Genomic DNA, 456,184 nt, shown 5'->3' with positions numbered 1-456,184 from the left:
GACCCCGGCGCCGCCCCGGACCGGCGCGCCTGGCACCGCGCGCACGCCACCGCGCAACCGGACGAGCAGATCGCCGCGGAGCTCGAACGCTCCGCAGCCCGCGCGCGGGCCCGCGGCGGCCTGGCGGCCGTCGCCGCCTTCCTGGAGCGAGCGGTCGTCCTCACCCCCGACCCCCACCGCCGGGCCGGACGCGCCCTGGCCGCCGCCCGCGCCCATCACCTGGCCGGCGCCTCGGAGCCGGCGCTGGCGCTGCTGGCCTCGGCCGAGGCGGGGCCGCCGGACGAGTTGCGGCTCGCCCACGCCGAACTCCTGCGCGCCGAGATCACGATGACCGCTGACGGCTCCGCCGCGCCGATGCTGCTCGCCGCCGCCAGGCGGTTCGAGCCCCTGGACGCCGCCCTCGCCCGCGACACGTACCTGCACGCCCTGTCCGCCGCGATCCGCACCCTCCCGAACCAGGGCCCCGGACTCTCACACCACTGTCCCGGCCTCCCGGACGTGGGCTGCGGCCTGACGGAGGTCGCGGCGGCCGCCCGTACGGCCCCGCCCGCACCCGGCGCACCCCGGGCCGCGGATCTCCTGCTCGACGCCCTCACCCAGCACCTCACCCAGGACGCCCGCGACGCGGCACCGGCGATGCGCCGGGCCCTGACCGCCTTCCTCAGCGAGGACGTCCCCGACACGGAGCGGCTGCGCTGGTCGTGGGCCGCTCACACGATCGCCGTGGCCGCCTGGGACGACAGGTCGGCCGTCCGGCTGGCGGATCGCCACCTCCGGCTCGTCCGCGAGACCGGCGCACTCGCCCTGCTGCCCCTGGCGCTGAGCACGCGGCTCGTCATGCTCGCCTTCGAGGGCCGCCTGGACGAGGCGGCGTCGCTGCACGAGCAGATCCACGCCCTCACCGGCTTCTCGGGCCCGGCGGGCGGCGCGCTCACCCTGGCCGTGAGGCCGGCGGGCGGCGCGCTCACCCTGGCCGGGGGGCCGGCGGGCGGCGCGCTCACCCTGGCCGGGGGGCCGGCGGGCGGTGCGCTGGCCCTGGCCGCGTGGCAGGGGCGGCAGGCCGAGGCGGAACACCTGGCCGACGTCCTGACGGGCGAGGCCGCGGCCTGCGACGCGGGAGCCGCCCAGTGGCTGAGAGCCGTCCTCCACAACGGCCTCGGCCAGTACGAGCAGGCCCGGACGGCCGCCGTGCGCGCCTGCGCCCACCACCCCGCGCCGGGCGCCGCCGCGCACTGGGCGCCGGCCGAGCTCGTGGAGGCCGCCGTGCACAGCGGCGAGCGCGACCTCGCCGCCTGGGCGCTCGACCGGCTCGCCGCCACCACGCAGGCGAGCGGCACCGACTGGGCCCTCGGGGTCGAGGCCAGGTCCCGGGCGCTGCTCAGCGAGGGCGCCGAGGCCGAAGGCCGGTTCCGTGAGGCGATCGACCGGCTCGGCCGCACCCGCATGCGCCCCGACCTGGCCCGCGCCCACCTGCTCCACGGCGCGTGGCTGCGCCGCGAGGGCCGCGCGGCCGACGCGCGGCAGCCGTTGCGCACGGCCTGGGAGCTGTTCACGGGGATGGGCATGGCGGGGTTCGCCGGCCGGGCGGAGAGCGAGCTGTCGGCGGCAGGCGAGCCCGCGCACCGGCGTCCGGCCGAGGCCGCCGACCCGCTCACGCCGCACGAGGCGCAGATCGTGCGGCTGGTCCGCGAGGGCCTGACGAACAAGGAGATCGCCGGCCGCCTGGTCGTCAGCCCCAAGACCGTCGAGTACCACCTCGGCAAGGTCTTCGCCAAGCTGGGCATCACCTCCCGCCGCCAGCTCGGACGGCTGCAGTGACGGGCGCGCTGGACTACCGGTGGCGGCTGCGGGAGGTCATGGCCGCCCGCGGCATGTTCTCCACCACCGACCTGCGCCCGCCGCTGGCCGAGCGCGGCGTCGACCTGTCTGCGAGCCAGGTGTACCGCCTGGTGGCGGAGAAACCGGAGCGGCTCAGCCTCCGTACGCTGATGGCGCTGCTGGACATCCTGGACTGCACCATGGAGGACCTGATCGAGCCACTGCCGCCCCGCCGGCGGCGCGCCGCCCGCCGGTGACGCGCTCAGGGGCGACGGGCCTTGCCCGGCAGCAGCGCCAGCAGCACCACCAGGGCGGCGGCGGCCGGAGCGCCCCAGAACAGCACGTCGGGGATGGCCTCGGCGGTCGCCCGCGGGCCGGGCGCGCGGCCCCGCAGCTCGCGGGCGAGCAGGCTGCCGAAGAGCGCCACCCCGAGCGAGAGGCCGAGGCCGCGGACGGACACCACGGCGGAGGTGGTGGCGGCCAGATCCTCCGGGGACGCCGCGTTCTGCGCGACGACCACCACGTTCTGCATCAGCAGCCCGAACCCGGCCCCCAGCACCGCGATCGCGGCCGCGAACAGGACGTAGGGGGTGCCGGGGGTGATCCGGCCGAGCAGGACGAATCCCAGCACCGCGATCGCAGCCCCGGCGATCAGGTAGGGCCGGAACCGGCCGCTCGCGCCGATGCGGGCGCCGGCCAGCGAGGAGACCGCCATGAACGTCAGGACGTACGGGTTGAGCGCCAGGCCCGCCTGGGTGGCGCCCATGCCGTACGCGCTCTGCAGGAACGTCGGCAGGTAGACGATCGAGCCGCCGAGCAGCGCGCCGAGCAGCGCGGCGGCGGGCAGCACCACCCGCAGCACGCGGTCGGCGAACAGCCGGAGCGGCAGCAGCGGGTTGCTCGCCCGCCGTTCGCGCCACACGAACAGGACCGCCAGAGCCACCAGCGTCCCGGCGAGCGCGACGATCACGCCGGAGTTCCACGCGTACGTGCGGCCGCCCCATTCGGCCACCAGCAGCAGGCTCACCGTCGCCCCCGCGAGCAGCACGGCGCCGGCCACGTCCACCTTGCCGTCGCCGCCCGGCCTGGGCAGCCGCAGCGCGTACGCGGCCAGGGCCAGGGCGAGCAGGCCCAGCGGCAGGTTGACGTAGAAGATCCAGCGCCAGCCCCAGGCGTCGGTGATGGCGCCGCCGACGAGCGGGCCGCCCAGGCCGGCCAGGGCGAACACGCCGCCGGTGAAGCCCTGCACCCGGCCGCGCAGGCGCTGCGGGTACAGCTCCGACAGGGCGATCGTGGGCAGCACGAACAGCGCGCCCGCGCCGATGCCCTGCAGCGTCCTGGCCGCGATGAGCTGGGGCGCCGTCTGGGCCAGGCCGCACAGGGCGGAGCCGGCGACGAAGCCCGCCACCGCGACGAGGAACACCGGCCGCCGGCCGAACCGGTCGCTGACGCGGCCGTACAGGGCGCCGGTCGCGGTGGAGGCCAGCATGTACGAGGTGACGATCCAGCCGATCGTGTCCATGCCGCCCAGGTCGGCGGCGATGCCGGGCAGCGCGATGGCCACGACGGTCTGGTCCAGGACGGACAGCAGGAGGCCGATCAGCAGGCCGGCCGTGGCGAGCGGCACGTCGGCCGCCTTCGTGCGCGCGAGGGCCGTGGACATCGTGCTCAGCCCTTCGCGAACGGGGCGGGCAGGCCGAAGTCGGCGCTGAGCAGGTCCTGGTCGATGGCTGCCGCGGCGATCGTGCCGGCCGCCGCCGCGCCGACGACCGCCGCCACCGGCATCGGGACGGTGGCCCGCCGCGCCATGTCGCCGGCCGCGTACACGCCGGGGACGCTGGTCCGGGCGAACTCGTCCACCTCCACGCAGCCGTCGGCGAAGCGCGCGCAGCCGAGCCGCTCGGCCAGGCCAGAGCGCTGGCGCGGCACGTTGACGACGAACACGGCGTCCCTGGCCAGCGGCGCCGCGCCGGCGAGGACGATCCGTCCCAACCGGCCCCCCGCGCCTTCCAGGCGGATGACGGGCTCGCAGCGCACGCCCACGCCGTTCGACGTCAGTGTGGCGTGGAGCGCGGGGTCGAGCGGCCGGCCGCCGGTGCAGAGCACGACGTCGGCGGCGAAGCGGCTCAGCTGCAGGGCCAGCCGTGCCCGGGCCGGCTCGGCGCCGAGCACCGCGACCCGCCGGCCGGTGCACTCGTAGCCGTGGCAGTAGGGGCAGTGGAAGGCCGAGCGGCCCCACAGCGCCGCCACGCCGCGCGGGCCGGGGAGCTCGTCGGCCAGCCCGGTGGCCAGCAGCAGGCGGCGCGCGTCCGCCGTGCCGCCGCCGGACAGCTCAAGGCCGAAGCCGCCGTCCGGCAGGGCGCGGGCGCCGGTGACCGTACCCGTCCTGATCCGTACCGCCGGGTAGGCGGCCAGTTCCGCGCGGCCGAGCCTGCGCAGCTCGGCGGGCGGGGTGCCGTCGCGGGTCAGGAAGTTGTGCACGTTGTCGGCGGGCGCGTTGCGGCCTTCTCCCGCGTCGATCAGCAGCACCGTGCGGTGGACCCGTCCCAGGGTGAGGGCGGCGGCCATCCCGGCCGGGCCGCCGCCGGTGATGACGGCGTCGTACATGTGTGCCTCCATGAGCGGTGATCGCTGGACGTGGAGGCAAGTCTGCAAGTTAATGTCAACATGAAGTCAAGGCGTTCATCCGCCGGGGCGTACCAGACCGCTCTCGTAGGCCAGGATGACGAGCTGCACCCTGTCGCGCACGTCCAGCTTGGCGATGGCCCTGGTGATGTGGGTCTTGGCGGTGAGCGGGCTGATCACCAGGCGCTCGGCGATCTCGTGGTTGGACAGGCCGAGCGCCACGAGCCTGACCGCCTCCCGCTCCCGTGAGGTCAGGGCGGCCAGCCGCTCCCCCGCGCCGGGCGAGAGGTCCTGCCGGTGGGCGAACTGCTCGACGACGCGGCGGGTCACGCCCGGTGACAGCAGCGCGTCCCCCGCGGCGACCGCGGCGACCGCCCGGCGCAGTTCGGCGGGCTCGACCTCCTTGGTGAGGAAGCCGCTGGCCCCGGCGCGCAGGGCGGCGAAGACGTGCTCGTCGCTGTCGAACGTGGTCAGGATGATGACCCGGCAGCCGGGAACGGCCCGGCCGGCGACGATGCGGCGGGTGGCGGTGATCCCGTCGGTGCCCGGCATGCGGATGTCCATGAGGACGACGTCGGGGCGGGTGCTCGCGGCCATCCGCACGGCGAAGCCGCCGGGCACCGGCCCCGCGGTGAGCACGCCCCCGAGTGCGCTCACGCGCTCGCGCATGCCGGCCAGCCCGTGGCCCCCGGCCGGCGCCGGAGCGCCACGGCCGTCGTCGGTGATCTCGACGGTGACCGCGTCCGGCCGGTAGTCGATCGTCACCTCGGCCCTGCTCGCGTCCGCGTGCTTGAGCGTGTTGGCGAGCGACTCCTGGACGATTCGTAGACGGCGATGGCGGGCATGGCCGGGACGGCGGCGGGGTCGCCGCGCTCGTCCAGCGTCACCTCCAGCCCGGCGGCGCGGGCGTCGGCGACGAGCGTGCCGAGGCCGGCCAGATCGGGGTGCGGCGCGGTGCCGCCGGAGTCCTCGCGCAGAGTGGTGTTGAGGGAGCGCAGGTCGGCCATCGCCCGGTTCCGCACGTCCTTGGCCAGGCGCAGCGCGGTGGCCGCCGCGGCCGGGTCGCCCTCGTCGAGGGCGTCGGCGGCGACGTTGAGCTGGACGCCGACGACGGCCAGCGTGTGGGCGACGGCGTCGTGGACCTCGTGCGAGACGCGCGGGCGTTCCTCCGCTGCGCGCGCCCGGCCGTCCATCTCACGCATCCGCTCGCGCCTGCGCGTCGCGGCGGCGTACGTGAGGCCCGCGGCGATGAGGGCCGCCAGGAGCAGCCCCTCCCCCGCGACGTGGATCACGTAGCGGATCAGGTTCTTGTCCAGGATGACGCGGGCGTCGATCGCGGAGTGGACGAGCTGGGCCACGCCGACGGCGGCCGCCCAGCGCACGCGGGGCGTGGTGGCGGCGGTGAAGTAGGCGACCGCGACCGGCCAGATCCAGCCCGCGGGAGACAGGATGCCCGCCAGGGCGTGGTAGGCGAACATCCCGCAGACCGACAGCAGCAGCACGGTCATCGGCCACCGGCGCCTGACCAGCAGGAGCGCCCCCAGGAACAGGCCGAGCTGGATCGTCCCCTGCCAGGGGCCGAGGGGCGTCAGGCCCTGCGAGCGGCTGTGAACGCCGGTGGCCTGGGCGACCGCGACGAAGAAGACGAGGGTGCCCGCGGCCAGCGCGACGTCGGTGATCGTGGTCAGGCGCCTGACGGGTGCGGGTTCGGGCCGTGGCGGCGCTCCGGCCATGCGCGGACGCCCCTTCTCCGAGGATGCGGGGATCACGTCAGACGTGCGTGACCAGGAGGGTCACGCCGGCCTCGCCGCCGCAGTCCACGAAGACGGGGCCGACGCCGTTCCCGATCCTGGACGAGAGCGTCCCCTTGGCCACGAAACCCTTGGGGTCGTCCTTGACGATACGGACGTTCTCCAGCACGGGGCGCTTCCTGTCGAGGCCCGCGATCACGGCCTTGAGTCCCGTGCCGCCCCCGCAGTGGCCGGTGATCGTCACCTCCTGGCCGCGCTCGGCGGTGGGGTTGGGGCTGACCCGGACCACCGCCCTGGCACCCTTCGGCGGCTTGGGCGCGGCGGCCCCCACCGCGCCGCCGGTGGCGCCCGCCGGGGCGCTCACCGACCCGGCCAGGCCGGCGGTCAGGCCCGCGGTCAGGCTCAGCCCGGCGATCGCGGTGACGACTTTCCTGATCATGATGATCCCTCCGATGGCTCGTCTGTCGGCTCGGCGCAAACGCTAGGCCGGGCCGCCTCCGGAGCGCGTCGTCCATCGGCCGTCACCTGATCTTGCACCGTTCGCCGTACGCCCTGCACCGAAGGGAGTAGTCGCCCGGCGGGCCGGAGCGGCGGGTCAGCCCGGCAGGGTGGCGAGGAAGACGTCGCCGTTGCCCGGGGCGTCGCCGCCCTCCGGCGCCCCGTACGTCAGGCCCGAGACCGCCACCTGCCCCGAGGCCGTCGTCGCCGCGTACAGGTTGGGCTCGGCGAACGGATCGACGGCGTCGTCGCGGGCCGTCCCGAGCTGGGCCGCGGCGAGTTGCCCGCCCCGGGCGTCCAGCCGCAGGGTCAGCACGTCGGCGCCGCCCGCCTGCACGCCGACCCGGCCCCTGGTGTAACCGGCGACCATCACCTCTCCGCCGGGCAGCGGGGTCACGGCGGCGCCCTCGTCGGCCGACGGCGTGGCGAGCGTGTGCTCCCAGCGCCGCCTGCCCGAGGCGGTGTGGGCGACGGTGAGCGCGTCGCCCGCCGAGACGCCCGTGGCGACGGCCAGGCCCGCCGTGGTGAGCGTGACCGCGTTCAGCCGGTCGTCGCCGGGCCCTCCGGCGGTGGTGGCCCAGGTCCTGGCGCCGGCCGTGGAGTAGGCGGCGATCCAGCCGTCCAGGCCGCCGAGGGCGGTCGTGCCGGGCAGGGCGGCGGTGGCGCTGCCGGTCAGGTAGACGGTGGTGGCGTCGGCGGCGACGCCCGTCGCCTTGTCCTCGCCGGGGCCGCCGTACTGGCGGATCCACGCCACCTCGCCGCCGGGTGTGAGGCGGGCGGCGATGGCGTCCTTGTCCCCGGCGCCGGCGCCGTCGAGCGCCCCCTTGGTGTAGCCGGCGACGTAGGCGCCCCCGTCGGGGGCGGCGGTCAGGCCGTACAGGCGGTCGGCCGCGTCCGGCGCGCCGAACTGGGTGAGCCAGCGCACCTCGCCGTTCGCGTCGAGCCTGGCCACGAACGCGTCGTCGGTGGCGTTGCCGGGGTGCCGGCCGTCCAGGTCGCCCTTGGTGTAGCCGGCCGCGAGCACGCCTCCGTCGGGCAGGGGCGCGAGGCCGTACAGGCGCTCGTCCGCCGCCGTCCCGAGCTGCCTGGTCCATGTCCCGGGACGGGCCACCACGGCGTCGAGGCGGCCGGCGTGCGGCTGCCCGTCGACCGGGCCGGACGCGGCGTAGGCGACGGTCAGGGAGCCGTCGGCGTGGGCGGCGACGCCGCCGGCCCAGTCGGTGGCGGGCGTGCCGTGCAGCGGGGCGGGCAGGCCGGTCGGCGGCGTGGTGCTCAGGCCGGGGCCGAGCTCCGCCATGGCCTGCTCGAAGGCGGGCGTCCAGACCGTCCAGTCGTGGCCGCCGTCCAGGACGCGGAGCTGGGCGGAGATCGCCGGCGAGCGCCTGACGGCGTTGTAGAGGGCGGCGGACTCGAAGTCGAGGTCGTGGCGGGCGTCTGCGGGATCGGGGTTGGCGTACTCGTCGTCGCCGACCGCCACGAACAGCCGGACGGGCAGGTCCGGGTCCAGCTCGGGGAGCAGGGCGGGATAGTTGAGCTCCCGGTACACCTCTGCCGAGAACGTCGCGCCACCCTCGCCGAACGCGCCGTGGTCGCGGGCGGAGGAGTCGGACGGCGGCAGCGGCGTGTAGACGGCGGGGCTGAGCACGGCGGCGGCGCCGAACAGGTCCTGGTGCGCGAGCGCGAACCGCAGCGCGCCCGCGCCGCCCATGGAGTAGCCGCCGACGAGGCGCGCCTGCCGGATGGGAGCCGTCCGGTACGTGGCGTCCACGTGCGCGATCAGGTCCCGGGTCAGCGCCGTCTCCACCGGGCGGCCGGGGAGGCCGGCGCCGGTGTGGCGCGAGTCCACGTACCAGTTGCCGCGCTCGCTCCAGGGGGCGTCCGGCATGACGGCGATGACCGGCGGGATCCGCCTGGTGCGGATCATGTCGTCCAGGGTCGTCCGCACGCGGGTCCACGCCTGCATGGTGTCGCCGCGCTGTAAACGTTTACCGTATGCGCGTGATCTGTTTCGGGAGAGTTTCATGGGAGGCGGGAAGCCCTGTCAACCATGACATTTCCGGGCGGACCGCTACCCTTCACCCATGTTGACGCATGAGCGGCAGATCACGGCCCCCGTCGACCTCTGCCTGCCCGACGGGCGGCTCAACCCCGAGGCGGTCGGCTGGACCCGGCGGCCGCTGCACCGGGCGAACCTGCGGGGCTGGGGCCGGACCAAGCGCTGGGAGTACTGGGGCGTGGTCACCCCCGCTCACGTGATCGGTCTGGTGGCGTCCTCGCTCGACTACGCCGGCGTGCACGGCCTGTACGTGCTCGACCGCGCCACCGGCGAGGAGACGTCCAAGGACGTGGTGGTGCCGCTGGCGCGCGGGACCGCGATGCCGGAGCGCAGCGGCGAGGGCACGGCCTCGGCCCGCGCGAACGGGCTGGCCATCGACATCTCCCAGCACCCGGGCGGCAGCACGGTCCGGGCGGCGGCGCCCGGCGTCGAGGTCGAGCTGGAGATCCCGCTGCCCGACGGGCACGAGTCGCTCGGCGTCGTGGTCCCGTGGGGTCCCAGGCGCTTCCAGTGCACGGTCAAGGACGTCGGGCGTCCGGTGCGCGGCCGGCTGCGGCTGGGGGCGGCCGAGCACGAGATCAGGGAGCAGGACTCGTTCGCCGTGCTGGACCACGGGCGCGGGCGCTGGCCGTACTCGATGGTGTGGAACTGGGCGGCGGGCAGCGCGCCCGGGCGGGCGATCCAGCTCGGCGGCAAGTGGACCGACGGCACCGGGATGACGGAGAACGCCATGTTCGTCGACGGGCGGCTGCACAAGATCGGCGAGGAGCTGGCGTGGCACTACGACCGCGCCGACTGGCTGAAGCCGTGGCGGGTCACGGGCGCGCGGGTGGAGGCGGTGTTCACGCCGTTCCACGAGAAGATCTCGCGGACCGAGCTGGGCGTGGTGGGCTCCGAGACCCACCAGTGCTTCGGCCACTTCAGCGGCCGGGCGCAGGCCGACGACGGGGCCTGGATCGACCTCGACGGCCTCACCGGCTGGGCGGAGGAGGCCCGGCAGCGGTGGTGAGCGACGCGTACGGGCCATGGCGTTGACGGGCCGGAGCAGGGGAACGGCGGCGTAAGGCGGGCCTCTGCGGCGGAAGTTTCACAAGCCTCCACTTGGCACTGGTGAAACGCAGTGTGATGTACGACACTCTTCCTAGAACTTCGTTTTAGAACGGAGTTCGGGGGGTTCCCATGTCCGCTGCACCACCGGGAGCACCGACCCGCGGAGGAGAAATTCATGGTCAAGGCCGTCGCCCGCGAACGCCGCAGACTCGGATCACCACCGCAAGGCGGCATCACCGCGACCGATCCCAATCCCTTCGGGTGGGGGCCGTTCGTCGTGCTGTTCATCGTGGGCATGGTCGATCGCATCGAAGCCAACCTGATGTCCGGCGTCCTGCCCCTGGTGCAGGCCGAATGGGGGTTCAGCGACACGGCGGCCGGGTCCATCCCGACCGCCGCGGCGCTGGCGGCCGCCGCCGTCGCGCTGCCCGCCGGCTACCTCGCCGACCGCTACAGCCGTACCAGGATCATCGCCATCGTGGTCCTCTGCTGGGCCCTGGCCACGCTCGGCTCGGGCCTGGCGGCCGGGTTCGCCGTCTTCTACCTGTTCCGGGTCCTGCTCGCGGCGGCCGAGAACATCGACAACCCCGCCGTCGGCAGCCTGCTCGCCGACTTCTACCCCGCCGCCACCCGCATGCAGGTCTACGGCTGGACGCGGATGACCACCTACCTCGGCGGGGTGGGCACCCTGCTGGGCGGCGTCATCGGCCAGGCCTTCGGCTGGCGGGCCGCCTTCCTGCTGATGGCGATCCCCGGAGCGCTGACCGCCGTCCTCGTCTGGCGGCTGCGCGAGCCGCAGCGCGGCCAGATGGACAGGATCATGGCCGCCGCCGTGCCCCGGCAGGCTCCACCGCCCGGAGCCATGGAGCCGCCGCCCGTCGCGGTGGAGACGCCGCCGGCGGCCGGCGTCGCGAGCAAGCCGCCCTTCTGGCCCCAGGTACGCCAGGTCCTGGCCACCCGCACCCTGATCCGCGTCGCCCTCGGCGTGATGATCCTCACCCTGGGCCTCGGCGGCGTCTACTTCTGGCTGCCGTCCCTCATGGTCCGCGGCTTCGGCATGGAGACCGGCGTCGCCAGCAGCCTCAGCGGCGGCGTCACCATCGTGGGCGTGCTCGCCGGCACCGTGCTCGGCTCCCACCTGGGCAAGCGGCTGCACGGCCGGATCAGGGGCGGCCGGCTGCTCGTCGGCGGCGCCGGCATCACCGTCGGCTCGTCCCTTCTCGGCATCGCCCTGCTGATGAGCTCCCCCGTGGCGCTGGTGATCCTGCTGCTGCTCGCCGTCACGATCTCCGCCATGGCGATCCCCACGTGCACGGCCTGCATCGCCGACGTCGTGGGGGCCGGGTCGAGGGGCGTCGGCTTCGCCGTCCTGCAGTTCCTGCTGACGGTCGGCGCCGCCTTCGGCCCGCTCATCGTCGGCATGACCTCCGACGCCACCGGCTCGCTGCTCGTCGCCATGTACGCGCTGATCGTGCCCATGGTGCTCGGCGGCCTGGTGGTGCTGACCTCCCGCGGCTCGTACGAGCGGGAGGCGGCCCGCGTCCTCGACGACGCCAGGAACTCCCCCTGACCGCGAGCCTGCTCACGCCTCCGGCGGGAACCAGGCCCGCATGTTCTCCGGGTTGATCGGCACCGAGATGTGCTCGTGCGTGATCGACCACGTGCCGCCCGACCGCCGGCAGCAGACCGTCGATCGGACCCAGATCGCGGTCGGCTGCCCGTTCTTGCGGGTGCCGCTGTCCAGATGGAGCATGTTCACGAACGCCACGTCCGCATCGGTCACGATGGTGAGGTCGTGGGTCTCCAGGCTGATGGGGCCGTCGTACTCGTCGAACCACCGCACGAAGTTACGGCGGACCTCCTCGGTCCCCGCGAACCGCAGAGGGGGGACGACGTCGTAGTAGACGACGTCCGGAGAGTAGAGGGACATGAGCCGGTCGACGTCCTTGTCCTGGCAGGCCTCGACCCGGCGCTCCAGCAGCGCCCTGATCTCGGATTCACTGGAAGTCATCGCGTCCTCCGTCAAGGATCCGCGCGCGACCGGCTCGCCCGGCCGCGCCGCTTGTCTTCTCAGTCATCCGACGGCGCGGACCGCGGAAATGTGAGGCGCCGGTCAGGAGCTCTCGTTCGGCTCGCGTGTGTGGCCCTGCTGCGGCGTCTCGGGCTCGGACGGCCGGGGCGCCTCGCTGGCGATCCGGTGGACCGCGTCGCGCCTGTTCTTGAGGTGCTCGGTGTCGTCCTGCCATTGGACGCTGCGGCGCCGGGGTGTGTCAGACATGGCTGCCACCGTAGCGGCGCGATCTTCAAGGCCCGGTCATGTGCACCCCCGCCTTCGGCCTGGCGGGGCCGGAGGCGGGGAAGCGGCCGGGGCTGCGCGGGTCAGACCGAGTAGCTGCAGATCAGCGCCTGGCCGGCGCCCTGCGCGTGGCCGAGGTAGGTCGCGGAGGGGTAGAAGTACGCGCACGCGGCGGCGGCGCTGCCGGTGCCGGTGGGGGTCGTCCCCGAGCCGCCGGTGCTCCAGCGGTGGCAGCTCAGGCTGCCGTTGTAGAAGCCGATGGTGGAGGAGGAGTGGACCTTGGCGGAGCAGTAGTCACCGAGCGAGATCGGGCCGTACGTCACCTCCACGACCGCGGCCTGCGCGGTCGTGGCGGAGACGGAGAGCGTGCCGAGGCAGGCGAGCACGGCGGCGAGGAGGGTGAGGACACGACGAGCCACGGGGACCTCCGGACAGTGGGATGCCGAGTCGGCGGGGGGGCAGGGCGTCACGCGTACCAGCTGCGCACCGCGACACGCTGCGCTGGTCGCAGTATTAAATAGGAAAGCTTCCTATGCAATAGGCTGCTGCTACCGCCTGGACGACCCGAGGGCGGGCTGTCTTGTTACGGTGCTGACCGTGCAGTTTCTTGAGGCTCTGGACGCCGCCCTGCCCGAGGGCCGGCTCGTCCTCGACCCCGGCGTGGTGGCGGCGTACTCACGCGACCAGGCCGCCTGGGCCCCGCAGGGCAAGGCTCTCGCGCTGGTCAGGCCCGAGGACGCCGAGCAGGTGCGCCGGGTGGTGGCGCTCTGCGCCGAGCACCGGGTGCCGGTCGTGCCACGCGGCGCGGGCACGGGCCTGTCCGGCGGCGCGAACGCCGTGGACGGCTGCGTGCTGCTCGCCCTCGACGGCATGGACCGCGTCCTGGAGATCGACGCGGACGAGCAGCTCGCCGTCGTGCAGCCCGGCGTGGTCAACGACCACCTGCGGGCCGCCGCGGCCGGACACGGCCTGTGGTATCCGCCGGATCCGGCCAGCTCCCCGTGGTCCACGATCGGCGGCAACGCGGCCACGAACGCGGGCGGCGTCTGCTGCGTCAAGTACGGCGTGACCCGCGACTACGTCCTGGGCCTCCAGGTGGTCACGGCGGCCGGTGACCTGGTGAGGGTCGGCCGCAGGACCAGGAAGGGCGTGGCGGGCTACGACCTGGCCGGGCTGTTCGTCGGCTCCGAGGGCACGCTCGGCGTGATCACCGAGATCACCGTGCGGCTGCTGCGGCTGCCGGACAGCCCGCCGAAGACGATCGTCGGCGCGTTCGGCTCCCTGGTGGACGCGGGGCGGGCGGTGGCCGCCGCGGCGGCGTCCGGCCTCACGCCGAGCGCGCTGGAGCTGGTCGACCGCTACTGCCTTCAGGCCGTGGACGACTGGAAGAACATGGGGCTGGCCGACCTCGGCGACGTCCTGCTGCTCGGCCGGGTCGACACCGGCGACGAGCAGGAGGCCGGGGCGCTGCAGGCGTGCTTCGACGAGGCGGGCGCCGTCTTCAGCACCCGCTCGACGGACGCGGAGGAGGCCGAGGCGCTGTTCGCCGCCCGGCGGCTGGCCTACCCGGCGCTGGAACGGCTGGGGCCGGTGCTGACCGAGGACGTCTGCGTGCCCCGCGGCCTGGTGCCCGAGATGTTGTCGCGGATCGAGGGGCACGCCCGTACGCATGGGGTGCACATCGCCAACATCGCGCACGCGGGCGACGGCAACCTGCACCCGCTCATCGTCGTGCCCGCCGGCGACGACGGGGCGCGCGCCCGCGCGCAGTCGGCGTTCGAGGCGATCCTGGACGACGCGATCGCGCTGGGCGGCACGGTCACCGGCGAGCACGGCGTGGGCCTGCTGAAGAAGCGCGGGATGCACGCCGAGCTGGGCGAGGGGGTGCTGGCGCTGCACCGTGCGATCAAGTCGGCGCTGGACCCCGCCGGGATACTCAACCCCGGCAAGATCCTCTGAGGGGCCCCACGGGTCCGAGCGCGTCGCGGCGCGGCCCTGGCCGGTCAGTTCACCGGCCAGGCGTACTCGAACTCGGGCAGCTCGAAGCCCTGCGGGAAACGGCACACGCGCTCGTCCGTACGGCGTGCGCCGTGCCGTTCGTAGAAGGCGACGGCACGCGTGTTCGCGCTGAGCACCTCCAGGTAGACCTCCCTGCCGGGGTGCTCGTCCGCCGCCCACGCCAGCCCGCGCCGCAGCAGCAGTGAGCCGATGCCCGAGCCGGTGCTGCCCGGCCGCACGTGGAGGTTGTCCAGCAGGATCCGCCCGCCGGGAGCGGGGAGCAGGTAGGCGAAGCCGAGCAGCTCTCCTTCTCCGTCGTGCGCGACGAGCAGCCCTGACCCCCGCACGGGCGATGCCAGCCGGTCGCGCCAGAGCGTCAGCCGGTCGTCGCTCAGAGGGCCGTTCAGAAAGCTGCCGGGCATGATCCCCGCGTACGCCGAGCGCCAGCTCTCCACGTGCAGGGCAACGATGGCGGCAAGGTCGCCAATTACCCCGTTTCTAATCTTCATGGCGCAGAGCCTCCCATACCGCCACGAAATCCCAGCGGGCGGCGGCTGGGGACGCCGGCGGCTCCTCCATACCGGCGACATACTCGCCCCGATCAGAATGCCGGTCGGAGGTGAACGATGTTCCAACTGTTGGGGCACATGGCGGTGGTCGACGGTGGAGGCCGCGCGATCAACGTCCGGGCCGCGAAGCAGCAGGCGATCCTCGCCGTGCTCATGCTGCGCCCGGGAGGAGTGGTCAGCGTGGACCGGCTGATGACGGAGCTCTGGCCGGACGAGCTGCCGGCCACGGCCAGAGCGAGTCTGCAGACGTACGTTTACCGCCTGCGGCGCACCCTGGCGCCGTTGGCCGCGCAAGGGGTGGATCTGATCACCCTCGGGAACGGCTACACCCTGGTCGTCCCGGATCGCGCGGTGGACATCAGGACGTTCGAGCAGCGTTTCACCCGGGGATCGGAGGCGCTGACCGCGGGCAGCCCGGCGGAGGCTGCGCGGCTGCTGCGGGAGGCGCTGGACATGTGGCACGGTCCGCTGGCGCCGGAGATCGACGTCGAGACCGTCCGCCGCGAGCGCCGCCGCCTGGACCTGGTGCACCTCACCGCGTCCGAGCTCTGGGCCACGGCGGGGCTGCAGCTCGGCCTGCACGACGGCGTCATCCCGGAGCTGGAGCGCCTCGTCGAGGCCCACCCCCTGCGCGAGTCCCTGTGGGAGATGTTGCTGCGTGCCCTGGCCGCGCGTGGCCGCCGCGCCGAAGCACTCGCCGCCTACCGGCGCATGCGGGACATCCTCAGCGCGGAGCTCGGCGTCGAACCCGCCGACTACCTGCGCCGCCGGCACGAGGACATTCTTCGCGGCGCCTCGTTCCGGTCCCGGTGAGGGTGTCCCCCTGGCCGGCGCCGGGCCAGGGGGAGCTCCCCTTTACCTACTCAGGCGCACTGCTTGCGCCAGTACGGCGTGCAGTCGCTCCTCCAGCACTTGAAGTACGCGCAGCAGATGCTGCCGGTACAGGTCGTGTGATCGAGGATGCAACGTGCGGTGCACGCGGCCTGCGCCTCGCCGGACGGCACGACGAGGGCGACGATCCGGTCCGCCAGCGCGGTGATGGTCTTCACCTGTCCCACCTCTCTCCGTCGAGTCAGTCGCACACGACGACCGTGCTGATGGAGCAGTCGCCGTTGACGCACCGCATCCTGTAGCACCCGACGGACGGCTGGCCGATGACCGTGCACCTCGGGGTGCACGCCGCGTCGGCCTTCACCGTGGGGATCAACCGGTCGATGAGCTTGTCCAGCATTCTGTCTTCACCTCCTTTCTCTCCTCGGATTCATGTGGCGCGGCCGTCTCGTGATAGCCGCGGGCCTGGAGGCGGAAGAGGCGGGCGTAGGCGCCGTCCACCGCCATGAGGTCGTCGTGGCCGCCCCGCTCGGCGACGACCCCGTCCTTCAGGACGACGATCAGGTCGGCGTCCCGCACCGTGTTCAGCCGGTGGGAGATGAGCAGGCTCGTACGGCCCGCGCGGTGCTCGCGCATCCCGGGCGTGCACGTCGGCCTCGGCCTCCGGGTCGAGACCGGAGCTCGGCTCGTCGAGGATCATCAGGTCCCGCCCGTCGCGCAGGAAGGCTCTGGCCAGGGCGGTCCGCTGCCACTGGCCGCCGGAGAGCACGACGCCGGTCGAGGAGTCCTCGCGGTCCTGCTCGCCGGTGAACAGGAGGGTGAGCATCCCCTCGGCCGACAGCTCCCTGCGGTCCATCCGCCGCTTGCTCGCGTGGGTCGTCGCCAGCTCGGCCATGAGGCGGCGGCGCAGGAATCCGCCCAGGTCGAAGAGCCTGATCTCCTTGGCCGCCTCGATCGTGCTGAGCAGGGTGCCGTAGAAGAGCTGCCGCCGCTCCGCGGGGCCGATCTCCCACATCATGGTCGTGCGCTGGCGGGACAGCTTCAGCTGCGCGACGAGCGCCGGCACGGCGGCGCACAGCACGATCAGCGCCATGACAGGGCTGATCACCAGCACGGACCCGACGAAGCCGATCACGCTGACCGCGGAGCGGATCAGGCCGAACGCCTCGGTGACGATGCCTTCGGCCCTGGCCGTCCCCTCCTGGGCCAGGCGCAGCCGGTCCAGGAAGCCGGGAGCCTCGAAGGGCCGGAGGCCGGGGAACCGGGCCGTGGCCGCGAAGAGCCGGTCCGTCGTGACGGCCGTCATGGCGCGGCCGATCTGGCCGCCGAGGTAGCGCGAGCAGTGCGGCAGGATCGCGGCGGCCACTCCGGTGGTCGCCAGACCCGCCGCGAGGCCCAGCAGCCCGGCCAGGGAGGCCGATCCCGTGAGGCCGTCGATGACCAGCTTGGTCAGCCAGGCCGCCGCGATCGGCGCCGTGGCCGTGCCCAGCAGGGTGACCGCGTACCCGGCCACGGGAAGCGCGGCGCCGCTCCAGCCGATCGCCGCCGCCTCGCGCGCGGAGGCGGTCAGGCGCACCCCGTCAGCGGTCATGCTGCGGCTCCAGCTTCCTGATGGTGACGGCGTGCAGGTCGTCGGCGTGGAAGAAGCCGTGCTCGCGGGAGTCGAAGCTGGCCTCGGTGTTGTCGCCGATCAGCACGAACCTGCCGGCCGGGACGACGTCGCCGGCGACGGCCTCCCGCACCTCCGCCGGGACCGGATCGCCCGGCAGGGCGGCGACGCGTTTGATCAGGAACCTGCTGCCGCCCGGGCGGGGGCTCAGGACGACGGCGATCTGCCCGGTGCGCAGCGCCTCCAGGCGCGTGCGCCGGGACAGCAGCCGGTCGCCGTGGGTCAGCGCCGGCGCCATGCTGTTGCCGCGGACGCGGATCACCAGGTACGTCGCGCGCAGCCGTACGGCCAGCAGCGCCAGACCGGCGAGCCCGCACGCCGCCGCCAGCAACATCGGCCTCACGGCGCCTCGACCTCGACGGGCATGGTGTGGTGGCTGCCGCCGACCGTTCCCCCGGCGTCGATCGTGATGATCGTCGGGAACGCGCTGACCTGGAAGGCCGTCTGCAGGGGGCCTTGCGGCGCTTCGACGACGACCCGTGCCACCTGTTCGAGCTGCTCGAGGTAGACGGTGGCGTCCCCGCCGGGGCCGTCGGCGATCACGGCGAGCACGCCGTCGGACGTGCCGCGTGCGCGCTCCGCGAAGAGCGGGAGCAGGTCCACGCAGGGCCGGCAGCCCGGGGAGAAGAAGCCGACCAGCGCGGGCGCGCCCAGGAGCTCGTCCGAGACCGGCTCGCCGCTCGTGGTCGTGGCGGCGAACCGCGGGACGCTCCCGCCCGGAGCGAGCCCTGCCGCCATCGGCGGCTGCGGCGGGCTCTGCCTGCGCAGCCGGCGGATCAGGCCGACGGTCAGCAGCAGGTTCACCATGCACAGCAGCCCGACCAGCACGACCGCGGCGACCAGGTACGCCATCACACTCTCCCCGTTCTGTCCGTGAACAAGCCGGCGATGTCGTCGAAGGCGACGAAGACGACCGCCCCCGCCAGCCCGGCCGGTATCGCCACCGCCAGCCCCGCCGCGTCCGGCGGCCCGCCGGGGAAGGCCAGCGCCGTCCCGCCCACCGCCACCACCAGCAGCAGCAGGGCGTTGCGCACCAGGTGCAGCCGGCCGAGCGGGGTCGCTGACGGGCCGAAGCAGCGGCACGACACCCGCTCGCCCCGCCGGACGGTCACGGCGATCACCAGGCTGAACGCGCCGAGCATGATCCCGCCGAGGACCAGCCCGATCTCCGGGATCACCATGAGCGCCGCCGTCGCGGCCTCGCCGGCCGCGACCGCGCCGGCCGCCGCAAGGCGCAGCCGTTCCGGCACCATCACCAGGCCGGACGCGAACGCGCGCAGGTCCGCGCGGCTACGCAGCTTGGTGAACGCGGCGACGGCGAACACGGCCCCGATCAGGACCTGGGATGCGACGAGCAGGAGATCCACGATCCGGATGTTTCCCGACCCCGCTAGCCCGGCCGTCGCGCGCCGCTGGCCCGGCCCTCGCGCGCCGATGGCCCTGCGCGCCGGCGGGCAGAGCCGGCGCGCAGGGCCATCGGACGACGTTCGGACGACGTGCGGGCTGTCAGCCCAGCTTCTTCAGCCTCACGGCCCGGTCGAGGAAGACGATGCCGTCGATCTGGCCGAGCTGGGCGGGGTCCAGAGGGAAGTAGGCGAAATCGCGGGAGACGCGCGGGGCGGCCGTCGCGGCGGCCCCGGCCAGGCGGCGGGCGTCGACGAGGGAGCGGTCCCACGGGAGCGCGGACAGGGCGCCCTCGACGGTGTCCGGCGGCGGGGCGTCGTCGCCGACCGTGCCGAAGGCGGAGGCCAGGAAGGCGTACCGGTCGCCCAGGTGCGCCGCGGCGATCGCACCCGCGCTCCACCACTCCAGCCGCTGGTCGCCGAACTCCATGAGGGTCTTGTTCCGCTGCAGGTGGAGGTTGCTGGCGAAGATGAGGGCGGGGCCGTGCTCGGCGACGGCGCGCAGGTTGGCGGCCATCATCGCGTCCCGCAGCGCCGACAGCCTGGTCCACCGCGCCGGGGACGCGTCGGCCATCCAGTAGTGGTAGCGGAGCAGGCCGGTGGCGGTGCGCGCGTACAGTGCCGCGCGCTCCGCCTCCCGCCCGCTCAGTTGCGGCGCCTGCGTGTCGAGCAGCGCCGCCAGGTCGTCGGCGATCAGCCGCAGCCGCTGGGCCTCGGCGGAGCGGCCGATCGACCGGGCCGGGTCCATGGCCGCGGCCTCGTTCGCCCACGGCTCGTCCGGGCCGAGCAGCGTGTCGAGGGTCTGCCTGGTGACGACGTCGCCCGGCAGGGGACCGCCGAGGAGGTCGTACAGGCCGGTGAGCGCCTGACGCGGGCTCGCCGCCCAGTACTCCAGCGGGCCGTCGAAGCCGAAGAACCGCAGCTGCTCGTCGTGCTCCTCGTTGTAGGCCCGCATCCAGCATACGAGCTCGCGGTTGGCCGGGAACGCGCCGAAGCCGTGGCTGAAGCCGCGCTCCATGACGTCGTCGAGGGTGCCCGCGCCCGTGGTGAGGTAGTCGTCGACCACGAGACCCAGGAGGCAGTCGCTCTCGATGGCGAACGACCGGTAGCCCTCGTGCTCGACCAGCTCCCGGAAGATCTCGTTGCGCGCCTCGCCCAGCTCGTCCACGAAGTGCCTGGCCTCGCCCAGGCCGAGCAGCAGGGGACGGGCGGGAAGCGAGCGCAGGAACTCCGAGACGCCCGCGCCGTCGAGCGGCCGGGCTGTGTCCTTGATGTCCATTCCTTCAACGGTATCGTTGAACTTCCCGGTGTGAACTTTGCCGCCGCTTTCCTCGCTCACCTCGCGTCGAACCCTCAATCGACGGGCCACCTGTGTGCAGCATCACATCGCATCCGACTACATCGTGCACGATGTAATCGAGTACGTTATGCATGTCGATCCGCACCGCTCACTGGAGGACCCCATGGCCTACGTCACCGTCGGCACCGAGAACACCACCCCGATCGAGCTCTACTACGAGGACCACGGCAGCGGCCGGCCGGTCGTCCTGATCCACGGCTACCCGCTCAGCGGCCACTCCTGGGAGAAGCAGACCGCCGCCCTGCTGGAGGCGGGCTACCGGGTCATCACCTACGACCGCCGCGGCTTCGGCCAGTCCAGCCGGCCGGCCAAGGGCTACGACTACGACACCTTCGCCGCCGACCTGGACATCCTGCTGCGCACCCTCGACCTGCGTGACGTCGTGCTCGCCGGTTTCTCGATGGGCAGCGGCGAGGTGGCCCGCTACCTCGGCACCTACGGCACGGACCGCGTGGCCAAGGCGGCCTTCCTCGGGGCGCTGCAGCCGTTCCTGCTCAGGACCGACGACAACCCCACCGGCGTGGACCAGTCCGTCTTCGACGGCATCCTGGCCGCGGCGACGGCCGACCGGTACGCCTACTTCGACGCCTTCTACGCCGACTTCTACAACACCGACGAGAACCTGGGCACCCGCATCAGCGAAGCGGCGCTGCGCTCGAGCTGGAACGTGGCGGCGGGGGCCTCCGCGTACGCCTCGGTGGCCGCGGTGCCCACCTGGACCACCGACTTCCGCGCCGACGTGACCGCCATCTCCGACTCGAACCTGCCCGCGCTCATCGTGCACGGCACGGCCGACCGCATCCTGCCCATCGACGCCACCGCGCGCCCCTTCCACGGCCGGCTGCCCGGCGCCACCTACGTCGAGATCGACGGCGCCCCGCACGGCCTGCTGTGGACCCACGCCGCCGAGGTCAACCAGGCACTGCTCGCCTTCCTGAAGGACTGAGCCCGCCGGGGGCGGCGGTGATCGACAGGGGCCGCCGCCGCCCAAATACCTCGCGCGCGACCAAATCGCAAACAGAGCACGAACGGTAGGCTGGCATCATGGCAGCAACCGCGACTCCCGCCGCGAGTCCCGACAACGCCGGCCCGTTGTCCCCTCTTCTCTGCTTCGACCTCTACGCGGCCTCGCGCAGCATCACCGCCGTCTACCGCACCCTGCTCGACCCGCTCGGCCTGACCTATCCGCAGTATCTCGTGCTGGTGCTGCTGTGGCGGCACGAGCGCAGCACGGTCCGCGAGCTGGGCGAGGCGCTCCGGCTCGACTACAACACCGTGTCCCCGCTGCTGAAGCGCCTGGAGGCGCGCGGCCTGATCAGCCGGCGGCGGCGCCCCGACGACGAGCGCTCGGTGGAGATCGCGCTCACCGGCGAGGGCTGCGCCATGCAGGAGCAGACCCGGCACATCCCCGCCGCGATCACGCAGGCCACGGGCCTCGACGACCAGGGCGTGGCCGACCTGCAACGGCTCCTGCGCCACCTCACCTCCTCCGCCACCGCCTACGCCGAGGCGTCGACGCACTGAGCGCCTGCCACCCTCTCACCATCAGCCCATTTGTCAATCAATGGGCGAAATGTCCATCTTCATGGCAAGATGCGGGACGTCCAGCGTGTTCTGTTCTGGAGGACTCCCCATGCGCAAACCCCTCGGGCTACTCGCCGCCGTGATCGGCCTCGCCGCCTGCTCCCCGTCCACCGGCGGGGCGCAGGGCGGCCTCTCCGTGGCGTCGCCCGAGGTGACCGCGCCGTCGGGCGAGGCGACGCCGGCCTCGACGCCGACCCGCGAGCCGACGCCCGAGCCGTCCCCCGAATCGGACGACTGCCGCGTCAGCGTGGCGAGCCCCGCCGTCACCGCGCGGACGATCCAGGCCTCGGCCGCCCGCCGCGACTGCGTCCGGCCCGCGCTGCTGCGCATCCGGCTCAAGCGGGCCGTGCCCGGCGAGGATCGGGTGGTCAAGAGCGGCTCGGCCAGGAAGGACCGCCTCACCCTGAAGATGGACTGCGTGCCGGGCACCTACTACGCGGTCGCCACCGACTACCGCAACGGCACCGCCGCCTCCAAGGCCGTCCGCCTGACCTGCGCCACCCCCACGCCCACCCCTGCTCCGGCCCGCACGCCCGCCTCCACGGCGCCCAAGACGAAGGAGCCGGCGACCTCCGTCGGCACGTCGCTGGAGAACCAGGTCGTCCGCCTGACCAACGCCGAGCGGGCCAAGGGCGGCTGCGACCCGCTCACCCACGACGCGAGGCTGCGCAGGGCGGCGGCCGGCCACTCGGCCGACATGGCGAAGAACGACTACTTCGACCACGACTCCCAGGACGGCCGCGACATGACCGACCGCATCCGCGCGACCGGCTTCTCCGGCTCGGCGTGGGCCGAGAACATCGCGAAGGGGCAGCGGTCGGCGACCGAGGTGGTCCGGGCCTGGATGGACAGCGAAGGCCACCGGGAGAACATCATGAACTGCTCCTACACCCACATCGGAGTGGGCGCGGTCAAGGCCTCCGGGGGACAGATCTACTGGACGCAGGACTTCGGCGCCCGCTGACCCCCGCCCCGGACCCTGTCCGGACAGGGCCCGGACAGGGCCCGGACAGGGCCCGGACAGGGCCCGGGCCATCGGCGGCCCGGCAGGGATGCCGGTTGCCGGGCCCGCCGCGCCGCCGGGTCAGGCTGTCTGATAGCCGGGGATGTCCTCGACCCTGTGGTAGACGGGCAGGCCGCGCTCGGTCGCGATGCGCACGTCCTGGTCGGCGCCGGCGGACTCGCCCGGCAACCGAAGGACGGCGTCGCAGTGCCGCAACAGCCGCTCCGCGGTGGGATACATGATCTGCTCGGCCACGGGATCGGCGGGACCGGTGCCGCCCGCCCCGCGCAGCACGGGCAGGGCCACCCACTCTCCGATCATCGGGACGTGCCCGCTACGGAAGACGGGCCACGCCGCCTCCTCCAGCCGGGCCAGGTTGCGGGCCATCAGTTCTGGGTCGTCGCCCGTACCGGAACGGTAGGGACCTGCGATAAGTATCATCACGAGCCGGAACTATAGTGGGAAACAATCGGAAGAAACAAGGAGAAACGTGCATGCTGGCGGCACAACGCAGGGAGATGCTCCTGGAACGCCTCGCCAAGGACGGCCGGATCGTCGCCAAGGACCTCGCCGCCGAGCTCGGCCTGTCGGAGGACAGCATCCGCCGCGACCTGCGCGACCTCGCCGCGGCCGGCCTGTGCCAGCGCGTGTACGGCGGAGCCCTGCCCGCCTCTCCCGCGATCGCCGACTACGGCACCCGCCAGGGCGTCGAGGTCTCCGGTAAGCAGCGGGTCGCCGCCGCGGCGGCGGCGCTGGTCGAGCCCGGCAGCACCGCGATCCTCGACGGCGGCACCACGGCCCTCGCGGTCGCCCGCGCCCTGCCGCCCGACCTGCGCGCCACCGTCGTCACCCACAGCCCGACCGTGGCCTGCGCCCTGGCCGACCACCGCGACGTGGAGGTCTACCTGATCGGCGGGCGGCTGTTCAAGCACTCCATGGTGTCCTGCGGGGCGGCGGCGGCGGAGGCGGCGCGCGGGGTCAACGCCGACCTCTTCCTCCTCGGCGTGACGGGCGTGCATCCCGAGACGGGGCTGACCACGGACGACGCCGACGAGGCCGCGATGAAGCGCGCTCTCGCGCGCCGGGCCGCCGACACCTACGTGCTGGGCAGCTCGGAGAAGATCGGCACCGCGTCCCGGTTCGCCGTCCTGCCGCTGGCGGAGGTCGCCGGGATCGTCACCGACGCCGACGCCGGCAACCCCACGGTGCAGGCGCTCAAGGTGCCCGTCATCCACGCGCAATGACGGTCGTGCACGTTTCTGCACGTTTCCCTTCCACCTCGAGGTTGACACGCCGGGCCGATGTCAACCAGCATTGACGCCGTGACCGATCGCACCGCGGACCCCGGCGCGCCCCTGGACGAGCTCGTCCGCCGCGCCGTCGAGCAACTGGCCGAAGGGCGGCGGGGCGCCGTCGCGGTCGGCGCGATCCGCGGTGAGGAGACCGCGACGCACGGGGCGGAGCCGCACACCCTGTTCCAGATCGGCTCGATCACCAAGACGTTCACCGCGCTGACCCTGGCCAGGCTGGCCGGGCGCGGCGAGGTCGCCTTCGACCAGCCCCTGCGCGAGCTGCTGCCGGACGGCGCCGCCGTGCCGCTGCGGGACGGCAGGCAGGTGGAGCTCGGGCACCTGGCCTGCCACACCTCCGGCCTGCCCAGGCTGCCCAAGGGGCTGATGCCCAGGGGCATGTTCTCCTCCGACCCCTACGCCGGCTGCACCGAGGAGGTGCTGATGGACGGGCTGCGGCGAACGCGGCTGCGCTCCGTACCCGGAAGCCGGTTCCACTACTCCAACCTCGGCGGCGGGCTCCTCGGCCTGGCGCTGGCACGGCAAGCGGGGCTGGACTACGACGAGCTGGTCCAGCGCGAGCTCTGCCGCCCGCTCGGGCTGGCGGACACGCGGGTGGAGCTCGACGGCGAGCGCGCCGCGCGGCTCGCGCCCGGGCACTCCCGCTTCGGCCGGCCCCGTCCGGGCTGGCGGCTGGCCGCGCTGGCGGGTGCGGGCGGGCTGCACTCCACCGTGCCCGACCTGCTGCGGCTGGCCGGGGCCTCGTTCGGGGACGGCCCGGCGGAGATCACCGAGGCCGTCGCGCTGACCCGGGCCACCGGCCATTCCATCAGCAAGGTCGCGACCGCCCATCCGGGCTGGCTGTCGATGGAGAGAGCGCAGGACAAGGGAGGTCCGCGGGTACTGTTCCACAACGGCGGCACCGGCGGCTACCGCTCGCTGCTGGCCATGATCCCCGAGCGGCGGGCCGCCGTCGTCGCCCTCAGCGCCAACGCGCGTTCGGTCGACGCGGTGGGGATGCGGCTGCTGTCCGACCTCGCGGGCCGGAGCGGGTAGCGGCGCGGGACCGCGCCGGGCGCCGTCCTAGACCGGGCGGCGCAGCACCATGCCGGGGCCGCCGCGCGGCGAGCCGCCCTCAAGCCGGAACCCGTCGCCACCCGCCCGGCGGTCGACCACGACCATCCCGTTGACCAGCACGAAGTCGATGCCGGCCGGCGCGGCGGGCGTGCCGAACGTCGCCCTCTCCCCCACGGTCTCCGCGTCGAACACCACGACGTCGGCCCGCATGCCGGCCCGCAGGACGCCCCGGTCCGCCAGCCCCATCAGCGAGGCGGGCAGGGAGGTCATCTTCATGAGCGCGGTCTCCAGCGGCAGCGCCCCCTTGTCGCGCACGTACTCCCCCAGCACCTTCGGGAAGGCGCCGTAGCTGCGCGGATGGCACGGCGCCAGCCAGGGCTGGTTGAACCCGTCGGTGCAGACCGCCAGGTAGGGCAGGGAGAGGTAGCGGCGGACGGCCTCGTCGCTGGTGCTGAGGTCGCTGCCCATGACGGCGTCGGCCCGCTCGTCGGGCAGCATCTCCAGGATGAGCTCCGCGAGCGCGTCCGGCGCCGGGGTGAGGCCGCGCGCGGTCAGGATCGCCGCCAGCGTCGCCCCCTGCCACCGCTGTCCGGCCCCGTCGGTCCAGTCGAAGATCACGACCAGCTCGCCGTCACCGCCGTGGTAGCGGGTGATGCGGTCGACGATGCCGTCCTTGATCAGGCGGCGGCGGGCGGGGTCGCGCAGGTAGGTGCCGACCAGGGCCGGCCGGCCGGCCGCCAGGTGCTCGCCGGGGATGAAGATGGAGGGGTTCCAGCCGAAGAACCGGTACGGGTACTGGTCCCCCGCCACGTCGATGCCGTCCGCGCGGGCCGCCTCGATGGCGCCGATCACCGCGTCGGTCTTCCACCAGTTGCACGCGCCGTCCGTCTTGAGATGGGAGAGCTGGACGCGCGCGCCCGAGTCGCGGCCGATCCGGATGCCCTCCTCGACGGCGGCGAGCAGGTGGTCGCCCTCGCTGCGCATGTGGCTGGCGTAGAAGCCGCCGTGCTCGGCCACGACCGTGGCGCAGGCGATCAGCTCCGCCGTGCGGGAGGACAGGCCGGGGATGTACTCCAGCCCGGTCGACATGCCGAACGCGCCGTCCGCCATCGCCTTGGCGAGCACGGCCCGCATGGCCTCGATCTGCGCGTCGGAGAGCTCTTCGAGCCCGGCCGGGATCCCGCAGGCGTCGCGTACGTATCCGTGCCCGGCGAGCGTGCCGAAATTGACCGCCGGAGGATGGGCGTCCAGCCGGGCGAGGAGCTCGCCGGGCGCCATCTCCGCCATTCCGCAGTTGCCCGCCAGAACCGTGGTTATCCCCTGCATGAGGTAATTCTTGAAAAGCAGGTGCGCCGGGTCCCGGAAAAGGTCGAGATCGGTGTGCGTGTGAATGTCGACGAATCCGGGGCACGCCACGCGCCCGCCCGCCTCGATCACGTCGGTGCCGGGGCCGATCAGCTCGGACACCTCGTCACGGCCTCCGACGTGGGTGATCGTGCCACCGGTGATCGCCAGCGCCGCCGCGTGCGGCGACTCCGGATCCATGGTGAGCACCGAGGCGTCGAGCACGACGACGTCCGCCGCGCCGCGGCGTGAATCAGGCATGCGGGTTCCGTTCCGTCTCCTGCGGGGGTAATTGCAGGATTGTCGGCGCGGCTGCGCGGCGATGTCAAGGAAAGTAATGCGCCGGGCGTGAAGTCGTATTCATCGGCGAGAAGATGACGGTCGGGCCAAGTACGCCGGTTCAGGACGGGCCGGGTTCGAGCAGCCCGGCCGGCACGCCGAGCTGCTCGGCGGTGAACCGGGCGAGCAGCCCTCGTGCCGTCTCCGCGGACATGTCGCTGTAGCCGAGGGTGTTGCGCACGGCCAGGCTCTCGGCGATGGCGACGTAGCGCTCGCACACCTCGCCGAGCGGCGCGACGGGCGTGAACGTGCCGTCCCGCACGCCCGCGGCGAACACGTCCAGCACCGCGTCCGCCCACCTGCGCGACATGCGGACGCACTCGTCGAGGAAGGCCGAATGGCGCCTGACCCGCGCCCACACCTCCAGCCACAGCAGGTACTCCTCGAAGGTGCCCTGGTCGCCGGGGATGCTGAGCTCCAGCAGGTGGCGGAGCTGGCCGACGGTGCTGACGTTCTCGTCGAGCAGGCGCTGGAGGGTCAGGTGCAACTGGTCGCCCGCCCAGCGGAAGGCGGCCAGCAGCGCCTCGTCCTTGCTCCTGAAGTAATAGTGGATGCTGGCGTTCGACACCCCTGCCTCGCGGGCGATGTCGGCGATGCGGGTCGCCTCGATGCCGCGCTCGGCCATGAGGCGGCACGCGGCGATCCGGATGCGGTCCTCCGGGCTGCCCGGGTCGGGGGCCCGGCCGGGCCGGGTGTGGCCCTGCTCCTTCCACAGGCCCGCGAGCCGGCGCAGCAGGGCGGCGTCGTCGCCGTCGGCCTGAAGCGCCTCGTCGATGCGCCGCGTCATCCGCCAGGCCCGCCGGTAGTCGACGCCGAGCGCCCCCGCCACCCGGTTCGGGCGGGCCTTCCCCGGGGAGTCGAGCACGATCACGACGGCGTCGAGCCAGGCCGCGAGCGGCACGGGCGAGCCGGCGAACGGGGTGGTCGAGGCGGGGTAGACGTGCGCGCCGCAGCTGTCGCACGCGTACGCCCGCCGTCGCGAGACCCGGTGGAACGAGCGGTGCGCCCCGCACCGGCGGCAGAACGGCGCCCGGCCGCCGGGGGCGTGGACGGCGCTCCAGAGCAGAGCCAGCGCCGCCTCCTCCTTCGCCGCGTCCGGGCCCGGCGGTGAGGCACTTGCTTCTACAGGCATTTTCACGCTTCCGGCTCTCCGCAAATACAAGGTATGACGTTTCTTGACAAGCCATTATGGTGAATGAAATTGTTTCCCGCATCAAAGATATACCTTCAGAAACATTGGAGTAACAAATGTCGGCGCCGTTTCGTGATGATCTCCGGAGCGCGCGCCCGGCCTGGATGAGCGGCGATTCCCCGGCGGCGGGCTTCATCACCCGGCTCACCTGGGAGCGGTTGCCCCGCGAGGTGATCGACCGGGCCGTGATGTGCCTGACCGACACGCTCGCGGCCATGCTCGCCGGCCGGGCGTCCACCTCCGCCCGCGTCGCCGACGACCTGGCGCGCGCCTGGTGGCCCGCCGGCGGCGCGACGTCGATCGTCAGCGGGAGCCCGCTGGGCACCGGCGGCGCCGCCTTCGCCAACGCGGTCGCGGCCAACGCCGTGGACATCGACGACTGCGGCATCTACACCTGGGGCCATCCCGGCGCCCAGGTCGTCCCGGCCGCGCTCGCCCTAGCCGAGGAGCTGCGCCTCAGCGGGCGCGAGCTCATCACCGCGATCGTGGTCGGGTACGAGATCGCCTTCCGGGCCGGCCGCTGCGTCAACCACGAGCAGAGCGCGGTCCACTCGGCGGAGCGCACCTACCGGGCCTGCGGGTCGTGGGGCGCGGTGGCCTGCGCCGCGATCGCGTGCCACGTCCACGGGCTGGACGAGGCCACCACCCGCCACGCGCTGGGCATCGCCGAGTACGACTCCCCCGACCTGCCGATGATGCGCGCCATCGACACCCCCGGCATGGTCAAGCACGGCGTCGGGTTCGGCGCGCTCACCGGACTGCTGTCGGCGGACCTGGCCCGGCGCGGGTTCACCGGGATCGAGCCCGGCCTCGACCAGGAGCGCTTCCGCCCGTACGCGGACGACCTGGGCAGCGACTACTACCTGCCCCGCGGCATCACCTGGAAGCGGTACTCCAGCTGCGCCTGGACCCACCCCGCGCTGCTCGCGGTGGAGAAGCTGCGGACCGAGCACCCGCTGCCGCCCGGGTCCGTCGCCCGCGTCGTCATCGAGACCTACCCCGACGCCGCGCGGCTGGGCACGCGGCTGCCACGGACCACCGAGGAAGCCCAGTTCAACCTGGCCTGGCCGGTGGCGGCCATGCTGGTGGACGGCCGGGTCGGGCCGGACCAGGTGGCGGACGGGCGCCTGGGCTCGCCGGAGATCATCGACCTGTGCCGGCGCATCGAGGTGGTGGTGACGGACGACCTCACCCGCCGCTACTACCTCTCCGAGGTCAACGACCCGGAGGGCAGCGACTCCGCCGTGGTCACCGTCACGCTGACCGACGGCACCGTGCTGTCGTCGGGCCGGGTCGACCACGTCCTCTACCCCGAGCCCGGCTGGACGCAGGACGAGATGCGCGACAAGTTCTCCTGGCTGGCCGCCGGCCGGCTGGAGCCCGCCTCGATTCCCCGGCTGCTGGCAGCCCTGGCGGACCTGGAGTCCGCCGACGACAGCTCCGTCCTCATGCGGGACCTGGCGTCGTCCCTGATACCGGTTGGAGCACACTGATGACAGCACGACGCAAGACGTTCCTGGGCGTGGCGGCGATGGTGATGGCGCTCGGCGGATGCGCCCTGGCCTCCGAGCCGCCCGCCCCCGAGGTGGGCGCTCAGGGCAGCGCCACTCCGGCCGCCGCGACGCCGGCGGCCGAGTCCGCCCTGCACGACCTGCTGCCCGAGCGGATCAGGTCGGCCGGCGTCATCCGGGTGGCCAGCAACATCCCCTATCCGCCCTGGGAGATGTACACGACGGCCGGCGGACAGCAGCCGACGGGCATCGACTACGACCTCTCCCAGGCGCTGGCCGCCAAGCTCGGCGTCAAGGCCTCCTTCGACCAGACGGCCTTCGACAGCATGATCCCCGCCGTCATGGCCGGCAAGGCCGACATCGTCATGGCGGGCATCTTCGACACCCCGAAGCGGCGCGAGTCGCTGAGCTTCGTCGACTACGCCAAGGACGGCTACTCGCTGCTGGTCGCCAAGGGCAACCCGCTGGGCATGAAGGACGTCACCGACCTGTCCGGCAAGACCGTCGCGGTGCAGAGCTCCACCTCGGAGGAGGCCGCGATCGGCAAGCTGAGCAAGCGGTTCGAGTCGCAGGGCAAGGAGGGCGTCACGGCCCTGGCCTTCCCCGGTGACAGCGAGGCCTTCCTGGCCATCAAGAGCGGCAAGGCGGTGGCCCGCGTGCAGGCCACCTCCGCCGCCGCGTACGCCGCCAAGACCTTCGAGAACGGGAACGCGTTCGAGCTGGTCGACGCCCCCTCGATCACCGAGGAGTTCGGCGGCGGCATGGAAGGCATCGGTGTCCCCAAATCGGACACCGAGCTGCTGACGGCGCTGCAGAAGGCGCTGCAGGCGCTGATGGACGACGGGACCTACCTGAAGATCCTCTCCAAGTACGGTGTGGAGAACATCGCGCTGACCAAGGCGGAGATCAACCAGGGGACCGACTAGGGCGCCCGTCCCGCGAGAAAGAGAAAGTGTTGTGACCTCCTTGGCAGCTGACACCGCCCCCGCCCCCACCGGGGAGCGGCCGCCTCCCGTCACCGTGGTGCCGGTCCGCCGGTACGGCCGCTGGGCCGCGGCGGCGCTCGTCGCGTACCTCCTGTTCGCCCTCGGCTGGTCGTTGTGGCACAACCCCAACCTCGACGTCGCCTCGATCCGGCAGTACCTGTTCGCGCCCTCGATCCTGCACGGGCTGGCCGTCACCGTCGAGCTGACCCTGGTGGCCATGGGCATCGGCATCGCCGGCGGCGTGCTGCTCGCGGTGATGCGCCTGTCGGACAACCGGGTGCTCTCGGCCGTCGCCTGGGGCTACATCTGGTTCTTCCGGGGCACGCCCCTGCTGGTCCAGATCATCTTCTGGGGATTCCTGGGCGCGCTCTACCCGAACCTGTTCGTCGGGATCCCGCTCACCGGCGTCGTCTTCGGCTCGGTGCCCACGAGCTCGCTCATCGGCGCGGCCACCGCGGCGGTGCTGGCGCTGGCCACGAACGAGGCGGCCTACTGCGCCGAGCTCGTCCGGGCGGCGATCATCTCGGTGGACGGCGGGCAGCGCGAGGCGGCCATGTCGCTCGGCATGTCCTCGGGCCGCCGGATGCGGTTCGTCATCCTGCCGCAGGCCATGCGGGTGCTGATCCCGACGCTCGGCAACGAGGCCATCTCGATGCTCAAGATGACCGCGCTCGTCTCGGTCATCTCCGGGCGGGACCTGATGACCAGCGTCCAGCAGATCTACCAGCAGAACTTCAAGATCATGCCGCTGCTGGTCGTGGCGTCGCTGTGGTACCTGCTGCTGACCTCGATCCTGAGCATCGGCCAGCACTACGTGGAGCGGTACTTCGGCCGCGGGTTCGGCGTCAGGCCGTCCGCCGCCCACGAGCGCCGGGCGCGCCGCCGCGCGGCCGCCCGGGCCAGGGCCCGGGCCACGGCTCCCGCGGACTACGGGACGGCGCCCGACCACGTGGACGGCGAGCCGATGGTCCGCGCGGAGCAGGTGTGGAAGTGGTTCGGCTCCACCGACGTGCTGCGGGGCGTCGATCTCACCGTCCACCCGCGGCAGACGCTCGTCCTGCTCGGCCCTTCGGGCAGCGGCAAGTCCACCCTGCTGCGCTGCGTCAACGCGCTGGAGCGGCCGGACTCGGGGCTGCTGGAGGTGGAGGGCCGCCGGGTCGGGCTGCGCGAGGCCGGCGGCCGCCTGCACGAGATGACGGAGAAGGAGCTGTGCCGGCAGCGGGCCCGCATCGGCATGGTGTTCCAGCGCTTCAACCTGTTCCCGCACATGACCGCGCTGGAGAACGTGATGCTGGGCCCGCGGCGGGTGCTCGGCCTGTCCCGCGAGCGCGCCGAGGCGGAGGCCGAGCGGCTGCTGACCCGGGTCGGCCTGCGCGACAAGCTCGACGCCTACCCGGGTCAGCTGTCCGGCGGGCAGCAGCAGCGGGTGGCCATCGCGCGTGCCCTGGCGATGAAGCCGCACGTCATGCTGTTCGACGAGCCGACCTCGGCCCTCGATCCCGAGCTGGTCGGCGAGGTGCTCGACGTCATGAAGGACCTCGCCCGGCAGGGCATGACCATGATCGTGGCCACGCACGAGATCGGGTTCGCCAAGGAGGTCGCCGACACCGTCGCCATGCTCGACGGGGGCGTCATCATCGAGTCGGGCCCGCCGGGCGAATGCCTGGTGGCCCCGAAGGAGGAGCGCACGAAGGCGTTCCTGTCCAAGGTCCTCGCCTAGATTCTGGAGGTTCGAGCAGTGCCCGAGGTCATCGTCGTCGGTGCCGGCGTCATGGGGGCGTCGACCGCGTTCCACCTTGCCGAACGCGGGGTGCGTTCCGTCACCGTCGTCGACGCGCGACACGCCGGCGAGGGCATGAGCAGCCGCTCGTCGGCCCTCGTCCGGATGCACTACACCTTCGAGCCGGAGGTGCGCCTGGCGGTGGACAGCCTCGCCTTCTTCCGCGAGTGGCCGGAGCGGGTCGGCCGGCCGCCGGTCTTCCGCGAGTGCGGGTTCGTCCGCGTCGTCTCGCCCGGCGAGGCCGACCTGCTGCGCAAGAACGTCGAGATGCAGCGGGCGTGCGGCGCCGAGGCCGAGGTGATCACGGCCGGCGAGCTGCTGGAGCTGGAGCCGGGCTGGCGGGTGGACGACGTGGTCGCCGCCGCGTACGAGCCCCGGGCCGGCTACGGCGACGGCGCCGTCGTGGCGGGCGACTTCCTGTCCCGGGCGCGGGAGCTGGGTGTCGTCTATCGTCCCAACACCCCCGTGCGCTCGCTCCTCACCGACGCCGGCGGCCGGGTCCGGGGGGTGCGCACCGACCAGGGCGACCTCACGGCCGACCTCGTCGTCCTCGCCACCGGCGTGTGGACCCGTCCGCTGCTCGCGGCGGTGGGGGCGGACCTGCCCATCGAGGCCGAGTACCACGAGGTGGCGGTCCTGCGGGACGGCCCGGGCGGGCCGGCGTCCCGGCTGGCGTGCATCGACTCGGGCACCCGTACGTACTTCCGCCCTGAACCGGGCGGGAACCTGCTGCTCGGCGACTTCATCGGCCCGCGCGCCGGCATCGACCCCGACGACTTCCCCCAGACGCCCGGTGAGGCGAACGTGGTGGAGATGGTCGGGCGAGCCGCACGCCGCGTGCCCGCCCTCGCCGAGTCCGGCATCACCCGCGGCGTGACCGGCGTCTACGACATGTCGCCGGACGCCCGGCCGATGCTGGGCCAGGTGGCCGGGATCGAGGGCCTCATCGTCGCGGCGGGCTTCTCCGGGATGGGCTTCAAGATCTGCCCGGCGGTCGGCCGCGCGCTGTCCGAGCTGGCCCTGGACGAGCCGCGGACGGTGGACGTCTCCGCCTTCTCCCCCGACCGGTTCGCCGAGGGCAGGCCGATCACGCCCCCGTACGGCTACGACGACGACTGACCGCGCCCGGGTCACGTTCCGGTAAATTACCCCAACGTGACCCGCTACCGGGAAATCTGCACCGACCTCGCTCACCGGATCATCGCGGGGACCCTCCACCCCGGGGACGAGCTGCCGGGCATCCGCGACCTGGCCCGGCAGTGGCAGACCACGGCCTCCACCGTGAGCCGGGCACAGCGCCGGCTGGCCGACGCCGGAGTGCTGGAGCTGGCCGACCGGCGCCGGGCCCGGGTCACCCCCGGCGCCGCGCTCGCGGCCCGGCGGTTCCTGCACGTGGACTCCGTCCTCACCCTCGCCGGCAGCGACGATCCCGCCCTCGACCTGCTCACCGGGGCGCTGGACGGAAGGCTGAGCATCGTCACGCGCGAGGGCAGCGTCGCCGGCCTCAGCGCGGTGCGCCAGGGCCACGCCGACGGCGCCGCGATCCACCTGCTGCACCACACCGGCGCCTACAACGCGCCCTTCGCGCTCGGCATGCTGCGCGGTCTGGAGCCGCACCTGATCCACCTCTGGCGCCGCGAGCAGGGCCTGATCGTGCCGCCGGGCAACCCCGGCCGCATCACCGGCATCGCCGACCTCACCACGCGGCGCGTCGCCTCCCGGCGCCCCGGCACCGGGACCCGGATCCTCCTGGACCGGCTGCTCCTGGCCGCCGGTCACGACCCGGACGATTTACGGGGGCCGCAGGTGGGCTCCCACCTGGAGGTCGCCCTGGCCGTCGCCACCGGCACCGTCCACGCCGGCCTCGCGGTCCGTTCGGCCGCGACCGACCTGGACCTCGACTTCATCCCCCTGGCCTGGGAGGAGTTCGACATCGGGCTGGCCGGGCACGCCCTCGACTCGGCCGCTCACCTCATCGCCGCCCTGCGCACGCCGGCGCTGCGCGGCAGGATCTCTGCGCTGGGCGGCTACGACACCTCCCGGTCGGGCGAGGTCACGAAGCTGTCGTGATGACCGTGCGGGCGGTCAGACCAGGTGGGGCAGCGGTTTGTCGTGCAGCCAGGCGGACAACAGCGGCCCGACCGGCCGCGGGGTGTACCGCTGGACGTGCCCGGCGAACTCCCTGGTGGTGACGGTCCCGTGCCGGTGCTCGGCGGTCCAGGCGCGCAGGGCGGCGAAGAACGCCTCGTCGCCCATGGCCCGGCGCAACGCGTGCAGGGTCAGCGCGCCGCGCTTGTAGACGCGGTCGTCGAACAGCGCCTGCTCGCCGGGGTCGGCCAGGATGAAGTTCTGCGGGAGCAGGGTGAGGCGGTGCCACCACCGGTGGGCGTGGTCGCCGGCAAGCGGGCCGCCCGACGCCTCGGACCAGAGCCACTCGGCGTAGGCGGCGAAGCCCTCCTGCAGCCAGATGTCGCTCCAGCAGGCCACGGTGAGGCTGTTGCCGAACCACTGGTGCGCCAGCTCGTGCGCGACCAGGCGCTCGCAGCCGCGTACGCCGTCGACATGGTTCCTGCCGAAGATCGACATGCCCTGGGCCTCCACCGGGATGTCCAGGTCGTCGTCGGCCACCACGACGGTGTAGCCGGCGAAGGGATAGGGCCCGAACAGCTCGCCGAACAGCGCCATCATCTGGTCCTGCCGGGCGAAGTCGTGGCGCACGCGGGCGGCCAGCCGCGGCGGACACGCCAGCCGCGCGCCGCCCTGCTCGGAGATCTGGTAACGCCCGATCTGCACGCTGGCCAGGTAGCTCGCCATGGGTTCGGCCTGCTCGTAGACCCACGTCGTGGTGCCGGCGCCGCGCCGCCTGTCCACGAGCACACCGTTCGCGATCACCTGGTACGGCGACGCCGTCGTCACGGAGATGCGGTACGACGCCTTGTCCCCCGGCCGGTCGTTGCACGGGAACCAGGACGGCGCGCCGATCGGCTGCCCGGCGACGAGCGCGCCGTCGCTCAGCTCCTCCCAGCCCAGCCCGCCCCAGGGGCTCGCCACCGGCACGGGCTTGCCCGAGTACCGCACCTCCACGACGGCCTCCCGCAGCGGCGCGGGCGGCGTGACGCGCAGCTTGTCCCGGGTGTGCGTGTACCTCGCCGGCACGCCGTCCACCGTGACGCCCGCGACCCTGAGCCGGCCGAAGTCCAGGTCCAGCGTGCCGAGGGGCTCGGCGGCCGACACCGTCAGCCGGGCGGTGCCGTCGAGCCGGTTGGCCGCGACCCGGTAGACCAGCCTCAGGTCGTAGTGCGAGACGCCGTAACGGTCGTCGCCGTGCGCGGGGAAGTACGGCGTCATCGCCACGCCGAGATCGGGTTGCCGAACCAGCGGGTCCGGCCGGGCACGTTCTCGCCGCGCATGACCAGGGAGGCCGGGCCGATCGTGGTGTCGGCGCCCACGAGCGAGGCCGGCAGCAGCACGCCGTGCGGGCCCAGCGTCGCGCCCGCCTCGAGCGTCACCGTGTCCATGCTCATGACCCGGTCGTGGAAGAGATGTGTCTGCAGGACGCAGCCCCGGTTGACGCACGCGCCGTCGCCCAGGGTCACCAGGTCCGCCTCGGGCAGCCAGTACGTGTCACACGTGACCCCATGTCCAATGCGTGCCCCGAGCGAGCGCAGCCACACGTTGAGCGGCGCGGTTCCCAGCCACGGCCGCGCGAACCAGGGCGCCGCCAGCACCTCGACGAAGTTGTCCGCCAGCTCGTTGAGCCAGACGAACGAGCTCCACAGCGGCCGGTTGCCGGCCCTGATCCGCCCGACCAGCAGCCACTTGGCGGCCGTGGCGACCGCCGCGGCGACCACGCCCGCGGCCGTCATGACCACGCCGCCCAGCGCGATCGCGGCGGCGAAGCCGTAGCGGGAGGCGAGAGCGGCGAACGCGCCGGCGGCCAGGACGGCGAGCGCGAGGGCGCACATGGCGGGCACCACGCGGAACGCCTCGACGACGGCCCGGGCCACCTTGTAGCGCGCGGGCGGGTCATAAGTGCGGTTCCTGTCGCCCTCCTCCGCGGTGCGGCGCAGCTTCATGGGCGGCATGCCGACGTACGACGAGCCGGACTTGGCCTTCTTGGGGGTCGCCGACAGCACGCCGACCAGGCCGTCCTTGGGCACCTTGCGCCCGGGGGCGGTCATCCCCGAGTTGCCGAGGAAGGCGCGCTTGCCGATCCGCGCGGTCGCGATGCGCATCCAGCCGCCGTCGAGCTCGTACGGGGCGACCATCGTGTCGTCGGCGAGGAAGGCGCCGTCGCCGACCGAGGTCATCGTGGGCAGCGCGAGCACCGTGGACAGCTCGACGCCCCGGCCCACCTTCATGCCGAGCGCCCGCAGCCACGCCGGGGTCAGGACGCTCGCGTACAGCGGGAACAGCCAGACGCGGGCCGAGGCCATCAGCCGGCCGGTGGCCCAGGCCTGCCAGGCCTGGCGGCTGTGCACCGGGTGCTGCCCGGCGTGCAGGCCGAGGCCGAGCAGCCGCACGCTGACCAGCGTGAGCAGGGCGAAGACGGCCATGCCCGCGACCGTCGCGAGCGGCACGCCGGCCAGGGCGGCGGTGAGCGCCTCGCCGAGCGTGCGCGTGCCGCGGGCGAACCAGGTCAGGACCGCGAGGGCGGCCCCGGCCGCGACGACGGGGAGCATGCTGAGCGCGAAGGCGGTCACGCCGTACAGCGCCGTCCACCAGGCGGAGCGGGCGGCCCGCTCGCCCGGCTTGCGTGACTTGCCCTGGCGGAACGCCGGCACGCCGGCCCACAGCTCGCCCGACGGCACCGCTCCGGCGACCGCCGAACCGGGGGCGACCTGCGCGTTCTTGCCGATCTTGGCGCCGGGGAGCAGCGTCGAGCGGGAGCCGACGGTGGCGCCGGCGCCGATCCGGATCTCGCCGAGGTGCAGGACGTCGCCGTCGTACCAGTGGCCGCTGAGGTCCACCTCCTGCTCGACCGACGCGCCCCTGCCCACCTTGAGCAGCCCGGTGACGGGCGGCGGCGAGTGCAGGTCGGCGTCGGCGCCCACCTGGGCGCCGAGCAGCCGGGCGTACCAGGTCATCCAGGGCGCGCTGGCCAGGTCGGGGACGCCGAGCCTGGCCGCGAACTGCTCGGCGAACCACAGCCTGAGATGGACGGCGCCGCCGCGCGGATGACTGCCCGGCCGCACGCCGCGCAGCAGCAGCCGGGCGAGCGCCGCCGACAGGCCGATGCGTCCCATGGGGGTGAGGAACGCCAGCGCGCCCAGCGCCACCCACCACCAGGACAGCGCCGGGGCCCACGGCGGCGCCAGCACGTTGCCGAGCGCGGCCAGCGGCACGATCCAGCGCATCGCGCCGGCGGTGAGCAGTGGCACCATGAGCAGCGCCTGGATCAGCGAGGCCCGCCGCGGCATGGGCGTCACGGGTGGCCGGGCGGGCTCGGGCTCGCCCCTGGTGGCCAGGAGCCCGGCCAGGCCGGCCAGCGTCGGCCGCGCGTACACGTCGCCCACCGCCACGTCGGGGTAGTCGGGGCGCAGCACGGACACCAGCCTGGCCGCCGCGAGGCTGGTGCCTCCGTTGGCGAAGAAGTCGTCGTCGGGTCCTTCGGGCGCCACCCCCAGGATGGCGGTCCACTGCTCGGCCAGCCGCGCCTCGGCGGGGCTCAGATCGAGGGACGCCGCCCGTCCGGCCAGCGGCCAGGGCAGCGCGTCGCGGTCGATCTTGCCCGAGGTCCTGGTCGGCAGCGAGCCGACCGGCGCCAGGCGCGGCACCAGGGCGGCGGGCAGCGAGTCGGCGAGCAGCTCGCGCGCCTCGCCGGCGTCGAAGCCGGGTCCGGTGACGACGTACCCGACGAGGATCTGGTGCCCGCCGCCCGCGGTGCGCACGGCGGCGGCCGCTCCGGTGACGCCGGGCAGCGCCTGTAACGCGGCGTCCACCTCGCCCAGCTCGATCCGGCGCCCGCCCAGCTTCACCTGGTCGTCGGCCCGGCCGACGAACACCAGGCCCTCGGGGTCGGCCCGGACCAGGTCACCGCTGCGGTAGGCGCGTGCCCAGCCCAGCGACGGCAGCGGCGCGTACTTCTCGGCGTCCTTGCCGGGGTCGAGGTAGCGGGCCAGGCCGACACCGCCGATGACCAGCTCGCCGGTCTCCCCCATGGCCACCGGCTCGCCCGAGTCGCCGACCACGGCCAGGTCCCACCCGTCGAGGGGCAGCCCGATGCGTACGGGCTGCCCGCCGGTGAGGGGCGCCGCGGACGCCACCACCGTCGCCTCCGTCGGCCCGTAGGTGTTCCACACCTCCCGCTCCGGCACGGCCAGCCGCTCGGCCAGCTCGGGCGGGCACGCCTCGCCGCCGAAGATCAGCAGGCGGATCCCGGCGAGGTGCTCGACCGGCCAGAGCGCCGCCAGCGTCGGCACGGTCGAGACGACCGTAATGCCCCTGCCGGCCAGCCAGGGGCCGAGGTCCATGCCCGTGCGCACCAGCGCCCTGGGCGCGGGCACCAGGCAGGCGCCGTGCCGCCAGGCCAGCCACATCTCCTCGCACGAGGCGTCGAAGGCCACCGACAGCCCGGCCAGCACCCGGTCGCCGGGGCCCAGCGGCCGCTCCCGCAGGAACAGCCCCGCCTCGGCGTCCACGAACGCCGCCGCCGACCGGTGCGTCACCGCGACGCCCTTCGGCTTGCCGGTGGACCCGGACGTGAAGATGATCCACGCGTCGTCGTCCGGCGCGGGCGGGCCGCCGCCGTCACCGAAGCCCTCGTGCACGGTGACCTCGCCGGTGATGACCGCGTCCACCGCGGCCTCGGTGAAGACCAGCTCGGCGCGCTCGTCCGGGTCGTCGGCGTCGACCGGCACGTACGCGGCCCCGGCGGCGAGCACGGCGAGGATGGACAGGTACAACTCGGCCGTCCCCGACCCGACCCGCACGCCCACCCGGGCGCCGCGGCCGATCCCCGCCTCCGCGAGCTCGGCGGCCATCCGGCCCACCTCCGCGCGCAGGTCGCGGTAGCTCAGGGACACGGTGCCGTCGTCGAGCGCGGGCGCGTCCGGGTGCAGCCGCGCCGTCTCGTCGAGGATGTCGACCAGGGTGCGGGGCGGCGGCGCCAGCACGCCGGCGGGATAGACCGCGGACGCGGCCCTGGGACGCACATCGACCGAGTCGCTACGCAAGCGCTGCTCCTTGAAGGTCAGGCGGTCGATGCCGGGCACAACATCCGCATCATCCGCCACCATCGTGGCGTTCGCGCCACCGAAGGCCCAACGGCTGCGGCGGTCACGCCTATTCCGCGCACGCGGCGGACCTCGACCTCCTGCCTCGCCGGCCCGTGCCCCCCAGAGGCTCAGTATGCTCCACGCCCGCACATCGTCCAGGACCGCGCCGCGAACAGGCCCGCCGCGGGTCGGCGCGGTCCTGGACGATGCGGGGCCGGCGCGGGTCAGTGCGGGTCGGTGCGGGCCAGTGCGGGTCGGCGCGCAAGAGCTCCGCCTGTCGGCCTGCACCGCCGCGCGCTCGCGGGCGACCCGCCCTCACGCGCTCCCGTCCTGGCGTTTCGGCATCCCGTACGGGTCGTGCGGGGTGTCGGCGTAGGCCCACTGGTGGTCGCGGGCGTGGCGGCAGGCCGTCTCGACGTCACCGGCGCGCATGACGTCCAGCAGCTCGCGGTGCTCCTCGGCGACCCGCTCCAGCTCCGGCCGGGTGACCATGAGGGCGATGGCCGTGCGCGCCTCGATCTGCAGCGCCTCCCAGGCGCGGGCCAGCAGCCCGTTGCCGCCGGCCTGCACGACGTACCGGTGGAAGCGGGCGCTGGCCAGGCCGATGCCGGGAACGTCGTCGTCGCGGGCGCAGCGGCGCATCTCCTCGACGGCCTCCGCCAGCCGGTCGAAGGGAAGGGCTCCGGCCAGCATCGCCAGCCGCGTCGCGGTCTCCTCCAGTGCCGCCCGCAGGATGTACGCCTCGCGGATCGTCTGCTCGGCGAAGGGCAGCACCCGGCTGCCGTGGCGAGGCTGGCTCTCGATGAGGCCGAGGCCTTCGAGCTGCCGCAACGCCTCCCGGACCGGGGCCTGGCTGGTGCCGAACTCAAGGGCGATCTTCGTCTCGATCAGGCGGTCGCCCTCGCCGAGCTCGCCCGCGACGATCCGCTCCAGCAGGCCGTCGCGGATCTGCCGGCTCAGGGTCGGCCGTGCGGAGCGCGGGTTACCCGTGGCTGCGGACAACAAGCCTCCTGATGCCTGAAGAGGGCCCTTGACTCTTGGATCATGCCATCTACTCTCACATTATCGATATCGATAATTGGAGCCTAGATGCTGATATCGGTTGAGATGCCGGAAAGTGCCGAGGCGGCTCACGCGGGTCTTCAGTCCGGGGCCCTCCCGCTGGGCGGCGGCACCCACCTGATGACCAGGCTGAACGACGGGACCGGCGGTGATCTGCGGCTCGTCAGCCTGCGCAGGGCGGGGCTGCGCGGCATCGACGTCGAGGGCGCCGCCGTGACCCTGGGGGCGGCCACCACTCTCGCCGACATCGAGGACGACGCCCGGCTGAGCTACCTGTCCTCCTGCGTGCGCTCGATCGCCTCGCCGCCGGTCCGCAACCTCGCCACGGTGGCCGGCAACCTGTTCGTGCCGCAGCCGTACGGCGACCTGGCGGCGGCCCTGCTCGCCCTGGACGCGGAGCTCGACGTGCTGGGCACGGGCGGCGTGCGGCGCGAGCCGCTGGAGCGGGTCGTCACGGACGGCCTGCCCGCGGGCGACCTGGTGACGCGGGTCCGGTTCACCGCTCCGGCGGAGGGCACGTTCCGCTTCCACAAGGCGAGCCGGCGGCGGCTCAACTCGGGCTCCATCGTCACCGTGGCGGCCCGGATCACGGTGGAGGACGGCGTGGTCGGCGACGTCCGGCTCGTGCTCGGCGCTCTCGCGCGCCGCCTGGTGCGGGCGACCGGCGCCGAGCGCATCCTGCTGGGCGCGCCGCTCACCGCCGAGGCCGTCGCGCGGGCGGCCGGAGCGGACGCCGTCGAGCCGTTCGACGACGCCTACGCCTCCGCCTGGTACCGCGCCCGCGTCTACCCCGTCCACCTGCGTCGTGCCCTGCTCGGGGCCTGAAGGGGGAGCGTATGCCCTCGACAATCGTCACGCTCACGCTGAACGGCACCGAACGGGAGCTGATCGCCCGGCCGTCGACGACCTTGCTGGACGCCCTGCGCGAGACGTTCGGCCTGATGGGGGCCAAGCGCGGGTGCGGGCAAGGCGGCTGCGGGAGCTGCACGGTGCTGCTGGACGGCCGGCCCGTGGTCGCGTGCCTGGTTCCCGTCGTGACCGTCGACGGCTCCAGCGTCGAGACGATCGAGGGTCTGGCCGACGGAGATCAGCTCAGTGACGTGCAGCAGGCGTTCGTCGACCTGTTCGCGACGCAGTGCGGGTTCTGCACCCCCGGGATGATCATGTCCGCCACGGCGCTGCTCGACCGGAAGCCGGATCCGACCCGCCAGGACGTCACCGAGGCGATCTGCGGGAACGTCTGCCGCTGCACCGGATACGAGCCGATCATCGCCGCCGTCCTGTCCGCCGCCGGACGACGCCGCACCACCCCACCGGCACCCGCGAAGGCCGAAACCCCGCCGGCGCCCGCGAAGGCCGGAACCCCGGCGCCCGCGAAGGCCGACGCCTGATGGGCCGCCTCACGCCGATCGACGAGGCGTACTTCAAGGACGAGCGGGCGGGCGGCTTCACCGTCATCGGCACCGCGGTCCAGCGCTCGGACGCCCGCGCCCACGTCACCGGCCGCACCGTCTTCTTCGAGGACATGACGCCGCCCGGGCTGACGCACGTCAAGATCCACCGGTCCGTCCGCCACCACGCCCGCATCGACCGGGTCGACGTCTCGGGCGCCCTCGAAGTGCCGGGCGTGCTCCGGGTCATCACCCACGAGGACGTGCCGAACAACTGGTACGTCGTGCTGCGCCTGATCGGCGTGGGACCCGACGACGAGCCGGTGCTGGCCGAGGACCGGGTCCTGTACCGCGGCGAGCCGATCGTCGCCGTGGTCGCCGAGACCGAAGAGGCCGCCCGGGAGGGCGCCGCCCGGGTCGTGGTCGACTACACCGACCTGCCCGCCGTGCTCGACGTCGAGGAGGCGCTGGCCGACGGCGCGCCGATCATCAAGCAGGCGGGCACCAACCACTTCGTCTACGAGGGGCACCACTGCCGCCGGGTCCGCTTCGGCGACGTCGAGCAGGGCTTCGCGCAGGCGGACCGGATCATCGAGGGCCGCTACAGCTCCTCCCCGATCGAGCACGCGCCGGCCGAGCCGACCGGCTGCGTCGTCGTCCCCCAGGGCGACGGCCGGCTGCGGATCCACAGCAACACCCAGGCCGCCTTCTTCACCCTCGACAACACCGCGCTCATCCTCGGCGTGCCGCCCACCAGCCTGCGCGTCGTCGGCGGCACCGTCGGAGGCGGCTTCGGCGGCAAGGTCGACGTCATCGTGGAGCCCCTCGCCTGCCTGGCCGCCCTGCTCACCGGCCGCCCCGCCAAGTACGTCTACAGCCGCGCCGAGGAGATGCAGGTGTCGTCCACCCGGGCGGCCGAGCTGATCCTCATCAAGGACGGCGTCATGGACGACGGCCGGATCGTCGCCCGCAAGGTCACCCTCTACGTGGACGCGGGCGCGTACTCCCGGCACAGCCCGTACGGCGCCACCAAGGCGGCGGCGCACATGCCGGGCCCGTACACGATCCCGAACGTCCACGTCGACTGCCACTGCGTCTACACGAACCGGACGCCGTCCAGCGCCATGCGCGGGTTCGGCGTCACGATCGGCGACTTCGCGCTGGAGTCGCAGATGGACCGCATCGCCAGGGAGCTGGGCCTGGACCCGCTGCGACTGCGGCTCGGGAACGCCTACCGGGACGGCGACATGAAGGCCCATCGCAAGATCGCCTCCGGAACGGCGCTGGTCGAGGTGATCCAGAGCGCCGCCGCCCTGGTGGGGCACGAGCTGCCACCGGAGTACCGGGCGATGTCGTCGACCGAGCGGCCGGAGGGCTGAGGCATGACGTTACGGCAGGGACGCGGATACGCGGCGGTCAACTACCCGACCGGGATGAACCTCGGCGGCGACCCGTCGCAGGCGCTCGTCCACGCCACCACCATGGGCGGGTTCGTGGTCACGCTCTCCTCGGTGGATCTCGGCCAGGGGCTGCGGACGGTCGTGGCCCAGTGCGCGGCGGAGACGCTCGGCGTCCCGATCGGGAACATCATCGTCGACACCGCCGACACCGACACCGGCCCGCACTGCATGGGCACGTTCGCCAGCCGCGGCACCCACCGGGTCGGCAACGCCGTGGTCATGGCGGCCCGCGAGGCCAGGGAGGTCCTGCTCCAGGTCGCTGCCGACGAGCTGGAGGTCGACGCGGATGACCTGGAGACCGACGGCACGGGATTCGTCCGCCTCAGAGGAGCGCCGGAGAAGAAGATCCACGTCAGCGAGGTCGCGCTCGCCGCGCACTTCCGGCAGGGCCGGACGATCTCCGGCCGGGGCATCTTCCTCAAGGAGCCGAGCACCCCGGTGCCGGAGACCGGCGAGATGGACCCGGACTCCTGCCAGGCGCACGCGTGCACGGTGGCCGAGGTGGAGGTCGACGACGAGACCGGCGTCATCGAGGTGCTGCGGCTCTACAACACCTACGAGGTCGGCCGGGCGCTCAACCCGGCCATCGCGACGCAGCAGGTCGAGGGCGGCGCCTGGATGGGCCTGTCGCACGCGCTGTTCGAGTCGACCGAGCCGTACTATCCGCACTCGCGCGAGCACGGCCCCGCCGACTTCGCCGAGTACCTGATGCCGGGGCCGGCCGACCTCCCGGCGCAGACGAGCGTGTTCCTGGAACGGCCGGCCGGCAACGGGCCGTTCGGGGCCAAGGGCATCGGCGAGATGACGGCCAACGCGCCGATCCCCGCGATCGCCAACGCGGTGTACGACGCGGTGGGCGTACGGCTGACGAGCATGCCGTTCACCCCGGAGAAGGTGCTGCGCGGCCTCGACGAGCTGCGGGCCGGCCGTGCCGGCTGATCAGGACGAGCTGGCCCGGCGGCTGGGCGCGGAGGGCTACCTGGCCGACGAGGGCCTGCTCACCGCCGTTCACCTGGCCGGCGTGCTCGGGCTTCCGCTGCTGCTGGAAGGCGAGCCGGGGGTCGGCAAGACGGAGATCGCGAACGTGCTGTCCAGGGTCCTCGGCCGCGAGCTGATCCGCCTGCAGTGCTACGAGGGGCTGGACGCCTCCCAGGCCCTGTACGAGTGGGACTACCCGAAGCAACTGCTGTCCCTGCGGGCCGCCGAGGTGGAGGGCCGCGGCGCCGGCGACCTGTACCGCGAGGAGTTCCTCCTGCAGCGCCCCCTGCTGCGGGCGTTGCGGGCGGCCTCCGGCGCGGTGCTGCTGATCGACGAGATCGACCGGGCGGACAGCGAGTTCGAGGCGTTCCTGCTGGAGTTCCTCGGCGACTTCCAGATCACCGTCCCGGAGATCGGCACCATCCGGGCGGCGCACGCCCCGTTCGTCGTCCTCACCTCCAACCGGACCCGCGAGCTGCACGACGCGCTGAAGCGCCGGTGCCTGTACCACTGGATCCCCTTCCCCGACGCCGAGCGGGAGCGGGCGATCATCCAGGCGCAGGCGCCCGGCCTGGACGACAGGAGCGCGGCCCGTCTCGTGGCCGCCGTGCACCGGATCCGCGGGCTGGCTCTGCTGAAACGGCCGGGGATCGCCGAGTCGGTCTCCTGGGCGCGCGGCGTGCAGGCGCTGGCCGGCGAGGGCTCGGACTGGCCGGAGGCGATGCGCCGCTCCGCCGGGCTGCTCGTCAAGCACGAGGAGGACCTGACCCTGGTCAGCCGCCACGCCGCGGAGGTGTTCGGTGACTGAGCCGTCCCTCGTCGTGCGCGTCCGCGAGCACGTGCACGGCTTCCTGCGGGATCTGCACGATCAGGGCCTGCGCGTGCCGGTGGCCAGGCAGCGGGTCTTCCTCCGGGCGATCGAGGCCGCCGGCCCGCGTGACGCCACGCACCTGTACTGGATCGGGGCGAGCACGCTCACCATGTCCCGCGCGGACCTGGAGGTGTACTCCCCCACGTTCGAGCGCTGGTTCGGGGAGGTCGCGGCCCGGCCCGTCCCCGATCCGGAGCTCCCCGACGAGGAGACGCCCGCGCCGCGCGGGAAGGGCGGCGAGGCTCCGTTCGCGGCGACGTCCGGCGGGGAGGCGGGCCTGGCGGCCGGGTTCGCGGAGCGCGAGAGGCGCCCGGTGTTCGGCCCGGCGAGCCAGGACGACCGGGCGGTGCTCGCGCTGCTGCGGCGGGAGCTGCGCGGCGCGATGCCCACGGTGCGCTCACGCCGTCGCCGGCCCAGCCGCCGGGGGCCGTGGATCGACGTCGCCAGGATGTGCCGCGAGTCCTGGCGCGGCCACGGCGAGATCGTGACGTTGCGGCGGCGGAACCGCCCGCGGCGGCAGCGCCGGGTGCTGCTGCTGATCGACGTGTCGGGGTCGATGAAGCAGCACAGTGCCGCCTACCTGCGTTTCGCCCACGCCGCGGTCGGATGCCTCGACCGGGTCGAGGTGTTCACCTTCGGCACCCGGCTGACCCGCGTCACCGGGCCGCTGCGGGCGCGGGAGGCCGACCCGGCCGTCGCCTCGCTGAGCGAGGTCGTCCTGGACGCCGAGGCGGGGACGCGGATCGGCCTCTCCCTCCAGGAGTTCCTGGCCAACGCCCGGTACGTCACCATGGCGCGCGGCGCCCTGGTGATCGTGCTGTCGGACGGCCTGGAACGCGGCGACTGCGAGCCGATGCGGGCGGCCGTGCGGCGGTTGTCGCTGCTGAGCCACCGGCTGTTGTGGTGGACGCCGCTGGCCTGCGACCCGGCGTACCGGCCGGTCACCCGCGGCATGTCGGCCGTGCTCGCCGATCTGGACGCGATCGCGGGCGTGCGTGACCTGCGGACGGCGTACGAGCAGGTACAGACCATGGCCAGGGAGTGATCGGCATGTCCGAGGCGTACACGGGCGACATCGTGGACTCGCACCACCACATCTGGCGGACCCGGGATCTGCCCTGGTTGTCCGGCCCGATGGTGCCGCGGATCTTCGGGCCGTACGAGGCGATCAGGCGCGACTACCTGATCGGCGAGTACACCGCCGAGGCCACGGCCTCGGGCATCGGCGAGTCGGTCTACGTGCAGACGAACTGGCCGCTGGACCGGGTCGTGGACGAGGTGCGCTGGCTGCGCGACGTGCACGCGCGGACGGGCCGGCCGACGGCCGTCGTCGCGGCGGCCGACCTGTTCGACGAGGCCGCTCCGGAGGTCATGCGCCGTCAGGCCGCGCTCACGCCCTTGGTGCGGGGAGTCCGGCAGCAGCTCCACTGGCACGAGCGCCCGGAGTTCCGGTACGCCACCGCGCCCGACCGCATGCGGGACCCGGTCTTCCGCAAGAACATCGGCGCCCTGGCCGACCTCGGCTGGCTGTTCGAGCTGCAGGTCTTCCCCGAGCAGATGCCGGACGCGGTCGCGCTGGCGGCGGCCTTCCCCGACGTCACCTTCGTCCTCGTGCACGCGGGCATGCTCATCGGCCCCGAGTACACCGAGGCGTGGCGGGCCGGGATGGCCGCGCTGGCGGAGCGGCCGAACGTCGTCGTCAAGCTCACCGGGCAGGGCACCTTCGTGCACCGGGTGGATCGCGGCCTCATCTCCTTCGTCGCCGGCGAGGTGATCGGGCGGTTCGGCGCCGGCCGGGCCATGTTCGGCACCAACTTCCCGGTCGAGAAGCTGTGGACCACCATGCCGCATCTGGTCGGCACGTGGAAGGACGCGCTGGCACACCTGTCGCCGGCCGACCAGCGCGCCGTTTTCGCCGGCAACGCACGACGGGTGTACGGGCTGGGAGGCTGACATGGCACTGTTCGTTCTGACCTACGGTTACCACGACACTCCGCTGAGGGCGGAGCGCCGCGAGGAGCATCTCGCGCATCTGAGCAAGCTGCTGGAGCAGGGCAGCCTCGTCGCGGCCGGTCCCTGCGCGGACCTGACGGCCGGCATCATCATCCTGAGAGCCGAGGACGAGCAGGCGGCGCGGGCGCTCGTCGACCAGGACCCCTACACGCGACTCCAGGTCACCAAGGACCGCACGCTGCGGGAATGGCGGGTGACGGTCGGCTCGCTGGGCTGAGGCCCGGGGAAGGAAGCGGCCGGCGGCGGGGACGCCGCCGGCCCGCCTGTCACTTCGGTTCGAGCACGAACACCGGGATCTGCCTGTCGGTCTTCTCCTGGTACTCGGCGTAGGACGGGTAGGCCGCGACCGCCCGCTCCCACCACTGCGCCCGCTCCGCGCCCTCGACCTCGCGCGCCACGTAGTCGCCCGTGACGGTCCCGTCCTGCAGCGGGAACTCGGGGTGCGCCTTGATGTTGTAGTACCAGGTGGGGTGCTCGGGAGCGCCGCCCTTGGAGGCCACGACCGCGTACCGGCCCTCGTGCTCCACCCGCATCACGGGGGTGTAGCGGAGCTTGCCGGTCTTCGCGCCGCGCAGGGTCAGCAGCACGATCGGCGCTCCGAGGACCTTGATGCCCTCGGTGGTCCCGGTCTCCAGGATCTTCGTCGTTTGCTCCCGCACCCAATCGGTGGGGCTGAACTGTACGGTCTCGTCCGACATGCTCGCAGTCAACAATCCTCGCGCCACCCTCATTCCTGCCGGGAACGGCGTGCGCGGAACGGGGAGCCGGAGGTAGCCTAGCGATCTTGTTCGGCCTCCTCCGGAGAGCCGTCTCGAAGCCCTGCGGGAGGTAGGACCGTGAGCTCCGGCAAGACGATGGTGACGGCGGCGTCGCTGGCCACCGCCGTGCTGATCGCCACCTCGGCCTGCGCGGGCGAGAGCGCGGGCGGCCAGGTCACCTTGCGCTTCGCCTACTGGGGCAGTGACGTACGGCAGCAGCGGACCGAAGAGGCGATCAGGAAGTTCGAGGCGAGGCACCCGCACATCGACGTCGTGGGAGAGTTCTCCGGCTTCGGCGGCTACTACGACAGGCTGGCCACGAACGTCGCCGGCGGCAGCACGCCCGACGTCATCACGATCGAGATCCGCGGCCTGCGGGAGTACGCCGAGCGCGGCACCCTCGCCGACCTGTCCGGCGAGGTCGACACCGCCGGCATCGACAGCAAGGTGCTGGCGACCGGCGCCATCGGCGGGAAGCAGTTCGCCATCCCCACGGGCGTCAACGCCTGGTGCCTGGTCGCGGACCCGGAGGCGATCGAGGCCGCGGGGCAGCGGCTGCCCGACGACGCCACGTGGACCTGGGAGGAGTACATCCGCCTGGCGGCCAGGATCACCGCGAGAACCGGCGGCAAGGTGCACGGCACGCAGCAGGCCTTCAACCCGGCCTTCCTGCAGATCTTCGCCGCCCAGCGGGGCGAGCCCTTCTACGACGGCAGCAGGCTCGGCATCTCGGCCGGCACGATCAAGGCCTGGTGGGCCGTCCACCGGAAGCTGATCGCGACCGGGGGCTCCCCCGACGCCGCCAGGAGCATCGCCCTCGGCGCCCGGAACGTCGACGGGTCGCTGTTCGCCACCGGCAACGGCGCCATGGGCATGTGGTGGAGCAACGAGTTCGGCGCGATCAGCAGGGCGTCGGGCGGCAAGAAGATGGAGCTGCTGCGGATGCCGAAGGCACGGCAGGCCGCCCCTGGCGGCATGTTCCTGCAGCCCGCGATGTTCTACACCGCCTCGGCGAAGTCCGCGCACCAGGCGGAGGCCGCCGAGTTCATCGACTTCATGGTCAACGACCCGGAGGCGGGCGCGATCATCCTCAGCGACCGCGGCCTGCCCGCCAACTCCAACGTGCTGGCAGCGGTCCGGGACGACCTGCCCGAGGCCGACAAGAAGACGCTGGCCTTCCTCGACGAGATCAGGGACGAGCTGGCCGACCCGCCCGCCGCCCCGCCGAAGGGCGCCAGCGCCATGGAGGCCGTCCTCAAGCGGTACACGGACGAGGTGCTGTTCGGCCGCATGCCCGCTGACGCCGCGGCCCGCAAGTTCATCACGGAGGCCAACGCTCTCATCGCGGGCTGACGGGCCCTCACGCCGCCGCCCCAGCCGGGACGAGCGCGGCCGGGACGAGCGGACGGGACGAGCGGACGGGACGAGCGGACGGGGCTCGCCCGCCTCCTCCCCGGCACCTGACCCCAAGAATGGGGATTTTTCCCCATAGGGCACCCCATACCCCACCCCACCCGGCGACGGCGACACTTCCAGCATGTCCGATACCCCGCCAGAGCCTGGTCCCCAGGACCCGGACGGCCCCGACCCGGCCGGACGGGGCGCCCCCGACCCGGCCGGAGCCCTCGACCAGGACGCCTTGGCACCGCCCAGGCCTCCTGACGGCTTCGAGCCCGTGTAACCCTTCTCCCCCTCAGAAAGGCCACCATGGCTCTGCCCCGCCCCCCGTTACCGCGCCGCGCAGGCGTGCTGCTGACCGCCGTCACGCTGCTGGCCACCGGACTGGCGGCCCTTCCCGCGTCCGCGTCCTCCCCCGCCCCGGCCGCTCCCGCCCCCGCACCCGCCCCCGCGGGGCAGGCCGTACCCCTGAACGGCGTGCGCGCCGCGAAGGTCGTCGTCACGCTGATCACCGGTGACAAGGTCCAGCTCACCCAGGCCGCCCCGGGCAAGTACCGGGTCCAGCCGGCCCCCGGCACCCGCCAGGGCGGCGCCCGGATCAACCTGTTCACCCAGTTCACCCCGGACGGCGTCTACGTGCTGCCGGACGACGCGGTCGCCGCCGTGCGGGCGGGGCTGCTGGACAAGCGGCTGTTCGACGTCAAGTACCTGGCCGAGAACGGCTACGCCGACGACACGTCCCAGAAGCTGCCGGTCATCGTCCAGTACCCCGAAGGACAGCCCGAGGCGTCGCTCAAGCGCTCGGCCGCCGACGTCCCCGCCAGCGATCCCACCCGGACGCTGGAGAGCATCGACGCCTCGGCACTCGACATCGCCAAGACCGAGGCGGGCGCGTTCTGGGAGGCCGTGCGCGCCCAGCAGCCCGCCGGGCAGGGCCTGGCCAGGACGCCCGGCACCCTGGGCTCCGGCATCGCCAAGATCTGGCTGGACGCCAAGGTCAAGGCCGACCTGGACGTGAGCGTGCCGATGATCGGCGCGCCCACCGCGTGGGAGAGCGGCTACGACGGGGCCGGGGTGCAGGTCGCCGTCCTCGACACGGGCGCGGACCTCGGCCATCCCGACCTGGCCGGCAAGGTCGCCGACAGCAGGTCGTTCGTGCCGGACCAGCCCGTCCAGGACGGGCACGGGCACGGCACCCACGTCGCCTCGACCATCGCCGGCAGCGGCGCCGCCTCCGGCGGGAAGCACAAGGGCGTCGCCCCCGGCGCGCGGCTGGTCGTCGGCAAGGTCCTCGACGACACCGGCTCCGGCATGGAGTCGTGGATCATCGAGGGCATGGAGTGGGCCGCCCGCAGCGGCTCCAAGGCCGTCAGCATGAGCCTCGGCAGCAGCCTGCCCAGCGACGGCACCGACCCGCTCAGCCAGGCCGTCAACGATCTGACCACCGAGACGGGCACGCTGTTCGTCGTCGCCGCCGGGAACCTCTACGACAAGGAGAGCATCAGCGCGCCGGGCGCCGCGGACGCGGCGCTGACCGTGGCCGCGGTCGACAAGAGCGACCAGCTCGCCGGCTTCTCCAGCCGGGGCCCGCGCCCGGACGACGGCGCGCTCAAGCCGGACATCGCGGCGCCCGGCGTGGACATCGTGGCCGCGCGGTCGGCCGGCACCAGCATGGGCACCCCGGTGGACGAGCACTACACCGGCGCCTCCGGCACGTCCATGGCCACGCCGCACGTGGCCGGCGCCGTCGCCGTCATGGCGCAGCAGCACCCGGGCTGGACGGCCCAGCAGCTCAAGGCCGCGCTGATGTCCACCTCCAAGGACGACGGCTTCACCGTCTACGAGCAGGGCGCGGGACGGGTCGACCTGGAGCGGGCGACCCGGCAGCGGGTCTTCGCCACCGGTGGCGGAGTCGACTTCGGCCTGCTCGACGACTCCGGCACGCCGAAGACGGGCCAGGTGTCGTACGTCAACCAGGGCGACCAGCCCGTCACGCTCGCCCTGAAGGCGGCGATGAGCGGCGGCGCCGGCCTGACGGTCGCCGACGCGACGCTGACGATCCCCGCCGGCGGGACGGCCGGCACCACCGTCACCCTCGACCCGGCCGGGCTCGCCCTGGGCACCTACAGCGGGTCGGTGACCGCCGAGGCCGACGGCGTCCGCCTCACCACGCCGGTGGGCGCGGTGCGCGACGTCCCCAAGTTCGACCTGACCATCCGCACCCTGGATCGGGACGGCAAGCCGCGCACCCCGACGGCCATGAGCGTCGTGGACGTCGACGGCGGCAAGGGAGAGCTCGGCCCGTACCGCGTCCAGGAGGACGGCGTGGTCGTGACCCGCGTTCCCGCCGGCACCGTCAGCGTGCTGCAGGTGCTCGACTGGGTGGACGGCGACGACCGCGCCAACCGGGGCTGGCTGTTCGAGCCGGAGCTCACCATCACCGGTGACACCGAGCTCGTCCTCGACGCCCGCCAGGCCACCGAGATCCGCTTCACCGCCCCGAAGACCGCCCAGCCGCTGAACAACACCCATGACGTGTTCTACCAGCGCACCCTGCCGGACGGGCAGATCTTCGGCGGCACCCTGCTGACCGGCACTCCCCTCGGGGCGTGGGAGAAGGTGTGGGCGCTGCCCACCAAGAAGGTCACCAAGGGCGGCTTCCGCTTCACCGGCCAGTGGGAGCTCGGCGTGCCCGAAGTCACGATGACCATGCGCACTCCGGGGCGCGCTCCGGGAAGCACGCCGGGGCGCACGGCCCTGCATCCGGCCTCCCGTGTGCACCTGCTCGACCGGGCGGAGCTCCATCCCGGTTACGTTCCCTTCGAGGGCACCAAGGACCTGCGGGTCGTCGACGGCGGCAAGGGCCGTCCCGAGGACCTCGCGGGCAAGGACCTGCGCGGAGCGCTCGTCCTGATCGACGCCGAACCCGCGCAGGGGCTGTTCGGAACGGCGTGCGGGCTGCAGATCGAGCGCGTGGGACCGATCAGGGACGCCGGCGCCGCCGGCGTCCTGGCCTTCAACGACCGGCGGGCCGTCTGCCCGATCCCGCTGGCCATCACGCAGAAGCCGTTCAGCGGCCCGCTGCTGCCGGTCGGCATCCCCGTCGCCTACCTCTCGCACGCCGAGGGCATGAAGGTGCGCGAGGCTGCCGGGCGCGCACCGGTCACCATCCGGGTCGAGGGCACGCCGAACACGCCCTACTCCTACGTGTTCAAGCCGTACGCGGACGGGCGCGTCCCCGGCTCCATGCACTACAAGGTCACCGAGCGTCAGCTCCACCGCGTCGACTTCGACGTGCACGCAGCGCCGTACACCAGGTACATGAACTGGCGCGGCACGTGGCGGACCGACGACGTCACCTACACCTCGACCGGCACGAACGGGCTGCACTGGTCCTACCCGCTGCCCGACCGCAGGTCCCAGTGGGTGTGGCCGCTCGACTCCCGGCTCGTGAGCCAGGCGGGCATGTCCGCGCTCGTCACACCGGACCCGGCCGAGGAGGTGGAGGAGATGCGCTTCCGCACCGACGTCTTCGACCGGCCAGGAAGCACGACCCAGCGGTGGTTCGCCACGCCGAGCACGCCGGGCGCCGCCACCGCGAGCGACAAGGTGTACCGGCTCGGCGACCCCGACGCCAAGCCGCTGGAGCGGCTCGTCATCGGGATCCCCTGCGCGATCTGCGTCCACGACGGCAACCTCTGGGTGACCCCGTCCATGGTCAGCGGGGTCGGCGAGCGGCGCGACGACGGCGTCATGTTCGGCGACCTCCAGCCCCGGTACGAGCTGCACCTCTACCGCGACGGCAAGGAGCTGCCGAACGCGCCCGTCGAGCCGTTCGCCACGCTGCCGCGCTACCCGCTGCCCGAAGGCGCGGCCACCTACCGGCTGACGGCCGAGAACGACCTCCAGAACCTGGAGTGGACGTTCACCGCCCCACCGGGCAAGGACCAGGTGCGGCCGGGCGTCAACTGCTACGCCTGGTGGGTCGACGGGCCTCTGGAGCAGTGCCGCACCGTGCCCGCGGTCTACCTCAGCCACGACCTCGGCGACACCCTGTCGGTCGACAACACGGTGGCGGCCGGCCGCCGGCACACCTTCCGGATCGAGGCCTACCACGGGCCCTCGGCCGGGAAGATGCCGGCGATCGCGGGCGTACGGCTCTGGACCAGCACCGACGACGGCGCCACCTGGCAGCAGGCGGACCTCCGCCGGGACCGGGACGGCGTCTACACCGCCACCGCCAGATATCCGCAGTACCGCGCCACCAAGGGAGCGGTCAGCCTGAGGGCCGAAGCGTGGGACGCGGCCGGCAACCGCGTCAAGCAGACCACGCTGCGCGCGTTCAGGCTCCGCTGACCACTGACGCGCCGGATCTCCGTCTGCCCGGACGAGGCGTCTTCCGGGCAGACGGGGTGCGGCACAGGCGGTCCGGAGCACACGGCGAGCATCTCCGGCAAGCTGCGGATCGCTCCTTCGACGGACGACGGCCGCCTGACGCGCAGGCGATCGGCGAGCCGTCGCGGCGCCAGGCCGGAGCCGTCGCCACTGACCGTCAGGCGCAGTCCACGGGCGCCCGCGGTGAGCGCGGTGAGCGCGATGCCCACGCACCGCACCGATCCGTCCTGCCCCAGGTGGTCCAGGACGTCGAAGATCGTGGCACGGACGAGCCCCGCGACGCCTTCGGGCAGGGGCTCACCGGGAGGCGCCCACACCTCCAGGGCGGTTCCGGTCGAGCGGGACCAGCGCTCCAGCTCGGCGTGCGGATCCCCGGCGGGCGCGCCCCGTACGTCCGGGCGGAGTCCGTCCCATGCCATGGTCTTCCCTAACGGTCGGGGCGGTGAATCATCGGGTGCGGAGCAGCGAACCGTGCGCTGCCGGGGTTCACGCGCCCGTCGGGATCTTGTCGAGGAAGCCGTGGACGCGGTCGATGCGCCCCTCGGCGCTGATCACCGCCACGTCGAAGCCGACGACCAGGGCCTCGGCGCCGTCCTGGGCGAGCTCCCAGGTGAAGCGGGCGATGTCGTGATGGGCGTCGACCGGCCCCGCCAGGCTGAAGGTGAAGCCGGGGAACTGCTCCTGGACGGCCCCGATGGTGGCGTCGATCGCGTCGGTGCCGGCGGCGACCGCCATCGGGTCGGTGTAGACGCCGTCCGGGGACCACAGCTCGTCGATGGCGGCACGGCGGGCGGCGTGGTCGGTCTCGTTCCAGGTGGCGATGTAGCGAGCGATGAGCTCGTCGATGTTCTTCATGAGCAAGAACGCTAGAGAAACCGCCCATAATGGTCATCTGTCGCGATTAGGTACTTGTGCCGGTAAAGGGAGCGCATGCTGTACGGGCGGGAAGCCGAGACATCGGTCATCGACGAGCTCCTCGCCACGGTGCGCTCCGGACGCAGCGGCGCTCTGGTGATCAGGGGCGAGCCGGGAATCGGTAAGACCGCGCTGCTCGACTACGCCGCGGGACGCGCCGACGGCATCCAGGTCATCCGGCGCAGCGGGGTGCCGTCCGAGAGCGAGCTGGCGTACGCGGGGCTGCACTTGCTGCTCCGTCCGGCGCTGGACAGGACGGACAAGCTGCCGCCGCCGCAGCGGCGCGCGCTGGAGGCGGCGCTCGGCCTGACGGAGGCGCAGGGCGCCGACGCGCTGCTCGTCGGCCTGGCCGCGCTGTCACTGCTGGCCGAGGTGTCCGAGGACGGCCCCGTCCTGTGCCTCATCGACGACGCGCACTGGCTGGATCCCGGCTCCCGCGCCGCGCTGTCCTTCGCGGCCCGGCGGCTGGACGCCGAGGGCCTGGCCCTGATCATGGCCACCCGCGAGGACGACGCGCACGGGCTGCCCGAGATCACGCTGACCGGCCTGGCCTCGTCGGCGGCGGCCGCTCTGCTCAAGGGGAGCGACCTGACCCCGGCCCAGCGCTACCGGGTGCTCGCCGAGGCGCAGGGCAACCCGCTGGCCCTCATCGAGCTGCCCGCCGCCCTTCGCCACAACCCGCACGAGCCCGGCGCTCTGCCCCTGAGCAGCCGGCTGCAGTCGGCCTTCCACAGCCAGGTGGACCACCTGCCGGCCGAGACCCAGACCCTGCTGCTGGTCGCCGCCGCCGGTGAGGGCCTGGACGAGGTGCTCGCCGCCGCCGCACAGCTCGGCGTGACGCCCGCCGACCTGGGCCCGGCCGAGACCGAAGGGCTCGTGACCACCGCCGGGCAGCACGTCCGCTTCCGTCATCCGCTGATCCGCGAGGCCGTCTACCAGCGGGCCCCCATCAGCTCGCGGCTGGCCGTGCACGCCGCGCTCGCCCGGGCGCTGAACGGCGACCACCACGCCGACCGCCGGGCCTGGCACCTGGCCGCGGCGACCGTCGGACCCGACGAGGACGTGGCGGCGGAGCTCGAACGCACCGCCCAGCGGGCCGCGCGCCGACACGGGTACGCCGCCGCGGCCACCGCCTACCAGCGCGCCGCCTCGCTCACCCACCGCGACGACGAGGCCCGCGCCCGGGAGATCCGCGCCCGCCGCCTCACCCTTGCGGCCGAGTCCGCCACCGAGGCGGGCGAGCTCGACCGGGCCCAGGCCCTCGCAGGCGAGGCCGACGCGCTGACCAGCGACTCCGCGCTGCGATCGCGCATCGTCCACACGCAGGCCACCACCCACTTCGGGCGGGGACAGTACCGCGAGGCGCACCGCCTGATGACCGAAGCCGCCCTCCTGGACCCGGCCCTGCTGGTCCGCGCCTACCAGACCGCCTGGTACGCGGGCGAGGCCCAGCTCGTCGAGGTGTCCGCCCGCCTGGCGCGGGCCCTGTCGGAGACCCTCCTCGACGAGCCCGTCGCCGCCCTGGCCCGCCTGGAGAACGCCGCCTTCAGCCGCCTGTTCGGCGGCGACCCGACCCCGCTGGACCGGGCCGTGGCCGAGGCCGGGGACGCGATGGCCGCGTACCCGCCCGGGCTGGCCGCCATGGTCTGCGGCGCGCCGCTCATCGCCGGGCAGGACGCCGCCACCCTGCACCTGTCCGCCCGCCTGATCGCCCGCTGCCACGCCGAGGGCAGCATCGGCGTCCTGCCCATGGTGCTGTACTTCCAGGCGCAGGCGGAGCTCTTCCACAGCGGCCGATTCCACGAGGTGGGCACTGCCGCGACCACCGCCCTGCGCCTGGCCGAGAACACCGGCCAGCACCAGTGGGCCGCGCTGAACAAGGGCCTGCTCACCTACCTGGCCGCCGTCGAAGGCGACGAGGAGGGCCACCGCCGGCTCGCCGCCGAGGTGGCGCGCGGCCCGGCCGCCCCCATGCAGGGCGCCATGTGGACCGACTGGGCACGAGCTCTGCTGGACCTGGGCCAGGGCCGGGCGGAGACCGCGCTCGGCCGGCTCGAAGCCCTCACGCAAGGGCCCGGCTGGTACCACGTCTCCGCCATCCGGTGCGTGCCCGACCTGGTGGAAGCCGCCGTACGCAGCGGCGAGCCCGACAGGGCCAGGCCCGCCCTGGCCCGGTATCTACGCCTCGACCAGCGCCACCTCATCGAGCGCTGCCTGGCCCTGCTCGCCGGGAACGACGCCGAGGCGCACTACCTGGCGGCGCTGGACGCAGGCGGGCCGGCCTTCGAGCACGCGCGTACCCGGCTGCTGTACGGGGAGTGGCTGCGCAGGACCCGCCGCCGCGCCGCCGCTGCCGGCCACCTGCGCGAGGCCATGGAGAGCTTCCGACGCCTGGGCGCCGCCCCCTGGGCCGGCCGTGCCCGGGCGGAGCTCCAGGCCGCCGGCGATCCGGCCGCCGCACCCGCGCCCGACCGGACGACCGGCCTGACACCGCAGGAACGGCAGATCGTCCGGCTCGCCGCTCGCGGGCTGTCCAACAAGGACATCGCCGCCCAGCTCTTCCTGAGCCCCCGCACGGTCGGCTACCACCTGTACAAGGCCTATCCCAAGCTGGGCGTCGCCTCCCGCGGTGAACTCGCCGCGCTCGCCGACCTCGGCTGAGCGGCCCGGGGACGAGTGCGACCGGTCGTGGTCCGCGTCACCGTACGGTGGCCAGTGTGTGGAGGGGGTCGTCCAGGAGTTCGGCGAAGGCGAGCTCGGCAGCCCCGGCGAGCGTGGTGTCGTCGCCGAGGGCCGTGACGGCCAGCAGAACACGTTCGCGCGACACCGGCAGGACATGCGCGTCGATCCGGGCGCGGACGCGTGACGCGGCGCCCGGATAGACGTCGCGGAGCATCCCGCCGAAGACCACGAGCGCCGGGTTGAACAGGTTGATGAGGTTGACGACGCCGACGCCGAGCCAGTCGCCGACGCGGTCCAGGGCGTCCCGCGCCCGGGCTTCACCGGTCTCGGCGAGGGCGACGACGGCCTGGATGCCGGCGCGTCCGATGAGGTCGTCGGACCGTCCCGCGTAGTCCAGCAGCGCCTTCTCCCCCACCTCGGCCTCCAGGCAACCGCGCGACCCGCACAGGCAGGGGCGCCCGTCGAACGGGTTCACCAGCATGTGCCCGAGCTCGCAGCCGTAGCCCGAATCGCCGTCCAGGAGTCTGCCGCCGACGATGATCCCGCCGCCGACGCCGACGTCCCCATGCAGGTAGATGAGGTTGTCGACGTCTCGTCCTGCGCCGCGTACGTGCTCGGCGATCGCGCCCAGGTGCGCCTCGTTGCCCACCTCGACGGGAAGCCCGAGGCCGAGCCCGGCGGCGAGTTTCGCGCCGAAGGCCTGGTCCACCCAGCCGAGGTGCGGTCCGTACCGGACCGTGCCGTCGGCTCGCCTGATCAGCCCGCAGTACGACGCGCCGACACCCACGCACAACGCCCCCGGATCGGCGCCGGCGACCAGCTCGCGGCCGAAGGCGGCGAGGACGTCGACGACGTTCTCCAGATCGACCCCGGCGCGGGCGCGCACCGCCTCGCGGCGTTCGAGGACCTGACCGCCGAGCCCGACACGGGCCGCGAGCAGCCGGTCCACGGCCACGTCGAAGGCGAGCCCGTACACCGTCGCCCGCTCGGGCATGACGACGATGGACGGCCGCCCCGCACGGCCCTGACCGGCGGGGACACCCTCGCGGACGAGCCCGGCCGCGGCGAGTTCGGCGGTCAGGTCCATGATGGTGCTGCGGTTGAGGCCCATCCGGCGGCTGAGTGCGGCCCGCGACACCGCCCCGTCCTTATGGACGCGCCGCAGCACCTCGCTCAGGTTCCGCCGCCGCATCTGCTCCTGCTGCGTCCGCGCGCCCGCCGCCGATCGCGTCATCCCCGCCAGCGTAGGACTTTTCTGCACATGAACAACAGCCAGAGCAGGAGACAGGCCGCCTCGGCAGCGCCGACGCGGGAAGGAGCCGCAGCTCAGGACATCCACCTCCACCGTGCTCCCCGATCACGCCTCACCGGTGAGGCCCTGGCGAGCATGATCCCAGGCCGACCACTCACCGAGGACGAGCCGCACCTCTGCTCAGCATGACGGCGAACCCGTCGAGATGGCGTGCCAGGATGTGGTCGAACATCCCGTCCAGGTCCGACACCGTCTCCTCGGGGAGCATGGCCAGGAGCGGGAATCGTCCGGTGCTGAGGAGCTCGTCGGCCCGTTTGCGCTGGAGCAGCCACCACCCGTCGAGCGTCACGCCGGTCTCCTGCTCGGCTTCGACCTCCTCCGCCATGGACAGCGCCACGGTGTGGACCAGCGCGGGCAGCGTGAGCGCCTCGCGGATCCGGGTCTCCATGGGCAACCCGAGCTCGTCGAGTGCGCGCAGGGTCCACTCGGTGTGGGCCATCATGTTGGGCACCAGCAAGGGGCGGGTGAACGAGACGGCCCTGGGCAGCCAGAGGTGTCGCCGGGACAGCTCCCACTGCCGGCGGGCGATCAGCTCGAGCTTGGCCCGCCACCCCTCCGGCCCCGGGACGGGCAGCTCCACTTCGCCGAAGACCTCGTCGGCCATCTGCGTCACCAGCTCGTCCTTGCCCGTCACGTGCCGGTACAGCGACATCGGGCCCGCGCCGAGCTCGGCGGCGAGCCGCCGCATGGACACCGCGCCGAGCCCTTCGGCGTCGGCGATCGCGATGGCGGTGCGCAGGACGTGCTCGCGGTTCAGCGAGCCCTTGGGGACGCCGGCCTGCCGCGCCGCCGGCAGCACGGCCGGACCGGCCGGCCGCTCCGTTCGGCTCGCGCGTGCGCTGACCACCGTGCCTGCGCCGACCTTCGCCTCGACCAGCCCCTCCTCACGCAGGGCCGCCACCACCTTGGTCGCGGTCGCGACCGCGACACCCCATCGCTGGGCGATCTGCCGGATGGACGGCACCCGATCGCCCGGCCGCAGGTCGCCGGCCAGGATCCGGGTACGGAACTCCGCGACGATGCGCCGGTAGGGCGGATCCGGACTTTGCGTGGCCGAGGTCATGAATGCCTTCCAATCCCGTGACGGTTGTCCCGCGCCTGTCTTCAATGTACTAGTTCACTATTCGGCACACTAGTACACTTTATGCCGTTGACCAGCAGTATTTCGACAAAAGATGCTCATACGATGTACGCATGACACTCGATACGTCGTACGCAGACAGGCGGCGGGCGAAGGTGACAGCCCGGCGAGGACGCTGCGCAGGAGCCCCGGCACGGCCGGCGGAGGCCGCATGAACCAGTCAGGGAGCCGGTTGTCCGTCTCGTATGCCGAAGTACGGTCGTGGCATCGGCCGCTCACGATCATGGTGGCGGCCATGTCCGCGCTGGTCGTCGTCGCGAGCGTCGGTCTCTTCGCCGACGGTCGCGAGCTCCTGCAACAGTCGGTCTGGGCCAAGCCGCTGAAGTTCGGGGCGTCGTTCGTCATGTACGGCGCGACGCTCGCCTGGCTGATCCCGAAACTGCGCCGGGCGCGGCGCACGATGTGGATCGCCGGAACCGTCTTCGCCGTCGCCGGGCTGATCGACGTCGGTTTCATCGCGGTGCAGGCCGCCCGCGGCACCTTCAGCCACTTCAACGCCGGCACCGACCCGTTCAACCAGATCGGGCAGCAGATCTTCTCCACCGGCGTGTTCGGGCTGTTCGGGGCGAGCCTGATCGTCGCCGTCATGCTGCTGTTCCAGCGCGTCGGCGATGCGGCGCTCACCTGGGCCCTGCGTGCCGGGATCGGGCTGGCCGTCCTCGGCATGGCGCTGGCGTCCTTCATCACCGGGTGGACCTCGGCGGCCGGGCGCCGCACGGTCGAGGACGCCTACGGCAGCCCGGTCCCGCTGGTGGGCGGCCACGGGGTCGGAGCGCCGGACGGCGGCGGCATGCCGCTGACGAACTGGAGCACCACAGGCGGCGACCTGCGCGTCCCGCACTTCATCGGCCTGCACTCCGTCCAGGTGTTCGTGCTCACGGTGCTGGTTCTCGCCGCCCTCGCGAGCCGGATCGGCCTGCTACGCCACGAACGCGTACGCGCCCAGCTCACCGGGGTCGTCATCCTGGCCTACAGCGCGCTGTTCACCATCACCGCCTGGCAGGCGCTGCGCGGCCAGTCGCTGATCCATCCCGACGCGGCCACCTGGACCGCGCTCGCGGCGACGGCCGTCATGACCGCGCTGCTGGCGGCCCTGGCCGTCACGGCGGCCCACCGCGACCAGCCGGCGCACCGCGATGAGCTCGCGCACGGCGAGACGACGGCACCCGCTGACCATCGGCCCGCCACGACACCCTCCTAGGACCAACTGCCGGCCCGCGCGTGGCGCCCCGAACGCCCTCTCAGGGGGCCGCGGCGCGGGTCAGGGTGCCGGCGATCAAGGTGGACAGCATGTCCCGCAAGGTGGGGGCGAAGTCCATGCGCAGTACCGCCAGGGAGGGGTCGGCGTCGTAGGCGTCGAGCATGGCGGCGGACGGTCGCGCGTGCGTCCAGACTGCGGCGGTGATCATGATGGTCTGAGCGCACAACGTCTGGGCGCGGTCGCCCAGTTCGGGCAGATGGTGCCGTATCAGGCGGGCCATGGTGTCGACGTTCCCGATCGCCGTCCTCTTCCACTGGCCGGCCAGGTCGGCGGAAACGTTGCGTTCCAGGACGCCGGCCTGCGCGCTGAGAAGGTCGCACAGAACCTGGCGTTCCTCCAGTGATCGGGTGAGGGCCGCTGCGAGCTGGTCACCGCGCGCCCCCGCGGAGCCGGCTTCGCCGACCTCGGCAGCCAAGCGGCCGGGCAGGTCGTCGATCCACTGTTTCCATGCCTGGTCCAGCAGTTCCAGCAGGATGGCCTCGCGCGATTCGAAGTAGCGCAGGACGTTGGACTTGGCCAGGCCGACCCGGCGGCTCAGCTCGTTGAGGCTGACCTCGGCGACCGGGCAAGGAGACCGCGAAGCTGCTGATCGCCGACGGCGTGCACGTCGTCGTGAGCGGGCGGCGCGAGGACGTCGGCAAGCAGGCGGTCGCGGAGCTGACCAAGACCGGCATCATCGCGCGCGCCATCTCCCTCGGCCAGTACTCCGGCAAGGCCTCGTTCGTGGCCGGCGCGATCCTGCACATCGACGGCGGCTTCCAGGCCAAGTGACCCACGCGCACCCGGCCCGCACGCCATGGCGTTCGACGGCCGGAAGCGGGACAGGCTTCCCGCTGACCGGTCAGCCCCCAGAGGCACGGCAGGTCTCGACGAAGGGCACGCCGGGCAGGTGGCTCTGCCAGTCCGCGGCTGACAGGCCACCGCGAGCACGGGTGCAGACCTCGCGCAGCACGAGCGCGGGATCGACGAGGTGGTCGCGGACGATGCCGGCGCCGGAAAGGGATCGGAGCGTCCTGCCGTCCGGGCTGAAGGACAGGGCGGTCAGGCGGCCGGTGTTGAGAGCGATCGGAGCGCCGAGGGGCCGGCGGGCGGCGATGTCCCACAGGCGGACCGTCTGATCCTGCCCGGCCGTCGCCAGCAGCCGTCCGTCGGCAGTGAAGGTCAGCAGGTCGACGGGCCGGGAGTGCCCGCCCGTGACGGGGCCCGACGCACGGCCCGTGGCGGCGTCGTAGAGGCGGATGACTCCTGCGCGATCGCCGGTCGCCACGATCGTGCCGTCCGGGCTCAGCCGCGCCACCGCTCCCGTGAGGTGCTGGGAAGGGGCGGGCCGGCCGATCGTGTTCAGACGGAGATCGTCAAGGCCGTCGAGATAGCGGCCGCCTCGGCCGAACTGGGTGACGAACGCGTCGACCTGGCCGAGTTGCCGGCCTGTGCGGAGGTCCCACAGCACGGTCCCGAAGGCCAGGGCCGCCGAGTCGGGGGTGAACGCCACCGAGTATCCGGCGCCGTGGGGGGCGTGCAGCCGTCTGACCTGGCGATGACGCCGGACGTCCCACACCCGGGCGGTGCGCTGCCCGTCCCGGGCGTAGGCGATCAGGGCGCCGTCGGCGCTGATGGCGACATGAAGGTCGGTCGAGGGCGCGCCGTCGACCGGCCCACCCCCGACGGGGAGGGTGGCCAGGAGGCGCCCACCGGACCTCGTCCACAGGCGCAGCTTCGAATCGCGTCCTCGTTCGCGGAAGGTCACCAGCAGCCGGCCGTCAGGGCTGAACCATGCCTGGTCATGCGCTTCGGCGGACGGCGGGGGAGCGCCGGACAAGGTGATGACGGTTCCGTCCGTACGGAGGTAGGCGATGCGGTCGCCGTTCACGCCCGGCAGGCTGGCGCGGTCCGGCAGCAAGGCCCTGCTGAACGGCCGATACAGCAGAGCCGTGCCGGTGGGCCCCCACATGCGCACCGCGGTGAAGCCTTCGGTGTCGAAGTCGAAGCCGACCAGCGTGCCGTCCTTGATGTAGCGCAGGTCACGCATGTGGGGACGCGGTATGCGCCTGCCCGCGATCTCCTGGGCCGTGCGGGCGTCGTGAAACGACAGGCCGCGCCCGTCGGACAGGGCGATGGTGCGTTCGTCGGGGCTGAGGGCGGCCCACAGCCCTACGGCGTTGACGTGATGCTGGGCGATGAGGCGGTTGCTGGGCAGATCCCAGATCTCCAGGGTGTTCGGGCAGATGGGGAGCTCACGTGGCCGGGCACGGCAGCCCCGCGATGAGGAGGTCGTCCCGATCAGCCGGTCGTCCTTGGTGACGGCCGCCGGCCAGAAGTGCGGGGCCCGATGCGTGTACAGGGTGCGGCCGGTGGCTCGGTCCAGCAGCCGGATGAGTGTTGTGCCAGAACCGGCGAGTTCTCCCGTGAGCAGCATTCCAGGCCGCGGGAATGCGCGGATGTAACCGGGCCAGCGTTTGCCGACCCGCCTGCCGGTGGCGACCTCGTACAACAGGGCGGAGGAGAGGTCGGCGTCGCACGTCTGCACCATGGAGGCGTCCGGCGAGAGCCTCAGGGCGCTGCAGCTACTGCCGGGGCGGGTCTTGCGCGGGATGTCGAAGGCGACGATTCGGCGGTGGCCGGGCACGTCCCACAGGGCGAACTTCTCCCCGGACAACACCGCCAGCCTGCTTCCGTCCGCGGACAGGTCGTACAGCGGCCCTTCCTCGCCGCTCAACCCGTTGTCGGCGGACGGCGGCAACACGGCCTCAGCCATGACGTCGGTGACGGGCTGGGCGAGCGCCGCGTACAACGCGCTCCCGGCCTCCCTGGTCGGGGCGAGCCGCCATGCGGTGGCCGCCAGGCGCATCCCGAGCACGGGGTCGGTGGCGAACGCCCGGCTCGCCGCCTGCGCTGCCCGGTTCGCCGCCTCGGTCAGGCTCTGGCGGTCGGAGACGCCGCGCTGGTAGGTGTACAGGCCCGCTGCCCCCGCCGCCATGGCCAGCAGGACCGCCATGGCGCCGGCGGTCAGGCGGCGACGCCGCGACCGCCGCGCCGCCGCCTCGGCGCTGCTTGTGAGGAACTCCGCCTCCAGCGGGGTCGGCGCCATGCGGACGCGGCCGCGGGCGTTCCAGTCGAGTGCGGCCTGCAGCGCCGTGCCGTGGTAGAGGTCGCCGCTCATGCGTCCGCCGGCTCCCCAGCGGCGGGCGGCGAGGCTCAGCCGCCGGTGCACGGCCAGCGCGCCGTCCTCTTCGTCGAGCCAGTCCCGCAGCCGGGCCCACGCGCAGGGCAGGGCCGGGTGCGCGATGGCCACCACGCCGGTCTCGGCCACGAGCAGGCCCGCCTCGGCGAAGGCGTCGAGCGCCTGGCGGGCCTCTGGACGGCCGGGCAGCTCGGCCAGGGGAACGGGGCGCACGACGTTCCTTCCCGCCTCCTCGGCCACCAGGCGCAGCAGCAGTCCGGGGACCTGCTGCTGGACGGGCCCGGCCAGCCGCTGGTAGAGCGCTTCGGCCCGCGTTCCCAGCTCCGGATCGTCGATCGGCGCGCCGCCGCCCGGGCCGAGACCAGCGCCGTCGCCGCCCGAGCCGGGATCGGCGCCGTGGCCGACCAGCGCCGCCAGGATGCGGCGGGCGGTCGGGCGCAGCGCCGGGTCCTTGTTCAGCCCGGCCTCGACCAGGGCGCGCAGCGGCGCGTCCAGCACGCCGACATCCGGCGCGTGGGTGAGCACCCGGTGGATGACCGCCTCCACCCGGGCGGCGGCGAAGGCGTCCTGGCCGATGGCCGCGTACAGCACCACGCACGCCCAGGCGAACACGTCCGCGCCGGGCCCGGCCCGCTGCCGCCGGTAGACCTCCGGCGCCACATAGCCGGGCGTGCCGGCGATCACCCCGGACGGGGTCAGGGACATCTGCCGGCTTCTGGCGATCCCGAAGTCGATCAGGCGCGGGCCGTCCGGGCCCAGGATGACGTTGTCCGGCTTGAGATCGCGGTGCAGGACTCCGGCGTCGTGGATCGAGGTCAGCGCGATCGCGATCCCGGTGGCCAGCCGATGCAGCTCGTCCGCGGTGAAGCGGCGCCCGGCCCGCACCACCGCGCGCAGGCTGGGGCCGGGGATGTACTCGCTGACGATGTAGAGCCGGTCGCCGTCACTGCCCACGTCGATGATCTTCGCTGTGCAGAAGGAGGGCACAGCGCGTGCCGCCCGGGCCTCTCGCAGGAACAAGGCGCGCATCACCGGGTCGGCGTCGGCGTGCAGCAGCTTGACCGCGCACCGCCGCCCTTGCCCGTCGTAGCCCTCGTAGACCACTCCTTGTCCGCCCGCGCCGAGCCGTCCGGCCAGCACGTAACCGCCCAGACGGTGTGGATCCCCGTCGGCCAGGCGTTGCAGAGCCATCGGCGTACCTCCCCGTCTCCTAATCCCAGAGGAGGCTCCGGCGCCGGAAGATACGGACAAAGACGTAGCAACAGGGACGATATTCAATTTGAGGACGAGCCGAATCTGATGCAGCCTGTTCCATCGGACGCCCTCAGTCCAGGACCGCGGCGAGCCAAGTCCCTGGTGGCGGGCCGGCGAGTGCTTGGTTCAGCGCCGTTCGAACCGAATCCCGCCGCCCTGAGGCGCTCAGGAAGTCGGCCCCCGCCGGCTGAGCTCATTGCGCAGGACCGTGTACCCGACCATGGCCGAGTCCAGGTACGCGCGCACCTGCACGATCACGTCGCCGTCGAAGCGGCACACCCAGCAGTACCGGTTGTCGAACGGCGCCCCCTCCCTGGTGGTCGAGGTCGACAGCAGCTCGGCGACCGTGGTGTCGCCGTCCACGTACAGGTGCTCCACCGTCAGCCGCACCCCGCCCGCCAGCACTCCCGCCAGGCGGGCGAACGTCGCCGCGAGGAACTCCTCCTTGCTGTGGTAGCGGCCGGCGAGCGGGTGCGTGCCCTCCACGGTCCAGTCCACGTCGTCGGCCACGCGAGCCCAGAAGCCCGGCTGGGTGGCAGGGTCCTGCAGGCATGCGAAGAGAGCGGCCCGATCAGCCCGGATATCGGTCATGACCTGGCCCTTCCCCGTTTTCGTCTCGGCGAGCGGCCCCGGCCACCCAGTTCCTCCCGGCCGCCCGGACACGAGCACTTCGCAAGCCTTACGCCCAGTGGCGAAGTTCGGCGGCGGCCTCGTCGCGGGTGAGGGCGCCACGTTCCAGGTGAACCTCCCGCAGGTACCGGATCGCGGCCCCCACCATGGGAGACGGCGAAATGCCGAGCACCTGCATCACCGTTCTGCCGTCGAATACAGCCCGCTCCGCCTGTGCTCACCATACGGTCCTGCGAGCCGGGGAGGCCCACGAGGGAGCAGTCCCTCCAGCAGGCGCGCCCAGGCTCTCACGAATATCGTCCGGACGTCAGCGACACGGTGACACCTGTTCCCGCCTCAGGGGTCATCGAAGTGATGCGGACGGTGTCCGCGGCGACGAACGATCGGTCACCGGGGTGACAGGCCCGCCGGGCCTGGTCAACCTGCCCCGCCACACGGGCGTGTTCGTCGGCCGGGACGCGGAGCTGACCGACCTGGCGGCGGCGTTGCGGGGCGGTGGGGAAGTGGTGCCGGCCGCGGTCGCTGGGCGCGCAGCTACTGCGCCTGGACGTCCTGGACGAGCGGGAGGCGATCGAACTGCTGACCCGGCTCACCCACCGCGCCTACCTCGAACTGCTCCGCGACCGACCGGCGGTGATGTACCACCGGACGGCCCGCGGTTCCGACGCCGAACGCACCATCGCCCGCATCTGACCGACCGGTGGTGGTCATCCGGCAGTGGGGCGCGAGTCGCTCCACACCCCCGTAACGACACCGTCCGGCAGCGCGATCTCCAACTGCCGGCACCATGATCGCGTCGGCGTCCATCCCTCAGCCGGCCTGAAGCTCACCCGTAGCCAGCTCGCCGAGCCGGGAACCGGCCCACCCAGCTGGCGAGTTCCGTGGGCGGCCGCCTCTCCGCCCGGGTCGAAGGCGCCCATGTTGTCGTCGCGGTAGGGCGTGTCTTGATCATCCTCGGTGGACAGCATCCAGTACCAGAAGAACGGCCCCTTGACCTCCGTCTCGTACGGCCGAACCCCGGGGACGAACTCGTAGTGCAGCACGCCGCCGCTGTCCAGCATCTCCATTCCGCGCGCGACCACGCGGTGGCCTTCAACCAGGTCTCCCAGATCGATGTCGAAGACAAGGTCGAGACGCCTCGATCCGCCCATCGCGGCAAAATAGGCGTCGGTGGCTGTACGCGGCGGAATCCTGAGCACGGCTACAGCATCGGACACGATCGAGAAGCCCGCCACTCAATATCCGCAACCGGGGCGGCCCGGAGATGGAGTCCCGTAGGGCCACATCCCGGTCTCCCACGTCCGCGGCCGGGAGCTCCGTCGCGATCTTCCAAAGACCTTCGAATGGGACGATCTGCCGCATGCTGTCGCGCATCTCAGCGATCTCAGGTGTGATCTTCGGGGCGGCGTTCCTCGCGGCGTGCACCACGGCGGAACCCGCCCCTGCCTCCGTGCCCACCGCGGCCGGCCTTCCCTCCGGCGTGCACCAGTACGATGCCACCGAACTCAGGCCGGGCGACTGTATCGACCCCCTGCCCGACGGCGCTCTGGTGACGGTCGTTCCATGCGATCGACCGCACATGGCGGAGTTCTCGACCACCTATGTCCTCCCCGACGGCCCCTATCCAGGAATGGATGACATGCAGCGTCTGGCCGAGCTCGGGTGCACGCCGAGAATGCGGCTGGTCGAGGCAAGAAAGGACGAGGTCATCGTGAGCGGCCTGGTGCCGTCGGAGGAGGACTGGCCTCGATATCGGACCGTCTACTGTCTCGCGATCGCCAGCGACCAGGGACCCTCGCTGGTAGGACGGGTCATCATGTGAGACTCATGCTGGACCCGTCGATCTGCAGTATGTGAGCCTGCATGGCCTGGAGCCTGGCCCGCACACCACTGGGGAGGTCGCGCAGCTGACCGCGCTGGCCTCTGGGTCGGCCACCCGCCTGGTGAACCGGCTGGAAGGCCGGCCGGGCCGACGGGGCGGTCCAGGGCCCGGCGGGTCACCGCGGCGTCGTCGCGCAGCGACCGGTCGGGATCTGCACCTTGTGCACGCGGAGCCCGTGCCAGGTCAGCTCGTCGTGGACGTCAGAGTGCGGCGTCGGCCAGGTCGCGGCAGCGGCGGCTCGCCTCGGCATCGCCGACGGCCTCGAACACCTGCGCCGCCCGGGTCTGCGCCGCGATGGCCTCGTCCAGCCGCCCGAGCCGCCGCAGGGCGCCCGCCGCGTTGTGCTCGGCCAGGGCGATCTGCGCGGTGGCGCCGCTGCGGGTGGCCAGCTCCATCGCCTGGGCCGTGTGACGCAGGGTGGCCTCCAGATCTTGTCTCGGCACCATGTGGACCCAGGCCAGCCCGTTGACCTGCTTCGCCTGCCGGGCCGGATCCCCGAGGGCGGCGGCGGCCTCGGCGCCGAGGGTGAAGACCTCGTACCAGTGCGGCCCGTGCATCCACCGGCTGGAGAACCAGTGCATCGCTTCGGTGCAGTCGAGCACGGCGGCGTACCGGCCGGCGCTCGACAGGTGGCGCAACGCGCCCATCCAGTTGTCCACGTTCACCCGCAGCCAGCGGTCGGCCTCCTCCTGGGAGGGCAGGGCGGGGCTGGGCTCGGACCATCGCCCGGCGCTGGTGGCCGTCCGCAGCAGCCACTCGGTCACCGTCAGGGTGACCGCCTCGCGTTCGGACTCGGGTTCCTCCTCCCTGAGCCGGTCGCGGGCGAAGAGCCGTACCAGGTCGTGGAAGCGGTAGCGTCCCGACGCGCTGTCCTGGAGCAGGCCGAGGTCGACGAGCTCGTCGAGGGCGTCCCAGGCCCCCCGGTCGAGGTGCCGCCCGCCACGGCGGCCAGCGCGGCGTCGAAGCTGTGGCCCGGCACCAGGGCGAGCCGGCGGAAGACCCGGCGGGTGGAGCCGGCGAGCTGCTCGTAGGACAGCCCGAACGCGGTGGCGATCTTCAGATCCCCGGCGCTGAGCTGGTCCAGGCGGCGCTCCTCGTTCGTCAGCCGGGCGGCGAGGTCGGCGGCGTTCCAGCCGGGCCTGCTGACCAGCCGGTTCCCGGCGATCCTGAGCGCGAGGGGCAGGCCGCCGCACAGCTGCGCGAGCTGCCAGAGCGCCGGGTCGTCGTCGGAGGCGCCGCGCTCCTTCAGGATGCCGGTCAGCAGCTCGGCGGCCTCCATCGGGGGCAGCGGCCCGAGGCCGAGCCTGCGTACCCCTTCGAGACCGGCCAGCAGGCGGCGGCTGGTCACCAGGGCCTTGCCCGCGCCGCCGCCCGGCAGCAGCGGCCGGACCTGCTCCTCGGAGGCGGCGTTGTCCAGCACGATCAGCGCGCGCCGCTCGCGCAGCAGGGACCGGTACGAGGACGCCCGCCCTTCGAGATCGCTCGCGATCTGCTGCTCCGCTCGGCCGAGCGCGCGCAGCAGCAGGCTCAGGGCCTCCTCGGCGGGCAGGGGCCGCGGGGACATGCCGAACAGGTCGAGGAAGTACACCCCGCCGGGGAAGTCGGTTCGCAGGGCGTGGGCGGCACGGACGGTCAGCGTGGTCTTGCCCAGTCCGGCGGAGCCCGTGACGAGCCCCACGCCGGCGGCGCCGGGTGCGCTCTCGGCGCGCATCAGCTCGCTGATCCAGGCCAGTTCCGCGGAGCGGCCGGTGAAGTCGTCGACGGAGCGGGGCAGCTCGCACAGCCCGGTCGGCCGTGCCCAGCGGTCGCGCAGGCGGCCCTCGCGCGCCAGCTCGCTGAGCTGCCTGCGGTCGGCGTCGGCCAGGCCGAGCGCGTCGGCCAGCGCGGTGACGGTGCGGTGCTGCGGGCCCTTGCTGCGGCCGCGTTCCATGTCGGACAGGGTCCGGTCGCTCACCCCTGACAGCTCGGCGAGCTGCTCCAACGTCAGCCGGGCCGCGTGCCGATGGCGGCGCAGCACCTCCGCGAAGCTGGATAAGCCGCTGATCGGGTGCTCCTTCGCCGCGATCCGGTGGAAATCACCACAAAGCTTACGGGGATGGGCCCCGTTCGCGCGATGCGGCCAGGCGGCACCGTGCCGGCCGCGACCGCCGCCACACTCGTGCTCGCGCCACCTTCGAGCAGGGCTGGTACAACCCGCACCGCCTGCACAGCCCCGTCGTGTCCTCTGGCGATTCCTTGATAGGGGATGTCCACGCCGGCGGCGCGTAGCTTCGTCTCATCCAGCGCGGTCAGCCGGGCCATGGCCGGCGCCTGGTCTTCGCCGAGATGGTTGAGCAGGCCGGATCGGGTGGCGTCAGTGTGTGCCTGGATGCCGTTGGAGATGGCAAGCAGCGTGGGGTTGCCAGGAACCTGTCGGCCACGGCGGAAAGGGCCGTCAACCCCGACCACGCCGACCACGCCGACCACGCGGCCTGGATGCCGGGCGGCCCGGTGAACCCCGGGCAACGCGCCGTAGGACCAGGCGGCCAAGAGTGGCCGCTCCACTTTCCTGGCCTTCAGGACGGCGTCGAGATCCCGGAGACAGGCATCGAAGGAGTAGTCCGTGGACTTCATCGACTTTCCTCGAGCCTGCTCGTCGTAGGTGATGTGCCGCCGCCCAGGTCGTTGATCACACGCCGCCAGTGCCGCCGGCTGGCGTGGGAACCGTTCACAGCGCAGGCTCGGTCAGTACCCGCTGCGGCGAGGGGCGGCGGTCGGGCGACGGGAGAGGTTGGTCCGGCCGGTGGGCTTGAGGTCGCGCGCCGGCTGGTCGTGCCGGTGCGGCGATCGGGCCTGGTGCTCGGCCTTGGCCTGGGTGATCGTGGTGGGGAGTTTGATGTGCATGCTTCCTCTTCAGGGTGCTAAGACCTGGTGAGCCAGGTGATCTGGGCGCCGTTGTCGAAGGACTCGCGCCGGGTGGGGGTGAACAGGGTGGGGCGGAACGGTCCGGAGAACACGGGGATGCACCGCGGGGATTCAGGTGGGGACGGTCTCGGGGTAGCGCTGGTTGACCCAGGCGGCCATCCGGTCCGACACGGGGTAGAAGTCGAACTCGGCGTCGGGACCGGCGATGTGGCGCCGTCGAGCGAGACGCCGATGTAGCAGACGAGCTTTCACACAAGAAGCAACTCCCGATGTAGTACTCTGTTTGGAGTGGTCAAAACGTAGTACTACAAACGGAGTGGTGTCAAGGTGCGCAGGAATCCTGAACGGCGGCAGGCGCTGATCGACGCGGCCATCGAGGTGCTGGCCAGGGAAGGAGCGCGCGGGCTGACCTTCAGGGCCGTCGACGCGGAGGCGGCCGTGCCCCCGGGTACGGCCTCCAACTACTTCGCCAACCGCGACGACCTGTTCACCCAGGCCGGCGGACGCATCTACGAGCGACTGCTGCCCGACGAGGCCACGATCGCCCGCGGCCGGGAGGGCGTGCAGGACCAGACCCGCTACGCCGAGCTCATGCACGAACTGGTGGATCGGGTCTCCGCCTTCAACTCCGGCTACCTGGCCCTGCTCGAGCTCCGGCTGGAGTCCACCCGGCGTCCCGAGCTGCGCGCCGTGCTGACCAAGCGCATCCGCGAGGACATCGACGCCAACATCGGCTACCACGCCGCCTCCGGCCTGCCCGGCGACTCGACCTCGGTGGTGCTCCTCTACCTCGCCCTGAACTGGCTCATCGTGGAGCGGCTGACCCTGCCCGACATCTTCACCGAGCAGGAGATCCACGAGCTGGTGGACGCCGCCGTGCGAAGATCGCTGAATCCCTGACGCGCAGGGTCACCCGGCGTACTCTCCCCGCGGCCCCTCCATGGGCTGGGCGAGCCGGGTCTTCTGTGTGCCGCTCCAGGGATTCGAACCCTGAACCTCCGCCTCCTGAAGACGGCGCCTCTGCCAGTTGGGCCAGAGCGGCTCGGGCCCCGGGCTTGGCTGGCGTGGGCCGGCCCAGGGCGAGGGCGGGGTCCGGCCGGGGGGGCGCCATTCCCGCCGGCCAGGCCACAGCCCGCGGCCCTTTTCTTTCAGGGCCGTCGTCCGAGTGGCAGGATTCGAACCTGCGGTGCTCCTGCTCCCAAGGCAGGCGGGCTGACCAAGCTGCCCCACACTCGGTTTTTCGGTGAAATGAGGAAGCCGCCTCGAAGGTGGTCCGAGACGGCTTTCCGACAACCTCGCGGGAGGTCAGCCGGAAAGCCTTCGCCGCAGCTCAGGCAGGGTGGCGGCGGAGGGTCGCGCCAGGTGGGGGATGAGCACTTCGCCGCCTTTCTCGTTTCGCTGGACGAGTCCACGGTAAACCGGTGATCGGGGCGCGTGCCACTCAATTATTCGGCGGCGCCGATTCGGCTCTCCGGGGTTTCGACGCGGAAACGGGGCAGCGCGTCCGGGTAGTTGTCGCGGACGAAATTGACCAGGAATTCGCGGACGTCGCACTTGAGGTCCCAGGAGGACGGCGAGTCGGCGGCGCTCATCAGGGCGCGCAGCTCCACCAGGCCGTTCGGCAGCACGTCCGTGACCTGGAGCGTCCAGTCCTTCTGGTCCCACAGCGGGTTGCCCTGGAGGAACTCGTAGAGCGCCTCGCGCAGTTTCGGGACGGGGACCGACCAGTCCACCCGCAGGAGGCACACGGCCAGGACGCGGCTGCCGTGGCGGGTCCAGTTCTCGAACGGGTTCTGGGTGAAGTACGAGACCGGCAGCACGAGGCGGCGCTCGTCCCAGAGGCGCACCACGACGTACGTGAGCGTGAGCTCCTCGATGCGGCCCCACTCGTTCTCGACGACGACCACGTCGTCCAGGCGCAGGGCGTCGCTGAAGGCGAGCTGGAGACCGGCGAGCATGTTGCCGATCGTGGGCTGGGCGGCGATGCCGACGATGGCGCCGGCGATGCCGGCCGAGGCGAGCAGACCGGCGCCGAGCGCGCGCACCTGCGGGAAGGAGAAGAGCATGGCGCCGACCGCGATCACGATGATGATCGCGGCGGCGACGCGGCGGACCAGCGCGATCTGCGTCATGATCCGCCGCGCCCGCCGGTTGCGCTCCCCTTCGACCAGCACCAGGCGGTCGAGGATGACGTCCGTCAGCGCGTACGCGGCCTGCACGATCAGCCAGGTGACCGCGGCGATCGTGACCAGCCCCAGCACCCGTTCGACGGTGCCCGCGGTGCCCTTCTCGCTCGCCGAGTCGCCGAACATGCCCGGCCCGAACACGAGGTTGAACGCGACCACGGCGGCCACGGAGAAGGCCGGCCACGTGCAGTGCTCCACAAGATGACGGGCCAGTGCCCATTTCCTGCCCACCTTGGTGAGGACTCTTCTGGACACCTCCACCAGCAGGATGGCACCCACCACCGCGATGACGAGGATCGGCCAGTCAGCCGGAGACTGCACGCTCATGCCCCCTATGTATTAGAACGTCTCGTCAAAGGTCACATTTCCCTCAACTGCCACTTGATACGCGGAGACACGCCGTTCGAAGAAATTGGCCAGCTCCTGCACGTCCTGCAACTCCATGAACGCGAACGGGTTCGCCGAGCCGTACCGCCTGGGCATTCCCAGCCTGACCAGGCGCTGGTCGGCCACGTACTCCAGATACTGGCGCATCTGCTCCACGCTCATGCCGGGCATGCCCTGCCCGCACAGGTCCTCGGCGAAGGCCAGCTCCGCTGCCACCGCCTCCTCCAGCATCAGCGTCACCTGCTTGCCCAGCTCGTCGTCGAACAGCGACGGCTCCTCGGCGCGCACGGTGTCCACCACGCTGAACGCGAACTCCATGTGCATGGACTCGTCGCGGAACACCCAGTTCGTCCCCGTGGCCAGGCCGCCCAGCAGGCCGCGGGAGCGGAACCAGTAGACGTAGGCGAACGCGCCGTAGAAGAACAGGCCCTCGATGCAGGCGGCGAAGCAGATCAGGTTGAGCAGGAACTGCCGGCGCTGCTCAGCGCTCTCCAGCCGCTGCAGGCCCTCGATGGAGTCGATCCACCTGAAGCAGAACTCCGCCTTGTCGCGGATCGACGGGATGTGCTCGATGGCGGCGAACGCCTTGACCCGCTCGTCCGGGTCCGGCAGGTACGTGTCGAGCAGCGTGAGGTAGAACTGCACGTGCACGGCCTCCTCGAACAGCTGCCTGCTGAGGTAGAGGCGCGCTTCGGGGGCGTTGACGTGCTGGTAGAGGTTGAGCACCAGGTTGTTGGCCACGATGGAGTCGCCGGTGGCGAAGAAGGCGACCAGCCGGTTGATCAGGTGCCGCTCCTGCGGCGTCATCCTGGCCAGGTCGGCGAGGTCGTTGTGCAGGTCCACCTCCTCGACGGTCCACGTGTTGCGGATCGCGGCGCGGTAGCGCTCGTAGAAGTCCGGGTAACGCATGGGCCGGAGGGTGAGGTCCATTCCGGGGTCGAGCAGCATGAAAGAGGGCTCCTTACTGGCAGGCTTCGCAGGTTTCGGGGTTCTCGAGCGAGCAGGCGATCGCTTCCGGCGAGGGAGTGGCCACCGTGGTCTGCGCGATGCGGGTGGCGGGGCGGGAGCGCAGGTAGTACGTGGTCTTCAGGCCCTGCTTCCAGGCGTAGGCGTACATCGAGGAGAGCTTGCCGATGGTCGGGCTGGCCATGAAGAGGTTGAGCGACTGCGACTGGTCGATGTACGGCTGCCGCGCGGCCGCCAGGTCGATGAGCGCCTTCTGCGGCAGCTCCCACGCCGTGCGGTAGAGCACCTTGAGGTCGTCAGGGACGCCGGGCACCGTCTGCACCGAGCCGTCGGCCCGCTTGAGGTCGTCGCGCAGCTGCTGCGTCCACAGCCCGCGGGCCTGCAGGTCGGCCACCAGGTAGCGGTTGACCTGGAGGAACTCGCCGGACAGGGTCTCGCGCTTGAACACGTTGGACACCTGCGGCTCGATGCACTCGTAACAGCCGGCGATGGAGGCGATCGTGGCGGTCGGCGCGATGGCGATCATGAGCGAGTTGCGCAGGCCGGTGCGGGCGACCTTCCCGCGCAGCGCCTCCCACCGGGGGGACGAGGCCGCGCCGTAGTGGTCGGCGTGCAGGACGCCGCCGGCCGCGCGCGTCTCGCCGTACGACGGGTGCCGGCCGCGCTCGGCGGCCAGGTCCGCCGAGGTGTCGTACGCGGCCAGCGCGATCTCCTCGGAGATCTTGGTGGACAGCTCCAGCGCCCGCGGCGAGTCGAACGGCAGCCGCAGCGCGAAGAACACGTCGGCCAGCCCCATCAGGCCGAGCCCGATGGGCCGCCAGCGCTTGTTGGCCGCCTCGGCCTCGGGCGTCGGGTAGAAGCCGAGGTCGATGGTGCGGTCGAGGAAGCGTACGGCGGTGCGCACGGTACGGCGCAGCCGCTCCCAGTCCATGCCCCCCGCCGTGTCCCCCGCCACCAGGTGGGCCGCCAGGTTGATCGAGCCGAGGTTGCAGACCGCCGTCTCGGCGTCGCTGGTGACCTCCAGGATCTCGGTGCAGAGGTTCGACAGGTGGATGACGTTCTCGGGGCGGGCGGTCTGGTTGGAGGTGCGGTTGGCGGCGTCCTTGAACGTCATCCAGCCGTTGCCGGTCTGGGCGAGGGTGCGCATCATGCGGCCGTACAGGGTGCGCGCCGGGATCTGCCTGACCTGTCGCCCCTCGGCCTCGTAGGCCCGGTATCTCGCCTCGAACGCCTCCCCGTACAGGTCCGTGAGGTCGGGCGTCTCCTTGGGGTCGAACAGCGACCACATCTCGTCGGACTCGACCCGGCGCATGAACTCGTCGGGCACCCAGTTGGCCAGGTTCAGATTGTGCGTACGGCGGGCGTCCTCGCCGGTGTTGTCCCGCAGCTCCAGGAACTCCTCGATGTCGGCGTGCCAGGTCTCCAGGTAGACGCAGGCCGCGCCCTTGCGCCGGCCGCCCTGGTTGACCGCGGCCACGGACGAGTCCAGCGTGCGCAGCCAGGGCACGATGCCGTTGGAGTGACCGTTCGTACCCCTGATGAGGGAGCCGCGCGAACGCACCCGGGTCCAGGAGATGCCGATGCCTCCGGCGTACTTGGACAGCCGCGCCACCTGGCCGTACCTGTCGTAGATCCCCTCCAGCTCGTCGCGCGGCGAGTCGAGCAGGAAGCAGGACGAGAGCTGCGGGCGGCGCGCGCCGGAGTTGAACAGGGTGGGCGAGCTGGGCAGGTACGACAGCGTGGACATGAGCCCGTACAGCTCGGCCGCCTCGGCGACGCTCTCCGACAGCCCGCAGGCCACGCGCAGGAAGAAGTGCTGCGGCCGCTCCAGCACGTCGCGGGTCTCGGGGTGGCGCAGCAGGTAGCGGTCGTAGACGGTGCGCAGCCCGAAGTACTCGAACCGGTCGTCGGCCTCCTGCGAGATCAGCGCGTCCAGCTCGGCGGCGTGCGCGGCGACGAATCCGGCGAGCGCGTCCTGGATCAGCCCGGCCGCGTGGGTGGCCGCGATCGACTCCGAGAACGAGCGCACGCCCTGCCCTGCGGCCTCGTCGGCGATCTCCTCGGCCAGCAGCCGGGCGGCGACCCGGGAGTTGGCCGGGTCGGTGATCACCCGCGCGGCGGCCTCCTCGATGGCCAGGCGGCGGTCGACCTCGACGATCTGCGTCATGTTCGCTCTCCTCATCCCCGTGAGGGCATGCGAGAGCACGGCAGCACGCCAGGGGCGCACCACGTCGCGCTCCGGCCCACCCTCGAGACCCTGAACACTGCACGCCGGGCAGCACCCGGCATGCCGCTGGCAGGTCTTCGGGCTCGCGGGCACGCTCGATGGCACCTACTGGCCGTCGCTTCCCGGATCTCTCCAGTGCGTCTGACGGCGGTCGTTCCCGCTCACCGCTGCGGGGCAGCCCCGGAATCGCACCGGGTTCCCTTTTGCTCCGCCTCCAGGGAGGCGAACCAGCGACGAGCAGGATCCTACATCTAGTGGCCGTTCCCGCAACTGCCCCAGCATGTTGTGGCCTTGGTGGAGTCGAGCAACCCCAGATCGCGCAGTACGGCACGGGTGCGGGCCATCTCCGTGTCAAGCCAGCGGGCGAAGTCGTCGCCCGCGAGCGGGAGCGGGAGCCAGCCGGCGGCCAGGCAGGCCGCCTCCCACGCGCTGGATCCGATCACCTCCTCGCACATGCGCACGGCCGACTCGCGGCCGCCCTCCGGCATGTCCTCGGGCCCGAACGCGGCCGTCCAGTCGGCGAAGTCCACCCGCACCCCGCACTCCAGCAGCGTCGGCACGTCGAGGTCGGGCACGCGCCTGGCCGTGGACACCGCGAGCGCCCTGACCCGGCCGCGGCCGATGGCGGCGCGCCAGTCGGCCAGCGAGCCCGCGGCGGCGACCGCCTTGCCCGACAGCAGCGCGGAGACGCCCTCGCCCGTCCTCGGGTAGCCGGTGTAGTCGACCCGCCTGCCGTCCGCGCCGATGGCCCTGGCGATCAGGCCGAACAGCAGGTGGTCGGGCTCGCCCTGCGGCCCGCCCGCCAGCAGGGTCTGCTGGGGGCTGGCGAGGAGGCGGGCGGCGAAGTCGTCGAAGTCCCGCAGGGGCGAGCGGTCGGGCACGACCACGACCTCGACCTGGCCGCTGAGCCTGGCCAGCGGGGTGGCGGTGTCGAGCAGGCTCTGCGTGTTGTTCAGCTCGGCGGCGGCCAGCGCGGGCAGGCCGCTCACCGTGATCGCGAAACCGGCCGCCGTCCCTCCGCCGGCAGGCGGTCCTGCCGGGCTGCCGCTGATCGCGTGGCCGACGGCCGCCGCGAAGCCCGAGGCGCGGGCCGCCCCCGCGAACGCCTGCCCGACCCGGGCCCAGCGCCGCCCGCCCGTGTTGATCGAGAATCCGGTACGCAGCACGTTCCCCGCCCGTTCGGTGCCGCAGCCGGCCGCGCAGGCGATGGCGCCGAACCCGCAGGCGAGGAACCGCCGCCGGCGCATGTGCTTCTCCCTCGAATCCCCCATTACTCTAGGTTATTAACCCATTACCCGACGCTCTACACTCGTGCCATCGTCAACACCAAATCATCATTCTTGACGATTTTTCGTGATTTTCAGGCTTAATCGACTTTCTTTCCGACCCCGGCCATCAGCGACGACGGCAGCGACCAGTCCCCCACCAGCTTGGGCCGGTCCGGCCGCCAGTCGGTGGCCTGGACGAGCCCCGGCGGCTCCAGCGGCCACCCTCCGAAGAACGCCCGGATCTGCCCCGGGGACCGGTCGGTCCCGCCACCGGCCGACGAGCCCCGGTAGACACTCCTGGCCCGCTCCTCGTCCTCCAGGCCCCCCAGGGTCGTGGCGTGAGTGATCACCAGGAAGCCGCCCGGCGCCATCCGCTCGCGCAGCACCGCCACCGCCCGCTGCGGCCCCGCCGAGTCCGGCAGGAAGTGCAGGATCGAGACCAGCAGCACCGCGATCGGCCGGTCGAGATCGAGAAACTCGCCGGCCCTGGCCAGCACCTCCTCGGGGTCGAGCAGGTCGGCCTGGACGAAACGGGCCCTGCCCGGCGAGTGCCGGAGCAGGGCCGTGGCGTGTGCGGCGACGACGGGGTCGTGATCGACGTAGACGACCTTGGCCTCGGGCGCCACCTCGTGCGCGCTGCCCTGGGTGGGCAGCCCGCTGCCGAGGTCGAGGAACTGGTCGACCCCGGCTCGGGCGACATAACGTACGGCACGCTGGAGGAAGGCCCGGTTCGCGCGGGCCAGCGGGACCGCCTCCGGAATCAGCTCGGCGAGCTGGTCGATGGCCTGGCGGTCGACCGCGAAGTTGTCCTTCCCGCCGAGCATGTAGTCGTACATGCGTGCGGGATGAGGCTTCTGGTGGTCGGACTGCCGCACAGTATCGAATTTATGTCGTATCCAGCCAGATAACACTACCTTGGGAAGATTGTGGCTGAATTCAAGTCGGCTATTCGACCGTAACGCTCTTGGCGAGATTGCGCGGCTTGTCCACATCGCGGCCCAGTGCCACCGCAGCGTGGTACGCCAGGAGCTGCAGCGGGATCGTGAGCAGGATCGGGTCGAGCTCGATCTCGTTCTTGGGGATCACGATGACGTCGTCGGCCAGCTTGGCGCCGGGCTCGCGGTGCCCCACCATGAGCACCTGGCCGCCGCGGGCGCGGATCTCGCCGAGCGTGGTGAGGTTCTTGTCCAGCAGTTCGTCGTCGGGCACGATCGCCACCGTCGGCATGTCGGGGCCGATCAGCGCGAGCGGGCCGTGCTTGAGCTCGCTGGCCGGGTACGCCTCGGCGTGCACGTAGGAGATCTCCTTGAGCTTCTGCGCGCCCTCGCGGGCCACCGGGTAACCGCGCACCCGGCCGACGAACATCATGCTCGGGTGCGGCGCGTACTTCTTGGCCAGCTCGGCGATCTTGTCGCCCTGCTGCAGGATCTGCTCGATCTGGCCGGGCAGCTTGCGCAGGCCCTCCACGACGCGCCGCCCGTCGGCGGGCGACAGGTCGCGCACGCGGCCCAGGTGCAGGGCGAGCAGCGCGAACGCCACCGACGTCGAGGTGAACGCCTTGGTCGAGGCGACCGACACCTCCGGCCCCGCGTGCAGGTAGATGCCGCCGTCGACCTCGCGGGCGATGGCGCTGCCCACGGCGTTGACGATGCCGATGACCCGGCCGCCCTTGCGCTTGAGCTCCTGCACGGCGGCGAGCGTGTCGTAGGTCTCGCCCGACTGGCTGATCGCGACGTAGAGGGTGTCGGGGTCCACGACGGGGTTGCGGTAGCGGAACTCGCTGGCCGGCTCGGCGTCGGACGGGATGCGCGCCAGCTCCTCGATGAGCTGGGCGCCGATCTGGCCCGAGTAGTACGCCGACCCGCAGCCGATGATCTTCACCCGGCGGAAGCCCCGGGTCTCGCGGGCGTCCATGTTCAGGCCGCCGAGGTGGGCCACGTGGAAGCGCTCGTCGAGGCGGCCGCTCATGGTGCGGGTGATCGTCTCGGGCTGCTCGGAGATCTCCTTGAGCAGGTAGTGCTCGTAGCCGCCGGTGTCGTAGTGGCCGGCGTCCCAGTCGACGGTCAGCGGCTCCTTGGCCGTCTCGCGGGCGTCGCTGGCGAAGGTGTGGAAGCCGTCGGCCTTGAGCACGGCCAGCTCGCCGTCCTCCAGGTGCACGACCTGGCGCGTGTAGCGGACCAGCGCGGCCACGTCGGAGGCGGCGAACATCTCCTTCTCGCCGATGCCCAGCACGATCGGGCTGCCGTTGCGCGCCACGACCACCTCGCCGGGCCGCTCGGAGTCGATCACGGCGATGCCGTACGTGCCCACGACGCTCTTCAGCGTCTTCCTGACGGCCTCCTCCAGCGAGTCGTTCTCGTCGGCCGCGGCGGCGATCAGGTGCGCGAGCACCTCGGTGTCGGTCTCGGAGGCGAACACCACGCCGTCGGCCTCGAGCTTGGCGCGCAGCTCCCCGGCGTTCTCGATGATGCCGTTGTGCACGACCGCGATGCGCTCGTCGGTGGACAGGTGCGGGTGCGCGTTGACGTCGCTCGGCACGCCGTGCGTGGCCCACCGGGTGTGCCCGATGCCCAGGCCGCCCTTGAACCTGACCGGCACGACCTTGGCCAGATCCGCCACCCGGCCCTTGACCTTGCGTACCTTCAGGCCCTTGTTGGACACCACGACCCCGGCCGAGTCATAGCCCCGGTACTCCAGCCGCTGCAGGCCCTCCAGCAGGATGGGCGCGGCGTCCTTGGGGCCGACATAGGCCACGATTCCGCACATCGAGGTCTCCTCTATCCGTAAATGATCCTGCGTAGCTGCCTCAGGGACAGCTCTGGAGCCGCTACCCGCCGGCTCCGTAATTCGGCGGCGATCCGGGGAAAGATCTCGTCATTGGTGAAGCCCTTGGACTTCAGCTCGCCGTGGCGGCGGCGGACGTACTCCTCGGTCGTCTCGGAGAAGTACGCCAGCACGTCGGCGACCACGCGGGCGGCCTCCCCGGGGCCGAGCGGGCTCGTCCTCGTGAGATGCGCGATGAGATCTTCGTACGGATGCCGTGCCGTGGACACAGACGAGGACACTACGGCGCTGGAACGAGACACGCCAACATCCTGCCCGATATCGGGCAGGAAATGCTTCTAGGCGACAGCGGCACGGCTCCAGCCCTTGCTCAACCGCCTGCAGGCGAAGGCTCCGGCGGCCAGGCCGAGGGCCGCGAGCACCGCCGCCGGGCCCGCCGTACCGGCCGGATCGCCGCGGACGGCCGCCTGCAGCATGGTCGTGGCCCAGTAGCCGGGCGAGATCGGCGCGACGGCCTGCGCCCAGCCGGGCATCAGCGCGTACGGGACCAGTGCCCCGCCCAGCGCGCTGACCGACAGGGCGGCGATGTTGCACAGCGTGCTGAGCTCGCCCTGGCTGCGGACCACGCCGGCGATGGCGGTGCCCACGCAGAGCAGGGCGAAGCTCCACGCCGTCACGGCCAGCGCGAGCGGCCAGATCGGGCCCGCCGGGCGCATGCCGACGGCTAGCACGCCGTAGACCAGCAGCACCGTCTGCTGGACGAGCAGCACGGCGAAGACGGGCACGGCCTTGCCGATCAGGATCTCGGGGACGGTCGCCCTGGTGGCGCGCAGCCGGTCCCAGGTGCGCCAGGTGCGCTCGGTGAGGGTGGCGGTGGCGACGTCGGCCATCGACAACACCGAGAACATCACCAGCAGGCCCGTGACCGCCTGGGCCGGGTCGCCGAGCATGCCCTTGAAGATCAGCATGAGCACCATGGGCATGACCAGGTAGCTGACGAAGTGGGCGGGGTCGCGCCGGCGCAGCAGCAGGTTGTGGCCGGCCAGCACGGCGATCCTGCGCGGCGACGGGAGGCGGCTCGCCGGCACGCGGCGGTCCTCGATCGGACCGCCCTCGGGCAGGTCGCCCCCGGAAGGCTCAGGCGGCACGGTCATGGGACAGCTCCCGGTACAGGTCGTCGAGCGAGGGCTGGCGGATGTCGATGCCGAGCACCGGGCGGTCGAGGTCGCGCAGCAGGGCGGCCAGGGCCGCGGTCGGGTCGGTGGTGGTGACGGCGATGTCCTGGCCGCCGTCCACGCTCACCCGCACCTGCGACGGCAGATCCTTGAGCAGGTCGGCGCCGGCGCCGCGGGCGATCACCCGGCCGTTCCTGGCGACCGCGACCGTGGCGGCCAGCTCGGCCAGCTCCGGCAGGTAGTGGGTGCAGTAGACGACGGCGGCGCCGCGGCCGGCCCGCCGCCGCACGGCCGCCAGCAGCGCGGCGCGCGTCTCGGGGTCGGCGCCGGCCGTCGGCTCGTCGAGCAGCAGCACGCCGGGGTCGGCCAGGAGCGCGGTGGCGGCCTGCGCCCTGCGCTGCTGGCCGCCGGAGAGCACGCCCACCCGCCGGTCGAGCACGCCGGTGAGCGCCAGTTCCTCCGCCGTGCCCTCGACCGCCCTGGCCAGGGCCCGCCCGCGCAGCCCCGCCAGGCCGCCGAAGAGCCGCAGCGTCTCCCGTACGGTGATCGCGGGGTAGAGGGCGAGTTGCTGCGGCGCCATCCCCACCTCCCCCTCGACCCGCACGGACCCGGCGTCCGGCGCGGTCAGCCCCGCGGCGATCTCGAAGAACGTCGTCTTGCCCGCCCCGTTGTGCCCCACCAGCCCCGCGATCTCCCCCGGCGCCACCCGCAGCTCGAACCCGTCGAGCGCGGTGACCTCGCCGTACCGCTTGACCAGCCCCTCGGCTCTCAGCCTGACCATCACAGCCTCCTCAGTCTACGTTGTAGACTGCTCTACACTGTAGACTCGGCCCGTGCGGAAGCTCAAGACCTCCCGGCAGCCGGAAATCCTCGACGCGGCGCTCGCGATCGCCGACGAGCGCGGGCTCGACGCCCTGTCCATGCGCGCCGTGGCCGACCGCATCGGGGTGACGCCCATGGCCCTGTACGGCTACTTCCGCAACAAGGACGAGCTGCTGGACGGCCTGGTGGGGCGCCTGCTCACCGAGGTTGCCCCCGCCGGGCCCGGCGGCTCGTGGCAGGAGCGGCTGACCTCGGTCGCCTGGGCGACGCGGCGGGTGGCCAGGGAGCATCCTTCGGTCTTCCCGCTGTTGCTCTTCCGTTCCTCGGCCACGCCCGACGGGGTGCGGGTCGTGGACGCGATCTACCAGGCGCTGCTGGAGGCGGGGGTGCCGGAGGCGGAGGTGCCGCGGATGGAGCGGCTGGTGAGCACGTTCGTGCTCGGGTTCGCGGTCTCGGAGGCGAACGGGCGGTTCTCCAGCGCCTCGAACGCGTCGCGCACGCGGCGTGGCGGCGAGGACGCGCCGGCGCACCGGAGGCTGGCGGAGCATCTGGTGGTCGACGACTGGGACGCCGAATTCGCCGCTGATCTGGCTGATCTCATGCGTATCATCCGACCCGTCTGACACATCCCTTTCTGGGAATAGTTACGGTGAGTAGTCGTATCGTGACGTTCCTGGGGAGATGTTCATGCAGCTCTGGCTCGCCCTCGTCCTGGCCGCCGGCGTTCTCACCGCACCCGCCGACGTCCCGCGGGCCGCCGCGCCGGACGTGGGGAGGCAGGCCGAGTTCGCCGCGGCCGCGCGTGAGCACGGGGTCCCGGAGAGCGTGCTGCTCGCGGTGGCGTACCTGGAGTCGCGGTGGGACGCGAACGGGGGGCGGCCGAGCACGGCGGGCGGTTACGGGCCGATGCACCTGGTGGACGCGTTCCCCGGCGACGTACGCGCCCACGGTCACGCCTCCGCGCACGCAGGCACGATCATCGGGGACGCGCTCGGGGATCCTCGCGGCGACGACGCCCGGCCCATGTCCACCACGGTCACCGAGGCCCTGTCCCGCTCGGCGCTGCGCACGTCGGCCGCGGCGCCGCCCCGCACGACCCTTCCCGAGGCCGGGCGGCTGATCGACGTGGATCCCGCGCGGCTGCGGACGGACCCGGCGGCGAACATCCGCGCCGGCGCCGCCCTCCTGGCCTCCTACCAGGAACGCCCCAGCGCCGAGCCGGCCGACTGGCACGCGGCCGTCGCCCGGTACTCGGGGACGGACGATCCGGTGGCGTCCCGGGCGTTCGCGGACGAGGTGTTCTCGGTGATGCGGGAAGGGGCGGAGCGCCGTACGGACGACGGGCATCTGGTGCGGCTCGCTCCCGTGTCCGGCCTGCCCCCGGCGGGCGCCGCCCCCGCGGACGCCCGGCCCGGCACCCCCGCCCCATCGGCGGCCTCGCGGCCCGGCCCCACCACCTCACCCGCCACCTCACCGGCGGCCTCGCGGCCCGGCCCCGCCACCTCACCGGCGGGCCGGCAGCCCGACGCCGGCATCGAGGGATGGCCGGACGAGGAGGACGGGCTGCTCGCCGGGGCGGACGCCGACGCCCTGTGGGAGACCAGGCCCAAGACCCAGTCGTCGGCACAGGCGGAATGCCCGCCCTCGCTCACCTGCGAGTGGATGCCCGCCGCCTACAAACGCTTCGGCAAGAAGAAGGACCGCGACTACGGCAACCACGACCACCTGGCTCGCAAGCGCTCGGTCGACTACATCGTCATCCACGACACCGAGGGCACCTACCAGGGCATCCCCAGCCTGATCCGCAACCCGAAGTACGTGAGCTGGCACTACACGATCCGCTCCAGGGACGGGCACGTCGCCCAGCACGTGCCGACGAACGACATCGCCTGGCACGCGGGCAACTGGGACGTCAACACCCGCTCGATCGGCATCGAGCACGAGGGCTACCTGGCCAAGGGCGGCGCCTGGTACACGGAGGCGATGTACCGCTCGTCGGCCAGGCTCGTCAAGTACCTGGCCGCCAAGCACGACATCCCGCTCAACCGGGCCCACATCCTCGGCCACGACAACGTCCCGGGCACGACCCCGCAGACGGTCGCCGGCATGCACGAGGACCCGGGCCCGTACTGGGACTGGGAGCACTACTTCGAGCTGATGGACAAGCCGTTCAAGGCCGCCAAGGACGGCGATTCCATCATCATCCGTCCCTCGTACGCGTCCCACCGGCCGCGCTTCACCGGGTGCGTGGCCACCAAGCCCGCCCAGGCCTGCCCCGCGCACGGGGCGTCCACCGTCTGGCTGCACACGGCGCCGAGCCAGACCGCTCCCCTGGTGACCGACCTGGGCAAGCACCCGGGCAAGCCGAGCACGTACAGCGTGTACGACCACAGCGCCCGCGCCTCCACCGGCCAGCGTTACGCCGTCGCGGCCCGGCAGGGGGACTGGACGGCGATCTGGTACCTGGGGCAGAAGGCGTGGTTCCACAACCCGGCCTCGAACCCGACCGCCGTCCCGGCCAAGGGCCCGACGGTGACGCCGCTGTCGGGCGAGGTGAAGGTGTACGGGCGGGCGTACCCGGAGAAGTCCGCCTACAGCGGCGCCGCGCACCAGCCGCTGACCCCGCTCAAGTACAAGATCCCGCCGGGGCAGACGTACACGGTGGGTGACACCGTCACCGGCTCCTATTACGCCGCCAACGCCTACTCGCCGTCCAAGCACGTCACCACCACCGGCAAGACGCGCTACCACCAGATCCAGCTCGGGCACAGGGTGATGTTCGTCATGGCCAAGGACGTGCGTTTGATCGGTTGAATTTCGCTCCACGGGCCGCGCAGTGCGCACGGGCACTCTCCGGAGACGATATGGTTTTCCCGTGGCCCCGGTGCAGGTAGCCGGAGATTCACGCGGAAGTGGCTCAGTGGTAGAGCATCACCTTGCCAAGGTGAGGGTCGCGGGTTCGAATCCCGTCTTCCGCTCGGAGCAAGACTCCTGGTGGAGTGGCCGAGAGGCGAGGCAGCGGCCTGCAAAGCCGTCTACACGGGTTCAAATCCCGTCTCCACCTCGGTGATCTGCGGGTCCTTCGGGATCCGCTAAAGTAAGTGCAGCGCCATGCGGAAGTGGCTCAGTGGTAGAGCATCACCTTGCCAAGGTGAGGGTCGCGGGTTCGAATCCCGTCTTCCGCTCTGAGTTTCCAACTCAATAAGGACGATTAGCTCAGCGGGAGAGCGCTTCCCTGACACGGAAGAGGTCACTGGTTCAATCCCAGTATCGTCCACCAGCTCTTGTCAGAGTTCGGCCCCAGGCTCGTGGCTTTCCGCCGGAGTCTGGGGTTCGTCGTTTCCGCCCCGTTCTTCCAGCAGCCGGATCAGCCGCGCCCGGCACTGCGGCCACTCCTCGGCGATGACGGAGAACATCGCGGAGTCGCGCAGCAGGCCGTCCTCCCCCGGCGCCCACGACGGCGACCACCGGCGCAGCACACCCTCGAACCGCGCGCCCACCTTCTCCAGGGCCGCCCGCGAGCGCTCGTTGCGGGCGTCGGTCTTGAAGTCGACCCTGGCCACGCCCCAGCTCTCGAAGGCGTGAGCGAGCAGCAGCAGCTTCGTCTCCGTGTTCGTCCCGGTGCCCCGCGCGGATCCGCCGAGCCAGGTGAACCCGATCTCGACCGCGCACAGCCGGTCTCCTCCCGGCCACAGGCGCGGGTCCCAGTAGGCGGTCACGCCGACCGCGCGGCCCGACTCCCTGTTCACCTGCGCGTACGGGGCGAGCCGCCCCGCCGCCTGTCGCTGGAGTTGCGCGTCGATGTAGGCGCCGACCTCGTCCGCCCTCGGCACCCAGGTGAAGGTGTACGCGCTGCGGTCCTGCTCGGCTGCCACGGCCAGGTCGGCGGCGTGACGATGGCCGAGAGGCTCGAGGCGGACGAGTGCGCCTTCGAGCACGGGCCCCTCAAGCGTGAACGTCATCGGATGCACCCCCAGAGCGATCATCCTTGTCATCGTGAAGGCCGGGCGTCAACGGTTACGCTGGTGGCTGAGCGGATCCGTGGCACCGTGCGAAGGCGGGCTCCTGTGAGCGGTGATCCCTACCTCCGGCTCGGCGTCGGCTATGCCGATCAGCGGGTGCCCGACGCGCGGGTCGCGGCGATGATCGACGCGGCGCTCGGGGCGGCCGGGAGCGTGGTGAACGTGGGAGCGGGGGCGGGCTCGTACGAGCCCACCGGCCGTGCCGTGCTGGCCGTCGAGCCGTCGCCCGTGATGATCGCCCAGCGTCCCGCCGGGTCGGCGCCGGTGGTGCGGGCACGCGCCGAACGGTTGCCGCTCGCCGACGGGTCGTTCGACGCGGCGCTGGCCGTGCTCACCGTGCATCACTGGGGCGACGCCGCCGCCGGGCTCGCCGAGCTGCGCCGGGTCTCGGCGCGGCAGGTGGTGCTGACCTGGGACCCGGCGGTGACCGGGCGGTTCTGGCTGGTGCGCGACTACCTGCCCGAGTTGTCCCTGCTGGAGGCGGGGCTGGCGACGCTATCGACGGTCGTGGCCGAGCTCGGACGGGGTGGCGGTCGTACGACCGTGACACCCGTTCCGGTGCCGGCCGACTGCACGGACGGGTTCATGGGGGCGTACTGGCGGCGGCCGGAGCGGTACCTCGACCCGCTGGTACGGGCGTCCATCTCGGGCTTCGCGACCGTAGGCGAGGACGTCGCCGGCCTGGCGATGGCGCGGCTCGGTGAGGACCTGGAGTCGGGGCGGTGGAGGGAGCGGCACGGTGGGCTGCTCGGGCTCGAGGCGTTCGATCTGGGGTATCGGCTGGTCGTCTGTGAGGCTTGAGCACCGTTGCCGCTTGTGACCTGCGAGGCGGTGCCGCCCGCGTTCCGGACCGAACCCGCCGGCTGGTGGCCGACCGAGCAGGCCGGCGACCGCGGCCTGGCCGACCCCGGTGCAGGGCCGTGGAACGGTGGTGGCACGGCGGTGGCACGCCCCAGAAGCAGGGGGCTTGACGCCGGGAGTGAGATGACCGAGGCGCATGGGGTGTTGATCAGGCTGGCCGGGGCGTTCGCGGTCGAGCGGAACGGGGTGCCGTACCCTCGCGGGGCCGTCGGCGGGAAGGCGCGGGCGCTGTTGAAGCTGCTCGCGGCGGAGCGGGGCGGGGTGCTGGCCGCCGATCGCGTCGCGGAGGAGCTGTGGCCGGGCGGTGGCCCGAAACGGCCGGTGCAGAACGTGGCGACGCTGGTCAGCAGGCTGCGCGGGGCGCTGGGGGCCGGGATCGTGGTCGGCGGGCGGACCGGTTACCGGTTGGGCGGTGCGCCGGGCGTACGGGTGGATCTCGATCTGGCCGCCGAGCTCGTCGCCGAGGCGGAAGGGTGCCTGGCCGCCGGGGAGCCGGCGCTGGCCGGGGCTGCCGCGGGGCGGGCGGTGGAGCTGCTGCACGACGGCCTGGTGCTGGTCGGTGAGCCGGACACGCGGTGGGTGGCGGCGGCCAGGGAGGAGGCGGCCGGGCTGGTCCGGCGGGCCAGGCACGCGGGTGCCCGCTCCTGGCTGGGCGGCGCCGACCCGGTCAGGGCGCGGCGGGCCGCCGAGGCCGCGGTGCGGGCGGATCCGTTCGACGAGGTGGCGTACCGGCTGCTGATGCGGGCGCACGTGGCGACGGGCGAGCCCGCCAAGGCGCTGCTTGCCTACGAGCGGTTGCGGGGGCGGCTGGTGGCCGAGCTCGGCACGGACCCCGCGGCCGAGACGCGAGCGGTGCACCTGGCCGTCCTGCGGGAGGAGGACGGGCGCGCTGAGCTGGACGGGCTCGGTGAGGGCGGCCGGCTCGGCGGGCGTGGTGGGCTGGCTGGGCCGGATGCGCTCGGCGGGCGTGGAGGGCAGGCCAGGCCGGATGGGCTCCGCGGGCCTGGAAGGCACGGTGGGCACGGTGGGCTTGGCGGGCGGGGCGCGGAGTTGGCGGTGGTCTCCGGGGCGTGGGCGCGGGCCGTGTCGGGGGGTACTGGGGTGTTGCTGATCGCCGGGGAGGCCGGGGCCGGCAAGTCGCGGCTGGCCGCCGAGGCGGAGCGGATGGCGGGCGCGACGGGCGGGACGGTGCTGCGGGCGCGCTGTCATGAGATCGAGCGGGCGCTGTTCCTGCAGCCGTTCGTGGACGCGCTGCGGCCGCGCGTCGCGCACCTGGCCGGGGACGTGCTGCGCGGGCTGGCGGGTGACCGGGCGCCCGCGCTGGAGTCGCTGGTGCGGGGGCGGAGCATGGAGCGCCGGTACGCGTACGAGGCGGTGACCGCGTTCCTTCGGGCGCTGGCCTCGCGCGAGCCGGTGCTGCTGGTCTTGGAGGACCTGCACGCGGCCGGGGCTGCCACGGTGGAGCTCGTGCACTACCTGGCACGGCGGGTGTCGGGGGTGCGGCTGCTGATCGTCGCGACGGCGCTCAGCGGGGAGGGCGGGGTGAGCGAGCTGCTGCGCGGGGTGGTGGAGGTGGTTCGTCCGGGGCCGCTGCCGGCCTCGGTGGTGCTGGAGCTGGCGGGCGATGCGGAGCTGGCGGAGGCGGTGTATCGCCGTACGGGAGGGCAGCCGCAGCTCGTGGCCGCCTTGCTGGCCGAGGTGGAGGTGCGTGAGCGCGGGCCCGCGGTGGCCGAGGTGGGTGAGTGCGGGACCGCGGTGGCCGAGCTCGCAGGCGGAGGCGTGGGCGGGGCGGGCTCCGACGCGGTGCGGGCGATCGTGCTGGGGCGGTTGCGCGGGCTCGGCGAGCCGGTGTTGCGGGCGTTGCGGGCGGCGAGCGTGGTGGGCGGGGCGTTCGATCCCGTGCTGCTCGGTGCGGTGCTGGGGCTGGCGCCGCAGGAGGTGGCCGGGCACTGCGAGCGGGCTCTGAGCAGGGGGCTGCTGGTGGTGCGGGGCAGCTCGTACGAGTTCGCGGAGGCGCTGACCCGCGACGTCCTGTACGCCACCACCCCGGCCCCCACCCGGGCGGTCTACGAGCGGTGTGCCGCGGAGGCTCAGGGCCAGGTCTTGGCCTCGGCCTCGAACACGGCCGGATCGCTCTCGACGGGCAGCACGCACATCAGGTGACCACCGGGGGCCCGAAGGATCCGGCACTCCTGCCACCGCGACACCTCGACGGCCCCGAGCCCGGTCAGCCGCCGGGTCTCCGCCTCGACGTCGTCGCTCTCGAAGTCGAGGTGGAAGCGGGGCTCGCCCTCCTCGATCGCCTGCACCGCCACGGCCAGGCCGGGGACGGCCCCGTGCAGGGAGATGAACTGCTCTTCCGAGGGCAGCGGGCGGGCCGTCGCTCCCAGCGCGGCGGCCCAGAACGCCGTCGCCGCCTCGGCCTCGGTGGCGGGGGTGTCGATCAGGAGGGCGAAGACCCGGCTGCGGTGCATGACGATCACCCCAACGGGCGCCGGAGCCCGTCAGCGGGGGTGCGGCGGGCCCGGGTCCGGGAGCAGGACGGCCGGCAGGGTGCTGTCCGGGTGCATGCGGAGAAGCTGGTAGGCCACGCCGCCGAGGCCGGGGAGCAGGCAGGGCGGGAAGGCCCGGTCCGCGCCTTCTGCGAGCCGGCCTTCTCGGTCCGGCCGGTCGTTTCCGGATGGTGCCACCCGGCGTTGCGCATCCCTTGCAGTGGGAGGTATGTCGCCTTGTGCGAAGTTTTGAGGACAGAGCGTGTATGGAGCGGTTGAGGGCGGGTAGCGCCGAGGCATTGGCTCCTCGGGGGAGGAAACCGTGGATATCAACATCGGCCAGGGCCTTTCAGACGCCTGGCGGCAAATAGCGACGTTCGTGCCCAGGATGGTCGCGTTCCTGGTGATTCTGCTCATCGGGTGGATCGTGGCCAAGGCGCTGGAGAAGATCGTCGACAAGGTGCTCGAACGGGTCGGCTTCGACCGCGCGGTGGAGCGCAGTGGCGTGCGTCGCTGGCTGGAACGCAGCAAGTACGACGCCAGCAGCCTGCTCGCGAAGATCGTCTTCTATGCGATCCTGCTGGTCACCCTGCAGATAGCCTTCAACGTCTTCGGCCCCAACCCGGTCTCGGCGCTGCTGGCCGGAGTGGTCGGCTGGCTGCCCAAGGCCCTCGTGGCCATCGTGATCATCGTGGTGGCCGGGGCGGTGGCCAAGGCCGTCAAGGACATCGTGGGCGGCATGCTCGGCGGGCTGTCGTACGGTCGCTGGGTGGCGACCGCGGCGGCGGTGTTCATCTGGGCGCTGGGCATCATCGCCGCGCTCAACCAGATCGGCGTGGCCACGACCGTGACGACGCCCGTGCTCATCACGGTGCTCGCCACGATCGGGGCGATCGCGGCGATCGGCATCGGGGGCGGGCTCGTCCGGCCCATGCAGCAGCGGTGGGAGCGCTGGCTGGGGCGGATCGAGCAGGAGGCTCCGCAGGCCAGGGCGCACGCCGAGGCCTACCAGCGGGGGCGTGAGGACGCCCGCGCCATGACGGAGGAGACGGCGCCGATCCGGACGTCGCCCGGCGGAGCGCACCGCTCCGACATGCCTCCGGGCTGAGGCTCCGCGTGCCCCGGGCGAACCGCCGCCCGGGGCACTTTCAGGCCAGGGCGGAGCGATCGTCTTCCGGCGAACCTCAGGCGGGGTGGCCGTCTTCGAGCAGGTCCAGCTCGCGGGTCAGCCAGCACACCGCCGTCAGCCGCAGCGACGGCGCGTCCGGCTCGCCGGTGAAGGCCCAGCCGCGGTGCCGCAGCTCGTCGAGGAAGCCCAGCAGGTAGTCGCCGAGCGTCTCCCGGTCGAGCGGGATGGCGTCACGCAGCACCGCCGCGTGCTGGTCGACCGCGGCCAGCAGCCCCGGATCGCCGTCCATCCTCGTGAGCTGGGCGTCACCCAGGGCGTGCATGAGCCAGCGCAGGGGCGAAGCCGCCCATCCCTCCTCGAAGACCACGCGCCAAGGTTAAGGCATGTCCCGAGGTCAGCGGCCCGGCTCGAACGGCAGGCCCACGTAGTTCTCCGCCAGCGTGGTGGCCGCCGCCTCCGACGAGGTCACGTAGTCGAGGTAGGACAGCTGCAGCTTGCGCGCGTACGGATCGTCCTCCTCGAACGTGTGCAGCAGCGTCGTCATCCACCACGAGAAGTGCTGCGCCCGCCACACCCGCTTCAGGCAGGCGTCCGAGTACCCGTCGAGCAGCTCGGTCGAGCCGCTGCCGAAGTACGCCGCCAGCGCCTCGGTCAGCACCCGCACGTCGGCCACGGCCAGGTTGAGGCCCTTGGCCCCGGTGGGCGGGACGATGTGGGCGGCGTCCCCCGCCAGGTAGAGCCGCCCGTACTGCATGGGCTCGGCCACGAACCCGCGCATCGGCGTGATGCCCCGCTCCATGATCTCGCCGGTGGCCAGCCCGAAGCCGGGCACGGTCTCCAGCCGGGTCCGCAGCTCCTGCCAGATCCGCTCGTCCGGCCAGTCCTCGAGCCGGGCGTCGGCGGGGACCTGCAGGTAGAAGCGGCTGACGGCGGGCGAGCGCATGCTGTGCAGGGCGAAGCCGCGCTCGGTCCTGGCGTAGATCAGCTCCTCCGAGGACGGCGCCACGCGCGCCAGGATGCCGAGCCAGGCGAAGGGATAATCACGCTCGAACACGCTCAGGACGCCCTCCGGGACGGCCGGCCGGGACACCCCGTGGAAGCCGTCGCAGCCCGCGACCACGTCGCAGTCGAGCCGCTCGCCGCCGAACGTGATGTACGGCTGCGACTCCAGCGAGTGCAGCTCCACGTCCTCGACCTCGAACCGCACGTCACCCCCCGCCGCCAGCCTGGCCGCGATCAGGTCCTTGACCACTTCCTGCTGCCCGTACACGGTGATGGCCCGGCCCGGCACCAGCTTCTCGAACGGGATGCGGTGCCCCGCGCCGCCGTACCTGAGCTCGATGCCGTGGTGCGGCAGCCCCTCGCGCAGCATCCGCTCGCCGACGCCGGCCTCCACCAGCGTGTCCACCGTGCCCTGCTCCAGCACCCCGGCGCGCACGCGGCGCTCGACGTACTCGCGGCTGCGCTTCTCCAGCACCACGGAGGAGATGCCGCGCAGGTGGAGCAGGTGTGACAGAAGCAGACCAGCGGGGCCCGCCCCGATGATCCCGACCTGAGTTCGCATGAAGGAAGCATCCAGCCTCGGCCGGGGTTTCGCCGAGAGGGCTCTTCCGCTCAGTGGAAAACTCATGCAGGATTGCGGCATGTCAGGTGGGGCACGGGAGCCGGGGCGCTCGGTGACGTCCAAGGTGCTGGCCATCCTGGGGGCGTTCGACGCGGCGCGCCCGCAGCTCACGCTGACCGAGCTGGCCGCGCGCAGCGGGGTGCCGCTGAGCACGGCGCACCGGCTGGTCGGCGAGCTGGAGGAGTGGCAGGCGCTCAGCCGCTCGCCCGACGGGCGGCTGCGGGTCGGGCCGCGGCTGTGGGAGCTGGGCCAGCTCGCGCCGAACCGGCTGCAGGAGCTGGCGCATCCGTGGCTCCAGGACCTGTTCGGCTCCACGGGCGAGAACGTGCACCTCGCGGTCAGGGACGGTCTCGAGGTGCTGTACGTGGACAAGGTGTACGGCAGGCGGGCCGTGCCCATCGTGTCCAGGATCGGCGGCCGGCTGCCGATGCATCCCACGGGGGTCGGCAAGGCGCTGCTGGCGTACGAGCCTGACTGGTTCGTCAAGTCCTACCTGGCGCGCAAACTCGAACGCCCCACCCCGCACACGATCACCGAGCCGGGGCGGCTGGCCAGGGAGCTGGCGGTGGTGCGCACGCAGGGGTACGCCCTCACCTACGAGGAGATGACGCCCGGCTCGTGCTCGGCGGCGGCCCCGGTCCTGGTGGACGGGCGGCCGGTTGCGGCGCTGGGCATCGTGCTCTCCTCGCGCCGTGCCCGCGAGCTGCCCCGGCTGGTGGAGCCGCTGCGCGCCGCCGCCACCGGCATCGCCCGGGCGTACGGCGGCTAGGACGGCAGGTGGCGGGCACGCCGCGCGCGCCCGCCACCCGTCCGTGCGTGCCGCTCATCTCGTCGCGATCGTCCGCTGGTCGGACCGGTCGATCACGGCCCTACCGGCGAGCGGGCGGCTCAGACGCACTTCGTGCTCGTAGGAGTAGGCCATCAGGCCCCGAACATCAGCGTGGCGGTCAGCGTGCGCCCGTCCGGCGCACACGCCGTGCCCCGCCCAGGGGTGGCCTCTCTAGTCACCCAGTTTCTGGATGCGGTCCTTGAAGAGCGTGGTCGCGATGGCGGCCTTGTGCGGCTGCCCCTTGAGGAAGGCCTGGGCGAAGCTCTTGGCCTGGTCGTAGGAGACCTTGCCGGGCATGGGCGGCTCGTTCGGGTTGACGTCCACGTCCACCAGCGCGGGCCCGTCGTGGTGGAGCGCCTGCCCGATCGCGTGCGCCACGTCCTCCGACTTGGTCACCTTGGCCCCGAACCCGCCGCACGACCGTGCCCAGGCCGAGAAGTCGGCCTCGGGCTGGGCGTAGCGGACGCCGTGCTCGGGGTAGCCGAGCACCATCTGCTCCCACAGGATCTGGCCGAGCGAGTTGTTGTTGTTGATGATCACCTTGATCGGCAGCCGGTGCTGCACCGCGGTGAGGAACTCGGCCATCAGCATCGAGAAGCCGCCGTCCCCGACGTAGGCGATGACCTGGCGGCCGGGGAAGGCGTGCTGCATGGCGATCGCGTACGGCAGGCCGGGCGCCATCGTGGCCAGCGTGCCCGACAGGTAGAACTCGCGCCCGCCGCGGATCGTCCAGTGGCGGGCCGCCCAGGTGGCGATGGTGCCGCTGTCGCAGGTCATGATGGCGTCGTCGGTGGCGAGCTCGTCGAGGATGGACATGACGTACTGCGGCGCGATGGGGTCGCGGTCGGGGTTCTCCAGGGACTCCATGTCGGAGCGCCACTTGGCCATCATCTTCTGATATTTCGCGAGATGGCCGTTGCCGTCCCGGCGGCCCAGCAGCGGCAGCAGCGCCCGCAGGCCCTCCTTGGCGTCGCACACCACGGGCACGTCCGTCGCGATCCGCGCCCCCGCCCGCGTCGGGTCCGCCTCGAACTGCACCACCCGCGTGTCCCGCACCTCCGGCAGGAACTTGGAGTAGGGAAAGTTCGTGCCCACCATGAACAGCACGTCCGCCTCCTCCATCAGCTCCTCGCTCGGCCGCGTGCCGAGCAGGCCGAGCCCGCCCGTCGTGTACGGCGAGTCGTCCGGGATGACCGCCTTGCCCGGCAACGTCTTGACCACGGGCGCGCCAAGCACCTCGGCCACGGCCAGCACCTCCTCCCTGGCGTGCAGCGCGCCCTGCCCGACGAGCATGGCGGGCCGCTCGGCCCGGTTCAGCACCTCGGCCGCCCACTCGATGTCCTCCTGCCGGGGCATGCCGGACGCCTGGAGATACACGGGCGCCGTCTGCGGCGCCCGCACCGGGGCGACGCTCTTGTACGGGTCCGCCCCCGCCTCGGCCACCTGGATGTCGTTGGGCAGGGTGAGGTGGGAGACCCCGCGCCGCGCGTAGGACGTACGGATGGCCAGATCCACCAGCGAGGGAAGCTGGGCCGGGTTGGTGACCATCATGTTGTACTCGGCCACGTCGGCGAAGAGCTTGTCCAGGTGGACTTCCTGCTGGTAGCCGGTGCCCAGCACGGACGTCTCCTGCATGCCCGTGATGGCCAGCACCGGCACGTGGTCGAGCTTGGCGTCGTAGAGGCCGTTCAGCAGGTGGATGCCGCCCGGGCCGGAGGTGGCCAGGCACACGCCGATGCGCCCGGTGGCCTTGGCGTAGCCGGTGGCCATGAACGCCGCGGCCTCCTCGTGGTGGACGAGGACGAAGCGCACCCGGTCGCGGTGGCGCCGCAGCCCCTCCATGATGCCGTTGATGCCGTCACCAGGCAGGCCGAAGACGGTGTCGACGCCCCATGCCACGAGCCGTTCGATCAGGGATTCGGATGCGATTCGAGCCATGTGTGCGGCCCTACCCCGCTCCACCGCCCGCAGACCCGGAACGGCGATTCATTGACATTTCTCGAATCTGGCGGGTAGGGGACCCGCATGCGCATTCTGGTCACGGGAGCCACCGGCACGCTGGGCGGAGCACTGGTGCCCGCCCTGCTCAAGGCGGGTCACGAGGTGCGGGCACTGAGCCGTACCAAGCGGGACGGCCGCGGCAACGTCGAGTGGATGTGGGGCGACCTGTTCTCCGGCAACGGCGTCAGGGAGGCCGTGGACGGCGTGGACGCGATCGCCCACCTGGCCACCAGCGGCCGCAAAGGGCGCGGCGCGGTGGACGTGCCCGGGACCAGGACGCTGATGATCCTCGCGCACGCGGCCGGGGTGCCGCACGTGCTGTTCACCTCGATGGTCGGCGCCGACCGGGCCGCCTACGGCCACCTGCGGCACAAGCTGGAGGCCGAGCGGCTGGTCCAGGAGAGCGGGCTGGACTGGACGATCCTGCGCGTCACCCCGTTCCACCAGTGGCTGCAGCAGCGGCTGCGCGACCACGCGTCGCTGCCCGTGCTGCCCGTGGACCGGTCGCTGCCCTGGCAGCCGGTGCACACGGGAGAGGTGGCCACGCGCGCCGCCGCCCTGCTCAGCGCGGGACCCTCGCACCGGGAGATCGAGTACGGCGGGCCGCAGGTGCTGAACACCGAGGAGCTGGTCAGGACCTGGCTGCACGCCTCAGGGCTGCGCCGGCCCTGCCTGCCCGTACGCTATCCGGGCCGCCTGTACGCGGCGCAGCGCGCGGGCGACCTCACCACCGACGCGTCGCCCAAGGGCGAGATCACCTGGCACGACTACCTCATGCCGCCGCCCCCGGTGCTGTCGGACGACTTCGCCTCCGAGCACACCGCCTCCCCCACCAGCCCGGCCACGCAGCCGGAGCAGGACCCTGACCTGCACGTATACGGAGGCGACGAGGGGTACGAACGCCCGACACGAAGCTAGCCGGACGTCCAGTTTTATTACACTTCGCCGCCTTGTTGCTTTCTGTCTGTTATTAGAAGATGTGTCTGGTGATGAGAGGTATCCCGCTGACCGACGACTTCGCCAACGGCGGGGTCTCCTTCTGGTACCGGCAGATCGGCCTGCCCACGCGGCGTCCGGCGCTGCCGGGGCCCCGCGCGTACGACGTCGCCATCGTCGGCGGCGGCTACACCGGCCTGTGGACCGCGTACTACCTGAAGCAGGCCGACCCCGGGCTGCGGATCGCGATCCTGGAGAAGGAGTTCGCCGGGTTCGGCGCGTCGGGGCGCAACGGCGGGTGGCTCTCGGCCGAGTTCGCCGGGTCGCGCAAGCGGCACGCCAAGGCGCGCGGGCGGCAGGCCATGATCGACCTGCAGCGGGCCATGTTCCGGTCCGTGGACGAGGTCATCGAGGTGACCCGCGCCGAGGGCATCGACGCCGACGTGCACAAGGGCGGGCTGATCCACGTCGCCACCAACCCGGCCCAGCGCCGCCGCCTGCGCGCCGGCGTCGCCGACCTGCGGGCCTGGGGGTACGGCGAGGACGACGTACGGCTGCTCGGCCGTGACGAGCAGCGCGAGCGCGTGCAGGTGGCGGGGGCGCTGGAGGCGTCCTACTCGCCCCACTGCGCCCGCATCCAGCCCGCCAAGCTGGCCGTCGGGCTGGCCGCCGCGGTGGAACGGCTGGGCGTGGACATCTTCGAGGACACCACGGTGACCGAGATCCGGCCCCGGCGGCAGGGCGGCCCGGCGTGCGCGGTCACCACGCGGGGCGTCGTCTCCGCCGAGTACGTCATCCGCGCCACCGAGGGCTTCACCGCCGGCCTGGCCGGCCAGCACCGGCAGTGGCTGCCGATGAACAGCTCCATGATCATCACCGAGCCGCTGCCCGCCGACGTGTGGAAGCACATCGGCTGGCAGGGCAACGAGCTGCTGGAGGACGAGGCCCACGCCTACGTCTACACCCAGCGCACCGCCGACGACCGGATCGCGATCGGCGGGCGCGGCGTGCCGTACCGCTTCGGCTCCCGCACCGACCGGCGCGGCGCCACCCAGGCGCAGACCGTCGCCCTGCTGTGGCGCATGCTCGTCAAGCTCTTCCCCGCCGCCGCCGACGTCCGCGTCCAGCACGCGTGGTGCGGGGTGCTCGGGGTGCCGCGCGACTGGTGCTCGACCGTGCACCTGGACCACGCCAGCGGCCTCGGCTGGGCCGGCGGCTACGTCGGCAGCGGCGTCACCACCACCAACCTGGCCGGCCGCACCCTGCGCGACCTGGTGCTGCGCCGCGAGAGCGAGCTGACGGGGCTGCCGTGGGTGGGGCGGCAGGTGCGGCAATGGGAGCCGGAGCCGCTGCGGTGGGCGGGGGTGCAGCTCATCTACGCGCTGTTCCGCGCCGCCGACCGCCACGAGAACGAACGCGGGGCCACGACGTCGGCGTACGCACGGCTGGCGAACCTGATCTCAGGCCGCTGATCGGCCCGCCGGATCCCATGGCGTGAAGCCGCGTGCGGCGCGCGACCTCACGCGCTCGTCGTCAGGCGGTCGGCGGCGTCGGCGGGGGCGACGTGCATCACCGCGCGCTGAGTCTCCCAGCCGGGGGTCGCGTCGCCGATCGTTTGAAGGGCGGAGCGGAGAAAGCACCACGCCCTGACCATCGCGTCAGCGGGGTCATCGGCTTCGGCGATCATCTGGACGTCCACGATGCCCGTGGTGAGCGTGGCAGCCAGATCGGGGTCCTCGATCGCCGGATCCGTGTCCTCCAGGTCGAGCAGCGCGTTCATCAGCTCGTCCAGCCGGTCGTCGAAACGTCCGAGGTCGCCGCGTACTGAACCTGTTGGATCGTCATGTACTTCATGGTGTCTCCTCGTCCTTCCAGCATGTGGCTCTGCCCGGTTGCCCTCAAGACGCCGGGCCCCCGCCGCGCCCCCACGGGTCGTAGTCGACCTCCAGCGCCTCCTGCGGCGGACGCTCGCCCTCCGGCACGTGCTGCAGGTTGACGCGGATGCGGTACCACACGCTGCTGCGCCCCCGCATGCCGTCCACCAGCACGTCGGCGGCCTCCAGCCGGGCCGCGACCTCGGGATGGCGGGCCTTCCACCGCTCGAACCCCGCCATCGCCTCGTCCTTGTGCTCCGCCCTGGCGATCTCGATCACCGGCATCGTCTGCTGCCTGCGCCCGCTGCCCTTGGGCGGCTTGGGCGCCGGGCCGAGCTCCTCCGCGAGCTCCAGCAGCCCGTCGAGCGAGCCCGGGTGCAGGTCCATGTCCTCCCACGGGTCGCCGCGCTCGGCCAGCCGCCCGGGCACGGTGTCGACGGTGAACGCCTCCGGCCGGCAGCCCGGCACCTCGTCCCAGGTCAGCGGGGTGGACACGCGGGCGTCCTGCACGGCGCGCACGGAATAGGCGGAGGCGACCGTGCGGTCATAGGCGTTCTGGTTGAAGTCGACGAACACGCCGTGCCGCTCCTCCTTCCACCACCGGCTGGTCGCCAGGTCGGGCGCGCGCCGCTCCACCTCGCGCGCCACCGTCTCGGCCGCCTTGCGGACCTTCGCGAACGGCCAGCGCCGCTCGATCCGGGCGTAGACGTGGAAGCCGCGCGAGCCGGACGTCTTGGGCCAGGCCACGAGCCCGTGGTCGGCCAGGACCTCCCGGGCCACCTGGGCCGTGCGCAGCACGTCGGACCACTCGACGCCCGGCACCGGGTCGAGGTCGATGCGCAGCTCGTCGGGCCTGGACAGGTCGTCGGAGCGCACCGGGTGCGGGTTGAGGTCGACGCAGCCGAGGTTGACCACCCACAGGAGCTGCGCCAGGTCGGTGCACACCACCTCTTCCGCGCTCAGCCCCGAGCGGTATTTCAGCTCGGCCACCTCGACCCAGTCGGGCCGCTTGGCCGGAGCCCGCTTCTGGAAGAACGCCTCCTGCTCGATGCCGTGCACGAACCGCTTGAGCACCATCGGCCGCCCGTGCACGCCGCGCAGCGCCGCCTCGCCCACGGCCTGGTAGAACCGGATCAGGTCGAGCTTGGTGCGCCCCGACTGCGGGAAGACCACCTTGTCGGGGCTGGTGATCCGGACCTCGCGCCCGGCGACCTCGATGTCAGGCATGAAGGTCACGATACGCGGGCCGACCGACAACCCCGGGGAGCGCCGATCACAGATCCTGGAAGGCGCCGTGGCGGCCGGCTCCCGCGGCGAAGCGGGCCGCGCCCTCCGACGCGTCGGGCAGCGACACCAGGCCGTGGCGCAGCTCGTTGCGCATCGCCTCGCCCTCTTCCAGGCCGTCCTGCTCCAGCACCGACATCCGGTCGCCGCGCAGGCACTCCTGCGGGAACCGCGCCAGCTCCAGGGCCAGCGCCTCCGCGTGCCGCCTGGCGGTGCCGCCGGGCACGAGCCGGTTGGCCAGCCCCCACGCGTACGCCTCGGGCGCCTCGACGGGCCGGCCCGTGAGGATCATGTCCAGCGCCCGCGACGTGCCGATCAGCCGCGGCAGCCGTACCGTGCCGCCGTCGATGAGCGGCACCCCCCACCTCCGGCAGAACACCCCGAACACCGCGTCCTCCTCCGCCACCCGCAGGTCGCACCAGAGCGCCAGCTCCAGCCCGCCGGCCACGGCGTGCCCGGAGACGGCGGCGATGACCGGCTTGCTCAGGCGCAGCCTGGTCGGCCCCATCGGCCCGTCGCCCTCCTCGCCGACGTGGTTGTCGAGCGACTTGAGGTCGGCGCCGGCGCAGAACGTGCCGCCCTCGCCCCACAACACCGCCACGGCGGCGTCCGAGCAGTCGAAGTCACGGAACGCCTCGGTCAGCGCGTCGGCGGTCTTGCGATCGACGGCGTTGCGCGCCTCGGGCCTGCTGATCACCACGGTGGTGACCGGGCCCTGGCGCTCCACGCGTACGGTCATGCGGCCCTCCTCGGGGGAACGTGCGGTGGCTCTCCTCGGGGAACGTGCAGAGCGTACGTCGAGGCCGCGGAACGGGCCAGGCCGCCGGGGTCAGGAGACGGCGCTCGCGGACCGCGGCGGCCGACGCCGGTCGTCCCTTCCTGTACGGGAATCCTCACGGTTCAGGATCTCCTTCGGATCACGAGAGCCTTGCGGGTGCTGTTGGATGATCGTCATCGTGCGACACGACAAACGGGACAGGATGGCCGATGGACGCTCAGGATGACCACGTCTGGTTACGCCGCTACCGGCCGCGGGCGTCGGACCTGATCGGCGGCCAGGTGCTGGTGTCGCTGACCGGGCCGGAGCCGGACGATCCGGCCGCGGCGGTCCGCGACGTGCTGGAGGAGGGCGACCCGTTCGCGGACCGGCTGCTCGGCGGGCTCGCGCCCCGGCTCGGGGGCCCGCAGGTGCGGCCGCTGCTGCTGCACTGGGCCGCCGCCGTCGACTCCAGGCCCGGCCTGCGGTGGATGTGGGAGGCCAAGGAGCTGCTGACCGAGCAGGCCGTCGAGGTGATCCCCGACGTGTTGCGGGAGCTCGCCGCCCATCGCGAGACGACGATCCGGCGTTCGCGCGCGTACGGCGAGACCGTCTTCCTGCGGAAGGGCACCGCCACGACGTTGCGCGGCCTGGTGTGGACCTGCGAGCTGATCGACGAGCCGTGGGTGGTTCCGCTGCTGGGCGACGTGGCCGTGACGGCGGGCACGGGCATCGGCGGCTCGGGCGCGCACGCGCGCAGCGAGCTGCTGGCCAACGCCGCGATCGGCGTGCTGGCCAGGCGCGGAGGCCCGGAGGTGGTCGCGCAGCTCGCCCGCGTGCTGGCGAAGGCGCGCAAGAAGACGATCCTCGCGGCGGTGAACCGCACGCTGGAGGAGGTCGCCGGGCGGGCGGGGCTCTCCGCCGAGCAACTGCTGGAGCGCACCGTGCCCACGTTCGGGCTCGGCCCCGACGGCACCCGTACCGAGCAGGGGCTGTGCCTGTCACTGGACGGGCGGATCACCCACGACGGCCGCAGGACCATCCCGAAGAGCGTCGACCGGGAGCTGCTCGCCGAGTTCAGGGCCGCCGCCAGGGAGCTGAGGAAGGTGCTGGCCGCCGAACGGTTCAGGGTCGAGCGGGCGCTGGCCGCCGGGCGGGTCTGGCAGTGGCGGGACGTGTGCGCGTACTACCTCGACCACCCCGTCGCCGGCGCGTCCGCCCGCAACCTGATCTGGAAGATCGCACAAGGCCCAGCCGGGCTGCCGGTGCAGGTGGACGGGCGATGGGAGCTGGCCGGTCCGGAGGGCCGGCACGTCCGGCCCTCCCCCGACACGCCCGTCCTGCTCTGGCACCCCATCGCGCACGACGCGGAGGAGGTGCGCGGCTGGCGTGACCACCTGATCGCCGACGACCTGCGCCAGCCGTTCAAGCAGGCCTTCCGCGAGGTCTACCTGCTCACCCCGGCCGAGGAGAGGACCCGCGACCACTCTCTCCGTTTCGCCCGCCACCTGCTGCGCTACGGCCAGGCCAAGGCATTGCTGTCCGAGCGCGGCTGGAGGGGCATGTCGCTGGGCCACTGGGACTGGGAGTGCGGCTCCGACCGGGCCGAGGCCACCAAGGAGCTGCCCGGCGGCCTGACCGCGCACTGGGGCTTCCACCTCGACGAGGACTCCTTCGGCCGGGACGGCGGCGGCACCGTCTCCGTCTGTGTCAGCGGCGAGCTGCACTTCACGGCGCAGGGCCGCCGCGTCCCGCTGGCCGAGGTGGCGCCGCTGACGTTGTCGGAGGCGTTGCGTGACGCCGACCTGGCCGTCGGCGTCGCCTCCACCGGGCTGGACCCGGTGGGGCACGGCGACTACTGGGAGTCGTACGGGTTCGGCGACCTCAGCGAGTCGGCCGAGATGCGGCGCGACGCGCTGGCGCGGCTGCTGCCCCGCCTGGCCATCGCCGGCCGGTGCGCGCTGGAGGGCCGGTTCCTGCACGTCAAGGGCGACCTGCGGACGTACAAGATCCACCTGGGCTCCGGCAACATCCTCATGGAGCCCAACGACGCCTACCTGTGCATCGTCCCGGGCGGTGGCGGCGACCAGGTGTTCCTGCCGTTCGAGGAGGACGGCGGGATGTTGTCGGTCATCGTCTCCAAGGCGTTCCTGCTGGCCGCCGACACCGCGATCACGGATCCGTCGATCACCCGCCAGATTCGCTGAAAGCGCCCGCGAGCAGCTCGTCGAAGGGGTCGTCGGCGGGGCGGTCGAGGCCGCGCAGCGGGCCCTGGTCCACCAGGTGCGCCTCGGCGTACAGGCGGGCGACGAGCGCCTTGCGGCCGTCGTCGAGCCCCCACGTGGCCTGGTCCTCAAGGAGCGCGGCGGCGTAGACGTCGGCCATGAACTGCGCCAGCGGGTACAGCCGCGCCTCGGCCGCCGCGTGCTCCAGCGCCGACCACGCCTCGATGGCCTTGGTGAGGTCGTCGACGCGGGTCTGGACCAGGTCGGAGGTGGCCAGGGCGCGGACGTGGTCGAGGAAGGGCAGGTGGGCGCGTTCCTTGAGCATGGCGCGGCGCACGTCCAGGCAGAGGATGTTGTCGCCGCCCTCCCAGATCGGGTTGACCTGCGCGTCGCGCAGCAGCCGGGCCACCGGCCACTGCTCGATGTAGCCGTTGCCGCCGTGCACCTCGACGGCGTCGGTGGCGGCGGTCACGCCGAGCCGGGCGGCGCGCAGCTTGATCAGGGCGGGCGCCAGGCGCAGCCGGGGCCCGGTGTGCCCGTCGAACACCATCGCCTGCGCGGCCTCGACCTCGACGATCAGCTCGCCCAGCTTGCGCCGCATGAGCGGCTGCTCGATGAGCGGCCGGCCGAACGCCTCGCGGGCGCGGGCGTAGCAGAGCGCCTCGACCAGCGCCCGCCTGGCGACGCCGACGCCCATCATGGCCACGCCGAGCCGGGAGGCGTTGGTGAGCTTCATCATCGTGCCGAGCCCCGAGCCGGAGCCCTCGCCGGCCAGCAGGAACGCCTCCGCGCCCGCGAGCTCGACCTCGGCGGAGGCGACGGACCTGGTGCCGAGCTTGTCCTTGAGCCTGCGGATGCGCACCCCGTTGCGGCTGCCGTCGCGCCGCTCCCACAACACCAGGAACGGCGCCACGGCCCCTTCGGGCAGCCTGGCCAGCACGACGAACGCCGAGCCGTTGGCGTTGGAGGCGAACCACTTGAACCCCGTCAGCAGCCACGCGTCACCGGCGGGCACCGCCTCGGTCTCCAGCGCCGCCAGGTCGGAGCCGCCGGTCCGCTCGGTGAACAGCTGTGCGGCCTCGCCGGAGTAGAAGCCGTTGGCGAAGATCTCCCGCACCCGATCGCGTACGTCCGGCGGCGCGTGCTTCTCGGCCAGCGAGACCACCATGTCCCCGCCGGTGCCGAGGGCGCAGCCCATCCCGATGTCGGCCTGGTCGAGCAGGTACGTCCACGCGGCGCCCAGCGCGGCCGGATCGGCCCCGTTGGCGCGGGCCTGACCCGCGAAGGACGGGGAGGTGAAGTTGTCGGCCATCAGCGCCTGCCGGGCGGTGTGGAACGACGGCGGCATGAGGACCTGGCTGACGTCCCGGCCCCATTTGTCGTACTTCTCCAGCCGCGGCGGGTTGCGGTCGGTCTCCTCGGCGCATTCGGCGACGAGACCTCCCATCAGCTCGCCCAGCCGGTCGAGGCGCGGCTCCGCCCAGGCGTAGCCGTCACCCAGGTGCCGCCGCATGAGCAGGCGGAGCGTGGGGTCGCAGCGCCACCAGTTGCGCCCTGCCGCACCCTGGTACGACTCGGTGGCGTAACGGTCGCTGCGGTCGAACGGTTCGATGAGATACCGGCCCATACTCGCGAGTGTTACATATACTCGACACGCGATGGAAGAGCGTAATGGCCTGAGTGCGCGTTCGGCGGTGCTGAGCGCGTTGCTGGGCAGCCACCCGCCCCGGCTGCCCGCCCGCCACCTGGTGCGCATCGGCGCGCTGTTCGGCATCGCGGAGGGCACGGTCAGGGTGGCGCTGTCGCGCATGGTCGCGGCCGGCGACCTGCTGCAGACCGACGGGCAGTACACGCTGTCCCAGCGGCTCGTCGAGCGCCAGGCCAGGCAGGACGAGAGTCGCGACCCGCACACGAAGCCGTGGGACGGCACGTGGGAGGTGGCCGTGGTGACCGCCGAGCGGCGCGCGCCCGCCGACCGGGCCGCGCTCCGGCATACGATGACCGCGCTGCGCCTGGCAGAGCTGCGCGAGGGCACCTGGCTGCGCCCGGCGAACCTGGTGCGCGGCGCCTGGCCGGAGATCGTCACCGCGCAGTGCACGCTGATCGACGGCCGCCCGCGCCGCGACCCCACTCCCCTGCTGTGGGACCTGGACGGCTGGGCGGCCGAGGCCCGGCGCCTCGAACGGGCTCTCGACGGCGCGCAGGGCCTGGCCGAGGGCTTCCTCGTCTCCGCCGCCGTACTGCGGCACCTGCTGGCCGACCCGCTGCTGCCCGCGGAGCTGCTGCCGGACGGCTGGCCGGGCGCCGGGCTACGGGCCCGCTACGACGCCTTCGACCGCCGATACCGCGAGGTTCTGCAGGAGCATCTCAGAGGCTGACGCCGAAGACCGTCCGCTTGCCCCTGAACTCGCTGATGCTCCAGAGCTTGCCGTCCTGCACGGTCAGGTCCTCGGGCCCGATCGGGAACGGCCTGGTCTCCAGCTCCTGGCCCTCGTACACCAGCAGCTTGCCGTTGGCCGTGGAGCCGGCCGACTGGCTCAGATACCACTTCGAGCGGTACGTCATCGCGCCCTGGATCTTGGGATGCCCCATGACGAACGCGTCGAGCGGCTCCCCGCCCTCCAGGTCGAGGTTCCAGCGCCCCACCCAGCCGTCGGGGGTCTTGTCCTGGTACTGCCCGGTGATGAGCCTGGGCGTGTCGCCGCTGCGGTCGATCGACACGAACGAGAACCGCGGCCCCGGCCGCGCCACCTTCCAGAAGTCGGTCTGCGGGATGACGTAGCGGTAGCCGAAGGCGTGCAGCCTGCCGCCGTGGCGGCCGACCCGCTTGCCGTCGCCCAGGTCGTTCTGGGCGGTGCGCAGGTCGAGCACGTTGCCGAGGTCGAAGACGCGCAGGCCGCGCGTGGTGTCGGCGACGTAGAGCAGGTCGCCGTAGCAGGCGATGCCGCCGGCGTGGATGTCGATCGGCCCGTACGACCCGTCCGGCTTGGCCTGCACCAGCAGCGCGTGCTGGTACTTCAGCGACTTGGGGCTCAGGAACGACACCCTGATGCCCCGCTCACCCGCCTCCGGCTTGAAGTACCAGCTCACGATGAACGCCGGGATCCCGATGTTGCCGGAGTCCTCGCTGCCGGTCAGGCCTTGCGGGTACCAGTCGGCGGTGTCCTGGTCCTTGTCGTCGAAGGCGTACCAATCGGCCGGCCGGGGCCGCATCGAGCCCATGGCGGCCGCGGCGCCCCTGCGCGCGCCGGTCCTGTTGGCCTGGGCCAGCACCGCCTCGACGGACGTGCCGCCGATCTCGCCGGCCAGCTTGGCCGCCCCGTCCGCCAGGTCCCCCGTCTCCCGAATGAGGGCAAACGCCGCCTTGTCGGTGGGAACCATCCCCGTACCCGCCATATCTGCCTCACCTTTTCCGTCTCTTGACCAGTTTGACGGACCGGGGATGGCGAAGGTTGGCGAATCATTTCCACAGATGCACGGGGGTCCCCGAGAGCGCCAGCTCGCGGTAGCGCCGGACGAGCTCGCGCCGGTCGCCGCCGAAGCGTTCCAGCGCCTCGCGCTGCCACGCCGAGCCGGTGCGGCGCAGCCGGGTGCGCTGGGCGATCACGTCCAGCGCCCGGTCGGCGTCGTTCGGCGCCACCCCGGCTCCGAGCAGCCCCTTCCTGGCCTCGGGCAGCAGGTAGAGCACCAACTCCGCGGCGTCGTGCTCGCCCTCCATGCCGGGCCAGGAGAGCTTGGCGTCCAGCCCCTGCATGGCCGCGCGGTAGAAGTTCTGGTACGCCGTCGCGAACCGGTAGCCGGTCAGGTCCCGCTCGGCCTGCGACAGCGTCAGCCCGAGCAGGAAGGCCGTGTTCGCCGCCATGTCCGCGCAGGAGGGCCCGGCGGGCAGCGCCCGCATCTCGATGCGCAGGTGGCCGCCGTCGGCGGGGTCGTAGACGGGGCGGTTCCACTGCCAGATCGTGCCCTGGTGCAGCCGCAGCTCCGGCACCTCGTGCCGCTCCGCCCCCTCGGTGAGGTCGGGCACGATCGGGTCGTAGTCCTGCACGTACCGCTCGAACAGCTCGTGCGCGCCCTCGCGCACCCAGTCCGAACCGAACGTCACCCGCCCGTCCCTGCGCTCGCGCCGCTGCACGTCCCGGTCGTCGGCGGCCTCCTCCATCAGCGCGATGCGGGTCTCCTCCCACAGCCGGCGCCCCAGGAAGAACGGCGAGTTCCCGCACGCCGCCAGCACCGGCCCGATGGCGAGCTGGGCGGCGTTGAACAGCCTGGCGAAGTGCTCGGGCGGCGTGCGGACGTGCACCTGCCAGGAGGTGTTGGCGCTCTCCAGGATCACGTCCTCGACCGACAGCTCCAAGTCGTCGATCTTCACGAGGAACGGCTCCAGCCGCAGCCTCCTGATGCCCCTGCTCATGGCCCGGTATCGGTTCTGGTCGCTCATCGCGCCCAGCGTGAAGTCCTCGGTGTCCAGCGTCGGCAGGATGCCGATGGGCAGCGCGCCACCGCCCGCCACGGCCCCGTCCACCTTGGTCATGGTCTCCTGCACCTCGGCGCTCAGCCGCTCGAAGGGCCTGCCCGCCAGGGGCAGCGGGGTCAGGTTCACCTCGAGGTTGTAGCGGCCCAGCTCCAGCACCACCCGGTCGTCGCCCAGGGCCTGCCGTACCTGGTCGTTGCGCGGCAGCGGCCGCCCCTCGTCGTCGATCAGGAACAGCTCCAGCTCGGCCCCGATCGTGACCGGGCCCTGACCGAAACCGGGGGTGTCGAGCAGCTCACGCAGCACGCCCAGCTGCTCCCGGATGCGTTCCCCGAAGCGGGTGTACTCCGCCTCGGTAAATCGCTCCTTATCCAGATCTCTTCCCATCACCCCAATCTGTCCCAAATGTCAGCCTTGACACCTTCACCAGCGGACAGTGCCCGCATCCTCCAGATAGGCGCCGGAGGGGCCGTCCTCGTCCTGGGTCGCGAGCCGCACGGCGATGGCCGCGCCCTGCTCCGCCGTGCGGAACCCCTGGTGATCGTTGAGGTCGGTGGCGCAGTAGCCGGGGTTGGCCGCGTTCACCTTGATCGGGGTGTCCTTCAGCTCCTTGGCGTAGCAGACGGTGACCATGTTGAGCGCGGACTTGGAGGAGTTGTAGGCCAGGGCGTTGAACTCGCCGAACGGGCTCGCCGGGTCCATCGCCATGGCCAGCGAGCCGAGCTCGCTCGACATGTTCACGATCCGCCCCGCCCCCGACCTGCGCAGCAGCGGCAGCATCGCGTTCGTGACCGTGACGACGCCGAACACGTTCGTCTCGTAGACCTCCCGCAGGTGCGCGGCCGTGGCGGCGCTGGGCAGGAAGCCGGCCGGGTCTCCGGTGACGCCGGCGTTGTTGACCAGGACGTCGAGCCGGCCGTACTCGCCGTCGATCCACTTCGCGGCGGCGGACACGCTCTCGCCGTCGGTGACGTCGAGCCGGACGTACGGCTGCCCGAGCCGCTCCGCGGCGGCCCTGCCGCGCTCGTCGTCCCGCGCCCCCACGATCGTGGTGACGCCCTGCCCGGCCAGCAGGCGCGCGATCTCGTAGCCGATGCCCTTGTTGGCGCCCGTGATGAGCGCGATCCTCGTCATGCCTCCACGTTCGGCCCTCCTGACGGGCTCGCGGGAGAGACCCGGAGAGGCTGGGATCAGCGGTACCACCCACGGGGCCGCCCTTCGGCCCAGGATGGAGGCATGAACCGCGACGAACTCGCCGAATTCCTCCGCGTCAGGCGCGCCCGCGTCACCCCCGCCGACGTGGGCCTGCCGGCGGGCGGCAGCCGCCGCACGCCCGGCCTGCGCCGGCAGGAGGTCGCGCAGCTCGCGGGCATGTCGATCGACTACTACATCCGGCTGGAGCAGGGCAGGGGCCCGCACCCCTCCAGGCAGGTGCTCAACGCGCTGTCCCGGGCGCTCATGCTGGGCCAGGACGAGCGCACCCACCTGTTCCACCTGGCCGACCAGCCGCTGGACCCGCCCAGGATCAGGGAGGACGTGCCGGGGAGCCTGCTGCACCTGATCACGTTCCTGGAGGAGGTGCCGGCGTACGTCCTGGACGCCCGCTACGACATCCGCGCCTGGAACACCATGGCCGGCGTGCTCATGGGCGACCTCGACGCCACTCCGCCCGACCGGCGCAACGTCATCCGCTGGGTGTTCATGTCGCCCGACATCGCCGAGCACCTCACCGACGAGGAGAAGGGCCGCTTCGCCCGCGCCTCCGTCGCCGACCTGCGCATCGCCGCCGGCCGCTACCCCGAGGACCGGGCGCTCCAGGCGCTGGTGGCCGAGATGCTGGCGCTCAGCCCGGAGTTCGCCGAGCTGTGGTCCAGGCACGAGGTCGCGGTGCGCAGGGAGCAGCGCAAGCACGTCCACCACCCGGTCGTCGGCACGATCGAGACGATCTGCCAGGTCATGCCGGTGCCCGACCGCGACGACCTGCGCCTGGTGCTCTACACCACCGAACCCGGCTCACCTTCGCACCAGGCCTTGCGCGAGCTGCGGCAACTCACTCTAAGCTCATGAGATGCGAGCGGTTGCCTTTGACATCTTCGGTGGGGAGCTCGACGTGCGCGAGCTGCCCGATCCCTCCCCGGCCCCGCACGGAGCGGTGATCAGGGTCGAGGCGACCGGGCTGTGCCGGTCCGACTGGCACGGCTGGCAGGGCCACGACCCCGACATCAAGGTCCTGCCGCACGTGCCGGGGCACGAGCTGGCGGGCGTGGTCGAGGCGGTGGGCGCCGACGTGCGCGGCTGGCTGCCGGGGGCGCGCGTGACCGTGCCGTTCATCTGCGCGTGCGGCACCTGCGCCGCCTGCGCGACCGGCGAGCAGCAGGTCTGCGAGCGTCAGACGCAGCCGGGCTTCACGCACTGGGGCTCCTTCGCCGAGTACGTCGCCATCGACCACGCCGACGTCAACCTCGTCGCCGTGCCCGAGGACCTGGCCTCCGCCACCGCCGCCGGCCTCGGCTGCCGCTTCGCCACCGCGTTCCGCGCCGTGGCGCAGGTCGGCGAGGTGCGCCCGGGCGAATGGGTGGCCGTGCACGGCTGCGGCGGCGTGGGCCTGTCGGCCGTGATGATCGCGACGGCGGCGGGAGCCCGGGTCGTGGCGGTCGACATCAGCACCGACGCGCTGCACCTGGCGGAGCTGGCGGGGGCCACGCACTTCGTCAACGGCTCGGCCGGTGACGCGGCGGCCCAGGTCAGGGAGCTGACCAGGGGCGGCGCGCACGTCTCGATCGACGCGCTGGGCAGCCCCGCGACGTGCGCCGCCTCCGTCGAGAGCCTGCGCCGCCGGGGCCGGCACGTGCAGGTCGGGCTGCTGCCCGGCGGAGCGACGCCGGTGCCGATGGGCCGGGTGATCGGCCAGGAGCTGCGGCTGCTGGGCAGCCACGGCATGGCCGCGCACGCCTACCCGCCCATGCTGGAGATGATCAGGGCCGGGATCCTGCACCCCGACCAGCTCGTCACCCGCACGATCGGGCTGGCGGACGCCGGCAAGGCGCTGGCCTCGATCGGCTCGGTGCCGGGCGTCACCATGATCACTCCCCGGTGACCACCGCTCAGTCCTCGGGCCGCACCCTCAGCGTCCTGAGCACCAGGGCCAGCATGCCGTGGTGGGCCACCAGCATGATCAGCTCGATCCGGCCGGCCTCGTCGTAGCGGTCGCACAGCGCCGCCCACGTCGCGTCCGTCAGGTCGCCCGCGTAGTAGAGGTCGTCGGCCACCTGGAGCACGAGCTGGTCCTCGACCGACCACAGGGCGTCCGGCCTGCGCACCAGCTCGATCTCCTGCGGCGTGAGGCCCGCCTCCTGGGCGAGGCGGGCGTGCCTGCCCCACTCGTAGGCGCTGCCGCAGTGGTGGGCGGTGCGCAGGACGGCCAGCTCCCGGTCCCTGGCGGGCAGCGTGCCGTCCTGCAGCACGCCGTGGAGACCCCGCCACCCCCGGTACAGGCCCGGGTGGCGGGCCAGGGTGGCGAACACGTTGTACGGATGGGCCCTGGTGTAGTCGTCCCATTGTTCGGGCGGAAGGGGCCGCACGCGGGGTTTCATGTTCGTCAGCATCTCCCAATCGGCCCGACGCTTGGTAGGCCTCCATCGGGGTACGAGCCGTCCGCGATAAGACGGATTTACGGCTAAATAGAAGTACTTTTCTTGATTGGGTCAATACGGCAGGATAAAGAGGCCCGCAGACGTTGCAAGCCTGGTCGACCGCAAGGACGCATGGTGATTCGAACGTTGCTCGCTGAAGACATGAAGCTGGTACGAGGGGCGCTCGTGGCGCTGCTGGCCTATGAAGAGGACATCGAAGTCGTGGCCGAGGTCGAACGGGGCGATCGCATCCTGGCCGCGGCCCGGGCCTCCCGGCCCGACGTCGCGGTCCTCGACATCGCCCTGCCCGGCATGGACGGGCTCGACGCGGCGCGGGAGCTGCACGAGAAGTTACCCGAGTGCGGGGTGCTCATCCTGACCGGCGTCGGCACCCCCGGGCTGCTCAAGAGGGCGCTCGACGTGCACGTCCGCGGGTTCATGGCCAAGGACGCGCCCCCCGGGCAGCTCGCGGACGGCATCCGCAGGGTGGCCGAGGGGGAGCGGGTCATCGACTCCGAGCTGGCGATCGCGGCCATGCGGCCGGAGGAGGCGCCGCTGACGCCGCGCGAGCTGGACGTGATCGGGGCCGCGGCGGACGGGGCGTCGGTCGGGGAGATCGCGGCCTCGCTGTACCTGGCCGAGGGAACGGTCCGCAACTACCTGTCCAGGACCACGGCCAAGCTGGGCGCGCGCAGCAGGATCGACGCCATCCGCATCGCCAGGGAGTCAGGCTGGATCTGAGCGGCCCGTGTGCTCGGCCAGGAAGGCCAGCACGTCGGCGGCCAGCCCGACGGAGCGGCTGACGGCCCGGGCCCCGTGGCCCACGTCCGGCTCGTGGCGCAGCAGGATCGGCCGGTCACCGCCGCTCGCCCACTGCAGCGCGGCGCACATCTTGCGGGCGTGCATCGGGTCCACCCGCGTGTCGGCCGCCGCCACCGTGAACAGCGTCGCCGGGTAGCGGGCGCCCTCGCGCACGTGGTGGTAGGGCGAGTAGCCGAGCAGCCAGCCGAGCTGCTCGGGGTCGTCGGGGTCGCCGTACTCGCCGGTCCACGAGGGCCCGAGGCCGCTGAGGTGGTAGCGGGCCATGTCGAGCAGCCCGGCCGAGCACACGACGGCGGCGAACAGGTCGGGCCGCTGGGTGAGCGCGGCGCCGACGAGCAGGCCGCCGTTCGACTCGCCCCAGATGCCGAGCTGCTCCGGGGTCGTCCAGCCGTCGGCGATCAGCTTCTCGGCGGCGGCCACGAAGTCGTCGAACACGTTCTGCTTGCGCTCCAGCATGCCGTCGCGGTGCCACGCCTCGCCCTCCTCGCCGCCGCCGCGCAGGTTGGCGATGGCCAGCACGCCGCCCGCCTCGACCCAGGCCAGGGAGTCGGCGGCGTAGCCGGGCATCAGGGGGATGCCGAAGCCGCCGTACCCGCTGAGGATCGCCGGGCGCGGGCCCCCACGGGAGGGGCGGGCGACGACGACCATGCGGACGAGGGTGCCGTCGGCGGAGGCGTACTCGATGTGGGAGCTGCGCACCTCCGGCAGCGTGACGCGGCCGGGCGGGGCGGACCAGCGCGTGGTGGCGTCCGTGCGGGCGTCGTAGCGCCAGATCTCCGCGGGGGTGACGGCGTCGGTGTAGGCGAACCACGCCTCGGGGCCGCCTCCCGGGCGGGAGGTGAGCGAGGCGATCGAGCCGTTGCCGGGCAGCGGCACGGTGCTCAGCCGCTCCCCCGTGCGGGCGTCGTGCACGGCGATCTCGCCCACCGCGTGCCGCGTCCTGGACACCAGCAGCCGGTCGCCGTCGAGCAGCGTGAACGCCCCCAGCACGGCCTCCTCGTCCTCCGGGATCAGCTCCCGCCAGGCCGTGGGGGTCCTGGGGTCGGCCACGCAGAGCCTGCGGCGGGGCGCGTCCCTGTCGGTGAGCAGGTACAGGCGGCCGTCGCCGGCCACCGCGCCTGCCGTGCGGGCGGGCGAGCCCTCCTGTACGGGCCGGGGCGCCGGGTCCTCGCCCGCCAGGTCGGCCAGCCAGAGCGAGTTGCCCGACGCGGTGCCCGCCGAGATCGTCAGCCAGCGGCCGTCGGGGCTGATCTGCACGCCGTACGAGATCGCGCCCCTGGTGAACACGGGCACGTCCGCCTCGGCGGAGCCGATCGTGTGCAGGAACACGCCCTGCTGGAAGCGGACGTAGTAGAACGCCCCGCCGCCCGGCAGCCAGGCGACCGCCGAGTAGCGGCAGCCGCCGATGGGCCCGTCGACGACCTCGCCGGTGGCCAGGTCCCGCACGTACAGGCAGGCCTTCTCGTCGCCGCTGCGCGAGATCTGGTACGCCAGGCGGCGCCCTTCCAGGTCGGGCTGCCAGCCGTCCAGCGTCGTCAGCCCGCTGGGGTCCAGCTCCATGGGATCCAGCACCACGCGGTCGTCGCAGCAGAGCACGGGGTGCTCCTGCGACGGGGATCGGCGCAGGTGGAAGCGCTGGTCGCCGCGCCACACGGGCGGGGTCACCAGGCCCGTGTCCCTGAGCTCGGTCAGCCGCGCCAGGAACCGCTCCCGCTGGGACAGCCCGGCTGCGCTGTCGCGCCACAGCCGGTCCTGGGCCGCCAGCCAGGCCTGGGTGCGCGGATCCAGGGGGTCCTCCAGCCAGCGGTACGGGTCGTCGATCTCGTGGCCGTGGGAGCGGTCGGTGAGGGGGAGGCGTTCGGCGGGCGGGTATCTCATGAGACGGGCTCCGGGTGCCAGTGGCCGGCCAGGTCGGCGTACAAGGGGGAGGTCCGGATCAGCTCCTCGTGGGTGCCGAGCGTGATCCGGGCGCCGTCCATGAGCAGGATGCGGCGGGCGCGCAGGGCGGAGGTCAGGCGGTGGGCGATCACGACGAGCGTGCCGCCCCTCCGGGCGAACGCGGCCTCGGCCCTGGCCTCGGTGGCGGGGTCGAGGTGGCAGGTGGCCTCGTCGAGGATGACGAGCGTGGCGGGGGCCAGGTAGGCGCGGGCCAGGGCGATGAGCTGGCGCCGGCCCGCCGAGAGCGCGCCCGGCTCGACCTGCGCGTCGTACCCGCCCAGCTCCTCCACCAGGCCGCCCGCCCCGACGGCCTCGACGGCCTCCGCCAGGGCGGCGCCGGTCTCCGCGTGGTAGAGGAGGTTCTCCCGGAGCGTGCCGCGGAAGACGTACGCCTCCTGCGGGATCAGCACGCGGGCGGCGGGGTCGAGCCGGTCGGCGGGCACGCCGCCGATCAGCACCTCGCCCTTGCCGGGCCGCAGCACGCCGCTGAGCAGGGACGCCAGCGTGGACTTGCCCGCCCCGCTGGGCCCCACGATCGCCAGGTGGTCGCCCTCGGGGACCGTCAGGTCCAGGCCTCGCACCACGGGCGCGGAGTGCGGGCCGTAGGCGAAGGTGACGGCGTCGAGCCTGATCTCGCTCGTGATCGGGCGGATCCTGGGCGGGTCGGGGGCGGCAGGCGGCGCCATGGCCAGGATGCGGCCGAGCGAGACGGCCAGCCGGACGCCGCTGACGCCGAGCCCCTGCACGAGCCCGCCGAGCGCGGGGGCCAGGGACTGGGCGACGTACGCGAGGGTGCCCACGATCACCCCGGCCCCCACGCCCCGCTCCAGCAACCACGGGGTTCCCGCCAGGACGAGGACGACGGGCAGCCAGCCGCCGGCGGCCAGGGCCGCGGTGCGGGCGGCGCTCACCCGGGCGAGCGTGCGCGCGGCGGCGGCCTGCGCGCCGACCCGGCGTTCGAGCCGGCCCGTCACGCTCTCCCGCAGGCCGCACGCCTCGATGTCGCGCAGCCCGCCCGCCATGCCGATCATGGCCTCGGCCAGGTGCTCGTCGGCCAGCAGGTACGCGCGCTGCCGCCGGGCCAGCGCGGGCAGCGAGGCCAGGAAGAGCCCGAGCCCGGCCAGGAAGGGCGGCATGACCAGCACGAGCGTCTCGGGAGCCAGGGTCAGCAGCCCCAGCACGACGCTGACCACCGTGAACACGAACCCGCGCACGGTGGTGACCACGGCCGCGAAGGAGTCCCTGGCCAGCTCGACCTGGAGCCCGGCCCTGGCCACGGCGGCGCTGTCGCCCCCCGAGCCCGTCCTGAGCGCGCCCTCCACCACCCGGGTCAGGAGATCGTCCCTGAACGGCTCCGCCACCGCGGCGACGGCCAGCACGACCTGCCGCGCGGCCACGGCCCCCGCCAGCCACGTGATCCCGAGCGCGGCCAGCCAGCCGAGCCCGATCAGCGGCTCGGCCGGGGCGAACCCGTCCTCGATGGCGCGGGCGACGGCGTGCCCGATGAGGAACGCGGGCGCCGCCTCGACCACCGACCAGAGCCCCAGCCTGACGAGCTGCCTCGGCTCCCGCCGCAGGGCGCGGGCGATCGGGTTCACGGCGCGCCTCCCTGGATCTCCCGGGCTTCCTCGGCTCCCTGGAAGACCGCCCGGTAGGCCGGGTCCTGCCACAGCACGTGGTGCGGCCCGCCGGCGCGGACCGTGCCGCCGTCGAGCCAGACGACCTGGTCGGCGCGGGCGGCGGTGGCGAGCCGGTGGGCGGCGATGAGGCGGGTGCGGCCGAGCGGGTCGGTGGTGAGGGCCTGGCCGACCTGGCGCTCGGTCACGGTGTCGAGGCTTGAGGTGGCGTCGTCGAGCACCAGCAGCCGCTCCCCCTGCGCGAACGCCCTGGCCAGGCCGATGCGCTGCCGCTCGCCGCCGGACATGGGGGCGTCGCCGAGCGGGGTGGCGTACCCGAGCGGCAGCCGCCGGACGAACACGTCCGCGCACGCGGCCTCGGCGGCCTCCGCCACCCGATGCGCCCCCGGCTGCCGGCCGTCGAGGGCCGCCCCCTCCCGGACGGGCGCCGGCTCGGGGCTGATGGCCTCGCCGATCGTCTCGCCGGTCAGGACCGGGCGTTCGAAGGCGTAGCCGATGGCCCGCCTCAGCTCCTCCTCCGACAGCTCCGCCAGGGGCACGCCGTCGAGCAGGACGGCGCCCCGCTCGGGCTCGGCCAGCCGCCCCGCCAGCGCGGCCAGCAGCGACTTGCCCGCCCCCGAGCGCCCGACGACGGCGGTGACGGATCCGCCGGGGAGCGTGAGGTCGCCGACGGTCAGGCCGTTCGCGGCCACGTCGCGGAACTCGACCGTGCCGGGGCCGGGCGGGAGCGTGCGCTCGCCGTACCGGACGGGTGGCAGGTCGAGGACCTCGGCCACCCGTCCGGCGGCGGAGCGCGCCCTGGCCAGGCCGCTGATGTGGCCGAGCGCCGTGCTGAGCGAGGCCCCGAGCACGGCGTAGCGCGCGGCGGCGTACAGCTCTCCGACGGTGAGGTCGCCCGCGGCGAGCATGAAGCCGCCCACGGCGAGGACGGCGACCTCCAGCAGCGGCACCACCAGCCCGGACCGGACCGCGGCCGAGGCGTTGGCCCGCCACAGTGCCATCCCGTGCGCGCGCAGCCCGGGCAGCGGCCCGAGCACGCGGCGCGACTCGCGGTCCGCCGTGCCGGCGGCGGCGATGGTGCGGGCGCCGCCCAGCGCCTCCACGAGGCGGGCGGCGATCTCGCCCTGCACCTGCTGGTAGCCGCCCGCGATCGTGGTCGTCGTGCGCAGGAAGGCACGCAGGACCAGGAGGATGACGACGATGCCCGCCCCGAGCGTCAGCGTCAGGACGGGAGCGATGAGGGTGAGCGCGACCAGCGCCCCCGCCGTGGGGACGAGCAGGGCGAGCGCGCTGGTCACCGTCTCGGGCGCCCTGCCGACCTCCTCGGCGTTCAGGCCGGCCCGGGTGACGAGCTCGCCCTCCGGGAAGCGGCGGGTGGCCGCCGAGCCGGCGCCGAGCACGTGCCGCAGCACGCCGGAGCGCAGGGTCGCGGCGGCACGGGCGCCACTGGCGCCGCGCGCCCACACGCCGAGGCTCTCGCAGAGCATGACGGCGGCGACCGCGCCCGCGCAGAGCGCCAGCCAGTGGGTGCCGGCCGGCTGGCGCGTCACGAGGGCGTCCACGGTGCGGCCGATCAGGTACGGGACGGCCAGCTCGGCGGCCGCTCCCGCGACTGCCGTGACGGCCAGCACGGCGGTCCACGGTCCGCTGCGCCGTACCGCGCCGATCACCAGCCGGTCTCCTGCCCGCAAGGTGACGCCTCCTCTGTGCATGTGGCCGCTTGTGAATGTCCCCGCGCCGTGGTGGACGGCGCGGGGACGGTTATTCGCACATCAGTGGCAGAGAGCGACACTGAGGTTGCTGGGGCTGCCGGAGTGGCAGGACAGAACGGTCAGCGTGCTGCCGCCGCTGGCCACGTCGCTGGCCGCGGGGGCCTCAAGACCCTGCAGGTCGAGAAGTACCATGTCGTACACCTCCTTCCGTGGTGTCGTCGGGGAGAGGCCGCTCGGGTGCGGCCCCGAGGAACGGCAGTTGGCAGGGTTTTCCGCCCATCACCGAGGCGAGGGCGAAGAGCACGCCGGCCGTTCCGGTCGCGAAATCCATGGACAGGCGCAGGAGCTGGTCGCCGGGGAAGGCCAGTCCCCCGGCGTACGGCAGCGCGTGCCACCGCAGCCCCTTCACCAGTTCGGGCAGGTCCCCGGCGCCGGCCGCGATGAGCCCGGCGCGCCCGGTGAACAGCCCGGCCTGCACGAAGAAGCCCGCGCGCCCGGCGAGCCGCAGCTCGGCCAGCGCCGTCGCGAACGCCTCGTCGTGCCGGTGCCGCAGGTAGCGCTCCAGCACGAGGGCGATCCCCGCGGACCCCTCGTCGAGGTACGGCAGCAACCGCCACCCCTGGTTGACCTGGAGCGAGCCGTCCTCGGAGTGGCGGCAGCGCCGCAGGTCCTGCCGGAGCGCGGTGGCCGCCAGATCGAGCAGCGCCGGGTCGCCGGTGTGCTCGTAGGCGTGCAGGAACAGCAGCGCGGGGCCGGACGAGCCGTGCATGAGCCCGGCGCGCGGGTGGGCGCCGCCGCTGATCTCGGGCACGGGGGCGTCGAGCCGCGCGGCGCAGATGTCCACCGCGTGCAGGGCCAGGTCGGTGTGCCCGAAGTGGAGCAGGTTCAGCCCGATGCCGGACAACCCGGAGATGAGCGCCGATTCCAGGCGGTCCCACTTCTCGCGCAGGCAGATCCCGATGAGGTCGTGCGCGTCCTCGTGGTGCCCGAGCAGGCCGAGCACGTACGCGATGCCGTGCAGCCCGTCGTACAGGCCGAGGCCGGAGCCCTGGATGGGGCGGCGGGCTCGCTCGCGCAGCCAGCGCTCGTACTCGGGGAAGGGCCCGAGGCCGGCGCTGTGCAGGGCGAACAGCACGCCGGCCGCGCCGTGCGCGAGGTTGAGCCCGCCACCCGGCCGGAACTGCGCCACGTCGCCGGGGAAGAGCCGGTCGTCGCGCCCGGGCGTGGCCGCGGCCGTGATCGCTGTGGCCATGGCGTCCCGCAGCTCGGGCCAGCCCGCCACGCCCGGCATGGGCACGGTCGTGCCGTCGTGCGCGCCGCCCGCGATGGTGGCGACGGCCTCGTCGATCACGCCGCAGGGCACGGGGAACGTCTCCTTGACGATCTCCCCGAGGTGCGTCACCTTCGGCCGGTGCAGCGGCAGCATGATCGTGCACTGCGGCGCGAACAGGCCCAGGCGCAGGCAGGCCAGCGCGTACCGGTCCACGTCCACGCCCTGGCGGTCGGCCGGGGCGGCGAAGGCGGGATGGGCGAGCGCGGCGCGAGCCCGGTCGTCGGCGAGCGTGGCGACCTCGTAGTCGATCAGCGCCACCCGGCCGTCGTCGGTCAGCAGGATGTTGTCGGGGTGCAGGTCGCCGAAGACGACCCCGCGCTCGTGCAGCGAGCCGACCGCGCGCGCCACCTGCTCCAGCGTCTCGACCGCCCACTCGGTGTACTCGGCCAGGTCCTGCTCGGTGCAGGTGGCGCGGGTGAGCGGGTAGCGGTGCACGAGCCGCCGCTGGAGCGGCGTGCCGTCGATGAACTCCTGCACGAGGAAATGGTGCTCGCCGAGCGTGAAGTAGCCGCGCGGCGCGGGAGCCGCGGGCAGGCCCGACAGGCGTTCGAGGATGTCGCGCTCGTGCTCGATCCTGGCGACCGCGTCGCGGCCCGCCGTGTCGAGCCCGGCGTGCGGCCTGGCCTCCTTCAGCACCACGCGCTCGCCGGTCCGCGTGTCGCGGCCGAGGTAGACGCCGCCGCCGTTGGAGAAGTGCAGGACGCTCTCGATCGTGTACGGCAGCCCGGTCGTCGTCACGGAGTTGCGGGCGGCGAGCTGTGGCTCCAGGAACGCCGGCAGGGTCGTCCACGGCGGCACCGAGAACGTGGCGCCCCGTACGTCGGGCACGAGCGCGCCGTCCCCGTCCTCGACGGCCAGCACGCGCTCGCCTCCCGGGGACAGGCAGTGGCGCTCGGCGAAGCCGCCGTACCTGACGAACAGCGGTCCTTCGTTGTAGCGCAGATCGCTGAGGATGTACGGGCCGCGCACGTCGCGCAGCAGCTCGTCGAGCTCCTTGAGCACCAGTTCGAGCTGCGCCTCGTCCCGCGGGTAGATCGTGAGGAGCTTGCCGCTGGAGGCCCGGGAGGCGGCCTTGGAGTTCACCATGACGAGCACGGGGACGCCGCGCAGGAACTTGAACGCGATGCCGCGCGGCAAACAGTAGTCCCAAACCGCTTCGATGGCCTTTTCGGCGTCCTCCACGCGGGCGGACACGTGAATCTTCCAGCCCTGCGAAGGCAGCGGCGGCTCGTGCTCGGGAGAGAAATAGCACCAGGTGTCGGTGAGCGCCGAGGCCCAGCCGGCGGGAAGCGACCTGCGCAGAATGGGAAAGTCGGCGTCTGCTGCCGTGCTGTGCTCGAGAGTGTCGTAGAAACACGGATCGACCAGGCAATAGAGCTCGTACTTGTCCATCTGGGCGGAACCTCCGGGGCGGTGTGCTCAGTAGCCTCTCGCCGTTGGAGCCGCCCGGCTAGTCACATCCTTCAGCACCAATACATGCCTATGTAAATGGCATTTGTGAAATCCACATCATTGACCGGGATGCGATTATTTCTTTCGCGGGACGTAGACGCTGAAGGTGAATTGGCCGGTCCTGGAGGAGGTGGCCTCCAGCCAGCCGCCGAGGCCGGAGACGCGCTCGGCCAGGTTCAGCAGGCCCTGGCCGGCGTCGCCGGGGCGGCGCGGCGGGCGCACCCCGTCGTTCCTGATCGTCAGGCGCACCATGTGGTCACGTTCCAGGAGATGCACGGAGCACTGGCGGGCCTCCGCGTGGCGCAGCACGTTCGTGACGCCCTCGCGCAGGGCGTGCGTGAGCGCCTCCTCCACGTCGCCCGGCAGGTCGCGGCAGGACACCCTGATCTGGCAGCGCACCCGCGCCGACTCCAGCAGCGAGCGCGCCGAGCCCAGCTCGGCGGCCAGCGAGGAGCTGCGCAAACCATGCGCCACCGCCCTGACGTCCGTCGAGAGGCTGCGCAGCAGCTCCAGCGTCTCGCTCACCTCGTCCTGCGCCTTCGGGTCCTGCTCGGCGACCAGCCGCTCCAGGAGCTGCACCTTCAGCACCAGCACCGTCAGCCGGTGGCCGACCAGGTCGTGCAGGTCGCGGGTGAAGCGGCGGCGCTCCAGGGCGACGGCCCTGCGCATGACGTCGGTACGCGCCTCGTCGAGCTGCCTGGCCCGCCTGGCCAGCGTGATCACCGCGTACTCGGCCAGGCCGGTCAGCGGCGCGGCCAGCGCCCACAGCGGGTCGATCATGGACCGGTCCGGAGCCGCGAGCACCACCGGCCCGCACGCCAGCGCCAGCAGCACCAGCACGGTCGAGCGGATCCGGCCCGCCATCACCAGCAGCGCCCCCGCCAGCAGCCCGCAGACCGGGGTCCACGCCGCGCCGAACACGGTCAGCGGCAGGTACGTCAGCCACGCCTGCACGGCCACGATCCACCACGCGCCGGCCCGGCGCACCGGGGTCTCGGTGACGAACCTGACGTGCAGGCCCACCAGCACGAGCAGCGCCAGCGCGCCCTCGGCCACCATGCCCGAGCTCGCCAGCCCGGTCAGGATCGGCACCGACAGCCCGGCGATCCCGGCGGCCAGTCCGAGGCCGCCCACCCAGGGAAGTTCCCTGAGCCGGGCGCGCAGGTCTTTCCGCCTGGCACGCCGATCACGAAGCTTGGCACGGGCCCTGGACACGAGTCCACCGCGTGTGTCTTCCACCTCACCCCCGGTATGCGTTCGGGTCTGCCGGATCAGGCACGTCGCCAGGGCGCCCACCGTTTTGCAACGTTCCTCTAATCGACCCGATCAGCGTCGCCCGTGTAAAGGTCATTTCCGCTTTTGGACAAACCTGATTTCGCATCCACCCACTAGGTAACGTGGACATATCTGGTCATATGGTGAGTGCCATGAAGTACACGCAACTGGGTCAATCAGGCTTGAAGGTCTCCCGGCTCTGCCTGGGCATGATGAGCTACGGCGATCCCGCCGAGCAGCAGTGGGCGCTGGCGCGGGACGAGGCGGAGCCCCTCGTCCGCAGGGCCGCCGACGCGGGCGTGACGTTCTTCGACACCGCCGACGTCTACAGCGCGGGCGCGAGCGAGGTCGTGACCGGCGAGGTGCTGCGCGCCACCTTCGCCAGGCGCGAGGACTACGTGCTGGCCACGAAGGTGTACTTCCCGATGGGCAGGGGGCGCAACGACCGCGGTCTGTCGCGCAAGCACATCCTCGACGCCATCGACGCCTCGCTCACCCGGCTCGGCACCGACTACGTGGACCTCTACCAGATCCACCGCTGGGACGACCAGACGCCCATCGAGGAGACCATGGAGGCGCTGCACGACGTGGTCCGGGCGGGCAAGGCCCGCTACCTCGGGGCGTCCAGCATGTGGGCCTGGCAGTTCGCCAAGGCCCAGCAAGTGGCCGAGGCCAACGGGTGGACCAGGTTCGTCTCCATGCAGAACCACTACAACCTCCTCTACCGCGAGGAGGAGCGCGAGATGCTGCCGCTCTGCGCCGACCAGGGCGTGGGCGTGATCCCGTGGAGCCCGCTGGCGCGCGGCGTGCTGGCCAGGGCCGGCTCCGCCACCGCGACGGCCAGGACGGGCTCGGACGAGCGGATCGACTACCTGTACGACCCGGAGAACGACAAGCTGATCATCGACCGGGTGGCGCAGGTGGCGGCGGAGCGCGGGCTGCCCGCGGCGCAGATCGCGCTGGCCTGGGTGCTGGCCCGGAGGGAGATCAGCGCGCCGATCGTGGGGGCCACGAAGGAGCGGCACGTGGACGATGCCGTGGCGGCCGTTTCCGTGGAGTTGTCGGAGGAGGAGATCGCGTTCCTGGAGGCGCCGTACCGGCCTCGTGAGGTGCGCTTCTGAACGACGGAGCCGGCTGGAGGGCGGCGTCCGGCTCCCCCTTCTGCCGCCCTCCTCACGCCCAACGGCCCCCGCACCCTGGACCGGCCCTCCTCGCGTGGAGGATCGCCCGCCTCTGCGGGCCCTCGCGGGAGAGCCATCGCAGCCAGGACTGTCGTAGCGGCCCCCTAAGGTATGGGCATGCGGGCAAACGAGGAAGCGGCGGCGGCGCTGCAGGAATACGCGGAGCTGTTCGCGCTCTGCGGCGGCGACGCCTTCCGGGTGCGGAGCTACCAGAAGGCGGCCAAGGCGATCGCCGGGTATCCCGAGGACATCTCGGTCGTCGACGTGCGCTCCGTGCCCGGGGTGGGCGAGGCCATCGCCAAGAAGATGGAGGAGTTCCTGCAGCGCGGGAGCTTCCGGCAGCTCGACGACCTGCGGGGCCGCGTCCCCGACGGCGTGCGGCGGCTGACCAGGGTGCCGTCCCTGGGCCCGAAGACCGCGATCATGCTGTTCGAGGACTACGGCATCGACTCCACCACGGCGCTGAGCGAGGCGATCACCTCCGGCCGTCTCGACGGCGTCAAGGGCCTCGGCCCCAAGACCCTGGCCAACCTGCTCAAGGGCATCGAGCAGCTGGAGCAGTCGGGCCGCCGGGTGCACATCGGCGTCGCGATGTCCCTGGCCGAGCAGGTGATGGGCTCGCTCAAGGCCGAGCGCATCGCGTACGCGGGGTCGCTGCGGCGGATGCGCGACACGATCGGCGACATCGACATCCTCGCGGTCGCGCCCGAGTCCATCATGGAGGACTTCCGCGCCCAGCCGTACGTCGCCGACGTCATCGCCGCCGGCGACAAGAAGACCTCGATCCGCACCACGTCCGGCATCCAGGTGGACCTGCGCGTGGTGCCGGCCGGCTCGTGGGGCGCGGCCATGCAGTACTTCACCGGCTCCAAGGAGCACAACGTCGCCATCAGGGAGATGGCGGTGAAGAAGGGCTGGAAGCTGTCCGAGTACGGGCTGTTCGAGGGCGAGCGGGTGATCGCCGCCGAGTCCGAGGAGGACATCTACGACGCCCTCGGCATGCAGTACGTTCCGCCGCCGATGCGCGAGGACGGCGGGGAGGTCAAGGCGGCGCTCGCCGGCGAGCTGCCCGTCCTGGTCGAGCTGGCCGACCTCAAGGGCGACCTGCACACCCACACCGACCTGACCGACGGCATCGCCTCCCTGGAGGACATGGTGGCCGCCGGTCACGCCCGCGGCTACGCCTACTACGCGGTCACCGACCACGCGCCCGACCTGGCGATGCAGCGCATGACCCTGGACAAGGCGCTCGAACAGCGGGGCCGGGTGGCCGAGCTGCAAGCGAAATATCCCGACATGCGCCTCCTGCACGGCACCGAGCTCAACATCGCCCCCGACGGCTCGGTCGACTGGCCGGGAGAGGTCCTGCGGGAGTTCGACGTGTGCGTGGCCTCCGTGCACTCGCACTTCGGCATGTCACGCGACGAGATGACCCGCCGCTTCATCACCGCCTGCGAGAACCCGTACGTCGACATCATCGGCCACCCCACGACCCGCAAGATCGGCAAGCGCGAGCCCGTGGACGCCGACTGGGACGCCGTCTTCCGTGCCGCGGCCCGCACCGGCACCGCCATGGAGATCGACTCCTTCCCCGACCGCTCCGACCTGCCGTCCGACCTGGTGCGGCTGGCCAGGCACCACGGGGTGAAGTTCTCGATCGACAGCGACTCGCACGCGATCCCGCACCTGGCCAACCAGCGGTTCGGGGTGGGGATCGCGCAGCGGGCCTGGCTGACCACGGACGACGTCATCAACACGTGGCCGCTGGAGCGGCTGCTGGCCTTCCTGGGGCGCTGATCACTCCCCCGTCCAGGCTTGGAGCCTGTTCCGCCAGATCCAGCGGCCCTTCTGCTCGCCGTCCTTGACCCGCACCCAGTGGCCGGGGCCGCGTCCCCTGGCGGCGCAGGTGGCCTTGACGGGGGTGTCGGACGGGGGCAGCTCGGCCGTCTTACGGTGCTTCTTGCCAGGGCCCAGCCTGACGGGGGCCGGGTCGGCTGTCTGGTTGACGTAGTGGCAGGTCGGGCTGCGGTGGGTGATGGTGCCGGCGGCGGCCGGGGTCAGAGGGGTGATGGCGAGTGCGGCGCCCGCGAGGAGGTGGGTTGCGGCTCCCATGAGCGTTCCCTTTCGACGGTGTCCGTGCCCCCTGCTCCCAAATACAGACATAACGCCATATAGATGTATGTTTTGCCCCGATTTTGGCCGCCCCGCGAGGCACGGATGGCGCCCACCCCACCAGCACCGCGCCGCGCCCACCACACCACTCAACCCGTCCACCCGTCCGACCAACACTCCGCACCACACGACCGCCGCCTCCAGGCCATCAGTCACCCCAACGTGATCCGCATCCCGCACCACGAGCCACTGCCTAACGGGATCCGCACTCCGCACCGCGAGCCACCCCAAGGCGACCGCCCTTCGGACCATCAGCCGCCCCAAACGCGACCAGCACCCTGGCCACCAGCGACCCCAAGGCGTCCAACACCTTGCTTCCCTGGCTGCTCCCGACACCCGTTGTGTCCAGGGCCCTCTTCACGACTCGCCCGTCGCCGTGCGGCGAACTCCGCCGTTCACCGCCATTTCCACCACTCATTCCTTGCCTGTGAGCCCACCCCCGAGGAATGTCAAACCACGGTCCGATGTGCCCGCCCCGAAACTGCGAAAGAGTGGCCTCACCACCCGCACACCCACCATCAAGGAGCCCTCGCAGGATGCCCTCCGCGCGAAAGAAGTCCCGCAAGCTCTGGACGCGCGTTCTCGCCGTGCTGGCAGCGCTGCTCGTCGCCGCCCTCGCCGGAGTGGTCCTGGCCTACCCTTCCCTGGCCGCCACCACCTGCCCCGGCTGCTACGGCCTGATCGAGCTGGAGGGCTCCGTCTACACCGAAGACGGCCTGTCAGACGCCCAGAAGGCACAGGTGAAACGAACGGTCGCCGAGGCCCGCACCCGGATCACCGACTTCTACGGCACCCGTACGAGCTCTCCCACCCTGCTCGTCTGTATGACAGAGAGCTGTTATGAGCGAATCGGAGGCGGCAAGGAGCGCGGCATCGCGGTGCTCAACCGGGCGGTGATGCTCTCCCCGAGAGGCGTCGACACGGTGATCGCCTCCCACGAGATGTCGCACGTCGAGCTGCACACCAGACTCACGTCCGGGGCGGAGGTCCCGCAGTGGTTCGACGAGGGCCTCGCGGTCGTGGTCTCCGACGACGCCCGCTACCTCGCCCCCGAAACGGCCGAGGACCGCGGAACCACCGACGCCCGCCAACCGGCCGAGGACCCCGGAACCACCAACGACCCCGGAACCGCCTCCACCCCCCGAACCGCCTCCACCCCCCGAACCACCAACGACCCCGGGACCACCGATGACCCCCGGGCCGCCGACGATTCCGGGACCGCCGACGGTCGTGGGGCGGTCAAGGACCCCGGGGCAGCCGACGACCGCTGCCTGGTGCCCCCGTCAGGCCCGCTTCCCGTGACGCTCGACGAGTGGCTGACCGCCGCGAGCAAGGACGCCGGCACGTACGCCAAGTCCGCCTGCCAGGTGGCCCGCTGGTTACGCGACAACGGAGGCCGCGCAGGCCTCCTCTCCCTGATCGAACGCCTCAACGCCGGCACACCCTTCGCCACCCTCGTGAAGGCGAGCTGAGCCGGCACCCCGCCACACGAGGACATGGCCCGTGGAGGCGTTGGGGTGGGCCTGACCTCGGGTAGGAGTCGGTGAGCGGCAGCAATGGAACGTTCCCGCAGTGTCATGACAGATTTTGGCAATGAGGGGCGCGCGGAGACAGCGCGAGGAGATTAAATGGTTTCCTGGTAGGAAATAGGCACTAAGAGGTGATGCTCCATGAAGCAAGCCACCGCGGCGATCGTGAAGCCGCTGCCCGACCACCTGTTCAGGGTCCACGGCAACAGCGCCGAGATGCGCTGGGAGTCCATGGCGGGGCTCGGTTACCACACCCCGAACGACCGCTTCTTCGTCCGCAACCACACCTTCACCCCGCTCATCGACGTCACCACCTGGCGGCTGGGCATCCACGGGGAGGGCGTGCGATGTCCGCGCGAGTTCAGCTACGACGAGTTGCGCGCCATGCCGTCGCGCACGTACGACCTGGCGATCGAGTGTGCGGGCAACGGGCGGCGTTTCTACCGCACGCAACAGCACGACGGCGCTCCAGGCACGCAGTGGGGGCTCGGCGCGATCGGGGTGGCGCGGTGGCGCGGGGTGCCGCTGAAGTATCTCCTCAGCCAGGCCGGCGTACGCCCCGAGGCGGTGGACGTGCTGCCCACCGGGCTCGACGCCCCGTTCGAGGATCATGGTCACGTCCGCCGTCCGCTGCCCATCGGCAAGGCCATGGACGACGTGCTCGTCGCCTATGAAATGAACGGCGTCCCGCTGCCGCCCGACCATGGATTTCCGGCACGGCTGGTGGTGCCGGGATGGGTGGGAATAGCGTCGATCAAATGGCTCGGCGACATGGAAGTCTCGACCCGGCCGCTGCACACACCGTGGAACACGGTGTTTTACCCCGACGTCACGACACAGCCGGTGAAGAGCGCATTCGAGATCCCCTGGAATGCGCGCGTGCCTGTCGCGGGCCCGCACATCCTGCGTGGGCGATCATGGTCGGGGCGGGGCAGGATCGTCCGGGTGGAGGTCAGCTTCGACGGCGGGCTGAGCTGGCGCACAGCCGAGCATCACGGCCAGCACCTGGTCAAGGCCTGGCTGCCCTGGCACATCGCCTGGGCTCCGGAGCGCACGGGAACACGCCTGCTCATGGCGCGCGCCACGGACGAGACCGGCGCCACGCAGCCCCTCACCACACCGCGCCACCCGTTCGGCTATCACTTCGACGCCGTCGTGCAACATCCCATTCACGTCGTCAATGGATAGGAAATTGTCACCGATCCGGGCTGAGCTGGAGATTTCCATTACCACTCGTACGGCGCACTCGAATTCATCTGAAAGACTCGCGCAGAAACCTCCCCGACATCCCCTGATGCGATGCTGCCCACATCAGGAAAAGGAGAGCCGATGCGCCAGCTGACCGCACTCGACGCCCAGTTCCTCAACGTCGAAACGCCCACGACCGCCGCGCACGTGGCCGGCCTGGCGATCCTCGACTCGGCGGACGGCGCGGTCACCCGGAGCGCGCTCGCCGAGCTCCTCCTCGATCGCATCCACTTCTCTCCCGCGCTCAGCCTGCGCCTGGCCGAGGTGCCCCTCGGCCTCGACCACCCCTACTGGGCCGCCGATCCCGGCTTCGACCTCGACCACCACCTCTTCGAGCTGACCCTGCCCGAGCCCGGTGACCACTGGCAGCTCGCCGACGCCGTCGCCCAGATCCACGCCCGCCACCTCGACCGGGCGCACCCGCTGTGGGAGATGCACCTGATCAACGGACTGTTCGACGGCAAGGTGGCCGTCTACACGAAGGTGCACCACGCAGCGATCGACGGCGTCTCAGGCGCGGAAACCCTCGCCACGCTGCTCGACCTGACCCCGGACGGACACCTGACACCGAGAAGCCGCCAGACGACGGCGAGGAACGACGGAGAAGCGACGCCAGGCGCAGGCGCCGGCACGGGGTCGGGCCTGGAGGCAGGCGCCAGCGCGGGCGCGGGCGCGGGGGCAGGGGCCATCGCCGGGGCGACGGGTGCGGGCGGTGGGACGGCGATGGTGAGCGGCGGTACAAAGCCGACGACCACGGGCGGCACGGGACGGACGGCCGCGGGCGGCACGGAACGGGCGGCCGCGGGCGGCGCGGGACGGGCGGCGGTCGGCGCCGCGGATGCCGAGGTCCCGGCCGTCGGACAGCCGCTTGAGGAGCACCGCATCGTCTGCGAGACCGGCTCCGGCCAAGCGCTCCACGCCGCACGTCCGCACGGCACCGCCCGCGCCGTTCGTTCTCGTGGCACCACCGGGGCGGTCTCGTGCGACATCCACCCGAGCCACCCGAGCCACCCGAGCCACCCGCACGACCCCGACACCCGCACCTCGCGCGACCCCGACACCCGCACCTCGCGCGACCCCGACACCCGCACCTCGCGCGACCCCGACACCCGCACCTCGCGCGACGCCGCCCCAGCCCGGGCCGCCGACGACGCTCCCAGCGTGATCGGGATGCTGGCCGGGGCCGCGTTCCGCACCGCCACGCACCCCGTCCGCGCCGTCCAGTCGGTGGTCAGAGCTGCCGGAGACCTGGACGCCATCCCGGTCGTGGGAGCCCTGCCCGGCGCGAAGCTGGTCGCCAAGGCCGCGCGGATGGTGACCGGCGACCAGCACCACCGCCCCGAGCTGCCCAGCCTGGCCGTCCCCCGTACCCCGCTCAACGGCCCCATCAGCGCCCGCCGTCACCTGTCGTTCGGCTCGCTCTCGCTCAAGGACGTCAAGAACGTCGCCAAGGCCAACGGCATGAGCGTCAACGACGTCGTCATGACCCTGTGCACCTCGGCCCTGCGCTCGTGGCTGCGTGAGCGGGACGCGTTGCCGGAGGCGCCGCTGATCGTGGCCGTGCCCGTGGCGGTGCGCAGGGCGAAGGCGAAGGACCTGGTGGGGAACCAGATCTCGGCCATGGTCGCCCCCATGCCCACGAACCTGCCCGACCCCATGGAGCGTCTTCAGGCGGTCGTCGCCGCCATGGGCACGGCCAAACGACGGTTCGCGCTGGCGCCGGCGACGTGGCTGGGCGAGCTGTGCTCGATCCTGCCCGCCCCGCTGACGAGCCTCGCCACTCCGGCGATCTTCCGGCTGGCCGGGATGGCGTGCCCGCCGATCAACCTCATCATCAGCAACGTGCCCGGCCCGCAGTTCCCGCTGTACATGTGCGGCGGCCGGGTGCTGTCGTACTACCCGCTGTCCGTGCTGACCGACATGAGCGGCGGGCTGAACATCACCTGCTTCTCCTACGACGGCATGCTCGACTTCGGCATCGTGGCCTGCCCTGACCGGGTGGACGACGTGTGGGGCCTGCTGGACCACCTGCGTACGGCGCTGGACGAGCTGCTAGACGAGCGAGTGGGCGATGAGTTCCGCGACGGCGTCGGGGTCGATCTGGTGACCCGTTAGCTGGCAGAGGTTCTCCTGGTAGATCAGGATGGCGGCGAACGTGGCCGCGGCCACCTCCAGCCGGGCCGCGTCCCCGCGCGCGCCCGGCAGGGCCAGGCCGAGCGCGAACCGGGCGCGCCTGGCCAACTCGCCGTTGAGGCGCCCGAGGCGTTCCTTGACGGAGCCGTGCGTGTCGGCCTCGCGGAACAGGATGCGCCGCATCGCCGGTGAGGCGCGCAGCGGCAGGGCGCGCGACAGCCTGGCCAGCGTGCCCGCCAGGTCGCCGGGAACGGCGTCGACCTGGTCGTCCTCCTCGACGTGCGTGCGCTCGTTCACGAGGGCGACCAGTACGTCGATCTTGCGCGGGAAATAGTCGGAGATCAGCTCTTTGGGCACTTTCGCGAGCTTCGCGATGACCACGGTCGGGGTGGCCTCGTAGCCGCCACCCGCGAAGAGCTCCTCGGCCGCGTCCAGGATGCGCGTGCGCGCGTCACCGATCACCACAGCTCCGAACCATAGCCCCACCTGCGACTCCATCGCCATCACGGGGAAGCGAGAGGCGTCTGCCGAGCCGCGCTCGGTCAGGCTCGGTTCTCGCTCGACCCCCGAACATGCCGGGCGAAACAGCGACGAATCAGGTGAACTCTTCGTACCGCAGAGCAGAGCTCTGAGTCATTCAGGTATCGTATGAGACATTGATGTCTCAAACGATACCTAGGTGTGTACATGGCAGCGACGCGCGACCAGATCATGAAGGCCGCGATCCATCACCTCAACGAGAGCCCGGCCGCCTCCATGGCGCAGCTCGCCGAAGCCGTGGGGATCAGCCGGGCCACCCTGCACCGCCACTTCAGCAGCCGCGACGAGCTGATGCTGGCCCTGGCCCACCGCGCCTACGACCAGTGGGAGCGCCTGCAGGTGACCAGCGGCGTGGCGGCGGCGACCGCGTCAGGCGACCCCGAGGCGCTGGAGCAGGCCCTGAACGCGCTGCTGGAGGGCGTGATCGACGTCGCCGACGAGTACGGGTTCGGCCTGACCGATGACCGCCTGGCGACCCATCCGGAGCTGCGGCGGCGTACCGACGAGCTGGAGGAGCGCGAGGTCGCGCTCTACGCCGCCGCGCAGCGTGCGGGCCTGCTGCGCACCGACCTGCCCGCCCGCTGGATCAGCAACACCGTGTACGGGCTGCTCGTGACCGTGCGGGAGAGCCTGCGCAACGGTGACGTCGCCCGGCGGGACGTGACGCGGCTGCTGATCAGCACGTTCCTGCACGGCGCCGCACCCCAGGGGGAGGAAGGATGACGATCACCACGTCGCCCGTCTCGTCGAGGAGGCGGTGGGCGGGCCTGGCGGTGCTGTCGGCCAGCGTGCTGCTCGTGGTCATGGACATGACCGTGCTGAACGTCGCCCTGCCCGCCATCTCCGAGGACCTGCGGCCCGAGTCGATCGAGCTGCTGTGGATGGTGGACGCGTACGCGCTGGTCCTGTCCGGGCTGCTCGTCACCGTGAGCGCGCTGGGCGATAGGTGGGGCCGCAAGCGGATGCTGATGACGGGGTTCGCGGTGTTCGGGCTGGCCTCGCTGGCCGTGCTGGCGGCCGACAGCCCGCTTGAGGTGATCGCCGTGCGGGCGCTGCTCGGCGTCGGCGGCGCCATGATCATGCCGTCCACGCTGTCCATGATCCGGAACCTGTTCACCGACCCCGCCGAGCGCGCCAAGGCTCTCGGCGTGTGGTCGGCGATGGCCGCGGTCGGCGCCGCGCTGGGGCCGGTCGTGGCGGGCGTGCTGCTGGAGCATTTCAGCTGGCACGCGGCGTTCCTGGTGAACGTGCCCGTCATGGTCCTGACGATCGGGTTCGGCCTGTTCCTGCTGCCGGAGTCCAGGAACCGGAGGCCCGGACGCTGGGACGCCGTGGCCACGCTGCTGTCGATGGCCGGCATGGTGGCCCTGGTCTACGCGATCAAGAACTTCGGCAAGTACGGCCTCACCTCCCCCGGCGCCCTCGTGGCGGCCGTGGTGGCGGTGGTGGCGCTGAGCTGGTTCGCGGTGCGGTGCCTGCGCAGGGAGGATCCGCTGCTGGAGCTGCGGCTGTTCCGCAGCGCGCCCTTCTCGGCCGGGGTGGTGACCGCGCTTGTCACGTCCATCGCGATGGCCTCGGTGTTGCTGCTGCTCGCGCAGTGGATGCAGCTCGTCCAGGGGTACGGGCCGCTGGAGACGGGCGTGCGGCTGCTGCCCGCCGCGCTGGCCGCCGTCGTCGCCTCGCCGCTGGCCCCCTCGCTGGCGGCGCGCATCGGAGCCCGTACGGTGCTGGCCGGCGGGCTGGCCCTGACCGGGCTGGCGTTCCTGCTGCTCGTCGTGGCGCCCAGCCCGCTGGGGTACTGGCCGGTCGCGGTCGCGCTGACGTTGATCGGTCTCGGGAACGGCTCGCTCGCCATCGCCTCGGCGGCCATCATGTCGGGCTCTCCGCCGGCGAAGTCGGGCAGCGCGGCCGCCATCGAGGAGACCAGCTACGAGCTGGGCGGGGCACTCGGCGTGGCCGTCCTGGGCAGCGTCGCGGCCGCCGTGTACCGGAGCGAGGTGGCGTACACGGGGCCGGGGGCGGGGGTCGTACGGGAGTCCCTGGGCGGGGCGCTCGACGTCGCCAGGGAGCTGGGGGCGGCGGGCTCCCGGCTTGCCGGGCAGGCCACGGCGGCGTTCACCGACTCCCTCGTCCTGACCAGCGGGGTCGCGGCCGTGCTGCTGGGGGTGGGCACGCTGGCGGTGTGGTGGCTCACGCCGCGCGACCTCGACGTGTCCTCGTCGGACCACCACTGAGCCACCCTGCCCTGGCCGCACGTGAGGTGTGACGCGTGAGGCTGATGGGCGGTCCGGGGTGCCGGTGCCCGGCGGTCGGGGCGGAGCGGGCCAGCCGGGCGGGTGCGGGCCGGGCGGGGTCAGAGGTCCGGGCCGGCGACCTGGTCGGCTACGCGGCCGATGCGGGCGAGGCGGGCCAGGGCCGGGCGGGCGAGGACCTCGCCGATGTCGTGCAGGGCCACGATCAGCTCCTCCACCCCGTCGAGCGGCATGACCGGCTCCCTGCTCAGCAGGATCCCCCGGTAGTCCTCGGGGGAGACGGCGCCACCGGGCAGTTCGATCCGTTCGTCCTCGACCCGGAACAGCACCGGGACGGAGGTGTCGAGGGCCAGGGCGAGTGCGGTCAGCTCCGCCGCCGTGAAGGACCGTTGCCCGCGTTCGGCCTGGTGGACGGCCTGGCGGCTCCATGGCCTGTCGAGGTAGCGGCCCAGCGCCTCGCCCAGCTCGGTCAGCGACATCCGGCGCTCCGCGCGCAGCCGGGCGATCTGCCGCCCGATGGCCTCTTCGACCCGCATCCCTCACCTCTTCCACCTCGGTTGTCATTCCCCAGGATGACACCGACAGTCACCCATTGACGGACGCCCGACGACCGCAGTACTGTAAATGCTCAGAGTTCCCCGTCAATGTAGTCGATGACACGAGCGATGGTGAGGCCGAGATGCAGGACATCGTCATTGAGGTGGTCGGACCGGTCGGCGACTGCGCCGTGCTCAAGGTCGCCGGCGAGGTCGACGTGTTCACCGCCCCCAAGCTGCGTGAGCAGATCATCGACCTCGCGGCCAAGGGCACCGTGCACGTCATCGTCGATCTGGGCGCGGTGCAGTTCCTCGACTCGACCGGGCTGGGCGTGCTCGTCGGCGGCCTCAAGCGGCTGCGCACGCAGGACGGCTCGCTCGCGCTCGTGATGACCACGGACCGCATCTCGCGCATCTTCAAGATCACTGGGCTGACCGCCGTGTTCGCCTCCCACGCCTCCGTGCAGGACGCGATCGCCGCCGATCCGCACTGGACGCAGGCCGTCGAGGGCGAGGCGGGCGGCGTCGCCGAGTGGGTCGCACAGCAGGGCCTCACGGCCGCCTGACAGCGGCGCCCGGACTCAGAGCATGCCACTGCGCTTCTCACCGCCCCTTGTCGCGCGGCGGCAAGGGGCGGTGAGAAGCGCGGGGTGGGGCGCGCGGCCCCGAGGGGTCAGGGGCGGGAGGCCTCGTCCAGGATGGCGAGCTCCTCGGCGCCGAGCGTCAGCGCCGCCGCCTCCATCAGCGGCCGCAACTGCTCCAGGTCCCGCGCACTGGCGATCGGCGCCGTGACCGTCGGCTGGGCGGCCAGCCAGGCCAGCGCCACCGACGCCGGCGCCGCCCCACGCTCCCTGGCCAGCTCGATGAGCGCCTCCACCGTCCTGGGCCCGTGGACGGTCTCCAGGTACTCGGCCGCCTTCCCGGCCCGGGGGCTGTCCACGGCCACGCCGGGCGCGTACTTGCCGGTCAGGAACCCGCGCGCCAGCCCGAAGTACGGCACGCTGGACAGCCCCTCCCCGGCCACGACCTCCCGCAGCTCGCCCTCGTAGCCCCGCTCGACCAGGTTGTACGGCTGCTGCAGCGCGACGTACCTGGCCACCCCCTCCGCCTCGGAGATCTTGAGCGCCTCCGCCAGCCGCCCGGCGGAGTAGTTGGACGCCCCGACGTGGCGGACCTTGCCCTCCTGGATCAGCGCGTCGAACGCGGCCAGCGACTCCACCAGCGGCGTGTCGTGGTCGTCGACGTGGGCCCAGTAGAGGTCGATGTAGTCCGTACGCAGCCGCCGCAGCGAGTCCTCGACCGCCGTCCTGATCGTCGCCGGCGCGAGCCCTTCGAGCCCCTCCAGCATGCCGACCTTGGTGGCCAGCACGATCGAGTCGCGGTTGCGGCGCGAGGCGAGCCACTCGCCGATGATCGTCTCGGAGGTGGACTCCCCCGTGGCCCAGTACGGGTAGACGTCCGCCGTGTCGAGGAAGTTGCCGCCGCCGTCGACGTAGGCGTCGAGGATCGCGAACGACGTCTCCTTGTCGGCCGTCCAGCCGAAGACGTTGGTGCCGAGCGATATCGGGAACACGGACAGGTCCGTGGTGCCTATTGATCTCATCCCGCTATTATCCGCACATCCAACAAGGAGATCGCGATGCGGCCCCGGTTACGAGGATGCCTGGTCGGCGTGGTGGTCGCCGCCGGTCTGGGCCTGGCGGCCGTGGCGGTGCTGCGGCCCGGCGGCGGCGATCCGCCCGGCCGGGAGCCGGCTCCGGCTCCGGCCCGCACCGAGGTCGTCAGCGAGCGCCGGTTGGACGAGCGCAGGATGGAGCTGACGATCAGGTCACGGGCGCTCGACGCCACCGCGAAGGTACGCCTGCTGCTCCCCCGAGGCTGGGAGTCGCGTACCGGCTGGCCCGTGCTGTGGCTGCTGCACGGCGGGCTGGACGACCACACCTCGTGGACCGCGAAGACCGACGTCGAGGCCCTGACCCGCGGCACCGGCGTGCTCGTCGTGATGCCGGACGGCGGCGGGTGCGGCAGCTACTCCGACTGGTGGAACGGCGGGGAGGGCGGCCCGCCGCGCTGGGAGAGCCACCACCTGGAGGAGCTGCTGCCGCTGCTCGAAGAGCGTTACCGGGCGGGCCCGCGGCAGGCCGTCGCGGGGTACTCGATGGGCGGGCAGGGCGCCATGTTGTACGCGGCCAAGGGTCGTTTCGAGGCGGCGGCCTCGTTCAGCGGCGCCCTGCACATCCTGGGCCCCGGCGTCCCGCAGGCCGTGATGGCGGGCACCGCGATCGGCTGCTTCGGCACCGACTGGAAGCGCATCTGGGGCGATCCGGAGGAGCAGCGCGAGATCTGGCGCGCGCACAACCCCTACGACCTGGCGGGCAGGTTGAAGGGTGTGACGCTGTACGTGTCCGCCGGGGAGGGCGACCTGGTGGAGGACCTGGCGAACCGGGCGGCCAGGGCGTTCGCCGGCCGACTGGACGAGCTGGGCATCCCGGTGCGCACCCGTTTCCACCGCGGCGGGCACAACCACACGTCCTGGCAGCGGGAGCTGCACCGGGCCTATCCCCTGCTGATGTCGGCCATCGGCGCGCGGCCCGCCTGAGGAGGGCCGGCCGGCCGCGGTGCCGGGGGCGCGGGGCGGTCAGTTGACCCGGTCGACCAGGGAGCGGCACAGGTCGCGCAGCTCCGCGGCGTCCGGCAGGCACTCGTCCAGAGCGTGGAGTGCCGAGGACAGGTACCGCTCGGCCAGGGCCTGGGCCGCGTCCCGGCCTCCTGCCTGTTCGGCCAGGCCGGCGGCGTACCGTACCGTGTCGTCGTCCGTCGCGCCCGACATGAGGACGGCTGACAGCTCGCGGGCGGCCGTGGTGCCCGAGGACAGGGCGGCGAGTATCGGGAGCGTCTTCTTCTCGCGGCGCAGGTCGCTGTGCACGGGCTTGCCCGTGACGTCCGGGTCCCCCCAGATGCCCAAGATGTCGTCCACGATCTGGAAGGCCACGCCGAGGTCGCGCCCCATGTCCCACATCCGTGGGGCGAGCTGCGGAGCGCCGCCCAGCTCGACGCCCGCCGCCGCGGCCGCCCCCAGCAGGCCGCCGGTCTTGCCGGCCGCCATCTCGAGGTACTCCTCGGTGGAGACGCGGTCGGGCCCGGCCCAGGCGCGCTGCTCGAAGGCCATGTCGGCGGTCTGGCCCTGCACGAGCTCGACGAGGGCGGCCGACAGGTGGCGCATCGCCGCGGGATGGCCGGCGAGCTGCCTGACGGCCAGCGCCAGGAGCGCGTCTCCGGTGACCAGGGCCGGCCCCACGCCGTACGCCTTCCAGAGCGCCTCGCGGTGCCTGCGCTGCTCGTCGTTGTCGATGATGTCGTCGTGCACCAGCGAGAACGCGTGCACCAGCTCGACGGCTGCCGCCGCGGGCAACGCCGGCTCCGCCGTGCCACCGGCCGCCTCCGCGCTCAGCAGCGCGATCGCGGGACGCAGGCCCTTGCCCGCGCCGTGGTGACGGGGCTTGCCGTCGATGCCGGACCACCCCAGAGTGAACGCCGCCATCGCGGCGCCCCAGGGATGCAGCACGGCGACGGCCTCGCGGAGCGCCGGCTCCACCAGCTTCCGGCAGCGGGCGACGGCCTCGTCACCGGGCCCCGTGAGGGCTCTGTGGCCGACGTCCATGCATGCGCTCCTTGCTCCCGGCGATCTTGAAATTACCCGAAGTGTCGTGTGATACTCCACGGGAAGCTTAACTTTTGTCAGTGAATGTCCGTCATTCGAGACGGATGCGTTGGAGGTCCGGTGTCGTTCGACGGCATGCCGACTCGTCATGCCCAAACCCTGCCCCTTCTCCGCTTACTGACAAGGAACGCCCGCGACCCGCTCCGTGCCGTCGAAGAGGCAGGCCGGCGCGCGAACGGCGAGCTCGTCCGGCTGAACATGGGCCCGTTCCGCCCGTACCTGGTCACCCATCCGGACCACGTGCAGCACGTGCTCAAGACGAACCAGTCCAACTACCTGCGCACGGGCATGTTCTGGGACCCGCTGGCCCCGCTGATCGGACAGGGCATCCTGTCGGACGGCCCCGGCTGGAAGGCCAGCAGGAGCATCCTCCAGCCGATGTTCACGGCCCGGTACGTCGACTCGCTCGCCCAGCGCATGGCCGCCATCGTCACCGACCTCATCGACTCGGTGGTGGCGCCCGGGCGGCCCATCGACATCGCGGACACCGTCTCCGCCCTGATCCACCCCGCGATCGTCCGGCTCTTCCTGGGCTCCACGATCTCCGACGCGGACATCGAACGGCTGGCGCCGGCCTACGACACGGGCGTGACCGCCCGCGCGATCCGGTTGCTGCTGCCGTTCGTGCCCGAGCGGTTCCCGTTACCGGGCGACCGCGCGTTCCGCGAGGCGATCAGGACCATCGACGACGTCGTCTACCCCCGCATCCGGTACGCCAAGGCCCGCGGCGAGCACGAGAACGACCTCGTCTCCCTGCTGTGCGAGGCCCGCAAGGGCGAGCCGGACATGGACCGGCTGATCCGCGACGACATGGTCGCCGTCCACGGCGCCGCCACCGAGACCTCCGTCACCGCGCTCACCTGGGTCTGGCCGGTGCTGGACGCGCACCCGGAGATCGCCGCGAACGTCTACGAGGAGATCGACCGGGTGGTCGGCCCCGGCCCCGTCACCCTGGCTCACCTGCCCGGGCTCACCTACCTGCGGATGTTCCTGGACGAGCTGGTACGGCTCTACCCGCCCGGCTGGATCCTGCCGAGGACGGCGATCCACGCCGACTCGATCGGCGGGGTGGAGATCTCCGCCGGGTCCACGGTGGTGCTGAGCCCGTTCCTGACGCAGCGGCTGCCCGAGTTCTGGGAGCGGCCGCTGGAGTTCGACCCCGGGAGGTTCGCGCCGGAGAACGCCCGCGGACGGCACCGGTACGCCTACTTCCCCTTCTCGGCGGGGCCGCACTCGTGCCTGGGTCCGCGCCTGTTCACGATGGAGGCGCTGCTGCTGGTGGCCGGGATCCTGTGCAGGTACCGGCCGGTGCTGCACACCGACGGCCCGGTGGTCCCCCGGCTGGCCTCGACGTTGCGGGCGACCGCCGGGCTGTCCATGACCCTCGTTCCCGTGGGGCGCGGATGAGCGGCCTGACCGTCGCGGCGGACCTCGGCAGGGCCTGCGCGCTGGGCGTCGAGTGCGCCCGCGACCTGAGCCGCCACGCCGCCCGCTTTCCCGGCCTCTTCCCCGCCAGGCCCTTCGACCCCGGGTTCTTCCACTCGCTGGGCCTGGTCGGCGCGTTCGGCTCGCCCTGGGCGAGGGCGGAGGAGCTGCGGGCGGTCAACCGGGCGGCCCTGTGGGTGTTCGCCGTGGACCTGCTCATCGACCACGTCGCCACGTCGCGGGCCGAGGTGGCCGCGCTGACCGGCGACTGCGTGGCCGTGGCCGCCGGCGGCAAGGAGCCGGACAGCCCGCTCACCCGGTTCCTCGCCGAGCTGCGCGACGACGCCGGCGGGGACCCGCGCTGGTGCGACCAGCTGGAGCGCATGCTCACCGCGATGGAGCGCGAGTGGCAGTGGGGTGCGTCCGGGGCCGTCCTGAAGCTCGACGAGTACCTCGCGAACGCGGACAGCTGCGGCTCCTCCTTCGTCAACCTCTCGCACTGGCTGTCCACCGGCGACCCCGCCACCCCGGCCGGTCTCGACCGGGTCCGCGAGGCCGGTGACGAGGTGCAGCGTTACCTCCGGCTGCTGAACGACCTGACCACGTACGACAGGGAGAGCCGCTGGGGCGACGCCAACGCCCTGACGCTGGGCGCCGAGCGTGACGAGGTGATCGAGCGCATGGCGCGGCACTCGCGCGCGGCGGCCGAGCTGATCGAGCCGCTGCGGGAGAGCTCGCCCAGGGCGGCGCTGTACCTGGAGCGGCAACTGGGCTTCAACACCGGCTTCTACGGCATCACCGACTACTGGGGAGAGATGTGAACGTCACCCGCGAGGCCGGCGCGCTGGTGGCGACGCTGATGTCCACGCCGTGGGGTCAGGTGTCCGCGTCGGTCTACGAGACGGGACGGCTGGTCACCCTGGCCCCGTGGCTGATCGGGCATCGCGAGCGGGTCCACTACCTGCTGCGCACCCAACGGCCCGACGGCTCGTGGGGCGCGCCCGACGGCTACGGCCTGGTGCCGACACTGAGCGCCACGGAGGCCCTGCTCACCGTCGCGTCGGGATCCGGCGAAGGGCTCACCCCCGAGGACATGGAGCACGTGGCGCAGGCGGCGCGCAGCGGGCTGGCCGCGTTGCACGAGCGGCTGCCCCGGGTGTCGGACGTGCCCGACATGCCGGCCGTCGATCTGATCGTCCCCGGGCTGGTCACGCTCATCAACGCGCACGGCGCGAGCGCGCCGCTCCCCCTGCCTCTCGGGCTCGACCACAGCCGGGTCGAGCAGGTCCGCCGGGTGGTGGAGTCCGGCGCGAGCCTGCCGGAGAAGCTGCTGCACGCCCTGGAGGCCACGGGCCTGTCGGGCGGCGCGCGGTCCGTCCGCCCCACGGTGATCGGCACGATCGGCGCCTCGCCCGCCGCGACCGCCGCCTGGCTCTCCAACGGCGCCGAGCTCGAAGCCGACTTCGCGCTGCGCCATCTGGAGGCGGTGGTCACCCGGTACGGCGGCCCGGTGCCCGTGGGGCTGCCGATCACGGTCTTCGAGCGGGGCTGGGTGCTCACCTGGCTCTCGCGGGCGGGTCTCGACGTCCAGGTGCCGCCGGAGATGCTGGCCGACCTCAGGGCGTCGATCGGCCCGGCGGGCACTCCGGCGGGCCCCGGGCTGCCCGCGGACGCCGACACCACGTCGGTGGCGCTGCACGCCCTGGCGCTGCACGGCGTGGCCCTCGATCCGGGGAGCCTGCTGGCGTTCGACACGGGCACGCACTTCTGCACCTGGCAGGGCGAGGACGGCTTCTCCATCAGCGTCAACGCCCACGTGCTCGACGCGTTCGGCTCGTACGCCGCCACCGCCCCGGCGAGGGCGGGGGCGTACGCGGAGGTCAGGACCCGGCTGGCCGGCCTGCTTGCGGAGCGGCAGCACCCGGCGGGCAACTGGGAGGACCGCTGGCACGCCTCACCGCTCTACGCGACGCTGAGCTGCGTGCTCGCGCTCGGCGAGTACGGCGGCCGTGAGCACGCCGCCGCGATCGCCATGGCGCGGGAGTGGGTGCTCGGCACCCAGCGCGCCGACGGGTCGTGGGGGCGCTGGGAGGGCACGCTGGAGGAGACCGCGTACGCGATCCAGGCGTTGCTGCTGCCGGAACGGGCGCGGGGCGGCGCGGTGGACGAGCGGTACGCCCGCGCCGCCGCGCGAGGCCACGCGTACCTGCAGCGTATGGGTGATATGTCGGACTATCCGTCGCTTTGGCATGACAAGGACCTTTACACGCCTATCGCCATTGTCCGGGCGGCGATCCTGGCGGCCCTGCACCTGGGCGCATCTGCCTTAGAATCCCGGTAAATCGGGACTTAAGGTCATGTATTAGGATTTTCCCGCCTTGAGCGGGCCTTGCGGCATTGCTAAGGTATCCCGGGTGCCGTTTGCAGAAATATCCACGAAAGTCTTGACATTCGGCTTGACGCACCCCTCTGACCTGGACGGTTAATATGCGTTTGCGTAACTCAAGCGTGCGGACCAAGGTGACAGCCTTGCTGGTGTCGCTGGTCGCGCTGTGGGGTTTCGCCGCCTGGGTCACCTTGCGGGAGGGCGTCAACCTGCTGGGCGCCACCACTGTCGACAGTGGCGCGGTGCAGCCCGCCGAGGTGCTCCTCGCGGAGCTCCAGCGCGAGCGCCGGATCACGATGGAGGCTCTCGGCAGCCCGAGACGGCTGCCCGACAAGTCGCTGCGCGACCAGCGGGTCAAGACCGACACGGCGCACAGCACGCTCGTCGAGTCCGCGACCAGCGCCAGCGTGCGGTTCGCCGCCGACGCCACCCTGACCCGCCGCATCGACGAGGCGCTCGAGACCACCGAGGGGATCAACGCCACCCGGAAGACCATCGACAGCGGCCGGCTCGACCAGACCCAGGCCGCCGACGCCTACAACGACGTCATCGACTCCCTGTACCGCATGTTCGACGGCGTGGCCGCGCTGGACGACAAGGAGATCGCCAAGGACGCGCGCACCATGCTGGCGATCAGCCAGTCCAGCGAGTACCTGGCCCGCGAGGACGCGCTCTTCGCCGGTGCGCTGGCCAGGGGCGGGTTCACCCGGGCGGAGCACACCGAGTTCGTACGGCTGTCCGGCTTCTACCGGATCTCCCTGGACAAGGCCGCCGCCCAGCTCAGGCCCGAGGACGCGGCCGCGTACCAGGTGTGGGCGAAGAGCCGTGCGGTGCAGCAGCTTCAGGTCCTGGAGCAGCGCATCGCCCAGTCCGACGGCGGGCTCGTGCCGGCCGTGACCGCGCAGGAATGGCGCTCCGCCACCGAGCCCGCCCGCGCCTCGCTGGAGAAGTTCATCACCCAGGGCGGCGACAACCTGGTCGAGCGGGCCGTGCCCGGAGGCATCGGCGTCGTCGTCCGGCTCGTCCTGGCCGGCGGCCTCGGCCTGCTCGCCGTCATCGCCTCCATCGTGCTGTCGATCACCACGACCAGGCAGCTCCTCGCCCAGCTCAAGAAGCTGCGCGACGCCGCCCACGAGCTGTCCGACGAGCGCCTGCCCGGCATCGTCGAGCGCATCGGCCACGGCGAGGAGGTGAACGTCGCCAAGGAGGCCCCGGCGCTCGACTTCGGCGACGACGAGATCGGCCAGGTCGGCCAGGCGTTCAACACCGTGCAGCGCACCGCCATCGCCGTCGCCGCCGAGCAGGCCGAGCTGCGCCGCAGCATCCGCGACATCCTGCTCAGCCTCGCGCGCAGGACGCAGGGCCTGGTGCACCGCCAGCTCACCGTGCTCGACGTGATGGAGCGCCGCGAGACCGACCCCGAGGAGCTGAAGGAGCTCTTCCGGCTCGACCACCTCGCCATCCGCATGCGGCGCAACGCGGAGAACCTCATCGTCCTGTCCGGCTCCTCCCCCGCCCGTACGTGGCGGCGCTCGGTGCCCATGGTCGACGTGGTCCGCGGCGCGCTGGCCGAGGTCGAGGACTACACGCGCGTCTCGCTCATGCCCATGGGCGACGTGGTGCTCGTCGGCCGCGCCGTCGGTGACGTCATCCACCTGCTCGCCGAGCTGATCGAGAACGCCGTGTCGTTCTCGCCCCCGTACACGAACGTGCAGGTCAACGGCCAGCTCGTGGCCAACGGGTACGTGATCGAGATCGAGGACCGCGGCCTGGGCATGAAGCCCGAGGACCTCGACGCGGCCAACGAGCGCATCGCCGACCCGCCCGAGTTCCGCATCACCGGCACCGCCCGGCTGGGGCTCTACGTGGTCAGCCAGCTCGCCAGGCGCCACGAGATCCAGGTGGTGCTCAAGGCGTCCCCCTACGGTGGCACGACGGTCGTGGTGCTGCTGCCGCAGGAGCTCGTCCAGCTCGACCCCACGCCCGAGCCGCGCGACGGCGGCGAGCGGGACCGGCTGCCGCGCAGGCAGCCGGCCGTGGCCACCGCCACCCGGCCCACCAACGGGCCCACCAACGGGCCCGCCACCGGGCCCGCCGGGCCCACCACGGCGGAGAACGTGCGCACGCTCCCGTCGCGGCCCGCGGCCGTCCCTGCCCCCACGCCCCCGCCCGCCCCTCGGCCCCGGCCCGAAGCCGTGCCGAGACCCGAAGCCGTGCCGAGGCCGGAAGCCGTGCCGAGGCCCGAATCCGCGCCCGCCCCGGAACCACAAGCCGAAACGCCAGCCGAACCGGAGCAGCAGTCTGTGACCGAGTTCACACCAGGGGGGCTTCCCCTTCGGGTGCCCCAGGCCAACCTGGCGCCAGCGCTGCGTGACGACACACCCACGCAGCCCGACTTTGAGGAGGACGATGACGAGCGCTCGCCGGAGGAGATCCGCGCGATGATGGGATCTCTGCAGTCAGGCACCCGGCGCGGCCGCTCGCAGGCGGCCAAGATGCTGGAGGAACAGCAAGGAGGTGACGCATGACCCCCACCGCGGGCACCGACCTCAACTGGCTGATGGACGACCTGGTCAACCGGGTCAAGGAGGCCGAGCACGCGATCGTGCTGTCGTCCGACGGGCTGCTGATGGCCTCGTCCGCCGGGCTGCAGCGGACCGACGGCGAGCATCTGTCCGCCGTCGCCTCCGGGCTGCAGAGCCTGGCCAAGGGCGTCTCGGACCACATCTCCGCCGGTGCCGTACGGCAGACGGTCGTGGAGTGGAAGAACCAGTTCCTCATCGTCACCGCGGCCGGTGAGCGGGCCTGCCTGGCCGTCCTGTGCGCGCAGAACGCCGACATCGGGCTGGTGGCGTACGAGATGGCGATGATGGTCGCGCGGGTGGGCCAGTACCTCACCTCCGGCGCGCGCAACGCCCAGGCCGTCGCCGGGAGCGACCGGTGAGAGGCGCGGACGAGCCCACGGACGAGCACTGGGTGGATCCGGAGATCATCCGGCCCTATGTCGTGACCCGTGGCCGTACGCAGCCTGCCCACGGCAGGTTCGACCTGATCTCCATGGCGCTGGCGGTCGGCCCGCCGCCGGGGCCGGACGCCGGGCTGGACCCCGAGCACCTGCGCATACTCCAGCTCTGCCGCGAACCCAAGTCCGTAGCCGAGATAGCCGCATACCTGGACCTACCGGCCGGCACCATCCGCGTGCTGCTCGGCGACCTGTTCGACCGCGAACTCGTCTCTGCCCAGGAACCCCGATCCGAGGTGGACATGCACGACATGAAGATGTACAGGGCGGTGCTCGATGGTCTTCGCTCGCTCTGAGCGTCCGCGCCTGCCGACGGCGATCAAGATCCTGGTCGCCGGCGGGTTCGGCGCGGGCAAGACGACGATGGTGGGCGCGGTCTCCGAGACCCGGCCGCTGCGCACCGAAGAGGTGCTGACCGACCGCGGCATCGGCGTCGACGACCTGACCTCGGTGGAGGCCAAGCGCACCACCACCGTGGCGATGGACTTCGGCCGGATCACCCTCGGCAACGACTACGTCCTGTACCTGTTCGGCACGCCGGGGCAGGAGCGGTTCTGGTTCGTGTGGGACGAGCTGGCGGAGGGCTCCCTGGGCGCCGTCATCCTCGCCGACACCCGGCGCCTGGCCGACTGCTTCCCCTCCGTCGACTACTTCGAGCGGCGCGGCACGCCGTTCGTGGTGGCGGTCAACTGCTTCGAGGGCTCGCCGACGTTCGAGCTCGACGAGGTACGACTGGCCCTGCAGCTCAACCCGTCGATCCCGATCATCATGTGCGACGCCCGCAAGCGGGACTCCAGCAGGGAGGTCCTGATCGCCCTCGTCAAGCACTCGGCCCGGCTGCGCGCCGAACCGGTCGGCAGCTGACTCCCGGGCGCGTCGAGGACGGCCCGCACCCGACCGGTTCCTTCGTCATGTCGATGAGGGGATCGGTCGAGCCCGCGGCGTCCGCCGGCCAGGAGTTGTTCAGAAGCCGTCCGGCACCGTGTAGTACCAGCCCGGCTGCCAGGCGAACCGCCCCTCCCCCAGCACCCCCTCCAGTGAGGCTCCACCGAGCAGGCAGTCCAGCGCCCACCGGTTCGCGGAGTGGGCGATCACCAGCACCCGGGCACCGTCCCACCCCTTGACGAGATCGTGCAGGAAGGCCCGGGTGCCCGCCACGACCTGCCGGTAGCTCTGCCCGCCCGGGAACGGCTCGTCGATGTGGCGGGCGCGGCGTTCGGCGATCAGCGTGGCGGGACTGCCGTTGAGGTCGCCGTAGTCGCATTCCCGCAGCCGCCGGTCCTGGTGGATCGGGGGGTGGGCGTCGGGGAAGGCGATCCGGGCCGTCTGGACGGCGCGGTGCAGGTCGGAGACGAACACCGCCGCGAGGCCGTCGGCCCGGCGGCGGTCGCCCAGCTCGCGGGCCTGGCGGTGGCCCGCGGCCGACAACTCGCCCGGGAGCCAGCCGGTGGAGATGCCGTCCTCGTTGTCGGTGGTGGTGGCGTGCGTCTCGTAGATGAGCTCCACGGCCATGGCGGGCCTCCTCCGGCTCGCGTTTCGGGGCCGGTCGTGAAGGCCGTCCGGCTGGCCTCCATCCTCGCCGCCCCATGGCCGGCAAGGCCAGAGGCGGCCTGGAAGTCCTCCGGCACGGCTCGGGCGGGGGCTCAGCGGTCGTACAGGGCGGCCAGGCGGGGCAGGCGGCGGTCGAGCTCGTCGCCCTCCTCGAAGTCGAAGCTCCACTCCGGGTCGAGGTCGGGGTAACGAATCGTGTAGGACCCCTGCGGCAGCCGCTCACCGGTCGCCTTCTCGTAGGCGCTGTAGGCGGCCCCCAGCATCTCCTCACAGTCCTTCTCCAGCCGGCCGGCCGCCGCCTCCTGGACGGCAGGCAGGTCGGCGAGCGAGTCGGGATCGGCCACGACCCGTTCGAACACCTCACGCCCCTGCGTGATCAGCCAGCCCCGGAAGTACTCGAAGGCGTCGTCCGAGCAGCCGCCGTTGATCATGTAGGCGGCTCCCCAGAGCGGGGCCCGGTAGGAGCCGGCCATCAGGTCCCAGAAGGCCTGCGCGGCGGCGATGATCTCCGCGGGCGGAAGGGCGGAGAGCCGGTCGGTGAGCCGGGCGGCGACCTCCCACTCGTCGCCCGCGCCGGCGCGGGAGTCCTCCACGAGCTGCCAGTAGCGTGTGGTGTCCATGGCCGGACAGCATGCCAGCCGGGGCCGACAAGAAACCTCACGCCGGCCCGTCCAGGTACGCGTCCAGCGCCGCCGCGCCCCGCAGCATCGCCCGGCCCCTGGCCGACAGCCGTGCCTGCCAGTCGCCCAGCGCGCTCTCCAGGGGGGCGAGGCCGCCCGCCGTACGCACCTGGCGGATCAGCGGCGCGATCTGCTCCAGCAGGTAGCCGCCCCGCCGGAGCTGGTGGGCGAGCTGCGCGTCGCGTACGTCGGCGGCGCTGTAGACGCGGTAGCCGGTGGCCGGGTCGCGGCGCGGCTCGACCAGCCCGGCCTGCTCCCACTTGCGCAACGTCGCGGGGCGGATCCCCAGCCTCCTGGCCAGCGGCCCGATGAACGTGACCCCCGGCTCCGGCGAGCGCAGCGGCACCAGGGAGCGCAGCGCCTGCTCGACCGCCTGGAGGGTGCGCCGGTCCTCCAGGAGCTGGGCGTGGCTCTCGTCGATGAGCCGCAGCGCCTCCTCGGTGGCGCCCCCGCTCGCCGCCCGCATGATCGACGTGGCCGTCGCGTGCCCGTGCCCGGGCACCAGGGCGAGGAACGCGCGCAGCGCCTGCGCGTGGCGGCTGGTGTAGGTGCGGTAGCCGTGCTCGGTGCGCGCGGCGGGCGGGAGGATCCCGGCCTCCTCGTAGTTGCGGACCGCCTGGGTGGACAGGCCGTGCTCGCGCGCCAGGTCCACCGGGCGCAGCCGCCCTCGGGGCATCGCGTACCTCACCAGGTTGAGGGTCCGGCGGAGGCATCGCACCGGAACAAGCGTCAAAGTCTCAACGGAAGCTTCAACGATACCGTAGAAGGCATGAACCCGACAGAACAGGACCGTGCCATGAGTGCCGCCCCGTCGGTCGGCGACGCCGCCCTGGACCTCGACGTCGAGGGCATCGGCGCCGTCACCCGGCTCGTCCGCGCGCTGCCCGCCCGTCCGCGGCTGCTCGGCCTGGGCGAGGCGTTGCACGACGAGCGGCCGATCCACGAGCTGCGCAACGAGATCTTCCGTGAGCTGGTGGAGCACGAGGGCTTCGGCGCGTTCGCCATCGAGAGCGACTGCCTGGCGGGCCTGGTGGTGGACGAGTACGTCCGGACGGGCGCCGGCTCGCTGGACGAGGTCATGCGGACGGGGTTCAGCCACGGCTTCTGGGACCGGGAGGCGACCCGCGACCTCATCCGCTGGATGCGCGCGTACAACGAGGGCCGCCCCGCCGGGGAGCGGCTGCGCTTCTTCGGCTTCGACGCGCCCATCGAGATGATGTACGCGGCCGGCCCTCGCGGCCCCCTCATCGCGCTGCACGACTATCTGACGGGGGCCGGCGTCCCCGTCCCGGTCGAACGCGACACCCTGGAGCGCCTCCTCGGCCCCGACGAGCGGTGGACGAACGAGGCCGCCGCCATGGACCCGTCCCAGTCGGTGGGCCGCTCCGCCGAGGCCGCCGAGCTGCGCCTGCTCGCCGACGACCTCGTGCCGCTGCTCACCGTGCACGCGCCGCACCTGCTCCGCGCGGCCTCGCGGGAGGAGTGGGAGCGGGCGCACCTGTACGCGCGCACCGCCACGGGGCTGCTCCGCTACCACGCGGTCATGGCCGACCCGTCGCCGTCACGCGTCGGGCGGATGCTGGGGCTGCGCGACGCGATGATGGCCGACAACCTCGAAGCCGTCGCGCGGCACGGGCCCGCGCTCGTCTTCGCCCACAACCGGCACCTCCAGCGCGAGGTCAGCCGGTGGCAGCTCGCGGACCTGGAGCTGGAATGGTGGAGCGCGGGGGCCATCACCGCCGCGCGCCTGGGCACCGGCTACGCCTTCCTGGCCTCGGTCCTCGGCGCCGTCCGCCATCAGGGTCTCGGCGTCCCCGGTCCCCGCACGCTGGAAGGCATGCTGGCCGCGCTTCCCGGCGAGCGGTACGTGGTCGACCCGCGCCTGCTGGCGGCGGTGCTGGGGGAGTCCGGGCTGGGGGAGGCGGTGCTGGAGCAGCGCACGGAGGTCGCCGGCAACCACGGGTACTTCCCGTTCGACCCCCACCACCTGGGCGGGACCGACGGGCTCGTCTTCGTCAAGCACGTGCGCCCCTAGGGCGACAGGATCCGCGCCGTGGCGGCCCACCCCTCGCGGGCGCGGGTAGCGGGGCGCCCACCCCGCCGCCGTAGCGCCTCCGCGTGCGCCCGCTTGGTCAGCGGCTCGTCGTCCACCACGTTGTACGTCCCCCCGGGCACCGCCGGCGCGGCCGTCACGCTCGGGCTGCCGCCCGCCGGCCGCCGGTAGCCGCCAGCACCTGCTCGCACGCCAGCAGCAGCACCCCCGCGCTCCAGGCGTGCGACAGCGTCAGGTACATGCCCTTGGGCTGGAAGCAGTCCGTCTGGTAGTAGCGCTCGGTGATCATGCCCCGGTACGCGTTGAGGTCGCCGTCGGCCGCCGGGAGGAGCTGGCGGAAGCAGTCCAGCGTCTCGTGCGCCCGCTCCGCGTAGTACGGATCCCCGAGCGCCTGCGACAGCTCCACCAGCTCCGCCGTGCACACCAGCCCGTACGCGTGCAGGTGCTGGTTCGACGGCGAGGCCTGGTCGGCGCCGCGGGTGGCGAAGCCGTAACGGCCGAGCGGGGTGCGGGGGCCGAAGCGCACGTTGTAGGTGTAGCGGAAGGTGAGGGTCCAGTCGGCGGCGCGGCGGGCCAGGTCGAGCCAGCGGGCGGCGCCCGTGCGGCGGTGCAGCGCCATGTACGCCATCACGGCGGCGTACCCGTCCTCCGAGGTCGGAGCCAGGTCCACGTCCTCGGGGGCGCCGTAGACGAACTCGTCGTCCACGAACGAGGCGTAGTACTCCCCCGCCCGCTCGGCCGCCCGCAGGTGGTCCGGGTCGCCGGACTCGGCGAGCGCGGCCACCCAGGTCAGGCCCGAGGCGCCGGACCAGGACAGGACCTCGCCGGTGGCGGCGTGGTGCAGCGTGCCGAGGTTGCCGTCGGCGCGCTGGCGGGCCGCCATCACCCGCAGGTTGGAGCGGGCGGCCGCCTCCCACGCCGGGTTCGGGCGGGAGCGCAGCGCGCGCAGCAGGAACAGGGTCGCCTCCCCCAGCGTGCGCGCGTGCAGGGCGTCCTTGACGTGACTCCAGCTCTGCGACCAGCCCGACTGCCGGTACCAGACGCCCCAGAACGTGCCGGACGGCGACAGGCCGGCGCAGATGAAGTCGATGACCCGTTCGGCGGCGGCGACGTGCTCGGGCCGTCCCCTCCGCAGCCCGTACTCCAGGAGCGCCGCCGCCCACGGGATCCCGCTCACCCAGCCGACGTGCATGGCCTGCCGGTCCACCCGCTCGCCGTTGGTGCCGCTCACCTCCCGGTCGAACCCGACCGTCTCCAGCAGCACGCCGGGGTCGGGGTCGTAGTGCCAGCGGTACAGCCCCTCGGCGGCGATGTCGGCGGCCTGCTCGACGTCCTCCCACGGCTCGATGGGGGCGGCGGGCAGGCGCAGGTCGCGGTCCTCGCGCAGGAGCGGCGCGTACGCGTGCCGGTCCGGGGGCAGCGCGCCGGTCGCGAGCGTGAGGACGTGCGACTCGCCCGGCTGCCACACGTACGTCGCGGCCCGGGCGGGCAGCGCCAGCGCGGAGCCGTAGTACGTGACCGGGAACTCCCGGTACGGGAACAGCAGCGCGATCGTCGCCTGCCCGGCCTCGTGCTCGATGGCCAGGCCGGTCGGGCCGAGCGTCGACTCCTCGTCCGCGATCAGCGCGGTGCCGCCGGCGTCGCCCCAGACCAGGACGGCGGGGGTGGCGGCCCGGTCGGCGCGGAAGCCCCAGCGGGCCGAGACCATCTCCTCGGGGCGGTCGGCGCCCGGCTCGAAGCGGGGGAAGACGCGCTGGCAGTCCGCGGGCCGGTTCTCGCCGTAGAAGAGGCCGGGGATCAGCCACCACGGGTCGCCGGTCGCGGTCACCGACCTGCTGACGCGGACGGTCGCGGCGGCGGGCGCGGCGCCGTCGTACCGGATGCTCAGGCTCAGCTCGCGGCGGCCCGTGGGGCGCCGCTCGCCCCACCGCCACTCCACGCCGAACGGGCCCGCGCCCAGCAGCTCGACGAGCACCTCGCCGCCGTCGGGGTCGGGGACGACGACGCGCGGCGCCTGCCGCGGCAGCCCTGCGAGCTCACCGGGCCGGGGCAGATCCGCGACCGGGCCGCCGGCCTCGCCGGGGCGGGGCGGGTCCGCGACCGGCCCGGCGGCTCCGCTCGTCACCAGGCCTCCACGGTGAACGCGCCCTTGCGCACGCCCAGCTCGACCAGGTCGGTCTCCATCGCGGACAGCGGGTCGTCGAGCGGGATCCTGAACGTGCGGATCTCGCTCGGCCCGAAGTCGGCGACGAGCCTGATCCCGGCCATGGGGATGTTCAGCGTCGCGACCGCGGGATGCCCGGTGCTCTCGACGGCGCGGACCACGAGGTCGCGCGGGGCGTCCTCGTGCAGCTTCACCGCCGTCACCATGACCTGGCCGCTCCCGTCGTCGAGGTAGCCGCGGGCGCTGGGCAGCGGGCCGTCGTGGAAGCTCTCCAGCATCGCCCGCACCGGGGAGCCGAGCAGCGCGGCCCGCCTGGTGAGCCCGGCGGCCCGCCAGTCGCCGCCGTGCGGCACCAGCAGGTACGAGAACCGCTGCGTCCCCTGGTCCTGGAAGGAGTAGTAGCCGTCCGGGTCGAGCAGCCGCGGATCGTGCCAGGAGTGGACCGGGCTGCGCACGGCGGTGATGCCGATGCTGTGGCTGCGGCCGGGGCTCGGCGGGGAGACGTCGTAGCCGTGCTTGGCGTTGTTCACCACGGCCAGGCCGGCCCGGGCGCCGCGCACGGCGCCCGACAGGTCCACCCACGACTGGGCGGGCTCCTCGGCTCCGTCGATGGGCCTGTTCAGGTGGGCGAACGGGATCTCGTACGTGGCCACGGGGCTCTCCAGCCCGACCGGGAAGCGCAGCTTCATCAGGTGCGCCCGCTCCCGCCAGTCGAGCTCGACCCGCACCTCGACGGCGTCGTCGGCCCCAGCGCCCAGGATGAACTCCTCGGCCATGGTGGAGCGGCCCCACTCCCGCTCGACCCGGAGCCTGGCCCGCAGCGGGCCGTGCTCGCGCAGGACGACGGCGGTGGTGGCCATCTCCTCGCCGGGCCAGTCGTAGGAGACGACGCGATGGCCCCAGGTGTCGGTGGGGTCCTCGCAGACCTGCGTGTGCGGGCCGGAGGCGCCGGCCAGGAGGTCGACGCCGGTGCGCTTGTCGACCAGGCTGGACAGCCAGCCGGTGACGGGGTCGAGCTCCAGCCGCAGCACGTCGTTCTCCAGGTGGCTCCCGGAGGCCAGCAGGGTGCCGGCCGGGTGCGCGCCCGGGCCCTGGCGCAGCCGGTAGAGGCGGTAGCCCAGCGCGGGCAGCTCCGCCTGGAACACGGTGGCGCCACGGCCCCTGTCGTCGGTGGTGGCGACCGACTGGGTGCGCTGGCAGGGCACGTCGGCGCCGTCGGCGTCCACGACGTGCACGCCGTTCGGGGCCAGGCCGTACTGCATCTCGACCCGGGTGGTGACGGGCCACGGGTGCGGGTTGAACACCACGACCGGCTGGGTGCCGCTCTCCTCGGGCACCGAGATGTCGCGGGCGATCACGTTGTGCGCCCTGGCGATGACCCGCTTGGAGATCGCCACTGCCTCGCCGAGCTGGTCGCGGGCGTCGTCGTAGGCGGGCTCGATGGCCGAGCCGGGCAGCACGTCGTGGAACTGGTTGAACAGCACCTGCTTCCACGCGCGCTCCAGGTCGGCGCGGGCGTCGTGGCCCGCCACGGCGGCCCACCGCTCGGCCGACAGGACCGCCGCCTGCGCCCTGCGCTGCCAGGCCTTGATCCCGGAGTGCGCGGAGTAGCAGCCGGCCGCGTGGTGCTGCAGGTCGTCGCGCCACACGGGCAACTCGGCCAGTCCCTGCTCGCCGAGCCGCTTGGCCATCTCGTCGAAGTAGCGGCGCGGGGACGACATCGTCAGCTCCCCGAACGTGCCCATCCGGTCGTAGCGGTGGATGGACTCGATGTTGGCCCTGGTGGGGCCACCGCCGTGGTTGCCCACCCCATAGAAGATCATCAGGTCGCCGAGCGAGCGGTCGAGCTGGCCGAGCGCCTTCTCCGTCTGGCCGGCCACCTCTCCGGGCGGGCTGCAGTACTCGAACGGGATGCGGTAGGCCAGCACGCGGCTGCCGTCGGGCGCCTCCCACCAGAACATCGTGCCGGGCAGCTCGCTCTCGTGCGGCCCGGGGCGCAGGAAGCAGTACGAGTCCATGCCCTGGCCGCGCAGGATGGCGGGCAGCATGGCGTTGTGGCCGAACGGGTCCACGTTCATGCCGACCGAGGCCGTGACGCCGAACTTCTCCTTGAGGTAACGCTGGCCGTACAGGCCCTGTCGGACGAACGACTCGCCCGACGGCATGTTGCAGTCGGGCTCCACCCACCAGCCGCCCGTCATGACCCAGCGGCCCTCGGCCACCCTCTCCTGGATCCTGGCGAACAGCTCGGGGTCCGACTCCTCCACCCACGACAGCAGCACGACCTGGTCGCAGGTGAAGACGAAGTCCGGGTACTCCTCCATGCGGTGGATCGCCGACCAGAACGTGGCCCGCGCCTCCTGGTAGCCCTCCTGCCACGGCCACAACCACACCGGGTCGAGGTGCGCGTTGCCGATCATGTGCAGGGTGCGGGCGGGGGACGCCGCGGGCCTGGGGGCTCTGGGCAGGTCGCGCGGCTGACTGCCGGAGGGCGCGTTCGACATGGGGGCCGTGCGCCTGTTCACGCGGCCGCCCATGCGTCGACCTTCTCGCTGATCATGTGCAGCATCAGTGTGTGGATCTCCTGGATGCGCGGGGTCTCTGAGCTGGGGGCGAGCAGGACGTGGTCGGCGTGCTTGGCGGCGGCGCCGCCGTCGCCACCGCCGAACAGCACCGTCACCGCGCCGTTGGTCCGTGCGGCCTCGAGCGCGCTGACCACGTTGGGCGAGTTGCCGCTCGTGGTGAACGCGGCCACGACGTCGCCCGGGCGGGCCAGCGCCCGGACCTGGCGGGCGAAGACGTCATCATAGGCGTAGTCATTGGCTATGCACGTCATAACGGTCGCATCGGTTGTCAGGGTGACCGTGGGCAGCGGGCGGCGGTCCCGCTTGTAGTGGCCGATCAGCTCGCCGGTGAGGTGCTGGGCGTCGGCGGCGCTGCCGCCGTTGCCCATCGTGTAGAGGGTGCAGCCGCGGGTGAAGGCGTCGATGAGCAGGTCGGCGACGTTCTCGACGGCGGGCAGCAGGGCCGCCATGCCGCGTGCGGCGGCGAGGTGACCCGCCACGTGTTCGGCGAGGACGTCGGAGATCGGGGGCATCGGGGGAAGATCAGGCATGGGTCTTTCCTGAGGCGAGGTCAGGGGCCGGTTCGTGGGGCCGGTTCGTGGGGCCGGTTCGTCGGGTTTTGCGCGAGCGGGGTCAGGCTCTGAGGTCGTGGGCGAGGGCAGGTCAGGCCTTGGCGCCGGTGACCAGGTCGTGGGCGACGGCTCCGGCGCCGACCACGCAGACGCCGTCGCCCAGCTCGGCCAGCGTGAAGCGGGCGGCGCGGGCGGCGGGCGGCATGGCGTCCCTGGCGACCGCCGCGGCGACGGGGTCGAGGAGGCGGGCGCCGGACCGGGTGACGCCGCCGCCGAGGACGACGAGCTCCGGCTCGAACGCGTTGACCAGATCGGTGAGCGCGGTGCCCAGCGCCCATGTGGTCTCGTCCCACACCTCGATCGCGAGCGGGTCGCCCGCCTCGGCGGCGCGTGAGACGTCCTCGGCCGTGGGCGGCGCGAGGGCGGACAGCGACGAGGGGTGGCCGGCGGCCAGGGCCTCGCGGGCGCGCTCGGCGATGGAGGTGCCGGACGCGTACGCCTCCAGGCAGCCCCGCCGCCCGCACGAGCACTTCCGCCCGCCCGGACGCACCATGACGTGCCCGAGCTCGCCGCCGTTGCCGGCCGCGCCGCGGTGCAGGCGGCCGCCGATGACGGAGCCGCCGCCGACGCCCGTGGAGATCGTGAGGTAGATCATGGTGCTGGTGCCGCGACCGGCGCCGTACCGGAATTCGCCCAGCGCCGCGGCCGTGGCATCGTTCTCAAGGGCGGCGGGGACGCCGAACGCCTCCGTGGCCAGCGAGACGATCGGGACGTCGATCCAGCCCGGCAGGTGCGGCGGGCACTCCAGGATGCCGGTCGTGGTGTCCAGCGGCCCGCCGCAGGAGATGCCGACGGCGGCCACCTCGGGCACGCCGGCCTCCGCGACCGCCTTCCTACCCAGGTCGAACAGCCTGGTCAGAACGGGTCGCGGCCCCTCCTCCCTGCGGGTGGGGGTGACCTGCCAGCCGTGGATCAGGCCGTCGCCCGTGACCACGCCCGCGGCGAGTTTGGTGCCGCCGATGTCGAGGGACAGGACGGCGGGAAGATCGTTCTCCATGGGGCCTCCGACGGGAACGGCTGGCGATGAGGCTGTGACATCGTTCCCACACGGGATCCTAGGGCGACCTTTCCCCATGGGTCAACGCACCGGAAGACAGAAATGTCAGAGGGAGGGTGGCTGCGCGGTGGATTCGCGCTCGACGAGCCGCACGTTGAGCACGGTCGTGACCGAGTCGGACTCGGGCCGCTCGATGCGCTCGTCGAGCCTGCGCACGGCGGTCGCGCCCAGGTTGAAGGTGTCCTGCGAGACCGCGCTGACCGTGGGCGAGACCATGCTCATCCAGGGCGCGTCGTCGAAGGCGACGAGGCTGATGTCGCCGGGCACGCGCAGGCCCAGCTCGCCGATCGCCCGCCAGACGCCTTCCGCGAGCACGTTGTTGGCGGCGAACACGGCCGTGGGACGGTCGGGGCCGCGCAGCATGTCGAGCGCCCGGCGGCGCGAGTCGGCCACGTCCCAGCCCGAGGAGACCACCAGGCCGGGATCGACCTTGATGTCGCCGGCGTTCAGCGCCTCCAGGTAGCCCTGGTAGCGCTCGTACCCGGTGGTCCAGTCGGTCTCGTCGATGAACAGCGCGATCCTGCGGTGGCCGAGCCCGACGAGGTGGGCGGTGGCGGTGCGCGCGCCGACACGGTTGCCGACCACGACGCCGTCGGTCGAGCCGGCCGCGAACTGCCGGTCGACCTCGACCACCGGGATGCCGTGGGAGGCGAGGTAGGTGGACACGGCGGAGGAGTTGGGCGTCACGACCACCCCGGCCACCCGGAGCGCGACCAGCGCCTCCGCGGCCTCGCCCTCGGCCTGCGCCGACAGGCTCGTGTCGGCCAGCACCATGGTGTAGCCGCGCTCCCGGGCCTCCCTGCTGGCGCCGGCGGCCAGCTCCGCGTAGAACGGGTTGCGCAGGTCGCTCACCAGGACCCCGACCGACCGGCTGACCTGCTGCTTGAGCGTGCGTGCCATGATGTCGGGCACGTAACCCAGCTCGGCCGCGGCCCGCAGCACCCGCTCGCGCACGTCGCTGGCGGCGTAGCCGCGCCCGGTCAGCGCCCTGGAGACGGTGGAGCGCGAGACGCCGGCCGCCTCCGCCACGTCCTTGATCGTGGGACGGCGGGAACGGCCGAGGGGGGCGCTGCGCCGTTCTACGGTCATCGAATCCCTTCCGCGACCACGTCGACCAGCGCCTCGGCGTGCTGCCCGAGTCGCAGATCGCCGATGGTCAGATCGACTGCGAGGCGTACGCGGCGTCGCGGCACGACGTCGGCGCCGAGACGGAGATGCACCTGCTCCATACCCCCTCCGGGCAACCTAAGCGTCAGTGATCCCTGCTCGCGCCGCCAGCCGGGCGGCACCACCGGCTCGACGGTGGCCACGACCTTGTCCGGCCACGGGTTGCGCACGGTGGCCGTCAGCACGACCTCGCCGCCCGCGGGGACGCTCGTATAGTACGGCGTCAGGCGGCACAGCACGCCGTCAGCCCCGAGGTCCAGCCGGTCCAGCGGGAGCAGGTCGTGGTGCAGCGCGACCAGCTCCTCGCCCCGCTCGGTCATCATGTGCAGGTAGCCGTCGTCCACCCAGCGGGGCCGCCAGTGGCCGCTGACCATGAGGTCGGGGCGCAGGCGCCGGTAGAGCGCGGCGCTCTTGCGGTAGTCCTCGATCTGGAACCTGTTCTTGTACTGGAAGTTCAGGATCTCCTGGCGCTCGTCCGGGATGCCCATCCCGTCCTGCTGGTCGCCGGTTACCAGCACGCGGTGCCCGTCCACCTGGAACTCGTACGCCGCCGCGAACAGCGTGTGCCCCGGCAGGTCGTGCACCGTGATCTCGTACTCCCGCCAGCGCACCGTCTCCCCCAGGCCGAGCACCCGGTCGGCGGGGATCGGGTCGAACCACTGGCACGGCAGGTCGTGGTGAAGGGGCGCGGCCAGGATGGGAGCGATGTGGGAAGGTGCCCAGATCGCGGTGCCCTCGACGTCGCGCAGCAGCGGCATGCCCGCCACGTGGTCGTCGTGGTAGTGGGTCGGCAGGGCGACCTCGACGCTGGTGACGCCGTAGTGCTCGCGCAGCGCGGGCAGGGAGGCCAGCCAGGGGCGGCGCGCCTCGCGCGCGGTGCTCTTCACCAGGCCGGTGGACATGTCGTAGCCGAAGTCGAACACCATGGCCGCGCCCGACTCCGACAGCAGCACGTAGCTGTAGGACTGGCTGCTCCTGTTCATCAGCAGGTGCGGCGTGACCTGCACGAACGGGTTGTCGAGCAGGCCGCGCACGTCCCAGGGGTGCGGGCGGCGGAAGTCCACGTACCGCTGCATGGCGGCCGACAGGCGGGCCAGGGCGTCCTTCGGGTCGATCATCGGCTCGCCGTGCGAGGGCAGCAGCACGTCGAGCTCCTCCCGCTGGAGCAGCTCGGAGCTGAGGACGACCATGGCGGGGCCCTCGTTCTCGGTGTACGACCACTGGGTGGCGGCCAGCGACCACACCTTGCCGGGGGCGTAGATCAGGTCGCCGGTGAAGGCGACCCGGCCCACCACGTACGTGACGGAGCCGGGAGTGTGACCCGGTGTGGGCAGGACGCGCACGTCCACCCCGCCGTATCGGGCCGTCCGATATTCCGGCACCACGTCCGTGACCGCGACCGGCTCCAGCAGCGAGAAGCGGTCGTCGCGCAGGTCGTAGTCGTTGAGCAGTTGCCGCCCCTCCCACATCTCGCCGACCTTCTCGAACAGGTCGCGCTCGACGGGCGGCACGTGGATCCGCACGCCCGCCGCGACCGCCCGGTGCAGCCCCTGCACCTGGTCGCGGTGGTGGTGGGTGACCAGGACATCGGTGATGCGGTCGAGGCCCAGCTCGTCGAGCAGGTCGAGCACCCGCCCCGAACCGAAGTCGACGGCGATCCCGGTGCGCTCCCCGCCCTGGAGGGCGGGAGCCTTGATGACGTAGACGTGGCAGGTGTCCTCGACGCGGAGCACCCCGGGCACGACTTCGGTTACTTCCGTGAGCACGAGGCCAGATCCTATCCGGTATCGTTCCCACAATGGAGGTCCTGGAATGGATTGTTCCCTGTCCGAAAAAGGCCACTTTCGGTATTTCGCACGTCGAGCTTCGTGACGCCGGGGTCCAGGGCGACGCGGCCGCCGGAAGTGCCGTCGGCGAGCTGCGCCGGGCACTCCCGCCGGCGCCGGACGCTCCGGCGCTCATCAAGGTGCGGGTCGACGCCGGCGCCGGGTTGCCGCCGGAGGGGTACACCCTGACGGCGGGCGACGGCCGGGTGACGATCGTGGGGGCCGATCCCGCCGGGGCGTTCTACGGGGCGCAGACCCTCATCGCGCTGGCGGCGGCCCCGTGCTCCGAGCATGTGGCGTGCGTGCCCGAGTCGGACGTGCGCGACTGGCCCGACCTGCCGCTCCGGGGCACCATCGAGGGCTTCTACGGCACCCCGTGGACCCACGCCGACCGCATGGACCACCTGCGCTTCTCCGCCAGGCACAAGCTGAACGCCTACGTGTACGCGCCGAAGGACGACCCGTTCCACCGGGAGCGGTGGCGGGAGCCGTACCCGCAGGAGGAGCTGGCGCGGCTGGCCGAGCTGGTCGCGGAGGCGGCGGCGCGGCACGTGCGGTTCGTGTTCGCGCTCAGCCCCGGCCTGTCGATGGTCTGCAGCGACCCGGCGGAGCGGGCGGCGCTGCGGGCCAAGGCCGAGCAGGTGTGGCAGGCGGGCGTCAGGGAGTTCGCGCTGCTCTTCGACGACATCCCGCCCGAGCTGAGCCACCTGCCCGACCGCGAGGCGTACGGCACGGCGGAGGGGGCGAGCGCAAGCGCCCACGCGGCGGTCTGCCGCGACTTCGCCGAGCGGTTCCTCGCACCCCGCGGCGCCGACCGGCCGCTGACCATGGTGCCCACCGACTACGCCGGCACCGCCCGCACGGCCTACCGTGACCGGCTGGCGGCCGAGCTGCCCGCCGACGTGCTGGTCTGGTGGACGGGGTCCGACGTGGTGGTGGGCGCGATCTCGGCCTACGACATGACGGCGGCGGCGGCCTCCTACGGCCACCGGGTGGCGCTGTGGGACAACTTCCCGGTCAACGACTTCGACTTCTCCAGGGTCTTCCTGGGCCCGCTGGCCGGGCGGGCCACGGACCTGGACGACGTTCCGCTGGAGGGCATCACCGCCAACCCGATGGTGGAGGCGGCGGCCTCGCGGATCGCGCTGGCGACGGTGGCCGACTACGCCTGGCACCTGGCGGCCTACGACCCGGCGCGCTCGCACCGGCGCGCGATCCGGCTGCTGCCGGGCGCCGAGGAGCTGCTGCCGCTGGTGGAGGCGTGCTCGGCGTGGCCGCCGGGCGCTGACCAGAGCCCGGCGCTGACCGCCCTGTGCGCGGCCGCGCTGGAGGGCGGGCCCTACGAGGCGCTGCGCGCCGAGCTGGCCCGGCTGGCGGAGCTGCCGACCGGCGTGCCGGGGCCGATCGCCAGGGAGCTGGCCCCGTGGGTGTCGGCGGCCAGGGACATGGGCGCGGCCGGGCTGGCCGCGCTCGGCCTGCTGACGGGCGCGGGCACGCTGGCGGCGGCCGAGGAGGCGCTGGCCCGCGCCGAGACGCACGAGGCGAACGTGCTGCGCAAGGTGATCCCGCCGTTCGCCCGCCAGGTCATCGAACGCGTCACCGCCTGAAAACCGCAGGACGGCCCGTGGCGGGTGCGCTCGCCCCGGGCCTTTCCGCGTGCAGTCCTGATCCGCCCGGGCCGTGCGGCGTGCAGTCCTGATCCGCCCGGGCCGTGCGGCGGGTCAGAGCGACAGCACCTGGCCGGCCGCCCGCAGCTCCTCCTGCAGCGCCGTCACGTCCACGTCCTGCACCCCCTTCCCGCTCCCCGCCGCCTGGGCGGCGGCCAGCCCGGCGGCGTGCCCGAGCATCTGGTACTGCACCTCCATCCGGATGGAGGAGAACGCCACGTGCGAGGCGGACACGCACACCGGCACCACCAGGTTCGAGCACTCCTCCCGCCGCGGCACGATCGCCCCGTACGGGATCGGGTACGGCGCCACCCCCACCGACAGGTACCCCTCGGTCACCACCATGGGCACCGGATCGGGATGCTCGTACACCTCCCGCCACGTCCGCTGCACCTCACGGATGTCCAGGTGGTAGGAGCCCATCGCGATCACGTCCGGATGGAGCCGCCCCTGGAGGAGGTCGTGCTCGGTCAGGTGCCTGTCCCCCAGCATCCGCCGCGCCTCGCGCACGTAGAGCTGGTGCGGCAGGTGCCCGGTGTCGGCGAACTCGTCGGCCGGCAGCCCCCACCGTGACAGCTCGGCCCGGACGGCGGCGGGCACCTCGGGGTCGTGGGAGAGGAAGTACAGCAGGTCCTGGGCGTGGTGGAGGTGGTGCAGGCGGATGCGCTCGCGCCCGGCGGCGTCCGCGTCGGGGTAGGCCCAGGCCGAGCGGTCGAGCACGCTGAGCGAGAACGGCCCGAGCGAGTTGCCGTCGCACTTGCCGTGGGGCAGGTTCGGCTCCAGGCCGACCAGGCGTCCGGCACGGGGCTCGACGCCCTGCTCGCGCCAGTGGCGGAAGAGCCGCCGCCCCAGCTCCCAGTGCTCCTCGTCGTAGCCGGGCCGCCGCTCGAACGGGATCCGGTCGGGCGCGGTGGTCATGCAGACGCGGTAGCCGTACGACATGACGCCGCCGTCGCCCGCGCCCACCTCGGCCATCGGCCCGTCGGCGACCTGCGGCAGCAGCGTGCCGTCGGCGCGGAACGGCGAGATCCACGGCGGGAAGTTGTGCATGCCGGGCACCACCTCGCGCCGCCCGGCGAAGGTCTCCCCGTGCAGGGAGCGGTCCTCCCTGCCGACGCGGTACGACACCCCGGCGGCGGCCAGCAGGTCACCCTCGTAGCCGGCGTCCACGAACACCCCGGCCGCGTGCTCCCCCACCGACACGATGCGCTCGCCCGAGGTGACCACCGCGCCCAGCGGCGCGCCGAACACCACCTCCACGCCGGCCCGCTCCAGCCAGGACAGGAAGATCTCCTCGGCGACGTGCGGCTCCGGCCCGGCGTAGTGCCCGGGGGCGACCCCGTACGCGTCGGCGACCGCCTGGCGGAACTCGGCGGCCATGCCGCCCAGCACGCGGGCGTCGCCGACGTCGGTGTAGCCGAGGCCGCCCGAGGTCATGCCGCCGGCGTGCCGGCCGGGTTCGAGCAGCACGGTGTCCAGGCCGCGCCGGGCGGCGGCCACGGCGGCGCACACGCCCGCCGAGGTGGCGCCGTACACGACCACCTCGGCCTGTCTCACCGCAGGCCCCACCAGGCCGCCACCTGGTCGAGGTCCGCGCCGGTGATCGGCTCGCCGGTGTTGTCGATGGACTCGACGTAGTACAGGGCGGGCACGCCGAGCTCGGGCTGGGCCCGCGCGTAGGCGAGCCAGTCGGCCCGGCTCGGCATGGGCCACTGGTCGGTGTCGATCAGGTGGTGCGGCATGGCGTGCGTGGCCACGGCGTGCCGGTAGCGGAGCTGGTCCACGGCGGGCACGAGGTCGCCGCGGGCGTCGTACTCCAGCACGTCGTTGAGCCTGATCATGTCGGTGACGTCGGCGAAGGCGGGGTGCGGGGTGTGGGTGATCATGAGGGCGTCGGGCTTGACCTGCTTGGCGGCGTCGTACATGGTGGCGAGCAGCTCGTGCAGGAGGGCGATCCCCCAGGTCGAGCCGTACGTCTTCAGGTGCGAGCCGCTGGGTGACCACTGCGTGAAGTCCACCTTGAAGCCGTCGGCATCGAGGTCGCCCAGGAGCCGTTCCACGATGGCCCGCACGCGCAGCCGGTAGGCGGGGTTCGACGGGTCGGCGGCCACGGGGCGGCCGCCCGCGTCCGCCACGCACTCCTCCGGCGGCAGGCCGTCGGCCGACCAGGCGCGCCACCACAGCAGCACGCGCTGGCCGCGGGCGTGCCGGCCGGCGATCCACTCGCGCAGCTCCGGCCACTTGGCCTCGTCGGGCTCGCAGTCGCCGTACGTGCGCTGCCACCGGTCGTCGATGACGATCGTGCCGGGCACGATGCCGTGCTCCTCCAGCCTGGCCAGCCACTGGTCGTACAGGTCGCGCCGCGACAGCTCCACCGGGGAGACGCCGTCGGCCCTGGCGCACTGCGCGCCCCAGCCGCAGAAGATCGGCCGGCTCCACCAGTCGGCGCGCTCGGGAGCGCCCGGCGGGGCCAGGCCGTGCTCGACGAGGTCGGCGCGGTGCTGGGCGATCGCCTCCCAGGGCGAGGGCGCGGCCCTGAACACCACGGCGGGCGAGGCCCACGAGCCGCGCACCTCGGTGCGGCACTCGTAGTCGAAGCGCAGCAGCGCGCCGCCGTCCAGCGGCTCGTACGTCAGCTCGGTGAAGGTCAGCTCGGCGATCCCGGCGCGGACCGAGGCGCCCAGCCAGTCGCCGGCCGGGACGGCGGTCGCCCCGTCGGGCTCGTCCTTGCAGAAGGCCAGCACCAGCGGCGGCGGGGAGAAGACGGCGTGCAGGCGGCCGGGCGAGGCGTCGCCGACGACGGTCAGCGCGACCGGCGCGGACACCGGCCGCACCACCCGCACGGGGTGCGCGGGCGTGGGGCTGAAGACGCCGCGCGCGTGGATCCCCGACCGGAACGTGCCGGCCGCGCGGGTGTTGAGCACGGCCCTGCCGCCCATCAGCGTCACGTCGCCGAGCACGCCGTCGCCCTCGACCCGCACCTCCAGCGCGATCGTCTCGGGGGTGCAGGTCAGCCTGACCGTCTTGGCCTCCCACTCGGTGGTGCGCTGCGGGAAGTCGAAGATCACCTGGTTGCCGCGCTCGACGAGCACGGGCGGCAGCGTCTCGTACGTCTCGTCGCGCCCGCCCCTGGTGTTCACCGAGGCCAGCAGGTTGAGCGTCATCCAGCCGACCAGCTCGGCGCTGGGGTCGGTGCGCGAGACGGTCAGGTGGTAGTGGCCGCTGTCCAGGTGGTAGGCCGTGTCGGTGGTGGTGATCCGCATGGGGTGCGGAAGGCTCATCCCTTGCTCCCGGTCGTGGCGATGCCCTTGACGAAGTGCTTCTGGCCGAGGAAGAACAGGATGATCATCGGGATCGTGGTGATCACGCTGGCCGTCATGACGATCTCCCAGTGCCACTCGCCGCCGAACCCGAACTGGTCGAGCAGCGCCTTCAGCCCGCGTGGCACGGTGAACGTGCTGGAGTCACGCAGGTAGATGAGCGGCCGCATGAGGTCCGTCCACGCCGCCTGGAACTCGAACAGCAGCGTCACCACGACCGCCGGCTTGCACAGCGGCAGGGCCATCCTGGTGAAGATCTTCCAGTTGTTCGCCCCGTCGATCTTCGCCGCCTCGAACGGCTCGCGTGGCAGGCCCATGAAGAACTGCCGCAGCAGGAAGATGTAGAACGCGCTGCCGAACAGGTTCTGCGCCCACAGCGGGGTCAGGGTGCCGACCATGCCGAGGGAGTTCCAGATGAGGAACACCGGGACCATGGTGACCGCGCCCGGCAGCATCATGGTGGCCAGCAACAGGCCGAACAGCGCGTTCCGGCCGGGGAAGCGGAAGTAGGCGAAGCCCCACGCCACCATCGCGCTGGTGATCGTCACGGCCACCGCGGCCAGCACCGTCACCAGCAGCGTGTTGAACATCCACAGCGCCAGCGGCGCCTCCTGCCACACCTGGATGTAGTTGTCGAAGGTGAACGTCTCGGGCAGGATCCGGTGGTCGAACACCTCGCTGCGCGGCTTGAAGGAGGCGCTGAGCAGCCAGATGAACGGGTAGATGAACGCGATGGCGAACGCGCTCAGCGCGACCCACGTCAGGATCTTCGGCAGCCGCCTCACGAGTTCCCCCCTTCGTAGTGCACGAACCGCCTGGTCACCAGGAACTGCACGCCGGTGATCGCCATGATCACGATGAACAGCAGCCAGGCCAGCGCGGAGGCGTATCCCATGTGCAGGAACTCGAAGGCCTGCTGGAACAGGTAGATCGCGTAGAACAGGGCGGCGTCGTTGCTGTAGGTGGTGTTGCCGGAGCCGAAGAAGGCGGTGTACGCCTCGGTGAACGACTGCAGGGCGTTGATGCTGTCCACGATGAACAGGAAGAACAGCGTGGGGCTGATCATCGGCACGGTGATCCGCAGGGTGCGCTTCCACCATCCGGCCCCGTCCACGAGGGCGGAGTCGTACAGCTCCTGGGGGACGCCGCGCAGCGAGGCCAGGATGATGACCACCGACGACCCGACGGTCCACAGGCTCATCAGCACCAGGCCCGGCTTGACCCAGACGGGGTCGGTGGTCCAGGCGGGGCCGTCGATGCCGAAGACGCCGAGGAAGGCGTTGATCAGGCCGTCCTGGCCGTTGAACAGCATCAGCAGCAGGATGCCGACCGCGACCGGCGGCGTCATCTTGGGCAGGAAGAAGGCGGTGCGGAAGAAGCCGGTGGCCTTGGTGGCGCTGTTGAGCAGCAGCGCCAGCCCGAGGGAGACGACGAGCTGGGTCGGCACGGACATCACGGTGTACAGGAACGTGTTGCGCAGCGCCAGCCCGACCTTCGGATCCTCGAAGAGGGTCACGTAGTTGTCGAAGCCGATGAACGACGGGTCGTTGATGACGTCGTAGTCGGTCAGCGACAGGTAGGCGCTGTTGATGACGGGCCACGCGGTGAAGATCAGGAAGCCGATGATCCAGGGGCTGATGAACAGCAGCGCCGCGCGGGTCTCGATGAACCGCATGGACCGCCGGCGCGGCGCCGTGGTGCGCGAGAGGGGCATCGCCTTAGTTCGTTCGCTTCGTCCAGTCGGCCCATGCCTTGTCCAGGGCCGCCTGGGCGTCCTTCTGCGCCCTGTCCATGGCGGCCTGCGGCTCTTCCTGGCCGTTGAGCACCCGGTTCACCGCGCCCTGCCAGGCGTCCTTGAACTCCTTGTCGGCGGGGTTGGCCGGCAGGCTGAAGGTGTTCTGGTTGGCCTCGTAGACGGCCTTGACGCCGGCGTCCCAGGGCTCGCCGCCCGAGGTGACCATCTTCTGGATCTCCTCGTCGGCCTTGACGTTGCCGGTCAGGACGCCGGTGAACGGCTTGCCCTCGGCCTTGCGCTTGTCCAGGCGGGCCTGGGCGGCGGCCTTCCACGACTCCACCAGCGTCATCGTCTTGGCGAAGCGGCAGGCGGCGCCGGGGTTCTTGGAGCCCTTGGGGATGGCCCACGACGAGCCGGAGGAGTAGGCCAGCGGCTTGCCCTCGGGGGTGCGGAAGCTGTCGAAGGCCATGGGCGCCTTGGGCGAGACGTCGTTGAGCACGTTGACGTACCACTGCTCCATCGGCATGACGCCCAGCGCGTTCTTGGCGAACTGGTTGCCCTTGCCGAAGAAGTCGGCCGAGTCGCGCACGGCCTTGACCTTGGCGAAGCCGCCCTGCGCGTCGTAGACGGCCACCGCGAACTGCAGCGCCCTGACCACCTCGGGGGTGTTGAGCTGGGCGGTCCTGCCGTCGGCCGAGAGCAGGTCGGCGCCGAGGGACTTGGCCCACAGCGGCAGGAACTCCGGCAGCTTGCTGTCGAAGCCGATCACCTGGAGCTTGCCGCCGGGCGCCTTGACCAGCTTCTCGGTCGCCGCGGTGATCTTGTCCCAGTTGGAGCCGTTGACGTCGGCGATCGTCAGGCCGGCCTTGCCGAGCAGGTCGGCGTTGGCCATGGTGATCTGGACCTGGTTGAACTCGGGGATCGCGTAGACCTCGTTGCCGAAGGTCACCTGGCTGAGCGCGTTCTTGTTGTACATCGAGGTGTCGATCTGCTCGCCCTGGACGCACGAGGTGAGCGGGATGATCGCGCCGCGCGAGGCGAAGGTGCCGATCTGGTCGCGGTTGGCGTAGATGATGTCCGGCGGGTCGCCGGCCGCCACCGCCGACAGGAACTGCTGGATGTCGAGGTCGCCCTCGATGAGCTTCACGTCCGCGCCCTTGAGCGACGTCTTGGCCAGCTCGACGCGGGTCGCACCGATCTCGTCGGTCGCGCCGAAGCCCATGACCGAGATGGTGCCCTGGTAGGAGGCTCCGGGGTTGAACTGGCTTGCCGACGGAGCGGGCGCCGCGGCGCCACCGGTGCCCTTGGCGCACGCGGTGAGCGCCAGCGCGAGCGACACGGAAAGGACTGACCAGCGGACGAGCGGGGATCTCATTGGGGGTTTCGCCTCCACACTGGAACAAGCGGAGCATCAGGCATGCTGATGACGGCCACGTGGCGCCAGGCCAGTGTGGCAACGTTCACACATCTGAGAACGTACCCATACCGCTGAAATCCCGTCAACCACTCACTTCACTGCGTTTCTGTCCTGTTAAGAAACTCCAGCAGGTGTGGGACGCCCCACTGGGACGCCCGCCCCTCCTTCCCCGCCGGGGATCCCGTACACGCGAGAGGGCCCGGCCGTTGTCACGGCCGGGCCCTCGCGGGCAAGGCGCCCCGGGGCAGGGGGGTCGGGCGCCTCTCCCAGGGGGTTGGCGTCAGTGTTCGGAGGCCTTCTCGGCGCCGACGCCGGTGAGCGAGCGGACCTCGATCTCGGCGTACTTGGCGGCGTTGTACTCCTTGCTGAGGATCGTGCCGAGCCAGCCGCACAGGAAGCCCAGCGGGATCGAGACGATGCCGGGGTTGCTCAGCGGGAAGAGCACGAAGTCGGCCGTCTTGAACAGCGCCGTCTCGCCGCCGGAGACGACCGGCGAGAAGATCACCAGCACCAGGGCGGAGACGAGACCGCCGTAGATGGCCGAGACCGCGCCGGCCGTGTTGAACCTCTTCCAGAACAGGCTGTAGAGGATCGCCGGCAGGTTGCCCGAGGCCGCCACGGCGAACGCCAGGGCCACCAGGAACGCCACGTTCTGGCCCTGGGCGAGGATGCCCAGGCCGATCGCCACGGCTCCGATGACCAGCGCGGAGAGGCGGGCCACCACGACCTCCTGGCGCTCGCTGGCCTGGCCGCGCTTGAAGACGTGCGCGTACAGGTCGTGGGAGAAGCTGGAGGAGGAGGCGAGGGTCAGGCCCGCGACCACGGCCAGGATCGTGGCGAAGGCCACGGCGCCGATGAGCGCCAGCAGGATCGTGCCGCCGACCGGGCCGAAGATGTCCGCCCCGATCTGCTGCGCCAGCAGCGGGGCCGCCGTGTTGCCCGCCTTGTCTCCCGCGACGATCGCGTCCTTGCCCACCAGGGCCGCCGCGCCGAAGCCGAGGACCAGGGTGAGCAGGTAGAAGGCGCCGATGATGCCGATGCCCCACAGGACCGACTTGCGGGCGTCCTTGGCGGTCGGGACGGTGTAGAAGCGGATGAGGATGTGCGGCAGGCCCGCCGTGCCCAGCACCAGCGCCAGGCCGAGGCTGATCAGGTCGATCTTGCCGGCCAGGCCCTGCGCCTCGGTGCCGTACTTCAGGCCGGGGATCAGGAAGTTGCCGGGGTTGGCCGCGGGGCCGCTCTTGGCGGCGGCCTCGCCGAGCAGGGCCGACAGGTTGAAGCCGTACTTGCCCAGCACCAGCAGCGTCACCAGGGCGGCGCCGCCCATGAGCAGCACGGCCTTGACGATCTGCACCCAGGTGGTGCCCTTCATGCCGCCGAAGACGACGTACACGATCATCAGCGCGCCCACGCCGACGATCGTCCAGGCCTTGCCCGCCTCGCCGGTGATGCCGAGCAGCAGGCCGACCAGCGCGCCCGCGCCCACCATCTGCGCCAGCAGGTAGAAGATGCTCACCACGATCGTGGACACGCCCGCCGCCGTGCGGACCGGGCGCGGGCTCATCCTGAACGCCAGCACGTCGGCCATGGTGAACTTGCCGGAGTTCCGCATCAGCTCGGCCACCAGCAGCAGCGCCACCAGCCAGGCGACCAGGAAGCCGATCGAGTAGAGGAACCCGTCATAACCGGACAGCGCGATGATGCCCGCGATGCCGAGGAAGGAGGCGGCCGACATGTAGTCGCCGCCGATCGCCAGGCCGTTCTGCACGCCGCTGAACGACCGGCCGCCCGCGTAGTAGTCGGCGGCCGTCTTGGTCTGGCGGCTCGCCCAGAACGTGATCGCCAGGGTGGCGGCCACGAAGGTGAGGAAGAGGATCATCCCCAGGGTCGTCGAGCTCACTGGGTCTTCTCCTCCACCTCGTGGCGCAGCTTGTCGGCGATCGGGTCGAGCTTCTTCTCCGCGTGCCTGGCGTACGCCCACGCGATGAGGAAGGTGGACACGAACTGCAGCAGGCCGAGGACCAGGCCGACGTTGATGTCGCCGAGCAGCTTGATCCCCATGAACCCGCGCGCCCATCCGGACAGCACCACGTAGAGCAGGTACCACGCGAGGAACGCCACGGTCATGGGGAACGTCCAGCGGCGGAAGGCCCTTTTCAGCTCCTGGAACTCACTGCTCTCCTGTACTTGTTCATAGACCGACGCGTCATGTTCTCTAGTCGTCACGAGACCTCCACTGTGATGCGGATCACGCCCAACGTAAGAGCGCAACCTACCCGTCGTGGAGATCCGTAGGAGGGTTGTTCGGTGAGGCGGTGCCGTCCGGCGATTAGTTGGGGATGGCCTGCGGTGAAAGGTCTGTCTAGCGCGATGAGCGGTCGGCCATCCCTTTCACCCCTTTACGGCTCCCGCGGTCAGCCCCTCCACGATGTAGCGGCGGATGGCGGCGAACAGGACGAGCGTGGGCACCACCGAGACGACCGTGGCCGCCGCCATCGAGCCCCAGTCGATGTCGTACTGGGTGATGAAGGAGTTCATGGCGACCGGGATGGTCTTGGCGTCCTCGCTGTCGATGAACGTGATCGCCAGGAACAGCTCGTTCCAGCACTGCACGAACGCGAAGATGAACGTGGCCGCGATGCCCGGCAGCATCACCGGGATCACCACCCTGACCATCGCCGCCAGCCGCGAGGCGCCGTCCACCTGCGCCGCCTCCTCCAGCGCCACCGGCACCCGCTCGTAGAAGCCGCGCATGATGATCGTCGAGAACGGCACCAGCATGGCCACGTACACCAGCATCAGCCCCGCCAGCCGGTTGAGCAGGTCGAGGTCGGACATCAGCAGGTAGAGCGGGCCGAGCGCGATGAACAGCGGGATCATCTGGGTGACCAGGAAGGCCAGCATCAGCGCGCCCCGGCCGGGGAAGGCGAAGCGGGCCAGCGTGTAGCCGCCCAGCACGCCGATCGCGGTCACGGCGAACGCCGCCGCGAGGGAGACCAGGAGCGAGTTCAGCAGGTACGTCCCGAAGTCGGCGAACTCGAACAACTCGGCGTAGTGCTCGAAGGTGACGTTCGCCGGCCAGTACCGCAGCGGCACCGAGAAGATCTCGGGCTTGGGCTTGAGCGAGGTGACGACGATCCAGTACAGCGGGAACAGTGTGATCAGCAGCCAGGCGCCCAGCACGACGGCCTTGGCCACGGTGCCCAGGCGCCTCATCGGGCCTTCTCGAATCGGGTGGCGTTCAGGTAGAAGATGCTGAAGGCCAGCAGCAGGGCGAGGACGAGCAGGCCCACAGCGCCCGCCCGGCCGTAGTCGCCGCCGATGACCTGCTGGATGAGGAACGTGGTGACGATGTCGGTGCTGCCGGCCGGGCCGCCGCCGGTCATCGCGTAGATGAGGTCGGGGAAGTTGAGGATCCAGATGATCCGCAGCAGCACGATCAGGGCCAGCGTGGGGCGGATGTGCGGGAGCGTGACGTGCCAGAACCGGCGCGGCCGGGAGGCCCCGTCCACGGCCGCCGCCTCGTACAGTTCCCTGGGCACCGACTGCAGCGCGGCCATGATCATGATGGCGAAGAACGTGACGCCGTACCAGATGTTGGCCACGATGACCGAGGTCATCGCCCACCCCGGCGAGGCCAGGAAGCCGATGCGCTCCTCGATCAGCCCCGCCTTCAGCAGCAGGTCGTTGACCACGCCGAACTGGCCGTTGAACATCCACCGCCACAGCAGCCCGATCAGGAACCCCGACATGGCCCAGGGGAAGAACACCCACGCCTGGTAGAGCCCCCGCCCCCGGAAGTGCCCGCGCAGCAGCAGCGCCAGCCCGAAACCGAGGAAGAACTGGAAGAACAGCGAGACGGCCACCCACGTGCCGGTGTTGCGCAGCGCCGTCCAGAAGCGGTCCTCGGCCAGCACGGCGCGGAAGTTCTCCAGGCCGGTGAACGGGGTGGAGGTGAGGTCGAACAGGTTGTAGCGCTGGAAGGCGATCACCGCGCCGCGCACCATCGGGTAGTAGGTGAACAGCGCCACGAACACCACGCCCGGCAGCAGGCACAGCGCGATGAACCGGGCCCTGCGGACGGTGAACGTCCTCATGAGACCTTCTTGGCCTGGTCCACCCAGAAGGCGTCCCACGCCTTGAGCACCTCGGCGGTGCTCTTCTTGCCGGTGATCAGGGCCTGGACGTCACGGTCGGAGTCCACCAGGAACTGGCTCCAGCCCGGATAGTCCACCGGCCTGATCGTGATCACCTGCTTCGGGTCCTGCTGGGCCTGGAGGTAGGCCTTCCACGCGCCTTGGGAGAACTGCGGGTCGCTCTGGGCCTGCCTGGAGATCGGGATGAGCGAGTTGCCCTTGGCGAAGGCGATGCTCTGCTCGGCCTCGGACAGGAACTGCACCAGCCTGACCGCCTCCTTCGGGTGCGGGCTGAAGGAGGTCACGCCCCAGCCGGCGTAGCCGACGGGCTGGTAGGCGTACCCGGTGGGGCCCTTGGGGATCGGCGCGGTGGACCAGGCCGTGACGCCGCTCTCCTCGACCGTCTTGATCACCTCGGGGTCCTGGATGAGCATGCCGGTGACGCCCGAGGTGAAGCCCTGGACCATCTCCGGGTAGCCCCAGGACACGGAGTCGGGCGGTGACGCCTCCTTGAAGATCCTGACGAAGAGGTCGAGGGCCTGGGCCGCCTCGGGGGTCGAGAAGATCGTGCGCTTGTCCTTCAGATAGAAGGATTTCTCCGGATTCAGCGCGTCGCCGTTGTAGGCGCTGATCATCATCACCGCGTAGTCCGCGCCGCCCTTGCCGCCACGGAACGAGTAGCCGAAGCGGTCGCCGGAGGTCATCCGCCTGCCGGACTCGTACAACTCCTGCCAGGTGGCCGGGGGCCGGGTCATGCCGAAGTCCGTACGGTAGAACAGCGTGCGCTGGTAGAACCCGTACGGGATCAGGTAGGCCTTGCCCCCGACCTCCACCGCCTTCTTCTGGGCCAGCTCGGTCAGGTCCGGCCAGCCGGCCCAGCCCGTGGTGGGCAGCTCGGCCAGCCAGCCGTTGTTGGAGAAGGACTTGGCCGTGTGGTCGCGCACCTCCAGCACGTCCAGGCCCTTCTTCGTCTGCAGGATCTGGGTGATCTTCTGGTCGGCGCTGTCGAGCGGCGGGGAGATGAGCTCGACGGTGACGCCCGGGTTGGCCCGTTCGAAGTCGGCGATGAGGGACTTGATGAGCTTCGTACGCTCGGGGCCGGTCAGGCTCTCGATCATCCGTAACCTGATCTCGTCCGGTGCGCCGGAGGAGCCCGAGCCGCAGCCCGCGAGTGCCAACGTGACGACAGCGGCCGCGGCCGCGAGGACGGGGTTTCTCATGACGAGCCTCCCGCGAGGTCAGACAGCGCTGTCAATCACGTTAGGCGGACATTCCCTCCAGGGCCAGACCGAGATCCTTGATCAGGATCTCCGCGGGCTCCAGGCCGACCGAGAGCCGCACGAGGCCGACGGGGATGCCCATGGTGGCCCGCACGCTCTCCTCGGTGGACAGCGCGGGCGCGTTCACCAGGCTCTCGAACCCGCCCCACGACACCCCGATCCGGAAATGCCGCAACCTGGAGAGGAACCCCCCGACCTCCGGCCGGGACTCCGTGTCGAGCTCCAGGCTGAACAGGCTGGAGAAGCCGGACATCTGCCGCACCGCGATCGCATGCCCCGGATGCGACGGCAGCCCCGGATGGTTCACCGACCGCACGGCCGGATGGTCCCGCAGGAACGCCGCCACCGCCAGGCCGCGCTCCTGGTGCGCCGCCATCCGCACCGGCAGCGTCCGCAGCCCCTTGATCACCTTGGCCGCGTCGTGCGGCGACATGGCGGCCCCGTAGAGCTGGTACTCGGTCAGCGCCAGCGGCCTGATCAGCCGCGCCGGCCCCACCACCACGCCGCCCACCAGGTCGCTGTGCCCGCCGATGTACTTCGACAACGAGTGCACCACCAGGTCCACGCCCATCGTCAGCGGCTTCTGGAACAGCGGCGTGGACCACGTGTTGTCCATCACCGTCACCAGCCCCCGCTCCTTCGCCCAGCCCGTCACCTCGGCGATGTCCACCACCGCGTAGGCCATGTAGGACGGGGACTCGAAGTAGAGTAGGCGGGTGCTCGCCTTGATAGCGCTGTCACCTTCATCGAGGTCCCTGACGTGCGTATGCGTCACCCCGAACTTCTCCAGGTAACGCAGGAACTGCGTGGTGGGCCCGTAGACCGCGCCGAGCACCAGCACGTGGTCGCCGGCCGACACGAGCGAGGAGATGGTCGCCGAGATCGCGCCCATGCCCGACCCGAAACACTTGGCCCGCTCTCCCCGCTCCAGCGCGGCGAGCTTACGCTGGGCGAGATCCACCGTCGGGTTGGTCCCCCGCCAGTAGACGTAGCGCTCGTCCTCGTTCCTGACGGCCTCGCCGAGCTCCTCCGCCGTCGCGAACGTGAACACCGAGTTCTCGAACACCGGCGGGTTGACCGCGCCCAGCATCCAAGGCTCGTCCTCACCCAACCGGCCACAAATCCATTCATCATCCATGGGGGCACACTATGACAGCCAGGGAGTTCCTCCACCTGGAGGAGCGATGTGCTCCGTGCGAGCGGACCAGGCAGCAGCGCGGCGACCAGAGCGGGGAAAGGCGGCCGGCGACCGAGCGGCGGAGCGGAGCGGAGCGATGAAACGCGGCAAGCCGACCATGGCGGACGTCGCCCGGCAAGCGGGTGTGAGCCTCAAGACCGTCTCGCGGGTCGTCAACCAGGAGCCCCACGTCCGGGCGTCGCTGCAGCAGCGGGTGCAGGCCGCGATCAGCGCCCTCGGCTACCGCCGCAACGAGGCCGCCGCCCGGCTGGCCAGGGGCGCGACCATGCTGACGCTCGGGCTGGTGATGGAGAACATCTCCAACGAGTTCTACTCGCGCCTGGCCGCCGCCGTGGAGGCCGCCGCGGCCGACCACGAGGCGCTGGTGGTGTTCGGCTCGTACGAGGAGAGCGCCGACAAGGAACGCATGCTGATCGAGTCCATGTACGCCCGGGGCGTGGACTCCCTCATCGTCGTGCCCTCGGCGGCCGACCACTCCTGGCTGGCCGAGCACGCCGGCCTCACCACCGTGTTCGTGGACCGGGTGCCGCCGGGCCTGGACGGGGCCGACGTGGTGCTGCTCGACGACGTGTGGGGCGGCCGCATCGCCACCGAGCACCTGCTCGCCCGCGGCCACCGCCGGATCGCGCTGATCTCCGACGACGACGGGATCAGCTCGGTGCGCGACCGGGCGACCGGCTACCGCGCCGCCCTGGCCGGCGCGGGGCTGCCGGCCGGCGAGGAGCTGGTGGTGCGCGAGCTGTACGACCCCGGCCGGGTGTCGGGCGAGGTCACCCGGCTGCTCGACCTGCCCTCGCCGCCCACGGCGTTCTTCGCCACGAACAACCGGGCCGCCATCGGCATCCTCCAGGCCCTGCGCGAGCGGCCCGAGCGGCCCGCGTACGTGGGGTTCGACGACTTCGCGCTGGCGGACGTGTTCAACCCCGGCGTGACCGTGGTCCGCTACGACACCGCCCGCCTGGCGCGCGCCGCCGTGGACCTCCTGCTGAACCCGTCGCCGGCGGCACGCCGCATCAAGGTGCCGGTGGAGCTGGTGCCGCGCGGCTCCGGCGAGCTGCCACCCGCCTGAACTGCCAAAACGTGGTCACGTCTGCCCATCGCCGCGGCTGAGCCCTCTCCCGGGTGGGTAACCACTCGGCTGGGGGTGGGCCATGACAGAGGACGCGGAGAGTCCGACCGAGGACATCGATCCGGACGTCTACCTCGACGTGCCCGTCGTCCTGGTGGACGAGATCAGCCTGGACGTGCAGGACCTGCGGGCGAAGGTGTCGCTGCAGGCCGAGGTGCTCGATCTGCTCAAGCTGAGCGTGGGCGCGGACGTGTTCCTCGGCTCCGTCAACCTCACGATCAAGGGCGTGGAGGCGCAGGCGCTGCTGAAGGTGCGGCTGGACAACGTGGCGCGCATCATCGACCGGGTGCTGCAGACCATCGACGACAACCCCCAGATCCTGGAGAACCTCACCCGCAACCTCGGCATGGCCGTGCGGGACATCGGGAGCGGGGCCGGGTACGCGGTGCGGGACGTGGGAGCCGGCGCGGGGCACGCCGTGCGGGATGTCGGAGCGGGGGCCGGGCATGCCGTGCGCGACGTGGGGACGGGAGCCGGTGCGGCCGTCCGCGACGTCGGCGCCGGAGCCGGTGGCGCCGTGCGGGACGTCGGGGCCGGGGCGGGCGGCGCCGTCCGCGACGTGGGGGCCGGGGCCGGTGAGGTCGTGCAGGACGTCGGGACCACGGCCGGTGGTGCGGTTCAGGACGCCACGGGTGCCGTACGGGACGTCGGCACAGGCGCCGTGCGGGACGTCGGCGCGGAGGCCGCCCGAGCGGCCGAGCCTGTCAGGCCACCCGAGCTCCCCCAGCCCACTGAGCCCACCGAGCTCCCGGAGGACGACGAACCGGACGATTCCGAGCAGGGCAAGCCGCAGCACCGCCACCATCGCTACCACTTCAAGCGCCGCCACAACCGCAAGTGAGCACCACCATGCCGAAACCCGAACACCCGCGCACCCCGGACGTCGAGATCAGCGCCTCCGCCACGGCCGAGGAGCTCCGCTTCCACGAGCGACCGGAGGTGTCGGTGGACGCGGAGGCGGAGCCCGGCGGCGAGTGCGCCTGGGGCAGCGACCGCACGAACCTGCCCGACCAGGTCGAGCCGAACGTCACCTACCGCGACATCCGCATCGACTTCCGCGTGGCCGCCGCCCTCACCGACCCCACCGAAGCCGACGCCGAAGCCGACGCCGACGGGGAGCAGGCCACCGACCCGGAGCGAGCCACCGATCCGGAGCAAGTCACCGACCCGGAGCAAGTCACCCGCCCTGGCGAGGAGCCGCCGTCGCCCTAGCCGTCGCGCCCGGCCTGGCAGGCCTCGCGCAGGACCGTGGCCAGCTCGTCCGCCAGCTCCGGGGTGGCGGCCACGACGCCGCTCCACCGCCTGGTCAGATCGGTGTCCAGCTCGACCGCCCGCCCGAACACGTCCCTGACCGCCCCGCCCGCCGCCTCGGCCAGCACGACGGAGGCGGCGATGTCCACCAGGCGGTGCGTGTCGGTGGCGGCGTCGGCGAAGGCGTCGGTCGCGCCCTGCGCCACGAGCGCGCCCTCCAGGCAGCTCGTGCTGAGGATCCGCACGCGGGCCGCCCGCCGCGCCACCTCCCACCAGGCGGCGCCCGCTCCCGGGTCGGCGGTGTGGGGCCGCAGGAGGGAGACCGCGGCGCCTGAGAGCGCCGTGCGGCCGCTCGTACGCAGCGGGGACGGCTCGCCCGCCCGGGCCCACCAGCTCCGCCCGGTGTCCAGCCACACCGTCAGCGCCTCGGTGAAGACGCCGTCCTCGGCCACGGCCGCCGAGAAGGCCGCCAGGGGGACGCCGGCGGCGGCGTTGGCCGAGCCGTCGACCGGGTCGATGACGAGGGTCAGCGCCGAGCCGTGGTCCACCCAGCCGGTCTCCTCGGTCAGGACGTTGACCGGGTGCCGGGCCAGGGCTCCCAGGATCGCGTCCTCCACGAGCACGTCGATGCGCATGGTGGGGGTGCCGTCCGCGCCGTCCGCCACGACGGCGGCCAGGGTGGCGCGGTCGTGCTCGGCGGTGGCGGCGGTGTACGCGTCCAGCGCCGCCACGGCCGCCGCGGCGAGCGCCGGATGCGCCTCCCCCGGCACCCCGACCCTCCACCCCCGCACGTTCCGCACCCCGGACCCCGCACCGGACCCATCCGGCGCGGACGCCTCCGCTCCGTGTCCATCCGGCGCGGACGCCTCCGCTCCGTGGCCATCCGGCACGGCCGACCGGGTCTCGTGCCCTTCAACGCCGGCCATCGGCGTCCCCTCTCCTCGCGGCGCCCGCGTCACTGTCCTACCCCCGCCGGCACCGCGAAGTCACCGGCCGTGACGGTGGTGCGCACCGTCGGCCACCCCCGTTCCACGGTCACGACGGCCAGGTCCCCGCGCTGCCCCGCCACCAGCGCGCCCCGGTCCGCCAGCCCGGCGACGGCGGCGGGCCCTGAGGTGACCAGCGCCACGGCCCGCGGCAACGGCACGATGCCGCGCGCGGCCAGCAGCAGCGCCGCCGCCAGCGGCGTGGAGGGCAGGTAGTCGCTGGACAGCCCGTCCACCAGCCCCGCCGCCACCAGCTCCGCCGCCGACACGTTGCCCGAGTGGGAGCCGCCGCGCAGGACGTTCGGCGCCCCGGCCACCACCCGCAGCCCACGCTCGCGGGCGGCCCGGGCGGCTCCCGTGGTCGTGGCGAACTCGGCGACCGCGACCCCGTTGGCCACCGCCACGTCGATCTCGGCCGCGGTCACGGGGTCGTGCGCGAGCAGCCGCGCCCGCCCCTGCGCGGCCAGCTCCGCCAGCCGCCCGAGCGCGATCTCCCGGTGCCCGATACGCGTGTCGCGCTCGGCCACCAGCGTCTCCACCCGCCGCTGGGCCTCCTCGGGAGAGATCCCCTCGGTGCCCTCCAGCCAGCGCCGGTACACGGCCGAGTCGCGGTACTGGCCCTGCCCCGGCGTGTGGTCCTTGAAGGACACCAGGGGCGGCGGCACGGGCGTACCGGACAGGCAGGAGTCGAGGGCCGCCAGGCCGTAGCTCTCGTGGTGAGCGTGCCGCCCTTCTCGACCATCGACGCGATCGGCGTGATCCTGGCGCCGTTGCTCCTGGCGAGCACGTACGACAGCGGCCCGAACTCGGGGATGGCGGCGAAGCGCAGCACATCGCCGCCGTCCGCACTGCTGCCGGCGGCCGAGGAGCAGCCCGCCGCCGCGAGCGCGCCGATCATGGCCAGGGCGGTGAGGGTACGTTTCACAGTCGGTTCTCCGAGCTTGGTCGCAGGTCGCGGATCTGGCCGGCCACGCTCGCCGCCGACTGTGAGGAGCAGGCCAGACGCGCCTGACCCTGCACGAACCGGGGGGTTAACTCAGGGCGAACCCACCGGCCCGTAACCCTCCGGCCGGTGCACCTCCACCGCGCGGCCACCGTCCGGTCACGGAGGCGGGGTCATCCTGCGTGCACCAAAACCCCCAGAAGAGGACAACTCATGCTCTCTCCGGCTGAACTACACGCCCTCCAGGCCGCCGCCCACGCCGTCGCGGCGGGAGCGGACGACGAACTGGTCCTGGCCGCCGCCTTCCACGACGTGGGCCGCGCCCGCGAGGTCGCCACCCGCTACCGCGGCCTGCCCCACGAGCAGGCCGGCGCCGCCTTCGCCCGCGACCACCTCACGCGACGCTCGGTCTGGGCCGCTGGGACGACGCCGCCAAGGACCCCGAGGGCCCGGTGCTGGCCATGGACGACCTGGTGGCGGCGTACGGGAGGGTGATGCGCTAGGACGAGCGGGGACGCCAGTCGCCGCGGTCGAGGTCGAGGTCCTCCGGGGTGTGCAGCCTGACCATGGTCCTGGCCACGCCGGCCGGCACCCGGTGCGGGGTCAGGAAGGACACCGCCACCATCACCGTGAACGCGATCGGCACCGTCCACGCCGCCGGCTGGGCCAGCAGCGCCCCCGCCAGGCCCCGCTGCGGCCCCGCGACGATCGTGACGAGCACGGCGGCGCAGGCCAGCCCGCCTCCCACGAACAGCCCCGCCAGCGCCCCCGTCGTGGACAGCCGCCGCCACCAGATGCCCAGCACCAGCAGCGGGCAGAACGACGAGGCCGCCACGGCGAACGCCAGCCCCACCACGTCAGCCACCGGCAGCGCCCGCGCCCACAGCGCCAGGGCCAGCGGCACGGCCACCGCCATCAGGGTGGCGACCCTGAACGAGCGCACCCCGCCCTTGAGCAGGTCCTGGGCGATCACCCCCGCGACGGACACGGTCAGGCCCGAGGAGGTGGACAGGAACGCGGCGAACGCGCCGGCGGTGACCAGCGCGGTCAGCAGGTCGCCCAGGGTGCCGCCGATCATGCGGGAGGGCAGCGTGAGCACGACGGTGTCGGTGCGGACGAGCTCGGGCGTGTACATGCGGCCCAGCCACCCGTACACGGCCGGCAGCAGGTAGAAGGCCCCGAGCAGCGACAGCACCACGAGCGTCGTACGGCGCGCGGCCCGCCCGTCGGGGTTGGTGTAGAAGCGGACGAGCACGTGCGGCAGCCCCATCGTGCCCAGGAACGTGGCCAGGATCAGCGAGTACGTCGAGTACAGCCCGTACTCCTTGCCCCCGGCCAGCGGCACCTGCCAGGTGGCCGCGTCCGCCGCGCTGACGTTGGGCGCCCCGTCGGCCTGCCAGGCCATCAGCAGGAACACCAGCGGCACCGCCAGCGCCGTCAGCTTGAGCCAGTACTGGAACGCCTGCACGAACGTGATCGACCGCATCCCGCCCGACAGCACGTTCACCGCCACGACGACAGCCACCAGCAGTCCGCCCACCCACACGGGCGCGCCGGTGATCGTGCGCAGCACCAGGCCCGCGCTCTGGAACTGCGGCATGAGGTAGAGCCAGCCGATCAGCACGACCAGCACGCTCGCGGTGCGGCGCACGGGCATCGACTCGAGCCTGGCCTCGGCGAAGTCGGGCAGCGTGTACGCCCCGGACCGGCGCAGCGGCGCCGAGACCAGCACCAGCAGCACCAGGTAGCCGCCGGTCCAGCCGACGGGCAGCCACAACATGTCCACGCCGAAGGACAGGATCAGCCCGGCGACCCCTAGGAAGGAGGCCGCCGACAGGTACTCGCCGCCGATGGCCGAGGCGTTCCAGAGCGGGCTGACCGTGCGGGAGGCGACGTAGAAGTCGGAGGTGGTGCGCGAGAACCTGATCCCGAACGCCCCGATGAGCACGGCCGCCACCACCACGACCAGCACCGCCGCCAGGCTCATGCGCCCGGCTCCGTGCCACATCGCGCCAGGTGCCCGGCACCATGCCGCGCCAGGCGCCCGCTCGCCGGCTCCGTGCCACGCCGCGCCAGGTGCCCGCTCACCGGCGTTCGACCAGCTCGGCGAAGTGCCGCTCGTTGCGCTCGGCCTGGCGGACGTAGAGCCAGGCGCCGATGACGAACGCCGGATAGATGAGACCGGCGAGCACCGCCCACGGGAGCGGCACGCCGAGCACGTCCACCTCGCGCAGGTCGGGGATGAGCAGGAACAGCAGCGGCAGCCCGCCCACCACGCACGCCAGCACCGTGCAGACGAACAGGGCCAGCCGGAACTGGGTGCGCAGCAGGGAGTGCATGTAGACCTCGCCGAGCCGGGTCTGCTCGTCGATCTCCCGGGTGGCGGGGTAACGGGGGCGCCTGGCGGCGGCGGTGCGCGGGCTGGTGACGGCGACGCGGCGGGGATGGGGCGAGCGTCGCGCCGGACGCGGCTGCTCGGCGCTCACTCCGGCCTGCCCTTCCTGGCCCGCCGCACCAGCAGGTCGCGCAGCTCGCGGGTGTGCCGCCGGCTGACCGGGATCTCGGTGTCGCCGACCCGTACGCTGCACTTGCCGGAGTCGATGTGCAGCTCCTCGATGTGCTTGACCGCCACCAGGTGGCTGCGGTGCACCCGGACGAACCCGGCCGACGCCCACCGCTCCTCCAGCGTGGCCAGCGGGATGCGCACCAGGTGGCTGCCCGCGGCCGTGTGCAGGCGGGCGTAGTCGCCGTGCGCCTCCACGTACATGACGTCGGCGCTGGAGACGAACCGGGTCACCCCGCCCAGCTCGACCGGGATCGTGTCGCTCTCACCGCCCTCCGCCGGCACGTCGGCGGAGATCGCGACGCGCCTGATCGCCTCCGCCAGCCGCTCGGGGCGGACGGGCTTGAGCAGGTAGTCCTCGGCCTTGATCTCGAACGCGTCCACCGCGTGCTCCTCGTAGGCGGTCACGAACACCACCCTCGGCGGGTTCGCGAACTGCGACAGCAGCCGCCCGAGCACCACGCCGTCCAGCCCGCGCATCCTGATGTCGAGGAACACGGCGTCGATCGGCCGCCCGTCGGCGATGGCGCGGTCGAGCAGCCGCAGCGCCGCGGCGCCGTCCCTGGCGGTGACCACCTCGCCGATGCGGGGATCTGCGCGCAGCAGGTACGACAGGTCTTCGAGGGCGGGCAGCTCGTCATCGACGGCGAGTACCCGGAGTTGTGCCATAGACAGTGATGAAACCGACAACAAAGATCGAGGTCAACGGGCAGAGACGCCTGGGTGATATTTCGGCAATCTGATGTTGACCTTGGTGCCCGCGCCGCTGGCCGTTTCGACGACGAGACCGTACTCGTCGCCGTACACCTGGCGCAGCCGCTCGTCCACGTTCGCCAGCCCGACGCCGCCCGCGGGGGTGATCTCACCTGCGAGGATGCGGCGCAGCCTGTCGGGGTCCATGCCGAGGCCGTCGTCCTCGACGCTGATGCGGCACTCGGCGCCGGCGTCCTCGGCGATGATCGTGATGCGGCCGACGCCGTTCTTGCTCTCCAGGCCGTGCCGTACGGCGTTCTCGACCAGCGGCTGCAGGCACAGGAACGGCACCGCGACCGGCAGCACCTCGGGCGCGATGCGCAGCGTCACCTGGAGCTGGTCGCCGAACCTGGCCCGCTCCAGGATCAGGTAGCGGTCGATCGAGCGCAGCTCCTCGGCCAGCGTGGTGAACTCGCCGTGCCGCCGGAAGGAGTAGCGGGTGAAGTCGGCGAACTCCAGCAGCAGCTCCCTGGCCCGCTCGGGGTCGGTGCGCACGAAGGAGGCGATGGTGGTGAGCGAGTTGTAGATGAAGTGCGGGGAGATCTGCGCGCGCAGCGCCCGCACCTCGGCCTCCATGAGCAGCGTGCGCGAGCGGTCCAGCTCGGCCAGCTCCAGTTGCGAGTCGACCCAGCCGGCCACCTCCTGCGCGGCCCTGACGAGCCCGGCCGAGGCGTTCTGCCCGTAGGCGGCCAGCGCGCCCACGACGCGGTCGTCGGTGGTCAGCGGCACCACGACGGCGTGCCTGATGGGGCATTCGAGCAGGTCGCAGTCGATGGTGAGCACCTGCGTGCGGCCGTCCTTCAGGGTGGCGGCCGCGTGCTCGAACGCCTGCTCGGCGTGGTGGTCGTCGCCGTCGCCGTCGTACACGAGCAGGCGCTCGACGTCGGTGATGGCCACGGCGGCCGAGCCGAGCAGCGTGCGCAGGTGCCGCGAGGCGCGCTCGGCGCCGTCGGCGGTGAGGCCGGCCCGCAGCGGCGGCCCGGCGAGCGAGGCGGTGTGCAGGGTCTCGAACGTGGCCCGCTCCGCGGGGCTGGTGCCCAGCTCGCGGCGGCCCCGCATGACCCGCCACCACACGATCGAGGGCACACCGACGAGCACCGCGACGACGGCCACGCCGACCAGGTACTCCACGCGGCCAGAGCCTAGCCGGTCAGCGGGCCTCGGCGATGCGGCGGGCCTCGGCGATGCGGCGGGCCTCGGCGATGCGGCGGGCCTCGGCGATGCGGCGGGCCTCGGCGATGCGGCGGACTCTGCTGATTCAGCGGGCCTTGGCGATGAGGTCGGCGTACGCCTGGGCCTCCTCGGCGGAGTCGTACGTCGTGCGCGGCCAGAAGAAGCCGCGCAGCCCGTCCTTCTTGTTACGCGGCACGACGTGCACGTGCAGGTGCGCCACGCTCTGGCTGATGCGGTTGTTCATGGCCACGAAGGTGCCGCCCGCCTCCAGCCCCTGCTCCACCGCCCGCGCCATGGCCTGCACCCGCTCGAAGAACGGCCCGACGTCGCCGAGGTCGGTCAGCGTCTCCACGTGCGCACGCGGGACGACCAGCACATGCCCCTTGAAGACGGGGCGGGTGTCGAGGAAGGAGACCGCCACCTCGTCGGCGCCCACCACATGGGCGGGCCGCTCCCCGGCGATGATCTCGCAGAACAGGTCGGTGCTCACCGCCCGACCTTATCCGCGAACGCCGTCCAGCTCGTCATGTTGGGAGCCGACCACTCCGAGGGCGCGTGCAGGAAGTGCTCGCCCACCCGCTCGCGCAGCCGCTCGGGCACCTCCTCGACCTTGGCGCCCCGGCAGTGGTAGACCAGCCCGCCCCCGCGCTGCCCCATGGCCATCCACGGCAGCCACGGCGACACCCGGCACCAGGAGAACACGCACGGCACGTCCGCCGCCCCCGACTCCACGTCGGCCGCCGAGGCGAAGAACTGGAACAGCTCCAGCGCCCGATAGGTGTCGCCGGCGCTGTTGTCGGGGTAGTCGGCCACCTTGAGCGGCGACGGGTAGGCCAGCCGTACGTCCACGTTGTAGACGATCTGGCCCCCGAGCCGCGTCTCGGGCACCGGGTAGGCGCCCAGCCGCTGGTTGACCGGGTCGTTGAAGACGTGCCGCACCTCGACCTCGCGCCCGGTGAACGGGTTGGGCCAGGAGTCGAGCACCTCCCGGCTCCTGGGGTCGAGGTAGAGCGCGGCCTCCCTGGTCAGGAGCTGCCACCCGCCGTCGGTCTCGACGGCCCTGGCCACGTTCAGCCCCTCGAACCCGAACAGGTGGTGCGGCCCGTCGTCGTCCTGCCAGCCGTAGACGTCACCGGTCCAGTACGAGATCGTCTCCGTGCCGTCGGAGGAGGCACGCACCCGGAGGAAGTCCATGATCGGCAGCCTAACGCGGGACGACGGTCACGGCGAAGACCGCTTCTCCTGACTGCTGCCTGCTCTCCTCCGTGGCGGGCGTCGCGGCCTGCCCGCACCGCCAGCAGTCGAACAGCCTGATCTCGGTCGTGCCCGGCAGCTTGCCGTTGAACACGAAGTACGTCGTGCGCCCTGACCCCGGCCCGCCGCCCTCGCCCTGGTGCTCCTCGCTGATGAACGAGGCCACCTTCGCGTCGGGCAGCTCCACCAGCTCCCAGCTGTCGCCCACCGACGGATTGTCGGTGACGGCCAGCGAGAACCGCTGCCCGGAGTGCACCTCGACCTGCACGGTCGCGCCCTTGGAGCCCTTGACCACCTTGCCGTAGTCGCTCACCGCGGACCCGGCGCCGCACCCTGCCACCAGGAGGGCGAGCAGGGCTGCGGCTGATGTCCTGCGTATCACTCCGGCAGGTTATCGGGCTCGGGCGGATCCCTCGGCACCGCGTACGGCTCCCGCTCGGCCGGCTGCCCTTCGGCGATCTTGCGCTGCCTGACCAGCTCGGCGTCCAGCTCGGCGCCGAGCAGCAGCACCATGTTCGACAACCACAACCAGACGAGGAACACCACGACCGCCGCGAGCGTCCCGTACGTCCGGTCGTAGGAGGCGAAGTAGGCCGCGTACAGGGCGAAGCCGCCCGAGACGAGCACCCACAGCACCACCGCCAGTAGCCCGCCCGGCGTGAGCCAGCGCACGCCGGGCTGCCGGACGTTGGGCGCCGCCCAGTACAGCACCATGATCATGCCCGCGGCGACCAGGGCGAGCACCGGCCATTTGAGCACGTTCCAGGCGGTGACCATCGCGTCGTCCACGCCCAGCGCAGCGCCCACGGTCTCGGCCAGTTGCCCGGTCAGCGTGACCGCGACCGCCCCTACCGCGAGCAGCACGGTGGTCAGGATCGTCAGGGCGAGCCTGAGCGGGGTGATCTTCCAGAACGGGCGCCCCTCCTCGATGTCGTAGATCACGTTGCCGGCCCTGATGAAGGCGCCGATGTAGCCCGAGGCGGACCACAGGGCGATCACGAGCCCGGCCGCGGCCACGACGCTCGCCGCGTAGTCCGTGCCCTCGACCGCCCGCACGCCCTGTTCGATCACGCTGCGCACCTCGGCGGGCGCCACCGCCAGCAGGCTGCCCACGACCGCGGCCGCGTCCTGCCTGCCCAGCAGGCGGAACAGGGACACCAGCACGATCAGGGCGGGGAAGATGGACAGCACGGCGTAGTACGTCAGCCCTGCCGCCAGGTCCTGGAGACGATCGTTGCGGAACTCCGCGATCGTCCGCCGTAACACGTGCCACCACGCCCTGCGCGGCAGCTCGGCCGGATGGTCGGGGACAGCCTGGGGGGAAGGCATGCGCTACTTGGCCGCCCTGCGTCGCCTCATCATGCGGCGCAGCACGAACGCGGTCACCGCGCCGATGGCCGCGATCAGCACCACGGGCCGCTTCCTCGCCTCGGCTGCGGCGTCCTTGACCTGGTCGGGCGTGTGGTCGCGGACCTTGCCCGCCACCTCGGTGGCCTTGCCCCTGACGGTCTCCGCCGCGTCGGCGGCCCGATCCTTGGCCACCTCCGCCGCGTGCCCGGCCCGATCCTTGGCCACCTCAGCCGCGTGCCCGGCCTTGTCCTTGGCCACCTCAGCCGCGTGCCCCGCGCGGCCCTTCACGTCGGCCTTGGCCGCGAGCTGGCTGACGGTCTCGCCCATCTCTCTTCGGGTCTCCTCTATGTTCTTGCGCACGGCGTCCTCATCCTCCTCTTCGTCTTCCCCGCGCGCCCCGCGCATGGACTCCTCCTCGGTCCGGAGGTGCTCGGCGGCCTCCGACCGCTCGTCCTGAATGGGGGCTTCGGGGATGAAGGTCTCGTGGTCCTGCCTGGCCACCTCGGCCTGTCGCGCGTTCTCCGCCGCACCGGGCCTGGTGGGAGGGACGTTGATGGATTCGCGCTCCGTCGGCGTGCCCACGGTCGCTCTGCGGGCGCCGACGTCACCGGCGTGCTGCTCGCTGTATCCGGGGTCGGTCTCGCTCATCGCCGTGCCCTCTCCTTGACCATGTCGATGTCGGCCTTGACGCTCGCGATGGCCTCCTCGGGGACCGGCGGCGTGGCCCGTTTGACCTCGTTCTTGCCGAACAGCCCGAGCAGGGCGGAGACGATGAACAGCGCTCCCGCCACGATGGCGGCGGCCGCCCACCCGGGCAGTACCAGAGCGAGGAGCATGACGACGGCGGCCACCAGCGTGGCGCCGCCGAAGAACGCGGCCATCCCGGCCGCGCCGAACAGGCCCGCGCCGAATCCGGCGCGCTTGCCCTTCTCCGTGAGCTCCATCCTGGCCAGGCGAAGCTCATCCTTCACGAGCCTGGTGACCTGCTCGGAGAGATCGTTGACCAGTTTGTGGGTGTCGTTCACGATGTTCGCCTCCTCCGCTGAGGAAGGCGACTACCCAGACAAATGGCCTTCTATCACGCGCAAAAAGCGCTCAGCGGCGCTTCTTCGCCGCCGTCCTCAGCAGGAAGCCGAGCACGGAGACCACAGGGTCCTTCTGGACCTCGCACCAGTTGTCGGGCTTCTTCGGCTTGCTCCACGGGGAGGGGAGCTCGCACGAGGGAGCCTGCGGCTTCGGCCGCTCACACCACGATCCTGGACGCTCCATACCTCGATCCTACGTCCTCGGGCGGCGGCACGACAGACGAGATATGTCGTCATTGCCGTCAGGCAGTGGACTGGCAGATGAGATGCGTCAGGGCCGCCACCGCCCGGTAAGGGTCGGTACGCCCCGCCCGCTCCTCCGCCGCCAGCAGCTCGTCGAGATCATCGGGCACGGCCGCCCCGTCGGGCGCCACGTCCGTGAACACCCGCACCCCGTACCACTGCCGCACCACCAGCCCATGACCGGCCAGCCGCCGCGTCAGCTCGTCGCGCCGGTCGGCCCTGGCCGTCACGCCGACCCTGTTGGGGTAGTACACCTCGTCGAAGGCCCGCAGCGCCCCCGCCCAGTCACCCAGCAGCCCCGCCCGCATGGCCAGCGCGTCACCGTTGCGCACGAGCAGCGACAACACGCCGCCGGGCGCCAGCATGCCCGCCAGACCGGCCAGCAGCGGGCCCGGGTCGTCGAAGTACATCAGCACGCCGTGGCACAGGACCGCGTCGAACCCTCCCGGCTCGAACAGCTCCCCCAGCCGCTCCGCCTCCGCCTGCACGGTCCTGACGCGCATGCCCGGCTGGATCCCCGCCTCCAGGATGCCGAGCAGCTCGCGGGAGGCGTCCAGCGCGGTCACGTGGTGACCTCTGGCCGCCATCCTGAGGGCCTGCGTGCCCTGCCCGGAGCCGACGTCGAGGATGCGGCAGGGCGTCGCCGGAAGGTGCCCGGCGAGCTGGCGGGTGACGAGCTCCTGGCGTACGACGTCGCGCAGCGTGCCGAGCCGCTCCCGCCACCTGCCCTCGGCCCCCGAGAACCTCATGCTCCCGACCTTAACCGCCGCCCGTCCACAGGCTCCAGACGGCCTGCCCCGATCTTCCGCCGGTCCGGGTAACCTGCCGGGGTGCTGGTACACGGGGTATGGACGACGGACGGGCTCGCCTTCTGGGCCGAGTCCACCACCGCCGACCCCACCCCCGTCGCCCCCGCACCCGCCGCCCCCGCACCCGCCGCCTCGGGGCGTGCACGTCCGGCGGCCGGCGCGCCGCGTCCCCACCCGTTCGCCGCCCCCGCTGCCGCCCTCGCCGCCGCCCTCGGCCTCAACGCCCCACCGCCGGCCGGGACGGGCACCCCGCCGCCCATGCCTGAGCGCGGTGCCGAACTCGCCGCGCCCGAGCGCCGTGCCGAGCCACGTGGTTCCGGGCGCGTCACCGAGCCGCGGGTGCTGGAGCTGCTTCTGCCCGGATCGGCTCAGGAGCCGCTGCCCTCGCCCGAGACCGGGCGCATGGCCGAGGTCGCGCGGCCGAGACTGCGGTTGTGGCAGGTCCCGGCCCTCGTCCCGCCCGCCGCCGACGCCTTGCCCGTCCTTGCCGAGCACACCGGCACCGCCACCGCGCGCCACTGGGCCGCCGTCGCCGCCTTCGCCCACGACCTGGTACGACGGGGCCGCGTGATCCCGCAGCTCGTGCCGCTCACCGTCGAAGAGCGCGAGCACGCGGCGAGCACGCCGGCCGACACCGCCAGGACCACGCGGGCGAGCTCCCAGGGCGACCCCATGGCCATGTGGGCGGTCCCCCAGGACAACGCGAGGGCCGTGTGGCGGCCGGTCCTGACGGGGGCCGATGCCGCCTACTTCCGTGAGCTGGCGCTGGCCATGCCGCCCGCCTGCCGTACGTCCTCGGTCGAACGCCCTTCCACGGACGTCCAGCGCGAGGCCCTGGAGGCGTTCACCGACGCCGTCGTCCGCCGCACGCTCACCGAGCCCCTGCTCGCCAGGCCGCCCAAGACCCTCCAGGAGCGCTGGCTGGCCGCGCTCACCGGCGACGGCACGATCTGCCCTGACGTGCCGGAGCTCCGCCGCGAGCTGGAGAGGTGGCACGAGGCGGTGACCACCTCCGAGGGCGCGACGCGGGTGTGCTTCCGCCTGCTGGAGCCCACCGGCACCAGCGCCGATGCCGGGGCCGGGGACAATCCCGAGGCCGATGCCGATGCCGATCCCAGTGTCAGGGCCGATGCCGGGGTCGGCGCTGGGGCCGGGGCCGACGACTGGCGGGTGGAGCTGGCGTTGCAGGCCGCTGACGACCCCAGCCTCTACGTCCCGGCCGCCCAAATCTGGGGCGGCGTGACGGGGCTGCCGGGCAAGCCGGAACGGGAGCTGCTCACCGGCCTCGGCCGGGCGGTGCGGCTGTACCCGGAGCTGGACCGGGCGCTGCGCGTGCCGGCGCCGAGCGAGCTGGCGCTGGACACGGCCGGCGCGTTCGGGTTCCTGCGGCAGGCCGCGCCGCTGCTGCAGGCGGCCGGGTTCGGGGTGCAGCTCCCGCGGTGGGCGGGCCGTACGCGGCTGGGCCTGAAACTGACCACCCGCACCAGGAAGCAGCAGTCGGCGGCGGCCGGCCAGGGCTTCGGCATGCGGGAGCTGGTCGACTTCCGGGTGGACCTGGCGGTGGGCGACGAGACGATCAGCGAGGAGGAGCTGGCCGAGCTGGCCAGGCTCAAGGTGCCGCTGGTCCGGGTGCGCGGCCAGTGGGTGGAGCTGGACGACAGGCAGCTCAAGGCGGCGCTCAGGGCGGTGGAGGGCATCCGCGCGGGCGAGGCCAGCGCCGCCGACATCCTGCGGCAGGTCGTGCGGAGCGACGACGAGGAGCTGCCGCTGCTGGAGATCGACGCCGACGGGGTGCTGGGCGACCTGCTGTCCGGGCAGGCCGAGCGGCGGCTCACCCCGCTGGCCACCCCGGCGGGCCTGGACGCCACGCTGCGGCCGTACCAGGAGCGGGGGCTGGCGTGGCTGAGCTTCCTGTCGGAGCTGGGACTGGGCGGGGTGCTGGCCGACGACATGGGGCTGGGCAAGACGATCACCACGCTGGCGCTGCTCGTACACGAACGTGCCACAGCCCTGACACCCTCGCACGAGCACGCCGCCGACGCGAGGCCCGCGCACGAGCACGCCACCGACCCGGCACCCGCGCACGAAGGCGCTGCCGTCCCCACCACGGGCGTGCACCAACGGGCCATCGCCCCGACGCTGCTCGTGTGCCCGATGTCGCTGATCGGCAACTGGCAGCGTGAGGCGGCCAGGTTCGCGCCGGGCCTGCGGGTGTACGTGCACCACGGCAGCGGGCGCGACGCGGCCGGGATCGAGCACGCCGACCTGGTGATCACCACCTACGGCACCGCCCACCGCGACCTGAAGACCCTGGAGCAGTACGCCTGGCGCAGGGTCGTGTGCGACGAGGCCCAGGCGATCAAGAACAGCGGCACGCTGCAGGCCCAGGCCGTGCGGGCCATCCCCACAGGCACCCGGCTGGCGCTGACGGGCACCCCGGTGGAGAACCACCTGGCCGAGCTCTGGTCGATCATGGAGTTCGCCAACCCCGGCCTGCTGGGGCCGCGTTCGCGGTTCAGGACCCGTTTCCAGGAGCCGATCGAGGCCCGCCAGGACGAGCAGGCGGCCACGGCGCTCAAGCGGGCGACGGGCCCGTTCATCCTGCGCCGCCTCAAGACCGACAAGTCGATCATCACGGACCTGCCGGAGAAGCTGGAGGTCAAGGAGTGGTGCCCGCTCACGACCGAGCAGGCCACGCTCTACCAGGCGGTCGTGGACGACATGCTGGCCAAGATCGACAGCAGTGAGGGCATCGAGCGGCGCGGCCTGGTGCTGTCGGCCATGGCCAAGCTCAAGCAGGTCTGCAACCACCCGGCCCACCTGCTGAAGGACGGCTCCCGCCTGGCCGGCAGGTCCGGCAAGCTCGCCCGGCTGGAGCAGCTGGCGGAGGAGATCCTGGCGGAGGGCGAGAAGGCCCTGCTGTTCACGCAGTACGCCGAGTTCGGCGCCATGCTGCAGCCCTACCTGGCCCAGCGGCTCGACCGCCCGGTGTTGTGGCTGCACGGCGGCCTGCCGAAGAAGACGCGCGACCGGCTGGTCGACCGTTTCCAGCACGATCCCGAGCCGACGCTGTTCGTGCTCTCGCTGAAGGCCGCCGGGGTCGGGCTCAACCTGACCGCCGCCAACCACGTCGTGCACGTGGACCGGTGGTGGAACCCCGCCGTGGAGGACCAGGCCACCGACCGCGCGTTCCGGATCGGGCAGCGCAAGAACGTCCAGGTGCGCAAGCTCATCTGCGCCGGCACCCTGGAGGAGCGCGTGGACCAGATGATCGAGCGCAAGAAGGCGCTGGCCGAGCGGGTCGTCGGCACAGGCGAGGAGTGGCTGACCGACCTGTCCACCGAGGAGCTGCGCGAGGTGTTCCGCCTGACGGCCGAGGGGGTGGGCTGATGCCAAGAAGGAAGGCCGGCGAGCCCGGACAGGCCCAGCGGAAGGCCGACGGGCCCGGACAAGTCCGGAATGCCTGGTTCGAGGCGGGCGAGCCGATCAGGGTCGAAGGCGGTCTCAAGGCGCGGTCGCAGCGCGGCAGCATCGGCTCCGCCTGGTGGTCGCGGCGGTTCATCGACATCCTGGAGCGCATCTGCGACAAGGGCCGTCTCTCGCGCGGCCGGGCCTACGCCCGCAAGGGCCAGGTGCTGACCATCGACCTGTCCCCCGGCGAGGTCACGGCCGCCGTGCAGGGGTCGCGGCCCGACCCGTACGAGGTCGTGATCAGGATCGAGGCGTACGGCGAGACACGCTGGGCCGCCATCGAGGAGGAGATCGCGGCGCAGGCCGTCTACCGGGCCAGGCTGCTGGCGGGCGAGATGCCGGCGGAGATCGAGGAGCTGTTCGCCGCGATGGGCGTCGACCTGTTCCCGCGCGACCTGGACATGGACTGCTCGTGCCCCGACTGGGGTTTCCCCTGCAAGCACCTGTCGGCGGTGCTCTACCTGCTGGCCGAGTCGTTCGACGACGACCCGTTCCTGGTGCTGGCCTGGCGCGGGCGCACCAGGGAGCAGCTGCTCGGCTCGCTGGCCGACGAGCCGGCGATGGACCCGCTGCGGGTGGCGGACGTGCCGTTCGCGGACCGGCTGGCCGACTTCTACGCGCCGGGAGCCACGGCGCACCGGCCCGAGCGCCGTCCCGCTGCCGCCGCCCCCGACCTGCTCCTGCGGGTCTTCCCGCCGCCCGGCGATCTGGAGCGCGCGCTCACCCCGGCGTACAAGGGGCTGGCCCAGGCGTGAAAGCGCACGCCCCCTCTCGCACTTCCTGCCCGTGACGTACAGCGACTACTCGATTACGGTGAGTAGAGGAAGCCGTGACTAGGGAAGGGCGAGAACATGGGATTTTCCTGGACGTGAGCCGCTGACTCAGCGGTCCTCGAAGGCTGCGGGCACCATGACGCGCACTCCGTTCGGGACCACGCGGAGCCTGATCGGGGTGCGCAGCCGCACCTCGCCGTCCACGTCGGCGGCCATCGGCGGGTCGGTCTCCAGCAGCATCTCCCTGCCCACCACGAACGGCCCGCCCGCCAGGCTGCGCCAGCGGCCGGTCGTGGCCCGCAGCAGCGTCTCGCCGAGCAGCCGCAGCTTCTTGCCCGAGCCGAGCTGGTAGGCCACCAGCATGCCGTTGTCGATGCTGATGTCCCTGGCCACCTGCCAGCCGCCGTGGAACCGGCCGTTGGCGATGTTGAGCTGGTGGGTGAGCAGCTCGTGCCGCTGCCCCTCCACCGTGATGTACGCGCGGAACGCCCGGTGGTTCGGCAGGATCGTCAGCGCGGTGAGCGGGTAGGCGGGGCGGCCCACGATGCGCTTGAGCCACGGCTTGACCTTGCCGGCCACCTCGACGGAGACGCCGAAGCTGGCCAGGTTCGCGAACGGCCGGTCGTCGGCCATGCCGAGGTCGATGTCGGCCACCTTGCCGGTGGCGAACACCCTGATCGCCCCCGCCAGGTCGAGCGGCAGGCCGAGGCTGCGCGCGAAGTTGTTGGTGGTGCCCAGCGGCAGCACGCCGAGCGCCACGTCGCGGTGGGCGACGTGGCGCACGGCGGTGGACAGGGTGCCGTCGCCACCGCCGACGATGAGCAGGTCGGGGTCGGTGGCCAGGGCGGTGTCGAGCAGGTCGCGCAGCTTCTTGGTGTTGTAGACCGACAGCTCCGCCAGCGGCTCGAACCCGAGGTTGTGGATCTGCTCGATCACCTCGAAGTAGTGACGGCGGCCGCGGCGCGAGCGAGTGTTCACCACCACCGCGACCCGGCGATCCCGCCGGATCGCCTCGGTGTGCTCATCTTTGGTGCGCAGTTCGCTCATGGTCATCAATCGTAGGTGCAAAGACTCGCGACCTGAGATCGATCGCTGGACGCGACCGATCATAGGGGGCCCCGGGGTTACCGGTGGCCCCCTGGATGATTACTTCTTCGGGGGCACGACGTGAACGATCGCGCCCAGGTTCCCGGGCAGCGGGCTCACGAGCTTGAACTGCACGCCCAGCGCCTTGCCCTCGTCACCGGGGTTGCCGGTGCCGAGGACGGAGCCGGCGGCCACCTGGCCGTACAGCTCGGTGGCCGGGGTGCCGTCCTGGTGCACCACGCGGGTGGTGTAGGTCTGGTCGCCCTTCGACGGCACGACCACCGAGGCGTCGGCGTCCCGGTAGTACAGGCCGCCGTCGATCACCTCGAGACCCGGGTACCAGGTCTTCGCGTCGGTGAAGGTGGAGACGCCCTTCTGCGCGGGGATGTCCGTGCAGTACTCGCTGAACGGCTCGTCCGCCGCCTCCAGGCACTCCTTGAACGGGTAGGTCTTGCCGAACCCGAACGCGGCGTTGGAGGTCTGCACCCGTCCCTGCAGGTTCTTCTGCAGCGTCGGGTCCTTCTCGGCCGCGACGCCGGTGCGGCGCAGCGGCTCGAAGTGGGAGTCCACGACGAGCAGGCTGCCCTTCGGGCCGAGGCTCGGCGGCTGCCTGAGGGTGTCGCCGACGTTGTTGTTGATGTAGGTCGAGTCGCGGTACCAGACGAGCAGGCCCGGCGCGTTGTACTTCACCTTCTGCACCTTCCACGCCCCGTCACGGAGGTAGTCGGTGTCGTAGGTGTACTGCAGGCCCTTGTCGAAGCCGTCGAAGTTGCGCCACTCGGCGAGGTAGAAGCGCTCGATCTGGCGCTCGCCGTTGTTGCGGGTCCAGCCCGTGCCGCTGGTGTTGGTGAACGTGCCGTGCAGGGGCTTCCAGCCCGTGTCGGTCTCGACGTCGTCGCTCCACACGGCGGTGCCGCCGTTGGTGAGCTCGAAGTCGTCCACGTGCCAGCCGCGCATCTGGTAGGCGGCGTCGGTGTTGTACGTCAGCCGCAGCTTGATCGTCTGCCCGGCGAACGGCGTCAGGTTCACGTAGTCGTGCCGCCAGGCGCCGCCGGTGTCACCGGTGAGGCCGTACTTCTTGTTGCCGAAGGTCTTGAGGTTCTTGTACGGGTCCGGGTAGTCGTCCGGCGTGGTGACCTCGTTGCCGGCCTCGTCGTAGACCTTCTGCTGGGTCCACGTCTCGCCGCCGTCGGTCGAGACCTCGACGAAGCCGAAGTCCCAGTCCTGCTCGATCTCGTAGTTGTTCCACATCCACAGCTTGAGATCGGTGCCGGCGGGGACGGGCAGGTCGCGCTGCAGGCTGAGGTTGGCCCAGTCCTGGTCGAGGCCGCTCCACCAGGCGTTCGAGCCGCTGTGCACGTCGATCATCTTCAGCGGCGTGGAGGCCAGGTTGACCCGGACGCCGTCCTGGGTGAGCTTGGGCGTGCGGGAGGTCTGGCCGACGGTGACGAGCCTGGCGGCGTCACCGGGGTTGAACGTCTTCGGGTTGGCCCAGCCGAGCACCCACTTGTCCCACAGACCCATGTGGGTCGGCATGGACTGGAAGATCGGGCCGGAGTGGGAGCCGCTGGACATCAGGTCCCAGAAGTCCACGGCGGAGCTGGCCGCGCCGGAGGTGTCGTACAGGTCGGGCAGGCCCAGGTCGTGGCCGTACTCGTGGGCGAAGACGCCGACGCCGGAGTCCTCGGGCTGCACGATGTAGTTGGAGATCTTCTTGTCGGTGCCGGGGATCTTGTAGCCGCCGGCCACCGCGCTGGAGTGGGCCCAGATGGCGTACGTGCCCTGGGCGCCGCCGTCGGAGGACTTGTCCTTGCCGGCGTGCACGAGCACGAGGTGGTCGATCACGCCGTCGGGCTCGGCGAAGTTGCCGTCACCGTCGGCGTCGGAGATGTCCTCGACGTCGTAGTCGGCCCACGGGAAGTCCGGCTGGGCCTGGGCCAGCGAGTTCACCGTGTCGATCGGGAGCTGCTGGGCGCCGAGCGGGTTGTCGGGGTGACCCGACATGTCCTGGGGCGGGTTGCCGCAGGCGGCGGCGCCGTACCAGGCCTCGGAGTGCGGGACCTTGATCCAGCCGACGGCCGAGCCGGTGACGGAGTAGGCGCCCTTGGACATCTCCTCGTACATCTTCTTCATCGTGAAGCCGGAGATGTCGATGCCGGGCTTGCCGTCGCGCGGGTCCTTCAGGTCCTTGCGCACGCGCTCGGTGATGCCCTTGTCGGTGTAGAGCATCTTGTTGAAGTGGTCGGTGCTGAAGTCCTTGACCCAGAAGGAGTTGTTGTCCTTGTGCGGCAGCGTGGCCGGGTCGGGGATCTGGTTGTGCAGCGGGCCGTTCAGCAGCGTGCCCGGCGGCTCGACGACGCAGTCGTCCGCCCCGCTCTGGGTGCTGCGCAGCCGGTTGAACCCGGAGAAGTCGTCGTTGGCCTGCTCGTTGAACTCGACGAGGACGGTCAGGAGCTTGGCCGTGCGGGTCTGCTTGGTGTTCTTGAAGATCCATTCAGCGGGGTTGCGGCCGGTCCTGATGGCCTGGTCCTCGCGGGCGGCGAGAATGCGGCCGGTGACCGGGTTTCCGCTGTTGAACTTCCTGTCGAACTTCTGCGCCGGAGTGAGCGAGCGGGACCTCGCGTCGTCGAGCGTCGGCTCCTTGGTGTCCTCGGGGACCGCCGGGGGAGCGTAGTTGATGTAGTAGTCCGCGGCCGTGGGCTGGTAGTTCGCGACGGACGTCGCGGCTGCCGGCGGCGTGGACAGGGCGGCGCCAAGAAGGGCGACCGCCGGGATCGTTGCTAACAGGCGCTTAGAACGTGGCACCAGGAACCCTCTCTGCCCGGGATCGCCGGGCGCATGGCCATAGGGTGTGCAATGCCGGACGCTAAGGGGTGCGTCAACCGAACGTAAAGTACGTTGTTGAAACGTGATCAAACTACGACATTTCAGAACATCAACATCACTGCGGCGATCCCGCCCGCAATAGCCCCGCCGTAACACATCACTGCCACCAGCAGGTCGAACCTGGCGATGCCGAGCAGTTCCTCACTGGTGTGCCGGATCCGGTGCGCGGCGTGGAAGAGGCACAGCACGACCACCACGACCAGCGCGAGCCGTACGAGCACGCCGTCCAGCAGCCCGCGCAGGTGCTCGGCGGTGGGCCAGTCGACGATCCCGAGCGGCATGAGCACCCCGAACAGCAGCACGAGCACCGGCACCACCAGCGCCGCCACCACTCCCCCGCCGCTGAACAGCAGCCACAGGTACGGCTCCAGCGTCCGCCTCACCGGAACCCCCTCAGCACGAAGAACGCGATGACCGCGGAGACGAGCAGCCACAACGAGTGGTTGCCGCCCTGGATCATCCACGCGGGCAGCCGGTAGCCGTCCAGGCGCACCACCGTGGCCTTGGGCGCGAGGTTGAGGAACGTGACCGAGTGGAACGCGGCCGCGGCCAGCGCGACCACGTTGATCGCGATCATCCATGGCTGCGCGGCCAGCGCCGCGAACCCCTCCAGGGTTCCGTCGAGCACCGCGGCGACCAGCATCAGCAGGAACACCATCGACCAGGCCACGAACACGCTGGTCAGCTCGCGCAACACGAAGATCGTGTAGTTGCGGCTGCGGGCGAACCAGAGGTTGTCCCGCCGGGGCCGGTAGGCGGCCGACGTGGTCCGTACGGCGGCGCTCGGCGTCACCTTGTCACGCGCCTTCACCGCTCGCTCCCCATCACCGCTCGCTCCCCGTTCACCGCTCGCTCCCCGTTCACCGTCTGCTCCACGGCAGCACCGAGCGCAGGGCCGCGGTCAGCTTGTAACGCTGGATCGCCTCGGCCGGGTCCACGTGCTTGGGACAGACCCGGGTGCACTCGCCGACGAACGTGCACCCCCACACCGCGTCGTCCTGGCTGAGCACGTCGAACCGGTCGCCCATGTCGCGCGAGTCCAGGTTGTAGCGCTGGGCCAGCGCGATGGCCGCCGGGCCGAGGAAGTCGGGGTCGAGCACGTAGACCGGGCAGGCCGAGTAACACAGCAGGCAGTTGATGCACATGCTGTACTGCTTGTACGCCTCCAGCTGCTCGGGAGTCTGGGCGTACTCGGCGGTCAGCGGCAGGTCCTCGCCCTCCCTGATCAGCCAGGGCCGCACGGACGACAGCTTGGCCAGGAAGTCGTCGATGTCCACCACCAGGTCCCTGATCACCGGGAACCCCTTCAGCGGCTCGATCCGCACCGGCCCCTCGCCGTACTCGGTGAGGAAGGTGCCGCAGGTCAGCCGGGCCTCGCCGTTGACGGTCATGCCGCACGAGCCGCACACGCCCATCCGGCACGACCAGCGGTAGGACAGGCTGCCGTCGAGCTGGTCCTTGATGTGGTTGAGGCCGTCGAGCACGGCCCAGTCGCTCATGAGCGGCACGTCGTAGCCCTGGAACACCGGCTCGGCGTCCTGCCCTGGACGATACCTGGCCACTTCCATCCGGATCGTCCGGGTGCCCGCCGCCTGCCGTACCGCTTGCGTCGTGTCAGTCACGGCCGTAAACCCTTTCTCCCGGAGGCCAGCGGGTGATCGTCACGGGCAGCAGGCCGACCGACGGCGTGCCGTCGGGCGCGCGGTGCACCAGCGAGTGCGCCAGGAACGCCTCGTCGTCCCTGGCGGAGAAGTCGGTGCGCTGGTGCGCGCCGCGCGACTCCTGCCTGTTCAGCGCGCAGGCCACGACCGTCTGCGCGATCTCCAGCATGCTGTGCAGCTCCTGCAGGTTGATCAGCTCGGTGTTGAAGGCGGTGCTGGTGTCGTCGACGCGCGCCTCCTCGGCCCGCTCGCGCAGGTCCGCGAGCGTGTCCACGGCCTTGGCCAGCTCGTCGCCCGTGCGGTAGATGCCGGCGGCTCCTTCGAGCGTGTGCTGCATCTGCTCGCGCAGGTCGGCGATCCGCTCACCGTGTCTGCTGCCCTCGCGCGCCCGCTCCAACCGCCGCCGCTCGTCGCCGCCCTGGCTCCGCACGGCGGGCGGCTCGGCGTCGCGGTGCTCCCTGGCGAAGGCGGCCGCCGCGATGCCCGCCCGGCGGCCGAAGACGAGGATCTCGGGCAGCGAGTTGGAGCCGAGCCGGTTGGCGCCGTTGATGCTCACGCAGGCCGTCTCCCCGGCCGCGAACAGCCCGGCGATCGGGGTGGCGCCGTCGAGGTCGGTGTGGACGCCGCCCATCATGTAGTGCACGACCGGGCGCACCGGGATGAGGTCGGTGGCCGGGTCCAGGTTCTGGTAGCTGCGGCACAGCTCGCGCACGAACGGGATGCGGGCGTCGATCTTGCCTTCGCCGAGGTGGCGCAGGTCCAGGTAGACGACGGGCCCGTACGGGGTGTCCACGGTGCGGCCCTTGTGCTGCTCGTGCACGAACGCCTGCGACAGCCGGTCGCGCGGGCCCAGCTCCATGCTGCGCAGCTTCGGGGTGGGCGTGGGCTTGCCCAGGTCGTAGTCCTGGAGGTAGCGGTAGCCGTCCTTGTTGATCAGCCAGCCGCCCTCCGCCCTGGCCGCCTCGGTGATGAGGATGCCGGTGAACGGCAGGCCGGTGGGGTGGTACTGAACGAACTCCATGTCCTTCAGCGGCGCGCCCTCCCGGTAGGCCAGGGCCATGCCGTCGCCGGTCTTGATGGCGGCGTTGGTGGTGAAGGGGAAGACCTTGCCGCAGCCGCCGGTGGCCAGGATGACGGTCCGGGCCGGGATGGTCTCGATGCGGCCGGTCCTGATCTCCACGGCCACGACCCCGTGGACGCGGCCGTCGTCGACGACGAGCTTGGTGACGAACCACTCGTCGTACCTGATGACGTCCTGATATTTCAGGGTCGTCTGGAAGAGCGTGTGCAGCAGGTGGAAGCCCGTCTTGTCGGCGGCGTACCACGTGCGCATCTTCTTCATGCCGCCGAACGGCCGCACCGCCACGCGGCCGTCGCTCTCGCGGCTCCACGGGCAGCCCCAGTGCTCCAGCTGGATCAGCTCCCTGGGCGCCTCGGCCACGAACGCCTCCACCGCGTCCTGGTCGCAGAGCCAGTCGCCGCCGGAGATCGTGTCGTAGCAGTGCTCGTCGAGCGTGTCGCCGGCGCCGATCACCGCGGCGGCGCCGCCCTCGGCGGAGACGGTGTGGCTGCGCATCGGATAGACCTTCGACACGACCGCCACCTTCAGCGAAGGATCCGTCTCGGCGACCGCGACAGCCGCCCGCAGCCCGGCTCCGCCTCCCCCGACGATGAGCACATCGATCATTTACGTCACTTCCCGTGGTCGGGTTGTATCGGGTCCTTCACCCGCTTGCCGTCGTGGCGGATGGCCGACAGGTGGATGCTGCCGTCGTGGTACTCGTGCCGGATGCGGCGGCAGCCGCAGTCGAAGAACTGGTCGCGGATGACCAGGCCGTAGCCGTCGTCGTCGACGAGGCGATCACCTCCGGACTTCTTCCCGCAGGGGGCCGTCTCGGGGTCGAAGGGAATCTTCGTGCCTGTCATCGCCGATCTCCCTAGATAGGCGAAACATCATGGAGGAGGGTCAGCCGGGTGCGTCATGGCGCGGCGGCACCTCCGGGGTGCCCGCCTCGCCTGTCTCCGGCTTCCCGTCGGGCTTCTCATCGAGCTTCTCGTGCGGGTAGTGCAGGTCGAAGGCCGGCCGTTCGGAGCGGATCGGCGGCATGAAGGTGAAGTTGTGGCGCGGCGGCGGGCAGCTCGTCGCCCACTCCAGGGAGTTGCCGTAGCCCCACGGGTCGTCGAGCGTGACCTTGGGCGCGTGCCTGGCGGTCTTCCAGACGTTGTAGAGGAACGGCAGCGTCGAGGCGCCCAGCAGGAACGCGCCGACCGAGGAGACCTGGTTGAGCGCGGTGAAGCCGTCGGCCACGCCGTAGTCGGCGTAGCGCCTGGGCATGCCGAGCTGCCCGAGCACGTGCTGGATGAGGAACGTGGTGTGGAAGCCGATGAACAGCGTCCAGAAGTGCACCTTGCCGAGCCGGTCGTCGAGCATGCGGCCGGTCATCTTCGGCCACCAGAAGTAGAACCCGGCGAACATGGCGAAGACGACGGTGCCGAAGACCACGTAGTGGAAGTGCGCGACGACGAAGTAGGTGTCGGTGATGTGGAAGTCGAGCGGCGGCGAGGCCAGGATGATCCCGGTGAGCCCGCCGAGCAGGAACGTCACCAGGAAGCCCACGGCGAACAACATGGGCGACTCGAACGTCAGGTGCCCGCGCCACATCGTGCCGATCCAGTTGAAGAACTTCACCCCGGTGGGCACCGCGATGAGGAACGTCATGAACGAGAAGAACGGCAGCAGCACCTGCCCGGTGGGGAACATGTGGTGCGCCCACACCGTCATCGACAGCCCGGCGATCGCGATCGTGGCCCCGACCAGGCTCATGTAGCCGAAGATCGGCTTACGGCTGAAGACCGGGATGACCTCGGTGATGATCCCGAAGAACGGCAGCGCGATGATGTAGACCTCGGGATGGCCGAAGAACCAGAACAGGTGCTGCCAGAGCATCGGCCCGCCGTTGTCGGCCAGGAAGACCTGGGTGCCGAGCTTGCGGTCCGACTCCAGCACCAGCAGCGCCGCGGCCAGCACGGGGAAGGCCATCAGCACGAGCATGCTGGTCAGCAGCACGTTCCAGGTGAACAGCGGCATCCGGAACATCGTCATGCCGGGCGCCCGCATGCCGATGATCGTGGTGATGAAGTTGACCGCGCCGAGGATCGTACCGAGGCCCGACAGGGCCAGGCCCATGATCCACAGGTCCGCGCCGACCTGCGGCGAGTAGATCGACGACGCCAGCGGCGTGTACGCGAACCAGCCGAAGTCGGCCGCCCCGCCCGGCGTGAAGAACCCGGCGAGCACCATCAGCCCGCCGAACAGGAACAGCCAGTACGCCACCGCGTTCAGCCGCGGGAAGGCCACGTCGGGCGCGCCGATCTGCAGCGGCATCACCACGTTCGCGAACCCGGCGAACAGCGGGGTGGCGAACAGCAGCAGCATCACCGTGCCGTGGATGGTGAACAGCTGGTTGTACTGCTGCTGGCTGACGACCTGCATGCCGGGCGTGGCGAGCTCGGCCCTGATGAACATGGCCATGACGCCGGCGACGAGGAAGAACCCGAACGAGGTGATCAGGTAGAGGTACCCGATGACCTTGTGGTCGGTCGTCGACAGCCAGGATGCGATGACGGTCCCGGTGCGACGGCGCCTGACCTGCTCGATCGAGGTCTCTCGAACGGTCGTCACGGCTGCTCCCTCCGACGCGGAGTTGTGCCTGCCCCGATCTACCCATTCCACGCCAACGATCGCCGCTCGGCTAGGCGTTCTTTGTTATTCGCCCGCGAAAGCTTTGACCCCGCCCGGTCCACATTCCGGATACTTACCGGCCTACCTGGTGACATCTTCTATCCTTCGTAGGCCACACAGAATCGGAGGAGATGCTCGTGACCGCCCAGAGTGACTACGCCGACCTCGTCCAGCGAGGGCTCTCGCTCGACCTCACCCGGGGAAAGCCGTCGCCGCGCCAGCTCGACCTCTCTGACGATCTGCTGAAACTGCCCACGACGTACAAGGCGGCCGACGGCACCGACGGCCGCAACTACGGCAACCTGCAGGGCCTGGCCGAGCTGCGCGAGTTGTTCGCGCCGCTGGTGCGGGTGCCGGCGGAGCAGCTCGTCGTCGGGGGCAACTCCAGCCTGGCCATGATGCACGACACCGTGGTGCACGCGCTGCTCACCCCGGTGCCGGGCGCCGCGCGCCGGTGGGTCGAGGAGCCGGAGATCACGTTCCTGTGCCCCGTCCCCGGTTATGACCGGCATTTCACCATCTGCGAGCGGTTCGGGATCAAGATGGTCCCCGTCCCGATGAACGCGGACGGCCCCGACATGGACGTGGTCGAGCGCCTGGTGGCCGAGGACGCGAGCGTCAAGGGCATGTGGTGCGTGCCGAAGTACAGCAACCCGTCCGGCATCACCTACAGCGACGAGACCGTGCGCAGGCTGGCCGCCATGCCGACGGCCGCGCCCGACTTCCGGATCTTCTGGGACAACGCGTACGCGGTGCACCACCTCACCGACACCCCCGACGAGCTGGCCGACCTGCTCGCGCTGGCCGCCGGGCACGGCAACGCCGACCGGGTGTTCGTCTACGCCTCGACCTCGAAGGTGACGCTGGCCGGCTCCGGCGTCTCGTTCTTCGGCGGCTCGCCGGCGAACGTGAAGTGGTTCCTGCACAACACCTCGAAGCAGTCCATCGGCCCCGACAAGATCAACCAGCTCCGTCACGTGGAGTTCCTGCGTGACGGCGCCGGCGTGGCCGCGCACATGCGCAAGCACGCCGAGCTGATCGGGCCGAAGTTCGAGCTGGTCGACAAGGTGCTGAGCGAGCGGCTCGGCGACCTGGCCACCTGGACGAGCCCGCGGGGCGGCTACTTCATCAGCCTGGAGGTGCCGCACGCCGCCGAGGTGGTGGCCAAGGCCAAGGCGGCGGGCATCGCGCTGACCCCCGCCGGCGCCACGCACCCGTACGGCAAGGACCCCGACGACCGCACGATCAGGATCGCGCCGACCTACCCGGACCTGGAGGAGCTGGAGCAGGCCATCCACGGCCTGGCCGTCTGCGTCCGCCTGGTGGCCGAAGAGCAGGCCTGACCGTCCCGGCCCTCGCCCTCCTCAGGGGCGGGGGCCGCCGCCGTTCCTGAAGCCGAAGATGTACTCGCGCGTCTCGCTCGGATGGAACGTCACGCCCACGCCCGGCTCGAAGACGACGTTGTCGCGGGCGCAGTAGTACAGCCCCTCCCACACGGCCAGGGCCTTCTCCCTGGCCGGGGCCTCCAGCGTGTCGCGCTTGCGGGCGCCGTGCGCGCCGAGCACGTTCAGCAGGCCGAAGCCCCAGAACAGGCCCGTCAGGCAGAACGGCGCCAGCAGCACCTCGCCCCAGTTCGGGTCCTGCCCCATGGCGATCACCAGTGACACGACGAGATGCACCAGGGCCGCGACCAGCAGCAGCACGTACCCCTGGTTCCTGGCCCAGGGCGTGTAGTGGCGGCTGGGGAACGACAGCCACACCGCGAGCTGCGTGCGGCTCATGACGTGCTTCGACGCGCCCAGCGCCGCCTGGGTGGGCAGGTCCGCGACCTCCCGCGTGCCCGGTAACCTGACCCGCCCGATCTTGTACGTGGTGCCGGCGGCCACCGCTCCGGGAACCGCGACAACCTGGTCAGTCTCCAAACACACCGGGCACCCGACTTTCACCCGGGCAGTCTGGCCTTAAGGAACGCAAGGCGCAAACCATAGGGTGCATAGTGTGAGACCGATTGATGCCCTGGTGGACGCTCTGTCCGAAGCCCGCGTTCTGACCGACCCCGATGTGATCGACTCCTACGCCCGCGACCGCACGTTCCTGGAGCCCGGCAAGCCGCTCGGCGTCGTGCTCGCCACCTCCCGCGACGACGTGGTGACCACCATGAAGTGGGCCACCGAGCACCGGGTGCCGGTGGTGCCGCGCGGCGGCGGCACCGGCCTGGCGGGCGCGTCGGTGGCCGGCGACGGCTCGGTGATCCTCTCGCTGGCCAGGATGACCGCGATCAGGGAGCTCTCCCCCGCCGACGAGATCGCCGTCGTCGAGCCCGGCGTCATCACCGCCGACCTGGACAAGGCCGCCAGGGAGCACGGGCTGATGTACGCGCCGGACCCGTCGTCGTACGAGATCTCCACCATCGGCGGCAACCTGGCCACCAACGCCGGCGGGCTGCGCTGCGTGAAGTACGGCGTGACCAGGGACTCGGCGCTCGGCCTCGAGGTCGTGCTGGCCGACGGCCGGGTGCTGAACACCGGGCGGCGCACGATGAAGGGCGTCACGGGCTACGACCTGACCGGGCTGTTCGTCGGCTCGGAAGGCACGCTCGGCGTGATCACCGCCGCCACGGTGCGGCTGCGGCGCGCGCCCGCCACGCCGCCCGCGACGTTCGCGGCCGACTTCTCCTCGCTGCGGGACGCCGGAGCGGCCGTGTCGGCGATCATGGCGGCCGGCTGCCAGCCGTCCCTGATGGAGCTGCTCGACCGGGCCACGCTGCAGGCCATCGACGAGTGGCGCAACATCGGCCTCGAACCCGGCACGCAGGCCATGCTCATCGGCCAGTCCGACGCCGCCGACAGCCAGGCCGCCGTGGAGCGCATGGAGCGCATCTGCACCGAGAACGGCGCCTCGTTCGTCGCCGTCTCGTCGAGCCCGCAGGAGGCCGACGAGCTGATCGGGCTGCGGCGGCTGGCGTACGGGGCCAAGGAGCGCCAGGGCGCGTGCCTGGTGGAGGACGTGTGCGTGCCGCGGTCCGCGCTGGCCGAGATGATCGGCCGGATCGAGGCGGCGGCGGTGCGGCACGGCGTGCGGATCGCCACCGTGGCGCACGCCGGCGACGGCAACCTGCACCCGGTCTTCATCTTCGAGCACGGCACCGTGGAGCCGCCGCCGGAGGTGTGGGCCGCGGCGGACGAGGTCTTCAAGGACGCGCTGGAGCTCGGCGGCACGCTCACCGGGGAGCACGGCGTGGGGCTGCTGAAGCGGCGCTGGCTGGAGCTGGAGTCCGGGCCCGTCGCGGGCGAGCTGCAGCGGGGGATCAAGGCCGTGTTCGACCCCCTCGGTCTGCTCAATCCCGGCAAGGCGATCTGACGTCCGACGATTGGATCTTGCCTTCACCAAGCCGTGACCTTGGGCGTTTCGGCGCACACGACCTGCGACGGAAGCCTGACTTTCTTCGTCAAAACATGAAACTTCTGATAGGTCCGGCAGACGTCCCAAGGGTCTCGCTGGTAGCGTTTTGCCTCATCTATTGGGTTGTGATGGGGGTCCGACGTGAATCAGTTCCAGCCGTTGGCGGCGGACGATCCGCGGCGGCTGGGGGCGTATGACATCGTCGCCCGGCTCGGCGAGGGCGGCCAGGGTGTTGTCTATCTGGGCAAGAGCGACTCCGGGGAACAGGTCGCGGTCAAGCTGCTGCACAATGCCCTGGTGGCGGACGCCGACGCCAGGACGCGCTTCCTGCGCGAGGTGGCGGTGGCGCAGCGCGTCGCCCGGTTCTGCACCGCTCCGGTGCTCCACGCCGACCTGGACGGGAGCCGGCCGTACATCGTCAGCGAGTTCGTGCCCGGGCCGTCCCTGCGCGAGCTCGTCATCAACGAGGGGCCGCGGCGGGGTGCGGCCCTGGAACGACTGGCGATCAGTACGGCGACCGCCTTGGCGGCCATCCACCGGGCCGGGATCCTGCATCGCGACTTCAAGCCCGCCAACGTGCTGATGGGGCCCGAGGGTCCCGTCGTGATCGACTTCGGCATCGCCCGCGCCCTCGACTCCCCCGGGGCCACGGCCACCGGGATGGCCATGGGGACGCCGTCGTACCTGGCGCCCGAACAGCTCAGCGGGGCGCAGGTTTCGGAAGCGGCCGACGTGTTCGCCTGGGGCGTCACGATGGTGTTCGCCGCCACGGGCAAGCCCGCCTTCGGGGCCGACTCCATTCCCGTGGTGATGAACCGGATCCTGAACGAGGAGCCGGAGCTCGGGAAGATGGAGGGGCTGCTGGGCGACCTGGTGGCCGCCTGCCTGTCCAAGGACCCCGCGCAGCGGCCGAGCGCCGACGAGCTGATCGTGCACCTCACGGGGCAGCCCGCGCCCAAGGCGGCCATCGAGCCGGTGACGGGCGGCCAGAAGACCACCTTCGGCGCCGCCGGTGCGGCTGCCGCTGCGGCCGGCTCTGGCGCTGCCGGTGGTGTCGGTGCGGCCGCCAACGCCGCTCAGGCGGGCGCTGACGGCTCCGGCGGCCCCGGTGGCGCGGCCGGGCAGGACGACTACCCCGGCCCGTGGCACCAGCCGACCGGCCCCCAGCAGCTCCCCCTGCCGCAGACGGGCGACTACGGCCGCCAGGCGGCCGCGGCGGCCCAGGGCGGCCCCGCTGGCAACGCGCCTCACGGCGGCCTGCCGGGCAACGCGGCCCAAGCCGGCGCGGCTCAGGGCGGCTCGCCCCAGGGCGGGGCCGGCCAGGGCGGCGCCGCGGGCAACGGACCGCAGGCGGGCATGCCCCAGGGCGGCCCCGCCGGAAACGGCCCCCACGGCGGCCCCGTCCAGGGTGGCACGCCGCAGGGCGGGCCCGGTGGGATGCCGCTCGGAGCGCCCCAGCCCGGAATGCCGGGCGGCGGCCCGCAGCAGGGAAGGCCCGGCGGCCCGCAGGCAGGCGCTTCCGGTATGCCCTCGCACGGCCCCGGCCAGCCCTTCCAGGCGGGAGCCCACGGCGGCCCGGCGGGTCCGGGCAGGCCTCAAGGGCCGGGTGGCCGAGGCGGACCGGGCAGGCCCCATGGTCCGGCCGGTCCCGGTGCGGCCGGTGGCCCGGCGGGGGCGGCCGGGACGCGGCCGGACGGCGGGGTGCCCGCCAAGCAGCGCCGTACCCTGACCCTCGCCCTGTCCGGCGCCGCGGCGGCGGCGCTGCTGGTCGTGGCGGGCGCGATCGTCGTGCAGGCCAACAGCAAGGAGCCCGCGGTCGTCGCGGTGGGCAACTCCGCCAACGAGAGCGACGGCGGCTCGGGCGGCGCGGGCCAGCCGAGCGAGCCCCCGGTGGCTCAGCAGTCCCCGCCGGTGGTGGCCCCGACGGACAGCGCGGCTCCGGTGCCCACGCTGGACATCGAGCCGGATGAGACCAAGAAGACCAAGAAGCCGACCAAGGAGCCCATCGCACAGGTTCCGCAGGTGGTCACCGAGGCCCCCAGGCCCCAGACCACCACGAAGAGCGTCCAGCCCACGCCCACCCCGTCGCCGACCAAGAAGAAGAAGACCACGCTGGTCGAGCCCGACCTGGCCCCGACGGAGAAGCAGACCGCCGGCCCCGCGCCGACCGGGCGTGCGCCGGGCGAGGCGGACAAGCCGGGCACGTCGCTGAAGCTGAACACGTACAAGCCGACGGCGGTGTGCGGCGCGGGTTACAAGGTCGTCGACTCGCGCGCGCTGGGCAGCAACGCCACGATCTACCTGCTGTACAACAGCAGCGCGGGCAAGAACTGCGTGGTCACGATGTCACGCCTGGTCTTCCCGAAGAAGATGCAGATGAGCGCGACCCTGCAGGTCAAGGGCGGCTCCAGCGGCAACAACTCGGGCTCGTTCACCGCGTACGCCGGACCGGTGCGCCTGCCCGCCGCCAAGAAGTGCGTGATCTGGGGCGGCTCCTGGAGCTCCTACACCTGGAAGTCCGGCTGGAGTCACTGCAGCTGATCCGGCACGTCGATCGAGCCGCCGCCCGCCACGGGGTGGCGGCTCGTTCCATGCCTGGGCTAGCGTGCTTGGCATGATCGTCGGAAGGACGCCGTGATCAGGACCAGACTCGACACCGGAAGCGACGACTACCGTGCCAGGCGCGAGGCGATGCTGGCCAAGCTGGCCGAGCTGGAGGCCGAGCAGGCCAAGGCGGTGGCCGGAGGCGGCGAGAAGTACGTCGCGCGGCACCGTGCCCGCGGCAAGCTGCTGGCCAGGGAGCGCGTGGAGCTGCTCGTCGACCCCGACTCCCCCTTCCTGGAGCTGTCGCCGCTGGCGGCCTGGGGCAGCGACTTCCCCGTCGGGGCGAGCGTGGTGACGGGGATCGGGGTGATCGAGGGCGTCGAGTGCGTGATCACCGCGAACGACCCCACGGTCCGCGGTGGCGCCTCGAACCCGTGGACGCTCAGGAAGACCCTGCGCGCCGCGGAGATCGCACTGCGCAACCGGCTCCCGTACGTGAACCTGGTCGAGAGCGGCGGCGCGGACCTGCCGACGCAGAAGGAGATCTTCATCCCGGGCGGGCAGATCTTCCGCGACCTGACCAGGCTGTCGGCGGCGGGGGTGCCGACGGTGGCGCTGGTGTTCGGCAACTCGACCGCCGGCGGCGCGTACGTGCCCGGGATGAGCGACCACGTCGTGATGGTGCGGGAGCGGGCCAAGGTGTTCCTCGGCGGGCCGCCGCTGGTGAAGATGGCGACCGGTGAGGAGTCCGACGACGAGTCGCTGGGCGGGGCCGAGATGCACGCCAGGGTCAGCGGCCTGGCCGACCACCTGGCGCAGGACGAGCACGACGCGCTGCGGATCGGGCGGCGCGTGATCGCCTCGCTGGGCTGGCGGAAGCTGGGCCGCGCGCCGGATCCCGGCGTGGCGGAGCCGGTGCATCCGGCCGAGGAGCTGCTCGGGATCGTGCCGGAGGACCTGAAGGTGCCGTTCGACCCGCGGGAGGTGATCGCGCGGGTGGTGGACGGCAGCGAGTTCGACGAGTTCAAGCCGCTGTACGGCGCCTCGCTGGTGACCGGGTGGGCGCGCATCCACGGCTATCCGGTGGGGGTGCTGGCCAACGCGCGCGGGGTGCTGTTCAGCGAGGAGTCGCAGAAAGCCACGCAGTTCATCCAGCTCGCGAACCAGTCGCGCACGCCGCTGCTGTTCCTGCAGAACACGACCGGCTACATGGTCGGCAAGGACTACGAGCAGGGCGGCATCATCAAGCACGGCGCCATGATGATCAACGCGGTGTCGAACTCGACCGTGCCGCATCTGACGGTCGTCATGGGCGCCTCGTACGGTGCGGGCAACTACGGGATGTGCGGGCGCGCGTACGAGCCCCGCTTCCTGTTCAGCTGGCCGAGCGCCAAGTCGGCGGTGATGGGCCCGGCCCAGCTCGCCGGCGTGCTGTCCATCGTGGGGCGGGCGTCGGCACTGGCCAGGGGGCAGGTGTACGACGAGGAGGCCGACGCGGCGATGCGGGCGATGGTGGAGGCGCAGATCGAGGCCGAGTCGCTTGCCTTCTTCCTGTCGGGGCGGCTGTACGACGACGGGGTGATCGATCCGCGCGACACCCGTACCGTGCTGGGCATGTGCCTGTCGGCGATCAACAGCGCGCCGGTGCCCGAGGCGGCGGGATACGGGGTGTTCCGGCCGTGATCACCCGCCTGCTCGTCGCGAACCGGGGCGAGATCGCCCGCCGCGTCTTCCGCACCTGCCGGGAGCTCGGCATCTCCACGGTGGCCGTGTTCTCCGACGCCGACGCGGACGCGCCGCACGTGGCCGAGGCCGACCTGGCGGTGCGCCTGCCGGGCACGCGCCCGGCCGACACGTACCTGGACGTGGAGCGGCTGCTGGCGGCCTGCCGGGCCTCGGGGGCGGACGCGGTGCATCCGGGTTACGGGTTCCTGTCCGAGAGCGCGGAGTTCGCGCGGGAGGTGCTGGCGGCCGGGCTGGTCTGGGTGGGCCCGCCGCCCGAGGCCATCGCGGCCATGGGCGTCAAGATCGGGGCCAAGCGGCTGATGGCGGAGGCCGGGGTGCCGGTGTTACCCTCGCTGGACCTCGCCGCACCGGAGGAGTTCCCGCTGCTGGTGAAGGCGTCCGCGGGCGGCGGCGGGCGCGGGATGCGGGTGGTGCGCGGGCCCGGGGAGCTGGCCGGGGCGGTGGAGTCGGCGCGGCGGGAGGCCGCCGCGGCGTTCGGCGACGGCACGGTGTTCGCGGAGCCGCTGCTGGAGCGGGCCAGGCACGTGGAGGTGCAGGTGCTGGCCGACCGGCACGGGGCCGTGTGGGCGCTGGGCGAGCGCGAGTGCAGCGTGCAGCGGCGGCACCAGAAGGTGATCGAGGAGTGTCCCTCGCCGGGGATCTCGCAGGCGACGCGGTCGCTGCTGTACGAGGCCGCGGTCCGGGCGGCGCGCACGATCGGGTACGTCGGGGCCGGGACGGTGGAGTTCCTGGTCAAGGGCGACCGGGTGGCGTTCCTGGAGATGAACACCCGGCTCCAGGTCGAGCACCCGGTGACCGAGCTGGTGCACGGCGTGGACCTCGTGCGGCTGCAGATCGAGGTGGCGGAGGGGGCCGCGCTGCCCGCCGAGCCGCCTCCGCCCGTGGGGTGGGCGGTCGAGGCGCGGCTGTACGCCGAGGACGACGATCATGTGCCGCAGGCCGGGGTGTTGCGGCGGTTCGAGATCCCGGGTGACGTGCGGGTGGACGCCGGGGTGGAGTCGGGGTCGGTGGTGTCGCCGCACTACGACGCGCTGCTGGCCAAGGTGGTGGCGCACGGCGCGACGCGGGCGGAGGCGGTGCGCCGGCTGGTGGCGGCGTTGCGCCGGGCCCGGCTGCACGGCTTGATCACGAATCGGGATTTGCTCGTAAATATCCTGACAAATCGGGAGTTTGCGGCGGGTGACACCCACACCGGCTTCCTCGACCCCGACGGCCCCGTCCGCGCCTCGGCTACGGCCACGGAGAAGCCCGCCGAGGCTGGGCCCACGGCCGCCCCGGCAGGACCGGCGGCCGGGCACGCGGGACCGGCAGCGCCGGCGGCCGGGTACGCGGAGCTGGCGGCCGCGCTGGCCGTGGCGGCGCTCAACCGCAGCCGCGCCCGCGTGCTCCCCGGCCTCCCCTCCGGCTGGCGGAACGTGCGCTCCCAGCCCCGCACCATCCGCTTCGAGGAGACCGGCGAGGTGACCTACGACCCGCTCCCCGAGGGCGTCACCGTCGTCGGCGCGGACCCGTACCGGGTGGTCCTGGAGCACGGCGGCCTGCGCCGCACGTACGAGATCGCCCACTACCCGGGCAGCGTGTGCGTCGACCACGCGGGCGGCCACGCCGGGCTGACCCCCGTCCCCCGGCTCCCCGAGCCGGCCGAGCACGTCGCCCCCGGATCACTGTTGGCCCCCATGCCGGGTAACGTGCTGCGGGTCGAGGTGGAGCCCGGCGATCGGGTGGTGAAGGGCCAGGCGGTCCTGGTCCTGGAGGCGATGAAGATGGAGCACCGGATCACCGCCCCGGCCGACGGCGTGGTGTCCGTCGTGCACGTGGAGAAGGGCCGGCAGGTCGACGCGGGAGCGGTGCTGGTGATCATCCAGGAGGGGGACTCATGACGGACCTGGTGCACAGGGAGCTCGCGGGGGGCGTCGCGACGATCACGCTGGACTCGCCGCCCAACCGCAACGCGCTGTCCAGCCGCCTGCTCGCCGAGCTGGCCGACCGGCTGCGCTGGGCGCTGGCCGAGCCGGAGGCCAGGGTGGTCGTGCTGACCGCCACGGGGCACGTGTTCTGCTCGGGGGCCGACATCAAGGAGCAGCGCGCCTCCGGGGCGCCGGTGACGGCCTCGTTCCCGGAGGTCCTGGAGCTGATCTGGGAGAGCCCCAAGCCGGTGATCTGCCGGCTCAACGGCACCGCGCGCGCCGGCGGCCTGGGGCTGGTGGCGGCGTGCGACTTCGCGATCGCGCCGCTGACGGCGTCGTTCGCGTTCACGGAGGTGCGCATCGGCGTCGCGCCCGCCATGATCGCCGTGCCGGTGCTGCGCAGGCTGAGCGCCCGCGCGGCGGCCGAGTACTTCCTGACCGGCGAGGTCTTCGACGCGGCGCGGGCGGTGGAGATCGGCCTGCTGTCGGCGGCCGTCGCGCCCGAGGGCCTGGACGCGACCGTGGCCCGCTACGCGGAGATGCTGATGAAGGGCGGCCCGGAGGCGCTGGCGATCACGAAGCGGCTCGTCAGGGAGGTGCCGGCGATGTCGTTCAGGGGAGGGCTGCAGCGGATGACCGAGCTGTCGGCCGAGCGGTTCACCTCGGCGGAGGGTCAGGAGGGCATCGCGGCGTTCATGGCCAAGCGCCCGCCCGAGTGGGTGCCGCGGGAGGGCTGACCATGGTCCTGCGCGTCGCGAACTGCAGCGGCTTCTACGGCGACCGGCTCTCCGCCGCCAGGGAGATGGTCGAGGGCGGCCCGATCGACGTGCTCACCGGCGACTGGCTGGCCGAGCTGACGATGCTCATCCTGGCCGGCAACCGGCTCAAGGGCCGCCCGGGCTACGCCCCGACGTTCCTGCGCCAGCTGGAGGACGTGCTGGGGGCCTGCCTCGACCGGGGCATCAGGATCGTGACGAACGCGGGCGGCCTCGACCCGGCCGGCTGCGCGGACGCCGTCCACGACCTCGCCGCCCGCCTCGGCCTGTCCCCGTCCGTCGCGTACGTCACCGGCGACGACCTCACCGGCCGGCCGTTCCCCCTCGTCAACGCCGACACGGGCGAGCACCTCACCGCGACCCCGCTGACCGCCAACGCCTACCTCGGCGGCCGTCCCATCGCCGCCGCCCTGTCGGCGGGCGCGGACGTGGTGGTCACCGGCCGCGTCACGGACGCCGCCCTGGTGACCGGCCCCGGCATCTGGCGGTACGGCTGGGGGCCCGACGACCTCGACCCGCTGGCGGGCTCGGTGGTGGCCGGGCACGTCATCGAGTGCGGCTGCCAGGCGACGGGCGGCAACTACGCGTTCTTCCAGGACGTGCCCGACCTGGCCCACTGCGGCTTCCCCCTCGCCGAGCTGCGCGCGGACGGCTCGTCCGTCATCACCAAGCACCCGGGCACGGGCGGCCTGGTCTCGATCGGCACGGTCACGGCGCAGCTCGTCTACGAGCTGGGCGGCCCCCGCTACCTCGGCCCGGACGTGGTGGCCCGCTTCGACACGATCACCCTGTCCGACGACGGCCCCGACCGCGTCCTGATCTCCGGCGTCCGCGGCGAGCCGCCACCGGACACGCTGAAGGTCGCCGTCAACTACCTGGGCGGCTACCGGAACACGATGACGCTGGTGCTGACGGGCCTGGACGTGCCGGCCAAGGCGCGGGCGGCCGAGGAGGCGATCTGGGCCCGCGTGCCGCGCGAGTCGTTCGACGAGGTGGACGTCACGCTCACGGACTCCGGGCTGCTGCGCGTCACCGTGATGTCCGCGGACGAGCGCAGGGCCGGCCGCGCCTTCTCCTCCGCCGTGGTGGAGACGGGCCTGGCCAGCTACCCGGGCTTCTACGGCCTCTCCCCGCCGGGAAACGCCTCGCCGTACGGGGTGTACTGGCCGGTGCTGGTCCCGGCCTCGGAGGTGCACCCGAGGGTGTTCCTGAACGGCGAGGAGATCCCCCTCCCGGCGCCGCAGCGGCGGGAGAACGTGCGGCCCGTGATCACCCTTCCACCGCCCCCGCGGGCGGAGCCGCAGGGCTCCGGCACCACCACCATCCCCCTGGGCCGCATCGCGGGCGCCCGTTCGGGCGACAAGGGCGGGAACGCGAACCTGGGCGTCTGGACCGATACCCGGGCCCGCTACGACTGGCTGGCGGCCCACCTCACCACCGACGCGCTCAAGCGCCTCCTCCCGGCCCTCGCCCCCTACCGCGTCGACCGCCACGACCTGCCCAACCTCAAGGCGCTGAACTTCGTCGTCCACGGCCTCCTGGGCAGGGGCGTGGCCGCGAGCCCCCGGATGGACCCGCAGGCCAAGGCGCTGGGCGAGGAGCTGCGAGCGCGGCCGGTGGACGTCCCTACGCCCCTGGCGCCGCCCGCCACCCCAGCAGCCCCGCCCCCATGAGCCCCGCCCTGGCCCCGAGCGACGACGCCCGCACCTCCGGCGCCTGCCGGAACCCCAGCCGGGCGCTCAGCCGCGCCCGCAGCGGCACGAGGAGGGTGTCGCCCGCCTGAGAGACCCCGCCGCCGATCACGATGGCCGCGGGGTCGAGCACCAGCGTGTACGTGGCCAGCGCCAGGGCGAGCGCCTCCACGGCCTCGTCCCACACCGCCACGGCCCGCGCGTCCCCCGCCAGCACCGCCCTGACCACCTCCTCGGCGCCGGGGAGGCCGCACCGCGCCGCCACGGCCCCGCCGGAGGCGTAGGCCGCCAGGCAGCCCCGCTGCCCGCACCCGCAGGCCGCCCCGTCGGGCCGCACGGGGATGTGGCCGACCTGCCCGGCCCACCCGCCCGCGCCGCCGTACAGCGCCCCCGACAGCACCACGGCGCCCGCGATGCCGGTGCCTATGGGCAGGTACAGCACGTCCCGCCCGCCCTCCCCGTACGCGAGCTCCGCCTCCCCCGCGGCCCGCACGTCGTGTCCCAGCGCCACCGGCAGCCTCACCCCGGGGGCGAACGCGTGCGCGGGCACGTCCCGCCAGCCGAACGCGGCCGAGAAGACGGCGTGGGTGGGCGTGACGAGCCCGGGCACCGCGAGCCCGACCGCCAGGGGGCGCACGCCGTCACGGGGGCGGGCGAGGTCGGCGACGAAGGCGGCGACGGCGCCGACGACCTCCTCGGGGCCGCCCGCGCGGGGCGTGGGGCGGCGCTCGGCGTGATGGATCGTCCCGTCCCTGGTGACGAGCCCGCCCTTCATGGTGGTGCCGCCGACGTCGATGGCCGCCACGTACGTCATCCAAGCCTCCCGAGCCGTGCCGATAATCGCTTTGAGTCATCCGTCGTCCATGCAGAAGAATGCCCTCCATGACCGTTCGCCGCCTCACCGCCGACGACCTCGACGACTGCACCCGCCTGGCCAAGGACCGCGGCTGGCTGCCCGAGCGGCACAAGTGGGGCCTGCTGTTCGAGGTCGGCGAGCCGTACGGCATCGACGCCCCCGACGGCGACGGCCTGGCCGCCACGAACGTGCTGACCCGCTACGGCGACGACCACGCCGCGATCAGCATGGTGCTGACGGCCGCCAGATACGAGCGGCAGGGCCTGGGCCGCAGGCTCATGGAGCACGTGCTGGAGCAGGCGGGCGGGCGCACGGTCTCGCTGTACGCCACCGAGATGGGCCGTCCCCTGTACGAGCGGCTCGGTTTCCGCGTCGCCGGCCTGGCCGCCAAGCACACGGGTGTCTTCCGCGGCGAGCCGTCGGGCCGCACCCGCCCGGCCACGCGGGCGGATCTCGACGGCATCCTGCGGCTCGACGCGGAGGTGTTCGGCACGGACCGGTCGGCGCTGCTGCGGCGCATGTTCGGCTTCGGCGAGCAGGTGCGGGTCGCCGAGGGCGGCTTCGGCCACTGCTGGCGCAACGACGACAACACGGTGATCGGCCCGGTCGTGGCCGGGGACGAGGAGACGGCCAGGGCGCTGATCGGCGATCTGGCGCTGCACGCGGGGGGCGAGGTGCGGATGGACTTCGACCTGTCCAGGCAGGCGCTCGTCGCGTGGGCGGGCGAGCACGGCATCGGCAGCCCGTGGCAGGTCTCGATGATGGTGCGCGACGGGGAGCTGCCGGGCGACCGGTCGCGCCAGTACCTGCCGTTCATGCAGGCGCTGGGTTGACCGTGCGGGCGGCGCTCTCATAGGGTCGAGCACCAGAATATCGTTCTGTAGAGGGGCGGTACATGACCTCCACCCACATCGACGTCGGGGCCATCGACTTCGCCGAGCTCGGCGCGTGGATGGACGCCGAGGGGCTGCCGGGCGGCCCGATCACGGACCCGGCGCCGGTCCTGGGCGGCACGCAGAACGTCATGGTCCGCTTCGAGCGGGGCGGCCGCCCGTACGTGCTGCGCCGCCCTCCCCTGCACACCCGCCGCAAGAGCAACGAGGTGCTGCGCCGCGAGGCGCGGGTGCTGGCGGCGCTGCGTGACACGCCCGTGCCGGCGCCCCGGCTGGTGGCCGCACAGACGGCGCGGGAGCCGGTGTTCTACCTGATGGAGCCGGTCGACGGGTTCAACCCCTCGACGGGGCTGCCGGAGCCGCACGCGTCCGACCCGGCGATCAGGCACCGGATGGGGCTGGAGGCCGCCGCCGCGCTGGCCGAGCTGGGGCGGATCGACCCGGCGGTGCTGCCCGGGTTCGGGCGGCCGGAGGGCTTCCTGGAGCGGCAGGTGCCGCGCTGGCTGAAGGAGCTCGACTCCTACGGCGAGCTCGACGGCTATCCGGGCCCCGACATCCCCGGCCTGCGCGAGACGGCCGACTGGCTCACCGGCCACCTGCCCCGCACGTTCACGCCGGGCGTCATGCACGGCGACTACCACTTCGCCAACCTCATGTTCGCCCCCGACGGCCCCCGCGTGGCCGCGATCGTCGACTGGGAGATGTGCACGGTCGGCGACCCGCTGGTGGATCTCGGCTGGCTGCTGGCCATGTGGCCGTCGGGCAACGATCACGTGCCGGGCCTGCCGCCGCCGCGCGAGCTCGTCGCGTACTACGCGGCGCTGTCGGAGCGCGACATGTCGGCCATCGACTGGTACGCGGTGATGGCCTGCTTCAAGCTCGGCATCGTGCTCGAAGGCACCCACGCCCGGGCGTTCGCCGGAAAGGCGCCCAAGGACATCGGCGATCTGCTGCACGCGACGACGCTGGCCCTGTTCGGACGGGCCCAGGAGTTCATGGACGGCGCGCTCGGCTAATCACGATTTCCAGGAAAGACGATCACGGAGCCGACCCCCGAGCGTACAATTGCGCGCAATTGCTCAATTAAATCGGGGAAGGATCGTCATGCGAATGCGGTTCCTCGGCTCCACCTCGGAGGCGGGCGCCTGTCCCACCCTGTACGAGACCGACCGCGGCACCATCGTCGTGCAAGGTCTCCAAGTCACCGACGCGGAGGCGCTCGCGGACCTGCGCGACGTCCTCGACGGCGAGACCGCCGTGGAGGTCCCCCGCGAGCTCATCACCGAGATCGCCCGCCGCGTCCTGCCGGACGCCGGAGAAACCCATGACCGCCAGGCAAACGCTTTCCCGACCAGTGGAGGAACACCGACGGCAACCGGTTGATCACAATTGCCGCGGGCCCTGGCATGATCGGCATCGGCGGGGCTAGCCTCTTGCGCCGTGACGTCGTTTCAGCAGGCGCGCATCGACCTCGGCAGCCAGCTACGTCAGCTGCGCGAGGCGGCCCATCTGTCGGGCAAGGAACTGGCCGAGCGGCTGCGCTGGCAGCCGTCCAAGGTCTCCAGGCTGGAGAACGCCCGGCAGACGGCGACCGAGGATGACGTGGTCGTGTGGGCGCAGGCCGTCAACGCCTCGCCCGACACGACGGACGAGCTGATCAGGCAGTCCATCGCGCTCCTGGAGCGGCACGACGACTGGAAGCAGCGTCACCGCAGCGGCCTGGCCGCGATCCAGGAGGACGTGCGCGACCTGGAGGCGCGCACGAAGGTCTTCCGCGTCTTCGAGCCGGGCATCATCGTCGGCCTGCTGCAGACCTCCGAGTACGCCAGGCACGTGTTCCGCAAGGTCAAGCGGCTCTACAGCGCGGCCGACCAGATCGACGCGGCGGTACGGGTGCGCATGCAGCGCCAGGAGATCCTCTACGACCGCACGCGCACCTTCAGGTTCGTGGTCACCGAGGCCGCGCTGCGCACGATGCTGGCGCCGCCCGAGGTGATGCGCGGCCAGCTCGACCGCCTGCTCGCCGTCAGCACGCTGCCCAACGTCGAGTTCGGCGTCATCCCGTTCGGCACCGAGCTGCCGGCCAACCCGGTCAACGGCTTCTGGATCTACAACGAGGCCATGGTCGCGGTCGCCACGATGACCAAGGACCTCATCCTGCGCGACCCCGACGACATCTCCTTCTACGTGCGGGCGTTCGACGACTACGCGAAGTCGGCGGAGTTCGGGGAACCGGGGCGGGAAGTCATCATCGCGATTCTTCACGATTACCGGAAACAAACTCCACATTAACCGCAGCAATTGCTTGCCCCGCACCGCAAGATCGTGCAATTCTGGCGCGAGACGTTGCGGAGGTGACGCATGATGCTTGATACCGCGCTCTGCCTCGAGCGGTTCGCCTGGCACGCGGGTCGTCATGCCGACCTGGCCGTGCAGAGCCTGGCCCTGTCCAGCGACCCGGCGTACGTATCGGTCCGCAACCGCTTCTCGGCCACCCTCGCCGAGACCGTGACCTGCTCCGACGAGGGCGCCTTCATCACCTCGTGGGGCTACCGCCTGGGCACCACGGAGGACGTCGAGTCCGCCGCCGCCCGCCTCGCCTTCCTGCTGGCGGCCCTGCCCGCCTAACTGCCCGCCTAACTGCCCGCCTAACTGCCCGCCTAGGGCTGCTTGAACGGGATGTTGAGCCAGGGGCTGGCGGGGTCGGTCGTCAGGATCCGGTGCGCGTTCAGCATCCCGGCGTACCAGTCGCCGAACTCCTCCTCGTCGAAGTGCAGGCAGCGGCCCAGGATGTAGCCGGCCGAGAAGTCCTCCCAGGAGCGGTAGTTCAGCCGGCTGACCCGCCCGGCGCGCACGACCGCCCGCTCGGCCTCCTCCAGGGTGCAGAAGCGGGCGCCCAGCCCCCAGCGGGCCATCTTCGAGGCCCGCCCGTAGTCCCACGCCTCCACCGAGTGCACGAACCGGCCCTCGGCGAGCAGCCCGTCCGCGCGGAAGCGGGCCTCGTACCGGACGATGCGCCCGATGAGCCGCTGCGCGCCGGCGACCATGGCCTCCGCCTCGGCCTCGTCCAGCGGCTCCAGCCCCTCCGCCGCACGGCTGCGCAGGACGCGCGCGGTCACCTGCCGCCAGTGGTCCACCTCGACCGCGCCGCCGTAGTCGAGGGCCAGGCTGCGGCGCACGCCCAGCACGAAGCTCCAGACGGAGCTGCTCATCCGACCGGCGAGCAGCGTCTCCAGCGCGTCCGCCAGCGCCTCCGGGCCGGTGATGTCCCACCACTCCCGCAGGCGCTTGCGCTCGCCGACGTAGCCGGTGCCGTGCCAGCCCATCGCGTTCCACAGGGAGCCGTTGCTGACGCAGAGCAGCGCCCCGCAGGCGAGCCCGTGGGCGACCGGGCCGTGCAGCGGGCCGCCCGACCACAGGGTGCGCAGCCGGTCGCCGGGGGCGACGGTCACGCCCTCGGTGTGCCGGCGCCACACCTGCCGGTGGGCGGCCGTCGCGGGGAAGAACGCCTCGCACGGGCTGCCCGGGTTGACGGCCATCCACGCCTCGCCGCCGGGCCAGTCGTGGGCCAGGGCCGCCAGGTCGGTCCTGAAGAAGACCGGGTCCGGCACGGGCGCGGGAAGCATCCCGTCGGTGAGGAACACCAGGCTCCGGACGCCGTGCCGGGGGTCCCAGCGGACGGGGTTGTAGAAGTTCCAGTCCTGCCGGGAGTCGGCCTGGGCGCGCGACATCGCGTGGAAGAGCTTCACCCGGGCGAGGACGTCGAAGTAGGCCGGCCAGTCGCCGCGCGACCTGGCGTCGTACAGGCCGCGCTCGATCTCCGTGGGCGCCTGCCAGTGCGCAACGGGCGGCGCACCCGCCCCTAGATCGTTCCGCACCCTCATGCGGCGTTACCTTACATCCGGTGTGTACGGTCCTGTCGTCAGCACCCCGCCTTGTAGAGCACCTTCCGCACCTCGGGCCGGTCCACGTTCGCGGCGGTGACGATGGTGGCGTCGGTCGGGATCGACGGCGTGACCTGCTGTCCCCTGACCGCCGCGACGGCCTGCTCCACCCCCTTCGCCCCGATGTCGCCGGGCAACTGCGCGATCAGCGCCTGCACGACGCCGTCCTTGAGCTGCTCGACCTGGGCCGGCCCCGCGTCGAAGCCGACCATCTTGACCTTGCCGAGCTTGCCGGTCTGCTGGAGGGCGGTGCCGGCGCCGGTGGCCGAGTTCAGGTTCGTGGCGAACACCCCGGCCAGGTCGGCGTCCTTGGCCAGCGCGGCGTTCATGATGCGCGAGGCCTCGCCGACGTCGTTGTGCGAGTACTGCACGCCGAGGTAGGACAGGCCCGGGTGGTTCGCCGCGACCTCCTCCTCGAAGCCCTTGATCCGGGCGTCCACGGTGCTGACGCCCGGGTCGGTGGAGATCACCAGCACCTTGCCCTTGCCGCCGACCTGCTCCGACAGCGCCCTGGCCGCCGCCGCGCCGCCCTTGAGGTTGTCGGTGCTGATCCTGGACAGGCCGATGCTCTGGTCCTCGACCACCGTGTCCACCAGGATGATCTTGATGTTCTGCTGCTTGGCCTGGGTCAGCGGCGCGATCATGGCCTTGACGTCGGTCGGGGCGATCAGCAGGGCGTCCGGCCCGCCCGCCACGACGGAGTTGACGATCGGCGTCTGCAGCGTCGGGTCGAACTTCTGCGGCCCCTGCACGTCCAGCGCCACCCCCAGCTCCGCGGCCCTGGCCCGGGCTCCGCACGCCATGGTCTCGTAGAACTCCTCCCCCGCGAGCCCCTGCACGAGCGTCACCCTGATCTGGTCGCCGCCCCCGCCCGCGCCGCCACCGTCCGCGCCTCCGCAGGCGGTGAGCAGCAACGTCGCTCCGAGAGCGGCCATGGCCTTGCGCATGGTGGTGCCTCCTTCACTGGTCGCGGGCCCGGCGCCTCCACTGGTCCACGTAGACGGCGGCGACGAGCACGGCGCCCACCACCACCTGCTGCCAGAACGGCCGAACGCCGAGGATCTGGAAGCCGTTCTGGAGCACGACGGGGATGGACACGCCGATGACCGTGCCCGCCACCGTCCCCACCCCGCCGAACAGGGACGTGCCGCCGATCACCACGGCCGCGATGGCCTGGAGGTTGTCGGTGGAGTGCGCGGAGACGCCGGTGATGCCGTACTTGGCCAGCGACAGGTGCCCGGCCAGCCCGGCGAGCAGGCCGGCCAGGCCGTACACCTTGATCAGGTGCCTGCGCACGGCCACGCCGCCGCGCCGGGCGGCCTCGGCGTTGGAGCCGATGGCGTACGTGTGGCGGCCGAAGCGGGTCCAGGCCAGCGCGAGCGCCAGGACGGCGGTGATGGCGGCGCAGATCCACACGATCAGCGGCACGCCCAGCCAGCGCGCCAGCCCGAGCCCCAGGTTGAGATCGGCGGGCGCGCGCAGGTCGACGCCTCCGGTGAGCAGCAGCGCGCCGCCGAGCGACATGCCCAGCGTGCCCAGCGTCACGATCAGCGCCGGGATCCGGCCCAGCGCGACCAGCACGCCGTTCAGCACTCCCCAGGCCAGGCCGGTGGCCAGCGCGCCGGCCGCGCCGAGCGGCGGCGAGCCCGTGCCCTCGATGACCCTGGCCGCCACCACGGCCGAGAACACCAGCACACCCCCGACCGACAGGTCGATCCCCGCCGTGATGATGACGAACGTCATGCCGGTGGCCAGCAGGAGGAGGATGGCGGCGTCGCTCACCAGGTTCAGCAAGTTGAACGAGGTGGGGAACGCGCGCGGAGCCAGCGCCGAGAACGCGACCAGCAGCCCGGCCAGCACCAGCCCGATCCACACGACCTGGAGCCCGCCCAGCCGCGCCGGCCTGCCTCCCCGGCCGCTCATCCCTGGCTCTCCCACTGTTCGAGCACGCCTGTCATGGCGCCGACCAGCTCCTCCATCGACACCCGCGCGGTGTCGAACCTGGCGACCCTGCGTCCCAGCCGCAGCACCTCGACCCGGTCCGAGACCGCCATGACGTCCTGCATGTTGTGGCTGATGAGCACGACGGAGACGCCGGAGTCCCGTACGGACCTGATGAGGTCGAGCACCCGCCGCGTCTGCACCACGCCCAGCGCCGCCGTCGGCTCGTCCATGAACACCGCCCGCCGCGCCCACGTCACCGCCCTGGCCACCGCGACGCCCTGCCGCTGCCCGCCGGACAGGGCCGACACGGGCGCGCTCTGGGACGCCAGCCGCACGCCGAGCCGCTCGCACGCCTCCTGGGTCTCGCGCCGCATGGCCGCGTTGTCCAGCACGCCGAGCAGCCCGAGCAGGCCGGGCCGCAGGCGTTCCCTGCCGAGGAAGAAGTTGGCGGCGGGGCTGAGGTCGGCGCAGAGCGCGAGGTCCTGGTAGACGGTCTCGATCCCGGCGGCCCTGGCCTCCTCCACGGACCCGAACGCGACCGGAGCGCCGTCGACCTCGACCGTCCCGCCGTCCGGCCGCTCGACGCCCGAGAGGATCTTGGCCAGCGTGGACTTCCCGGCCCCGTTGTCGCCGATCAGCGCGACCACCTCGCCGGCTCCCAGGCTGAAGTCCGCGCCGCGCAGCGCCTCGACCTGGCCGTAGCTCTTCTCGATCCCGCGGGCGGCGATCAGCGGTACGGCCATGAGACCATCAAGAAACGGCCTGACATCGTTGTCAAGACCCAGCGCGGCGGCGCTCCGGCCCTCGTCTACGCCGTGCAGTCGTAGAGGCCGTCCTGGCCGTCCACGGCCGTGCAGTTCTGCTGCACCCAGGTCGTCACCTCCGTGTTGCCCCGGCCTGGCCAGCCGCCTGTGCCGGCCAGGACGTACCGGAGCTGTCCCGAGGAGACCAGCGACCCGAGCCGATCCACGGTCATGGCGGGGTCGCTGCCGGTGAAGCCGCCCATGGCGATGACCGGCTCGCCGGTGGACAGGATGAGGCCGGACGCCTGCTGGGCGCTGCTCACCGCGACCAGCCACGTGGCGCTCCCCCGGTTGGCCACCAGGTACGCCGCCATCTCGTCGCTGACGCCGCCGCCCGGGAACCGGCCGCCGTCCGGCATCCGTCCTCGCGTGCCTGCGGGCCCGCCGAAGCCCATCCGTCCCGACGAGGGGCCGGCGGTCGGGTTCGTCCCGTTGATCTGGGACTGCAGCGGCGTCACCGCGTACGCGGCGGGCCCGGCCAGCCCGGCGACGACCGCGGCCGCCAGCGCGACCGCCGCGACCCGCGTCGTCACCCGCGCCCGCACCCTAGCCAGGACGAGCACCGCCACGGCCACCAGGGTCGCCCCGAGCACGACCCAGGCCAGCCACGGCAGCCACTCGGGCGTGCGGCGCAGCACCACGAACGACCAGCCCCCGGTCAGCGCCACCGCCAGCGGCAACGCCCAGGCCCACGCCCGCGACCGCCGGTACGCCCGCCACATCACCACGAGCCCCGTCCCGGCCAGCGCGGCCACCGCCGGAGCCATGGCGGTCGTGTAGTAGGGGTGGAAGGTGCCGCTGGAGAAGCTGAACACCACGTAGTGCACGACCAGCCACCCGCCCCACACCAGCCAGGCCGCCGCCGCGGGCCCGTCATGGTGCAGGCGCCGCACCCGTAGCAGGATCGCGAGCGCCAGCGTCACCACGCAGAACGGCAGCAGCCACGAGATCTGCCCTGCCAGGATGTCGTTGAACAGCCGCCCGGCCCCCGGCTCCCCGCCGAAGCCACCGCCGCCGCCACCACCGACACCGCCGCCCCGGCCCTGGCCGAAGACGCGGCCGAGGCCGTTGTAACCGATCACGAGGTCCCACACGGTGTTGTCGGTGGAGCCGCCGACGTAGGGGCGGGAGCCCGCGGGCCACAGGTCGGTGATCACCATCCACCAGGCGCTGGACACCACCAGCACGCCCCCGGCTGCCAGCAGGTGCCCCACCCGCTTCATCCACGGCACCCGCGCGCACCCCAGGTACGCCAGCGCGAGCGCCGGCACCACCAGGTACGCCTGCAACATCTTGGCGTTGAACCCGAGCCCCACGAAGAACGCCGCCAGCAGCAGCGGCCGCAGCCGCCCCGTCCGCAGCGCCTCCAGGCAGAACCAGGCCGACAGCACCAGCAGCAGCACGAGCACGGTATCGGGGTTGTTGTCCCGGTTGATCGCCACGGTGATCGGCGTCAGCGTCATGACCACGGCGGCGATCAGCGCCGCGACGTGCCCCTGGCGCGCGCCGCCCTCGACCGGCCGCGGCCCGTGGCCGGGGCCCGCCGGGCCGGTGAAGGCGCGGCGCACGGCCGAGTGCACCAGGCCGACGGCGGCCACCCCGGCGAACGCCTGCGGGAGCAGCATGCTCCAGGTGCCGTAGCCGAAGATCCGCGCCGAGAGCCCCATCACCCACAGCGCCAGCGGCGGCTTGTCCACGGTGATGAAGGAGCCGGCGTCGATCGCGCCGAAGAAGAACGCCTTCCAGCTCCGGGTGCCCGACAGGACGGCGGCGGCGTAGTACTCGTTGGCGTTGCCGCTCAGCGCCCACGCGTACAGGACGAACGCCACGGCGAGCACCGCCCACAGCGCGGGCCGCGACCAGCGTGGGTCCTGTTCGGCGCCGAGGAGGGCGCGGGCGAGCGCGCCGCGCCTGCCTGCGGCCCGGTGCCCGGGCCTGGTGGCGGTGACGGTCATCGGGTGGCCCCCCTCTTCGGGTTGAAGACCCATGCGCGCAGCAGCAGGAAACGTACGAGTGTGGCGGCCGCGTTGGCGACGATGACCGCGACCAGCTCCACCCCGTGGGAGACCCCGACGGGCAGCAGAGACAGGCTGCCCGAGGTCAGCGCCAGCCCGACGAGGAACGCGATCAGCCCCTCGAACTGGTGCCGCACGGCCCGGCCCGAGCCCTTGACGCCGAACGTGAAGCGGCGGTTCGCTGCGGTGTTGGCCACGGCGGTCACCAGCAGCGCGACCGCGTTGGCCGCGAGGGGCGGCACGACCTGGCGCAGCAACGAGTACAGCAGCAGGTACGCCAGCGTGCTGATCACTCCCACGATCGCGAACCGCGGGAGCTGCCTGGCCATGCCCTTCGGCAGCTCGGCCCGCTCGGCCCTGGCGGACACGGGGATGCGGGCGGCGCCGGACAGCGTCCTGCGGCCGACCCGCGCCATGCCGCGCAGGTCGTCCAGGGCGGTCCGGACGATGTCCACCCGGCTGTCCGGGTCGTCCACCCAGTCGACGGGCACCTCGTGGATGCGCAGCCCGTGGCGTTCGGCCAGGAGCAGCAGCTCGGTGTCGAAGAACCACTGCTCGTCCTCGACACCGGGCAGCAGAGCCTGGGCGATCTCCGTACGGACGGCCTTGAAGCCGCACTGCGCGTCCGAGAACCCGGCGCCCATGCCGAAGCGGAGCAGCAGGTTGTAGGAGCGGGAGATGAACTCCCGCTTGGGCCCCCGCTCCACCCGCGCCGCGCGGGCCAGGCGGGTGCCGATGGCCAGGTCGCTGTGGCCGGTCAGCAGCGGGGCCACCAGCGGCAGGAACGCGTCGAGGTCGGTGGACAGGTCCACGTCCATGTAGCTGACGACGTCGGCCTCGCTCTGCGACCACACGGTGCGCAGCGCCCGCCCGCGGCCCTTCTCGCCGAGGTGCACGGCGCGGACGTTCGGCAGCTCCCTGGCCAGCTCGGTGGCGAGCTGCCAGGTGTTGTCGGTGCTGGCGTTGTCGGCGATCGTGATGCGGAAGCCGTAGGGGAAGTTCCTGGTGAGGTAGGTCTGCAGCCGGGTGATGCTGGCGCGCAACGCCCGCTGCTCGTTGTGGACCGGGACGACCACCTCGACCAGGCGGGTCCGCACTGCTGTTGTCTCCATGCAGCTAAGGACACGTTTTGGGTCTTTAAGGCGACTTATCCGATTCTGAGCTACGAATGAGAGTTCCCGGCAGGCTCATGGTGGCGATGGCTCCGCCGTCGGGGACGTTCGCCAGGCTCACGCTGCCGCCGGCCTCCGTGACGGCCTGCGCCACGATCGCCAGCCCCAGCCCCGAGCCGGGCAGGCCGCGCGCCGACGGGGAGCGCCAGAACCGCTCGAAGACGTGCGGCAGCTCCTCCTCGGGCAGGCCGGGGCCGTGGTCGCGCACGGTCAGGCGGCCGTCGTGCAGCTTCACCTCGACCTGGGCGCCCGGCGGGCTGAACTTGGCGGCGTTGTCGATGAGGTTCAGCACGGCACGTTCCAGCGAGGTGGCGCTGCCCACGACGTACCAGGGGCGCAGGTCGGTGACGACCTCGGCGCCGCGCAGCCTGGCCCGCTCGACGGCGGCCGTGACCACCTCGTGCAGGCCCAGCTCGACGTGCGGCTCGTGGTCGCTGTCGCCCCTGGCGAGCTGGAGCAGGTCGGCCACCAGCGTGGACAGCTCGGCGAACTGCGCCTTCACGTTGACCAGCAGGCGCTCCTTGGCGCCCGGGTCGAGGCTGCGGCCGGTCTGCTCGCTGCGCAGCAGCAGGTCGATGTTGGTGCGCAGGGTGGTCAGCGGGGTTCGCAGCTCGTGGCCGGCGTCGGCGACGAGCTGTTTCTGGCGCTCGCGCGAGCCGGCCAGGGCGGCGGTCATGGCGTTGAAGGAGGAGGACAGGCGGGCGATCTCGTCGGTGCCGGTGACGGGGATGCGCGTGTCGAGGTCCTCGGTCTGCGCGATGTGCTCGACCGCCCTGGTCAGGTCACCGACCGGGCGCAGGGCGGAGCGGGAGATCGCCAGCCCGGCCATGGCGGCGCCGAGCACGCCGAGCACGGAGATGCCCCCGAGCATGATCCCTGCGTTGCGCAGGGTGCGCTGGATGTAGCCGACGGGCCTGGCCTCCATGACCGCCACGCCGGGCTTGAAGTTGATCGTCACCACGCGCACGTCCTTGCCGTCGCGCGTCGTCCCGTACCGGTAGACGGGCTCGCACGGCTCGAAGGCCTGCGAGTCGTTCTCGTAGTCCGGCACGATCGGGGACGGGCCGATCGAGCACGTGGTGCCGTTGGCGTACAGTAACGTCGCCAGCCCGTCGGTGAACGGGCCCCGCGAGCCCTCCGGCGTGCAGTTGCGGTCCAGGAACTCCTTGTTGCCGCCCCGCAGGGAGTCCAGGATGCTCTGGTCGAAGTTGCCGATGAGCCTGTTCTCCAGGACGACGTACGACGCGCCCGCGCACATCGCGATGGCCAGCGCCACGGCCACCGTCACCAGGAGCGTCAGGCGCGTGTGCAGGGTGCCGCGGGTGGCCAGCCGGCGCAGGCGCTCACCCAGCCCGGCGCCGTTCACTGCGCCGCCCGGAGCACATAACCCACCCCGCGCACGGTGTGGATCACGCGCGGCTCGCCCCCGGCCTCGGTCTTGCGCCTCAGGTACATCACGTACACGTCGAGCGAGTTGGACGTCGGCTCGAAGTCGAAGCCCCACACCTCGCTGAGGATCTGGTCCCTGGTCAGCACCTGGCGCGGGTGCGCCAGGAACAGCTCCATCAGCAGGTATTCGGTCCTGGTCAGGTCGAGCCTGCGGTCGCCGCGCGTGACCTCCCTGGTCGCCGGGTCCATGTGCAGGTCGCCGTAGGAGAGCGTGTCGCCCTCCGGGGTGCCCGTGCTGAGCGCGCCGCGCCGCAGCAGAGCCCGCACCCTGGCCAGCAGCTCGTCCAGCTCGAACGGCTTGACGAGGTAGTCGTCGGCGCCCGCGTCGAGCCCGGAGACCCGGTCGCCGACCGCGTCGCGGGCCGTGAGCATGAGCACCGGCACGTGGTTGCCCGACCCGCGCAGCCTGCGGCACGCGGTCAGCCCGTCGAGCCTGGGCATCATGACGTCGAGCAGCACCGCGTCGTACGAATCCGCCGCCAGGGCGTCGAGTGCCTGCTGCCCGTCGTTGGCGGTGACGACCTTGTAGCCCTCGAACTCCAGGCTCGACTGCAGAGCCTCGCGCAACGCGGGCTCGTCGTCCACTACCAGCAACCGTGCGGGCTCACTCATACTTACCGACGCTAGATGTCCATCATGAGAACGTGATGAACGACCTCACAGAAGATTCATAAGGATCACCACGCCACGGGCATCGAAGTGAGCCCGAAGATGGGTCCATCGTACTTGGCGGGCAGTTCCTCGTCGGCCACCGTGACCCGCAGGCCGGGCAGGCGCTCGAACAGCGTGCGCAGCGCGATCTCCAGCTCGGCGCGCGCCAGGTTCTGGCCCAGGCACTGGTGCACGCCGTAGCCGAAGGCCACGTGGTGGCGGGCGCCGCGCTCCACGTCGAACTCGTCGGGCCGCTCGAACGCCCTCGCGTCCCGGTTGGCGGAGGCGCCCAGCACGAAGATGCCCTCACCCTTCCTGACGAGCCGGCCGCCGATCTCCTGGTCCTCGGCGGCGACCCGGTCGAAGGCCACCCAGTCCACGATCGAGTGGTAACGCAACAGCTCATCGACCGCCATGGGCCAGCGGCCGGGGTTCTCGCGCAGCGCGGCGAGCTGGTCCGGGTGACGCAGGAGGGTGAGCGTGGCCAGCGGGATCATGTTGGCGGTGGTCTCGTGGCCGGCGACGAGCAGCAGGAACATCACGCCCACCAGCTCGTCGTGCGTGAGCCGCCCGCCGGTGATCAGCCGGCCGAGGAGGTCGTCCTTGGGGGCCTTCTCGGCATTGGTGACGAGCCCGTCGAGGTAGTCCCTGATCGCGAACGCCGACGTGTGGAAGTCGCCGTCGGAGCTGAGCATCTCGCGGGTGCGCGCCTGGAAGAACTCGCGGTCGGCGTACGGGACGCCGAGGAGCCGGCAGATCACCAGCGAGGGCAGCGCGAGCCCGAACGCCTGGACCAGCTCCGCCTCGGAGCCCCGCGCGACCATGTCGTCGATGAGCCCGTCGACCAGCGCCTGGATCCCCGGCCGCAGGTCCTTGATCCGCCTGACGGTGAACTCGGGGATGAGCAGCCGCCGGAACCTGGTGTGCGCGGGCGGGTCCAGGTCGATGAAGTGGCCGGCCAGGAACTTGGCCATGGCCGCCGCCTCCTCGGGCGACGGCGGCGGCGTGGGGCGGAGGGCGGCGTTGGGATGGCCGGGCGTGGCCGGGCTGGTGCTGATGCCGCTGCCGCTGAGGACCTGCTGGGCCTCGGCGTGCCGGGTGACGAGCCAGACGTCGCCGCCGGGCAGGGAGGTCCTGACGAGCGGGGCCTCCTCGCGCATCCGCTCGTACTCGGGCGGCGGCGCGAACGGGCAGGTACGCGGAACCGGGAAGGAATGCGCCATAGTGTTGCCCCCAAAGAAGCCGATCGCATTGCTTACTTACGCGAAAGTAAGCAATGATGCGATGGGCCGTCAAGTGATGGGAGCGGAATGGCGGGCCGGCGGACGGACACACGTGAGCGGATCCAGCAGGTGGCGCTGGAGTTGTTCGCCGAGCGCGGATACGACAAGACCTCGCTGCAGGAGGTCGCCGAGCGGCTGGAGATCACCAGGCCGGCGCTCTACTACCACTTCCGCACCAAGGAGGACATCCTCGCCAGCGTGGTGGACCGGCTGTGCGACTCGATCGACGAGCTGATGACCTGGGCGGGAGAACAGCCGAGGACGGCCGAGTCACGCCGGGAGATCCTGCGGCGCATCTCGGGGCTGATGGAGGATCAGTGGCGGCCAATGTTCAGGTTCGCGCAGGTCAACCAGGGTGTCATGCAGCACAACGTGGCCGGTGAGCGCATGCGCAGCCGGATCGTCGGCATGGTGTCGGTGCTGGCCGTGCCGGGGGTGAGCGCGGTCAAGCAGTTCGAGTCCAGGCTGGCGGTGTTCGCGGTGATCCTCGGGAGCGCGCCGTTCCTGTTCGACATGGACCTGGACGAGGCGGAGCGGGCGGACGTCGCCCTGGAGGTGGCCGCCAAGCTCGTCGCCGACTGAGCCTCCGGGCTACCGCAGGAGTGCCATGGCGGCGTTGTGGCCGCCGATGCCGCTGACGCCGCCGCCCCTGCGGGCGCCCGCGCCGCACATCAGGATGCGCTCGTGCTCGGTCTCGACGCCCCAGCCGCCGCCCTCGGCGTACGGCCAGCTCAGGTCGGTGTGGAAGATGTGACCGCCGGGCAGGCCGGCGTCCCGTTCGAGGTCCACCGGGGTCTTGACCTCGACGCACGGGGTGCCGTCGGGGGCGGTGAGCAGGCAGTCCTCGATGGGCTCGGCGAGGACGGCGTTCATGGAGGCGAAAGTGGCGTCCAGGGCCACCTTCCTCGCCTTATCCGGATTTTTCCGGAAGAGGCGGGCGGGCATGTGCAGGCCGAACAGCGTCATCGTCTCGGCCCTGCCCCGCAGCTCGGGCCCGAGGATGGAGGCGTCGGTCAGCGAGTGGCAGTAGACCTCGGCGGGCGGCAGCTCGGGCATCTCACCGCGGGCCGCCTGCTCGTACGCCCCCGCGAGCTGCTCGCGCCCCTCGTTGATGTGGAACGTCCCGCTGAAGGCCGCCCGCGGATCCACGGTGGTGTCCTTGAGCCGGGGCAGCCGCGTCAGCACCATGTTGACCTTGAGCTGCGCCCCCTCGGGCACCGTCACCGGCCGCCCCATCACCCGGTCCAGCACGGCCGGCGGCAGGTTCACCAGCACGTGCCCGCCGCTGACGGTGTGCTCGCCGTCGTCCGCCACGAACGTCACCTCGCCCGACGGCGAGATGCCGACGATCTCGGCCCCCGTCCTGATCTCGGCGCCCGCCCGCCTGGCCGCCGCCTCCAGCGCGCCGGAGACCGCGCCCATGCCGCCGACCGGCACGTTCCAGTCGCCGGTGCCGTCGCCGATCACGTGGTAGAGGAAGCACCGGTTGGCCAGCAGGTCGGTGGCCGGGTCGGCGAACGTGCCGATCAGTGCGTCGGTCAGCACGACGCCGCGCACGGTGTCGTCGCGGAACCGCTCGTCCACCGTCTCCCCGATCGGCCGCGCGAACAGGTCGCGCCACGCCTCCTGCCCGACCAGGCGCTCGATCTCGGCCTGCGGGCGCAGGGGTTCGAGCAGCGTGGGGGCCAGGGCGCGCGCCACCTCGGCGGTCATGCCGTAGAACCGCCGCCACGCCTCGTGGTCGGCCTCGCCGCCCGTGACGTTCCTGAACGAGGCCGCCGTACGCAGGTCGTCCTCGTTGTCGACGAGCAGGCCCGTGTCGCCCATCGGGGTGTAGGAGGCGTACCGGCGGCGGCGCAGCTCCAGGTCGAGCCCCAGGTCGCGGACGATCCGGGTGGGCAGCAGGCTCACCAGGTAGGAGTAGCGCGACAGCCGCACGTCCACGCCGGGGAACGCCCGCGCGGAGACCGCCAGGCCGCCCGCGTGCGCGTACCGCTCCAGCACGAGCACCCGGCGCCCGGCCCCGGCGAGGTACGCCGCCGCGACCAGCCCGTTGTGCCCGCCCCCTGCCACGACCACGTCATACGAACCCACCCTGGCACCCTACGACCCGCCCCGCCCCGCCCGTCAACGCCCCCCACCCGCCCACGCCCCTCCTCCACACCCACCCGCCCACGCTCCCTCCTCCGCACCCACCCGGCAACGTAGACGCCCGCTGCCCGCCGGCCCGGCAACACACCCGCCCGGCAACGCTCACGCCGCCGATCACCCGTCCGGCAACACCCCCGCCGACCACCCGCTCGGCCGAGCACCGGCCCACCGGGCGGGCCACCGGGCAACAGGAAGCCGCTAGCCGAGCACGGCGCAGGTGCTGAGCGCTGCAGCTCCGCAGGCACCGTAGGCGGGCGGCGGGCGATGGCGGGTGACGGCGCGGCTGGCGCGGCGTCGGCGGCGGGCGCCGGACGGCGGACGACGGGCGACGGACGGCGGGCGGCGGGCGGTCCGGGCGCATGATGCCCGGCTGGGCCGGTCAGGGGCGGGTCGCGATGGCCAGGAGGGTCGCCGCGGGGCCGGTCAGGGGGCGGCCCCGGCGCCACACCGCGCGCAGGCTGCGGACCAGGTTGACCCCCGTGAGCGGCACCTCCACCAGCCGCCCCGTCGCCACGTCGGACTCCACCGCGTACCCGCTCAGCACCGCCGGCGCCGCCCCGGCCTGCGCGGCCCCCTTCACCGCCGAGTTGGACCCCAGCTCCAGCCGCGGGCTGGCCCGATGCATCGCGGCGAACGCCACGTCCAGCGTCTCCCGCGTCCCGGAGCCGGTCTCCCGCACGACCAGCGGCGTCGCGGCCAGCTCCGGCCCCCGCAGCACGGTGCGGCGGCGCGCCCACGGATGCGCCGGCGCCACCACGACCACGAGCCGATCCGTCCCCACGACGCGCACGTCGAGCCCGTCGGGCACGGTCGGCCCTTCGACGAACCCCAGCTCCACCTCCCCGGCCAGCACCCGCGCCGCGACGTCGGCCGAGTTGACCACGTCCAGCCCCACCTGGACCTCGGGCTCCCGGTGCTGCAGCTCGCCGAGCCAGCGCGGCACCAGGTACTCGGCCACCGTCATGCTCGACGCCACCCGGAGGTGAGCGGCCTCGCTGAGCCGTACGGCCTGGGCGGCCCGCATGAGCTCCTGGGCCGCGGCGAGCACCTGCGTGGCCCAGCCGGCCACCATCTTGCCCTCGGCGGTGAGCCTGGAACCGCGCGGCGTGCGTTCGAGCAGGGGGAGACCGAGGCGGCGTTCGAGCAGGGCGATCCGCTTGCTGGCGGACGGCTGCGCGATCCCGGCCGCCCTGGCCGCTCGCCCGAGACTGCCCAGCTCGCCGACGTCGACGAGGAGCTTGAGCGAGTCGAGATCCGGCAGCGCACTCATAGCCTCAGGCTATGACCTTCCAGGCAAGGCATGGCTACCGGGCGTCGCTCCCGCTCCCAAGACTGGGATCATGCTCACCACCCCGCGCGACCCCGCCGCCCGCCAGCACCGGTCACGCACGGTGCGGGGTCACGGGCCACGCCCGGACCGGCCCGGCCCGCGGACGCGCCGCGAAGGACCCGCACCTCGGCGGGAGCGCCGCTCCCCGTCCGGCTCCTGGCGGGCACGCCATGCCGGATCCTGGCGGGCAAGCCGGGCCGGCTCCTGGCGGGCACGCCTCGCCTGGCTCTCCGCCTGGTGGGCACACCTCGCCGGGCCGGGCTCACGACGGAGCACCCGCGACGAGCCGGGCGGCCGGTGGACGCGGCGGGCGAAGGCGTGGATCGGCCCGCACTGGCCGGGGTTGGTCGTGGCGGCCGTGGCGGTGGTGTTCGCGACGCTCGTCAACCGGCTCGTCCCCGCCCTCACCCCCGCCGTCGTGGCGGTCGTGGCCGGAGCGGCGGTGGCGAGCGTGGCGGGTGTCGGCGAGCGGCTGAGGCCGGGGCTGGCGTTCGTGTCCAGGCGGGTGCTGCGGGTGGCGATCGCCCTCCTGGGGCTGCAGATCGCCGTGCCTCAGGTGCTGGCGCTCGGCTGGCAGAGCCTGGCGGTCGTGGCGGTGGCGACCGGGGTGACGTTCGCCGTGACGCCGCCGATCGGCCGCAGGCTGGGCCTGAGCCGCGGCACGTCCCTGCTCATCGCCACGGGCGTGGCCATCTGCGGCGCCGCCGCCATCGCCGCGATGCGCGAGAGCACGGACCTGCCGGACGAGGACGAGGCCGCCGCGAGCGCCCTCGGCGTCGTGGTCCTGTACGGGACCGCGGCCATCGCCCTGATCCCCCTGCTGGCGAACCTCATGGACCTGTCACCGGCCCAGCTCGGCATGTGGACGGGCGCGGCCGTCCACGAGGTGGCGCAGGTGGCCGCGATCGGCGCCGCCTCGGGCGTGCTGGCCACGGCCGTGACGGTCAAGCTGGGCCGCGTCGTCCTCCTGGCCCCGATCGTGGCACTGACCGCCTGCCGCGAGCGGTCCGCCCGGATCGCCACGCGAACGCCGGACCGGGGACGGCGGCGGCAGGGTGGGCGCAGGCCGCCGGTCGTGCCGTTGTTCGTGGCCGCGTTCCTGGCGATGGTGGCCGTGCGGAGCACCGGGCTGGTGCCCGCGGCGGTGACCGACACGGTCCCCGCCGTGACGAACGTGCTCATGGCCGCCGCCCTGTTCGGCCTCGGCACCGGCATCGACGTGCGCAGACTTGTGCGGGGCGGCCGGGCGGCGCTGCTCGGCGGCATCGCCACGGCGATCATCGCGGCCACGTCCCTGGCGGGGGTCTCCTTCCTCGTGTGATCCTCGGAGTGGACGCCCGGGCCGGGGGCCCGTACCCTGCTCCGTTTGGAACAAATACCGCGAAAGCGGCCGTTCCCCGTAGGCAGGTCCAGGCCCATTCAAGGAGCACGAAACTCACCATGCACAGCACCACCGACTCCATCCTGCAGCCGTCCGACGAGGTCGCCGAGGCCCTGGCCGCGGGCGCGCCGGTCGTGGCGCTGGAGTCCACGATCATCTCCCACGGGCTGCCGCAGCCGCGCAACCTGGAGGTGGCGCGTGAGCTGGAGGGAGTCGTACGGGCGGCGGGCGCCGTGCCGGCCACGATCGCCGTCCTGGACGGCGTGCCCCGCATCGGCCTGGACGAGGCGGAGCTGGAGCGCATCGCGTCGGAGCCCGGGCTGCGCAAGCTGGGCCAGCGCGACCTGCCCCTGGCGGCGGCGCTGAAGGCGAGCGGCGCGACCACGGTGTCGGCCACGTCGTTCCTGGCCGCGCGCGCCGGGATCCGGGTCTTCGCCACCGGCGGGCTCGGCGGCGTGCACCGCGGCTGGGCCGAGGACCAGGACGAGTCCGCCGACCTCGACACGCTGGCCCGCACGCGGATCACCGTCGTCTGCGCGGGCGTGAAGTCCATCCTCGACGTGCCGGCGACGCTGCAGCGGCTGGAGACGCGGGGCGTGAGCGTGGTGGGGTTCGGCACGGACACCTTCCCCGGCTTCTACCTGCACTCCTCCGGCCAGCCGATCGACTGGCGGATCGAGTCGCCCGACGAGGCCGCAGCCGTCATGCGCGGCCAGGACGCCCTCGGCGGCCCCGAGACCGCGCTGATCGTGGCCAACCCGGTCCCCGAGGACCAGCAGCTCGACCCGGAGCTGCACGACCGCGTGCTGAGTGAGGCGCTGGCCGCCGCCGAGCGCGAGGGCGTCAAGGGGCAGGCGATCACCCCGTTCCTGCTCGGTTACCTGGTGAACGGCACCGCCGGCGCGTCCCTGGAGGCCAACCTCGCCGCCGTGCGCGGCAACACCGCCCTGGCGGCCCGGATCGCCGTCTCCTGGGCCCGATCGTGACCGACAACGCCATCCTGATCATCGGTGACGTCGTCACCGATGTGGTGGCGTTGCACGGCTCCCCGGTGCGCTCCGGCACCGACACGGCCGCCGACATCGTGCTGCGCCCCGGCGGCTCCGGCGCGAACACCGCCGCCTGGGCCGCCTGCCTGGGCGCCGAGGTGCACCTGCTGGCCAGGCTCGGCTACGACAGCAGCGAGTGGCACACGACCGAGCTGGTCAAGACGGGCGTGCACCCGCACATGGCCGTGGATCCCGACCGTCCCACAGCGGTCGTGATCGCGATGGTGGATCGAAGCGGCGAGCGCTCGATGCTCACCAACCGCGGCGCAGGCGGCCTCATCTCGGCGGCCGACTGGGACCCGGCCCTGCTCGACGGCATGGCCCGGCTGCACCTGTCGGGCTACATCCTGTTCGCCGAGGCCGGGCTGGACCTGGCCAGGCGCGCCATGGCGGACGCCGCGGCGGCGGGCGTCGCCATCAGCGTCGATCCGGCCTCCACGGGCCCGCTGCGCGACTTCGGCGTTGAACGTTTCACCCGCGAGACCGCGCCGGCCGGCCTGATCATCCCGAACCTCGACGAGGCCCTCCTCCTCACCGGGGCCAGGACGCCGGAGCAGGCGGCCGTACACTTGAGTGAGAGATATGGCACAGCGGTGGTGAAGCTGGGCGCGAAGGGCGCGCTGGCCGCCGTGGACGGCGAGGTGGTGGCCACCGCTGAAGGGGTGTCCGCCGAGGTCGTCGACTCCACGGGGGCGGGTGACGCGTTCGCCGCCGGGTTCCTCGCCGCGAAACTGCTCGGCGCCGACGAACAGGCCGCCTTGCAGGCCGGTTGCCGTGCCGGTGCCGAATGTGTGGCCCAGGTGGGCGGCCGTCCACGGTACGGTTTGGATCTGAACCGTCTTTACCCTATTCACACTGATTGATAGCTTGCCGCGTAGGCTGCACCATTAGCCACATGCGTTACGGGCAGCACCACGCGGCTCACTGGGGAGGATAAGGTCCGCCGATGGAAGTCGAGTCATCGATCTGCCTGAGCGACCTAGTCCCTGCGCTGCGTTGGAGCCGCCCGCAGCAGGTGGCCGAGGCGTTGGGTGATCCGCGCCTGCCCGCGGGGTGGTGGTCCTCCCTGGCGCTGTCCAAGGCGCTCGGCACGGCGGGGCTCGACTGGATCTGCGACCGCCTGGCCCGGCTGGCCTCCTCCCGCTGGGACCATCTGCCGCTGGCCGACCTGCTGCCCGCGCTGACGGTTCACCACATCGATCCCGCGCTGCCGGGCTGGCCCGAGGCCACCCGCACGGCGATCGCCGGCCTCGGCGGCTGGCAGCGGCTGCGCCGCCTGTCGCCCAGCGACCTGTCCACCCCGTCGGCCACGCCCGAGGCCGTGATCGGGTCGGTCTTCCGCGAGATCCTCGGCCGCATCCCGGCCCAGCGCGAGGTTCCCGTCGCCGCCGCCCAGGCGGGCCATCCGGAGGTCACCCGGCCGCTCCAGCGCGGCCAGGCGCCCGCCTCCTCCGCCGGTACGGGCTCCTTCGCCGCGCAGCCCTCCCCCGCGGCCGGGCCGCGCCAGACCGGCTCCTTCCCGCTGCCCGCCGCCGCCGACAACGGCCCGGGGGCACGCCAGACAGGCTCCTTCCCGGCGGTGCCCGGCGAGCGCCAGAGCGGCCCCTTCCCCGCCGTGCCCGGTGAACGCCAGACCGGCTCCTTCCCCGCCGTGCCGGGCGAGCGCCAGAGCGGCCCCTTCCCGGCAGCCGACGCGACGCCCGGGTCCTTCCCCGGCGCACCGCAACAGCCCTCGGAACGCCAGCCGGGCTCCTTCCCCGCGCCGCCCGCGGCCGACGGCACACCCGGATCCCGCCAGACCGGCTCGTTCCCCGCCGTGCCGGGCGAACGCCAGACAGGCTCCTTTCCGGCGGTGCCCGGTGAGCGCCAGACCGGCTCGTTCCCCGCGGTACCGGGTGAGCGCCAGACGGGGTCCTTTCCCGCGGTACCGGGTGAGCGCCAGACCGGCTCCTTTCCCGCCGTACCAGGTGAGCGCCAGACCGGCTCCTTTCCCGCCGTACCAGGTGAGCGCCAGACCGGCTCCTTTCCCGCCGTACCAGGTGAGCGCCAGACCGGTTCCTTCCCCGCGGCCGACGGCACGCCGGGGTCGCGTGAGACGGGCTCGTTCCCCGCGCAGTCGCCGGGCGGGCCGCGCCAGGGGTTCGCCGGCGAGGGCGGCCTGCCGCAGCGCCCGGCCCCCGGGCAGCAGGAACGCCTCCCGCAACGCCCCACGGGCCCGCAGCCCGGACGCCAGGACCCGAACGCCCTCCCGTCCCGTCCCGGAGCAGCCGGTCCCGTCCCGGGCACTCCCGGCTCCCCCGTCCCCAGCACTCCTGGCTCCGGGGCTCCCGGCTCGAACGCCGGCGCACCAGGCCCTCGACCCGGCGCCTCCCCGCTCCCCGGCACTCCCGGATCCACCCCGGCCGGCTCGATCCCGCCCCTCCCCGGCGGCGCCGACCCCGCCAAGAGCTACCCCACCCCCGTCCCCTCCGACACCGACCACGCGATGGTCCGGGTGGTGGACAGCCTCTTCCGCGGCCTGGACAAGCTGGAGCTGGCCGTCGCCGTGCACCGGCTGTTCGCCGAGGACCCGGTCAGCCTGCGTACGCTCGCCCACAAGATGCTGGTGGAGCGGGAGGCGCTCTCCCAGGCCCAGCGCACCGCCGAGGAACGCGTCCTGCAGTGGCTGCGCTCCTCCGAGTCCGCGCCGGTCACCGGCCACATGTTCCGCCTGACCGAGTGGCTGGGCGCGGCGGCCACCGAGGAGCAGCTCATCGGCGCGGACCCGGCCCACCCGGTGATGGTCCCGTCGCTGCGCACGCCGCTGTGGCGGGTGCTGGTGACGCTGATGCCCGACCGCCGTCTCCAGGACGGCTGGCTCGTCGTGGGCGACATCCACGGCCTGCAGGCCCGTACGCGGCAGCTCCTGGCCGCGAGCTCGCCCGACGCCGACGTCGTGGAGCTGATGAGCGAGCTGGGCATCCGCGCCCACTCGGCCAAGGCCTGGCTCGACGCGTTGCCTCCCGAGACCGGACCCGACCAGGCGGCCTCGGCCCCGTCTCCGGCCCAGCCCCTCCCCCGCCGCACGCCCGGTGCCAACGGCCACCACCACCGGGGCGGCCAGCCCATCCCGGCGGCGACGAGCGGCGCCATCGACCCCTCCGCCGCGCTCGCCACGCTGTCGGCGCTGTCGGGCGGCCGCTCGTCGATGCTGCCCGCGGGCGGCCTGGCGGGCGCCCCGTCCACGCCTCCTCCGCCGCTGCCGAGCCCGTCCTCCGACCCGCGCCGCTGGCAGCGCATAGAGGTCACACCCGAGCACCTCAGGGGCGGCCCGGTGGCCGTGCCCGAGGGGTACGCGGCGCAGCTCGGCATGCGTCCCGGCACCCTGCTGTCGGTGACGGGGCCGGGCGACAACGCGATCGTCCTGGTCTGGCAGGGCCACCAGCCGGTCTTCGACTCGCTGCAGCCCGTCCTCATGCGCCTGAACGCCCGCCCGGGCGACCAGGTGTACGTCACGGTGGACGGCTACCGCCTGGAAGCCCAGCTCACCGCCTGACGCCGCCCTCCCCGGGCTCCTGCGTCGGGAAGAAGATCGCACTCAGCACGTACGGCACCCGCCCCGCCCCGGGCCCGTTGCCCGCGCGGGCCCTGAGCACGTCCCGCAGCTCGATCGCCACCTCCCCCATCTCCTCCGGGCTGAGCCACAACGTCCCCTGCCGGTACCCCACCCGGTCGACCTCCGGATCGGCCGCCGGCCGGTCGAGATAGGCGTTGAACTCGGCCAGCAGCGCCGCCATGGCCGCCGCGAACCCGTGCCGGTGATCCTCCAGCGTCATCGTCCTGGCCGTGTCGAGGTCGATGTCGGTGGCGCCCTGCCGCAGCCGGTAGTGGCGCTCGACCACCCCCCGCACCCGCTGCTCGCCGGCCACCTCCAGCAGCCCGGCGTCGGCGAGCAGGCCGACGTGCCGGTAGAGAGTGGTCTTGGGCACGTCGGGCAGGCTCTCGCACAGCTCGGACGTGGTGCGGATCCGCCCGCCCGACAAGGCCCACATGATGCGCAACCGGATGGGATGCAAGATCAACTCAAGCGTGTCCATTTCCCAATATTCCCATACCTGGTACTGTTCCCAAAGTTGGAAACATTGAACATGAAGGGCAACCAGTGACGACGACACCGCAGGCCCGGCTCGGCGACACGGCGATCATCCCCCTGCGCACCCTGGATCCCGCCGCCGCGCTGAACGACCTCGAATGGCTGGACGACGCGATCGGCGACGCGCGGGTGGTGGCGATCGGCGAGAGCGCGCACTACAACCGCGAGACCTACGAGCTGCGCCATCGCCTGCTGCGCTACCTGGTCGAGCGGCACGGTTTCGGCGCGTACGCGATGGAGACCGGCTTCACGGAGGGCCGGCACACCGACGCCTGGATCCGCCACCGGAACGACCAGCACGCGGACGACCAGCGCGGGAACGACCAGCGCGGGAACGACCAGCGCAGGGACGACCAGGGGCGAGACGCCCAGGGACGAGACGCCCATGGCGCGGACGATCGGCTCGGTCGCATCATGGCGAGCGGCCTGACCTCGCTGACCGGCCTGTGGCGGCAGATGGGCGCGCACCTGGAGTGGATGCGCCGGCACAACGCCACCGCCGAGCGCCCCATCGGCTTCTACGGCATCGACCTGGGCGGCCAGAACGCCTCCCTGCTGCCCGGCCTGGACGCCGTGTCCGCCTACCTCGCGCAGGCCGACCCCGGCTTCGACCTCGACCCGGCCGTCCGGGAGACGTCCGCGGCCTTCGCGGCGACGTCCGCGTTCGCCGCTCCCGCGACCCTGGCCGCCTACGCCCAGCTCCCCGCCGGGACGAAGGACGCGCTGACGGCGGGCCTGGCCGCCCTCGCCGTACGGATGCGGGGCCGGCGTCTGGAGTACGTCCGGCGCACCGGCGCCGAGGCGTACGAGCGGGCGCTGCGCTCGATGCGGCTCGTCGTCACGCTGGAGGCGGTCATCCGCGACATGAGCCGCGGCGACCAGCGGAGCGTGATGTACAACCGCGACGCCGAGATCGCCGACACGGTCGAGTGGATCCTGCGGCGGGAGGACCGGATCGTCCTGGCCGCCCACAACGGTCACGTCCAGCGCTGGCCCGGCGTGCTCCCCGGCATGGACCCGGTGACCCCGATGGGCATGCACCTGGCCGACCGGCTCGGCGACGACTACCTGGTCATCGGCGCCACCTTCGGCACCGGGCAGATGCTCAACTCCGACGCCGCCGCCTTCCAGTCCGGCACGATCTTCGCCCCCGCGCAGCCGCCGGAGCCCGGCAGCCTGGACGCCCTCATGCACGCCAGCCACGACGGCCCCTTCGTCGTGGACCTTCGGCGGCTGTCCGCCGCCGACACCGACGCCGTCCGCGCCGCCACCGTCCAGCGCGCCGGTTTCGGCACCTTCCATGCCCCCGTGAGCCCGCTGGACGCCTACGACCTCGTCGTGCACCTGCCCCACGTCACGGGCGCCGACCCCGACGAGACCGCCCTCGCCTGCTCACCCCAGGAGGTGCGGGAGGTCTTCTCCCACTACAAGCCGCAGTGACGCGCCCCGGCCGGGCCTCGACCACACCACCGCAGGCGGCCACCGCTCCGAAGAGCGGCAGGCGTTCCGTCACAGCGAGCGCCGCCCAACAGCCGCAGGCAGCCCGACGCAACGGATGCCCGCCCCACGACCCAGGCGTTCCGTCACAGCGAGCGCCGCCCGACACCCGCAGACGGCCCGACGCCCGAGCGCCGCCCGACAAGCGCAGGCGGGGCGTCATGGCGGGCGTCAGTCGAACAGGCGCAGGCGGTGGGCCGTGGCGGCGGCCTCGCCGCGTGTGGCCACCCCCAGCTTGGCCAGGATGTTCGACACGTGCACGCTCACCGTCTTGACCGAGATGACCAGCTCCTCGGCGATCTCGCGGTTGCTCCGCCCGCTCGTCACCTCCCGCAGCACCTCCAGCTCCCGAGCCGTGAGCCCGAGCGGCTGCCCGCCGGCGGCCTCCTCCGAGCCGCCGCCGATCCTGGCCCGCCGCGCGAAGGTGTCGAGCTGCTCCAGCAGCGGCGTGGCGCCGAGCTCGCGGGCCAGGTCGCGGGAGCGGGTGATCCGGGCCGCCGCCCCCTGCCGGTCGCCGGACGCGAGCGCCGCCTGCGCCGCGCCCAGCAGGCAGAGCGCCTCGGCGTACGGCTCCCGCAACGCCTCCCACGCCCCCACCGCCAGGTCCCACGCCTTCAGCCGCCAGGCGACCGCCTCGGCCGCGTGCTCCAGCGGCGCCTCGGGCCCGGTCAGCGCGCCGAACGTGAGCCGGTGCGCCTGCTGCAGATCGCCCTCGGCCAGCAGCTCCCCGCCGAGCGCCCGCAGCCGCGGCAGCAGCGACAGCGCGAGCCGCGCGACCGCCCCCAGCTCCGAAGGCTCCGCGAACTGCCCGAACTGCCCGGCTCCGCCGAACTGCGCGGACCCCACAGACCGCGCGGATCCCATGGACCCCCCGGACTCCGCGGACCTCACGGACCGCGCGGACCCTTCGGACTGCGCCGAGTGCGCCAAGTTCGCGGCCTCGCTGGGCTCGGCCGTGCCGGGGCCCGCCGTGGCGCCCATGAGCCGCAACGGCGGCACCGCGGCCCAGACGAGCTGCGCGACGGCCACCAGCACCGGCCAGGCATAGCGCGGGTTGCTCACCAGGTCGCGCTCTTCCAGGGCGCGCGCCGCCGTCTCCACGGCCTGGTCGAGCTGCCCCCGCGCCTGCAGCAGCCGGATCTCCCTGCACAGGTGGGGCAGCGTCGTCTGGTCACGGTAGCTGCCCCGGGACAGCACGCTCCGGGACGCGTCCAGTGACTTCTCGGCCCGGTCGAACTGCCCGCGCGCCAGCGCGATGTCGGTGGCGAAGCCCTGCAGGCTGGCCCGGTAGGGGGCGGGCGGCGCGAGCTCGAGGGCGTGCTCGACCACCTGGAGCGCCTCGTCCCAGCGGCCCAGCGACACCAGCGGCTCGGCCAGGTTGATCGACAGGAACGTGCCCGACGTGCGGGCCAGGCCGTACTGGCGGGCCTCCTCGACCCCCTCGCGGGCGACCTGCGCGGCCCGCTCGTGCATGCCGCAGCCTTCCAGCGCGTCGGACTCGGAGATCGCGCAGCGCATCAGCGCGTTGTACGCCTCGTCGCGGGAGGCGATGCGGCGCGCCTCGGCGAACGCGGCGAGCTGGGAGTCCATGTCGGAGTAGCAGGAGTGCCCCCAGGTGAGGCTGATCATGGCGTGCGCCTCGACGTTGGCGTCGCCGACCTCGTGGCCGATCTCCATGGCGTGCCGGGCGGTGGCCTGCCGCTCCGGCCGGTCCTCCGGGCGGTGGAGCATGCGCGACAGGCTCTCCAGCACCTGGCCGCGCAGCTTGAGCTGGTCGGCGGGGACGAGGGCGGCGGCCGTGCGCAGGTCTTCGAGGTGGCCGGGGCGGCTCAGGTCGTAGCGGGTCAGGCCGCGCTGGCGCAGCAGCATGGCGGCCCTGATCGGGTCGACGCAGTGATCGAGCTCGTCGAGCGCTGCGCTGGCCATGGCGATGCTGCGCTCGTACTCGCCGGACAGGTGCGCGACCGTGGCCGTCTGCCTGAGCACGTCGATGCGGTCGGCGCCGATGCGCTCGATCGCGTCGGGCACCTGGTCCCACAGCTCCAGCACCCGGGACAGCATGCGGAGCTGCTCGTCGTAGGCGGTGGACTTGCGGGCCGCGGCGGCGGCGTGCCAGGCGCTGGTCAGCGCCCAGGTGGAGTCGTGGGCGGAGTGCCAGTGGTGGGCCAGCTCGATCGCGCCGCGCGGGGCGGGCAGGATCGACAGGTCGCGCTCCAGCGCCTCGGCGTAGCGGGTGTGCAGGCGGACGTGCTCGCCGGGCAGCAGGTCGTCGTGGAGCGCCTCGCGGATGAGGGCGTGGCGGAAGCTGTAGCCCTCGCCGTCGACCACCAGCACGTTGCCCGCGACGGCGGGCCGCAGGGCGCGTGACAGCGCGTTCTCGTCGAGCCCGGCGACGGCGCTGAGCAGGGCGTGCTCGATGCGCTGGCCGCCGGCGCTGGCCACCCGCAGCAGCTCCTGCGTCTCCTCCGGCAGCCGCTCGACGCTGGCCAGCAGCAGGTCGCGCAGCGACTCGGGCAGCGCCTCGCCACCACCGCACTCGTTGAGCAGCGCCTCGACGAACAGCGGGTTGCCCTCGCTGCGCGCGTAGATGAGGTCCATGTCGGCGGGGGACGGCTCCCGCTCCAGGATCCCGGCCGCCAGGGCGACGGCCTCCCTGCGGGTGAGCCTGCGCAGCTCGGCCCTGGTCACCCACTCGACCCGGCCGAGCTCGGCGAGCAGCGGGCGCAGCGGGTGGTTGCGGTGCAGCTCGTCGGTGCGGTAGGTCACCACGACGAGCAGGCGGGCCGCCGTACGCTGATAGCGCACGAGGAACGTCAGCAGGTCGCGGGTGGAGCGGTCGGCCCAGTGGGCGTCCTCCACGATCAGCACCACGGGCCGCTCCTCGGCCAGCCGCTCCAGCAGCCCGAGCACCTGCTCGAACAGCCGTGCCCTGGCCTCGGGCCCGTCCTTGCCCGGCTCTCCGAACTCGGGCAGCAGCCGCGCCAGGGCGCGCGCGTTGCCGCCGGGCACGAGCGCGGCCACCGCGTCGCGGCCCAGCTCGCGCACCAGCCCGCGCAGCACGGCGGTGAACGGCGCGAACGGCAGGCCCTCCGTGCCCAGCTCCAGGCAGCCGCCGACGAGCACCAGGGCGTCTCCTGCCCGGTGGTCGACGAACTCCTTGACCAGCCGCGTCTTGCCGACGCCGGCCTCGCCGCCCACCAGCACGGTGGACGACGCTCCGGCACGCGATCTGGCCAGGGCGTCACCGAGAGCGGCGAGCTCGCGGGCACGCCCGACGAACAGGGGGCTCACGGCGTGGATACTCACGCCCCAAGGATGCCATCCGCCCACGACAGAAACGTTCGCGAGCCCCGCCTTACGCGCTCAGCGCAGGACCTTGCGGAAGAACGTGGCCGACGCCTCGTACCCCAGCGCGTGGTAGAACTCCGGCGCCCGCCGCGTCGCCATCGCCACGTAGCCGGCCTCGCGCGAGCGGGCCCACCGCTCGAACTCCTCCAGCAGCGCCCGCCCGATCCCCTGCCGCCGCGACCCGGACCCGACCATGGCCTCCTCGACCCAGGCGACCGGCCCGTTCGCGAACAGCGTCAGATGCACGAACCCGAGCAGGTAGCCGTGCACCCGCCCGCCCACGACGGCAGTGAGCAGCAGGGCGTCGTCGTTGGCCAGCAACGAGGGCAGCGCGGCGTCGAAGGCGTCGCGCTCCGGCCTGAAGGTCAGGCCGAACTCGCGGGCCAGCGCGAACACCTCGTCCGCGTCCGACTTCTCCGCCCTCCTGATGAGAAGATCGTCAGCCGTCATGACCAACGACCCTAGATCGTCGTGAGCGCATTTAGCAAACACCTGTTCACAGGTCACCGAGGCCGAGTTGCCGCGCGATGAGCATACGCTGCACCTCGCTGGTGCCCTCGCCGATCTCCAGGATCTTGGCGTCGCGGTAGAAACGCCCGACGGGGAACTCGTTCATGAACCCGTACCCGCCGAAGATCTGCGTCGCCTCCCGCGCGTTGTCCATCGCCGCGTTCGAGGAGACCAGCTTGGCGATCGCCGCCTCCTTCTTGAACGGCACCCCGGCCAGCATCTTCTCGGCCGCGTGGTAGTAGGCCAGGCGGGCGGTGTGCGTGCGGGCCTCCATGTCGGCGATCTTGAACTGGATGGCCTGGTAGTGGCCGATCGGATGACCGAACGCCTTACGGTCCCTGACGTACCTCAGGCACTCGTCCACGCAGCCCTGTGCCAGCCCCACGCCGATCGCCGCGATCGCGATGCGGCCCTCGTCGAGGGTCTGCAGGAACTGGGCGTAGCCGCGGCCGCGCTCGCCCAGCAGGTTGCCGGCGGGCACGCGGCAGTCGGTGAACGACAGCTCCCGGGTGTCGGAGGCGTTCCAGCCGACCTTGGAGTACTTCTTCGACACCGCGAAGCCGGGCGTGCCGCTCGGCACCAGGATCGTGGAGATCTCCCGCTCGCCGGTGAGCGCGGCCACGCCGACGACGCCGGTGAGGTCGGTGCCGGAGTTCGTGATGAACGCCTTCGTCCCGTTGATCACCCACTCGTTGCCGTCGAGCACGGCGGTGGTGCGCATGCCGCCAGGCACGTCGGAGCCGCCGCCCGGCTCGGTGAGCCCGAACGCGCCCAGCCGCTCCCCGGCGGCCAGCCTGGGCAGCCACTCCTCGCGCTGCTCCGCGGTGCCGTACCGGAAGATCGGCATCGCGCCCAGCGACACCGCCGCCTCCAGGGTGATGGCCACGCTGGAGTCGACCCTGGCCAGCTCCTCCAGGGCCAGGCAGAGGGCGAAGTAGTCGCCCCCCATCCCGCCGTACTCCTCGGGGAACGGCAGGCCGAACAGCCCCATCGCGCCCATCTGCCGCACGACGTCGTACGGGAACTCCTCCCGTTCGTAGAAGTCGCCGATCACCGGCGCGACCACCTCACGGGCGAACGCCTCTACCGTCTTGCGCAGCTCTTCGTACTCGTCGTTGAGCATGTCTCAGCCTTTCGAAAGCGCCTGTACGACGCGGGACGGGCTGGGCCTGCCGAGCAGCTCCGCCAGCCAGGCGCTGGTGGACACGAGCTTGCCCAGGTCGAGGCCGGTCTCGATACCGAGGCCGCGCAGCATCCAGACCAGGTCCTCGGTGGCCAGGTTGCCGGTGGCGGACTCGGCGTACGGGCAGCCGCCGATGCCGCCCGTGGAGGCGTCGATGGTGGTGACGCCCGATCTCAGCGCTGCCAGGGTGTTGGACAGCGCCTGTCCGTAGGTGTCGTGGAAGTGCACGGCCAGCCGCTCCGGCGTGCGGAAGGCCTCGATCAGGGCCGTGACGTGGCCCGGGGTGCCGACGCCGATCGTGTCGCCCAGCGACAGCTCGTAGCAGCCCAGCCCGAGCAGCCGCTCGCCGACCCTGACGACCTGCGCGATCGGCGTGGGCCCCTCCCAGGGGTCGCCGAAGCACATCGACACGTACGCGCGCACCTTCATCCCGCTGTCCAGCGCCCTGGCCACGACCGGCTCGAACATCTCGAACTGGCTCTCCAGGCTGCGGTTCAGGTTCTTGGCGGCGAACGTCTCGGTGGCGCTGGCGAAGATGGCGATCTCGTCCACGCCCAGGTCGAGGGCGCGGTCGAGGCCGCGCAGGTTCGGCACGAGCACGGGGTAGCGCACGCCGGGCTTCCTGTGCAGCCTGGTCAGGAGCCGGTCGGCGTCGGCGAGCTGCGGCACCCACTTCGGGTGCACGAAGCTGGTCGCCTCGATCACCTTGTGCCCGGCGTCCGCGAGCCGGTCGATGAACTCGGCCTTCACCTCGACGGGGACGATCGCGGACTCGTTCTGCAGGCCGTCGCGCGGGCCGACCTCGTAGATCGTGACCTGGTGCGGCAGACCTTCCATGGGGTACGGCATCACGCCTCCTCGCTGGTGACCACGGCCAGGACGGCGTCCATGTCGACCGGCTGACCGGCCCGCGCGGACAGCTCGGTGACGACGCCGTCGCACGGGGCCGTGACCGTGTGCTCCATCTTCATGGCCTCCACGATGAGCAGCGGCTGGCCCTGGCTCACGCGCTCGCCCTGCTGCGCCTTGACCACCAGGACGGTGCCGGGCATGGGGCTCCTGACCACGCCGTCGCCCGCCGCGGCGGCGCCCGCGCGGTCGCCGGGGTCGCCGATGAGGTGCCGGGTGAGCGGCCAGGACGCGCCGTCCCGGCCGAGCCAGAGGGTGTCGCCGTCGCGTACGCAGAGGTAGCGCGCGGTGCGCCCGCCGATCGTCACGGCCAGGTCGGCGCCCGGCCGGATGCGCGCCGGCACCGCTTCACCATTGATCAGGACTTCGGCGGACTCTTCGGGCAGCCCGCGGACCTGGATCGTGTGCACGCCGTCCCTGGACTCCAGCCGCCACGCCGTCCAGGCCCGCTCCCCGATCCGCCAGCCGTCGGTGACCTCCCACGGGTCGTCGCCCTGTGGCATGGCGTGGAAGACGAGCGCCGCCACGGCCTGGACCTCCTCGGGCGTCGCCTCGCCCGGCACCAGCTCGGGCAGGACGCGCTCGACCAGGCCGGTGTCCAGCTCGCCCGCCGCGACGGCCGGATGCTCGGCCAGGGCGCGCAGGAACGGGATGTTGGTCACCACGCCGAGCACGGCCGTGTCCGCGAGCGCCTGGTCCAGCGTCCGCAGCGCCGTCGCCCGGTCGGGCGCCCAGGCGATCACCTTGGACAACATGGGGTCGAACTCGCTGCCGACGACCCCGCCCTCCACCAGCCCCGAGTCCACCCGTACGGCATCGCGGGCGGGCTCCCGCAGCGCCAGCACCCGGCCGCCCGTCGGCAGGAAGCCGCGCGCCGGGTCCTCGGCGTACACCCGGGCCTCCACCGCGTGCCCGTCGAGCCGCACGTCCTCCTGCGCGAACGGCAGCCGCTCCCCCGCCGCCACCCGCAGTTGCAGCTCCACCAGGTCCAGCCCGGTCACCAGCTCGGTGACCGGGTGCTCGACCTGCAGCCGGGTGTTCATCTCCATGAAGTGGTAGGCGCCGGTGGTGCCGTCCACGATGAACTCGACCGTGCCCGCGCCCACGTACCCGACCGAGCGGGCGGCCTCCACCGCCGCCGCGCCCATCCGGGCGCGCATGCCGGGGGAGACGAACGGCGACGGGGCCTCCTCGATGATCTTCTGGTGCCGGCGCTGGAGGCTGCACTCGCGCTCGCCCAGATGCACGACGCCGCCGTGGGCGTCGGCGAGGATCTGGATCTCGATGTGGCGGGGGTTCTCGACGTACCGCTCGATCAGCAGCGTGCCGTCACCGAACGCGGCCAGCGCCGTACGCCGCGCCGATTCCAGGGCGTCGGGCAGCTCGGCGGCCGACCGCACCAGCACCATGCCCTTGCCCCCGCCGCCCGCCGACGGCTTGATCAGGGCGGGGAAGTCGCGCCACTCCTCCAGCCCCGGTTCGGTGGCGCCGGGCACCACGGGCACCCCGGCGGCGGACACGGTGGCCTTGGCGCGGATCTTGTCGCCCATCGCGTCGATGGCGTCGGCGGGCGGCCCGACGAACACCACCCCGGCCTCGGCGCAGCGCCGCGCGAACGCGGCGTTCTCGGCCAGGAACCCGTAGCCGGGATGCACGGCCTGCGCCCCGGAGGCCAGTGCCGCGGCGACGATGGCCTCGATGTCCAGATATCTCGGCACCTCAAGGGCGAGGTCGGCCTCGCGGACGTGCCTGGCCCCCGCGTCGGACGGCGTGTGCACGGCCACGGACGCGATGCCGAGCCCGCGCAGCGTGCGCGCGATCCGTACGGCGATCTCGCCCCTGTTGGCGATCAGAACACGGTCGAACAGCATGCGTCACATCCGGAAGACGCCGTAACCGGCGGGATCGAGCGGCGCGTTGGCCGCCGCGGACAGCGCCAGGCCCAGGACCGTGCGGGTGTCGAGCGGGTCGATCACGCCGTCGTCCCAGAGCCTGGCCGTGGAGTAGTAGGGGTTGCCCTGGTGCTCGTACTGGGCCCTGATCGCGTCGGGGTCGGCGTCGCCGACGGTGGTCAGGACGTTCGCGGCCTGCTCGCCGCCCATGACCGAGATGCGGGCGTTCGGCCACATCCACAGGAACCTGGGTGAGTACGCCCGCCCGGCCATCGCGTAGTTGCCCGCGCCGAACGACCCGCCGATCACCACCGTGAGCTTGGGCACCCGGGCGCACGCCACCGCCGTCACCATCTTGGCGCCGTGCTTGGCGATGCCGCCCGCCTCGTAGGCCTTGCCGACCATGAAGCCGCTGATGTTCTGCAGGAACAGCAGGGGGATGCGGCGCTGGTCGCACAGCTCGATGAAGTGCGCCCCCTTCATCGCCGACTCGCTGAACAGGATGCCGTTGTTGGCCAGGATGCCGACCGGGTGCCCGTGGACGTGGGCGAAACCGGTGACGAGCGTCGAGCCGTACTCGGCCTTGAACTCCAGGAAGCGCGACCCGTCGGCGATCCTGGCGATCACCTCGCGCACGTCGTACGGCTGGCGGGTGTCGCCGGGCACGAGCCCGTACAGGTCGCGGGGGTCGTGGCGGGGCGGCTCGGGCGCGATCGTCTCCCAGGGCCGCTCGGCGCGCGGGGCCAGCGTGGAGACGATGTCGCGGACGATGGCCAGCGCGTGCGCGTCGTCCTCGGCCAGGTGGTCGGTGACGCCGCTGACCCGCGCGTGCAGGTCGCCGCCGCCCAGTTCCTCAGCCGTGACCTCCTCGCCGGTGGCCGCCTTCACCAGCGGCGGGCCGCCCAGGAAGATCGTGCCCTGGCCGCGCACGATGACCGCCTCGTCGCTCATGGCGGGCACGTACGCGCCGCCGGCGGTGCAGGAGCCCAGCACGGCGGCGATCTGGGGGATGCCGCGCGCGGACATCGTGGCCTGGTTGTAGAAGATGCGGCCGAAGTGCTCGCGGTCGGGGAACACCTCGTCCTGCCTGGGCAGGAACGCTCCACCCGAGTCCACCAGGTAGACGCAGGGCAGGCGGTTGTGCAGCGCCACCTCCTGCGCGCGCAGGTGCTTCTTGACCGTGACCGGGTAGTACGTGCCGCCCTTGACGGTGGCGTCGTTGGCCACGATCACGCACTCTCGGCCGGAGACGCGGCCGACCCCGGTGATGATGCCCGCCGCCGGGGCCTGGTCGTCGTAGAGGCCGTTGGCGGCCAGCGGCGACAGCTCCAGGAAGCGGGAGCCCGGGTCGAGCAGGCCGTCGACGCGCTCGCGCGGCAGCAGCTTGCCGCGCTCGACGTGCCGCCGCCGGGACCGCTCCGGGCCGCCGAGCGCGGCGGCCTGGAGGCGTTCGAGCAGCTCGGCGGCGAGCCGCTCGTTGAGCTCGGCGTTGTGCTTGTACGCCTCACTCCCGGGCTCCACAGCCGTCTTCAACACCGGCCAGTCGCTCCTCATGGCACCAGATGTTAGTCATCATTAACGTCATCGTCTAGCATGTGAGACGTGACCACCGCCTCTGACACCCCTACCCGCAGCCGGCGCAACAGGCGCGCGGAGATCCTGGAGGCGGCCGCCCGGCTGTTCGCGGCCCGCGGTTTCCACGGCGTGTCGATCGAGGACATCGGCGCCGCGGTCGGCGTCTCGGGTCCCGCCCTCTACCGCCACTTCGACGGCAAGGACGCGCTGCTGTCGGAGATGCTGCTCGACGTCAGCTCACGGCTGCGCGAGTCGGCCGTCACGGTCGTCACCGGCTCCGCCGGCCCGGAAGAGACCCTGGACGCCCTGCTCGACGTGCAGATCGCCTTCGCGACGGACCACCCGGCGCTCATCACCGTGCACGACAGGGAGCTGGGCAACGTGCCCGAGCCGGCGCGCCGGCAGATCAGGCGGCTGCAGCGGCTCTACGTCGAGGAGTGGGTGACGGTCCTGGCCGAGCTGCATCCCGACTGCCCCGCCGCGCGGCTGCGGGCGGCGACGCACGCGGTGTTCGGCCTGCTCAACTCGACCCCGCACAGCGCGGGCGAGCTGCCCGCGCAGGACATGCGCCCGATGCTGCACGCGATGGCCCGCGCGGCCATCGCCGCGTGCGCCCGTTAAGGCTCGTTAACTTATCGTCCTCGCCTTGTCGGCTCTACTATCTAGATATATCGTCACCATATCTCGATAGTTGGAGGCGATCATGCGCGACCACCACGAGTTCTGGGACGCTCCCCCACCCCCGCCGCCCCCCTTCCCCCCGCCGGGACCGATGCCGGGACAGATGCCGGGGCCGGCGCCGATGCCCTTCCCGCCCGGCCCGCCGCCGCCCCACCACGTCGTCCACTGGGAGCAGGCCGCCCCGCGGATCCGGCGCGGCGACGTCAGGGCGGCCCTGCTGGCCCTCCTGCACGAGGGGCCGCAGAACGGCTACCAGATGATCCAGGACATCGAGGAGCGCAGCCGCGGCGTGTGGCGGCCCAGCCCGGGATCGGTCTACCCGGCGTTGCAGCAGCTCGAGGACGAGGGCCTGGTGTCCGGGGACGAATCAGGCGGGAGCCGTACGTACCGGCTGACCGAGCAGGGCCGCGCGCAGGCCGCCAGGCACGCGCAGGAGGCGCCCTGGGAAGAGGTGGCCCGCACGGTCCCCGACGACCACCACGAGCTGCGCCTGCTGTGGGCCCAGCTCAACGAGGCGTTCGGCCACCTGGTCCGCACGGGCGGCGAACGCCAGCTCGCCGAGGCCAAGAAGCTCATCAAGCAGACGCGCAGGTCCGTCTTCCAGATCCTCGCGGAGGACTAGATGGCCGCGCACGCGGCGGTGTCCGTACGCGGATTACAGAAGGCGTACGGGAAGATCGAGGCCGTCAAGGGCGTCGACTTCGAGGTGCGTCCCGGCGAGGTGTTCGGCTTCCTCGGCCCGAACGGCGCCGGCAAGACCACCACCATCAGCATGCTCTGCACCCTGGTCAACCCGACCGGCGGCAGCGCCACGGTCGCCGGGCACGACGTGGTCAGGGAGCGCGACAAGGTACGCAGGAACATCGGCCTGGTCTTCCAGGACCCCACCCTCGACGGTTACCTCAGCGCCGAGCAGAACCTGCGCTTCCACGCCGAGCTGTACGGCGTGCCGAAGAGCGTCGTGCACGACCGGATCCGCACGGTGATGGAGATGGTCGCGCTGTGGGACCGCAAGGACGCCAAGGTCATGACGTTCTCGGGCGGCATGAAGCGGCGGCTGGAGATCGCGCGCGGGCTGCTGCACTCGCCCCGCGTGCTGTTCCTGGACGAGCCCACCGTCGGCCTCGACCCGCAGACCCGCTCGGCCATCTGGGGATACATCAACCAGTTGCGGCTCATTGAGGACATCACCATCTTCATGACCACGCACTACATGGACGAGGCCGAGTACTGCGACCGGATCGCGATCATCGACCACGGCCGCGTCGTGGTCATCGACTCCCCCGAGGCGCTGAAGGCCGGCGTCGGCAAGGACCGCGTACAGATCCAGACCGCCGACGACCCCGCGGCGATCAAGGCGCTGCGGGAGCGGTTCGGGCTGGAGGCGGCCGTGCACGAGGGCGCGGTGACGTTCGCGGTGGCCTCCGGCGAGGAGTTCGTGCCGCGGCTGTTCGCCGAGCTCGGCATGCCGATCAGGTCGGTGAGCGTGTCGCGGCCGTCGCTGGACGACGTGTTCATGTCCTACACCGGCTCCACGATCCGCGACGCCGAGGCGGACGACGGCAACCTGGCGTGGATGAGAGCGATGGCGAGGCGATAGTCATGGCGACAGAGGCCATCGGCGTCCGGGTACCGGACCGCGGCGCCTGGCACGACCTCCGGGCCGTCAAGATCGTGCTGCACCGCGAGATGCTGCGCTTCGTCAACGACCGCACCCGCATGTTGTCGATGCTCATGCAGCCCGTGCTGTGGCTGTTCGTCATGGGGACGGGGCTGGGGTCGCTGGTGCAGGGCTCGATCCCCGGGGTCGACTACCGCACCTTCATGTACCCCGGCATGATCTCCATGACCGTGATCATGACCGCGATGTTCTCGGCCGGGTCCATCGTGTGGGACCGCGAGTTCGGCTTCCTGCGGGAGATGCTGGTCGCGCCCGTGTCGCGGGGGGCGATCGTGATCGGCAAGTGCCTGGGCGGGGCCGTCGTGGCCGTCGGGCAGGGCGTCGTCATCGTGGCGATGGCGGGACTGGTGGGGGTGCCGTACGAGCCGGGGCTGATCGTCACGCTGCTGCTGGAGATGTTCCTGGCGGCCTTCACCATCACGGCCTTCGGGGTGACGCTGGCCGCCCGCATGAAGAACATGCAGACCTTCTTCGGGCTGATGCAGATGGCGATCATGCCGATGATGTTCCTGTCGGGGGCCATGTTCCCGCTGGCCAACCTGCCGTCGTGGCTGCACGTGCTGACCATGGTGAATCCGATGACGTACGCGGTGGATCCGATGCGGCAGGCCGTGTTCGCGCACCTGGACGTGCCGGCGGCGGCCGAGGTGATGCTCAATCCCGGGGTGCGGTGGTTCGACTACCAGGTGCCCGTGGGGGTGGAGCTGGGGATCGTGGCGGGGCTGGGGGTGGTTTTGCTGGGGGTGGCGGTCCTGCAGTTCCGGAAGGCTGAGTAGATACGACTATTCCTTGTATCTCTCTGCGGTCGATCATGGACGGAGGGTAGCTTTCCTCAAGTGCCGCGCGGCGCCGACCTTTCCCTCCATGCGCAAGGAGCGCCTTCGATATGTTCGACCTCCGGAACACGTGTCGTGACCTGCAAGTCCGGGTCGCGAAGCTGGAGCAGGCTACTGTCAGTGGCATGCCCGACGCCAGCATCGCAGAACGCTTCGACGAGCTTCACCACCGAGTGGACACCGTCGGACAGAACATCCTCGACAGGATGGACAAGGGCTTCGCAAGGCTCGACAAGGAGCTCGGCGGGGTGAAGTCGGACCTCACCGACTTCAAGACGTCGGTGAACGGACGCTTCAGCGACGTCGAGCGCGAGATCAGCGACTTCAAGACATCGGTGGACGGACGCTTCAACGACGTCGAACGCGAGATCAGCGACTTCAAGACATCAGTGGACGGACGCTTCAACGACGTCGAACGCGAGATCGGCGACGTCAAGCTGACGATGAACGAGCGCTTCGGCGAGGTCGACGACCGGTTCACACAGGTCGACTCGCGACTCGGCCTGCTCCAGACAGAGGTCACCAAGGTGACACAGCTGACGCAGACGATTCACAACGACAACGGCCTGCGCGACCTGCGGATCGACCGAATGGAGAAGCGGCTCGACGGCCACGACGGGCGATTCGATCGCATCGACGCGCGGCTCGACGGTCACGACCAGCGCTTCGACCGCATCGACGCGCGGCTCGACGGTCACGACCAGCGCTTCGACAAGATCGAGGCTCTTCTCGTGCGAATCGACGCCAAGCTCCCCGACGACCAGCCCGTCTGAGCCCGCACGCGGAACGAGGCCCGGGGTAGGTGCCCCCCGGGCCTCGTTCCGGCGTTCAGGTGATCAGATCAGCGCTTCACGCGGACATAGTCCGTACGGCTGTGATCGCCGTAGGTGTCCCCGTCACCGCTGAACACGAACTTCCAGTGCCCCGACTTCCAGGCCCTGGCCTTCGTGTAGAGCCGCCCGCTGTCACCGGACGACGTCGTCTTCACGAACTGCCACTTCTTCGAGCCCAGCGGCTTGAAGAACAGCGCCACCTTGCCCGAGTAACCCTCCCACGAGCCTTCGTCGTCGACCTGCAGCAGCCCCCTGAACTTCAGGTACTTGCCGCGCTTGACCGGCTCCGGGTAGGCGTTGAACTTGATCAGCCGCGTGTCCGCCTTCTCCTCCTCCGGCGGCGGGGCGGGCTGGTTGACCTTCACCCAGTCGGCCCTGCTGACCGAGCCGTTGACGCCGCGGGTGCCGCGGTACTCGGCGCGCCACCAGCCGGAGGTGACGGCCTCGGCGGAGGCGCCGAAGCGGCCGTGGCGGCCGGTCACGTCGCTGGTGACGTACTCCCAGCGGCTGGAGCCGTCGGCCTTGAAGAAGATCGACACGCGCTGGCCGGCCAGGCCGCCGCGGTCCTCGACGCGCAGGGCGCCGGAGAGGGACAGCCTGTCGCCCTTGTCGACCGGCTCGGGTTCGGCGTCGAAGCCGGCGATGCGGCTGCCGAGGTTGGCGCGCCGGACGTCCACCCGGTCGGCGTCGCTGACGGAGGCCCTGGCGGTGCCGGTGGCCGCGAACTCGGCCCGCCACCAGCCGGTGGCGTTGGCCTGGACGCGGGCGCCGAACCAGCCGCCGCGGCCGGTCGTGACCTTGGCGACCTCGCGGTAGGTGTCCGAGCCGCGCTCCCGGAAGGTGACGGACACGCTCTGGCCGTCGTAGCCCCTGCCGTCGGCGAGCAGGCGGCCGGTGGCCCGGATGGTGTCGCCCTTGTCGACGAGGTCGGGGCTGGCGTCGAAGTCGCCGAACCTGGTGGTGAGCGCCCTGACGACGTCGAACGAGCCGGACTGGGTGACCGAGCCGCCGTCGCCGGTGGCGGTGGCGGCGTAGTTCCACTTGCCGACGGCGCCGGCGCCGAAGGACTTGGTGCCCGTCCACTTCAGCCCGCCCGTGACGGCCGCGGACGTGACGTTCACGGTGTCACCGTTGAGCTTGAGAGCGGCCGTGGTCGCGTTCGTCGTGGTGAAGGTGAACGTGACGCTGACATCGCTGTCGAAGACCACGACGGGCGCGGCCGGGCTGAGCTCGACCTTGGTGATGGTGGGGGTGGGAGCCGCCGACGCCGCGGGCGTGGCCAGGGCTGTCGTCCCTGAGACGCCCAGTACGAAGGCGAGGGCGGCGACACGGATGCGTTGTAACATGCGGGTTCCTTTCTGGAGACCCCAGTGGTTCAACGCGGCATTGAGGGTGCCACGTGTGCTCTACCAGTAGACGTGCAGGCCGCCGGTGAAGTTGTGATTTCTGACAAACAGTTATCGGCGGGGGTCAAAAGGACCGGTCCACAACATGTCGCCGGCGTCCGGCAGACGTCAGGGCCGATCAGGGACATAATCGATGCTGTGGCGCGCGACACAGTTGAGACTCACTTCACCGAGACGGTTTCGACGCTCGAGGCGGGCCCGGCCCGAGATCCGGGGCTGCCGGTCCGGGAGGGCACGTCCCTGACCGGGGAGCAGTGCGGGTCGCTGTTCAGGCGCCAGCTCGACAGCCGGCTGCTCGACATCGCGGCCCGCTGGCTGCGCGAGCGCGACGAGGGCCACTACACGATCGGCTCGGCCGGTCACGAGGGCAACGCGGCCGTCGCCGTCGCCCTGCGGCCCACCGACCCGGCGCTGCTGCACTACCGCTCCGGCGCCTTCTACCTGGCCAGGTCCGAGCAGGCCGGGCGGGTGCCCGAGCAGGGTATCCGCGACGTGCTGAAGGGCCTGACCGCCGCCGCGGACGAGCCCATCGCGGGCGGCCGGCACAAGGTGTTCGGCCATCCCGACCTGGCCGTCATCCCCCAGACCTCCACGATCGCCAGCCACCTGCCCAGGGCCGTCGGCGTGGCGTTCGCCATCGAGCGCGCCCGCGCGCTGGGCGTGCCGGGCGCGTGGCCCGAAGACGCGATCGCGGTGTGCAGCTTCGGCGACGCCTCCGTCAACCACGCCAGCGCCCTGTCCGGCTTCAACACCGCCGCCTACGCCACCTTCCAGGGGCAGGCGCTGCCGGTGCTGTTCGTGTGCGAGGACAACGGCATCGGCATCAGCGTGCGCACCCCCAAGGGCTGGGTGGAGGCGGCCGCCCGGCGGCCCGGCATCGAGTACATCGCCGCCGACGGCTGCGACCTGCCCGCCGCGTACGACGCCGCGGTCGAGGCCGTCCGGCACGTGCGCGAGCGGCGTTCGCCGGTCTTCCTGCACCTGTCGACGGTGCGGCTCATGGGGCACGCCGGGTCCGACGTCGAGTCGGCGTACCGCACTCAGCGGGAGATCAGGGCCGACCTGGAGCGCGATCCGCTGGTGCGCACCGCCGCCCTGATGGTCGAGGCGGGGCTGATCACACCGGAGGAGCTGCTCACGACGTACGAGATGGCGCGCGAGCACGTCCTGAAGATCGCTGAGGAGACGGCGCGCAGCCCGCGGCTGAGCTCCGCCAAGGAGGTCATGGAGCCGATCGCGCCGCGCAGGCCGGACCTGATCGCCAAGATCAGCCCGATGGCGGCCGCGCCGGCGGACAGGGAGAAGGCGTTCGCCGGGTCGTTGCCGGAGAACGACAAGCCGATGACGCTCTCCCAGGCCGTCAACCGCACGCTCGCCGACGCGCTGGCCGTCTATCCGGAGATGACGGTGTTCGGCGAGGACGTCGCCAAGAAGGGCGGCGTGTACGGCGTGACGCGCGGGCTGCAGAAGCGGTTCGGGGCGGGGCGGGTGTTCGACACGCTGCTCGACGAGCAGGCCATCCTGGGGCTCGCGCTCGGGTCGGGGGTGTCGAAGCTGCTGCCGGTGCCCGAGATCCAGTACCTCGCCTACCTGCACAACGCGCTCGACCAGATCCGCGGGGAGGCGGCCACGCTGTCGTTCTTCTCGCGCGGCGCCTACACCAACCCGATGGTGGTGCGGGTGGCCTCGTACGCCTACCAGAAGGGATTCGGCGGGCACTTCCACAACGACAACGCGGTGGCCGCGCTGCGTGACATCCCCGGCCTGGTCATCGCCTCGCCCGCCCGGCCCGACGACGCCTCGGCCATGCTGCGCACGTGCCTGGCGGCGGCGCGTACCGCGGGGTCCGTCTGCGTGTTCCTGGAGCCGATCGCGCTCTACCACACGCGTGACCTGTTCGACGAGGGCGACGGGGGGTGGCTGGCGCCGTACGCGCCGCCCGCGCGCTGGGCGGAGACGCACGTGCCGATCGGGCGGGCGCGCTCCTACGGCGACGGGCGCGACCTGACGATCGTGACGTTCGGCAACGGGGTGCGGATGAGCCTGCGGGCGGCGGTGCGGCTGACCCAGGAGGGGTACGGGTGCCGCGTGCTCGACCTGCGCTGGCTGGCGCCGCTGCCGATCGACGACCTGCTGCGGGCGGCCGAGCTGACCGGCAACGTGCTGATCGCCGACGAGACCCGGCACAGCGGCGGCGTCTCGGAAGGGATCGTGGCCGAGCTGCTCGACGCCGGGTTCACCGGGGCGATCGGACGGGTGACCTCCTCCGACAGCTTCATCCCGCTGGGCAGGGCAGCCGATCACGTGCTGCTGTCGGAGGAGGAGATCGAGCAGGCGGCGCGCAAGCTACTGGGTTGAGCGCGCCACTGCGCCCCTGATGCAGGCCGGTTTCGACCAGGCGACCGTGGTGGTCTCCGAGATGCGCAGCGGCACGCCCACCAGGAAGCAGTAGCCGCTGTCCGGGTCGAGGCCGGCGACGCGGGCCGAGGTGGTGCCCTGCGACAGCGGGGTGATGGCCTGCTCGCCCTGCTCGACCGGGGAACGCTGGACGACGACCGGGTACTCGCGGGCGCCCGCGGGCAGCGACCAGCGCAGCTCCACCAGCGCGCCCTGGTCGGCGGTCACCTTGACCTGGCGGGGGGCCAGGGCGGCCACCTGCTCCTTGCCGATGGGCTCCTGCTGTCCGGCGGTGGGGGTCGTGGCCGGCGTGGTGGTGGTCGTGGTGGACGGCCGCATCGAGAGGTGGACCGCCAGGGCGGTGCCGGCGACGACCACGGCCGCGACCGCGCCGCCGATCAGGATCATCCTGCCCGTGCGGGAGGCGCTCCCGGCCGGGGGCATCGTGGGGGCGGGCGGGACGAGCCCGCCGGTCGGCTGGTGGCCCGGGGCCGGTGTGGGCGGCAAGTGGTGGCCGGTGCTCGGGAAGCCGGTGCTCGCGGACTGAGGCAGCGGAACGCCTAGGTCCGGGCGAGGGGCCGGTGCGGGGTCCTGGCCGACCAGGTCGGTGACCGGGAGGCCGAGCCGTGCCTGCAGCGCCTGGAGGTGCCGGGCGAGCTCGCGCGCGGACCCGTACCGCGACTCAGGCTGCTTGGACATCGCCCGCACGATCGTCTCGAACACCGGCGCCGGCACGTCCGGCCGGTTGATCGGCGGCGGGTCGAGGCTGAGCACCCGGTACATCAGCGGCGCGATCGACGGGTCGGCCGGGTTGTGGAAGGCGGGCCGGCCGGCCAGCAGGTGGTAGAGGGTCGAGCCGAGCGAGTAGATGTCGGTGGAGGCGGAGTGGGGCCGGCCGGTGAGCACCTCGGGGGCGGCGTGCAGCGGGGTGAACGCCTGCGAGGTGACCGAGATCTCCGAGGAGTCCACGACCCTGGCCACGCCGAAGTCGGCGATCGCGAGCTCGCCGTACCGGGAGATGAGGATGTTCTGCGGTTTGATGTCGCCGTGCAGGACCCCGGCCTCGTGGACGGCCGCCAGCGCGCCGGCCAGCTTGACGCCCGCCCGCAGCAGTTCGGGCAGCGGAAGCGGCCCGTCCTTGCGGATCTTGTCGCGCAGGCAGCCGTTCTCGAAGAAGTCCATCGCGATGTACGGCTTGCCGGAGCGCGTCACGCCGGTGTCGAAGACGGTCACGACGTTCGGATGGCCGGTGAGGCGGCCGGTGAGCTGCAGCTCGCGCTGGAACCTGCGCATCGTGCGCTGGTCCACCCGGTCCACGGACAGCACCTTCAGCGCCACGACCCGATCGAGGCGTTCCTGGTAGGCGCGGTACACGACGGCGAACCCGCCCTGGCCCGCCTGATCGAGCACCCGGTAGCCGGGCGCGTCCTCGGCTGGCAGCACTCCACTCTCCCCCTGTTGCTGAGGAGTTTAGTGCGAAATTTCGGGACTAGAGGGGGTTCATGAGGTACGCGCCGAACAGCACGGACGCCAGCGACACGAGCAGGAAGAAGAACACGTAGAACCCGCCGGGCAGGAACGTCAGCCGCGCGAGCTGGTCGGCGTCGGAGTCTCGCGCCTGCCGTCGGCGCCGCTTGTGCTGCAGCTCGATGATCGGCCTGATCCCGCCGAAGAGCAGGAACCACACCGAGACCAGGGCCACGACCTGCTGGATGTCAGCCGGGGCGTACATGATCAGGGCGAACACCGCGCCGCCCGTCACCAGGAGGATCAGCGCCCCGTACAGGTTGCGGATCAGCAGCAGCATGCAGACCAGGAGCAGCAGCACGCCCCAGACCAGCAGCGTGATGCGGCCCTGCTCGGTCAGCCAGGCGGCGCCCAGCCCGAGCAGCGGCGGCGCCAGGTAGCCGGCGAGCGCGGTCAGCACCATGCCGGGCCCGGTGGGCCTGCCCCTGGTCAGCGTCACGCCGGAGGTGTCGGAGTGCAGGCGGATGCCTTCGAGCTTGCGCCGCGTGAGCAGCGCCATGAGCGCGTGACCGCCTTCGTGGGCGATCGTGATCAGCCCCCTGGACACCTGCCAGGGCATGCGGAAACCGACGATCACCAGCGCGACGAGAGCCGAGACCACCACGACCCAGGGGTCGGGGTCAGGCTGAACCTTGATCAGGTGGGCCCAGAACTTGTCCATCGAGAAGAACCCTAGCCGGTCAACTTCCGGTCCGGCGCCGGTAAAGGGCGTCCTCGTGGAACCCGGACCCCACGTCCGCGCCCAGCGGGGCCGCCACGTGCGGGAGCAGCGGGGCGGCCGTGGTCTGATAGAGGGGTGAACGATCGGCACGTGGCGCTCATCAGCGCCTTCTACGACGCTCTGGGCCGGGCGGACTTCGCGGCCATGGAGCGCTGTTACCACCCTGAGGTCAGTTTCGGCGACCCCATCTTCCAGGAGGTCGAGGGGCGTGACCAGGTGATGCGGATGTGGCGGCTCCAGCTCGGCGTGCGTGACGGGTTGAGGTCGGAGTACCGCGGCGTGACGGCCGACGACTTCACCGCGACCGCGCACTGGACCTCCCGCTACACCTTCCACCGGACGGGCCGCGAGGTGGTCAACGAGATCGACTCGTTCTTCAGGTTCGAGGACGACCTGATTGTTCGCCACCACGACGACTTCGATTTCCGCCGATGGTCGAAGATGGCACTCGGAAGGCCACATGGGGCTTTTGTTCGGATGGACACCGATGTGGCGGAAAACCATCAGGGACCGCGCGGCTCAGCAGCTTGCCGAGCTGCGTCCGTCGTAGTCGTTCTCGGGAGGAGCGATGGCCAGGGTGAAGGGGTTCAGGCGCAGCGGGGACTCCCGCGAGGAGGCTCCCGAGCACTCGATGGACCCGCGCGCCGCCGAGGAGCGCCCCTACCGCCCCACGGTCATCGACAACGCGATCTACCGCAACGGCGAGCGGGTCGACAACCCCGGCTCGCTCGCCGACGCCTTCGAGCGGCTCAAGCAGATGCCGGACGCCATGGCCTGGATCGGGCTGTACCGCCCGAAGGAGTGGGAGCTGGTCAAGCTCGGCGAGGAGTTCGAGCTGCACGAGCTGGCGCTGGAGGACGCCATCGTCGGCTCCCAGCGCCCCAAGGCCGACCGCTACGGCGACACCTTGTTCGTGGTGCTGCGCGCCGCGCGTTACCTGGACGAGGTGGAGGAGGTGGCGTTCGGCGAGGTGCACGTCTTCGTCGGCCCCAACTTCGTGATCACCGTGCGCCACGCCGAGGCCCCCGACCTGCAGGCCGTCCGCAAGCGCATGGAGTCCGACCCCGAGCTGCTGCGGCAGGGCCCGCAGGCCGTCCTGTACGCCATCCTCGACGCCGTGGTCGACGGGTACGCGCCGGTGGTGGCCGGGCTGCAGAAGGACATCGAGGAGATCGAGGTCCAGGTCTTCGGCGGCGACCCGTCGGTGTCGCGACGCGTGTACGAGCTGTCGGGCGAGGTCATCGAGTTCCAGCGGGCCACCGCGCCGCTGGTCGGGATGATCCACGGGTTCATCGCGGGCGCGCGCAAGTACGGGGTGACCGACGAGCTGCAGAGCTACCTGCGCGACGTGGCCGACCACGCGATCACCGTGACCGAGCGCATCTCCTCCTTCCGCCAGATGCTGCAGAACATCCTGGTCGTCAACTCCACCCTGGTCACGCAGGCCCAGAACGCGGAGATGGCGCGGATGACCGAGGCCAGCATCCAGCAGGGCGAGGAGGTCAAGAAGATCTCCGCCTGGGCGGCCATCCTCTTCGCCCCCACCCTGGTCGGCACCGTGTACGGGATGAACTTCGACTTCATGCCGGAGACGCACTGGGCGTTCGGCTACCCGTTCGCCATCGTGCTCATGGCCGCCGTCTGCGTGGCGCTCTACACGGTCTTCAAGCGCCGCGACTGGCTCTGATCACGGGGTGAGACCGGCCAGGAGCAGCCAGAGCATGGCAGCCTGGATCAGGCCCACCACGTCGATGGCCAGGAACCAGGCGAGGCCGTTCAGCGTCGTCCGCGAGACGACGTAGCTCAGGGGAAGGGTGAGCGCGGCCTGGATCATCGTGTAGCGGTCCGGCACGCCGCGCTGAGAAGTGAACCCGGCCACCATCCCGAGGACGATCACCACCGCCGCGTAACTGCCTGCCACCCACGTCGCCACTGCCCTTCTCCTCACGGTCCGTTTCCCGATGGGAGACGCTTCCCGCCGAGTCCCCGGCGATGCGCGCCTCTTTCAAGACCCTACGTTGACGCGGTGGATCAGTCAGGGAAGCCGGTCAGCGACTGCTCGGCCTCCGCGACGGCGCGGCGGAGCTCCTCCGCGTACGACGCGACCTGGTCAGGGCCGAACCTGGCCGAGGGGATCGAGATCGAGAAGGCGCCCACCGCGGTGCCGCGGCCGTTGTGCAGAGCGGCGCCGACGGCGGAGACGCCCTGCTCGGTGCCCTCGATGTTGAGCGCGTACCCGCGGGAGCGGACCTCGGCCAGCTCGTGGGTCAGGATCATGCGGTCCCTGGCCGGGAGGTCCGCGTAGAGGTCCCGTACGTGGTCGGGAGGCAGCGCCGCGAGCAGGGCCCGGCCGCCGGAGGCGAGGTGGGCGGGCAGGATGGTGCCGCGCCGGTCGCCCACGTGCAGGATCTGCTGGGACTCCACGCTGTCCAGGAAGCGGACCTCCGTGCCCACCCTGACCACGAGGTTCACCGTTTCCAGGACGCGGGCGCAGAGTGCCTCCATCGCGGGCCTGGTGCGGGCGCGCAGCTCGCGCAGGGCGGAGCCGCCCGGGGCGGCGGGGGTGGCGGCGAGGAACGGCCCGGGCAGGTACGTGTGCTGCTCGTCCTGCACGGCGAAGTCGCGGTAGACCAGCATCGCCAGCAGCCGGTGCGCGGTCGAGCGGGCGATGCCCAGCTCGCCGGCCACGTCGGTGACCGTGAGCCGGCCCCGGTCGCGCAGCATGTGCAGGACGAGCAGCGCGTTGTCCACCGAGCCCAGCGCGTACAGGGGCTTGTTCTTCACAGCGGAATGCTAGTCCCCCATAGAAGAATTCACCGTGATCACGGTCAGCACGCCGGGCGCTTCGGGGGACACGACGGTGACACCCTCGGCGGTCCGCAGGTAGCCGGTCGACAGCAGCGACGGCCGCACCGCCTGGCCCTCTCCCGGGAGGTGGCGCAGCGAGACCGTGAAGCCGTCGCCGTCCCCCAGCACCACCGTCCCGCCGCGCCACGACAGCACCTTCAGCGCCGGGTCGAAGTGCCACAGGCTGCGCAGCGCGCCCGTGGGGACGCTGTCGTGCACGGTCAGCAGGTCCGGGGCGTGGCCGACCAGCACGCGCCGCGTCCGCCTCACCCCGTAGGCCTCGTCGGCCAGCTCGTACGACTGGCTCGACGGCCCGATGGAGGCATGCAGCAGGCGGGCGGTGGTGCCGGGGCGGAACGTCCCGGAGGTGGGGACGGGCACGTTGTGGGCCTCGGGGGAGCGCGTCCAGTCGACGTAGCCGGTCCGTTCGTAGGAGTGGAAGCCGGCCTCCACGAGGATGCGGCGGCCCTGGGCGGAGTAGGTCACGCCCAGGTGGTCCTCGTGGCCGTGCAGCCGCCTGCCCGGGCCGAACCTGATGGAGTAGTACGCGGCCGCGGGGTCGTCCCAGGCGCTCCTGCCGAACACGTATCCCCCGTCGAAGACCCGCACCGGCGGCCCCTCCTGCGGGAACCCGTCGGCGCGGGCGTCGGCCGGGCTGTCGCCGATGGGGACGAGGTGGCCGTCCGGCTGGGTGGCGTGGGCCACGTACGACTCCAGCGCCCGTCGCCTGGCCAGCAGCCGCTCGGGCACCTCGGCGCCGCTCTCGCGGATCGCGCGCAGGGCGACCCCGAGGCGGCGGTGCACGTACAGGCCGTAGCGCGGCGCCTGCTCGTGCAGGACGCCCTGGGCGTCGATCGCCAGCTCGGCCGAGGCCGTCATCCTGCGCACGGCCAGGTCCCGCCAGCGTGCCCGGCCCAGGCGGCAGCCGACGACGAGCAGCGCGATGTCCTGGTCGAGGCCGTGGTTGTGGCCCTCGCGGTAGAGGGAGGGGTCGGCCAGGACCTCGCCGTGATCGGCCAGGCTGTCCCACAGGCGCTCGGTCCTGACGTGCTCGCTCAGGCACACCAGCGCCGGGGCGCGCAGCGCGACCGCGTGCTCGGCCCACGCCCAGGGGCTGGTGCCGGCGCCGCCCCTGGGGTTCGCGCCGATCCAGTCGTTGGTGATGGCGCGGGCGCGGTCGAGGCACGCCGCCTCGCCCGACCGTTCGTAGGCGGCCACGAGGCGGCCCATCCAGCGCAGCGTGTGCAGGTGCAGCGCCCAGGAGCGGTTGCCGTGCGGGTTGGCGGTCCAGTCGATCGGCGTGCCGAGCCGCACGGGCGGCAGCTTCACGAACGTCACCAGGCCGTCCATCACCTCCTCCACCTTGATCCCTGGGAACTGGTCGCTCAGGCAGATGGCCCTGCCTGAGGTCGTTCGGGCACGCCGGAACACGTCATGACTCCTGTTTCAGGGCGCGCGGGACCCACGCGCGGCGCCGTCGAAGCTAGGGGCGGCGGGGGCCCTCGTCGGTCCAGCCGGCGACGAGGACGAGCTCGGAGCGCGTGCCGTCCTCGCTGGACAGCACCTGCGAGGTGCCCGGGTCGATGATCAGCGTCCGGCGGACGCCGGAGGGCAGGCCGAACGAGAACGCCTCACCCGCGCGCCCCCGGTCGTCCGTGGCGGTGCCCAGGTAGCGGACCTCGGGCAGGTCGGCGAGCGCGCGGTAGGCAGCGGCGCGCACGCCGGGCGGGGACGGCTTGGTCCACAGCAGGCCGCAGAGCGCGTCGGCGAGCAGGGACTCAGAGCCGGGCGGGAGCATCGCGGCCACCCGCTCGCGCAGCTCGGCGGCGTCGGCGGGCAGGGCCTGGATCTCCTCGAAGGTCAGGTCGCGCCCGGCCATGCTGAACGGCGAGCGGCCGGTGACGCGGGTGACGCGGCCCTGCTCGGCGGTCCACGCCCGGCCCTGCCTGGTGACCCAGAGCTCGCTCTCCCTGGCGCCGTCGTGCAGCTTCCTGACGTGCCAGTAGGTGCCCTGCGAGGTGGAGGACGCGGCGGAGGTGGCGGCCGTCAGGAGGATCTGCCTGCCTGTCTCCACCGGCTGGTCACGGGGGACCAGGAGGAACAGGGCGAGAGCCGCGGCGGCGGCGGAGATCGCCGCAGTCCAGGACAGGCGGCGACGCCGGCGGCGGGCCGTGATCCGCCGCCACACCCTGGTCTGGGCGTGCGGGCCCGGCTGCGGCCTGCCGTACAGCTCGCGGATCAGCTCATCCATCGCCGCGCACCTCCCCCAGGCGGCCGCGCAGCTTCTTCCTGGCGCGGCTCAGGCGGGAGCCGACCGTGCCGTACGGGATGCCGAGCGCGGTGGCGATCTCGTCGTGGCCGAGCCCGGCCAGCGCGACCAGCAGCAGCACGTCGCGGTCGCGCCGGTCCAGCTCGGCCAGGGCGGCGGCCAGTTCGGGGCGCAGGCTCTGGGCGCTGACCCGCACGGCCACGGACTCCTCGTGGCCGGGCGCGTCGGTCTCCGGGCCGCAGCGGCCGAGCGCGCGCAGCGTGCGGGCCTCCAGGCGGCGGTGCTTGCCGATGAGGTTCGTGGCGATGCCGTACAGCCAGGCCCGCACCCCCGCGCGGGACGGGTCGTAACGGTCGCGCTTGCGGAACGCGGTGAGGAACGTCTCGGCCACGATGTCCTCGGCGTGGTCGGGGCCGAGGCGCTGGGCGACGTAGGCGTGGATCTCGCCGAAGTAGGCGTCGAACACGGCGCTGAACGCGTCGGCGTCGTCCAGCGTGTGGCGCGGCGTGTCCTGCGCGGCCCCGGGCGCGCGGGCCGTCCAGGGCACCGTGGCCGCGATGGTCTCCCCCGTCATGAACAACCTTCCGATGTATCAGCTCTCGTCTGTTATCACCCGATACACCGGATCGCTTTCACGGCCGTCCGGGATCGCCTCCACGACCGTCCGGGATCGCTTTCACGACCGTCCGAGGAAACGGCGGACGTCGGCGAGCTCGTCGTCCAGGGCGGGCAACTCGCCGAACGCCTGCACGCCCACCTCGGCGCCCTTGCGCCCCCACACTCCCCTGATCACGCCGTCCACCAGCACGACCGGGCGCAGGACGCCGCCGCCGGGGAACACCTTCCTGGCGTGCTCGGGGGCCAGGATGGGGTCCCTGTCGCGCCAGCCCATCAGGTACTCGTCGAAGGCGGGCGCGAGGCGGACCAGCGGGGCGTCCTCCGGCGGAGGCGGGGGCGCCGGGCTCAGGCCCCAGGCGGTGCGGGCCTCGCCTAGGGGCAGGCCCGACCAGGCGGCCAGATCCTCGGGGGTGGCGGGGTGGTGGGCGCGGCGGTAGCGGGTGGCCAGCTCCTTCAGCGCGCGCTCGCGGTCGGGCTCGGGGACGACGGGGGCGCCGAGCCAGTCGGCGGCGTGCACGTACGTGGGCTTCCCCGCGCGCTGCGGGCCCAGGACGGCCAGGCCGTGGTGGGCGGCCAGCGCCACCAGGTGCACGACGCCCTGGCCGCGGGCCCGGCCCTTGAGGCGTTCCTCCAGGCCGGCCTTCGTGAGGGGGCCCTGGCCTTCGAGGGCGCCGGTGATGAGCGCCAGGAGGTCGTCGCCGGTGACGCCCTCCTCGGCCAGGCGGCGCAGGGTGCCGGTGGCGCGGCCGGTCAGGGCGTGGATCCAGGGCAGGTCGTCGGCGTGCACGAAGTGCAGGGTGCCGCGCGGGCCCCACGTCCTGACGAGCTCGCGGGACTGCCAGGCCGCCTCGACGTCGGCCGGGGTGAGGGTGGCGGAGCGGGCGCGGAAGGCCAGCAGGGCCGAGGGCACGTCCTGGGCCTGCATGGCCGCCAGGCGCCTGACGATCTCGCCTGCCGCCAGGCCGGGCGGGCGGTGCAGGAGCTGGGCCTCGACGCTTCTCATGGGCCGATCATCGCAGGAGGAGGCGGTCGCGCAGGCGGGTGCGGAAGGGCTTGCGGGCGCGTGCGGCTCTGCGGACGGCGTCGCTGCGCTGCCAGGCCTCGGTGGCGTGGGCCTCGGTGACGCCTTCTGGCGCGTACCGCACGAGATTGGAAATTTCAGCCAACGGATGGAGATGTGCTGAAATTTCGCCCGACTGGCGGGACACCACGTCGCCCGCCGTGAGCGCGTGCTCCCTGCCGAGCCCCACGTCGTCGCACGCCTGCCGCCACGCCCCCAGCACCCGCTGGGCGGGCTCCGGCGCGCGGCGGCGGCCGTGCCTGCGCCGCCACGGCACGGCGACCGCCACGCCCGCGTACACCGCCAGCAGCCCGCCCGCAGCCACCGCCGCGACCAGCCACGGGTCAGGGCCGCCGGCCACCTGCTCGTCCCGGCCCGCCTCCTGCGGCTGGGACGTCTTCGGCCGGTCGCTGCCGCCCTCGGCGAACTCGCCCTCCAGCTTCTCGCTCTCCTCGATCGCCGAGGAGGCCACCTCGTGGTCGTCCTTGGCCCCGCTGCGACCCGGCGTCGGATAGAACGGCCGCCACCCCAGCCCCTCGAACTTGATCTCCGCCCACGCCATGACATGCCCCGACTTGACGTGATACACGCCGCCGGACTGCTCGCCCGGCCTGAACCCCACGACCACCCGCGACGGCAGCCCGAGCGTCCTGGCCATGAGCGCGAACGTGGCCGCGAACTGCTCCGACGTCCCCCTGTGCGTGGTCTGCAGAAAGAACTCCAGACCCTTGAGCGAGTGACCGGGGGGCGCCGTGACGTCGTAGGCGGCGCTCGTGCGCAGGTAGCTCTGGAGCCGGTACGCCTGCTTGATCGGCTCGCCGGCGCCCTTGACCGCCTGCTGGGCGAGCCTGCGGAAGAGCCGTTCCTGGGGCCCGTCGGGGAAGGCGGTCAGGCTCGCGTCACGGACGGGGACGGCGGCCAGCAGGTCCTCCTTGGCGGGCCGGGGCACGCGCGAGGTCACCTCGTAGCTGAAGCCCTTGGCCGGCTTGGCGCCGGCCAGCAGCGACCCGCTGGCGGGGTCCACGGCCAGGTCGCGCACGCCGGTGACCTCCTCGGGCCGTTCGGCGGCGGGCAGCCAGGTGCCGGGCAGGCCGCCGAACGTGACGCGCTGACGCACCACGTCCGCGTCGCCGGTCCACTCGCCCGCGGGGACGCGGCCGCCGGTGGGCTGGAAGCGGGCGCCGGAGGTCCAGCGCACGCCGTCGTACCGGTCGAGCACGGCCAGGCGCCAGTTCTGCGGCTCGCCGGCCTCGACGGTGAACAGCTCGCGGTCGGGGATCTGCAACCACGCCGAGACCCGGTCGAGCGGGCTGACGCTGTCCACGCGGGCGGGAGGGGGCAGGTCGGCGTCCTGCCGGGGGTTGTACGGCTCGGCGGCGATGGGCAGCAGCGGCCCCGCCACCAGCGCGATCCCGGCCAGCGCGGCGGCGGCCGGGATCCCGGCGAGCAGCCAGGCCGGGGAGCGGCCGTCGCGGACCAGGGCCAGCGCCGCGATCAGCACGAACAGGGCCGCCGCCACCGGCAGGTTCGAGCCCTCGCCGTCCACGCCCAGCAGCAGCGCCACGCCGTGGACGGCCAGGGCGGGGAGCGCGGCGGCGATCCGCGTGCCGGTGCGGGTCAGGGTCTCCGCGCCGATGGTCGCCGCCGCCCAGACCAGCGTGTGCACGAGGACCAGCAGCTCCGGCTCCGGCTGGGCGGGCAGGAGCGTGGTGAGCAGGGCGTGCCAGGCGTTGGCGACGTCGGCGGGGACGGCCGGGGACAACGTTCCGTACAGGGGGACGGTGCCGGCCAGCCAGAGGACGACGTCCAGGGCCAGGGCCAGCCAGAGGGGCCGGGCCCGGGTCAGGGCCGCGACCGCCGCGGGCGCGACGGCGGCCGGGACGACGGCCAGGAGCAGCTCGCCGCCCGGGAACACCCGGTGGAAGCCCCAGCCCGCCACGGCGGCCAGCGCCGCGACGATCGCCAGCCCGGCCGCCCAGCGCCACCACGGCCCGCCCGAAGCGGTACCGCGCCGCCTGTTCTGGCTCATCGGGTGCCCCATGCCGCCGGCAGCTCGTCCAGGCTCGCGATCCGCACGACCGTCACCCCGGGCGGGCCGGCCGGGACCGGGCCGGGGCCCACGTACACGCAGATGACGCGGTCGAAGCGGCGCCGCGCACCCGCGACCCGCCCCGCCTCCGACGGATCCCCCGTCACCAGCACCAGCGACCCTCCGCCCCTGGCCGCCCGCAGCGCCTCCGTGACGCCGGCCGTGCCGGGGCGGACCAGCGCGAGCCGGTCCAGCACGGCCTCGGGGTCCGGCTTCGTGCCGGGCATCGGCCCGTCACCGGTCAGGACGCGAACCGGGAACCCGGCCCTGGCGGCGGCGACGGCGGCCGAGGCGGCGGCGTCCACGGCCGGCTCCGTCAGGCCCCGCGTGTCGAGCAGGACGGTCGTGGTGGGCAGGCCGGCGTCGATGAACTGGCGGACCATCAGGGTGCCCGTGCGGGCGCTGGAGCGCCAGTGCACGTGGCGCAGGTCGTCGCCCAGGACGTACTCGCGCAGGGTGTGGAAGGTGACCGTGCCCGCGGGCGCGTTGTCGCTGGCCGGGCCCTCGAGGTGGTGTGCCCTGCCGGACGGCGGGACGGGCAGGGCGACCGTGCGGGGGCGCACCAGGAGGGTGACGGGACCGCCGTACTCGCGCAGGCGGCGCGTCAGCCCGAACGGGTCGGCGCGCACGAGCACGAGCGGCCCCACCGGGATCTCCCCCCGCGTGTCCGTCGGCAGCGGGTACGACACCGTCCGCACCGCCCCCTTGGGCAGCCTCGGCAGGTCGACCGTGTGCTCCGACGAGCCGATGCGGTCCTGGGCGCGCAGGCCGGACAGGCCGCGGCGGCCGAGGTTGGTCACGCTGAGGACGGCCACGGCGGCGTCGCCGCGCGGCACCTTGAGCGGGGTGACCTCCCTGCGCACCTCCAGCCTCGGCTTCGGAGCGGTCCACGCCAGGGCCGCGGCCAGCGCGAGCAGCGCGCCCGTGGCCAGCACCACGGGCTCCGGGTAGCCGAGCGCGAACCCGGCGGCGTACAGCGCCACGGACCCGGCCAGCGTGCCCCGGCCCAGCGGCGTCAGGACCGCGGCGAGTCCGGTACGCGGGGGCCGCGCGGCGGTGGGCCCGGGCGGCGGCGGGGGCTGCACCTACGCCGCCTGCGGCACCGGCATCCCGGCGAGGATCTCGCCGAGCGCGGCGGCCTCGGTGACCTCGCGCAGCTCGGCCTCCGGCGTGAGGATCAGGCGGTGCGCCAGCACCGGCACGGCCAGCGCCTTCACGTCCTCGGGCACCACGTAGTGCCGACCGGCCGCGGCGGCCTTGACGCGGGCGGCGCGCAGCAGCGCGAGGCTCCCCCGGGGGCTGGCGCCGAGCCGCAGGTGCGGGCTCGTGCGGGTGGCGCCGCACAGCGCCACGATGTAGTCGTAGACCGGGTCGGCCACGTGGATGCGCGAGGCGAAGTCGATCATGCCGGCCACGTCGGAGGACCTGGCCACCACCGGCAGCCGCTCGACCTGCGGCCCCGTCGGCATGCCCTTGAGCACCTCGACCTCCGACGCGTGGTCCGGGTACCCGACGGAGATCTTCATCAGGAACCGGTCGAGCTGCGCCTCGGGCAGCGGGTACGTGCCGTCCATGTCCACCGGGTTCTGCGTGGCCACGACGAGGAACGGCCGGGGCACCGGATGCGGCTCGGCGTCCACCGTGACCCGGCGCTCCTCCATCACCTCCAGCAGCGCCGCCTGCGTCTTCGGGGAGGCGCGGTTGATCTCGTCGGCCAGCACGATGTTGGCGAAGACCGGCCCCTGGTGGAACTCGAACCTCTGGTGCGCCTGGTTGAAGATCGACACGCCGGTGATGTCGCTGGGCAGCAGGTCGGGCGTGAACTGGATGCGCCGCCACTCGGCGTCCACGCTGGCGGCCAGGGAGCGCGCGAGCGTGGTCTTGCCGGTGCCCGGGACGTCCTCGACGAGCAGGTGCCCCTCGGCGAACAGGCAGATCAGGGCCAGCTCGATGGCCTCGTGCTTGCCGCGGATGATGCGCTCGATGTTGGCGGCCAGGAGCTGGAAGCGCTGCGCGAACTGGCCGGCGAGCTGCTGCTGCGGTTGCTGGTGCTGCTCGTACGCCGGCGGCGGCTGCTGGAACTGGTCCTGGTAGTTGTACTGGGTCAACTGAGTCCCCTTCTCAGTCGGTGCACTCGAAGAGCGGCCCCTCAGGGAAACCGCCGTCCGGAGTCGCCACCAGGGTGTCGTTCAGGTAGCCGTTGCCGTACTGGCTCTCGATCCGGTTCCACACGTCGCTGGTCCTGCCGGTCGAGGAGTCGGTGTACGAGGCGCCCTTGACCTGGCAGATCACGGTCAGGGTGATGTACTGGCCCTTCGGGATCGTGCCGGCGGCCGTGCCGCCGGTCGACGGGCCGGGGCGGATCAGGGTGTTGGTGTCGTCGTTGCTGGCGTTCTTGTACTGCTGGCGCGGGTAGGCCAGGTCCACCTCGGCCGTGGCCACGTCGGGGCTCTCCCCTGCGGCGTTCCTGGCCTTGAGCTTGAAGGTGTGCTTCTGGTTGTTCGCCAGCCCGGTCGCGGTGAACGACGTGCCCTTGATGCCGCTGCCGGTGGCGGCGCCGGTCAGCTCGTACGTGGTGGCGTCGTCGGCGCCCTCGGGGACGGTCCAGGTCAGCTCGGCGCCCCGGTTCTTCGCCTTGGCCGCGAAGGCGGTGGGCGAGCCGGGCGCCACGCACGGCCGCACCCCGGCGCTGGGCTCGGACTCGACCTCGCCGCCCGGCCAGTGGGCGACCACGGTGAAGGTGTACTCGTTCGCGCAGTCGCCGCCCGTGAACTCGAACTGGAACGGCCCGTCCGCGTCCACCGACTGCGGTGTGGACCTGCCGCCGCCGGAGGTTCTCAGCGTGTACCGCTCGACCTCGCCGCCGGTGGACGCGCTGAAGGTGACCGTCACCTTGCCGGGGCCCGACCTGGCGGTCACGGCGCCGGGCGCGGAGGGCGCGCTCGCCGACGGCGTCGCGCTGGGGCTCCTGCTGGGGGTCTCCCGCGTGCGGGTGGAGGTGGGGCCGGGCCGGTCGGTGGTCCTGACCGGGTCCGGGTCGGGCTGCTGCTCGGGCTCCTGCTCGGGCGGGGAGTCGGGGCGGGTGGGCTCGGTGCTCGGCGTCGGCCTGGGCTTGGGGGTGCTGGACGGCCCCGGCACGTCGGAGTCGCCCTTGTCGACGTCGTGCTTGCGGCCCTCGGGGTCGATGACGACGGCCTTGTCGCCGTTCTCGTCGTTGGCCCAGAGCAGGCCGTCCTTGACGAACACGTCCACCGGGCCCGGCTCCTGCGCCACCTGGAGCGTGGTCGGGCGGCCGCCCGCCGCGCTGTCCCAGACGATCAGCGCGCCGCTGCCCTGGTCCGGCACGTACACCTTGCTGCCGAGCACCTGCGGCACCCCCAGGCCGGCCGGGTCGCGGGTGGCGAGCTTGGTGCTGAGCACGGAGTTGGAGCCCGTGTCGATCACGACGAGCAGCCCCGAGCCGCCGGGCGCCAGGATCGGCACCAGCGCCCCCTCGGTGGCGGCGGGGGTGAGCGCGCCGCCCCTGGCGGCCTGGGCCACCCCCTTGGGCAGGGTGATCTCGCCGACGCCGCCGTCGGAGCCGATGATCGTGGCGGTGGCGGCCCTGGTGTTGACCACGACGGGCAGGCCGCCGGCGATGGTGACCGACAGCTCCTCGCCGGGCTCGCCCACCTTGATCGGGCTCGCCGCGGTGCCGTTCGAGACCGGGACGACCTGGCCCCGCGCCGTCACGGGCACCCACAGGCGGCCCCCGCCGTCGACGCGGGCCGCGCCCAGCGGGCCCGGCAGGGTCAGCGCGGCGCCGACGGTGCCCAGCGTGACGGGGTCGATCTGCTGGACCTTGCCCGCGGCCGGGTCCACGGCGTACGCGGTGCTCCCCGACATGGCGAGCTGCGTCCCGGCGGCGCCGAGGTCGCGGGTCTCGGTGACGGTGAGCTGGCTGGGCTCGACGCGGCTGACGTACCCGGTGCGGTCGTCCACGAGCAGGACGTTGCCGCCGTCCTGGACGACGCGGAGCCGGCGGCCCGCCTTGTCGTCGAGGTAGCCGTCCACCTCGCCGGACAGGCCGTTGACGTGCACGATCCTGCCGCGCGCCGCGGTCCACAACCACGCGCCGACGTCGGCCAGCTTGGGGTTGGCGCTGGAGACGCCCACGCCGAACCACGCCGCCGCGGCGACCAGGATCACGGCCGCCGCTCCGGCGATCACCGCCGTGGCGCGATCGCCGCGAAGCACCCCCACCTTGCGCCCCCACCCCGGTTTGTACGACTAGGGAGCGTTTCGCCCCGGAATAACGGGGATCACCCTAGCGCTCGGACGTCTCTCCCGGGTATGTACTGGCTGGTAGCCATGGGAGCGCCGGTGCGCGAGTGCCAAGAGTGTCGGTGTGAAGCCGTACCTTAGAGCCCGTGTCCGAACAGCCCCTGACCCTCGACTCCGTCCTCACCGACGAGGCGGTCCTGTCGACCTACCGCCGCATGTTCGCCGCGCTGGCCCGCGACAGCGGGGCGGTGGTCGACGATCCGGCCCTGGTCGACATCGCCGAGACGCTGTTCGCGGCGTTCGCGGAGGCGGGCGAGGAGTGGCTGACGCACGAGCAGATGCGCTTCGCCTGCCGCGCCTACCCCACCGACCAGTTCGACAACCGGCTGCGCGTGCTCAGGGGGCTCGGCGCCATCCGCGAAATCTTCCCCAAGCCCAACCAGCTCCGCTACCGCGCCTCCTTCACCAGCGTGGTGGGGCTGATGTTCATCAGGCGGATGATGGACGACGGCGGCCAGTCCGAGATGCACCGGCTGCTGGCGCTCGAAGACCTCAATGTCGCCGACCCGCGCACCACGATGGAGGAGGCCAGGCAGAGCGCGCTCAACCTGGCGCGGGCGTTCCGGCTGTGGGCGCTGGAGCTGATCACGCTCACCACCGGCACCATCGAGGAGCTGCGCGAGCAGGCGCCCAAGCTGTGGGGCACCGAGGAGATCGCGCGGCGGGCGCAGGGCCTGCACGGCACGATCCTGACCCGCTGGCCGGAGCTCGACCGGGTCTGCACCGACCTGCGCGCCGCCATCTACGCCTACAGCGACGCCTCGCGCCGCGCGGCGGGCCGCCTGGCCGACTCGGCGGGCACGACGCGCAACCTGACGCTGCTGCCGACCGAGACGTGGCGCACGTTCGCGCAGACGGCGTCGAGAGAGCGGCTGGCGGCCGTGCTCGACGGGTTCCTCTTCGACGCGCCCGCGCCCTGGCACGATCCCGCCGCCATCGCTCGGGCGGTCGACGAGGCGCCGCGGCCGGTCCCCGCCCAGCCCACTCCCCCGCGCTCCACGCTGCCCGACCCCGGGCCCGAGTCCTCGCTCGACACCTCGCCCGGCGCCGCGCTCGAACGGCTCGCCCAGATGGCCGAGTCGTTGCTGGGAGAGGCCTCACGGGTGGCGCTGTCCGACGTGCTGGGCTCCTCCGACTGGGTCGCCGCCCGGCGCGTGCTGGCCGACCTGACCACCGTGGACCTGCGGCCCGAGCTGCCCTACCGGCTCACCTGGTCCGACGGGCTCACCGTCGATCCCGATCGCGAGCCCGCCTGGCTCTCCCACGGTTACCTGGAGCGCGTCTGATGGATCAGCGACAAGCGGCCGTCTCCCATGCGCTGGTGCGGGCCCACGGGCCGGCCCGGCTGGGCGCCGGGGTGCTCGCCGCCCCCGGCATGATCCGGCTGACCAGGCCCGACTCCACCGGCGACGCCCTGCCCGTGTGGCCCGACGGGGTGACGCCGTCGCTGCTGGACGAGCACCAGGTGGCGCCCGTGCCCGTGGAGCGGTCCGGCGAGACGCGGCGGGTGCTGGCCGCGGTGCTCAAGTGCTGCTGGACCGATCTGTCCGTGGATCCGTGGCCGGGCGATCCCGCGCCGGTGGAGCTGGTGCTCGACACCTACCGGGAGCTGATCGGGCGCACCGACGACCTGATGCGCAACTGGGCGCGGGGCGCCCTGCGGCGGCTGCACGACTCGGCCTGGGTCGTGATGGACGACGGGGTGGTGCTGCTCGGGCCGAGGTGCGCGCTGTGGCCGGTGGAGGCGCACGCGCAGCTCCAGGAACTGGTGCGGCGGCTGCCCGAGCCCGAGCGGCCCGAGCTGACCGTGGTGGGCGACGCCGACATCGTCGCCGCCGCGCGGGGTGAGGTCGCCGCGCGGGCTGAGGCCGTCACGGCCGCGGAGGCCGTCGCCGGGGCTGAGGCCGCTGCAGGGGCTGAGGCCGTCATGTCCGCGGACGTCGTCGCGGGGGCCGGGCGGGTGGAAGGCGGGGTGGCCGAGTTCGACGACCTGCTGGGCGGCTACGACGAGCGGCGGCGGGCCGAGCTGGTGGCGGCGTTCATGGTGGTCGAGCACGCCGCCGAGCCGGTGCAGGAGGTGCGCTTCGCCGCCCTGCGCGACCCGGCGCTGCGCCACACGCTGGGCGAGATGCTGGCCAGGCGCGGCCGTACGCTCATCCAGCACCGCGACCGCTGGATCTCCGGCTACGACGACGGCGCGGCCGCCGCCATCGGCGCCCTCGGTGTCGCCGGCACGCCCGAGACGGCGCACGGGCCGCTCGGAGTGAGCGAGCGGGCGGTGCTGACGCTCGTGCTGGTGCACTCCGTGGCCATCCCGCGAGCCGAGGGGCTGCTGCCGGAGGACTCGTGGTCGTCGCCGCACCCGACGCCGGTCGAGGAACTGCGCCGCCACACCCAGCTCCCGATCGGCGAGCTGGAGTCGGCGCTGCGGACGTTGCGGCACGCGGGGCTGCTCGGCCAGGTGAAGGCGGGCGAGGAGGCGGGCGGTTACGTGCCGGGGCCGCAGTTCCACCGGCTCACCGCGGCGGCGCGGCGGCGGTTGCAGGAGGAGCTGATCCTGGCGGCCGGGCCGAACACCCCGCTCGCGACGGCCGTGCTGGCGCGTAGATCCGCCAGGTAAGAGCGTTTTCTGATGGATGGAAGGGTTACGGGGGTTCGAGGTGTCGCAGATGGAGAACGTCGTCGGAGACCGGGTGCTGATCGCCATGCAGGCGGTCAACATCTCACGGCTGTCGACCCATCCGGTGCCCACCGTCCCCGGCACACTCATCGTGGTGGCGGGCGCGGGGCCCAAGGACTCCAACGGCGCGGGCAAGTCCTCGTTCATCGCCTCCATCACCGCGCTGCTCGGTGACGAGCAGTGGCGTTTCGCCTCGGGCGCCAAGGCGGTGTCGGAGCTGCTGTTCAACGCCGAGCTGGCCAGCGGCGCGGGGGCCCGGCAGTGGGCCAGCGCCGATCACGGCTACATCGTGGGCGTCTTCGGACCGCCCGGCATGAACGGCTTCGACCCGGCCCCTGCGCCGGACGGCGAGCCGGCCCCCCTCCCGGCCTCATCCCCGGACGGCGAACGCGCCACGGCCCCAGCGCCGGGCGGCGAGCACGCCTCCGGCCCTGTCCCTTCCGAGCTCGCTTCCCCTGGTCGCGGTTCCGAGCTCGTGCTCGGGGAGGCCGATGACAGCGGCGGGGAGCTGTTCGAGGTGCCCGACACCTCGGGCGGGGCGCTGACCGTGTGGCTGAAGGTCAACCAGGAGGCGCCGCACCTGGAGATCCGCTGGCGGGAGGGCGTGCACCTGGCGGCGTCCCCGTCCGAGGCCGAGCGGGTGGCGCGGGCCGACGAGATCTGGGCGTCGCTGCCGAGGTCGGCCGGGCGGCGCGACGTCGTGGCCCGCGACCTGACCAAGGTGCTCTACGGCGACAGGGTCAGGTGCGTGTCGTTCCTGTCCACGTCCGTACGCAGCAAGGTCGCCACCAACCTGCTCTCCCAGCCGCTCAACGAGATCTCCCCCGAGCGCGTCTTCGAGGCCATCGCCGCGCTCACCGGCCTGGACGCCGAGCTGGAGCAGGAGCGCGAGGCCCGCCGCGACGAGCACGCCAAGCGGGTGCGGGCGGCGCAGGCGGCCGAGCGGCTGGCCGAGTTCGAGTCGGAGTCGAAGGCGCTGCTGACCACGTTCGACCGGCGCGACCAGGCGCGCATCCGGTTGGCCGACGCGCTGCGGTGCTGGCGCGGGCGGCAGGCGCGCAAGCTGGCCGACGCCGCGGCCAAGGACGAGGCGCTGCTCGCCGACCTCGAACGGCACCGCGCCGCGGGCGAGGCGGCGGGCGAGGCGATCGCCATGGTCAAGGCGGAGATCGCCACGCTGCGCGAGGACACCCTCGACCGGCAGGTCTCCCAGGCCCGCAAGGAGCTGTCGGCCATGCAGGCGCGGGCGGCCAAGCTCGACGCCGACCGCGCCGTGGCGGAGAACTCCGCCGACGAGCTGCGCGGGCTGATCCCCGGTCTGGAGGAGACCCGGCGGTTCGCCGACGGGCGGGACGTGCCCGCGGCCGAGCGGGAGCTGGGCGAGGTGCGGCTGCGGCTCAACGAGGCGCTCAAGGCCCTGGGCGTGGCCGACCAGGAGGTCGCCTCGGCGCAGGCCGCGCTGGACGACGCCGAGGGCGGCCCGGCGGCGGCCCAGCTCAACGCGCTCGCGGCGGCCGGGATCGGGGCCACCGGCCTGCTGGACGCGCTGGACGTGGCGGAGCAGGCCCGCGACGCCGCCCACGCGGCCCCGTCCGCCCTGCCCGGCTCGCGTTCGCGTGCGGGTGCCGTCGGCGCCGGCGCGGGCGGCGACGGCGGTTCCGGCGCGGGCGGCGGGCAGGCGCTGGGCGAGGCGCTCAAGGCCCGCTACGGCAAGGCGTCCGACGCGGCTTCCGATGCGGCGACCGGCGCGGCGACGGGCCCTGCGACCGGTGCCGCGTCCGGCGCTGGGTCCGGCGCTGGGTCCGGGCTCGCGTTGGGTGAGCTCCGTGGGTGGCCGAACGAGCATGCCGTGATCGTGGACGCCGCGCAGCTCGGCGAGGCGGCCGTCGCGCTGGCGGAGCTGCCGGGGTCGGTGCTGGTCAGCGCGGCCGGGGTGAGCGTCGTGGGGGCGTTCGACGGGGTGGCGACCGGGCGGGAGGCCCGGATCAAGGCCGCCGAGCAGCGGCTCAACCGGGCCAAGGACGTGCAGGAGAGCGCGGCGCAGGCCGTGCACGACGGCGAGGAGGCCGTCGCGCAGGCGCAGCGGCGGCTGGAGGGGGCCAGGGCCGGAGTGCGGCTGGCCGAGATCGAGGCCAAGCTCGGCGAGCGGCGCGCCAGGCTGGGCGAGCTGAACGCGGCCATCGAGGAGCTGACCCCGAAGGTCGCCGAGGCCGAACGGCAGGCGGGCGCGCTGGACTTCCGCGCGCGTACCAGGGACATGGAGATCGAACGCCTGGAGGGCCGCAGGCACCGGCACGAGTCCGAGCGGGCGCAGGCCCGCGAGCAGGAGACGAGAGTCGGGGCGGAGCGCGAGTCGCTCAAGCTCGGCGCGTTGGCCGCCGACTGGGGCGGCACGGTCGAGACCGCCCGCGAATGGCTGGAGGCGCTGCCCGAGGAGGAGCGGCCCCGGGCGGCCGAGGAATGGTGGCGGGTCGCCGAACGCCACCTCGACCAGGCGTTGCGCGACACGTTCCCGTCCGATGACGAGGCGGAGATTCCGGAGGAGCTGCGGTTCCTGCTGAGCGAGCGGGAGGGCAGCACGGCGCGCGAGCAGGCGACGTTCCCGGCGGTGTGCGGGGCGCTGGCGTCGTACCTGCGGGGGCAGGAGGAGTACGAGCGGCACCAGCGGCGGCAGATCGAGGCGCAGCTCGTCTCGCGCCAGCGGGACCTGGCGGCGGCGGCCAGGGGCGCCGAGGAGGCGGCCCAGTCCACGGCCGTGCACCGGGCGGCGCTGACGGCGGCGATCAAGGCGCGGCTGGCGCGGGTGGCCGAGGAGTTCGACAAGCTCGACACCTCCTACGGCGGTTACGGCGCGACCCTGGAGTTCCCCGTGCCGCCCGCGCCCGCCGATCCCGAGCAGCGCTGGCAGTGGCGGGTGACGCCGAAGTGGCGGCGGGGCGAGGGGCAGGGGTTCGTGCCGTACAACCGGCGGGCCAACACGGCGCTCATGGACGAGAAGGCCGTCAAGCTGGTGTGCGCGGCGGCCATCGCGTCGTCCGGTGGCGGTCATCTGTGCCTCGTGCTCGACGAGCTGGGGCGCAACCTGGGCAAGGAGCACCGGCGGGAGGCCGTGGCGCTGTTCAGGAGGATCGGGGAGACGTACGGGATCACGGTGATCGGGGCGCTGCAGGACGACATGGAGCCGTACGCGATCGACGCGTGCGGGCAGTACATCAAGCTGCGGCGGTCGTCGGACGCGATGCCGTACAACGATCCGCCGGTGATCGTCGGGCACGACCAGCACGCCGAGCGGGTGCGCGCCCTGGCCGCGTACGTGGACCGGGTCACACCCGCCCTCACATGACCGGCGTACGAGCGAGGGAGGCCTCGCAAGATCGGCGGGCCCGACGACCGGAGGGCTCACGCGGGTGGCGAGCCCGACGACCGAAGGGCTCACTCGATCGGGCCCGACGACCGGAGGGCTCCCTCGATCGGGCCCGACGACCGGAGGGCTCCCTCGATCGGGCCCGACGACCGGAGGGCTCACTCGATCGGGCCCGACGGCCGGAGGGCTCACGCGGGTGGCGGGCCCGCCGGCTGGAGGCTCATGCGATCGGCGGGCCTGTGTAGGAGGCGCGGAGGCGGAGGAGGGCGCCGCGTTCGTACTCCTCCATGGCGTGGGCCAGCCAGCCCGCCACCCTGGCCACAGCGAAGATCGCCTCGCCGGCGCCCGGCACCATGCCGCTGACGGCGGACAGGGTGGCCAGGGCGAAGTCGACGTTGCGATCGGGCAGGCGGCGGCGTCGCATCTCCGCCAGCACCGCCTCACCCGCCGCGATCCGCCCGTGCCCGGGGGCGGCCTGCTTGACCAGGTCGAGCAGGGTGGCGCCGCGGCCGTCGCCGTTCTTGTAGACGCTGTGGCCGAAGCCGGGGATGCGCTCGCCGCGCCGCACCCGCTCGGCGATGGCGCGGGCGGCGTGCCGGGGCTCGGCGATCTCGGCCAGCAGGCGTTCGGCGCCGTACGACGCGCCGCCGTGCAGCGGGCCGCCCAGGACGCCGAGGCCGGTCAGCACCACCGCGTACGGGTCGGCCTTGGCGGAGGCGGCCACCCTGGCGGCCAGCGTCGAGGCGGCCAGCTCGTGGTCGGCGAGCAGCACCAGCGCGGCCTCCATGGCCGTGAGCAGGGCCGGGGTGGCGGGCTGCGGGCACAGGCGGGACCACAGGCGCTCGGCGATCGAGTCGCCCTGGGGGTCGCTCAGCGGGGGCAGCGCGTCCACCAGGCCCGCGATCAGGCGGCGGCCGGTGGCGGTGACGGAGTCGCGGTCGAGCTGGTAGCGGAGGGTGTCGGACGCACCGAGCACCGTGGTGATCACCTGGAGCCGGTCGAGGGGGAGCAGGTCGTCCGGCAGCCCGCGCTGCGCGGTGACGGCGGCCCGCAACCCTTCCTCGGGCTCGCACCACCACGGCTGCCCGCCCCGCCTCACCGCACCCGGCCCATCACCCGGCCCCTTACCCGGCTCGCGGCGCGTGCTCGCTCCCGGCCCGCCGCCGGTGCTCGCTCCCGGCCCGCCGCCGGTGCTCGCTCCCGGCCCGCCGCCGGTGCTCGCGCCCGGACCTCCACTCGGCTTCCCACTCATCTTCGCGCCCGGCCCGCCATCCGGCTTCCCGCTCACCTTCGCGCCCGGCCCGGCGGCCCGCCCGGCGCGCCTCGCCACACCCCCGTCGTCCTCGCTCGTGACGTCGGCGGGTGGGCGCCAGACGGCCGGGTCGCCGGTCCACAGCCACTCGGCGACCGTCTCGAACGAGACCGTCGCCGCCAGGCCGAGGACGTCGATCCCCCGGTAGTAGGGCCGATCGACGCCGAGCGCCGTCACGGACGACTCGATGACGAGCTCCGGCGGCTGGCTGCGCGGCCGGCCGCGGCGCGCGAGACGTTCGATCTCCTCGGCCGAGAAGAGGCTGCGCCGCCCGTCCTCGCCGTGCCGCCGCCGCAGCACCCCACGGCTCACGTACGCGTACAGCGTGGCGGGCTTGACGCCCAGCCGTTCCGCCGCCGTGGCCGCGTCGATCCACTCCACCGCTGCCCAGCCCTCCCATAGTTGACGAAAATCAATATTGATCCACGTTGAACGAGCATGTCAACGTGAGGACATGCCAAAAGTTCACTTCCTCGACGTCACCAACCGGGACGGCGTGCAGACCGCGCGCACCGGCCTGTCGAAGTTCGGCAAGACCATGGTCAACTTCTATCTGGCCAAGCTCGGCGTGGCTCAGTCCGAGATCGGCTTCCCGTTCCTCTTCCACGAGGTCCCCTACGTCCGGGCGCAGGTGGCGCTGGCGCAGGCGGGGGCGTTCGGGGAGCTGAGGCTGTCCGGGTGGTGCCGGGGCGTGCCGCAGGACGTGGAGAAGGCCGCGCCGCTCGGCCTGCGGCACTACAACCTGTCCATCTCGACGTCCGACTACATGATCCAGAACAAGTTCCGCGGCCGGCTGGACAGGGACGCGATCATCAGGGAGATGGCGGCGGCGGTCCGCGTGGCCAAGGACGCGGGCGCGCTGACCGTCGGGGTGAACGCCGAGGACGGCTCGCGTACGGATGACGGGTTCCTGCTGGAGTTCGCGCTGGCGGCCAAGCAGGCGGGCGCCGACCGCGTACGCTACTGCGACACCATCGGCGGCGACACGCCCGACCGGATCCGCGAGCGCTTCGCCAAGCTGGCCTCCGCCACCGCGATGCCCGTCGAGACCCACTGCCACAACGACCTGGGCATGGCCGTCGCCAACTCCGTGTCGGGAGCCCTCGGCGACCTCGACGCCGGGCAGGACGCGTGGATCAACACCTGCGTGAACGGCATCGGCGAGCGCTCGGGCAACGCCGACCTGCTCTCCACGATCCTGGCCTTCCGTCACGGGTTCGGGCTGGAGCCTGCGCAGATCGGGGACGCGCTGAACCTGGAGTGGGCCCGCCGGTTCGGGCTGTGGGCCAGTTACGCGCTGGGGCAGCCGCTGCCGTACAACCAGGTGGGGGTGGGGCGCAACGCGTTCGCGCACGAGTCGGGCATCCACGCGGACGGCGCGCTGAAGGACCACGGCAACTACGAGCTGTACGACGAGGCGACGCTGGGGCCGTTCCCCGAGGACTGGCACGGGCGGCCGGGCCGGGTGGTGCTGACCGGCGAGTACGGCGGCAAGGCCGGGTTCCGCCACGTCATGGACGGGCTCGGGGCCGAGGTGGCCGACGAGGACGAGTCGTTCCGGCTGGTGCAGCTCTGCAACGCGATGACGGGCAGGCCGCTCACGGACGACGAGTTGCGTCTGATCGCGGCCTACCCGCGCGAGTTGTCGCTGATGTTCCCCGGGTACGCCTGACCGCCGGCCGGTCAGGCCCGGCGCTCACGCGGCGGGCGCCTGACGGGCATCCGGGCCGGGCTTCGCGGCGGGCGTCCGGCGGGCATCCGGGCCGGGCGTCTGACGGATGTCCTGGCCGGGCTTCGCCGCGGCCGGAGTCCGAGGCTCGTCCGAGCCGGCCTGCTCGCCGGCCGGCACACCCTGAACGGCCTGATCACCCTGGACGGCCTGGACACCCTGAACGGCCTGCGCGCCCTGAACGGCCTCGACGGCCGGTCGGGCGGCCGGAGCTTCGTGGACCGGGGCCGCAGTCGCGGCCGGAGCTTCGTGGGCGGGGGCCGGGGGTGCGGCCGGGCGGACGGCCGGGCCCGACTGGTCGGCGGTCAGCGCCTGGCGGAAGTCCTCGTCCGCGTGCTCGATCGCCTCCAGCCGCACCGTCTCGCGCCGGAACAGCCCCGCCAGCAGCCAGTCGGCCAGCACAGCGGCCTTGTGCCGCATCGTCGGCACCCACCCCAGGTGGTAGGCCCGGTGCGCCAGCCACCCGAGCACGCCGGTGAGCTTGATCCGGTACACCTGGGCGACCCCCTGGTGGTGGCCGAGCCCGGCGACCGAGCCGAGGTAGGCGTGCCGGTACGCCTTGAGCCGCCGCCCCCGCACGTACGCGACCAGGTTCCGCCCCAGCAGCTTGGCCTGCCGCACCGCGTGCTGGGCGTTGGGCGCGGTGAACTCGCCCGGCCGGGTCAGGTCGGGCACGGCGGCCCCGTCACCGGCCGTGAAGGCGTCCTCGACGCCCGCCACCGTCAGGTACTCGGTCGCGAGGAGCCGCCCGATGCGGTCCACCGGCAGCCCGCTGGCCGCCGCGAGCGGGCTGGGCCGCCCGCCCGCCGCCCACACGACCGTGCCGGCGTCGAGCTCGGTCCCGTCCGAGAGCACCGTCACCCCGCCCGCCAGCGAGGTGAGCCGGGTGCCGAGCCGCACGTCCACGGCGCGCTTGCGCAGCGCGTCCACGGTCCAGCGGCCGAGGTCGGCGTGCAGCTCGGGCAGGATGTGGTCGTTGGCCTCGACGAGCGTCCAGCTCAGGTCGGCGGCCTCGATCCCTTCGTGGTAGCGGACGGCCTCGTCTGCCAGCCCCTGCATCTCGGCCAGCGCCTCGACGCCCGAGAACCCGCCGCCGACCACCACGAACGTCAGCGCCCTGCGCCGGATCAGCTCGTCGTCGGTGGAGGCGGCGGCGGCGAGGCCGGCCAGCACGCGGTTGCGCAGGTGCACGGCCTCGCCGATGCTCTTGAAGCCGACCGCGTGCTCGGCCAGCCCCGGGATGGGCAGCCCGCGGGTGATCGAGCCGGCCGCCATGACGAGGATGTCGTACTCGATCGTCCTGGCCGGGCCCTGGACCGGCTGGAACTCGGCGCTGCGCGCCTCGTGCTCCACCCGCGTGACGCGGCCGGTCAGCACCCGCATGCCCTTGAGCACCTGCCCGAGCGGGGCGGCCACGTGGCGCGGCTCGATCGAGCCGCCCACCGCCTCGGCGAGGAACGGCATGTAGGTCATGTAGCCGCGCGGGTCGACCACGGTGACGGTCACCTCGCCGGAACGGACCAGCTTACGCAGCCCCATCGCGGTGTACATGCCGACGTATCCGCCACCGACGATCAGGATGTGCTTCCTCATTGCCCCGTCTCCTTTCGGGTTCTACACCCCATGGACGGGACAGCCGCGCCATTCGTGACACGTTCCGGCGAAATCTTCAGAGCGTCCGGTCGCCGGTCTCCGGCAGGGCGAGCAGGCAGAGCAGGCTCAGCAGCGCCATCGCGGAGACGTACGCGCCGATCGCCATCACGCCCAGCCCGCCGGCCTGCATGCCGGTCGCGACCAGCGGCGGCACCGCGCCACCGAGCACGCCGCCGAGGCTGTAGGCGACGGACGCGCCGCTGTAGCGGTACTCGGTCCTGAACAGCTCCGGCAGGTACGCCCCCATCGGCCCGAAGACGAGCCCCATCAGCGCGAGCGCCCCGGCCAGCGCCAGCCCGACCAGGAAGATCGAGCGCGTCTCCATCAGCGGGAACATCACGAGCCCCCACACGACGGCCGCGACCGTGCCCCAGATCAGCGTCCGGCGGCGGCCCACCCGGTCGGACACCAGGGCCGAGACGACCGTGCCCGCCGCCATGAACACCACGCCGACCATGGTCAGCGCGAGCATCGTGGTGCGCGGGATCCGCAGGGTGTCGGTGCCGTAGGCCAGGCAGTAGGTGGTGGCGGTGTAGAAGAGCGTGTAGGCGACGGTCATGGCGCCGGCGCCGAGCAGCACGCGCCGCCACTGGTGCCGCATGAGCCCGGCGAACGGCACCTTGGCGATCCGGCGCTGGTCCATGGCCGCCTGGAAGACGGGTGTCTCGGAGATCTTCAGCCGCACGTACAGGCCGACCACGACCAGCAGCAGGCTCGCCACGAACGGCAGCCGCCAGCCCCAGCTCTCGAACTCCCCGTCGCTCAGCGTGGCGCCGAGGATCAGGAACAGCCCGTTGGCCACGATGAACCCGGCCGACGGGCCGAGCTGCGGGAACATCGCGTACAGGCCGCGCTTGCCGGGCGGCGCGTGCTCGGTGGCCAGCAGCGCCGCGCCGCCCCACTCGCCGCCGAGGCCGATGCCCTGCGTGAAGCGCAGCAGCACCAGCAGCACGGGCGCGATCACGCCGATCGCGGCGTAGCCGGGCAGCAGGCCGATCAGGACCGTCGACAGGCCCATCACCAGCAGCGAGACGACCAGCATGGACTTGCGGCCGACGCGGTCGCCCCAGTGCCCGAACACGGCCGAGCCGAGCGGCCGCGAGATGAACGCCACGGCGAACGTCGAGAACGAGGCCAGCGTGCCCGCCACCGAGTCCATCTTGGGGAAGAACGCGGTGTTCAGCACCAGGGCCGCGGCGGTGCCGTAGATGTAGAAATCATAGAATTCGATCGCGGTGCCGATGAGGCTGGCCGCCGCGATCCGCGACCGGCTGGGCGCCGCGGTCGGGGGGGAAGTCGTCATGGGGTTGTCTCACTATGCGGACTAGCGTCTTGTGAAGCGATACACAGACGCTACCACCTGCGCAATGTCACGTATCGCCCGGGAGAAGGGGGACGGTTTGACCGTCGAGCTGGTGATCTTCGACTGTGACGGGGTGCTCGTGGACAGCGAGCCGATCTCCGTACGCGTGGGCACCGCCGCGCTGCGGCGGCTCGGCTGGGACATCGACGAGACCGAGTACGCCGAGCGGTTCGTGGGCTGCACGAACGAGTACTGGGCCGAGCAGGTCGGCCAGACCCCGCCGGGCTGGCGCGAGCAGGTCAACGCCGACTACGCCGCCGCCATCGCCGCCGAGCTGTGCGCGATCGACGGCATCGAGGCGGCACTCGACCGGCTGTCCATCCCCTACTGCGTGGCCTCCAACGGCCGGCACCCGACCATCCGCCGCAGCCTGGAGCTGACCGGGCTCGCCGGCAGGTTCGACGGGCGGGTGTTCAGCGCCGAGGACGTCGCCAGGGGCAAGCCGGAGCCCGACCTGTTCCTGCACGCCGCGGCCACGATGGGCGCCGAGCCCGGGCGCTGCGTGGTGGTGGAGGACAGCCCGTTCGGCGTGACGGCGGCGATGCGCGCCGGCATGCGCTGCTTCGCCTTCGCCGGCGGCCTGACGCCTCCCGCCCGGCTGACCGGCCTGGGCGCGACGCTCTTCCACGACCCGGCCACGCTGCCCGACCTGATCGCCGCCCTCGACTGACTCATCGCGTCAACTACCGTGAGGCCACGCCTTCAGGCACGCAACGTCCTTACGTGGTGGCCCACGTCGCTGTGTCCGCCGACGGGGCCACCACGGGATTCCAGCCGGACGTCACCCGCTTCTACCGGCTCGCGCAGACCTGGAAGGAAGACCTCACCCTGGCGGGGGCCGACGCCGTCCTCGCCCAGGAGCAGGCCCTGGCGGGCGGCGACCTCTCCGGCCCCGCGCCCGGCGGCCCCTGCCGGCCGTCGTGGACGGCCGCGGCCGGGTCGGCCGGTGGGAGGCGCTGCGCGCGGCCGGGCTGGTGGACGAGGTCAGCCTGCTCCACCCGTGCCTGGCCGGCGAGCATGCCACCCGCATCTGGTAAGGCGACCGCCCCGCCGCCGCGCCCCTCACCCTGATCACCGCGCAGAGCCTGCCCGGCGGCCTCGTCGGGCTCCGTCATCACCCCTGACGGGTGCGGCCGTTCTCGTCCAGGTAGTCGCGCCACGACCGCTTCGGCGCCCAGCCGAGCAGCCGGTGCGCCTTGGCGCAGGAGATGCCCGAGGCGTCGGGGCGGGCCAGCGGCCGCAACTCGATCCGGTCGCCGAAGTAGCGGTGCAGCATGGCGGCGAAGTCGTGCCCGCCCGCGTTGTCGGGCGAGGCGATGTAGAACACCTCGTGCCCGGGCAGGTCCGACTCGGCGGCCAGCACGATCGCGTCCGCCAGGTCGTACACGTCGATGTAGCTCCACAGCCCCGCGCCCGCCTGGGAGCTGTCGCGGACCTGCGGGCCGAGGTTGCGCTCGTAGTTGCCCTCGTGCTGCACCCAGCTCGGGCGCAGCGAGATGCAGCGGATGTCCGAGCGGCGCACCGCCGCGTCCATGAGCTGCTCGCCGAAGTGCTTGGCCAGCGCGTACGGATCCTGCGGCCGGGTCGGGTGCTCCTCGTCCACCGGCGCGTAGTCGGGCAGGAACGACCGCTCGGCGAAGAAGAACCCGGGGACGGTCTCGCTGGAGATGTTCACGAACCGCGGCACCCCGAACCGCACCGCCGCCTCCAGCACGTTGAACGTCGCCATCAGGTTGTTCTGGAACACCACCTGCGGCGCGTTGGCCGTCGGGTCGGGGATGGCCGCCGCGTGCACCACCGCCTCGGCCTCGCGTACGACGGCGAACGCCTGCCCCGCGTCCGTCAGGTCGGCCTGCACGTAACGCGGCTCACCAGGCTCGCGCCGCTCCCAGACCGGGCGCGTCAGATCGGTGGCGGTCACCTCGTGACCCGCCGCGGCCAGGGCGCTGACGGCCGCCCTGCCGACCTTGCCGTGGGCTCCGGTGACGACGACACGCATCGATGGCTCCTTAGGTAGATCCCGGGGTGCTGCTGTCAGACTCCCACGGCCTTGAGCGTGGAGCCCGTGCGCGTCTTGGTCACCTTGAGCTGCGCCGTGATCCGGGAGCGCAGCTCGGCCACGTGGCTGACGAGGCCCACGGCCCGGCCGCCGTCGCGCAGCCCGTCGAGGATGTCCAGCACGCCGTCGAGCGTGTCCTCGTCGAGCGTGCCGAACCCCTCGTCCACGAACAGCGTGCCCAGCTCCGCGCCACCCGCCTCCGCCGTGACGACGTCGGCCAGCCCCAGCGCCAGGGCCAGCGAGGTGATGAAGCTCTCGCCGCCGGACAGCGTGGCCGGATCCCGGTCGACGCCGGTCCACCCGTCGGCCACCCGCAGCCCGAGCCCGCCGCCCGCGCGGGCCCGCGAGCCCGCCGTCTTGCGCAGGTCGTGCCGCAGCAGGTAGCGGCCGCCCGACATGTGGTCCAGCCGCTCGTTCGCCGCCGCCACCACCTGGCGCAGCCGCTCGCCCAGCACGAACGACGACAGGCTCATGCTCCACTGGTTGTCGTTCGAGGTGCCGCTGGCCAGCGCCGCCATCCGCTCGGCCAGCCGGTGCCTGTCGGCCGCGGGACGCCAGCGTTCGATGCGGCCGGACAGCTCGCCGCACAGCTCCTCCAGCCGCCGCGCCCGCGCCCCGGCCCGGTCGCGGGCGCTGGCCAGCCTCGTGTACGCCTGCTCCAGCGCGTCCCGCTCGGCCCCGATCGCCGCCAGGTCCGGCGCCGGCTCCGCCGCGGCGGCCACCAGCTCCGGGTCGGCCAGGACGCCGGTGACGGCCGCGTGCTCGTCGTCCAGCCTGCGCAGCAGCTCCGCCTTGCTCTCCCGCTCGGCGACGCTCCGGTAGGCGGCCTCCGCCTCCCGCACGTCCCCGAACCCGGCCTCCTCCGCAGCCTCCCCGGCCGCCCGCCCGGCCCGCTCCAGCTCCTCCCCGGCCGCCACCGCCGCCTGCGTCGCCTCCAGCGCCTCGCGCAGCAGCTCCGCCTCGTCGTGCAGCCTCGACAGGCGGGCGGTCAGGGTGGCGTCGTCGCCGCGCGCCGCATCCAGCCTCGCGCTCAGCCGCCCGGCGTCGCCGCTCAGCTCCTCATGCCTGGTACGCCCGGCCGCCAGCCTCGCCGCGACCCGGCGGCCCCGCTCCTCCAGCTCCTGCCACTCGCGCCGCAGCCCCGCGGCCTCCTCGGCCAGCGCCCGCTCCCGGCCCGCCGACGCCTCCAGCCTGCGCAACTCCCGCTCGGCCCCGGCCAGCACCCGCTCACCGTCCACCTCCCCGGCCTTCGCAGTGCGACCCTCCTCGCCCACGCCCGGCCCGTCGCCGGTCACTGCACCCTGCGCGCCGGGCGTGACGGCCTGGGCGAGCTGCGTGCGGACGCGGACCCGTTCGGACTCCAGGTGGCGGTGGTGGGCGCGGTGGGCGGCCAGGGCCTCGGCCAGCTCCCTCGACTGGTCGCGAACCCGCTCGCGATCGATCTCGACCCGTTCCAGCGCGGCGGCCAGGGCGGGCTCGCGATCGGCCACCGCCTGCAGGCGGAACACCTCCTGCTCGGCCAGCTCCACCCGATCCCCCGCCGCCGCCACATCCAGCCCGCCGGTGGCCTCGACCGCGTCGGCGTGCCGGGACTCCAGCGACGCGAGCGCCCGCTCGGCGGCCTCGCGCTCGGCCAGGGCGGCTTCGTGGGCGCCCTCGGCCTCCTGCTCGTCGTCGGCCGAAGGAGCGCTCTCGGCCGGGGAGGCCGGGTGCGGGTGGTGCTCGGAGCCGCACACCGCGCACGGCCGCCCGTCGGACAGCTCGCGCGCCAGCTCGGCCGCCATGCCGTCGATGCGGGCCTGCCGCAGGTCGAGCCAGCGCTCGCGCAACGCCTGCGCCTGGTCCACCAGCACCTGGTGCGCGGCGACGGCCGCCTCCAGCTCCGCCGCCAGCGCCTCCCGCCGGTGGGCGGCCTCCAGCGCGGCCCTGGCGGCGTCGAGGCTCGCGGTCGCGGCGGGGATGACCGCCGCCTGCGCACGCACCTCGGCCAGGGCGGCGCTCGCGTCGGCGAGCCGTGCGGGGAGCTCGGCCTCGGCGGCGGCCACCTCTGCCTCGCGCTGGGCCAGCGCGTCCAGCTCCCCCGCCAGCCTGGCCAGCTCGCCGTCGATCTCGATCAGGTGGGCTGCGGCGTCGCGAACGGCCCGCGCGGCCGGGATCCTCGCGGCGTCCACCCGCGCCCCGGCCAGCCTGGCCTCGGCCTGCTCGATCAGCCCGGGCAGCACGGCCAGCCGCGCGGCCACGGCCTCGTCGGCGCGTACCAGCTCGGCCAGCTCCTGCTCGACGCGCAGCAGGTCGCGCCGCACCACCGACAGGCGGGCCTCCTCGGTGAGCAGCTCGGACAGCCGCGCGACCTCGTCCTGCCGCCGCCGTTCCAACCCGGCCAGCTCGGCCACGGACGGCTCCGTGCTCCGGTACGCCGTGAGGTCCTGGTCCTGGTCCTGGTCGTGGTCCTGGTCGTGGGCCGGGCCGGTGGCGGAAAGGAGGGGGCGGGCGCGGGCGAGGGCGTCGGCGGCCAGCGTGCGGGCCTTGGTGGCGGCCTCCGAGCGCTGGCGGGCGGCCGTGAGGAGCGGGACCACGCGGTCGGCCCTGGCGGCGTCGTCCAGGATCGCCTGCAGGTCGGCCCGCTCGTCGGCGCGCTCGTCGAGGGTGCGGCGCAGGGTGAGCGCCTCGGCGTGGCGGCGCCGGCGGTCGGCGAGCGCGGCGGCCCCCTCGAAACGCGCCCGCGCCGCCCGCAGTTGCTGGCCGGCCGCCACGTGCTCCTCGTCGGCGCGCAGCACGACGGCTCGCGCGGCGGCCAGCAGGGCGCCCGCCCACCGCACAGGATCGGTTTCCGGCGACGGCACCTCCTCGCCCGCCCCGCCACCGTCCTCCGACGCGCCGGCTTCGGACGTGCTCGGTCGCTCCGCGGCGGGCAGGTCGAAGAGGGCCGGCGGCGCCGCGGGATCAGCCCTCGGCGCGTCCAGTACCTCGGCGGTCAGTGCAGCGGAGAGGTCGTCGCCCGCGGCCTCCTCCACCCGCTTGACGGCGAAGTCCACCTCCTGCCGCAGCTCCTGCGCCTCCCGCCAGGCGAGCTTGCGGTGCTCGGCCAGCCACGACTCCGCAGAAGTGAAGATCTTGACGGTGAACAGCCGCTCCAGCAGCTTCGACCGCTCATCCCCATCAGCCCGCAGGAACCGCGCGAAATCGCCCTGCGGCAACATCGCCACCTGGCAGAACTGATCGGCGTTCATCCCGAGCAGCCCGCCCACCAGGTCGCCGGCCTCGTCGAGCCGCGTGGTCAGCCCGTGCCAGTCGCCCCCCTGCCACTCCGACAGCACCACCTTGGACTTCTCCTCGGTGACCCCGGACCCCCGCAGCTTGGGCCGCAGCCAGGCCGGGGAGCGCTGGATGCGCAGTAAGCGCCCCCTGATCGTCACCTCCAGCGCCACCGACGGCCCCACCGACGGCGGGGCGTGGTCGCAACGCAGGCTGCGGGCGCTGTTGCGCTGCCCGGGCACCTGCCCGTAGAGGGCGAAGCACAGCGCGTCGAGGATCGTGGTCTTGCCCGCCCCGGTGGGCCCGTGGACGAGGAAGAGCCCGGCCGCCGACAGGGCGTCGAAGTCGACCGTCTCGGTGCCCGGGAAGGACCCGAACGCCGTGAGCGTGAGCCGGTGCGGCCGCATCTACGCCATCGTCTCCTTCACCCTGGACGCCTCGATGGCCTGTCTTAGCAGGTCTTCCTCCTCAGGTGCGGCAGGCTCGCCGCGCACCTCCCGGACGAAGTCGAGCGCCACCTCCGCCTCCGGCCGCCCGCTGAGGCGCACGGGCTGCGCGGCGGGTGCGGCGCCCACCGGGTCGAAGGAGAGGGCGAGGGTGTGCGGGAAGCGGGCGCGCAGCCGCTCCATGGCGGATTTCGGGCGGACGGCGTCGGTGAGCACGACCTGCAGCCAGTGGTCCTCGTAGCCCTCGTAGGCGGGCAGCGTCAGCAGCTCCTCCAGCTCCCCGCGCAACCGGCCGACCGGACGCGGCACCGGAGCGGGGACGAACTCCGCCCCCTCGCCCAGCGTCACCAGCCACGACCCCTTGAGATGCCCCACCTCGGAGAAGGAGTACGCCAGCGGCGAGCCGGAGTAACGAACGGTCTCCGACATGCGCTGCCGCCCGTGCAGGTGGCCCAGCGCCACGTAGTCGACCCCGTCGAACACCTGCAGCGGCACGTGCGCCACCCCGCCCACGCTGATGTCGCGCTCGCTGTCGCTGACCTGCCCGCCCGTCACGAAGCAGTGCGACAGCACCACCGACGCCCGGTGGCGTACGGCATCGGCCCTGATGCGCGTCATCGCATGGGAGATCGCCGCCGTGTGACTGCGGTCGGGCAGCTCCCACGCCGCGCGCACCAGCTCGGGCTCCAGGTACGGGATGCCGTAGAAGGCGACGCCGTCGACCAGCACCGGCTCCCACGACTGGTCGGGCGAGGTGCGCACGTGCACCCCCGCCGCCTCGAACAGCGCCGAGCCGAACCGCAGCCGCAGCGCCGAGTCGTGGTTGCCGCTGATCAGCACCACCCGCGCCCCGGCCCCACGCAGCCGCCCGAGCGCCTCGTCGAGCAGCGCGACCGCGTCGACCGGCGGCAGCGCCCTGTCGTAGACGTCGCCGGCCACCGCCACCACGTCGACCTGCTCGGCCAGCACCGTCTCCACCAGGTGATCGACGAACGCCGCCTGCGCCGAGAGCAGGCTCTCCCGGTGGAAGGAGCGCCCGAGATGCCAGTCGGAGGTGTGCAGGATCCGCATGTCGCAGGAAGCTAACAGGTCTCACCGACAAATGAGGTACCTCCAGTCCCACACGCTGGGAGTAGGCTGGAAGATCAGCGGGCAAACCAACGCACATGGGGAGGCCAATGCGCACTGGCCGTGGCACCTTGAGCGTCGCCGCCGGTCTGGTGCTGGTGGCTCTCGCTTCGGTCGGATACGTACTGCCACCCGCGTTCGACCCACCGCCGCTCAAGGTGGATCCAGCCTTCCAGTCGATCCCGGCGCAGCCGGGCGGCGAGCTGAAGCCTGTGGTGGCCGTGGATCCGGTCCGCAGCGAGGAGATCTCGATCCCGGCGGAGGCCCAGCGGCTGGAGGGCACGCTCCGGGTGCCGCTCACACCTGGGCGCCATCCGGCGATGGTGTTCGTGTCGGGCTCGGGCAACGGCTCGCGCACGGAGTTCACGCCGCAGGCGGAGTACCTGGCCAAGGCGGGCGTCGCGACGATCGCGTTCGACAAGCGCACGATCGGCTACAACTTCCGCGACCGCGACTTCGGGCTGCTCGCCGACGACGCGCTGCGGATGGTGGAGTACCTGCGCACCCGCCCCGAGGTGGATCCCGACCGCGTCGGCATCTGGGCCGTCTCGGAAGGCGGCTGGGTGGCGCCCATCGCGGCCGCCAAGAGCTCGTCGGTCGGGTTCATGGTGCTGGTGTCCTCGCCGAACGTCTCCCCGCTGCGCCAGGTCGCCTGGGCGCTCAACGAGCAGCTCCTGCGGCTGCGCGCCCCCATCGGCGCCCGCGACCTGCTGACCAGGGCGATGGGCGGCGTCGGCTTCGACTTCCTGCGCTACGACGCGATGCCCGCCTTAAGCCAGGTCAAGCAGCCGGTCCTGGCCTTCTACGGCACCACCGACCCCTCGATCCCCTTCGTCGAGTCCACCAAGGCGCTCATCACGGCCATGCACAAGGCGGGCAACGACGACTACACGATCCGCTTCATGGCCAACGGCGACCACGCCATGCGCGTCAAGGGCGGCCCCTTCACCAAGGGATACCTCGAGACCCTGGCCAACTGGATCAAGGGCCTGCCCGGCACGTCCAGACCTCCCGTGCACATGGCCGGCGCCACGCCCGTCCAGCGGTTCGAGGCCAGCGACGTGCCCGCGGCCCCCTGGTACGCCGGCGGCACGATGCTCGGCCTGACCATCTGCCTGGCCGCCGTCGGCTACGTGGCCGGCCCGGTCGCCGCCGTGGTCGTACGCCTGCGCCACCGCCGGCAGACCCCCGTCGAGACCAACGCCAGGCTGTGGCCGCCGATCAGGCGCAGGCTCAGCCGGATGGCCTGGACGGGGCTCGGCCTGCTGGCCTCGGTGGTGGCGTTCATCACGCTGCTGGTGCTGTTCTCGGTCAACCAGGCGGGCGCGTGGCCCGCCGTGCTGGCCGGCTGGCTGGTGGTGCGGCTGCTCGCCGTGCTGATGCTGATCCAGGAGGTCACGGCGGTGGCGGCGTACGTCTCGGCGCTGCGCGAGGGCCTGCAGCCCAGCCGGTGGCAGCACGTGGCCGTCGGGGGCGTGCTCGGCGGCACCGGCCTGCTGCTGGTGGCCGCCGCCTACTACGGCCTGTTCTCGTTCCCCTGGTGACCCGCCGGCTGTCCCAGGTAGGCGGCCATCCAGCGGTCCAGCTCGGCGAAGACCTGCTTGCGCGCCGGCTCGGCCGACAGCACCAGGTCGTGCAGCCCGTCCGGGATCCGCACGCACGTCACGTGCGGCCCCAGCGAGGTGGACCAGCGGGCGATGTGCCGCGGGTCGAGCACGATGTCGGCCGAGCGCGCCTCCGGCACGAAGTCGCGCACCCGCAGCCCGGTCGAGGAGGCGAGCACCAGCACCGGCACGTCCACCGACAGGCCCTGGTGCAGCCGCCGCTGCGCCCGCCGGATCGCGGCCAGCCACATGGCGTGCACGGAGAAACCGCCCAGCGGCTTGAGCTCCAGGTCGTAGTTCCACTCGCCCTGCTCGTCGCGGTGCAGCGTCCGCCCGTAGACGGTGCTGGAGCCCAGCGGCAGCGCCCGCCGGCTGTACGACAGCGGCGTCCTGAGCAGGTCGGCCGCCAGCCGCATCGGAGCGGGCACGTTGAGGTCGAAGAACGGGCTGTTGAGCACGAGCCCCTGCACCAGGCCCCGGCCGCGCACCCGGTCCGCCCACAGCGGCGCGATCAGGCCGCCCGTGGAATGGGCGTTGATCGTCACCTCGTCGTGGTCGCGGCGGATGATCCGCACGGCCTCGTCGATCTCCGGGAAGTAGTCGGTGACGCTCCTGATCAGCCCCCTGGTCTGGTGCGGCAGCAGCGAGCGGCCGTACTTGCGCAGGTCGAGGGCGTAGAAGTCGATGCCGCGCTGCACGTAGTGCTCGGCCAGGTGGTCCTGGAAGAAGTAGTCGGTGAACCCGTGCAGGTAGAGCACCGCCCGGCGGGAGCCCGCCTCGGCCCTCCTGCTCACCAGCGTCGCCACGACCTGGCCCTCGAAGTCGTCGGGCATCGGCAGCACGGTGGTCTCGTACATGCTAGACACCATAGGGATCGTCCGGCCACGACGGCACACCGGGCGGCAGATCCTGGCTCACCTTCATCGGGAAGTCGGCCTGCCGCTTCTCCAGGAACGCCGTCACGCCCTCCCTCGCGTCGGGCGCGCCGCCCAGCTCGCTCATCAGGCGGGAGTCCGCGGCGTGCGCCTCCCAGGGCGAGGACGCCGACAGGCCCGACCACAGTAGCCGCCGGACGGCGGCCACGGAGACGCCCGAGGTGTTGTCGGCGATCTCCCGGGCCAGCGCGTACGCCGCCGGGAGCAGCTCCTCCTGCGGGTAGACGCGCGAGACCAGCCGCCCCTCCAGCGCCTCGGACGCGGGGAAGACCCGGCCGGTCGCCGCCCACTCCATGGCCTGGGCGATGCCCACGATCCTGGGCAGGAACCAGCTCGACGCCGCCTCCGTGACGATCCCGCGCCGCGCGAACACGAAGCCGAACCGCGCCGACTCCGACGCCAGCCGCACGTCCATCGGCAGCGTCATCGTGACGCCGACCCCCACGGCCGGCCCGTTGACGGCGCCGATGACGGGCTTGAACGAGCGGGCGATCCGCAGCGCGACCGTGCCGCCGCCGTCACGCGGCGCCCCGTCCACCGTCTCGCCTTCCTGACGGTGCCCGAACGTGCCGCCTCCGCCGCCGAGGTCCGCGCCGGCGCAGAACGCCCGGCCGGCCCCGGTCACCACGACCGCGCGCACGTCGTCATCGGCGTCGGCGAGATCGAAAGCCTCGATCAACTCCCCGCGCATCGTAAAGGTGAACGCGTTGAGCCGTTCGGGACGCTTCAATGTGACGGTGGCGATGCGATCGGTCACCCCGTACTCGATCTCCGTGAAGGCCATGCCCCGAATCTTATTCGGTTACTGATGTTCACCCTCCGATAAAGACATATTTCGTATCTGATGCATAGGCTGCCGCCCCTATGGGAGCCTGAGGCGACCGCACCCATGCGGTTCACCGCAGGTTGCGGACTTTGCGCCTATGGTGGAATTCGCGGGGAAACGGGGAAGGCGTGCGGCAGGCTAAGGAACCAACGAGCGCCGGGGCGGTCCTCGGGTGGCTGGTGCTGGCGGCACTCGCGCCCGGGGCCGCTCATCTGCGTGCCGGCCGGCGCAAGACGGGCCTCGTCCTCATCTCCCTCTACGCCGCCCTCCTGCTGGGCCTGCTCGCCTTCGTCCTCATGAACGACATCGGCAACCTGGCCGGCTCGGTCACCAAGGACTCCTGGCTCGCCACCATCATGTTCGGCGCCATCGTCCTCGGGCTGGCCTGGTTCGGCCTGATCGTCCACTCGTTCGTGGTGCTGCGGCCCGGCCGGCTCGCGCAGTCAGGGCAGATCCTCGCCGGCACCGCGGCCGGCCTGCTCGCCGTCGTGGTCGTGATCCCCTTCGGATTCGCCGCGCAGACGGCCAGCACCTCCCGCCAGGCACTCGACAACATCTTCAAGGCCCCCGAGAACGAGGGCGAGCCCCCGGCGCCCGAGCCCGAGCCCGAGGACCCCTGGGCCGGCCGCGACCGCGTCAACATCCTGCTGCTCGGCGGCGACGCCGACGACAACCGCGTCGGCGTCCGCACCGACAGCATGAACCTCGCCAGCATCGACGTGAAGACCGGCAACACCGTCCTGTTCAGCCTCCCCCGCAACCTCGAGGACGTGCGCTTCCGCCCCGGCACCCCGATGGCCCGCCGCTTCCCCAACGGCTTCGACCTGCCCAAGGACGCCAACGGCGGCTCCAGCGACCTGCTCAACAGCGTCTGGGAGTACTCCGACGCCCACCCCGAGATCTTCGGCGGCAAGCCGCACCAGGGCCCCAAGGTCCTCATGGACACCATCGGCTACACCCTCGGCCTCAAAGTCGACTGGTACGCCCTGGTCAACATGTGGGGCTTCGCCCGCCTCATCGACGCCGTCGGCGGCGTCACCATCACCGTCGAGCAGGACGTCGTCTTCGGCAAGTACAACGAGGGCCTGGTCAAGGCCGGCACGCGCAAGCTCAAGGGCGCCGACGCCATGTGGTACGCCCGCTCGCGCACCTACAGCGACGACTACACCCGCATGCGCCGCCAGCGGTGCGTGCTCGGCGCCATCCTCGACCAGGCGGACCCCGGCACCGTGCTGTCCAGGTTCAACCAGATCGCGCTGGCCACCAAGGAGCTGATCAGGACCGACATCCCGCGCACCTGGCTGCAGCACCTGGTGCCGCTGGCGCTGAAGGTCAAGGACGCCGAGGTGACGAGCGTGCAGTTCGTGCCGCCGCTCATCAGCACCGGCTACCCGGACTGGGAGAAGATCCGCGACATCGCGGCCAAGGCGGTGCGCGACTCGACCCGCACCAAGGCGCCCGTCGCGGCCTCCGCCAGCCCGTCGTCCTCCTCCTCCGCTTCGTCCGTGCCCACGTCGCCGGCCTCGCCCTCGCCCAAGAAGACGAAGAAGCCCGCGAAGGAGACCGGCGACGACCCCACGAAGGGGCTCACCGAAGGCTGCGGGACCTCGGCCGCCAAGGGCTAGCCTCCCGCCTTTACGTTGTAGATCACAGCAGCGCGCCGGCGAGCCGCCGCCAGTGCGGCATGGCGGAGCCTCCGGGCTCCAGGACCTGGATCCCGACGTGGTCCGCGCCCGCGTCGAGGTGGTCGTGCAGCCTGCGGGCGATCGTGTCGAGATCGCCCCAGACCACGAGGTCGTCCACCAGCCTGTCACTGCCGCGGCCGCCGTCGATGTCCGCCTCGGTGTAGCCCAGGCGCAGGAACTTGGCGATGTTGTACGGCGTGGTGAAGTAGGGGCGCAGGTGCTCGCGGGCCAGCTCCCGCGCCCTGCCGGGATCGCTCTCGAACAGCACCGCCTGCTCCACGCCGAGGAACGGCCCCTCCCCCAGCGTCCGCCGCGCCTGCTGCGTGTGCCGCACCGTCACGTGGTAGGTGTGCGCGCCGTCGGCCCGGTCGCGGGCCAGCTCCAGCATCTTCGGCCCGTACGCCGCCAGCAGCCGCCGCATCCGCCCCCTCGGCGCGGGCACGGCGCCCGCCGCCGCGTCCATGGCGTCCAGATAGCCGCCCATCGCCCGCAACGGCTTCACCTCGGACCGCTTCTCGCCGCCGAAGCCCAGCCCGAGCAGGTGACGGCCGGGGTAGGCGTCGGCCAGGAGGGTCGCCGCGCTCTGCGCCCACCGGGGCTCGCGGGACCAGATCTGCGCGATGCCGTTGACGACCTTGATCCGCTCGGTGCAGGACAGCAGGAAGCCCGCGTGCGTCAGAGCCTCCCGCCCCCGCAGCTCCGGCACCCAGATCGCCTGCCAGCCCAGCTCTTCGAGCTCCCGCACGGACTCGCGCATCGCGCTCGCCGGCAGGGCGTCGAAGTCGAACGTCCAGACCCCGAACCGCCCCAGGTCCATGCCCTCGATCGCGCCCATGTCTCCTCCATCGACATATCGCATATTTTCGATATGAGCGTACAGGCTGGAGGCGGATGCCGGTGACCCGGCGCTGTCAGAGCGAGTGGCCGAGCACGTCCACGAGGCGCGAGATGCGTTCCTCGTCGCGCTTGTAGTGGGTCCACTTCCCCACGCGGGTGGAGCGCACCAGCCCGGCGCGCTCCAGCGCGGCCATGTAGGCGGAGACGGTGGACTGGGCGAGGCCGAGCTTGGCCTGGATGTGGCTCACGCAGACGCCGACCTCGTGCGGGTCGGCGATGCCGGTCTCCACCGGGAAGTGCGCCTCGGGGTCGCGCAACCACTGGAGCACCTGGAGGCGCACGGGGTTGGCGAGCGCCTTGAAGACCTCGACGAGGTGCGCGGAGGTGTCGTCCTGAGCCATCGGTACGAGTATAGGCCGACATTTCGCGGAACCTCGATATGACATGGGAAAACCGGTGGTCGCGGCGCGGAGGGGCGTACAGACTGGGTGCGATGAGCGATGAGGAGCTGCGGTCGGCGGCGATGACCGGGCAGGCCGAGGAGGTCGGGCGGCTGCTGGCGGCCGGCACGCCTCCCGACGCGCCGGACGGCACGGCGCTCTACCTGGCGGCCGTGCAGGGGCACGCCGAAGTCGTACGGAAGTTGCTGGCGGCGGGCGCCGACCCGGACCGCGAGAGCGAGGGCGACGGTGAGGGGCTGCCGCTGTGCGCGGCCGCCTGCTGGGGGCACCTCGACACCGTGAACGCGCTGCTCGACGCGGGCGCCGACCCCGACCGGCCGGAGGCGCCCGGGGCCATGCCGGCCCTGCACTGGGCGGCGGCCAACGACCGGGTGGCCGTCGCGCGCGCCCTGCTCGGCCGGGGCGCCGACCCCGGCCTGCGTGACTCCGCCGGCAACACCCCGCTCTCCCGCGCCGCCGAGCGCGGCTCGGCGGCCCTGGTCCAGGCGCTGCTCGACCATGGCGCCACTCCGGCGGCGCGTCCTCTCGAACTGGCCCGGCGGTACGCCGGCCGGGACATCGAGGCCGAGGTGCGGGCGCGGGCCGGGCAGCTCGCTCCGGAGGGCGCGCGGATCGTCGTGCGGCGCGAGCGGGCCGAAGGGGGTGGCGTGCGGGTGGTGGCCGAGGTACGCGACAGCGAGGGCCGGCTCCGGTCGGAGACCTGCCTGGGCACCGGGCACGCCGAGATCGTCCGCCTCCTTCAGGCCCGGCTGAACGCGGGCCCTGGTGAACGTGGAAGCCCCGGAATGAGCGCGGGAGCGTAAAGATCCTGCCTCGCCGCTGTGGCGCATCCGGCCGGACCCTGGCGGGCCGTGGTCTCCTGGGCGGAATCTCATCACCCAGGAGGTCCGACATGCGCCGCCGCGCCCAGCTACTGCTCGCCACCGCCGCCCTGACCACCGGCCTCGTCACCGCCCTGGCGCCGGTCGCCACAGCCGGCCGCCCGGCGGGCCTCGACCCGGTGCCGGGCGTGACGGGCACCACCCAGGCGGTCCGTCACGCGCTCATGCAGACGGGCCGGCACTTCTACTTCCTGTCCGACATCATCGGCGGCATCAACTGGCACAACCAGCTCACGCTCTGACGCCACCGGGCTCCCGAACCGGCGTCACGCCCGGCTCACGCGCCGGCGTCACGCGCGAAACGACTCCTTGGCCAGGCGCCGCACCCGCGCCTCGTCGATGTCGTGCCCGAGCCCCGACTGGGTCAGCGGCACCGCGATGACCCCCGCGTTCGCGCCGACGATCGGGGTGACGATCTGGTTCTGCCGGGGCGGCTGCGTGACGTCGCACGGCAGCGTGCAGCCCGGCAGGCTGGCCACCGCCACCGTCGCCGCCCTTGCCAGGCCCGCTCCCTGGCCGCCGGTGCACTGGATGTCCCAGCCCGCCGCCGCGGCCTTGTCGTGCGCGCGCCGGACCTCCGACAGCGAGGTGAACGCTGCCGGCCGCAGCAGCAGCACCCGCGCCGCCCGCATCGTCAGGTAGTCGTCCAGCTCGGCGGAGGAGCCGGCCTCGACCGCCACCGAGGCGGTCACCTGGTCCTGGAGCGAGGCGTGGGCGTAGACGTCGGAGGTGGCGAAGGGCCGCTCGATGACCTCCAGGCCGTAGGAGTCGAGCGCGACGAGCTGGCCGTGGTCGGAATAGGCGTTGCCGCAGTCGACGGCCAGGGTCAGCGCGGGGTACGCCTGCCGCACCGCGCGTACGGGCTCGACGTCCCAGCCCGGCCTGACGTCCAGCGTGACGTGCCCGTACCCGGCGCAGACCTGCTGGTTGACCCGCGACACGAGGCTCTCGACGGACGGGTCCGGCGCCAGCCGGACCGTGGCCATGAGCGAGGTGCGGGTGCCGCCGATCGCCTCGGCGAGCGGCACCCCGCGCATCCTCGTCCACAGGTCCCAGCAGGCCATGTCCACAGCGGAGTCACCGCCGGCCACCGTGTCGGGATGCTCCCAGTCCAGCCCGACCAGCGTCGCCGCCAGCGACTCCTCCAGCCTCGACCAGGTCTTCGCCGCAGGAGCGGTCGCCTCACCCCACCCGGTCATCCCCCCGTGGTCGGTGAGCTTCACGAGCAGGGTCTCCGTTCTCCTGCCGTACGGCAGGAGAAGCCGGAAGACCTCGAGCTCCCGCACTCGCGGCATGTACCCCCCTTATGACGCGGTTCCCTCCATAGTGCCCGCTGCCCGGGAGTGAACGAAACGCGGGGCCAGCACGGCGCCCAGAAGCGCGAGCCCGACGGTGAAGGCGAGACCGGCCGCGTAGTTCTGCGCGGCGGCGGTGAACAGGGCTCCGCTGACCGCGACGGCCACCACGGTGAACACCGACTCGCCTACGCCCACGGCCGCGGTGTTGTTGCCCTCCTCGCCCTCCTTCGACATCTCCAGCACCAGCACCGACACGGTCGGGTGCAGCATGCCGATGCCCAGGCCGACGGCGGCCATGCCCACGTGGGCGAGCACGAGCGGCACCGGGTCGATCAGGACGAGCGTCACCAGCGAGATGCCGGCCGCGATCAGCAGCGCGCCGCCGCGCAGGGCCGCCATGTTGCCGATCATGCCGCGGCCCTTGAGCCAGGAGCCGGTGGACCAGCCGAGGGCCCCGACGGTGAGCACGATGCCGGCCGCGGTGACGCTCAGGCCGCGCTCGTACTTGAGCATGAGCGGGATGAGCACCTCGGCCGCCGTGTACGAGCCGAACGCCAGCCCGCGCAGCAGCGGGCCGGTCGGCAGGCCGCGGGCGGCCCGCATCGAGCCCGGCAGCAGCAGCTTCGGCAGCGACACGGCCAGCAGGACGATGCCGGCGGCGAGCAGGGGCAGGCCGGCGAGCTTGAGGGCGCTGCCGTACTGGATGAGGGCGGCGGCGACGGCGGTCAGCGTGGCGAAGAGGAGCTTGCGGCCGAGGCCGGGGGCGGGCTCGGCGACGCCGTCCTGGACGGCCCTGCCCGCGGTCCCGCGCCAGAGCAGCAGCGCCGACGGGATGACGACCACGATGACCCCGAGGAAGATCCAGCGCCAGTCGAAGCTCTCCGCGATGAAGCCGGCGATGGCCGGGCCGATCATGGAGGGCACCACCCAGGCCGCCGAGAACGCGGCGAACACCCGGGGATGCATCGCCGGCGGGTACGCCCTGGCCACCAGCACGTACAAGGCCACCTGCGTCAGCCCGGTCCCGAGCCCCTGCACGAACCGGCCCGCGACGAACAACTCCATGGTCGGCGCGAGCCCCGCCAGCAGCAGCCCCGCCACGAACGTCACCACGCCGGCGCCGATGGGCTGGAGCGGCCCCCGCACGTCGCTCCAGCGTCCGCCCAGCACCGTCGCGATCACGCTGGCCGCGAGGGTGGCGCTGAAGGCCAGGTTGTACAGGTGCATGCCGTCGAGCTCGCGGGCTATCACGGGCATCGCCGTGGCCACCGCCATGGCCTCGAAGGCCTGCAACGTGACCAGCGCGACCAGCCCGATGCTGAGCGCGCGGTACTGCGGCGAGACCACGCTCGCCGGGGTCCCCACGGGGCTTTCAAGAGTCGTTGTCATACCGGCAAACTATGGCGAAGGCCCAGCTCAGCACATCGGGCGCAGGGCCTAGGCAATTCGCCCTAAGGCCCTGCGGCCTAGGCCTTGGGCATGCGCGCCTCGATGCCGTCGAGCAGCAGCTCCAGCCCGTAGGTGAAGCGGTCCTCGCCGTCGCCGGCGGTCAGGTCCATCACGTGCTCGCTCAGGTGCGGGAAGCGCTCGCGCGGAAGCCCCTGGTAGTAGGAGATGATCTGCGCGACGAACGCCTGGAAGTACTCCTCGGGCCCGCTCATCCCGGCCGCGCGCATCCGCGCCCAGTGCAGGGAGCCCTCGTAGGCGTCGCCGACGAGGTAGAGCGTGAGCCGGTCCATCGCCAGGGACGCCTCCGCCGGGGGCATGCCGGCCTCGATCAGCAGCCCGTACGTGAACTCGCCCGCGCGCAGCGAGCTCTCGCCCGTCGGGATGTTGGCCAGAGCCGCCCTGGCCACGTCGGCGTGCTCGCGGAAGACGCGGTGCACCTCCTGGGCGTACTCCCGCAGTTGCTCCTTCCAGCGGGCCGGGTCGGGCTCCGGCAGCCGCACCTCGCTGAGCACCCGGTCGTAGATCAGCTCCAGCAGCTCCTCCTTGCCGGACACGTGGGCGTACAGCGAGGCGGGGCCGGTGTCGAGCTCCTGGGCCACCCGTCTCATGCTCAGCGCGTCGAACCCCTCGGCGTCGAGGATGCGCAGCCCGGTCTCGACGATCAGCTCCTGGCTGAGCTGCCGCTTGACCTGCGCCGGGCGGCGCGACTTGCGCCACGGGGGCGCCGGCACGTCACGGGAGTCCTTGCTCATGCGAACACTGTACTTGACACGAACGCTGTTCGTAACTAAAACGGTGTTCGTTGACGAACGTCGTTCGTTGGCTAGAACACCGTTTGAAGGAGTTGTCATGACAGTCACCGCCTCAGGGGCGACGACCGAGGCCCCGCCGTACCGCTGGCGCTGGGTCGCCCTGTTCGTGATCCTGTCCGCCGAGGTCATGGACCTGCTCGACGCGCTCGTCACCGCGATCGCCGCGCCCACGATCCAGGAGGAGCTCGGCGGCTCGGAGAGCCTCGTGCAGTGGCTCGGCGCGAGCTACACCCTGGCCATGGCCGTGGGCCTGATCACCGGCGGGCGGCTCGGCGACCTGTACGGCAGGAAGCGCATGTTCGTGATCGGCGCCGCCGGCTTCACCGTCGCCTCGCTGCTGTGCGGCATCGCCGCCGGCCCCGAGATGCTGGTCGCGGGCCGGGCGGTGCAGGGCCTGTTCGGAGCCGTGATGTTGCCGCAGGGGCTGGGGCTGATCAGGGAGATGTTCCCGCCGCAGGAGATGGGCAAGGCGTTCGGCATGTTCGGGCCGGTCATGACCATCTCCTCCGTCGGCGGGCCCGTGCTGGCGGGCTGGCTGGTGGACGCCGACTTCTTCGGCACGGGCTGGCGCATGATCTTCCTGATCAACCTGCCCCTCGGGCTCGCCGCCGTGCTGGCCGCGCTGCGCTTCCTGCCCGAGTTCCGCCTCTCCAACGCCACCCGGCTCGACCTGCCCGGCGTCGCGCTCGTCTCGGTCGCCGCGTTCCTGCTGATCTTCCCGCTCATCCAGGGCCGCGAGGCGGGCTGGCCGGCCTGGACGTTCGTGTCGATGGCCGCCTCCGCCGCGCTGTTCGTCCTCTTCGCCCGGTACGAGTCGCGCCGCGCCAGGTCGGGCCGGGACCCGCTGGTCACGCCCTCCCTGTTCCGCAAGCGGGCCTTCGTCGGCGGCCTCGTCGCCGGCCTCGCCTTCTTCTCCGGCATGACCGGCTTCGGCGTCGTCTTCAGCTTCTACACGCAGGCCGGGCTCGGGTTCACGCCGCTCCAGGCCGGTCTGACCGCGCTGCCGCAGGCCATCGGCGGCGTCGCCGGCTTCGGCCTGGCGATGGCCGGGCTGCAGGAGAAGCTGGGCCGCGGCCTCATGCAGCTCGGCACCGTCGTGATGGCGGCCGGGGCGGCCGTGCTCGCCCTCACCATCCACGTGGCCGGGGTCGACGTCAGCGGCTGGCAGCTCGCTCCCGGGCTGACCCTGGTGGGCGTCGGGATGGGGCTGACCATGGCGCCGTTCTTCGACATCGTGCTGGCCGGGGTCGAGCCGCACGAGAGCGGCTCCGCCTCCGGCACGCTCACCGGGGTGCAGCAGCTCGGCGGCGCGTTCGGCACCGCCGTGCTCGGCACGCTCTTCTTCGGGCTGCTCGCCGAGCAGTGGGAGTTCGGGGCGTCGATGGAGGTCACGGTGTGGGTGGAGGTCGGGTTGTTGTTGCTGACGTTCGCCCTGTCGTACCTGCTGCCGCGCCGCGCCCGCCCGGAGCCGGCACCGCACGGTGCCTGACGCCTGCACCTGCGGCTGGGCGGGCTGGGGGACGCGGGGGGTGCTCGTCAGGTGCGGTGGCCCGCCGTCAGGACGTGACGCGTCGCCGCCCGGGCGCGCGGGGGCGCCGTCAGGGTGTGATGTGCCGTTCGGCCCAGCGCGCGATGTCGCGGCGCTCGATCGCCGCCGCCATCAGGTCGGGGAAGGCGTCGGGTGTGCATGCGAAGGCGGGCACGCCCATCGCCGCCAGGGCGGCGGCGTTCTCGTGGTCGTAGAACGGCGCGCCCTCGTCGGACAGCGCCAGCAGCACGATCACCTGCACCCCGGCCTGCGTCATCGCCGCCACCCTGCGCAGCATCTCCTGCCTGATCCCGCCCTCGTACAGGTCGCTGATCAGGATGAAGACGGAATTGGCCGGGCGGGTGATGAGCCCCTGGCCGTAGGCGACGGCGCGGTTGATGTCGGTGCCACCGCCTAGCTGGGTGCCGAACAGCACCTCCACCGGGTCGTGCAGCTGATCGGTGAGATCCACCACCGCCGTGTCGAACACGACGAGCGACGTCTTCAGCGACCGCATCGACGCCAGCACCGCCCCGAACACGCTCGAATACACCACCGAGGCCGCCATCGACCCGCTCTGGTCGATGCACAGCACCACCTCCCGCTGCACCGACCGCTGCCTGCGCGCGAAGCCGATCAGGCGGGACGGGACCACGGTGTTCCTGTCGGGCAGGTAGTTCTTCAGGTTCGCCCTGATCGTGCGGTCCCAGTCGATGTCGGCCACCCGCTTGGGCCGATGTGTCCTGGCCGAGCGGTCCAGCGCCCCGGACACGGCGGCCCTGGTCTTCTGCGCCAGCCTGCGCTCCAGGTCCGCCACCACCTTGCGCACCAGCGCCCTGGCCGACTCCCGGGCCTGGTCGGGCATGACCTTGTTGAGCGCGAGCAGGGTGCCGACCAGGTGCACGTCCGGCTCCACCGCCTCCAGCATCTCGGGCTCCAGGAGGAGCCTGGTGAGGTTCAGCTTCTCGATCGCGTCCTTCTGCATGACCTGGACGACCGTGGACGGGAAGTACGTGCGGATGTCGCCCAGCCACCTGGCCACCCGCGGCGCCGACGCCCCCAGGCCGCCCTGCCTGCGGTCGCCATCCTCGCCGCCCTGGCCGCCCTGGTCGTAGACGGCGGCCAGGGCGGCGTCCATCCGCGCGTCCACGCCTTCCAGCCCGCACCCGGTGCCGTCGGCCGGCCCGCCGCCGAGCACCATCCGCCAGCGCCGCATCCGCTCATCCGCCGCACTCATCGCCCCGCCCCTTCCGTCCACCGCGCCGCCCGGCCGCACTCATCGCCCGGCCCCTTCGCACCCAACGCGCCGCCCGATGGCACTCATCGCGCCGACCTTCGCGTAGCCCGGCCGATGCTCATCCGCTCGCCCTTCCGATGATCGAGAGCACGGTGGCGACGGCCGCCGCGGCGCGGCGTTCGTCCACGTCCTGCTCCCCTTCCCCCTCGTCACGGCCTGCCGAGCGCAGCCGTTCGCCGATCGCCCTGCGCTCCGGCGCGGCGAACGCGCCGAACGTGCGGCGCAGCAGCGGCAGCACGTCCGTGAACTGCTCGCCGGACAGCCCGGTCAGCCAGCCGTCCACCAGGGCCAGCAGGCGCGGGTCGTGCACCAGCAGCAGCCCTCCCCCGGCCAGGAAGCCCTCGACCCACGCCGCCGCCCGCGCCGGCGCCTGGCCCCGCGACATGGCCCTGGACATGCGGTCACCGGCGTCGTCCAGCTCGCCGGAGTCCAGCAGGATCCTGGTCAGGCGGCCCTCGATGAGGCCGTGCAGGTCCTGCCGGTCGCTGATGCCCCGCAACGTGCCCAGCCACCGCCCCCGAGGCCCTGCCCCGTCCGGAGCCCCGTCCGACGCCCCGTCGGGAGCGCCGTCCGGAGCGCCGTCCGAGGGGTCGGGCAGGAGGGCGACGGCCGAGTGCACCGCGTCCACGTGCTTGAGCAGGTCCGCCGCCGCCTCGTCGTCCAGCCCCGTCACCGCCACCGGCAGCCCGACGCGGATCCGCTCCAGCATCGACCGCACGATCACCGCCAGCCCCTCCGCCGAGGTGCCGCGCACGTCGCCGTACCGGTGCGCGCGCACCATCGCGGGCAGCGCCGCCATCAGGCGGGTGACGTCCGTGTCGAGCGCCGCCTTGGCCGACAGCGCCGCGAGCACGTCCGGCAGCGCCCCCGGCAGGTCCGCCAGCAGGCACCGCTCCACCAGCGACGTCAGGTCGGCCAGCGTCGCCGACGACTGCCCGGCCAGGTCCCCGGCCCGCCGCGCCGCCGCCGCGGCCACGGTCGTGCCGAGCGCGGCGTGCTCGATGAGCGCGAGATCGTGCTCGGGGCGCCACCGCAGCGTCCACGTCTCCCTGAACGTGCCCTTGCCGCGCGCCTGCCCCGGCATGCCCCAGCCCACCCCCAGCAGCGCCAGCCGGTGCAGCAGGTGGCTGCGGTCGAGGTCGAGGGGCTTGCGCAGGTCGAGGTCGATCTCCCGGTCGAGCGCCTCGGGCTTGAGCTTGAGCCGCCGCTGCTGCTCGCGCAGGTCCCGCTGCAACGGCACCATCGGCGTGCCGTCGCAGACGTGGCCGAGCCGTTCGCCGACGACCATGCGCCGCTGGATCAGCTCCACGGCCAGGTCGTCGCCCTCGCACAGCACCGCCCTGGCCGCCTCGGTGACCTCGCCGAGCCCGGCCAGCGGCCTGCCGCGCAGGGCGGCCAGGCTGCCCGCGAGGCGTACGGACTCGATGACGTGCGCCGACGACACGGCCAGCCCCTCGTCACGCAGCACCCCCGCCGCCTGCGCCAGCCACCGCTCCACGGGCCGGTCGGGCGCCTCGAACAGGTGGTGGTACCAGCCGGGCGAGGTGATCCCCGCGCCGTAGCCGCTCCAGGAGGCCAGCCGCCCGTACGTCCACGGCACCCACGTGAGCTCCGCCTTCACCTTCGGCAGGCCGCGCAGGACGGCGTTGTCCGCGGCGACGGACGGCAGGGGGCCGGTCAGCGCGGGCACGTGCCAGGCGCCGCAGATCACCGCGATCCGGCCGAAACCCTGCTTCAGGGCCGCGCGGAGGGTCTTGCGCATGTACGCCTCGCGCCTGGCCTCACGCTCGCCCGGCTGGTGGCCCTCGCGTACGGCGGCCATGGCCTCGGCGATCACCTCGAACGGCGTGTCGCCGCCCCGGTGCTCGACGACGTCCTCCCACCAGCGCTCCGGGTCGTCGTACCCGGCCACGGCGGCCAGGGAACCGATCGGGTCCTCCTGCGCCGGCTCTCGTCCGCCGCGTCCACCGTGTCCACCGCGTTCCCCGCCGTCGTCACGGTCGCCGCCTTGCCCGCGGTCGTCGAGGTCGTCGCGGTCGTCGCGGTCGTCGGCCAAGGAGTGGGCTGCGGGGAGGTCGCAGAAGCGCACCGGGATGCCCGCCGAGGTGCCGTACAGGATGGCCTGCCACTCGGGCGAGAACACGGCGAACGGCCAGAACGCGGCCCGCGACGGCGCGCCCGGCACGTGGGCGAGCAGCGCGACCGGCGGCTCCATGCCGGGCGCGAGCGTGACCAGGGCGTCCGCCTCGGGCGGGCCCTCGATGAGGATCGCGTCGGGCCGCAGCCGTTCGAGCTCCCGCCGCACGGCCCGCGCGGACCCGGGCCCGTGATGCCGCACCCCCAGGACCGACACGCCGTTCATGACACCTCGCGGCAGGCGCGGTAGAAGTCGCGCCAGTCGGAACGCTCGCGGACCACGGTCTCCAGGTACTCGCGCCACACCACCCGGTCCGACACCGGCTCCTGCACCACCGCGCCCACGATCCCCGCGGCCACGTCCGCCGGACGCAGCACCCCGTCGCCGAAGTGGGCGGCCAGGGCGATGCCGCTGGTCAGGACCGAGATGGCCTCGGCCGTGGACAGGGTGCCGCTGGGCGACTTGACCTTGGTGCGGCCGTCCTCCGTGACCCCCGTGCGCAGCTCCCTGAACACCGTCACCACCCGCCGGATCTCCGCCAGCCCCGTCGTCGTCTCCGGCAGCTCCAGGGAACGGCCGAGCTGGCTGACGCGGCGGGCGACGATGTCCACCTCCTCCTCGGCGGTGGCGGGGACCGGCAGCACGACGGTGTTGAAGCGGCGGCGCAGCGCGCTGGACAGCTCGTTGACGCCCCGGTCGCGGTCGTTGGCCGTGGCGATCACGTTGAAGCCGCTCTGCGCCTGCACCTCGCGGTTGAGCTCCGGGATCGGCAGCGTCTTCTCCGACAGCACGGTGATCAGGGCGTCCTGCACGTCGGAGGGCATGCGGGTGAGCTCCTCCACCCGGGCCACCCGGCCCTCGGCCATCGCGCGCATGACCGGCGACGGGGTCAGCGCGTCCATCGACGGGCCCTCGGCCAGCAGCCGGGCGTAGTTCCAGCCGTACCGGACGGCCTCCTCGGCGGTGCCCGCGGTGCCCTGCACGAGCAGCGTCGAGTCACCGCTGATCGCGGCGGCCAGATGCTCCGACAGCCACGTCTTCGCGGTGCCGGGCACGCCGAGCAGCAGCAGCGCGCGGTCGGTGGCCAGCGTCGCCACGGCCACCTCGACGATGCGGCGCGCGCCGACGTATTTGGGGGTGATGCGGTCGCCGTCGCCCAGGACGTACGTGGTCACCGCCCACGGCGAGAGCTTCCAGCCCGGCGGCCTGGGCCGGTCGTCGTCCTTGGCGAGGACGGCCAGCTCCTCGGCGTACTGGTCTTCCGCGTGCGGGCGCAGAACGGTCATCGGGAGAGCTCCTTGTACATGTCAGCACGAAAACGCAGCAGGGCGGCGACCTGCTGGATGGGCTCGGCCGGCGAGTAGTCCTCGGCCAGCTCGAACAGGGCCGGGTCGATGTGCTCGCCTGCCAGCTTGACCAGCTCGCCGAGGTTCCACGGCTGCGTGGCGTTCACCTTCACGATCTTGCTGAGGACGGCCGTGGCCAGGCCCTCGCGCCAGTGGGACGACACGCCGCCCAGCACCATGATCAACTGGCTGTCCAGGTCGTGGCCGCGCACGAACCTGGCGGCCAGCTCCTGCTGCTCCTCGGGCGGGAGACATTCGAGCAGGTCGGCGATCGGGTCCCAGCCGAACATCGCCCGCGCCCACCCGGGGTCGCGCTGCAGCACCGCGGCGCGTACCCAGGCCGCCTTCACCTCGGCGTCCCAGTCGGGGATCTTCATCGCCAGCAGGGCCTGCGGCCGGCCCCAGAAGGACAGCGGGGCGCGGGAGACGATCTGCTGCAGCCACCAGGCGCGCTCGCCGATGCCGCGGGGCGGCTTCGGGCGCACGCCGTCGCGTTCCATGTCCTTGTCGCAGGCCGTGGGCGCCTCGACGGTGATCGTGTCGCCGCTGATCGTCACGCAGGCACGCACCCTCCCGGCCATGCGCTGCGACAGGCGCGAGCCGGGCAGGCGGGCGAGAAGGTTGGCGGCCGACTGGCGCACCTCCCTGCGGCGGTCGTCCAGCGCCTGCTCAAGGAACGGCTCGTCCGCCATGCTCAGCCCCTCGGCCAGCACCTCCACGAACCCGGCCCGGTCGTCCGGCGTCTCGCGCTCCCACGTGCTCTCCAGCAGCCGCCTGGCCTGGGCGGGGTCGGCCGCCCTGAGCGCGCACAGGTGGGCGCGCCGGTCGGCGGCGCCGCCCAGCTCCCACGTCTCGCCCGTGGGCTCCTCCAGCAGGTACGCCCAGGCGGGGTTGAGGCCGGCCAGCCAGCGGCCGCGCTGCCCGGCCAGCACGCCGAGATGCACCCTGATCGAACGGTCGCGGCGGCCGCGTTCGAGCAGCTCGGGCAGCACGTACGCGGGCACCCTGCGGCCGGTGGCGGCGGCCGCGGCCAGCCATTCGGGGATCAGCCTCTCATGCTCGCCGCCGAGCAGCCTGCCCAGCCGCTCGGCCGCCCGCCTGCTCACCGCCTCGCGCTCCTCACCGGGCGCGGGCTCCACGCCGCCGGGCTCGTTCGCCTTGCGGCCCGCGCGCCGCCGCGCCACCTCGACGGCCGCCGCTTCGAGCAGGTCGCCCCTGTACGGTCTGCGGTCGGTGCCCACGAGCGCCGTCGAGGCCAGGTCGTCCCAGCCGGTCACAGGATCACCGCCGTTCCGTCGTCGTCCCAGGCGGTCAGGGGGCGCAGGCCCTGTGGCGTCCACTCGACCGCCACGGTGAGCGGCTGCCCGCCGGAGACGGCGATCAGCCGCCAGGGGTCGTGGGCGCGCGGGTGGAGGGGGAGGCCGCCGATGGTGGTGCGGCCGGGGACCACGCCGGTGATGACCAGCGGCCACGACTCTGTCCATGGATCCTCGGCCAGCGCCCACGCCACCTCGTCGAGCGCCTCGTCGGGCGACATCCCGGGCGGCACGAGCCCGGACCGCCCAGCGGGCGCGCCGGGCACCGCCGTGCCGGGCACCGCCGTGCCGGGCATCGCCGTGGCGGGTGGTGCGGCGGAGGGCGTGGTCGGTGGCGGCATGGCCGGTCGCGTGGCCGACTGCGCCGCGGCGGGCGGGGGCTCTGTCGGCGCGACAGCCGGGAACGGCGACGGCGCGGTGACCGGGGGCTGTGCCGACGCAACAGCCAGGGACGGCGGTGCGGCGGGCGGGTCCTGTGCCAACGCGGCGGGCGGGTCCTGTGTCGGCGCAGCGGCCAGGGATGGCGGCGATGCTGCGGGCGCGTCCTGTGCCAACGCGGCGGGTGGGGAGTGTGCCGGCGCGACGGGCGGGGACGCCGGCGCCGCGGGCGGTCGCGGGGCATCCGGCTGCGCGGCGGGCTCTTGTGCGGCGGCCGGAGATGCGGGTGGCGTGGTGGGCGGAGATGCGGGTGGCATGGTGGGCGGGGGGACGAGGGCGTGGCGGGTGGCCACGAGGGCGCGGAGGGGGGCGGCGCCCGGGTAGAAGGTGAGGTCGGCGTCGATGGTCGTGCCCGTGACCAGGGAGGCGTCCAGCGGCTGGCCCTGGGGGGCGAACGACAGGATGAGGGCCGGACGGCCGGTGTGGCGGCCCCGGAGCCAGACGCGGCGGGCCGTCAGCCGGTCCTGCGACTCGTCACGCCTGCCCAGCACGTCCCAGTGGTCGCGCACCGGCGGGCCCGCCAGGACCTCTTCCCTCGTGATGGGGAAACCGGTGCGGATCAGGACGGTCTGGGCCAGGGGCGCCGGCAGGCCGGCCCGGCGGCGGTAGGCGATGGCGAGCAGGTTGACCAGGGCGTACTCCTCCAGGAGCCGGCCCGGCCAGCCCTCCTCGGCGCGCACCCGTGCCAGCCGGGACACGACGCCCGCCACTCCGGGCGCCTGGGCGTCGATGAGCCGCTTGGCCAGGCCCTCCCAATCGTGCTCCTGGGCCCCCGCCAGCCCCTGCCGCACCTGGTCGGCCAGCCATCGCTCCAGCTCGGCCAGCCCGGCTGCGACCCGCTGGTGACGTACGGACTCCACCCGGCCGCCGGAGCCCGCCAAGACCCCGCCCTGCCCGCCACGCTCAGCGCCCGCGCCGGCCCCGGCACCGGTCCGAGATCCGCCGGTCGCACCGCGGGCAGGCTCGTCGCCCGCCCCCGAGCCACCGCCAGCACCGCCTGCCTGAGCAGCCACCGCTCCCGAGGCCGCGCCCACACCGGAGGGAGCGCCCAGCCCGGCGCCCGGCACCGCAGGGCCGGAGCCCAGGGCTGAAGGGCTGGAGCCGAGGGCTGAGGAGCTGGAGCCGAGGGCTGAGGAGCTGGATGCCGAGGGGGCCAGGGCCAAAGGGTCGGCGGCCGAAGGATCCGCGCCTGGGGCTGGAGGCGTCATGCCCGAGGCCGCCAGGTCGGAGTCGGAGGCAGCCGTGCCCGAGGTGGAAGGGGCCGAGGTCGAGGCGGCCCTGCCTGAAGCCGAGGGGGCGGAGGCCGGGTGTGGGTCGCCGTCGGTGGCCAGGCGGGCGCGGGCGGCGTCGAGCCGGGCCGCCGACTTGGCGGCGCGTTCGGCGCGCCCGTCGAGCCACTCCGTCACCCACTGCGGCGCCGCCTCCTGGGCGGGCACCCCGTCAGATGACCACAGGAGCAGCAGCCCGAGCGCGTGCTTGCACGGGAACTTCCTGCTCGGGCAGCTGCACCGGTAAGCGGGCTCGCTCAGGTCGACGGCCGCCAGGTAGGGGCGGGCGCCGCTGCCCTTGCACTCGCCGTACAGCACCCTGCCCGTCGTGCCGCGCAGCGACCACTTGCCGGCCGCCGCCACCCCCTGCGCCGCCTTCTGGGACGAGGCGTCGGGGGCGAGGGCGAGCACCTGGTCGCGGCTCCACCGTTCAGTCACCTGCCGCAGATTACTCAGGTGGACCGACAATCCGCGCGGGGTCCGGATGATCCCGGACGTCCGGTTTCAGCCCCCGCTCACCTCAGCCGCCGGCAGGCAGGAGCCGCCGCCAGCGGCCCGGCGGAGCCAGCACAAGCCGCCAGCGTCCCGGCGGAGCAGGCACAAGCCGCCAGCGTCCCGGCGGAGCAGGCACAAGCCGCCAGCGTCCCGGCGGGACAGTGGTTGTCCGAAATATCCTCATAAACTTGGCCTGTGGAGTTGCGGATCTACCCGGACGGCCCGTCCACCGAGGTCCCCGACGAGGCGGCGGCCCTGGCCAGCCCGCTCGACGGGCAGCTCGTCCTGGACGGCAGCCGCTTCCTGCGCAGGGACGTCACCGGCGCCCCCGTCGCCTTCGTCGTACGCCCGCCCATCGCCGAGGCCCTGGACCTGCTCCCGCACCCGGAGGGCGGCTGGTTCAGGGAGACCTACCGCTCGCCCGTCACGTTCACGCCGGACGGGTATCCGGGGCCCCGGCCCAGCGCCACCGCCATCTACTTCCTGCTGCACCCGGGCGAGGAGTCCGTGCCGCACATGGTCACCTCGGCGGAGATCTGGCTGTGGCACCGCGGCGGGCCGCTCGACCTGACGATCGGGGACGAGACGGTCGTCCTGGGCCCCGACGTCGAGCACGGCCAGGTGCCGCAGGCGGTCGTGCCGGGCGGCGTGTGGCAGTCGGCCCGGCCGGCGGGCGGCACGGAGGTGCTGGTGAGCTGCCTGGTCTCGCCGGGCTTCGACTTCGCCGACTTTCACGCCTGACATTCGCCGGCTTTCACCCCTGACATTCGCCGGCTCTCACGCCTGACAGAAGAAGCTCCCGACCGGACGTGCTGCGCCGTCCGGCCGGGAGCTTCGGTCAACTGCGGTCGTGCCGCGTCAGTGGATCATCAGTTCGGCGGCACCGCCGGCGGCCTGAAGATCTCCCAGACGCGGTAGGCGCGCGTCCACCACTTCGACCCGAAGCCCTGCGAACGCGGAGCCTCCGACGCGTACGGCTTGGAGGCCGGGCCGTGTCCGGTGCCCTGCCACGCGATGCCTTCCGTCTCGGTCCTGCTGCTCCTCGTGTACGCCCCGGTGGGCCGGGTCCTGCCCAACTGCTCGTCGATCGAGCGTTTCTGCGCCTCGCTCAGCCCGCGCGACTGGCTCTGGCTGGGGTTCGGCGCGTTGCGCTGCGCCTTGGGCGGAGACTGCCGTGTGACCGACTTGCGGCTGGTCGGGCGTACGGCGGGCCGGTGCCTGACCGTGGCCTTGGAGGGCCTGCTCGCCCGCCTGGTCACCGCCCTGCGCGCGGCCTCGGCCCGGCGCCTGGCAGCCGCGGCCCTGCGCTGGGCCGCCGCCGCTCGCCGCCTGGCCGCCGCGGCGGCCGCCCGCTGCCTGGCCAGCGCGGCCTTCTTCCTGGCCGCGAGTGCCGCCCTCCTCTTCGCGGCTTCAGCGGCGCGCTTCCTCGCCGCCTCGGCCGCCCTCTTCCTGGCGGCCTCGGCGGCCCTGCGCCTGGCCGCCTCCAGAGCGCGCTTCCTGGCCGCCTCGGCGGCCCTGCGCCTGGCGGCGGCGAGCGCCGCACGCCTGGCCGCGGCCGCCGCCGCACGCCTCGCCGCGGCCTGCGCCAGCCTCCTGGCGATGGCACGCGCCGCGATCCTCGCCGCGATGCCGACGGCGAACCAGAACAGCTGACCGTCGGGGTCGCTCATGGTGACGGGGCTGTTGTTGGCGTAGGCGTAGGCGTTGAGCTGCTGCGGATCCTCCTCGTCGATGATCGGGTCGACCGAGAGGAAGCGGCCGTTGGCCGGGTCGTACTCGCGGGCGCCGAGGTGGACGAGGCCGGTGGTCGCGTCCTTGGTGCCGCCGACGAACCCGCGCTGCCCCGGCCACCAGGGTGGCGCCGTCCCGCGGTCCTCTCCGAACGGGGTCTGCCTGCGCACGGCCAGCTCACCGTTGCCGGCGTTCACCATGGCCTGCGCGGTGCCCTGGTGGTCGTTGGCCATGAAGTAGACCTGGTTGTCCGGCGTGCGGACCGCGATGGCCTCGCCGCCGATGGTGTAGTAGCGGGTCTGCTCGACGGCGTCCTTGGCGTAGTCGAGCCGCAGCTCCATGTCGTCGATGTAGAGCGTGGCGTCGGTGGTGGTCTTGCGGAGCAGGCGGTCGCCGTCCGCGTCGTAGACGAACGAGGTCGTCTTGCCGGCCTCGGTCACCGATGCCAGGTTGCCCTCGGCGTCCCACACCAGGCTCTGGTCGGAGTTGCCGACCTTGCGCCTGGTGGTGTTGCCCGCCGCGTCGTACTCGAACAGGTCCTGCCCGACACTCTGCAGCGCGTGCGGCTGCTTGCCGCCCGCCGTGGGATAGGTGAAGCTGCGGACGCTCTCGCCGCCGCTGCCGAAGGCGTGCTTGGTCTCCTTGGTCCGGTTGCCGGTGACGTCGTAGCCGTAGCTGACCGCGTACGGGGCCACGCCGCCGATCGTCGAGGACTGCGGGGCGGCGCTCGCGCAGTCGTCCGTGGCCGTCCACGCCGAGGTCAGCCGGCGCAGGTGGTCATGGGTGAAGCACTGCGTGTCCTGGTTCGCCTTGTCGGCGATCTTGGTGACGTTGCCGGCCGCGTCGTAGGTGTAGGCGAGGTCCAGGTCGCTGCGGGGGGCGCCCGACCGGTCCAGCCGCATGCCGGTCAGCCTGCGGGTGCCCTCGTCGTGGGTGTAGGTGAGCCAGGTCTTCTTGTCGCCGTCGCCCAGCTCGTACTGCAGGGTCTCGCCGAGCTTGGAGTAGCGGGTGGCGGTGACGTACGCCGACAGGCCGGTGACCTTGGTCGGCTGGCTGAGCGCGTCGTAGCTGTAGACGACCGATTCCTCCGCCAGCCCGCCGCCCGCCGGGAAGCTGATCGACTGGACCTGGTCGTCGAGCGTGTAGCGGGTGTTGAGCTGGTAGGAGCCCGCCAGCTTGCCCTCCCGCGCCGGGACGGTCACGGTCTGGCGAAGCGTGCGGTAGTCGGCGTCGATCGCGTTGATCTCGGCCGTGTACGCCTGCCCGTCCACGTACCGGATGCTGGCGTTGAGGTGCCCCTTGGCCAGGGCGTCGTACTTCCACTCGGCCAGCAGGGTGCCGGTCGCCGAGCCCTCGCGCAGCTGCGTCTTGCGGCCCAGCGCGTCGTAGCCGTACCACAGGGTCTTGCCGCGCGAGTCGGTCGTGGTGACGACCTCGTCGGCGTCGTTGTACGTGGTGGTCGTGACGCCCTTGTCCGGGTCCTCGGTCCTGATCTCCCGGCCGCGGAAGTCGTAGTGGTGACGCCAGACGTTGCCCGCCGGGTCGGTCACCGTGGACAGGCGTCCGGCGTGGTCGTAGGTGTACTTGGTGGACTCGTACTCGCCGGTCGGGGTCGCGCCCTTGTACTGGCGCAGCTCGATCAGCCGGTCCTGCGCGTCACCGATGCGGGTGGTCGCGGTGCCGCCGGGCGGCGGGGTGATGTGGATCCTGTCGCCCTCCTCCTTGGCGCTGACGCGGTACTTCTCCGCGCCCTTCACCTTGAAGACCTCGGCGTTCTTCTCGCCCACGCCGTCGAACAGCGACACGACCTGGCTCGGCACGGCGGCGTCGGCCACCGCCAGCAGCGCGGTGGACGGCGTGCCCGTGGCGAAGTAGCCGGTGTTCTGCTTGTACTCCTCGCCCTGGGAGTTGTAGAAGGTGTCGGTGATCGTGCGGCCGTCACGCAGTGCCGGGTCCTGCGTCTGGTCGTCCGCGGGCGCCGGCTCCTGGGTCTGGCGCTCGCGCATCAGGCCGTCGTACAGCTCGTGGCTGACGGTGTAGCCGCCGTCCGCGTTCAGCGTCTTGGTGGTGACGACGCTGGGCCCGTCGGAGCGCACGGTGTAGGAGTACTCGGTGCTGGGCGACTGCCCGGCCGCCTTGCTGCGGTCGGCCTGCCAGACCTTGATCAGGCGGCCCAGCGCGTCGTACTCCAGGTCGACGCGGCGGTTGTTGGCGTCGACCTCGGTGACCGGCTCGCCCCAGGCCGGTTCGAGCTGGGTGCGCTCGAGGTGGCCGAGCTGGTTCGTCTCGGTGGTCTCCCTCGCCGGGGCGCCGGTGGCGGGGCTGTAGGCGGTCACGGACTTGGTGCCGACCGGGTCGGTCTCGCTGGTCTCGCGGCCGTAGACGTCGTAGGTGTGGGTGCTGCCGTTGATCGTCTGGCCGTCGGCCGAGACGACCTCCTGGACGGCGGTCACGTCGCCCTTGGTCGGGGGCTGGCCGTTAGCCTGGCCGTCGTAGTGGATCTTCTCGTCGGAGAGCACCTCACCGGCGGCCAGCGTGGACACCGCGGTGCCGCAGCCCGCGGCGACCTTCTGGACCCGGCTGGGGTAGTCGAGCATCCAGGAGGTGTCGTTGCGGGCGTAGGTGTAGCGGATGCACTCGTCGTCGTCGGTGCTGGCCAGGTCGCCCTTCTCGTCCACCTGAAGGAGCAGTCCCTTGGCGTCGTACTCGCGGTCCTCCCCGGTGCGCCGCCACTTGCCGCCGGGCATCGAGTCGCGGGTGACCATGGACTTGGGCTGGACCACGTACGCGGCCTTGGTGACGCCGCCCTGCGTGGACTCGGCCGTCTTGACCGCCCACGGCTGCTGGGCGGTCGCGGTCAGGAGCGTGCCGCCGTCGCCGTCGAAGAGGATCTCCTCCCGCTCGAACCCGGCGAGCTGGTCCAGGTCGTCCATCTTGACGCCCTCGGAGTCCTCCACCTGCGCGACGCGCTTGGAGCCGTCGGCCTGCTTGTCGCCGTGCATGCCGCGGAAGTAGCGGAACTCCGTCATCGTGCGCTTGGTGTCCTGGCCGTCGCCCTCGCGCACCCGGACCCGGCCGAACCCGCGGAAGTCCGACCACGTGCGGTGCTCGGGCTTGACCAGGATGTTCTCGGCGTAGCGCCAGGCGGCGCCGTCCAGGTACTCGTAGTCGGTGACCACGTTCGGGGAGCCGGCGACCCGGTCGACCTCGATGGTCTGGGTGACCAGGTACTTGTGGAACCAGTCGGTGACCTCGGTCTCGTTCGGCGGGGCCCAGCGCTGCGGGAAGCAACGCCTGGTGTTCTTGTCCGCCGCGGGCACGTCGCCCGGCTTGCAGTCGGCCGCGGAGTAGTTGATCCGCAGCTCGCCGCCGGACTCGTTGTTGATCGCCTGCACCCGCCACTTGACCAGCGGGGCGCGGCCCTCCAGGGCGTCCACCCGGTTGGGCAGCTGCACGCCGGTGAACTTCACCGGGGGCAGCGTGATCGTGCCGCCCACGTGGCCGGTCTGCTGGATCGAGGCCAGCCACAGCGCCGGGCTCATCCCGTCACCCGAGGCGGGGAACTGGTGGGTCAGCGCCCACGAGTCCACCGGGTAGTACTGCCCGGAGGCGTTGAGCACCTGGGTGGTGACCTTGGTGAGCCTCTTGCGGGTGAAGAACGTCGGCGCGAGGCGGTCGACGCACTTCACTCCCGCGTCGCAGATCTGGTCGAAGGGGACGTCCGGCCAGTGGCTCGCCGTCTCCTTCTTCAGCTCGGCGGGCGCGCAGGTGACGGTGCCGCTCGGCAGGCAGCGCTCGGCCGTCTCGAACAGCACCCGGGCGGCCGGCGACCTGGTGAACAGCTCGCTCTTGAGGTAGCCGTAGTCGATGCGGGCCAGGTACGCGCCGCGCACGTACTGGGTGCCCAGCTCCGGCTTCATGTTGCGGCCGTAGTAGTTGGTCTCCCGCTCGTACCAGTAGGTGGTGGCGTTGCCGTGGGTGTCCACCTCGGAGTCGAGGTTCCACCGGTAGGCCTGCTGGCACCAGGCGTTGGCCGGGGTGCTGTTGTAGCAGGGCTCACCGCTGTTGTTGCCGAACACCGGCACCGTCTGCACCGACTTGGTCTCGGCCTTGCCGCTCACCCAGCCGGGCAGGCGGTTGAGGCCGAAGGTGTACTGGGTGCCGTCCGGGGTGGTGACCCGCCAGTACTCGCCGTTGTTGTCGCCGTTCGTGGCGCCGGTCAGGGCCTCGATCCTGGTGCCGTCGTCCCGCTTGGGCCGCCACTGCTTCGTGGTGGCGTCCTTGACGAGCTCGACCGAGGAGTCGCCCATGGACATGATGGCGTTGTCCTGGTCCCAGCACAGGTCGCCGGTCTTCTTGCCGTCGATCATGCAGGACTTGTAGCGGCGCTCGATGTAGCCGCCCGGGTTCAGCTCGAAGCCCTCACCGGCCCAGGACGCCTGGTTGTTGGTGGAGGCGGTGCGGCCGTCCACGCTCTGCGAGGAGTAGCCCAGCGACACGCCCGGCTCCTCGCCGCCCAGCGACGGAGGCGTCCGCAGGTCGTAGCCCCAGGTGAAGTCGCCCGACTGGGTGCCCACGCTCCAGTCCGACGAGGCGGTCAGGGAGGTGGCCGCGTGGTCGCCCGACGGGCCGGAGGCGGCGGCGGTCAGCGCGTACAGGCCGCCCGTCTCGACCTCGGCGGTCACCGTGCCCGTCGCGGCGTTGTTGTCGCTCTTGACTGGCTGCGGCGCGGCGCATCCGGGCGCGCCGGTCAGCGCGCACTCCTCCAGCTTGACCAGGCGCAGCCGGGAGCCGTAGTCACCGCCGTAGGCGTGGCGGAAGCCGGAGTAGTCCACCTCCAGGCGGGACTTGACGGGCTTGGCCGCGGCCGTGGCCGCCACGCCCTGCCCCGGCGTGACGCGCATCGCCAGGCCGAGACGGTCGGTGTCGAGCAGCTCGACGCTGATCGGGGTCGCCGCCTGCGCCGTCCTGGCGGCCGTCCCCGGGGCCAGCTTCACCGGGAAGCCGGCCTTCAGGGTGGAGACGGAGCCGCCCAGCTCGGCCTTCTGCGGCTTGGGCCAGGTGACGGCGGGCGCGGCCTTCCACGCCTGCTTGGCGACGGGGTCCGGCAGCGGCGGCTTGACGGGCACCTTCTCGCCCGTCACCGGCGTCTCCTTCTGCACGCCCGGCGCCGTGCGCGGGGCCGCGTAGGCGGGCATGGCGTACGCCATCTCCACCATCAGAACGATCGCGAGAACGGGGGCCAGCCTGCGAGGCCAGCGCGATTCGGGCTTTGCTTCCTGTGTCGCGAAACGATTCCACGACAGGTCCGGGCGATCCGGCTCTTGAGGGGGTGGTTGCAGGCCGTTCCATCGGGAGTCAGGCAGGTCTAACTCACTCGGCTGATCCATTGAGCTCCTCCGGGGGTAACGGGGAGACCGGCTGAGCGAGCTGTGCGGTGCTCAGCCAGCCGCGGCAGACGCGAGAGCCCGGCGGGCCTCGCTGCTCGAGGAGACGATCTCGGCGGGTCCGGCCAGCCCTTCCCTGGCTTCGTGACACGATCACCGCCGATGATCGAATCGTCACCTCCGGGCCGCTGTTGGTCCAGACTTTTGCTCTTTCTGCTCAAATGTTCTTCAGAGAAGAGGGCATCCCTGAAACTTTCCGCCCGACGTGGCCTTCCCGAACGAGGATTGAACGTGACCCTCACCCATCCGGCCGGCCCCGCGCCCGGCCGGCGCTGTTCGACCTCCACCGGACGCTGCTCGACGTGGGCGCGGCGTTCGTGCGGGGGGCGGGGCTGCGGGGCATCTGGGTCGGCCACGGCACCTGGCCGGAACACGAGCACGGCGCCGAACACGTGGTCGGCCACGTGGCCGGCCACGTCCTGGACGGCATCGCCATCCTGGCCGCCGCCTCCCGCTGAGCGTCAGGTTTACCACCGGCCTGCCGGTAAGGGGCGGGGCATGGACACCAAGGAATGGACCGTGCGCATCTCGCTCGCCGAGGCCGGTGACGACACCTCGGCGCAGGCGACGCTGACCACCGCGAAAGGCGAGCACGTGACCGGGACCGGGAAGGCGCGCCGCAACCCGGCCGACCCGTCGAAGCCGGTGATCGGGGACGAGCTGGCCGCCTCGCGCGCGCTGGCCGACCTGGCGCAACGCCTGGCGGTCATCGCCAACCACGACATCTCGGAATCCGCCGCGGACGCTCCGCCTCCCACCCGCTCGTGGTGAACGCGGATCCCGGGCCTGGGCCGTTCGCGGCCGCCGCCGGGGCCGCGGCGCCGGGTGGCCGGCCTTACCATTGATCCTTCATGGGGAGAATGCACGCCGACGAGGCGGACATCGACGTTGCTCTGGTACGCCGCCTGCTGGCCGCGCAGTTCCCGCAATGGGCGGATCTGCCCGCCGAGCCGTTCCCCTCCTCAGGGACGGTCAACGCGGTCTACCGGCTGGGCCACCACCTGTCCGTACGCCTGCCGCGCATCGAGAACGGCGTCGGCGACATCGACAAGGAGCACCGCTGGCTGCCGCGGCTGGCCCCGCTGCTGCCCGTCGCCATCCCCGACGTGCTCGGCAGGGGCGCGCCGTCCGCCGAGTTCCCCTGGCCGTGGTCGGTCAGCCGCTGGATCGACGGCGAGAACCCGCGCGAGGGTCACGAGGACGGGCTGCTGGCCGAGGACCTGGCCGGGTTCGTCGAGGCGTTCCGCCGCATCGACCTGCCGGACGGGCCGGCGGCGTACCGGGCGGGGCCGCTGGCCAGGGTGGACGCGGGGACCAGGCGCGCGATCGGCGAGCTGGAGGGGCTGATCGACACCGGGGCGGCCACCGAGGCGTGGGAGGCGGCCGCCGGCGCGCCCGAGTGGGCGGGACGGCCCGTGTGGGTGCACTCCGACCTGATGCCCGGCAACCTCCTGGTCCGGGGCGGGCGGCTCACGGGGGTGATCGACTTCGCGACCATGGGCGTGGGCGATCCCGCCGTCGACCTCATCCCGGCCTGGAACCTGCTCACCCCCGCCTCCCGCGAGGTCTTCCGCGCCGCGCTCGGCCCCGACGACGCGACGTGGGCGCGCGGCAGGGGCTGGGCGCTGTCGATGGCGCTCATCCAGCTCCCCTACTACCTGCACACCAACCCGGGGATCGCGGCCAACGCCAGGTACGTGATCGGCCAGGTGCTGGCCGACAGGATCGAGGACCGCCCCCTGGGGTAACGTCCCTCCCGTCGCGCCGACCGCACAAGGAGAGACCCCGAATGATCCGCAAGGCCGTGATCCCGGTGGCCGGGCTGGGCACCCGGCTGCTGCCCCTGACGAAGGCGCTGCCCAAGGAGATGCTGCCGATCGGCGACAAGCCGGTCATCGAGCACACCATCCGCGAGCTCGTGGACTCCGGCATCGACGAGATCACCATCGTCACCTCGGCCCGCAAGGACCTCGTCCAGCGGCACTTCGCCCCGGACTGCGACCTGGAGCGGGAGCTGCGCACGGCCGGCAAGGACGACCTGGCCGACGCGGTGGCCGAGCTGTCGTCGCTGGCCCACATCACGTACCTGTACCAGCGCGGCCCGTACGGCAACGGCACGCCGGTGCTGAACGCCGCGCGGGTCATCGGCGACGAGCCGTTCATGGTGTTGTGGGCCGACGACGTGTTCGTGGCCGAGGTGCCGCGCGCCAGGCAGCTCAAGTCGGCCTACGACGCCACGGGCGCGCCGGTGCTGGCCCTGATGCCGATGGCGGTCGAGGACGCCGCCCGCTACGGCGTACCGATCGTCGAGGAGGACCTCGGCGGCGGCCGCCTGCGCATCTCGGGGCTGGTGGAGAAGCCGCGCCCGGAGGAGGCGCCCTCCCGCTACGCCGCCATCGGCGGTTACGTCGTCACGCCCGGGGTGGTGGCCGAGCTGGAGGCCGCCACGCGCCGCTGGCACGAGCGCCCCGAGGGCGAGATCTACCTCACCGACGCCCTGCACCGCCACGCCGCGGCCAACCCGGTGTACGGGCAGGTCATCGACGGCACCTGGTGGGACACCGGCTCGCCGCTCAACTACCTGCGGGCACAGTTCGCCGCGGCGCTGGCCGATCCGGTCCACGGGCCGGAGCTGCGCAAACTGGCGCGCGACAGCTAGCGTCTACGACAGAACTTACGAGGAGGGCACCGGTGAGCCGACAAATCGTTTCCATCGTGGGCGGCAAGGACGTGGCGGCCGTGAGCACGTACGAGTCGATCAATCCCGCCCGCACGGGCGAGGTCGTGGCGCGGGTGGGCCTGGCGGACGCGGAGACGTTCGCGGCGGCCTGCCGCACCGCCAGGGAGGCGCAGCGCGAGTGGGCGAAGGTGCCCGCGCCGGTGCGCGGCCGGGTGATCGCCTCGATCGGGCGGCTGGTGGAGGCCAACACCGAGCGGCTGGCCAGGCTGGTGACCGAGGAGATCGGCAAGCCGTACGCCGAGGCGCTGGGCGAGGTCAGGGAGATCGTGGACACCTGCGACTTCTTCCTGGGCGAGGGCCGCAGGCTGTACGGGCAGACGGTCCCGTCGGAGATGCCGGCCAAGAACCTGTTCACGTTCAGGAATCCGATCGGCGTGGCGGCGGTGGTGACGGCGGGCAACTTCCCGGTGGCCGTCCCGTCGTGGTATCTCGTCCCGGCGCTGCTGTGCGGCAACGCCGTGGTGTGGAAGCCCGCCGAGTACGCCGCCGCCTCCGCGCACGCCCTGTTCCGGCTGTTCACGGCGGCGGGCCTGCCCGACGGCGTGCTGAACATCGTCTTCGCCGGCGGCGCCGACACCTTCGGCGGCCTGGAGCGGGCGCTCGGCGAGGGCACGGTGCACAAGGTGGGCTTCACCGGCTCCAGCGAGGTGGGCAGGAAGATCGGCGAGCTGACGGGCCGCCACCTGCAGTCGGCCTGCCTGGAGCTGGGCGGCAAGAACCCGATGGTGATCATGCCGGACGCCGATCTCGACCTGGCCGTCGAGGGGGCGCTGTTCTCCGGCTTCGGCACCGCCGGCCAGCGCTGCACCAGCCTGGGCACGGTGATCGTGCACGAGAGCGTGCACGACGCGTTCGTGGAGCGGTTCGCGCGGGCGGTCGGCGCGGCCAGGATCGGCGACCCGGGCCAGGACGTGCTGGCGGGGCCGCTGCTGGACGGCAAGTTCGCCGACCGGTACGAGGAGTACCTGACCTGGATCGAGCCGCACCACCGGGTGGTCACCGGCCCGACCGGCCGGATCACCGCGGACAACCCGCGCGGCGACTTCGACGGCGGCGACGGGCTCTACTACCACCCGGTCGTGGTGGACGGCGTGCGGCCGGGCGACCGGCTGTTCATGGAGGAGACGTTCGGCCCGATCGTGGGCGTGACCGCGTTCTCCACCATGGAGGAGGCGCTCGACCTGGCCAACCTGCCCGGTTACGGCCTGTCGAGCTCCATCTACACCACGGACCCGCAGCACGCCTTCCGCTTCAGGGAGGGCGTCTTGGCGGGCATGGTCAGCGTCAACAACTCCACCTCGGGCGCCGAGGCGCACCTGCCGTTCGGCGGCAACGGCAAGTCGGGCAACGGCAGCCGCCAGTCGGGCATGTGGGTGCTTGACCAGTTCACCCGCTGGCAGGCGATGAACTGGGACCACTCGGGGCGCCTGCAGAAGGCGCAGATGGACGTGGCGGACATCGTTCCCGACCTGGACTTCCGCCTGGCATGACAGAAGCGGGGCCCTTCTTCGCGAAGGGCCCCGCTCCCGTTGCGGACGATCAGACCTGGCCGGCCTTCTCCAGCGCCGCGCAGCAGGTGTTCACCAGCAGGCGGGCGACCACGTACGGGTCGACGTTGGCGTTCGGGCGGCGGTCCTCGATGTAACCCTTCTTGTCCACCTCGACCTGCCACGGGATGCGCACGGAGGCGCCGCGGTCGGACACGCCGTAGCTGTACTTGTTCCACGGGGCGGTCTCGTGGGCGCCGGTCAGGCGGCTCTCGATGTCGGCGCCGTACTGGGAGACGTGCTCCATCGGCTTGTCGCCCTCACCGAGCGCCTCGCAGGCGGTGATGATGGCCTCGTAGCCCTCGCGCATGGCCTTGGTGGAGAAGTTGGTGTGCGCGCCGGCGCCGTTCCAGTCGCCGCGGGCGGGCTTGGCGTCGAGGGTGGCCTCCACGCCGTACTCCTCGGCGGTCCGGTAGAGCAGGTAGCGGGCGACCCACAGGTGGTCGGCGACCTCGAGCGGGCCCGCCGGGCCGACCTGGAACTCCCACTGGCCGGGCATGACCTCGGCGTTGATGCCGGAGATCGCCAGACCGGCGGCGAGGCAGCGGTCGAGGTGCAGCTCGACGATCTCGCGGCCGAACACGGCCTCGGCGCCGACACCGCAGTAGTAGTGGCCCTGCGGGGCGGGGAAGCCGCCCTCGGGGAAGCCGAGCGGGCGGCTGCCCTTGAAGAAGGTGTACTCCTGCTCGATGCCGAACCAGGACTCCTGCGCGGCGTACTGCTCGGCGATCGGGCGCAGCAGGGCACGGGTGTTGCTGACGTGCGCGTCGCCGTTGATCTCCTCGACCTCGCACAGGACGAGCTTGTTGTCGCCGCCGCGGATCGGGTCGGGGCAGACGAACACGGGGCGGAGCACGCGGTCCGACGAGTGACCCTCGGCCTGGTTGGTGCTGGAACCGTCGAAGCCCCAGACCGGAGGCTCGGCTCCGTCGGCAAGGATCTTCGTCTTCGAGCGCAGCAGAGCGGTGGGCTCGGTGCCGTCGATCCAGATGTACTCAGCCTTGTAGCTCACGGCGGTCCTTTCGGGGTTTCTCTCAGCCACGCCGAGTCTTATGGACGGCCGTTTCCCGGTTTTTGCCCGAATGTGAACGCCGTGTTAATCGGGAAGCTTTACCTCTCGTGAGGTCACCCCTCCCTCACAGTGCCGTCGGCCGCCACGGTGAGCGTCACCTGGGGGGCGCCCTCGCCACAGTCGGGCCCGTTGGGGAAGGTGGCCTTGGGCGTCACCCTGATCGTACGGGTCAGCACCGGCTCCGGGCCGCCGTCGCCGAGCGTCAGCCGCACCTCGACCGGCCGCTTCGGCAGCCCGCTGATCGTGCCGAACCCGAACTTGCCGCCCGTGCGGACGGCCGTCACCGAGCAGGTGTCCCCGGAGCAGGTCTGCTCGCCCGGCCGCGTGGCCGGCATCAGCTCGCCGCTCGACCGCCGGCACGTGCCGTCCCAGCAGACCTCCATCGCCAGGCGCTCGGCCCGGGCCGAGACGGCCTGGTCGACGTTGACGTGCACGCCTTCCAGGCTGCCCATCAGCGTGCATGGTCTCTCACCGGACGAGCAGGCGGTCAGGGAGGCGAGCAGGAGGAGGCTGAGTCTGAGCACACCCGTAAGACGGGGGACGGGCGTGCCCGGTTCAAGGCAGGAAGGGGGTCAGCTCGGGCACCGTCGTCCCGTCCAGGATCGAGCGGGCCAGCGCGTCGCCCGTGAACGGCGCCATCGTCAGCCCCGCCGCGCCGAACCCCGTCACCACGTGCAGCCCGTCCTCGCCCGGCAGCGGCCCGGCGATCGGCACCTGCCCCGACGGCAGCGGCCGCAGCCCGACCCGCGTCTCGATGAGCGTCGCGTCGGCCAGCCCGGGCGCGATCCGCAACGCGTCGGACAGCACCTGCCACTGCCCGCGAGCCGTCACCCGAGCGTCGAACCCGCTGCCCGTCTCCCTGGTCGCCCCCACCGCCACCCGCGAGTCGTCGAAGGCCACCATGTAGTGGTGCGACAGCGGGTGCACCGACGGCCAGCCGCTGGTGTCGACGCCGTCGAGGCGCAGGTGGGAGATCTGGCCGCGCTGCGGCTCGACCGCCAGGCGCAGGCCGCGTGGCGCCAGCAGCTCGTTGGCCCAGGCGCCGGAGGCCACCAGCACGGCGTCGGCCTCCAGCACGCCGGAGCCCACCTCCACCGCGGGCGATCCCTGCGGGCGCAGCCTGGCCCGCCCGCGCACCTGACGGGCGCCGTGGTGCACCGCGCCCTGGAGCAGCGCGTCGCACATGGTGCGCCCGTCCACCCGGCCGCCGCCGGAGACGAACACGCCCTCCAGGTTGCCGGCCAGCACCGGGAACAGGGCGCGCACCTCGTCGTTGCCTATGCGCCGCACCTCGCCGACGATCCCGCCGGCCTCGCGGGCGCGCGCCTGGACGAGGGCGTGCGCCTCGTCCAGCCGCGCCGGGTCCTCGTGCACGAGCAGCTCGCCGTTGCGGCGGTAGTCGGTACGCTCCACGCCCGCCTCGGCCAGCAGCCCGATGACCTCGGGGTAGTAGGCGGCGCCGGCCGCGTACAGGTCGTAGAAGGGCCCCTGCACGGAGGAGGCCCACGGGGCGATGATGCCGGCGCTGGCCGCCGTGGCCTGCCCGGCCTCGCCCGAGTCGACCACCGTGACGGCCGCGCCCCTGCGGGCCAGTGCGAAGGCGGCGCTCGCACCCGCGATGCCGCCGCCGATGACGATCACATGCATGATCTCCTTCCTACCGTACGGCGCATGGGCTCCGGCCCACCGGGTACCACCTGCGACGACACGCGTTCGCAGTCGCCTCCCCCACGACGGCCGGCACAGGGAGCCTTGGTGCACGTTTCCGCCGCGGTGTGGTGGCTGACGATCCTGGGGATCGTCGGGCTGCTGTTGTTCGACTTCTTCTTCCACGTACGCAAGTCGCACGTGCCCACGCTGCGCGAGGCGTCGATCTGGTCGGCCCTGTACGTCGGCATCGCCCTGCTGTTCGGCGCCGGTGTCTGGTTCTTCGGCGGCTCGGACCCGGGGGCGGAGTACTTCGCCGGTTACGTGACCGAGAAGGCGCTGTCGGTCGACAACCTGTTCGTCTTCCTCGTCATCATGTCGAGCTTCAAGGTGCCGCGCGCCGACCAGCAGAAGGCGCTGCTGTTCGGCATCGTCTTCTCGCTGCTGGCCAGGAGCGGGTTCATCCTGGTCGGGGCCGCGCTGATCAACATGTTCGCCTGGGTGTTCTACCTGTTCGGGCTCATTCTGCTGCTCACGGCGGGCAACCTGCTCAAGCCGGAGGGCGAGGAGAGCCACTCCCCCGACAACCTCATGGTGCGCGTGGCCCGGCGGCTGCTGCGTACCAGTGACACCTATGACGGCGACAAGCTCTTCACCGTGCAGGACGGCAGGCGGGTCATGACGCCGATGCTGCTCGTCATGATCGCCATCGGCGGGACCGACATCCTGTTCGCGCTGGACTCCATCCCGGCCATCTTCGGCCTCACCCAGAACGTCTACCTCGTCTTCACCGCCACCGCGTTCTCCCTGATGGGCCTGCGGCAGCTCTACTTCCTCATCGACGGGCTGCTGGACCGGCTGATCTACCTCTCCTACGGCCTGGCCTTCATCCTGGCCTTCATCGGCGTGAAGCTGATCCTGCACGCGCTGCACGAGAACAACGTGCCGTTCATCAACGACGGCGAGCCGGTGCCGGTGGTGGAGATCAGCACGGGCCTGTCCCTGACGGTGATCATCGGCGTGCTGGCGATCACGGTGGTGGCCTCGCTGGCCAGTGCCAGGGGCCGGGCGCAGAACACGGTGTCGAGGGTGCGCCGGCACGCCCAGGAGTACCTCGACGTCGAGCACGACCCCGAGCAGCGCGAGCAGCTCTTCGCCAAGCTGCTGGCCGAGGAGGAGCAGCTCGGGCGGCTGCCGGAGAAGTTCAGGAAGCAGATCCGCGACGAGGAAAGACTGATGGCGCTGCTGCGCCGCGCCCACGAGGAGCACGAGCGCCGGTGAGGCGGGCACGAGCGGGCCGGGGCGCTCGCTGGAACGCCCCGGCCCGCACGCGGCCCGCAGGTCAGGTACGGCGGTCGGTGCCGTTGCCGTCGTAGCCGAGCAGCCGCATGGCCGTGTCCGGGTCCATCGCCGCGGCCAGGAGCTGGGCGCGGGCGTGGGCCTGGTCGCGTTCCCGCTCCGCCTTGGCCTGCGCCGCGCGGATGCCCTTGATCGCGACGAACGCCAGCCCCGCGCCCACGATGCCCGCCACGACCACGACGAACAGCAGGAGCAACAGCCCTGGCGAGGCCACGCCGGACGCCGCGGAGCCGGAGCCGTTGCCGCCGCCTCCCGCCAGCGTGCCCGTCACCGCGAGCGCCGCGATGATCGACAGCACCACGAGCCCGAGCAGGCTGGCGATGACCAGCCAGACCCGGCCCACGGCACGCCGAGGGGCGGGTGGCGCGGCGGCCGGGGCGCCCACGACGACGGGCACCGCCGCCTCCGCCGGCGCCGGCGGCTGGGCGCTGCCGGCCCAGGGCACGAACTCCGGCCGATCGGACGGCTGCTCGGCGGCCGGCCCCGGAGCGGCGACCGGACCCGGAGCGTCAGCAGGTGGCGGCACGAGCGGCAGGGGCGGGCCGACGGGCGGCGCCATGGGCAGGGACGGGCCCGCGGGAGGCGGCGCGGACGCCTGGACCACCACCGGCGGACCGGGCGGGGGCGCCTGCATCACGGGCGGTGAACCGGGCGGGGGCGCCTGGAGCAGCGGAGCCGCACCGGGTGGCGCCGGGTGCACGACCATGGCGGCTGGAGCACCGCCGAAGGCCGCCGGCACGGCCTCGACCGGCTCCTGGTGCCCGGGCAGCTCGCGATCGATCCGGCTGTGCTCCTTGTGCGCCCTGACCGCGTCCCGGTGGTACTCCTCCAGCTCCTGGTAGAGCTCGTCGGAGGCGTAGATGCCGCCGTCGAGCAGCGGCCCCCGCTCCCTGCGGATGATGGCGACCACGTCGTCGCCGTTGAGCGTCTTGTGCGTCTCCAGCGCGTGCGCCAGGCAGAGCACCTCCCTGCGGTGCTCCTGCAGCAGCTCCTCGGTCTTCTCCAGCAGCCGCACCAGGTTGAACTCGATGCGCTCGCCCAGCACGTCGGGCGTCATGTCGGGCTGGTTCCTGGTCGGCTCCCTGTCGGTGATGCCGATGGCGCCGCCGCCGGGCGTCTTGCGCACGGCCTTGCCGCCCATGATCTCCAGCTCCTGGAGGGCGGGCAGCGACGTGACGCCCGAGCCCATCCCCCAGTACGACTCCATCATCGCCGTCAGGTACGTGGCGGAGTACAGGTCGCCGGAGACGCCCGAGGAGTTGTCCTCGCCGAAGAACATGCGCTCGCCCGCCAGCGAGGCCAGGGAGACCATGATGTCGGCCTCGTGCTCGGACTTCCACCGGGTGAACTGGTCCTCGGGCTTGATCGAGGCGACCATGCCCAGGTAGTCGGCGCCCTTCTCGATGGTGGCGATGTCGATCTCGAGGTGGAAGCGGGTGACGTACGCGACGACGGCGTGGCAGGCCTCGTGCACGGCCACGGCGTGCCGTTCGCGCTCGATGTACTCGACGTCCTCGGGCGGGCCGAGCTGCTTGAGCCGCTTGGCGCGCAGCACGTCCGACCAGGTGATGACCTCGCGGCCGTCCCTGATGGCGGTGATGAGCGACTCGTTGACCAGGTCCTTGATCGTGGCGCCCGTGGCGTACGGGGTGATCGTGGCCAGCTTGTCGACCTGCTCGTGGGTGAGCTCGTGCGAGACCTTGTCGAAGTAGCCCTGGTAGGTGCGCACCCGCCCGGCCTTGGACGGGTAGCCGACCTTGTAGATGCGGTCGATGCGGCCCGGCCGCAGCAGCGCCTCGTCCAGCGCGTCGGGCCGGTTGGTGGCCATCATGACGAGGATGCGGTACTTCGGCGGCGGCTTGGGCCGCATGCCGAGCAGCCGGCGCACCAGCCGGTTGAAGAACCCGCGCGGCTTCTTGAGCCCGGACAGCTCGGTGAGCAGCGCCTGCAGCGTGCCGGGGTCGCCGCTGTTCATCATGCCGCCGCCCATCATGAAGCGGTTGCGCCCGCCCGGCTCCTCCTGCCTTCCCGCCCGGAAGGTGAGCATCTGGCGGGTGGCCTCGGACATGTAGCTCATGCCGTGGCAGCCGTCGAAGCCCGACGAGTGCCCGGCGAAGCCGCCGCCCTGCCCGGGCGGGCCCTGCTGGGCCAGCCTGCCGCGCTTGCCGAGCGAGTCGGCCTCGTCGAAGAAGACGATCACGCCGCCGTACCGGAGTGCCAGCTTGCGCAGCTTCCTGAACAGCGACTTGACCTTGAGGATGCCGATGCCCATGAACATGTTCGTGAACGCGCCCGGATCCACGAACACGTACGGCTTGCCGGTCTCGCCGGCCACGGCCTCGGCCATCAGGGTCTTGCCGGTGCCCGGCGGGCCCCACAGCAGCAGGCCGCTGGGGACGTAACCGCCGCGCCTCTCGATCTCGTCGGGCCGCTCCAGGAAGACGATGTTCTCCTGGACGCGCTCGACCACGTGGTCCTGTCCCCACACGTCGTCGAAGCGGGTCTTGATGTCATCGGGGAAGTACGTCTCGACGCCGCCCCTGGACAGGAACCAGAACAGGCCCACGAACTGGATGATGACGAAGAAGAACAGGAAGACGATCTGGAGGAAGAACGGCAGCGCCTGCCAGATCAGCGCCGGCGCCTGGAGCAGCGCGGTGAACGGGCTGACGTCCAGCACCGCCCCCAGCACCAGGGCGATCAGCGTGACGAAGAAGAGGATCTTCAGCGCGCGGGCGAGGCGGAAGCGGGTCCAGTCGTCGAAGCGGCGGTGCGTCCAGCGCTCGAACCCGCCGAAGACCTTCTGGCTCCAGAAGCGGTGGTAGCCCGACCAGTGCTCGCTGACGAAGAAGTGAAGCTGCCTGGTGATCTCCACGCCGAGGAGCCAGAAGATCCACTGGTACTCCATCGCGATCTGCCGCGCGCCCTCGGGGAAACTCATGATGCCCTCGTGGTCCGCCATCACCTTCCAGGTGAGGACGAGATAGGCCAGCACGAGAGCGATGAGAAACTTGCTCCGGTCCCAGAACTGCATTTTCTTCCTGGTCACGGATTCGGGATCGTTGGGCCCGCTGCCGGGGGCGCGCAGCCCTTCATGGTGAATCGTGGTGGTCAATGACGCTCCCTCATCCGGGCAGCCGGAGCAGCTTGAAAGAACTCGCGATCTTGTCGAACTCCGCGGCGCGCTTGGCGAAGCAGACCGACTGGCAGCCGATGATCATGACGGAGACCTTGGTGCCCGTCCCGTCGAGGAGGGCGGTGTGGTCGAAGGTCTGGATCTCGTTGCCGATCTGGTAGTTGAAGCGGACGCGGATCCCCTTCGCGCCGCCGTCGAGGGCCAGCACCTCGTCCTTGATGAGCTCGAAGCGGCCGAACATGGGCGGCTGGTTCGCCTGGATGGCCTGCTGCAGATAGGCCGTGCGCATCTCCTCTGTCACCGGCAGGATGAAGTCGCGCAGCCTGTTCAGGGAGATCGCGTCCCGTTGCTCCTCGGTGAGCTGGTGCACGGTGGCGTAGACGAACGGCTCCGTCGAGCCGAGGAGATGGTTGACCGACGGATCCGCCGACTGGTCGAAGGCCGTCGACCAGACCCGCTGCGCCCGCAGGGCCGCCGCCTGCGAGCCGGGGTGGTCGCCCGACAGGTACAGCTCGATGGGGGAGGCGTCGAGCTGGGTGAACGAGGCGGGCACCTTGAAGTAGGTGGTCCCGGCCTTGTCGCGTACGTAGGTGAACTCGGGCTGCCCGCAGGCGGACAGCATCAGGACCGCGACCATGAGCGCGATCAAAGCCCGTGTCTTTTTCACCAGGGCTTACCTCCGCATGACGGACCAACGGAGTTGTTGTGCCCGCTTTGGAGTGAAATCAGCTCACCGAGCGGTGAGAAATCTTGACCAAATCTTGGCTATGCATTGGCTTTACTTGTTACAGAGCCAACTTGCCGCTCCGTGCAGGGGCGGCGGCGCTCCGGCTACAACGTTCATGCAACCCCCATTGGTTCATCTCGGTAAGTAGCGAAAGATATGAGGATCTCGTATCGACAACCCTGGAGCGGACAATGACAGAACCCGCGATGGAGACCGTCGACTCCTTCGGCATGACGGCCGAGCGTCAGTTCGCCGAGCTGTGGTCACGGTCGGTGCTGACGGTGCGGGAGCGCCGCCTGCTCCTCCTCGGGCTGCTCGTCGGCCAGGGGCTGCACGAGATGACGGACGTCCAGCTCGACGTGGCGTTGCGCGCCGGCGAGCTGGGCGAGGCCGAGCTGCGGGAGGTGGCGGTCTTCCTGACCCACTACGCGGGCTGGGCCAGGGGCGCCAAGCTGAACGACCAGGTGGAGTCGCTGATCGAGCAGGTCAGGCGGGCTCGATCCGATAGATCGGACCCTGCAGGCTGAGCGCGTACAGCTCGCCGTCGGGGCCCTGCCCGAACGACGAGAGCTGCTCCACCCTGCCGACCTCGGCCGCGCTCTCCACGTCGCCCGCGGGTGCGGCCCTGACCCAGCCGGCGCAGAAGTCACCGTACAGGAACTGCCCCTTCAGCCAGGGGATCCGCTCGCCGCGGTAGACGTACCCGGCGATCACCGAGCAGTTGCCGCCCTCGTTCAGCGGGTAGACGATCACCGGCTCGACGAGGTCGCGGGCCTGGCCCTCGCGGAAGCGCGCCCTGCCCTCGCGCAGGTTCCAGCCGTAGTTCTCGCCGCCCTTCGAGCTCGCGGGCTGGTGGTCGACCTCCTCCCACGCGTTCTGCCCGACGTCACCGATCCACAGGTCGCCGGTGCCCCGGTCGAAGCTGAACCGCCAGGGGTTGCGCAGGCCGTAGGCCCAGATCTCGCCGCGCGCGCCCCGCCTGCCGGCGAACGGGTTGTCCTTCGGGATCGCGTACGGGTCGCCGCGCGGGTCGATGCGCACGATCTTGCCGAGCAGCGTGCCCAGGTCCTGGCCGTTGCCCTCGGGGTCGCCCGCGCTGCCGCCGTCGCCGAAGGCGATGTAGAGATAGCCGTCGGGGCCGAAGGCGAGCTGGCCGCCGTTGTGGTTGGCGAACGGCTGGCTCTGGGTGAGCACGTCGCGCCTGCCGGTGGCGCGCTCGCCGTCGTAGGCCCACTCGGTGATGTGGGTGTGGCCCCGCGCGTCGGTCCAGTCGAGGTAGAGCCAGCGGCCCGTGGGGTGGAACGCGACGCCGAGCAGCCCCTGCTCGTTGCCCGTGCTCACCTCGCGGGACAGGTCGATCACGGTCCTGCCGTCGGTGGTGCGCAGCCGGCCCGACTGCTCGGCCACGTAGAGCCGGTCGTCGCCCTTGCGCACGGCGAAGGCCACCGGCTGCTCCAGCCTGGCGATCTCGGTGAAGCGCAGCTCGCCCCGCTCGGCGGGCGTGGTCGTGGTCGTGGTCGTGGTCGTGGTCGTGGCAGTCTGCGGCTCGGGCGGGCCGGTGCGCGGCGAGGGCACGGTGGTCGCGGGGGCGCGGGTGGCCGACCCGGCGGGTTGCTCGGGCGTGCATGCGGTGAGGGCCATGAGGAGGATCCCGGCCACGACGAGGCGCACGTCACCCATCCTGCCATGACCGTTAAGGTGCAGGCATGCCAACCGCACTGATCACTGGCGCGACCGCGGGCATCGGCGCCGCCTTCGCCCGCCACCTGGCCGCCGAGGCCTTCTCCCTCGTCCTCGTGGCGCGCGACGAGCTCCGCCTGGCCAAGACCGCCGACCAGCTCAAGCTCAGGTACGGCGTGAGCGTCGAGGTGCTGCCCGCCGACCTGTCGACCGAGGAGGGCCTGGCCAGGGTCGAGTCGAGGCTGCGTGACGGCGTCGATCTGCTGGTCAACAACGCCGGCTTCGGCAACGCGGGCAACTTCCCGCACGTGCCGGTCGGCAACGAGGTCCGCATGCTCAAGGTGCACTGCGAGGCGGTGCTGCGGCTGACGCTGGCGGCGCTGCCCGGCATGCGGGAGCGGGAGCGGGGCGCGATCGTGAACGTCGCGTCCGTGGCGGCGTTCTTCACGCGCGGCACCTACAGCGCGTCCAAGGCGTGGGTGGTGAACTTCAGCGAGTCGGCCGCGACCACGGTCGGGCCGCGCATCAGGGTCATGGCGCTGTGCCCCGGTTTCGTGCGCACCGAGTTCCACCAGCGGGCCTCGATGGACGCCTCGGGCATCCCCTGGTTCCTGTGGCTGAAGGCCGACGACGTGGTGCGCGAGGCGATGCGGGACCTGGCGGTGGGCAGGCGGGTCTCGATCCCCAGCCTGCGTTACAAGCTCGTCGTGGCGGTCGGCCGGCTGATCCCGCGCGGCGTGCAGGCCATGGTGTCGCAGCGGATCGGCCGCTGACCTCCGTACCGGAGGACGCCTGCCGCCGTACCGGAGAAGACGGGTGTGCCGAGAAGGGCGGCCGTGCCGAAAAGGACGGGCCCCCGCCGCGGGAGGGGGTCGCGGTGGGGGCCCGGGCGGTCGCGGGCTCACGCCCGCGGCCGGGAATCGGTTGTCAGCGGCGGCTCAGCGGCCGCTCAGCGGTTGGCCTCGTGGCCGATCGACAGGCCGGAGGCCGGGTCGAAGAAGTGCAGGTTGTGCGTGTCGACGACCAGCTCGATGTTCTGGCCGGGGCGCACGTGGCTGCGGGCGTTGACGCGGGCGGTCCACAGGGACTTGTCGCCCGACAGCGGCAGCGTGGCGTCCTCGTCGTCACCCGCGTCGGCGGCGGCGACGGTGTCCTTGTGCTCGACCGGCGGGGCGTCGATCAGGAACAGGACGTTGATCTCGGAGCCCAGCTCCTCGGTGACCTCGGCCTTGACGGGCAGCGTGGCCCAGCCGTTGGCGTGGTTGCCGGCGGAGGCGGAGTCCTCGAAGTCGGACGGGCGGATGCCGAGGATGATCTTCTTGCCGATGTACTGGTCGAGGCCCGGCTTCTCCGAGAACGTCGACTCGGGGATCGACAGCCTGATGTCGGCGAAGGTCACGGCGGCGCCGCCGTCGCCGCGGACCAGCTCGGCGGTGGCGAAGTTCATCGACGGCGAGCCCATGAAGCCGGCCACGAACAGGTTCACCGGCTTGTCGAACAGGTTCTGCGGGGTGTCGACCTGCTGCAGCAGACCGTCGCGCAGCACGCAGACGCGGTCGCCGAGGGTCATGGCCTCGACCTGGTCGTGCGTGACGTAGACGGTGGTGACGCCGAGGCGCTCGTGCATCTGGTTGAGCGAGGCGCGCATGGAGACGCGGAGCTTGGCGTCCAGGTTGGACAGCGGCTCGTCCATGAGGAAGGCCTGCGGCTCACGGACGATGGCGCGGCCCATGGCGACACGCTGGCGCTGACCACCGGACAGGGCGGCCGGCTTGCGCTTGAGGTAGGTCTCCAGGCCGAGCATCTTGGCGGCCTCGTTGACCCGCTTCTGGATCTCCGGCTTGGGCATCTTGCGAAGCTTGAGGCCGAAGGCGAGGTTCTCCTCGACCGTCATGTGCGGGTAGAGCGCGTAGTTCTGGAAGACCATCGCGATGTCGCGGTCCTTCGGCGGGAGGTGGTTGACCACCTTGTCGCCGATGGCGATCTCGCCACCGCTGATGTCCTCCAGACCCGCGATCATCCGGAGCGCGGTCGACTTACCGCAACCGGACGGGCCGACCAGCACCATGAACTCGCCATCCTTGATCTCAAGGTTGAGCCCGTTCACGGCCTTCACTCCACCGGCGTAGATCTTGTCGACGTTCGTCAGAACGATGGATGCCATGACATTCCTTCGCGCTCCAGGGCGGATGGCCCGGATGGTCCCGTCAGATTCGCTCGCACGGAGCGAATCCCCCCACTCGGCGTGGATACGTTTTCAAGCATCTCACCCGAAACGGACATCGGTGTCAAGGGTTACGGCGTGACCAGCCTTTGCGCGCACGGGCTGCTTCCGGTTCGGGGGAAACCATGATGGAATCGTTTCCATGGAGAAGCGGGCGACGATCAAGGATGTGGCCGAGGCGGCCGGCGTGGGCGTCGCCACCGTCTCCCGGGTGCTGTCGGGCGGCTCGGCCAGCCCGCAGACCAGGGAGCGGGTCCTGACCGTGGCCGCCCAGCTCGACTACCGCCCCAGCGCGCTCGGCCGCAACCTGCGCCAGCGCCGCACCGGCGGCATGGGCCTGCTCGTCCCCGACCTGACCGACACCTTCTACGCCCAGCTCGCCGAGGGCGTGCTCGCCTGCGCCCGCTCGGCCGGCGAGCCCGTCGTGCTCGGCTCCACGGCCGGCGACCCCGAGCAGGAGGCCGAGCTGATCGGCATGCTGCTGGAGCAGAGCGTCGACCGGCTCATCGCCGTCCCCTCGGGCGAGGAGGACAGCTGGGCCCCGGCGTTGCGCGCGGGCATGACGGTCGTCTTCGCCGACCGCCTCCCGGCCCGGCCCGCCCCCGAGGAGGAGGACCCCGCCGCCGCGGCCGTCGGCGACCTCATGCTCCTCGACGGCATCGCCGCGCCCCCGCCCGCTCCCGGCCGCTCGGCCGAGCCGCCGGCGCTGCCGTCCGTGCTGGCCGACGACCGGGCGGGCATCCGCACGGCGGTCCGCTATCTGCGCGGCCTGGGCCACAGGCGCATCGCCTTCCTCGGTGGGCCCGGCCACGGCCGGCGCGTGTCGGCGTTCAGGGAGGCGGTCGGCTCGCCGGTGGACGAGGAGCTGGTCGTGTTCGGCACGGGCAGCCGCGACTCGGCCTACGCCGCCGCCTCGGGCCTGTTCCAGAGCCGCCCCGACCTGTCGGCGGTGGTCGCCGCCGGCAACGTGCTCGGCGAGGCCGCGGTGCTGGCGGCCAGGGAGCTGGACCTGCGGGTGCCGCGCGACGTGTCCCTCGTCATGTACGACGACGTGCCCTGGGCCGAGCTGTGCTCGCCTCCCCTGACCGTGATCGCCCAGCCGGGCCGCGACATGGGCTACCGGGCGGCCGAGCTGGTGCTGCGCTCGGGCGGCCGCCGGGCCCGCTCCGTCATGCTGCCCACGGAGCTCATCGTCAGGGGCAGCTGCGGCCCCCGCCGCTAGCCGAGGCCCGCTACCGGAGCCCCGTGTAGCGGCGGGGCAGGATCATCACGGGGTTGTCGTCGAGGATCACCTCCGGCGGGCCGAACCCCGCCGCGACCTCCCTGATCTCCGGCTCGTCGAGCAGCAGCAGCCGCCCCCGCTCCACGAACGTCTCCCCGTCCACCACCACGGTCGGCCGGTCCACCTGGCAGTCGCAGTGCGCGAAGCCCGGCCCCGTGGTGACCGGCACGCCGTCGGTCAGCCCGTCGAGGCCGCAGTAGAAGGCTCCGGCGTGCTTCTCCCGCTCGAACTGCGTGCCGCCCGCGACGCGCACCTTCGGGTTCAGCCCGAACAGGGCGTGGCGCATGTAGAAGCCCTCGGGCGCGTAGCGGCGGAGCTGCCCGGCGGCGGCCCCGCCCTCGATCTTGCGGACCAGGTTGCCTTCCAGCGTGATGCGCAGCGGCTCCTCAGGCACGCCGGTGACGGTGCTGTCCTCGACGACGAGCACGCCCTCGGTGCCGGCCGGCCAGAAGTTGACGCCGCCGTACGGGAAGGGCCGCCAGTCGCCGGGCCGCAGCCCGTCCGGGCCGGCGTCCTCGAAGGTCACGCCGGAGAACGTCAGGTCCGTGCCACGCGCGGAGGTCACCCTGATCGAGGAGGCGCCGGTCAGCCGGCGCAGCGCCCTGGCCACCAGCGCGTGGAACACCTGCGCGGGCAGCCGCGCGCCGGTCAGCAGCGCGCCGGCCGTGGCCGTCATGTGCAGCGACAGGAAGCGGGCCGAGCGGGCCCTGATCTGGTCGAAGAACAGCGGCGCCGTGTGCACCTCGCCCCACCAGGTGCCGCTGATCACGACGTCCGCCTCGTGGAAGGCGGCCGTCTCGATCGGCAGCGGCGCCTCACGGTCCCACCCGCCCGCGCTGAACGGCGGCACCGACAGGATGCGCACGTCCGCGTCGCGCAGCGCCGCCGCCGCGGCGATGGCCTGCACGACGACCGGGTCCACGGTGTGCTCCATCATCAGCAGCACCCGCTCTCCCGCGGCCAGCCTGACGTACTCGCACAGGTTGTGCACGCCGGGCATCAGCTCGACGATCGCGTACGGGGCCACGGCCGGCTCGGCGACATAGCTGAAGGGTGATGCCGCGTACGGATTGGTCGTCATGCCCGAGCTCCTTCGGCGCCTCGCGTTCTCGGGCGTTCGATACCCAGTGCGACCGCTTGCGTACCCTTCGTGGCCGGATGTGCGGCGGTCGCCGCCGCCCTACAGTGGCGTTCGTGCTGTTCGGACGATCGGCGGAGCTCGCCGCCCTCGATGACGTGATCTCCCGGGCCCGCGGCGGCGCGGGCTCCGCGCTCGTGCTGCGCGGCGAGGCGGGCGTGGGCAAGACCGCCCTGCTGGACCAGGCGGCCTCCCGGGGCGGCGGCATGCGGGTGCTGCGCACGACCGGCGTCGAGCCCGAGTCGGACCTGGCCTTCGCCGCCCTCCACCAGCTGCTGCGGCCGGTGGTGGGGTTGCTGGAGGCGCTGCCGGAGCCGCAGCGCGACGCTGTGCGCGGGGTGCTCGGGCTGGGCGGGAGCGCGTCGGGCGATCGGTTCCTGCTGGCGGCGGGGGTGCTGTCGCTGCTGGCCGAGGCCGCTGCGGCGGGCGGGCTGGTGTGCGTGGTGGACGACTTCCAGTGGGTGGACCGGGCCTCGGCGGACGCCCTGCTGTTCGCCGCCCGGCGGCTGGGCACGGAGCCGATCGCGATGCTGCTGGCGGTGCGGGGGGACGCCGCGCCGGTCAAGGGCGTGCCGTCCCTGCCGATCGGCGGCCTGCCGGAGCCCGCCGCGACCGAGCTCCTGGACGCCGCCGCGCCCATGAGCTGGGCCCCTCCTGCCCGAGCCGCCACCGATCCCACGAGCGCGGCCGTGCCAGACCGGACCGCCCCCGATCCCGTCGGCGCGGCCGTTCCCGCCCGGGCCGGGGGCGGCGCGATGGTGCCCGCCGTGAAGCGTGCGCTGGTGGCGCTGACCGGGGGCAATCCGCTGGCCCTGCGCGAGACCGTACGACGGCTGAGCCCCGAGCAGCTCGCCGGACGGGAGCCGCTGCCCGACCCCCTCCCGGGCGGGACGCACCTCTTCGGGGAGCAGGTGGCGGCGCTGCCCGGGGACGCCCGGCTGGTGGCCCTGCTGGCGTCCGTCGAGGGCGACCTCGACCTGATCCTGCGCGCCGCCGACCGGATGGGCGCGGGCCCGCAGGCGCTGCACGACCTGGAGGCGACCGGCCTGGCGCGGATCGAGGGCACGTCCGTACGGTTCCGCCACCCCCTCGTCCGCTCGGCCGTGCACGAGGCCGCGCCCCCGGCGGACCGCCGTGAGGCGCACCGGGTGCTGGCCGGGGAGTCCGAAGGGGACCGCCGCGCCTGGCACCTGGCGGCGGCGGCGCTGGGCCAGGACGAGGCCGTCGCCGCCGCGCTCGCCGAGACCGCCGCGCGAGCCCGCGACCGGGGCGGGTACGGCGACGCCGCCACCGCCCTGACCAGGGCCGCCGAGCTGACGCCCGATCCCGCGAGGAGGGCCGCCCGGCTCAAGGACGCCGCGGTGGCCGCGTGGCTGGGCGGCCGTCCCGGGCAGGCGGAGTCGCTGCTGGCCGAGGCCAGGGAGCACGCGGGCGGCGACGCGGTGCTGGGGATGGAGCTGGCGCAGCTTCGCGGCCGGTTCGAGCTGAACTCCGGCAGCGCCGCCGAGGCCGTGCGGATCCTGGCCGCGGGTGACAGCCTGGAGATGCTGGCCGACGCCGCCGAGGCGGCCTCGTACGCGGGCGACGTCGCCGCCATCGTCGAGATCGGCCGCCGCGCCTCGGCCCACCCGGAGGGCTTCCTGCGCGACGTCCTGACCGGCATCGGCCTGACCCTCTCCGGCGGCGGCACATCCACCTCGAGCGAGCGCACACTCTCCCACGCCCGCACGCCGGCCCAGCCCCCCGACGCCGCGCACGCACAAGCCCCAGCGCTCGCCCACCCCCACGACGCCGCGCACGCCCTCCTCAGGCGGGCGCTGGCCAGGACCGGGGAGCTGACCGAGGCGGCCGGGTTCCTGTGGGCGACGGCGGCGGCCAGTTACCTGGGCGAGGCGGACCTGTCGGCCGAGCTGGCGGCGCGGGCGGGCCGCGTCGCCCGGGTGTCGGGCATGGTGGGCCAGCTCCCCGTGGTCCTGGAGTTCGTGGCCACCGCCGACCGCGTCGCCGGGCGGCTGGCGGAGAGCCAGGCGGTGTCGGAGGAGGGCCTGGAGCTGGCCCGCGAGGCCGGCTACACCAACACGGTGGCCGCGCACCTGGCCAACCTCGCGGTCCTGGCGGCGCTGCGCGGCGAGGAGGACGAGTGCCGCCGCCTGGCCCAGGAGGCGCTGGCCATCGCGCTCCCCCACCGGGTGGGGCTGCGCGCGGGTGTGGCCGCGTACGCGCTGGCCATGCTGGACCTGGGGACGGGCCGGTTCGCCGCGGCCCACGACCGGTTCACGGCGATCGCGGCGGCCGGGCCGGGCGCCGGGCATCCGACGGTCGTGTGGCGTTCGACGCCGGACCGGATCGAGGCCGCCGTCGGGGTGGGCGACCTGGAGGCGGCCGGGGCGGCGCTGGAGGCGTACGAGCGGTGGTCGGCGAACGCGGCCACGGCCGAGTCCCGGGCCCTGCTGGCCCGGTGCCGGGCCCAGGTCACGGGTGGCCACGAGGGTTACGAGGAGGCGCTGCGGCTGCACGGCAACCCGTACGAGGCGGCCAGGACCGCGCTGCTGCTGGGTGAGCGGCTGCGCAGGGCGCACCGCCCGGGCGAGGCGCGCCCGTACCTGCGGACGGCTCTGGAGACGTTCCTGCGGTCGGGAGCGCGACCGTGGGCCCGGCGCGCGCACGGCGAACTCCGCGCAACGGGCGAGACCACGCTGAGCGCCAGCGGCGCAGGCGGCGGTGGTGCGAGCGGGCACGGTGGTGTGAGCGGCGGTGGCGCGGGCGGCGCATCCAGGAGCGGCGCGGGCGGCGCGTCCCCGAGTGGCGCGGGCGGTGCGAACGCGAACCGCGCGGGCGCCGGCGGTGGCGCGGGCGGCGCGAACGCGGGCGCGGCGGGCGAGCACGGTACGGGCGAGGGCGCGGCGGGCGGGAGCGCGTCGGGCGGGAGCGCCGAGCCGGTCTCCGGCCCCGGGCTGGAGGTGCTGACCCCGCAGGAGCTGCGCATCGCCGGGCTGGTCGCCGACGGCCTGTCCAGCAAGGAGATCGCCGCCCAGCTCTTCCTCAGCCCCCGGACGGTGGAGTACCACCTGTACAAGATCTATCCGAAGCTCGGCATCGGCACCCGTACTGAACTGGCGCGGCTAGTAGTTCTACGGAAGGCGCCCGCACCCCGTCACGACATGCTGTGAGCATGCAAAACGACATCTGGAGTGAAGAGTTCGGCAACGCCGCCGACGAGCCGATTCTGCTGATCATGGGTTCGATGTCGCAGGGCATCCTGTGGCCGGACGAGTTCGTGGGCAGGCTGACCGCCGGTGGCCGGCGGGTGATCCGGTACGACCATCGCGACACGGGCCGCTCCCGCACCGTGGACTTCGAGCGGGAGCCGTACACCTGGGAGGACATCAAGGACGACGTGCTGCGGGTGATGGACGCGCACGGCCTGGAGAGCGCGCACCTGGTCTGCCATTCGGCGGGCGGCCTGCTCGGCCAGCTGATCGCGGTGGAGCGGCCGGAGCGGGTGCGCACGCTCACCGTCATCGGCTCCTCGCCGCTGGGCGAGCGCGAGGGCATGGTGCTCATGCGGGCGCTGATGGGCGAGCCGCAGCCGGAGGGCAGCCTGCCGGAGCCCACGCCGGAGTTCGTGGACTTCTACCGCGCGCTGATCACCGCCCCGCCGCCCGCCGGCCGGCGCGAGCGGATCGAGTCGATGATCGCCGAGCAGCGCCTGCTGCACGGGACGGCGCTGCCGTTCGACGAGGACGCCGCCCGCCGCCTGCAGGAGCGTGTCTACGACCGGGCCCGCGACCTGGACGCCGTGGCCAACCATCGCCTGGCGGCGGCGGCCAGGCCGGACTTCGAGCCGGCGGGGGTGCTGCACCGGGTCAAGGCTCCGACGCTGGTCGTGGAGGGCACTCATGAGCCGTGCAAGCCCGGCCACGGCGCGATCATCGCCGAGCGGATCCCCGGCGCGCGGCTGCTGATGATCGAGGGAATGGGGCACACGCTGCCGCCGGAGGTGCACGAGGAGCTGGCGCGGGCCGTCCTGGCGCACACCTCAGCGGCTGACGGCTAGAGCAGCCGCTCGATCGCCGAGGTGATCGCCGGGTCCTCCGGGGTGACGCGGGGCCGGAAGCGGGCCACGACCTCGCCCTGGCCGTCCACGAGGAACTTCTCGAAGTTCCACTGCACGTCGCCCGCCTCTCCCTGCTCGTCGGGGGTCCGGATGAGCTCGGTGTAGAGGGGGTGGCGGCCGGGGCCGTTCACCTCGGACTTCTCCAGCAGCGGGAAGTCCACGCCGTAGGTGGTCGAGCAGAAGTGCTGGATCTCCTTGGCGGTGCCGGGCTCCTGGCCGGCGAACTGGTTGCACGGCATGCCGATCACCGTGAAGCCGCGCGGGCCGTACTGCTCCTGGAGCTTGACCAGCCCGATGTACTGCGGGGTGAGCCCGCATCGCGAGGCCACGTTGACGATGAGGGCGGGCTTGCGCGAGGCCAGCTCTGCCAGCGTGGTCGGCTCGTTCGTCAGAGTGCGAAGCGGGATGTCGCTGAGGCTCATGGTTCGACCCTACAGAACGAGTCAGGGTGAAATTGTGACGCAGTCCTCATTTTTCCGACAAACCCGCATGAAAAGGTATATATCGAGATCTTTACTGACGATCTACGTTCCCATGGTCAATTCGCAGTAAAGGGAGCTTATCGGGCAGGGTGGCGCGGTCCACGAACCCCCTCGAAAGGGAACCCGCATGCCCATGCTCCGCCGTACCGGCGTCCTGGTCCTGACCGCCACCCTGGTGGCGGCGGGCGGCGCCTCGGCCGCACAGGCGCAGAGCTCCCAGACCAGCGGCAGGAACAAGGCCATCGCCAAGACCATGGTGGTCAAGCGCGGCTGGGACAGCGCCCAGTTCAGGTGCCTGGTGAAACTCTGGCACCGCGAGAGCGGATGGAACCACCGCGCCGGCAACGGCTCGGGCGCCTACGGCATCCCGCAGGCGCTCCCCGGCCACAAGATGGCCTCGTCAGGACGTGACTGGCGGACCAACCCGCGCACCCAGATCAAATGGGGCCTCGGCTACATCAAGCAGCGTTACAAGTCGCCGTGTCGCGCCTGGGGGCACTTCCAATCCCACGGTTGGTACTGAGTCAAACCCCAGGCTTGCTCGCTGATTCCGGCAAGGGCCACCCAATCAGGCGGCGGACCGGGCAAAACCGGGCCAGCGAGCGCCCCCTTTATCCGCAACGGTCACACAAACACCTGTCCTTCGCGTGTCCTGGTGTATGACCCGCGGTGACGGCGCGTAATAGGAATCGTGCTAGAGGACACGTCGCGGTGCCCTCCGGGCCGCCCAGCACGACCGGGCGGAGGCATGATGCGTCCCGGAGGGCCGCGCGGACCCTCCGCGTCCGAGCCACGGACGCGGACGGCGGGGCGCCCGCTCAGGGCGCCCGTCCGCACGCGACCCGACAGCAAGGATCGCCTTGGACAGCAAACGCGCCCTCAGTGGCACACTCGTTTCCGTCACCGCATTCACCGCACTCAGCGCAACGGCCGCCACGGCCGAGTCGAAACCGCCGATCAGGGCGACGGCCGCCATGGCCGAGTCGCAACAGCCGATCCGGACCGGGGTCTGGACCACGTCGGCGCAACCGAAGATGGCGGCCGTCCGGCCCGCCGGCAGGAACAAGAAGATCGCCCTGGACCACGTCGTGCAGCGGGCCTGGAACTATCGCGAGTTCCGCTGCCTGGACAACCTGTGGACCAGGGAGAGCAACTGGAACCACCGGGCGCTCAACCACTCATCCGGCGCGTACGGCATCCCGCAGGCCCTGCCCGCCGGGAAGATGAGCGGCGCGGGCCGTGACTGGAAGTCCAACCCGGAGACCCAGATCCGCTGGGGTCTGGCCTACATCAAGGGGAGGTACGGCAGGCCTTGCGGCGCCTGGGGACACTGGAAATCGCACAACTGGTACTAGCCGGCTCAGGAGGGCATCCGGAGCGGCTCACCGGGTGCCCTCCCGACGCCCCGCGTACGCCTCGATCGCCTTGATCAGCAGTTCGAGCCCGAACTCGAACTCCTCCTCGTGATCGCACTGGTCGAGCAGCGCGGACAGCGAGCTGACCTCGGGGAACAGCGCGGGATCCACCCCGTCGGCCCTGATCGTCCTGGTCTGCACGGGCGCGAACGTCGGCGTCACCCCGACCTCCCGCAGCAGCGAGCCCACGATGTAGGCGATGAACATCCGCAACATCCGCACCGCGTCGGCCCCGTCGAACCCGGCGCTGCGCAGCGTGGCCAGCGCCCGCTCGACGGGCAGCAGCCCGGCGGCCGAGTGCAGCTGGCGGCTGACCACGAGCATGGTCGAGCGCGGGTGGTGGTGCGCGATCTGCCGGAAGGCCCTGGCCTGCATGCGCACCCGGTCGGTCCAGTGCGCGTCGGGGTCGTCGGTGAACTCGATCTGGCTCAGCACCGCCTCGGCCACCCCGTTGAGCAGGGCGTCCTTGCCGGGCACGTGGTTGTAGAGCGACATGACGCCCACGCCCAGCTCGGCCGCGATGCGACGCATGGAGATCGCGTCGGCGCCCTCCCGCTCGATGAGGTCGATGGCCGCGGCGACGATGCGTGCCCGGGAGAGGGGCTCGGTGCTCATAGCTCATTCTATTGACGGGCGCACGGCGCGGGCGCAGGCTCGGAGCACGGACGTACGGTGTACGTAACCCTCCAGCAGCCCCCCATCGGAGGTCCCATGTCGACCCACGATCTCTACACCATCCCCGCCGGGCTCTCGACGTGGAACGTCGAGATGGCCGGAGCGAGCCGTTTCACCTGGGAGTACGACGACGGCCGCGACCGCATGCTCGCCCTCTACCAGAAGGGCAAGGACAAGCAGTGGGACTCGGCCAGGCGCATCGACTGGGACCTGGAGGTGGACCCGTACAACGTGCTCGGGGTCCCCGACCAGACCATCGCCATCCACGGCACCCCGCTGTGGGAGCGGATGAGCCCCGCGGTGCGCCAGGACGTCCGGCTGCACGGCGCGGCCTGGCAGTTCTCCCAGTTCCTGCACGGCGAGCAGGGCGCGATGATCTGCTCGGCCAAGATCGTGGAGTCGGTGCCCGACCTGGACTCGAAGTTCTACGCCGCCACCCAGACCATGGACGAGGCCCGCCACGCCGAGACCTACGCCCGTTTCCTCCAGGAGAAGGTGGGCCTGGCCTACCCGATCAACGAGCACCTCAAGTCGCTGCTCGACAGCACGCTGAGCGACTCCCGCTGGGACATGCCGTACCTGGGGATGCAGGTGCTCATCGAGGGGCTGGCGCTGGCGGCGTTCGGGGTGATGCGCGACATCACCACCAAGCCGCTGCCCAAGCAGATCCTCTCGTACGTGATGCAGGACGAGGCCCGGCACGTCGCCTTCGGCCGGATGGCGCTGCGCGACCACTACCGCGGCCTGTCCGACGGCGAGCTGCGCGAGCGCGAGGAGTTCGTCATCGAGGGCTGCTACCTGATGCGCGACCGGCTGCGCGGCCGGGAGACGTGGGAGAACCTGGGCCTGTCCAAGGCCGAGGTGGACGAGGCCATGGAGGCCACGGACCGCTCCGACTACCTGCGGGCGTTCCGGTCGCTGCTGTTCAGCCGGATCGTGCCGTGCGTCAAGGACATCGGGCTGTGGAGCCCGCGGCTGCGGCAGGCGTACGCGGACATGGGCGTGCTGGAGATGGCCGGGCAGTCGCTGGACGCGCTGATGCGGCAGGACGAGGAGATCGCGGACCGGATCGACGCCGAGCGGTTCGCCGCCGAGGAGGAGTCGAGGCACGCCGAGGTGGCCGAGACGATCGCGCTCGGCGCCGAGAGCTGAACGGCTCCCCCGGCCCGCGATCTTCGGCAGACTGGGAGACGTGCGGCAGATCCTGACCTACCACCATTCCGTGGTCCTGCTCGGAGGGCCCAGCAGGATCACGAACCTCCTCGACCGGGCGTCGTCCCTGGCGCTGTTCGGGATGCAGGCCGTCGACCTGTTCGACGCCCGCGCGGAGGCGGTCCGGCTCGGCGACGCCTTCATCAGGACGCTGCGCGACAAGGTGAAGGGGCTGAGCCGGTACGACGCGACGCAGCGGATGGTGGCGGCCCACTCGGTCATCGTGGTCACCGCCTACCTGGAGGCGCTGTCCGAGATGGACGTGCTGCGCGAGCTCACCCCTGAGGAGCAGCGGAGGATCACCGGGACCGGTGTCAGCCCCATCCTGCTCGCGCCCCTGCCCATGCCGAGCCCGACCTGGCCCTACGAGCAGGTGCTGGCCGACCTCAGGGACCTGTACCGGACCTTCACCGACGGGCTGTGCGAACTCCTGCGGGGGCTCGCCGTCTGGGACACCTGGGACGAGACCTCTCGCGACAGGTTCCCGCACGAGGTGACCACTCGGGCGTCGCGCCGCTACGAGGAGCTGTTCCGCCGGCTCTGCGCCGAGTTCCCCGAGGTCGCGTGCTGGTCCGACCGCGTCGATCACCAGGCCACCAGGCAGGAGGTCAGAAACCTGTCCCGGGGCATGGCGGATCTGCGGGAGCAGCTCGCCAGGATCCCCGGCGGCCGCGGCCCGTCCGACCGGCTGGCGGCGTTGATCCGGTCGAACCAGGCGGCGCTCAGGCGGCCGATCCTCTCCTCGACGCGCATGCCGGCCGGGTTGACGGTCCCCACGCTGGAGGAGGGGTACCTCACCCCCGACTACCGCCTGCTGCCCGCCGGCGAGCGGCCGGTCGCGCTGGAGGAGGGCTGGTCGACGCTCCCCCGTCGGCGCGACCTGGACAGCTTCCTGTCCGGGCATCTCACGCTTCCCCGGGCCACCGACTCGCCTCTCCTCGTTCTCGGCCAGCCGGGCGCGGGCAAGTCCGTGCTGACGCGCATGCTCGCCGCCCGCCTGCCCGCCACCGAGTTCCTCCCCCTCAGGGTCGAGCTGCGCGGCGTCCCGGCCGACGCCGACGTGCTCGCGCAGATCGAGCACGGCATCAGCGCGGCGCTGGACGAGCAGCTGTCGTGGCCGGAGTTCGTCCACGCCGCCGAGGGCGCGCTGCCCGTCGTCATGCTCGACGGATTCGACGAGTTGCTCCAGGCGACCGGCGTGAGCCAGACCGACTATCTGGAGCGCGTCGCCCAGTTCCAGCACGAGCAGGCGGAGAAGGGCCGGGCGCTGGCGGTCATCGTCACCTCCAGGATCGCCGTCGCCGACCGGGCACGGCTGCCCCAGCTCTCCTACGTCATCCGTCTGGAGCCCTTCGAGGACGACCAGATCCGCCAGTGGGTCACCGTCTGGAACGACGCCAACCACGAGTACTTCACCGAACGCGACCTGGAGCCGCTGCCGCTGGACCGCGTCCTGGCGGTGCCGAAGCTCGGCGAGCAGCCGCTGCTGCTGCTCATGCTCGCCCTGTACGACGCCGACGCCAACGCCCTGCGGCACCTGCGCGAGGACCTCCACGAGGCGGAGCTGTACGAGCGGCTGCTGCACGACTTCGCCGTCCGCGAGGTCGGCAAGTCCCGCCCGCACCTCGCGGACGGCGACCTCGGGCAGGCCGTGGAGGACGAGCTGCGGCGCCTGTCGATCACGGCGTTCGCGATGTTCAACCGCGGCCTGCAGTGGATCGCCGAGCAGGACCTGGACGCCGACCTGCGGGCGCTGCAACCGCGGCAGGCGCCCCGCCCGCAGGGCCTGCGCCGCCCGCTGAGCCCGGCGGAGGGCGTGATCGGCGGCTTCTTCTTCATCCACACGACGCAGGCGCTGCGCGACGAGCAGCGGCTGAAGACCTACGAGTTCCTGCACGCCACGTTCGGCGAGTACCTGGTCGCGCGCATGGTCGTCAGGGAGCTCGTCGAGATGGTGGAGGAGCTGGCGTTCGCCGAGGCGCGCCGCCGGCCTGCCAGGGCCAACGACGATCTCCTCCAGGCGCTGCTGTCGTTCGCGGCCCTGAGCGTGCGCGCCCCCACCGTGGACTTCCTGCGGCACGGCATCGCGAGCGAGGTGCCCCGCGACCGGCGCGCGCTGCTGACACGGCACCTGTGCGGGCTCTTCTCGCAGTCGCTCCGGGCCGTCCCCGGCGCCGCCCATGAGGCGTACCAGCCGGTTCAGGCGGAGCTGACCGCGCGCTGCGCCGCCTACAGCGTCAACCTGATGCTGCTCGCCGTGCTGTCGTCGGACGAGCCCCTGCCGGGCGCCCGGCTGTTCGACGTCGAGCAGCCCGAGCACGCGAACGAGCGCTGGCGCAGGATCGCCCGGCTGTGGCACTCCCAGCTCAGCAGGGCGGAGTGGGACTCGCTCACGCGCACGATCTGGGTCCGCCACTTCCTGGACGGCAGGAGCAGGGTGATGCGGCTGGAGTTCGACCGGGACCCGGAGTTCGACCTGCGCGAGATGGTCTTCTTCACCTGGCCGGACACTCTGCTGAGCTACCCCTACCAGCACAGGGCGACAGGCGCCACGCCGACCGCGGACTGGATGCGGGCGATCTCCTTCCGCGACGACAGCGAGATGGCGCATCTCTTCCTGGACCTGCTCCCCTACGCGGTGGAGGTCGGCGGCCGGCTCGACGCGCAGCCCGGCAGCCCGGTCGCCTGCCTGCTGCGCCTCCTGCTGAGCAGCGCTCCCCACCGTGACCTGTACCTGGCCGCCCTGGAGTGCTCGCCGAACCCGCGCTACACCGAGCGGGTGCTGCGGCAGCTGGAGGCGGACGCGCACAGGATGCCGGCCGGCGACGTGATCACGGTCCTGTACTCGGCCGGCGACCTGAACGATCTGCACGGCCGGCAGTGCCGCCGCGTCGTCGAGATGCTGGAGCAGCGGCCGGACCTCGACCCCGAGGCGCTGCGCGCCCTACGCGCGCGGCAGCCGCAGGACCAGCCGGGTCCGTGGCCCGCCCTCGATCCGGAGGTCTCCCCCGTGAGCCCTGGCGATGTCCCGGGCGATCGGCAGCCCTAGCCCGCTCCCCCCGGTGTCCCGCGACCTCGTGCGATCCAGCCGGGTGAACCGCTCGAACACCCGCTCCCGCATCTCCTCGGGAATCCCGGGCCCGTCATCGGCCACCTCCAGCACCACCTCGTCCCCGTCCCCCCGCACCGACACCCACACCGCCGTGTCCCCGTACCGGTCGGCGTTGGACAGCAGGTTCGTCAGGATCCTGGTCAGCCGCAGGTGGCTGCCCTGCACGTACAGCTCCGGCTCCGCCCGCAGCGTCACGGGCAGCCGCGCGCGCCGCCGCGCCACCTCCTCCTCGGCCAGCCGCCCGACGTCGACCCGCTCGCGGCCGATCTCCGTGCCGGCGTCCAGCCGGGCCATCAGCAGCAGGTCACCCACGATGTCCGACAGCCGCTGGGCGTCGGACATGGCCGCCCGCCAGTCGGCCTCGGTCCGTTCGTCCAGCCCCGCCTCCAGCCGTACCAGCAGCCCCGCGATCGGCGAGCGCAGCTCGTGGGAGGCGTCGGAGACGAAGCGCCGGTGGCGCTCCACCGCGTCCTCCAGCCGCCCCAGCGTGTCGTTGACGGTGCCCGCGAGTGCGGCCACCTCGTCCCTGTTGGACGGCACCTCGACCCGCCTGCTGAGGTCCTCCGCGTTGATGCGTTCGAGGCCCCGCCGGATCCGCTCCACGGGCGCCAGCACCCGGCCGACCCCGAACCAGGCGGCCCAGCCCAGCATCGCCACCAGGACGGCGCCGGACCCGTACAGCACGGCGGGCAGGAAGGACGAGCGCAGCAGGAACGGTTCGCGTACGGCGGCGTAGGCCACGGCGGGCCCGTAGACGGTGGCACGGTTGCTGGTGCCCACCACGACCATGCAGCCCCAGGGCCGGCACACCCGGTCGCTGACGCGCGAGTCGCCGCCGGTGGGCCGGGCCGAGGTGAGCGGGGCCCGGCCGGTGAGGGCGGCGCTGGCCGCCACGACCTGGCCGTTGGCGTCCACCACCTGGAGGAGACCGACGCCGTCCTGCGGCGGGATCGAGCCGGCGAAGCGAGTGCTGTCGATCATCGTGGTGATGCGGCGGCTGGCCTTGTCGGCCTGTTCGACGAGGTCGGCGCGGGCCCGCACCGGGTACATCATCGAGATCGCGGTCACCCCGCTCATGATGAGGATCCCGAACGCCACCACCGTCGCGATCGTCACCCGGGCCCTGATGGAGCGACAGTGCACCATGTGTCTGACTATGTCACGGAGAGTACAAACAGCAGGTCAAACGGCAGTGTAAAAGCGGCGGTGCAGCTCGCGCACTTCCCCGGCCAGCTCCGGCACGGGCCCGTCCACGATCACTCCTGGCGCGATCTCACCGACCGGCAGCGTGCGCACGGGCGGCGCGGGCACCCCGAGCTCGGCCAGCCAGCCGGCGAGCTGGGCCGAGGAGGCGACGTACACGATGCGCCCGAGCCCCACCCAGGCGTGCGCGGCGGCGCACATGGGGCAGTGCTCGCCGGAGGTGTAGACGGTGGCGGCGGCCCGCTCCGCGGGCGTCAGGTGCTCGGCGGACCAGCGGGCCAGGGCGAACTCCGGGTGCCGGGTGCGGTCTCCGGAGGCCACCCGGTTGTGGTCCTCGGCCAGCACCGCCCCGTCCCCGGAGACCAGCACCGAGCCGAAAGGCTCGTCGCCCACCTCCAGCGCCCGGGTGGCCAGCTCGACACAGCGCCGCAGGTACGGCAGCTCAGATGGCTCGATCATGACAACTCCAACACAGGTATCGGCCCGCCGAAAGTGCATGAACATTCATGTTTCCGCACGTCATGTACAGAAATCCGACCTTGGGGCCACAGAAAATCGGTTGATCCCACGTATTAGCCTAGAAGGGATGCCTCCCGATACGCAGAAACCTCGCCGTCCCCTGCTGTCTTCCAACTCCCTGTGGCGGATGAAGCCGTATCTCCGCCCGTACGTCGCCAGACTGATCGTCATCTGGCTGACCGCACTCGTCGGTGTCGCTCTCGTCATCGTCTTCCCCCTCATCATCAAGACCGTGATCGACGGCCCCGTCGAACACGGCGACTCCGGCGCGCTGCTGCCCCTCGGGCTGCTCGCGATCGGCGTCGGCACGCTCGAGGCGCTGCTGATCCTCTTCCGGCGCTACATCCAGGTCAAACCGGTGCTCGGCCTGGAGACCGCGGTCCGCGACGATCTGTACGAGCACCTGCAACGCCTGCCCATGGGCTTCCACGGAGACTGGCAGTCCGGGCAGCTCTTATCGCGGGCCACCACGGACCTGTCGACGATCCGCCGCTTCCTCGGCTTCGGCGCCCTGTTCCTGGTCATGAACGTGCTGCAGGTCATCACGGTCACCGTGCTGCTGCTGAACATGTACTGGCCGCTCGGCCTGCTGGTGCTGGCCTCGGTGGTGCCGATCGTGTGGACGTCGCAGCGCTTCGAGAAGCGCTACATCAAGATCTCCCGTCAGGTCCAGGACGAGCAGGGCGACCTCGCCACGCTCGTCGAGGAGTCCGCGACCGGCATCCGCACGATCAAGGCGTTCGGCCGCCGCCACCACGTCTACGACCAGTACGACGACGCGGCGCTCAAGGTCTACGGCTCCTCGATGGACAAGGTGCGCCTGTCGGCCAAGTTCTTCTCCTTCCTGGAGATCGTCCCCAACATCACGCTGGCCCTGGTGCTGCTGATCGGCGCGCTGGCGGTCGGCTCCGGCACCCTGACCCTGGGCGCGCTGATCGCCTTCACCACGCTGATGCTGCAGCTCGTGTGGCCCGTGGCGAGCCTGGGCTACCTCCTGGTCATGGCGCAGGAGGCGATGACCTCCGCCGACCGGCTCATGGAGGTCATGGACACCGTCCCGGCCATCGAGGGCGGCACCGGCACGATCGAGGAGCCGCGCGGCCACCTGCGCTTCGAGGGGGTCGGCTTCCGCTTCGCCGACTCCGAGGAGCCGGTGCTGAAGGACGTCTGGCTGGAGGTCCGGCCGGGCGAGACGGTCGCCGTGGTGGGCCCGACCGGGGCGGGCAAGACGACGCTGACCGCGCTGGTGCCCCGCCTGATCGACCCCACCTCCGGCCGGGTCACGATCGACGGGCACGACGTGCGCGACCTCGATCTGAAGACCCTGCGCTCGGTGGTGGCCACCGCGTTCGAGGAGCCCACGCTGTTCTCGATGAGCGTGCGCGAGAACCTCATGCTCGGCCGGCCCGACGCCACCGAGGAGGAGCTGGCGCAGGCCATCCGGACCGCGCAGGCCATGTTCGTGCACGACCTGCCGTGGGGTCTCGACACCCGCATCGGCGAGCAGGGCCTGTCCCTGTCCGGTGGGCAGCGGCAGCGGCTCGCGCTGGCCAGGGCGGTGCTGAGCAAGCCGCGCATCCTCGTGCTCGACGACACGCTGTCGGCGCTCGACGCCGAGACCGAGGCCCTGGTGGAGGAGGCGCTGCGGCACGTGCTGCGCGACGCGACCGGCATCGTGGTCGCCCATCGCGCCTCCACCGTGCTGCTGGCCGACAAGGTGGCGCTGCTGCGCGACGGCACGATCACGCACGTCGGGCAGCATCGCGAGCTGCTGGCGCGGGTGCCCGAGTACCGGGAGCTGCTGGCGCAGGACGCCGACTTCGACGACGCGGCGGAAGGAGCGCTTCGATGACCACGACGGTCCAGGAGAAGAGCGGTTCCTGGCGCGGCGTCGCCTCCGAGGACCAGGAGGAGCTGTCGGAGAAGGTGTCCGTGCTGCTGCGGGCGCGTTCGCGGCGGCTGCTCGGCGACCTGCTGCGGCCGTACAAGAAGCGGATCGCGCTGCTCGTACTGATCATCGTGGTCTCCAACGCGGCCGGGCTGTCGATCCCCTACCTGGTCTCGGTGGGCATCGACTCGGGCATCCCGCCGATCACGAACGGCTCCGGCTCCGGGATCCTGGTGACGGTGGTCGGGGTGATCCTGGCCGCGGCGGTCACGCAGGCGCTCACCCGGCAGGCGTTCCTGCGCCTGATGGGCGCGGTGGGCCAGAGCATCCTGCTGACGCTGCGCAGGAGGGTGTTCGACCACTTCCAGCGGCTGTCGCTGAGCTTCCACGAGCAGTACACCTCGGGCCGGGTGATCTCCCGGCTGACCTCCGACATCGAGGCCATCGCCGAGCTGGTGCAGTCGGGGTTCGACGCACTGGTCAAGGCCGTGCTGACGCTGGTGGGCACGGCGGTGCTGCTGCTGGTGCTGGACGTGCACCTCGGCCTGGTGGCGCTGATCCCGATCCCGCTGCTGCTGCTGTTCACCAAATGGTTCCAGCGGCAGTCGGCCGCGGTCTACCGGCGCACACGCGAGACGGTCGCCTTGGTGATCGTTCACTTCGTGGAGTCGATGATCGGCATCCGCGCGGTGCAGGCCTTCCGCAGGGAGCCGCGCAACCAGGAGATCTTCGAGCAGCTCAACGACGACTACCGCGACGCGAACGCGCGCAGCATGATCCTCGGCGCGACGTTCATGACCGGCGTCAAGCTGATCGGCAACATGACGATCGGCGCGGTGCTGCTCTACGGCGGCTACCTGGCCCTGAGGGGCGAGGTCTCCCCCGGCGTGCTGGCCGGCTTCATGCTGTACCTGCGCTCGTTCTACGAGCCGATGCAGGAGATCAGCCAGTTCTACAACACGCTGCAGTCGGCCGGCGCGGCGCTGGAGAAGCTGTCGGGCGTGCTGGAGGAGGAGCCCTCCGTGCCCGAGCCGCGCGAGCCCGTGGCGCTGCCGCAGGGCAGGGCGCGGGGCAAGGTGCGCTTCGACGGCGTCGAGTTCGCCTACGTCAAGGAGATGCCGATCCTGCCCCGCCTGGACCTGACGATCCCGGCGGGGCAGAGCGTGGCGCTGGTCGGCGCGACGGGCGCGGGCAAGACGACGCTGGCCAAGCTCATCTCCCGCTTCTACGACCCGACGGACGGGCGGGTGCTGCTCGACGGCGTGGACCTGCGCCGGCTCGACGAGCCGACGCTGCGCCAGGCCGTCGTCATGGTGACCCAGGAGAACTTCCTGTTCGACGGCACGGTCGCGGACAACATCCGGTTCGGCAAGCCTGACGCCACCGACCGGCAGGTACGCGAGGCGGCCAAGGCCATCGGCGCGCACGAGTTCATCTCCGGCCTGCCCCAGGGCTACGACACCGAGGTGGGCAAGCACGGCGGCCGGATGTCGGCCGGGCAGCGGCAGCTCGTCGCGTTCGCCCGGGCGTTCCTCGCGGATCCGGCCGTGCTGATCCTCGACGAGGCCACCTCCAGCCTCGACGTGCCGAGTGAGCGGCTGGTGCAGCGGGCGCTGCGCACGATCCTGGCCGAGCGCACGGCGCTGATCATCGCGCACCGGCTGTCGACGGTGGAGATCGCCGACCGGGTGCTGGTGATGGAGCGCGGCCGGATCGTCGAGGACGGGCCGCCGGAGCAGCTCATCGCCGCCGCGGGCCGCTTCGCCGGGCTGCACCGGGCGTGGCTGGAGAGCCTCAGCTCCTAGGGCTGGGGATGTGCCGCGGCCACGGCGCCGGCGTACAGCTCGTAGCCGACGAACAGGGCCAGCGGCACGCCCAGCGCGATCAGGAGCCTGCCGGGCAGGGGCGTCCGCTCAGGAAACGGAGCGGACGCCCTGTCCGGCGGCTCCGCCGGCGCGAGCGCCGGCTCGGGTTCGGGCTCAGGGCCGGGCTCGCGGTGGCGGGCCGGACGCCCGGAGGGGTACCAGGTCACCCGGTACGCGCCGCAGGCCGGGCAGCAGGCCCCCGACCAGGGCGGCGGCACGGGAACTCCCGAGCTGAGCCAGATGTCGCCCCCGTTGCCGTAGGCGTCGCAGAGGTGAACGAACTCCTCTGTCCAGGCGTGCAGGCAGCGCAGGCATTCGAAGGGCCACGTCTCACAGGTCTCGGACCCAGGCACTCGGACCACCCCCGGCTTGTCGGTCGCCGTGTCACCGTGAGTGTCCGCCCGGCTACGAAATCCCTTCAAGACGGGCTTCTGACACCGGCGGCCATCAAAGCCTTACCGGTTGTCAGATTGCGTAGTCAGTACAGCGGCTTCGGCACGGGGCTCAACAGCGGCGTCGCGTCGGGCACGGCGGGCCCGACCGGCGGGATCAGCTCCGGATGGCGTGACAGGTACCCGTCCGGGAACGTGGTCGCCTGCTCACTGCCGCACTGCGGGCAGATGGCGCCCGACGGCGGTGGGACGCGCAGCCCGGCGGACAGCCAGACCTCACCCTCGTTGCCGTGATCGTCCTCGCTCCGCCTGACGACGTAGTCCTCCTGCCAGACGTGCCAGCAGCCGCGGCACTCGAATGGCACGTTTCTCAGTTCTTCTTCCACCTTGCGGTCACCCCCGATTTCGAGTGTCCGCCTCCTCCGGATAAATCCGCAACCAGGCTTACCGAATGGTGAAGACAAAGGTGAAGGCCCCCGCGACCACGCCCAACGTGCCGAGCCAGGCGAACAGCGCGTCGAGCCCGGCGTCCAGGGGCCTGCCGCCGTGCAGGGCGGCCTGTACCCGGCGGTACCGCAGCCCCGTCCTGATCAGGAGCACGCCGCCGCAGAGCGCGGACATCGCGAAGGCGACGGTGGCGAGCACGGGCAGGCCGTGACGGACCGCGAGCCCGGCCGCGCCGAGCCCGCCGGTGGCCAGGGCCACGGCGGTGCGGACCCAGGCCATCCGGGTGCGCTCGCTCTGCAGCCCCCGGTCCCAGATCTCCTCTTCGGCCGTCATGCGGTCACGCGGACAGGATGATCAGGACGAGGGCCACGACGGCCACGGCCGCGACGCCGTAGCCGAAGACGGCCGCGAGCGCGGGCGGCGGGAGCGGCGCCTGCTGACGCAGCGCGCGCTGGATGTTGCGCCAGCGGGGGTAGGCCATGCCCGCCGCCAGCGCGGAGAGGGAGACCAGCACGATGGCCAGCCCGGTACGGATCCACGGCACGAACACGTCCGACGGCACCGCCGCCATGGCCACCCCACCCGCACTGAGCGCCAGCGCCGTGCTCAGCCAGGTGAGGAAGGTGCGTTCGTTGGCCAAGGTGAAACGCGGATCGGGTTCCATGGGAAAAACGCTAATTCGTACCCATTTCCCCTAGAGAAGCCGGGATTATCCCAGCAGGTCAGCTACAGGCCTGGGCCACCTTCTCCACGTAGGCCGCGCTTTCCGCGGTGACCTTCTGCAGCGCGTCGACGGCGTCGTTGGCGTCCTGGACCGTGATGCTCGTCAAGGTGCCGGCCATGCTGTCGGTGGCCTCCTTGAGCGTGGTGTTGGCGGCCTGGTCGGCCACCCCGTTCAGCTTGTTGGCCGCGTCGTCGATGGCCTTGTCCATGGCCTGCGGGTCGTTGGTGAGCTTGCTGATCTCGGCGCCGAGCTCAGTTATGATCTTGGGTGCTTCGAGGCACGCCTGGGCCTTGTCGATCGTGCTGTTGACCTCGCTGCACCCGGCAGCGAGGACACCTGCGGCGAACAGGGCCAGCGGCAGGAACCGGCTCTTGACATGTCGCATGCCTCGACCCTACCCAAGGGCCCGGCCATCTGCGGCCACTCTGCGCAACCAATCGATCACCAGCCGGTTGACCTCCCCGGGCCGTTCCTGCTGGACCCAGTGGCCGCAGCCCTCCAGCAGGTGGGCGCCGGCCAGGCCGGGCATGGTCCGGGGGAAGGCCTCGATGGCGCCGGCCATCCAGGTGGTGCTGGCGTCCAGCGCCCCGCCGACGAACAGCGAGGGCTGCGTGATCGGCGCGCCGTCCCAGGCCGCGAGGTCCTCCCAGTCGCGGTCCACGTTGCGGTAGCGGTTCAGGGCTCCGGTCAGGCCGGTCCGCTCGAACTCGCCCGCGTACACGTCCAGGTCGGCCTCCGTCAGCCAGGACGGCAGCGCGCCCTCCGGGAAGCGGTCGCGCAGCCGCCCGCCCCTGGGCACGAAGTAGGCGCCCTGCCCGTCGCCTGACAGGGCGGCGTAGAAGCCCGCCAGCCAGCCGCGCACGTCCGGCTCGATCTCGGCCTCGGCGCGGCCCTCCGCCTGGAAGTAGCCGACGTAGAACTCCTCCTCGCCGCCCATCGCGGCGAACCCGTCGGTGGGGCGGTGCGGGCCGCGCGGCGCGTACGGGACGCTCAGCAGGCCGACGGCCCGGAAGACGTCGGGCCGCAGCAGCGCGCTGTTCGCGGCGATCGAGGCGCCCCAGTCGTGGCCGACGATCACGGCCGAGCGCTCGCCGAGCCCGCGGACGACGGCGGCGTTGTCGGCCACGTGGGCCAGCATCCGGTAGTCCGCGACGCGGGCGGGCGCGGAGGAGCGGCCGTAGCCGCGCACGTCGATCGCCGCCGCGCGGAACCCGGCCGCGGCGAGGGCGGGCAACTGGTGGCGCCAGGAGTACCCCGACTCGGGAAAGCCGTGCACCAGCAGGACCAGCGGCCCGCTGCCCTGCTCGACCACGTGGATCCGGCCTCCCGGCACCTCGACCAGGCGATGCGTCCGTGACATGTACGTGCCTCCGTTCCGTTCCCTGGCACTATCCGGCGCGAAGCGCGCGACAGGCGAATCCTGTTGCCGTTCCGGCAACATCGGCTCTCCGGGCGTCCCTGCCCCCTCGCCTTTGACCTGCACCGATACGACATCGGATATCGCCCGTTTCGCGATATCGCTATTAGACATGACGCGATCGCATCTGCTTTGCTCCTCACCTCCGAACCCATCGCACGACAGCGAGGACCACGCATGCGACACCTCCGCTCCCGGGCCGCCCTCCAGGCCACCGCGCTGACCTTCAGCCTCGTGGCGGGCGGCGCGCTCACCACGGGCACGGCCTCGGCCACGGCTCCGGTCACGCAGCAGGTGACGGCGCCGGACGCGGCGGCACAGGTGAAGAAGGAGCTGCGCGCGCTGGAGGCGTCCTTCAAGGGCCGCATCGGCGCGTACGCCATCGACACCGCGACCGGCAGGACCGTCGGATACCGCTCGGGCGAGCGTTTCCCGCTGCTGTCCACGTTCAAGGCGCCGCTGTGCGCGGCCGCGCTGCACAAGGCCCGCACCTCCGAGCCCGGCCTGATGGAGAAGGTCGTCAAGTGGACGGCCGCCGACCTCAAGCCCAACTCCCCGACCACCGAGAAGCACGTCGAGGACGGCCTGAGCGTCGCCAGGCTCTGCGAGGCGACCATCACCGAGAGCGACAACACCGCGGCCAACGTGATCCTCAAGCAGATCGGCGGGCCGGCGGGGCTGACGAAGTACTTCCGCTCGCTCAAGGACCCGATCTCGCGGCTCGACCGCTACGAGACCGAGCTGAACGACTGGACCGCCAAGGAGAAGCGCGACACCACCACGCCGGCGGCCATCGCCCGTGACCTGCGCCTGCTCACGGCCGGCAACGCGCTGCAGGCCAAGGACCGCGAGCAGCTCAACGCCTGGCTGGTCGCGAACAAGACCGGCGACGCCCGCATCCGCGCCGGCCTGCCCAGGACGTGGAAGATCGGCGACAAGACGGGCACGAACGGCGAGATCGGCGGCGCCAACGACATCGCCGTCGTCTGGCCGTCCGGCACGTCGGGCGCGCCGATCATCCTGGCCGTCTACACCCACCGCACGGTCGCCGCCGCGGACGACGCGGTCGTCGCCAGGACCGCCACGATCCTGGCCCGCGGGCTCGGCAGGCTCTGATGTCGCGTCGGGGGACGAACATCGTGCGCCTGGCCGCCGCGGGCGCGGCGGCGGGCCTGGTGGTGGCCGCGATCGCGGTCCCGGCGGTCGGGGGCGCCGGGCTCGGCTTCGTGACGGCGGCGGGCGAGGTCAACCTCAAGCCGCTCGACCTGGCCGAGCCGCCGCCGGCGGAGGTCACGATCGTGCGGGACGCCAAGGGCGGGGAGATCGCCCGCTTCTACGAGGAGTACCGCGAGGTCGTCGGGTTCGACGAGATCGCCGCGACGATGAAGACGGCGATCGTGGCGATCGAGGACTTCCGCTTCTACGAGCACGGGGCGATCGACATCGAGGGCACGCTGCGCGCGCTGGCCACGAATCTGCAGTCGGGCAAGGTGAGCCAGGGCGGGTCCAGCATCACCCAGCAGTACGTCAAGCAGGTGCTGCTCAACTCGGCCGACACCGAGCAGGAGCGGAACGCCGCCGTCGAGGCGAGCTACGCGCGCAAGCTCAACGAGCTGCGGTACGCGATGGACATCGAGGAGAAGTACACCAAGGACGAGATTCTCGCCAAATATCTGAACATCGCGTACTTCGGCGCCAGCGCGTACGGCGTGGAGGCGGCAGCCAGGCGCTTCTTCGGCGTCTCCGCGGCCGACCTCACCCTCCCCCAGGCCGCCACGCTGGCCGGCGCCGTCCAGGACCCGAACGCCACGGACCCGAACCTGGGCAGGCAGCAGCGCGACCGCCTGCTCAAGCGCCGCAACGTCGTCCTGGACCGGATGGCCGAGCTGGGGAAGATCACCGCGGCCGAGGCCGCCAAGGCGAAGGCCGCCAAGCTCGGCTACAAGGGCACCGGCATCCCGGGCGGCTGCGAGAGCAGCAAGCACCCGTACTTCTGCCTCTACGTCCGCCACGAGATCCTCGGCAACCCGGACTTCGGCCGCACAGCCAAGGCCAGGCTCGCGATGCTCAACCGCGGCGGCCTGACGATCACGACCACGCTCGACCCGGCCATGCAGGCGGCGGCCGACCGGGCGCTCAAGCGGTACGTGCACCCGTCGGACGCCCCGGTCGCCGCCCAGGCCCTGATCAAACCCGGCACGGGCGCGATCAAGGCCATGGCGGCCAGCCGGCGCTACGGCAGGAGCGCGGCCAGGAACGAGATCTCCTACAACGTCGTGGCCGACACCGCCCACGGCGGCGGCATCGGCTTCCAGCCCGGCTCCACGTTCAAGACGTTCACCCTGATCACGGCGTTGCAGCAGGGCATGAAGCTGGACGACGGCATCGCGGCGGGCGCGGGCTACCGGGCGCCGGCGTACTCGACGTTCAAGACCTGCAAGGGCCAGAACATCGGCGACCCGACCCACACCGTCACCAACGACGAGGGCTCCCCCGGCTGGAAGACCCTCAAGACCGGCACGTGGGGCTCGGTGAACACGTTCTTCATGGAGCTGGAGGAGCGGGTCGGCCTCTGCGAGACGGTCAGGACGGCCAGGTCGCTGGGCATCCGCCGCGCGGACGGCAAGAAGCTGCAGGAGTACGAGACGTTCACGCTCGGCATCAACGAGTCCGACCCCGTCACGGTCGCCACCGCCTACGCGGCGATCGCGGCCCGCGGCACGTACTGCGCCCCGCTGGCGATCACCCAGATCACCGACCGCGACGGCGAGACGACCCGCTACCGCCCGAAATGCCGCCAGGCTCTCGACCCGGGCATCGCGGACGCCACGGCCGAAGTCCTGTCGGGCGTCTTCACCGAGGGCACGATGAGCGGCGTCGGCGGCCTCGACCGCGACGCGGCCGGCAAGACGGGCACCACGGACGACTACGCCTCGGCCTGGTTCGCCGGCTTCACCCCCGACCTGGCGGGCGCGGTCAGCCTGGGCGACCCGCGCGGCTCCCAGCAGCACAAGCTGACGGGCGTCACCATCGGCGGCCGGTACTACGGGGCCGTCCAGGGGGCCAGCATCCCCGGGCCCATCTGGCGCGACACGATGCTGTCGGCGCTGCGCGGCGTGCCCGCCACGCCGTTCACGGCCCTCGACGAGGCCCGCTTCGGGGGCTGCTCGGAGAGCTGCCGCCCCGACAAGGGGCCGGAGGACGGCGAGGCCACCCCGGAGGTGACCCTGTCCCCCGAGGACGTCCTGGAGTAAGGCGGATCGGCCCCGTCCCGCCGCCACGCCCGTGGTGTTCGAGTGCAGGGTCGGGCGCCGGGCCGAGTGCCGCCCGAAGAAGCCCACCGACGCCCCGATCATCCGGTCGCCGTCGAAGGCGCCCGAGACGTAGTTGCCCGCATGGGACAGCGCCCGCATCAGCCCGGCGCTGATCGGCCGGCCGTCCGGCTCGAACCGCCAGATCCGCTCGAACAGCTCGTCGACCTGAGCGAACTCCTCGCCGGCATGGAGTTCCCTGATCATCGCGCGTCGCTCCGTCACCCGAGGAACGCTAGGAGGACCAGGGGCGATACGTCCAACACGCGCCGGCTCATGGGTCGATAGCTGTAGGCGTATGGCCGCCCGAACTCGCGCCGCCCTAGCTCGCACGGTGGAGAATCAGGATCAGGCGGCGGATCCGTGGCCGGAGGGCGGCCAGATGACGCCCAGCGGGCGCATGCCCTCCTCGACGTAGTCGGCGATAGGGCGGCTGCCACCGTCGAGGTACCACTGCTCGAGTGCGGCGAAGTAGCCGAAGACGAGAGCGTTCGTGACCACGCGAGCCTGCGTCTCGGTCAGCTCGCCCGTCGCCGCGATCAGCGGCGCGATGCGCCGGCTCGCGCGGTCCAGGGTGGCGCAGACGGCCGTCCGGACCGAGGGCTCGGCGAAGAAGTAACGAACTCTGCGCCATGGGCTCTTCTCGACCTGGGGGCCTTCGCGCGTGGTCTCGGCCCCGTGGGCGCCCTCCGGCCCGGACTCGTAGGCGCGGACGGCGCGGAGCAGGCTGCCGATGGGATCGCCGGGGTCGAGGAAGTCCTTGAGCGTCTCGGGGCTCACCCTGTCGAACTCGTCGGCGACCACGATCCCTTCCTTGGTGCCGAAGTAGCGGTAGACCGACGACGGCGACACCTCGGCCGCGGCCGCGATCTCCTCGATCGTGACCGCGGCGAACCCTCTCTCGTCGAAGAGGTCGAGGGCGCGTTCCTGGATGGCGCGCATGGCCTTGATCCGCTGGCGTTCGCGTAGCCCGCTCATGTGATCAGCATATCAGGAAGTTCAACGCTGGAGCTTGCGACTGTCTGCAGACATTGACTGTCTGAACCGGACGTCCTAGAGTCGCTTTCCGTTGTCGGACTGTCACCACGGACGGCAGGCCGGCATGCGCTGACGGCCCCGCGCTGAGCATCCGGCTGCCCCGGCGGACGCTGCTGTGGGCCTCGATGCTGAGCTTTCTGCTGGCCACTGCGGCAATGGCGCGTTCGTCGCGATCGTCGCCGTGGGCGTCGTCGTCCTGGCGGGCCTGCTCACTCTGATGCCCACGGTCGCCGGCGGCGAGGCGCGATCACAGCCAGGGACCGGATTCGACCACGACTCGATGCGCCGGTACGCCGACAGCCCGGCTCTCACCCTGGCGCAGATGCGCCTCTTCCAGCGGCTCGCCGTCCCGCCGGGGACCGACGCCCGCGCGATGTCGCCCCTGTACGCCGGCGACCTGGGCGGGCCGGCTCCGGCGCTCGTGGTGGTGCCGACCGTCGATCCGGTGGCCGATCACGGCCGCGGCTACGCCGGACGCCTGCGGGCGGCCGGGACGCCCGGCTCACCGAGTACCCGGGAGCGACGCACGCGTTCCTCAGCATGCCGGGCGTGGTGCCGCAGGCCAGGCCCGCCGGCGGAGATCGCCGCCTTCCTCCGGCAGGCCCTGGCCCGATCATGACGCCGGAACAGGACCGTGTACGACCTCTCAATCCGCTCCTGGCGGGGCGTAGACGAAACGATGCGCGTAGAGCAGGCTCTCGTCCGCTTCCACGGCCACCCCGAACGGATCCACGGGGTGATCACGCGGATCGACGGGCATCGCCTCGCTCGTACGGAGGAACCACACCATCCCGGCGACCGGCTCGGCGGCGGGGAAGGGGAACGGCACTTCGTCGGCGTTGGCGTGGAGGATCTCGTACAGGGCGCTGCTCACATCCGGCACCTCGGCACGCACCTCCTCCTCCCGGGCATCCGGCTGGATCGTGCGGTACGCGCTCCGCCCCGCCTCGACGATCCGCCCGAAGTCCTCGACGTAGTGGTCGGTACGGGTCAGGACGGAGATCACACCCCCGGCCCCGGCACTCCCCTCCGGGAACCCGCCGGCGGATTCCGATCGCGCTGCCTCATCAACCATGCGGTCGCCCTTCCAGCTCCAGCCCTCCACGCCTTCCTTGATCACCCGTCACCGTACAGAATGATCGGGTGACGCAGAACCTCCAGGTCGAGCACATGTCTGCCACCGCCCACATCGCCAGATTCATCATGGCCCTCCAGATGGGCGGCGGCCTCGCGGGCATCGCCTTGATGATCTACGTCGTCTTCGCATCCGGCTTCATCCCCGCCCTCCTGCTGCTCCTACTCGCTCAGGCCGCCGTGACAGCGCTCTTGTGGCTGCTGTGGGCCCGATGGCCGTCCCGCAAGAAGTCGGTGCGATGGGGGGCCATCGCCATCGCGGCGGCCTCATGCGTCCTGGTCCTGGCCCTGCCCATGCTCGACAGCGGCATCGGCTCATTGAGCACGCTCGTCGGGAGCGTCGTCCCAGCGGCGACCATCATCCTGCTCGCCGTCCCCTCCACGGGGCGCTGGTTCGACCGCTGAGCCCGTTCCTGATCCCATCGCTCGGGTAGCGCCGCAGGCATGCGCGTCGTCACACTCAACCTCTGGGCCCGCCACGGCTCCTGGAACAGGCGCAGGCAACTGCTGATCGACGGGCTGCGCGACCTGGACCCCGACCTCGTCGCCCTGCAGGAATCCGTCGTCACGGACGACTACGACCAGGTCGTCGACCTGCTGGGCCCCGGCTACCACGTCATGCACCAGGAAGGCGGCGAAGCCGACGGCACGCGGGCCTCGATCGCCAGCCGCTGGCCCCTGCGCGAGACCTGGCAGACGAGGCTGGACGTCACCGCCCGCGTGGACCCGTCGGAGTTCGCGGGATGGGTCGGGCTGGCCGAGGTGCTGGTCCCGGAGCTGCGGCCGGCGCCCCTGCTGTTCGTCAACCACAAGCCGTCCTTCCGCCTCGGCCACGAGCACGAACGCGAGCTGCAGGCCGTCCGCGCGGCCAGGCTCGTCGAGGAGGCCGTCGCGAACCGGGACATCGGACACGTGATCGTGGCGGGCGACTTCGACGCGACGCCCGAGTCCGCGAGCGTCCGGTTCTGGTCCGGGCTGCAATCCCTGGAGGGGATCAGCGTGGCCTACCGCGACGTGTGGCGATGGGCGCACCCGAACGCGCCCGGCCACACGTTCACGCCGGTCAACCCGCTGGTGAGAAGCGGGAACTGGCCGCTGGAGACGGGCCGTCGCATCGACTACCTGTTCGTACGATGCCACGGCAACGGCCCGACGCTGCGGCTGCTGAACTGCCGCCAGATCTTCGACCACCCGGTGGACGGCGTCTGGGCCGGCGACCACTTCGGCCTCATGGCGGACCTCGAGGCGATGCCGTGACTCAGCGCGGACCGGCGGCCCGCAGCAGCTGAAGCTGCCCGATCTCGGTGACGTTCTTCATCAGCTCGGCGTTCACCCAGGCGACCATGTGGGCCACGGTGTGCCCGGACTCCTCCGGCCAGGGGAACGCGGCCGGGGCGTCCAGCTCGGCGTCGCCGAGACCCGCCAGCACCTCCAGCCACTCCTCCCGCAGCGCGCGCAGCCACGCGACGGCGCTCTCCCCGTCACCCGGCCACCTGATCTCGGACCTGTCGCGCGGAGCCCGCCCCAGCGCGTGATCGACGCTCACGCTCCACCACCAGCCGATGTGCCAGCTCACCCAGGCGATCGTGGGCACGGGAACGGGGTCGGGCTCGGTCTCCGCCCAGTCCGGCTCCCACACCCCCTCGGCGTCACGCCGCACGGTCCAGCAGCTCGAAGCCGGCTCCCACAGGAAATCCTCCGGCTCCAGCCGCTCCAGGTGATACTCGAACAGAGACCAGGTGAACTCGAACTGCCAGCGCAGCAGCTCACATCGCGATCCGGACATCGGCCGATGCTCGCACGCCCGGGCCCCGCCCGTAAAACCGTTTTCGGACGCCCTCAGAACTCGTCGTGACCCGAGACCTGAGCGATGGAGAACACGTGCCGGCTCGCGGCACAGATCGTCTCAAGGACGTGAACGGGAATGTCCGCGGTCGAGTAACTCGCCCGCAGCACCTGGACGATCCACTCCTCCGCGTCGAGCTCCAGCGTCTCCCGCTCGAACGCCACCGGCGGCCGGGCGACCAGGCTCTCCTCGGCGCGGCCGAACGTGTGCCCGAGGGCGACGAGCGCCGACTGCAGCGACGGCCGCACGAACTCCGGCTCGGCGAGCCGCGTGCCGCCGAACAGGTCGGCGCGCAAGTAACTCGTGGCGATGCGCACGGGGACGTCGTTCGCGGTCATCATCTTGCGCCGCGCCACGACGTCCGCGCCCGGCTCGACCCGCAGGCAGGCCGCCACCTGGTCACTGGCCGGCTCCAGCCCGACGTACAACATCCGCCGACCGGCCTTCAGCCCCTGGCGCTCCGCCTCCGCCAGGAACAGGGACGCGGAGCCCCGGACGGCGGGCTCCGTCGGCAACGTCCGCCGCACGAGCACGCGCGGAGGTGAGCCCTCAGGGGCTCGTCCGGCCGGCTCGCTCTCCTGAGTGCTGTCGCGCCCCAGCATCCTGTCGTCCATGTGGATGTCGTACCCTCCCCGAATCCGGCATGCGCAGGCACTCTAGTGCCCTGCCGCTGCGTCGGATTCGTCAGCCGGATCGTCGTGCGACGGTGAGGACCGCCGACCAGTGGCGCGTGACCCGACCGTCCGGGCGTGCGGCGAGGAGGCGACGGATCTCGCGGTAGAGGCGCCCCCTCTTGTCCGGATCCATCGCGATATGGCCAGAGAACGTGTCCAGCAGAGCGATGTACTCGTCGGCCGTGTAGCGCAGGGCCCACACGTACAGCTTCGTCCCGGTCACCGTGAAGTGCCCGGACGCCTCGATCTCGGCCGCCATGGAGTCGGGCCGCTCCTCGGGCCGTGGGGGCGGCCACGGGCTGCCGTCGCCCTCGCCGAGCTCGTCGTAGACCTTCTGGATGTCGGTGAAGAACGGGTCGAAGCCCTCCGGGAACGCGTGATCGGCGTTCCAGACCGCCAGGTGCCCGCCATCGGCGAGCAGGCCGGCCGCCTTCGCGTACTTGGCCTCCGGGGCCACCCACTTCCAGGCCGTGGCCGCGTAGAGGAGTTCGAAGCGGGCGCCCGCAGGTGGCTCCCACTCCTCGAACGACGACGTGATCACCGAGACGCCGGGGAATCGCGCGAGATGCTCCCGCGCCTTGGCGGCCAGGGCGTCGCCGAGCTCGATCGCGGTGATCCGGAAACCCATCCGTGCCAGCGGGAGCGTGGCCTTGCCCGGGCCGCAGCCTACTTCGAGCAGGTGGGCGGGTGGGTCGAGCGCGGTTGCCGCGAGGAGGTCGGCGTACAGGTCGGGCGGGTAGTCGGGGCGGGCGCTCTGGTAGGTGTCGGCCGCGCGGTTGAAGGTGGCTCGGAGCGGAGGGCCGTGGGACATGATCTGATTCTGGCAGCGCGCCACATCAAGATCGCGCCATCAACACGTGGGAGTCTTGCAGGACGCGCATGGGGTCTTGCAGGACATCCGAGTCGTCCCGAGCAGCCCAGGTCGGGACACGTCACCGCAGTCAGGCAGCACTTCGGTGTGACATGGTTGCCAGATGGGGCCAGATCCGCACCCGAACGCCAGGCTCGCTCGCCACCTCTACGATCTCATCGAGAATGGCGATCTTGATGGTTATCTCGCCCTGATCGCCGACGACGCCGTGCGGAGAGCGTGTCGAGATGGACAACTTCAACGTCTACCGCTTCGAGCGAGGGTCGGTCGCGGAACGCTGGGAATACGTGGCCGACCAGCACGCTCATGATGCCTTCTGGCGGCGATGACGGCGACCTCGACGATCGGGTGGTCAGGCGGCTCGGCCTTGTGCGGTCGGCTCGCGGCGCGGTGCGTTCGCCGGCCTTCGCCGCCTTCCTGGGGTGAGCAGGCACTCCGCACTCCTTGACGAGCCTGCGCCAAGCGGCCGGGAAGGGGTTCGGAGCGCTGCCAAGCGGGCGCGAGCGTCGACTTGCCCCGCAGGCGCGGGGGCGCGCCGCAGGCGCCCAGACCAGAACGCCTGAGCCTCGCAGCGCGAAGCCCTTGCGGGGAGGGCGGCAACGGCCCACCCCGCGAACGGGCAACGGGCGGGCTACAGCTTGGAGAAGCAGGGCCCGTCGAAGGTGTAGGCCTGGGCCGTCGGCCCCGTGAAGAAGTCCTTCACGATGGTGACACCCGTGGTCGCCTTGTCATCCACCTTGTTGATCAACGTCTGCCTGAAGACCGCCGCCGGGTCCGCGAAGTTGCCCGCCTCCGCCGGCAGCATCCCCTCGTAGTCGACCGTCTTCAGCGTCTTCACCGCCGCCAGCAGGCCACTCCTGCTCACGTTCCCGCCGGCCACCATCGCGTCCAGGGCCGCCTTCATGGGATACGCCCACGCCCACCCCGACGTGTAACCGTCATTGGGGGTGACCCCGGGGAGCGCGTCCCGCATCGCCTTGTGGCCGGGGGTGTCGGCGTCCCAGGGCTTGCCGGGGGCCGACTGCTCGTACAGGGCCTTCAGGGCGGGGGCGGCGGGCGATTGCAGCAGGGCCGGGTTCCAGGTCGGGCCGGTGCCGATGAAGCGGCCCTTGTACCCGGCCGCGGCCGACTGGCCGACGATCGTGGCGGCGTCCGCGGGACCAGTGGTCAGGATGACCAGGTCGGGCTTGTTCTTGGTGATCTCGGTGATGGCGCGGCCCTGCTCGGTGGCGCCGCTCGGGGTCTCGACGTTGGTGAAGGTCAGGCCGCTGCGCTCGGCGGCCGCCTTGGCGCCGGCCGCGGCGTCCGCGCCGTAGTCACCGGCCAGGTGCACGGCCATGACGCTCTTCACCTTGTACGTGTCCACCGCGTAGTCGACCGAGTTCATCGCCTCCACGCAGTAGTTCGACCCGGTCTCGATGATGACGTCCTCGAACTCCCAGGCCGAGGTCCACGAGGCGGGAGCGGCGACGATGTTGCCGGCCTTGAGGTCGCCGATGATGGCGGCGGTCGTGGGCGAGCCGAGGGTCTGGGCGAGGCCGAGCACCTGGTCCTTGATCTCGTTGTAGACCTGCCGGTGCACCTCGGGGTTGTACTTGTTGTCCTTGACGTACTTGGTGACGTCCACCTCGTACTTGCCGCCGATGCCGCCCGCCTTGTTGACGCGCGCCCAGAAGGCCTTCTGGGCGTCGGTGATGGGCACGGCGAGCGCGGCGAAGGGGCCGGCGGTGAGGTCGGAGATGGTGCCGAGGTAGATGCAGCCCTTCTTGCTGTCCACCGCGGAGGGGCAGGGCTCGGTGGTGACACCCGGCGCCGCGACGGCGCCGCCCTGCGTGCCCTGGTCGTCCCCCCGGAAGACGCCGCATGCGGACAGAAGGGCCGCCATGGCGACAACAGTGACTGCATAGCGACTCTTCATGGAGAACCCTCCTGGAGCGAGCTAGTACGAGAAAGGCCAGGACTTCCAGTAGTTGCGGACCCGGATCCACAGGCCGAACAGGCCCCGTGGCTCGAAGATGAGGAACAGCACGATCAGCAGCCCGTACAGGACGGTCTCGACCTGGAACACGTTCGGCGTCTGCGTGGTGTCCCCGCTGATGAACGGCACCAGCGCCGGCAGCGACCTGGTCACCGGCTGCAGCAGCGAGATGAACAGCGCCCCCGCGATGGCCCCCGACACCGTCGCCACCCCGCCGATCAGCACCATCGCGATGAACTGCACCGACAGCAGCAGGTTGAACGACCCCGGCTCGACGTACCCGGAGATCGTGTAGAGCAGCCCGCCCGCGCACCCCGCGTAGAACGAGGAGATGCCGAAGGCGAGCACCTTGTAGCGGGTGAGCGGCACCCCGATGACGGCGGCGGCGATGTCGCGGTCGCGGATGGCGGCGAAGGCGCGGCCGATGCGGGAGCGCGCCAGGTTGCGGGCGGCCACGGCGAAGACGATGAGCAGCGTCAGCATGAGCGTGTGGAGGAGCTGCTCCTTGGTGCCGAGCGGCCCGTCCTGGTCCAGCCGCACGCCGAAGAGCTGCGGGATCGCCGCCTCCCTGCCGACGCCGGGCCCGCCGGTCAGCTCCTGCCACTCCTTGAAGATGTGCTCGCCCAGGAAGACCAGCCCGAGCGTGACGACGGCCAGGTAGAGTCCGCGCAGCCGGGTGGCCAGCGGCGCGACGAGCACCCCGGCCGCGGCGGCGACCAGGCCGGCGGCGGGCAGCCAGATCCACAGCTCGGCGACGCCGTACCCGATGTTCTCCCCACCGGGCGGGCCCGACAGGGCGGCCGCCGTGTACGCGCCGATCGCGACGAAGAACGCGTGCCCGAGCGAGACCTGCCCCGCGTACCCGGTGACGATGTTGAGCCCGATCGCCCCGATGGCCAGCACGTACGCCCCCGCCAGCACCTCCAGCGACCGGTCCTGGAGCAGCACCGCCAGCGCGAACGCCACCAGCACCAGCAGGCCCGTGGACACCTTCTTGGCGGGCGTGTCGAGCAGCGCCATGTCCTGGGCGTAGGAGGTGTAGAGCAGCGGCCGGCCGCGCACCCGCCGAGACCGGCCGGTCGGTATGTCAGGAGGCGCCGCCGCCGTCGTCCGCGTCTCCGTCATACCCGCTCGACCTCCCGGGTCCCGAACAGCCCGTACGGCCGCACCAGCAGCACGATCAGCATCACCACGTACGGCGACACGACCGCGAAGTTCTGCCCCAGCCACGGCGCGAGCTCCCCCTGGTACGACTGGAACAGCGACTCCACCACGCCCACGACCAGCCCGCCCGCCACGGCCCCGCCCAGCGAGTCGAGCCCGCCCACGATGATCGCCGGCAGCGCCTTCAGCGCGATCACCCAGGTCATCTGCTCGATCCCCTGCCCGGTGCCGACGAACATCCCGGCGATCGCCGCCAGGAACCCGGCCAGCCCCCACGACAGCGCGAACACCGCGCCCACGGAGACCCCCTGGGCCAGTGCGATCTCCTGGTCGAAGGCCGCCGCCCGCATCGCCAGCCCGTAGCGCGTGTAGCGGAAGAACGCGAACAGCAGCGCCACCAGCACGGCGGTGACCAGCATCATGGCCAGCCAGCGCGACTGCACGACCAGCGGCCCGAGCGAGACCTGCGTGAACCCCCACGGGTCGCCGACCTGCCGCACGTCCCGGCCGATGAAGGTGTTGACCACCACCCGCAGCACCACGTCGATGCCGAGCGTGATGATCGCCACCACGAACACCGGCCGGCCCACCATCGGCCTGATCGCCACCCGCTCGACGACCAGCGCCACGCCCGCGATGAGCAGCGCCGACAGCAGCACGGCCGGGTAGAAGCCGGTCACCCCGGCCAGGTAGCTGACCGCGACGGCCCCGGCCAGCATGAGGGCGGGCTGGGCGAAGCTGATCACGCGCGTGGCCTTGTAGATGATCACGAAGCCGAGCGCCAGCAGCGCGTACACCGAGCCGTTCCCCAGGCCCCTGATCACCGACTCCAGCAACCCCTTCACCGGGCGTACATCCCTTCGACCAGGTCCTCGAAGAGCTTGGCGATGGCCGAGCGCTTGACCTTCTGGGTGGCGGTCAGCTCGCCGTCCTCGTGGTCGAGCTCCTTGGGCAGGAACGCGAACCGCTTGACCTGCTCCACGTACGCGAACCGCTCGTTCACCCCGTTCACGATCCCCTGGACCAGCTCGCGCACCTGCGGCTTGTCCGACAGGTCCCGGTAGGTCGTGTACGGCAGGCCGCGCCGCCGCGCCCACTCCCCCACGGTGTCCAGCTCGATCCCGATCAGCGCCACCAGGTAGGGCCGCTGGTCCCCGATGACCACGGCCTCCTTCACGTACGGGGACGCCTTCAGCGCGTTCTCGATCTCGCTGGGCGCGATGTTCTTGCCGCCGGCCGTGATGATGAGGTCCTTCATGCGGTCGGTGATCCGCACGTGCGTGCCGTCCACCCATTCGCCCACGTCGCCGGTGTGCAGCCAGCCGTCCTCGTCCAGCACGTCGGCGGTGGCGCGCGGGTTGCGCCAGTAGCCGGCGAAGTTGCCCGGGTGCCTGGTCATGATCTCGCCGGTGGCCTCGTCGATCTTCAGCTCGATGCCGGGCTGCGGCTCGCCGACCGTGCCGAGGCGGATCCGTCCGGGGCGGTTGGCGGTGGCGACGGCGGTGTTCTCGCTCATGCCGTACACCTCGTGCATCGGCACGCCGATCCCCATGTAGAACTTGAGCACGTCCGGCGCGATCGGCGCGGCGCCGGAGGCGGCGTAGCGGACCCGCCGCATGCCGAGCCGCTCGCGCAGCGAGCGGTAGCAGAACACCCAGCCCGCCGCGTACGCCGCCCGCGTCCAGGCCGTGTGCCGGCCGCCGGTGCGCACCAGCGTGTCGCCGACCCGGTCGGCCACCCGCAGCCAGAGCCTGGTGAACGCCCGCTTCACCGGCGAGGCCGACTCCAGCCTGATGTTGACCTGCGCCAGCACCTTCTCCCAGATGCGCGGCACCCCGAACAGGATCGTCGGCTGCACCTCCCGCAGGTTGGCCTGGACGGTGTCGATGGACTCGGCGAAGTTCACCTGCACCCCGGCCGCCGAGTTGAACCAGACGGTGAACGCCCGCTCGGCGACGTGGCACAGCGGCAGGTACGACAGCGCGAGATCGTGTTCCGCCGGCGGCGGGGAGGTGAAGCCGCCGCCCTCGACCAGCGTGCGGACGGCGAACTCGACGTTGGCGACGGTGAGCATCACGCCCTTGGGCGGCCCGGTGGTGCCGGAGGTGTAGATGAGCGTCATCACGTCGGCGGGCTCGGCCTCGGCCATGCGGTGCTCCACGGCGCCGGGGTGCGCGGCGCGGTGCTCGGCCCCGAGCGCGAGCAGCTCGGGCCAGGACATGAGCACGTCGTCGTCGTAGCGGCCGCGGATGCCGCGCGGCTCCAGGTAGACGATGCGCCGCAGCTCGGGGCACTCGTCGAGGACGGCCAGCGCCTTGTCCACCTGCTCCTGGTCCTCGGCGACGAGGATCTTCGCGCCGGAGTCGGCCAGCAGGTAGGCGACCTCCGCGGGCGGGTTCGTCGGGTACAGGCCGACCGTGATGCCGCGCGCGGCGACCGTGCCGAGGTCGGCGTGGAGCCATTCCGGGCGGTTCTCGGAGTGCACGGCCACCCGGTCGCCCGGCTCGACGCCGAGCGCGAGCAGGGCGTGGGCGACGAGCTCGACCTGCGTCCAGTACGCGGCCCAGGTGACCTCCTGCCAGATGCCGAGGTCCTTGTGCCGCATGGCGACGGCCTCGGGGGCGTTCCTGGCGCGCTCGCGCACCCTCGTCACGATGGTGGCGGTCCTCGACGCGACGCCCGTGCTCATGCCGTTCCTCCCAGGTACGCCTCGATGACCGCGGGGTCCTGCTGCACCTCGGCCGGGTCGCCGAGCGCGACGGGGCGGCCGAAGTCGAGCACGAGCACCCGGTCGGCCAGGTCCATGACCAGCGCCATGTCGTGGTCCACGAGCACGACGGGGATGCCCAGCTCGTCCCGGATGTCCAGCACGAACCTGGCCATGTCCTCGGTCTCCTCCAGGTTCATGCCGGCCACGGGCTCGTCCAGCAGGAGCAGCCGGGGCTCCATGGCCAGCGCCCGGCCCAGCTCGACCCGCTTCTGGATCCCGTACGGCAGCAGCCGCACGGGGTGGCGGCGCCACGCCTCCAGCTCCAGGAAGTCGATGATGTCCTCGATCCTGGCGCGGGCGGCCAGCTCGGCGCGCCTGGCGCGGCCGTACCAGGCGAGCGCGGACAGGGCGCCGTAGCGGAAGTGGTGGTGGCGGCCGAGCATGAGGTTGTCCAGGACGGTCAGGTTGTGGAAGAGCTCCACGTTCTGGAAGGTCCGCGCCAGGCCCATGGCGGCGATCTCGTGCGGGCGGCGGCCCAGCACGTCCTCGCCGAGGAAGGTGACCCGGCCGCGCTGCGGCCGGTAGACGCCGGACAGCACGTTGAAGATCGAGGTCTTGCCGGCGCCGTTCGGGCCGATGAGGGCCAGCAGCTCCGCCTGGTGCACCTCGAAGGACACCCCGTCGATGGCCTTGACCCCGGCGAAGCTCAGGTGCACGTCCTCGAACGTCAGGAGAGCCATCGTTTTCTCCGCTTGTAGTGCTTGACCTCGCGGAAGGACCGGACGGCCCCCAGGTAGAACTCCTTGATGTCCTCGTCGGCGAGCAGCTCGCGCGACGGCTTGTCCATCACGATCTTCCCGGTCTCCATGACGTAGCCGTGCGAGGCGATGGACAGGGCCATCGTGGCGTTCTGCTCGACCAGCAGGACGGTGGTGCCCTGGCGGTTGATCTCCACGATGAGGTCGCGCACCTGGCCGACCAGTGACGGGGCCAGGCCCAGGCTGGGCTCGTCCAGCAGGAGGTACTTCGGGCCCGCCATGAGGGCGCGGCCGACGGCCAGCATCTGCTGCTCGCCGCCCGACAGGTAGCCCGACACGGCCCTGCGCCGCTCCCGCAGCACCGGGAACAGGCCGTAGACGCGGTCGAGATGGGACTGCGCCGCCGTGTGGCCGCCGACCCTGAGGTTGTCCTCGACGGTCAGCTCGGCCAGGATGCGCCGGCCCTCCATCACCTGGCTGACGCCGCGCCGGACGATCTGGGCGGGCCGCAGGTGGTGGATGGGCTCGCCCTCCAGCGTGACCTCGCCCTTGGTGATCTCGCCGTCGTGCACGTCGAGCAGCCCCGACAGCGCCCGCAGCAGGGTGGTCTTGCCCGCGCCGTTCGCGCCGAGCAGCGCCACGATCGAGCCGGGCGGCACACGGATGCTCACGCCGCGCAACACGAGCATCACGTCGTCGTAGACGACCTCGAGGTTGCGTACCTCAAGCACGCTCGGCTCCTCGGAATTGTGTGGCCTACATCACTCCCCCCGATGAGGCCAATGTCCACGCTTGCTCCGCGACCGACAAGAGGCCCGGCCGAAATTCGATCGGCACGGTGCGCCTAGGATTTCTGGTATGGCAATTTGTGAACATCTTTCCAAGGCCGACGACCCCGCGGCGAAGACGCCGGAGGGCTGCGAGGAGTGCCTGGCCGAGGGGGGCCGCTGGGTGCACCTGCGGCGCTGCCTGGAGTGCGGGCACGTCGGATGTTGCGACTCCTCCCCGGCCAAGCACGCCACGGGGCACTTCCACCAGACGGGTCACCCGGTCATGCAGTCGTACGAGCGGGGCGAGAGCTGGCGGTGGTGCTTCGTGGACAGTCAGATGGGGTGAGGCTCACCTTTCGAGGATCGCCTCCTCGAAGTCGAGCTGCGCCATCACCTCGCGCAGCACCTCGTCGTCGAGGCGGCGCTCGTCACGCAGCCGGACGAACACCTGACGCTCGGCCTGCAGCATGTCGCGGCGCAGGCGGCGGTAGAGGGCGCTCGGCGTCTCGGCGCCGCCCGCGCCCGTGCCGCCGCCCAGGCGCTCCCACGCCGTCAGCGAGCGGCGCCACGACTTCTCCCTGAGCTGGTCGATGACCTGGCGCTGGATCTCGTCGGGCTCGTCGTCCAGCTCGCCGACCAGCCGCTCCAGCTCCGCCAGGCCCGACTCCAGCGCGGCCTGCTGCGCCGCCGCCTCGGCCAGGCGGTCCTCGTACTGCTCCTGCTCGCTGGACACGCCCAGCCGCCTGATCAGCGCGGGGAACGTGGTGCCCTGGATGAGCAGCGTGCCGATCACGGTCGTGAACGTCAGGAACAGCAGCAGCGCCCGGTCCCGCGGGGCCACCCCCGAGATCGAGAACGCCGCCGCCAGCGACACCACGCCCCGCATGCCCGCCCAGCCGAGGATCACCGACTCCGCTGCCGACGGCCCGCTCCCCCTGCGCCACACCTTGACCACGTACGTCACCGCGAACACCCACACGAACCTGGTGACGATCGTCACCGCCAGCACCGCCGCCGCGTACCCGGCGACCGCCCAGGGGCTGTAGCCGGTGATGCCCTCGATCACGGTGACGAGCTGCAGCCCGATCAGCGCGAACACGATCGCCTCGAGGAAGAAGTCGGTGACCTTCCACACCGCGTCGGACACCAGCCGGGTGCCGAACCCCCGCAGATGCATGCGGTAGCCGAGGTAGAGACCGACGATCACGACCGCGATCACGCCGGAGGCGTGCACGCTCTCCGCCGCCAGGTAGGCGGCGAACGGGATCAGCAGCATCAGTGTGTTCTCGACCAGCGAGTCACGGGTGTGCTGGAAGATCCAGGCGAAGAGGAACGCCAGCGCCAGCCCGATCACCACCCCGCCCACGGCGGCGAACAGGAACTCCCACAGCCCCTCCCACAGGCTGACGGCCCCGCCCACGGCCGCCCCGATGGCCACGCGGTAGAGCGTGAGGGCGGTGGCGTCGTTGAACAGGCTCTCGCCGATGAGGATGGTCAGCGACCTGCGCGGCAGCCCCAGCCGCCGGCCGACCGCGACGGCCGCCACCGCGTCGGGCGGCGCGATGATGGCGCCCAGCGCGAACGCCAGCGCCAGCGGCAGGTCGGGCAGCATGAGGTGGACGACCAGGCCGACGACGGCCGTGGTGAACAGCACCAGCCCGATCGACAACAGCCCCACGGCCCGCTTGACGTCACGCAGGCGCAGGTAGGAGCTGTCGAGCGCGGCCGAGTAGAGCAGCGGCGGCAGGAACACGTACAGCACCAGCTCCGGTTGCAGCGGCACCGCCGGCACCAGCGGCGAGACCAGCAGCCCGGCCGCCACCAGCAGCAGCGGGGCCGGCCAGCCCCTGCGCCGCGCGATCGCCGCCACGCCCACCGCGCCCCCGGCGAGCAACAGCAGCTGCAAACCCATGCTCGGATCCACCGGCGCCCCTCCAGCCCCCAGCCGGGCGATCGCGAGCCGACGACCGCCTCAGCCCTATCGTCCAGCCGGAAGCGTACCCGCCGCGCCGCGGTGGGGCGTCACCACTCCCTGCGGTCGCTTCTCTCGTGGTAGTCGGGCTGCTCGGGGCGCAGGCGCTCACCCGTGGAGAACATGGGGTCCCCGACGTACGGGCGGGACATGCCCGCGTCGGGCTGCTGCGTGTACGGGTCCTGGGCGTACTGGTCCTGCGGCGGGTACTGCTCCTGGCGGCCGAGCGCCAGCAGCGGGTCCACCGGGTTGGGCTGCTGCGGGCTCGGCTGCTGGTAGGAGCCGTAGTCCTGGGCGGGCTGCGGCTGCTGCTGGGGAGCGGCCCGGCGGCGGCCCGCCCCCGGGATGCCGTGCATGGGCGTGCCCAGCCCCGCCGTGCTCGCCTGGGCCTGGGGCTGCGGCTGCGCCGGCTGCTGGGCCTGCTGGTAGCCGTCGGAGCGCCGGCTCCCGTACGGGTCGGAGGAGTACGGGTCCTGCTGGTACTGCTGCTGCTGGGCCGGCGCATACGGGTCGGCGGCCTGGGAGGGGAAGCCGAGCGGGTCGGTGCTGAGCGGCGACTGCCTGCGCTGGTCGCCGCCGGGCATCTGGTAGACGGGCTCGGCGCTGTCGATGTACTGCGGGCCGGTGAAGGGCTCGGCCTGCGGGGGCTGCTGCGTGTAGTGGGGGCCGCTCAGCGGGTCGGAGATGTACTGCGGGCCGCTGTACGGGTCGCCGGTGTACTTCGGCTGCGGGCCCGTCGACTCCACGTACTGCGGGCCGGTGAAGGGCGCGCGGGGCTCGCCGTACGCGGGAGTGGTGTCCCTGGGCCCCGTGGTCTCGCTGTAGGAGGCCACCAGCTTGTCCTGCGGCGCCGGGCCCCTGGCCACGAGGACGTCGTTGGGCGACAGGGCGGCGGTGGGCCGCTCGTCGAGCTGGGGCGGCGGCGGTTGCTGGCCGTGCTGCTGGGGCCGGTGGTACGTGCCGGTGCCCGGCATGACCTCCGTGCCGGGGTCGTGCGCGGGCACGGCGGGCTGCTCGCCCGTGGCCTCCGCGAACCCCTCGTCGAGGGTGTCGAGCAGCCGGCCGACGTCCTCCATCGGCATGCGGAAGCTCGCTGTGCACATCTCACCGCGCCACAGGCTGAGGACCAGTGTCCCCTCATGCCATGTGACGCGGAGGCACCGCTCCTGACCTCGTGCATCGAAGAAGACTTCGCCGAACGACGGCAACGGGACAACTTCCGACATGGCAGACATACTGCTTTAACCAGCCTTTATTCGTCCACTCAACCCCGGAAAACCCAGAGGAACCGGCCTGACCATCTACACCCGGGCTCCCTCCGGTCACACCCTGTGAGGCTCTTCCGCGACCAGTTGGAGTCCCGATCGCCCAGTGTGCCACGCAACCCGCCGGGAGTATCCGGGAACGCCGGGATGCGTCTGGCCGATCACACCGCGTTCGGCGCGGCGACCCCGGAATGCGGGTAGCGTTTACTGCCGTGCCGGACTCCCATCTCCCACCAGTGGACGAACTGCTCAGCATCGCGGTCAGCGCTCTCGGCGGGAGCGAACGGCAGGGCCAGCTCACCATGGTCCGCGCCGTGCAGAAGGCCATCGACGACGATGAGCACCTGGCCGTCCAGGCGGGCACCGGCACCGGCAAGTCACTGGCCTACCTCGTGCCCTCGATCCGGCACGCCATGGGCAGCGACTCCCCCGTCGTCATCTCCACCGCCACCATCGCGCTGCAGCGCCAGCTCGTCGACCGCGACCTGCCCCGGCTGGCCGAGACGCTGGCCAAGGAGCTGCCGCACGAGCCGACGTTCGCCATACTCAAGGGCCGCCGCAACTACCTGTGCCGCTACAAGGCGACGGCCGGCTGGCCCGAGGAGGACGAGCAGGACCAGCTCTTCGACCCGCGCGAGGTGAGCGCGACCGGCCGCATGGTGCAGCGCATCCAGGAGTGGGCCGAGGAGACCGAGACCGGCGACCGCGACGAGCTGGTGCCGGGCGTCAGCGAGCAGGCGTGGCGGCAGTTCTCCGTGAGCGCCCAGGAGTGCCTGGGCGCCGGCCGCTGCCCCAGCGGGGCCGAGTGCTTCGCCGAGCTGGCCAGGGCGCGGGCCGGCGAGGTCGACGTCGTCGTCACCAACCACGCGCTGCTGGCCATCGACGCCATGGGCGACCTGCCGGTCCTGCCCGAGCACGAGGTCGTGGTGGTCGACGAGGCCCACGAGCTGGTCGACCGGGTCACCTCGGTGGTCACCGCCGAGCTGTCGGAGGCGTCGGTCATGCTGGCCGTACGCCGGGTCGGCCGCCTGATCGACCAGCCCGTAGCCGACCAGCTCATGGAGGCCGGCGAAGACCTCAAGGCGCTGCTGGCCGCCGCCCCGCCCGGCCGCATCGACGAGCTGCCGCAGGTGCTGGGGCTGACCCTGCAGCTCATCCGCGACACCGCCTGGCGCTGCATCACCGCCATGGGCCCGCGCAACGCCGACAAGGACGACCCCGACAAGGCGGGCCAGCGCAAGGCCGCGTTCACCGCGCTCGACGAGGTGCACGACACGGCGGTGCGCATGCTCGACGCGTACGGGCACGCCTCCGAGGCCGACCGGGCCGAGGTGGTCTGGCTCGACGGCGCCACCGACCGCCGCCCGCCCTCCCTGCGCGTCGCGCCGCTCACCGTCAGCGGCATGCTCCGGGACAAGCTGTTCGGCGAGCGCACGGTGGTGCTCACCTCCGCCACGCTGGCGCTCGGCGGCACGTTCGAGGCGCTGGCGGCGCAGTGGGGGCTCGCCGACGGCAAGTGGCAGGGCATCGACGTCGGCTCCCCGTTCGACCACCCCCGCGCCGGCATCCTGTACGTCGCCAAGCACCTGCCCCAGCCCGGCCGCGACGGGCTCCCGCAGCAGTACCTCGACGAGATCACCGAGCTCATCGAGGCCGCCGGCGGGCGCACGCTCGGCCTGTTCTCCTCCATGCGCGCCGCCAAGGCCGCCACCGAGGCGCTGCGCGACCGCCTGGACGTGCCGCTGCTGTGCCAGGGCGACGACTCGACGATGCTGCTGGTCAAGCAGTTCGCCGAGGACGAGCCGACCTGCCTGTTCGGCACCCTGTCGCTCTGGCAGGGTGTCGACGTGCCCGGCCCGTCCCTCAGGCTCGTCATCATCGACCGCGTCCCCTTCCCCCGCCCCGACGACCCCCTCACCTCCGCCAGGCAACGCCACGTGGCGGCCAGGGGCGGCAACGGCTTCATGGCGGTGGCGGCCAACCACGCCGCGCTCCTGCTCGCCCAGGGCGCCGGCCGCCTCCTGCGCGCCCAGAACGACAAGGGCGTCATCGCGGTCCTCGACCCCCGCCTCGCCACGGCCCGCTACAGCGGCTTCCTCCTCAACTCCCTGCCCCCGTTCTGGCGCACCACCGACCCGGCCATCCCCCGCGCCGCCCTCAAGCGCCTCACAACCGACCCCTCCTGACACCCCACGGGCCAGCGCGCGTTGCGCCCGGCACGGCAACGCTCGGCGTGACCGCGCCCGGCACAGCAGCGCCCCGCGTGACGGCGCCCCGCGTGACGGCGCCCCGCGTGACGGCGCTCAGCATCGGCAGCGTGCGACGCGCCCGCGCCGTTCACGCGACGCGCCGCACAGTGCGAGCGCATCGGCGGTCAGGACCGCGCCAAGGAGACCGAGCGCGCTCTGGGGCGGTGCCGATCGGCGTGACGGCTGGCGCTGTCCCCGCGGTTCAGCGCGCGAGGCGAACGCCACGCAAGCGAACGCCACGCAAACGCGAGCGCCACGCAAGACGAACGCCGCCCTACGCGAGCGCCGTGGGTTCTGACCTACCCACGACCCGCGCCACCACAGCGCCGGCGCGGCGAGAGGCCGTGCGGCGCGGCCCGGCGCAACGCGTACGGCGCGCGAGGGGTCCGACCACGAACCCGGCCAAGGATGCGCCGTGACGGCGGCCGACCCCGTGCGGGTCTGGAAGCGTCCCCCTGGAGGCCCTCAGCCCCGTACGTCGGTTGGCGCCACGCCCGCCTGCCGTAACACAAAAAAATGCTAGAGCCAGGGGGCGAGGTCGGGGCGCTTGGGGGACAGCCCGTCACCCGAGGACACCCCCCGGAGCCGGCGCGACATCCACGGCACCAGATGCTCGCGCAGCCACTGAGCATCCTCGCGCCGCCGGGCCCGCGGATCCACCGCCCGGTCCGGCCACTCCTTGCGCCAGTCCTCGAACGGCACCCCCAGCACGTCGAGCACCCGGGCGGCCACCAGCCGGTGCCCGTCCTCGTTCATGTGCAGCCGATCGGGGCTCCACGCCCGCCAGTCACGCAGCCCCTGCATGGACCACTGATCGACGAGCCGGCACCCGTACAGGTCGGCGATGGACCGCACGTGCAGGTAGAAGACGGCGAAGCGCCCGCGCAGCCGCCGCATCAGCGGCGTGTCCCGCGGGTCGACCCCCGTGAACAGCACCACCTCCGCCCCGCAGCCGCGCAGGTCCCGCACGGCCCGGGCGAGCTTCTTGGCCATCACGTCGGGGTCGCTGCCGGGCCGCAGCAGATCGTTCCCGCCGGCGCAGAAGCTGATCAGGTCGGGCGCCATGTCGACGGCCAGCGGCACCTGCTCGGCCACGACCTGGTCGAGCAGCTTGCCGCGCACGGCCAGATTGGCGTAGCGGAAGGAGGAGTCGTCGGCGGCGAGCCGCTCGGCCACCCGGTCGGCCCAGCCACGGTAGTGCCCGTCCGGCCCGGGATCGTTCAGTCCTTCTGTGAAGCTGTCGCCGAGGGCGACGAAGGACTTGTAGTGCCTCATGAGGTGGTGTTCATCTCCGAGATAGCGTGCAGCGCAAGGACGTACGACTGTAGTCCGAACCCGGCGATGGTGCCCGTCGCCACCCCGGCCACGACGGAGGTATGGCGAAACTCTTCCCTGGCCGCGGGGTTGGAGATGTGCACCTCGATGAGCGGGGCGGTGCGCTGGGCGATCGCGTCGCGCAGGGCGTAGGAGTAATGCGTGAAAGCTGCCGGATTGAGCACGACCGGGATGCTGCCGTCGCACGCCTCGTGGATCCACCCGATCAGCTCGGCCTCGGAGTCGGTCTGGCGCACCTCGACGTCGTGGCCGAGCTTGCCGCCGGTCTCGCGGCAGAGCTCGACCAGGTCCTCGTACGTGTCGGCCCCGTAGACGGAGGGCTCACGCTTGCCGAGCCGGCCCAGGTTGGGCCCGTTGAGCACGAGGATCATTCGGAGATCTCCTTGTAGGCGGCTTCGAGCAGCTCTTCTGCGGGGTCTTCGAGGCGGCCCGGCCTGGCCAGGTCGTCGAGCACGACGAACCGCTGCTTGGCCCCGCGGTTCTTCTTGTCCAGGCGCATGTGGTCGCGCAGCCGGGGCCAGGCGTCGGCGCGGTAGGCGGTGGGCAGGCCGACGGCGGTGAGGACGGCGCGGGTGCGGGCGACGACGTCGGCGCGGCCGGAGAGCCTGGACAGCTCGGCGGCGTAGACCATGCCGATGGCGACGGCCTCGCCGTGGCGGATGCCGTAGTGCCGGTCGCGTTCGATGGCGTGGGCGAGGGTGTGGCCGTAGTTGAGGATCTCGCGCAGGCCGGCCTCGCGCAGGTCGGCGCCCACGACGTCGGCCTTGACCTGGATCTTGCGTTCGATCAGCTCGCGGGTGTGGAGGCCGTCGGGGCGGGTGGCGGCCTCGGGGGCCTCCTCGATGAGCCGCAGGATCTCCGGGTCGGCGATGAAGCCGCCCTTGATGATCTCGGCCAGGCCGGCGACGTAGTCGGCCTTCGGCATGCCGGCCAGCGTGGACAGCTCGCACAGCACGCCCGCCGGGGGCAGGAAGGTGCCGACGAGGTTCTTGCCCTCGGGCGTGTCGATGCCGTTCTTGCCGCCGACCGCCGCGTCGACCATGGCCAGCAGCGTCGTGGGCACGAGCACGACCTGCACGCCGCGCAGCCACGTGGCGGCCACGAACCCGGCCAGGTCGGTCGTCGCGCCGCCGCCCACGCCGACCACGGCGTCGGAGCGGGTGACGCCGTGGCGGCCCAGCTCGGACCAGAGCCCCGCGGCCACCTCGACGGTCTTGGCCGCCTCGCCGTCGGGCACGGGCAGCTCGACGACCTCGTAGCCGCCCGCGGCCAGCACCTCGCGCACCGGCCGGGTGATCTCGGGCAGGGTCTCGGGGCCGATCACCGCGACGGTGCGCACGCCGGGCTTGAGCAGCGTGGTCAGCTCGGCCAGCACGCCGGTGCCGACCACCACGTCGTACGGGTTGTCGCCGCGCACGTGGATTCTCGTCGCGGCCGTCATGCGGGCAGCCCCTTCAGGATCTCGTCGGCGAGCTCCCCCGGCTCGCGCTTGTCGGTCACCACGGTGACCGCGGCCAGCCGCTCGTAGACCGGCCGCCGCTCCTCCATGAGCTTCTTGAGCTGGCTGCGCGGGTTGAGCACCAGCAGCGGCCTGGCCGCCGCGAGCCCGACCCGCTGGACCGCGTCGGACAGCCCGACCTGCAGGTAGACGACGTGGTGACCGGCGAGCAGGGCCTGGGTCTCCTCGTGCAGCACGGCGCCGCCGCCGAGGGACAGGATGCCGTCGTGCTCGGCCAGCGCGCGGCGCACGGCCTCGTGCTCCAGCTCGCGGAAGCGGGCCTCGCCGTCCTCGACGAAGATGTCGGCGACGGGCTTGCCCGCCACGGCCTCGACGTCGGCGTCGGTGTCGCGGAATGCGACGCCGAGCCGCTCGGCCAGCAGCCGCCCGAGCGTGCTCTTGCCGGACCCGGGCGGGCCGATCAGCACAGCGCGTGTCATTTGATCACCATGGAAGAGAGGTAGCCGGACAGGTTGCGGGCGACTTCCTCCACGGAGTCGCCGCCGAACTTCTCGATCGCCGCGTCGGCCAGCACCAGCGCGACCATCGCCTCGGCCACGATGCCCGCGGCCGGGACGGCGCACACGTCGGAGCGCTCGTGGTGGGCCTTGGCGGCCTCGCCGGTCTTGACGTCGATCGTGGCCAGCGCCCTGGGCACGGTGGAGATCGGCTTCATCGCGGCGCTGACCCGCAGGATCTCGCCGTTGGTCATGCCTCCTTCGAGGCCGCCCGCGCGGTTGGTGATGCGGCGGACGCCGTCGTCGGTGGTGTACTCGATCTCGTCGTGGGCGCGGGAGCCGGGCCTGCGCGCGGTCTCGAAGCCGTCGCCGACAGCGACGCCCTTGATCGCCTGGATGCCCATGAGCGCGCCGGCGAGCCTGGAGTCGAGCCTGCGGTCCCAGTGCGTGTAGCTGCCCAGGCCCGGCGGCAGGCCGTAGGCGAGAACCTCGACGACGCCGCCGAGCGTGTCGCCGTCCTTGTGCGCCTTGTCGATCACGGCGACCATCGCGGCGCTGCCCTCGGGGTCGGAGCACCTGACCGGGTCGTCGTCGATCCTGGCCAGGTCGCCGGGGCCCGGCAGCGTCTCGGACGGGGTGCGCGCGCCGCCGATCTCGGTCACGTGGCTGACGATGTCGACGCCGAGCGCCTGCTTCAGGAAGCGCCTGGCGACCTCGCCGAGCGCCACCCTGGCGGCGGTCTCGCGGGCGCTGGCCCGGTCGAGCACGTTGCGGGCGTCGTCGAGGCCGTACTTCTGCATGCCGGCCAGGTCGGCGTGGCCGGGGCGGGGGCGGGACCTCGGGGCGTTGCGGGCCAGGCCCTCCAGCTCCTCCGGGTCGACCGGGTCGGCCGCCATGACCTTCTCCCACTTGGGCCACTCGGTGTTGCCCACGCGGATCGCGACCGGGCTGCCCATCGTGCGACCGTGGCGGACGCCTCCGGAGATCGTCACCTGGTCCTGCTCGAACTTCATCCGCGCGCCGCGGCCATAACCGAGCCTGCGGCGGCGCAGGGCCTCGTCGACGGCGGCCGTGGTCACCTCTACCCCGGCCGGCAGGCCTTCGAGGATGGCGACGAGTTCGGGCCCGTGGGACTCTCCGGCGGTCAACCAGCGCAACATACGTACAAGTCTTCCATGTACGGCCTAGTGAGATGTCCTTCGGTCACGATGCGAGACAGAGTGTCGGCAGCGTTCCGAGCAGCATGAAGGTGCCGAAGGGGAACTGGGTGTGCCGGGTGCCGCGCCCGGTCACCAGCAGGGAGAGCGCGTAGAGCGCGCCGAGCAGCTGCCCGCAGAACGCCGCCGCCACCAGGGCCTGCCAGCTCAGCGCGGCGCCGGCCATGCCGATCAGCCCGGCGATCTTGACGTCGCCGAGCCCCATCGCCTCCGGTCTGAGGAGCCACAGCAGCCCGTACACCGCGGTCAGCGCCGCCCCGCCGGCCAGCGCCCTGGGCAGCGCCCCCGTCGGGAGCAGCGCCAGCGCCATGATCGGGTACGCCGGGAGCGTGATCGCGTCGGGCAGGGTGCTGGTGCGCCAGTCGATGACGGCCAGCGCGACGGCGATCACGGCGAAGCACGCGTACGGTGGCCCGGCCCGCCAGGCGGCCAGCGCGACCACGGCGGCGGTGACCAGCTCCAGGGCCGGCCACGGGCGTGCGGGCGCCAGGGGTTCGCCGTCGCCGGCGCGGTAGGAGGCGGCCAGCGCCCTGATGCGGTCTCCGCAGACGAGGCCGGCGAGCGCCATGAGTGCCACCATCCCGCCGACGCTAGCCGCGCCCGCCCGCGATCCTCCCGCCGCCATACGCATCCGGCATGAAGATCAGGGGATGAGGCCGGGAGTGCATCCAGACGTCCCCTCTGCCGGCGGCCTCTCTGCCGGCGTCCTCTCTGCCAGCAGGCCCCTCTGCCGGCGACGCCTCTGTCAGCGGCGCCGCGAGAACCAGCGGCGCCTGCGCGGCGGGGCGGGCTCCACGCGGGCCACCGTCACGCCGGACAGCTCGTTCACGGTGCCGGACTCGACCGCGGCCAGCGCCTCCAGCACCTCGCCCTCGATCACGAACTGCACCGGCCCCGCCACGTCCACCACGACCGCCGCCGCCCGCTCCTGCACGGCGGCCTGGCAGACCTGCAGCGTGGTGGCCTGGATCGGCCGCGCGTCGGGCCGCCACCGGGTGAGCGCCTCCGTGCCGGTGAACGCGAGCACCGCCTGCCTGCCGTCCTGCCCGACGAGCTTGGGCAGCGCCATCTCGCTCTCCTTCTCCTGCCGCAGCCCGTGCTCGCCCACCTCGGACTCGGTCAGCAGCGCGACCACGGGCACCAGCAGGCGGGCGCCGCCGAGCGCGTTCAGCACCTCGGCGGGGCCCGCGGCGCCGTCCTGGTAGGCGGCCAGCGCGGCGGCGACGGCGGGGGCGGCGCTGCCGTCGTCGTTCGGGTCAAGGGGTTGCGGGATGCTCGGCACAGCGTCCGAGACTACCCGCGCCCGTCGCCGTCCCCGATTCGGGCCCGGATGGCGTGCACCGCCGCGGCCAGCACGGGCGGCACGGTGATCACGATCACCACGGCGTCGGTGACCCGCTCGGCCGCCGCGTCCAGCACCAGCCAGCCGAGCAGCGGCGCGAGCAGGGCCCACGTCCGCAGGTCCGACCGCACGACCCAGCGCAGGCACCGCGTCGCCGCCCGTCCGGCCGCCGCGGCGCGTCCCGCCGGAGCGGTCCGCCGGTCCCGGACGGCCGCACGTCCCCCGCGGGTGAGGGCGGCTTGCCGGCGCAGGGTCAGCGCCATGCGCGGCATGCCGGCCAGCAGCCAGAGCGCGAACCTCAGCCGGGCGCGCCCGCCGGGCAGCGTGAGCAGCTCGCCGAGCCATTCCTCCAGCCACCTGGGCCGGGCCGCCGCCGGGAGCATGCTCGCCCCCGCGGTGATGGCCCCGAAGAGAGTCCGGGCGCCACCGAGCCCGGACAGGTTGGCCATGGCCAGCCGCCGCAGCTCCTCCTCGACCTCCGTCAGCCCCAGCCGCCTCGCGACAGGAGCGACGACGTCCAGGTTCTCCTGGGAGTTCACCCGTTGTCTGGCCTCGGGCAGACCGCTGATGGTGCGCTGGTTGTGCAGCCGGTCCGCGAGCTTGAGCGTGAGCACGCGCTCGTCCGTCGAGACAGGCCACTCGGGCGGTCTGCGCTCGACGGAGTCGAGCATCCGCATGCCGCGCAGCAGGTTGGTGATCGGCTCGCCGAACTCCGCCGCCAACGCCTCCTCGGTGCAGGCGGTGTCCGTGAGCACGTCATGGAGCAGCGCCGCGCAGACCAGCTCGTGGTCCAGGTCCATCTCGGCCACGATCACCGCGACGGCGACCGGATGGGTGATGTAAGGGCTCCCGTCCCGGCGGAACCGCCCGCTGTGCCAGCGGTCGGCCACCTCGTACGCCCGCAGCACCAGACGCAGGCGTTCGCCCCCCAGCGAGCCGCCCACAGCCGTCAGCAGCGGCCGCAGGTGCCCGCTCACGACGAGTCTCCCACGGGCCCCGCCACCCAGCCCGGCACCCGCTGCCTGCGCGCCCTGTAAGCCTTGGCGATGGCCTCTCGCGCCTGCTGAGCCCCGTCCGCGGTGACCCGGTAGTAGCGTCGCCGCGGCCGCCCTTCGGCCACGTGGGCCGTGGGATCCTCCCACCGGCTCTCCACCCAGCCGGCCCGCTCCAGCCGCGCCAGGATCGGGTACAGCGTCCCGCTGGGCAGGTCCGCGAGCTCGCACAGCTCCAGCCCGTAGCGCTCCTGCCGGGGATCGCCCAGAAGGGCCCGCAGAACCGCCTGAGTCGGCATGGTCATCCGTAAGCCGCCGTGCATGTCTCGAACTCTACATAGGTAGATCTCCGCCGACCGTCACCGGACGGTACGAGCCGTGTGACCCCCAGCGGTCACCCCAGATCGGCGATCGCCGCCACCGGCCCGCCTCCGGACGGCCCCTGGTGCACGGCCGCCACCGACACGAACACCGCGGGATCCCCGGTGACCGAGGCGGCCACCCCGCCCGCGGCGGCCTTGATCTGCCGGTGCCAGTGCACGTCGGAGTCGTCCAGCATGATGTTGCGCCGCCCCCGCACCCGCCCCGACGGATCGGCCTCGCACTTCATGAACACGTTCACCAGCCGCCCGCCGAGATCCGACGGATGCGGCCGCTCCGGCAGCGGAAGGCCGCAGTCGCGGATGGCCTCCCAGATCCCGTCGGCGTCCAGCGCGTCCTTCATCACGCTGTGCCCGATGCGGTACCGTCCCCCGATCCCGCGCACGTTCCCCACCAGCACGATCTGGGCCCGGTCCAGCTCCACCCCGGACGAGCACGAGGCGACGGACGAGTACAGCGACAGGTCCTTGTGGATCTGCCCGGCGGCCGGCATCTCGATCTCGCCGAGTGCCACGGCGATGCCGAGGGCGGTGGTGGAGTTGGACAGGTCCATCGAGGGGCCGGTCTCCTCGATGGCGGTGTCCTGGCCGCGGCTCTTGGCGTCGGTGATGGTGGCCAGCGTGAGCAGCGGGGTCTTGGTCTGCACGTAGTGCACGTCGCGCGGGTCGTCGATGCCGGCGATCTTCATGGCCTCGCGCACCCCGGCGGCGACCTTCTCGACCATGGCCGGCCTGCCGATGTCCTCGGGGAGGATGACCTCGCTCATCGCGACGCCGACCGACAGCCGGGGCTCCTCGGAGGCGGGGGCGTCGGCCGTGGTGGCGAAGATCGTGGCGTGCGGGCTGAGGATGCCGTCGGTGCCGCCGGACCACACCAGCGGCACGCTCTCCGGGGCGGGATGCCCGTGCTCGGTCAGGACCTCGCGGAAGGCGCGGTCGGCGAGGATGCGCGTGTAGTCGTTCACGCCGCCGTTGCCCTCGGTCTTGCCGATGACGGCCAGCACCCGGCCCGCCTCGATCACCCCGTCGGCGATGAGCCTGGACAGGCCGGAGGCGTCGGTGACGCTCTCGATCGGCACCTTGCGCACTTCGATCGGGTCCGGCATGCGTACGCCCTTTCTGCTGGCGGCGGGTCCCCACGCTACCGAGCCGGTCGGCGGGGTTCATGGTCAATGTGTGCCCAGGAACCCCGCCGGCGATGTCAAGACGCGCTGATCGCGGGCGGCGATCCTCGACGCAGGACGAACGCCATAGGGTCGGGCTGTGATTCGCGACGCGCACGTCAACGGGATCAGGCTCGTCTACCGGGAGGAAGGCGACCCCTCCGCTCCCCCTCTGCTGCTGCTCCACGGCCGCACCGCCGACCACAACGACTGGAACGGCATCACCCAGCACCTCGCGGCCCGCTTCCACGTCTTCGCGCCCGACCTGCGCGGCCACGGGGCCAGCGACCATCCCGGCGGCTACGCGCTGCCCGACATGGCCGCGGACGTCGTCGCCCTGCTCGACCACCTGGGCGCGGAGCGGGTCAGGCTGGTGGGGCACTCGCTCGGCGGCGTGATCGCCGCTCTCGTGGCGGCGGGCCGTCCTGAGCGGATCGAGCGGCTGGTCCTGGAGGACCCGCCGCCCGCGTACGCGCTCACGGGGCGCCCGCCGATCGTGGAGGACGGCTCGACCGGGTTCGACTGGCGGATGGTGCACGAGACCGAACGGCAGATGCTGCATCCCACGTGGGGAGACGGGCTCGCGAAGATCACGGCGCCCACGCTCGTGCTCTCGGGGACGCTCAGCCCGTTCGAGCCGGACGTGGCGGCGCGCATCCCGGGGGCGGAGCTGGTCAGGATCGAGGCGGGGCACCTGGTCCACATGGACGCCCGCAAGGAGTTCCTGCGCACGGTGGACGCCTTCCTCGGCTGAGCAGGGTGCGCCAGGTGCGCCGGGCGACCCCCTCCGGCAGACCCTCAGGCGCCCTCCAAAAGGACTTAGATGGGTCAAACGTGACCTTACTGTCATAAAGATCCGCCATGGTGGAGGGGTGCTAACCAGGCTCAGCGATCTTGTGAAGGAACGGCTGGGCACGTTCGGCCTGACGGCGCCGTCGATCGCGCAGTGCGCGGTGGGCTCGGCCCTGGCCTGGACCGCCGCCGTCGAGCTGCTCGGCCACCCCGCCCCGTTCTTCGCCCCCATCTCCGTGCTGATCTGCGTGGGCGTCGGCCTCGGGCAGCGGCTGCGGCGGGTCGTCGAGCTGGTCGTCGGGGTCAGCCTGGGCGTAGGGGTCGGCGACCTGCTGGTGGCGTGGATCGGCTCGGGCGCCTGGCAGCTCGCGCTGGTGGTGGGGCTGGCCATGACGGTGGCCGTGCTGCTCAACAGCGGCGCCCTGTTCGTCGCGCAGGCCGGCTCGTCGGCCGTGCTGGTGGCCACCCTGGTGCCGGGCGACGGGGCCGGCGGGCTCGACCGCATGGCCGACGCGCTCACGGGCGGCGTCATCGGGATCGCGGCGGTGGCGCTGCTGCCCGCCAGCCCGTTCACGATCGCGGCCAAGCACCTGTCGGGCGTGCTGGACGCGCTGTCCACGGTGCTGGAGCGGGCGGCGGAGGCCATCGAGAAACGCGACGCGGACCTGGCGGCCGAGGCTCTGGAGGAGGCGCGCACGACGCAGGCGGCGGTGGAGGAGTTCGAGGCGGCGCTGGAGACCAGCAAGGAGATCACGATGATCTCGCCGCTGCACTGGCACCGGCGCGCCCGCCTGGCCCGCTACGAGACCGCGGCCGTGCCCGTGGACCTGGCGCTGCGCAACGCCAGGGTGCTGAGCAGGCGCACCCTGGCCTCGCTCGGGGAGGCCAGCCCGCCCCCCGCCGCGCTGGCCGAGGCGATGCGCGAGGTGTCGGAGGCGGCGCTGCTGCTGCAACTGGAGCTGGGGGCAGGGCGGGAGCCGGCCCTGGCCCGGCAGGCGCTGCTGGCGGTGGCGGCCCGGGAGCGGCCCGAGGGGCTGGGGTTCTCGGCGCACGTGATCATCGCGCAGTTGCGGTCCGTGGTGGTGGATCTGCTGCAGGCGACGGGGATGGAGCACCAGGAGGCCACGGCGGCGCTGACGCCGCTGGACGGGGCCGGCGTGGGCGACGAGGCCTCACGGCGCGGGTGACCGGTCCCGTCAGGCAGGCGTCCTGGCCGAAGAGGGCGGCCACTACGCGTTGACCACGTTTCCGCAAGCCTGGGTGCGTTCCTCCTAGGAACTTCTCACCACTTCCTCAGCCCTTCCGGCCTCGGCAGACTCGTCAGCGCCGCCACCCGGCGGCGGCCTGACCACGGAGGGTTGGAAGCGAACATGATCGGCAAAGTGCTGCTCGCCATCGGCATGCTCACCGCGATGACCGCCTGCGCCGACGGTGGCCGCGGCGCCGAGCAGGCGCCGGGGCGGGCATCGGAGAAGGCACCGGGGCGGGCGAGCGCCGCCCCGCACCCGTACGTCGGCATGTGGGTGACCGCCGACGGGCGCATCAGGCAGGAGCTGCTGCCCGACGGCCGCTACGAGGAGGAGCGCGACGGCCGCAAGCGCGCCTACACCGGCCGGTACACCGTCACCGGCAGCCACCTCGACTACTTCGACGACGCCGGGTTCACCGCCACCGGCGACGTCCGTGACGGCGTGCTGTACCACGAGCACCTCGTGCTCCACCGGGAGCGGTGACGTGCCGCCTGGGCCGGCGGCGGCCGGGTGCCGCCGCCGGCCGCGAGGTCACGGCAGGGCGGGGTACGGCTCCGTGACGCGGTAGAGGGCCGTGTCGCCGTCGGAGCTCACCTGATGGAACCCGGCCTTCTCCAGCACCCGGAGCGAGGGCGGGTTCGACAGCTCCACGTGGGCGCGCACCGCGTGCACCCCCGGCGCGGTCAGGGCGAACGCCGCCAGGGCCCGGGTGGCCTCGGGGGCGTAGCCTCGGCCCCGGCGTGAGGCGACGATGCCGTACCCGAGCTCGACCTCGCCGTTCGCGGGCGGCCAGAACAGGCCGATGGAGCCGACCACCAGCCCGCTGTCGCGCTCGATGATCTGGCGGTGGCCGTGGACGTCCAGCCAGGCGGGATGCTCGGCGAACAGGCCGGCGATGACCTGGTCGCCTTCGGCCGGGAAGTCCCCGGCCCAGTGCCCGGGCCGGGCGCCGTTCAGGACCGCCGCCACCTCATCGGGCGTCCAGACGCGAAGGACGAGGCGGTCGGTGATCAGGTCGGCGCCGGCCGGGGTAAGGGAAGAACTCACGTGACACTCCTGGTCGTTGGGGAGACGACCGGGCCGCGAGCGACCTGCTCAAGCGGACCGGCCGAGGGCATGCCGAACACGGCTGCCGACAGCCATATTCATCAGCCCCCTCTCCTCCAGAAGTGATCCGGGCCACCTTAACAGGGTCAGGAGGACAGGCGCTTGAGCCGGGTGACCGCCTCGTCGATGACCTCGTCCTTCTTGCAGAAGGCGAACCGGACGAAGTGCCGCCCCCGCTCGGGGTGGTCGTAGAAGACCTGCGTGGGGATGGCCACCACACCCGCCAGCTCGGGCAGCCGCCGCGCGAGCTCCAGCCCGTCGGAGAAGCCCAGCGGGCGGATGTCGGTCTGCACGAAGTACGTCCCCGCCGGCCGCAGCACCGAGAAGCCCGCCGCCGACAGCCCCTCCATGAGCCGGTCGCGCTTGTCCTGGAGCCCGGCCCCGAGCGCGGCCACCCACTCCATCTCGTGCCGCAGCCCGTACGCCACCGCGAGCTGCCACGGCGCGCCCGCCGTGAACGTGAGGAACTGCTTGACCGTCTGCACCGCCGTGACCAGCGCCGGGGGCGCGCACACCCAGCCGGTCTTCCAGCCGGTGACCGAGAACGTCTTGCCCGCGGACGAGATCATGACCGTGCGCTCCCGCATCCCGGGCAGCGTGGCCATCGGCACGTGCCCGACCCCGTCGAAGGTGAGGTGCTCGTACACCTCGTCGGTGATCGCGATCAGCCCGTGCTCCTGGCAGAGCTCGGCGATGACGGTCAGCTCGGCGCGGGTGAAGACCGTGCCCGTGGGATTGTGCGGGGAGTTGACCAGGATGGCGCGGGTGCGCGGGGTGACGGCGGCGCGCAGCTCGTCGGGGTCGAAGGTGAAGCGGCCGTCGACCGGCCTGAGCGTGACGGCCACCAGCCGCGCCTGCGCCAGGGCGATCGAGGCGGCGTAGGAGTCGTAGTACGGCTCGAAGGCGATCACCTCGTCGCCCGGCTCGCACAGGGCGAGCACGCTCGCCGCCACCGCCTCGGTGGCGCCCACCGTGACCATGATCTCGCCCACCGGGTCGTAGGCGAGCCCGTAGTGCGCCGCCCGGTGCTCCGAGACCGCCTGCCGCAGCTCCAGCACGCCCGGCCCCGGCGGGTACTGGTTGGCGCCCGCGCCGATGGCCTGGACGGCGCGGTCGAGCATCGCGGCCGGCCCGTCGGTGTCGGGGAAGCCCTGGCCGAGGTTGATCGCCCCGGTCTGGACGGCGAGCGCGCTCATCTCGGCGAAAATGGTCGTACCGAAGGTGCGCATCCTGCTGACAAGTGGTTCGGTCACGGCTCCACACTATTAGTCTCGTCCCGTGATCATTCGGGTCGTGCTCGCCCTCGCCCTGTCCGCGCCTCCCGTCATGACCTCGGCCGGAGCCCCGTCCGTGCCCTGCCCGGTCCCGATGCCGGCCCGTACGAGCTGCGGTTTCCTGGAGGTTCCCGAGCGCAGGGACGCGCCGGAGCGGAAGATCAAGGTCGGGTACGCCGTGCACCTCTCGACGGCCGCCGACCGCAAGCCCGACCCGGTGGTCTACATGAGCGGCGGCCCCGGGTCGGCGTCCATGCAGCTCACGGGGTTCCTGAGCCAGATGTTCCCCGACCGCGACGTGGTCGCCGTCGAGCAGCGCGGCAGCAGATACTCCCAGCCGGCGCTGGCCTGCCCCGAGACCGCGCAGGCGCTGCTCGGGCGGCTGCGGCAGCCGCGGGCCGACGTCGGTGCCGCCGCCAACCGGTGCCGCGAGCGGCTCGCCGAGCAGGGCGTCGACCTGCGCGGCTACAACACGAAGGAGATCGCGGCCGACGTGGTCGCCTTACGGCGGCAGCTCGGGTACGCCTCGTGGAACCTGTTCGGCGTCAGCTACTCGACCAGGGTCATGATGGACGTGGCCGCGGCCGACCCCGAGGGGGTGCGGTCGGTGGTGCTCGACTCGTACCTGCCCGCGGGCGTCGCCTGGTACGACGACGCCGACCGGAACCTGGGCGACACGATGGCGCTGCTGGGGGTGCGGGAGCGCTACGAGACCATGCTGGCGCGGCTCAACCGGACACCGGCCCTGGTCCCGGTGCTGGATCCGCTCGCGGGCCGGGAGTTCACGGCGCGGATGAGCGGTGACGACGTGGCCACGATCCTGGCGGAGGCCCTGCACGAGGCGGAGGTGGCCGCCGTGGTGCCTGAGCTGGTGGGGGCGCTGGCCGAGGGGCATGACGAGCTGCTGAGGCCGCTGGCGGACGCGGTGGGCGAGGGGCTGACGTCGCACGAGTTCGGGCTGTACCACGCGGTGCAGTGCCAGGACGAGGTCCCGTTCAACACCTACGCCCGGGGATCGCGGTTGTTCACGGTGAACGCGGACAAGGCCGTGTGTGATGCGTGGCGGCTGCCCGCGAGCGCACCCACGGCCCCCGTCGTGAAGGCCCCGGTCTACGTGCTCGCCGGCCAGTACGACCCGACGACGCCCCCGAGGACCGCGGGGCCCGCCGCCGAGTCCCTGCCCGACGGGCGTTTCCAGCAGTTCGCCGGCCTCTCCCACGCCGTCTTCCTGGCCAGCGCCTGCGCCCGCCGGGAGATCGCCGGGTTCGTCGGCGACCCGGCCCGCCAGTCGCTCACCCCGTGCCCCGCCCCGGAGATCCGGCCCGGCGGCCTGCACGTGACCGGCGCGCCGTACCAGATCTCCCGCTCGCCCTGGCTGGCCGCGCCCCTCGCCCTGTACGCGCTGGCCTGCCTGGTCCAGCTCGTCACGGCGGCGCTGAGGGGCAGAGCACTGGCCGCCTTCGGCGGGCTGGCGGGCGTGGCGTTCACGGGCGTCGTGGCCCAGTCCGTCCTCGGCCTGGTGAACAGGAACGAGACGGCCCTGGCCGTCGGCCTGCCCGACCTGGTGGTCCCGTACGGCTCGATCGCGGCGATCTCCGCCATACTGACTGCGGCGGCGCTCTTCATCGACCGCAGATGGCCGCACATCGCGGCAACCGTCATCAGCGGCGGATTCCTCGTATGGTGGTTCACCTGGGTCCTGTAAAGACGCGCATCCATGAGCTCGACGCCCTACGCGGCTTCGCGGTGGGCGGCATCATGCTGGTCAACACGTGGCAGCACGTCGAGCTCAAGAAGGCGCACCCGGTCGGGCTCGACTGGTTCGTCGAGGGCCTGTTCCAGAGCCGGTTCTATCCGATCTTCTCGTTGCTGTTCGGCATCAGCTTCATGCTGTTCCTCCAGGGCAACAGCCGCTGGGCGCTGCTGAGCAGGTTGTTCTGGCTGTTCTGCTTCGGGATGGTCCAGCACCAGTTCTACGAGGGCGAGGTGCTGACCGACTACGCCTTCTACGGCGCGCTGGTGCTGGTGCCCGCCTCGTTCCTGGCCGAAGGGCTCCCCGTGCTGCTGCTGGGCCTGGCGGGCGTCGGGTGGGCGCTCATGCCCGGGGTGGGCGGCGGGCCGCTGCTGATCCCCGGGCTGTTCCTGGTCGGCATGGGCCTGTGGCAGCTCCGGCCGCCCCGGTCCCTGCTGCTGCCCGGGTTCGCGGTCACCGCGCTGGCCTCGGTGCTGCTCACCATGGCGTGGATCAGCACGAACGACTGGACCGTCTACAGCGTGGCGGCCCTGACGGGCGCGGCGGCGTACGTGCTGGGCCTGCTGCTGGTCCTGCGGCCCTGGTTGTCGGCGCTGCTGGAGCCGCTGGGCAGGATGGCGCTGACGAACTACGTCTCCGGCACCGCCGTGATCGTCCTGGCCCTGCCGCTGCTGGAGTCCGACCGGAGCCGGTGGTCGGTCGTGGCGCTGGCGGCGATCACGCTGATCGCTCAGGGGCTGTTGAGCTGGTGGTGGTTGTCACGGTTCAGATATGGCCCGCTTGAATGGATATGGCGGTGCCTGACCTGGTTTCGGGTGGTGCCCAACCGGCTACAGTCGAGCCGTGACCAGAATCGCCCTCTGCCAGATCCCGGTGTCCCCTGATCCTTCGGCGAACCTCAAGAGGGCCAGAGAGGCACTCGCGTCCGCCGAGGGCGCCGACCTGGCGATCTTCCCCGAGGCCACGCTGACCCGGTACGGCCGGCGGATCACCACGCTCGCCGAGCCGCTGGACGGGCCGTTCGTGTCGGGGCTGGCCGAGTCGGCCCGCGAGCACGGGCTGGCGGTGATCGCGGGCGTGTTCGAGCCCGGCGAGGATCGTGTGCACAACACCGCGGTGGCGATCGACGCGCGGGGCGAGGTGAAGGCGGCCTACCGGAAGATCCACCTGTTCGACTCGTTCGGCGCGAAGGAGTCCGACCTGGTCGCGCCGGGCGCCGAGCCGGCCGTGGTGGAGCTGGCAGGCGTCAGGGTGGGGCTCATCACCTGTTACGACGTGCGCTTCCCCGAGCTGGCCAGGGCGCTGGTCGACCGGGGCGCCGAGCTGTTCGCGGTGATCGCCGCCTGGGGCTCCGGGCCGCTCAAGGAGGACCACTGGGTCACGCTGGTCAGGGCGCGGGCGCTGGAGAACACCATGTGGACGGCCGCCGTCGGCCAGGCGCCCAACCCGGCGGAGTCGTCCGACGGGTTCGGGGTGGGCCGCAGCATGCTGGTCGACCCGCTCGGCGTGGTCCGCTCCGACCTGGGCACCGGCCCCGGCGTGCGGATCGTCGAGGTGGACCGCGAGTGGACGGCCACCGCCCGGGCGATGCTGCCGTGCCTCGAACACCGGGTGCTGTGACCCCGACGCGGTCCACCCCGGGGTCAAGCGATCGTAAAGTAGGACTGTGAGCGGAACGCAGATGCAGAAGGTGGTCCCGCCGCGTCTGCTCGTGCCATACCTGTCGGGCAAGCGCACGGTCATCTCGGGTTACGTCTACCGGGTGCAGGATTGTGTCAGGCTGACCACCCCCGAAGCCCTCTACTACGGGCTCGACCTGTCCTTCGACGGCTCCGAGCTGTTCGCCGAGGCACCCGAGCTGTACATGATGCGGTGGTTCGCCCGCGACGTCGACACCTACGCGGTGCCGTACGGGCCCCACATGGGAGGCGACTGGAGCGACGCGCCGCCGTTCGCGGGCAACGGGTTCACCACGTCGTCGGAGCACGTGGTGCCGCAGTTCCACACCGTCCCGATGCCGATCCCGGCCGGGGCGGAGATCGTGCACGTCACCGGCGAGGGCGAGCGGCCCTTCGCCGAGTACGACGGGCTGACCTGGCGGCCCGCCGCATGAGCGACGAGATCACGCCGGTCGCCTCCGGCTTCGTGGCCCGCTTCGGCGAGCGCACGCTGCCCGCCGCCCTCGGCCCCGACAACGACCAGGTGGTGCTGTTCAGCGAGACGGAGCTGGAGGGCTTCGACGCCGCCTCCGGCTACTGGCGGCGGGTGGTGCCCAGGTCCCAGGTCGAGTGGCTGGTGCTCATCCGCACGGTGGGCGCGTTCGGCGGCGAGCCGTGCATCGTGCTCGACGAGGACGACGACGGGCTGCACATCGCCTACACCGGGCACAGCGGGATGAAGGCCGAGGCGCTGGGCTACTGGATGGTCGACCACGGCGCGTACGAGGTCGTGGTGCCCCGCGAGGAGGTCTTCTCCATCCGGGTCGAAAGGATTCCGGTCCCGTAGTCAACCTCCGGCGCGCCCGTGTGTCTCTAGGGATGTGACCGAAACAGCGACCATGGCGCAGCCGTCGTTCGCCGAGCTGTTCGCGGCCCAGTACCACTCCCTGGTACGCCTGGCCGGGCTGCTCGGCGCGGACGACCCCGAGGACATCGTCCAGGAGGCGTTCGCCCGGCTGCACTCGCGGCGGTTGCGCGACGACGGGGCCGCGATGGCCTATCTCCGCGCGACCGTCTGCAATCTGACCCGCAACCGCCTGCGGCATCTGCGCCTCATCCGGCTGCGCCGCCCCGACCCTCCGGAGCCCGCCCGCAGCAGCGAGCACGCCGTGCTCGTCTCCGAGGAGAACCGCGAGCTGCTGGCGGCCGTGGACCGCCTGCCGCGCCGCCAGCGCGAGGCGCTCGTCCTGCGTTACTGGCTGGACCTTTCGGAGCGCGAGATCGCCGACGCCATGGGCGTCTCGCCGGGATCGGTGAAGACCCACGCCAGCAGGGCCCTGGCGGCCCTGGGCAGGGCGCTGAAGGAGGAGGACCGGTGACCGACCTGGAAGAGCGCCTGCGGGCGGCCTTCGACGCCCGCGCGCAGACCTTCGAGACCAGCCCGGACGCCTGGCTGCGGGTGCGCGAGCGCAGGCCGCGCCGGTACCGCGCCGCCCGCCTGCTGGTGGCCGCGCTGCCGGTGGCGCTGCTCGCGGTGTTCGTGCCCGCCCTGCTCAACGGGGATCTGGGCAGGAACACCGCGGCCGACGCCGACGCGATCCACCAGGGGCTCATGCGCGACAGGACCGCCGTAGGCGAGCAGGTCACGGTGGACAACCCGACCGAGGGCAGGCCGCTGCGGCTCTGGTTCGCCAAGGGCAGGCTGGGCGATCCCGAGCTCTGCTACGTCCTGGAGCGGGCGGACGCCGAGGCGTACGGGGGCTGCTCGCGCGTCCCCACGATCGGCTCCGACGCCTGGTTCGCGGGCAGCACCGCCCGCGACGGTTCCGGCACCGCGCTGGACTGGGGCGTGGCGCTCGACGACATCGGGACCGTCACCGGGGTCGCGGGCGACGGGCAGCGGTTCCCTGGACGGCTGTGGCGGCCCGCAGGAGCCCCGTACCGGATCTGGACCGTGACCTACCCCGCCCTGCGGCAACCGGCGGGGATCGAGATCGCCGACGACCGGGGCAGGAATCTCGGCCGGCGCTCGCGCGACCTGTTCGCCGCTCCGGAGCGGGGGCAGGCGCTCGGGGAGTCCCTCGACCTGGCCGCCGGGGTGACCATGCGGCCGTACCGGACGGAGGAGGGCACGGAGCTGCGCATGACCCGGCTGGGCGCGGAGCTCGGCACGTCCCTGATCGGCAAGGACCTGCCGCCGGTGGACGTGCGCGTGCGGGAGAACCTGATCATCGGGGTGGCCCGCGGGAACGTCTCCAGGATCGAGGTCTCCTTCGACGACGGGACCACCGCCCGGGCCGAGACGCGGCCGGATCCGTGGAGCCTCGGCGTCACGCTCTTCGCCGCCGAAGGCGCCCCGGACGACGGGCAGGTGCGACATCGCCTGGTCGCCTACGACGCGTCGGGCGCGGAGGTCTGGCGCGAGGAGGTCAAGGGCCCGCGGGACGGGATGCCGCCCGCCGGCGAGGTGATGAGCCTGCCCGGCACCGGAGCGGTCGGTGAGCCGGTGCGCGTCTGGTTCACCGACGCCGATGCCGACCGGACCGGCCCCGTGGTCACGCTCTGCCACTCCGGCGGCGTGAACCCGGACCTGTCCTGCGTCGGCAAGCGCGAGGAACACTTCGCCGGCCCGCTGAGGGCCGTCCAGTACCTTCCGGAGCCCGGCACCGTCAGCTACTTCGGCGCGGCGGGCGAGGACTGGGAGTCGGTGGAGGCCGTGCTCGCCGACGGGCGGCGCCTGCCCGCCACGTTCCGGCGCGGTACGGGCACCCCGGCCCCGATCTGGTACGTCACGATCCCGTCCAGCGACGCGAAGGTCGCGGGTTTCACCATGAAGCGCGAGGACCGGCCGCTCGAGCTGTTCCCCGAGGCGGGCAAGGACTGCGGGCTGCGGGCCCTGCGCTCCGACGCCCCCCGCCACCCGCTGCCCGCGGGCGTCACCGCGCTCGTGAGCGAGCCGAGCTGCCTGGCCTTCTGGGAGAACGGCGAGCCGGCCGCGGGCCTGCCCGGACCGCTCCCTGGGACCAGGCTGAGCGACCTGCTCAGCACCGGGCAACCGGTGAGGTGGGGCCGCGGCGCCCACGCCTGGTACGGCTACGCGCTCGCCGGCACCGCCAGGATCGAGCTCACCACGCCGAACGGCCTCACCGGCACCGCCGAGGCCGCCCCCGACCCGTGGGGGCAGGGGGTGACGTTGTTCGCGGCGCCGCTCCCCGAGGGCGCCGACCTCTCCGCCGGCATGGTGATCAAGGGCTTCGACGCCGGCGGCAAGCAGCTCTGGCAGCACTAGCCCAGGTTGCGGTACCGGGCCTGGCGGGCCGCGAAGCGGTCGGCCGGGCCCACCCGCAGCAGCTCCGCGATCTCGTACTCCAGCGCCCTGCCGACCCGCTCGCAGAACTGCCGCGGCTCGTAGGCGGCGTCGGGCAGCTCGGGGATCACCCGGTCCACGATGCCGTCGCGGCGCAGGTCGGTGGCGCGGATGTGCTGCGCCTGGGCGATCTCGGGGGCGAAGTCGACCGAGCGGTAGAGGATGGCGGAGGCGCCTTCGGGCGGCAGCGGCGCCAGCCAGGCGTGCTGCGCGCAGAGCACCCGGTCGGCGGGCAGCAGCGCCAGCGCCGCGCCCCCCGCGCCCTCGCCGAGCAGCAGGCAGACGGTCGGCGCGTCGAGCGTGAGCAGCTCGGCCAGGCAGCGGGCGATCTCGGCGGCCAGCCCGCCCTCCTCGGCCGCCTTGGACAGGTCGGCGCCGGCCGTGTCGATCACGGTGACCAGCGGCAGGCCGAGCTCGGCGGCCAGCCGCATGCCGCGCCTGGCCACCCGCAGCCCCGCGGGCCCGAGCGGGGAGTTGGCGCGCTGGAGGCGCCGGTCCTGGCCGAGCACCACCGCCGGGGCGGTGCCGAACCTGGCCAGCGCGAGCAGCAGCCCCGGCTCGTTCCTGCCCGCCCCGGTGCCGCTGAGCGGCGTCACGTCCGTGGCGGCGAGCTTGAGCAGGGCGCGCACGCCCGGCCGGTCGTCGCGCCTGGACCGGGTGATCGCCTCCCACGCCTCCACCGGCCGCAGGTCCTCCTCGGGCGCCTGGCCGGCCTCGATCGCCGAGCGGTCGGCGGCGAGCACGGCCAGCGCCCTGATCGCCACCTCCCGCGCGTCCTCGGCGGAGACCACCGCGTCGAGCAGGCCCTTGCCGTGCAGGTTCTCCGACACCTGCACGCCCTCGGGGAACGGGTAGCCGTGCAGCGACTCGAACACCCGCGGCCCGAGGAACCCGATCAGCGCCCCCGGCTCCGCCACCGTGACGTGCCCGAGCGACCCCCAGGACGCGAACACCCCGCCGGTCGTCGGATGCCGCAGGTACACCAGGTACGGCAGGCCGACCGCCCGGAGCTCCTGGATCGCCGCGGTGATCTTGACCATCTGGACGAACGCGAGCGCGCCCTCCTGCATGCGCGTGCCGCCCGAGGCGGGCAGGGCCAGCAGCGGCAGCCGCTCCCGGGTGGCCCGCTCGGCCGCGGTCACGAACCGCTCGGCCGCCACCACCCCGATCGAGCCCGCCATGAACGAGAACTCGCACGCCACGACGGCCACCCTGCGCCCGCCGAGCAGCCCCTCGCCGGTGATCACGGCCTCGTCGTAGCCGGACTTGACGCGGGCCGCGGCCAGCTCGTCGGCGTAGGAGGAGCCGGGCTCGGCCGGATCGGCGGGCGGCGCGTCCCACGACTTCCACGACCCCCGGTCGAGGATCGTTTCGATCAGTGTGCGCGCGTCCGGACGGCTCACTATCGCTCCCTAGATGTCAGCCAACGTTGCAATGTTGACGCATGAGCGCCCCGGCCGGTGCCACCAGTTCGCGATCATCGTTCGCGCTCCTCCAGCCAGGCGAGCACGGCGTCGCCGTCCTGGCCGAGCATGGGAGGCGCGGTGTGCTCGACCCCGGTCAGCCCGTCGAAGCGCAGCGGCGGCCCCGGCAGCTCGATCGGGCCGAGCACCGGGTGCTCCACCTCGACGACCAGGCCCTGCGAGCGGGTCTGCTCCCAGGCGTAGACCTCGTCGAGCGTCCTGATCGCGCCCGCGGGCACGCCCGCGGCGGCCAGCTCCGCCAGCCAGTGGGCGCGGTCGTGCGCGGACAGGGCCTTCTCCATGTCGGCGATCAGCTCGTCGCGGTGGGCGAACCGGTCGCGGTTGGTGGCGTAGCGCGCCTGCCCGGCGTCGATGCCGAGGAGCGCGGCCACCTTGCGCCACTGGCCGTCGTTGGCGGCGGCGATCTGCAGCATGCCGTCGGAGCAGCGGAAGGCGCCGTAGGGGGCGATGGAGGCGTGGTGGTTGCCGCCCGCCGCGGGCACCTTGCCGCCGACCGTCCAGGCGGTGCCGTGGTAGGCGTGCACGCCGGTGATCGCGGCCAGCAGCGAGGTGCGCACGACCCGGCCCCTGCCGGTGCGCTCGCGCTCGTAGAGCGCGCTGACCACCCCGTACGCGCCGTACATGCCGGCCAGCAGGTCGCCGATGGAGGCGCCGACGCGGTACGGCTCGTCGGGCGAGGGGCCGGTCAGCGACATCAGCCCGGCCTCGCCCTGGGCGATCTGGTCGTAACCGGGACGGCCGCCCTCGGGGCCGTCGTGGCCGAAGCCCGTGATCGACAGGACGACCAGACGCGGGTTGAGCTCGTGCAGCCGCTCGGCGGAGAAGCCGAGGCGGTCGAGCACGCCGGTGCGGAAGTTCTCCACCAGGACGTCGCTGTGGCGCACCAGGCGCTCGATGAGCTCCTTGCCCCCGGCGGACTTCATGTCGACGGCGATGGACTGCTTGTTGCGGTTGGCCGCCAGGAAGTAGGTCGAGATGTCGTGATCCGGCCCGACGAACGGCGGACCCCAGCCCCGCGACTCGTCGCCCCCGTCCGGATGCTCGACCTTGATCACCCGAGCGCCCAGGTCACCGAGCATCTGCGCGGCGTGCGGCCCGGCCAGGGCCCTGGACAGGTCGAGTACGACGATGTCACCGAGGGGTCCGAGCAAGATCCAACCTCCTGCTTGCGTTCGGGGTGAAAGAACATTCTCTCAGGCATGCGCCCCCCGTCACCTACCCTGGGTCCGGTGAAAGACCTGGCCTCTCGCATCTGCGGCCTGCGCCCCTCCTGCGGCCCGGTCCGCCTGGTCGCCGTGGACGGGCCCGCCGGGTCGGGCAAGACGACGTTCGCCGGGCTGCTGGCGGCCGAGCTAAGTTGCCAGGTGATCCACAGCGACGACTTCCCGGTGCCGTGGGAGGAAGGGCCCGGCGGCTGGTTCCACGCGCTGGAGTCCCAGGTGCTGCGGCCGCTCCAGCGCGGGCTCCCCGGCGGGTTCCGCAGGTACGACTGGGTGCGGGGCGGCTACGCCGAGCGGGTGGCGGTGCCTGTCGCGCCCGCCCTGGTCGTCGAGGGCGTCGGGACGGCGCGGGCCTCGGTGGCCGGCCTGCTGGCGTACACCGTCTGGGTGGAGGCAGCCGAGCCGGTGCGCCTACGGCGGGTGCTGGAGCGGGACGGCGCCGCGCTGGAGCCGCGCTGGCGGGAGTGGTTCGAGGCGGAGCGGACGTGGTTCGCCGAGGACCGCACCCGGGAGCGGGCCGACCTCGTGGTCACGACGTGAGGTGGGCGACGTCGTTGAAGCTGACGAGCTCGCCCCCGGTGCGCCAGACCGACACCGAGGCGTTCAGCACCGGCGCGAACTCCAGCACGGCCGCCAGCTCCGTGTCCGGCCGCTTGTCCAGGACGTGGCGCAGGGCGAGCACCACCGAGTCGTGCGCGACGATCAGCACCCGCCGCCCGGCGGCCCGCACGTCCAGGTCACGCAGGAAGTCGCGCAGCCGCACCACGACGTCGGCCAGCGACTCGCCGCCGGGCGGGCGGAAGGCGTAGGCGCCCTCGGCCTCGCGCCGCACCAGCTCCTCGGGGTGCCGCTCCCGGATCGCCGCCAGGTTGAGGTGCGCGAACGCGCCCGTCTCCTGGTCCCTGAGCCGCTCGTCCACGGTGACGGGCAGGGGCTCGACGCCCCACGCCTCCTGGGCGATCTTCCAGGTGTCGAGCGCGCGCAGGTACGGCGAGCACCACACCAGCTCGGGCGCCTCGCGGACGGGCAGCGCCGCCAGCAGCCGGCCCAGCGCCGCCGCCTGCGCCCTGCCCAGCTCCGTCACCGTCACCTCGTCGTCGCCGCGCTCGTAGACCAGCGGCGTCCGGCCGGCCTGCCTGTGGGCGAGGTTGGCCTCGCTCTCGCCGTGCCGCACCGCCATGATCCGCCCGGGTCCCATGTGCTGATCGTACGGTGGTGGCATGACTTCTGTCGCAGTACTCGGAACGGGGCTCATGGGGCTGCCCATGGCCCGGAACCTGGCCAGGGCCGGCCTGCGGGTGGCGGCGTGGAACCGTACCAGGGACAAGGCCCTGCCGCTGGAGGCGGACGGCGCGGTGGTCGCGCACACCCCCGCCGAGGCGGTCACGGGCGCGGATGTGATCGTCACGATGCTGAGCGACGGCGAGGCCGTGCACGAGGCCGTCACCGCCGCCGCTCCCGGGCTGCGCGCCGGGCAGGTGTGGGCGCAGATGAGCACGGCCGGGCTCGCCGCCGTGGAGCGGCTCTCGGCGCTGGCGGCGGAGCACGGGCTGACGTTCGTGGACGCGCCCGTCCAGGGCACCCGGCAGCCCGCCGAGCAGGGCAAGCTGGTCATCCTCGCCTCGGGCCCCGCCTCCGCCCGGTCCACGCTGGAGCCGGTCTTCGACGCGCTCGGCCAGCGGACGCTCTGGCTGGGGGACGCCGGCGCCGGCACGCGGCTCAAGATGGCCACGGTCAGCTTCGGCATCTCCCTGACCGCCGTGGTGGCCGAGGCGCTCGCGCTCGCCCAGGGGCTCGGGCTCGACCCCGACCTGGTCCGCCAGGTGATCACCGGCGGGCCGATGGACAGCGCCTACTTCCAGGCCAAGTCGGCGGCCATGCTGTCCGGCGACTTCACGCCCAGCTTCACGGTGCGCAACGCCGAGAAGGACACGCGGCTGATCGGCGAGGCGGGCCAGGCCGCCGGGGTGCGGCTGGACGTGGTGGCCGCCGCCGGTGAACGCTTCCGCCGGGCGCAGGCCCAGGGCCACGGGGACGAGGACATGGCGGCCACGTATTTCGCGAGCTTCGACAAGGGGTAGGCGCTAGGGTTTCCGGCAGGCCGCCTTCCTGCGGGGAGGCCGGAAGTGGGCCCGGGTGGACCGCCGGACGACGGGAGCCCGGGCTTCGCGCTCTCAGCGGTTCCTCACAATTCGTCCACCTCGGCGTAACCCCTCCCGCCCGAGAGTTTCGCGTACCCGGGCCCCCGGTCGAAGAACCGGTCCGTCGGGGGTCGCAGGCGGGCGCGGAGTTCGGCGGTGCCCTGCTCGTCGATGCGATCCCCGTCCAGGACCACGCCGTAGTCGCCCAGCGCGCCCGCGATCGACACCTTGCCGTCGCGCACGTCGGCCGCCACCGCCCGCGGGTCGCGGTCGTACGGCGAGCCCCAGCCGCCCCCGCCGGTGGTGCGGATCCTGATCAGGTCGCCCGCCTGCACCGGGTGGTCGTCCACCAGGCCCTCCATCTCCTTGCCCGCGATCTCCACCCGGAACGGCCGCCCCGCCAGGCCGCCGTTGACGCCCCAGCAGGACAGGATGGACCGGTCGGCGATGGACATGTACGAGGCGTCGCGCAGCATGCGGATGTGCTTGTCGTAGCCGAGCCCGCCCCTGAACATGCCCGGCCCGCCCGAGTCGCAGGCCAGCGCCAGCCGCTCCACCCGGAACGGCCAGCGCGCCTCGGCGAACTCGACCGGGATGTTGCGCGAGTCGGGCACCACGTGGATGGTGTCCTCGCCGTCGGCGTACCAGCGGCCGCCGGAGCCGCCGCCCAGGACTTCGCGCATGAGGTACGGCTGCGCGTCGGCGTCCGTGCCGTACACGCCCGTGTAGCGGATGGTCTCCTGGTCGGCGGGCATGCGGCCGCCGGTGGCCTTGGCCAGGACGCCGGCCAGGACGCCGAGCAGGCGCAGGATGACGAACGTTCGGGCGTTGGTCGGGGCGGGGAAGACGGGGGTGAGGAGGGTGCCCTTCTCGGGGAAGATCATTTTGATGAGGGGCACCACTCCCTCGTTCACGTCCAGCTCGGCCATGCGCTCCGGCGTGTCGGCCAGGTTGCGCAGCACCGGGGCCAGCCACTTCTTCAGGAACACGCCGTCGGCGTAGTCGCCGGCGTGGTTGATGGGGCCCTTGGCCTGGGGTGAGGTGCCGGTGAAGTCGATCGTGAGCGGCGCGTCGGCCGCGTGGTCCACGCTGAGGGTGATGCGCTGGGCGTGCAGGCGGGGCTCGTCCACGCCGTCGTGCTCGGCGTAGTCCTCCCAGACGTACGTCCCCTCGGGGATCTTCGCCAGCAGCTCCCTGCGGAACGTCTCGGTCGTCTTGTCGATGATGGCGTCGAAGCACTCCTGGACGGCCTGCCTGCCGTACCGCTCGAACAGCTCGCCCAGCCGCCGCGCGCCCATCAGGCAGGCCGAGCACTCGGCGTCGAGGTCCCCGGCCAGGGAGTCGGGCATGCGGGAGTTGCGGGTCATGATGCGCAGCGCGGCCTCGTTGGGCACGCCCTGGTCCCACAGCTTGATCGGCGGGACCATCAGGCCCTCTTCGTAGACCGAGCGGGCGTGGGAGGGCATGGAGCCGGGCACCGAGCCGCCGATGTCGTCGTGGTGGCCGAAGGCCTGGACGAAGGCGACGACCTCGCCGTCGTGGAAGACCGGGACGGTGACGCACAGGTCGGGCAGGTGGCCGATGCCGCCTTCCGACAGGTAGACGTCGTTGTGGAAGTAGACGTCGCCGGGCCGCATGGTCTCGATCGGGAAGTCGCGCACGACGGGCTGGACGAGCGCACTGTAGGAGCGGCCGGTGAGCTTGCGCAGCCGTACGTCGTGGATGCCCGCGCGGAAGTCGTGCGCGTCGCGGATCATCGGCGAGCGGGCCGTGCGGGCGATGGCGGTCTCGACCTCCTTCTCGACGGAGGCGAGCGTGCCCTCGACGATCTCCACCAGGATGGGATCAGTCACGACTTATCTCCACATTTCCGTATTCGTCGATCTTCGCGGTGAAGCCGGGGTGGATCGGGATCGTCGAGCCGTACTCCTCGATCACCGCCGGCCCCTGCACGGTGGCGCCGGGGCCAAGGGCGGCGCGCTGGTGGATCGGGGTGTCGCGGGTCTGCTCGAAGTGCACGGGACGGACCGACGTGGCGCCCTCTCCGGCCTTCTCCAGGCGGCGGACGACCGGGCGGGTGATGGGGCCGATGCCGGAGACGCGCAGGTTCACCCACTCCACGCCGTGGCGGGGGTCGTCGCGGTAGGCGTAGCCGTACAGCTTCTCGTGGGCGTCGTGGAAGCGGGAGATCACCTCGGCGTGCCAGTCGTCGTCGATCTCGCCGGCGGGCGCGGGCACGCGGACCTCGTAGGCCTGGCCGTAGTAACGCAGGTCGGCGCTGCGCTGGTAGACGGGGTCGTCGAAGCCCTCGCGGTCGAGGGCCTCGCCCGCCTGATGCTCCAGGTCGTGGAAGATCTCGACGGCCTTGCCGAGCGAGAGGTCGCGGGTGACGTACGTACGCACGTAGTCGTTCTTGACGTCCACCGTGAGCAGCCCGAACGCCGAGACGTTGCCCGGGTCGCGCGGCACGACCACCGACGGCAGGCCGAGGATGTCGATGAGCCGGCACGCCAGCAGCGGCCCCGACCCGCCGAACGTCACCAGCGGGAAGTCCCGCACGTCCAGCCCGCGCTTGACGGTGAGCTGCCTGATCGCGTTGCTCTGGTTGAACGCGCTGATCTCCAGGATGCCGGTCGCCGTGCGCTCGGGGGTGAGGCCGAGCTTGTCGGCCAGCGCCTTGATGCCGGTGCGCGCGGCGTCCACGTCGAGCGGGATCTCCCCGCCGAGCAGGTGCGGCGGGATGCGGCCGAGGAACACGTGCGCGTCCGTCACCGTCACCTCGGTCCCGCCCTTGCCGTAGCAGAGGGGGCCGGGGTCGGCGCCGGCGGAGCGGGGGCCCACCTTGAGCGTGCCCTCGGGCGAGATCCACGCCACCGACCCGCCGCCCGCGCCGACCGTGATGATGTCGATCATCGGGATCTTGCACGGGTAGCGGCCGACGGAGCCCTCGGTGGTGATGGAGGGCTCGCCGTCGATCACCACGGCCACGTCCGTCGAGGTGCCGCCGCCGTCCAGCGTGATCACCGACTGGTGGCCCGCGGTGGAGGCGATCAGCGCCGCGCCCAGCGCGCCCGCCGCCGGGCCCGACAGGACCGTGCTGATGGGCTGGTTGACGACCTCGCGGGCGGACAGGACGCCGCCGTTGGACTTCATCACGGAGAACGGCATGCCGAGCCGGTTCGACAGGGTCGCGATGTAGCTGCGCATGGCCGGTTTGACGGCGGCGTCGACGAGGGTGGTGACCGAGCGCTCGTACTCGCGGTACTCGCGCAGCACGTCGCTGGACAGCGAGATCACCGCCTCCGGGTGCTCGCGCCAGAGGATCTCGCGCATGCGGCGCTCGTGCTCGGGGTTGGCGTAGGAGTGCAGGAAGCAGACCCCGATCGCGGTGATGCCCTTGGCGCGGAACCAGCGGGCCACCTCGGCGGCCTGCTCGTCGGAGAACGGCCGCACCTCGTTGCCCAGGTGGTCGAGCCGCCCGCCGACGGTCTTGACGAGGTGGACGGGCACGATCCTGGGCGGTTTGACCCAGAAGTAGGAGTTGCCGTAGCTGTCGGGCACGCTCTGCCTGGCGATCTCCAGGACGTACTCGAACCCCTCGGTGGTGATGAACCCGAGGCCGCCGATGCGGTCCTCCAGGAGCCGGTTCGTGGCCACCGTGGTGCCGTGCACGATCGAGCCGACGTCGAGCCGGCCGAGCTTCTCGATGCCCGCGAGGAACCCGTCGGCCGGGTTCGCGGGGGTCGAGGGGGTCTTGGTGGTGAGGATCTCACCGGTCTGCTCGTCCACCGCCACCACGTCGGTGAACGTTCCTCCGGTGTCCACTCCGATACGCACGCTACGCATGGCTCCTCAGCTCCGGCGACGGCCGAGCACTTCGTCGATGACTCGGGGCGCGTTCGTGGGGCCCACGTACGCCGCCAGGCGCACCACCATCTCCTGCGTCCTGGCGAGCTCCGCCTCGACCCTGGCCTTGCCCGACTGGCCGGCCTGGACTCCGAAGTAAGCCCCGATAATGGTACCGATCACCCCCGCCACACCGGCGAACAGCGCGGCGAACTCTCCCGAGGCGAAGACGGCGGCGCCGAACGCGATGAGCAGCGCGACGATGCCCGCCACCACGACGAGGAAGCCGTAACGCCAGCGGGTGGCGTCCGCCTGGGCCGCCGTGAGTTCGTCCTGCCGCATCAGCGCGTCCAGCGGCGATGACTCGGACGATGGTTTGTCGGTGACCACAGATTCCTCCTGAACAACTACAGGGGAGAAATGTCCCACGAGGTCATGGAACAAGCCAAGCCACTAAGCTGGCGGCCCGTGACCGAACTGTCTGCCTTGTCTGCCGTGCCATCCGGTGCCCGAGATGCCGTACTGAAGTTCTACTTCGGCCCCATGGACTGCGGGAAGTCCACCCTGGCGCTGCAGATGAACTACAACCACGGACGGCAGGGCAGACGCGGCCTGGTGCTGACCAAGCACGACCGCTCGGGAGGGCCGAAGGTCACCAGCCGGATCGGGCTCGGCCTGGAGGCGATCGAGGTGGAGGACTCCCTCGATCTCGTCCGGCTGGTCGCCGGGCACGACCGCATCGACTACCTGATCTGCGACGAGGCCTGCTTCTACACCGTCGAGCAGATCGAGCAGCTCGCCGACCTGGTCGACTCCCACGGCGTGGACGTCTACGCGTTCGGCCTGGCCTCAGACTTCAGGTCGGTGATGTTCCCGGCGGCGCAGCGGCTGTTCGAGCTGGCCGACGAGGTGTGCCGGCTGCAGGTCGAGGTGCTGTGCTGGTGCGGGCGTCCCGGCCAGCTCAACGCGCGGATCGTGGGCGGGGCGATGGCGCGTACGGGCGAGCAGGTCGTGATCGGCGACACCGACGACGCGCCCGTGCGCTACCAGGTGCTCTGCCGCCGCCACCACCGCGCGGGTCAGCTCGGGGAGGACACGCACCTCAGCGCGGACGCAGGCGCGCACATCGGCGCGGACGTCAGCGCGGGCCCGGGCGCGGACATCGGCGCGGGCCCAGGCGCGGGCGCGGACATCGGCGCGGGCGCGGGCGTCGTCGGCGTGGGAGCCCCGGAGGGCGGCTCAGCCGCCTGAGCGCGGCGGGACCAGGCGCTCCAGGGCGTCCCTGAGCAGCCTGGCGTCACCGTCGGGCAGCGGCGCCAGGAACTCCGCCTCGGCCGCCGCCACCACCCGCACGGCCTCGGCCAGCACCTCCCGGCCGCGCTCGGTCGGCTCCACGATGTTCTTGCGCCGGTCGGCGGGGTGCGGCCGGCGCCCGACGAGCCCCTTGCGCTCCAGCCCGTCGACCATGGCGACCATGGTCGTCCGGTCGATCCCCATCCGCTGGGCCGCCTCCAGCTGCGACAACGGCTCGGAGCCGCCCAGCGCCGACAGCACGCCGAACTCGCGCCCGTCGATGCCGCACGGCTCCAGCGCCGGGCCCATCAGCTCCGACAGGCGCAGGTTGGCGTGCTTGAGCAGGTATGCAAGGCTGCGACTCGACACCCTGTGATTCTCCCACCGTGCCCGGCTCAGACGGCGCAGTACCCGTCGTCGCACCCGTCGCCCGGGGCCGCGAGCTGCGTGATCGGCGTCTGCCCCGTCCGCTCGGCCACCTCGTCGATGGCGGCGGCGAAGGCGTCCTCAGGCTGCGCGCCCGACACGGCGTACTTGCCCTCGAACAGGAACAGCGGCACCCCGGAGACGCCCAGCGAGCGCGCCCTGGCGAGTTGCTCGCGCACCTCTTCCGCGCCCTCGCCGGAGTCGCGCACGCCCACCTCGCCCGCCAGCCTGTCCAGCACGCCGGGGTCGGCCACGTTCAGCCCTTCGGTGAAGTACGCGCGGAAGAGCCGCTCGGCCATCTCCTTGCCGAGCCCCTGCCGCGTGGCGACCTCGATGAGGCGGTGCGCCTCGAACGTGGCGGCGTTGACGGCCTTGTCGTAGTGCAGCTCCAGCCCCTCGGCGGTGGCGGCGCCGACGACCCGCTCGACCATCTGGCCGGCGTTCGGGCCGAACTTGCGCTCCAGCGCCGGGATCAGCGGCTCGCCGTCGGACGAGGCGTCCGGGTTGAGCTGGAACGGCCGCATCGTGACCTCGATGGTGCCGCCCTTGGCCCGGAACCGCTCCGCGGCCCTGGCGAACCGGACATGCCCGATGTAACACCAGGGGCACACGACATCGGAAAAAATCTCGACCTTCATACCGGGGGACAACCCGATCGCGCCCGCGGGGATTCCGGCCCTATCCGGCCGCCAGCTCCTCCAGCCGGTACGGCAGGTACGCCGAGTCGTCCACCAGCGCCGACGCGCCCCGCCACCAGCCGAACCACTCGCCGCTGCGCCACATCCAGTCGACCCGCTCGATGGCGGCCACCACGTCGCCCACCGTCTTCCACCGCTCGCCGAGCTGCTCGGAGGAGGCGCCGTGGCGCATCGCCCACGTCGTCAGGATGCCGACGGCCTCGGCGGGCACCTCGCGCGCGTACGGGTCGGGCACCTCGCCGGGCAGCCGGTGCGGCCCGAGCCCGGCCGCGACGCCCCAGCTCCACTGCGCCTCGGCGGGCCGCGAGTAACGCAGCGACTGGAAGTCGAGGTTGGAGCCGAGCTCCTCGTCGGCCCGCCGGGCGACGACCGCGTCGAGCCGGCCTCCGGCGTCGAAGTGCACGACGAGGCGCTGCCCCGGCTTGACGCCCGGCGGCAGGCGGAAGCGGTCCTCGGCCTGCCAGGAGTTGAGGTCGACCTGCGCGACGGGCGCTCCCCACATCTGGTCGGCGGCGTCGTCGGAGATCCAGGCCGCCAGCATCTCCAGCGCGGTCAGGTCGGTCCAGGGCTCGATGGCGACCGCCGTGCGCACCACCTCGTCGGGCGCGGGCAGCTTGCCGCCCCTGGGCTTGGACCACCAGCCCTCGCCCAGCTCGCGGGTGCCGACGAGCAGCGCGGCGATGGCGGCCAGCTCGGCCGAGCGCCGGGTGAGCTGGGCGCCGAGTGCCAGCTCCAGCGTGCGGTCCGTACGCTCGTCGCCGAGCACGGGACGCACGTCGCCGATCAGCATCTGCGCTGTCGGGCGCTCCTCGCCCAGGAGGTTGCGTACGACTCGCCTGGCCTCGGTCCGTGCGTCTTCAGCATGTGCCTGCCGCATACCGCCACGCTACGCCGGGAGATCCTTTTCCGCGAGAGTCCCCGAGGCCATCAACCTCATGCGCCTCGCCGGCGCGACCCGCGGCCCAGCAGCCAGCCCAGGGTGACCCCGCCGAGCGCGACCCCGGCCCCCATGCCGAACGCCGCCAGCATCACCCACGGGCGTGTCTCGGTGTGCTGCTTGGCGGGCCGCTGGAAGACCTGGCCCGGCGCCGGGCGGCTCTCGGGGATCAGGTGCGTCTCGGCGGAGGCGGGCACGGGCTCGGCGGGCAGGCCGAGCCCGGCGGGCAGGCCGGGCTCGGCGGTCGGGACCGAGGTGCGCAGGTGCTCCTCCACGGCCGCGAAGAACTCGCTCGCCGTGCGCTTGGCGACGGAGCCGAGCATGCGCTGCCCCACCCCGCCGATCATCCCGCCGACCACCGCCTCGGCGTCGTAGTCCACCCGCGTCCCGCCGTCGGTCTCGCTCAGCCGGACGAGGACGGTCGCGTCCACGGTCCCCGGCGCGCCCTGCCCGCGCGCCTTGAGCGTGAAGCTCTCGGGCTCCAGCGGGTCGGACAGCGCCACCTCGCCCTGGTAGACGCCCTTGATCGAGCCCACGCCCGCGTTGATCGTCATCCGGTACGTGTCCGGCCCCGTCTCCTCCAGCCGCTCGCACCCGGGAAGGGTGCGCACCAGCACCGCCGGGTCCCTGAGCGCCGCCCACGTCCGCTGCCTGTCCACGCCGATCTCGGCACTGCCCGCCAGTTTCATGCGGCCACTCTAGGCAGCGGCGGCCGCGTGGATAAGGGCAACACCTCACAGAGGCTGGCAAGATGGTGCCCCATGTTCAGGGGACAGCGGATGATCGGCGTGGCGTGCGTCCTGGCGCTGGCGGCCTGCGCCCCCGCCGGCACCGCCTCCAGCCCCTCGCCCGGGCCCTCCGCGCCCGTCACGGCGACGCCGGGGAGGAAGACCCCCGAGGCGGCGGGGCCGCCGGGCGTCAAGCCCCGCGCGGGCGAGGTGCGCCCGATCCCCCGCGCCGGCGGCCTGCCGCCGGTGATCAGCTCGATCCCCACCAGGCGCAAGGTCGTCTTCCTGACCATCGACGACGGCTGGGAGCAGGACCCGGGCTTCGTCAGGCAGGTGCGCGACCAGCGCATCCCGATCACCGCCTTCGCCATGCGCGACGCCGTCGAGGCCAAGGGCACCCCGGACGAGTCGGGCGGCCCGGCCCGCTACGTGGGCGCCGGTAAGTGGGGATATTTCCGGCAGCTTCGCGACGCAGGCGTCCCCGTCGAGAACCACACCCTCACCCACCCGAACCTCCGCCTGCTCGGCTACCCCGCCCAGCGCCGCGAGCTCTGCGGCTCCTCGAAGCTGATCGAGAAGGAGATCGGGACGCGGCCCACCCTGTTCAGGCCGCCGTTCGGCAACTACAACACCGACACGCTGCGGGCGGCCAAGAGCTGCGGCATGTCGGCCGTGCTGCTCTGGACCGCCACCGTCCAGCCGGGCGGCAAGATCGCCTACCAGGTGCCGGACAAGAAGCTGCGCCCCGGCGACGTCCTGCTCCTGCACTTCCGCCCGAACCTCGCCAGGGACTTCCGCATCCTGGTGAACAAGATCAAGCGCCGCGGCTACGAGCTCGGCGACCTCCAGGCGTACCTGGCGGCGGCGCGGGCCCGCTGAGGTCCGCCACACGGCGTACGCGCCGATCAGCCGGGCGGGGGACGCGCCGCGGCGCCCCCGGGCGCGATCCTCGATAGAGCAACCAGCACAGGCGATGTGACCAAGCTCGCATCGCGTTGCTCTACAGCTTGTAGTACTACTACAGGTAGATGTACTACAGCTTGTAGAGCTCAGGAGACGACGGGGAAGATGGACGCACTTGACCTGGCGCGGTGGCAGTTCGGGGTGACCACCGTGTACCACTTTCTGTTCGTGCCCTTGACCATCGGTCTCGGGATCTTCGTGGCCGGCCTGCAGACGGCCTGGCACCGCACCGGCAACGAGCAGTACCTGAAGCTCACGAAGTTCTTCGGCAAGCTGTTTCTGATCAACTTCGCCATGGGCGTGGTCACCGGCATCGTGCAGGAGTTCCAGTTCGGGATGAACTGGAGCGAGTACTCCACGTTCGTCGGTGACGTCTTCGGGGCGCCGCTGGCCATGGAGGCGCTGCTGGCCTTCTTCATGGAGTCGACGTTCCTCGGACTGTGGATCTTCGGCTGGGACCGGCTGCCGAAGAGGGTGCACCTGGCGACCATCTGGGCGGCGGCCATCGGCTCCAACCTGTCGGCCTACTTCATCCTGGCTGCCAACGCCTGGATGAAGCACCCCGTCGGCTACGAGGTCGTGGACGGCAAGGCCAGGATGACCGACCTGTGGGCGGTGCTGACCAACTCCACCGCGCTCGCCCAGGTCCCGCACGTGATCGCGGGCTCGTTCGTGGTGGCGGGCGGCTTCGTGCTGGCGGTGTGCGGCTACTGGCTGCTGCGCACGCGCGCGGAGATGTGGCGCGGCGCCGCCCGCGCCGCGCTGCTCATGACGGCCATCGCGGGGGCGGTCGTCGCGGGCACCGGCGACCACTCGGCCAAGCTCATGTACGAGCAGCAGCCCATGAAGCTGGCCGCCGCCGAGGGCCTGGAGCACGACACCGAGGGCGCCGGGTTCAGCGTCGTGCCCGGCATCGAGATCCCGAAGCTGCTGAGCTTCCTGTCCACCTACGACTTCGAGGCCCCCGTCCAGGGCACCGAGGACCTGCAGCGGCGCTTCGAGCAGCAGTTCGGCCCCGGAGACTACCGCCCGGACGGCACCGTCGTCTTCTGGTCGTTCCGCGTGATGATCGTGTTCGGCCTGGCCACGGTGGGCCTGTCGGTGCTCGGCCTGTGGCTGACCCGCCGCAGACGGCCGTTCCCCGCGTGGCTGTCGCGGGCGATGCTGCTCGCGCTGCCGCTCCCGCTGATCGCGGTGATCGCCGGCTGGCTGCTCAGCGAGATCGGCCGCCAGCCCTGGACGGTCGCGGGCGAGCTCCTCACGGCCTCCAGCGTGTCCCCGAGCGTCTCGCTGGCCGAGGTGGCCACGTCCCTGACGATCTTCACGCTCCTGTACGGCGCGCTCGCCGTGGCCGAGACCGTGCTGCTGGCCAGGCACGTCCGCAGGGGCGCCGAGGAGCCGGCGCCGGTCCAGGCGGCCGAGGCGCCGCGCGAGCCGTCCCTGATGTACTGAGGAGCCTCCCCCAATGATCGAGTTGTGGTTCGCCATCATCGCCTTCCTCTGGACCGGCTACTTCGTCCTCGAAGGCTTCGACTTCGGCGTCGGCATGCTGGCGCCCCTGGTGAGCAGGAACGCCGCCGAGCAGCGCGCCGGCCTGCAGACCATCGGCCCGGTGTGGGACGGCAACGAGGTGTGGCTGATCACCGCGGTCGGCGCCATGTTCGCCGCCTTCCCCGCCTGGTACGCGGGCGTGTTCAGCTCCTTCTACCTGCCCGTGACGCTGATCCTGGTGGGGCTCATCGTGCGCGGCGTCGGCCTGGAGTGGCGCGGCAAGGTGGACAACCCCGTCTGGTGCGACCTGGGCATCGTGGTGGGCAGCGCGCTGCCCGCGTTCCTGTGGGGCTCGGTCTTCGCCGACCTGCTGTTCGACAGCGCGCTCGCGGCCGTCGTGGGCGGCGTGTTCACCCTGGCGACGTGCGTCCTGCACGGGGCCGTCTTCCTCGCCCTGAAGACCACCGGCCCCGTACGCCGCCGCGCCCGCGTCGCCGCCCTGATCGCCGGCGGCGTCACGATCCCGGTGGCCGTGGCCGCCCTGTCGAGCCTGGGCACCATCCCGGCCCTCGCCTCCATGGCGGCCCTCGCGGCGGCCACGGCGCTGATCTGGCGCCGCCGGGAGGGCTGGGCGTTCGCGGCCACGGCGGGCTCGATCGTGCTGGCCACGCTGGCGGTCTTCATGGAGCTGCGGGTCCGGCCGCTGCCGGGGCTGACGCTGGCGGAGGCGGCTTCGGCCCCGTACACGCTGGGGATGCTGACGTGGATCGGGCTGATCGCGCTGCCGTTCGTGCTGGTGTACCAGGGGTGGACGTACTGGGTGTTCAGGAAGCGCGTGCAGGTGCGGACGGCCGGGTAGCGGCTAGGTGGCGGGGGCGCCTCCCAGGTAGAGGCGCCCCAGGCGCGGGTCGGCGGCCAGCTCTCGGGCGGGCCCCGAGATGTGCACCCGCCCGAGGTCGAGCACGCACCCCAGATCCGCCATCTCCAGCGCCCTGCGCGCGTTCTGCTCCACCAGCAGCACCGCCACCCCGGACCGGCGCATGAGGTCGATCTGCTCGAAGACGACGGAGGTGTTGCGCGGGTCGAGCCCCATGGACGGCTCGTCCAGCAGCACCACCGACGGCTCCAGCATCAGCGCCCGCGCGAACTCCACCTGCTTCTGCTGCCCGCCCGACAGCAGCCCCGCCATGCTGCCCCACCGCTCCCCCACGACGGGGAACAGCTCCTTGACCACCGCGATGCGCGCGTTCAGCCGGGCCTGGTCGCGTACGGTGAAGCCGCCGAGCCGGACGTTCTCGGCCACGGTCATCTCGCGGAAGACGCTGTGCCCCTGCAGCACGTGTGCCAGGCCGAGGCCGAGCAGGCGCTGCGGCGGCAGGCCCGTCACGTCGCGGCCCGCCAGCAGGACGCGGCCGGAGCGGGGCGCGAGCAGGCCGCTGGCGACCTTGAGGGCGGTGGACTTGCCGGCGCCGTTGGGGCCGACGAGGCAGACGACCTCCCCGGCGCGGACGGCGACGGTCAGGCCGCGCAGCACCGGCGCCGCCCGCCCGTACCCCGCGACGACGTCTTCCAGGGACAACACCGTCTCAGACACCGAGGTACGCCTCCAGCACGCGCGGGTCCTGCCTGATCAGAGCGGGCGGGCCCGCGGCGATGGGCGCGCCGCGGTCGAAGACGATCACGTGGTCGCACATGCCCATCACCATGTCCATGTTGTGCTCGACGACGAGGAACGTGCGGCCCTCCGCGTTGAGCTCGCGGACGAGGTCCGCGATGCGGTCGATCAGCGCCGGGTTGATCCCGCCCGCGGGCTCGTCGAGGAGCACCAGGTCCGGCTCGGCCATGAGCACGGCGGCCAGTTCGAGCAGCTTCTGCTGCCCGTACGACAGGTCGCGCGCCTCGGCCTCCTCCAGGTGCTCGATGCCCATGCGGCGCAGCCAGTGGCGGGCCCGCTCGACCTCGCCCTTGTCGCGCAGCCCTGCCAGCAGCTCGCGCAGGCGGGTACGGCGGACCGCGACCAGCATGTTCTCCAGCACGGTCAGGCGCGGGAAGATGCGGCAGAGCTGGAAGGTGCGGCCGATGCCGGCGTGCGCGATGCGGTGCGGCGAGTGCCGGGTGATCTCGCGGTCGCGGTAGAGCACCCGCCCGGAGTCCGGCCTGATCATGCCGGTGACGATGTTGAAGAACGTGGTCTTGCCGGAGCCGTTCGGCCCGATCAGGCCGTTGATCTTCCCGTCGCGGAGCTCGACGGAGGCGTCGGCGACGGCCAGCACGCCGCCGAACGCCTTGGTCAGCCCCTGCGTGCGCAGGGAAGTCATGGCGCCACCCCCTGGAGTCTCTGGTCGGCGCTCTCGCCGGGGATGGAGGGCCCGGCCCGCCTGCGGGTGAAGCGGGCCAGGATGCCGTCCGGCATGAACAGCACGACCAGCACCAGCACCAGCCCCGTCGCGGTCAGGTGGATCTGCGTCTCGCCCAGCGCGATCAGGAAGTACTCCCCCGCCGGGGCCACGATGAGCGCGCCGAGCAGCGGCCCGTACAGGTGCCTGACGCCGCCGAGCAGGCTCATCAGCACCATGGAGGAGGCGATCAGGATCGAGAAGACGAAGATCGGGTCGAGGCTGCCGAACCAGAGCGCGTAGAGCCCGCCGGCCAGCGCCACGAACAGGGCGGACAGGGCGAAGGCCGCCACCTTGTACGCCCCGGTGGGCACGCCCAGCGACTCGGCCTTGTCCTCGTCCTCCCTGATGGCCCGGAGGCCCGCGCCGAAGCGGGAGCGGGAGACGTACCACCAGGACAGCAGCGCGAGCGCGAGCAGCGCCAGGAACAAGTGGAAGAAGACGATGTGCGTCTGGCCGCGGTGCAGGGAGGGGAAGGGCGAGGGGACCTGCAGGCCGGTGGAGCCGCCGGTCAGGGAGCGCCAGCCCTGCACGATGAGGTTCATCATGGACACCAGCGCGAGGGACACGATCACGAACGAGGCGCCGCGCACGCGGACCGCCGCGATGCCGACGCCGACGGCGAACGCCGTGACCAGCAGCGCCGACGCGAGCAGGGCCACGGCCCAGGGCACGTCCAGCCGGACGACGAGCAGCCCAGTGCCGTACGCGCCGAGGCCGAAGAACGCCGAGTGGCCGAGCGAGACGTAGCCGGTGAAGCCGCCCAGGAGGTTCCAGGAGGTGGACATGGCGGCGTACATGACGGTCAGCGCGCCCGCGTACACCAGGTAGTAGTTGGGCGCCAGCCACGGGTAGGCGATCGCCAGCGCGGCGAACAGCAGCGGCAGCCCCCTAGAAACGGTGCGCAAGCCGGCCTCCGAAGAACCCCTGGGGGCGCGCGAGCAGGGTCAGGAAGAGGAAGACGTAGAACATCATCGTGGCCCAGGTGGCGTCCACGGTGACCAGCACGACGCCCTCGACCACCCCGAGCAGCACGGCGGCCAGCGCCGCGCCCACCACGCTGCCCAGCCCGCCGACGACGATGATGGCCATGAGCTTGCCGATCCACACCCAGTGCGAGGCGGGGAAGAACGGCGTGATCAGCGCCAGCACGGTGCCGCCGACGGCGGCGGTGGCCAGGCCGACGCCGAAGCCGTACCCGGCGACGCGCTCGGTCTGGATGCCGACCAGCCTGGCCGCCTCGCGGTGCTGGATCGTGGCCCGCAGCGCCTGCCCGAACCGGCTCCTGACCAGCACCGCGAACAGCACGGCGAGGGTGAGCCCCGCCACGCAGAAGGCGATGATCTTGTCGTACGGCAGGTGCACGCCGCCGATGCTCAGCGACCGGGTGGCGTACTCCATGCTGACCGACTTGTAGGAGCCCGTGTAGAACGTGCCGAGCAGCCCCTCGATGGTCAGCGCGATCCCGAACGTCAGCAGCACCGACATCATCGCCAGGTTGTCGGGCGCGAGCCGGGCGATCAGCAGCCGCTGCACCGCCACGCCCAGCACGAAGAAGAGCGGCACGGTCAGCGGCAACGCCAGGAACGGGTCCACGCCGAGCGTGGTGTGCACGGTGTAGGTGAGGTAGGCGGCCAGGAACAGGAACGCCGGGTGCGCCACCATGACCACCCGCATCACGCCGAAGTACAGCGACAGGCCCGAGGCGAGCAGGGCGTAGAGCCCGCCGGTCAGCACGCCCAGGGCCAGCCCCTGCAGGAGCAGGGTCACCATTCCTGCTTCGGGTACACGATCGAGGCGGTCCTGGCCTGCTCGGGGAGCACGATCTCGACCTTGCCGTCCACGTACTGCTGGATCATGTGCGCCTGCTCCGGCCTGCCCTTGTCGTCGAAGGACAGCGGCCCCACGACGGTGTCGAACGTGCCCTGCCTGATGTGCTCGGTCAGCTTGTCCTGGCACTCCTTGGCGGGGTCGACGCACTTGACGGCGTTCACGGCGGCCTCGACGATCTGCCCCACGGTGTAGCCGTTGGCGGCGTCCTCGTTGGCCTCGCCGCCGAACAGCTCCTTGTAGCGCTTGACCATCTCCTGGTTGCCGGTGAACGTCGCGGTGGCGGACCAGCCGACCGGCGAGAGAATGTGCTCGGCCGCCCCCTTCACCGCCGCGGGGAACTCGGCCAGCGTCGGCCCCGTCGAGAACGCCGCCAGCTTGGGCTGCACCTTCAGCTCCTGCAGCGCGCGCACCAGGCCGACCGAGTCCTCGAACTGCGTGCCGCCCACCACCAGGTCCGGCTTCGCGGCGGCGATCTTGGCGGCGATGGGGGCGAAGTCGGTGGTCTCCGGCGGGTACACCTCGTCCACGACGGTCCTGACGCCGGCCGCGGCCAGCTTGTCGCGCAGGCCGTACGCGGTGCCCTGCGCGAACGGGTCGTCCAGGCTGGCGTACGCCGCCGTCTTCGGCCGCTGGCCGGCCGGCAGCTTCGTGATGTAGTCGGCCAGATAGTTGTAGTGGTCGCTCGCGATCGCGGGCGCCGCGTAGAAGAGCCGCTTGAAGCCCTGCTCGAACACCTCGGCGGCGGCACCGGCCGGCTCCACGAAGAGCATGCCGTACGACTCGGCGACCTTCGCCGCGGGGATCACCAGGCGCGAGGAGAACGGCCCGAAGACCAGGTCGACCTTGTCCTGCGTGATGAGGGACTCGTAGTCGGAGCTGACCCGGTTGGGGTCGGAGGCGTCGTCGCGGAAGATCAGCTCGACCTTCCTGCCGAGCAGGCCGCCCCTGGCGTTCACCTGGTCGGCCCACACCTTGTACCCCTCCTGGATGCCCTTGCCGGGCTCGGAGAAGTCGCCGGTGAGCGGGAGCGAGATGCCGATCTTGACCGGCCCCTGCTGCTGTCCCGGCGACTGCGCCGCGCCGGGTTCGTCGGTCTTGGCGCACGCGGTGAGCGCCAATGCGCAGATGGAGATGATCGTCAGGCCCTTGCGAACTCTTGCCATCGAGGAGACCCCCGTCAGAAGAGGCGGAGCGAAAGCGCTTTCGGAAGCGCTTTCGGTTACGATTACACGGGATTCCGCCCTGGACAAGGGGGTCCGCACCACATGGCGAAGCGACCTTCTCACCCCGGCCCGCCCCGCCTGGTCGACGTGGCCGAGGCCGCCGGAGTCTCGCTGGCGACGGCCTCGCGGGCGATGAACGGCAGCACGGGGGTGAGCGCCGAGGTCGCGGCGCACGTCCAGGCGATCGCCACCCAGGTGGGCTACGTGCCGAACAGCCACGCGCGGGCGCTGGCCGGCGGGCAGGCGTCCATGGTCGGGCTGATCGTGCACGACGTGGGCGATCCGTACTTCGGCGAGATCGCCAGGGGCGTGCTGCGCGAGACGGACAGCCGCGGCTACCTGGCGCTGATCAGCCAGACCGAGCGCGACCCGCAGGCGGAGCTGGCCCGCATCCGCGCCCTGCGCGCGCACCGGGTGACCTCGATCGTGCTGGCCGGGTCCGGCTACGTCGAGGCGCGCACGGAGACCGACATCGCGGCCGAGCTGCGCTCGTTCACCACGGCGGGCGGCCGGGTCGCGGTGATCGGCCGCCACCACCTGCCGGTGGACGCGGTGCTGCCCGACAACGCGGCCGGCGGCGCCACGCTCATGCGGCACCTGCTCGACCTCGGCCACCGCCGCCTGGGGGTGCTCGGCGGGCCCGCCAACCTGACCACCGTGGAGGACCGGCTGGCCGGGCTGCGGGCGGCGTTCGGGGCGGCCGGGCTCGACTGGCGCTCGGTGCCCGTCGTGCACGGGGACTTCACCAGGGAGGGCGGCGCGGCGGCCACCGCGCGGCTGGTGCGGGCGCATCCCGGCCTGACGGCGGTGGTCGCGCTGAACGACCCGATGGCGGTGGGGGCGCTGTCGTGGCTGCTCAACCACGGGCGGCGGGTGCCGGACGAGATCTCGGTGGCCGGGTTCGACGACGTGCCGGTGGCGCGCGACGTGTACCCGGCGCTGACCACGGTGCGGCTGCCGATGGTGGGGATGGGCAAGCAGGCGCTGGAGCTGGTGCTGCGGCCGCCCGCGTCCCGGCCGCGGCGGCGGCGTACGCGGCACGAGCTGGTGGTCCGCGCCTCCACCGCCCCGCCTCCCTCTTGACATGACCTTGGGCCGGGTTACGATCCGAAAGTCCCGAAAGCGCTTTCGCCCTCCGGGGCACCCGCGAGAGGACCCCCGATGTCAGCCTTTCGCACCGTCTTTCACACCGTCTTTCGCACCGTCCCCGCCGTTCTCCTGATCGCCGCGCTCTGCACCCCTGCCTCTCCGGCCCTCGCGGAGCCGGTGCCCGTCGCGGACCCCGTGCCGGAGAAGCCGATCGCCTCGCCGCTCACGCTCACCCTGGAGGAGTTCGCCTCCTTCCCCAGGAGCGAGCCGATCCCGCCCCCGAGCAACGACCCGCGGCTGGTGCGCCACGCCAGGATCAACTACCTGGGAGAGCTCCCCGACGGCTCCCGCCGCCTGTACGTCAACGACCTCAACGGCCGGCTGTACCTGCTCGGCAGGGACCGGCAGCCCCAGGAGTACCTGGACGTGGCCGCCGCGTTCGCCCCCGACTTCGTCTCGGGGCGCGGCCTGGGCAGCGGCTTCGGCTTCACCGCCTTCCACCCGGAGTTCGGCCGCAACGGCAGGTTCTACACGGTCCACACCGAGTGGGGCGCCGCGCTCACCACGAAGACCCCCGACCTGCCGCCCCAGCCCGGCACCAGGTTCCACGGCGTGATCACCGAGTGGACGGCCGCCGACCCGCGCGCCGGCGTGTTCTCCGGCACGCGCAGGGAGGTGCTCAGGCTCGGCTTCTCCGGCCAGATCCACGGCATCCAGCAGATCGACTTCAACCCCGGCGCCCGCCCCGGCGACGCCGACTACGGCCTGCTCTACATCGCGGCGGGCGACGGCGGCAGGGGCGCCTCCAGCGACGACCCGCAGAACCTGGCCATCCCCCAGGGCAAGCTCCTCAGGATCGACCCGGCCGGCACGGACGGCCGCAAGTACGGCATCCCGCCCGCCAACCCCTTCGCCGGCCAGGAGGGCAGGCTCGGCGAGATCTACGCGTACGGCATGCGCGACCCCCACCGCTTCAGCTGGGACGGCGACCGCATCCTGCTCGGCCACATCGGCGAGCACGCCATCGAGGCCGTCTACGACGTCGGCCCCGGCGACAACCTGGGCTGGAGCGAGCGCGAAGGCTCCTTCGTGTTCGACCAGGCCGACCGCTGCCGCCTCTACACGCTTCCGGACGACGACGCCCGGTACGGCTACACGTACCCGGTGGCCGCCTACGACCACGATCCGCCGCCGGGCCACCCCTGCAACGCCGACAGCGGCCACGCGATCGTCGGCGGCTTCGTCTACCGCGGCGACCGGCTGCCGCTGCTGTCCGGGACGTACCTGTTCGGCGACATCGTGGACGGCCAGATCTTCCACGCCACCGCCGCCCACCTGCGCGAAGGGCTCGGCCGGGCCGCGATCTACCAGCCGCGCCTGGTGGACGCCGCGGGGAACGCGGTGACCATGCGGGACCTGGCCGGCGACACCCGCGTGGACCTGCGCTTCGGCCGGGACGCCAGGGGCGAGCTGTACGTGCTGTCGAAGGCCAACGGCAGGATCTGGAAGGTCACGCGGGCCGCCTACGCCCCGGCCGGCGTGCTGCCGTCGTTGCGGCGCGGCCTGGTGGCCGCCTACGACTTCGAGCACCCGCTGCCGGGCGACCCGGCCCGCGAGCAGGACCAGGGCCTGTCCGGCACCGATCTGTCCCTGGTCAACGGCGGCGCCGCGATGCGCGTGGAGGACGGCGCGTACCGGGGCAGCGCGCACGCGCTCCAGACCGGCCAGGTCGAGCCCGCGACCGCGGGCAACGACGACTGGAAGGCCGGCGTGTACGCCGAGCCGGGCGTGCCCACCCTGCGCTCCTTCAACGCGGTCGCGGGCGCCACCGTCATGGGCTGGTTCAAGGTGCGGGCCGACGGCCCGGCGCCCGACTCCAACACCGCGGACCCGGCCGACCGGTACAACGCGATCGGCCTGGCGGGCGTCCTCACCGGCACCTCCCAGGGGCACGACGTGCGGGCGCTGCTGGAGCTGATCACGGTGAACGGCGAGCTGAAGGTGGTGGCGCTGGCCAGGAGGGTGGACGGGTCCGCCTCCCAGACCTTCGCCGCCGACCTGCCGTGGCAGCGCGTCCTGCCTCGCGACCAGTGGGTCTTCCTCGCCGCCACGTTCGACTTCGACACCGGCGCCATGCGCCTCTACCGCAACGGCCGCCCGCTGGACGGCTCCTCCACGGTCGCCGGTGATCCATGGGGCGTGGAGGGCGCCCCCGAGCCCGACCTCACCTCACCGACCGATCCCCGCGGCATCAAGATCGGCGGCAGCTACCCGCAGAACACCAGGGAGCAGAACCCCTGCGACTGCCGCATGGACGGCCTGCTGTTCCTGGACCGGGTGGCCGCCCCCGGCGAGATCAGGGCCCAGTACGAGCTCCTGCGCCACCGCTAGCCGACGACCTGCATCTTCTTCGTCCGATGGTCGGTGAGATGCAGGTCGCCGCCGAGCCGCTCCTTGAGCAGATCGAGCACCTTCCTGCTGGACAGCACGGTCCAGAGCGGTCCCACCAGGTGCGGGTTGTACTCGGGGGCGGCGTCCATCCAGGCGTCCTTGCCCGCCTGGCTGTGGAACGTCGTGACGAAGAACTCGCCGTCCGGGGTCCTGCAGTACCCCGTGCGGAGCTCGGAGGCGTTCACCTGCATGCGCGGCGTGCAGCCCACCTTGGCGGAGAGCTGCTCGACCGTGAGGGGGGCGGCGCCGGCCTGCTGTCCGGCTGCCGCGACATGGCCGCCGCCGCTCCCGGAGGAGCAGCCGGCGACCAGCCCGGCCAGCAGCGCGAAGGCGGCCAGACGTGGAATCGTCGTCATGTGCGGAGGTACGCAGGCCCCGCGCCGGGAGTTCAGACACCGACTAGTTCGGTTGGGGTGTCATCGAGACCCGGTGATCGGTCAGGTGCAGGTCGCCGTTGAGCGGCCCGCGCAGCGCCTCCAGCACCTTCAGCGGCCCCAGCACGGTCCACTTGGGCCCCACCAGGTGCGGGTTGTACTCGGGCGCCCGGTCCATCCACTCGTTCTTGAGCTCCTCGGTCTTGAAGGTGTTGACGAAGAACTCGCCGTCCTGCGTCTTGCAGTACGCCGTCCGCACCTCGTCGGCGTCGACCTGCATCTTCGGCTTGCAGCCGACCTTCTTGGAGATCTGCTCGACCGTCATGGGCGAGGCGGTGGCGGGCTGGGACTTGCCTGCTGCGACGTAGTCGCTCCAGCCGCCTCCTGAGGAGCAGCCGGCGACCAGTCCGGCCAGCAGCGCAATAGTGGCCAGACGTGGAAATGTCGTCATGTGCGAGGGTACGCAGCCCCGCGCGGCCCGGTTCACCGCTGCGCAGGGATCGTGTCACCGCAAGACGACGCAGCCTCGCGCCTCCAGGCGGCGCAGCGCCTCGGGCTCGCCGTCGAGCTTGTTCCACCGCAGGTCGAGCTTGTCCAGGTCGGGCAGGCCGGCGGGCAGCTCCCGCAGCCGGTTGTTGCGCAGGTCGAGCTGCTTGAGCCCGGCCGGCAGCGTCTCCGGCAGCGCGCGGAGCAGGTTGTTGCGCAGGTCGAGCTGCCTCAGCCCGGCGGGCAGCGTCGCGGGCAGCTCGCGCAGCCGGTTGCCCTGCAGGTGCAGCTCGCGCAGCCGCGACAGGCGGCCGATCGAGCCGGGCAGCCGCTCCAGCCGGTTGTTGTAGAGCCGCAGCTCGACCAGCGAGGCCATGGACCCGATCGTGTCGGGCAGGGTCTCCAGCCGGTTGTCGGTCAGGTTGAGGTAGGCCAGCCGGTCCAGCCGCCCGATCGAGCCGGGCACCTCGGTGAACAGGTTGTCGCTGAGGTAGAGGTAGTCGGTGAGCGGCAGGTCGCCGAGCTCTGGCGGGATCTCGGTGAGCCGGTTGTGCCCGAGGTCCAGCATGCGCAGCCGGGTCAGGCCGCCGATGGCGGCGGGGATCTCGGTGAGGGCGTTCTCGGCCAGGTTGAGCGACTCCAGGCCGGTCAGCTTCCACAGCGTCTCCGGCACGCCGCTCAGGCCGTTCCCGCCGGCTGCCAGGTGGCGCAGCGCCGGAGGGAGCCGGTCGGGCAGGGCGGCGACGCGGTTGCCGTACAGGAAGAGGGTCTCCAGGGCCGGCGGCAGGCCGGGCAGGGCGGTCAGCTCGTTGCCGTCGAGGTGCAGCGCGCGCAGCGCGGCGAGCCCGGACAGGGAGGGCAGCTCGCGCAGGCGGTTGCCGTCGAGCCGCAGCTCCTCCAGCGCGGCGAGCCCGGCCACCCGCTCCGGGACCTCCGTGATCGCGTTCCACGCCAGGTCGACGACCCTGACGTCGGCGGGCACGGCGGGAAAGGCGGTCAGGCCGGAGTCGGGCGCGCGCATGCCGCCGATCATCCCACGCGCCCGCCGGCGCGCATGCCGCCGATCACCCACGGCGCCCGCCGGCGCCCGTGCGGCCGTGCGGCGGTGCCGGGAGGTCAGTCCGTACGGGCGGCGCGCAGATCGAACAGCTCGGACGGCGAGATCGGCATGCGGTTGATCTCGATGCCCTCGGCGTCCTCGACGGCCGAGGCGATGACGGCCGAGACGGGGATCACCCCGGCCTCGCCCGCCCCCTTGATGCCCAGGGGGTTGAGCGGCGACGGCGTCTCCAGGTGACCGGTCTCGACGTGGGGGATCTCGGTGGCGTACGGCATGAGGAAGTCCATGAAGGAGGCGTTCACGAGCTGCCCGTGCTGGTCGTAGACCATGCGCTCGTACAGGGCGCCCCCGATGCCCTGGGCCACCCCGCCGTGGATCTGCCCCTCCACGATCATGGGATTGATCAGCCGCCCGCAGTCGTGCACGACGGCGTAGCGCAGGATCCTGATCTCGGCGGTGTCGGGGTCGGTCTCGACGATCGCGGCATGCATCCCGGCCGCGAACGTGGACCGGATCGGCGAGTAGTAGTCGCGCCCCTCCAGCCCCGGCTCCTCCCCCTCGGCGACCGGCGGCCGGTCGGGGGCGGCGGACCCCGCGAACTGGGTGGCCTTGGCGGTCTCCTCGTCGAAGGCGTAGCGCAGCGGGTTGGCCAGCACCGCCACCGTGGACAGCGGGATGGCGGCGGAGGGGGTGCCGGCCACGTGCACGATGCCCTCGGCGATGTCCAGGTCGTCCGGGTTGGCCTCCAGCGCGTCGGCGGCGATGCGCAGCGCCTTCTCGCGCACCTTCCTGCACGCCAGCGCGATGGCGTTGCCGCTGACGACGGCCGCTCTGGAGGCGAAGGTGCCGACGGCGTAGCCGAACCTGCGGGTGTCGCCGGTGACCACGCTGACCCGCTCGATGGGCACGCCCAGCTCGGTGGCGGCGATCTGGGCGAAGGCCGTCTCGTGGCCCTGCCCCTGCGAGGTGAGGCCGGTGGAGACGTGGACGCGGCCGTCGGAGGTGATCTGCACGTGCCCGCCCTCGTACGGCCCCACGCCGGTGCCCTCGACGTAGCACCCGATCCCGATCCCGAGGCCCGGCCGGCGCTCGAAGGCGTCCCAGCCGATCAGCTCCTTGATCATCCGCAGCATCTCGGGGTAGTCGCCGCTGTCGTAGATCAACGGCCGCCCGTCCTGGAAGGTCATGCCCTGGTCGTAGGGGAACTCGTCGGGCCGGATGAAGTTGGCCGCCCGCACCTCGGTGCGGTCCTTGCCCAGGTATCGGGCGATCTTGTCCATCGTGCGTTCCATGCAGAACACGCCCTGGGGCCGCCCGGCCCCGCGGTAGGGCGTCACCTGCACGGTGTTGGTGTAGACGGCGGTGAACTCGACCCGGTAGGAGCCCGGCTTGTACGGCCCCAGCAGCTGCGTCGAGGTGACGATGGGGACGATGATCCCGTACGGGGTGTAGGCGCCGTGGTCGTGCAGGATCGTGACGTCCAGCCCCAGCACGCGCCCGTCGTCGTCGAACCCGACCCGCACGTACTGCACCTGTCCCCGCTCGTGCGCCGAGGAGATGAAGTGCTCCCTGCGGTCCTCGGTCCACTTGATCTCCCGCCCGAGGGTCATCGCGGCCCACGGGACCAGCACCTCCTCGGGCCACGGGTGCACGATCTTCACCCCGAAACCGCCGCCCACGTCGGGGGCGATCACCTCGACCTGCGGCAGCGGCAGGCCGAGCGCGGCGGCCACGGCCATGCGCACGCTGGTGGAGGTCTGGGTGCTGGAGTAGACGCGCAGGTCGCGGCCGTCCCAGCGGGCGTACACACCGCGGCCCTCCAGCGGCATGCTGGCGCTGCGCTCGATGTCGAGCCGGAAGGCCAGCGTGTGCGGCGAGGTCTCGATGGCCTCCCTGGCGCCGCGCCCGCCGGTGCCCGCGACCTCCTGGACGAGGTGCGCGCCGACGTTCCCCGGCACGTCCTCGTGCACGAGCTGCGCCCCCTGGACGGCCTCCTCGATGCCGACGACGGGCTTGAGCGGCTCGTAGTCGACCTCGATGAGGGCGCAGGCGTCCTCGGCGGCGTACCGGTCGGCGGCCACCACCATGACCACCGGCTCGCCGACGTGCCTGACGACGTCCCTGGCCAGCGGGTGGGCGGTGCGCCCGTGCGTGAGCGCGGGGTGCGGGATGAGCAGCGGCAGCGCCCGGCCGACCCGCTCGGGCAGGTCCTCCCAGGTGTAGATGGCGACCAGCCCCGGCACGTCGAGCGCGCCTGCCACGTCGATGTCGCGGACGCGGGCGTGGGCGTGCGGCGAGCGCACGAACGCCGCCGCCAGCGCCTCCCGGCCCAGGTCGTCGAGGTAGCGGCCCTGCCCGGTGAGCAGCCGGGGGTCCTCGCGCCGCTGTACGGCCTCCCCGAACAACCTGGTCGTCATGATTCCTCCGCCAGCAGCTCGGCGGCCCGGTGGACGGCCTTGACGATGTTCTGGTAGCCGGTGCAGCGGCACAGGTTGCCCGAGATGCCCTCGGTCACCTCGTCGTCGGTGGGCACCGGGTTCTCCCTCAGCAGGGCCGTCACCGTGCACAGGAAGCCCGGCGTGCAGAACCCGCACTGCAGCCCGTGACACTCGGCGAACGCGCGCTGCACGGCCGACAGCCCTCCGTCCGGTCCGGCCAGCCCTTCCACGGTGGTGATCCCGGCGCCGTCCACGGTCACGGCGAACGTCAGGCACGACCGTACGGGCCGCCCGTCGAGCAGCACCGTGCAGCAGCCGCAGACGCCGTGCTCGCAGCCCACGTGCGTGCCGGTCAGGCCGAGGTCGTGGCGCAGGCAGTCGGACAGCAACCGCCGCGCCGGGACGCGGACCCGCCTGGCCGTGCCGTTCACGACGAGCGTGATCTCATGCTCCACGGGCCGCCGCCCCCTCCCGCGCCGCGTTGCGCAGCGCCCGCTCGGCCAGCACGCCCACCAGGTGCCTGCGGTAGGCGGCGGAGGCGTGGATGTCGCCCTCGGGAGCGGTGGCGTCCTGTACGAGGGCCGCCGCCGCCCGCCGGCGGCCACCTGCGTCCGACGCGCCGTCACCGTCCAAGGCCCGGGCCGAGCCCCCGCCCGAGCCCTCGTCCGGGTTCTGGTACAGGTCCATGTCCAGGTCCACCACGACAGGCCGCGCGCCGACCCCGATGCAGGCGACCCTGGCGCCGTCCGGGGTGACCACGGCGCACACGCCCGCGAGGGCGTAGTCGCCGTGCCGGCGCGCCACCTCCTCGAACGCGATCCCGGCCCCTTCCCCCAATGCCGGGAAAAATGCGGACACGGCCAGCTCGCCGGGTCCGACCGCCGACTCCATGGGCCCGACGAAGAACTCCTCAGCGGGCACCTCCCGCACGACGACCCGGCCGTCCCAGCGGGCCACCCGCACGCTCCCGCCCAGCACCGCCAGCACGGCGGGCAGCTCGGCCGCCGGATCGGCGTGCACGAGGCTGCCCACCACGGTCCCCCGGTTGCGGATCACCGGATGGGCCACCAGCTTGAGCGCCCGGGTGAGCAGCGGGTGCACCTCGGCCCGCTCGACGTCCGCGTGCCTGGCCAGCGCCCCCACCGTCACCCCCGCCGGGGTCGCCTCGATCCCGTCGAGCCCGGCCACGCGGTTGATGTCCACGAGATGCTCCGGCGCGGCCAGCCGCATGTTGAGCATCGGGATGAGGCTCTGCCCACCCGCCAGCACCTTCCCGCCGGCCTCCGCGAGCGTGCGCAGCGCCGCGGGCAGGTCTCGGGGCGCGTGGTAGGTGAACGGCGGCGGCTTCACCCTGCCTCGCTCCTGACGGGCTCGGGGCTGCGGCCCGCGACGGCGCGCAGCAGGTGGTAGCCGCCCAGCACCACGAGCGTGCCGAGCGCGATGCCCTCAAGGGTGAAATCCCCGCCGATGAAGTGCTTCACAGGTCCGATGGCCAGGATGATGCCCGCCCCGATCGGAACCATGTTCACGGGATCGGCGAAGTTCACCCGGTTCTCGATCCAGATCTTCGCGCCGAGCAGCCCGATCATCCCGTACAGGATCACGGTCACGCCGCCGAGCACGCCGCCGGGCGTGGCCGCGACGAGCGCGCCGAACTTGGGGCAGAGCCCGAACAGGATCGCGATGACGCCGGCGATGTAGTAGGCGGCGGTCGAGTAGACCTTGGTGGCCGCCATGACGCCGATGTTCTCGGCGTAGGTGGTGGTGGGCGAGCCGCCGACGGCGCTGGTGACCACGGTGCCGACGCCGTCGGCCAGGACGGCGCGCCCCACGTACGGGTCCACGTCCGTCCCGGTCATCTCCCCGACGGCCTTGACGTGCCCGATGTTCTCGGCGATCAGCGCGATCACGGCGGGCAGCACCAGCAGCACGGCCGAGGTCCTGAAGTCGGGCGCGTGGAAGCTCGGCAGCCCGAACCAGGGCGCGTCGGCCACCGACTGGAAGCTCACCCGGTCGTGCGGGAAGGCCGTCGCCACGCAGTACGTGCCCTCGGCCGGGCAGGGGTTCCCCGCGGCGTCCCGCAGGTTGGCGCCCGGCAGCACGGACGTGACCGGCCCGGCGGCCCTGTCCAGCACCCAGGACAGCACGAACCCGGCCACCAGCCCGATCAGCACCCCGATCCGCCCGATGAATCCCTTGAACGCCACGATCACCACGAACGTGATGAGCATCGTGACGAGCGCCACCCAGTGGTCCTGCGGCCAGTAGACGTCCGCCACCACGAACGCCAGCCCGAACCCGATCAGCATCACGACCGCGCCGGTGACCACGGGCGGGAACACCCGGTGGATGATCTGCACGCCGAGGAAGTGGATGGCCAGCCCGGCCAGCGCCAGCACGAGCCCGGCGACCAGGATGGCGCCGGTCACGATCGCGTCCGCGCCGCCGGTGTCGCCGCCGGCCGCCGCCCTGATCGCGAACACGCCGCCGACGAAGGACGCGCTGGTGCCCAGGTAGCTGGGCACCTTCCCCTTCACGATCAGCAGGAACAGGATCGTCGCGACGCCCGACATCATCACGGCCACGTTCGGGTCCAGCCCCATGACCAGCGGGAAGACGAACGTCGCGCCGAACATCGCGATCACGTGCTGCGCCCCGAACCCCACCGTCCGGGGCCAGCTCAGCCTCTCGTCGGGCCTGACCACCTCGCCGGGGGCCAGGTGCTTGCCGTCACCGTGTTTGGTCCAACGCAAAACCATGCGAGCCCCCTCGTGTGCCGGGCGCCTGGACGTGCCGTTGGCGGGCACATTAGGCCCGGTGGTACGCTCCTACACGGGCATGATCTGCCAAATCTGCCCCGCCGACCAGAGAGAACCTCGCGCACACGGCGCGGCCGCGGATGTGAGGGCGCTACCGCCGTGCGGCGCGCAGCAGGTGGTAGCCGACGAGCAGCACGATCGTGCCGAGCGCGATGCCGCTGAGCGCGAACGTGCCGGTGATCGGGAACGCGACGGGGCCGATGGCGCAGATGATCCCGGCGCCCGTCGGCACGAGGTTGCGGGGGTCGGACAGGTCCACCCGGTTCTCGATCCAGATCTTGGCGCCGAGCAGGCCGATCATCCCGTACAGGATGGTCGTCACGCCGCCCAGCACCCCGCCCGGCGTGGCCGCGATGAGCGCGCCGAACTTGGGGCAGAGCCCGAACAGGATCGCGATGACGGCCGCGATGTAGTAGGCGGCGGTCGAGTACACCTTGGTGGCCGCCATGACGCCGATGTTCTCGGCGTACGTGGTCGTCGCGGAGCCGCCCACGGAGGTGGCCACGACGGTCCCGACGCCGTCGGCCATGACCGCCCGCCCCATGTAGGCGTCGACGTCGGCCCCGGTCATCTCGCCCACGGCCTTGACGTGCCCGACGTTCTCGGCGATCAGCGCGATCACCACGGGCAGCACCAGCACGATGGCCGACACCTCGAACACGGGCCCGTGCAGCGACGGCAGCCCGATCCAGTCGGCCTGCGCCACCGCGTCCAGGTTCACCCGGAAGTGCTCGGTCACCTTGCCGCTGTCGTCGGGCGCGGTGATCGGCCCGCCCACGAGGTCCCACGCCCAGGACAGCAGGAACCCGAACACGAGCCCGAGCAGCACGCCGATCCGGCCGAGGAAGCCCTTGAACACCCCGATGAAGACGAACGTGGCCGCCATCGTCAGCAACGCCACCCACGGGTCCTTCGGCCAGTAGACGTCCGCCGCCACGTACGCCATGCCGAACCCGATGAGCATCACCACCCCGCCGGTCACGATCGGCGGGAAGACCCGGTGGATGACGCCGACGCCCAGCTTGTGGATCGCGAACCCGCACGCGGCGAGCACGACCCCGACGACGAGCAGCGCCCCGGTGACGGTCGCGTCGCCGCCCCCGGCCGCCCTGATCGCCACGACGGCCCCCACGAAGGACGCGCTGGACCCGACGTAGCTGGGCACCTTGCCCTTCACGATCAGCAGGAACAGGATCGTCGCGACCCCGGACATCATCACGGCGAGATTCGCGTCCAGCCCCATGACCAGCGGGAAGACGAAGGTCGCGCCGAACATCGCGATGACGTGCTGCGCCCCGATGCCCACCATCCGGGGCCAGCTCAGCCGCTCGTCCGGCTTGACCACCTCACCCGGCGTCAGGCGCTTCCCATCGCCGTGCACCTTCCACCCGAACGCCACGAACACACCTCGATCTCCCGCCTGAACTGCGGGTATGTCTCCTGCTCCGATGCTGGAGAGCACAATAGAGGGTGCCGTCGCGTGCTCGCGCACCGGCTAGGCGACGTGGATCTCGAACCCGTCGCCGCTGACCACCTGCCCCGTCCGGATCTTGGCGCGCTTGCGCAGCTCCACCTCTCCGTCGACCTGGACCATGCCCTCGTCGATGAGCTGCTTGGCCATCCCTCCGGTCTCGGTGATGCCGCAGTACTTCAGCAGGTCGCACAGCGGGATGTACTCGTCGCGCAGCTCGAATTCCAGTGATTCCACAAGGCAGCAGCCTAGATGCCCCGCATCCGCAGCACGTGCAGGGCCAGCGTGAGGTTGAGCCGCAGGTGCGGGTCGTCGGTGAAGTTGCCCAGCAGGCGCTCCAGCTTGCCGATCCGGTAGCGCAGCGTGTTGTAGTGGAAGTGCAGCCGCCGCGCCGTCTCCGCCACGTTCAGGTTGGTCTCCAGCAGCGACTGCAGCGTGCGCCGCAGGTCGGCGTTCTCAGCGTCGTCGTCGGAGGCCAGCGGGCCGAGCGTCTCGCGGACGAACGCGTGCAGCTCGTCGGTGTCGTTCACCAGCGACAGCAGCCGGTAGACGCCGAGCTGGTCGAAGTGCGCCACCGCCCCCGGCCCGTGGAGCTGCCGCCCCACCCTGGCCGCCTTCAGCGCCTGCGAGTACGCCTCGGGCAGCGTCTCCGCGCCGGGGCTCGGCCGGGAGGTGCCGGTGGAGAACGTGGCGGGCGGCACGTCGGCGAAGGCGGAGGCGGCGTCCTTGGCCACGCGGGCGGCGTCGATGGCGGCGTCCACCACGGCCACCACCTCGTGCGAGAAGCCGGCGACGGCGCCGTGCGGGTCGTGCCGCCTGATGGCGGCGGTCCAGCAGGAGACGAGGCGGTCCTGGGCGCTGCGCTCGTCGCCGTCGGGGTCGAGCTCGGCCACCAGCACGGTCACGGGCCGCGACAGGTCCCAGCCGAACGCCCGGGCGCGGGCGGTGACCCGCTCCGCCGTGCCGGCCCGGCCGGTGAGCACGTCGCGCAGGAAGTCGGCGCGGTACTTGCTCTCGACGGCGTTGACCGCCTCCTGCCGGGTGACGACGAGGGCCGCCACGGTGGCGGCGCGCTCCAGGATGCCGACGTCGCTGTCCCTGATCGCGGCGGCCGGGCTGTAGGCGACGATCCTGCCGTGGTGGTGGCCGCCGGCGAGCACGGGCACCGAGGCGAACGAGCGGGCGCGCGCGGCGGGCGTACGGGGAGGCGACGTGGGCGGCCCCTCGCGGGAGATCGACTCCCGCAGCACGCTCACGTGGTCGCCGGGCCCGGCGGTGGCCAGGACGCGGCCCGAGCCGTCCACGGCCGCCACCGCCACGTCGAGGAGCTGCGCCACCTCCGCGGTGACCTCGTCCAGGCCACCGCCGGCCAGCACCACCTGGACCAGCGCCCGGTGCGCCTCCTCGGCGCGGGCGAGCACGGCGGCCTGGCGGTTGAGGATGTCGGTGAGCACCTGGTTGAGGATGTCGTCGAAGCCGACGTCGTTGGGCAGCAGGATGAGCGGGAAGCCGAGCCTGTCGGCCTGCTCCACCATCTCGGCGGGCAGCTCGTCGACGTAGCGGCCGAGCTTGATGGCCAGCGCGGCCAGCCCGCGCTCGTCGAGGTCGGCGACCAGCCGGCCGAGCGACTGCGGCGTGTTGCGCAGCGGGTAGCCGGTGGTGAGCAGCAGCTCGTGCGGCTTGACCCAGGCCAGGATGTCGGGCACTTCCATGACGTTGAGCCGCTGCACGATGCGGCCGAGGCCGCTCTCCCCGGCGATCAGCCTGGCCTCGGCGAGAGTGGACACGCCGAGCACCTCGCCCACGGACACGCCGTGGATGATCGTGCCGGTGCTGGCGAGACGGACCGGGGGCTCCATGGGGAAATTGTGACCCCGAAGGCCGTCTGTCAGGAAGAGCCAACCAACCCGCTGACTGTTGGCAAATTTACCCGTACGGAGGGTTCACCGCCCGTTCTACGGTCAGGTCCAAGGTCGGTTGGGAGGTCCGGTGACCGTCAGTACTTCCGCGCGGCGTACCCGCGTCCACGTCACGGGCGCGGCCAGCACCGCGGTCCGCCCCGTCCTCGAGGCCCAGCGCCGCCCCGCGCGCGTGCTCGCGGCGTTCCCCGCGGGCGTGTACCTGGAGGTCAGGACCGAGCTGGAGCCCTCGGTGATCGCCGTCATCACGGGAGAGGCCACCCGGCTGCCGAACTCGGTGCTGCTGGCGGGGCCGCTCCCGCACCTCACGGTGGGTGACGACGCCTCGGTGGGCGACCGGGCGATCGAGCTGGGCCCGCTGAGCCTGAACGTGCGCCGCTGGTGGGATCCGGCCCCGCCGCTGGGGAGGCTGGACGCCGTCTGGCCGGCGGACGCCCTGCCGAAGGACCCGCCGGGCGCCGGGCTGGCGGGCAACGGCGCGGTGGACATGCTCGCGAGCAGTTGCGCGAAGGGCTGGCTGCTGGGGGCGGTGACGGCGGCCGAGCAGCTCGTCGGGCTCGGCCCCGGGCTGACGCCCAGCGGCGACGACGTGCTGGCCGGGCTGCTGGTGACGCTGCGGCGCCTGGGCACGGCCGCGGGCTGCGAGCGGGCGGTCTGGCTGGCCGACTGGCTGGCGGCGACCGTGACGTTCGACGCGCGCACGCGTACGACGCCGATCTCGGCCACGCTCCTGCACTGCGCCGCCAGGGGCGAGGCCAGCCCCGAGGTGACCGCGGTGCTGCGCGGCGTGGCGGGCCAGCAGGCGCTCGAACCGGCGCTGCGCCGCCTGCACCGGCTCGGCCACACCTCGGGCGCCGACCTGGCCCAGGGCATCGCCATCGGCGTGGCCGCCGTCCGCTCCCTGAGCGGGGCGCGATGACCGGCCTGCCGCAGGCGGTGCTGGTACGGCGGGGGGCCTACCACGACTCGGTCACCCTCATGCGGGTCAGCCGGGCGCTGTCGGAGCTGCCGGGCGTGGAGGCGGCCATGGTCGCCATGGCGACGGACCTCAACGTCTCGATCCTGCGGGAGATGGGCTTCGACGTCCCGGAGTCCGAGCCGGGCGACCTGCTGATCGCCGTACGGGCGAAGGACCCGGACGCGGCCGTCGAGGAGGCCGAGCGCCGGCTCACCGAGGTGGACCGGCCGCGGTCCGGCGCCGCGGAACAGCCGCCGCTGACCACCCGCTCGGCCGCCGCCCGCGGGCCTGCGGACCTCGTGCTGGTCTCCACCCCTGGTGAGTACGCCTTCTTCGAGGCCCTGGACGCCGTCGAGGCCGGGCTGCCCGTCATGATCTTCAGCGATGGCGTCGGCGTGGCCCAGGAGCGCCGGTTGAAGGAGCTGGCCGAGGCCAGGGGCGTGCTCGTCATGGGCCCCGACTGCGGCACCGCCGCGATCTGCGGCGCCGGTCTCGGCTTCGCGAACGTGCTGACCCCCGGCCCCGTCGGCGTGGTCGCCGCGTCCGGCACCGGCGCGCAGCAGGTGACGTGCCTGCTCGACTGGGCCGGCGTCGGGGTGAGCCACGTGCTCGGGGTCGGCGGCAGGGACCTGTCGGCCGAGGTGGGCGGCCTGTCGGCGGCGCGCGCCCTGCGCATGCTGGACGAGGACCCGGCCACGGAGCTGATCGTGCTCATCTCCAAGCCGCCCGCTCCCGAGGTGGCGCGGGCCGTGCTGGGGCAGCGGCTGCGCACGCCCGTCGTCCCCGCCCTGCTGGGCCCGCCCGCGCTCGCGCAGGCGGGCGGCCTCACGCAACCGGGCGGCCCCGCGCCGGCCTGGGACCTCACGCAAGCGGGCGGCCCCGCGCCGGCCGGGGACCTCACGCAGGCTGTCGAGCAGGCGTTGCGTGCCCTCGGCAGGCCCGTCCCCGAGTGGCCGTGCTGGCCCGCCCCGCCCGGCACGCGCCCCGCCCCCAAACGGATCAAGGGCCTGTACTCGGGCGGCACGCTGGGCGCCGAGGCCGCGCTGGTCGCCGGGCAGGGCGAGTTCGTCGACTACGGCGACGACGCCTACACCAGGGGCAGGGCGCATCCGATGATCGACCCGACGCTGCGGGTGGAGGCGCTGGCCCGCGCCGGCGAGCGGGACGTGGTGCTCATGGACGTGGTCCTGGGCCACGGCGCCGACCCCGACCCGGCCGCCACGCTGGCCCCCGCGGTCGCCGGCACGCCGGCCACGGTCGTGCTCGCCCTGATCGGCACCGAGGGCGACCCTCAGGACCTGCACCGCCAGGCCGCGGCCTTCCGCGAGGCGGGCGCGGCCGTCTTCACCTCCAACGCCCAGGCCGCCCGCCACGCCAGGAGCCTGCTGTGACGTGCCGGGTGCCTGCTCTGGCGTGCCGGGAGCCTGCTGTGACGTGTCAGGAGTCGCCGTGACCACCCTGCTGAACGCCCCGCCACGCGTGATCACCGTCGGCGCGGGCCTGCTCGACGAGGCGCTGCGCGCGCAGGCGGTGGCGACGGCCCCGGTCGCCTGGCGCCCGCCGCTGCCCGGCACCGCCGACGCCCTGGCCAGGGTGCTGGCCGACCCGCGCCGCAAGGAGGCCAACGAGCTGGCCGTGCGCAGGCTGACCTCGGCCCGCCCGCACCTGGTGGGGGTGCGGCGCGCCTCCGAGCTGCTCGACGGGGACACGTTCCTGCACGCGGGCCCGCCCATCACCTGGGAGCGCGCCTCGGGCCCGATGCGTGGCGCGCTGATCGGCGCGATGCTCCTGGAGGGCCGGGCCGCGGACGAGCACGAGGCCGCGGACAGGCTGGCGGCGGGCGCGGTCGCGCTGCGCCCCTGCCACGAGCGCGCGGCCGTGGGCCCGATGGCGGGCGTGGTGAGCCCGTCGATGTGGCTGTTCGAGGTGCGCGACGACGAGCACGGCGGCACCGCGTACTGCTCGCTCAACGAGGGCCTGGGCAAGGTGCTCAGGTACGGCGCGTACGGCCCGGAGGTCCTCGACCGGCTGCGCTGGATGGACCGGGTGCTCGGTCCCGCGCTGGCGGCGACGCTGGAGCGTACGGGGCCGATCGATCTGCGCTCGCTGATCGCGCAGGCCCTGCAGATGGGCGACGAGCTGCACAACCGCAACCGGGCCGCCACCTCGCTGCTGCTGCGGGAGCTGGCCCCGGCCGTGGTGGAGGCGGCGCCCGGCGCCGCGGCCGAGGTGCTGCGCTTCGTCAACGGCAACGACCACTTCTTCCTCAACATCGGGATGGCCGCGGCCAAGGCCGGCACGGACGCGGCCCGCGACGTGCCCGGCTCGTCCCTGGTCGTGGCCATGGCCAGGAACGGCACCGACTTCGGCGTCCAGGTGTCAGGGCTGGGCGGGCGCTGGTTCACGGGCCCGGCGGGGGTGCCGGACGGGCTCTACCTCGGCTCGTACGGCCCGCAGGACGCCAACCCGGACATCGGCGACTCCACGATCACGGAGACGTCGGGGCTGGGCGGGTTCGCGATGGCGGCGTCACCGGCGATCGTGCGGTTCGTGGGCGGCGAGGTGGCGGACGCGGTGCGGGCCACCCGCTCCATGTACGAGATCACGCTGGCCGAGCATCCCGTCTACCAGATTCCCGGCCTCGGTTTCCGCGGCACGCCGGTCGGCATCGACGTGACGCTGGTGGCGCGGACGGGCCTGCTGCCGGTGGTCAACACGGGCATCGCGGGCCGCGTCGCGGGGACGGGCCAGGTCGGCGCGGGCCTGGTCGAGCCGCCTGCCGAGGCGTTCACCAGCGCGTTGCTGGCCCTCGCCGAGGCAGAATAAGTGATCCATTTTAATGCCGACATATCCCCACGTCAGTGGCAATGTAAGACAGTATCGCCTTCCCTTGCGGATTCGCCGCCGATATCGTAACGATCCTCATAATCTGCAAGTAGCGTGAAGAACGCACGTGACGGATGAGGCGAGATGGGGGCGGAACATGGCAGCCGACCGCTTGCTCAGCGGGCCCGGCTCTGAAGGAGGTGCCACGGGGGGCGCTCCGCAGAGCCAGGGTCGCCTGATCGGCAGGCGCTACCGACTGATGTCGCCCGTGGGCAGAGGCGGCATGGGCATGGTGTGGCACGCGCACGACGTGCTGCTCGACAGGGACGTGGCCGTCAAGGAGCTGATCCTGCCCTACGGCCTGGACCACGCGGGCAAGCAGGTGGCCCACCGGCGCATGCTGCGCGAGGCACGATCGGCCGCGCGGCTGACGCACCCGGGCATCGTGACCGTGCACGACGTGGTCGAGGAGGACGGCCGGCCCTGGATCGTGATGGAGCTGGTCCGGGCGTGGTCGCTGGAGCAGGCCGTACGCCAGAGCGGGCCGCTCCCGGTGATCCAGGCGGCCGAGATCGGCATCCGGGTGCTCGACGCGCTCATGCACGCGCACGCGGCCGGGATCCTGCACCGCGACATCAAGCCGGGCAACGTGCTGCTCACCCAGGACCGGGTGGTGCTGACCGACTTCGGCATCGCGGCCATCGAGGGCGACGTCACGATCACCCAGACGGGCCTGCTCATGGGGTCGCCGGCGTACATCCCGCCGGAGCGCCTGTCCGGCCAGCCGATCACGCAGGCGGCGGACCTGTGGTCGTTCGGCGCGACCCTGTACGCCGCCGTCGAGGGCCGCCCGCCGTACGAGGGGCCCGACCCGGTGGCGGTGCTCGGCGCGGTGGTCACCCAGGACCCGATCAGACCACAGCGGGCCGGCTCGCTGATGCCGGTGATCGAGGGCCTGCTGCGCAAGAACCCGGCCGAGCGGCTCACCGCCCCGCAGGTGATCGAGATGCTGGAGGCGGTGCTGCGCGCGCACGGCGCGCCCCGGCCGCGCACTCCGGAGACGCTGCCCAGCCCGTCCGACCCGACCCCGGCCGGGCTGCTGCCCCCGCTGGACACCCCGTCGGGGCCGATGCCCTCGCGCATCGTGGAGACGCCCTCCGGTCCCGTACGGGTGCCGTACGACCCGCTGAACAGCCCGTCGGGCGGCCACTCGATGCCCTACGACGGGATGACGAGCCCGTCGGGCAGCCACCGCACCGACCAGCTCCCGCCGCTGCCGCGCACCCCCGCCCAGCAGCCGTCCCAGCAGCGCGGCGCCTACGACTCCCTGGCCGGCCCCTCCGGCCCGTACGACCAGCTGAGCAGCCCGTCCGGCCCGTACGACTCGCTGGGCGGCCCTTCGGGCCCGTACGACTCGCTGGGCAGCCCGTCCGGCCCGTACGACTCGCTGGGCAGCCCGTCCGGCCCGTACGACTCGCTGGGCAGCCCGTCCGGCCCGTACGACTCGCTGGGCAGTTCGTCGGGCCCGTACGACTCCCTGGCCTCCCCCTCGGGCCCGCGGCAGCCGCCGTTCGGCGCGCCGCCCGACCCCCGGATGGGGCGCCGCGACGTCGACGACCTCGACGACCCGAGCGGCCCGCACCCCCAGCCGATCCTGCCGCTGACCACGGACAGCCGGACGTCGTCCGGCGCCACGCCGTGGCCGCTGGCCTCGGCCGACGACCTGCGCGAGCAGTCGCGCGACCTGTCCCACGACCTCTCCCGCAGCCGCCTGGCCACGCTGCCCGGCGGCGGTCAGCGCCAGGGCAAGAGCCGGCGCCGGGTGGAGGACGACGACGGCGGCCCCTGGATCCGCGACGGGCGGCCCACCCCGCTCACGATCATCAGCTCGCTGCTGGCCGTGGCCGTCGTGGCGGGCGCCGTGTGGATCATCCTGACGGGCGGCTCGGCGCAGGCACCGGTCACCGCCTCCGCCACCGTCTCCGAGAGCGCCACGACGGAGGACGCGGCCGAGCCGTCGATCATCCCCGAGGGGTACCAGGAGCACACGGGCCCCGGCTTCTCGGCCGCCGTGCCCCAGGACTGGAAGCTCGCGACGTCGGGCGGCGTGGCCACGTTCAGCGGCCCGAAGGACTCGGGCATGCGGATCCTGGTCGAGCGCGCCGCCCCGCAGAGCGACGGCGGGCTGTCGGAGCTGGGCAGGCTGGAGGCGGACGGCGGCATGGAGAGCTACATCCAGGTGCAGCTCCAGGCCGTCGACTACCGCGACTGGCAGGCCGCCGACTGGGAGTACACCTACACCACCGCCAACGGTGTCCCCATGCACGCCCTGACCAGGTACGTCTCCATCGACGACGCCGCATTCAAGATCACGATGGACCTGCCCGAGCTGAAGTGGGACGACCAGGCCGACACCCGCAAGGTGTTCCTCAACACGTTCCGCCAGGCCACCTGAACCGTATTGCACCAACCGTTCCAAAACGTGTAGCGTGCCTGCCATGGCGCGACCGAGGAAGTTCGAGGAGGACCAGGCGATCGAGGCGGCCATGCGCGCGTTCTGGAGCGCGGGCTACGAGGCCACCTCGACGCAGGACCTGTGCGCGGCCACGGGGCTCGGGCGCAGCAGCATCTACAACACCTTCGCCAGCAAGCACGACCTGTTCCGGCGATCGCTGCGGCACTACATGGACGAGCGCAACGCGGGGCTCGCCGAGCTCATGGACAGCGAGCTGCCGATCAAGGAGAAGATCAGGACCGTGCTGTGGTGGGCGGTCGAGCCCCACCCCGGCGACCCGGCCGGCTGCCTGGTGGTGAACTCGCTGGTCGAGCTGGCCCCGCGCGACGCGGAGATCGCGGAGATGCTGCGCCGCGACAACGACAAGCGGGTCGGGATCGTCAGATCCGCGATCGAGGCCGCCCGCACCCGCGGCGAGCTCGACCCGGGCAGCGACCCGCCGGCCCTGGCCCACTTCCTGGCCGCGACGGTCAGCGGCCTGCGCGTCGCGGCCCGCGGCGGGGCCGGCCGGGCCACCCTCGAATCGATCGCGAACACCGCGCTGGGCGCTTTCTGATTTTTTCGCGCCCACATTTTGAACTGATCAATCTAAAACTGTCGGAAGGGAGGATCGCCATGCCGTTGGCGGTCTACGTACTGGGGCTCTCGATCTTCGCGCAGGGCACCTCCGAGCTCATGCTGGCCGGGCTGCTCCCCGAGCTGGCACGCGACCTCGGGGTGTCGGTGCCGGACGCGGGGCTGCTGATCTCGGCGTTCGCGATCGGGATGCTGGTGGGGGCGCCGGTGCTGGCCGTCGTCACGTTGCGGTGGCCGCGCCGTACGGTGCTGCTGGCGTTCCTCGGCCTGTTCGCCCTGTCGCACGTCGCGGGCGCGCTGACGTCGAGCTACGGCGTGCTGTTCGCCACCCGCGTGGTCGGCGCCTTCGTCTACGCGGGCTTCTGGGCCGTGGCGGCCGGCACCGCGATCGGGCTGGTGCCCGCGGGCGCCCGCGCCAGGGCGATGAGCGTGCTGGCCGGCGGGCTCACCGTGGCCACCGTCCTCGGCCTGTCGGCGGGCACGGTGATCGGGCAGCACCTGGGCTGGCGGGCGGCGTTCTGGGCGGTCGCCGCGCTGTCGGCGCTGGCCGGCATCGGCGTGTTCGCCACGATCCCCGGCGGACGCCCCGACTCCGGCAGCCTGCCCCGCGTCTCCGACGAGCTGCGCGCGCTGGGCAGGCCCGCGCTGTGGCTCGCTTACGGCACCACCGCGCTGACCACCGGCGCGCTGCTGTCGTCCTTCAGCTACCTCAGCCCGCTGCTGAGCGACGTCACCGGCGTGGACCCGGCCTGGGTGCCCGCCGTGCTCGGCCTGTACGGGGTGGGCTCCCTCCTCGGCATCACCCTCGGCGGCCGGATCGCCGACGCGCGGCCGTACCCGCTGCTGTACGCCGGCGTCACCGGCCTGATCCTGACCTCGGCGGCGCTGGCCGCGTCCGCGCCCGTGGCCCTGCTCGCCATCCCGCTGATCTTCCTGCTCGGCGCGTTCGGCTTCGGCACCAACCCCGCGCTGAACGCCCGCCCCTTCGCCCTCGCCAGGAACGCCCCCACGCTGGCCGCCGCCATGAACGTGGCCGCCTTCAACGTCGGCATCACCGCCGGGCCGTGGGCGGGCGGCCTGGCCATCGACGCGGGCCTCGGCTACGCGTCCGTCGCCTGGATCGGCGCGGCCATCGGCGTGGCCGCCCTGGCCGCCGTGGCGCTCGGCGCGAGCCTGCACCGCAGGAGCGAGCTCGTCCGGGTGAGGCCCGAAACCAGTGAGATACGGTCAGCCGTATGAAGCTGGCGAGCATCTCCCGCTACCCCGTCAAGTCCGCCTCGGGGCACGAGGTCACCGAGGCCGAGGTACAGCCGTGGGGGCTGGCCGGCGACCGCCGCCACGTCGTCACCGACGAGAGCGGCGCGGTGCTCACCGCCCGGCAGGAGCCGCGCCTGCTGGCCTGCGTGCCCGTGCTCGACGGCGGCGCGCTCACGCTGACCGGCCCGCACGCCGACCCGCTGACGGTGCTCCCCGCCGGCCCGAGGTCCGTCGTGCACCTGCCGAGGACCTCCGTGGAGGTCACCGACTGCGGCGACGACGCCGCCGGATGGCTGAGCGGGCTGGTGGGGCGGCCCGTCCGGCTCAGGTGGCTCGACGATCCCACCCGCCGCCCGGTCGACCCGGCGTACGGCCGGCCGGAGGACCGGGTGAGCCTGGCCGACGCGTTCCCGCTGCTGCTCACCACGACCGCCTCGCTCGCCCGCCTCAACGAGTGGATCGCCGGGACCGCCTCGGAGCTCGGCGAGGAGCCTGGCCCGCTGCCGATGCGCAGGTTCCGGCCGAACGTGGTCATCGACGGCGCGGCGGAGCCGTTCGCCGAGGACGAGTGGAAGCGCCTGCGCATCGGGGACGTGGAATTCCGCGTGAGCAAGGGTTGCGATCGCTGCGTGCTGACCACCGTTGACACCACGACCTACCGCAAGGGCAAGGAGCCGCTCAGGACGCTGGCCCGTCACCGCAAGCGGGACGGCAAGGTCTGGTTCGGGGTGAACCTGATCCCCGACCTGATCCCCGGAACCTACGGGCGGATCGCGCAAGGAGATCCCGTTCTCGTGCTCTGAAAAATCATGATGAAAATCCCTATTTCCCGATAAATAAGATCACCGTCCCCTTTGGGGCACTGTTAGGGGTTATGCGAGACTTCACGGGTGACCAGTGCCCCCACAAAGCCCGCTGTCTCGCCCCCTGACCGAATCCAGCGCGTACAACGGCGGACCCTGGCGGTCCTGTCGGCGGCACAGATCGTGGGCGGGGTGGGCGTGGCCGTCGGGCTGGCGCTCAGCTCGGTCGTCGTGGACGAGCTGTCCCGCTCGACCGTGATCAGCGGCTTCGCGGGCACGGCCACGGTGCTGGGCGCGGCGCTGCTCGCCCTGCCGACCGCCAAGGCGTCGGGCCGGGGCGGGCGGCGGGCGGGGCTGTCGCTGGCCTACACGGCGGCGCTGGTGGGCTGCGCGATCTCGGTGCTGGCCATCAGCCTGCGCAACTGGCCGCTGCTGCTGGCGGGCCTCGTGCTGGTCGGCGGCGGCAGCGCGGGCAGCCTGGCGGCCCGCTACTCGGCCACCGACCTGTCGCCGAAGGACCGCTCGGCCCGCCACCTGTCGCTGGTCGTCTGGGCCTCGACCATCGGCTCGGTCGCCGGCCCCAACCTGGCCGAGCCCGCCGACCGGATCGGCAGGAGCCTCGGGCTGGTGGAGAAGGCGGGGCCGTTCGCGTTCGCGGCCCTGGCCTTCGCGCTGGCGGTGGTCATCGTCCTCGCCTTCCTCCGCCCCGACCCCCTCCAGCTCGCCCGGGCCGGCACACGCCGGGAGGACTCCGGCGCGAACCGCACGATCCGTACGGCCTGGCGGACCCTGCGCACCACCCCGATGGCCCGCCGCGCCATGGTCATGATCGCCGTCAGCCACACGGCGATGGTGTCCGTCATGTCCATGACCCCGGTCAAGCTCCACCACGACGGCTCGAACCTGGACGTCATCGGCATCGTGATCAGCCTGCACATCGCCGGCATGTACGTGCTCTCACCGGTCGTGGGCTGGCTGGCCGACAAGGCGGGCAAGGTGCCGGTGCTGGTGCTCGGCTCGGCCCTGCTGCTGGCCGCCGCAGCCCTCGCCGGCACGGCCGGTCACCGGGTGTGGCAGGTCACAGCGGCGCTCGTGCTGCTCGGCCTGGGCTGGTCGTGCGGCCTGGTGGCCGGCTCGGCACTGGTCACGGAGTCGGTGCCGATCGAGCGCCGCCCGGCCGTGCAGGGGCTGTCGGACCTGCTGATGAACGTCTGCGGCGCCACCGGCACGATCGTCGCGGGCGCCATCGTGGGGGTGCTCGGCTACGGCATGCTCGGCCTGGTCGTCGGCATCATGGTCGCCCTGGCCGGCCTGTGGCTCACCATCATCTGGCGCCGCGCCACCTGACGGCCGCCAGGCTCCCCGGCCCGCCGGCCTCCGGGCCGGGCACCACCGCTCCACGCACGCCGGGAACCGGCGGCTCACTTCGCGTCGGCGTAGGACTTGACCGCCACCGCCTCCATCGGGAACCGCACCGGCGTCGCGCCGAACAACAACCGGCTGGCCTCCGCCGCCGAGGCCGCCACGGCCGCGATCACCTCCTCGGCCAGCTCCGCCGGGCAGTGCACCATCACCTCGTCGTGCTGGAAGAACACCAGCCGCGCCGGCTCCGGCAGCCGCCCCCGCAGCACGGCCAGCAGCGCCAGCGCCCACTCGGCCGCCGTGCCCTGCACCACGAAGTTGCGCGTGAACCGCCCGCGGTCCCTGGCCGCCCGCCCGCCCTCGGGCCCCGACACCAGCTCCTTCCACCGATCCGACGGGGGCGGGCTGGTGCGCCCGAGCCAGGACCGCACGATCCGCCCCTCCTCCCCCGTCTTGGCCGCGTCCTCCACGAACTGGTACGCCTTCGGGAAGCGCTGCCGCATCACGGCCAGCAGCTTGGAGGCGTCGCCGCTGGTGCCGCCGTACATCGCGGACAGCATCGCGATCTTGGCGTTGCCCCGCTCGCCGCCGAACGACTGCGCCAGCGCGGAGTACAGATCGATCTCCCCCGCGGCCCTGGCCAGCCCCACGTCGCCGGCCATCGCCGCCAGCACCCGCGGCTCGAGCTGCGCCGCGTCGGCGACGACCAGCAACCACCCGTCGTCGGCCATCACCACCCGCCGCATCACCTTGGGGATCTGCAGCGCCCCGCCCCCGTTGGTGGCCCACCGCCCGGACACGACGCCGCCCACCACGTATTCGGGCCTGAACCGCCCGCCGCGCACCCACTGGTCGGCCCACGCCCACCCGTGGGCGCTGAACAGCCTGGCCAGCTCCTTGTAGGCGAGCAGTGGCGCCACCGCCGGATGGTCGATCTGCTTGAGCTCCCACTGCCTGGTCGTCTTCAGCGCCACCCCCGCGCCCTTGAACGCCTTGACGAGCTGCTGCACCGAGTCGGGGTTGACCTGGTGCCCGAACGCGGCCGCCACCTCGTCGGCCAGCGCCTGCAGCTTGGCCGGGCGCATGCCGTGCACCGGGCGCGGCCCGAGCAGGTCGGTCAGCAGCGCGTCGTGCACGTCCCTGCGCCAGGGCATGCCCTCGTGCGACATCTCGGCCGCGACCAGCGCGCCGGCCGACTCGGCCGCCACCAGCAGCCGGAACCGGCCGGGCTCGGGCAGCTCCGAGATGCGCCTGAGCTGGTCGGCCAGCACCTCGGCGACCGTCTCGGCGCCGAGCGGCTCCGGCGCGAACAGCGTGCCGGGCGCGCTCGGCTGCTCGTCCGGCACCGGCAGGCCGTGCAGCCTGGCGTGCGCGGCCCTGGCCGAGCGCGGCTCGCCGTAGCGGCCCTCGTACGCCAGCAGCAGCCCCTCGGTCAGCGCGAGGTCGTGGCAGCGCGCGACCCGCACCCCCCGCTCCAGCAGCGGAGGGTAGGACTCCCGCGCGTCGGCCCACACCCACCGCGGCCCCTCGGCCGCCTCCAGCTCGCGCACGGCCCGCGCCAGGTCGGCGGGACGGCGCGCCGCGCCACCGACCGGCAGCACCGTCTCCCCTGCGACCACGACGTACACGTGCTCAAGGGTGCCAAACGGCCCCGACAAAAAGTCACGGGGTCACACGAGGCTGATGCGCACCTCGTCCTCCAGCGGCGGCTCCAGCTCCTGCGCCAGGCACCCGGTGGCCGCGAAGCAGCGCAGGGTCAGCTCCCGCGGGGTGACCGTGGCGTGCAGGAACTGCTTGAAGAACGGCGGCGTGTCCCAGTCGGACAGCTCGGACAGGTAGCGGTGGAACACCCGGTCCACCGGCAGCCGCAGCGGCCACGGCCAGGCGCCCAGCAGCCGCGCGGCCCACCGCATCCGCCGAGTGATCTTCACTGGCCCTTCCGGGGTCCTGACGGGCTCGTTCCTGATGTGCTCCGACATGATGCACAGCGCCTCGGAGGGCGTCAGGTAGAGCCACTTCATCCGCAGCCGCCTGGCGTAGAGCTGGCTGTAGAAGGACAGCGAGTCACCGCGCAGGGGGTAGCACCTGAACGCGTCCTCGTGCACGCCGGCGACGTCCACGCGCCCGATGGTGTGCGTGGCGTGCATGAACGCGCCGCCGCCGCCCGACACGACGTACTGGATCACGCGGTCGCCCACCCGGACCGGATAGCGCTGGTAGTTGTGCACGTCGCCGCCGATGGCCGCGACGTACCGGTGTGCCGGGTCGCGCACGATGTCGTCGATCGTCCCGCCGCCCTCCAGCTGCGACGGCTTGTACGTGTTGCCGGTGTAGATCGGCTTGCCGGTCACCAGCACCTTCGGCCTCGGGTCGAGCGAGACCCGGCGCAGCCACGCCGTCTGCTTCCTGTCGAGCACGTTCCTGATGCCGGTGTCGACGCCCACGATCAGCAGGCTGTCGCTCTCGATCGTCCAGTACGGCCCCGGCTGCGTCGCCTGCTGCGACGGCCTGCCCCTGAGCTCGCGCGCCTCGGCCAGCTTCGCCTCGTCGATGGTCTCCGGCTTGCGCCAGAGCAGGCCGCGCAGCCCGCGGTCCGGCTTCGGCTTGAGCGGCGGCGCGTCGCAGAAGACCCGCATGAAGCCGCCGAGCCCGTCGTACCAGTCGTGGTTGCCGGGGATGGCGTAGATCGGCGCGTCATAGTCCTGGTACGGGCGGAAGAACTTGTCGCCGTACTCGTTGCCCGATCCCGTGGGATAGATCACGTCACTGGCGATGATGGCGAAGGACGTCTGCCGCCCGAGTTTCATCATTCCCGGAACAACGGCGTACTGGGAGGCGTCGCCTTCTCCGGTATCGCCCAGCAGAAGAAAACTGAAATGACTCCCGACAGCCGGTTTTATGCGAAATTCCGGATCAATCCCGCGCGCTTCCTGGGACTCCACCCAGCGCGCCCGCACCTCTCCTGACGGATCGCCGAACAAGCCCGCCAGGATCTCGTTGCGGGACAGCCAGAGCGTCCGTACATTCAACCAGGTAAAGCCCTGCTTGTTGGGCCTGAGCTGCGCAAACGCCCCTGGTTGCACACAGGCCCAACCAGCACCCTCCTCCGAGACCCGGGAGGAAACCTGCTTTCCACGCTCAGCCGCGACTTCCACCATGACCACATCTTTACCGTGATCTACCCATTGCGCATCCTGAACGCTCCGTACCGCTCGGAACACACATGGTGTGCAATGGTGTAGCCTCACCCCCCAAGCAAGCGGTTGGGACTGCCTAGGAGGCTCCCATGACCCGTAACGGCCCGGACGACGCGACCCGCAGAGGCACCTCCGCTGTGGCGGCCATCGAGGGCCTGCTCGCCTTCGCCACCAACCGGCCGCGCTGGGCCGGCGGCTCGGCGCTCCACAGCGCGAGCGAGGCGATCGCGAGAAGCCGGGCGTTGGCCGCGCAGTCGCCGGGCGAGCACACGCCGCTGCTGGCCCGGTGCCTGCGCACGACCGCGAGGCTGTTGCTGGTGCGGGGGCGCGCCACGGAGGCGCTGCCGCTGGCGCAGGAGGCCGTGGCGCTCACCCGGGCGGCCGGCGGCGCCGCGCTGTCGATGTCGCTGCGGCGCCTGGCCGAGGTCCAGGAGGCCCTGCACCGCTTCAGCGACGCCGCCGCCACGCTGGCCGAGGCGGACGACCTCCCGCCCCCGCCCGACTGACCTCCGGCTCCGCGCGACTCACCTCCGTCCTCGCCCGGCCGTCCTCCGGCTCCGCGCGACTGACCCCCGGCTCCGCGCGACTGACCCCCGGCTCCGCGCGACTGACCTTCGGCTCCGCCGGCCGGCCTCAGGCTCCGGTCGGCCGCGGCTCCGGCTGGTCTACGACGCGGGTGGCGGGACCAGCGCGCCCGGGTTGAGTATCCCCGCGGGGTCGAGCTCGGCCTTGACCGCGCGCAGGATGCCCGCGCCGACGGGCCCGAGCTCGCTCGCGTAGGCGTCCAGGTGGTCGCGGCCCACGCCGTGGTGGTGGCTGATCGTGCCGCCCGCCTCGACGACGGCCGCGTTCACCGCCGCCTTGGCCCGCTCCCACTGCGCCACGGGGTCGGCGTCCTGCGGGGTCACGACGGTGAAGTAGAGCGAGGCGCCGGTCTCGTACACGTGGGAGATGTGACACATGACGAGCGGCGAGCCGAGCGCGCCGAGCAGGGCCAGCCGGACCGCGTCGTACAGGCGCGGCAGGTTCGCCCAGAAGCCCGCCGTCTCCAGCGTCTCGACGGTGGCGCCGGCGGCGAGCAGGGAGTCGCGCAGGTACGGGGCCGAGAAGCGGCCGTGCTCCCACGCCTCCCCGGGCTCGGGCCCGAGCGGCTCGCCGCCCGCCCGCGCCAGCACGGCGGAGGCGGCGGCATGCCGGCTCCCGACCCGCTCCCCCTCGTACCCGGCGATCAGCAGGCATCCGGAGCCGGCCGGGCCACCGGAGCCCGCACCACCGGAGTCCTCCGCACCGCCGGAGCCGCCTGCTCCACCGGAGCCGCCCGCTCCGCCCGCGTCACGGGAATCGCCGATCGTGTCCGGCTTGGCCAGGCCGATCATCGTCTCGGTCTCGTCCGAGAGGCGCAGCACGGTCGGCAGCGGCCCTTCCTGGGCGAGCGCCCGCACAGCGGCGGAACCCGCCGCGAACGAGGCGAACCGCCACCCTTCGTACCGCCGCTCGGCGGGAGCCCTGCGCACCCGCAGCCGCAGGGACGTGATCACCCCGAAGGCCCCCTCCGAGCCGAGCACGAGCTGCCGGAGGTCGGGCCCGGCCGCCGACTTGGGGGCGCGCCCGAGCTCCAGGGTGCCCGAGGGCGTGGCCAGGGTGAGCCCGACGACCATGTCGTCGAAGCGCCCGTACCCGGCCGACGCCTGGCCGCTGGACCGGGCGGCGGCGAAGCCGCCGAGCGTGGCGTACTCGAAGGACTGGGGGAAGTGCCCCAGCGTCAGCCCGCGCGCGGCCAGCAGCCGCTCCGCCTCGGGAGCCCGCACTCCCGGCTCGAACCCCGCCACCATGGACTCCTCGTCCACGAACAGCAGCCGGTCGAGCCGCCCCAGGTCGAGCGCGATCACTCCGGTGAAGCCGGCGCGGCCGGCGGCGAGCCCGCCCACCACCGAGGTGCCGCCGCCGAACGGCACGACCGCGACACGCTCGCGCGAGCACAGCCGCAGCAGCTCGGCCACCTCCTCGTGCGAGCCGGGCAGCACCACGGCGTCCGGCGCGGCCGAGCCGTCGCCCGCGCGCATGCGCAGCAGGTCGGGCGTGGACTTGCCGCGCGTGTGGCGGACGCGGGCCTCGTGGCCGGTCAGGACGTGCCCGTCGCCGACCACCTCCGCCAGCGCGCCGAGCAGCGGCCCCGCCAGCGCGACCGCCGGGAGGGCGACCTGGTCCAGCGAGGCGGCGGGCGTGCCGGGCGCGCGCACGCCGAGCAGGTCGCGCAGCAGGGCCCGCACCGGCTCGGGCAGCTCGCGGGCCTTGGCGGGGTCGCCCCACCCCGACCACGACATCGGTTCTGCAGTCACGCTTACACTGTGACACATGACGTCGATTCGTCACAATGAGGGCGTGCTGGACGCGGCGCGCGACTGCGTGCTGGCGTACGGGGTGCGCAGGACGACGCTCACGGACGTGGCCCGGCGGGCGGGGGTGTCGCGGATGACGATCTACCGCCGCTGGCCCGACGTGCGCACACTGGTGGCCGACCTGATGACCAGGGAGTGGGTGCGGGTGGTCGAGGGGCTCGACCTGTCGGACCCCGTACGGGCGGTCGTGGCCGGCGTGCGGGGGCTGCGCGGGCACCCGTTGTGGCGCAAGATCGTGGAGGCGGACCCGGAGCTGCTGGTGCCGTACCTGCTGGATCGGCGCGGCGCCAGCCACGAGGCCATCCTGGCGGTGCTGGAGCCGGCCGTCGGCGATCCTGCCAGGGCCAGGGCGGTGCTGCTGGTGGCCCAGTCGTTCCTGCTGTCCGCTCCGACCATGCTCGACCCCGTCACGCTGGACGAGCTCGACGCCGAGCTCGCCGCCCTGCTGGAGGCCTACCTTGGATAGCTCGCTGAACGCCGACAGACGCTCCCGGGAGCTGCGCCGGGTCGCGGAGGAGCGGGTGGACGTGCTGGTGGTGGGACTCGGCGCGACGGGCGCGGGCGCCGCGCTCGACGCCGCGTCCCGGGGGTTGAGCGTAGCGGCGATCGACGCGCACGACCTGGCTTTCGGCACCTCCAGATGGAGCTCCAAGATGGTGCACGGCGGCCTGCGCTACCTGGCGAAGGGCCAGGCGGGCGTGGCGTACGAGAGCGCCGCCGAGCGCGGCATCCTGCTCCGCCGGACCGCTCCGCACCTGGTCAGGGCGCATCCGTACCTGCTGCCCCTGACCCCGGCCGTCTCGCGCCGGCAGGCGGCGCTGGTGATGACCGGCTACCGGCTCGGCGACGGCCTGCGGGCGGCCGCGCGCACACCGCGCCGCATGCTGCCGGGCCCCACCCGGCTGAACGCGGCCCGCGCGCACACGCTGGCGCCGATCCTGCGCGCCGACGGGCTGCGCGGCGCGCTGCTGTCGTGGGACGGCCGGCTGCTCGACGACGCCCGGCTGGTGGTGGCCATCGCGCGGACGGCCGCCGCGCACGGGGCCCGGATCCTGACCCGCTGCCGCGCGCTGCGCCTGACGGGCAGCGGGGCCGGTCATAGGCCCGGTCATGGGCCCGGCCCCGGGGCGGACGTGCGCGACGAGCTGACGGGCGAGGAGTTCACGATCCGGGCCCGGGTGGTGATCAACGCCACCGGGGTCTGGGCGGGCGCGCTGGACCCCCAGGTACGGCTGCGCCCGTCGCGCGGCAGCCACCTCGTCCTGGAGCCGGGCACGCTGCCCGGGCTGATCGCGGGCATGCACGTGCCCATCCCGGGCGAGAGCAACCGGTTCGCGCTCGTGCTGCCGCAGCCCGATGGCCGGATTTACGTGGGTCTGACTGACGAGCCGGTGGACGGGCCGGTGCCGGACGTCCCCGAAGTGCCCGAGGAGGACGTCAGAACGCTTCTGGAGGTGTTGAACGGCGTCCTTGAGGTCCCAGTGACCAGGGAGGCGGTTGCGGGCGCGTACGCGGGCCTCAGGCCGCTCCTGGCGGCCGACGGCAGGACGGCCGACCTGTCGCGGGAGCACGCGGTGTTCTCGGAGGGCGGGGTCGTGACCGTCGTGGGAGGAAAACTGACGACATATCGCCGCATGGCGGAGGACGCGGTGGATCGAGCGGTCTCGCAGGGGAACCTCCGCGCCCGCCGCTGCCGCACCCGGCGCATCCCGCTCGTGGGCGCGGGACCGCGGCCGTCCGGAGTGCCGCCGCGCCTGGCCGAGCGGTACGGCTCCGAGGCCGAGGCGGCGCACGAGCTCGTCAAGCGGCACCCGGAGGAGGTCGGGCTCGGCTTCACCGAGGGCGACCTGCTCTGGTCGGTCCTGCACGAGGGCGCGCTCGACGAGGGCGACCTGCTCGACAGGCGGACGCGGATCGGCCTGGTCGAACGCGACAGGAACCGCGCCCTCCCCGCGACACGGGACGTGCTGGGGCGATTCTCCCGCGCGTGAACCCACCTATCCGTTAGGTTAGTCTTACCTAAGTCGGATCAAGGAAGGGGCGGGAGCGTTGGCGAGGGGCTGCGAGCATCCGACGGGGTGCCACACCGGCGAGATGCCCACACTGGCCAGCGCCACCGTGGGAGCCAGGCTGTGGCTGCTCATCGAATACACCGGAGCCTGGCCCTCGCGCCTGGAAAACTTCGAACTTCCTACGGAAATCTCGAAACTCGTCCGGCGGGCGCTCCAACGCGGTATCAGGCCCCAGCTCATCCGCCGCCCCGGCAAGCGGACCCGCCCACGGGACCAGGGGATCCGTGTGCTAGTGGGCTACGCGGCAGGCGAGAGCCCCTGGATAGCGCAGGGCGTCATCGCAGGTCCTGACGATCTTGACCTGGACGCGCTCGTGGCCGGAGTGGTCCCGGAGTCCTGCATACTTGAAGACGAGCCGGTATTTCTGGTCTGCACGCACGCCAAGCGCAATGTGTGCTGCGCCCGCATTGGACTACCCCTCGCTCGGTCCCTGGCCGAAATCTTGCCGGACAGAGTGTGGGAAACGTCACACGTTGGCGGCGATCGCTACGCCGCCAACCTCGTGTGCTTGCCACACGGAATTTTCTACGGCAGCATGTCTCAGGCTGCTGCATCGGCAGCGGCTAACGCGTACCGGTCGGGCGAGATCATTCTCGACCGCTACCGGGGACGCGCAGGCATCCCTGAGCCATTGCAGGCCGTCGAGCACTTCGCCCGAGCCCATACGGGAGAGTGCTCCGTCGGCGCGGTGGCCGTGGAATCCTCCAGGACGGACGGCGACGTCACCGAAGCCATTGTGCGCTGCGGCGACGTCCGGCTCCAGGTTGTGATCGAGCCATCGGCGTTCACCGCGCCGTGTGGTACGGCTTGCGCCGAGACGATCACCACCTACCGGCTGGTTTCGCTGGACAGGCTCGCGCCTGTGCGGTACGCCACGCCCGCTCTCGCCTGAACAGGGAACATCACGGCCCGAGGTTGCGTTGGAACAGTGACGCCATAAGCGTCCAATGCGGCTCAATTACCGAAATACCTCTCACGAAGGTGGTTTTCTCATGTCTCAGGTACGTCGGCAGCTCGCCCGCCCGCGCCCCAGCTGGGGTTGGCAGGATGATGCCGCGTGCCGGGGTGAGGACCTCGTGCTCTTCTTCGGCCCCGACGGGGAGCGGCAGCCCGAGCGTGACGTACGAGAGCGGAAGGCCAAGGCGATCTGCGCCGGGTGCCCTGTCCGCAACGAGTGCCTTGACTACGCGCTGTCCCGGCCGGAGAAGTACGGCACGTGGGGCGGTCTCAACGAGGACGAGCGCGCCAGCGAGCGTCGCCGTCGCATGCGCCGCGCGGCCAGCGCCGGCATCACCGCCGCCTGACACACCCGGCAGCATCACCATCATCGCGTGATCACGCAGTTGTCCCGATGAGCCGGAGCCTGGACATCCTTACCAGGCTCTGGTGAACCCGGTCGGGGCAACTGCCTGATCAGGCTCCGGGATGGTTCACCCCAGCACGTGACTTCGCACCGCGGGCTCCACCGCGGTGGCGAAGTCGTTACATTTCAGGACATATCACGACCTGCCCGACATCTGGCGGTCATCGCCCGTTGCCGTGCGTTCGGGATCGCGTCATGTGCCCGCCCTAGTGTGCCCGGCATGAAACGCATCGCGATCCTGATGTGCGCGGGCGCGCTGACCCTCGGTCTGGCATCCGTCCCCGCCACCGCGGACCCCGGCAAGGCCCCCTCCTTCGGGCAGGCCACGCTGACCGGGTTCGCCTCCCTCCCGGCGCTGACCTTCGTCCCCGGCAGCGAGCCGTCCGGCTCGCTCCTGGGCACGACGCCGGTCAACGGCGTCACCCCGCCGTTCACCGGCCAGCCGGTGCAGGGCTTCAGCGGCATCGCGCGCCGCCACGACGGCACCTTCGACGTGCTGTCCGACAACGGCTACGGCAACAAGGCCAACAGCTCGGACTTCCTGCTGCGCGTCCACCGCGTCAAGCCGGACTTCAGGTCCAGGACCGTCCAGGTGCTCGGCGGCTTCAACCTCACCGACCCGCGCGGGCTCGTCCCCTTCGCCCTGACCCGCCAGGACCGCACGCTCACGGGCTCCGACTTCGACGTCGAGTCGATCGTGCGCGCGGCGGACGGCACGTACTGGATCGGCGACGAGTTCGGCCCGTACCTGCTGCACTTCGACCACAAGGGCCGCCTCCTGGACGCCCCGGCCCCGCTCCCCGGCGTCCGGGCCCCCGAGAACCCCGACCTGAACGGCGGGCAGCCCAACCTGGCCAGCAGCAAGGGCTTCGAGGGCATGGCCAGGGGCGTGGACGGCCGCCGCCTCTACCCGCTGCTGGAGGGCACGGTCAGCGGCGACCCCGCGGGCACGCTGCGCATGTACGAGTTCGACCTGCGCAAGCGGGCCTACACCGACCGGCGCTGGACGTACCGGCTGGAGGACCCCTCCCACGCGATCGGCGACGCCATCGCGGTCGACGAGAACCGGTTCCTGATCATCGAGCGGGACAACGGGCAGGGCGACGCCGCCAAGGTCAAGCGCATCTACCTGGCGGACAGGCGCGACCAGGACCGCGACGGCGCCCTGGACAAGACCCTGGTCGCCGACCTGCTGAACCTCGCCGACCCGCGCGGGCTGGGCGGCGCGCCGGGCACGTTCCGGTTCCCGTTCCAGACGATCGAGGACGTGATCATCCTCGACGACCGCACGCTCGGCGTGCTCGACGACAACAACTTCCCCTTCTCCAACGGCCGCACGGCCGGCAAGCCGGACGACAACGAGTTCATCACCGTACGGCTGACGCGCGGCCTGAAGGCCGACCCCCGCGTATACCGCTGACGCGCGGTCTGAAGGCCGGCCTTCGCGTGTACCGCTGACGCGGCCCGCAGGCGGACCCCCGCGTGTGACCGCTGACACGCGGGGCGGTGGCCGGCGGCCCCGGACCGCCGGCCACCGCCCGGCGAGGCCGTCGATAGGGTGCCTGCCATGTCAGCAGCACCACAGCTCACGCCGGCGGCCGCCGCGGCCGACCTCGAAGAGATCATCCGCCTGGCCGTCGAGACGCTACGGCAGGCGCGGGAGCCGGCCGCCTGGGACGCCAAGGCGGGCTCGCTCGACTGGACCTGCTGGGAGACGGCCGAGCACCTGGCCGACGACCTGTTCGCCTATGCCGTGCAACTCGGCCTCACGACGCCGCCGCTGGACGTCACCGTGCCGTTCGTCCTGGAGAGCCGCAGGCCGGGCGGGCCGGGCAACGCCGTGCACGCCGACCGCGCCGCGGGTGTCACGGGCCTGATGCAGGTGCTGCAGTCGAGCGGGGCGCTGCTGGCCGCGATGGTGCGCACCGCGCCGCCGCACGCCCGCGCCCACCACGGCTTCGGCCCCGCCGACGCCTCGGCCTCCGCCGCGATGGGCCTCACCGAGGCCCTCGTCCACGTGCACGACCTGGCCGGTGGCCTCGGCCTCACCTGGGACCCGCCGGCGGACGTGTGCGCCCGCGTGCTCGCCCGGCTCTTCCCCGACGCCCCTCGGGACACCGACCCCTGGACGACCCTGCTGTGGGCCACGGGCCGCGCCGAGCTTCCCGGCCGTCCCCGCCTGACGCGCTGGCGCTGGCACAACGCGCCCCCGTCCCTACAGTCGTGACCGAAAACCCGCGTCGCCGGGTCCGTAACCCGGCGGCCGGGTGACGCCCTCACACGATGAGGTCGTCGAACTCCCCGTCCTTGGCCCCGAGAACGAACGCGGTGATCTCGGCGCGGGTGTAGACCAGCGCCGGCCCTTCGGGGAAGCGTGAGTTGCGCATGGCGATCTCCCCCGTGGGCAGGTCCGCCACCTCGACGCAGTTGCCGTTGGGGTTGCTCCGCTTGCTCTTGCGCCAGACGACGGGAAGGCGGCCGGAGGGCGTTCCGTTCCGGAACTCGTGCATGGGGGCAGCTCCTCGCGATCTTACGGATGCACGTGCATCCGCGTTTGCGAGGTGACAATACGGCAACAGGAAGTGCTCCATATACCGGACGACCAAAAATCCCGGTATGGAGTGGATCACAGGGAAAAACGGCAGCTCATCCGGACAGCAGGCGTTCCAGGAAGCGCCTGGTCGTCTTGGGCTCCTCCGCCTGGATGCTCAGCCGGTCCATGACCTCCATGTAGTGGTCGGAGTCGGCGGGTTTGTCCAGGTAGAGGGCGCTGGTGAGCTGCTCCATGTACACGACGTCGGGCAGCTCGCGCTCGGGGAAGCGCAGGATGCTGAAGGGGCCGCCGGCCGCCGCGTGGCCGCCGCGGTCGAAGGGCATGATCTGCACGGTGACGTTGCGCCCGGACGTGATCTCCAGCAGGTGCGCGATCTGCTCGCGCATGATCTCGGGGCTGCCCAGCGTGCGGCGCACCACCGCCTCGTCGATCACGGCCCAGAGCGTCAGGCCGCTCTCCAGCCGCTTCTGCCGGGTCATGCGCAGCGCCACCCGGCGCTCCAGCTCCGACTCGGCCGCCTTCTCGTGCGCCAGCTCGATCACCGCCCTGGCGTAGGCAGGCGTCTGGAGCAGGCCGGGGACGAACTGGTTCTCGTAGGTGCGGATACCGGCGGCGGCGCCCTCCAGGCCGATGTAGACCTCGAACCAGGCGGGCAGCAGGTCGCCGTACTTGTGCCACCAGCCGGGGGCGTTGGCCTGCTTGGCCAGGGCCAGCAGCGGCTCGCGCTCCTTGGGGTCGGTGACGCCGTACAGGGTGAGCAGGTCGGCGACGTCGCGCTGCTTGAAGCTGACCTGGCCGAGCTCCAGGCGGCTGATCTTCGCGTGAGATGCCCGAATCGAATACCCGGCGTCCTCGCGCGAGATACCCTTCTCCGTACGGAGCCTGCGCAGTTGCGTCCCCAGCAGGATCCGCAGCACCGTCGGGCTTCCCGGCGAGTAGCTGAGAAGCTTCCCTTCCGTGCTCTGTGCGCTCACTCCGCCGCTCCTAGGTCATCTGCACGTGCAGATGCGTTTCGCATCCGTAAACTACGAAAAGTCTTGCATCGGTAAGCACTCCCCGTAAAGATGGGTATTGGATCACCAGACCGCGCTTCGGGGGCCAGAATGACGACTTTCGACGCTCGGCCGCAAGCCGCCATCGGTGCCCGGCCACCTGGATGGCTTCTGCCCATCCTGGTGGAGGGACGCGCCGTTGCGTGCGACGCCGTGTTCCCGTTCCATCGTGGAACGGCGCTGGAGCCGTCCTGCGTCGCCACGGCCCGCCGGTTCGTCGATCAGACGCTCACCTCGTGGGGCACCCTGGACCACGCCTTCGACGCCCAGCTGGTGGTCTCGGAGCTGGTGACCAACGCGATGCGCCACGGCGGCGGGGCCGCGCAGCTGCGGCTGCTGGCGCACGAGGCGGAGCTGGCGTGCGTGGTGACCGACTACAGCCATACCGTGCCGGTGACGGCCGCGCCGGACGTCTTCTCGGAGTACGGGCGAGGGCTGCGGCTGGTGGACGCCCTGTGCACGGCGTGGGGCTGGCTCTCGCCGGAGGGCACCCGCAAGATCGTCTGGGCGATCATCGCGGGCTGAGGTCTCTGGTCGCGGACCGCTCTCCGGCCGCGGACCGAGGTCTCCAGTCGCGGGCCGAGGTCTCCAGCGCCGGCCATCGGTCACGGGCCGAGGTCTCAGTCACGGCCCAGCAGGTGCAGGACGTCGGCGTCGCTGAGCTGGTCGAACCGTTCGTACCACTGGCCCACCGCGCGGAAGTCGAGCGGTGTCCTGAGCACGACCACCTCGTCCGCCTCCTCCAGCATGGACTGCACCGTCTCGCGGGCGCCGACCGGCACGGCCAGCGTCACCTTGCCGGGCTTCATCGTGGCCACCGCCCTGAGCGCGGCCCTCGCGGTGCCGCCCGTGGCCAGGCCGTCGTCGACCACGATCACCTCCCTGCCCTCGACCGGGGGCAGCGGGCGGTCGCCGCGGTAGGCGCGCACCCGACGGGCGAGCTCCCACCGCTCCTCCTCCACCACGTCGGCGACGTCCTCGGGCGTCATGCCCAGGCGCCGCAGCAGCAGCGGGTCGAACACCGGCTCGCCGCCCTCCGCCACCGCCCCGACGCCCAGCTCAGGGGTCGGCGGGTAGCCGATCTTCCTCGTCACGAGCACGTCGAGCACGGCGCCGAGGCGGCGCGCGATGGGCACGGCCACCGCCACGCCGCCGCGGGGCAGAGCCAGGATCACGGGGTCGTGCGCGTCCCGCAGCCGCTCGGCGAGCTGCGCCCCTGCGTCGGCCCGGTCTTGGAAGAGCTCCATGACCTGTGCCTACCCGCTGACACCCGCTCCTCGCCTCCTCACCCCGTCCCGCTCGCCCGCCGCCGCGGAGGCTCGGCCACCGCCCCCGCGGCCGACGCACGACTGCCGCCCACCTGACCGGCCGGACGATCACGCGAGCCGGTCACGCGAGCCGGTCACAAGCGCGGACCGAGCGCGCGGCCGGTCACCCGGCCCGAGCGTGCGGGCCGAGCGTGCGGGCCGAGCGTGCGGGCCGAGCGTGCGGGCCGAGCGTGCGGGCCGAGCGTGTAAGTGGGCCGGTCAGGGGCGGCTGCGGCCGGAGCGCCGCATCTCCTTGGTGGTGACCTTCCACTTGTTCTGCTGTTCCTTGCGCAGCCGCGCGTCGGTCCTGGAGGCCATCCACGCCGCCTCCCGCTGCAGCTTGCGCCAGCTCTCCAGGCGCCGCTCCGGCAGCTCCCCCCGTTCCAGGGCGGCGAGCACCGCGCATCCCGGCTCGCCGTTGTGGCCGCAGTCGCCGAAGCGGCACCGCTCCGCGAGCTCCTCGATGTCGGAGAAGACGAGGTCGACGCCCTCCCCCATGTCGTAGAGCCCGATCCGGCGGATGCCCGGGGTGTCGATGACGAGCCCGCCCCCGGGCAGCGGGATCAGCTCCCGGTGCACGGTGGTGTGCCGGCCGCGGCCGTCGGCGGCGCGGACCTGCTGGGTCTCCATGACGGTGTCGTCGGCCAGGGCGTTGACCAGCGTGGACTTGCCGGCGCCCGACGGGCCGAGGATGACGGCCGTGCGGGAGCCCTCCAGGTGGTCGCGGACGAGCCGGACACCGTCCCCCAGCAGGGAGGAGACGGCGTGCACGGTCACGCCGGGCGCGGTGCCGCGGACATCGTCGAGGAGCTGGTCCAGGCCGCTCTCGAACAGGTCGGACTTGGTGATGAGCACAACGGGCGTGCCGCCGGACTCCCAGGCGAGCGCGACGAGGCGCTCGATGCGGCCGAGGTCGGCGAAGTCGGTGGCGTGCATCGACGGCTCGGCCACGAAGACGACGTCCACGTTGGCCGCGAGCACCTGGCCCTGGCCGTCGCCCGACAGGCCGCCGACCGAGGTGCGGCTGACGCCGCCCCGGACGAAGGCGGTGGTGCGGGGCAGGACCGCGTCGAGCTCGTAGCGGCCCTCGGGCAGCCACGTGAGC

404 protein-coding genes, 6 tRNA genes, 2 pseudogenes and 1 riboswitch (2 of these 413 running past the window's edge) are annotated in these 456,184 nt (G+C 72.4%); of the genes and pseudogenes, 170 read left to right on the top strand and 242 right to left on the bottom strand.

The genetic code is table 11. From position 1 onward, the window contains the following. Both HD597_RS64330 and HD597_RS08775 read left to right on the top strand, forming a co-directional pair. On the top strand, positions 1–1,818 hold the 3' portion of the coding sequence (locus tag HD597_RS64330; protein WP_276082861.1) for a helix-turn-helix transcriptional regulator. The gene continues 1,416 nt to the left of window position 1, outside the view; the window shows 1,818 of its 3,234 coding nt (coding positions 1,417–3,234); its start codon lies off the left edge, out of view; it ends in the stop codon at positions 1,816–1,818. Further along, a complete protein-coding gene (locus tag HD597_RS08775) occupies positions 1,815–2,075 on the top strand; it encodes a helix-turn-helix domain-containing protein (RefSeq protein ID WP_253741335.1) in 261 nt (86 codons plus the stop codon). The genes HD597_RS64330 and HD597_RS08775 overlap by 4 nt, the downstream gene beginning before the upstream one ends. Positions 2,076–2,080: 5 nt before the next feature. Here HD597_RS08775 and HD597_RS08770 read toward each other — a convergent pair whose 3' ends face one another. The 6 genes from HD597_RS08770 to HD597_RS64325 all read right to left on the bottom strand — a co-directional run bounded on the left by HD597_RS08770 (position 2,081) and on the right by HD597_RS64325 (position 8,655). Continuing rightward, positions 2,081–3,481, bottom strand: coding sequence for a DHA2 family efflux MFS transporter permease subunit (locus tag HD597_RS08770; RefSeq protein WP_253741334.1), 1,401 nt, complete (start codon positions 3,479–3,481; stop codon positions 2,081–2,083). Between the two features lie 5 nt (positions 3,482–3,486). Beyond that, positions 3,487–4,425, bottom strand: a complete 939-nt coding sequence (locus HD597_RS08765) for an NAD(P)/FAD-dependent oxidoreductase (protein ID WP_253741332.1) — start codon at positions 4,423–4,425, stop codon at positions 3,487–3,489. Between the two features lie 75 nt (positions 4,426–4,500). Further along, positions 4,501–5,208, bottom strand: coding sequence for a response regulator (locus HD597_RS08760; protein ID WP_253741331.1), 708 nt, complete (start codon positions 5,206–5,208; stop codon positions 4,501–4,503). After that, positions 5,205–6,176 (bottom strand): histidine kinase, encoded by a 972-nt coding sequence (locus tag HD597_RS08755; protein ID WP_253741329.1) that lies wholly within the window; start codon positions 6,174–6,176, stop codon positions 5,205–5,207. The genes HD597_RS08760 and HD597_RS08755 overlap by 4 nt, the downstream gene beginning before the upstream one ends. A gap of 37 nt (positions 6,177–6,213) precedes the next feature. After that, positions 6,214–6,633 carry a hypothetical protein gene (locus tag HD597_RS08750; RefSeq protein ID WP_253741327.1) on the bottom strand — a complete coding sequence of 140 codons (420 nt, stop codon included), beginning with the start codon at positions 6,631–6,633 and terminating at the stop codon, positions 6,214–6,216. Positions 6,634–6,789: 156 nt separating this feature from the next. Next, positions 6,790–8,655, bottom strand: coding sequence for an alpha/beta hydrolase-fold protein (locus HD597_RS64325; protein ID WP_276082860.1), 1,866 nt, complete (start codon positions 8,653–8,655; stop codon positions 6,790–6,792). 118 nt (positions 8,656–8,773) lie between these two features. Between HD597_RS64325 and HD597_RS08740 the strand changes: the two genes are divergently transcribed. Then, positions 8,774–9,757, top strand: coding sequence for a DUF2804 domain-containing protein (locus HD597_RS08740; RefSeq protein WP_253741325.1), 984 nt, complete (start codon positions 8,774–8,776; stop codon positions 9,755–9,757). A gap of 216 nt (positions 9,758–9,973) precedes the next feature. Beyond that, a complete protein-coding gene (locus tag HD597_RS08735) occupies positions 9,974–11,368 on the top strand; it encodes an MFS transporter (RefSeq protein WP_253741323.1) in 1,395 nt (464 codons plus the stop codon). 12 nt (positions 11,369–11,380) lie between these two features. Here the strand turns inward: HD597_RS08735 and HD597_RS08730 are convergent, their stop codons facing one another. The 3 genes from HD597_RS08730 to HD597_RS08720 form a co-directional block, all read right to left on the bottom strand. Then, positions 11,381–11,809 carry a YybH family protein gene (locus tag HD597_RS08730; RefSeq protein WP_253741321.1) on the bottom strand — a complete coding sequence of 143 codons (429 nt, stop codon included), beginning with the start codon at positions 11,807–11,809 and terminating at the stop codon, positions 11,381–11,383. 102 nt (positions 11,810–11,911) lie between these two features. Continuing rightward, the gene (locus tag HD597_RS08725; protein WP_253741319.1) at positions 11,912–12,076 is read right to left on the bottom strand and encodes a hypothetical protein; all 165 of its coding nucleotides are present in this window, start codon (positions 12,074–12,076) and stop codon (positions 11,912–11,914) included. Positions 12,077–12,177: 101 nt separating this feature from the next. Then, a complete protein-coding gene (locus tag HD597_RS08720; RefSeq protein WP_253741317.1) occupies positions 12,178–12,513 on the bottom strand; it encodes a hypothetical protein in 336 nt (111 codons plus the stop codon). A 178-nt stretch (positions 12,514–12,691) separates the two neighbouring features. Between HD597_RS08720 and HD597_RS08715 the strand changes: the two genes are divergently transcribed. Next, a complete protein-coding gene (locus HD597_RS08715) occupies positions 12,692–14,053 on the top strand; it encodes an FAD-binding oxidoreductase (protein WP_308210579.1) in 1,362 nt (453 codons plus the stop codon). A 44-nt stretch (positions 14,054–14,097) separates the two neighbouring features. Here HD597_RS08715 and HD597_RS08710 read toward each other — a convergent pair whose 3' ends face one another. Next, positions 14,098–14,601, bottom strand: coding sequence for a GNAT family N-acetyltransferase (locus tag HD597_RS08710; RefSeq protein ID WP_253741315.1), 504 nt, complete (start codon positions 14,599–14,601; stop codon positions 14,098–14,100). A 117-nt stretch (positions 14,602–14,718) separates the two neighbouring features. Here HD597_RS08710 and HD597_RS08705 point away from each other — a divergent pair, with 117 nt between their 5' ends. After that, the gene (locus HD597_RS08705) at positions 14,719–15,474 is read left to right on the top strand and encodes an AfsR/SARP family transcriptional regulator (RefSeq protein ID WP_253741313.1); all 756 of its coding nucleotides are present in this window, start codon (positions 14,719–14,721) and stop codon (positions 15,472–15,474) included. Between the two features lie 50 nt (positions 15,475–15,524). Here the strand turns inward: HD597_RS08705 and HD597_RS08700 are convergent, their stop codons facing one another. The 7 genes from HD597_RS08700 to HD597_RS08670 all read right to left on the bottom strand — a co-directional run bounded on the left by HD597_RS08700 (position 15,525) and on the right by HD597_RS08670 (position 19,843). Then, entirely contained in the window at positions 15,525–15,710 is a 186-nt protein-coding gene (locus HD597_RS08700) for a hypothetical protein (RefSeq protein ID WP_253741311.1), read from the bottom strand. 23 nt (positions 15,711–15,733) lie between these two features. After that, positions 15,734–15,892 (bottom strand): hypothetical protein, encoded by a 159-nt coding sequence (locus HD597_RS08695; RefSeq protein WP_253741309.1) that lies wholly within the window; start codon positions 15,890–15,892, stop codon positions 15,734–15,736. A gap of 30 nt (positions 15,893–15,922) precedes the next feature. Then, the gene (locus tag HD597_RS08690) at positions 15,923–17,083 is read right to left on the bottom strand and encodes an ATP-binding cassette domain-containing protein (protein WP_253741307.1); all 1,161 of its coding nucleotides are present in this window, start codon (positions 17,081–17,083) and stop codon (positions 15,923–15,925) included. After that, positions 17,073–17,495, bottom strand: a complete 423-nt coding sequence (locus HD597_RS08685) for a S26 family signal peptidase (RefSeq protein WP_253759282.1) — start codon at positions 17,493–17,495, stop codon at positions 17,073–17,075. The genes HD597_RS08690 and HD597_RS08685 overlap by 11 nt, the downstream gene beginning before the upstream one ends. 5 nt (positions 17,496–17,500) lie before the next feature. Beyond that, positions 17,501–18,013, bottom strand: a complete 513-nt coding sequence (locus tag HD597_RS08680; RefSeq protein ID WP_253741305.1) for a TlpA family protein disulfide reductase — start codon at positions 18,011–18,013, stop codon at positions 17,501–17,503. Continuing rightward, positions 18,013–18,528 carry a MauE/DoxX family redox-associated membrane protein gene (locus tag HD597_RS08675; RefSeq protein WP_253741303.1) on the bottom strand — a complete coding sequence of 172 codons (516 nt, stop codon included), beginning with the start codon at positions 18,526–18,528 and terminating at the stop codon, positions 18,013–18,015. The genes HD597_RS08680 and HD597_RS08675 overlap by 1 nt, the downstream gene beginning before the upstream one ends. A gap of 139 nt (positions 18,529–18,667) precedes the next feature. Then, positions 18,668–19,843: an erythromycin esterase family protein gene (locus HD597_RS08670; RefSeq protein WP_253741302.1), complete on the bottom strand. Its 1,176-nt coding sequence runs from the start codon at positions 19,841–19,843 to the stop codon at positions 18,668–18,670. A gap of 184 nt (positions 19,844–20,027) precedes the next feature. Between HD597_RS08670 and HD597_RS08665 the strand changes: the two genes are divergently transcribed. The 3 genes from HD597_RS08665 to HD597_RS08655 all read left to right on the top strand — a co-directional run bounded on the left by HD597_RS08665 (position 20,028) and on the right by HD597_RS08655 (position 22,472). After that, positions 20,028–20,870, top strand: coding sequence for an alpha/beta fold hydrolase (locus HD597_RS08665; RefSeq protein WP_253759280.1), 843 nt, complete (start codon positions 20,028–20,030; stop codon positions 20,868–20,870). Between the two features lie 98 nt (positions 20,871–20,968). Beyond that, the gene (locus HD597_RS08660) at positions 20,969–21,448 is read left to right on the top strand and encodes a MarR family winged helix-turn-helix transcriptional regulator (protein WP_253741300.1); all 480 of its coding nucleotides are present in this window, start codon (positions 20,969–20,971) and stop codon (positions 21,446–21,448) included. Positions 21,449–21,557: 109 nt separating this feature from the next. Continuing rightward, the gene (locus HD597_RS08655; RefSeq protein ID WP_253741298.1) at positions 21,558–22,472 is read left to right on the top strand and encodes a CAP domain-containing protein; all 915 of its coding nucleotides are present in this window, start codon (positions 21,558–21,560) and stop codon (positions 22,470–22,472) included. Positions 22,473–22,592: 120 nt separating this feature from the next. Here HD597_RS08655 and HD597_RS08650 read toward each other — a convergent pair whose 3' ends face one another. Continuing rightward, positions 22,593–22,898, bottom strand: coding sequence for a hypothetical protein (locus HD597_RS08650; RefSeq protein ID WP_253741296.1), 306 nt, complete (start codon positions 22,896–22,898; stop codon positions 22,593–22,595). Between the two features lie 107 nt (positions 22,899–23,005). Between HD597_RS08650 and HD597_RS08645 the strand changes: the two genes are divergently transcribed. Both HD597_RS08645 and HD597_RS08640 read left to right on the top strand, forming a co-directional pair. Beyond that, positions 23,006–23,755 carry a DeoR/GlpR family DNA-binding transcription regulator gene (locus tag HD597_RS08645; protein ID WP_253741295.1) on the top strand — a complete coding sequence of 250 codons (750 nt, stop codon included), beginning with the start codon at positions 23,006–23,008 and terminating at the stop codon, positions 23,753–23,755. Between the two features lie 78 nt (positions 23,756–23,833). Next, entirely contained in the window at positions 23,834–24,856 is a 1,023-nt protein-coding gene (locus HD597_RS08640; RefSeq protein ID WP_253741294.1) for a serine hydrolase domain-containing protein, read from the top strand. 27 nt (positions 24,857–24,883) lie between these two features. On the opposite strand, the gene HD597_RS64320 is transcribed toward HD597_RS08640, so the two are convergent. After that, positions 24,884–26,482 (bottom strand): N-acyl-D-amino-acid deacylase family protein, encoded by a 1,599-nt coding sequence (locus HD597_RS64320; RefSeq protein WP_276082858.1) that lies wholly within the window; start codon positions 26,480–26,482, stop codon positions 24,884–24,886. A 139-nt stretch (positions 26,483–26,621) separates the two neighbouring features. Further along, the gene (locus HD597_RS08625; RefSeq protein ID WP_253741292.1) at positions 26,622–27,692 is read right to left on the bottom strand and encodes a TetR/AcrR family transcriptional regulator; all 1,071 of its coding nucleotides are present in this window, start codon (positions 27,690–27,692) and stop codon (positions 26,622–26,624) included. A gap of 164 nt (positions 27,693–27,856) precedes the next feature. Between HD597_RS08625 and HD597_RS08620 the strand changes: the two genes are divergently transcribed. The 5 genes from HD597_RS08620 to HD597_RS08595 are packed head-to-tail and all read left to right on the top strand — an operon-like array spanning position 27,857 to position 34,099. After that, positions 27,857–29,245 carry an MmgE/PrpD family protein gene (locus HD597_RS08620; RefSeq protein WP_253741290.1) on the top strand — a complete coding sequence of 463 codons (1,389 nt, stop codon included), beginning with the start codon at positions 27,857–27,859 and terminating at the stop codon, positions 29,243–29,245. Next, a complete protein-coding gene (locus tag HD597_RS08615; protein WP_253741288.1) occupies positions 29,245–30,189 on the top strand; it encodes an ABC transporter substrate-binding protein in 945 nt (314 codons plus the stop codon). Before HD597_RS08620 ends, HD597_RS08615 begins: the two co-directional genes overlap by 1 nt. A 40-nt stretch (positions 30,190–30,229) precedes the next feature. Then, entirely contained in the window at positions 30,230–31,969 is a 1,740-nt protein-coding gene (locus tag HD597_RS67255) for an amino acid ABC transporter permease/ATP-binding protein (protein WP_425572335.1), read from the top strand. Between the two features lie 18 nt (positions 31,970–31,987). Beyond that, positions 31,988–33,148: an NAD(P)/FAD-dependent oxidoreductase gene (locus tag HD597_RS08600; protein WP_253741286.1), complete on the top strand. Its 1,161-nt coding sequence runs from the start codon at positions 31,988–31,990 to the stop codon at positions 33,146–33,148. Positions 33,149–33,184: 36 nt separating this feature from the next. After that, positions 33,185–34,099 carry a substrate-binding domain-containing protein gene (locus HD597_RS08595; protein WP_253741285.1) on the top strand — a complete coding sequence of 305 codons (915 nt, stop codon included), beginning with the start codon at positions 33,185–33,187 and terminating at the stop codon, positions 34,097–34,099. A gap of 15 nt (positions 34,100–34,114) precedes the next feature. Here HD597_RS08595 and HD597_RS08590 read toward each other — a convergent pair whose 3' ends face one another. The 3 genes from HD597_RS08590 to HD597_RS08580 all read right to left on the bottom strand — a co-directional run bounded on the left by HD597_RS08590 (position 34,115) and on the right by HD597_RS08580 (position 40,248). Beyond that, positions 34,115–35,377 carry a M1 family metallopeptidase gene (locus tag HD597_RS08590; protein WP_253759276.1) on the bottom strand — a complete coding sequence of 421 codons (1,263 nt, stop codon included), beginning with the start codon at positions 35,375–35,377 and terminating at the stop codon, positions 34,115–34,117. Further along, positions 35,374–39,204 carry a Pls/PosA family non-ribosomal peptide synthetase gene (locus HD597_RS08585; RefSeq protein WP_253741284.1) on the bottom strand — a complete coding sequence of 1,277 codons (3,831 nt, stop codon included), beginning with the start codon at positions 39,202–39,204 and terminating at the stop codon, positions 35,374–35,376. Before HD597_RS08585 ends, HD597_RS08590 begins: the two co-directional genes overlap by 4 nt. Positions 39,205–39,561: 357 nt before the next feature. Continuing rightward, positions 39,562–40,248, bottom strand: a complete 687-nt coding sequence (locus HD597_RS08580) for a GntR family transcriptional regulator (protein ID WP_253741283.1) — start codon at positions 40,246–40,248, stop codon at positions 39,562–39,564. 87 nt (positions 40,249–40,335) lie between these two features. On the opposite strand from HD597_RS08580, the gene HD597_RS08575 reads away from it, so the two are divergent. From HD597_RS08575 to HD597_RS08545, 8 genes are read left to right on the top strand one after another with little or no spacing between them, the layout of a single operon-like run. Continuing rightward, positions 40,336–41,133 carry an FAD binding domain-containing protein gene (locus tag HD597_RS08575; RefSeq protein ID WP_253741282.1) on the top strand — a complete coding sequence of 266 codons (798 nt, stop codon included), beginning with the start codon at positions 40,336–40,338 and terminating at the stop codon, positions 41,131–41,133. An 11-nt stretch (positions 41,134–41,144) separates the two neighbouring features. Next, the gene (locus HD597_RS08570) at positions 41,145–41,699 is read left to right on the top strand and encodes a (2Fe-2S)-binding protein (RefSeq protein WP_253741281.1); all 555 of its coding nucleotides are present in this window, start codon (positions 41,145–41,147) and stop codon (positions 41,697–41,699) included. Next, complete coding sequence (locus HD597_RS65750; RefSeq protein WP_308210578.1) at positions 41,699–43,078, top strand: xanthine dehydrogenase family protein molybdopterin-binding subunit; 1,380 nt, start codon at positions 41,699–41,701, stop codon at positions 43,076–43,078. The genes HD597_RS08570 and HD597_RS65750 overlap by 1 nt, the downstream gene beginning before the upstream one ends. Before the next feature lie 3 nt (positions 43,079–43,081). Next, on the top strand, positions 43,082–44,098 hold the full coding sequence (locus HD597_RS65745) for a xanthine dehydrogenase family protein molybdopterin-binding subunit (RefSeq protein ID WP_308210577.1): 1,017 nt from the start codon (positions 43,082–43,084) through the stop codon (positions 44,096–44,098). Next, positions 44,088–44,945 carry an AAA family ATPase gene (locus tag HD597_RS08560; protein ID WP_253741280.1) on the top strand — a complete coding sequence of 286 codons (858 nt, stop codon included), beginning with the start codon at positions 44,088–44,090 and terminating at the stop codon, positions 44,943–44,945. The genes HD597_RS65745 and HD597_RS08560 overlap by 11 nt, the downstream gene beginning before the upstream one ends. Beyond that, positions 44,938–46,053 carry a vWA domain-containing protein gene (locus HD597_RS08555; RefSeq protein ID WP_253741278.1) on the top strand — a complete coding sequence of 372 codons (1,116 nt, stop codon included), beginning with the start codon at positions 44,938–44,940 and terminating at the stop codon, positions 46,051–46,053. Before HD597_RS08560 ends, HD597_RS08555 begins: the two co-directional genes overlap by 8 nt. A gap of 5 nt (positions 46,054–46,058) precedes the next feature. Continuing rightward, positions 46,059–46,961 carry an amidohydrolase family protein gene (locus HD597_RS08550; protein WP_253741277.1) on the top strand — a complete coding sequence of 301 codons (903 nt, stop codon included), beginning with the start codon at positions 46,059–46,061 and terminating at the stop codon, positions 46,959–46,961. A gap of 1 nt (position 46,962) precedes the next feature. Then, the gene (locus HD597_RS08545; protein WP_253741275.1) at positions 46,963–47,238 is read left to right on the top strand and encodes a YciI family protein; all 276 of its coding nucleotides are present in this window, start codon (positions 46,963–46,965) and stop codon (positions 47,236–47,238) included. A 49-nt stretch (positions 47,239–47,287) separates the two neighbouring features. Here HD597_RS08545 and HD597_RS08540 read toward each other — a convergent pair whose 3' ends face one another. Then, positions 47,288–47,719 carry a nitroreductase family deazaflavin-dependent oxidoreductase gene (locus HD597_RS08540; RefSeq protein ID WP_253741273.1) on the bottom strand — a complete coding sequence of 144 codons (432 nt, stop codon included), beginning with the start codon at positions 47,717–47,719 and terminating at the stop codon, positions 47,288–47,290. A 138-nt stretch (positions 47,720–47,857) separates the two neighbouring features. Here HD597_RS08540 and HD597_RS08535 point away from each other — a divergent pair, with 138 nt between their 5' ends. The 3 genes from HD597_RS08535 (at position 47,858) to HD597_RS08525 (ending at position 53,533) form a co-directional block, all read left to right on the top strand. Further along, the gene (locus HD597_RS08535) at positions 47,858–49,132 is read left to right on the top strand and encodes an ABC transporter substrate-binding protein (RefSeq protein ID WP_253741271.1); all 1,275 of its coding nucleotides are present in this window, start codon (positions 47,858–47,860) and stop codon (positions 49,130–49,132) included. 184 nt (positions 49,133–49,316) lie between these two features. Next, on the top strand, positions 49,317–49,460 hold the full coding sequence (locus tag HD597_RS08530) for a hypothetical protein (protein WP_253741269.1): 144 nt from the start codon (positions 49,317–49,319) through the stop codon (positions 49,458–49,460). 26 nt (positions 49,461–49,486) lie between these two features. After that, positions 49,487–53,533 (top strand): S8 family serine peptidase, encoded by a 4,047-nt coding sequence (locus HD597_RS08525; protein WP_253741267.1) that lies wholly within the window; start codon positions 49,487–49,489, stop codon positions 53,531–53,533. A gap of 525 nt (positions 53,534–54,058) precedes the next feature. Here HD597_RS08525 and HD597_RS08520 read toward each other — a convergent pair. After that, the gene (locus HD597_RS08520) at positions 54,059–54,427 is read right to left on the bottom strand and encodes a nuclear transport factor 2 family protein (protein ID WP_253741266.1); all 369 of its coding nucleotides are present in this window, start codon (positions 54,425–54,427) and stop codon (positions 54,059–54,061) included. A gap of 75 nt (positions 54,428–54,502) precedes the next feature. Between HD597_RS08520 and HD597_RS64310 the strand changes: the two genes are divergently transcribed. Continuing rightward, on the top strand, positions 54,503–57,148 hold the full coding sequence (locus HD597_RS64310; protein WP_276082857.1) for an ATP-binding protein: 2,646 nt from the start codon (positions 54,503–54,505) through the stop codon (positions 57,146–57,148). Positions 57,149–57,185: 37 nt separating this feature from the next. On the opposite strand, the gene HD597_RS08505 is transcribed toward HD597_RS64310, so the two are convergent. Then, positions 57,186–58,403, bottom strand: coding sequence for an ROK family transcriptional regulator (locus tag HD597_RS08505; protein WP_253741264.1), 1,218 nt, complete (start codon positions 58,401–58,403; stop codon positions 57,186–57,188). A gap of 172 nt (positions 58,404–58,575) precedes the next feature. Then, entirely contained in the window at positions 58,576–59,544 is a 969-nt protein-coding gene (locus HD597_RS08500; RefSeq protein ID WP_253741262.1) for a TetR/AcrR family transcriptional regulator C-terminal domain-containing protein, read from the bottom strand. A gap of 229 nt (positions 59,545–59,773) precedes the next feature. Between HD597_RS08500 and HD597_RS08495 the strand changes: the two genes are divergently transcribed. Next, positions 59,774–60,823, top strand: coding sequence for a hypothetical protein (locus HD597_RS08495; protein WP_253741260.1), 1,050 nt, complete (start codon positions 59,774–59,776; stop codon positions 60,821–60,823). 40 nt (positions 60,824–60,863) lie between these two features. Here the strand turns inward: HD597_RS08495 and HD597_RS08490 are convergent, their stop codons facing one another. Next, on the bottom strand, positions 60,864–61,343 hold the full coding sequence (locus HD597_RS08490; RefSeq protein WP_504928496.1) for a TetR/AcrR family transcriptional regulator: 480 nt from the start codon (positions 61,341–61,343) through the stop codon (positions 60,864–60,866). 140 nt (positions 61,344–61,483) lie between these two features. On the opposite strand from HD597_RS08490, the gene HD597_RS08485 reads away from it, so the two are divergent. After that, positions 61,484–61,654 carry a hypothetical protein gene (locus HD597_RS08485; protein WP_253741257.1) on the top strand — a complete coding sequence of 57 codons (171 nt, stop codon included), beginning with the start codon at positions 61,484–61,486 and terminating at the stop codon, positions 61,652–61,654. Positions 61,655–61,724: 70 nt separating this feature from the next. Here the strand turns inward: HD597_RS08485 and HD597_RS08480 are convergent, their stop codons facing one another. Then, positions 61,725–65,255, bottom strand: a complete 3,531-nt coding sequence (locus tag HD597_RS08480; RefSeq protein ID WP_253741255.1) for a serine/threonine-protein kinase — start codon at positions 65,253–65,255, stop codon at positions 61,725–61,727. A gap of 228 nt (positions 65,256–65,483) precedes the next feature. Further along, complete coding sequence (locus HD597_RS08475; RefSeq protein WP_253741253.1) at positions 65,484–65,909, bottom strand: nuclear transport factor 2 family protein; 426 nt, start codon at positions 65,907–65,909, stop codon at positions 65,484–65,486. Positions 65,910–66,443: 534 nt separating this feature from the next. On the opposite strand from HD597_RS08475, the gene HD597_RS08470 reads away from it, so the two are divergent. Further along, positions 66,444–66,641 (top strand): hypothetical protein, encoded by a 198-nt coding sequence (locus tag HD597_RS08470; protein WP_253741251.1) that lies wholly within the window; start codon positions 66,444–66,446, stop codon positions 66,639–66,641. Positions 66,642–66,655: 14 nt separating this feature from the next. Here HD597_RS08470 and HD597_RS08465 read toward each other — a convergent pair whose 3' ends face one another. After that, positions 66,656–67,183, bottom strand: a complete 528-nt coding sequence (locus HD597_RS08465) for a hypothetical protein (protein ID WP_253741249.1) — start codon at positions 67,181–67,183, stop codon at positions 66,656–66,658. 125 nt (positions 67,184–67,308) lie between these two features. On the opposite strand from HD597_RS08465, the gene HD597_RS08460 reads away from it, so the two are divergent. Beyond that, on the top strand, positions 67,309–67,770 hold the full coding sequence (locus HD597_RS08460; protein WP_253741248.1) for a septum formation family protein: 462 nt from the start codon (positions 67,309–67,311) through the stop codon (positions 67,768–67,770). A gap of 260 nt (positions 67,771–68,030) precedes the next feature. Here HD597_RS08460 and HD597_RS08455 read toward each other — a convergent pair whose 3' ends face one another. The 5 genes from HD597_RS08455 to HD597_RS08435 form a co-directional block, all read right to left on the bottom strand. Next, positions 68,031–68,594, bottom strand: a complete 564-nt coding sequence (locus HD597_RS08455) for a hypothetical protein (RefSeq protein ID WP_253741246.1) — start codon at positions 68,592–68,594, stop codon at positions 68,031–68,033. A 2-nt stretch (positions 68,595–68,596) separates the two neighbouring features. Next, complete coding sequence (locus tag HD597_RS08450) at positions 68,597–69,847, bottom strand: XRE family transcriptional regulator (protein WP_253741244.1); 1,251 nt, start codon at positions 69,845–69,847, stop codon at positions 68,597–68,599. Further along, positions 69,814–70,443, bottom strand: coding sequence for an alpha/beta fold hydrolase (locus HD597_RS08445; RefSeq protein WP_253741242.1), 630 nt, complete (start codon positions 70,441–70,443; stop codon positions 69,814–69,816). The genes HD597_RS08450 and HD597_RS08445 overlap by 34 nt, the downstream gene beginning before the upstream one ends. 111 nt (positions 70,444–70,554) lie before the next feature. Next, positions 70,555–70,713 (bottom strand): hypothetical protein, encoded by a 159-nt coding sequence (locus tag HD597_RS08440; protein ID WP_253741241.1) that lies wholly within the window; start codon positions 70,711–70,713, stop codon positions 70,555–70,557. A gap of 132 nt (positions 70,714–70,845) precedes the next feature. Then, complete coding sequence (locus tag HD597_RS08435) at positions 70,846–70,986, bottom strand: hypothetical protein (RefSeq protein WP_253741239.1); 141 nt, start codon at positions 70,984–70,986, stop codon at positions 70,846–70,848. Positions 70,987–71,061: 75 nt separating this feature from the next. Between HD597_RS08435 and HD597_RS08430 the strand changes: the two genes are divergently transcribed. Continuing rightward, positions 71,062–71,634, top strand: a complete 573-nt coding sequence (locus HD597_RS08430) for a TetR/AcrR family transcriptional regulator (protein ID WP_253741237.1) — start codon at positions 71,062–71,064, stop codon at positions 71,632–71,634. A gap of 68 nt (positions 71,635–71,702) precedes the next feature. On the opposite strand, the gene HD597_RS08425 is transcribed toward HD597_RS08430, so the two are convergent. The 11 genes from HD597_RS08425 to HD597_RS08375 form a co-directional block, all read right to left on the bottom strand. Next, positions 71,703–71,776: transfer RNA gene (locus HD597_RS08425), tRNA-Leu, on the bottom strand. A gap of 118 nt (positions 71,777–71,894) precedes the next feature. After that, positions 71,895–71,970 (bottom strand) — tRNA-Pro (locus HD597_RS08420). 209 nt (positions 71,971–72,179) lie between these two features. After that, positions 72,180–73,247: a mechanosensitive ion channel family protein gene (locus HD597_RS08415; RefSeq protein WP_253741236.1), complete on the bottom strand. Its 1,068-nt coding sequence runs from the start codon at positions 73,245–73,247 to the stop codon at positions 72,180–72,182. Between the two features lie 12 nt (positions 73,248–73,259). After that, entirely contained in the window at positions 73,260–74,255 is a 996-nt protein-coding gene (locus HD597_RS08410) for a ribonucleotide-diphosphate reductase subunit beta (RefSeq protein ID WP_253741234.1), read from the bottom strand. A 13-nt stretch (positions 74,256–74,268) separates the two neighbouring features. After that, on the bottom strand, positions 74,269–76,440 hold the full coding sequence (locus HD597_RS08405) for a ribonucleoside-diphosphate reductase subunit alpha (protein ID WP_253741232.1): 2,172 nt from the start codon (positions 76,438–76,440) through the stop codon (positions 74,269–74,271). Positions 76,441–76,551: 111 nt separating this feature from the next. Further along, positions 76,552–76,747, bottom strand: a riboswitch (cobalamin riboswitch). Positions 76,748–76,751: 4 nt separating this feature from the next. Beyond that, on the bottom strand, positions 76,752–77,771 hold the full coding sequence (locus HD597_RS08400) for a Bug family tripartite tricarboxylate transporter substrate binding protein (RefSeq protein WP_253741230.1): 1,020 nt from the start codon (positions 77,769–77,771) through the stop codon (positions 76,752–76,754). Positions 77,772–77,866: 95 nt separating this feature from the next. Continuing rightward, positions 77,867–78,643, bottom strand: coding sequence for an SAM-dependent methyltransferase (locus tag HD597_RS08395; protein ID WP_253741228.1), 777 nt, complete (start codon positions 78,641–78,643; stop codon positions 77,867–77,869). Between the two features lie 70 nt (positions 78,644–78,713). Beyond that, positions 78,714–80,534 carry a glutamine--fructose-6-phosphate transaminase (isomerizing) gene (glmS, locus tag HD597_RS08390; protein WP_253741227.1) on the bottom strand — a complete coding sequence of 607 codons (1,821 nt, stop codon included), beginning with the start codon at positions 80,532–80,534 and terminating at the stop codon, positions 78,714–78,716. 11 nt (positions 80,535–80,545) lie between these two features. Beyond that, on the bottom strand, positions 80,546–80,821 hold the full coding sequence (locus tag HD597_RS08385; RefSeq protein WP_253741226.1) for a hypothetical protein: 276 nt from the start codon (positions 80,819–80,821) through the stop codon (positions 80,546–80,548). A gap of 69 nt (positions 80,822–80,890) precedes the next feature. After that, the gene (locus HD597_RS08380; RefSeq protein ID WP_253741224.1) at positions 80,891–81,706 is read right to left on the bottom strand and encodes an ABC transporter permease; all 816 of its coding nucleotides are present in this window, start codon (positions 81,704–81,706) and stop codon (positions 80,891–80,893) included. After that, the gene (locus HD597_RS08375) at positions 81,690–82,508 is read right to left on the bottom strand and encodes an ABC transporter ATP-binding protein (protein ID WP_253741222.1); all 819 of its coding nucleotides are present in this window, start codon (positions 82,506–82,508) and stop codon (positions 81,690–81,692) included. Before HD597_RS08375 ends, HD597_RS08380 begins: the two co-directional genes overlap by 17 nt. Positions 82,509–82,560: 52 nt before the next feature. Here HD597_RS08375 and HD597_RS08370 point away from each other — a divergent pair, with 52 nt between their 5' ends. The 6 genes from HD597_RS08370 (at position 82,561) to HD597_RS08345 (ending at position 85,829) form a co-directional block, all read left to right on the top strand. Continuing rightward, entirely contained in the window at positions 82,561–83,172 is a 612-nt protein-coding gene (locus tag HD597_RS08370; protein WP_253741220.1) for a TetR/AcrR family transcriptional regulator, read from the top strand. A 64-nt stretch (positions 83,173–83,236) separates the two neighbouring features. Continuing rightward, a complete protein-coding gene (locus HD597_RS08365) occupies positions 83,237–85,363 on the top strand; it encodes an N-acetylmuramoyl-L-alanine amidase (RefSeq protein WP_253741218.1) in 2,127 nt (708 codons plus the stop codon). A 92-nt stretch (positions 85,364–85,455) separates the two neighbouring features. After that, a tRNA-Gly gene (locus tag HD597_RS08360) sits at positions 85,456–85,527 on the top strand. Between the two features lie 15 nt (positions 85,528–85,542). Continuing rightward, positions 85,543–85,613 (top strand) — tRNA-Cys (locus HD597_RS08355). A 49-nt stretch (positions 85,614–85,662) separates the two neighbouring features. Continuing rightward, positions 85,663–85,734 (top strand) — tRNA-Gly (locus HD597_RS08350). A 20-nt stretch (positions 85,735–85,754) separates the two neighbouring features. Continuing rightward, a tRNA-Val gene (locus HD597_RS08345) sits at positions 85,755–85,829 on the top strand. A gap of 7 nt (positions 85,830–85,836) precedes the next feature. Here the strand turns inward: HD597_RS08345 and HD597_RS08340 are convergent. Beyond that, positions 85,837–86,511 carry a GNAT family N-acetyltransferase gene (locus HD597_RS08340; protein WP_253741216.1) on the bottom strand — a complete coding sequence of 225 codons (675 nt, stop codon included), beginning with the start codon at positions 86,509–86,511 and terminating at the stop codon, positions 85,837–85,839. A 105-nt stretch (positions 86,512–86,616) separates the two neighbouring features. Between HD597_RS08340 and HD597_RS08335 the strand changes: the two genes are divergently transcribed. Both HD597_RS08335 and HD597_RS08330 read left to right on the top strand, forming a co-directional pair. Then, positions 86,617–87,372 carry a class I SAM-dependent methyltransferase gene (locus HD597_RS08335; protein WP_253741214.1) on the top strand — a complete coding sequence of 252 codons (756 nt, stop codon included), beginning with the start codon at positions 86,617–86,619 and terminating at the stop codon, positions 87,370–87,372. A gap of 183 nt (positions 87,373–87,555) precedes the next feature. Beyond that, positions 87,556–89,595 (top strand): ATP-binding protein, encoded by a 2,040-nt coding sequence (locus tag HD597_RS08330; protein ID WP_253741212.1) that lies wholly within the window; start codon positions 87,556–87,558, stop codon positions 89,593–89,595. On the opposite strand, the gene HD597_RS08325 is transcribed toward HD597_RS08330, so the two are convergent. Then, positions 89,523–89,906 carry a VOC family protein gene (locus HD597_RS08325; protein ID WP_253741211.1) on the bottom strand — a complete coding sequence of 128 codons (384 nt, stop codon included), beginning with the start codon at positions 89,904–89,906 and terminating at the stop codon, positions 89,523–89,525. The two genes, HD597_RS08330 and HD597_RS08325, sit on opposite strands and share 73 nt — an antisense overlap. Positions 89,907–89,936: 30 nt before the next feature. Beyond that, entirely contained in the window at positions 89,937–90,122 is a 186-nt protein-coding gene (locus tag HD597_RS08320; RefSeq protein ID WP_253741210.1) for a hypothetical protein, read from the bottom strand. Between the two features lie 124 nt (positions 90,123–90,246). On the opposite strand from HD597_RS08320, the gene HD597_RS08315 reads away from it, so the two are divergent. Continuing rightward, positions 90,247–91,032 carry a mechanosensitive ion channel family protein gene (locus HD597_RS08315; protein ID WP_253741209.1) on the top strand — a complete coding sequence of 262 codons (786 nt, stop codon included), beginning with the start codon at positions 90,247–90,249 and terminating at the stop codon, positions 91,030–91,032. A gap of 76 nt (positions 91,033–91,108) precedes the next feature. On the opposite strand, the gene HD597_RS08310 is transcribed toward HD597_RS08315, so the two are convergent. Beyond that, a complete protein-coding gene (locus HD597_RS08310) occupies positions 91,109–91,420 on the bottom strand; it encodes a DUF6401 family natural product biosynthesis protein (RefSeq protein ID WP_253741208.1) in 312 nt (103 codons plus the stop codon). A 27-nt stretch (positions 91,421–91,447) separates the two neighbouring features. Next, complete coding sequence (locus tag HD597_RS08305) at positions 91,448–92,617, bottom strand: 4-hydroxybenzoate 3-monooxygenase (RefSeq protein ID WP_253741207.1); 1,170 nt, start codon at positions 92,615–92,617, stop codon at positions 91,448–91,450. A 79-nt stretch (positions 92,618–92,696) separates the two neighbouring features. Between HD597_RS08305 and HD597_RS08300 the strand changes: the two genes are divergently transcribed. After that, complete coding sequence (locus HD597_RS08300) at positions 92,697–93,446, top strand: IclR family transcriptional regulator (RefSeq protein WP_253741205.1); 750 nt, start codon at positions 92,697–92,699, stop codon at positions 93,444–93,446. A gap of 231 nt (positions 93,447–93,677) precedes the next feature. Here the strand turns inward: HD597_RS08300 and HD597_RS08295 are convergent, their stop codons facing one another. Then, positions 93,678–95,444 (bottom strand): thiamine pyrophosphate-dependent enzyme, encoded by a 1,767-nt coding sequence (locus HD597_RS08295; RefSeq protein WP_253741204.1) that lies wholly within the window; start codon positions 95,442–95,444, stop codon positions 93,678–93,680. Positions 95,445–95,531: 87 nt separating this feature from the next. Here HD597_RS08295 and HD597_RS08290 point away from each other — a divergent pair, with 87 nt between their 5' ends. After that, positions 95,532–96,425 (top strand): SDR family oxidoreductase, encoded by an 894-nt coding sequence (locus tag HD597_RS08290; RefSeq protein ID WP_253741202.1) that lies wholly within the window; start codon positions 95,532–95,534, stop codon positions 96,423–96,425. 71 nt (positions 96,426–96,496) lie between these two features. Further along, entirely contained in the window at positions 96,497–97,915 is a 1,419-nt protein-coding gene (locus HD597_RS08285; RefSeq protein WP_253741200.1) for an NAD(P)/FAD-dependent oxidoreductase, read from the top strand. 47 nt (positions 97,916–97,962) lie between these two features. On the opposite strand, the gene HD597_RS08280 is transcribed toward HD597_RS08285, so the two are convergent. The 3 genes from HD597_RS08280 to HD597_RS08270 form a co-directional block, all read right to left on the bottom strand. Beyond that, positions 97,963–98,223 carry a hypothetical protein gene (locus HD597_RS08280; RefSeq protein WP_253741199.1) on the bottom strand — a complete coding sequence of 87 codons (261 nt, stop codon included), beginning with the start codon at positions 98,221–98,223 and terminating at the stop codon, positions 97,963–97,965. 118 nt (positions 98,224–98,341) lie between these two features. Then, positions 98,342–99,544 carry a non-homologous end-joining DNA ligase gene (ligD, locus tag HD597_RS08275; RefSeq protein WP_253741197.1) on the bottom strand — a complete coding sequence of 401 codons (1,203 nt, stop codon included), beginning with the start codon at positions 99,542–99,544 and terminating at the stop codon, positions 98,342–98,344. Positions 99,545–99,590: 46 nt separating this feature from the next. Further along, a complete protein-coding gene (locus HD597_RS08270) occupies positions 99,591–100,340 on the bottom strand; it encodes a crotonase/enoyl-CoA hydratase family protein (RefSeq protein ID WP_253741195.1) in 750 nt (249 codons plus the stop codon). Between the two features lie 248 nt (positions 100,341–100,588). On the opposite strand from HD597_RS08270, the gene HD597_RS08265 reads away from it, so the two are divergent. Further along, on the top strand, positions 100,589–102,565 hold the full coding sequence (locus HD597_RS08265; protein WP_253741193.1) for a DUF4132 domain-containing protein: 1,977 nt from the start codon (positions 100,589–100,591) through the stop codon (positions 102,563–102,565). Here HD597_RS08265 and HD597_RS08260 read toward each other — a convergent pair. Continuing rightward, positions 102,546–104,210, bottom strand: a complete 1,665-nt coding sequence (locus tag HD597_RS08260; RefSeq protein WP_253741191.1) for an acyl-CoA dehydrogenase family protein — start codon at positions 104,208–104,210, stop codon at positions 102,546–102,548. The two genes, HD597_RS08265 and HD597_RS08260, sit on opposite strands and share 20 nt — an antisense overlap. A gap of 31 nt (positions 104,211–104,241) precedes the next feature. Between HD597_RS08260 and HD597_RS08255 the strand changes: the two genes are divergently transcribed. Further along, complete coding sequence (locus HD597_RS08255; protein ID WP_253741189.1) at positions 104,242–104,961, top strand: PaaX family transcriptional regulator C-terminal domain-containing protein; 720 nt, start codon at positions 104,242–104,244, stop codon at positions 104,959–104,961. Here HD597_RS08255 and HD597_RS08250 read toward each other — a convergent pair. From HD597_RS08250 to HD597_RS08240, 3 genes are all read right to left on the bottom strand, one after another. Next, positions 104,951–105,979, bottom strand: a complete 1,029-nt coding sequence (locus HD597_RS08250) for a hypothetical protein (RefSeq protein ID WP_253741187.1) — start codon at positions 105,977–105,979, stop codon at positions 104,951–104,953. The two genes, HD597_RS08255 and HD597_RS08250, sit on opposite strands and share 11 nt — an antisense overlap. A 64-nt stretch (positions 105,980–106,043) precedes the next feature. Continuing rightward, entirely contained in the window at positions 106,044–107,441 is a 1,398-nt protein-coding gene (locus HD597_RS08245) for a glutamate-cysteine ligase family protein (RefSeq protein WP_253741185.1), read from the bottom strand. A 36-nt stretch (positions 107,442–107,477) separates the two neighbouring features. Beyond that, complete coding sequence (locus HD597_RS08240) at positions 107,478–108,188, bottom strand: SDR family oxidoreductase (protein WP_253741183.1); 711 nt, start codon at positions 108,186–108,188, stop codon at positions 107,478–107,480. Positions 108,189–108,290: 102 nt separating this feature from the next. Here HD597_RS08240 and HD597_RS08235 point away from each other — a divergent pair, with 102 nt between their 5' ends. Both HD597_RS08235 and HD597_RS08230 read left to right on the top strand, forming a co-directional pair. After that, positions 108,291–109,121: a helix-turn-helix transcriptional regulator gene (locus tag HD597_RS08235; protein WP_253741181.1), complete on the top strand. Its 831-nt coding sequence runs from the start codon at positions 108,291–108,293 to the stop codon at positions 109,119–109,121. Position 109,122: 1 nt separating this feature from the next. Further along, a complete protein-coding gene (locus tag HD597_RS08230; RefSeq protein WP_253741180.1) occupies positions 109,123–110,151 on the top strand; it encodes a zinc-dependent alcohol dehydrogenase family protein in 1,029 nt (342 codons plus the stop codon). 7 nt (positions 110,152–110,158) lie between these two features. Here the strand turns inward: HD597_RS08230 and HD597_RS08225 are convergent, their stop codons facing one another. Continuing rightward, positions 110,159–110,647, bottom strand: a complete 489-nt coding sequence (locus HD597_RS08225) for a carboxymuconolactone decarboxylase family protein (RefSeq protein WP_253741178.1) — start codon at positions 110,645–110,647, stop codon at positions 110,159–110,161. Positions 110,648–110,818: 171 nt separating this feature from the next. Between HD597_RS08225 and HD597_RS08220 the strand changes: the two genes are divergently transcribed. Continuing rightward, positions 110,819–111,427: a response regulator transcription factor gene (locus HD597_RS08220; RefSeq protein WP_276082855.1), complete on the top strand. Its 609-nt coding sequence runs from the start codon at positions 110,819–110,821 to the stop codon at positions 111,425–111,427. On the opposite strand, the gene HD597_RS08215 is transcribed toward HD597_RS08220, so the two are convergent. The 6 genes from HD597_RS08215 to HD597_RS65740 form a co-directional block, all read right to left on the bottom strand. Continuing rightward, complete coding sequence (locus tag HD597_RS08215) at positions 111,413–113,386, bottom strand: prolyl oligopeptidase family serine peptidase (protein ID WP_253741176.1); 1,974 nt, start codon at positions 113,384–113,386, stop codon at positions 111,413–111,415. The genes HD597_RS08220 and HD597_RS08215 overlap by 15 nt on opposite strands. Then, positions 113,383–115,044, bottom strand: a complete 1,662-nt coding sequence (locus HD597_RS08210; RefSeq protein WP_253741174.1) for an ATP-binding cassette domain-containing protein — start codon at positions 115,042–115,044, stop codon at positions 113,383–113,385. Before HD597_RS08210 ends, HD597_RS08215 begins: the two co-directional genes overlap by 4 nt. After that, positions 115,041–116,774, bottom strand: coding sequence for an ABC transporter ATP-binding protein (locus tag HD597_RS08205; protein WP_253741172.1), 1,734 nt, complete (start codon positions 116,772–116,774; stop codon positions 115,041–115,043). The genes HD597_RS08210 and HD597_RS08205 overlap by 4 nt, the downstream gene beginning before the upstream one ends. A gap of 81 nt (positions 116,775–116,855) precedes the next feature. After that, entirely contained in the window at positions 116,856–116,987 is a 132-nt protein-coding gene (locus HD597_RS08200; RefSeq protein ID WP_253741171.1) for a SapB/AmfS family lanthipeptide, read from the bottom strand. Next, positions 116,959–119,520 carry a class III lanthionine synthetase LanKC gene (lanKC, locus tag HD597_RS08195; protein ID WP_253741169.1) on the bottom strand — a complete coding sequence of 854 codons (2,562 nt, stop codon included), beginning with the start codon at positions 119,518–119,520 and terminating at the stop codon, positions 116,959–116,961. The genes HD597_RS08200 and lanKC overlap by 29 nt, the downstream gene beginning before the upstream one ends. A gap of 135 nt (positions 119,521–119,655) precedes the next feature. Continuing rightward, positions 119,656–120,714 carry a sensor histidine kinase gene (locus HD597_RS65740; protein WP_253741168.1) on the bottom strand — a complete coding sequence of 353 codons (1,059 nt, stop codon included), beginning with the start codon at positions 120,712–120,714 and terminating at the stop codon, positions 119,656–119,658. Between the two features lie 293 nt (positions 120,715–121,007). Between HD597_RS65740 and HD597_RS08185 the strand changes: the two genes are divergently transcribed. Both HD597_RS08185 and polX read left to right on the top strand, forming a co-directional pair. Continuing rightward, a complete protein-coding gene (locus tag HD597_RS08185) occupies positions 121,008–121,976 on the top strand; it encodes an aldo/keto reductase (protein WP_253741165.1) in 969 nt (322 codons plus the stop codon). 177 nt (positions 121,977–122,153) lie between these two features. Next, complete coding sequence (gene polX, locus HD597_RS08180) at positions 122,154–123,833, top strand: DNA polymerase/3'-5' exonuclease PolX (protein ID WP_253741163.1); 1,680 nt, start codon at positions 122,154–122,156, stop codon at positions 123,831–123,833. Here polX and HD597_RS08175 read toward each other — a convergent pair whose 3' ends face one another. After that, positions 123,834–124,148, bottom strand: coding sequence for an SH3 domain-containing protein (locus tag HD597_RS08175; RefSeq protein ID WP_253741162.1), 315 nt, complete (start codon positions 124,146–124,148; stop codon positions 123,834–123,836). A 596-nt stretch (positions 124,149–124,744) separates the two neighbouring features. Here HD597_RS08175 and HD597_RS08170 point away from each other — a divergent pair. The 3 genes from HD597_RS08170 (at position 124,745) to HD597_RS08160 (ending at position 129,100) form a co-directional block, all read left to right on the top strand. Then, on the top strand, positions 124,745–125,680 hold the full coding sequence (locus tag HD597_RS08170) for a hypothetical protein (RefSeq protein WP_253741160.1): 936 nt from the start codon (positions 124,745–124,747) through the stop codon (positions 125,678–125,680). Positions 125,681–125,878: 198 nt separating this feature from the next. Then, the gene (locus HD597_RS08165) at positions 125,879–126,925 is read left to right on the top strand and encodes a sulfite oxidase (RefSeq protein WP_253741158.1); all 1,047 of its coding nucleotides are present in this window, start codon (positions 125,879–125,881) and stop codon (positions 126,923–126,925) included. Between the two features lie 141 nt (positions 126,926–127,066). Beyond that, positions 127,067–129,100 carry a wax ester/triacylglycerol synthase domain-containing protein gene (locus HD597_RS08160; protein ID WP_253741156.1) on the top strand — a complete coding sequence of 678 codons (2,034 nt, stop codon included), beginning with the start codon at positions 127,067–127,069 and terminating at the stop codon, positions 129,098–129,100. Here the strand turns inward: HD597_RS08160 and HD597_RS08155 are convergent. Then, on the bottom strand, positions 129,038–129,583 hold the full coding sequence (locus tag HD597_RS08155; protein WP_253741154.1) for a TetR/AcrR family transcriptional regulator: 546 nt from the start codon (positions 129,581–129,583) through the stop codon (positions 129,038–129,040). The two genes, HD597_RS08160 and HD597_RS08155, sit on opposite strands and share 63 nt — an antisense overlap. 222 nt (positions 129,584–129,805) lie before the next feature. Between HD597_RS08155 and HD597_RS08150 the strand changes: the two genes are divergently transcribed. Both HD597_RS08150 and HD597_RS08145 read left to right on the top strand, forming a co-directional pair. Further along, positions 129,806–130,381 (top strand): TetR/AcrR family transcriptional regulator, encoded by a 576-nt coding sequence (locus HD597_RS08150; RefSeq protein WP_253741152.1) that lies wholly within the window; start codon positions 129,806–129,808, stop codon positions 130,379–130,381. Further along, positions 130,378–131,892, top strand: a complete 1,515-nt coding sequence (locus tag HD597_RS08145; RefSeq protein WP_253741150.1) for an MFS transporter — start codon at positions 130,378–130,380, stop codon at positions 131,890–131,892. Before HD597_RS08150 ends, HD597_RS08145 begins: the two co-directional genes overlap by 4 nt. Before the next feature lie 119 nt (positions 131,893–132,011). Here HD597_RS08145 and HD597_RS08140 read toward each other — a convergent pair whose 3' ends face one another. After that, positions 132,012–132,446 carry a helix-turn-helix domain-containing protein gene (locus tag HD597_RS08140; RefSeq protein WP_253741149.1) on the bottom strand — a complete coding sequence of 145 codons (435 nt, stop codon included), beginning with the start codon at positions 132,444–132,446 and terminating at the stop codon, positions 132,012–132,014. A gap of 143 nt (positions 132,447–132,589) precedes the next feature. Between HD597_RS08140 and HD597_RS08135 the strand changes: the two are divergent. Then, positions 132,590–132,922: pseudogene (locus HD597_RS08135) on the top strand (STAS domain-containing protein); the annotation flags it as partial. 197 nt (positions 132,923–133,119) lie between these two features. Here the strand turns inward: HD597_RS08135 and HD597_RS08130 are convergent. Next, positions 133,120–134,049, bottom strand: a complete 930-nt coding sequence (locus HD597_RS08130) for an aldo/keto reductase (protein WP_253741147.1) — start codon at positions 134,047–134,049, stop codon at positions 133,120–133,122. A 36-nt stretch (positions 134,050–134,085) separates the two neighbouring features. Between HD597_RS08130 and HD597_RS08125 the strand changes: the two genes are divergently transcribed. After that, on the top strand, positions 134,086–135,045 hold the full coding sequence (locus HD597_RS08125) for an alpha/beta hydrolase (protein WP_253741144.1): 960 nt from the start codon (positions 134,086–134,088) through the stop codon (positions 135,043–135,045). Positions 135,046–135,084: 39 nt separating this feature from the next. Here HD597_RS08125 and HD597_RS08120 read toward each other — a convergent pair whose 3' ends face one another. After that, entirely contained in the window at positions 135,085–136,107 is a 1,023-nt protein-coding gene (locus HD597_RS08120) for a polyprenyl synthetase family protein (RefSeq protein ID WP_253741142.1), read from the bottom strand. Between the two features lie 135 nt (positions 136,108–136,242). On the opposite strand from HD597_RS08120, the gene HD597_RS08115 reads away from it, so the two are divergent. The 7 genes from HD597_RS08115 to HD597_RS08085 all read left to right on the top strand — a co-directional run bounded on the left by HD597_RS08115 (position 136,243) and on the right by HD597_RS08085 (position 143,864). Next, positions 136,243–137,574: a cytochrome P450 gene (locus HD597_RS08115; protein ID WP_253741140.1), complete on the top strand. Its 1,332-nt coding sequence runs from the start codon at positions 136,243–136,245 to the stop codon at positions 137,572–137,574. Continuing rightward, complete coding sequence (locus HD597_RS08110) at positions 137,571–138,413, top strand: terpene synthase family protein (protein ID WP_253741138.1); 843 nt, start codon at positions 137,571–137,573, stop codon at positions 138,411–138,413. The genes HD597_RS08115 and HD597_RS08110 overlap by 4 nt, the downstream gene beginning before the upstream one ends. After that, positions 138,410–139,933, top strand: coding sequence for a prenyltransferase/squalene oxidase repeat-containing protein (locus tag HD597_RS08105; RefSeq protein WP_253741136.1), 1,524 nt, complete (start codon positions 138,410–138,412; stop codon positions 139,931–139,933). The genes HD597_RS08110 and HD597_RS08105 overlap by 4 nt, the downstream gene beginning before the upstream one ends. A 179-nt stretch (positions 139,934–140,112) precedes the next feature. After that, entirely contained in the window at positions 140,113–142,506 is a 2,394-nt protein-coding gene (locus HD597_RS08100; protein ID WP_253741134.1) for a nitrate- and nitrite sensing domain-containing protein, read from the top strand. Further along, on the top strand, positions 142,503–142,922 hold the full coding sequence (locus HD597_RS08095) for a roadblock/LC7 domain-containing protein (RefSeq protein WP_253741132.1): 420 nt from the start codon (positions 142,503–142,505) through the stop codon (positions 142,920–142,922). Before HD597_RS08100 ends, HD597_RS08095 begins: the two co-directional genes overlap by 4 nt. After that, on the top strand, positions 142,919–143,296 hold the full coding sequence (locus HD597_RS08090) for a DUF742 domain-containing protein (protein WP_080036635.1): 378 nt from the start codon (positions 142,919–142,921) through the stop codon (positions 143,294–143,296). Before HD597_RS08095 ends, HD597_RS08090 begins: the two co-directional genes overlap by 4 nt. Then, the gene (locus tag HD597_RS08085; protein ID WP_253741130.1) at positions 143,277–143,864 is read left to right on the top strand and encodes a GTP-binding protein; all 588 of its coding nucleotides are present in this window, start codon (positions 143,277–143,279) and stop codon (positions 143,862–143,864) included. The genes HD597_RS08090 and HD597_RS08085 overlap by 20 nt, the downstream gene beginning before the upstream one ends. Positions 143,865–143,963: 99 nt before the next feature. On the opposite strand, the gene HD597_RS08080 is transcribed toward HD597_RS08085, so the two are convergent. From HD597_RS08080 to HD597_RS08070, 3 genes are all read right to left on the bottom strand, one after another. Then, positions 143,964–144,512, bottom strand: coding sequence for a histidine phosphatase family protein (locus HD597_RS08080; protein WP_253741129.1), 549 nt, complete (start codon positions 144,510–144,512; stop codon positions 143,964–143,966). Between the two features lie 131 nt (positions 144,513–144,643). After that, entirely contained in the window at positions 144,644–145,171 is a 528-nt protein-coding gene (locus HD597_RS08075; RefSeq protein ID WP_253741128.1) for a DUF4240 domain-containing protein, read from the bottom strand. A 37-nt stretch (positions 145,172–145,208) separates the two neighbouring features. Then, positions 145,209–145,907 carry a TioE family transcriptional regulator gene (locus HD597_RS08070; RefSeq protein ID WP_253759270.1) on the bottom strand — a complete coding sequence of 233 codons (699 nt, stop codon included), beginning with the start codon at positions 145,905–145,907 and terminating at the stop codon, positions 145,209–145,211. Between the two features lie 93 nt (positions 145,908–146,000). On the opposite strand from HD597_RS08070, the gene HD597_RS08065 reads away from it, so the two are divergent. Further along, positions 146,001–147,266: an erythromycin esterase family protein gene (locus tag HD597_RS08065; RefSeq protein ID WP_253741126.1), complete on the top strand. Its 1,266-nt coding sequence runs from the start codon at positions 146,001–146,003 to the stop codon at positions 147,264–147,266. On the opposite strand, the gene HD597_RS08060 is transcribed toward HD597_RS08065, so the two are convergent. The 7 genes from HD597_RS08060 to HD597_RS08030 form a co-directional block, all read right to left on the bottom strand. Then, positions 147,263–147,424 carry a hypothetical protein gene (locus HD597_RS08060; RefSeq protein ID WP_253741124.1) on the bottom strand — a complete coding sequence of 54 codons (162 nt, stop codon included), beginning with the start codon at positions 147,422–147,424 and terminating at the stop codon, positions 147,263–147,265. The genes HD597_RS08065 and HD597_RS08060 overlap by 4 nt on opposite strands. Continuing rightward, positions 147,421–149,409, bottom strand: a complete 1,989-nt coding sequence (locus HD597_RS08055; RefSeq protein ID WP_253741123.1) for a hypothetical protein — start codon at positions 149,407–149,409, stop codon at positions 147,421–147,423. Before HD597_RS08055 ends, HD597_RS08060 begins: the two co-directional genes overlap by 4 nt. Continuing rightward, the gene (locus HD597_RS08050; RefSeq protein ID WP_253741121.1) at positions 149,406–151,985 is read right to left on the bottom strand and encodes an alpha-mannosidase; all 2,580 of its coding nucleotides are present in this window, start codon (positions 151,983–151,985) and stop codon (positions 149,406–149,408) included. The genes HD597_RS08055 and HD597_RS08050 overlap by 4 nt, the downstream gene beginning before the upstream one ends. Next, entirely contained in the window at positions 151,970–152,563 is a 594-nt protein-coding gene (locus HD597_RS08045) for a D-sedoheptulose-7-phosphate isomerase (protein WP_253741119.1), read from the bottom strand. Before HD597_RS08045 ends, HD597_RS08050 begins: the two co-directional genes overlap by 16 nt. A 112-nt stretch (positions 152,564–152,675) precedes the next feature. Further along, entirely contained in the window at positions 152,676–153,641 is a 966-nt protein-coding gene (locus HD597_RS08040; RefSeq protein WP_253741117.1) for an ROK family protein, read from the bottom strand. A gap of 105 nt (positions 153,642–153,746) precedes the next feature. Continuing rightward, positions 153,747–154,790, bottom strand: a complete 1,044-nt coding sequence (locus HD597_RS08035) for a LacI family DNA-binding transcriptional regulator (RefSeq protein ID WP_253741116.1) — start codon at positions 154,788–154,790, stop codon at positions 153,747–153,749. Then, positions 154,787–156,634: an MBL fold metallo-hydrolase gene (locus HD597_RS08030; RefSeq protein ID WP_253741115.1), complete on the bottom strand. Its 1,848-nt coding sequence runs from the start codon at positions 156,632–156,634 to the stop codon at positions 154,787–154,789. Before HD597_RS08030 ends, HD597_RS08035 begins: the two co-directional genes overlap by 4 nt. Positions 156,635–156,666: 32 nt before the next feature. Here HD597_RS08030 and HD597_RS08025 point away from each other — a divergent pair, with 32 nt between their 5' ends. Next, complete coding sequence (locus tag HD597_RS08025) at positions 156,667–158,301, top strand: glycoside hydrolase family 84 protein (protein WP_253741113.1); 1,635 nt, start codon at positions 156,667–156,669, stop codon at positions 158,299–158,301. 114 nt (positions 158,302–158,415) lie between these two features. Here HD597_RS08025 and HD597_RS08020 read toward each other — a convergent pair whose 3' ends face one another. From HD597_RS08020 to HD597_RS07970, 11 genes are all read right to left on the bottom strand, one after another. Then, positions 158,416–159,918: an FAD-dependent oxidoreductase gene (locus tag HD597_RS08020; protein WP_253741112.1), complete on the bottom strand. Its 1,503-nt coding sequence runs from the start codon at positions 159,916–159,918 to the stop codon at positions 158,416–158,418. Further along, the gene (locus HD597_RS08015) at positions 159,915–161,642 is read right to left on the bottom strand and encodes an alpha-amylase family protein (RefSeq protein WP_253741110.1); all 1,728 of its coding nucleotides are present in this window, start codon (positions 161,640–161,642) and stop codon (positions 159,915–159,917) included. Before HD597_RS08015 ends, HD597_RS08020 begins: the two co-directional genes overlap by 4 nt. Then, positions 161,639–162,466 carry a carbohydrate ABC transporter permease gene (locus HD597_RS08010; RefSeq protein ID WP_253741108.1) on the bottom strand — a complete coding sequence of 276 codons (828 nt, stop codon included), beginning with the start codon at positions 162,464–162,466 and terminating at the stop codon, positions 161,639–161,641. Before HD597_RS08010 ends, HD597_RS08015 begins: the two co-directional genes overlap by 4 nt. After that, entirely contained in the window at positions 162,463–163,395 is a 933-nt protein-coding gene (locus tag HD597_RS08005) for a carbohydrate ABC transporter permease (protein ID WP_253741106.1), read from the bottom strand. The genes HD597_RS08010 and HD597_RS08005 overlap by 4 nt, the downstream gene beginning before the upstream one ends. A gap of 4 nt (positions 163,396–163,399) precedes the next feature. Then, positions 163,400–164,791 (bottom strand): ABC transporter substrate-binding protein, encoded by a 1,392-nt coding sequence (locus HD597_RS08000; protein WP_253741104.1) that lies wholly within the window; start codon positions 164,789–164,791, stop codon positions 163,400–163,402. Between the two features lie 322 nt (positions 164,792–165,113). Next, positions 165,114–166,733 carry a monocarboxylic acid transporter gene (locus HD597_RS07995; RefSeq protein ID WP_504928477.1) on the bottom strand — a complete coding sequence of 540 codons (1,620 nt, stop codon included), beginning with the start codon at positions 166,731–166,733 and terminating at the stop codon, positions 165,114–165,116. Beyond that, the gene (locus HD597_RS07990) at positions 166,730–167,059 is read right to left on the bottom strand and encodes a DUF485 domain-containing protein (protein WP_253741101.1); all 330 of its coding nucleotides are present in this window, start codon (positions 167,057–167,059) and stop codon (positions 166,730–166,732) included. The genes HD597_RS07995 and HD597_RS07990 overlap by 4 nt, the downstream gene beginning before the upstream one ends. Positions 167,060–167,224: 165 nt before the next feature. Next, positions 167,225–168,049 (bottom strand): carbohydrate ABC transporter permease, encoded by an 825-nt coding sequence (locus HD597_RS07985; RefSeq protein WP_253741099.1) that lies wholly within the window; start codon positions 168,047–168,049, stop codon positions 167,225–167,227. Continuing rightward, positions 168,046–168,930 carry a carbohydrate ABC transporter permease gene (locus tag HD597_RS07980; RefSeq protein WP_253741097.1) on the bottom strand — a complete coding sequence of 295 codons (885 nt, stop codon included), beginning with the start codon at positions 168,928–168,930 and terminating at the stop codon, positions 168,046–168,048. Before HD597_RS07980 ends, HD597_RS07985 begins: the two co-directional genes overlap by 4 nt. Then, a complete protein-coding gene (locus HD597_RS07975) occupies positions 168,927–170,189 on the bottom strand; it encodes an ABC transporter substrate-binding protein (protein WP_253741096.1) in 1,263 nt (420 codons plus the stop codon). Before HD597_RS07975 ends, HD597_RS07980 begins: the two co-directional genes overlap by 4 nt. A gap of 40 nt (positions 170,190–170,229) precedes the next feature. After that, the gene (locus HD597_RS07970; RefSeq protein ID WP_253741094.1) at positions 170,230–171,387 is read right to left on the bottom strand and encodes a trans-sulfuration enzyme family protein; all 1,158 of its coding nucleotides are present in this window, start codon (positions 171,385–171,387) and stop codon (positions 170,230–170,232) included. A gap of 136 nt (positions 171,388–171,523) precedes the next feature. On the opposite strand from HD597_RS07970, the gene HD597_RS07965 reads away from it, so the two are divergent. The 3 genes from HD597_RS07965 (at position 171,524) to HD597_RS07955 (ending at position 173,788) form a co-directional block, all read left to right on the top strand. Beyond that, the gene (locus HD597_RS07965; RefSeq protein WP_253741092.1) at positions 171,524–172,516 is read left to right on the top strand and encodes a LacI family DNA-binding transcriptional regulator; all 993 of its coding nucleotides are present in this window, start codon (positions 171,524–171,526) and stop codon (positions 172,514–172,516) included. Between the two features lie 82 nt (positions 172,517–172,598). Beyond that, the gene (locus HD597_RS07960; RefSeq protein WP_253741090.1) at positions 172,599–173,417 is read left to right on the top strand and encodes a TrbL/VirB6 family protein; all 819 of its coding nucleotides are present in this window, start codon (positions 172,599–172,601) and stop codon (positions 173,415–173,417) included. 8 nt (positions 173,418–173,425) lie between these two features. Then, complete coding sequence (locus tag HD597_RS07955) at positions 173,426–173,788, top strand: hypothetical protein (protein ID WP_253741088.1); 363 nt, start codon at positions 173,426–173,428, stop codon at positions 173,786–173,788. Here the strand turns inward: HD597_RS07955 and HD597_RS07950 are convergent. Further along, complete coding sequence (locus tag HD597_RS07950) at positions 173,785–174,618, bottom strand: inositol monophosphatase family protein (RefSeq protein ID WP_253741087.1); 834 nt, start codon at positions 174,616–174,618, stop codon at positions 173,785–173,787. The two genes, HD597_RS07955 and HD597_RS07950, sit on opposite strands and share 4 nt — an antisense overlap. Before the next feature lie 164 nt (positions 174,619–174,782). Next, positions 174,783–175,478: an amidohydrolase family protein gene (locus HD597_RS07945; RefSeq protein WP_253741086.1), complete on the bottom strand. Its 696-nt coding sequence runs from the start codon at positions 175,476–175,478 to the stop codon at positions 174,783–174,785. A 491-nt stretch (positions 175,479–175,969) separates the two neighbouring features. Here HD597_RS07945 and HD597_RS07940 point away from each other — a divergent pair, with 491 nt between their 5' ends. Then, positions 175,970–176,251: an HD domain-containing protein gene (locus HD597_RS07940; protein WP_253741085.1), complete on the top strand. Its 282-nt coding sequence runs from the start codon at positions 175,970–175,972 to the stop codon at positions 176,249–176,251. Positions 176,252–176,255: 4 nt separating this feature from the next. On the opposite strand, the gene HD597_RS07935 is transcribed toward HD597_RS07940, so the two are convergent. The 12 genes from HD597_RS07935 to HD597_RS07880 all read right to left on the bottom strand — a co-directional run bounded on the left by HD597_RS07935 (position 176,256) and on the right by HD597_RS07880 (position 184,926). After that, the gene (locus HD597_RS07935; RefSeq protein ID WP_253741084.1) at positions 176,256–177,743 is read right to left on the bottom strand and encodes a sodium/solute symporter; all 1,488 of its coding nucleotides are present in this window, start codon (positions 177,741–177,743) and stop codon (positions 176,256–176,258) included. A 97-nt stretch (positions 177,744–177,840) separates the two neighbouring features. Further along, on the bottom strand, positions 177,841–178,242 hold the full coding sequence (locus HD597_RS07930) for a hypothetical protein (RefSeq protein WP_253741083.1): 402 nt from the start codon (positions 178,240–178,242) through the stop codon (positions 177,841–177,843). Next, positions 178,239–178,988 carry a LytR/AlgR family response regulator transcription factor gene (locus tag HD597_RS07925; RefSeq protein WP_253741082.1) on the bottom strand — a complete coding sequence of 250 codons (750 nt, stop codon included), beginning with the start codon at positions 178,986–178,988 and terminating at the stop codon, positions 178,239–178,241. Before HD597_RS07925 ends, HD597_RS07930 begins: the two co-directional genes overlap by 4 nt. Positions 178,989–179,021: 33 nt before the next feature. Then, positions 179,022–180,203, bottom strand: coding sequence for a sensor histidine kinase (locus HD597_RS07920; protein WP_253741081.1), 1,182 nt, complete (start codon positions 180,201–180,203; stop codon positions 179,022–179,024). Between the two features lie 127 nt (positions 180,204–180,330). Beyond that, positions 180,331–180,735: an HIT family protein gene (locus HD597_RS07915; RefSeq protein WP_253741080.1), complete on the bottom strand. Its 405-nt coding sequence runs from the start codon at positions 180,733–180,735 to the stop codon at positions 180,331–180,333. Next, positions 180,732–181,439, bottom strand: coding sequence for a DUF1838 family protein (locus HD597_RS07910; RefSeq protein WP_253741079.1), 708 nt, complete (start codon positions 181,437–181,439; stop codon positions 180,732–180,734). The genes HD597_RS07915 and HD597_RS07910 overlap by 4 nt, the downstream gene beginning before the upstream one ends. A gap of 10 nt (positions 181,440–181,449) precedes the next feature. Then, positions 181,450–181,881: a protease inhibitor I42 family protein gene (locus HD597_RS07905; protein ID WP_253741078.1), complete on the bottom strand. Its 432-nt coding sequence runs from the start codon at positions 181,879–181,881 to the stop codon at positions 181,450–181,452. Beyond that, a complete protein-coding gene (locus HD597_RS07900) occupies positions 181,878–182,828 on the bottom strand; it encodes a YihY/virulence factor BrkB family protein (protein WP_253741077.1) in 951 nt (316 codons plus the stop codon). Before HD597_RS07900 ends, HD597_RS07905 begins: the two co-directional genes overlap by 4 nt. Before the next feature lie 3 nt (positions 182,829–182,831). Then, on the bottom strand, positions 182,832–183,497 hold the full coding sequence (locus HD597_RS07895) for a DUF3618 domain-containing protein (protein WP_253741076.1): 666 nt from the start codon (positions 183,495–183,497) through the stop codon (positions 182,832–182,834). Next, on the bottom strand, positions 183,494–183,874 hold the full coding sequence (locus tag HD597_RS07890) for a phage holin family protein (protein WP_253741075.1): 381 nt from the start codon (positions 183,872–183,874) through the stop codon (positions 183,494–183,496). Before HD597_RS07890 ends, HD597_RS07895 begins: the two co-directional genes overlap by 4 nt. Before the next feature lie 70 nt (positions 183,875–183,944). Continuing rightward, positions 183,945–184,118: a hypothetical protein gene (locus HD597_RS07885; protein ID WP_253741074.1), complete on the bottom strand. Its 174-nt coding sequence runs from the start codon at positions 184,116–184,118 to the stop codon at positions 183,945–183,947. Positions 184,119–184,176: 58 nt separating this feature from the next. Further along, on the bottom strand, positions 184,177–184,926 hold the full coding sequence (locus HD597_RS07880; protein WP_253741073.1) for a methyltransferase domain-containing protein: 750 nt from the start codon (positions 184,924–184,926) through the stop codon (positions 184,177–184,179). 81 nt (positions 184,927–185,007) lie between these two features. Here HD597_RS07880 and HD597_RS07875 point away from each other — a divergent pair, with 81 nt between their 5' ends. Together HD597_RS07875 and HD597_RS07870 are read left to right on the top strand one after the other, a co-directional pair. Further along, positions 185,008–188,376: an SNF2-related protein gene (locus HD597_RS07875; protein ID WP_372513362.1), complete on the top strand. Its 3,369-nt coding sequence runs from the start codon at positions 185,008–185,010 to the stop codon at positions 188,374–188,376. Then, on the top strand, positions 188,376–189,212 hold the full coding sequence (locus tag HD597_RS07870; protein ID WP_253741072.1) for an SWIM zinc finger family protein: 837 nt from the start codon (positions 188,376–188,378) through the stop codon (positions 189,210–189,212). The genes HD597_RS07875 and HD597_RS07870 overlap by 1 nt, the downstream gene beginning before the upstream one ends. Positions 189,213–189,338: 126 nt before the next feature. Here HD597_RS07870 and HD597_RS07865 read toward each other — a convergent pair whose 3' ends face one another. The 8 genes from HD597_RS07865 to ctaD form a co-directional block, all read right to left on the bottom strand. Next, positions 189,339–190,277 (bottom strand): diacylglycerol/lipid kinase family protein, encoded by a 939-nt coding sequence (locus HD597_RS07865; protein WP_253741071.1) that lies wholly within the window; start codon positions 190,275–190,277, stop codon positions 189,339–189,341. A gap of 99 nt (positions 190,278–190,376) precedes the next feature. Beyond that, on the bottom strand, positions 190,377–193,121 hold the full coding sequence (locus HD597_RS07860) for an immune inhibitor A domain-containing protein (RefSeq protein ID WP_253741070.1): 2,745 nt from the start codon (positions 193,119–193,121) through the stop codon (positions 190,377–190,379). A 122-nt stretch (positions 193,122–193,243) separates the two neighbouring features. Beyond that, positions 193,244–193,585, bottom strand: a complete 342-nt coding sequence (gene frdD / locus HD597_RS07855) for a fumarate reductase subunit FrdD (RefSeq protein ID WP_253741069.1) — start codon at positions 193,583–193,585, stop codon at positions 193,244–193,246. Beyond that, complete coding sequence (locus HD597_RS07850; protein ID WP_253741068.1) at positions 193,582–194,013, bottom strand: succinate dehydrogenase/fumarate reductase transmembrane subunit; 432 nt, start codon at positions 194,011–194,013, stop codon at positions 193,582–193,584. The genes frdD and HD597_RS07850 overlap by 4 nt, the downstream gene beginning before the upstream one ends. 49 nt (positions 194,014–194,062) lie before the next feature. Then, positions 194,063–194,824, bottom strand: a complete 762-nt coding sequence (gene sdhB / locus HD597_RS07845; protein ID WP_253741067.1) for a succinate dehydrogenase iron-sulfur subunit — start codon at positions 194,822–194,824, stop codon at positions 194,063–194,065. After that, entirely contained in the window at positions 194,817–196,550 is a 1,734-nt protein-coding gene (frdA, locus tag HD597_RS07840; protein WP_253741066.1) for a fumarate reductase (quinol) flavoprotein subunit, read from the bottom strand. The genes sdhB and frdA overlap by 8 nt, the downstream gene beginning before the upstream one ends. A 5-nt stretch (positions 196,551–196,555) precedes the next feature. Continuing rightward, the gene (locus tag HD597_RS07835) at positions 196,556–196,789 is read right to left on the bottom strand and encodes a hypothetical protein (protein WP_253741065.1); all 234 of its coding nucleotides are present in this window, start codon (positions 196,787–196,789) and stop codon (positions 196,556–196,558) included. A 40-nt stretch (positions 196,790–196,829) separates the two neighbouring features. Continuing rightward, positions 196,830–198,545, bottom strand: coding sequence for an aa3-type cytochrome oxidase subunit I (ctaD, locus tag HD597_RS07830; RefSeq protein ID WP_253741064.1), 1,716 nt, complete (start codon positions 198,543–198,545; stop codon positions 196,830–196,832). Positions 198,546–198,736: 191 nt separating this feature from the next. On the opposite strand from ctaD, the gene HD597_RS07825 reads away from it, so the two are divergent. Further along, entirely contained in the window at positions 198,737–199,948 is a 1,212-nt protein-coding gene (locus HD597_RS07825) for an aspartate aminotransferase type Ic (RefSeq protein ID WP_253741063.1), read from the top strand. Positions 199,949–199,969: 21 nt separating this feature from the next. Here the strand turns inward: HD597_RS07825 and HD597_RS07820 are convergent, their stop codons facing one another. Next, positions 199,970–200,527 carry a hypothetical protein gene (locus tag HD597_RS07820; RefSeq protein ID WP_253741062.1) on the bottom strand — a complete coding sequence of 186 codons (558 nt, stop codon included), beginning with the start codon at positions 200,525–200,527 and terminating at the stop codon, positions 199,970–199,972. Between the two features lie 76 nt (positions 200,528–200,603). On the opposite strand from HD597_RS07820, the gene HD597_RS07815 reads away from it, so the two are divergent. The 6 genes from HD597_RS07815 to HD597_RS07790 all read left to right on the top strand — a co-directional run bounded on the left by HD597_RS07815 (position 200,604) and on the right by HD597_RS07790 (position 210,653). Beyond that, positions 200,604–201,965, top strand: coding sequence for an FAD-binding oxidoreductase (locus HD597_RS07815; RefSeq protein ID WP_253741061.1), 1,362 nt, complete (start codon positions 200,604–200,606; stop codon positions 201,963–201,965). Between the two features lie 183 nt (positions 201,966–202,148). Continuing rightward, on the top strand, positions 202,149–204,548 hold the full coding sequence (locus tag HD597_RS64285; RefSeq protein WP_308210575.1) for a serine/threonine-protein kinase: 2,400 nt from the start codon (positions 202,149–202,151) through the stop codon (positions 204,546–204,548). Positions 204,549–204,698: 150 nt separating this feature from the next. Continuing rightward, positions 204,699–206,234 (top strand): acyl-CoA carboxylase subunit beta, encoded by a 1,536-nt coding sequence (locus HD597_RS07805; RefSeq protein WP_253759264.1) that lies wholly within the window; start codon positions 204,699–204,701, stop codon positions 206,232–206,234. Then, entirely contained in the window at positions 206,231–208,177 is a 1,947-nt protein-coding gene (locus tag HD597_RS07800) for an ATP-binding protein (protein ID WP_253741060.1), read from the top strand. The genes HD597_RS07805 and HD597_RS07800 overlap by 4 nt, the downstream gene beginning before the upstream one ends. Continuing rightward, entirely contained in the window at positions 208,174–208,941 is a 768-nt protein-coding gene (locus tag HD597_RS07795) for an enoyl-CoA hydratase-related protein (protein WP_253741059.1), read from the top strand. The genes HD597_RS07800 and HD597_RS07795 overlap by 4 nt, the downstream gene beginning before the upstream one ends. Before the next feature lie 2 nt (positions 208,942–208,943). Further along, positions 208,944–210,653 (top strand): acyclic terpene utilization AtuA family protein, encoded by a 1,710-nt coding sequence (locus HD597_RS07790; protein WP_253741058.1) that lies wholly within the window; start codon positions 208,944–208,946, stop codon positions 210,651–210,653. Here HD597_RS07790 and HD597_RS07785 read toward each other — a convergent pair. Continuing rightward, positions 210,607–211,485, bottom strand: coding sequence for an ROK family protein (locus tag HD597_RS07785; RefSeq protein WP_253741057.1), 879 nt, complete (start codon positions 211,483–211,485; stop codon positions 210,607–210,609). The genes HD597_RS07790 and HD597_RS07785 overlap by 47 nt on opposite strands. Before the next feature lie 68 nt (positions 211,486–211,553). Between HD597_RS07785 and HD597_RS07780 the strand changes: the two genes are divergently transcribed. The 5 genes from HD597_RS07780 (at position 211,554) to HD597_RS07760 (ending at position 215,048) form a co-directional block, all read left to right on the top strand. Further along, entirely contained in the window at positions 211,554–212,360 is an 807-nt protein-coding gene (locus tag HD597_RS07780) for a GNAT family N-acetyltransferase (RefSeq protein ID WP_253741056.1), read from the top strand. Positions 212,361–212,422: 62 nt separating this feature from the next. Continuing rightward, the gene (locus HD597_RS07775) at positions 212,423–213,436 is read left to right on the top strand and encodes a phosphotransferase family protein (protein WP_253741055.1); all 1,014 of its coding nucleotides are present in this window, start codon (positions 212,423–212,425) and stop codon (positions 213,434–213,436) included. 94 nt (positions 213,437–213,530) lie between these two features. Beyond that, a complete protein-coding gene (locus tag HD597_RS07770; RefSeq protein WP_253759999.1) occupies positions 213,531–213,803 on the top strand; it encodes a hypothetical protein in 273 nt (90 codons plus the stop codon). A 57-nt stretch (positions 213,804–213,860) separates the two neighbouring features. Further along, complete coding sequence (locus tag HD597_RS07765) at positions 213,861–214,712, top strand: helix-turn-helix domain-containing protein (RefSeq protein WP_253741054.1); 852 nt, start codon at positions 213,861–213,863, stop codon at positions 214,710–214,712. Positions 214,713–214,781: 69 nt separating this feature from the next. After that, a complete protein-coding gene (locus HD597_RS07760) occupies positions 214,782–215,048 on the top strand; it encodes a hypothetical protein (protein ID WP_185102834.1) in 267 nt (88 codons plus the stop codon). A gap of 32 nt (positions 215,049–215,080) precedes the next feature. On the opposite strand, the gene HD597_RS07755 is transcribed toward HD597_RS07760, so the two are convergent. The 9 genes from HD597_RS07755 to HD597_RS07715 form a co-directional block, all read right to left on the bottom strand. Further along, on the bottom strand, positions 215,081–216,304 hold the full coding sequence (locus HD597_RS07755; RefSeq protein ID WP_253741053.1) for a DUF1266 domain-containing protein: 1,224 nt from the start codon (positions 216,302–216,304) through the stop codon (positions 215,081–215,083). A 38-nt stretch (positions 216,305–216,342) separates the two neighbouring features. Further along, positions 216,343–217,311 (bottom strand): ABC transporter substrate-binding protein, encoded by a 969-nt coding sequence (locus HD597_RS07750; RefSeq protein ID WP_253741052.1) that lies wholly within the window; start codon positions 217,309–217,311, stop codon positions 216,343–216,345. A 13-nt stretch (positions 217,312–217,324) separates the two neighbouring features. Then, entirely contained in the window at positions 217,325–218,287 is a 963-nt protein-coding gene (locus HD597_RS07745; RefSeq protein ID WP_253741051.1) for an ABC transporter permease, read from the bottom strand. After that, a complete protein-coding gene (locus HD597_RS07740) occupies positions 218,284–219,051 on the bottom strand; it encodes an ATP-binding cassette domain-containing protein (protein WP_253741050.1) in 768 nt (255 codons plus the stop codon). Before HD597_RS07740 ends, HD597_RS07745 begins: the two co-directional genes overlap by 4 nt. 65 nt (positions 219,052–219,116) lie before the next feature. After that, a complete protein-coding gene (locus HD597_RS07735) occupies positions 219,117–221,066 on the bottom strand; it encodes an ArnT family glycosyltransferase (RefSeq protein ID WP_253741049.1) in 1,950 nt (649 codons plus the stop codon). Next, positions 221,063–222,238, bottom strand: coding sequence for a bifunctional glycosyltransferase family 2/GtrA family protein (locus tag HD597_RS07730; protein ID WP_253741048.1), 1,176 nt, complete (start codon positions 222,236–222,238; stop codon positions 221,063–221,065). The genes HD597_RS07735 and HD597_RS07730 overlap by 4 nt, the downstream gene beginning before the upstream one ends. A gap of 25 nt (positions 222,239–222,263) precedes the next feature. Beyond that, entirely contained in the window at positions 222,264–223,664 is a 1,401-nt protein-coding gene (locus HD597_RS07725) for a HAMP domain-containing sensor histidine kinase (protein WP_253741047.1), read from the bottom strand. Beyond that, entirely contained in the window at positions 223,661–224,359 is a 699-nt protein-coding gene (locus HD597_RS07720) for a response regulator transcription factor (protein ID WP_253741046.1), read from the bottom strand. Before HD597_RS07720 ends, HD597_RS07725 begins: the two co-directional genes overlap by 4 nt. 65 nt (positions 224,360–224,424) lie before the next feature. Further along, complete coding sequence (locus tag HD597_RS07715) at positions 224,425–225,621, bottom strand: cytochrome P450 (RefSeq protein ID WP_253741045.1); 1,197 nt, start codon at positions 225,619–225,621, stop codon at positions 224,425–224,427. A gap of 87 nt (positions 225,622–225,708) precedes the next feature. Here HD597_RS07715 and HD597_RS07710 point away from each other — a divergent pair, with 87 nt between their 5' ends. Next, positions 225,709–226,263 (top strand): TetR/AcrR family transcriptional regulator, encoded by a 555-nt coding sequence (locus HD597_RS07710; RefSeq protein ID WP_253741044.1) that lies wholly within the window; start codon positions 225,709–225,711, stop codon positions 226,261–226,263. A gap of 9 nt (positions 226,264–226,272) precedes the next feature. Here the strand turns inward: HD597_RS07710 and HD597_RS07705 are convergent, their stop codons facing one another. Both HD597_RS07705 and HD597_RS07700 read right to left on the bottom strand, forming a co-directional pair. Then, positions 226,273–227,775 carry a phytoene desaturase family protein gene (locus HD597_RS07705; protein WP_253741043.1) on the bottom strand — a complete coding sequence of 501 codons (1,503 nt, stop codon included), beginning with the start codon at positions 227,773–227,775 and terminating at the stop codon, positions 226,273–226,275. A 436-nt stretch (positions 227,776–228,211) separates the two neighbouring features. After that, positions 228,212–229,102: a LysR family transcriptional regulator gene (locus tag HD597_RS07700; RefSeq protein ID WP_253741042.1), complete on the bottom strand. Its 891-nt coding sequence runs from the start codon at positions 229,100–229,102 to the stop codon at positions 228,212–228,214. A gap of 70 nt (positions 229,103–229,172) precedes the next feature. Between HD597_RS07700 and HD597_RS07695 the strand changes: the two genes are divergently transcribed. The 4 genes from HD597_RS07695 (at position 229,173) to HD597_RS07680 (ending at position 235,127) form a co-directional block, all read left to right on the top strand. Further along, positions 229,173–230,483 carry a YeiH family protein gene (locus HD597_RS07695; protein WP_253741041.1) on the top strand — a complete coding sequence of 437 codons (1,311 nt, stop codon included), beginning with the start codon at positions 229,173–229,175 and terminating at the stop codon, positions 230,481–230,483. A 119-nt stretch (positions 230,484–230,602) separates the two neighbouring features. Next, positions 230,603–231,529 (top strand): pseudouridine-5'-phosphate glycosidase, encoded by a 927-nt coding sequence (locus tag HD597_RS07690; protein ID WP_253741040.1) that lies wholly within the window; start codon positions 230,603–230,605, stop codon positions 231,527–231,529. Further along, a complete protein-coding gene (locus HD597_RS07685) occupies positions 231,526–232,455 on the top strand; it encodes a carbohydrate kinase family protein (RefSeq protein ID WP_253741039.1) in 930 nt (309 codons plus the stop codon). The genes HD597_RS07690 and HD597_RS07685 overlap by 4 nt, the downstream gene beginning before the upstream one ends. An 83-nt stretch (positions 232,456–232,538) precedes the next feature. Next, positions 232,539–235,127, top strand: coding sequence for a hypothetical protein (locus tag HD597_RS07680; protein WP_253741038.1), 2,589 nt, complete (start codon positions 232,539–232,541; stop codon positions 235,125–235,127). Here HD597_RS07680 and HD597_RS07675 read toward each other — a convergent pair. After that, complete coding sequence (locus HD597_RS07675; protein WP_253741037.1) at positions 235,117–235,668, bottom strand: helix-turn-helix domain-containing protein; 552 nt, start codon at positions 235,666–235,668, stop codon at positions 235,117–235,119. The two genes, HD597_RS07680 and HD597_RS07675, sit on opposite strands and share 11 nt — an antisense overlap. A 65-nt stretch (positions 235,669–235,733) precedes the next feature. Between HD597_RS07675 and HD597_RS07670 the strand changes: the two genes are divergently transcribed. Continuing rightward, positions 235,734–237,164 carry an erythromycin esterase family protein gene (locus HD597_RS07670; RefSeq protein ID WP_253741036.1) on the top strand — a complete coding sequence of 477 codons (1,431 nt, stop codon included), beginning with the start codon at positions 235,734–235,736 and terminating at the stop codon, positions 237,162–237,164. Between the two features lie 228 nt (positions 237,165–237,392). Here HD597_RS07670 and HD597_RS64275 read toward each other — a convergent pair whose 3' ends face one another. Genes HD597_RS64275 through HD597_RS07635 form a run of 6 tightly spaced genes read right to left on the bottom strand, consistent with a single transcriptional unit; the run spans position 237,393 to position 246,599 of the window. Next, a complete protein-coding gene (locus HD597_RS64275) occupies positions 237,393–240,527 on the bottom strand; it encodes a helix-turn-helix transcriptional regulator (RefSeq protein WP_308210574.1) in 3,135 nt (1,044 codons plus the stop codon). A gap of 57 nt (positions 240,528–240,584) precedes the next feature. Further along, a complete protein-coding gene (locus tag HD597_RS07655; protein WP_253741035.1) occupies positions 240,585–241,019 on the bottom strand; it encodes a GNAT family N-acetyltransferase in 435 nt (144 codons plus the stop codon). Positions 241,020–241,065: 46 nt separating this feature from the next. Further along, on the bottom strand, positions 241,066–242,202 hold the full coding sequence (locus HD597_RS07650) for an acyl-CoA dehydrogenase family protein (protein ID WP_253741034.1): 1,137 nt from the start codon (positions 242,200–242,202) through the stop codon (positions 241,066–241,068). A 3-nt stretch (positions 242,203–242,205) separates the two neighbouring features. Further along, entirely contained in the window at positions 242,206–243,111 is a 906-nt protein-coding gene (locus HD597_RS07645; protein ID WP_253741033.1) for a hydroxymethylglutaryl-CoA lyase, read from the bottom strand. Continuing rightward, on the bottom strand, positions 243,111–245,042 hold the full coding sequence (locus HD597_RS07640; protein WP_253741032.1) for an acetyl/propionyl/methylcrotonyl-CoA carboxylase subunit alpha: 1,932 nt from the start codon (positions 245,040–245,042) through the stop codon (positions 243,111–243,113). The genes HD597_RS07645 and HD597_RS07640 overlap by 1 nt, the downstream gene beginning before the upstream one ends. A gap of 3 nt (positions 245,043–245,045) precedes the next feature. Further along, complete coding sequence (locus tag HD597_RS07635; protein WP_425572339.1) at positions 245,046–246,599, bottom strand: carboxyl transferase domain-containing protein; 1,554 nt, start codon at positions 246,597–246,599, stop codon at positions 245,046–245,048. Between the two features lie 66 nt (positions 246,600–246,665). On the opposite strand from HD597_RS07635, the gene HD597_RS07630 reads away from it, so the two are divergent. From HD597_RS07630 to HD597_RS07610, 5 genes are all read left to right on the top strand, one after another. Further along, positions 246,666–247,259 carry an SACE_7040 family transcriptional regulator gene (locus HD597_RS07630; protein WP_253741030.1) on the top strand — a complete coding sequence of 198 codons (594 nt, stop codon included), beginning with the start codon at positions 246,666–246,668 and terminating at the stop codon, positions 247,257–247,259. Positions 247,260–247,341: 82 nt separating this feature from the next. Further along, the gene (locus tag HD597_RS07625; RefSeq protein WP_253741029.1) at positions 247,342–247,941 is read left to right on the top strand and encodes a PadR family transcriptional regulator; all 600 of its coding nucleotides are present in this window, start codon (positions 247,342–247,344) and stop codon (positions 247,939–247,941) included. Next, complete coding sequence (locus HD597_RS07620; protein ID WP_253741028.1) at positions 247,942–248,919, top strand: ATP-binding cassette domain-containing protein; 978 nt, start codon at positions 247,942–247,944, stop codon at positions 248,917–248,919. Between the two features lie 2 nt (positions 248,920–248,921). Next, positions 248,922–249,776, top strand: coding sequence for an ABC transporter permease (locus HD597_RS07615; protein ID WP_253741027.1), 855 nt, complete (start codon positions 248,922–248,924; stop codon positions 249,774–249,776). A 110-nt stretch (positions 249,777–249,886) separates the two neighbouring features. Continuing rightward, entirely contained in the window at positions 249,887–250,609 is a 723-nt protein-coding gene (locus tag HD597_RS07610; protein ID WP_253741026.1) for a hypothetical protein, read from the top strand. Between the two features lie 68 nt (positions 250,610–250,677). Here HD597_RS07610 and HD597_RS07605 read toward each other — a convergent pair whose 3' ends face one another. Next, entirely contained in the window at positions 250,678–252,015 is a 1,338-nt protein-coding gene (locus HD597_RS07605; RefSeq protein ID WP_253741025.1) for a hypothetical protein, read from the bottom strand. A 198-nt stretch (positions 252,016–252,213) separates the two neighbouring features. Here HD597_RS07605 and HD597_RS07600 point away from each other — a divergent pair, with 198 nt between their 5' ends. After that, positions 252,214–254,433: a dehydrogenase E1 component subunit alpha/beta gene (locus tag HD597_RS07600; protein ID WP_253741024.1), complete on the top strand. Its 2,220-nt coding sequence runs from the start codon at positions 252,214–252,216 to the stop codon at positions 254,431–254,433. Here HD597_RS07600 and HD597_RS07595 read toward each other — a convergent pair. Together HD597_RS07595 and HD597_RS07590 are read right to left on the bottom strand one after the other, a co-directional pair. Further along, complete coding sequence (locus HD597_RS07595) at positions 254,422–255,915, bottom strand: serine/threonine-protein kinase (protein ID WP_253741023.1); 1,494 nt, start codon at positions 255,913–255,915, stop codon at positions 254,422–254,424. The two genes, HD597_RS07600 and HD597_RS07595, sit on opposite strands and share 12 nt — an antisense overlap. Before the next feature lie 46 nt (positions 255,916–255,961). Then, on the bottom strand, positions 255,962–256,660 hold the full coding sequence (locus HD597_RS07590; RefSeq protein ID WP_253741022.1) for a M50 family metallopeptidase: 699 nt from the start codon (positions 256,658–256,660) through the stop codon (positions 255,962–255,964). 204 nt (positions 256,661–256,864) lie between these two features. On the opposite strand from HD597_RS07590, the pseudogene HD597_RS07585 reads away from it, so the two are divergent. Both HD597_RS07585 and corA read left to right on the top strand, forming a co-directional pair. Continuing rightward, positions 256,865–257,068: pseudogene (locus HD597_RS07585) on the top strand (nuclear transport factor 2 family protein); the annotation flags it as partial. 220 nt (positions 257,069–257,288) lie between these two features. Next, positions 257,289–258,407: a magnesium/cobalt transporter CorA gene (gene corA, locus HD597_RS07580; RefSeq protein WP_253741021.1), complete on the top strand. Its 1,119-nt coding sequence runs from the start codon at positions 257,289–257,291 to the stop codon at positions 258,405–258,407. Here corA and HD597_RS07575 read toward each other — a convergent pair whose 3' ends face one another. The 10 genes from HD597_RS07575 to HD597_RS07530 form a co-directional block, all read right to left on the bottom strand. After that, positions 258,408–258,668: an SCO4225 family membrane protein gene (locus HD597_RS07575; protein WP_443689983.1), complete on the bottom strand. Its 261-nt coding sequence runs from the start codon at positions 258,666–258,668 to the stop codon at positions 258,408–258,410. Positions 258,669–258,751: 83 nt separating this feature from the next. Beyond that, positions 258,752–259,504, bottom strand: a complete 753-nt coding sequence (locus tag HD597_RS07570; protein WP_253741019.1) for an IclR family transcriptional regulator — start codon at positions 259,502–259,504, stop codon at positions 258,752–258,754. Between the two features lie 9 nt (positions 259,505–259,513). Next, entirely contained in the window at positions 259,514–260,998 is a 1,485-nt protein-coding gene (locus HD597_RS07565) for a heparinase II/III domain-containing protein (protein ID WP_253741018.1), read from the bottom strand. Between the two features lie 52 nt (positions 260,999–261,050). Next, positions 261,051–261,818 (bottom strand): hypothetical protein, encoded by a 768-nt coding sequence (locus HD597_RS07560; RefSeq protein ID WP_253741017.1) that lies wholly within the window; start codon positions 261,816–261,818, stop codon positions 261,051–261,053. Continuing rightward, entirely contained in the window at positions 261,811–262,410 is a 600-nt protein-coding gene (locus tag HD597_RS07555; RefSeq protein ID WP_253741016.1) for an RNA polymerase sigma factor, read from the bottom strand. The genes HD597_RS07560 and HD597_RS07555 overlap by 8 nt, the downstream gene beginning before the upstream one ends. Before the next feature lie 102 nt (positions 262,411–262,512). Beyond that, a complete protein-coding gene (locus tag HD597_RS07550; RefSeq protein WP_253741015.1) occupies positions 262,513–263,457 on the bottom strand; it encodes a winged helix DNA-binding domain-containing protein in 945 nt (314 codons plus the stop codon). 7 nt (positions 263,458–263,464) lie between these two features. Beyond that, the gene (locus tag HD597_RS07545) at positions 263,465–265,543 is read right to left on the bottom strand and encodes a transglutaminase TgpA family protein (RefSeq protein WP_253741014.1); all 2,079 of its coding nucleotides are present in this window, start codon (positions 265,541–265,543) and stop codon (positions 263,465–263,467) included. After that, a complete protein-coding gene (locus tag HD597_RS65735; protein WP_253741013.1) occupies positions 265,540–266,688 on the bottom strand; it encodes a DUF58 domain-containing protein in 1,149 nt (382 codons plus the stop codon). The genes HD597_RS07545 and HD597_RS65735 overlap by 4 nt, the downstream gene beginning before the upstream one ends. Next, positions 266,689–267,711 (bottom strand): AAA family ATPase, encoded by a 1,023-nt coding sequence (locus HD597_RS07535; protein WP_253741012.1) that lies wholly within the window; start codon positions 267,709–267,711, stop codon positions 266,689–266,691. A gap of 13 nt (positions 267,712–267,724) precedes the next feature. Beyond that, on the bottom strand, positions 267,725–269,839 hold the full coding sequence (locus tag HD597_RS07530; RefSeq protein ID WP_253741011.1) for a hypothetical protein: 2,115 nt from the start codon (positions 269,837–269,839) through the stop codon (positions 267,725–267,727). Between the two features lie 173 nt (positions 269,840–270,012). Here HD597_RS07530 and HD597_RS07525 point away from each other — a divergent pair, with 173 nt between their 5' ends. The 3 genes from HD597_RS07525 to HD597_RS07515 are packed head-to-tail and all read left to right on the top strand — an operon-like array spanning position 270,013 to position 275,949. Continuing rightward, positions 270,013–271,212: a hypothetical protein gene (locus tag HD597_RS07525; protein ID WP_253741010.1), complete on the top strand. Its 1,200-nt coding sequence runs from the start codon at positions 270,013–270,015 to the stop codon at positions 271,210–271,212. Then, positions 271,212–272,546 carry a hypothetical protein gene (locus HD597_RS07520; RefSeq protein WP_253741009.1) on the top strand — a complete coding sequence of 445 codons (1,335 nt, stop codon included), beginning with the start codon at positions 271,212–271,214 and terminating at the stop codon, positions 272,544–272,546. Before HD597_RS07525 ends, HD597_RS07520 begins: the two co-directional genes overlap by 1 nt. A 16-nt stretch (positions 272,547–272,562) precedes the next feature. Continuing rightward, positions 272,563–275,949 (top strand): chromosome partitioning protein ParA, encoded by a 3,387-nt coding sequence (locus HD597_RS07515; RefSeq protein ID WP_253741008.1) that lies wholly within the window; start codon positions 272,563–272,565, stop codon positions 275,947–275,949. A gap of 241 nt (positions 275,950–276,190) precedes the next feature. Here HD597_RS07515 and HD597_RS07510 read toward each other — a convergent pair whose 3' ends face one another. Next, a complete protein-coding gene (locus HD597_RS07510; protein WP_253741007.1) occupies positions 276,191–277,663 on the bottom strand; it encodes a citrate synthase in 1,473 nt (490 codons plus the stop codon). 73 nt (positions 277,664–277,736) lie between these two features. Between HD597_RS07510 and HD597_RS07505 the strand changes: the two genes are divergently transcribed. Further along, entirely contained in the window at positions 277,737–278,954 is a 1,218-nt protein-coding gene (locus tag HD597_RS07505) for a LeuA family protein (RefSeq protein ID WP_253741006.1), read from the top strand. Between the two features lie 24 nt (positions 278,955–278,978). Here HD597_RS07505 and HD597_RS07500 read toward each other — a convergent pair whose 3' ends face one another. Beyond that, positions 278,979–280,604: an NAD(P)/FAD-dependent oxidoreductase gene (locus HD597_RS07500; RefSeq protein WP_253741005.1), complete on the bottom strand. Its 1,626-nt coding sequence runs from the start codon at positions 280,602–280,604 to the stop codon at positions 278,979–278,981. 76 nt (positions 280,605–280,680) lie between these two features. Next, positions 280,681–281,967 (bottom strand): MFS transporter, encoded by a 1,287-nt coding sequence (locus tag HD597_RS07495; protein WP_253741004.1) that lies wholly within the window; start codon positions 281,965–281,967, stop codon positions 280,681–280,683. 64 nt (positions 281,968–282,031) lie between these two features. On the opposite strand from HD597_RS07495, the gene HD597_RS07490 reads away from it, so the two are divergent. Both HD597_RS07490 and HD597_RS07485 read left to right on the top strand, forming a co-directional pair. Next, entirely contained in the window at positions 282,032–282,697 is a 666-nt protein-coding gene (locus HD597_RS07490) for an HAD family hydrolase (RefSeq protein WP_253741003.1), read from the top strand. Between the two features lie 56 nt (positions 282,698–282,753). Further along, the gene (locus HD597_RS07485) at positions 282,754–283,098 is read left to right on the top strand and encodes a hypothetical protein (RefSeq protein ID WP_253741002.1); all 345 of its coding nucleotides are present in this window, start codon (positions 282,754–282,756) and stop codon (positions 283,096–283,098) included. Between the two features lie 43 nt (positions 283,099–283,141). Here the strand turns inward: HD597_RS07485 and HD597_RS07480 are convergent, their stop codons facing one another. From HD597_RS07480 to HD597_RS07470, 3 genes are read right to left on the bottom strand one after another with little or no spacing between them, the layout of a single operon-like run. Further along, positions 283,142–284,026: an NAD-dependent epimerase/dehydratase family protein gene (locus HD597_RS07480; RefSeq protein ID WP_253741001.1), complete on the bottom strand. Its 885-nt coding sequence runs from the start codon at positions 284,024–284,026 to the stop codon at positions 283,142–283,144. Between the two features lie 35 nt (positions 284,027–284,061). Continuing rightward, positions 284,062–287,748: an AAA family ATPase gene (locus HD597_RS07475; protein ID WP_253741000.1), complete on the bottom strand. Its 3,687-nt coding sequence runs from the start codon at positions 287,746–287,748 to the stop codon at positions 284,062–284,064. After that, positions 287,749–288,858: an exonuclease SbcCD subunit D gene (locus HD597_RS07470; RefSeq protein ID WP_253740999.1), complete on the bottom strand. Its 1,110-nt coding sequence runs from the start codon at positions 288,856–288,858 to the stop codon at positions 287,749–287,751. Between the two features lie 107 nt (positions 288,859–288,965). Here HD597_RS07470 and HD597_RS07465 point away from each other — a divergent pair, with 107 nt between their 5' ends. After that, complete coding sequence (locus HD597_RS07465; RefSeq protein ID WP_253740998.1) at positions 288,966–290,459, top strand: alpha/beta hydrolase family protein; 1,494 nt, start codon at positions 288,966–288,968, stop codon at positions 290,457–290,459. On the opposite strand, the gene HD597_RS07460 is transcribed toward HD597_RS07465, so the two are convergent. Further along, the gene (locus HD597_RS07460; protein ID WP_253740997.1) at positions 290,432–291,376 is read right to left on the bottom strand and encodes an alpha/beta hydrolase; all 945 of its coding nucleotides are present in this window, start codon (positions 291,374–291,376) and stop codon (positions 290,432–290,434) included. The two genes, HD597_RS07465 and HD597_RS07460, sit on opposite strands and share 28 nt — an antisense overlap. A 1-nt stretch (position 291,377) precedes the next feature. Continuing rightward, positions 291,378–292,238: an enoyl-CoA hydratase-related protein gene (locus HD597_RS07455; RefSeq protein WP_253740996.1), complete on the bottom strand. Its 861-nt coding sequence runs from the start codon at positions 292,236–292,238 to the stop codon at positions 291,378–291,380. Positions 292,239–292,408: 170 nt separating this feature from the next. Between HD597_RS07455 and HD597_RS07450 the strand changes: the two genes are divergently transcribed. Beyond that, complete coding sequence (locus HD597_RS07450; RefSeq protein ID WP_253740995.1) at positions 292,409–293,905, top strand: LCP family protein; 1,497 nt, start codon at positions 292,409–292,411, stop codon at positions 293,903–293,905. A gap of 22 nt (positions 293,906–293,927) precedes the next feature. On the opposite strand, the gene HD597_RS07445 is transcribed toward HD597_RS07450, so the two are convergent. Beyond that, the gene (locus HD597_RS07445; RefSeq protein WP_253740994.1) at positions 293,928–294,800 is read right to left on the bottom strand and encodes a TIGR03620 family F420-dependent LLM class oxidoreductase; all 873 of its coding nucleotides are present in this window, start codon (positions 294,798–294,800) and stop codon (positions 293,928–293,930) included. Between the two features lie 76 nt (positions 294,801–294,876). Further along, entirely contained in the window at positions 294,877–295,203 is a 327-nt protein-coding gene (locus tag HD597_RS07440) for an ArsR/SmtB family transcription factor (RefSeq protein WP_253740993.1), read from the bottom strand. A 92-nt stretch (positions 295,204–295,295) separates the two neighbouring features. On the opposite strand from HD597_RS07440, the gene HD597_RS07435 reads away from it, so the two are divergent. Then, positions 295,296–296,066, top strand: coding sequence for an ankyrin repeat domain-containing protein (locus tag HD597_RS07435; RefSeq protein WP_253740992.1), 771 nt, complete (start codon positions 295,296–295,298; stop codon positions 296,064–296,066). A gap of 89 nt (positions 296,067–296,155) precedes the next feature. After that, positions 296,156–296,386: a hypothetical protein gene (locus HD597_RS07430; RefSeq protein ID WP_253740991.1), complete on the top strand. Its 231-nt coding sequence runs from the start codon at positions 296,156–296,158 to the stop codon at positions 296,384–296,386. Between the two features lie 48 nt (positions 296,387–296,434). On the opposite strand, the gene HD597_RS07425 is transcribed toward HD597_RS07430, so the two are convergent. The 3 genes from HD597_RS07425 to HD597_RS07415 all read right to left on the bottom strand — a co-directional run bounded on the left by HD597_RS07425 (position 296,435) and on the right by HD597_RS07415 (position 299,643). Next, positions 296,435–297,439: an enolase C-terminal domain-like protein gene (locus HD597_RS07425; RefSeq protein ID WP_253740990.1), complete on the bottom strand. Its 1,005-nt coding sequence runs from the start codon at positions 297,437–297,439 to the stop codon at positions 296,435–296,437. Between the two features lie 9 nt (positions 297,440–297,448). After that, entirely contained in the window at positions 297,449–298,831 is a 1,383-nt protein-coding gene (locus HD597_RS07420; RefSeq protein ID WP_253740989.1) for an MFS transporter, read from the bottom strand. A 77-nt stretch (positions 298,832–298,908) separates the two neighbouring features. Further along, positions 298,909–299,643, bottom strand: coding sequence for a TetR/AcrR family transcriptional regulator (locus tag HD597_RS07415; protein WP_253740988.1), 735 nt, complete (start codon positions 299,641–299,643; stop codon positions 298,909–298,911). 97 nt (positions 299,644–299,740) lie between these two features. On the opposite strand from HD597_RS07415, the gene HD597_RS07410 reads away from it, so the two are divergent. Next, positions 299,741–301,192 (top strand): MFS transporter, encoded by a 1,452-nt coding sequence (locus HD597_RS07410; protein ID WP_253740987.1) that lies wholly within the window; start codon positions 299,741–299,743, stop codon positions 301,190–301,192. A 109-nt stretch (positions 301,193–301,301) separates the two neighbouring features. On the opposite strand, the gene HD597_RS07405 is transcribed toward HD597_RS07410, so the two are convergent. The 5 genes from HD597_RS07405 to HD597_RS66685 form a co-directional block, all read right to left on the bottom strand. Beyond that, complete coding sequence (locus HD597_RS07405; protein WP_253740986.1) at positions 301,302–302,468, bottom strand: VWA domain-containing protein; 1,167 nt, start codon at positions 302,466–302,468, stop codon at positions 301,302–301,304. Positions 302,469–302,586: 118 nt separating this feature from the next. Next, positions 302,587–304,890, bottom strand: a complete 2,304-nt coding sequence (locus HD597_RS07400) for a DUF5682 family protein (protein WP_253740985.1) — start codon at positions 304,888–304,890, stop codon at positions 302,587–302,589. Next, positions 304,887–305,951, bottom strand: a complete 1,065-nt coding sequence (locus tag HD597_RS07395; protein WP_253740984.1) for an AAA family ATPase — start codon at positions 305,949–305,951, stop codon at positions 304,887–304,889. Before HD597_RS07395 ends, HD597_RS07400 begins: the two co-directional genes overlap by 4 nt. Then, complete coding sequence (locus tag HD597_RS07390; RefSeq protein ID WP_253740983.1) at positions 305,948–307,288, bottom strand: DUF5691 domain-containing protein; 1,341 nt, start codon at positions 307,286–307,288, stop codon at positions 305,948–305,950. The genes HD597_RS07395 and HD597_RS07390 overlap by 4 nt, the downstream gene beginning before the upstream one ends. Then, entirely contained in the window at positions 307,285–309,471 is a 2,187-nt protein-coding gene (locus tag HD597_RS66685; RefSeq protein ID WP_345694462.1) for an SWIM zinc finger family protein, read from the bottom strand. Before HD597_RS66685 ends, HD597_RS07390 begins: the two co-directional genes overlap by 4 nt. 252 nt (positions 309,472–309,723) lie before the next feature. On the opposite strand from HD597_RS66685, the gene HD597_RS07380 reads away from it, so the two are divergent. After that, on the top strand, positions 309,724–310,269 hold the full coding sequence (locus HD597_RS07380) for a cupin domain-containing protein (RefSeq protein ID WP_253740982.1): 546 nt from the start codon (positions 309,724–309,726) through the stop codon (positions 310,267–310,269). 128 nt (positions 310,270–310,397) lie between these two features. On the opposite strand, the gene HD597_RS07375 is transcribed toward HD597_RS07380, so the two are convergent. Next, complete coding sequence (locus HD597_RS07375; protein WP_253740981.1) at positions 310,398–316,478, bottom strand: RHS repeat domain-containing protein; 6,081 nt, start codon at positions 316,476–316,478, stop codon at positions 310,398–310,400. A gap of 530 nt (positions 316,479–317,008) precedes the next feature. Between HD597_RS07375 and HD597_RS07370 the strand changes: the two genes are divergently transcribed. The 5 genes from HD597_RS07370 (at position 317,009) to HD597_RS07350 (ending at position 320,936) form a co-directional block, all read left to right on the top strand. Next, positions 317,009–317,164, top strand: coding sequence for a hypothetical protein (locus HD597_RS07370; protein WP_253740980.1), 156 nt, complete (start codon positions 317,009–317,011; stop codon positions 317,162–317,164). 40 nt (positions 317,165–317,204) lie between these two features. Continuing rightward, entirely contained in the window at positions 317,205–317,477 is a 273-nt protein-coding gene (locus HD597_RS07365) for a dsRBD fold-containing protein (protein WP_253740979.1), read from the top strand. Positions 317,478–317,557: 80 nt separating this feature from the next. Next, the gene (locus HD597_RS07360) at positions 317,558–318,454 is read left to right on the top strand and encodes an aminoglycoside phosphotransferase family protein (protein WP_253740978.1); all 897 of its coding nucleotides are present in this window, start codon (positions 317,558–317,560) and stop codon (positions 318,452–318,454) included. Between the two features lie 41 nt (positions 318,455–318,495). Next, on the top strand, positions 318,496–319,365 hold the full coding sequence (locus tag HD597_RS07355; RefSeq protein WP_253740977.1) for a UTP--glucose-1-phosphate uridylyltransferase: 870 nt from the start codon (positions 318,496–318,498) through the stop codon (positions 319,363–319,365). A 32-nt stretch (positions 319,366–319,397) separates the two neighbouring features. Then, positions 319,398–320,936 carry an aldehyde dehydrogenase family protein gene (locus HD597_RS07350; RefSeq protein ID WP_253740976.1) on the top strand — a complete coding sequence of 513 codons (1,539 nt, stop codon included), beginning with the start codon at positions 319,398–319,400 and terminating at the stop codon, positions 320,934–320,936. A gap of 49 nt (positions 320,937–320,985) precedes the next feature. Here the strand turns inward: HD597_RS07350 and glnII are convergent, their stop codons facing one another. The 3 genes from glnII to HD597_RS07335 form a co-directional block, all read right to left on the bottom strand. Beyond that, on the bottom strand, positions 320,986–322,005 hold the full coding sequence (glnII, locus tag HD597_RS65730) for a glutamine synthetase (RefSeq protein WP_253740975.1): 1,020 nt from the start codon (positions 322,003–322,005) through the stop codon (positions 320,986–320,988). Positions 322,006–322,118: 113 nt separating this feature from the next. Beyond that, the gene (locus tag HD597_RS07340) at positions 322,119–322,589 is read right to left on the bottom strand and encodes a hypothetical protein (protein ID WP_253740974.1); all 471 of its coding nucleotides are present in this window, start codon (positions 322,587–322,589) and stop codon (positions 322,119–322,121) included. 31 nt (positions 322,590–322,620) lie between these two features. Next, positions 322,621–323,712 carry an NAD(P)/FAD-dependent oxidoreductase gene (locus HD597_RS07335; RefSeq protein WP_253740973.1) on the bottom strand — a complete coding sequence of 364 codons (1,092 nt, stop codon included), beginning with the start codon at positions 323,710–323,712 and terminating at the stop codon, positions 322,621–322,623. A gap of 108 nt (positions 323,713–323,820) precedes the next feature. Between HD597_RS07335 and HD597_RS07330 the strand changes: the two genes are divergently transcribed. Next, positions 323,821–324,993, top strand: coding sequence for a TerC family protein (locus HD597_RS07330; RefSeq protein WP_253740972.1), 1,173 nt, complete (start codon positions 323,821–323,823; stop codon positions 324,991–324,993). Between the two features lie 61 nt (positions 324,994–325,054). On the opposite strand, the gene HD597_RS07325 is transcribed toward HD597_RS07330, so the two are convergent. Continuing rightward, positions 325,055–328,186, bottom strand: coding sequence for an AAA family ATPase (locus tag HD597_RS07325; RefSeq protein ID WP_253740971.1), 3,132 nt, complete (start codon positions 328,184–328,186; stop codon positions 325,055–325,057). Between the two features lie 10 nt (positions 328,187–328,196). Further along, positions 328,197–328,874 (bottom strand): LptM family lipoprotein, encoded by a 678-nt coding sequence (locus HD597_RS07320; protein WP_253740970.1) that lies wholly within the window; start codon positions 328,872–328,874, stop codon positions 328,197–328,199. Between the two features lie 251 nt (positions 328,875–329,125). On the opposite strand from HD597_RS07320, the gene HD597_RS07315 reads away from it, so the two are divergent. Continuing rightward, a complete protein-coding gene (locus HD597_RS07315; RefSeq protein WP_253740969.1) occupies positions 329,126–329,461 on the top strand; it encodes a carboxymuconolactone decarboxylase family protein in 336 nt (111 codons plus the stop codon). Here HD597_RS07315 and HD597_RS07310 read toward each other — a convergent pair. After that, the gene (locus HD597_RS07310) at positions 329,421–330,614 is read right to left on the bottom strand and encodes a PQQ-dependent sugar dehydrogenase (protein WP_253740968.1); all 1,194 of its coding nucleotides are present in this window, start codon (positions 330,612–330,614) and stop codon (positions 329,421–329,423) included. The genes HD597_RS07315 and HD597_RS07310 overlap by 41 nt on opposite strands. 26 nt (positions 330,615–330,640) lie before the next feature. Between HD597_RS07310 and HD597_RS07305 the strand changes: the two genes are divergently transcribed. Continuing rightward, a complete protein-coding gene (locus HD597_RS07305; RefSeq protein ID WP_253740967.1) occupies positions 330,641–331,387 on the top strand; it encodes an SDR family NAD(P)-dependent oxidoreductase in 747 nt (248 codons plus the stop codon). 176 nt (positions 331,388–331,563) lie between these two features. Here the strand turns inward: HD597_RS07305 and HD597_RS07300 are convergent, their stop codons facing one another. Beyond that, positions 331,564–332,778 carry an ABC transporter ATP-binding protein gene (locus tag HD597_RS07300; RefSeq protein ID WP_253740966.1) on the bottom strand — a complete coding sequence of 405 codons (1,215 nt, stop codon included), beginning with the start codon at positions 332,776–332,778 and terminating at the stop codon, positions 331,564–331,566. A 202-nt stretch (positions 332,779–332,980) separates the two neighbouring features. On the opposite strand from HD597_RS07300, the gene HD597_RS07295 reads away from it, so the two are divergent. Then, positions 332,981–334,060, top strand: a complete 1,080-nt coding sequence (locus HD597_RS07295; RefSeq protein WP_253740965.1) for a LacI family DNA-binding transcriptional regulator — start codon at positions 332,981–332,983, stop codon at positions 334,058–334,060. 10 nt (positions 334,061–334,070) lie between these two features. Here the strand turns inward: HD597_RS07295 and HD597_RS07290 are convergent, their stop codons facing one another. Then, positions 334,071–335,201 (bottom strand): 2,5-dihydroxypyridine 5,6-dioxygenase NicX family protein, encoded by a 1,131-nt coding sequence (locus tag HD597_RS07290; protein WP_253740964.1) that lies wholly within the window; start codon positions 335,199–335,201, stop codon positions 334,071–334,073. Positions 335,202–335,314: 113 nt separating this feature from the next. Here HD597_RS07290 and HD597_RS07285 point away from each other — a divergent pair, with 113 nt between their 5' ends. Beyond that, positions 335,315–338,428, top strand: coding sequence for a helix-turn-helix transcriptional regulator (locus tag HD597_RS07285; protein ID WP_253740963.1), 3,114 nt, complete (start codon positions 335,315–335,317; stop codon positions 338,426–338,428). Positions 338,429–338,430: 2 nt separating this feature from the next. Continuing rightward, positions 338,431–339,315, top strand: coding sequence for an alpha/beta fold hydrolase (locus tag HD597_RS07280; protein WP_253740962.1), 885 nt, complete (start codon positions 338,431–338,433; stop codon positions 339,313–339,315). On the opposite strand, the gene HD597_RS07275 is transcribed toward HD597_RS07280, so the two are convergent. Beyond that, positions 339,312–339,797, bottom strand: a complete 486-nt coding sequence (locus HD597_RS07275; protein WP_253740961.1) for a glutathione peroxidase — start codon at positions 339,795–339,797, stop codon at positions 339,312–339,314. The genes HD597_RS07280 and HD597_RS07275 overlap by 4 nt on opposite strands. 187 nt (positions 339,798–339,984) lie before the next feature. Between HD597_RS07275 and HD597_RS07270 the strand changes: the two genes are divergently transcribed. Together HD597_RS07270 and HD597_RS07265 are read left to right on the top strand one after the other, a co-directional pair. After that, positions 339,985–340,380 (top strand): aggregation-promoting factor C-terminal-like domain-containing protein, encoded by a 396-nt coding sequence (locus HD597_RS07270; protein WP_308210573.1) that lies wholly within the window; start codon positions 339,985–339,987, stop codon positions 340,378–340,380. A gap of 337 nt (positions 340,381–340,717) precedes the next feature. After that, positions 340,718–341,212 carry an aggregation-promoting factor C-terminal-like domain-containing protein gene (locus tag HD597_RS07265; protein WP_253740960.1) on the top strand — a complete coding sequence of 165 codons (495 nt, stop codon included), beginning with the start codon at positions 340,718–340,720 and terminating at the stop codon, positions 341,210–341,212. Between the two features lie 27 nt (positions 341,213–341,239). Here HD597_RS07265 and HD597_RS07260 read toward each other — a convergent pair whose 3' ends face one another. Further along, complete coding sequence (locus HD597_RS07260) at positions 341,240–341,887, bottom strand: TetR/AcrR family transcriptional regulator (RefSeq protein ID WP_253740959.1); 648 nt, start codon at positions 341,885–341,887, stop codon at positions 341,240–341,242. A 96-nt stretch (positions 341,888–341,983) separates the two neighbouring features. On the opposite strand from HD597_RS07260, the gene HD597_RS07255 reads away from it, so the two are divergent. Together HD597_RS07255 and HD597_RS07250 are read left to right on the top strand one after the other, a co-directional pair. After that, complete coding sequence (locus HD597_RS07255; protein ID WP_253740958.1) at positions 341,984–343,099, top strand: ferritin-like domain-containing protein; 1,116 nt, start codon at positions 341,984–341,986, stop codon at positions 343,097–343,099. A gap of 40 nt (positions 343,100–343,139) precedes the next feature. Beyond that, complete coding sequence (locus HD597_RS07250) at positions 343,140–346,208, top strand: NACHT domain-containing protein (protein ID WP_253740957.1); 3,069 nt, start codon at positions 343,140–343,142, stop codon at positions 346,206–346,208. Here the strand turns inward: HD597_RS07250 and HD597_RS07245 are convergent. Both HD597_RS07245 and HD597_RS07240 read right to left on the bottom strand, forming a co-directional pair. After that, complete coding sequence (locus tag HD597_RS07245) at positions 346,104–347,417, bottom strand: sensor histidine kinase (RefSeq protein WP_253740956.1); 1,314 nt, start codon at positions 347,415–347,417, stop codon at positions 346,104–346,106. The genes HD597_RS07250 and HD597_RS07245 overlap by 105 nt on opposite strands. Positions 347,418–347,453: 36 nt before the next feature. After that, on the bottom strand, positions 347,454–347,933 hold the full coding sequence (locus HD597_RS07240; RefSeq protein WP_253740955.1) for a nucleoside deaminase: 480 nt from the start codon (positions 347,931–347,933) through the stop codon (positions 347,454–347,456). Between the two features lie 187 nt (positions 347,934–348,120). Between HD597_RS07240 and HD597_RS07235 the strand changes: the two genes are divergently transcribed. Beyond that, entirely contained in the window at positions 348,121–349,845 is a 1,725-nt protein-coding gene (locus HD597_RS07235) for an ABC transporter ATP-binding protein (protein ID WP_253740954.1), read from the top strand. Further along, positions 349,842–351,686 carry an ABC transporter ATP-binding protein gene (locus HD597_RS07230; protein ID WP_253740953.1) on the top strand — a complete coding sequence of 615 codons (1,845 nt, stop codon included), beginning with the start codon at positions 349,842–349,844 and terminating at the stop codon, positions 351,684–351,686. The genes HD597_RS07235 and HD597_RS07230 overlap by 4 nt, the downstream gene beginning before the upstream one ends. Here the strand turns inward: HD597_RS07230 and HD597_RS07225 are convergent. From HD597_RS07225 to HD597_RS07200, 6 genes are all read right to left on the bottom strand, one after another. Then, the gene (locus tag HD597_RS07225; protein ID WP_253740952.1) at positions 351,683–352,099 is read right to left on the bottom strand and encodes a hypothetical protein; all 417 of its coding nucleotides are present in this window, start codon (positions 352,097–352,099) and stop codon (positions 351,683–351,685) included. The two genes, HD597_RS07230 and HD597_RS07225, sit on opposite strands and share 4 nt — an antisense overlap. Positions 352,100–352,224: 125 nt before the next feature. Beyond that, positions 352,225–352,503, bottom strand: coding sequence for a hypothetical protein (locus HD597_RS07220; protein WP_253740951.1), 279 nt, complete (start codon positions 352,501–352,503; stop codon positions 352,225–352,227). A gap of 79 nt (positions 352,504–352,582) precedes the next feature. Next, the gene (locus HD597_RS07215; protein WP_253740950.1) at positions 352,583–352,918 is read right to left on the bottom strand and encodes a DUF202 domain-containing protein; all 336 of its coding nucleotides are present in this window, start codon (positions 352,916–352,918) and stop codon (positions 352,583–352,585) included. Positions 352,919–352,922: 4 nt separating this feature from the next. Next, entirely contained in the window at positions 352,923–353,249 is a 327-nt protein-coding gene (locus tag HD597_RS07210) for a YidH family protein (RefSeq protein ID WP_253740949.1), read from the bottom strand. A 58-nt stretch (positions 353,250–353,307) separates the two neighbouring features. Beyond that, positions 353,308–353,694, bottom strand: coding sequence for a DUF8711 family protein (locus HD597_RS07205; RefSeq protein ID WP_253740948.1), 387 nt, complete (start codon positions 353,692–353,694; stop codon positions 353,308–353,310). 9 nt (positions 353,695–353,703) lie between these two features. After that, positions 353,704–354,669 (bottom strand): alpha/beta fold hydrolase, encoded by a 966-nt coding sequence (locus tag HD597_RS07200; protein ID WP_253740947.1) that lies wholly within the window; start codon positions 354,667–354,669, stop codon positions 353,704–353,706. A gap of 234 nt (positions 354,670–354,903) precedes the next feature. On the opposite strand from HD597_RS07200, the gene bla reads away from it, so the two are divergent. Both bla and HD597_RS07190 read left to right on the top strand, forming a co-directional pair. Next, a complete protein-coding gene (bla, locus tag HD597_RS07195; protein ID WP_253740946.1) occupies positions 354,904–355,842 on the top strand; it encodes a class A beta-lactamase in 939 nt (312 codons plus the stop codon). After that, complete coding sequence (locus tag HD597_RS07190; RefSeq protein ID WP_253740945.1) at positions 355,842–357,980, top strand: transglycosylase domain-containing protein; 2,139 nt, start codon at positions 355,842–355,844, stop codon at positions 357,978–357,980. Before bla ends, HD597_RS07190 begins: the two co-directional genes overlap by 1 nt. Before the next feature lie 405 nt (positions 357,981–358,385). Here HD597_RS07190 and HD597_RS07185 read toward each other — a convergent pair whose 3' ends face one another. After that, complete coding sequence (locus HD597_RS07185; protein WP_253740944.1) at positions 358,386–359,015, bottom strand: TetR/AcrR family transcriptional regulator; 630 nt, start codon at positions 359,013–359,015, stop codon at positions 358,386–358,388. A 175-nt stretch (positions 359,016–359,190) separates the two neighbouring features. On the opposite strand from HD597_RS07185, the gene HD597_RS07180 reads away from it, so the two are divergent. After that, positions 359,191–359,694, top strand: coding sequence for an alpha/beta hydrolase fold domain-containing protein (locus HD597_RS07180; protein ID WP_253740943.1), 504 nt, complete (start codon positions 359,191–359,193; stop codon positions 359,692–359,694). Positions 359,695–359,721: 27 nt separating this feature from the next. Here the strand turns inward: HD597_RS07180 and HD597_RS07175 are convergent, their stop codons facing one another. After that, entirely contained in the window at positions 359,722–360,195 is a 474-nt protein-coding gene (locus HD597_RS07175; RefSeq protein ID WP_253740942.1) for a hypothetical protein, read from the bottom strand. Between the two features lie 23 nt (positions 360,196–360,218). On the opposite strand from HD597_RS07175, the gene HD597_RS07170 reads away from it, so the two are divergent. Continuing rightward, positions 360,219–360,614 (top strand): hypothetical protein, encoded by a 396-nt coding sequence (locus HD597_RS07170; RefSeq protein WP_253740941.1) that lies wholly within the window; start codon positions 360,219–360,221, stop codon positions 360,612–360,614. A gap of 39 nt (positions 360,615–360,653) precedes the next feature. Beyond that, positions 360,654–361,466, top strand: coding sequence for an endonuclease/exonuclease/phosphatase family protein (locus tag HD597_RS07165; protein WP_253740940.1), 813 nt, complete (start codon positions 360,654–360,656; stop codon positions 361,464–361,466). Between the two features lies 1 nt (position 361,467). On the opposite strand, the gene HD597_RS07160 is transcribed toward HD597_RS07165, so the two are convergent. The 9 genes from HD597_RS07160 to HD597_RS07120 form a co-directional block, all read right to left on the bottom strand. Further along, positions 361,468–361,995: a DinB family protein gene (locus HD597_RS07160; RefSeq protein ID WP_253740939.1), complete on the bottom strand. Its 528-nt coding sequence runs from the start codon at positions 361,993–361,995 to the stop codon at positions 361,468–361,470. A gap of 53 nt (positions 361,996–362,048) precedes the next feature. Beyond that, complete coding sequence (locus tag HD597_RS07155; RefSeq protein ID WP_253740938.1) at positions 362,049–362,669, bottom strand: UTRA domain-containing protein; 621 nt, start codon at positions 362,667–362,669, stop codon at positions 362,049–362,051. A gap of 70 nt (positions 362,670–362,739) precedes the next feature. After that, positions 362,740–363,540: a class I SAM-dependent methyltransferase gene (locus HD597_RS07150; protein ID WP_253740937.1), complete on the bottom strand. Its 801-nt coding sequence runs from the start codon at positions 363,538–363,540 to the stop codon at positions 362,740–362,742. Positions 363,541–364,231: 691 nt separating this feature from the next. After that, on the bottom strand, positions 364,232–365,485 hold the full coding sequence (locus HD597_RS07145; RefSeq protein ID WP_253740936.1) for an ABC transporter substrate-binding protein: 1,254 nt from the start codon (positions 365,483–365,485) through the stop codon (positions 364,232–364,234). 54 nt (positions 365,486–365,539) lie between these two features. Further along, on the bottom strand, positions 365,540–366,703 hold the full coding sequence (locus HD597_RS07140) for a branched-chain amino acid ABC transporter permease (RefSeq protein ID WP_253740935.1): 1,164 nt from the start codon (positions 366,701–366,703) through the stop codon (positions 365,540–365,542). Next, positions 366,700–367,587 (bottom strand): branched-chain amino acid ABC transporter permease, encoded by an 888-nt coding sequence (locus tag HD597_RS07135; protein WP_253740934.1) that lies wholly within the window; start codon positions 367,585–367,587, stop codon positions 366,700–366,702. Before HD597_RS07135 ends, HD597_RS07140 begins: the two co-directional genes overlap by 4 nt. Beyond that, on the bottom strand, positions 367,584–369,431 hold the full coding sequence (locus HD597_RS07130; protein ID WP_253740933.1) for an AMP-dependent synthetase/ligase: 1,848 nt from the start codon (positions 369,429–369,431) through the stop codon (positions 367,584–367,586). The genes HD597_RS07135 and HD597_RS07130 overlap by 4 nt, the downstream gene beginning before the upstream one ends. Then, complete coding sequence (locus HD597_RS07125) at positions 369,428–370,192, bottom strand: ABC transporter ATP-binding protein (protein ID WP_253740932.1); 765 nt, start codon at positions 370,190–370,192, stop codon at positions 369,428–369,430. The genes HD597_RS07130 and HD597_RS07125 overlap by 4 nt, the downstream gene beginning before the upstream one ends. Further along, entirely contained in the window at positions 370,180–370,941 is a 762-nt protein-coding gene (locus HD597_RS07120; RefSeq protein ID WP_253740931.1) for an ABC transporter ATP-binding protein, read from the bottom strand. Before HD597_RS07120 ends, HD597_RS07125 begins: the two co-directional genes overlap by 13 nt. 127 nt (positions 370,942–371,068) lie before the next feature. Between HD597_RS07120 and HD597_RS07115 the strand changes: the two genes are divergently transcribed. Next, positions 371,069–371,326 (top strand): UBP-type zinc finger domain-containing protein, encoded by a 258-nt coding sequence (locus tag HD597_RS07115; protein WP_253740930.1) that lies wholly within the window; start codon positions 371,069–371,071, stop codon positions 371,324–371,326. A gap of 3 nt (positions 371,327–371,329) precedes the next feature. On the opposite strand, the gene HD597_RS07110 is transcribed toward HD597_RS07115, so the two are convergent. Continuing rightward, complete coding sequence (locus tag HD597_RS07110) at positions 371,330–372,892, bottom strand: Na+/H+ antiporter (RefSeq protein WP_253740929.1); 1,563 nt, start codon at positions 372,890–372,892, stop codon at positions 371,330–371,332. A gap of 110 nt (positions 372,893–373,002) precedes the next feature. Then, positions 373,003–374,034 (bottom strand): hypothetical protein, encoded by a 1,032-nt coding sequence (locus tag HD597_RS07105; RefSeq protein WP_253740928.1) that lies wholly within the window; start codon positions 374,032–374,034, stop codon positions 373,003–373,005. A 374-nt stretch (positions 374,035–374,408) separates the two neighbouring features. Here HD597_RS07105 and HD597_RS07100 point away from each other — a divergent pair, with 374 nt between their 5' ends. Beyond that, entirely contained in the window at positions 374,409–376,403 is a 1,995-nt protein-coding gene (locus tag HD597_RS07100) for an ATP-dependent DNA helicase (RefSeq protein WP_253740927.1), read from the top strand. Positions 376,404–376,985: 582 nt separating this feature from the next. On the opposite strand, the gene HD597_RS07095 is transcribed toward HD597_RS07100, so the two are convergent. From HD597_RS07095 to bar, 10 genes are all read right to left on the bottom strand, one after another. Next, positions 376,986–377,741, bottom strand: coding sequence for an SGNH/GDSL hydrolase family protein (locus tag HD597_RS07095; RefSeq protein WP_253740926.1), 756 nt, complete (start codon positions 377,739–377,741; stop codon positions 376,986–376,988). Beyond that, on the bottom strand, positions 377,738–378,172 hold the full coding sequence (gene aroQ, locus HD597_RS07090) for a type II 3-dehydroquinate dehydratase (RefSeq protein WP_253740925.1): 435 nt from the start codon (positions 378,170–378,172) through the stop codon (positions 377,738–377,740). Before aroQ ends, HD597_RS07095 begins: the two co-directional genes overlap by 4 nt. Then, complete coding sequence (aroB, locus tag HD597_RS07085; protein ID WP_253740924.1) at positions 378,169–379,242, bottom strand: 3-dehydroquinate synthase; 1,074 nt, start codon at positions 379,240–379,242, stop codon at positions 378,169–378,171. The genes aroQ and aroB overlap by 4 nt, the downstream gene beginning before the upstream one ends. Continuing rightward, the gene (locus HD597_RS07080) at positions 379,239–379,739 is read right to left on the bottom strand and encodes a shikimate kinase (RefSeq protein ID WP_253740923.1); all 501 of its coding nucleotides are present in this window, start codon (positions 379,737–379,739) and stop codon (positions 379,239–379,241) included. The genes aroB and HD597_RS07080 overlap by 4 nt, the downstream gene beginning before the upstream one ends. Beyond that, positions 379,736–380,917 carry a chorismate synthase gene (gene aroC, locus HD597_RS07075; protein WP_253740922.1) on the bottom strand — a complete coding sequence of 394 codons (1,182 nt, stop codon included), beginning with the start codon at positions 380,915–380,917 and terminating at the stop codon, positions 379,736–379,738. Before aroC ends, HD597_RS07080 begins: the two co-directional genes overlap by 4 nt. Positions 380,918–380,960: 43 nt before the next feature. Continuing rightward, positions 380,961–381,554, bottom strand: a complete 594-nt coding sequence (locus HD597_RS07070) for a prepilin peptidase (protein ID WP_253740921.1) — start codon at positions 381,552–381,554, stop codon at positions 380,961–380,963. Between the two features lie 165 nt (positions 381,555–381,719). Further along, positions 381,720–382,256, bottom strand: a complete 537-nt coding sequence (locus tag HD597_RS07065; protein WP_253740920.1) for an SseB family protein — start codon at positions 382,254–382,256, stop codon at positions 381,720–381,722. Positions 382,257–382,267: 11 nt separating this feature from the next. Then, complete coding sequence (locus HD597_RS07060; protein ID WP_253740919.1) at positions 382,268–383,293, bottom strand: HD domain-containing protein; 1,026 nt, start codon at positions 383,291–383,293, stop codon at positions 382,268–382,270. After that, positions 383,290–383,631: a PadR family transcriptional regulator gene (locus HD597_RS07055; protein WP_253740918.1), complete on the bottom strand. Its 342-nt coding sequence runs from the start codon at positions 383,629–383,631 to the stop codon at positions 383,290–383,292. The genes HD597_RS07060 and HD597_RS07055 overlap by 4 nt, the downstream gene beginning before the upstream one ends. 71 nt (positions 383,632–383,702) lie before the next feature. Beyond that, positions 383,703–384,794 (bottom strand): barbiturase, encoded by a 1,092-nt coding sequence (gene bar, locus HD597_RS07050; RefSeq protein WP_253740917.1) that lies wholly within the window; start codon positions 384,792–384,794, stop codon positions 383,703–383,705. A 157-nt stretch (positions 384,795–384,951) separates the two neighbouring features. Here bar and HD597_RS07045 point away from each other — a divergent pair, with 157 nt between their 5' ends. From HD597_RS07045 to HD597_RS07035, 3 genes are all read left to right on the top strand, one after another. Then, a complete protein-coding gene (locus HD597_RS07045) occupies positions 384,952–385,605 on the top strand; it encodes an alpha/beta fold hydrolase (RefSeq protein ID WP_253740916.1) in 654 nt (217 codons plus the stop codon). A 118-nt stretch (positions 385,606–385,723) separates the two neighbouring features. Beyond that, positions 385,724–386,830, top strand: a complete 1,107-nt coding sequence (locus HD597_RS07040) for an FUSC family protein (RefSeq protein WP_253740915.1) — start codon at positions 385,724–385,726, stop codon at positions 386,828–386,830. Between the two features lie 183 nt (positions 386,831–387,013). Then, positions 387,014–387,376 carry an Atu4866 domain-containing protein gene (locus tag HD597_RS07035; RefSeq protein WP_253740914.1) on the top strand — a complete coding sequence of 121 codons (363 nt, stop codon included), beginning with the start codon at positions 387,014–387,016 and terminating at the stop codon, positions 387,374–387,376. Between the two features lie 48 nt (positions 387,377–387,424). Here the strand turns inward: HD597_RS07035 and HD597_RS07030 are convergent, their stop codons facing one another. Next, positions 387,425–387,940 carry a GNAT family N-acetyltransferase gene (locus HD597_RS07030; RefSeq protein WP_253740913.1) on the bottom strand — a complete coding sequence of 172 codons (516 nt, stop codon included), beginning with the start codon at positions 387,938–387,940 and terminating at the stop codon, positions 387,425–387,427. A gap of 146 nt (positions 387,941–388,086) precedes the next feature. After that, complete coding sequence (locus HD597_RS07025; protein ID WP_253740912.1) at positions 388,087–389,253, bottom strand: pyridoxal phosphate-dependent aminotransferase; 1,167 nt, start codon at positions 389,251–389,253, stop codon at positions 388,087–388,089. A gap of 25 nt (positions 389,254–389,278) precedes the next feature. Here HD597_RS07025 and HD597_RS07020 point away from each other — a divergent pair, with 25 nt between their 5' ends. From HD597_RS07020 to HD597_RS06990, 7 genes are read left to right on the top strand one after another with little or no spacing between them, the layout of a single operon-like run. Then, complete coding sequence (locus tag HD597_RS07020; RefSeq protein WP_253740911.1) at positions 389,279–390,979, top strand: alpha/beta fold hydrolase; 1,701 nt, start codon at positions 389,279–389,281, stop codon at positions 390,977–390,979. Continuing rightward, positions 390,955–391,911 (top strand): DUF418 domain-containing protein, encoded by a 957-nt coding sequence (locus tag HD597_RS07015; protein ID WP_253740910.1) that lies wholly within the window; start codon positions 390,955–390,957, stop codon positions 391,909–391,911. Before HD597_RS07020 ends, HD597_RS07015 begins: the two co-directional genes overlap by 25 nt. Then, positions 391,871–392,647, top strand: coding sequence for a carbon-nitrogen hydrolase family protein (locus HD597_RS07010; protein ID WP_253740909.1), 777 nt, complete (start codon positions 391,871–391,873; stop codon positions 392,645–392,647). Before HD597_RS07015 ends, HD597_RS07010 begins: the two co-directional genes overlap by 41 nt. Before the next feature lie 46 nt (positions 392,648–392,693). Next, positions 392,694–393,140 (top strand): hypothetical protein, encoded by a 447-nt coding sequence (locus HD597_RS07005; RefSeq protein WP_253740908.1) that lies wholly within the window; start codon positions 392,694–392,696, stop codon positions 393,138–393,140. After that, on the top strand, positions 393,137–393,532 hold the full coding sequence (locus tag HD597_RS07000) for a UCP033725 family protein (protein WP_253740907.1): 396 nt from the start codon (positions 393,137–393,139) through the stop codon (positions 393,530–393,532). Before HD597_RS07005 ends, HD597_RS07000 begins: the two co-directional genes overlap by 4 nt. A 34-nt stretch (positions 393,533–393,566) precedes the next feature. Further along, positions 393,567–394,064, top strand: coding sequence for a sigma-70 family RNA polymerase sigma factor (locus HD597_RS06995; RefSeq protein ID WP_253740906.1), 498 nt, complete (start codon positions 393,567–393,569; stop codon positions 394,062–394,064). After that, on the top strand, positions 394,061–395,974 hold the full coding sequence (locus HD597_RS06990) for a hypothetical protein (protein WP_253740905.1): 1,914 nt from the start codon (positions 394,061–394,063) through the stop codon (positions 395,972–395,974). The genes HD597_RS06995 and HD597_RS06990 overlap by 4 nt, the downstream gene beginning before the upstream one ends. Here HD597_RS06990 and HD597_RS06985 read toward each other — a convergent pair. Next, a complete protein-coding gene (locus tag HD597_RS06985) occupies positions 395,971–397,455 on the bottom strand; it encodes a carboxyl transferase domain-containing protein (protein WP_253740904.1) in 1,485 nt (494 codons plus the stop codon). The two genes, HD597_RS06990 and HD597_RS06985, sit on opposite strands and share 4 nt — an antisense overlap. Before the next feature lie 74 nt (positions 397,456–397,529). Beyond that, positions 397,530–398,687, bottom strand: a complete 1,158-nt coding sequence (locus tag HD597_RS06980; protein WP_253740903.1) for a CaiB/BaiF CoA transferase family protein — start codon at positions 398,685–398,687, stop codon at positions 397,530–397,532. Between the two features lie 78 nt (positions 398,688–398,765). Between HD597_RS06980 and HD597_RS06975 the strand changes: the two genes are divergently transcribed. Continuing rightward, on the top strand, positions 398,766–399,296 hold the full coding sequence (locus HD597_RS06975; RefSeq protein ID WP_253740902.1) for a uridine kinase family protein: 531 nt from the start codon (positions 398,766–398,768) through the stop codon (positions 399,294–399,296). On the opposite strand, the gene HD597_RS06970 is transcribed toward HD597_RS06975, so the two are convergent. Next, entirely contained in the window at positions 399,286–399,954 is a 669-nt protein-coding gene (locus HD597_RS06970) for a histidine phosphatase family protein (protein ID WP_253740901.1), read from the bottom strand. The two genes, HD597_RS06975 and HD597_RS06970, sit on opposite strands and share 11 nt — an antisense overlap. A 22-nt stretch (positions 399,955–399,976) precedes the next feature. Here HD597_RS06970 and HD597_RS06965 point away from each other — a divergent pair, with 22 nt between their 5' ends. After that, positions 399,977–400,837, top strand: a complete 861-nt coding sequence (locus HD597_RS06965; protein WP_253740900.1) for an NAD(P)-dependent oxidoreductase — start codon at positions 399,977–399,979, stop codon at positions 400,835–400,837. Positions 400,838–400,941: 104 nt separating this feature from the next. Here HD597_RS06965 and HD597_RS06960 read toward each other — a convergent pair whose 3' ends face one another. The 3 genes from HD597_RS06960 to HD597_RS06950 are packed head-to-tail and all read right to left on the bottom strand — an operon-like array spanning position 400,942 to position 405,133. Further along, entirely contained in the window at positions 400,942–402,750 is a 1,809-nt protein-coding gene (locus HD597_RS06960; RefSeq protein WP_253740899.1) for a hydantoinase B/oxoprolinase family protein, read from the bottom strand. After that, complete coding sequence (locus tag HD597_RS06955; protein WP_253740898.1) at positions 402,743–404,743, bottom strand: hydantoinase/oxoprolinase family protein; 2,001 nt, start codon at positions 404,741–404,743, stop codon at positions 402,743–402,745. Before HD597_RS06955 ends, HD597_RS06960 begins: the two co-directional genes overlap by 8 nt. A 6-nt stretch (positions 404,744–404,749) precedes the next feature. Beyond that, positions 404,750–405,133, bottom strand: a complete 384-nt coding sequence (locus tag HD597_RS06950) for a hypothetical protein (protein WP_253740897.1) — start codon at positions 405,131–405,133, stop codon at positions 404,750–404,752. Between the two features lie 105 nt (positions 405,134–405,238). Here HD597_RS06950 and HD597_RS06945 point away from each other — a divergent pair, with 105 nt between their 5' ends. Continuing rightward, on the top strand, positions 405,239–405,994 hold the full coding sequence (locus HD597_RS06945; RefSeq protein ID WP_253740896.1) for a thymidine kinase: 756 nt from the start codon (positions 405,239–405,241) through the stop codon (positions 405,992–405,994). Here HD597_RS06945 and HD597_RS06940 read toward each other — a convergent pair. From HD597_RS06940 to HD597_RS06925, 4 genes are read right to left on the bottom strand one after another with little or no spacing between them, the layout of a single operon-like run. Beyond that, positions 405,983–406,405, bottom strand: coding sequence for a MarR family winged helix-turn-helix transcriptional regulator (locus HD597_RS06940; RefSeq protein WP_253740895.1), 423 nt, complete (start codon positions 406,403–406,405; stop codon positions 405,983–405,985). The genes HD597_RS06945 and HD597_RS06940 overlap by 12 nt on opposite strands. A gap of 26 nt (positions 406,406–406,431) precedes the next feature. Further along, positions 406,432–407,100, bottom strand: coding sequence for a DsbA family oxidoreductase (locus tag HD597_RS06935; RefSeq protein ID WP_253740894.1), 669 nt, complete (start codon positions 407,098–407,100; stop codon positions 406,432–406,434). A gap of 40 nt (positions 407,101–407,140) precedes the next feature. Then, entirely contained in the window at positions 407,141–408,037 is an 897-nt protein-coding gene (locus tag HD597_RS06930; protein WP_253740893.1) for a hypothetical protein, read from the bottom strand. Between the two features lie 56 nt (positions 408,038–408,093). After that, entirely contained in the window at positions 408,094–408,786 is a 693-nt protein-coding gene (locus HD597_RS06925; protein ID WP_253740892.1) for an SRPBCC family protein, read from the bottom strand. Between the two features lie 72 nt (positions 408,787–408,858). Between HD597_RS06925 and HD597_RS06920 the strand changes: the two genes are divergently transcribed. The 3 genes from HD597_RS06920 (at position 408,859) to cydB (ending at position 412,138) form a co-directional block, all read left to right on the top strand. After that, positions 408,859–409,704, top strand: coding sequence for a polysaccharide deacetylase family protein (locus tag HD597_RS06920; protein WP_253740891.1), 846 nt, complete (start codon positions 408,859–408,861; stop codon positions 409,702–409,704). 189 nt (positions 409,705–409,893) lie between these two features. Further along, positions 409,894–411,240, top strand: a complete 1,347-nt coding sequence (locus HD597_RS06915; protein WP_253740890.1) for a cytochrome ubiquinol oxidase subunit I — start codon at positions 409,894–409,896, stop codon at positions 411,238–411,240. A gap of 13 nt (positions 411,241–411,253) precedes the next feature. Then, positions 411,254–412,138 (top strand): cytochrome d ubiquinol oxidase subunit II, encoded by an 885-nt coding sequence (gene cydB, locus HD597_RS06910; protein ID WP_253740889.1) that lies wholly within the window; start codon positions 411,254–411,256, stop codon positions 412,136–412,138. 3 nt (positions 412,139–412,141) lie between these two features. Here the strand turns inward: cydB and HD597_RS06905 are convergent, their stop codons facing one another. Genes HD597_RS06905 through HD597_RS06885 form a run of 5 tightly spaced genes read right to left on the bottom strand, consistent with a single transcriptional unit; the run spans position 412,142 to position 416,671 of the window. Next, positions 412,142–412,873: an ABC transporter ATP-binding protein gene (locus tag HD597_RS06905; RefSeq protein ID WP_253740888.1), complete on the bottom strand. Its 732-nt coding sequence runs from the start codon at positions 412,871–412,873 to the stop codon at positions 412,142–412,144. Then, positions 412,866–413,597 carry an ABC transporter ATP-binding protein gene (locus tag HD597_RS06900; RefSeq protein WP_253740887.1) on the bottom strand — a complete coding sequence of 244 codons (732 nt, stop codon included), beginning with the start codon at positions 413,595–413,597 and terminating at the stop codon, positions 412,866–412,868. Before HD597_RS06900 ends, HD597_RS06905 begins: the two co-directional genes overlap by 8 nt. Beyond that, positions 413,594–414,583, bottom strand: coding sequence for a branched-chain amino acid ABC transporter permease (locus tag HD597_RS06895; protein WP_253740886.1), 990 nt, complete (start codon positions 414,581–414,583; stop codon positions 413,594–413,596). The genes HD597_RS06900 and HD597_RS06895 overlap by 4 nt, the downstream gene beginning before the upstream one ends. Continuing rightward, the gene (locus HD597_RS06890) at positions 414,567–415,448 is read right to left on the bottom strand and encodes a branched-chain amino acid ABC transporter permease (RefSeq protein WP_253740885.1); all 882 of its coding nucleotides are present in this window, start codon (positions 415,446–415,448) and stop codon (positions 414,567–414,569) included. Before HD597_RS06890 ends, HD597_RS06895 begins: the two co-directional genes overlap by 17 nt. Beyond that, positions 415,442–416,671: an amino acid ABC transporter substrate-binding protein gene (locus HD597_RS06885; RefSeq protein ID WP_253740884.1), complete on the bottom strand. Its 1,230-nt coding sequence runs from the start codon at positions 416,669–416,671 to the stop codon at positions 415,442–415,444. The genes HD597_RS06890 and HD597_RS06885 overlap by 7 nt, the downstream gene beginning before the upstream one ends. 102 nt (positions 416,672–416,773) lie before the next feature. On the opposite strand from HD597_RS06885, the gene HD597_RS06880 reads away from it, so the two are divergent. Together HD597_RS06880 and HD597_RS06875 are read left to right on the top strand one after the other, a co-directional pair. Next, positions 416,774–417,814 (top strand): LacI family DNA-binding transcriptional regulator, encoded by a 1,041-nt coding sequence (locus HD597_RS06880; RefSeq protein ID WP_253740883.1) that lies wholly within the window; start codon positions 416,774–416,776, stop codon positions 417,812–417,814. Positions 417,815–417,892: 78 nt separating this feature from the next. Beyond that, positions 417,893–420,211, top strand: coding sequence for a PQQ-dependent sugar dehydrogenase (locus HD597_RS06875; RefSeq protein ID WP_253740882.1), 2,319 nt, complete (start codon positions 417,893–417,895; stop codon positions 420,209–420,211). On the opposite strand, the gene HD597_RS06870 is transcribed toward HD597_RS06875, so the two are convergent. The 10 genes from HD597_RS06870 to HD597_RS06825 all read right to left on the bottom strand — a co-directional run bounded on the left by HD597_RS06870 (position 420,208) and on the right by HD597_RS06825 (position 430,778). Then, positions 420,208–420,627, bottom strand: coding sequence for a hypothetical protein (locus HD597_RS06870; RefSeq protein ID WP_253740881.1), 420 nt, complete (start codon positions 420,625–420,627; stop codon positions 420,208–420,210). The genes HD597_RS06875 and HD597_RS06870 overlap by 4 nt on opposite strands. Positions 420,628–420,670: 43 nt before the next feature. Continuing rightward, positions 420,671–421,096, bottom strand: a complete 426-nt coding sequence (locus tag HD597_RS06865; RefSeq protein ID WP_253740880.1) for a hypothetical protein — start codon at positions 421,094–421,096, stop codon at positions 420,671–420,673. A 54-nt stretch (positions 421,097–421,150) separates the two neighbouring features. Then, positions 421,151–422,152, bottom strand: a complete 1,002-nt coding sequence (locus tag HD597_RS06860; protein WP_253740879.1) for a leucine-rich repeat domain-containing protein — start codon at positions 422,150–422,152, stop codon at positions 421,151–421,153. Between the two features lie 95 nt (positions 422,153–422,247). Beyond that, the gene (gene cutA, locus HD597_RS06855; protein WP_253740878.1) at positions 422,248–424,608 is read right to left on the bottom strand and encodes an aerobic carbon-monoxide dehydrogenase large subunit; all 2,361 of its coding nucleotides are present in this window, start codon (positions 424,606–424,608) and stop codon (positions 422,248–422,250) included. Further along, on the bottom strand, positions 424,605–425,084 hold the full coding sequence (locus HD597_RS06850; RefSeq protein ID WP_308210572.1) for a (2Fe-2S)-binding protein: 480 nt from the start codon (positions 425,082–425,084) through the stop codon (positions 424,605–424,607). The genes cutA and HD597_RS06850 overlap by 4 nt, the downstream gene beginning before the upstream one ends. Then, positions 425,074–425,979: an FAD binding domain-containing protein gene (locus HD597_RS06845; protein ID WP_253740877.1), complete on the bottom strand. Its 906-nt coding sequence runs from the start codon at positions 425,977–425,979 to the stop codon at positions 425,074–425,076. The genes HD597_RS06850 and HD597_RS06845 overlap by 11 nt, the downstream gene beginning before the upstream one ends. Beyond that, positions 425,976–427,388: a uracil-xanthine permease family protein gene (locus HD597_RS06840; RefSeq protein WP_253740876.1), complete on the bottom strand. Its 1,413-nt coding sequence runs from the start codon at positions 427,386–427,388 to the stop codon at positions 425,976–425,978. Before HD597_RS06840 ends, HD597_RS06845 begins: the two co-directional genes overlap by 4 nt. A 151-nt stretch (positions 427,389–427,539) precedes the next feature. Then, positions 427,540–428,847, bottom strand: a complete 1,308-nt coding sequence (locus HD597_RS06835) for a uracil-xanthine permease family protein (RefSeq protein ID WP_253740875.1) — start codon at positions 428,845–428,847, stop codon at positions 427,540–427,542. A 96-nt stretch (positions 428,848–428,943) separates the two neighbouring features. Next, entirely contained in the window at positions 428,944–429,156 is a 213-nt protein-coding gene (locus HD597_RS06830; protein ID WP_253740874.1) for an RNA-binding S4 domain-containing protein, read from the bottom strand. Between the two features lie 11 nt (positions 429,157–429,167). Beyond that, positions 429,168–430,778, bottom strand: a complete 1,611-nt coding sequence (locus HD597_RS06825; protein WP_253740873.1) for a PucR family transcriptional regulator — start codon at positions 430,776–430,778, stop codon at positions 429,168–429,170. A 130-nt stretch (positions 430,779–430,908) separates the two neighbouring features. Here HD597_RS06825 and HD597_RS65725 point away from each other — a divergent pair, with 130 nt between their 5' ends. From HD597_RS65725 to HD597_RS06785, 8 genes are all read left to right on the top strand, one after another. Next, the gene (locus tag HD597_RS65725; protein WP_253740872.1) at positions 430,909–431,757 is read left to right on the top strand and encodes an oxamate carbamoyltransferase subunit AllH family protein; all 849 of its coding nucleotides are present in this window, start codon (positions 430,909–430,911) and stop codon (positions 431,755–431,757) included. Continuing rightward, complete coding sequence (locus HD597_RS06815; protein WP_253740871.1) at positions 431,754–433,187, top strand: AllF/FdrA family protein; 1,434 nt, start codon at positions 431,754–431,756, stop codon at positions 433,185–433,187. Before HD597_RS65725 ends, HD597_RS06815 begins: the two co-directional genes overlap by 4 nt. Before the next feature lie 58 nt (positions 433,188–433,245). After that, the gene (locus HD597_RS06810) at positions 433,246–434,622 is read left to right on the top strand and encodes a YlbE family protein (RefSeq protein WP_253740870.1); all 1,377 of its coding nucleotides are present in this window, start codon (positions 433,246–433,248) and stop codon (positions 434,620–434,622) included. 157 nt (positions 434,623–434,779) lie between these two features. Next, positions 434,780–437,077: a serine/threonine-protein kinase gene (locus HD597_RS06805; RefSeq protein WP_308210571.1), complete on the top strand. Its 2,298-nt coding sequence runs from the start codon at positions 434,780–434,782 to the stop codon at positions 437,075–437,077. Between the two features lie 43 nt (positions 437,078–437,120). Then, complete coding sequence (locus HD597_RS06800; RefSeq protein ID WP_253740868.1) at positions 437,121–437,693, top strand: TetR/AcrR family transcriptional regulator; 573 nt, start codon at positions 437,121–437,123, stop codon at positions 437,691–437,693. A 59-nt stretch (positions 437,694–437,752) separates the two neighbouring features. Then, complete coding sequence (locus HD597_RS06795; RefSeq protein ID WP_253740867.1) at positions 437,753–438,952, top strand: Cmx/CmrA family chloramphenicol efflux MFS transporter; 1,200 nt, start codon at positions 437,753–437,755, stop codon at positions 438,950–438,952. Next, on the top strand, positions 438,949–439,773 hold the full coding sequence (locus HD597_RS06790) for an MOSC domain-containing protein (protein ID WP_253740866.1): 825 nt from the start codon (positions 438,949–438,951) through the stop codon (positions 439,771–439,773). The genes HD597_RS06795 and HD597_RS06790 overlap by 4 nt, the downstream gene beginning before the upstream one ends. 87 nt (positions 439,774–439,860) lie before the next feature. Continuing rightward, positions 439,861–441,120: an MFS transporter gene (locus HD597_RS06785; protein WP_253740865.1), complete on the top strand. Its 1,260-nt coding sequence runs from the start codon at positions 439,861–439,863 to the stop codon at positions 441,118–441,120. 74 nt (positions 441,121–441,194) lie between these two features. Here HD597_RS06785 and HD597_RS06780 read toward each other — a convergent pair whose 3' ends face one another. Both HD597_RS06780 and HD597_RS06775 read right to left on the bottom strand, forming a co-directional pair. Next, complete coding sequence (locus HD597_RS06780; RefSeq protein ID WP_253740864.1) at positions 441,195–442,763, bottom strand: bifunctional 3'-5' exonuclease/DNA polymerase; 1,569 nt, start codon at positions 442,761–442,763, stop codon at positions 441,195–441,197. A 42-nt stretch (positions 442,764–442,805) separates the two neighbouring features. Then, positions 442,806–443,945, bottom strand: coding sequence for a metallophosphoesterase family protein (locus HD597_RS06775; protein ID WP_345694461.1), 1,140 nt, complete (start codon positions 443,943–443,945; stop codon positions 442,806–442,808). 476 nt (positions 443,946–444,421) lie between these two features. On the opposite strand from HD597_RS06775, the gene HD597_RS06770 reads away from it, so the two are divergent. Then, a complete protein-coding gene (locus tag HD597_RS06770; protein ID WP_253740863.1) occupies positions 444,422–444,838 on the top strand; it encodes a tetratricopeptide repeat protein in 417 nt (138 codons plus the stop codon). Between the two features lie 159 nt (positions 444,839–444,997). Here HD597_RS06770 and HD597_RS06765 read toward each other — a convergent pair whose 3' ends face one another. After that, entirely contained in the window at positions 444,998–446,656 is a 1,659-nt protein-coding gene (locus HD597_RS06765) for an FAD-binding oxidoreductase (RefSeq protein ID WP_253759259.1), read from the bottom strand. A 31-nt stretch (positions 446,657–446,687) separates the two neighbouring features. Between HD597_RS06765 and HD597_RS06760 the strand changes: the two genes are divergently transcribed. From HD597_RS06760 to HD597_RS06735, 6 genes are all read left to right on the top strand, one after another. Continuing rightward, entirely contained in the window at positions 446,688–447,197 is a 510-nt protein-coding gene (locus HD597_RS06760) for a TetR/AcrR family transcriptional regulator (RefSeq protein WP_253740862.1), read from the top strand. Next, the gene (locus HD597_RS06755; RefSeq protein ID WP_253740861.1) at positions 447,190–448,722 is read left to right on the top strand and encodes a glycerol-3-phosphate dehydrogenase/oxidase; all 1,533 of its coding nucleotides are present in this window, start codon (positions 447,190–447,192) and stop codon (positions 448,720–448,722) included. Before HD597_RS06760 ends, HD597_RS06755 begins: the two co-directional genes overlap by 8 nt. 103 nt (positions 448,723–448,825) lie before the next feature. Beyond that, positions 448,826–449,695 carry a sucrase ferredoxin gene (locus tag HD597_RS06750; protein ID WP_253740860.1) on the top strand — a complete coding sequence of 290 codons (870 nt, stop codon included), beginning with the start codon at positions 448,826–448,828 and terminating at the stop codon, positions 449,693–449,695. Between the two features lie 100 nt (positions 449,696–449,795). Next, positions 449,796–450,107 carry a WhiB family transcriptional regulator gene (locus HD597_RS06745; protein WP_103955259.1) on the top strand — a complete coding sequence of 104 codons (312 nt, stop codon included), beginning with the start codon at positions 449,796–449,798 and terminating at the stop codon, positions 450,105–450,107. A gap of 279 nt (positions 450,108–450,386) precedes the next feature. Further along, a complete protein-coding gene (locus tag HD597_RS06740; protein WP_253740859.1) occupies positions 450,387–451,586 on the top strand; it encodes an esterase-like activity of phytase family protein in 1,200 nt (399 codons plus the stop codon). Between the two features lie 147 nt (positions 451,587–451,733). After that, positions 451,734–452,393: a hypothetical protein gene (locus HD597_RS06735; protein ID WP_253740858.1), complete on the top strand. Its 660-nt coding sequence runs from the start codon at positions 451,734–451,736 to the stop codon at positions 452,391–452,393. Positions 452,394–452,442: 49 nt separating this feature from the next. Here the strand turns inward: HD597_RS06735 and HD597_RS06730 are convergent, their stop codons facing one another. After that, the gene (locus HD597_RS06730; protein ID WP_253740857.1) at positions 452,443–452,676 is read right to left on the bottom strand and encodes a DUF397 domain-containing protein; all 234 of its coding nucleotides are present in this window, start codon (positions 452,674–452,676) and stop codon (positions 452,443–452,445) included. Positions 452,677–452,812: 136 nt separating this feature from the next. Further along, on the bottom strand, positions 452,813–453,694 hold the full coding sequence (locus HD597_RS06725; RefSeq protein WP_253740856.1) for a Sco1979 family transcriptional regulator: 882 nt from the start codon (positions 453,692–453,694) through the stop codon (positions 452,813–452,815). A 231-nt stretch (positions 453,695–453,925) separates the two neighbouring features. On the opposite strand from HD597_RS06725, the gene HD597_RS06720 reads away from it, so the two are divergent. Continuing rightward, a complete protein-coding gene (locus tag HD597_RS06720; protein WP_253740855.1) occupies positions 453,926–454,297 on the top strand; it encodes an ATP-binding protein in 372 nt (123 codons plus the stop codon). A 95-nt stretch (positions 454,298–454,392) separates the two neighbouring features. On the opposite strand, the gene HD597_RS06715 is transcribed toward HD597_RS06720, so the two are convergent. Continuing rightward, a complete protein-coding gene (locus tag HD597_RS06715; RefSeq protein WP_253740854.1) occupies positions 454,393–455,019 on the bottom strand; it encodes a phosphoribosyltransferase in 627 nt (208 codons plus the stop codon). A gap of 279 nt (positions 455,020–455,298) precedes the next feature. Next, positions 455,299–456,184 carry the 3' portion of a ribosome small subunit-dependent GTPase A gene (rsgA, locus tag HD597_RS06710; protein ID WP_253740853.1) on the bottom strand. Its footprint extends 212 nt past the window's final position, so the window shows 886 of its 1,098 coding nt (coding positions 213–1,098); its start codon lies beyond the right edge, outside the window; it ends in the stop codon at positions 455,299–455,301.

The organism is Nonomuraea thailandensis, assembly GCF_024172165.1.
Taxonomy (GTDB): domain Bacteria; phylum Actinomycetota; class Actinomycetes; order Streptosporangiales; family Streptosporangiaceae; genus Nonomuraea; species Nonomuraea thailandensis.
The sequence above is the reverse complement of the archived record's forward strand: the minus strand, read 5'-3'. Positions and strand labels throughout refer to the sequence as shown.

Excerpts from the sequence above, each read along its gene's own strand:
- aroC (WP_253740922.1), bottom strand. The coding sequence starts at position 380,917 with ATGTTGCGCTGGTTGACCGCCGGAGAGTCCCACGGGCCCGAACTCGTC.
- HD597_RS08650 (WP_253741296.1), bottom strand. The coding sequence starts at position 22,898 with ATGGCCCGCAACCTGGCCCGGCTGGAGGAGGCGGCGTGGCCCGTCTTC.
- aroB (WP_253740924.1), bottom strand. The coding sequence starts at position 379,242 with ATGACGGCCGCGACGAGAATCCACGTGCGCGGCGACAACCCGTACGAC.
- HD597_RS06875 (WP_253740882.1), top strand. The coding sequence starts at position 417,893 with ATGTCAGCCTTTCGCACCGTCTTTCACACCGTCTTTCGCACCGTCCCC.
- HD597_RS08575 (WP_253741282.1), top strand. The coding sequence starts at position 40,336 with ATGCTGATATCGGTTGAGATGCCGGAAAGTGCCGAGGCGGCTCACGCG.
- HD597_RS08380 (WP_253741224.1), bottom strand. The coding sequence starts at position 81,706 with ATGACCGTGCCGCCTGAGCCTTCCGGGGGCGACCTGCCCGAGGGCGGT.
- HD597_RS07420 (WP_253740989.1), bottom strand. The coding sequence starts at position 298,831 with ATGACAACGACTCTTGAAAGCCCCGTGGGGACCCCGGCGAGCGTGGTC.
- bla (WP_253740946.1), top strand. The coding sequence starts at position 354,904 with ATGCGACACCTCCGCTCCCGGGCCGCCCTCCAGGCCACCGCGCTGACC.
- HD597_RS06935 (WP_253740894.1), bottom strand. The coding sequence starts at position 407,100 with ATGAAGGTCGAGATTTTTTCCGATGTCGTGTGCCCCTGGTGTTACATC.
- HD597_RS08040 (WP_253741117.1), bottom strand. The coding sequence starts at position 153,641 with ATGGAGAACGATCTTCCCGCCGTCCTGTCCCTCGACATCGGCGGCACC.
- HD597_RS06865 (WP_253740880.1), bottom strand. The coding sequence starts at position 421,096 with ATGACGACATTTCCACGTCTGGCCACTATTGCGCTGCTGGCCGGACTG.
- HD597_RS07505 (WP_253741006.1), top strand. The coding sequence starts at position 277,737 with ATGCCAAAAGTTCACTTCCTCGACGTCACCAACCGGGACGGCGTGCAG.
- HD597_RS07690 (WP_253741040.1), top strand. The coding sequence starts at position 230,603 with ATGCACAGCACCACCGACTCCATCCTGCAGCCGTCCGACGAGGTCGCC.
- HD597_RS07780 (WP_253741056.1), top strand. The coding sequence starts at position 211,554 with ATGACCGTTCGCCGCCTCACCGCCGACGACCTCGACGACTGCACCCGC.
- HD597_RS08445 (WP_253741242.1), bottom strand. The coding sequence starts at position 70,443 with ATGAAGTCCACGGACTACTCCTTCGATGCCTGTCTCCGGGATCTCGAC.
- HD597_RS08615 (WP_253741288.1), top strand. The coding sequence starts at position 29,245 with ATGACAGCACGACGCAAGACGTTCCTGGGCGTGGCGGCGATGGTGATG.
- HD597_RS06920 (WP_253740891.1), top strand. The coding sequence starts at position 408,859 with ATGTTCAGGGGACAGCGGATGATCGGCGTGGCGTGCGTCCTGGCGCTG.
- HD597_RS07465 (WP_253740998.1), top strand. The coding sequence starts at position 288,966 with ATGCGCACTGGCCGTGGCACCTTGAGCGTCGCCGCCGGTCTGGTGCTG.
- HD597_RS08590 (WP_253759276.1), bottom strand. The coding sequence starts at position 35,377 with ATGACGCCGTACTTCCCCGCGCACGGCGACGACCGTTACGGCGTCTCG.
- HD597_RS07755 (WP_253741053.1), bottom strand. The coding sequence starts at position 216,304 with ATGAGGGTGCGGAACGATCTAGGGGCGGGTGCGCCGCCCGTTGCGCAC.
- HD597_RS07145 (WP_253740936.1), bottom strand. The coding sequence starts at position 365,485 with ATGGCGGCCCTTCTGTCCGCATGCGGCGTCTTCCGGGGGGACGACCAG.
- HD597_RS07825 (WP_253741063.1), top strand. The coding sequence starts at position 198,737 with ATGCTCGTGACCGCCCAGAGTGACTACGCCGACCTCGTCCAGCGAGGG.
- HD597_RS07100 (WP_253740927.1), top strand. The coding sequence starts at position 374,409 with ATGCGGGTAGCGTTTACTGCCGTGCCGGACTCCCATCTCCCACCAGTG.
- HD597_RS08670 (WP_253741302.1), bottom strand. The coding sequence starts at position 19,843 with ATGGACATCAAGGACACAGCCCGGCCGCTCGACGGCGCGGGCGTCTCG.
- HD597_RS07300 (WP_253740966.1), bottom strand. The coding sequence starts at position 332,778 with ATGGCATCCATCGTTCTGACGAACGTCGACAAGATCTACGCCGGTGGA.
- HD597_RS08125 (WP_253741144.1), top strand. The coding sequence starts at position 134,086 with ATGCGGCCCCGGTTACGAGGATGCCTGGTCGGCGTGGTGGTCGCCGCC.
- HD597_RS08085 (WP_253741130.1), top strand. The coding sequence starts at position 143,277 with ATGGTCTTCGCTCGCTCTGAGCGTCCGCGCCTGCCGACGGCGATCAAG.
- HD597_RS08075 (WP_253741128.1), bottom strand. The coding sequence starts at position 145,171 with ATGGACACCACACGCTACTGGCAGCTCGTGGAGGACTCCCGCGCCGGC.
- HD597_RS06840 (WP_253740876.1), bottom strand. The coding sequence starts at position 427,388 with ATGGTTTTGCGTTGGACCAAACACGGTGACGGCAAGCACCTGGCCCCC.
- HD597_RS06770 (WP_253740863.1), top strand. The coding sequence starts at position 444,422 with ATGACCCGTAACGGCCCGGACGACGCGACCCGCAGAGGCACCTCCGCT.
- HD597_RS07760 (WP_185102834.1), top strand. The coding sequence starts at position 214,782 with ATGATGCTTGATACCGCGCTCTGCCTCGAGCGGTTCGCCTGGCACGCG.
- HD597_RS07940 (WP_253741085.1), top strand. The coding sequence starts at position 175,970 with ATGCTCTCTCCGGCTGAACTACACGCCCTCCAGGCCGCCGCCCACGCC.
- HD597_RS07245 (WP_253740956.1), bottom strand. The coding sequence starts at position 347,417 with ATGGTGCACTGTCGCTCCATCAGGGCCCGGGTGACGATCGCGACGGTG.
- HD597_RS07280 (WP_253740962.1), top strand. The coding sequence starts at position 338,431 with ATGCAAAACGACATCTGGAGTGAAGAGTTCGGCAACGCCGCCGACGAG.
- HD597_RS07095 (WP_253740926.1), bottom strand. The coding sequence starts at position 377,741 with ATGAGGCACTACAAGTCCTTCGTCGCCCTCGGCGACAGCTTCACAGAA.
- HD597_RS08415 (WP_253741236.1), bottom strand. The coding sequence starts at position 73,247 with ATGAGCGTGCAGTCTCCGGCTGACTGGCCGATCCTCGTCATCGCGGTG.
- HD597_RS07235 (WP_253740954.1), top strand. The coding sequence starts at position 348,121 with ATGAAGCCGTATCTCCGCCCGTACGTCGCCAGACTGATCGTCATCTGG.
- HD597_RS07655 (WP_253741035.1), bottom strand. The coding sequence starts at position 241,019 with ATGACGGCTGACGATCTTCTCATCAGGAGGGCGGAGAAGTCGGACGCG.
- HD597_RS07425 (WP_253740990.1), bottom strand. The coding sequence starts at position 297,439 with ATGCCGCGAGTGCGGGAGCTCGAGGTCTTCCGGCTTCTCCTGCCGTAC.
- HD597_RS06900 (WP_253740887.1), bottom strand. The coding sequence starts at position 413,597 with ATGACTTCCCTGCGCACGCAGGGGCTGACCAAGGCGTTCGGCGGCGTG.
- corA (WP_253741021.1), top strand. The coding sequence starts at position 257,289 with ATGGCCAGGGTGAAGGGGTTCAGGCGCAGCGGGGACTCCCGCGAGGAG.
- HD597_RS07730 (WP_253741048.1), bottom strand. The coding sequence starts at position 222,238 with ATGGAGACAACAGCAGTGCGGACCCGCCTGGTCGAGGTGGTCGTCCCG.
- HD597_RS07615 (WP_253741027.1), top strand. The coding sequence starts at position 248,922 with ATGGCGACAGAGGCCATCGGCGTCCGGGTACCGGACCGCGGCGCCTGG.
- HD597_RS07460 (WP_253740997.1), bottom strand. The coding sequence starts at position 291,376 with ATGTACGAGACCACCGTGCTGCCGATGCCCGACGACTTCGAGGGCCAG.
- HD597_RS08175 (WP_253741162.1), bottom strand. The coding sequence starts at position 124,148 with ATGGGAGCCGCAACCCACCTCCTCGCGGGCGCCGCACTCGCCATCACC.
- HD597_RS08240 (WP_253741183.1), bottom strand. The coding sequence starts at position 108,188 with ATGACGAGGATCGCGCTCATCACGGGCGCCAACAAGGGCATCGGCTAC.
- HD597_RS08645 (WP_253741295.1), top strand. The coding sequence starts at position 23,006 with ATGCTGGCGGCACAACGCAGGGAGATGCTCCTGGAACGCCTCGCCAAG.
- lanKC (WP_253741169.1), bottom strand. The coding sequence starts at position 119,520 with ATGGACAAGTACGAGCTCTATTGCCTGGTCGATCCGTGTTTCTACGAC.
- aroQ (WP_253740925.1), bottom strand. The coding sequence starts at position 378,172 with ATGATCCTCGTGCTCAACGGGCCCAACCTGGGCCGGCTCGGCAAGCGT.
- HD597_RS08225 (WP_253741178.1), bottom strand. The coding sequence starts at position 110,647 with ATGAAACCCCGCGTGCGGCCCCTTCCGCCCGAACAATGGGACGACTAC.
- HD597_RS08325 (WP_253741211.1), bottom strand. The coding sequence starts at position 89,906 with ATGCACCGCAGCCGGGTCTTCGCCCTCCTGATCGACACCCCCGCCACC.
- HD597_RS08725 (WP_253741319.1), bottom strand. The coding sequence starts at position 12,076 with ATGTCTGACACACCCCGGCGCCGCAGCGTCCAATGGCAGGACGACACC.
- HD597_RS07775 (WP_253741055.1), top strand. The coding sequence starts at position 212,423 with ATGACCTCCACCCACATCGACGTCGGGGCCATCGACTTCGCCGAGCTC.
- HD597_RS07055 (WP_253740918.1), bottom strand. The coding sequence starts at position 383,631 with ATGCACGGCGGCTTACGGATGACCATGCCGACTCAGGCGGTTCTGCGG.
- HD597_RS07035 (WP_253740914.1), top strand. The coding sequence starts at position 387,014 with ATGATCGGCAAAGTGCTGCTCGCCATCGGCATGCTCACCGCGATGACC.
- HD597_RS07650 (WP_253741034.1), bottom strand. The coding sequence starts at position 242,202 with ATGCTCAACGACGAGTACGAAGAGCTGCGCAAGACGGTAGAGGCGTTC.
- HD597_RS08405 (WP_253741232.1), bottom strand. The coding sequence starts at position 76,440 with ATGACGCAGATCGTCGAGGTCGACCGCCGCCTGGCCATCGAGGAGGCC.
- HD597_RS08230 (WP_253741180.1), top strand. The coding sequence starts at position 109,123 with ATGCGAGCGGTTGCCTTTGACATCTTCGGTGGGGAGCTCGACGTGCGC.
- HD597_RS08625 (WP_253741292.1), bottom strand. The coding sequence starts at position 27,692 with ATGCCTGTAGAAGCAAGTGCCTCACCGCCGGGCCCGGACGCGGCGAAG.
- HD597_RS08440 (WP_253741241.1), bottom strand. The coding sequence starts at position 70,713 with ATGCACATCAAACTCCCCACCACGATCACCCAGGCCAAGGCCGAGCAC.
- HD597_RS07315 (WP_253740969.1), top strand. The coding sequence starts at position 329,126 with ATGACAGAACCCGCGATGGAGACCGTCGACTCCTTCGGCATGACGGCC.
- HD597_RS07375 (WP_253740981.1), bottom strand. The coding sequence starts at position 316,478 with ATGGTGGAGATGGCGTACGCCATGCCCGCCTACGCGGCCCCGCGCACG.
- HD597_RS07015 (WP_253740910.1), top strand. The coding sequence starts at position 390,955 with ATGGTGGTTCACCTGGGTCCTGTAAAGACGCGCATCCATGAGCTCGAC.
- HD597_RS08050 (WP_253741121.1), bottom strand. The coding sequence starts at position 151,985 with ATGGGCGGCCGCGTGAACAGGCGCACGGCCCCCATGTCGAACGCGCCC.
- HD597_RS06750 (WP_253740860.1), top strand. The coding sequence starts at position 448,826 with ATGCCCACACTGGCCAGCGCCACCGTGGGAGCCAGGCTGTGGCTGCTC.
- HD597_RS07260 (WP_253740959.1), bottom strand. The coding sequence starts at position 341,887 with ATGAGCACCGAGCCCCTCTCCCGGGCACGCATCGTCGCCGCGGCCATC.
- HD597_RS07700 (WP_253741042.1), bottom strand. The coding sequence starts at position 229,102 with ATGAGTGCGCTGCCGGATCTCGACTCGCTCAAGCTCCTCGTCGACGTC.
- HD597_RS07335 (WP_253740973.1), bottom strand. The coding sequence starts at position 323,712 with ATGCATGTGATCGTCATCGGCGGCGGCATCGCGGGTGCGAGCGCCGCC.
- HD597_RS07355 (WP_253740977.1), top strand. The coding sequence starts at position 318,496 with ATGATCCGCAAGGCCGTGATCCCGGTGGCCGGGCTGGGCACCCGGCTG.
- HD597_RS07590 (WP_253741022.1), bottom strand. The coding sequence starts at position 256,660 with ATGGACAAGTTCTGGGCCCACCTGATCAAGGTTCAGCCTGACCCCGAC.
- HD597_RS07365 (WP_253740979.1), top strand. The coding sequence starts at position 317,205 with ATGGACACCAAGGAATGGACCGTGCGCATCTCGCTCGCCGAGGCCGGT.
- HD597_RS65750 (WP_308210578.1), top strand. The coding sequence starts at position 41,699 with ATGGGCCGCCTCACGCCGATCGACGAGGCGTACTTCAAGGACGAGCGG.
- HD597_RS07620 (WP_253741028.1), top strand. The coding sequence starts at position 247,942 with ATGGCCGCGCACGCGGCGGTGTCCGTACGCGGATTACAGAAGGCGTAC.
- HD597_RS64310 (WP_276082857.1), top strand. The coding sequence starts at position 54,503 with ATGCTGTACGGGCGGGAAGCCGAGACATCGGTCATCGACGAGCTCCTC.
- HD597_RS08070 (WP_253759270.1), bottom strand. The coding sequence starts at position 145,907 with ATGCCCCGAGGGCGGCTGCGCCCGGTGGACCTGGCGCGCGAGCACGGC.
- HD597_RS07675 (WP_253741037.1), bottom strand. The coding sequence starts at position 235,668 with ATGGACACGCTTGAGTTGATCTTGCATCCCATCCGGTTGCGCATCATG.
- HD597_RS08750 (WP_253741327.1), bottom strand. The coding sequence starts at position 6,633 with ATGATCAGGAAAGTCGTCACCGCGATCGCCGGGCTGAGCCTGACCGCG.
- HD597_RS06955 (WP_253740898.1), bottom strand. The coding sequence starts at position 404,743 with ATGCGTAGCGTGCGTATCGGAGTGGACACCGGAGGAACGTTCACCGAC.
- HD597_RS08245 (WP_253741185.1), bottom strand. The coding sequence starts at position 107,441 with ATGGGAAGAGATCTGGATAAGGAGCGATTTACCGAGGCGGAGTACACC.
- HD597_RS08695 (WP_253741309.1), bottom strand. The coding sequence starts at position 15,892 with ATGCTGGACAAGCTCATCGACCGGTTGATCCCCACGGTGAAGGCCGAC.
- HD597_RS06795 (WP_253740867.1), top strand. The coding sequence starts at position 437,753 with ATGCCGTTGGCGGTCTACGTACTGGGGCTCTCGATCTTCGCGCAGGGC.
- HD597_RS08525 (WP_253741267.1), top strand. The coding sequence starts at position 49,487 with ATGGCTCTGCCCCGCCCCCCGTTACCGCGCCGCGCAGGCGTGCTGCTG.
- HD597_RS08220 (WP_276082855.1), top strand. The coding sequence starts at position 110,819 with ATGGTGATTCGAACGTTGCTCGCTGAAGACATGAAGCTGGTACGAGGG.
- HD597_RS07125 (WP_253740932.1), bottom strand. The coding sequence starts at position 370,192 with ATGGCTCTCCTGACGTTCGAGGACGTGCACCTGAGCTTCGCCGGGGTC.
- HD597_RS07910 (WP_253741079.1), bottom strand. The coding sequence starts at position 181,439 with ATGGACTTCCTCCGGGTGCGTGCCTCCTCCGACGGCACGGAGACGATC.
- HD597_RS07645 (WP_253741033.1), bottom strand. The coding sequence starts at position 243,111 with ATGCCGTACCCCATGGAAGGTCTGCCGCACCAGGTCACGATCTACGAG.
- HD597_RS08705 (WP_253741313.1), top strand. The coding sequence starts at position 14,719 with ATGTTCCAACTGTTGGGGCACATGGCGGTGGTCGACGGTGGAGGCCGC.
- HD597_RS07955 (WP_253741088.1), top strand. The coding sequence starts at position 173,426 with ATGCCGAAACCCGAACACCCGCGCACCCCGGACGTCGAGATCAGCGCC.
- HD597_RS08550 (WP_253741277.1), top strand. The coding sequence starts at position 46,059 with ATGTCCGAGGCGTACACGGGCGACATCGTGGACTCGCACCACCACATC.
- HD597_RS08150 (WP_253741152.1), top strand. The coding sequence starts at position 129,806 with ATGGCAGCGACGCGCGACCAGATCATGAAGGCCGCGATCCATCACCTC.
- HD597_RS06740 (WP_253740859.1), top strand. The coding sequence starts at position 450,387 with ATGAAACGCATCGCGATCCTGATGTGCGCGGGCGCGCTGACCCTCGGT.
- HD597_RS08740 (WP_253741325.1), top strand. The coding sequence starts at position 8,774 with ATGTTGACGCATGAGCGGCAGATCACGGCCCCCGTCGACCTCTGCCTG.
- HD597_RS07550 (WP_253741015.1), bottom strand. The coding sequence starts at position 263,457 with ATGAGAAGCGTCGAGGCCCAGCTCCTGCACCGCCCGCCCGGCCTGGCG.
- HD597_RS07545 (WP_253741014.1), bottom strand. The coding sequence starts at position 265,543 with ATGAGCCAGAACAGGCGGCGCGGTACCGCTTCGGGCGGGCCGTGGTGG.
- HD597_RS08685 (WP_253759282.1), bottom strand. The coding sequence starts at position 17,495 with ATGTTGCTGGCGGCGGCGTGCGGGCTCGCCGGTCTGGCGCTGCTGGCC.
- HD597_RS07695 (WP_253741041.1), top strand. The coding sequence starts at position 229,173 with ATGCTCACCACCCCGCGCGACCCCGCCGCCCGCCAGCACCGGTCACGC.
- HD597_RS08255 (WP_253741189.1), top strand. The coding sequence starts at position 104,242 with ATGGAAGAGCGTAATGGCCTGAGTGCGCGTTCGGCGGTGCTGAGCGCG.
- HD597_RS07240 (WP_253740955.1), bottom strand. The coding sequence starts at position 347,933 with ATGATCGAGCCATCTGAGCTGCCGTACCTGCGGCGCTGTGTCGAGCTG.
- HD597_RS08145 (WP_253741150.1), top strand. The coding sequence starts at position 130,378 with ATGACGATCACCACGTCGCCCGTCTCGTCGAGGAGGCGGTGGGCGGGC.
- HD597_RS07270 (WP_308210573.1), top strand. The coding sequence starts at position 339,985 with ATGCCCATGCTCCGCCGTACCGGCGTCCTGGTCCTGACCGCCACCCTG.
- polX (WP_253741163.1), top strand. The coding sequence starts at position 122,154 with ATGCGGGCAAACGAGGAAGCGGCGGCGGCGCTGCAGGAATACGCGGAG.
- HD597_RS07515 (WP_253741008.1), top strand. The coding sequence starts at position 272,563 with ATGGAAGGGTTACGGGGGTTCGAGGTGTCGCAGATGGAGAACGTCGTC.
- HD597_RS06730 (WP_253740857.1), bottom strand. The coding sequence starts at position 452,676 with ATGCACGAGTTCCGGAACGGAACGCCCTCCGGCCGCCTTCCCGTCGTC.
- HD597_RS08655 (WP_253741298.1), top strand. The coding sequence starts at position 21,558 with ATGCGCAAACCCCTCGGGCTACTCGCCGCCGTGATCGGCCTCGCCGCC.
- HD597_RS06970 (WP_253740901.1), bottom strand. The coding sequence starts at position 399,954 with ATGGGACCCGGGCGGATCATGGCGGTGCGGCACGGCGAGAGCGAGGCC.
- HD597_RS07980 (WP_253741097.1), bottom strand. The coding sequence starts at position 168,930 with ATGAGGACGTTCACCGTCCGCAGGGCCCGGTTCATCGCGCTGTGCCTG.
- HD597_RS07610 (WP_253741026.1), top strand. The coding sequence starts at position 249,887 with ATGTTCGACCTCCGGAACACGTGTCGTGACCTGCAAGTCCGGGTCGCG.
- HD597_RS08280 (WP_253741199.1), bottom strand. The coding sequence starts at position 98,223 with ATGAACGCGCTGCTCGACCTGGAGGACACGGATCCGGCGATCGAGGAC.
- HD597_RS07430 (WP_253740991.1), top strand. The coding sequence starts at position 296,156 with ATGCGCCGCCGCGCCCAGCTACTGCTCGCCACCGCCGCCCTGACCACC.
- HD597_RS08765 (WP_253741332.1), bottom strand. The coding sequence starts at position 4,425 with ATGTACGACGCCGTCATCACCGGCGGCGGCCCGGCCGGGATGGCCGCC.
- HD597_RS08270 (WP_253741195.1), bottom strand. The coding sequence starts at position 100,340 with ATGACCGTACGCGTGGAGCGCCAGGGCCCGGTCACCACCGTGGTGATC.
- HD597_RS07160 (WP_253740939.1), bottom strand. The coding sequence starts at position 361,995 with ATGTCCGGATCGCGATGTGAGCTGCTGCGCTGGCAGTTCGAGTTCACC.
- glmS (WP_253741227.1), bottom strand. The coding sequence starts at position 80,534 with ATGTGCGGAATCGTGGCCTATGTCGGCCCCAAGGACGCCGCGCCCATC.
- HD597_RS07480 (WP_253741001.1), bottom strand. The coding sequence starts at position 284,026 with ATGCGTGTCGTCGTCACCGGAGCCCACGGCAAGGTCGGCAGGGCGGCC.
- HD597_RS06860 (WP_253740879.1), bottom strand. The coding sequence starts at position 422,152 with ATGCGCGCGCCCGACTCCGGCCTGACCGCCTTTCCCGCCGTGCCCGCC.
- bar (WP_253740917.1), bottom strand. The coding sequence starts at position 384,794 with ATGCCGGACCCGATCGAAGTGCGCAAGGTGCCGATCGAGAGCGTCACC.
- HD597_RS07740 (WP_253741050.1), bottom strand. The coding sequence starts at position 219,051 with ATGGCCGTACCGCTGATCGCCGCCCGCGGGATCGAGAAGAGCTACGGC.
- HD597_RS08265 (WP_253741193.1), top strand. The coding sequence starts at position 100,589 with ATGGACGCTCAGGATGACCACGTCTGGTTACGCCGCTACCGGCCGCGG.
- HD597_RS07970 (WP_253741094.1), bottom strand. The coding sequence starts at position 171,387 with ATGGATGATGAATGGATTTGTGGCCGGTTGGGTGAGGACGAGCCTTGG.
- HD597_RS06870 (WP_253740881.1), bottom strand. The coding sequence starts at position 420,627 with ATGACGACGATTCCACGTCTGGCCGCCTTCGCGCTGCTGGCCGGGCTG.
- HD597_RS07835 (WP_253741065.1), bottom strand. The coding sequence starts at position 196,789 with ATGACAGGCACGAAGATTCCCTTCGACCCCGAGACGGCCCCCTGCGGG.
- HD597_RS08505 (WP_253741264.1), bottom strand. The coding sequence starts at position 58,403 with ATGACGCGATCGGCGGCGGGCGCGCGGACGCAGCAGGAGCAGATGCGG.
- HD597_RS08185 (WP_253741165.1), top strand. The coding sequence starts at position 121,008 with ATGAAGTACACGCAACTGGGTCAATCAGGCTTGAAGGTCTCCCGGCTC.
- HD597_RS07165 (WP_253740940.1), top strand. The coding sequence starts at position 360,654 with ATGCGCGTCGTCACACTCAACCTCTGGGCCCGCCACGGCTCCTGGAAC.
- HD597_RS06965 (WP_253740900.1), top strand. The coding sequence starts at position 399,977 with ATGACTTCTGTCGCAGTACTCGGAACGGGGCTCATGGGGCTGCCCATG.
- HD597_RS07625 (WP_253741029.1), top strand. The coding sequence starts at position 247,342 with ATGCGCGACCACCACGAGTTCTGGGACGCTCCCCCACCCCCGCCGCCC.
- HD597_RS08080 (WP_253741129.1), bottom strand. The coding sequence starts at position 144,512 with ATGGCCGTGGAGCTCATCTACGAGACGCACGCCACCACCACCGACAAC.
- HD597_RS07130 (WP_253740933.1), bottom strand. The coding sequence starts at position 369,431 with ATGAGCACGGGCGTCGCGTCGAGGACCGCCACCATCGTGACGAGGGTG.
- HD597_RS08295 (WP_253741204.1), bottom strand. The coding sequence starts at position 95,444 with ATGGCTCGAATCGCATCCGAATCCCTGATCGAACGGCTCGTGGCATGG.
- HD597_RS07490 (WP_253741003.1), top strand. The coding sequence starts at position 282,032 with ATGTCACGTATCGCCCGGGAGAAGGGGGACGGTTTGACCGTCGAGCTG.
- HD597_RS07410 (WP_253740987.1), top strand. The coding sequence starts at position 299,741 with ATGACAGTCACCGCCTCAGGGGCGACGACCGAGGCCCCGCCGTACCGC.
- HD597_RS07415 (WP_253740988.1), bottom strand. The coding sequence starts at position 299,643 with ATGAGCAAGGACTCCCGTGACGTGCCGGCGCCCCCGTGGCGCAAGTCG.
- HD597_RS07000 (WP_253740907.1), top strand. The coding sequence starts at position 393,137 with ATGAGCGACGAGATCACGCCGGTCGCCTCCGGCTTCGTGGCCCGCTTC.
- HD597_RS08375 (WP_253741222.1), bottom strand. The coding sequence starts at position 82,508 with ATGGTCAGGCTGAGAGCCGAGGGGCTGGTCAAGCGGTACGGCGAGGTC.
- HD597_RS08005 (WP_253741106.1), bottom strand. The coding sequence starts at position 163,395 with ATGCCCCTCTCGCGCACCACGGCGCCGCGCCGGCGGTCCATGCGGTTC.
- HD597_RS08480 (WP_253741255.1), bottom strand. The coding sequence starts at position 65,255 with ATGGCTCTGCAACGCCTGGCCGACGGGGATCCACACCGTCTGGGCGGT.
- HD597_RS08165 (WP_253741158.1), top strand. The coding sequence starts at position 125,879 with ATGAAGCAAGCCACCGCGGCGATCGTGAAGCCGCTGCCCGACCACCTG.
- HD597_RS07975 (WP_253741096.1), bottom strand. The coding sequence starts at position 170,189 with ATGAGAAACCCCGTCCTCGCGGCCGCGGCCGCTGTCGTCACGTTGGCA.
- HD597_RS07440 (WP_253740993.1), bottom strand. The coding sequence starts at position 295,203 with ATGGCTCAGGACGACACCTCCGCGCACCTCGTCGAGGTCTTCAAGGCG.
- HD597_RS08660 (WP_253741300.1), top strand. The coding sequence starts at position 20,969 with ATGGCAGCAACCGCGACTCCCGCCGCGAGTCCCGACAACGCCGGCCCG.
- HD597_RS06735 (WP_253740858.1), top strand. The coding sequence starts at position 451,734 with ATGTCAGCAGCACCACAGCTCACGCCGGCGGCCGCCGCGGCCGACCTC.
- HD597_RS08495 (WP_253741260.1), top strand. The coding sequence starts at position 59,774 with ATGAACCAGTCAGGGAGCCGGTTGTCCGTCTCGTATGCCGAAGTACGG.
- HD597_RS07960 (WP_253741090.1), top strand. The coding sequence starts at position 172,599 with ATGACAGAGGACGCGGAGAGTCCGACCGAGGACATCGATCCGGACGTC.
- HD597_RS07735 (WP_253741049.1), bottom strand. The coding sequence starts at position 221,066 with ATGACCGTCACCGCCACCAGGCCCGGGCACCGGGCCGCAGGCAGGCGC.
- HD597_RS07880 (WP_253741073.1), bottom strand. The coding sequence starts at position 184,926 with ATGAGGTTCTCGGGGGCCGAGGGCAGGTGGCGGGAGCGGCTCGGCACG.
- HD597_RS07070 (WP_253740921.1), bottom strand. The coding sequence starts at position 381,554 with ATGGTGGCACTCATGGCGCTCGCCGGCCTCGTCTGCGGAGACCGCATC.
- HD597_RS08665 (WP_253759280.1), top strand. The coding sequence starts at position 20,028 with ATGGCCTACGTCACCGTCGGCACCGAGAACACCACCCCGATCGAGCTC.
- HD597_RS07255 (WP_253740958.1), top strand. The coding sequence starts at position 341,984 with ATGTCGACCCACGATCTCTACACCATCCCCGCCGGGCTCTCGACGTGG.
- HD597_RS07710 (WP_253741044.1), top strand. The coding sequence starts at position 225,709 with ATGGCGGGCCGGCGGACGGACACACGTGAGCGGATCCAGCAGGTGGCG.
- HD597_RS08235 (WP_253741181.1), top strand. The coding sequence starts at position 108,291 with ATGAACCGCGACGAACTCGCCGAATTCCTCCGCGTCAGGCGCGCCCGC.
- HD597_RS07360 (WP_253740978.1), top strand. The coding sequence starts at position 317,558 with ATGGGGAGAATGCACGCCGACGAGGCGGACATCGACGTTGCTCTGGTA.
- frdA (WP_253741066.1), bottom strand. The coding sequence starts at position 196,550 with ATGATCGATGTGCTCATCGTCGGGGGAGGCGGAGCCGGGCTGCGGGCG.
- HD597_RS08290 (WP_253741202.1), top strand. The coding sequence starts at position 95,532 with ATGCGCATTCTGGTCACGGGAGCCACCGGCACGCTGGGCGGAGCACTG.
- HD597_RS65745 (WP_308210577.1), top strand. The coding sequence starts at position 43,082 with ATGACGTTACGGCAGGGACGCGGATACGCGGCGGTCAACTACCCGACC.
- cydB (WP_253740889.1), top strand. The coding sequence starts at position 411,254 with ATGATCGAGTTGTGGTTCGCCATCATCGCCTTCCTCTGGACCGGCTAC.
- HD597_RS08520 (WP_253741266.1), bottom strand. The coding sequence starts at position 54,427 with ATGAAGAACATCGACGAGCTCATCGCTCGCTACATCGCCACCTGGAAC.
- HD597_RS08410 (WP_253741234.1), bottom strand. The coding sequence starts at position 74,255 with ATGCTGCTCGACCCCGGAATGGACCTCACCCTCCGGCCCATGCGTTAC.
- HD597_RS08015 (WP_253741110.1), bottom strand. The coding sequence starts at position 161,642 with ATGAGCCTTCCGCACCCCATGCGGATCACCACCACCGACACGGCCTAC.
- HD597_RS07150 (WP_253740937.1), bottom strand. The coding sequence starts at position 363,540 with ATGTCCCACGGCCCTCCGCTCCGAGCCACCTTCAACCGCGCGGCCGAC.
- HD597_RS08045 (WP_253741119.1), bottom strand. The coding sequence starts at position 152,563 with ATGCCTGATCTTCCCCCGATGCCCCCGATCTCCGACGTCCTCGCCGAA.
- HD597_RS07400 (WP_253740985.1), bottom strand. The coding sequence starts at position 304,890 with ATGAACGGCGTGTCGGTCCTGGGGGTGCGGCATCACGGGCCCGGGTCC.
- HD597_RS08365 (WP_253741218.1), top strand. The coding sequence starts at position 83,237 with ATGCAGCTCTGGCTCGCCCTCGTCCTGGCCGCCGGCGTTCTCACCGCA.
- HD597_RS08570 (WP_253741281.1), top strand. The coding sequence starts at position 41,145 with ATGCCCTCGACAATCGTCACGCTCACGCTGAACGGCACCGAACGGGAG.
- HD597_RS07455 (WP_253740996.1), bottom strand. The coding sequence starts at position 292,238 with ATGGCCTTCACGGAGATCGAGTACGGGGTGACCGATCGCATCGCCACC.
- HD597_RS08500 (WP_253741262.1), bottom strand. The coding sequence starts at position 59,544 with ATGACCTCGGCCACGCAAAGTCCGGATCCGCCCTACCGGCGCATCGTC.
- HD597_RS08690 (WP_253741307.1), bottom strand. The coding sequence starts at position 17,083 with ATGACCGCTGACGGGGTGCGCCTGACCGCCTCCGCGCGCGAGGCGGCG.
- HD597_RS07205 (WP_253740948.1), bottom strand. The coding sequence starts at position 353,694 with ATGCGACATGTCAAGAGCCGGTTCCTGCCGCTGGCCCTGTTCGCCGCA.
- HD597_RS07405 (WP_253740986.1), bottom strand. The coding sequence starts at position 302,468 with ATGAGTGCGGCGGATGAGCGGATGCGGCGCTGGCGGATGGTGCTCGGC.
- ligD (WP_253741197.1), bottom strand. The coding sequence starts at position 99,544 with ATGCCTGACATCGAGGTCGCCGGGCGCGAGGTCCGGATCACCAGCCCC.
- HD597_RS07140 (WP_253740935.1), bottom strand. The coding sequence starts at position 366,703 with ATGACGGAGACGCGGACGACGGCGGCGGCGCCTCCTGACATACCGACC.
- HD597_RS08300 (WP_253741205.1), top strand. The coding sequence starts at position 92,697 with ATGTCAGGTGGGGCACGGGAGCCGGGGCGCTCGGTGACGTCCAAGGTG.
- HD597_RS06890 (WP_253740885.1), bottom strand. The coding sequence starts at position 415,448 with ATGGTGACCCTGCTCCTGCAGGGGCTGGCCCTGGGCGTGCTGACCGGC.
- HD597_RS08770 (WP_253741334.1), bottom strand. The coding sequence starts at position 3,481 with ATGTCCACGGCCCTCGCGCGCACGAAGGCGGCCGACGTGCCGCTCGCC.
- HD597_RS08540 (WP_253741273.1), bottom strand. The coding sequence starts at position 47,719 with ATGTCGGACGAGACCGTACAGTTCAGCCCCACCGATTGGGTGCGGGAG.
- HD597_RS07475 (WP_253741000.1), bottom strand. The coding sequence starts at position 287,748 with ATGCGGCCGCACCGGCTCACGCTCACGGCGTTCGGGTCCTTCCCGGGC.
- HD597_RS07290 (WP_253740964.1), bottom strand. The coding sequence starts at position 335,201 with ATGACGACCAATCCGTACGCGGCATCACCCTTCAGCTATGTCGCCGAG.
- HD597_RS06925 (WP_253740892.1), bottom strand. The coding sequence starts at position 408,786 with ATGAAACTGGCGGGCAGTGCCGAGATCGGCGTGGACAGGCAGCGGACG.
- HD597_RS08710 (WP_253741315.1), bottom strand. The coding sequence starts at position 14,601 with ATGAAGATTAGAAACGGGGTAATTGGCGACCTTGCCGCCATCGTTGCC.
- HD597_RS07935 (WP_253741084.1), bottom strand. The coding sequence starts at position 177,743 with ATGAGCCTGGCGGCGGTGCTGGTCGTGGTGGTGGCGGCCGTGCTCATC.
- HD597_RS08730 (WP_253741321.1), bottom strand. The coding sequence starts at position 11,809 with ATGACTTCCAGTGAATCCGAGATCAGGGCGCTGCTGGAGCGCCGGGTC.
- HD597_RS07925 (WP_253741082.1), bottom strand. The coding sequence starts at position 178,988 with ATGGCACAACTCCGGGTACTCGCCGTCGATGACGAGCTGCCCGCCCTC.
- HD597_RS06805 (WP_308210571.1), top strand. The coding sequence starts at position 434,780 with ATGGCAGCCGACCGCTTGCTCAGCGGGCCCGGCTCTGAAGGAGGTGCC.
- HD597_RS08200 (WP_253741171.1), bottom strand. The coding sequence starts at position 116,987 with ATGGTACTTCTCGACCTGCAGGGTCTTGAGGCCCCCGCGGCCAGCGAC.
- HD597_RS06715 (WP_253740854.1), bottom strand. The coding sequence starts at position 455,019 with ATGGAGCTCTTCCAAGACCGGGCCGACGCAGGGGCGCAGCTCGCCGAG.
- HD597_RS07395 (WP_253740984.1), bottom strand. The coding sequence starts at position 305,951 with ATGACCGTTCTGCGCCCGCACGCGGAAGACCAGTACGCCGAGGAGCTG.
- HD597_RS08250 (WP_253741187.1), bottom strand. The coding sequence starts at position 105,979 with ATGGCGGGTACGGGGATGGTTCCCACCGACAAGGCGGCGTTTGCCCTC.
- HD597_RS07305 (WP_253740967.1), top strand. The coding sequence starts at position 330,641 with ATGCCAACCGCACTGATCACTGGCGCGACCGCGGGCATCGGCGCCGCC.
- HD597_RS07495 (WP_253741004.1), bottom strand. The coding sequence starts at position 281,967 with ATGACGACTTCCCCCCCGACCGCGGCGCCCAGCCGGTCGCGGATCGCG.
- HD597_RS07295 (WP_253740965.1), top strand. The coding sequence starts at position 332,981 with ATGGAGAAGCGGGCGACGATCAAGGATGTGGCCGAGGCGGCCGGCGTG.
- HD597_RS08095 (WP_253741132.1), top strand. The coding sequence starts at position 142,503 with ATGACCCCCACCGCGGGCACCGACCTCAACTGGCTGATGGACGACCTG.
- HD597_RS07435 (WP_253740992.1), top strand. The coding sequence starts at position 295,296 with ATGAGCGATGAGGAGCTGCGGTCGGCGGCGATGACCGGGCAGGCCGAG.
- HD597_RS08120 (WP_253741142.1), bottom strand. The coding sequence starts at position 136,107 with ATGGACGTCGGCCACAGAGCCCTCACGGGGCCCGGTGACGAGGCCGTC.
- HD597_RS07520 (WP_253741009.1), top strand. The coding sequence starts at position 271,212 with ATGGATCAGCGACAAGCGGCCGTCTCCCATGCGCTGGTGCGGGCCCAC.
- HD597_RS06930 (WP_253740893.1), bottom strand. The coding sequence starts at position 408,037 with ATGCGGCAGGCACATGCTGAAGACGCACGGACCGAGGCCAGGCGAGTC.
- HD597_RS08330 (WP_253741212.1), top strand. The coding sequence starts at position 87,556 with ATGACCGAGGCGCATGGGGTGTTGATCAGGCTGGCCGGGGCGTTCGCG.
- HD597_RS07750 (WP_253741052.1), bottom strand. The coding sequence starts at position 217,311 with ATGCGCAAGGCCATGGCCGCTCTCGGAGCGACGTTGCTGCTCACCGCC.
- HD597_RS07200 (WP_253740947.1), bottom strand. The coding sequence starts at position 354,669 with ATGTCACGGACGCATCGCCTGGTCGAGGTGCCGGGAGGCCGGATCCAC.
- HD597_RS07785 (WP_253741057.1), bottom strand. The coding sequence starts at position 211,485 with ATGACGTACGTGGCGGCCATCGACGTCGGCGGCACCACCATGAAGGGC.
- HD597_RS07275 (WP_253740961.1), bottom strand. The coding sequence starts at position 339,797 with ATGAGCCTCAGCGACATCCCGCTTCGCACTCTGACGAACGAGCCGACC.
- HD597_RS06915 (WP_253740890.1), top strand. The coding sequence starts at position 409,894 with ATGGACGCACTTGACCTGGCGCGGTGGCAGTTCGGGGTGACCACCGTG.
- HD597_RS06800 (WP_253740868.1), top strand. The coding sequence starts at position 437,121 with ATGGCGCGACCGAGGAAGTTCGAGGAGGACCAGGCGATCGAGGCGGCC.
- HD597_RS08065 (WP_253741126.1), top strand. The coding sequence starts at position 146,001 with ATGAACCCGACAGAACAGGACCGTGCCATGAGTGCCGCCCCGTCGGTC.
- HD597_RS64325 (WP_276082860.1), bottom strand. The coding sequence starts at position 8,655 with ATGCAGGCGTGGACCCGCGTGCGGACGACCCTGGACGACATGATCCGC.
- HD597_RS08400 (WP_253741230.1), bottom strand. The coding sequence starts at position 77,771 with ATGGGGGATTCGAGGGAGAAGCACATGCGCCGGCGGCGGTTCCTCGCC.
- HD597_RS07310 (WP_253740968.1), bottom strand. The coding sequence starts at position 330,614 with ATGGGTGACGTGCGCCTCGTCGTGGCCGGGATCCTCCTCATGGCCCTC.
- HD597_RS07680 (WP_253741038.1), top strand. The coding sequence starts at position 232,539 with ATGGAAGTCGAGTCATCGATCTGCCTGAGCGACCTAGTCCCTGCGCTG.
- HD597_RS06880 (WP_253740883.1), top strand. The coding sequence starts at position 416,774 with ATGGCGAAGCGACCTTCTCACCCCGGCCCGCCCCGCCTGGTCGACGTG.
- HD597_RS07865 (WP_253741071.1), bottom strand. The coding sequence starts at position 190,277 with ATGAGCGAACTGCGCACCAAAGATGAGCACACCGAGGCGATCCGGCGG.
- HD597_RS07870 (WP_253741072.1), top strand. The coding sequence starts at position 188,376 with ATGCCAAGAAGGAAGGCCGGCGAGCCCGGACAGGCCCAGCGGAAGGCC.
- HD597_RS07230 (WP_253740953.1), top strand. The coding sequence starts at position 349,842 with ATGACCACGACGGTCCAGGAGAAGAGCGGTTCCTGGCGCGGCGTCGCC.
- HD597_RS07215 (WP_253740950.1), bottom strand. The coding sequence starts at position 352,918 with ATGACGGCCGAAGAGGAGATCTGGGACCGGGGGCTGCAGAGCGAGCGC.
- HD597_RS07210 (WP_253740949.1), bottom strand. The coding sequence starts at position 353,249 with ATGGAACCCGATCCGCGTTTCACCTTGGCCAACGAACGCACCTTCCTC.
- HD597_RS07605 (WP_253741025.1), bottom strand. The coding sequence starts at position 252,015 with ATGTTACAACGCATCCGTGTCGCCGCCCTCGCCTTCGTACTGGGCGTC.
- HD597_RS08475 (WP_253741253.1), bottom strand. The coding sequence starts at position 65,909 with ATGACCGATATCCGGGCTGATCGGGCCGCTCTCTTCGCATGCCTGCAG.
- HD597_RS07885 (WP_253741074.1), bottom strand. The coding sequence starts at position 184,118 with ATGGAGCGTCCAGGATCGTGGTGTGAGCGGCCGAAGCCGCAGGCTCCC.
- HD597_RS08000 (WP_253741104.1), bottom strand. The coding sequence starts at position 164,791 with ATGAGATCCCCGCTCGTCCGCTGGTCAGTCCTTTCCGTGTCGCTCGCG.
- HD597_RS07185 (WP_253740944.1), bottom strand. The coding sequence starts at position 359,015 with ATGAGCGGGCTACGCGAACGCCAGCGGATCAAGGCCATGCGCGCCATC.
- HD597_RS06815 (WP_253740871.1), top strand. The coding sequence starts at position 431,754 with ATGACCGGCCTGCCGCAGGCGGTGCTGGTACGGCGGGGGGCCTACCAC.
- cutA (WP_253740878.1), bottom strand. The coding sequence starts at position 424,608 with ATGACGACCAGGTTGTTCGGGGAGGCCGTACAGCGGCGCGAGGACCCC.
- HD597_RS07105 (WP_253740928.1), bottom strand. The coding sequence starts at position 374,034 with ATGCCGATGGAGGACGTCGGCCGGCTGCTCGACACCCTCGACGAGGGG.
- HD597_RS08140 (WP_253741149.1), bottom strand. The coding sequence starts at position 132,446 with ATGCGGGTCGAAGAGGCCATCGGGCGGCAGATCGCCCGGCTGCGCGCG.
- HD597_RS08035 (WP_253741116.1), bottom strand. The coding sequence starts at position 154,790 with ATGACCGTAGAACGGCGCAGCGCCCCCCTCGGCCGTTCCCGCCGTCCC.
- HD597_RS08285 (WP_253741200.1), top strand. The coding sequence starts at position 96,497 with ATGAGAGGTATCCCGCTGACCGACGACTTCGCCAACGGCGGGGTCTCC.
- HD597_RS07155 (WP_253740938.1), bottom strand. The coding sequence starts at position 362,669 with ATGGACGACAGGATGCTGGGGCGCGACAGCACTCAGGAGAGCGAGCCG.
- HD597_RS07115 (WP_253740930.1), top strand. The coding sequence starts at position 371,069 with ATGGCAATTTGTGAACATCTTTCCAAGGCCGACGACCCCGCGGCGAAG.
- HD597_RS07190 (WP_253740945.1), top strand. The coding sequence starts at position 355,842 with ATGTCGCGTCGGGGGACGAACATCGTGCGCCTGGCCGCCGCGGGCGCG.
- HD597_RS08340 (WP_253741216.1), bottom strand. The coding sequence starts at position 86,511 with ATGACGTTCACGCTTGAGGGGCCCGTGCTCGAAGGCGCACTCGTCCGC.
- HD597_RS64320 (WP_276082858.1), bottom strand. The coding sequence starts at position 26,482 with ATGCCTGATTCACGCCGCGGCGCGGCGGACGTCGTCGTGCTCGACGCC.
- HD597_RS07470 (WP_253740999.1), bottom strand. The coding sequence starts at position 288,858 with ATGCGGATCCTGCACACCTCCGACTGGCATCTCGGGCGCTCCTTCCAC.
- HD597_RS07560 (WP_253741017.1), bottom strand. The coding sequence starts at position 261,818 with ATGGATGAGCTGATCCGCGAGCTGTACGGCAGGCCGCAGCCGGGCCCG.
- HD597_RS06760 (WP_253740862.1), top strand. The coding sequence starts at position 446,688 with ATGACGTCGATTCGTCACAATGAGGGCGTGCTGGACGCGGCGCGCGAC.
- HD597_RS08115 (WP_253741140.1), top strand. The coding sequence starts at position 136,243 with ATGCCGACTCGTCATGCCCAAACCCTGCCCCTTCTCCGCTTACTGACA.
- HD597_RS06775 (WP_345694461.1), bottom strand. The coding sequence starts at position 443,945 with ATGATGAAACTCGGGCGGCAGACGTCCTTCGCCATCATCGCCAGTGAC.
- HD597_RS07805 (WP_253759264.1), top strand. The coding sequence starts at position 204,699 with ATGCTGGCCAAGCTGGCCGAGCTGGAGGCCGAGCAGGCCAAGGCGGTG.
- HD597_RS06825 (WP_253740873.1), bottom strand. The coding sequence starts at position 430,778 with ATGGAGCCCCCGGTCCGTCTCGCCAGCACCGGCACGATCATCCACGGC.
- HD597_RS07445 (WP_253740994.1), bottom strand. The coding sequence starts at position 294,800 with ATGGGCGCGATCGAGGGCATGGACCTGGGGCGGTTCGGGGTCTGGACG.
- HD597_RS08170 (WP_253741160.1), top strand. The coding sequence starts at position 124,745 with ATGCCCTCCGCGCGAAAGAAGTCCCGCAAGCTCTGGACGCGCGTTCTC.
- HD597_RS07900 (WP_253741077.1), bottom strand. The coding sequence starts at position 182,828 with ATGCCTTCCCCCCAGGCTGTCCCCGACCATCCGGCCGAGCTGCCGCGC.
- HD597_RS07795 (WP_253741059.1), top strand. The coding sequence starts at position 208,174 with ATGACGGACCTGGTGCACAGGGAGCTCGCGGGGGGCGTCGCGACGATC.
- HD597_RS08680 (WP_253741305.1), bottom strand. The coding sequence starts at position 18,013 with ATGGCGTACCTGGTCGCCGCGGTCGTGCTGGTCGGGCTGCTGTGCATG.
- HD597_RS07500 (WP_253741005.1), bottom strand. The coding sequence starts at position 280,604 with ATGAGGAAGCACATCCTGATCGTCGGTGGCGGATACGTCGGCATGTAC.
- HD597_RS07720 (WP_253741046.1), bottom strand. The coding sequence starts at position 224,359 with ATGAGTGAGCCCGCACGGTTGCTGGTAGTGGACGACGAGCCCGCGTTG.
- HD597_RS07895 (WP_253741076.1), bottom strand. The coding sequence starts at position 183,497 with ATGAGCGAGACCGACCCCGGATACAGCGAGCAGCACGCCGGTGACGTC.
- HD597_RS08305 (WP_253741207.1), bottom strand. The coding sequence starts at position 92,617 with ATGCGAACTCAGGTCGGGATCATCGGGGCGGGCCCCGCTGGTCTGCTT.
- HD597_RS08260 (WP_253741191.1), bottom strand. The coding sequence starts at position 104,210 with ATGGGCCGGTATCTCATCGAACCGTTCGACCGCAGCGACCGTTACGCC.
- HD597_RS06790 (WP_253740866.1), top strand. The coding sequence starts at position 438,949 with ATGAAGCTGGCGAGCATCTCCCGCTACCCCGTCAAGTCCGCCTCGGGG.
- HD597_RS08460 (WP_253741248.1), top strand. The coding sequence starts at position 67,309 with ATGCTGTCGCGCATCTCAGCGATCTCAGGTGTGATCTTCGGGGCGGCG.
- HD597_RS08110 (WP_253741138.1), top strand. The coding sequence starts at position 137,571 with ATGAGCGGCCTGACCGTCGCGGCGGACCTCGGCAGGGCCTGCGCGCTG.
- HD597_RS08160 (WP_253741156.1), top strand. The coding sequence starts at position 127,067 with ATGCGCCAGCTGACCGCACTCGACGCCCAGTTCCTCAACGTCGAAACG.
- HD597_RS08130 (WP_253741147.1), bottom strand. The coding sequence starts at position 134,049 with ATGAGATCAATAGGCACCACGGACCTGTCCGTGTTCCCGATATCGCTC.
- HD597_RS07715 (WP_253741045.1), bottom strand. The coding sequence starts at position 225,621 with ATGGCGCATTCCTTCCCGGTTCCGCGTACCTGCCCGTTCGCGCCGCCG.
- HD597_RS07770 (WP_253759999.1), top strand. The coding sequence starts at position 213,531 with ATGCGGTTCCTCGGCTCCACCTCGGAGGCGGGCGCCTGTCCCACCCTG.
- HD597_RS07640 (WP_253741032.1), bottom strand. The coding sequence starts at position 245,042 with ATGCTGTTCGACCGTGTTCTGATCGCCAACAGGGGCGAGATCGCCGTA.
- HD597_RS07745 (WP_253741051.1), bottom strand. The coding sequence starts at position 218,287 with ATGAGCGGCCGGGGAGGCAGGCCGGCGCGGCTGGGCGGGCTCCAGGTC.
- HD597_RS07080 (WP_253740923.1), bottom strand. The coding sequence starts at position 379,739 with ATGACACGCGCTGTGCTGATCGGCCCGCCCGGGTCCGGCAAGAGCACG.
- HD597_RS08530 (WP_253741269.1), top strand. The coding sequence starts at position 49,317 with ATGTCCGATACCCCGCCAGAGCCTGGTCCCCAGGACCCGGACGGCCCC.
- HD597_RS08755 (WP_253741329.1), bottom strand. The coding sequence starts at position 6,176 with ATGGCCGGAGCGCCGCCACGGCCCGAACCCGCACCCGTCAGGCGCCTG.
- HD597_RS08735 (WP_253741323.1), top strand. The coding sequence starts at position 9,974 with ATGGTCAAGGCCGTCGCCCGCGAACGCCGCAGACTCGGATCACCACCG.
- HD597_RS06765 (WP_253759259.1), bottom strand. The coding sequence starts at position 446,656 with ATGTCGTGGTCGGGGTGGGGCGACCCCGCCAAGGCCCGCGAGCTGCCC.
- HD597_RS07790 (WP_253741058.1), top strand. The coding sequence starts at position 208,944 with ATGGTCCTGCGCGTCGCGAACTGCAGCGGCTTCTACGGCGACCGGCTC.
- HD597_RS07555 (WP_253741016.1), bottom strand. The coding sequence starts at position 262,410 with ATGACGGGGGAGACCATCGCGGCCACGGTGCCCTGGACGGCCCGCGCG.
- HD597_RS07110 (WP_253740929.1), bottom strand. The coding sequence starts at position 372,892 with ATGGGTTTGCAGCTGCTGTTGCTCGCCGGGGGCGCGGTGGGCGTGGCG.
- HD597_RS06885 (WP_253740884.1), bottom strand. The coding sequence starts at position 416,671 with ATGGCAAGAGTTCGCAAGGGCCTGACGATCATCTCCATCTGCGCATTG.
- HD597_RS08545 (WP_253741275.1), top strand. The coding sequence starts at position 46,963 with ATGGCACTGTTCGTTCTGACCTACGGTTACCACGACACTCCGCTGAGG.
- HD597_RS08620 (WP_253741290.1), top strand. The coding sequence starts at position 27,857 with ATGAGCGGCGATTCCCCGGCGGCGGGCTTCATCACCCGGCTCACCTGG.
- HD597_RS07965 (WP_253741092.1), top strand. The coding sequence starts at position 171,524 with ATGAAACGCGGCAAGCCGACCATGGCGGACGTCGCCCGGCAAGCGGGT.
- HD597_RS06745 (WP_103955259.1), top strand. The coding sequence starts at position 449,796 with ATGTCTCAGGTACGTCGGCAGCTCGCCCGCCCGCGCCCCAGCTGGGGT.
- HD597_RS07985 (WP_253741099.1), bottom strand. The coding sequence starts at position 168,049 with ATGAGGCGCCTGGGCACCGTGGCCAAGGCCGTCGTGCTGGGCGCCTGG.
- HD597_RS08025 (WP_253741113.1), top strand. The coding sequence starts at position 156,667 with ATGGAGGTCCTGGAATGGATTGTTCCCTGTCCGAAAAAGGCCACTTTC.
- HD597_RS08215 (WP_253741176.1), bottom strand. The coding sequence starts at position 113,386 with ATGAGATACCCGCCCGCCGAACGCCTCCCCCTCACCGACCGCTCCCAC.